Origin of the sequence: Leptospira sanjuanensis (assembly GCF_022267325.1) — a bacterium.
Classification (GTDB): Bacteria; Spirochaetota; Leptospiria; order Leptospirales; family Leptospiraceae; genus Leptospira; species Leptospira sanjuanensis.
This window is the reverse complement of the sequence record NZ_JAIZBG010000001.1, coordinates 867,501-1,328,873: the sequence shown is the minus strand read 5'-3', so window position 1 is coordinate 1,328,873 and position 461,373 is coordinate 867,501. Positions and strand designations below refer to the sequence as shown.

The window sequence follows — 461,373 nt, the reverse complement described above, 5'->3', positions numbered from 1 at the left end:
CTTACCTAAAAGAACGTTTATTCGAAAACCCGGTCTTCCAAAAGAACCTCGCTTTCTTTATCAAGAAATACCGCGATATTTCCGCGAACGAACTCAGCAAAAGTCTGTTTGTAAAATTCAAGGAACTTCAAAATTCTTCGGTGATCGTTCAATCGGTCGCGGAACTGGAACACGAAACGATCCTGAATTCTTTTCTTTCCGTTCACTGGGCTTTCCAGGAAGAGGGTAAACTTTCAGAACTCGGGCTCCTGATGGAAAGTATATTAAAGAAAATGAATTCTAAAAAACCGGAATACGTTCTCACGGCGACGAACTTGAGCGTGATTCATATTCAAACCGGAAACTTGGAAAAAGCTAAGGAGGTGGCCGAGAATCTATTTTCGATGGATTGGAGTCGTTTCGATTATCAAAAAGACGAAACCGATACGTTCGCGGAGAAGGTTCTCGGAGGGGATTTGAACGAACAATATTCCACCGTCTTCAAACAGTATTATTCTCTCGCCCATTTCAACGCGGCCTGCTTGTATTCCAAGTTGGAAGATCCGGAAAAATGCGTGTTTCATCTCAAAGAGGCGAACCGAATCGGACCGCAAAACTACAATAAGGCGAAGATTCTTGCGGAAAAGGATTTTGAATCCGTAAAAGATCATTCCGTATATCAAGAATTCTTAAATTCCATCCACTGAGAGCGATCCATGACAAATAATCATTTAACGTTAATCAATCGACTGAACTTATCCTGCGCGAACCGATTTTTAATTCATAAAAATCATGCGTTCGTCTGCGAATTATACGGAAGCGCCCGAGAAATTCATATCATTAGTCTCGAAAATCCAGAGGCTCCGAATCTAGTTCGATCGCTTACTTTCGAAAGCGCGATCGGCAGCCTAGCCATTCAAGACGAAGTATTGTATGCGACGGAAAGCAGAAGAGCGGTTCATAAATTCTCGTTGGAAAACGTTTCCGATCCGAAACGTTTGGATTCATACATTCTACTCGGATACGAACTTTACGACGTGCAGATCGTATCCGATAAGGCTCTTCTTGCGATGAACTGGGACGGAGTCGGAGTCGTAGACTTGCGCAAACCCGACGAAATCCAACCGACCGCAAAACAAAAAATCGCAAAGGGATACGCTAAACAATTCGTTCCCTTCCACGATCACTTTTTAATGACGAACGGTTTGCACGATGACCGGTTTCTTTATGAGATTTCCGTCCAAAACGGAAACGTCGAGATCCTTTCTCGGAAGGAATTCCCGGATTTCAATCCGTCCGACGTATTTACGATCTCTTCGGGTGCGGCGTTATTCGGAGAGACGAAAAAAGGAAAAAAAGAATATTCTTCTATTCTTATATTGAACGACAGTCTTCAACCGATAGGAGAACCGATCCGTATCGAACGAACTCCGAAGGTTTGTCTTTCTCTTTCGGATGGAAACGTGTTATTCGGATTCGATTATGCGTATGCACTCTTTAATCGTTCCAATCATTCAATCGCACCGTTGTTTCAACAGTTTGAGGATGGTAATTCAAAGGAATACATCGAAGTTCCGAGCAATCCTAAAAGGATCGACCCGGAATACGACGTTGAGCGAGATTACTATGACGAAGGAAACGATGAGGATAATGCAGATTCAGACTCGGATGAAGCGGAAGATTACGAAAGCGACGATAAAGATGAAGATTCAAGCGGCTCGGATGAGGAAGAGCTCAAGGACTCCAACGAAACCGAGAATGACAGAAGTTCAGCGGAAAACGCAAAGAATCAAGAAGCGGCAAGTTCCGATTCGGAAGAAAAATTCGACCCATCGCGACTGAATAACGCCTATCCTATGAATTCCTTAAAATGCGTTCAGAAAATAGGAAATTATCTTTTCGCCACTCACGGAAATAATTTTTTCACCTTCAAAATCGGAGAAAATTCCCCCTTTCAAAAAATCGTTTCACTCGAACCTCCGCGCCTTTAGAACAAGTTTTGATACTTCGGCGATCGGTTTCGATGAGTAAGGAGAAACGGACCTTCCCTCTTTCTTTCATTCCCGATTTCTCGAATATCTGAGAAATCGGGAATTTCTATTTATAACTTTCAAACGCAAAATTAAAAAAACGAGTAAAAACGCACAGTCAATTTGTTGCCTCTTTAAATAATTATATTTATAAAAAGATGCATAAATTTTATAAATCCACACAAATAGGATTCCAAGTTCTTTCCTGCCTTTTCTTGATTTCCAACTGCGTTCCTAAACCAAGCGGTTTATCCATCATTGACGCGACCTTATTTTCGAATTACTTTATTTCCAATTCGTCTCTCCCTTTGAAAGTTCAAGTTCAAGGACTCGCAAGCGGAGCTTCTTTTCAAATTTCCAATCAGAATTCGGAAACTCTTACGATTTCGTCCAACGGAGATTTCGAGTTCGCAAAAAAACTGCAACGATTCTCCAATTTCGCCGTTTCGATCGAAAGGCAACCGAACACTTCTCCCAATCAAACCTGCGTCATCACGAATCCGACAGGAACCGTTTCTCCCGGCTTAAATCTTGTGGAGATTAACTGCGGAACGAGTTTTTTCAACGTAAACGTGAACGTTTTCGGGATCGCTTCAGGCGCTACGGGAAGTCTTTCGATTCGAAACGGAAACGTGGATACTCTCAGCATAGGCTCGGACGGGAATTATGCTTTTTCGGCGCAAGTTCCCGATACGGGAAATTATTCGGTTGTAGTTCTTTCCAGTCCGAACCAACACAATTGCGTAATCGAAGCGCTTCCTCCCTCGGCCGGGACGATCAACAACGCGCCTGTGACGCTCAACGTGAATTGCCTGAGTTTGACGGGCGCTTCCCCCGTAAATCAAACGGCGATTAACGTCGGCGACACGATCCAGTTTACGTTTTCAAAACCGGTTACTCCTCTGAGCTGTAACTTTACCGCACCGACGCCGACACCTTTGTCCGGAGCTTGCTCTTCCGATCTCGCACCGTTCGCCAATCCGATAACTGCGCTTAGTTATGCGGGGAACACGGTTTCGATTACGCCTAACGTGAGTTGGCCGGGAGGGCTCGGTCAGTGCATTCAGCTTTCCGGTTGCACGGAATCCGGAACCAATCGTCCTTTCCAGATAACTTCTCCGATCCGCTACGGAGTTACGAGTCAGATCAAATACGTCAAGGTAGGCGGTTTAGCTGCGGGAACATGCGACACGATCGCGAACGCTTGCAACGAAATTCAATATGCGATCACTCAGTGTAATACCGCGACCCCTTGTTTCGTTTTGGTTTCGCAAGGAACGTATTCGATGTTCGGTATGGGCCAAAGAATTATCCTGAAGGATAAACTCCAGCTTTTAGGCGGTTTCAGAAACGACTTTCAAGCGAGAGATTCGACCGCATATCCGACGATCATTCGAGACGACGTGGGAACCGGAGGTTGCGGAGGTTCCGATTTCGGAACCTGCACTCCGATCGCGGGAGGTTCATTTACGATGACTTCCAACATGATGATCCAAGGTTTTACGATCATTACCAACCAGTTCAACGCATGGGGGACCGGAATCTGGCTGAGCAATTTAAATACCGCGGGTTTTTCCTTGATCATCACGGGAAACTTGATCCTCGGCGCAACGGACGTGACTTCCGCATACGGTCTATTCATTACGAAATCGGCGATGTATCTTTACAACGTCGGTCCGAATCTCGTCGTAGCGGGAAATTACATTCTCGGGGGAAGCGGCAATTCGATTTCGGTCGGTATGAGAATTCTGGAAGGAACTCAAGGTGTGATCAGCAACAACTACATCAACGGCGGTTCACACGTCAACATCAACGACGGTTTGGATTTTTCTCTGGGGATTATGGTGAACAACACAGCGACCAATACGACACAATCGTTGCGAATCGTGAATAACATATTCAATTCTCATCATATTACCTCCGCGACTCCCGTTTCGGTTAGGTCGAGCGCGGCGGTTCAGGCATTATCCATCAATTCTCCGAACTTCGTCTTTATCAATAATACGATTTACGGGGGAAACGGAACCACGCGCTCCTACGGGATTCATCAACAGTCTTCTCCGGGGAATTTGCGTATCAATGTGATCAACAATCAGGTTCTCGCAAATCCGGGTGCAACGACCAGCGTCTGCCTGAACTACGATACGAATAACGTAAGCGCTACGTCTACTGTTTCGGGTAACAATTTCATCGGATGCAATACACTCGCCACTTCGAACGGAGCGCCGTATAAACTCTGCGGACCGGAACCGGGCGTCATGCTCGATTTCTTCACCTGTTCTCTTCCGTTGACAAACAATCTGCAAATGAACTTTTCGCACAATCCGAACTTTGCTGCGCCCACAAGCGCGACTCAGGTTTTTAGGCTCAGCTCCTCTTCCCCCTGCAATTCAGTTTACGGAGGAGTCGATCCGGGTTTCGCTCCTCCTGTGCTGCAACTGTATCAATCGGACTTGCTCGGAAACACGAGAACGAACGACGTCGCTCCTCTTCCCGTTCCGCTCGGGTCTTTCGGTTATTCGATCGGAGCGTTTGAAGTCAACGGAAACTGCGCGCCTTGATCGGGAGACGCGCGTGGTCCGAGTGTAAGCTCGTTTTTATTCGGATTTTTTAAAACGACATCGATTTGCAGACGTCTCCGTTCCGTCGTTATTCCCAAACGAAACGTCATAGAGTCGTTCATCGAATCGTTGTCAGGCGTTCCATAACGACGGCTTTTTGCTTAGAACAGACCGCCGGAAAACCGCTGCAGCAGTTCCCACATTCTCATAAAAAAGGGGACTAAAAAAGTCCCCTTTTCAAAGTCGATCGACTTAACGTTTAAAACTTAAAGCGAAGAGATTCTTGCGATCGCCTCTTCCACATCCTCTTTTTTACCGAAGGCGCTGAGTCGGAAATAACCTTCTCCCGCGGGACCGAATCCGGAACCGGGAGTTCCCACAACCTGCGCTTTGTCCAAAAGTAGATCGAAAAAATCCCAAGAGGAAAGTTTATCAGAAGTTTTGAGCCAGATATAAGGAGCGTTGACTCCGCCGAACACTTCGTAGCCGGCCTTTTTCAAACCTTCGCGAATCTTTGCCGCGTTCGACATATAATACGCGATCGAACCTTGGATTTCTTTTTTGCCCTGCGGAGAATAACAAGCTTCCGCGCCTTTCTGAGTCACATACGAAACTCCGTTGAACTTAGTCGTATGTCTTCTGCTCCATAATGAATTGATGGAGACTTCTTCTCCTCCGCGGGTTCTTCCTTTGAGTTCTTTCGGAATGACGATATAAGCGCAGCGCAATCCAGTAAATCCCGCGGTCTTGGAAAAGGAACGAAACTCGATCGCGACTTCTTTTGCGCCTTCGACTTCGTAGATCGAACGCGGAACGCCCGGTTCGCTGATAAACGCTTCGTATGCGGAATCGTAAAGAATGATGGAATTGTTTTTCTTCGCGTATTCCACCCAAGCCTTTAAGTTTTCTTTCGTGGTCACGGTTCCGGTCGGATTGTTCGGATAACAAAGATAGATGATGTCCGCTTTTTCTTTCGGTATTTCCGGTTGAAACCCGTTTTCTTTCGTTGCGGGCATGTAGATCAGATTGGAGTATCTTCCGTCGGCTCCGATCTCTCCCGTTCTTCCCGCCATCACGTTCGTGTCGACATACACGGGATAAACCGGATCGGCCACTGCGATCTTCGCATCGGTGGAAAAAATTTCCTGAATGTTTCCGCAATCGCATTTGGATCCGTCCGAAACGAAAATCTCGCTTTCGTCGATTTTAATTCCGAGAGGTGCGTAGTCGTTATCGGCAATGGACTTTAGCAAAAATGAATATCCTTGTTCCGGTCCGTAACCGTGAAAACCGCCCGCGGTTCCCATCTCCTTGGAAGCTTCAACCATCGCGTTTACGACCGAAGGAACGATCGGAAGCGTCACGTCCCCGATTCCCAAGCGGATGATTTTTGCGGAAGGATTTTTTTCGGAATAAACCTTTACGCGTTTTGAAATTTCCGGAAATAAATATCCCGCTTTTAATTTTAAATAATTCTCATTGATGTTCGCCATCTTCCCTATCCTTATCGATTAGTTTTCTTCCGGCAAAACCTTCCTCGTAACCGTGTTCGTAAAGAAGATCCTCCTCTCCGAGGTGCCAGCAATAATATCCGTGTCCGTTATCGAAATCGATAAGCCAAAGTCCTTTGACTTCGATTCCGTATTCCTGAATTTTGGAAGACCATTCGAAGATCGAAATCCGAACTTCTTCCTCTTTTTTTTCCATTTCGTTTTCGGGAAGAATCCGCTCCCGAAGTTGAACCGTCAGTTCCGATACGTGAGAATAATATTCCTCCGTAATCTCCCTGATTACGGGTAGAATTTTACGAGCCTCTTCGTATGTCCAGAGTTTCCGTTCCAAAGACGATTAGAAATCCTGACCCAAAGAAAGACAAAGAAGAGCCATTCTGCTTACGACTCCATATCTTGCCTGTCTGAAATACGCCGCATTCGGAAGATCGTCGACATCCGTGGAAAGTTCGTTCACTCTCGGAAGAGGATGAAGAATCGTCGTCTCCTTCTTTGAAGCGAGAATCAACTCCTTGTTGATCTTAAAAAGATCCTTGAGACGTTCGTATTCTTTGTGATCGGGAAAACGTTCTTCCTGAATTCTAGTAACGTAAGCGACGTCGCAATCCCAAACCGCTTTGATATCGGTCGTCTCTTCGAGTGTCAGAGGATATCCTTCCAGACCTTTTTTATAAGAATCCGGTAACGCAAGTTCGGGAGGAGAAATCAGATACAGACGAACTTTGTAATGTCTGAGTAAATTGATAAGCGAATGAATCGTTCTGCCGTATTTCAGATCTCCGACAAACGCGACGGTCAAACCGTCTAACGTTCCTTTTTCGGAGATGATCGTATAAAGATCGAGAATAGCCTGCGTCGGGTGCTGCCCCGCACCGTCTCCGGCGTTGATGACCGGAATCTTCACCGCGCCCGCGGCGATTCGGGAAGAACCTTCGACCGGGTGACGGATCACCGCGATATCCGCGTAGGCTTCGATCATCTTCATGGTGTCATACAACGTTTCCCCTTTCGAGATCGAAGAGAACTGAAACCCCACGGTGGAAATCACTCTTCCTCCGAGACGTTCCATCGCCGCTTCAAAGGAAAGTCTGGTCCTTGTGGAAGCTTCAAAGAACAACGAAGCCAAAAGTTTTCCGGTTAGGATTCCGAACGCTTTGTTCTGTTCGACCAATCGTTCCATGTCTCTCGTTTTTCCGATAAGAAAATCAAGATCCGCTTTTGAGAATTGTTCCGTGTCGAGGACGTTCTTATGATTATAGGACATTAAGCGACAGAATGTAGAAAAACCCCCTTTTGACAATCAAATTGAGTCAGATGTTTTGAGATTTTTCGGGAAGAATCAAAAGCCCTCGCAGTTGACGCAGAGCTTGTTTCCAAAGGGGAGAATCCATCGTATCATTCGAATTCGCGAATTGAACCGGCAGCCTGTTCCAAGGACAACCCGGAAAATGATGATGCACTCGATGATAGTTGAAGTTGAGAAAAAGAAACGAAAACGATTTCGGAAGAGAAAGGTTATACGAGGAATATACGTTATCGATTTCCTTTCCGTAGTGATATGAATGATCCAAAAAGGAAACGATAAAACCCCGGAGGAATAAGACCGCGATCAAAAATCCGATCCGCGGACCCGCAAAATAAAACGCGCTACCGTATAAAAGAAGAATCAAAAACGAATCGATTCTAAGTTCGCGCAAAATTTCCCGTTTTTGGATCTGTTTGAAGAACGCCGCGTGAACCGGATATTTGGAAATGTATTTCCCCGAAATCGGCGCACTCCAAGACAAGGGAAGAGAAAGAAGAAAACCGCCTGCGGCTTCCAGAAAATACGTTCCTAAACAAAGCCGAACGTAGTATAAGATTTTCTGAATCCGAATCGGCGTCTTGTTGTTTTCCAAATATTCGATTCGCTCCCCTTCCGCACGGTTGAATTTATGGTGCATGAGATGCGCGGTTTTTACGACCTGATACGGAGTCCCGAAAAGAATGCAAAGAATTCTTCCCGTAAGATGACTCTCATCCCGCGAGTTCGAAAAATTCCCGTGAACGCATTCGTGGATGAGCGCCCACTGCGTATAAGAAAAAATCGCGGAAAAAAGAAGGAGGATCGTAGCGAAAAAAATCGATTCGGATGTTTCGACCGCCATAGAAATCGTTACCGCGGTCGGCTTTGAAATTGAAAACAAAAAGCCGTCTACCCGATTGAAAATCGGATTCCAAAAATACAACGTAAAAAAGAATGCGCTTAACAAAAAAGCGATCGTTCGATTCGTTTTTTCGGGAAGATTTCTTCGAGGAGGATAAGACATTTTAGGCTTTCACAATGTGTTTCTTCCTTTGTGAAAAAGCACGGGATTTTCTGCAATGGAAAATGACCGAACGTTTCGAGTCGGACTGCGACAAAAAATCGAAACGTCTCGTTTAAAAACGGCGAAAAGAAAATCGATCCGATTTACCGGAAGCGAAACCGTTTCAAAATGAAACCGAGACATTCCTTTCCGATCGCCCATCGAACGACTAAAAACACGGACAAGGGGAAGGTTAAGAAAATCAGTTCGTTTAAGGCGAGCGCATCCTGAAATCGTAAATGAAGAATACACCAAAATCCGCGGACTGTGCCGCAACCGAAACATTCCTGATCTAATAGCACTTTAAAAAGACAAATCGTATATCGGCCGGTCATATACTCCTGGGGAATATTATAAAATAAGAAAGTCCCGCCGAAAACAAAGATTGGTTTTAAATTTTTTAACATAGAGACTAACGGCCCCCGCACAAAACATGAGGCCGTTTCGGAATTAGTTTCTGGTGATTTGATTCCCGTTGGAGTCCTTAAAATTCCCTGTGAGAATCATGATTAAATCGATCAGAGCCCAAACACCGCAGCCGCCGCCGGTAAAAAGCATCAAAAGCCCCGTCCCGGTCTTGCCGGTGTAAAACCTGTGACCTCCCAATACCCCCAAAAAGAAGCAAAGTAAGAAGGTAGTCAGCCAGTTGTCCGAACCATTCGCGCCGGAATTTCCCGCGCTCCCTTTTTGACGCACCCCGCACTTAGGGCAAATTTCTGCGGCCAATTTAATGACCGAACCGCAAGAACCGCAAAAAACTTCATCGGCTCCTTTAGAAGCTATAACGTTCAAGATTGTTTCCTCCTAATACATTAGAAAACCGTAAACCGATTTTCAAACTAAAAGGATTTTTCTCTTACGAACGAAAACATGCGTGCGGTGAAACCTATCAGCATCCAAGCGGTAATCGAAGTCGAGTATGCAGAGGCCGATAAGAATAAAAAAAGCCGGTCAGTTTAAAAACAGATCACATTTCCCAATGTGCACATGATCATAATACGGGGAGGAATATAGATCCCATCGCTCTATAAAATGAATATTTTTTACTTTTATTCCGTTATAATTAAACTGAAGATATATCATTATAGAAAAAACACCGCGCCGACGGGGTAAAAATCGAAACAAATTCAGTTCTTAGAATATTCTCGATTTAGAATCATTTCGGAAAATAAAACTCAGTATCCGCCCCCTCCGCCTGAACCGCCGCCGCCATATCCACCGCCTCCGCAAACGCCGAGAACTCCAAGATACAAGGAATCACATGCGCCCATGGCGGGATTGGAAGACGTGCACGATAAATACGCGGCCACCGCCGTTTGACATTTCTTTTTATCTTCATCCTTCTTTTGTTTGTCTTGATCGAGACCGTAATTGGAACAGGACCAAAACGCCATAACGAAAGCTAAGAGGAAGATCCATAGAATAGATATAAGTTTCACTTGGTTTCTCCTTTTCGAGATCGAAAAAATTCTTCTCAAATCATAAAAGCATATCATCGAAAAAGATTAAGGAAATAGAAAAATAGATCCGGCTAAGGATGTCGGAATGTACACACCGTTTTGCGGAATTAAAGGAGAGATCGGATGCGAATTCGCCTCGCAATGTTAAACACGAAGCGAACCGCGAAAACCTCGGGCAGCATAATACGATTCGGCTCCATTGTGATAAAGAAATACGGCGTCGTAACGCCGATCACAAAACAAAGCGCCACCCAGCTTTCGAATCGAAGGAGGAGTCTGCACCCAGCTGGAAGTTTTCATATCGAATTCTCCCAAAGTTTGCAACTCACGATATTGTTGTTCGTTTAACAATTCAATGCCGATAGCGGACGCCATATCGATCGCGCTGTCAGCGGGTTTATGCTCTTTTCTGGAATTCAATGCCTCGCGATCGTAACAAACACTTCTTCGTCCTTTCGGACTTTCCGCCGCACAATCATAGAAAATATATTCTCCGGTCTTTTTATCAAAATCGACGACGTCCGGTTCGCCGCCGGTTCGTTCCATTTCCCGGAGCGACCAGAGTTTTTTGGAGTTCGCTTCCAGTCGTTTCTGAACATCGGCCCAGAGGATTCCTTTATGGCGTTTCCCGTTTTTTTCAAACCGCTCCTTCAACGTTCGAAGCAGCTCTTCTTGTTCAGGCGGGGATAATTCTTTTCGAGTTCCCTTTGTATCGGTTGCGGATTTCGATTGTCCCAAGGAATTCACCTCGTTTCTGGCTAATGGATGAAAACGATTGTCTGCGTTCGTATGCGTAAAATACAACGGTTTTATTTTTTTTGGAGTTAGTTATGGGATTTGAAATTTACGAATGTCGCAGATTTTTCGGATTTATGCGTCTGTCGTAGATTTTCGTGAACGTGGAACGTGGAACGTGGACGCAGAACGCAGAATGCGGAATGCGGATCTTAACACTGCGTCCAGTTTATACGAATGCCGAATCGATTCTTAAATTGCAGGCAATCGGAGCTGTGAACTGCATTTATGTAACTGTCGTACACATTCAATCGGGCGGATCAAATAGCAAATCTTTGCCTTTGTTTAGGCGACATACGTAAATCCCCGCGTCGTTTTTTTCAAAAGAAGAATCGCAGAACACAGACTGTTTACGGAACCTGGAAAAAAAAACCGGATCGAACGATTCATTACACACTTATGAAAAAGCTTTTATTTGTTTTTCTGTTCTTCCTATTCGTAGTTATTCTCTTACAAACTTGTTTTGCGATCGATCCGGAACGTGTCCGTTCTTCTCACTTTCAAAACGGAAAATATCATAATCTGGAGGAAGATGAAAGACTAAACAAAAGTTTCTTCTCCGTTCTTCGTTGGAAAATTTTCGGTCCGGTCGATCCGGTAACCGTAGACGGAGACGTTCAAAAAATTCCGGATGTGATTCCGAGGAAGAAGGAAGATTTTCTCGCACCCGAAGGTAAGGTAAGAATCATTTGGCTCGGTCATGCAACCGTTTGGATCGCCGCAAACTTTCATGGAAAGAGAATGCACATTCTTACCGATCCGATATTTACCGGGATTCCTCCTGTTCTTACTCGCTTGACCCCGCTTCCGATTCAACCCGAGGATTTACCCGGAATCGATGTCGTTGCGGTCAGCCACGCTCATAGAGATCATCTCGATATCGATTCCATCAAACGAATCCAGAAATTATTTCCTGAGGCGACCGTTCATCTTCCTTCCGGGATGGGTGATTTTGCCAAGGACGAAGGTTTTGAAAATTCGATCATTCAGGAATGGTGGAACACGACGGAATACGCAGGCACGAAGATTCATTTTCTTCCCGCAAAACATTGGAGTAGAATGGGCCTCACCGATATGAACCAGTATCACTGGGGAAGCTATGCATTCGAATTAGAGAATATTAGAATATACTTCGGCGGCGATACCGGCTTTTCAAAACACTTCTCCGATATAGGAAAAAAATTTCCGCAAGGATTCTCCGCGACGATTTTACCGATCGGAGCATTCAAACCTAGATGGTTTATGGAACCTGCGCATATCGGCCCGAAAGAGGCGCTGGAAGTAAGCGGAATCCTACGCTCTTCCCTTCTCCTACCGATGCATTGGGGAACTTTTATGCTCGGGGATGATCTTCCTTCGGAAGCTCCGCTTTTTCTGAAAAAACTACATTCCGAAAAAAACGGGACCGCTCCTCCGCTCAAGGTCTGGACCATCGGAGAAATCATCGATCTTTAAAGGAAAAGTATTTTTTACGGGGGATCGTTGTAACTTCGACAAAATTCACTTTACTCTCCGTCTTTTGAACCTTGGATGGAACGATGATCTCCGGTTTAAATGGAATTCTCAAAAAATTAGAAGTCGGCTTCGCACACATCGAAGCCGGCGGAGTGACGTACGAAGTAACGATCTCATTCAAAACCTATCTCGAACTCAAAACCCTCCCTTCCGCTAAAGATGTTCGCCTCCATATTTTTCACGCGATGAGCGAACGAGGACAAAGACTCTTCGGATTTTTGAACGAACAAGATAAAGAATTCTTTAAAGTCATCAAAGGTTTACAAGGAATCGGAGAATTAACGGCGCTTAAGATTCTTTCTTTTTTTTCCGCAGAAGATCTTTATCGAATCGCCCAGTCCGGAGAAGCGAAAGAGCTCGAAAAAATTCCGAAAGTGAAAGGTAAGACTTCGGAAAAGATCTTCTTTGAAGTAAAACAAAACTTAAAAAAGTTAGAACTCTTCCTTTCCGGAACTCCGAAGGAACTTTCGATTTCACTTCCCGCTTCCGCTCCAACGCCGGAAGAAGCGGCCGTCGCAAGAAAAAGGGAAATCGCGATTCTCGGTTTGGTTCAACTCGGTTTCGATGAGAAGTCCGCGAGCAAAGAAGTGGATAAGGTTCTGAAGAATTCTCCGGAAACCGACCCAGGAGAAATTATCCGTGAAATTTTAAAGAGTTTGTAAGAGTTCCCACAACCCCGTTTTACAATGTTGAACGCCGGAACTCCCACGAAATTATCGATTTCGATCCGCGATATACGACTGTCGCCTATCTTTCCAGATAATCGCAGAGTCCAGAAGAACCGAAGGAGTTCCCACAAATCCGCTTTTTTTCGTGACCTTCGGACGGAACACGGGCCTTTCGTTTTTACATCGCAAATCTCTATCCAATACCCGCGAATCCGAAACGGTTCCAAACGGCCATAACCGAATCTTCTTCCTTCCTCCTTAGTTGACTGTCGTCGAAACGACCATCACAAAAAGGCGACTGTCGCAGAAACGACCTCCCGCCTGGACCCGACCCATTCAACCCCGTCGATCAAATCGGACGAGAGACGGTTGCGGTCCCTTCGCCGTCCGAAAGACTCAGGACTCACCGTCCAATTTCTTACGAATCCTTCGATCCCAAAACTTCCTATAAACCGTTCGGCAATCCTTCTAATTTTTTACTGACACCAAAGTTCCTACCGAAAACATTATAAATTTTGAGTAAACTGTACCTCCTACTAAAAGCACTGAACTAAGTTCAATGAAGGTTAATTCATGAAAATTCACGAGTATCAGGCAAAAGAAATCCTGAGAAGGCACAAAGCCAACGTTCCTTTTGGAGTCGTAATCGATAATAAAGAAAACGGATCCAAAGCCCACGACGAAGTCACATACGCAACCGAAGGTTCCGTAGTAGTTGTAAAAGCGCAGATTCACGCCGGTGGGCGTGGAAAAGGCGGCGGTGTTAAGGTGACCAAAACCAAAGACGACGCTCTTGCCGCCATCGACAAAATTCTCGGAATGCAACTCGTCACTCCCCAAACCGGCCCGGAAGGAAAAAAAGTCCTGAAAGTATACCTGGAACAAGGAATCGACATCGCAAAGGAATATTATCTAAGCATTCTTTTGGATCGTTCCATCCGCAAAACCATCATTATGGCTTCCACGGAAGGCGGGATGGAAATCGAAGAAGTTGCCGAAACTCATCCTGAAAAAATCCTAAAAATCGCCGTTGATCCGGGAATCGGACTCCAACTCAATCAAGCGAGACAACTTGCGTTCGAACTCGGACTTCCGATCGAATCCCACAAATCGTTTCAAAGTCTTCTTTTCGCGATCTACGAAGCTTATATCAAAGAAGATGCTTCTCTTTTAGAAATCAATCCTCTCATTCTCACGAAACAGAATGAAATCATCGCGGGAGATTGCAAGATCGACCTGGATGAAAACGCTCTTTATCGTCATCCGGATAACGCGGCGTTTCGCGACATTACGGAAGAAGATCCTCTCGAAGTTCAAGCTTCCGAGTTCAACCTCAACTACGTCAAGTTAGACGGTAACATCGGTTGTATGGTAAACGGAGCGGGTCTCGCAATGGCGACTATGGACATCGTGAAACTCGCCGGCGCGGAACCAGCGAACTTTTTGGACGTAGGGGGCGGGGCAAGTAAAACCACCGTAACCAACGGATTCAAAATCATTCTAGGGGATCCGAACGTAAAAGGTATCTTCGTAAACATCTTCGGCGGCATCGTTCGTTGCGACATGGTTGCGGAAGGAATCATCGAAGCGGCTAAAGCCGTGGATTTGAAAGTTCCTCTCGTGGTTCGTCTGCAAGGAACCAACTCGGAACTCGGAAGAGAAGTCCTCAACAAAAGCGGACTGAAAATCACCGGAGTCGACGATCTCCGCGAAGCGGCAAGTACGATTGCCAAACTCATTCAATAAGAGAGAACATACATGGCAGTATTAGTAGACGAAAACACAAAAGTTGTAGTGCAAGGGATCACCGGCAAGGAAGGTTCTTTTCACGCGACACAAATGCTCGCTTACGGCACAAAGGTTGTAGCCGGAGTGACTCCCGGAAAAGGCGGAAGCAAATGGGAAGATAAGGTTCCCGTTTTTAACACGATCCACGACTCCGTAAAAAACGAAGGCGTAAACGCCGCCGTAATTTTCGTTCCCCCCGCTTTTGCGGCGGACGCGATCATAGAAGGAATTCTCGCGGAACTCCCTCTCGTAATTTGTATCACAGAAGGAATTCCGACTCACGATATGCTGAAAGTTTACAGCGTACTCCGAAATTCTAAAACAAAACTGGTAGGACCGAACTGCCCCGGTGTGATCACTCCCCGCGCAAAACAAAAACTCGGAATTATGCCGGGCTTTATCCACAGTCCGGGTTCCGTGGGAATCGTTTCCCGTTCCGGAACCTTGACTTACGAATCGGTGGCTCAGATCACAAAACAAGGTCTGGGACAATCCACTTGTATCGGAATCGGAGGAGACCCCGTTCCCGGTATGAACCACACCGAAGCGATCAAATTGTTAAACGAAGATCCTGAAACAAAAGGAATCGTGATGATCGGTGAAATCGGCGGAACTTCGGAAGAAGAAGCGGCGGAATACATCAAAAATCACGTAAAAAAACCGGTAGTCGGCTTTATCGCCGGTCAAACCGCGCCTCCCGGCAAAAGAATGGGACACGCAGGTGCGATCATCAGCGGCGGTTTGGGAACGGCGACTTCCAAAATGAAAGCGATGCAGGAAGCGGGCATTCAAGTTTGCCAATCGATCGCGGAAGTTGGAGAAAAAATGAAGAAGGCTCTGGGGTAACCAGGGTCTACTCTTACAAGGGTCCAAAACGGAAGGAGCACGGAATGGAAAATAAGATCAAAAATTCTCAAACAAGGATTCCGAAAGTTCGGGAAATTTCCCGGATACTTTTAGGAAGTTTCGTTCTTCTTCTGTCTGCGACACTTTTTGCGGAAGGAACCGACGCTCCAGCTTCCAGCTCCGGCGCGACATCGAATAAGACGCTAAAACTTTCCACGGAAGAAACCGTAAAGCGAGCGCTCGAAAGCAATTATAGCTTACAGAATCTTCGTTACGAATTGGCGAAATCCGATACGAACTTTTTGAAAAACGATTCCAAGTATTCCTGGAGATTGGTAGCGGACGGAAGATCGAGTCAGAACATTCTTCCTTTCAACCAAGCGAACCTCCTCTCAGGAACGAAAATCTCCGATGATACGATCAAGGGCGGGATTGAAAAAACTCTCCAAACCACCGGAACCTATTTCAAAGTAGAAGCGGGAACGAGAAGATTCGACTCGAACGCGTTTGAAAATGCGGCGACCACTCCCGCAGGCTTTTCCGCCTTAGGAATTCCTCCTTTATACACCGGATTCGTAAGAGCGACCATCAGCCAAGACTTGCTCAAAAACGCATTCGGATACAAAGGTAGAAACGAAGTAAAAATCTTAGAATCCCAAGCGGAGATCGCAAAGAACCAAGTGTCTCAGCAAATCTCTTCCGTAATCGTGGATTCACTCGTCGACTTCTGGGATTACTCGATCAAAACCCAAGCGGTCAAAACCTACAAACAGCTCGTAGAAAATACGAAGAACATACGCAATCTTACCATTCGCAAACAAGGCCTCGGACTTTCCGAAAGTTTCGAAGTCAATCAGTGGAACGCTCTTCTTGCCCAAGCGGAAAACCAATTGGAAACCGCACAGGTTCAAAAAGAAGAAGCGAAACGGAAGCTCGTTCGTTCCCTAAAAATTCCGGAAGGGACCGCTCTCTCCGAAGAAACCAATCTTCTGGAAGAACTGGTGGAAAAACCGGAATATACAAAAGATTTAGAATATGCTTATAAACACAGAGCGGATTTCTTGAACGCGCTCAAACAAAAAGAAATCGCGGAAGCGGCTCTGAAGAACGCAAACAACGACCGTCTTCCTACCTTGACGATTTCCGGAACCGGTGCGAGCCAAGCGCAGAACATCGTTTCTCCGCAGGAAAACTACACCGACTCCAATCACGGGATTCCCACCGCAAAATACAAGGAATGGACCGGACAAATGAACTTCGTTTATCCGATCATGGACAAAGGAATTTATGCCGGGGTAAGAGACGCGAACATCGGAATGCGTCAGGCGACACTCCGAGAAGAAGAACTGAAAAACGAAGTCAGAGACGACGTGAAAACCAGAATCGAAGCTCTCGAAGCGAGCCACAGAATTTATAAAAACAACATCATTACCGAAAGAGAAACCGAAAACTATTACAACGGAGTTTTAAGAAGTTTCCGTCAAGGTAGAGCCGATGCCGTTTCCGTAAAGAACGCACTCGACACGCACGTTCAGGATCAACTCAGACTGACACAAGCGAGAGTGAACTTCAACATCGATCTTCTTCGCTATTATCTTGCAAAGAATTCTTTGCTCGAACGCTTTCAAGTGGATCGGGACAAACTTCTCCCTCATTTAGATTGATAGAAAGGTCGAGGTACGATTGAGAAAGAGTTTTTTTGTAGTCCTCGGTCTTATCTTCGCTTCCATCCTGCTCGGTTTTCTCGTCTGGAAACTTCTGACCCGCAAAACCGATTCCGTATATAGGAATTTCTCGAAAGGAAATTGGGAAGACGTTGTCTTAGAAGTATTAAGAAAAAAAGATCCGGATTTGGAAGACTACTCGTATGCTTCCCTGTCTCTCGCTGAATTCAACGCGCAACTTTTAACCGTAGCTTCCGAAAAAAAGGAAAAGACCGCGCAAAAGTTCGCGGAAAAATCAGGACTCAAATTCTCCAAAAGGGAAGTCGGCGGAAGGACGATTTATACATTCGAAGATCGATTCTTTTCTTTTTTACCGGACGGTTCCTTTCTCAAAACCAGGGCGCTTTGTAAGAAGCTCACTCTCGGCGCCGAATACGAAACCGCAGAAGTTCTTTCCCGATATCTCACAAAACTCATTTCGTCCAACCCTCTTCCGCTCTACAACGAATACAACATTGCGTTGTTGAAATCTTTGTCCGCCGGTTCCGCAAAAGAACTCGACGAGAACGGAAGATCCAAACTGTCCCGTTTACTCGAATACTTTTCGGGAAGAGAGGATTCTCCGTTTAGCGGTGGTAAGGCGGAAATCGAAGGAAAGAATCTGAACGTAAGAACGGGACCCGGCACCGAAAACCCCATCGCGTTCCAATTCAAAGGCGGAGAAACCGTATTCATACTCGACCGAGATTCGCGCACGGAAACGATCGCGGGCAAACGGGGAAGCTGGAATCAAGTCCTCGATCTTCGCAATGGAAACGTAGGATGGATCTTCTCCGGCTTCTTAAAAAACGTCGCGTCCGATCTTACGATCTCTCAATCCATGGAAGAATCCTTTCGCGCCTTGGATAGAGCGCCCGTGTGGGACTTTGAAGCTTGGAAAGAAACTTCGGCTCCGATCGGATTTCAAGGAGAATATCATCCCACCGAAAAGATCGCACTCGACGGAGACACGGGAATCGTTCTTCATTCTTCCCAAAATAAATACGACTCGATTTGCCGCGCGGTGGAGGAGCCGTTCCGTGATCTGGAATTTTACGTTTCCTTTTTAGGCGGAGACGAGCCCCTCCCCGTTTTCACGTTGTATGCGGGTTCGCCGGGAGAATTGCAAAAAGCGTTCGAGATCGAGATGGATAAGGAAAGTATTTCCATCAATCGAAACCGTTACATCACCGGGGACAATTTTTCCAAGAAGAGATTCCGTCTAAACATACAAAGCGGCGGTGCGGGTTTTCAAGGCGGTTTGATCGTTGCGGAAAAAAAGGTTCTTTCGGGAATCGATTCCCTCGAAACGATCGACTCAGTTGCCGGAATTCGCTGGAGACTTTGTCTTCCGATGGCGAGGGAGAACGGCGATTCGAGCCTGAGCGTATTCCAATTCAAATTCGTGCCGTAGCAATATTAAATTAGAACATTCTAATAGAGAGAAATCCATGCCGACATACGACTACAAATGTAAAGCCTGCGGACAAACGTTCGAACAATTCCATTCCATGAAGGACGATCCGATCCAGGATTGTCACCTCTGCGGAAAAAAAGGGGAAGTGGAAAGAATGATATCTAACGGCTCCGGGATCATCTTCAAAGGAACCGGCTTTTACGTGACCGATTATAAAAAAAGCGGTTCGGGAGAATCCACAAAGTCCGCTCCTTCCTCTTCGGATTAACGGGCCGTTCGTTTTGGGAAGATTAGGAATTCTCGCCGGAGCGGGAGAGCTCCCGCATATCGGTATGAAAGAGGCTCTCGCGGCCGGAGAGAATCCTCTCTTTCTCTCGATCATCGAATCCGACTTTCAGGTCGGCGAATACGCGGACCGCAATTTGCCGATTCATATCGTGAAGATCGGGACGCTAATGAAGTTATGCAAACAACATAACATAGATCGGCTTCTTCTTCTCGGAAAAGTTAAAAAAGAAATCATATTCAAAAATCTTAAATTTGATCTGAAAGCGATCAGCCTTCTCGCGAGAATGATCAACAAACACGACTACTCGATCTTCAAGACGGTCTCGGACGAGTTTGCCAAGGAAAAGATCACGATCATTTCCCAAAAGACGTATTTAAAATCCCTCTTTCTTCCCGAAGGCAGATACACGAAAAAGTCCCTCGGCAAAAAGGAACTCGAAGACGTCGCTTTCGGAATGGAATACGCGGAAAAGATGGCGGGTCTCGACATCGGTCAAACGGTTGTAGTTCTCGACAAATCAGTCCTCGCGGTCGAAGCCGTCGAAGGAACGGACCTCGCAATCCAACGAGGCGGTTCATACGCAAAAAAAGGAAAGGCGATCGTCTGTAAAAGTTCCAAACCCAATCAGGATCACCGTTTCGATCTTCCCACAGTCGGCGAGGAAACTCTCCGCATAATGTATGAAAACAACTGCGGCACGCTCGCGCTCCGAACCGGAGAGACGATCATCGTTCATCCCAAAGAATTTATTAACCTTGCAGAAAAATTAAAAATCCACATCTTGAGTATCGGCAGTGGCAACCTTACGAAAATCAACTCAACAACCCAAAACATCAAGTAGCCCTTCCGCGTCCAGACGCCCGGCCGCGCCGAGCAAAAAAGAAGATCCGAAAATTCTCATGTTGGCCGGAGAACATTCGGGAGATCTCTTGGGAGGAGAACTCATCCGCGAACTCAAGAAAAACTTTCCCGATCTCGAAACGTTCGGAGTCGGCGGGGAAAGAATGATCGAAGAAGGATTCACTTCGATCGAATCCATGGAAGAACTGTCGATCATCGGATTTTCCGCGATTCTTTTCAAATACAGGTTCTTAAAGGCGCTCATCGGAAGACTTCTCAACGTAGCCGTGGAAAGAAATTGCACACACGCCATTCTGATCGATTATCCGGGATTCAATCTTCGTCTCGCAAAAGAATTAAAAAAGCTCGGCGTCACCGTCATCTTCTACGTTTCTCCGCAGCTCTGGGCTTGGAAGTTCAATCGGATTTATACGATCCGAGACAATATCGACTTGATGCTCGTTTTGTTTCCCTTCGAGAAAGAAATTTATGACAAATACGGAGTGCCTTGCGAATTTGTGGGACATCCTCTCGCCGTTCGTTTGAGGGAAAAAATCCGCAAGGAAGCCGCCATTCCCGAACCGGAAGATAAAACGCATTTTCATTCCACCGTTACGTTGATGCCGGGTTCGCGTAGCGGCGAGATTCGAAGGATCTTAAACGATCTTTTGGAAACCGCAGGACAACTTTCCGATCATTATGAAAATGAAAAAAAGAAGATCCGTTTCCTTTTGCCGAACATCAATCAGAAGGAAGAAGTCTTTATCCTCGAACAAATCGAACTCGCTAAAACGAAATACGCGAATCTAAAAATCGAATATCTTTTCGATCGTTCTCTGCGCGCCATCGAAGCTTCGGATTTGGTTCTAGTAACCTCCGGAACGGCCACGCTGGAAGTCGCCTACTTCGAGAAACCGATGATCATACTTTACAAAGTCAGCATGTTCACGTATGTGATCGGTTCTCTGTTTATCCGTACTCCGCATATCGGACTTGTGAATATTCTTTCCGGAAAGGAAATTTGCAGAGAATTGGTTCAAGCGGAATGCACCCCTCCTCACATCGTGGAAGAATCGATCGCACTTTTGGAAAACAAAAAATACCGTTCGAAAACGATCGAAGAGATCCGTAAGGTTAAGGAAGCCTTGGGAAACGAGAATTCGTCCCGCCACGCTTCGAGAGAAATTACGAAACTGATTAAAGGGGGAGCTAAAAAGTCTGGTTTGGAAAAAACGGAAGAACCGGGATAGTTGAAGGAGTTCCCACATTGACTGCACGGTCAAACTTTGATTGACCTACCTAGAGCGGGTGGCAGTTCCCACATCGGAGGGACGAACAACTCCGATACAATGTGGCAGTTCCTACACTTCTTCAATTTTCCGCTGAAATCCGCTTCAGAACAACAAGATCATCGCCCCAAAGACCTTGCCACGTATTCAACTTCAATTCGCGAAATAAAAAATAACCGCTCGGAGTTTCTTCTCCTCTTCTTCTGAGTTGAAGTCCTTCTCCGTCTTCCAGAAGATACAACTTTGTTTCCCCGTTTTCTTCCAAAAGAACGGCTTCCTTCTCGCTGATAAAACGAATCTGTTTAGCGGGAACGATGGGGGAAACTCTCCATGTGCCGATCAGATCCACCTTGAACTCGGAACTCTTTCCGACCTGAATGCCAGAACTTCTGAAAATAAAAAGATAAATCCCGAACGCCAAAAGAATCGTCAAAAGAATTCCGGCCGAGATGAGAATTATCTGTCTCCGATCGATTCCAGTTTGCATTCTCCGGACTCCTCCTTGAATTTTCTACTGATAAACGCATCGTTCAACTTTCCATTGGCGTTGATTCGAATGCGATGATTTTCGACGGCGCCGTAACCCGTAAGATCCGCGCTTTCATTTTTCCAAAAAATATTCCTATAATAAGAGAGAGTCGGCAAAAGATTGAGTTCGTATCCGAAATCGAACGGTTCTCTCAGATTCAAAGGAAGCGATCGTTTGTCCTGAAAACGCGCACGGTTGAAACTCACGTTATGCAACACGTTGAGGGAATTATGAAGCGCCAAAAAATCGTCCCCGAAAAATCGGATCGTAGTATCCGAAGTTACCGTTTCCGGCAGAATCCAAGATCCGCAAAATCCGTTCACCGGTTCTTCCCAAGGCATTTCGGTTACCTTGATTCTCAGATCCGTATACGGATTGTTTTGACCGAAGGTGAAATTGGCGAACGCCTCCACAAACTGATTCTCTTCGCGATATCCTTTCAGGTCCAATCGCGAAAAGAAAGGAACGATCTTTCCGTCCAACGTCGTTCTTCCGAGATCCCGATCCTTGAATCGAAAGGATTTCAATTTCCAGCGAACTTGGATCGTAAGGAACTCCATTAGATATTTATAAAACGGGGTTCTTGTCCAACTGATTTCGGGAACGAGTTTTTCCTGACGCGTCTTGATATCGGTTCGAATCCAATTTTTCCAGGAATGATACACGGGGAGATAATCCTTCACCGAAACCCGATCCAGTTCGAGTTCCCACTTCCAATCGTTGTATAAAGGATAATAAAAAGAACCGTTCCCGCGAACCGCTTTTTTCCATCCCGTTTTGCCGGTGATTTTGGTGGCAATCGCTTCTTGAAACAAAGAACCCTTCGCATTCAAGTCTATCAGATTTCCGGGCGCGATGTTCAGCTCGGCCTGATCGAGACGAACGTCGAAGAACGGATCTTTCCAATGAAATCCCAAAAGGCTCAGAGAAACGCTGCTTTTGACCCAATCCCCGTAATTGCCGGATTCTTCCCATTTCCCTTTGAGGTTGATCTGACCTTCGAGAGTTTCCAAATCACCCGGAAACTGAAAGATCGTCTTTAGTTCCCGGATGTTTTTCCAGTCCGCAAAGACTTCCCAGCTCGCGAGCTTTTTCGGATTCAGGGAATACGTTAGACGAAACAGATTCTCTTCTTTTGTAAACGTATGAATCTGTTTCTCACCGGTTTCATCCAGCTTCAGATCCATCTCGTGAACGAGATCCGCGTCTTTGAGATCGGGAATTTTCAAACCCAAAGGAAGTTCCTGGAGAATTTTTCCGGATATGTTGGTGAACTGATTCTTTCCTTGGATGGAAACCTTCTTTCCGTTCAGAAGAATCTCGTATTCTCCCGAAATTTTTCCGGAACTCGGAGCCATTCTTCCGAAGAGAGAATACACTCCGCGGATCTTTTCCGCTTTTACGTTCTGAAAACGGAATTTGCTTTTCGATTCGGGAGAATCGAACTGAGTCTCGAAACTTCCCTGAATAAAACGGGAATACGGGAACGGAAACAAAGAATCGCTCACCGCAACGGTTACACCTTCGGGCCGTTTGGTGATCACGATATCGATTCCTTTCAACGCGTTCAAAACCTCTTCTCCGCCGCGCGAGATCGTGATCGTGGTGTTCATCAGCCGGATTTCGGGAATGTTGATCTTTTGGATATAACCGATCAATTCTCCCGCGATCTGATCCTGCAGATCGATGTTGATCGCGGAATCTTTGACTACGATTCCGCGAATATACGGTTGTCCTTTCCACAATCCGCCGAGCTTGAATTGGATCTTGTTTGTTCGAAAAAGAATATGATTGAGAGCGAAATCCTCTTCGGAAGAAATTCGAAAGTCCTCGAATACGACCGCGTTCGGAAAATCGTATTCCACGACTCCGAGAGTCACCGCGCGTCCGAGTTCTTTGTTGATAAAGTTTCTGGAAAGTTCCTTCAGACCTCGGAGATCCAAAAGATAATTTCGAACGTAATAGCCGACCGATTCGACTACGATCGCGTGAACTCCGACGACGATCAAAAAGGAGATGAGAATGATTCTGGTTCTTTTGTTTTCTTTTAAGAACGTAAAGAAAGAACCGAAAAAGCGGACGAGATCAACGGGCTCTAACGTTTTGATCTTTTGTAGAACCCTGTTTAGGAAGTTGAATTTGAAGTCGGGGCGAGTTATCGGGGAAGAACCTGAGAAAGTTGTTCCTGGATTTCCTTCAGAACCGGACTTTCCGGAAATTTCTGAAGACCCTCTTCCAGAACCATCTGGCATCTTTTGAATTCCTTGATCCGCATAAAGCTGTTGGCTACGGTTTCGTAAAAAAGAATGTCTTTTTCAAAGTCCCTTTCTCTGGAAGCGCGGCCCAAAATTCCGAGTGCGAGACCGTATTTCTCCTCTTGATAGAGGGCCTTTGCATACATTTTCTTACGGGTGGTGGACTCGTAATTCTTATCCAAGGACTCGGATTTTCTGAAGTGAACGATCGCGTTTTCCGTGTCGTTGATTCCGAGATAAGCGGCTCCCAGGTAATGATCTAAGTGTTCCAGACCTTTTCCTTCCTTGGAGCTTTGGATTTGTTTTAAAACGATGGAAGCTTCTTTATAGGATTCGATTTGAAGCAGTAATTTTGCTTTTTCCATGAGTAAGGACGAACGTTTTTTTTCGTCCAAATTGGAAACGGAAAGTTGGGAATCGATTCCTTGAATCTTGGAGCGGACTGCGGATTCCTGAGAAAGGCCGGAATCCACGGATTTCTGACCGCTCGCGCAAGCGGAAAGAAGGAGAATGATCACCAGAGTAAATATATTTCTGTAAAAAGTCATGTCTACGATCCTGTTTTCAATTTTTCAAGCTCGGCGAAGAAGTCATCCGTCTCCTGTTGCCGAACCTCATCATTGGAAACCCAGTCCATAGTCTCCGAATCGATTTCCGTAAGGAACCGGGAGGCCTGGGTAGCCATTTGCTCCCCAAATTTGCGTCGATTTGCGGCCCCTGTCAAGCATAAATGCTTCCTGGCACGGGTCATAGCAACGTAGAGCAAACGCCTTTCCTCGTCCACGGAGGATTCTTCGGTTAACACTCGAGAGTTGGGAAGAATTCCTTCTTCCATTCCTGCGACATAAACGGAATCGAATTCCAATCCTTTCGATTGATGAATCGTGAGGAGCTGGACCCGATTGTCTTCCTTATCATCTTCGGAAGGAGTCTCGTCTTCCATAAGCAAATTGAGCCGGTTGATAAAATCAAACAGAGTCGGTTTTTCGGGAGAATCGTGATTCTCCTCAAAGTACGACATCATGTTCACGAGTTCGGAAAGGTTGAAGGAGCGCGCCTTGGCGACCTTCTCGTCTTTTTCCTCGAGAAGGATTTCCTTTTCGATTCCCACGTCTTGGATGAATTCGCGGAACGCAAAATACATCTTAGGCGCCGTCGAAAATTTCTTTTTGGTCCGTTCGATCAGGTTTACGAAGTTGTAAATCTCGGATTGAATCTTTTTCTGTAGACCCGGAATGAAATCGGGGGACTCGCAGACTCGGAAAAGAATTTCGTATAAGGATTCTCCCATGTGCGCGGCTTTTTCGTGGATGAGAGAAATACTTCCCGGTCCGATCCCGCGCTTCGGATAATTCAAAATTCGGAGTAGAGAAGCGTCGTCTCTCGTGTTCGCGATCAGACGGATGTAAGAGATCATGTCCCGAACTTCCTTTCGATCGAAAAAATTATATCCGCCCACGAGTTTATACGGAATGGAACGGCTTCTCAGTTCCTCCTCGAACGGGCGCGTTTGAAAATTGGTTCTGAAAAGAATCGCGATCTGGCTTCCTACTCTCGCATCCTTGATGATTTCGTCGCGGATACAATCGACGACGTACGCGGCCTCGTCCTTCTCATCCATCCGCTCGATGTAACGGATCTTTCTTCCTCCGGGTATGGAGGAAAATAATTCCTTCGATCTTCTCGAAAGATTGTTTTTGATAAGCGAATTGGCGCCTTGTATGATTACTTGTGTGGATCTGTAATTCTCCAAAAGGCGCACAACGTTGGCTTCGGGAAAATCGTTTTCGAATCCGAGAATCAAACTGAGATCCGATCCTCGGAACGCGTAGATGGATTGGTCGTCGTCTCCGACCACGCAAAGATTTCGATTCTCCCCCATGAGCGATCTTAGAAAAACATACTGCGTCTGATTCGTGTCCTGAAACTCGTCGACCATAAAGTATTGATACTTCTTATGATATTCTTCTCTTACTTCCGGAAAATCGCGGAGAAGCACTCCGGGTAAAAGAATGAGATCGTCGAAGTCGAGAGAATTCTGTTCTTTGAGAGAGGTCTGATAACTGTCGAAGATGAGATTCGCGATCTGATCCGATTCGACCAAGGAAGAGTCCAGATATTCTCTGTAAGCCGGTCCGGAGTTTTTGATCCTCGAAATTTTTCCGAGAACCTCGGAAACTTTCGCTTTTTTTAATTCTACTTTATTAGCGATGAGTAATGTAGTTACGAACCCTTCCTGATCGTTTTGGTTCATCAAAAGAAACGGGTGTTTGTATCCCAAAAGTCCGATGTGTTTTTTGAGAATATTGAGTCCGAGAGAATGAAACGTGGACAATACGATTCCTTTGAGCTTTTGGCGCGGGATCATTTTGCGAACACGCTCTTCCATTTCGCGCGCGCTCTTGTTCGTAAACGATAAGGCCACGATTTTTCCCGCGGGAACTCCCGCGTTTTCGATCAAATGCGCGATTCGGTTGGAGATCACGCGCGTTTTTCCGGAGCCGGCGCCGGCAAAAATGAGAATCGGTCCATCAACGTGACGAACCGCTTTTTCCTGTTCAGGATTGAGCTTCATGGGACATGTGACATAATTAGAGCGGGAAAGATTCTGTCAATCCTGTACATCCCGGAATTCTTAGAAACGATTGTGGGCAGGAGTTCCGTCCACTTGATCTCTTTCCTAAAAAACGTCATTCTTCCCAAGGTCGGAATTCTCTCTTGGATAAAAAAACAGGTTTGGAAAGAATGGAGATGAGAATGAAACCTTTTAACCCGGAAGAATACGATCCTCTCTCGAATCTTTGGTCCAAAAACGATCGAAAAGACCTGATCCAAACCCCGATTTTCAAACTCGTTTCCTGGCATACCACCTCCCCCGACCGAAAAGTTTCGAGGGACTTTTTTCATTTGGAATCCTTGGATTGGGTCAACGTGATCGCACTCACTCCGGACGACAAAATTCTTCTCATCGATCAATATAGACACGGAATCCATCGTTTCAGTTTGGAAATCCCCGGAGGAATCGCCGAGAAAGCGACTCTTCTCGAATCGGCACAAGCCGAACTCGTGGAAGAAACGGGTTACGTCTCCGACGAATGGGAATACTTGGGAAAGGTTACCGGAAACCCCGCGATCTTGAACAATTGGTGTCATACTTTTATTGCGAAAAACGTTCGTAAACTTCACGATCAGGATCTGGACGACAGCGAACAAATCGAAATCTTTGAAACACCTCTGCGCAATGTTCCCCGTTTGATCGACGAAAACATTCTTCATCACGGAATGATGGTCGCCGCTCTCGGAATGTATTTTATAAAAAACCCAATCCAAAATTAGAATGACTCGAACTTCAACAAAACACGATCCTTTTCAAGCGCTGAAAGTCGCCGATTATCGTTCCTTTCTTTTCGGCAAGTTTATGGTGACTCTTTCCATCAGCATTCAAACCACCGTGGTCGGCTGGCAAATGTATCATCTCACGGGAAGCAACCTGCACGTCGGATTTATCGGACTTACGGAAGCGATTCCTTCGATCACGATGGCCTTGTTTTCCGGTCTTATCATCGATTCGTTTCCTAGAAAAAAAATCATCACATCCGCCCTCGGCCTTTTGTCGATCTGTTCCCTTCTGCTCCTTGTATTAGTAGTTCCTAATATGAATTGGATTCTCCGCGATTTCGGAGTGTATCCGATCTACGGAGTGATCTTTCTTTCCGGAATCGCGAGAGGATTTTTAAATCCGGCAACGGCAGCGTTTCAAACGCAACTCGTCGACAAGGAAACGTTTCCGAACGCGGCGACCTGGAGCGGAATCGCGTGGCAGACTTCTTTGGTTTTAGGTCCTCTTACGGGAGGAATGCTGATCGTAGCCGGTCTCTATTTCGCCTATTCGGCGGATCTGTTGCTGATGGCCTTCGGTTTAACGATGATGCTTCTCGTAAAAGGAAAACCGGTTCCTCCGAAACCGGAAGAAAGCGAAACCATCTGGCAAAGCCTCAGCAGCGGATGGAAATTCGTTTCTTCACATCAGATTATTCTCGGAGCGATTTCACTCGACTTGTTCGCGGTGTTGTTCGGAGGCGCGGTCGCACTTCTTCCTTCGTTTACCGAAAAGATTCTCGGACAAAGTCCGGAGATTTTCGGAATTCTTCGTTCTGCTCAAGGAGTGGGCGCGGTTCTTTGCGCGTTCTTCATCGCGGCAAGACCTCCGAAAAAACATTCGGGTTGGATTCTTCTTTCCTGCGTGTTCGGTTTCGGTATTAGCATCATTCTTTTCGGACTTTCTAACGATTATAGAATTTCGTTTCTTTGTCTTGCGGCGGCCGGCGCTTTCGATATGGTCAGCGTCGTGATACGTCATACTATCGTGCAGATGCATACGCCCGATCACATGAGGGGAAGGGTTTCTGCGGTGAATCATATCTTTATCGGTTCTTCGAACGAAATCGGAGAATTCGAATCCGGCGTGACCGCGGAATGGCTCGGAATCCGTAAGTCCATCGTAGCGGGAGGCGCGTTGACCCTTTTGACGGTCGCGTTTGTGGGTGGAATCGCTCCCCGCCTTCGGAAAATGCAGCTCAAAGACATTCTTTAGGAACCCGGCTTTAAACGAGCCGGAACCTTATAGCGAATTCGTTTCTGAATGAAAAATTGAATTTTAAAACACTCTATAAATTATTTATTGCTGGAAAAATCTTAGACACGGGCGTTCTCTTTTTCCTTTACGGAACCCCCGCGTTCTTGTAAAAACGGAAATCACATGGACGCTCCAAATATACTCACACAATCGGAAGCTCTCGAAAGAGCGAGCCTCGTCAACCAAGTCAGCTACGAAATTCGCCTCGATCTGAAAGCGGGATCGTCCACGTATCAGGGAGAAACGAAGATTCTCTTTTTTTATACAGGCAAAGGAAAGGGAAAACTCAAAGTGGACTTCGTAACGAAGAAGATCGAAGTATTTCTGCTGAACGGAAAGGATTTTTCCGGTTATACCAAAACCGATTCCTCATTGGATTTGCCCGGTGAATCGCTCAATCAAGGGAAGAATGAAATCAAGATCAAGTACGTGAACGACTACAATCACAGCGGTTCGGGATTTCATCAGTTCAAAGATCCTTCGGACAATTCGGAATATCTTCATACGGACTTCGAACCGTTCGAAGCGCACCGATTGTTTCCGTGTTTCGATCAACCCGATCTCAAAGCGACATACGAACTTTCTCTCTTAGGTCCGAAGGAATGGAAATACGTCCACAACACTCTTCCTCTCCAAGAAGAAGTTCAAAAAGAAAAAATCTTCATTCGGTTTCAGAAGACCGCTTTGTTCTCCACGTATTTGTTCGCATTGATCGCCGGACCATACGAGGTCTGGGAAGATAAATACAAAAACATTCCCCTAAGAATTTTATGCAGAAAGTCCCTTTCCAAATATTTGGATGCGGAGAATCTGTTTGCGATTACGAAAGAATCCTTTGCGTTCTTAGAATCGTATTTCGACCTTCCGTATCCGTACGGCAAATACGATCAGATCTTCGTTCCGGAATTCAACATGGGCGCGATGGAAAACGTGGGAGCGGTTACGTTTTCGGAACATTATATTTTTAGAAGTCCCCGGATCTACTCCGAATATCTCGGAAGAGCCAATACGATCTATCACGAGATGGTTCATATGTGGTTCGGAAACCTTGTCACGATGAAATGGTGGAACGATCTTTGGTTGAACGAAAGTTTTGCGGATTATCTTTCCTATTACGCGATGTCGCACGGAAAATTATTTCCAGACGCACTCGAACATTTTTACGTTCGGGAAGAATGGGCGTATCGGGAAGATCAGTTGTCCACGACTCATCCGATCGCCGGAAGCGCAGAAAACACGTTAGACGCCATTAGCAACTTCGACGGGATCTCTTATTCCAAAGGAGCCTCCGTCCTTAGACAGTTGATGTACTATATCGGAGAGGATTCTTTTCGAAAAGCGATGCGGAAATACTTTCAGAAATTCGCGAATTCGAATACGGTTCAAACCGACTTTTTGGATACGATGTCCGAAACGTCGGGAATCGATATCCGCGGCTGGAGTAAAGAGTGGCTGGATACGACCGGAGTGAACACTCTCCTTCCCGAATGGAAAGAGGATCACCTGTTAATCCGGCAGCTTCCTTCCGAAAAGAACGGACTTTTTCGAACACACGCGCTGGAAGTTACGATTTTTTCCCTGCATGGCGACGCGTTCGAAGTCGCGTGGAAGGACCGCGTAGTCGTCAAAGGACAAGAAACGATTCTCCCTTATAAACACAAACCGGGATCTTCCGAGATCGTAGTATTGAACACGAACGATTATGCGTATGCGAAGACATATCTCCCGAAGGATGGGATCGCCCTTTTAAAAACTTCTTTGAACAAACTTAAGGATCGTTTTGCACGGAGAATTCTCTGGGGTTCCCTGTGGCAGATGACGCGCGACGCGGAAATTTCTCCGAAGGATTTTCTCGAACTGGTATTCGCACAAGGAATTTACGAAGAGGATATCGCGGTTCGAAGCAGCCATATCCTAACGAAGGCTTCTTCCATCGCAGCGAGTTATCTCAAAAAAGAACACAGGGAAGAATGGTCCACGAAGCTGAACGAACTCGCCAAACGCGGGTTACACGACTCATCCACCAAGGAAGAGGAAAAAATCGTATGGTATCGAATGCTGGAAGGAACTTCGAGAACGCCCGGTCAACTCTCCTACCTAAAAGATCTTTTGGATGGAAGGATCGTCATTCCCGGAATTAAAATCGATCAGGAAAGAAGATGGAGCATTTTGACTCGCCTCTCCGCGTTCGGAAACAGAGACGCGCTCGATCTCATCGCGCAAGAGGAAAAAGCGGACACTTCCGATCTGGGCGCCAAAAAAGCATACGGTGCGAGAGTCGCCTATCCGGACGCAAAATCCAAAGCCGAAGCCTGGAAAGAATTCACGAATGCAAAAACGATACGTTCCACGGATACGCTTCGTTACGGAATGCGCGGTTTTTACTGGGATCATCAGGAAGATATGCTGAAGCAATACGAAGACTTATACTTTGCTGCGGTGATCGGAATTTATAAGGATCGCGATTCTCATTTTTCCTCCGCTTTTGGAAATATCTTGTTTCCGGGTGTAGAACCGAATCAAGCGCTCGTCGACAAAACGAATCGTTTTTTGAAAGAGCAGAAGGAAATTCCTGCGTTGCTCAAGAAGGACTTAAAACAACACAGGGATGATTTGGAAAGGACGGTGAAAATTCTTTCGAGACAGTGAGGATTTCGTAGGAGTTCCCACGCCGTGCAAAAAAATTTTACGGTTGATGAAAAGGGATTTTTCGGTTATTGGAAAATCCTCCGAAAAGGTCGTCGTACCTCCGACAAATCTCTCCTTTTACAATTTTCTTGACCTACTCAAGCTTTCGCTCCGGCAGCAAGCGCAGTCTCCCCGTAATATTTCTTTTTCCAGGCCTCCAGCCTCCAATCCATAATCTTAAACCAAAGAGGAGGAAACAGGGCAATCAACACCATCACTTCATATCCGTACGGAAGCTGCGGACTTTCCTCGAAATGTCTTAAAGCGGAATAACGTCTTCCTGCGTTCGCATGATGATCCGAATGCCTTTGAAGATGAAACAAAAACGCGTTACTCACCGCAAAATTTTGATTCCAAGAATGGATCGGCTGCACTTTTTCGAATTTTCCGGGAGCGATCTCCTTTCTTTGAAGACCGTAGTGCTCGATGTAATTTACGAGTTCCAAAAGGGAGAATGCTATAAAACTCTGAACGAAAAAGAACGCCGGAACTTCCCAGGAAAAACGACCGGTATAAAGAGTTAATGTCGCAGTAACGAATCCGATAAACAGAAGTGGAATGATCGTGGAAGAGATCATTTCATTCTCCAAAGAAAACGAAGATTTACCCGCTTTCGAAAGACGTTTCGCTTCCAACTTCCAAGCGGAAAAATAAGAACCGAAAACCGTTCTCGGATAAAAACGGTAAAAGGATTCGCCTTTTCGGGAAGAAGCCGGGTCTTCGTGAGTCGAAACATTCACGTGATGGCCGCGGTTATGTTCGATGAAAAAATGCATATAACAAACGGTCATCAGAATGAACTTGGAATACCATTGTTCGATCTTCCTGCTTTTATGACCCAATTCGTGCGCCACGGTAATGCCGATTCCTCCGGTGTTGATACCGATCGCCAGAACGAATCCCCACCATTCCAGAGCGGAAAGATTCTTCGTTTGAATTTCGTACAAGGCCCAAAGGACAAGACCGAATTGGACCCACGCCCAAATATATGTCAAAAATCGAAAGTAGAATTCGGTCTGTAACGCAGGAACTTCCTCTTCCACCGGATTGGACGGATCGGCTCCGATCACAACGTCCAAGATCGGTAATAAACCGAACACAACCGCGAAGGTAAGAAAGTTATATGCTCCGCCTAAATAATATCCGAGCACCGCAAAGGCCGGCACTAAAAAACAAACGATAAACGAATAACGTTTCAAATTGGTCATAACAAAATTCTCTCCATTTTCTCTTTCATGAGCGACGCAAGTCGCTAGAACCGCATCATGCTCTTTTAGGTTCCAATAACAAACCGATCGAAATCAAAGGAGCAAAACCTCTGACAAGGGAGAACGTCTTTTCAAAATCCGCCGTTTCGCGATCCAGCATTCTTTGAAAAACGGTTCCGATCAAAACTCCGAAGAACAGTTTTTCCAGTTCCTCGTTATTCAACGCGAGGTGACTTTCGATCGCGTCCCGAAAGACGGAAGAACATTCCTTTAAGATCGCCCTTGCCGGTTCGGACTCTTCCAATCGGTAAAGATCGGAAGCGATCAGAATGAGTTTTTGAAAATGCCCTTCCCTTTCTTTCACGAAATCGAAAAGAACCTCAAGCCTTTCCCGAAAATCCTTTGATCGACTTTCGATCCGAATCGCTTCCAATTGCTCCGCGTCGTCCCGAACGATCCATCGCGCCATTTGCTCGAACAAAACTTCCTTTGTCGGAAAATAATGATATAGAGTTCCCGTAGAAACACGAAGCTCTCTGGAAATCTCCCGCATCGTGACCGTCGCATACCCCTTCCTTGCAAACAAATCGAGGCAACGCTTTAAAATGGAAATTCGATACGCATCGTGATCTACAACCTTTGGCAATGGATTCTCCTTAATTTCGAACAATCGTTTTTATAGAACACCTGTTATTATATAAAAAATCAAATCAAGTGCAAGAAAAAAATCTGAAAAACGGGAAAATGGTGATTTTGAAAGGAAGTATTCCGGAAATTTTCTTTGTAATAGTGCCGTTTCCTGACAATTTTTCAGACACTTCAAAGAAACAAAGGGCAGGAAAGTCCGGATTCCTACCCAAGGTGGAAAAAAGAATCAAAGTTCGTAGACTCAAAACACGAAGAATTTCCATCCTTTCGTTTCGGAAAACAGTCTCTATCAATGCTTCCGTGATTGGAATTGTCTGAGTTTCGGTTTGATTTCCTATTGATCCCAGTTTTGAAGATCCCAAAAACAGACCTTATCCGAAGCGATTCACACCACTCGGAAATCGTTCCTATTTTTCACGCGAGAGAAACAAATCGAAGAATGGGAAACCAAACAATTCTCCGATTCATTTAGAAAATTCTTTGAAAGAGACGATCCGAATATTCTCCGGAAACGAGGACGACGCCCGGAAATCTAAACACGAAAGATCCGAAAAGCACTCATGCGGGAGATTGGATTTCCTCTTTAGAAGTTTTGAATTCTCTTCATAAAGCCGGAATTAGATTGTAACTCGACGATTTCGACCCGCGTGATTCTTCTTTAAGCTTCTTGAACCGATATCCTTAGAAACCCTGTCCCATAACAAATTTGTTAAACGAAGTCATTCCGATTCGTTATAACGCCTCCAAGTTGTTTCAATAACCGCACAATTTTCAATCCGACTTAAACATTCTATAAGAAACCGATCGATCACCTTTAACACGTTTGTAACATTCGCAGCGTTTTTCCTCTTGTGTGATTTTGTAACAATGAGAAGCGGTAAACATCCTCATTGGGAAGAATTACAAAATGATTACACGCTCATCCATTACTCTTTTATTATTCGCGTTATTCTCGTTCAACGGACTCATTGCCGACACCGTTAAAAACGTTAAAACGAATGAAACGATCGAGAACGTTAAGACTTCCGAAAACGAACAAGGTGTCATCGTGGAATACGAAGACGGAACCAAACGCGGCTTCAAAAAGGACGCTGTCACCGTGGAAAAAAAGGAAGTTTCCTGGAATAAGGAAGAGGAATCAAAAGAGGAGACAAAAGGAGATCGCTATTTCGCTTTCGGCTCCTTAGGAGTGCTTCTGATTCTTTTTTTCGCCCTTCCGTAATATATTAGTAATATTTTATATTTATGAAAACAGCGGAAAAATTCTTCGAATCAATTCTGTTACCCGAAACGAAAGTTACGGGAATTATATCCGTTTGTAACTCCAACGTAACGCCCTCCGATTATTTTACTTTTAGACCTTTTAGGTTTATTCTCCAAGGAGTCATAAGATGAAATCGACTTATTTCAAAAGAGTGTCGCTTCTAATGGTAAGCTTCTCGCTCTTGTTATCCTCTTTCGCAAACTGCAAAGAAGATAAAAAAGACAACAACATGGCCATTCTTCTGGCCTTACTGGCTAGCTCCAATGATAACGCGGGTTCTGCGATCTGTGATGGAGCTTCAATTCAAGGCGGAAACACCGCTCTTTCCGGAAACATCACTTCCAGTCAAAGTTTCGCAGCCTACTCTTCCACTTCTTTAAGCGGAATCGTAAGAGTAAAAAGCGGCGCCACTTTGACGTTTGCAAGAGGCGCGGTGGTTTTCGGAACGGCAGGTTCCGCGTTGATCATCGAACAAGGCGCAAAGATCGTTACACAAGGCGACGCTGCGGCTCCGGTTTGTTTCACTTCTTCTAAAACATCCGGCAACAGAGCGCCGGGCGACTGGGGTGGAATTTTGATCGTAGGCGACGGTATCGGTTCCAGAGCGGCTGCTCAGAACACGGAAGGCGGAACCGGTCTCCAATACAATAGCGGTGCAAACGATACGGGCACTTCCGGAAGTTTCAGTTACACCATCGTTGAATTTGCAGGAAACGAAGTATCTGTCGGAGACGAGCTGAACGGAATTTCCATGTATGTGGTCGGTAGCGGCACTACTTTGGATCACGTTCAAGTTCACAGACATTTGGACGACGGCGTTGAATCTTGGGGCGGGGCATGGACCGGCAAATATCTTCTGATGACAGGCGGTATGGACGACGACCTCGACTTGGATGAAGCATACACCGGAAAAGTTCAGTTCGTAATCGCTCAAAAATATCCAACCACTTGCGGCGGAACGGCTTCGACCGATCCTCACGGATTTGAAATGGACGGAACTCACAGTTCCGGAACCGCATCCGCGACTTCCAAAACGACGACTAACGTTAAACTTTCCAACTTTACTCTTCTCGGAAAAAGCGTCTCCAACGGTTTCGGCGCTCGCTTGAGAGAAGGTCTTCAAGGAAAATTCACGAACGGTCTGATCTACGGATTCCAATCCGGAAACATCGACTGCGTGTTGAACGCAACCGGCGGCGGTCCTACGACCTCTCCTACGTTCGCAAACGTTCTTGTAGAAGCGGCTAAAACAAACGGAAACACTGCGGCTTGCACTCTTCCTTCAACAGGACTTACCGCACTTCCGGTCGTTTCTTTAGGTTCGGGTGATTCCGACAACTGCGCTTTCGCGACAAAACCGGATTATCAACCTTCCGGTGAAGCTGCAGCGGCGGCCGGTTCTGCCCTTACTGCACAATCCTCTGACGCGTTCTTTACCGATAATACCACTTACGGCGGTATGATCAGCGGTCAAAACTGGGCCAGCGGATGGACGGTTTATAGAGCGAGATAATTTTACCGAAGAGGATTCTCCAAAGAGAATCCTCTTTCGCTTTCGAATATGTTCCAGAAAACATTCAATTTTTTAAATATTCTTCTCCTCCTTCTTGTATCCTTTTCGATCATCGATTGCAAACAAAAAGGACAACGGCCCGACTTCGACAAGGAAATCTTGGATCCGAAACTCGCGGCGGAGATTCAAAAAGACAGGGACGTCCTTAAATCCGAACTTAAGGATTCATATCATATCGATCATTCTTCCAAATCGGTGGAAGAAGCTTTGGAAAAGGCCCTGACCGAAATCAGAAATTCCAAAGGGAATACGGACGATCAGTTCCAATACTCTTGCAGTCCGAACGAAATACGAACTATTTATCTTCCTAATAATTTAGATCAAAACAACATCATAGCGAACTCTAAAATCGAAGACGCGATGTATCTTCTTCAAATAAGACGCACGGCAGGAATCGATAAAGTCAGACAAAATCTTCAAGGAACCAAAGGGAAAATCAAAGTTCTCCCTCTTCCTAAGCCGTATAACGTGCGTAAGCTGACAAACATCAACGGCTATATCATCAAGGACTTCGATCTGGAAGTCGATCTAAAGACGATTCATATCGATGAAATCAAACTCGTTATAGAACATAAAAATCAATTTAAAGTTTGTACGTACGGAACATGAAAAAGAAAACAATCAGCTTATTATTCTTTGTCTCGATATTGGCAAGCCCGGTATTCGGACAAAATACGGGGAAACTCAGGGGAAAGATCGTGGATTCGGAATCGGGAGATCCGGTTTTCGGTGCGGTAGTTATCGTTCGTTCGATCAAAGCGGCAACGCGAAGCGATTTCGACGGTAAATACGAATTAAATCTTCCCGCGGGAGAACATACGGTCGAATTCCAAATGATGGGCTTCGCTACGCAGTTCAAAAAGATTACGATCGCACCGGGCGGGCAAGTTCCGATGAACGTCGTTATGGGAGCTCAGGTTCTCGACACCGTGGAAGTGAAAGGACGCGGTCTTGAAAATTCCGAATCCGCGTTACTCGCTCTTCAAAGAAAAAGCGGCGTAGTTTCCGACGGAATCAGCGAGGAAGCGATCAAGAAAAGTCCGGATTCTTCCGCGGGCGACGTCCTTCGAAGAGTAACGGGGATCACTCTTGTCGGCGGTAAGTTTATTTTCGTCCGCGGTTTGGGTGAGAGATATTCGAATACGATTCTGAACGATTCCATCATTCCTTCTCCCGAACCCGATAAACGGATCGTTCCTTTGGATTTATTTCCCGCGGGAGTCATCAAAAATATCCGCGTAATCAAAACGGCTTCGGCGGAAGATTCCGCGGAATTTTCCGGAGGGATCGTTAAGATCGAAACGAAAGAATATCCGGACAACCTTCTTCTTTCCGTATCTTTAGGCGTCGGTAAGAACACGCAAGTAGCGGGTCATAAATTCAAAACGTTCAACGTAGGCGACATGAACAACAACTTCGGTTTGCCTTCTAAAAATCAGCAACTACCCGATTTAATCTCCGGTTTACCGAAAGTCGTTCCGTTCGTGGAAGGAGACCGTTTCGGCGGAATTCCGACAAATTTGATGAAGCTGGGAGCGTTATCGTTCAACCAAGAATGGTCTCCGAGAGAAGAGGATTCTCCGTTTAACAAATCCTTCAGCATTTCCGCGGGGAACTCGTTCAAAACGGAAAAATGGGGAAGATTCGGAGTACTCGCCGGAACCACGTATAACAGAAGTTATAACTATAGGGAAGAAGCCAACGCACGTTTTCAAGCGTCGAATCCGATTTCCCTTTATTTAAAAGATTCGAATATGCTGCGTCCGTTGAACCAGAACAACCAAAAGATCTATACCGAGGAAGTTCTCTGGGGAAACAACTTAAACCTCGCATACGAACCGAAGATAGGTCAGCAATTCTTTATTAAAACCTTATATTCGGTCCAGTCCGATAAGATCGTAAGAGAAGGGGAAGGAACGAATTACATCGACAACTTCAACTTTAAATCTTCCAACTTGAACTTCGTGAGCAGAACGATCTTCAACAATACCTTGGGAGGCGAGCACGAAATCCGCGCTTTAGGAGGTGCAAGACCGCATAAGCTGGAATGGAACGTCAACTACGCATTAGCCGAAAGAGACGAACCAAACGCGAGCAACCAAGCCTGGTCCCAAGGCGGAACCGATCTCGCAAACGGATTCCGTCGATTAGGGAATAACCCGGACGGAACAAGATACTTTTCGACTACCGCGGACACCGCCCGCAGCCAATCGTTGAAATACGAGATTCCATTCAGTCAATGGGACGGACTTCAGAGTAAGCTGAAACTCGGCGTGAGCAACCTGGATCGTTTCAAACATTTCGAATTCAGAGAATTCGCACAAAGAAACTTTTCCGGCAGCGATCGCGATTATCTCTACCCGATTCCCGGCGAAATCATCTACAACCCGCTTACATACATAAACGGCAATAGAAAAATTTTCGAACGCGCTTCCGGTAACAACGCGTACGACGCCGCACAAGCTCTCAAAGCTGCTTTCGCACAATTGGAAGTTCCGATCATGGCGAAGTTGAAATCCATCGTCGGTGTTCGATACGAAGACAGTTATCAAAAAACTCAAACATACGATCTTAAGAACAGCTGGAACGGATTCATTCCGAACTACGGTTGTAAAACGAATTCGGAAGAGGAAAGACTTCTTCTAGTAAGATCCAACGTATGCGACACCAACAACAACGGTATCGGAGAATTGAGAACGAAGGATAAACTTCCTTCCGCAAACGTTGCTTGGGAATTCGCAAAAGACATGAATCTCCGATTCGGTTATTCGCAAACTCTGACAAGACCCGACTTAAGAGAACTTTCTCCTTTCGGTTTTGCGGCCTACTTTCAGGCGGATAGAATCTTCGGTAACGCAAGTCTTCAAAGAACTTACATCCACAACTACGATGTTCGATGGGAATATTACGTGACCAACACGGACTATATCGGAGTCGGAGGGTTCTATAAGAATCTCTCCAATCCGATCGAGTTGATCGGATTACCGGTCGCGGGAAGCGCGAGTTTGGTATACAAATACGCGAATGCGCAGCAAGCGACCATCCGAGGGATCGAGTTGGATTACCGTAAGGAACTTCTCTGGTGGTTAAGATTGGAAGCGAACGTATTCTTTATCAAGTCCAGAGTGGATGTGATCGACGCGAACATCTACGGCTTCATCGCAACGGGTCAAGTGGATCCTGTCTCGACTTACGCTGCTTATGCGCCGACCACTCTCAATCGCCCGCTCCAGGGACAATCCGATTTCGTTGCGAACATGAGAATAGACGTATTCACTTCCAAAACGAAAAAACACAACGTCGGATTCTACTATAACTACTTCAGCGATCGGATCGCTCTCGTTGGTTCGGACGGAGTTCCTAACGCGATTCAAAAAGGAACGGGAACTTCGGACGTAGTCTACACATACAGACACAACGATCGACTGGACTTTAGGGCAGCCGCAAGAAACATCATGAACACCCAGTTCAAGATCACGCAAACCGATCCGCTTACCGGTCAGGAATACGTGTTCCAAAAATATAGAACCGGGGTCGATGTTTCCTTCTCCGCTACATACAAACTCTGATTTTAAATTCTCCGAATCCGGTTCGAAATCGAATCGGATTCGGCTCTTCTTCCCCGTCTTTAAGTCTCAAATCCGTAATTTCTTTGTAATCATCCGGTAACAATCCAAAAGTATATTACAGGAATATTTTAATCGGAGATATCGATGAAATTTTCTTCCATAAAAAAAGAATTCAAATGGGTCGCAACGGCGATCATTCTCTCGGGACTCATTTCGCTTTCCACAAATGTAATATTCGCACAGGATAAAGTATCGGAACCGGCTAAGACGGAAGCGACCGGAACAACGGCACCCGCGGCCGAAGAGACGAAAACGGAAACCCCCGCACAACAAGCGGGTAAAAACTGGGGATTCGTGGATCTTTTCCTTCTCGGCGGCTGGACCATGTATCCTCTCGCCCTTTCCTCCATCGTCGCACTCGGAATCATCTTCGAAAGAATCTATTTCATTGCGACCGCAAAACTTCTTCCTAAGGGATACAACATCGACTTAGGCGAAGCGATGGACACGAAAGGACTCGACGCAGTTCAAGGATTTTTGGACGAAAGAAAAGAATATAAAATTTCCCAAGTTCTTGCGGGCGGTATAGACGTATCTTCCGGCGACGCGGAAATCTTCGCAAAAGGCGTGGAAAGAGAAGCGGCGGAAGTAATCACCGTTCTCGAACGAGGACTCGTAATTCTTGCGGCAGTATCGACCATCGCTCCTTTGATCGGATTCTTAGGGACCGTATCGGGGATGATCAACGCGTTCGACGCGATCGCAAACGCCGATCAAGTAAACGCGAAAGTGGTGGCTGGCGGTATTAAAGAAGCGCTTATCACCACCGCCGCGGGTTTGATCGTTGCGATTCCCGCGATGACCTTTCACCAATATCTGACTTCAAGAATCGACGGATTCACTTCCGAAATCGAGGAAGCGGCAAACAGAATTTACAAAGAATTCTTAAAAAGAAACTCTAAGAAAGCATAATCGCTTTTTTGAATATAGGTATCATTATGATCCGAATCAAAAAGAAACGCGTATTAGAGGAGATATCCGCATCGTCTATGTCGGATATCGCGTTCCTTCTATTGGTGTTTTTCATGGTGACTGCGGTATTCTTCGTAAAGGAAGGTTTGAACATTCAGCTTCCGAGAAAGAATTCCAATCCGACTTTGGTTCTCCGCGAAAATATCTACGAAATCCTCGTCACGGGCGAGCTCGTAAAGATGAAGAACAAAAGCATCGGCACGAAGGATTACAGAAACCTGGTCGATTTCAGGGAACAACTCAATCTGATGGATATCCCGGATATCGAAAACAAAGTCGCATTGATCAAAACGACCGGAGACACGAAATACGGCAACATGCTCGACGCGTTATCCGCCGTTCAAATTCGGGGATTCAAACAGATCTCCGTAAAAAGGCTGAAATAAATGAGCTTAAAAAAGAAAAAGAATCCACCGTCCATTCCTGTCAGCTCGATGGCCGATATAGCCTTTCTCCTTCTGGTTTTCTTTATGGTGACTTCCGTTCTTGATACGGATCCGGATCTGCCGATCGCACTTCCGGACGTGCCGGGCGGAGAACAACTCAACAAGAAAATCGCGAACTTATATCTCAGTGCGGATAAGGACAAAGCAGTTTACTTCAATCAAGTTAGGATGCCTTTGAACGAAGCCATCAATAATGTAAGAGCGAAACTGACAACGACTCCCGATCTTAAAGTGCTGGTCCATGCGGACAAAGATCTTCCTTATGCCGAACTGGACAACGCATTCGAACTCCTGAAGGAAGCGGGCGCTCTCAAAGTATCTCTCGTAACAAAGACTACGCAAGGCGGAGGTCTTTGATCGATGGAACAATCCAAATCCATACTCATGACGATCCGAAGAGGTAAGCTCAGAAGATTCATCGATCGATATAGGATGGAATTCTTTCTATCCTCATCCTTAGTTCTTCAACTTCTGATCCTATTCTTTTGGTATACTCCGTCGATCGAATTCAACCGCTTGGATCGACTCGTCGACGAAGTGGCCTTTGTCGACAACTTGGTCATACAAGAACCGAACGTTGGCGAAGCGGCGGACGACGGAGAATTCGAAGTTACGGATACGATTAAGAAGAAGGAAGATCCGAGAATCGCGGGTGCACAAGACGCGATCATTTCCGGTGCAACCGCTCCCGTTGACTTAACGCCGAACGTAACTCCGGAATATCCATCGGAAGCGAGAGGCGCAGGAATTACCGGAACGTCCACGCTCGAAGTAATCATCGGAGACGACGGACATGTTCTTCGAGTTCGTTCCGTTGGAAAGCCTCTCGGATTCGGTCTGGACGAAGCCGCAGTCGAAGCTTTTTACAAAAAGAGATATTCTCCTTCTATGCTGGAAGGCAAACCGATCACCGTAAAAGTATTGATACCGGTTCGTTTCAGTCTTTATTAACCCCACTCAAAATTCCCAGGACAGGGTTACGGCTCTGTCCCCTTTTTGATTTTCATTTCCTCGAAATGATTGCAAAAACGGGAAAAAAGAAATCTCCATGTAACTTTTAAAGTTTTCACCCGAAGAACTTTTCGATGTTGCCCATACAATACCAAAATATTCAACATACGTTTCATCAGTTGACCGATTTTTTATCAACGATCGAACCGGATCAATATTCGCTGGAAATCGCTCCCAACAAAGGTTCCAGTCTCGGAAAACACGTTCGACATTGCATCGAAGTATTGGAAAATCTGGTCGCCGCTCTCGAAACGTCGAACGTATCTTACGATCGAAGGAATAGAAATCCGTTCTATGAATCTTCGCCGTTAGCGGCAAGGGAGAAGATTTTCGAATTGTTAGGAAAACTGGAATCGATCGAAGAAAATAAAATCATCGAACTCTCCTATTTGATAGATCCGGCTACCGGGTTAGAAGGAAAAACCTTATCCAATCTCAAACGGGAATTTTTATACGTTCAGGATCATACGATCCATCACATGGCAATCATCAAGCTTTACGCGGAGTGTTTTTTAAAGAATGTATCTTTACCGGAAGATTTCGGAGTCGCCCTATCGACTCTTCAATTCCAGAAAAAAGTCGATCTCAAACAAGCATAAATCCTCGGTTCGAAAGGTTCGGATTTCGAAAGGGAGAATTCTACTGCAAAAATTAATGCGACCTGAGTTCTGGCCGGCTTGGCTTTTTTACATCCCTTTGATTCCTTACATCGTATATCTTACAATCCGTCATAAGGGATTCGGAACGATATGTGCGGCTAATCCCGGGATCCCGTTCGGAGGTCTGGTGGGAGAGTCCAAGGAGGAAATATTAAAGAACTTGAATACTTCCCATGTTCTTAAATTCGTAAAAATACCTCGCCCGGAAATCGGTCATAACAAAACTTACGAACTCGCGGAAACCGCCGTTTCGAAAAAAGGATTCAAATTTCCTTATATACTCAAACCGGACGCCGGTCAAAGAGGCGCCGGCCTGAAATTGGCGCGCAATAAAGAGGAAGTATTAAGTTATTTGAAAACTACGGACGTGGATCTAATCGCGCAAGAATATCATCCAGGTCCGGAGGAAGCGGGGATCTTTTATTACCGCTTTCCGAACGAAGCCAAAGGAAGAATCCTATCGATTACGAAAAAGACCTTTCCGATCTTAGAAGGAAACGGAATTGAGACGATGGCAGAATTGATCCTCAAACATCCACGATTCCGATATCAATGGAAGGTCTTTTTCGAAAGACATCATCAGGAATGGAATCAAGTCCTTCCTCAAGGCAAAAGAAAGCGATTGGCCGAAGCGGGAAACCATTGTCAGGGAACGCTTTTTACGGATGGGACCTCGCTCATCACGGAAGAACTTACCGAAAAAATCGATCGAATTTCGCAAACGTTTTCCGGTTTTTACTTTGGAAGATACGACGTTCGCTATCGATCCGATTCCGAATTAAGAGCGGGCAAAGAATTCGGAATCGTAGAATTGAATGGAGTCACATCCGAATCCACAAACCTCTACGACCCTAAGTTTTCTCTCCTTCAAATGTATACGATCTTGTTTCATCAATGGAAACTTCTCTTTGAAATCGGCGCGGCAAATCGAAAACGAGGAATTCAAAAAGCAAGCTTATTGAGTATCGCGAAAGAAGTATTCCGTTTTTATTTCGGAAAACGCAAGGTCAACAAACGTTCCGACTAAAAAACGGAGAATTAAGATTCAAGAAGAAAAAATTCGAATTGTTTGTCGGAGCAAATTTAAGAATGAAAAAAAAGGTGCAGTAGCTCCTACAATGGTCCTAAATTTCGATCTCTTTGGATTTTCGAAGAAATTGAAAAGTGCAGGAGTTCCTACAATTTTAATTTTCGGAATAAGCCTTAAATGAAACCGTTTGTCGGAACAATTTAGGAAAGAGAAAAAGGATTGACTTCGACTTAAGAATCATTGTTGACCCGAAAATAAAAAGGTTTAAACGAATGATTTCAGAATACGCAGGAAAAAAGGATAACGGATTATGATCGAAAGAATTCTAAAAGTCGTATATTTTATGTTCGGTGACCCCAAAAAGAACTCACTGGAACATAGGCTTTTCAATACGGTCGCGTTCGTAAACGGGATATTGAATATCTTCGGCGCGTTTTCCTCCTTTTATCTCGAAAACTTTATGACGATTTTTCTATTGAATTTCGTTTCCGGAAGCCTGCTTACAGGGATGTATCTTCTATCCAGACTTAAGAACATATATTATTCCCTCTTTTGGCCGTTCAATCTTACCATTCTGATTTATCTTTCGTCGATGTGGTTTTTCAACGGTGGATCGATCGGCGGGAATCACTATTATTTCATACCGGCTCTCGTAATCGCTACGATCCTATTAAGAAACCATAATGTATGGATCGTTTATCTGGTTTATGCCGCAGCGACGGCGTTTTTATACGGTATGGAATATTTCAACCGTGAATTCATCAAAATGTATCCGAACGAAACGGAACGCTACCTGGACGCGGGCGGGAATTTTCTTTTCGTCCAAATACTTACTGGTTTGTTAATATTCATTCTAACGAGAAACTTAAATATCGAAAGGAAAAAATCCGATGCCTTACTACTAAACGTTCTCCCCGATACGGTAGCGGAAGAATTAAAAAGAAACGACTCGGTGGCGCCCGTGCGTTACGAAAGCGTAACCGTTCTTTTTACCGATATGGCTGGGTTCACCCAAATCGCGGAAACGATGACTCCCGAAGAATTGTTAAGCGAATTGGACTTATTCTTCCGTAAATTCGATTCCATTACAAAAAATCACCGAATGGAAAAAATAAAGACGATCGGAGACGCGTATATGGCCGCGGGAGGTTTACCGGTTCCTAACAAGACCCACTGCATAGACGCAGTGTTATGCGGCCTCGAATTTCAAAGATTTATGATTTCTAAAAAGATCGAACGAGAATCAAAGGGCTTACCCTACTGGGAACTTCGATTAGGAATTCATACCGGCTCGGTCGTAGCGGGAGTCGTAGGTACGGAAAAATTCGCTTACGATATATGGGGAGATACTGTAAACACTGCGAGCCGGATGGAGAGCTCGGGAATTCCGGGTGAAGTGAATATTTCCAGTCAGACCTATGAACTGATAAAGGACTTTTTTCATTGCGAATACAGGGGAAAAATTAAAGCGAAGAATAAGGGAGAGATCGATATGTATCTCGTAAAAAATATCCGAGAGGAGCTGCGTGATCCTCAAGACGAATTGAAGCCGAATCAGACGTTTCTTCGATTTTACGAGCAAGTTCACCGAGGAGAGTTCTCGGCTTGAGAAATACGCGAATACTTTCGATGACTTGCAGTCTCCTTGTTTTCTTTTGCGCAATCAGCTTATTCGTTGTTTCCGGCGTTTCGTGCAAAATTCCGGAAGATCTCCAGAAAAAATCGGATGAAAGTCTCCTTCAACTCAAAGAATCCGGCGCGGATCCTTCAGAGATGTATCTCGAATCCGGAAATCGTAAGTTGTATGGGGTAGCAAGCGGATGCAAAACAGAAAAACAGAATATTCTCATATTCATACATGGTTCGCCGGGGGGATGGCAAAACTATGCTTGGTATTTGGAAAACAAAAGTCTTTTGGAACGCTACTGCATTCTATCCTTGGATAGACCAGGCTTCGGCAAATCGGACCCAGGTATGGTCGTAGCAAATGTGGAAGAACAGGCGACTTTGATAGGAAACGCAATTCATGAATTTTTAAAATCGAATTCCATATCAGAAAAAAAGAATATAGTAATCGTCGGCCATTCTTATGGGGGACCGATCGCTGCAAAAATCGCTTCCGATCCGAAGAATCGTATCGATCTTCTGGTTTTACTTGCAGCTCCCTTAAGCGCCGAACACGAGGAAATTCAATGGTACAATCGGATTGCTGACTGGAGTTGGGTTAAGTTTTTTCTCCCCCGCGAAATTCGAAACAGTAACAACGAAATGTTACCACTTAGAGACCAGCTACGTTCATTAGAAGTCTTTTGGACAAAGATCTACTGTAAAATCATTTTGATTCATGGAAGAAAAGATTCGTTAGTTCCATTTAAAAATCTAGAATACTTCCAGACACATTTTTTGGAATCGCAACTGACAACGATCGCCTTAGCGGAAGAAGACCATTTTATACCTTGGACTCAAAAAAATCTGGTAGAAAAAGTTTTACTAGGAGCTGTAAAAAAATGAAAGGAGCCCTTTCAATCGTATACCCGAAAAACGGAAATACAAATGAAAGGGCAAAACCGAAATCAATCCCAACCGGAACTTATATCGACAGCATTGATCTCATCATATGTATTCGCAACTCTTAGCAACGACTTCAGTTCGTTCGCTGTCTGTAACAATTGGATTTTGCGTGCTGCACCGTCATTCAGCACTTGCTTGATTTGAGCACTGGAATGCATTTTGTATTCCTTCACGCCGTTCATATCCTCACATTTATAGAGGACGGAATCGCCAATTGAAACGGAACCGATTAAGTTTAGTTGATCGTCGCGATCGGATCCATATCGGTGACTTTCTCCCAATGCAGACGACACAAATCCGGAAGTAATTTTCATTTCGCACATTCGATCCACGGAACGCAACAAATCCTCTTTCCAGAGCGGAAGGTCAATGCTCCAGCCCACTTCAGAATATTTTTGATAGGGTAAATTGATTCCGCTTTCATCCCGAAGAGGTTCGTCTTCCGTTTCCGTTGCCGGATCGAGTTCTTCATCCCAATTCAAAAGAACCCTTTCCATCATCGTATTTTTGTTATATACTTTTTTCGATACGAACTCTTTCGCGATTCCGTTCTCCAATGTTGCTTTAAACAGTTCGCCCACTTGCGGGTTGTAATGAAGAGCATATGCGATTTGATGCTGACTTGCATCGAAATTCGACCATGCGTCCTCTCCTGCAAGTCGGTTCGGATCGGAGTTGATCCACATTACTTTTTTCGTTTGTTGATCGATGATATAATTCATATTACCCTCACTTTGTATTTTACCGCAACATACGCGGGTGTTGTTTCGTTCCCGGTTCGCGGAGAACCGTTCGTCCCATCGTTGGCTGGATCGCCGATAACGATCGCAGCGGCGGCGAACGAGGTCCCTCCTGCTGGATATGTACTACCGCCGACGATTCCTTGTGCGGATGGCGGCGAATGTCGGTGCCCTTGAAATTGGTCCTGCCCCTCGAAACCAAGCACGCCACCGTTATAATTACCGTTTACCGCCTTCGCTCTGCTTCCATGCACGCCGGCGCCTCTCGCAAAAATACCTCTCCGATCCGGAAGATTGTATGTTGTTGATCCGTCTCCAAAACCATATTCAACATTCGTGATCATTTCTCCCGTTTGCGAAGAAGTAAGATCGATGATTGAACCGGTAGAAGTTGCAGAAATCTGAAAGTCATTCGCGGTAGGATTACGAACATAATACTTCGTAAGTGCCGTAACTCCGCCTCCCGTAAATGAAAACTTTATAAGTTCTCCTTCGACGCACCCATGATTGGTCGAATTGATTCGGTCAGTGGCCGGAACAATTCCTGTCACATTTTTTCGAACTAAATCCCAAAGCGCCGAAAACGCCGTTCTGGAAATCGCTTGAGCATTTGCCTCTTTAAAGTTAGAAATGGCGGCTATATTTAAACTGTCCTCAATGATTCCACCTAACGGAACTTGCATTGCGGCAAAGCTTGCTTCTAACTGGTCAATGCGATCCTTCAAATACTGATCATTCTCATATTGACGATCCACTTCTTCGTCGATGAGATCCCCGTCGGCCGGAGTGCTTTTGTTCCACGTCCTAGTTTTTGTCGGATTAAATACGGCCATGAACTCCTCCCACAACCTTTTTGAATGAGTCTTTAGTGATAAAGCGTTGAAACAAATAATACAATCTGAATCGTTCTCTATTTTTTTCTCTTAAAAAGGAACCCGTTCTCTTAAGAGATTTGATAAAAATTAACTCAGCCTTATGTAATAAAACGAACATCAGACCACCCTCACTTTATATCTTACTGCAACGTAGGCAGGAGTTGTTTCGTTTCCGGCTCGCGGCGTTCCATTAGACCCATCGGATGTAGGATTACCAATAGCAACCGAGCCGCTACCAACCTGAGACGTACCGGGACCACCCCAAGCATCCGGATGTATAAGATCTGCAGAAACGCCGCTTACCGAATGCCTATGGCCCTGCATCTGATCCTGTCCTTCTGTCCCGACAATACCCGCATCGTAATTTCCACCAACCGCCTTTGCTCGGCTTCCATGCACGCCGGCGCCTCGAGCAAAAATCCCTCTTCGATCCGGAAGATTGTATGTTGTCGAACCGTCTCCGAAGCCATATTCAACATTCGTGATCATATCTCCGGTTTGAGAAGAAGTCAAATCGATGATCGAACTCGTAGGAGTTGCAGAAATCTGAAAGTCATTCGCGGTAGGGTTACGAACATAATATTTCGTAAGCGCAGTAACTCCACCTCCCGTAAAGGAAAACTTCACAAGTTGACCTTCGATACATCCATGATTTGTCGAATTGATCCGATCTGTGGCAGGAACGATTCCGGTGATTACGCGATGAACGGAATCCCACAACGTCACAAAGGAAGTTCTTAAAATTGCCTGAGCGTTCGCGTCCTTAAAGTTCGAAGCGGGCGCAAGATTTAAGCTATCTTCAATGATGCTTCCGATCGGGATCAGAAAATTCATTAAATTCGAGTCGGTTGTATCGATTCGATCTTTTAAATACTGGAAATTCTCGTATTGACGATCAAACTCGTCGTCAATCAGATCTCCGTCGGCGGGAGTATTTTTACTCCAGGTTCTTGTTTTTACAGGATTAAACACTGCCATCTTCGCTCCTCACTTCCTGTTCCAATATGATAAACTTCTCATATACTTTAAACGGCTGATCTACAAATTTTTTTAGCCTGTCCCGGACCGGTTTTAAATCCTCGTCTCGAGTAAATTCCGAATCCAATCCTGACCCGCTTTTTTTATAGCCTTTTCGATCGCAGTATTCCAAAAGGCTCTGGTGCGTTTTGAATAAAGCGATCGGAAGCAATTCAATTCTGAATTTTCCGGTTCCCGCAAACTCTACGTTCGTTTCTCTCGCGAGTATTTGAATCACTGAAATTCCTCCTTTATTATAAAATCATAAACTATCAGATGATCTTTTTCCTTGGAAGGGAAGGTTTTCAGATAGAGAAGATTCCCATCCTCGTCAAAAAGACCGATTTCGTTGATATTACACCCGATCGCTTCTCCTTGTTTTAATGTCGATTGGAAGAAACGGTTTCCCTCGCTATCGTAACGGATATCGATCAGCTTTCGATACGCTTCATTTTGCAATCCAAGGTCACCGATCTGCGGAGCTCTCGGAACTCCGTTCGTTAGTCCTCCGGTTCCGAATGCGATTTCATAAGGACGAATTCGAACTTTTTCTCCTGACAAAAGGGTAAAACCGTTCATCGACCAACTCCCATCCAAGAGCGGAGTTCGGAGTGAAACTCCATAAAGCCTTCCGGCCAACGTGGACATTTCGAATCGATATCGAATGATCGCCTTAACCCCGCCTGCGCGAATCTGAGCCATCGCCTTATTAAACTCGGGCGCCACCACGACCGAATCCACCAAACCGGAAAAAACCACTTCGATCGTTGCGGGACGTTTCGTACTTCCGGAAAGAGGATATTCTCCGTTCAAGGTGAGCAACGCATCCAAAAGCATGGGCTCCCCTCCGTAACAGAGTTCCTTTATTTCATATAACGTTCCCATACCGGCGAGAATCTGAGATCCGATTTCGTTCATCGAATGAATGTCGCCTTTCGATTTCCGTTTCTGTCTTGCGATGGAAAGAAAAATCTTATATTTAAAATCATCCATCCCGTCTCTCGGTTGTTTCAGATTCTTCCCTATCAAATCCAAGACGGCTCCGCTCTGTGTTCGAAAATCCGCAACACTTTGAATCGAGTCCAAAACGGAGCGTACTTCGTTTAACAATTCAAGATCGACTTCCCATTTTTTTCCGATCTGCGAATCGGGTGTCCTCGTAAAAAGCGAAAGCGGATATTTTTGTAATACGGAATCCAAATCGGTGGAATTCATACGAAGTTCACCTGAATGTTTGCGGTAATCAGTTTGGCTCTTTGGCGACTGTTGATTGATAATTCGTCCAAGTTTGCAGGCGAAGAAGAACCCACCTTTACAGTCATCGCCTTAATTCCTAAAACTTTAACGGACTCGTATTCGCTAAGTCCGCTTTGAGCCGCGATCAACTTCCATGCGAACACATCCGCACCCGTACCGTCCCCTTTATAGGATGTGGAAACGGAACCGATCGTATCCACGCCTCCGATCACTTTGATACAATTCGTTTTTACGATGGTTTCAGAACCGGATACCCATTGCGCTAAGTCTCGTGCTATATCGATCTTAACAAAAAGAGTAACATCTGCGGGACGATTGAAATAGTACGTTCTCGGAACTCCCTTGCTATCGATCACAGTTCCGTTTTGCGATCCGTAGGATTCGATACCGCCCGGCCAATTTCGCAAACAAGTCTCCGCGATCTCCTGCGGAGTGCCTCCTTCGATCACGGCTTCCATAGAATGAGGAGGTCTTCCGTCTACGTCCACGAAATCGGTGTTGTTCTCGTAGACGACTGCGGCTAAAACCGAATCGATTTGGTTCAAAACGCTTTGTACGTTTGCTGCAGAAGAACCGCCGTTGACTCCGTCGTTCATAAAACGATTCAGATATTCGATATCCGTCTCGATCGATCTTCCTCCGGTTGCCGGTTCCGGATTCGTAACAGAATCGACTCCCGCAATCGCCGTTGAAATCGTATTGATCGTGTTAGGCGGAACATTCGCGGTGATTCCGTATTCCAAATTCAAAGCCTGCGCGTTGAGCGTCACAAAACCTCCGGCGATCGTTCCGGATTGAATCGTAATGAATTGCAATCCGTTTCCCGTTTGGCAGATCGTTCCGATGTCCACAAAGGAGCCGTTCACCCCGGAAAAATTTAATGCGACAATGGAACGTTTTGCCGGTTGTCTTTCTCCTCCCAAAGGATTCAACACTCGATCCAAAGAGACTCCGGTCGCTGTATGGGCGAAATTCGAATAAAAGACGGATTCCGCAAGTTGATGAATCGCGTCGAGTTCGTCCGCGAGAATTCTCATTCGAATTCCGTCTTCGCTCAGAATCGAAAGATCGATGTCCTGCCCCAACGCGGTTCTGTATTTTTCTTCCAAATCCGAAAGAATTTCGTCCTTTGACTTTCGAATAAAACCTTGTTCCGTTACTCCGGCCATTATATCTCCTCCGTTACGTTCCCATAAATGGTATTTGCAGAAAATCGAATATAGATCCCCCTGCTTTTTCCTTCGGTTTCGACGACCTCGATGTTTTCCAAAGATACGGTTTCCGCATCTTTAAGAATGATTCTTCTGATTTCAAACAGAACTCGGTCCTTCGAAACCTTCGCCGAAAAGATAGTAAACCAATCGATTCCGCTTAATGTATCATACGCGGATTCTCCCAAAGACAGAAGAATCGCGTGTTTGATCCTTTGTGAATAATAATCCAATCCGTCCAAAACGATCGGACGTCCTTGTTCTCGAACAACGTCCCCGTTCTCTATCTTTAAACCTTTCATCCTATCTTCACCTTTTGAGAAAGAATTTGATCAACCTCCGCCTTACGCGCGTTTAACGACGATACAACCGAAGGGGACAAAGCGGCAGGAGAACCCGGAACGGTATTTGCGGTAAACGAAGACGCATTGTTGATAAAAACGTCCAGGATCGTACGCATCAGATCGGCTAACGTTTCCCCTAAAACCGCCGATTCGGAAAGATCGACGGAGCCGCCTCTGATCTTAATCCGATCCTCGTCAAGTTGAATGAGAGAGTTTCCTTGTTTATTTCCGATGAGCAAACCGGATTCGCCAGCAGTTGTCGCAGGACTCTCGGCTTCTCCTTTGTATCCTGAGACGACGCACGCGCTTTGCAGATCGAATAAGGAATCCGAAACCACGGAACTCACTCCTCGAACAGCGTCGCCGATATCGTGCGTAGAAAAGGAAACCCAAACTTTATCTCCCCGTTTGTAATCGGGTTTGATGAAAAAATCCCCGGCCCACAATGTTCCAACGCGGACATTGGAAAGAATCGGAAACGCCTTTTCTTCTCCGCTTCCGTCCTTTTGTTTAAAAGGAAGTTTTACGTTAGCCGTCATTTGACTCGCATTAAACGAATCGATGATTCCAGGCAATCCGACTTGAGCCCGCGAAAGCGATTTCTGCATCGCCGCGAGAATGACTTCGTCCAAATTCATAACGGCATCACCTCCAGTTCGGAATAATTCTCCGTCTGAAACGTGGAAAAAACGTGTTTTCCTTTTTCGATCCTGCAGTCGCCGTTCAACCCGCCTCCTTTCACCGAGACGATTACGTTCTTCTTGAACTGATGCCGAAACAGACTTTTGATCTTCCAGGTTTTTTGACCTTTTTCCGGAACACCGATCAAGCCGGAAGATTCGTCCAAAAAGATCCGACTCGACTTCTTATCCGGACTCAAAGAATCGATGTATAAAAAACCGTCCTGAAACCAGTATTGAGACTTTGTCAGTTTACAAAATTTCTGAATGCAATCGCCTAACGAAACATTGGCGCTGAAGTTCACGATTTTATTTTCCCCTAAAGTGATTCTCCCCGGCTTAAGATTCCCTTGCTTTACTATATCAAGGATCACGGTCATCGCCGGAAGATTACTGTAGGTTTTCATAATATACGAACTCACCCAAGAGGCGGCGTTCGCGCTGATTTTGAACTCCAAAATTTTGTTCGTTTCTTCTTGTTTGAATTGCGGACGAATCACTTCTCCGTTTGCGACGACTCCATATTCGTCCTTATATCCCGCGCTTAAGGACGCGCCGGGATATTGAAAACCGCTTCCCTTCGATTTCGCTCCAACCAGATTCATCGTATCTTCGTTCACATTATAGATCCTTACCGTCGTTAAATTCATAGGACCGATCTCCGTTTCGAACTCGATGTCAAAAGGCGGATACGTGAATTCCTTCCCTACTCCGTTTCGCGGAAGAATTTCCAGGGAAACAACGCGGCCGAACAATTTCGGATTTCCGATCATACTTCGCCCTCCAGATAAATTTGCACTCTGCCGCCGAACGTTTTCGCATTCACGGGGATATCCGTATACTCGTCCCGATACAAATCGTCCAGATCCAAAGGTTTCAAAAGAATCGAAAGCGGAAAGTCGTCGACCACGACGTGATTCAACGGAACGCCGTAAACGAGTATCGAGGAAAATAATTCTTTGCCGTCCTGATTCCGCACAAGAACGGTAAAAAAGTCTCCGTTCTCGTTATATGCGAATTCGAAATCGTATTCTTTCGATCCGATCTCGTACGTATTGGAGATCGGAAAGGTTTCGCTTTCAATCGGTAAATATTTGAATATTGTCATATACTAAACTACCTTACTTTTTGGGAGCTCCCTTTTTTTCCACCTTCGTCGGATTCTTTCTGCCGCCCGAAGGAACCTTTTTGATTTCCCTTGTTTTCGCTTCCGCGACCAGAATGGGAACGATCGAAAGAGAAACCGTAACGTCCTTTCCCGTTTCCTTAACTTCTGAAAAAGACACGTCTCCTAAAAGAAGATTCGGGATTTCATCGATCGATCTTCCCAAATAACGTCGATCCGGATCGTCCGGTTCTACGAAACGGAAGGAAGCAGGCAGCATGGAAAGAATTCGATTTATGATTCCTCCCGTTTCGTATCCGAGCATCGTAAGAAACGTTCCTTCCGTCTGCCAACGGATCAGAGTTTCCAATTTTCGATCGACGGTTATATTCGATAAAGTGAATGCGTTTACGGAAGAGGATAATATTGCGCGCAATGAAATCCCTCTTTTTCCCGGGATCACATGATCCGTTATGGAAGCTTTTCCTTTTTCCCTTTCGACCGGATGCCCCGTGATTTCCGCAGGATACGTATATTGAATATCCATCGACACATTCATTTCCACCTCTGTGTCGCCGTCCGTGAACGCAATGGTGTCTCTTCCCGTTACGATTCCCATTATCCTACCTCCGGAGAAAGTCCCGATGCGAGACCGATCTTCAACGCGATCTTATCCAATTCCTTTTCCAAATACGATGCGAACACGGCCGCGTCTTCTTTTCTGGTTGCGGAACCTAACACTACATTGGCGATATTTACCGAAATACCTCCGCCTTTGTTCGGCTTAGAACCTCCCAAAATACCCAAGTCCTTTACGGCTACCAGGTTGTCGTCCGGATGAAACTTTACGACCTTTCCCTGTTTGGTGATAATCGCGTCCTCGACGGTTTCCACCTTATCGGTTTTTACCGAAGCGACTCCGAAGATTTTCAAGAGGTCGCCGGGAATCATTCCCTTTAAAGCCTCTTTGATCTTGGGACCGAGGTTTTTGAAAAACTTCACGATCGTATCCGGCAATCCTTGAAACCAAAGCGCCAAATCGTTAAACATTTTCTTAATATTGTTAAAAGGGCCAAGAAACCCGCCGATTACCGACTTGCCTCCGTTCATCCATTTGAAAAGATCGCGGATTACAAGAATCAAACCGGCGACGACGATTCCGACAGCGGCTCCGATCGCGATATAAGGAATCCAAGGTGCGATTGCAATCCATCCCGCCGAAGCCATTGCGAACAATGCGGGTACCATCCCGCTCAACGTAATTCCCGAAGTGACGATCATCTTAACGGCAATGGCTCCTAATACCCCGGCAAGAATACTTCCGAAAACGATCACTTTTTCCTTTAGTTCTTCGATTCCTTCCGCGTTTTCCGTATAATAATCGTATAAATCCGAAAAGTAGTTCATTGCAGGATTGAGGGCATCCAACATTAGAGTTCCGAATTTGCTTTTTAAATCTTCGATTCGATTGCTGAATCGGTCTACCACCGCCGAAGTGGTTTTTACGTGCGCTCCATAAGCATCTTGTAATTTACTATTTTCATTGAGCGCGCCGGTGATCAACTTCTCCCTCGCGAGACGTTTGTCGATCGCGGACATCCCCGATTCGTTGATTCGTTTAAATTCTTCCGAATAACTTGAAAATAAATCGCCGTTATTCCGCAGAAACTCGTCGCTTCCTTCTTCGATCGCCTCGTATGCTTGTTGCATGGACGAAGACAATTCGCTTCCGCTGAGTCTGGACGCTTTTTGTAATCCGGAAAGATTGCGAGTGATAAAATCCACGGAAGCGCCCGCTTTGATCGCTTCATTTGCGGCCGAGTTCAGTTGCTGTTGTGTTGCAAGTCCTTTCGAGGTTTGAATGGTCTTGTCGATCGAAGCCTGCAGTTTTCCGAATCCTTCTCCGCCCGAGAGGCTTTTCAAAATCTCTCTCTGCTTTTCCAATGCGATTCCCGCTTCCCAAGCCGGAGCGATCACGCTTTTAAAAGCGGTCATTCCGATTTGAGCGAGATTTTTTAAGGCGCCGGAAAGAAGTGCGGAAGTTCTGGCCGCTGCATTCAATTGAAAGTCCAGCTTAGCGATGTCTCTTTGTGTAAATCCCGCAGCCTTTGCCACGTCGAAGAATTGTTTTTCCAAAGCGGCGTTTCCCTTCGCCTTCGAATACAAACTCGTCAAACTGGATTCACTCGTTTTCAGACGGTCCGCAAGCTGCGATAAAGGTGTGGAGAACTTTCCGATTGAATCGGCGATCGATCCGCCGAATTCCCGCATTGCCGTAGCTCCCGCTTTTGAAAACAATTGGAATGAATCCGAAAAATCCAGAAGACGTCCGCGCAAATCGTCGAGTTCCTTTTGGATTTCCGACATAGAATCGTCCGCGTCTATTTTAATCGTAATATTTATCTCTCGAGCCGCCATACTTCCTTCTCTTATCTATGTTATCTTCAAAATCCGTTCGATTCAATGACCGGAGCCTTGAATCAGCTTGGCTAAAAATTTCAGTTCTTCCGCCTTTTCTTCCGCTTCTCTTCTTTTCCGTCGATCCACCACTTCCATCATCTTCATGTAAAGAACGGTGGACGCATTCTCGAGTTCCTTACTCGTAAAATGCGCCGCACCGAGGATGAAGGGTTGCCAGAAGAAGAGTTCTCGATCCACTTCTTCGTCGATCCACTTCATCCATTCTTCGACGGAAGGCGCTTCCCCTAAATTCGGGAATCGGTTATTCCAACTCCCACTTAAGAAATCGATTCGCTACGTGCAGCCATACCTCCACATGATTCGGTTCGATTACGTCTAACGTAGGTTCGAAGCCGTGGTCGATAGGCTTTACGCAAAACTTAAAGAACTTGTCCATCAGTTTATCCTGATTGAGTCCTTCGGTCAGAGAGATCGATTCCTGTCTCCAACGCAGAGCTTTTCGATTTCCCGGATGCTGAAGCTTGTATCTTCTTCCGTCCACGAAATGAATCTGCGCGACCTTTGCGTCGTCGTCGATCGTCTCTAAAATCGGCTCGGACGGAACGGAATTCTCCGCGTCTTGGGAAGAATGTTTTGCAAACTTCTTCTCCGTTTTCGTCAGTTCCTGGTTCGCGTTATCCGTCATCATGCGGTCAACACTCCTTTATAATCGGGAAGAAGAAAGACCCAAGCGCGATCCTTGTATTCTTTTCCCTTTTCGATGTTGGGTCTTTCCCAAACTCTTCCTTGTGCTGAAAAGCCGAGCATCCCCCCGTCGCTTTTATCCTTGATCGTGAACACACACGGAAGCCGACCTTCACCAAGAGTATAGAAGTATTCGTTCTCGGGAGAATCGCCCATAAGGGTCAGAGTCAACTTTACTCTTCCGTCATATACTTCGGAGATGTTCCAATCTCCTTTGATGCCGACTTGTGAAAGGATGTATTCCTTTGTAACGGGTTCGATTTTAAAGAACCCGTCCGCTTGACTTAAGCCGCTTACGTCTCTGCCGTTGCAGCTAACGTTTAATTTTTTTGGATCCCAAATACCGCTCATTTCCAATGCTCCTTAGGTTAATTCCCCGTCGATATCGACTTCGTTGATCGCTCCTCTCAAGCGACAAGAGAATGTGATGTTCGGAAGAATCCGATTATTTCTGTCGTTCGTCGGAATCTCGTCGATCGATGCGGGAAGATTAATCTTGTATTGATAGTCTCCGAGATCGGAACGGGTTTTATCCGCTTCGGTTTCGACGGAAGCGATGATTCCCTGAACGCCCGCCTGGACGAATACTTCGCGCATTTTCGATTCGATCATCTGAATCCCCTGCATCGTATAAGGAACGACGTCCGAATTGAGAAAGAGGGCCGTGATGTTTTCTTTCAAACGCGCCTTCAGCCAGGAACGATTCTCCACAACATCGGCGTAAACTTTTGCCGTGGAAATTCCCGGATAAGGAACCTGCTTTCCGCCGAAATCAACGATCAAATTGCCGTTGTCCGCAAATACGGAGTTCATCTGAGAATTCGTGTAACCCGAGTTCTCGACGCCGTCGAGCGGCAGATAAGCGTAGTTATACGAGCCGACTCTGCGAGGAGCGGAGTTGCCGACCCAAGCGGCTTCCGGGAAAGAATCCGGATTCTTATGAAGAGTCAGATATTCCCAGATGGAATTTCTTCCCGTAAGCGCGGTAAGATCGCTCGTGCAGGCAAAGAACATCTTTTCGATGGATGCAAGATAGTCGCCTAACGCGTGTATTTCGCCCTTATCGTGAGTGGTCGCCGTAGTTTTGAACCAAGCGTCCTTTCCGCTGTCGCGCAATGCCGCGATCTCCGTAGGGGCATTCGCCCAAGACGTAAGAAGGAACACCGCAACGGTTTTCGGTCTCGGAGTTTGTCTGAAAACCTTTGTAGCGTGAACGTATTCCTTATCGGAAGAGGTAAAACCCAATTCCAAAAGATCGTCCGCGCTCGTGATTTCCATGTATCGTTCGTAAGCGAGCGGAGCTTGCGCGAAGGCTGAAACGACTCCGCTGCCTGCATCCGCCGTTTCGATCACATCCACGATCTTTGTCGCTCCTGCAATATTGGAAACCGCTTCCGCTGCGAGTTTGATCTGATGCGCGGTCGAAGTCGCGACGCCGCCCGCATCCGTTGCAACGTTAACCGTAACAACATACGGATCGTTGACGGTTCCGGTTCCGGCGCGAACGACGCTTAGTGCCGTGTTGTTTCCGGCGACTACGTATTTCACTTGGATATAAACAACTCCCGGAGTTGCGGATTTCCAAATGAGACCGCTGGAATTACTTGAAACTTGTAAGAAATAGGTTGGAGCCTTGATTCCTAGAATCAAGGGTAACCCAAATCCCATTTGAGAAACCGGAGTATTTCTAAGAAATAGATTGATACTGATCGGCTCTATTTTAGAGACTGTTTGTGCGCTCATGCTTCCTCCTGATATTCAACCGTTGGTGCGCTTGCGGTCGATTCGCCTTGCTTTTCGCTGTACTTTCTTAATTTAAAAATGATGTCGAAGCTCGTTCTATACTCGTACGTCAAGCTCGCGGTTAAAACGGTTTGATCCTGAATCTTCGGAGAGATCAAAACCGGAATGATCGAAAACGATTCGCATTCGATCATTCCTTCTTTCGAATCGAACCAACTCATCGCCTTTTCCGAAAGCTCCCAACAACTCGTGATCGAAGAATCGTGCAGAAATTTAACGTTAAGCGAAATTGATTGAGTAATCCGCGAAGTTTCCTTATAATGCGCAGAATCGACCGATTCGATCCGTCTCGACGCGCTGCCGAAAGAATCCTGATTCAATTCTAAAATTTTATAAACTCCGTACGGATAAGAAGAAGGAAGAGAAGTTTGATCGGCGAGAATCATAGGGATCGGTGGATCGGGTTTTTTGATCTCCTCGATCATCTTGTCCATCGCCGATTGAATGGATTCAAAATTCATGATGCGGTGAGTTTACGACAAGAGTTCCGACAAATCTACGTCGCGATTGCACGTCATAGGACGGGATTTCCACCCGAAATGGAAAAATAAAGGGCGCACTTCAAGAAGCCGATTCGGTTAAGAAACGATTCCGGAGCGCGGCTTTTAAAAGACGAAAGAGATCAATGAAAGAAAAGAATGGAAAGCAAGAACAGGTTAGGACAACGGATTTCAATCCGGCGCAACCGAGCCTATCGAAAAAATCAGTCGCGGCGGCCCATCTCAAAAGTAAAATCAAGCGGTTTCTTAAAAGAATCGATTGGTCGGAACAAATGATGACTTCAAGTCTGCGATTTTCGAAATAGAGGACGTCGACAAAATGCGTTCTTTTCAGATGATTATTTTTAAAATCGAAAGAGGAATAAGAACGTTCTTTCTTCTTTCGAAGGCGGATTCTTTGGGTACATTTAAAACATTTCCCGAAACGGGGAAATACGTTGTAGCTCCTACAAAACCGTATGTTTCAATCTATTTGGATTTTCAAGGAAGGGATTGAAAAAGCAGGAGTTCCCACAGTTTTTGATTTTGGGACAAGTTCTTGCTGAATCGAATCCATTCTCGCAGAAATCTTAGTTCTATCGCATTTCGCGGTTAGGCAGCAGCTTACAATTTATCAAAACGTCTTTCGAACAAACAACATTGCAATCAATTCAACTCTTCGGTTTCTACGAAATGGCTCCGAAAGAATTCCTCCACTCCGGTTCTGGAATACAAAATGCTACCGTCCGTCAATCTCCAGAATTTACCGAGCAAACCCTCTCTTCTGTAATCCCCTACTCTTCGAATCGTACGTTTCAACAACGCGGCAACTTCTTTCGGAGTCATCGTATCGTTCGGATCTTTCGGAACCGCGGGATCCGCCCGAAATTCCTTCGACGTCGAACCCGATTTGAATTCGTTTTTGCCCGCATTGCGGAAAAGAGAACCTTCCTGTGCAAATCCAACAACCGCCTGCGTTTCGTTTCCGCGATACGCTCCCCGGTTCGAGTTTTTTCTTTTTTGAATCATGAGCCTAACGACAAAGCACATTCGTTTTTGTCAAGCCCGAGGGCATATTCAAAAGTTTGCATTCCTTTGCGCCGCGAAGGGAAGCATTTCGTGCGGTCCGAAACATTTTCCGATCTTGAAGCGTCTAAAAATTCTTCCGAAAGGATTTTTTGTCCGAGGGTGACGTTACGATAATAACACGGAAATACGATGAACAAGGGCAGTTCGATTCTTTTCAAAAAATGAGAATCGGACTAAGATACGAGTTGTCGATTCGAACCGTCTCGAAAAGCGAAATGCGATCGAGAGAAAAGCGGACAGACGGAACGTCCGGAACAAAGGAGAAATACAATGGCAAACATCATAAAAAGAGATCGCGTACGAATCCGTTTTCTCTGCGATCAAGTTGGAGAATTGAAATCAAAAGGTTTGAACGTCCGAACGGTTTTCGATCAGTGTTGGGATAAGATTCCGAACACTATGATTCAAAAACTCAACGCGGAAGAATTGCTCGTTTACATGCAAAGACATCTGCTTCCGACCGAAGTCGCATTATTATTGGCGACAAAAAACGAGGAACAGTATAAAAGCAAAACGGCGTAACGTTTCCTCGGATTAGAACAGGTTCATTTGATTTTTAATAGCGGAATTGCAAACGACGGAATTTTAGATAAAGCGTATTAAGCTACGAAGACTCTTTGGACAAAAAAAATCCCGAATCGGAAACCGACCCGGGATTTTAAACATTCAAATTTTTGAATGTTTTTTAGTCTTCTTGGTTTTGAAGCGAGAATCTTCCGATTTGAAGAACCGTGTAACGCGTTTCGGCCCCGGTCAGGTTCAATACGGCCGAATCTCCGACCTTCTTTCCAAGAAGCGACTTAGCAAGCGGAGATTGGTAACTGATGATATGTTTTTCCGTATCCGCATCCCAAGCGCCTAAGATGGAATAGGCGACCGACTCTCCCGTCGACTCGTTCTTGAGTTTCGCGGTAACTCCGATATTGATCTTGTCCGTTTTGACGTTGGTAAGATCCAGAATGATCGCGCTTTTGATTTCCGCTTCCAGACGTTTGATCGCCGCTTGCAGCTGAACTTGTTTTTCCATTGCGGCTTTGTATTCCGCGTTTTCCCGCAAGTCCCCTCTTTCCTGAGCCTCTCCGATATCCTTGGAGTTCTCCGGCATTTCTACGTTGAGAAGATGTTCGAATTCTTCCTTTTTGCGGTTGAGCGCCTTTCTCGTAACGAGAATCGCTCCTTCCGGAATGCGGTTGAGAATATCGTCGTCCTCTTCTTCATCGTCTTCGTCTTCGTCCCAAGCGATATCGGGCTTCAACTCGACGATCAAAGAATATAGACGTTCTTTTTCCAAATCCGTAAAATAAGGAACTTCTTTGTAAAGCGCGTAGAGTTTGCGGATGTATTCCGAATCTCCCGCGTTGATCGCCTCGCGAAGAACTTCGTCGTCGTTTCCGTGAAGAATTTCCTTACATGCGTTTTTGAGTTTGGTTCCTTTGTCCTCGATCTTAGCGAGAGGTTTGAATAAACGGAACACTTTCAGAATGAGTTCGAGACGTTCTTCCGGTTTGGAAGATACGAGCCATTCCCCTTCCCAAGTCTTGGTGAGAATGGATTTCGCGACCCAGATGAATACTTCGGGGGCCTCTTTCGCTCTCATACCCGCCGATTTGATAAACGCATTGAGAAGATCGAATTTTCCTTCTTCTTCCAAAATGGAGAATACGTATTTGTTCACTTTGATCGGAACCTCGAAAAGGATTCCGGTCAACACTTCTTCCGCGTTCGGTGCGTGCTTGCGCAACAAGTTCACGTATCCTTTTTTGATTTCCACGTTTCCGATCTTTGTGGAAATTTCGGTCAACGTCGATACGGGAAGAGATTTGATGAGTTCCGCGATTTTTTGCTCGGTAAGATGTCTCGGAATTTCCTCGTCTCCGAGTTCTTCCGACGCTGCTTGCAAATACAAGAACGCAACGATCTTGCGGACCGGATCCGCCGCTTCTTCCTCTTCGTAATAGAAATGGTTGAAGGCTTCGATCGCACCCTCCGCATCCTCTCGGTTGTCCAACGCTTCCATCGCGATATCGAGTTTTTTGTTCGAATCCGTCTGGTGCGTGAATTTTTCGGATAACTCTTCCGACAAAGAAATCGCTTTTTCGCGATATACGAGTTCGTCCTTTTTCTTCGGATCGAAACCGATGTTCGGTTCTTTTTTGATTACGTTCTTGGCTTTGTTCCACCACTTGGACCACTCGGCCAAAGGAAGAAATTTTCCGGAAACTTCGGACTTGATATCGGCGGTCAACATTCTGTTGTCGAAGGAGGTAAGAAGTTCCTTGAAGAAGTCCGGGATGTTGTTCTTGAAAAGATCCACGATCTCTTCTTTGTTTTCGTAGAACTTCACCCAGATATGATCTTTTTTCAGAGGTTTTAAGCTGGTGATCGCCATCTGGATCGAAAGTTTATGATCCTTTTTGTCCTTGAAGTCCACAAAAATGGAATCTCCGTTAGGCGAAATCGAAGTGATCTTTCCCACTCCCCAGTTTCTGTGAAGAACGTAGTTGTTCGTGTCGAACACGATGTTTCTTTCGAAGTTCGCGATACAAACCTTGATCGGCTTTCTGTTGTTTCCGATCTCGGACATCTTGAGAAAGTCTTCCAAAAGGGAATGATTCGCATACTTCGCTTTATACGCACGGATGAGTTCGTTTCTTGCTTTGTTGGAAGAAGCCTCGTGTTCGAGAATCTTCTTTAACAAGTAGATGACCTTCTCCCAATCTTCGAGTTGTTTGTAAGGTTCTACGATCGGATAGAGATAACCGACAAGTCTGGTTCTTTCTCTGTGACCCAACATGATTCTTTCGATTCTTTCAAAAAACTGAAGATCCTCGTGGTTGTTGGTGACGATGATCGGCCAGATTTCCTCAAGCTGAACATAGTCTTTCGTTTTTGCAAACGTCTCGATCGCTTGTTTGAGATAGGTGATCGCTCTTTCTTTATTTTCTTCTAATATGGAAAGCGCGTATTTTTTGAGGATCTCGGGATTTTTACGGTCGTGCTTAGCGAGTTTTTCCAGCACGACTTTGAGTTCTTTGTTCTTCTTTAATTTTTCAAGAGCCTCGGCCTTGTATTTAAGCGCGAGTCTTTGATCCCCGTATTTCAGGATCTGATCGGTAATGTGTTCGATGATCGCCCACTTCCCCGCTACTTTAAAAGATTCTAATAGGTTTTTTAATAAACCGGAGTCGCTGATCTCTCCTCTTTCGAGGGAAAGAATTCCGAGTAGATAACGAGCAGAGATGCTGTCTTCGTGTTCCCCAAGATACTCTTCTATTTTTTGTTTCGCTTCGTCTATTTTTCCGGCTGATTTGTAAAATTCGATGAGATCGTCAAAAATTTTAAATTTGGATGCAGGAATGGAGTTCGCATCGGTGCGAACATAGATTTCTTCGTTGAAAAGAGATGTCAGCTTATCCAGATCGCTGGCCGGTCTGGATTCCGTAGTTGCTGATATTTCGTTAGACATAGGATACTCCACCGATTGAGTCTCGGCTTGATAGAAAATTGGGACGTTTGGGGTTAAATTCCTCTCTGACAGCCCTGTATTTATCAATTATAGCCAAGTTGGCTTATCCGTAAACCAGAATTTAGAGAGAGGGGGATTTCCCGGCAAAGCCGTCGTTTCGGCCTTACCGAGCGCGGAAGAAACGGGATTTAGAACATCCCGTTGATCAAAGATTTTACTTGTTCGCTCCTGCTCCGCCGCCGCATTCTTTTTCGACTTTGGTCTTGAGCATCTTATCCAATTTGTGCTTCGTCTTGCAATCGTCGTCGTCGAAATCGATGGAAGCTCCGTCGAAGTGAACTTCGAACACGTCCGAAAGAACTCTAAGTTCGTCGAAGAAAACGTAAACCGTTTCACCGCTCGTATCGGGGCGGGAACGAATTTTAAACTGTTTGAAGACGATGGTCTTTACTTGCGGATATGAATTCACGTCCTGAGGAACTCCCTGAGGAATATGAACGGTGAGAGGTCTCCATCCGATAAAGTCGATCGATCCGAACTGAAGGATATGCGTGTCGCCTTTCCAGTCTTCGATCCAACCTTCGAGGTTGTATTCGTTTCCTCTTCCGCAAACCCAAACCGAGATCGCCTTGCTCACACCCGGAAATTCCACTCCGTAAATTTTCGAAACCTTTCTTTGGTTGTTGGAATCCAAATACGCTTTGGTGCGAAGAACTTCGTATTCCGGAACTCGAGGAGGACGAATCGTTACCGAGTTGTCTCCCGGATACGTGAATTGGAATTTTACCCCGAGAACTTTCGCAGTTCCCGCATCCACGTTCTTGATGTCTCCCGGTTTTCCGGAAATCAATTTCACTTCTCTCAGAGCTTGCGCGTTTTGCGCGGTCGCTTGATAAGCTTGCGGTTGTGCGTTTCCGCCTTGCGCTTGTTGCGTGTCCTTATCGGTGAAAACCTCCCAACCGTAAGGAGCGGAACCCGCGGGATTGTCCCAAGATTCAACCGTGATGGATCTGAGTTCCAATCCGCTTACGTCGATACCGGTTGCGGTGTCGATTCCGCGTTTTCCTTTGATGATGTTTTGTCCGTTAACCATTCCCAGGAGAATCGCTCCTCCGAGAATTGTTATCAGAGCCGCTGTAATTTTGAACGAGTTCATGAACCTTCTCATGTTTGCTTTCCTTTCTTTAGAAGATTACCAGTTATCTTTAATTTCCGATCCAGGATACTTCGCATCCGATTTATCGGCACGAACTTCCAAATCGTCCACATAAAAGTAGAATTGTCCGCCGACTTCGTGAACGTCGCTGGTTACGAAGAGGGAAACGAAGTGAAGATTCTTATCCAAAAGAGCGAATCTCGTACTTTGAGGAACGTAACCCGGAATCGTCGCGGTCAGTTTTCTCCAACCGAAATAATCCAATCTTCCCAAGCGGATATTATGAGTGTTGCCTCTGTAGTCCCTTAATTTAGCGAACAGAGTGTGACGGAATTTTCTTCCCAGCGCCCAGATGGACAACTGACGCGCTTTTCCTTTTACGACATACTCGTGGGGAGGAAACACTTCCACTCGATCGAATCCTCTGTTCGTGTAGTTGGTTTTTACACCGAGGATATGGTTCTTTTCGATCTGATCTCCTCCGTTATCCGGAACGGTGTTTTCGTCGAACACGTCTCTCATCAGACCTCTTTGAACCATTTTGAGAACCTTGGTTTCTCCGAGAGGGGTCGTGGATTTAGCTCTCCAGTCTTCGGCCTCTTCGAAATTCTCGAGAATGAGTTTCTCAAGAGGATCCGGGGTAGCTCCTGTTTGCTGATTTCCACCAGCCTGATTGTTTCCGGTCTGCTGGCTATAGACACCTGGTACAGCAAGAATGCAGAGCAGTCCGGCAAGTAAGATGATCTTCTTCCTCATGAGAATTTCTCCTGGTTACAAAATACAAAAATAAAAAATCGTTTTAGAGACGGGTCTCGTAATTCTATCATAGAATTTACGGATGGAGAAAAAATCTGATTCTACTACCCGTCTCTGTATAAATATCGGAAGAGAAAGGATCAAAATTAGCAAACGAAAAAGTTTTTTAGGAAAATGAAGATTTTTTTCTACCGAGCGGACCGAGGGGAAATTCAAGTGTTCCGACAAAAGCGCGGCCTTTTTACTTGTGCAAACTGAGATTTTCTGATAGAGGAAAACCTCCGGAGTTTTCCCGCCACCACACCCCACCACCCGAAACGCGGGCGGGGCCGCCGTTTCACGGAAAAATCGTCGTAGTTCCGACGGATTATCTGTAAATTAGATTCAGCTTTCTGAGCAAGAGGTTATGGATCGAAGAAAGCCGCTTGCTCCGTCGATTCCAGGCTACGCAAATCGCCCATCCGTATTAAAAACAACCAGCTCACTCTTCCTTCCCTTTCCCAAAGAATTTCCCCAAAAAGATACAAACGAACCAGGAGTAGTTCAGGAAGAACAAACCAGAAAGTCCGTACATCCCGGCTCGAACCAGTTTTTTTTCCGGGTCGGCGATCGGGCGGAAAATGATAGGATGCTCTGAAATCGGGAATTTATAAATCTTACCGGCGTCTTGAACGGAAAGTTTATAATAGGGATAGAGGGAATGATTCTTGAGATTCTCCCCCCAAAAAAAGACGGAACTACCCCAAGAACAGTTCGGAAGTTCCATCCGTTCGCAAGCGACCCAAACCTGAATCGGATCTCCTTCTTTCCAACTTGCTGCGACCAACGGCGCTACGTGAAAGTAAATGGTTTTGGCTCGTTTGGGTTCCGACTTCGCTCGGCTGATCGCCGATCGGGAAGAGACATAGTCGGTAAGAATTTTCACTCCTCGAAACACAAGAATTCGATCGTTTCCGAATTCTCCGCTTTGCGCTAAATCGACGTTCTTCCCCACCGGAATTCCGAGAAAGAATCCGATGCTGTGACTGATATAAAGCGCGGAAACTCCCGCGGACAAAAGGCTCAGGAAAAGCGCGACGTAGAGTAGATTCCCGAATTTCGTGCTGAGTCGGATGACCAAAAAAAGCAAGGGGAGAAATAGAAACAAAAGCAAGGCGGCCGTAACCAAAACCGAACCGTAGATTCCGAGCGGTATAAAAAGAAGAGCCATTCCGTCCACGAGACAAAACCCTATGAGCAGAAGCTGCCAGGGAGAATTTCGAGAAGGAGGTCCAGGCGGATAAGGACGATCTCCGGTTTTTACGAGCGCGATGATCATAGTTCACTCGACGACCAATTTCTGATTCAATTGTGACCAGATTTGTCGGATGCGATCAATCTGTTTTTCCGGACCCGCGACGGAAAACAAAAGCCCGCGATTTTCCCGTAAATAATATTTTTCCAAAATCACGATCGGAACTTTTCGTCCGTCTTTGTGAAAAAAGTCGAATCGGCTCGCGTACGAATCGTCCTCTTTTTTTCTGCGGAAGTTCATCTCACGGATGGTTCGAGGATTGATTCCCCGTTTGAGATCCCAAAGTTGAAAGTAATTTTTGGAAGTATAAATCGACGCGACCGGATGATAAGTCAAACCGATCGTGAGCGAGATTCGATCGGGTCTGTAATAGAGAAATTTTTCGGCTTGGGAGCGATAACTTTTTTCCCATTCGTCCGCTCCGAAATCGGCGGGAACGTCGATATAGAACCGACGCACCTTCCAAAGATGATCTCCTTCGGTTCCGCTTTCCGGCGATTCGAGTTCGGGAAAATAATGTTTCCACTCGTCCGTCGTTTCGAGGGAGAATCGAAACGGTTCACTTTCCAGTTTTAGAATATTCTTTTTTATGCAACCGTATGGATCGGTCAGATCGTCCGTTTCGAGGCGCTTGTGCGCCATATGTTTCAGCAAACGGCTCAGATCTTCGCCCGCTTTACGCGATTCTTCCGGCGCGAGTTTGCCGAATTGGAATCGATAACAAAGTCCGATTCCTTTGAGAAGCCGGATCGCCGAATACGGTTCTCCGTGATCCGCTAACGCCTTCGCTTCGCTTGTATGCACGTCGAGTTCGGACACATCCGGAAAAACTTCGCGATATTCCCGATCGATCAAAAACTCCACTCTTCCGTCTTTGTAGAATCGATAATTTCTACCGCGGGAATCGGTCTTCCAGACAAAGTGCGGGTCGGGTCGAAAGAGTTTCATGACTCGGTTGTAGAGAATGGCTTCCTTTTGTTCCTGATCCGCAAACCAAGAACCGCGAAGAAGAGGATCAACGGAAGTTTGCGGATTTGTCTGCGGTGGAGTCCCTTGTCCGGATAACGGAAGGAAAACGAAAGAGAGAATCAAAGCAATCAAATGAGGGAAAACGCTTCTTTTTTGAAAACCGAAACTGCGATGGATGATTCTGAACATGGGTGCCGCTTACAAAGGATATTTAGAAATAAGAACAGACGCAAGCTCAATTCTTTCCCCGAACCGATCCTACGATAAGGCTCCCGGCGGCAAGACGCCGGGCTTGCTCCAAACTATGTTTTAGAATTTCCTAATTTAGATTCGGGAATCGTTTTATAACCTACGATTTTTCAAACCTTCCGAAAACGATCGATCGCCTTGACTTACGGATTCGCCCGATGCTATTTACCCCAAGGCGACCAAAATGGAAATAAATAATAAACTTAAAATTATTAAACGGACATTCAAAAATGGAAATACGCTCCGCATCCTATTCATACTTTATGGTTTTTGCATATTCCTTTACAATTGCAGACCAACGTTCGATCTGAGCGCCTGCGATCCGGCCAGCGAAGTTTTCAGACAAAGTCTCGCGTTAAAACTCGCCTTCAACGACCCGAGCGGAGAAGTCTGCGGTTATCGTTACGGAAGAAAGATCAATCCCAATCTAAAGGTATTTCAACAAAATCCCGCAAGCGGATTGACCTCCGTTTCAAGAGGAACGGGCATCGAGCTGACATTTAGCGAAAAGATGAGTCCGGAAACGCTGACTTCTCAATCAACCGCGGGAACCTGTTCGGGTTCGGTCCAAGTCAGCTTCGACGACTTCGCATCCTGTATCGAAGGGAATCTGGATCTCGCTCAAAATCCGAAAATCACATTCAATCCTTCTAAAATTCTTCGATCGGGAACCCAATACAAACTCAGGGTAACAACGGATGCTTTGAACGAACAAGGCGAACGTATGGCGTCGAATTACACGAGCTCCGGCGGTTTCGGCACGAGCGGCGCTTGGGCCTTCGTTTCCAATTATCAGAATTCTCAGATTTGGCTGTTTACGATGGATCCGAATACCGGACTTTTGCAGACTCGAACGACGGTTTTCGTGAATACAACATCGGGAGTTTCCTCGATGGCGATTCATCCTTCCGGAAAATTCCTTTTTGCCACGATGGCTTCGGAGATCACAACCTACAGGATCGATACTTCTTCCGGAGATATCACGTTCGCCTCGACTTATCCCGTGCCTTCTCCTTCCAAAATCGTAGTCGAGCCCGCGGGAAAATTCGCGTTTGCCACCGGGGCGGCGGCGGATACGATCTACTATTTCAAAATCGATCCTGTAACGGGCGCGCTTTCTCCGAACATCGTTCCCGGATTGGGAGCCTCCACTTCACCGCAAGCGATTTGTTTGAATCCCGCGGGTAATAGTCTTTTTGTGTCCATGAACGGAGGAGGAGGTATTTTGTTTTTCGGTTTGGACTCAACCGGAATCCCGAGCGCCAGATCGAACACCCCTTATGCGGCGGGTTCCGTATTCCTCAAGACCGATCCTACCGGAGAACATTTGTATTCGGTTAACAATACCACAAACAACGTGGATCTCTTTACGATCGATTATACGAACGGACTTTTGCTCGCGGGAGGCGCTTACAACACGATGCTCACGCAACCCACAAGCATCGATTTCGATCCCGCCGGGAAATTCGCGTTTATCTCCAATTATGCGTCCGCGACTACCAACATCGTCATTCCCACGCGCAACTCTTCGGGAGTTTTAAACGTATGGGGATCGGCGATCACTTCGAGCATGGGAACACAGAACGTGATTTTGGATTCTTCCGGTAAATACGCTTTTTCCACCGAGTCGACGGGAAACGTCGTCAATCTGTATACCGTGGATACGATCAACGGAAGCGTATCGCCGAATATTCCCAATATCGTCGGCGCCGGTCCGGGAAATCCCGGACCATATGCGATCTTAATTTACTGAAGAATCGGGTTCTCTGTCGGAACGGCGTTTTTTATCTCAATAATCGTATTTTAAAAATGGCAAAATACTTTCTAAAAAAAATAATTTTTGATTCTCGTAATGGTCAATTAAACTTTCATCCGTATCGGCAAGAATGTCTTTTTCAGGACAATTAGATTCGGTCGCGATCTTTGCAATTTGCATTCTTAGCAGATCCCTTTTGAATTCGACATTAGCAATTTGTTTTTCATTTAACGTCATTAGGATAAAATACATCCTCAAAAGAACGGGAAATAAATCATAATTGCTCGTTTCAATAAGACCTGCGTATATTTTATCGTCACGCATTTCTTCGTCTTCAGCAATCACATTGGCTTTAACCACGTAAATACCTTCTTTAAGATATTCCAACGATTCGGAACTGATTTTATACGTTTTCAATTGTCCCACAACCAACTCTTGCTCAGAAGATCTTACAGCAATACTTCCGTTTAAAAGTATTTTTAATGTTCCCGGATCAAAATTCCGAGGCATTGTTATCTTATCAAAGAAGGAATAATGTTTATTAGTTAACTCATGCTCTTTGTTAACTTTAAGCTCACATTGTCTCGTATATCCGATTAAACCATTTGACAACTTAATTTTAAAAAAACCTAAGCCCGATATACCGCAAAAAAGACGGTTTTTTGTTGTCTTGAAAGATCCTTGAAAATTATGAATTTTTGCTTCCGCCCTGTTCAATTGTAGATTAAAATACGATCTATATCCGGATGTCTTAATATTCAGCAAATCGATATGCAGCAATTTATACTCCTCCAATAGCGCAAGGTCTTCTGAAAACAAATTGCTGCTAAAAAAGGCAAAGCAAAACACCAGAAATATCCGGAATCTCATTGATTTTAAAGTATTCTGAAATAACAAATCATCTCCACCAAAAAGCAGAATCGCCCGCATCTCCTAAGATACCGCACAAACGACCACGCCACGAATCTACAAAAAATAATTCGAATATTACAAAATTATAAAGATTGAACGTTCCAAAAACTAAATCATGGTTTACGAAATCCTACTTCATGCTCTTAAACCGTCTCAGCACTTCCGAAGAAAATTCGGAGATCACCTTTTCTTTACTTTCGGCGACGATCGAAGTTTCATCAATCCATCCGTAAGGTCGAACCGCGGAAGAAGAAGCTTCGGATTCTGTGGTCAGATATAAATATTCGTTTCGAACATCCCAAAGAGTCGCTTCGAGCGTGAAGGTGGATTCTCCCGAAGAACCGGGAACAAGCCAAATTCCAACGATGGTCGCGTAAAGAATACTAAGAAGATTCGGCTTTTGATTGTAACGGACGCCGGGTTTGATCACGAGAACGGCGTCGGCCCCGTAACGCGCGGCAAGAAGACGGATTTTTTTGATACCGTCCAACGTTCTTGTCCGGACAGGATAGTGATCCCGGAAACCCGGAACGTGCGTTTGTCGATCCATGTCGTAAACGGATTCCGAAATAAGAAACATCTGCGATACGATTTTATCGGCCTTTAAAGTTTCTTCGATCGTTAGGAACGCGGATTTATTCTTCGCATCGATTCGATAATTGTATCCTTCCGGATAAAGAATATAAACGCCCACGCGAAAGGGAAATCGGAGCTGCGGCTTTAAAGAAAGATAATGTTTGATTTCTTCGGAATCAATCACGATCTCTTTCGGGTCCACGGGAGGCAAAGGACCGCGGTCGTACCCGGTGCTGGCGCAACTTAAATAGAAATAAAGCAGGAAAATAATCGGAATCGCCTTTTTCATAAAACCTCTATCAGTAAAGTATAAAATTCTTATTGATTCAATTCGTCCGACAAACCGTTGGAGAAAAACTCTCGTTCGATCATTTTCAAGATGGTTTTGGGAACGGTAGCAGTTCCAACATCGTTTTCGATACAAACTACAGGGAGGAGTTCCCACAAGATTGAACGGAAATCCTTAGAAACAGCGCCTTCTAAACTCACAAACCCTCTCGAACTCATCCTTCATATCCGTCAAACTTTGAACTACAGACTCGATTCGAAACGATTTTCGAAAATGGAAGGAGATCATCCATTTGTTTTGGATAAAAATTTTTTTTTTGCAGGAGTTCCCACAAGCTTTGTAGGAAGACAACCCAGCGCAGGAGTTCCCACGCAAATTCTTCGGAAGACAGTCGGCCGCAGGAGTTCCCACAAAATTTTCATCACGGAAAAACGCAAACGTAAGAGTTCCCACACCTTGCTGAAACATAGGATCGTATGAGTTCCCACATTTCTCCGAAATTTCAGTTCGCACCCGGAAACAAAGAACGCAGATCGTTCAGCGAACGAATTCCCTGAATCTGAATGTCCAAATTCTTTTCCAGTTCGCCTAAATTTCCTTCCGGCAAAATCACCTTCTTCATCCCGACGCCCGCGAGCTCCTTCACGCGAAGATTTGCCTGTCCGATACTGCGCACCTCTCCCGAAAGTCCGACCTCGCCGAGAACACAGGTTCCCTTCGGCAAAGGCTGATCCAAATAACTCGAAATGATCGAAGTGCAAATCGCAAGGTCTAACGCGGGTTCGTCGGCGTTCAAGCCGCCTGCGAGGTTGCTGAATATATCACATTCTCCTAATTTAATTTTGATATACTTTTCGATCACGGCCGCGAGCAGAATCACACGTCGTGTGTCCGGACCTTCCGCCATTCTTCTTGCTTGGGGAAAGCCTGTCTTGCTCACAAGCGCCTGCACCTCCACGGTGAGAGCGCGGCTTCCTTCCAGAACGGCGCTGATGACGGAACCGCTTCTTTCTTCCGCGCCCGCGCTTACGAAGATTCGATTGCGATCGCCTACTTCCCGTAAGCCTCCCGAAAACATTTCAAAAATCGCAAGATCGCCCACCGCGCCGAAACGATTCTTTACCGCGCGCAGCAATCGGTAATAGTTGAGCCGATCCCCTTCGAAATACAAAACCGTATCGACAAGATGTTCCAGAACCTTAGGTCCTGCGATCGCCCCTTCCTTCGTGATATGGCCCGTCATCAACACGGGAATCCCCGTTCTCTTTGCGGTTTCCAAAAGTACCTGCGTACATTCCCGAAGCTGCGTGACGGTTCCCGCTTGATTGGGCAGCGCTTCTCTCGCGATCGTTTGGATCGAATCGACAAAAACCACCGAAGGCCTTTCCCCTTCGATCATCGCGGAAATATTTTCCGCAAACGTTTCGGAAGTCAGCAAAAGATTGGAGGAACGGATTCCCATCCGCTCTGCGCGCATCCGAATCTGGGAAGGAGATTCTTCCCCTGAAATATAAAGAACGTTTTTTTTTGCCTGTGTCAGATAACGCGAAACTTCGAGAACCAAGGTCGACTTACCGACTCCCGGCTCGCCGCCGATCAACGTCAAAGAACCGGGAACCAATCCTCCTCCCAAAACGAGATCGAGTTCTTTCAAACCCGTTCCCATTCTTGTAAGAGATTCTTCTCCTACCTTGTCTAACGGAGTCGGCTCCTTATACGTTTTGTGTTTTTGAGAATTCCCGTTCGAGGAAGAAGCGAAACGTTCTCCGCCGACTTCTTCCACGATGGTGTTCCAATTCCCGCAGGACTCGCACTTGCCGGCCCAACGCGAATAATCCTGACCGCAGGATTGACAGATAAAATTTCGAACGAGTTTCTTTTTCAATGTTCGAAAAGAGCGGGCATCTCAAGCCAATCGATCTGGTTGAAAACGGGAAGACAGGCAAAGGCTTCTCTCGCAAGAGAATCGCGCCCTTCGCGCACTAGAATTTCCGTGAGTTTTTGTTCAAGGGAGATCAGATATTTCACGTCTCCGCTCGCGTAGTCGACTTGGTCTTTGGTAAGAATTTTTTTCCCCCAGTCCGAGGATTGATTCTTTTTATCCAAATTCTCATCATAAAATTCTCGGATTAAATCTTTGAGACCGTGTTTGTCCGTGTAGGTACGAGCCAGTTTGCTCGCGATCTTCGTGCAGAAAACGTTCTGCAACGCGATGCCCAAACGATAACGAAGAAAAAGAGAATCCATTCTCGCGAAATGAAAGATCTTCACGATCTCCGGATTTTCGAATAAGGATTTGAGAAGCGGCGCTTCTTTTTGATCGGGAAGAATTTGAACCAAACTTACGTTATTGGAAGAATCGCAGATCTGAACCACGCAGAGCCTGTCTCTTCTGGGATTGAGTCCCATCATTTCGCAGTCGACCGCTAGACGGTCGTCCGCCTTGTATTCTTCAAATCTTTTTTGCGAGAGATCACCGGGAAAAAGCTCCGGTTTTATAGTTGAAGGTTTTGGAGGCATAATTTCATAATAATCCGTACCGCACGGTTTCGGGAATCAAAAATACAAAACAAGGCCGCCGGAATTTTAAAAAGTTCCCGATCGAAAAAAGAAAAACGACTCAAAACACTTAGAGAAACATGAGAGCCATTTTAAACTACAAAGTCTATGAGGATTTTTATTCGTCCTCGTTTGAAATTTCGGGAAAGGAAGCGAAGACCAAGAGCGATTGCGGAAATTTCTCGCTTTCGCTCGGTCATAAAAAAACGGGAAAGAATGAAACATTCAAGCCGGTTCTCGAATGGGTGGGCGATCAAAGACCCAAGGCCGGAACGGCAATCCTTACCTTGGAAATCGAACTTCCTCCGCACGCGTTGACGGAGCCGAAGGTATTTCAACACGGATATCAATCCTGGAGCCTTTCGGCGGTTCACTCGCTGAGCGAGCCGGACGAATCTCCCAAACTCGATTTTCTTCAGTATTCTCAGGAAAACATCTACACACATCCTTCCAACGAAAGCGGAGATTGGCACAGCGAAGGTATGCTGCTTCTGATTTCTTCGACCAAAGAACCGCATTACTTTGTGGGAGCGACCGGTCCCGGAGAACAAGGAGTCAAGTTTCGAGTTCTTTCTTCTGAGCGGAAAGAAGAATTGGAAAATTCCAAAAAGAAAACCTGGATTTCCCAATCCGGAGTTTCGTTGATCTATGATTTTTACCGTTACGAAGATTTTCGCGGGAATAAACTTTTTTTGACTCCCGTCGGAGTTTCCCGATTTACGATTTCACCCGAAGCTTACTTAAAAAAGTATTTTAGCGAATTAGGAAAAGCTCATAAAGTAAAATTGTCCGCTACGCCGGTTCCCACAGGCTGGTGTTCTTGGTATCACTACTACACGAAAATTTCCGAAAAGATCATTCTGAAAAATCTCGCTCTCGTCAAAGAGAAGAAGTTGCCGATCCAATTTTTTCAGATCGACGACGGATATCAGAACGAGATCGGAGATTGGCTCACGACCAACGATAAATTCCCCGGAGGAATGAGGCTTTTAGCCGAGGAAATCCGAAGAGAAAAACTCACGCCCGGAATTTGGCTCGCACCGTTTTTGGTCCGGAAAAAATCCGAGTTCTATCAAAAATATCCCGAAGCCGTTCTCAAGGATCGGGACGGAAAGCCGGTGCCCGCGCTTTGGAATCCTCTTTGGGGAATGGATTACACGTATGCAATCGACGTCACGCATCCGACTTCCCGCGATTTTCTGGAGAATGTCTTTAAAACCCTCGTAAAAGAGTACGGATATCCGTATCTCAAACTCGACTTTCTGTACGCCGCCCTTCTTCCCGGATGGACCTACGACCGCGGAATCTCGCCTCACAAACGTTATGCGGACACGATCCGCTTTATCCGAAAAGTCGTGGGCAAGGACGTATTTCTTTTGGGATGCGGGGCGCCGATCTATCCTTCGATCGGGTTATTCGACGCGATGCGGATCAGCTGCGACGTCGCTCCGTTTTGGGGAAGGGAAAAGAAGCGGATTCTCGTAAAAGACAAACACGCGCTTTGTACGGAACGCGCCTTGATCAACGACATCACCCGTTCTTCCATGCACAGAACTCTTTGGTACAACGATCCGGATTGTCTGCTCGTACGCGAAAGCAAAAATCAGATGAACGCTGCACAGACCCAATTGATGGCGAGCGTGATGGCCGTGAGCGGAGGAATGATTCTCGTCAGCGACGACCTTTCCCTGATCGGAGACGATAGACTGGCCTTGTTGAAAAAGACGCTGGAACTCGGAGCAAAGTGCAGAACCAAAACTCCTCTGCCGGTTGGAATCGCATCGGGGTTGTTTCCACCGGCGCTTTATAATCCGGCAGGCTTTTTAGGAATGTGGAATCCGAGCGAGGAAGAAACTACGATCGAAATCCAAGTTCCGTTCGTATCGAAGTTGAAACAATTCCCGGATTATTGGACCGGAAAGGTTCCTGAAAACTTCGAGTATTCATCCAGAACGGGAATTCTCAAACTAAAACTTCCCGCGTTCGGCTCCGTCGTTTTACAAACCGCAAAAGTTGTTTGACTCGAAGGAAGGAAGTTGTAAAATTCCTTCCGAAAAAACAACTCAACGGAGAATCCATCTGATGAAACGCACTCGAAAGCTGCTGATGACTTTAACAACCGGACTTTTTATCATCGGCCTCAATCACTGTTTTATTTTCGAATCGATCTCGACCGGAATCAACTCTCTCAGCAAGTCTTCCGATTCTTTGGAAAGTCTTTCCAAATCCGTAAAATCGATTTCCGGTTCGATCAGCTCCATCTTTTCCTCTTCTTCCGGAGACGATGAGAAAAAAGAAAAAGCGTATCTCAAAGACGTACGCGATCTGACCGCGATGCACGTAGAAAACGGATTTCAGGAAATCGAATTCAAAAACGATCTTTCGACACTTGCGCTTCAAAACGGACTGACCAACTGGAAGGCGTTGCGCGTAACGTATCTCGGAATCGGAAGCGGACTCAAAAAAGCCGGAGTAAACGAGGAAAAATTTTCCAAGTTCGTTTCCGAAATGGGAAGCGCTAAACCGGAAGTCGTCGAATCCATCCGCAAAGGATATCATCAGCTCTGAGATTTTTTCGCTTCCTCTTTGCGACGGCCCTGCTCTTTCCTGCGGGGCTGTTTTCCGCACCTACCACCGTCGATTTCATCTACGTAGACGCAAACACCGGACAATCCAGCGGAGGACATACCGGAATCCGAATCGGAAACAAGGTATATCACTATCAGTTCTTTCCCGACGATATCTTTCACTTGGTGAGGGAATCGTATGACGACTTCGCGTTCAGCTATAACATCGTATCCAACCGAACGAGCGTTCTTACCAGACTCGCATTGACCGGGAAAGAAATTTCCGTTCTGGAAAGCGGACTCAACCGCTTGTATCTCGTTCAATTCCGCCATCTTCAAAATCTGGAAACTCTCAAAAAGGAAACCAAGTTCCTGGAGGAATTGAATTCTCCCGAAAAGAAAATCGGACTGCGTGCAACGGCGTATTTCGATTCCCGCGATCGATCCCCTTTCGCAAACGAACTAAAATCGCGCCTTGCAACCGATCTTGGGGAGAATTATCTGAGGGATCTGGAAAAAACCCTAAAGGACGCGGTTCTTTCCGAAAACGGAGAACTGATGAATCCGGAATTTCCTCCGTTGCCGTCCAAACTCACTCGAGACGGTTTCCCTTTTTTCAAACCGGGTTCTTATTTACGATTGCGGGACGTACTCGAAGGAATCGCATTCTGCCAAATCCTAAAGGAAGAATGGGGGCTCGATTCTGAATTCAAAATTTTGAATATGCAGGAATCATTAACTGCCGAAGAGATCGAACTGTTGAAAAGATTCCGCATCAAACAAACCGATTCCCTCGTCCAAATCCTCGCTGAAAAAGATCCCGGCTGGGCCTACAGCGCCCTCGTCGTATTGGGCAGGCTGCACGCGATCGAAGAAAGTATCCGCACCGGACGACCCGTGTTTTTATCCACTTTTCCGGAAGAATCCCCCATCGTGTATCAGGAAGACGAAAACGACAAAGAGGCTTTAGACCATCTTTCCAAAGAAACCTGGGCCGTCGTTTCGCTCGCCCGCAAAAAAATATCCGCATTACGCGAGTTATCCGAAAAGGAATATCAGATCTGGGAAGACGCGACCAACCGCGCCTACGAACTCCGCGAAGGAATCGAAACCGCAATTCCCGTTCGAGTGACTTCGGGAAAACTTCTTCCGCAAAGGGAAAAACGGTTTTTGATTCCGATGCGTTTGCCCTCGGACGAAATCCTTGCCGGATATCTAAAACTCGCCAAGGAACGGGAAAAGGAATATCACTTCCGATTAAAAAAACTCTATCCGTTTCATCTTCTCTTTGAAAACTGCACGACCGAAATCGTAAAAAGCGTTCAAACTTCGTTCGAAAAACAGGAAACGAAGTTTCCCGGTAAACCGATCGACTTTCGATATTCCTTCGCATTCATTCCGTTCCATGCTTCTTATTCCGTTTCCGAACACTGGAAAACGGAAGGGGAAGAAACCCTTCTCTCCTATCGAAGAAAGAAACTGGAGGAACTCCGGCGACAAAATCCGGGTTGGAAAACTTCTATTCGTGAATCCTTCACATTCACTTCTTCGATCTACAAAACGAATCGGGAAGATCATTTTTTTCCGATGTTCACGGACGACGTATTTTGGGTACGTCCGGTCTATGGAACCGTGAATCTATTCGCAGGTTTGGGAATGACCGCGGCGGGAATCTTCACTTCTCCGCTCGACAAAGGCGAACGGTTTCAAAAAGGATTTCAATCCCTCTTTTTCAGTTTTCCTGAATTCGTTTTTTTTAATATTCGAAAAGGAACGTTTCCTTCCGTCGGCATGAAGGAAATCCCGGAAGAACTTTTCCGGTTTCAAGACGAGGACTGAAATTTGATTGAATCCGCTTATATTTATGATATATTGACAATATAAATATGTCTTTTATCGAATTCGAATGGGACTCCGGCAAAAACAAATTGAATCTCAAAAAGCACGGAATCTCTTTCGAGGAGGCTAAAACCGTTTTTTATGACGAAAAAGCGAGAATCATCGACGATCCGGATCACTCACAAGATGAAGATCGATTCATTATCCTAGGATTCAGTTATAGATTCAATTTATTGATGGTATCTCATTGTTATCGATCGTCTAAAGATGTGATTCGAATCATTTCCGCACGGAAAGCGACAAAAACCGAGACGAAACAATACAAGGAATTATTATGAGAAAAGAATACAATTTTTCAAAATCAAAAAAGAATCCCTATCTAAAGAAATTAAAAAAACCTATTACGATCCGAGTCGATGTGGATACGATCGGATACTTCAAAGGATTATCGGATCAAACGGGAATTCCCTATCAGAATCTAATCAACTTATACTTAGCGGAATGCGCTTCAAAACATAAAAAGATCGATCTTTCTTGGAAGTAATTTTAATCCTTATCTAACTTCCAGAAGAATATAGGAAGCGTCGTCCCTGTATTCCCGCGAAGGAATCGCGGAACGAACATACGTATCGAGCGCGTTCTTCATACGTTTCAACGGGTCCGGGCCGGACTTATGAATCTGATTCAATTCTTCGATGAGAGGATGACTAAGGTTGTTGATGATTCCGTCCGAAAAAAGAAAGATCACGTCCTTCTCCGTAAAACCGATTTCGTGACTTGGAAAATCGACGTCCTCCAAGATCCCGAGAAGTTGTCCCGACTTTTCCTTTAAAAAAGAAAATCCGTCCTTGTGGAAGTGAACGGGAAATGGATGTCCTCCTCTCGCATAAACGAGTTTCTTTTCGTCCGGAAACAACATCACACAGGCGGCCGTCATACTATGGGTTCCGATATTCAGACAGAGTTCGTGGTTCATTCGTTTTAGAATTTCGCTCGGATTGTCCGAAGTCTTAAATTCTTCCCGAGCCAAGGTGGTCATCAAAAGGGCGATCAATCCGGAAGTAACGCCGTGATCCTCCACGTCTCCGAGAAGCAATAGAACCGATTTTTCCTTTTTGAGCACTACGTTGAAATCGCCGCTGACAAAGGAAACCGGAGTCACGTCGGCTTCCACCTTGTACGGGCTTACGTCCGGAATCGAAAAAATCTTTCCCTGAACTCTCGACGCAAGGCGAAGATCGCGCATAATCACCTCGTCGCGCAAATCCTTATCCTTTAGAATAGTATAATAATCGTATGCTCTTTGGATCGCGATTTGGACCGTCTGAATGGAAAACGGCTTCAACAAAAAGTCGCTGGCTTTGTGGGTAAGAGAAGTGACTACATTGTTGATGTCGCGTTCTCCGGTCATCATAATGACTTGGGTTTTCGCTTCCAGGTTTTTGAAGTAAGGGAGAATGTCAAGACCGCTCGTTCCCGGCATGTGAATGTCCAGAAACACGATGGGATTCCGTTCCTTTTCGAAATATTGTTTTCCCTGTTCGACGGAATCGAAAAACACACTCTGATATCCGAGTTTGCTCAGAATGAGTTCGAGGGTTTCGCCTACGTCCCTGTCGTCGTCAAGAATGATGATTTCCGGTCTTAGGGAAAACTCCGCCATATTAAACTTTCCTTATGTATTTGGTTCCCGAAACGATCTTATTCACTTTTCTGTAATATTCCTCGTCGAAAAGCGCCGATTCGAGATAACTGTTGATGCAGGAGACCATCTCCCCGTATTTCCAAACATAAACTTCTCCGGAGGAAGCGTCACAGATTTTTTCCGTGTGAATCTGATCGCTCAATTCTCGGAGATTCGTTCTGCTGAAGGATTGAAGAATCGCACGGAATCTCCCCTCCTTTTCGGGGTCCACGAACTGAAAGGATTTATGAAATAATACCGCGTCGTGAAAGTATTCCGGAATGTTAAAGGCGCCGTACGCTCCCATCTTTGTGGCGAGAATGCGGATAAAACCGGTGATCTCGTTCATCAGAGAAAGACCCGGATATTCCTGTCCCTGATAGAGTTTCTTTTTGGCCTTCATGTTTTTCATCTTTAGGTTCTGGGTCAAGAGCCAGTCAATATAAACGAGCTTATAAGATTGATCCAGCTTTTTAAACTGAAAGTCGGAAAATTTTAGACGCATGTGAACGAGAATCCCGCCGGATGGTTCCTTGATATAAATGCGGTTGTCCATATCGGAGATTCCGTCCAAGGATATCTCGTAGTCGTTATAACCTCTTGCCTGTAAAGTACGGAAGATCCCCGCGCTTTCGAGCATCTCCCTGACTTCTTCCGCTGTGAATCGATTGAAGAGACTGTTCTCGATTCCGAGAGACGTATGAAATTCTTTCGAGATGTCGATCATCCCGAGTTCTTGACTTTCTAGAAATCCGGGATTTCCTTTTTTCTTATCCGAGTCAGAAAAGATACTCATGTCACTCGGCCGCAAACACTTTGATCGTGTTGTAATGAATCGTCACCGTATCGTGAAAGTCCTTCGCGTATCCGCCCGCGGGAAGAATCACTGTGCGCGCGTCCAATGCCAATGCGAAGTCTCGCACGATTTTGTCCCGCTTACGCAGACCTTGGAACGTAAGTTTCAAATCTCCAAGCGAATCGCCTTCGAACGGATCGGCGCCCGCGATGTAATAAATCAGATCGGGTTTGAACTCGGATCGAATGCCGTTCAGAGACTTCTCCAGAAGTTCCAAATATTTTTTATCGTCCGTTCCTTCTCCGAGCGGTATATCGAGTCCCGATTTTTCCTTTTTTGGATATAGATTTTCCTGGTGCATGGAGAACGTAAAGACGTCCGGGTCTTCCTGAAATACGACGGAATTTCCGTTTCCTTGATGCAGGTCCAAATCGATAAAAAGAATTTTTTTACCCGGATGTTGTTTCTGAAACAGCTTCCCCGCGATGGCCGCGTCGTTCAGGTAACAGAAACCTTCCGCGCGATCCGGCATACTATGATGAAAGCCGCCTCCGATATGATAAACGAATTTGTATTTTTCGGTCAATTCCGTCGCAAGAATCGTTCCGCCGACCGCTAATACGAAGCTATGTACGATTTGTTTGGTGAGCGGAAGCTCCGAATTCTGCGTTCTTTCGGTGAGCTTGAGCGAGAAAAAATCCTTTAAGAATTCTTTGGTGTGAACTAACGCTAGATCCTTATCCTTAGCGGGATCTGGTTTATAGATATAAAGTTCCGCGAGTTTCGGATCTTGTTTTACGAGATTATAAACCATCTGGTATTTCCGTGCGGGAAATACATGAGGACCCAGATCCATATTATAATCCGGGTGATACACCAAACCAATTCGTTCTAACTGCTTCTCCAAGGAGAGGACGCCTATTTTTGGTTCATTCTATTTTCCGGTTTCCGTTCGTAAAGAGGAAATATTCGCTGGAACAACGGAAGGCGTTTGTCTACAATTGCCGTTCATGAAAATCCTGAACGGGAAAAAAACCAAAATAGTCTGCACGATCGGTCCGGCCTCCTCTTCCGAAGAAACCGTTCTTTCCATTCTCAAATCGGGAATGGATATAGCCCGAATGAATTTTTCACACGGCACGCACGAATCCCACAAAAGAGTTTACGACACGCTTCGGAAATGCGAGCAAATCTCCGGTTTTCCTCTGGGGATTATGGCCGATCTGCAAGGTCCGAAGATTCGAACGGGAAAATTAAAACTCAATTCCATTCTTCTCCATAAAGACCAGGAAATTACGATCGTTCCCGACGCGGAATATCAAGGCGACGAACACACGATCGGATGCACTTATCCCAATCTGATAAGCGACATTAAGGAAGGAGATAAGATTCTCATCGACGACGGGAAACTCGTCTTGAAAGTCGCGTCGAAAAAATCGGATTCCGCCGTTTTGAAGGTAATCGTCGGCGGGATTTTGTGGAGCAACAAAGGAATCAATCTTCCCGGAACGCCGATCTCCGCACCCGCCCTTTCCGAAAAGGACGTGGAGGACTTGAAGTTCGCACTTTCTCTCGGCGTAGACTACGTAGCGCTTAGTTTCGTACGAACAGGAGCCGACTTGGAGTTAGCGCGTTCCCTTCTCGAAGGAACATACGCGGGACTGATCGCAAAGATCGAAAGGCCCGAGGCGATCGGAAACATCGACGAGATCATCGAACGCGCGGACGGAATCATGATCGCGAGAGGAGATCTCGGAGTGGAGATCGAAACCGAAAAAGTTCCCATCCTTCAAAAAGAACTGATCTACAAACTCAACCAAGCGGGCAAACCGGTGATCACCGCTACGCAAATGTTGGAGTCGATGATCGAAAATCCGAGACCGACAAGAGCGGAGGCGAGCGACGTAGCCAACGCCGTGATGGACGGAACGGACGCAGTGATGTTGTCCGCGGAATCGGCGAGCGGTCATTACCCCGTAGAATCCGTGGAGATCATGTCCAAGATCATTCAAGAAACCGAAACCATCGATCATATCTACGAGATTCATTGGAATATTAAAAAAACATTTTTGGAATCGGAACGTACCGCTCTCGGAAACGCGGCGCGGGAAATCGCGCATGGAATTCACGCCAAAGCGATCGTGAACTTTACGAGAAGCGGTTATTCCGCCTTGATCACGTCGGAAATGCGTCCGAAAGTTCCGATCTATTCCTTTACTCCGTTTGCAACGACTGCGCGAAAGATGAAACTCTATCGGGGAGTGATTCCGTTCGTCATGCCGTTCTTTACCAGATTGGAAGACATGATCGCGTATATGAATCAGAAACTGAAAGAGGACGAGTTCCTGTTTCCGGGAGATAAGATCGTGATTCTTTCCGGAGCGCCGGGAGCGACCGTACGCAGTGTGGACTTTTTACAGATTTATAAGATTCACTGAGGGCAACGGCTACCTGGAGTCATCGAACCCCGGATAACTCCAGCGCACGTTTTCTAAGTTTAGAATTTTATAAAATACGAATTCCAGGAAACTGTTTGAATTCCTTGAGGATCTGATGCGAGATCTTCGTCTTCATATCGCGCCGTTCCCGGACGTGGGTCAAATAACGCAGAGAAAAAAGAATCCCCCCTTCTTCCAAAGAAAGATAAACGATCGGAGAAGTTTTACCCAATCGGACCAGATAATTTTTGGAAAGCTCTTGAAGAGTATAATCGATCTCCCCTTGATCGATGATCGCGTTGTTGCGGATGATTCCGTTCAGCAATTCCTCGGCCTTTTCGAAATCGGAATCGTACGGAATCTTAATTCTCATCTCGTCCCAGACATAGTTCATCTTATCCTTTACGACGATCACCTGACGCAGAATCACGAAATGGTTCGGAAAATGAACGAGACGGTTCGTGGATTGATCCGACTTCGGATCGGAGGAAATCTCCATCAACGTAAACCGATTCATCCCGATATTGATGACGTCTCCCCGAACCCCTTCGATTTCGATACGATCCCCCACTTCGAAACCGTTGCTTCCGTGGATAAAAAACCAACCCACGAAGTTCAGCGTGATGTCCTTCAACGAAATGACGATACCGGCTCCGGCCAGACCCATCACCGTGGGCAAATAAGAAAGTCCGGAGAACACGACGGGCAAAAGAGTTACAAGACCCAAAATGACGAACGACATACGGGCCATTTTTCTTCTATTGTAACGGGAGGTGACGTCGATCGTAGGTTTGAAAAAATCGAGAACGATTATGATGACTTTGTAGGAAAGAATCAGGAAAATGATGAAATAAACGACTAAAATCAATTCTTCCGCAAGGCTACGTTCGTTCAACTTTAGAAGAATAAACGGATTGATACTTTTCAGAAAATCGATTTCGAAACCCATCAGAGACCTTTTTGTTTGCGGATGGTTAATACGATATCCCTGGATTCTACGGGAATATCGAACACCGGAGAACCGGGTTTTTCAAGAAGAACAAAACGGATAGAACCGCCCACGTTCTTCTTATCGTGTAACATGTGTTTCGCGAGTTCCTTCGATTTCAGCTTCGTCTGAAACGGAAGTTCGTAATTCTTCAGCGTATCGATCGTTTCCTGCGTGATAACCGGATCGAGACCGGATTTCAATTCGCTTAATAAAAGTGCGGTTACAAGGCCGATTCCCACCGCTTCTCCGTGCGAATATTTCTTATACTTCGTTACCGACTCGATCGCATGCGCGGTCGTATGTCCGAGATTCAAGATCTTTCTTAAGCCCGTTTCCTTTTCGTCGCTCGAAACCACGTTCGCCTTAAAACGAACCGACTCCGCGATCAGATACGGAAGAACCTCCGAATCCACATTCAAATCCTTGAATGAATGCGCTTTTACCTTTTCCCAGTATTCTCCGCCCGAAAGAAGCGCGTGTTTGATGATCTCCGCCTGGCCGCATCTCCATTCGCGCGCGGGCAACGTGGACAAAGCGAACAAAGGAGCGAACACGAACTCGGGTTGATAAAACGAACCGATCATATTCTTACCGAGATCGGCGTTCACTGCCACCTTTCCGCCCACGGAAGAATCCACGCAGGCGAGAAGTGTGGTCGGAATCTGAACGAATCGGATTCCTCTCAAATACGTGGACGCGATAAAACCCGCAAAATCGCCGACTACCCCGCCTCCGAAGGCGAGGATTAAAGACTTGCGATCCGCACCGTATTCAATGAGTTTATTATATACTTCCCCGGTACGGTTGATATGTTTCGATTTTTCTCCGCCTTTGACGTAGATCTCTTTGACCGGAATTCCGAGAGAGGAAAATTCCTTTTCCAGATATTTGGAATACAAGGAATGAATCGATCTTTCCGTGATCAAGAATACGGACGTAACTCCCGGAAGTTTTAAAATTTCTTCCGATAAGCCGGAAAGATCGGAGTGAAGTTGAACCGGAACGGATTTGTGTTCCGTGTTCACGGTAACGGTTTCGATAAGACTCATTTTTTTTCTGATACCCAGGTGCTTTTGATAAACGGCGCCGATTGAAAATCCCCTGCCAGCAGAAAGGATTTGATATCGGGTCTAAGATCCATTTCACGGACCGCCGCCGGAGAAAAATAACCGAAACCCGTGATCGCCTTTTCCTTCAAGTTGAGTTCGGGAACTTCTTTTTTGACGCTCACCGCAAAGACGAGTTGGATGAGATGTCTTTTCCCGCCGGGTTCTATGGACTCATTTAAGAGTAAAAAAGACGCCGATTTCATTTCAAGAGAAAGTTCTTCTCTCAGTTCCCTTTTGAGAGCGTCTTCCGCGCTTTCCCCGAACTCGATTCCCCCGCCCGGCAAAAGCCAATAATAAGAATCCTTTTTCTTTTGTTGAATGAGAAGAATTTCGTTCTGCGAGTTTTCGATCAGAGCGGCGACTCTGACTCTCATTCCTTTCTTTTTAAAGAAAAAATCCATCTACTTAGATTGTCGTCCTTTGATCCGAGGAATCTTGATTTGGAAAGGAATGTTTTCTACGATCCTCTCTGAATCCTGTTGTAAAGTTCTTTGGCCGCGTTTTGTTCCGCCGCCTTTTTGCTGACGCCTGTGCCGCTCGCTTCCCATTGATCCCGAATCCGAACGGAAACCTGAAAGACTTTCGAGTGATCGGGACCGGATTCTCCTTTGAGACGATAGATGGGAAGAACCTTAAAGTGTTTTTGGGAATATTCCTGGAGCTGCGTTTTGTAGTCCCTGACAGATTCCTCTTTTTCGGGATTTTCCGCAAATTCTATTAAATGTTTGAGAATGAATTTTTCAGCCGCTTCAAAACCGAGATCCATATAGATCGCGCCTACAAGTGATTCAAAAAGATTCGCGGAGAGTTTACGACGGCCTTTGCCTTGCGAATTTTTTTCCCCTTTCCCGAGCAAAAGGTATTCGCCTAAGTCGAGTTTTTCGGAAATGGAATTGAGGATCGGAGTCGACACGATTCTCGATTTGATGCGGGATAATTCTCCCTCGCTCGCTTTCGGATATTTTTGAAATAACGAACGCGCGGCCACAAGGCCTAACACGGAATCGCCTAAGAATTCCAGACGTTCGTTGTCTTCCAAGATCTCAGGATTTTCGTTCTTATAGGAACTATGAATGAATGCGGTATTATAATATTCTAGTTTAGAAAACTTGATTCCGATCTTTTTGGAAAGTTTCTGAAGAGTTTGTACCCGTTCCGGGTTTTTGAGAGAGGAGGAAGGTTGTGTTTTCTTAAGGACCAAAGGAAGGAAAAAAGAATTCCGAGTTCCGCGAAGAACCCGGAAAGTCTCAAACGATTAGGACTTGAGGTTGTCGATGAACTTAGTTACGTCCCCGACAGTTTGAATTTTCTCAGCGTCTTCGTCAGAGATTTCGATTCCGAATTCTTCTTCGAGAGCCATTACTAATTCAACCGTGTCCAGAGAATCTGCACCGAGGTCGTCTATGAAGTGAGCCTCAGGTGTAACTTCAGATTCATCCACTCCAAGTTGTTCTACGATGATAGATTTAACTTTTTCAAAGTCTGCCATTGTTTCCTCCGTACCACATTTAGGTGGTATGATGATTTTTTGTTAGATTTAGCCAGGCGGATATAAAATCCACCGAATTTTATAGATTTAATTCCGAAAATATTTGGCAAGCCAATATACTTTTTTTCAGAAAAAAACTCCTTTAAATTGTTTATTCGTTTTTATTTTTCGAATCGGTTTTTTATCGATTGAAAGCGATCCGTTGCGGAACGAAAAAAATTCGTTCAGGACTCCGTACAATTCAGACCGAATGAAAATGTATTTCGCCGATGAAAGTGAAATTTTGGAGATTCGTAATCGATTGTCACATTAGAACCTTCGTAACGGTCCGCTTTCCGAATCCTAATTTTAAAAAGAAAAACGAAAACCGGAAAAGATTTCTTTTTAAAAGAACAAAAGAAAGGTACCGACGGCACTTGTGATTTTTTTTCGAACGAATGAATGGAAATACGGACAAAGGGATTCTTTCACTCCTGGACGAGTGAAAGAATCATGGAGAATTGGAAGTTCTTATGCGGAAGCGCCCGGTAAAAAGCCACCGCCGTTTACTTCGATTACCTGACCGGTAATGAACGAAGAAATATCGGATGCTAAGAATGCGATCGTGTTCGCGATGTCTTCCGGTTGTCCTGCTCTTTTCAACGGGATCGCCGCAACCATGGCAGTTCTGATTTTTTCAGGAATCGCTTCCGTCATTTCAGTGGCGATAAAACCCGGTGCAATCGCGTTGCAACGCACTTTACGAGAAGCCATTTCCAAAGCCACAGCTTTTGTAAAACCGATCACACCCGCTTTGGAAGCGGAATAGTTGGTTTGTCCGATGTTTCCGTTTACTCCGGCAATCGAAGAAAGATTGATGATGGAACCGCCGTTCGGGTTTTTCATCATAAACTTAATCGCAGCTTGAGTGCAGTTGTAAGTTCCTGTAAGGTTAACCGCAATAACCGCATCCCATTGTTCTTTTTTCATTCTCATAAGAAGAGTGTCTTTGGTGATTCCGGCGTTGTTTACTAAAACGTCTACAGTTCCGAATTCATCCACGCAAGCTTGAATCGCTTTTGCCGCGGAGTCCGCGTCCGCAACGTTTGTTCCGATTCCGATGGCTTTCACGCCTGTTTGTTTTGCGATTTCTTCCGCAGTCGCTTTGCTGGCTTCCTCGTTGAGGTCCGCGATTACGATATTCGCTCCCGCTTTTGCGAGAGTTAAAGCCGTGGACTTTCCGATCCCTCTTGCGGATCCGGTGATTACGGCATTTTTACCTTTTAAATCGATCATAATTCTTTCCTATTCAGGTTCTCTGCGGCTAAAGTATTTCGCTCGAATAGCGGGTCAAGGGAGTTTTCCGCATTTTACGGCAAGGAAACAGAACGAACGTTCTGGTTATTTGAAATCGGACGTCCAATTTTAGAAAGTCCATAAAACCGCCGGGTTTACAAGGTTTTACCGCTTATTAAAAGTGTGGGAACTACCACGTTTTCAATCCAACGGTTTATTACCCAAAACATAAACGGGAGAAAAACCTCCCCCCGGAGTTCTGAAATTGGTCGTCTGACCTTGATACAATCGGGCGGCCAAAAGAAGAATTCTCTCTTTGTATACGTACGCTCTTAAATCCATTTTATAAGGAACCCGTTGCGCGTCCGCATTCAGAAGAATTCTTTCCGAAGGATGGACGATTTCCTGAATCAGATGATTTCCGGAAAGAATTTCCTGAAACGTTCCTTTGGTGAGTTTATCTCCTCTATAAACGGCCTTACTTCCGTAGCCGGATGTCGGTTTAAAAAAGAATTTCTTTCTTTCTGCCCAGAGAGTGTCCGGATCCACGTCCTTCGCATATCCCGTAAAGGGAACGGTGTTATCGAGAATCTTTCGATCCTCTTCCGGGATTCCCGCATCATTCAGGAAGGAATCGTTTTTCCAGAGAATCAAGTTCGTCTTTTTTGCGTAGAGTTCATAGTCGAGAGGGTTCGGGGTCACAACGACGGTTTGTTTTTCCCAAGCGCTGCGCATCGCCTTACTGCCGGGATCGGTAAGATAAAAATCGGTGAGACGATTGTAGATCAGATCGACCTTCTTTCCGTTTACGAAAAGAAAACCTTCTTCGTTCGTCTGAAAGGCTTCGGGCGAAACGATTTCGGAATCGATTCCGCGACTGATAAAGAGTTCTCGGAATAGTAAAAATTCGGGATAAAGAAATTGTTCCTGGGGTGTTTCGTCCACGATCGCGATGAATTTGGGTCGGTCCGGTTTTCCAGCGTCCTTCCATTCCTGAAGAAAGGTTTGTAAAAAATCGGATTCGATCGCATCCAGTTCCTCTTTTTTGGGAAGAGCGTCTCGAACTTCAACACAGCATTCTTGTTGCGCTTCCACGAGCTTCTTTTGTAAAAAGGCTCCGCCTGCATTCGTGTTGATTTCGATCAGTTTCGGACCTTGATCGGTAAGATGAAAATCGAAACTAAGGAAAACACCGCCCTCGGAAAAACGATGCTTTAATGCCTCTGGGAAATCCCGAAGAAGCCGCTTACGAACCATCTCGTTTTTTAAACTTTTCTGAAACGTGGAAACGGTTGTCTGAATCGCATTCAATTCGTTCGGATCCAAAAAGGAGGCGCTTGGTGAAAAGAATCTTTCAGATAACGCGCTCACATCCAAATGTTCGGCGCCTTCGGCTTCTAAGATCTTAGAATGAAACGTTTTCTCTAAAACTTTTTTTTCAAGCGTAACACATTGGCATTCGCGGTTGAATAGTTGCGAGATCGTTGTCATTACAGAACCTCCGCGGGTGCAGAAAACCATCTTTTGCGGAACCAGAATGCGACTCGAACCAAGAGAATCAGAGCGGGGACTTCGACCAAAGGTCCGATGACTCCCGCAAACGCTTGGCCGCTTGCGATTCCGAAAACACCGATCGCGACTGCGATCGCGAGTTCGAAATTATTTCCCGCCGAAGTGAACGCGATGGAAGTCGTTTTTGAATATTCCACTTTCATAATTTTCCCGATCCCGAAACTGATCATAAACATAATCACGAAGTAGAATATCAACGGTACGGCGATGATCAGGACGTCCGCGGGAATTTCGAAAATCAGATTTCCCTTAAGACTAAACATAAAGAAAATGGTGAACAACAACGAGATCAAAGTGACGGGTGAAACGAACGGAATAAACGTTTCATCGTACCATTTTTTTCCTTTGTAACGAAGTAGCGTAAAACGTACAAGAATCGCGGAAGAAAAAGGAATTCCTAAATAGATCAGAACGCTTTCCGCAATCTGCCCGATGGTCAAATGAATTTCGTAAACTTCCAAACCCGCATAAGCCGGTAAAATCGAAATGAAAAAGTAGGCGTAAAAGCTGTAGAAAAATATTTGAAAAAGACTATTCAATGCGACCAAACCGGCGGCATAATCTCGATTTCCCTCGCCTAACTCGTTCCAAACGATAACCATCGCGATACATCGCGCTAAACCGATTAAGATCAAACCGATCCTATATTCGGGAAAATCGGCCAGAAAAATACTCGCCAGAGCAAACATCAGCAACGGACCCACGATCCAATTCAGAAAAAGGGAGATCGATAGCACCTTAACGTTGGAAAAAACTTCCTTCATTTTTTCATATTGAACTTTTGCAAGGGGAGGAAACATCATCAAAATCAAACCGACCGCCAAAGGAACATTCGTTGTCCCGATGGAAAGTCGGCTGAAAGCCAACTCCGCTGAGGGAAATATTTTTCCGAATATAACACCCGCACCCATCGAAAGAAAAATCCAAAACGTAAGATAACGATCGACAAAACTTAATTTAGAACCCATCTCCCCTCAATCCTTAGCCGAAGGGGAAATCAAATTCAATTCTCGCAGGAAATTCAGCGAATACTCGCGAATCATTTCCCGGACTTTTCGAAACTCCTCCTGGATTTCCGTTTCCGTACCGGTAGCCTTTGCGGGATCGGGAAAATTATGATGAAAACGCTCGGCTTTGGAGGGAAAATAAGGACAATTCTCCTTTGCATGATCGCACACGGTAAGAATATAAGAAAAATCTAAATTACGATATTCGTCGATATGGTTGGAAGTGTGTTTCGAAATGTCGATTCCGGCTTCTTTCATCGTGGCGATCGCGCGCGGATTGACTCCGTGAGTTTCGATTCCAGCGCTGTAAATGTCGGCCTTGTCTCCCGCGTAATACCTGAGCCAACCCTCGGCGATTTGGCTTCGACAACTGTTTCCCGTACATAAAACGAGAATTTTCGGTTTATTCATCAGCAACAATCCTCTCCCATTGAGGTTTTATAACGTTTTAAATCTTTGAAAAAGGAAACAACATCGGATTCGAACTCTTCTAAACGAGTCCAATTGATACAATAGCAGGATTTATTTCCTTCGATTTCACCCTTGATCAAACCGATCCCTCTTAATTCCCGAAGGTGCTGCGAAACCGTGGCTTGCGCCAAGGGCAAAACCTCTACAATTTCTCCGCAAATACATTCCTTTCGCTCGGCGATCGTCTGCAAAATTGCGAGGCGAGCCGGATGCGCAAAGGATTTCGAGAAATCCGCCAAGGATCTCGTATCAGCCGAAAACTCCGTCTTCTTATTGACTGCCATATTGTATATCGTAAATATACGATAATAAAAGCAAGTCAATTTTCTAGATCTTGATGAGCGCGGCATAGGATTTTGGATGAGGAATCGACTCGATTATCGAATCATTCCTAAACTCTTTGTTTTCCCTCTTTTGCATTGAGGTGATTTTCTTTTTGCGATCGATTAAAATCGGCTGAGAATTCCAGCCGCAAACCGATTCTTTCCATTAAAATTCTCAACGAACGATTTCTTAACAGACGCATCGCATATAAACGCTTCGGATTCCTCCTTGTAACGGTTAAAAATTTTTTTCAACATCAAAGGTGGCTTTGACTGTTCTCATGGACATCTAGGATTCCGGCGGACATTGGGGAGCATGAATTTGAACGGAAAGATATTGAAAAGGGTTCGATTTAAAAACATATTCGATCCCGCACTGAAGCGACAAATCTTCAGCGTCTTTTTTCAATTTTTTATCCGCGATCGCGCAATAAAAGCCGTCAACGATGGAAACGTCATACCGAACAATCTGATTCTCCGGAAGAGCCTCCTCTGTTCTTTTCCATTCCTTCTTGATAAAATCCAGGATTTTCTTTTTCTCGTTTTCGACTTGTTTTGGATCCGAGTTCTCTTTCGCAGACGTTTCACCGGAATCTTTCAATGAACGAATCGCCTCAAGACATCGATGTTTTTCAGTCAAAGTTTTCGATGCGGTTACGGATTCGGATCGACCCACATACGTACATGCAACACCAAACGCTCCAAACGCAAGAATCGACCATAGCGGCACCTGACGATTGAAGCGTCTTCCCAATGATCTTATCTTCATAAGTATTTTATTATATACTCTTATGCGTAAGAATGCCGAATCTCTTTACGACTCGAATCAATCCAAAGCAAGGATCGCTTTCGACCAAAAAAAATTCCAGATCAATCGAATCAAAGTTCTCAGAGCGAAAAAACCGATCGCGACCACGGAAAAGATCTGTCTGAATTCGGATCTCATACTTTCCCACATCGGCTGCCCCGCTTCCAAATCGGCGGAGGTTTGCACGAATAAGTCCCAAAAGAATCGGATCGATTTCGAATAATATGCGAGTTCGGCGAAAATACAAACGAATGCGAGAAGACATACGAGGATTCTCAGTCTTCGATCGATTTTCTTTTCCAAAAGCAGCGCGATATCGACTGCAGCAAAAAAAAGAAGCCCGATAGCGAAAACCGCAATCACATATTTGACGCGAACGAAGTCTTCGGCCTCCATGTTCTCGTGCATTCCTAAAAAAGAATGAAATTTCGAGCTCACCAGAAAAAAGAGAACCGCAAAGATTACGTCGATCCGGAGAGTTCGGTCGAGTTTGTTTTTGATTTCGGTCATGAACGGGAATTCTCCACTTCGCTTAATAATTTAATATTCTTTTTATTATCGGAATGAAATAGCGCGGTTTTAGAAAAGGGGACGAATGAATCCGCCCCCTCGGTTTTCAGCGGTACGCCGGGGCTTTGGAATCGAAATCGGATTTTTCGATTTTGAAATCCTTGGTTGTTCGGAGAGAATCGAAAGCGTTTCTTTCTTTCAAGAGTTCAAGAACCGCGTTCATCGCAAGCCGGTATTGACTTTTCTCCTTATCTTGCGATTCGAGCTCGGCATGTTGATTGCAAAGCGCTTCGTTGAACGGAGTTTCAAAACCGCGGTTCAGTGTACGAAAACAGGCGAAACCGTGATACGCCCATCCGTTCGGATCGTTGCGTAAAGTTCTTATTTTTTCGGGGGAATCGTAGTAACGGGGGGATTGTGTCGCAAATTCTCGGAGCGCCTTTTCAAAGTGACCTACCGAGTTGAGGCAAAGTCGACCGTCGTCGATTGCAAACGCGTAAAAGATTTCCCCTTGGTGTTCGCGGGAAAATTTCTCAATTTCGGCCTGAGCAAAGTCGGCCATTTTTTTTACGTCAAACATGAAGCCCATCCTGCTTTTGTTCTGAAAGTTCTACAACCGTCGGATTATTTTTTGAATCTTTTTTGATTGGTTCCGAAAAGTCGGAAAGAATTCTTCTTTTACGAGGCCTGTTGTAAAGACTCGCGTTCGTCGCAGGAACGTTTCGTTTGCAATTTAAGCCCGCAAACGACGAAACAAGTTATGTACGCTTTCGGAGGATGTCGCATTGAGAAACGAATTGTGCGTTGCGAAAAAGCGAGTCAAGAAATCTCAAAAGGTCCAAAGACGTCGCAGAGAAATATTTATGATCTTCTTGATTCGGAAGAGAAGGGAATCCTTTTATAATGAGGAACGCAGAAAGATAATTCGACTCGAATCAGATATTGTATTTTTTGAGATCGGCCGCGATTCGATCGTTGATCTGATGTCCGGCGCACACGTTCACGACTCGGATCGCGCTTTGAACCGCAAGCGCGTTGGACGAACCGTGACCGATTAAACAGATTCCGTCCACTCCGAGCAACAAGGCTCCGCCGTATTCCGCGTAGTCGAGACGTTTTTTGATCGCGGCAAACGTGGGCTTCAGTAAAAGAGCACCCGTTTGAGCGAGACTGGATTGTTTGATGCTTTCGCGTAACACGTTGAAGATGGATTTGGAAAGGCCTTCCGTGGCTTTTAGAACGATGTTCCCGATAAATCCGTCGCATACTACAACGTCCACGTCCTTTCCGCTTCCGTAGAGATCCCGCCCTTCCACGTTTCCGACAAAGTTGATCGGAAGTTTTTTGATCATCTCGAAAGCCTTCAAAGAAACCGTGTTCCCTTTTTTGTCTTCTTCCCCGTTGGAAAGAATTCCGACTTTCGGATTCAAAATATTGAATATTAGCTTTGAATAAATTTCTCCCATAACGGCGAACTGCGCCAGATAATCCGGCTTACAATCCACGTTCGCACCCGCGTCCACGAGGAGCATAGGAGGTCCGTTTTCTTGGGGAATCGGAGCGGCGATCGGAGGACGAAGAACTCCGGGAATTCTTCCCAGATACAAAAGAGCCGAGGCCATGGTTGCGCCCGTGTTTCCCGGAGAAAACATTCCGACGCAGGTTTTATCCGCTACGAGTTGTGTGGCTTGAACGACGGAAGAATCCTGAAGGGTTCGCACTGCGATCGACGGAGAATCGTTCATATCGATGATCTCCGATGCGTGCTGGATTCTTACTTTGTTTGTGTCGTATTCGAATTTGAGGAGGATCTCCCCGATTTCTTCTTCTTTGCCGACCAGGACGACATTTGCCCCATCCTGGTTAACGGCATTTACGGCGCCTTCAATGATCTTTTCCGGCCCGTAATCGCCGCTCATTACATCGACGGCGACCCACATCATAGGAATTAATTTTCTTCTTTAGGCTTCTTAACTTTCGGCTCTAAAACGATTCCGGTCTTATAGAATCCGCAGGTTGGGCAAATTCTATGAGGAAGTCTGTAAGAATTGCAATTAGGACAAGGAACCAAATTTGGTTTTCCGATGGCATGATGCGCCCGTTTTGTCCTTACTTTTGATTTCGATTTTCGTCTTTTGGGAACTGCCATTGCTTTCCTCTTGGGAAATTGAAGTTGTTAAACTATACTTTTTTGAGGCTGGTAATCCTCAACTATTATTTCGCCGAAATGCGGAGAAGATGGTCTTTTTGAGAGCAAAAAGGAGCCGTCTTGGAACTCAGTAAAACATTCCTTATCCTTACCGGGCTACAACTGAAGATCAATCCGTCGGAGTTACGACAATCTACCGTAAAATTTCGCGCCCCACCCAGATTTTGGGTGGTGGGGAGAGGTGGCGGGAAAGCTTCGGAGATTTTTCTATATCAAAAGATCTCACTTTTTGCAATTAACAAACCCCACTTTTGGTCGGAACATTTAAGTTTTAGTCCTCTTCGGTCCATTGTTACTTTATTCAACTTGCGAAGCCTCTCATTGAATTCTACAAATTGGAAAGAGAGTCCATAAATTCAACGGCTTCCTTTCTTTTTCCATAGAGAGAAGAGCGGTTGAAAACGAGCCTGGCCGAAGATTCTAAAATTATGTCCAGCTCCTTGAGCCCGTTTGCCTTCAAAGTTCCTCCGGTGGAAACCAAGTCAACGATACAATCCGAAAGTCCCACGAGCGGCGCCAATTCAATGCTACCGTAGAGTTTGAAAATCTCGCAGGACAACCCTTTGTGAAAAAAGAATTCTCTGGCTAAATTCGGATATTTCGTCGCGACTCGAATCTTGCGATGACGCGCTTCCAGCGTATAACCTTCCGGCGCCGCAAGAGAAAGTCTGCACTTTCCGATTTTCAGATCGAGCGGAGTAGCGAGGTCGTATCCTCCTTCTTTGAGGACGTCCCAACCGCTGATTCCCGCGTCTGCGGCGCATTGTTCCACGTAAGTCGCAACGTCTTGAGAACGCACGAGAAGAATCCGGATTCTTCCCATAGGATCGTTGTAGATGAGTTCTTTGGAATGGTGATCGGGTTTAGCGGAAAGCCAGCCTTTGGAGATCATCAGATCGATGCTCTCTTCGGCGAGTCTTCCTTTAGGCAAAGCCAGTGTAAGCATCAGCCTTTCTGGTTGAGTTGTATGAGTAAGAATGTCGCGAATTGTTTGACGGTATTGTAATCGGTCGCGGGAGTTTTGATGTCCTGATCGAGAACCTTTTTCAAGGATTCGATCGCTTCCGCCTTTTTACCGTTTTTCGCCTTGAGTCTTCCGGTCTGGTATAAACTCCAAGCTAAGAATCCGTTCGCTTCTCTCGTATTGGAAAGAAGATTTGCCGCAGTCGCAAAATCGGTTTCCGCCGATTCGAAGTTTCCTTCTCTTTCGCGAAGATTTCCCGCGAGATAAAAGTAATACGCCTTTACTTCCGTCGGTTCGTCGATTTTCTTACCGGCCCATTCGATTTTCTCCGCGGCCTTTTGAAATTCTCCGTTTCTGGAATAGAGATCGGAAAGGACTTTTGCCAGTCTCAGATCGAGTTTTTTGGATGAATACTGGGAAGAGATTTCTTCGTATGCTTGGATTTTTTCTTTCAGATCGATCGCAGGATTGGCGCGGAACTTTTTTTCCAACGCTTCCAATGCGATCGTCCCTTTTTCAAACTGAGAATCTTGGTATTGAAAATAGATCACGAACGCGAGAACGATCACAAGAATCGCACCCGCTCCGATCAGAACTTCCTTGATACGAGAAGCGATCGCCCTGAAAAATTTGATCAGAGCCAATTCTATCTTACTGCCTTGAAAATCCGCGTAAGGGTCCACCTTAACTTCTTTCGCGGCCGTTTGACCTACTTCGTAGCGTTTCATATCAAGTCCTTCTTTCCAGGATTCTTATCTGAGAGAAGTGTTCAGGAAGCTTCCCAGACTTTCGCGGGAAGGAGCGTCCGAAGTCTTGAGATACTTGGACATTTCCTCTCTTTCGAGAGCCTTATCGAAGTCCTTGATGGAGAGAGAAATTTTCTTATTCTTCACGTCCACTTTGATGACTGCGGTTTTTACGATCTCATCGGGTTTGTAAACTTCCGCGATGTTCGTTTCTCTTCCGTTCGGAACTTCCGAGATATGAACGAGACCTTCGATTCCGGGAGCCACTTCCACAAAGATACCGAATTCTTTGATGGACTTGATCTTTCCTTCCACGATGGTTCCGATCGGATGTTCGTTGCGAAAAATCTCGTATGGGTTTTCCATCAACTGCTTGAGACCGCAGGAAATTCTCTGCGCGTCCAAGTTCACGTCGAGAATCATGTATTTTACGGTGTCGCCTTTTTTCAGTTGAGAAGTAGGATTGCTCGCCTTCTCGTCCCAAGTGATGTCGCTGATGTGGATCAGACCTTCGATTCCGTTTTCCACTTCGACGAACGCGCCGTATTTTGTAATGCCGGTAATCACACCTTCCAAAACGTTTCCTCTGCGGATTTCAGGGCTTAACTGATCCCAAGGATTCGGTTGAAGTTGTTTTAAGCCGAGAGAAAGTCTTCTGTTTTTGAAATCGATGTCCAAAACCAGAGCTTCCACTTCTTGACCTTTTTTTAATATGTCTTTCGGTTGCGGGGGTTTTTTAGCCCAAGCCAGTTCGGATGTGTGAATGAGTCCTTCCAGACCTTCTTTCAATTCCACGAACGCTCCGAACTTCGTTAAAGAAGTTACGGTTCCGCGGATGACCATTTCTTTTTCCAAAGAACGTTCCGCCCAAACCCAAGGATCTTCGTAGAGTTGTTTTAAACCTAACGCGAGTTTGTTGTTTTCCTTGTCGAGTTCGAGAACGACAAGTTCCACTTCCTGGCCGATTTGGAAATATTGTTTGAATGGAGCGTATTTTTTGTAAGAAATATCTCTTTGACGCAGAAGACCGGTAACTCCGTCCACTTCGCAGAATACTCCGAAAGAAGCGATCTTGCTGACTACGGATTTAACCTTGTCCCCTACTTTGATTTTGAGAAGAAGAGCGTCCCACTTTTCTTCGTTTACTTCGTCCAAAAGTTTCTTTCTGGAAACCACGCCGGAACGAGTGCGGTCGTTGAGTTCGATGATCTTAAACTCAAGTTCCTTGTTTTTGAAGGTTTCCCCTTCTTTGAATTTATAGCTGAGTTGAGAAGCAGGTAAAAAGAGATCCACTCCTTCTACGTTTACGATGTAACCTTTGCCCTTGATTTCGTTTACGAGACGGCCGGTAACTTGGTAGCCGTTTTTAAACGCTTCTTTTACGATTTCCCAACCTTTTCTTTGGTCGGCTTCTTTTTTGGAGAGAATACATCCGGAATCTTGGGATTCCTTTCTTTTTACGATTGCGGAGACATAATTGCCGCGTTCCGGAGTTTCGTCGAAATCTCCTCTTGGGATACGGCCTTCTTGTTTGAGCCCTTCGATTGCCACATAAACATAGTCGTTGTCGACGGATACGATCTTTCCTTCAACGACTTGATCTTTCCGGAGTTCCGGTTCTTCGTGTATTGATTGTTCCCACTGTTTGAATACTTCTGCAAAAGTGGACTTCTCTTCCTTGTTTGTCATGGGGCGTAGGTTACTCGGCTAATGGTAGTTCAGGATCCGTCTGGAAATTTTCGGGGATCATCGATCCAGAATCTCAAGGATCTTGCTAATTACACTATTTTTTGGTAGGAGATCAGTGTCAACGAGGATTGCGTCGTTTGCCTGATAAAGAGGCGCTATTTCCCTTTCCATATCCGATTTGTCGCGAAGAATGATTTCTCTTTCGATCTCGTCCCGATCTGCGGCGATCCCCTGCTCTTGCAATTGTAAATATCTTCTTTCCGCGCGCACTTTGGAAGAAGCCGTTAAGTAAAACTTGAACTTCGCATCCGGGAAAACTTCGGTTCCGATATCGCGGCCGTCCATGATCAATTTGTAACGTTTCGCGAGAGAATGAAGTTCTTTGTTCACGAAGTCGCGGTAAATTCTTTGGTTCGCGATGTGTTTGATTTCTTTCGTGATTGCGGGGGTTCGAATCGCGAGAGAAACATCTTCTCCGTTCAGGAGAATTTTGTTTTCGTTTCCTGCGGAAAATTCGCAGAGGATATGCGCCGATCCGATCGAGGATTTTGCCTCGTCCGTTTTCACCCATTCGGAGAATTCTCCCGCGTTAGTCGCGGCTTGGTATCGTCGAAATAAAAACAACGTTACTGCGCGATAGAACGCTCCCGTATCCAAATAATTGAATCCGATCTTTTCGGCGATTTGTCTCGCTACGGTGCTTTTCCCCGAACCCGCCGGACCGTCGAGTGCGATCACATTCTCATTCATAAAGACATCCTCGAAGTAAGGTTTCAAATCCAGGAAAAGAAGTTTCGATCCAGGAAGTTTCGTCGATTTCGAGTTGGAAACCGGAAAGGGCTTTGAGGATCAAAAAGCTCATCGCGATCCTATGATCCATATAGGAAAGAATGGAGATCTTTTTTCCTTTGGAAAGTTCGGCCCAAACGATTTCGGATTTTTGAGAGGTTCCGTCTAACGCATAACCGTCCGGATATTCCTCCACTTCGATTCCGAGCGCGCGGAAATTGGAAACCATCGTATGAATCCGGTCCGATTCCTTGGCGCGCAATTCCTCCGCGTGACGGATTTCAAATCCGCCTTCGGCAAAGAGTCCCGCTACGGACAAAATCGGAATTTCGTCGATGATCGAAGGAATTAAGGATTCTGGAATATTCACTTTCTTTAATGCGGAAGGATATGTTTTGAGATCGCCGACGGGTTCTCCGCATTCGATTCTTCGGTTGAGAATTTCGATCTTCGCTCCCATGAGTTCCAGCGCTTTTAAGATTCCGATCCGGGCCGGATTCAGCCCGATGTTCTGAATCAGAAGATTTCCTTCCTTTGCCAAAACGCCGAGCACCAAAAAAAACGCCGCCGAGGAAATATCGCCCGGCACTTTGAATTCTCCTCCGTTCAAAACGTACGGAGGTTTGATTTTAAAATGAAGAGGCGAGATCCGTTCGATCTTGTTTCCCAAAAATTGAAACATGTTTTCGGTATGATCCCGCGACAATATGTTTTCCGAATATTCCAATTCCGTTGAGGACGCGATCGCCGCGAGCATCAGACAGGATTTGATCTGTGCGCTCGCTATCGGACTTTCGTATCGGAACGCACTCAATTTTTTTCCTTCGATTTTCAGCGGAGCGGTTTCTTTTTCTCCGAGCCCGACGATCGAGGCGCCCATCGCAGTCAGAGGTTTGATGATTCTTCCCATCGGACGTTTTTTCAAGGAATCGTCGCCTGTCAGAGTCGCTTTCACTCCGGGAAGTCCGCAGATCAGTCCCGCCGACAGACGAATTCCCGTTCCCGCGTTTCCGAAGTCGAGTTCCACATTAGGCGAAACGAGAGCATCCTTTCCGGGACTCGTAAATTCGTATTCGCCGGGCGCGATCTTTCGAACATTTAACCCGAGTTTGGTGAACGCGGACATCGTATTGAGCGGATCTTCCGCTTCGAGAAATCCCGTCACCTTGGAACGCCCCTTGGAAAGAGCGGCGAACAAAACGGAACGATGCGATAAGGATTTATCTCCGGGAACCGTGATCTCCCGCGACTTAAGTTTAGTGTTTCTTGGAATCATCCTGGTTCTTCAAAATATAATCCCTGGATCTGCGGGAGGTTTCCATGAAACCCTCCCATTCTTTCGGATTCAGGGTGTTTTTTGGATTCAATTTTTCTAATATAATATCGAGTCGATCGCGGTAGTCGAGAAGCGACTTATAGATTTCCTCTTGGTTCGAGGAAAAAATCGCCGCCCACATCTTCGGATTGGAACCGGCGATCCGGGTCATATCGCGAAAGCCTCCTCCGTTCAACGGAATCGGGGACATGTCCGTATATTGTTTTACTATCTTCTGATTGGCCGCCCAGTCCGCCATGATCGAGGAAAGTATATGGGGAGAATGGGATAGATACGATAGAATGGCGTCGTGTTTATCGGCGGGAATTTCGATCGTTTCCATTCCGATGTTTTTCCAAAACGTGTCCAAACTCGTCCGAACTTCCGGCCTCGCGTGTTTGGGAGAAGTCAGAATACAAAGCCTTCCTTCGTAAAGGGACGCGTTCGCAAACTCGAGTCCTGATTCTTCCGATCCGCACATTGGATGCGACGAGACGTAATTGTGTGCGTTCGAAAACCGGGCTTCAACCGCGTGAATGATTTCTTTTTTGGTCGAACCGAGATCGGTGATCACGCCTTCGTAATCGAGAGGAAGTTCGGAGATCAGCTTCACGGTGAGATCCACCGGAACTCCGAATATGATAAAATCGTAATCTTTCCAACGTTTGGTAGAATGAAATTCGTCCGAGGTCAAAATCTCGTCCGCTGAACGGAGAGATTCTCCCTTTGATTTGCTTTTGGAGGAACTGACTACGCCCGTGACGCGCGCGGAGATTCCCTTCTTCTTGAGCGCCAAGGACAAAGAAGCGCCCATCAGCCCGAGACCGTATATGAGAATATTAGAAAATTCTGATTTCACAGGCTTTGCGGAGACATCGGATAGGAACCGAGAACCCGGAGAAAGATCGTGTTTTCTTTCAAGCTGGAAAGAACGGCTTGGATGGATTCGTCCTTTTGATGACCGTTAAAGTCGATGAAGAAGTTGTATTCCCAGGAATTTCTTCTCGTAGGTCTGGATTCTATCTTTGTCAGATTGAGTTGATGATCGAAGAAAGGTTTTAATACGCGATACAAAGCCCCCGGCTTATCGGGACAGGAGAACACGACGGAAGTTTTGTCGTTTCCGGTCGGAGGACATTGATTTTTTCCGATGATCAAAAACCGGGTCGTGTTGTCGGCGAGATCTTCGATGGACTCGCGGATCAAACTGAGTCCGTAGATTTCCGCCGCGATGGAAGAAGCGATCGCCGCGCATCCTTCCTTTTTTTCCGCTACGATCTGCGCGGCTTTTGCGGTGGAGGAAGTTTCCACGATCTCGACGTGCGGTAAGTTTGCGGCGAGCCAATTCTTGCATTGAGAATTCGCGATCTTGATTCCGTACAAAGTATGGATTTTGGAAAGGTCGTGTTCGAATCCCAAAAGACTGATGCTGATTCTCAGATAATGTTCGGAATAAATGAGAAGGTCGGAAACCAAAAACTGATCGAGCGTGGAATTGACGAGTCCTTCGCTCGAGTTCTCGACCGGAACGACTCCGTAGTCGATCTTATCGGTTTCCACGGCGCGGAACACGTCGGGAATGGAATTGAATTCCAACGCTTGGATCGAAGCTCCGAAACGAGTACGAACCGCTTGATTGGAAAAGGAACCGGCAGGTCCGAGATAACCGACTTCCAATCCTTTTTCGACGGAGATGGAACCGGACATGATTTCGCGGTAAATGGCGATGAGAACCTTGTCGGGTAACGGCCCCGCGCTCAAAGACTTTATCTTTTCATAAACTTCTTTTTCGCGATCGGGACGGAAGACCGGTTCGTTTCGTTCGCGCTTGAGTTCGCCGATTTTCGCGACGAATTCCGTGCGAGCCTGGATCGCCTTTACGATTTCTTGATCCAGAGAATCGATTTGATCTCGGAAGACTTTTAGTTGTTGATCCAGGTCACTCATTTTCGAGTAAATCGTCCAGGTTTTCAAATTTCAGCTCTTTGACTTCCACAGGAGCCGGAAGATCCGATAGTTTATTCAATCCGAAATGAATCAAGAATTCTTTGGTCGTTCCGTAAAGCGCCGGTCTTCCCGGAACTTCTTTGTTGCCGATCGGCTTGATCAATTTTTTGGATATGAGAGAAGTCACCATCGCTCTGGAGGAAACTCCGCGGATCTCGTCGATTTCGGGAAGAGTGATGGGTTGTTTGTATGCGATGATGGCAAGAGTATCCAAACTGGATTTGGAAAGTTGTTCCCTTCTTTTTTCCTTGAAGATGTTTCCGAGAATTTCGGAATATCCCTCGTTGGTCACGAACTGATAGGCGCCGCCGATTTCCTTTAAGAGAAAGCCGCCGTTCTTTTCGGAATAGTCTAATACGAGTTCGTCGAGAATTTCTCTTGTCTCGGTCTTTTCCATTTCGGCGGACTTGGCGATGCTCGCCAATTTAAGAGGTTCACCGGAAACGAATAATAACGCCTCGATCAATCCTTTGAGTTTTGCCCTGTCCCGTTCCACTGTTCCTCTACCAGAAATAAACGGATCTCCCCGAAAAGTTTATGCTGCTTAGCCCGGAGAATCCTCTGCTTACTTAGTTCCAGCAATGCCAGAAAAGTGGCAACGATTTCTGCCTTTTCCGGAACTTCCTTCTCGAATAATTCCGGGAAAGTAACTTCCTTTTTTTCTCGGAGGGAAGAAAGGATTTTTTCCATCTTTTCTTCCACCGTAAATCGGTGAGGTGTGGTGAGTAATGCGGGAATTTCCGCGTCGTCGACTTTGGCTTCGAGAATTTCGTTGAACGCGCCGATCAAGTCCAACAAAGAAACGTCCAGCCAATTGTCCTCTTCTTCCAAGGTGACGTTGGATTCTCTTCGGAAAACCCCTGTCTGGACCTGATCCATTTCCGAGAGCCGTTTTGCGGTGAGCTGGAATTTTTTGTGTTCTAAAAGTTTTTCAACAAGTTCGGGGGGAAGCGGCGGCTCGTAGTCTTCTTCCTCAAATCCCGGATCCGGCAACAGCGCCTTGGATTTTAAGTAGATAAGATTGGCCGCCATCAAGGCGTATTCCGCGCTGAGTTCCAAGGAAAGAGTCTCTGAAATCCGTAAGAAACTTAAAAAATCACGGGTGATGCGAGAGAGAGAAACATCAAAGATGTCCACTTTGTAACTTTCAATCAAACTCCAGAGGACTGAAAGAGGTCCTTCCGTCAAACCTCCCTCGGAGTTGTTCCATTGAACTACAAAGGACTTACCGGATTCTTCATTCTCCATTCAAAGACTTTTGCCTCTTAAGAATTCAGAGCTTTGTCCGCCGCCTGCTGGAGTCTTTCCGGAGAAAACGGTTTTACGACGAAGTCTTTGACTCCCATCTTGATTGCCTTTGCCAAAAGGTCTTCCTGACCGAGCGCGGTTACCATGATGATTCTCGCTTTCGCATCCAACTTGAATATTTCCTGAGCCGCTTCGATTCCGTCTTTTTCACGCATGGTAATATCCATCGTGACCAGATCCGGCTTCAAAGACTTGTATTGCTCCACGGCAATATTCCCGTTTTCAGCCTCACCTACGATCTCATGACCGGTTTGGGTGAGCGCGTCTTTTACCATGGTTCTCATGAATTTGGCGTCATCCACAACGAGAATTCTGGCCATAATTAAATTCCTCTCTCTTTCAAAATGATTTGGATCCTATTGATGATTTCGGTCACAGGCTCGATATATTCGACGCCTCCCATTTCAACGGCCTGACGGTTCATTCCATAAATTACGGAAGTTTGTTCGTCCTGTGCGATCGTGGAACCCCCGGCTTCTTTCACTTTTACCATAGCCGCCGAGCCGTCCTTTCCCATACCGGTCATAATCACACCGATTATCCCGCTTTTATATTCTTCGATCGCGCTGTTTAGGAGAACTTCAATGGAAGGTCTGTGTCCATTTACGGGAGCTTCCCTGTTCAGGGCAATCCATTTCCTCCCGCCGCGAGATTGAACGGAAAGATGCGCGTCTCCCGGTGCGACGTAGCCCGTATTCGGTTCGATCGGTTCGCCGTCTTCGGCTTCCTTCACTCGAATTTTGGAATGTTCGTTGAGTCTCATCGCGAACGCTTTCGTAAAACCTGCGGGCATATGTTGCACGACTAGTATCGGCAGAGAAATGTCCGCGGGGACTCTGGAAAAAACTTCCTGCAATGCTCTCGGTCCACCGGTGGAAGTACCGATACAGATCGCTTGCACGGGAGTTTTTTTCGCCGGCGCTCCGCCGGAAGGAACGGTCGTCACCGGAACTTTTTTTAATGAGACAATGGAAGGAATTCTTACGCGGCTTTCGAAGAATGCGAGAATCTTGGACTTGAGAATGTTTCCGATTTCTTCGGGATCGAATTGAAACGCGCTCGAAGGTTTGGGAACGAAGTCGATCGCGCCGTATTCCAAAGCCTTGAACGTGGCCTCGGCTCCGTTTTGAGTCAGAACCGAAAGCATGATGACCGGAATTCCCATCCTCTTTTTTTGAAGCTCGTGCAAGGCCGTAAGACCGTCCATCACCGGCATTTCCACGTCGAGGATGATGACGTCCGGATTCAATTTTTGCGCGAGTTCGATACAATCCACACCGGTCTTACCGGTGGCGACGACGAGAATCTGGGAATCTTTTTGGATCTGATCGGAGATGATGTTTCTCACTAAAAGAGAATCATCCACGATGACCGCGCGGACCGGGTTGGGAACCATTTCCTTTAGAACCTCGGGATCAACTGGATCAATTCGTCAAAGTCCGGAAGGAATAAAAGAACGCCGAGAAGATCGTTTCCTTCGTGATTGAATTCGGTCAGCATACTTAAGAATTTCGTTCTCTCCGGTTTTACGACGTCCAAAACCTGCATAAACGTTCCTTCCAAAAATTCGGGAACGGAAGGCATCACGCTCGCTTTCGCCTTGTTGGAAATCGAGTTCATTACCGAAGAACAAACGATATTGGAGATCTCGCTGAGAACGGACTTCGCATCGTCGGTCAAACCGGAACCGGGGGGCATATCCGAACCGAGAAGTTCTCTCGCGAGATTGCTCGCGTTTTCTCTGGAGAACATCATCAAAAGATTTCCGTTCAAATCTCCGTTCATGCGGATACGAAGACCGTAAAAATGATCGTCCGAAAAACGGATCTCTTCCGCGAGACCGTCGCGGTCGTTCATGATGATTTCCGGAATAAAAAGATCGATGTTCTTTTTCAAAAGCTGGGAAAGAACCATACCCGCGTTCATCATTCCCGTGTTGACTACGCTTTCGAGTTTTTTGATTTCCTCTTTGGAAAGGGCGCCTTTGAAGTCCTTTGCGGGACCGACGGACATCGTACGTTCTTTCTTTTGAGATAAGAAGCTGTCGATGATCGACTTGGCTCGTTTTTGTTCCTCTTCGCTCGCGCTTTGATCGAGCGCAATGTCGGTGATATGAGAACGATATTCCTCTTCCGACTTGGAAACGAACGGTTTACGCGGAGTGGAGGGAGAATCCGAAAACGAAGTCACGGTCGGAGGCGGAGTAGTCTTCGGGGATTCAGGAATCACGGGTTCGCCGGCGGCGGGAAGTTGTCTTTCCTGAGGAGCTTTCATTTCCACGCTGAGAGCCGCCGCGAGTTCTTTTTCTTCGCGGATCATTTCTTCTTTGTCCACGACGATGCGTTTCATCTCGCGGGTGCGTTCGGTCTTTTTCTTTTTCAGACGTTCACGGTTCGTGATCTCGTGCAGTTTGTGATTGTAGACGTTCGTAGGATTCGTCGTTTTTTGAACGTAGAGTTCCTCTTCGCGGTCCGCGGAATGAATCGAACTGATTCTCCGCATCGTTTCGAGATGATAACGAACGACGGTGTCCGTGTCTTCGAGTTCGGACGCGATCTCTACGATTCCGGGAATGTCCAAAACCATGATGATGGTTCCGTCTCCCATGATGGACGCACCTGTGAGACCGTGGATGTTTTTGAAATTCTTTTCGAGAGACTTGATGACCGTCTCGTGTTTGCCCACGAGTTCATCGACCATAAATCCGATCTTGCGACCTTTGTATTGAACGATGACGACCGGAAATTCTTCGCGATCCGTTTTGTCCTGAAGGCCGATGATGCGGTTGAGTCTGTAGATCGGAAGAACTTCTCCTCTGAGATTGATGATTTCGTTCCCTTCGAGAGTGGTGATCTGATCGTTGTGAATCTTGATCGTCTCGTTGACTTCCGAAAGAGGAAACGCATACACTTCCTCTTCCATAAGAACGAGAATGGAAGGAATGATCGCAAGAGCTTGCGGAAAGGAAAGAACAAAGGAAGTCCCCTGACCTTTCGTGCTGTTGATCAAAATTTTCCCTTTGAATTCCTGGATGAGATTGTTCACGACGTTCATGCCCACGCCGCGACCGGAAATATCCGTGATCGTATCGGCTGTGGAAAATCCCGCTTGGAAAATGAACTGATAGATTTCCTGCTCGGTGAGATTGGAAGCTTCGGTCGCGGAGACGAGTCCCTTCTCGATCGCTTTGCGGAGAATTTTTTCCGCGTCCAAACCGCGACCGTCGTCGCGGATCTCCACCATAATATTGCTTCCGCCTTGGTAAGAATTGAGTTCCACCGTTCCGGTTTCCGATTTTCCCGCGGCGACTCTTTCGGACGGAGTTTCAATTCCGTGATCCACGGAGTTGCGGATCAAATGGAGAAGCGGTTCACCGAGCGCATCGATGACTTTTTTGTCGAGTTCGGTCGATTCTCCGCTGAGAATCAAATTCACCTTCTTGCCGGTTTCGAGCGAAAGGTCGCGCACCAAACGCGAGAATCTGCGGAACACAGTGGAGATTTGAACCATTCGGATGTTCATGATTCCGGATTGGAGTTCTTTCGAGATTCGGTTGATGAGATCGATTCTGGATTTGAGATCGTTGAAGAGTTGGTCCTCACCGAAGATTCGGATCAGATCGTCGTAGATTCTTTGAAAGCCGGAATTCGTAATGATCAACTCTCCCACGTTATTCATGAGCTGATCGAGTTTATCGGAGGATACTTTAATACTCTTTAATGTAACCTTGGATTCGGACGCCGCCATATCGTCGTCCATCTTGAATCCCGTCGCCGCGACTTCCTCCTGAACGACGGGAACGTATTCCTGAATGTCGAGGGTTTCCACCATATCGACGTTAGCCGCCGTTCGTATCTGTTCCAGGGATTCGGAAGAAAGAAATAAAAGCGTGATGGAAGTGACGTCGACTCCCTTTTCCAATTCTTCGAGATCGGGAACGGATTTATAAACGACTCCTAAATTTTTTAAGTTCTGAAGAATCAAAGAAAAACGAAGACCCTTCATCGGAGAATCTTTTCCGAGACTTACGGAGATCTTCAGACATTTTCCGGCCTTGCGGATTTCCTCTTCGAGTTCGCGAACCTCTTCCGCTTCCAAACGAATGTCCAAACCTCCCGAAGTGGAAGGACGCAAAGCGGCGCTCGGTGCGGAAGAAGATGTCGGAGCCGCGGCTGGACGGGCGGGTGCTGCTTCAACGGGTTTTGGCGCCGGAGCGGAAGTCTCGGCGGGCGCGGAACCTGCAACGCCGGAAAAAGAAGAAGGATCTTTTTCGTACGCGTCCAGCTTTTGAATCATCTCCGTAAACGGGGTATCGATCTTTTTCCCTTGGCTTACGTTGGCGATCACGTATTTGATCAGATCGAAACATTGAAACAGAAGATTGACGAGAGGAAGTTTGACTTCGAGTTTTCCGTCTCTCGTCAACTGAAGAAGATTCTCCATCTTGTGAGCGAGATCGGAAAGATTGTATAAACCGACGAAAGCCGCGGAACTTTTGAGCGAATGAGCCGCGCGGAAGATATCGTTGATGATCGAAAGATTTTTATGATCCGCTTCGAGACGAAGAAGGTTCGCGTTCAGTTCTTCGATTTGGTCTTCGGACTCTTCCAAAAAGAGTTCGGTGTATTCTCCCAGAATTCCAGCCATTACGCGACCTCCTGTTCAAAGTTGATCAGGACGGATAGGTTTAAGTTAAGGATCAAAGTTTCCTCCGCCTGGCTGACAGATTCTATCAAAGAACTGTAATTGAGAGTGAGATCGTCGGTGGCCTTGCTGATTTTGTCGAATTGAATTTTCACCACTTGTTTTACCGTATCGACGAGAATTCCCGCGCGTTTTTCTTCGTGAACGACGACGATGATTCTTGTGGAAGGAATGATCTCGCTGTATCCGATTCCGAAAACCTGCTTTAGATCTAATATCGGAATGATCTCTCCTCGGAGATTAATCACCCCGAGAATATAATCGTCTCCGTTCGGAATTCTTGTGATCGGAACCGGCTTCAGAATTTCGTGGATTTTTAGGATATCGATTCCGAAGATTTCGTCCTCGACATTAAAGGTAAGATATTCCTTTTGAGAGTCCGTCGTTTTATCCGCTTCTAAGGATTCAAGATATTGTCTATTATCGAATGAGGCCATGATTGTATACCCGAAGGTCTCCGTTAAAATCCAGGATCAATATATAAAACAGATTGCGATTTGTTTTTCAAGAACAATCGAAAGAAAGCATTCGCGAAACCTAAAAATTCTCACTCTATTTATCGAATAGACAGTATTTTACCGCTTTTTCAGACGATTTGATAGATTTTTTTCTCCGTAATGACAGTACCAACTCTTATGTCGTGATCTTCCTTTGCGAAGCTCGCCGGAAAGAGTTCCTCGTAGGTAAGACCGATCAATTGATTCGGACTGACGTCGTGCAAAGTTCTGTCATAAAAGCCCGCGCCCCGTCCCAAACGGAAACCGAGTTCGTCGTAACCCAAAGCCGGAACGACAATCCATTCCGCATCGTGAAAATTTAAGGTCTTTGTTCCTTTCGGTTCGGAAATTCCGAACGGGCCCGATTCCCAGGTTTCGGGAAGAATGAATTCGAGTTTTTCTCCGATCATTTTTGGGAAATAAATTTCCTTACCGGAATCTGTCCAACCCAAGGCTTTCGGGTCCACCTTTACTTCCCATTTATCGGGAGCGTAGGCGATGATCTTACGTGCGCCCGCCGTGATTTCCGCTAAAAACCGCAGAATGGCTTGGTCTTTGATTTCTCTTTCTTCCAAAAGAGTAAGAAGCGTTCGAAGTGCGTTTCTAGATTGCAGTTTCAAGGAGAATTACTACTAAAGAGATCGAATTTTTAATCGTACAAAGTAAAGTTTTGAATGCGGCTCAAAGAAAGAAGTTCACAGATCTCCGATGATTCCTTCTTCCAACATGGTTATCAGCTTGCGGGTTTTTTCTTCGATTTCACCGGTTCCGGGAGAAGCGGAAGGTGTTGTTTCACTTTTGATTTCTTTCGCTTGATTCAATTCGTCCGCAAAGTTCAGCGCGGCTAAGATGGCTAATTTTTGTCGGGATGCGCCGGGCATTCCGGCTCCGAGTTCTCTGAGTTTTCGATCCACTTCTTCCGCAAGGGAATAAATATAGTCTTCTCCCGTTTCGCTGAGGATCGTATATTCCTCTCCGAGGATTCTAACTTTTACCCTGCGTGGGTCCAATCAAACAACCTCAGGACTTAGGATCGTCTTCGATGATCAGAAAGTCGTCGTCTTCATCCGCGTCGAATACGCTGATCGCGTCGTCATCGTCTTCGATAATGATATCGTCGTCATCGCTTTCGGTCAGAGGACTGAAATCTTCCGCGGTTTCGTCTTCGGAAATTTCGATGATGTCTTCGTCTTTTTCGGGAACTTCTGTGATCAGGGAAATATCGTCGTCTTCTTCGTCGAGAAGAATGATTTCGTCGTCTTCGCCGAATTCCTCTTCTGCGGAAGCGGTTTCTTTGACGACGTTAGACGCCGCGGCGGTAGTTGCGGCGGCTGCAGCAGCCGGAGCCGCACTCGAAGCGGAAGAAGAAGGAGCCGAAGATGCCGTTGCTCCTCCCCCTTGTGGAAGAGAATCCAATCTTCCGAGGAGTTGATTGATCTTTCCTTCGAGTTTTTGTTCTCTTTCTTTGAGTTCCGTAAGTTCTGCGTTCGTTTTTTGAAGCTGAGCCCGGAGAGAAGAAAGTTCTTTTTCCTTTTCTTCCATCGCCAGTTTCATCTGGTCGTTTTCGGCTCTCAGGGTTTCGTTTTCGGATTCTAAGCGACCATTTTCAGCGCGAAGATCGCCGATCAGTTCAAGGGCTTTAATGACCTTGCTTTCTAATTCTTCAATGGTCTCCATAGTAAGCATAACCTGATTCTCCTTAAAAAACGATTCTCTGAAAACAGAAAAAGCCCTGTAAGCTTACAGGGCTGTCGATTTCGGTCAAGCTGGATTGATTATCCGGCTACTTTGATCTTTTCGACCAGGGCGTTGAAAACTTCCCGATCGTTAAAAGCCAGCTCTGCAAGGGATTTACGATCCATGTTGATCCCTAATTTCTTAAGAGAATTCATGAATACGGAATAAGACAAACCATTTTCTCTCGCAGCGGCGTTAATTCTGATGATCCAAAGTTTACGAAAATCTCTTTTCTTCGCTCTACGATCGCGGTAAGCCCACTGGCCCGCTTTCATTACCGCACTTTTTGCCGTTCTGTAAAGTTTAGAACGGGCTCCGCGGAATCCTTTTGCGTCCTTTAAGACTCTTCTTCTTCTATTTTTGTGGATGGTTCCGTTGACCGCTCTAGGCATTATCGTACTCCATAAGGCATTAATCTGACGATGGATTTCCAGTCAGAGTTATTGACCAAGGTCAAACCGCGAAGACGTCTTCTGCGTTTCGGTCCCTTTTTGGTCAAGATGTGACGGGTATTCATACTCTTGCGTTTGATTTTGTTGTTCTTTGTGAACTTGAAACGCTTTGCAGCGGCTCTGTTCGTTTTCAACTTTGGCATCTTAATCTACCTTCGATCCTATTTCCGGAAATTATTTCGGATTAATAATTACTACGATCTGCTTTCCGTCCTGAACAGGATCCCTTTCCGCGGTGCCATGCTCTTTCAGGTCTTCGATCATTCTATATACCACTTTCATTCCGAGGTCGGAGTGCATCATCTCTCTACCGCGGAATCGGAGACTGACTTTTACTTTGTCTCCCTTTCCAAGAAACTCTTGCGCGTGTTTCTTTTTGATTTCGTAATCGTGACTTTCGATTCGAGGACGAATCTTAATTTCCTTAACGTTGATTACGTGTTGTTTCTTTTTAGCCTCTTTACTCTTTTTGAGTAACTCGAATTTATACTTACCGTAGTCGATGATCTTACAAACGTGAAGTTCCTGATCCGCCGATACTTCCACGAGATCCAGGTTTTCTTCTTTTGCTTTTCTGAGAGCTTCTTCAAAAGGAACGATCGCCACTCCGTCGTCCGATACTAAACGGACTCTGGAAACGCCCGTGATTTTCTCATTGATCCTGTGATTAAAAAGTTTATCCGTTGCTGACTTTTGACTCGGTTTCCTCTGCATTCATTCTCCGGCTAGATTTCCAAGATTTTATTCTTAGGCCTGTTTTCAAGCGATTTTTGACTCTATTTCCCTGGAATCGGCCTTTATTTCAAGCGGATTTTGCCGTTTTCGACGATCCGTGGTAGTTCCCACAAGTTCGATGGGTTAACGGCAGAAGTCCGCGTTAGGAAGGTAAGAGTTCCCACTTGTTTCGGAATTCGATTCCGGTATTTTTCCGGAATACGGTGGTAGTTCCCACAGTTTTCTCTTCAAAGAATCCGATTCGAACTGGGAAACAGCAGGAGTTCCCACAACGGAAACGTTCCACCGGGAAATTCCCCGCGTTGAACCGTAGTAGTTCCTACGTTTTTCAAGATCAGTCCGTTCTTTTCACAATGATTCACCGGGAAAACGAAGGAGTTCCCACATTTCCAAAAACGGCGGCCTCTTTTTCAAGCCGCCGCCCGCCGCTTCTTATAACTTAGCCCGCTTTAATCTCATCCTGTAGATTGGAAATAAAACCGGCGCGGGTCAAAGTCTTGGTGTCCTCTTGACCGAGCTTTCTGACCGCGAGAGTCCCGGATTCCATTTCCTTTTCACCCAATACCAAAAGATAATTCGCCTTTTTTAGGATAGAATCCCGGATCTTTGCGCCGATCTTTTCGTTTCTCGTGTCCATCTCCACCCGGAACCCAACTTCGACTAACTCGCGATAAACGTCCTTCGCGTAGTCGGTGACTTTTTCGGTCACGGTGAGAATTCTCACCTGATTGGGAGAAATCCAAAGAGGAAATTTCCCCTCGTAGTGTTCGATGAGAATTCCGATGAATCGCTCCAAGGATCCGTAAATCGCTCTGTGAATCATCACCGGTCTTTTTTTCTGACCGTCGCTGTCGGTGTAATCCAATTCGAATCGTTCGGGCATGGAGAAGTCGACTTGGATCGTTCCGCACTGCCAAAGCCTTCCGATGGAATCCTTGATGTTGAATTCGATCTTGGGTCCGTAGAACGCACCCTCTCCTTCTTTGATTCCGTAAGGAATTCCTTTTTTTTCGAGAGACTTCTTGAGCGTTTCGGTCGCAAACTCCCAGTCCTCGTCTTTCCCTTGCGATTTTTCGGGGCGCGTCGCGATGAAGGTCTTAAATTCGGAAAATCCGAATTTCTTATATACGGTAAACGTAAAGTCGATGATGTCCATCACCTCGGATTCGAGATGATCCAACGGCGCGTAGATATGAGAATCATCCTGAGTGAACGCTCTGACTCGGAAAAGGCCGTGAAGAACACCGTGCAATTCGTGACGATGTACGCTTCCGAATTCCGCGAATCGTAAAGGAAGTTCGCGGTAAGAATGCAGGTGATGTTTATAAATCAAAGAACATCCGGGACAGTTCATCGGCTTGAGAGCGTAATCCTCTTCGTCGATGTCCGTGAAATACATGTTCTCGTGAAAGTTATCCCAGTGACCCGACTTCTTCCAAAGCTCGGAAGAAAGAACGGCGGGAGTTTTGATTTCCTGATAACCGCGCTTATTGCACTCGGATCGAAGATAATCCGCGAGCGAATTCCAGAGAATCGTTCCTTTCGGATGCCAGAACGGAAATCCGGGGCCCTCTTTTTGAAAGGAGAATAGATCCATTTCCTTTCCGATCTTTCTGTGATCCCTTTTCTTCGCTTCTTCGATTTGAAAGAGATACGCATCCAATTCTTTTTTGGTAGGGAACGCGACTCCGTAGATGCGTGTAAGCATCGCGTTGTCTTTGTCCGCTTTCCAATACGCGCCCGAGATCGCCGTTAGTTTAAAAGATTTTAATATACCGGAATTCGGAACGTGAGGTCCGCGGCAAAGATCGAACCATTCTCCCATCCCGTAAATGGAAACGTCCTCGCTCGGAATTCCTCCGATGATTTCGATCTTGTATTTCTCTCCGAGTTTTTGGAAGGTTTCGATCGCTTCCTTTTTCGAAACGACCTTCCTCCAGACCGGATGATCCGCCTTTACGATCTTCTCCATTTCGGCTTCGATCTTCGGGAAGTCTTCCGGAGTTACGATCGCACCTTGAAAATCGATGTCGTAATAAAAAAATCCGGGACCGTTTTCGATGACCGGACCCACGGTGAGATTCGCGTTCTTGTATAAATTCTGAACCGCCATTCCGAGTAAATGCGCCGCGGAATGTTGAAAGGTTTCCCATCCCGCTTTTTCGGAATAGGTCAATACTTCTATGTTTGCATCGGCTTCCACCGTTCGGGATAAGTCCTGGATATCCGTGCCGTTCAGACGTACGGCAAGCGCCTTGTTTTTTAAGAAGGGTAATTCTTTTTCGATGAAGTCGCGGTAAGTGGAACCTTGTGCGACTTCCTTAACGGATTTGTCCGGCAACGTAAGCCTATGCATATTCTTATTCTATCCAGGAACGAATTTGGGTTTTCCCCTTTCCATTCGCGAAAATCGGACATATTTTTCAACCGATTTGCATTTGCGGGGGAAAAACCTTGACTGTGCCCTCCCCCCTATCGACGCTGTAGGAGATGAAAGCGTTTCTGGTTCTCGACAACGGCACGATCATAGAAGGAGAATCTTTCGGCTACGAAACGGACTCCGTCGGCGAGGTTGTCTTCAATACTTCCATGGCGGGTTATCAAGAAATTCTCACCGACCCTTCCTACTGCAATCAAATCATAACGTTAACCTACCCGATGATCGGGAATTACGGAATCCATCCGACCAACATGGAATCCGCAAAAATCCAAGCGAGCGGATTGATCGTAAAAGAATATGTGGATCGTCCTTCAAACTTCCGTTCCGAAAAGACGCTTTCCCAATTTTTAAAAGAATATAAAATCCCGGCCATCCAAGGGATCGATACGCGCAAACTGACGCGTTATATCCGAACCAACGGTTCTCCGAACGGCGGGATTTTTGTGGCTCCGGAATATTCTCCTAAGTTTCTGGAAACGGTGAAGTCTTTTCCGGGAATCATCAATGCGGATCTTGCCAAGGTCGTAACGACTTCTTCGAAATACATCTTCGGAACTCATACCGGAAAAAAATACAAACTCGCTGTTTATGATTACGGCGTGAAAACGAACATTCTCCGTTTGTTGGACGCGAGCGGTTTTGCGGTAACGGTTTATCCCGCGCAAACTCCGGCGGAAGAAATCATGAAGGAAGGAACGGACGCATTCTTTCTTTCCAACGGACCCGGAGACCCGGCTCCTCTTGATTACGCGATCGACGCGACGCGTAAGATTATGGAAAAGGGATATCCTCTTTTCGGGATCTGTCTAGGGCATCAGATCATCGGACTTTCGCTCGGTAAAAAAACCGAGAAGATGAAGTTCGGTCATCGCGGCGGAAACCAACCGGTTAAGAATTTATCAACTGGACAAGTGGAGATCACTTCGCAAAATCACGGTTTTGCGGTAATCGACGATCAAAAGTCGGATGAACCCGTTTCGTTTTTAAATCTAAACGACAACACCGTGGAAGGGATTTTAAAATCCGGTTATCCATTGTTGACCGTTCAGTATCACCCGGAAAGCGCTCCGGGTCCGAACGATTCCCGTTATTTATTTCAAAAGTTTTACGATCTCGTTGAGTCTACAAAAAGAGGCAAATAAAAATGGCAGAATTTCCGCAACTTCCCGATAGAATTTTTGGTATCCCCGTTGGAAAAGATTTTTCCATGGAAGCTCTCGTAAAAGACGTATGGAATCCGGAAACGGACGACCTTTTCCCTCCTAAGAATTTTTTAGGCATCGGCTACGGCGTGAACTTTTACGCGATTGCGAGAAAGACCGGGCTTCTCTAAACAAAGAAAAACACCGGGCTTGTCGAATTTCGGCAAGCCCGTCCTAAAACGGAACATCCTTCCGAGTTCACGCCGGCCACAATCGAAGATTCCGCGTGGATAAATTATAAATCGCTTAGAAATTCTTTCGGTCATCGGATATACTTCCCTTCGAATTTTTTGAATCGAATTCGGAGAAATTCGCCACCTGTCGAAGTCGGTGGAAACCTGAAACCTCGAAGCCGATTGCATCACCGCCAAAACGGAGAAAGTATGAAAGAAAATTATAATATTCTAAATCTACCTCGAGACCTTCGGGAGGATTTAATCGGACGAAAAAGAATCGAAACAGGACAAGGTTGGTTTGATCTTGCATCTATCCAAGAAGTCCACTTCAGCTCCGTAAAGATCGGTCCGTTTGCAAATGACGAATTAGGACAATATTACACCAATTCGGTCGGCCTTATAAAAAATTCGGAACACTATGGGGAAGATCCGGAAATTCTTGTCTGGCTACCGCGAATCGGGCTCTACGGGACATGGGATTCCAGTCACGACGAACTTCATATTTTTCCGGATGGGAATTGGAACACTATGAAATCGAATCTGACTCCATTCATCGAAGCACAGTGGGGATACGAGGGCGACGACAAGATAGAACACATAACCTTGGAAGACGCAGAGCGATACCCGACGGCCTTCGACTTTATCCCTTACGACCTGGACAAAACAGTACACAACCTTTCCGACGGAGAATTGAACGCTTTTTTGGAACGATACGAAGATGCGATTCTTCGACATCCGGACGTCTCTTCGTTGAACGACGCCTATTTCGCGTTAGACGAAATGGGAAAGCTGAAACAATCCTTGGACGCCTTCGGAAAAGCCGCGGAACTTTGTCCTAGGGAATCCATGTACGCGGCCAACCTCGCCGAAATCCATTGGAAAATGGGGGACCAAAAGCAAGCCGCCCAATACGCCAAAAAAGCCAAAAGTATGGGAGACAAATCCCCGATCGTGGAGGAAATATTTCAATCGACCCGAAGCAGCTCGAAAGGATCGGAATAAGAAGACGGACATTTTAGAAATTATGAATGCGGATCGATTCCATCCGGAGATCGAAAATCCTGAACACAAATCGAGGCGTCACTCTTAAAAGAAATTTCCATTCGATTTCCAATCAAACTTGTTTGAATTTATAATTTGGACGGAACAAAGTTGAACAATCCTTTACTGTTTTGGAACTTTGAAGAGTGAAGGTTGCCGATGAAAATTAACAAATCGATTCTTTTCGCATTAGTTCTCTTGGGGAATATGTGCATTTCTATCCCGCGACACACTCTTTCTTTGGAAAATTCCGCAGCCGGCCGAGACAGAAACGCAAAACTTCTTTCCGCATTTTTCGGTTTGGACAATGAACTTCCGTTTCGATCGATCGCGCTTTGGAGATACGCTCCCGGCAAAGACGGCATGCCCTTGGTCTTTTCCCACGAAATCGATCCTGCAACTTTGGATATTTTGGATTTTCAAATCATTACGGTGAAGGGTGAAATTCTTTCTCCGTCGTTCGCGACGTTCGCACCGGCTTTGGAAGCTTTCGAGCTGAGGACAGTTTTACTCATCGGCGAATTCGGAAATCATCCGGATAACGAGCCGAAAGAAATCGCGATCGTGGGCGAACTCAAAAGTCGCGACGGTCAGAATTTTTTCGGACAAAAAGTCGCGGTAACTCCACTAAACGAAGGACCGTATATTAGTTATGCTGAATATTTCAATTTCGAACCCTCCTATCCTTACAACGAATCCGAACGAGGAAAGGACTGTCCCCGTATGGAAACCGCAGTCGTAGTTAGAACCGTTTGGGCCGGAGGTGTCAGGGCCATCGACGGGCAGGAATTGGGCGATCGAGATTTGAAACGGTTTCGAATTCGGATGAAAGCGGGGAAAAAAACATGGTTTGTTCATCCGTTTCGCATCGCCGACATTGACGATAACGACAACAATATCGATTTGTGTATTTCCGAAAAAGGAATTCCTATTTCGGTCGAAGCGGATGCAAATACGGCCATCGACCCGAGAGGAGACGCGAACCCGTTTACGAAAAAGGAAATTTTAAGCCGCTGGTAAATTTGAATCGAAAATCCGAATTCATAAAAACACGTTTCGTAGAGTCGATACGACACAACCCGAACCGTCCTTTAAATCAAAACCCGCATCTTCACCCGGATTTTTATTTTTAAGAGCGAACGTTCGAATCGAAGAACGGCCTCGTGCGTCTTTTATTGTTAAATTAGAAAATTCTAAAATTCAAAATCTGAACCGCTTTTCAAAAACATAAAAGCCCAGGACATACCCCCGGGCTTTTTATGATTTTCCGGGCTCTCAACAAAAACCGCGGAAACTTTTTCTTTTAGAAAGAATTCCTCAATCGAAGAATTTTCTCCGTAAGATCTTATGCTTGGAACGCGTCCAAAACAAGCTGATCCTGTTCCTGCAAATGCAGCTTCATGTGACCGGCGGCAGGGCTCGGAGATTCGTGTCTTCCCGCATAAACAAGTCGAATGTTGGAAGGAATCAAATCCTCGATTCTTTCGCGAACGAAAAACCAAGCTCCTTGGTTTTTCGGTTCTTCCTGACACCACACGAAGGATTTAGCGTTCTTGAATTTCTTGAGAGCCGCCTCGATTTCCTTCGCGGGAAACGGATAGATCTGCTCCACTCGCACAAGAGCCGTATTCTGGATTTTGTTCTCCTCGCGATATTTCAGTAAATCATAATATACTTTACCTGCGGAGAAGATCACCTTTTCGATCTTGTCGGCCTTTGAACCGGCGTCGTCCACGAGGATTTCGCGGAACGCGCCTTGCAGAATGTCCTCCACCGGAGAAAGAGAAGCCGGAAAACGGAGCAAACTTTTCGGAGTTACGATCACGAGAGGTTTGCGGTAGTTTCTGAGCATCTGCCTGCGGAGAAGGTGGAAATACTGAGCGGCCGTCGTGAGGTTACAAACCTGCATGTTGTTGAGGGCGCAGAGCTGTAAAAATCTTTCGAGCCTTGCGGATGAATGTTCCGGTCCTTGACCTTCGTATCCGTGAGGAAGAAGCATAATCAAACCGGAAAGTCTTTGCCACTTCACTTCCGAACTGGAAATGAACTGATCGAAGATCACCTGCGCGCTGTTCGCAAAATCTCCGAACTGAGCTTCCCACATCACGAGGGCGTTCGGGTCGGCGAGAGAATATCCGTATTCAAAGCCCAACACCGAAAACTCGGAAAGCGAAGAGTTGATGATCTCCGCCTTAGCCTGCTTAGGCGAAATGTGGTTGAGAGGAATGTATTTCTCGTTGGTGTTCGTATCGACCAACACCGCGTGACGATGCGAGAACGTTCCTCTCTGAGAATCCTGTCCGGAAAGACGGATTCTAAATCCGCTTTCGAGAATCGATCCGAAGGAAAGCGCTTCCGCAAATCCCCAATCCACGGGAATTTTTCCTTCCGCCATTTCTTTTCTGCTCTGGAGAAGTTTTACGAGTTTTGAATTCGGAGTAAATCCTTGCGGAACGCTCGTCAAAGCCTGAACGATTCCGTGCATCTGCTCCGCGAGAAGTTTCGTCGCAGGTTCGGAATCCAAGGAAACCTTGGAGAACTTGGACCAAACTCCCTGCATGGTATCGACACGGATCTTTACGTCCTGTTCTTTGGCTCTTTGGAAAGAATCCTCCAGCCCGTGCATGGACCCGTTTTTAATGAAGTCCAAATCTTCCTGAGCAATGTCGCCTTCCTCCACGAGACGTTTCTCGTAGAGATTGACGGTCGGAGGATGGCTTTTGATCGTCGCATACATCTTCGGCTGCGTGAACGCAGGTTCGTCGGTTTCGTTGTGACCGAGTCTTCTATAACATACGAGATCTATGATAAAATCTTTTTTGAACTTCTGACGGTATTCCATCCCGAGTTTAACCACTCGATATACTGCTTCGGGATCGTCCCCGTTTACGTGGATGATCGGAATTTGGAATCCTTTCGCGAGATCGGTTGCATACAACGTGGATCTGGATTCGTCCGGAAGAGTGGTGAATCCGATCTGGTTGTTGACCACGATGTGAAACGTTCCACCGGTAGTATAACCTTCGAGGTTCATCAGATTGAGAGTTTCCGCAACCACGCCCTGCCCCGCAAACGCAGCATCTCCGTGGATCAAAACCGGCATGTATTTTTCTCGATCCTTGTCTCCGATCAGAGTTTGACGCGCACGCACGGAACCGGTTACGACCGGGTCCACACATTCCAAGTGACTCGGATTGAACGCGAGAGAAAGTTTCACTTCTTTTCCCGAAGCGGTCATTCTGCTGTTCGAATAACCGAGGTGATACTTCACGTCCGCATAACTCAGGTTATCCTTGTCGGTTTTTTCCTCGAATTCGGCAAAGATGAGGGACGCGGGTTTTTCGATGATGTTCACGAGAACGTTGAGTCGTCCTCTGTGCGCCATTCCGATCACGAGTCCGTCCATCTTGTGATGTCCGGCCTCTTCCACGATCGTATCCAAAAGAGGGATGAAGGATTCTCCCCCTTCGAGAGAGAATCTTTTTTTACCGACGTATTTTTTCGCGAGAAAGGTTTCGAAGTAATCCGCTTGGAATAATTTTTCGAACAATCTGAGTTTGATGCTCTTCGGCAGAGGGGCTAAGAATGCGGGAGACTCCATCTTTTTTTGAAGCCATTCCCGTTCCACGTCGTCCACGAGATAGAAGTGTTCGGCTCCGATCGTGTTGCAATAAACCTTTTCGTAAAGATCCACGATCTCGGCAAGTTTGACTCTTCCAAGAGTATCGCTGTCGACCACGGTTTCCAAATCCGCGGGAGAAATGCTGTGCAATTTGGAATCGATGAACGTTCGGTTCGGTTTTTGAATTCCGAGCGGATCGAGTTTTGCCGCAAGGTGACCTTGTCTTCTGTATGCGTTCAGAAGGTTGATGATCCCCATTTCGCGGATGGAACCCGCTTGCGCGTCCGTAAAGGAAGTGGCAACGGCAGACTTTCCGTTCCCGTTCGTATATCCGCCGCCGTTTCCGTTGGCAAGTCCGTTGGAATCCACTTCCTGGAAGAAGGACTTCCATTCTTTGTCCACCGTTTCCGGATTGAGCTTGTACTGATTATAGAGTTCTTCGAGGAGAGCGCCGTTCTCTCCGTAAAGCGCCATGAGTTTTTCGATCTTCATTGTTGAAACCTACCTAATAACGATCCGCGCTTACGCGTGGATCGCCCACTTATCCACCGCCATCGCCGCTTCTTTGATGACTTCCGCCAAGGTCGGATGCGCGTGGAAACTTCTCGCGACGTCTTCCGCAGACGCGCCGAATTCCATCGCAACCGCAAGCTCGGCCACCATGTCCGAAGCTCTCGGCCCGAACACGAAGGCGCCGAGAATTTTATCCGTTTTTTTATCCGCTAAGATTTTAACCTGTCCTTCGGCTTCGTTCATCGCTTTTGCACGCGCGTTCGGTCGAAAGAGTGATTTTCCGGTTTTGTATTCGATTCCTGCCGCTTTTAATTCTTCCTCGCCTTTTCCAACCCAAGCCATTTCCGGCCAAGTGTAGATGATATAAGGAACCGCGTCGTAATTTACGTGTCCCGATTGTCCGGCGAGAAGTTCGGCGAGTGCAACGCCTTCTTCTTCCGCTTTGTGCGCAAGCATCGGTCCGTCCACTGCGTCCCCGATCGCGTAGATCCCGGGAACTGATGTTTTAAAATGTCCGTCTACTTGAATTCGTTTGCGGGGTGTTAATGCGACTCCCGCTTCTTCCAAACCTACACCTTCGAGAAAGGGTCTGCGTCCGACCGCGACGAGTACGACGTCCGCTTCGAGTTCTTTCGATTCTCCCTTGGAATCTTCGATCTGAACTTTTACTCCGCCCTTGCCCGTAGTTGCGCCTTTGACCTTATGCTCAAAAAGGAATTCCATTCCCTGCGCCGTCAAAGAACGTTCGAGAAGTGAACCCATCTGACGATCCACATTGGAAATGAGGCCCGGTAAAAATTCCACAACCGTAACCGCGGTGCCGAGTCTGGACCAAACCGATCCGAGTTCGAGACCGATCACTCCGGCTCCGATGATGATCATCTTCTTGGGAATTTTACGGATATCGATCGCATGATCGGATGTGACGATGTTTTTTCCGTCCACGGTCAAACCGGGAATGTCGATCGGAACCGATCCGGTTGCCACCACGATATGTTTTGCGTTGAGCGTTTCTTTGTTTCCATCGTTTAATGCGACTTCCACTTTTCCGGCCGATAAAACTTTCCCGAAACCTTCGTACCGTTTGATCTTATTTTTGTTCATGAGAAAGTCCACCCCGTCGGTGACTTCCTTTACGATCTGATCCTTTCGGTTCATCAGTTTGTTCAGATCGACTTCGACTTTTCCTACGGTGATTCCGTGGACGTCGAGTTTGTGCAGGGCTTTGTGATATTCTTCGGAAGAATCCAGAAGAGCCTTGGAGGGGATACAACCCACGTTGAGGCAGGTGCCTCCGAGGGTTTTTCTTTTTTCGATGATTGCGGTTTTGAAACCGAGTTGAGCGGCCCGGATGGCACAAACGTAGCCCCCCGGTCCCGCGCCGATCACGACTACGTCAAATTCTGCTGACATGATTCCTCTTTCATTAAAGTTCGAGTAAGAGTCGGGCCGGATCTTCGATCGCTTCCTTCACCTTCACGAGGAACGTAACCGCTTCCTTTCCGTCCACGATTCTGTGGTCGTAGGAAAGTGCGAGATACATCATCGGACGGATCACGATCTGATCGTTCACGACCACCGCACGCTTTACTATATTATGAAGTCCTAAAATTCCACTCTGAGGAGGGTTGAGGATCGGAGTCGACATCATCGAACCGTAGATTCCCCCGTTGGAAATCGTGAATGTTCCGCCTTCCATTTCGGCGAGTTCGATCTTTCCGTCTTTGACTCGGTTCGCGAGTCTTCCGATTTCCTGTTCGATTCCGGCAAAGGTCAAAAGGTCCGCGTCTCTTACGATCGGAACCACGAGCCCTTTCGGTCCCCCGACGGCGACTCCGATATCGTAGAAGTTTTTATACACGATATCGCTTCCTCGGATTTCGGCGTTGATTGCGGGAATCGTTTTGAGAGCGTGGATCGCCGCCTTCGTAAAGAAGCTCATGAATCCAAGGCCCACGTTATGCGTCTCTTTGAACTTATCCTTATAGCGGTTTCTGAGTTCCATTACGTAACTCATATCCACTTCGTTGAAAGTTGTTAAGATTGCCGCATTGTGTTGCGCCGACACGAGACGTTCGGCGATCACTTTGCGTAAACGGCTCATAGGAACCGCGTTTTCTCTCGGAAGATCCGTTCTTCTCGGCGCGGGTACAGCTTTCGGAATTTCGGGAGAAGGAGCAGAAGTCGGAGCCGATTTGGCCGCCGTTGCAGTTCCCACACTTGCGGAGGATTTCGATTCGATCGCTTTTAATACGTCCTCTTTTGTGATTTGTCCGTTCTTTCCGGAACCGGAAATCGAAGAAGCATTTAGGCCGTTGTCGTCGATTAGTTTGCGGACCGCAGGAGGAAGAGTATCGTTGCTATTGCCGTTTCCGGAAGGTTGTGCTGTCGGTGTGGAAGTAGTCGATGAAGAAGAGGAAGGTGCGGGAGCGGAGGCAGTTGCGGCGGCGTCGATGAGACCGATGATCTCCTTCACCTTCACAGTCTCTCCGGCCTTCTTGTGAATTTTTTGAAGGACGCCGGAGGACGGGGCCGGAACTTCCATGGTCGCCTTGTCGGTTTCCAGTTCCAATAGGATCTCGTCCTGTTTTACTTGTTCTCCTTCTTTTTTAACCCAGTTCGCGATAGTTGCTTCCGTGATCGATTCTCCCATTTCGGGGACCTTGATTTCTACAGACATTAATGATTCCTTTTGAGAGGTTTCTGATGCGCGGTTGCGCAAGCCTCGGTTTCAATCCTTCTAAACGAAAAAATTCTGTAAACGAAATTCTCCAAAACGCGATTATTCCGTTCTTGGTTTAAACTTCCGATCTGTTTTGCCTAATTCTTCATCACTAATCTGATATTCTTTCTGTAAGAATTCTCTAAAATCCATGGACTTGTGGTGATCCCGTTCTCCATCACACTGACGATTGCCCATAACCGCCTTCGTAACTCCCGCAACCGTGATCGGCTTAAGAGTCAGGTTTTGAGTTACGGGACATACTCCCGGTTTCGGAGAAAGTCCGTTGTAAGCGCAGGTTCCTCCACCTTGCACTTCCTCGGGCATAACGTCTTCGCCGAAGGTCGGATAATTTTGACCGCCGTAAAAACGATTGTACATTCTTCCCCAAATCGGAACCGCAAGAACCGAAGCCGCCTGTCCTCTCCCCAAAGAAATCGAACTCTTATCGAATCCCAACCAAATCACGGTCGTGTAGTTCGGATCGAATCCGCAGTACCACGCGTTTGTAAACGAAGAAGTCGATCCCGTTTTTCCGGCCGCGATTCCACGGTAGTTTCCCTTGTCCGGATCGCGCAAACCCATGGCCGCAGTTCCGGCCATCGCTACGTTCGTGAGCATTTTCTTAAGAATGTAGGCGGTTCCTTCGGAGATCACTTGAATGCTTCCGTCTTTGGCCTGTTTTTGCAATTCTTCCTGAACCTTGACTTCTTCGTTGTAGATCACGTTTCCGCTTTGATCGATCACATAACGAACGGAAAACGGAATTACCCTTCTTCCGTTATTGGCGATGGTCGCATAACCGAGAGCCATCTCGAGCGGAGTGAGTTCCGCGATCCCGAGCGCGAGCGCGGGACTGGAAGGAAAACGGCTCGGATTCACTCCGAGAAGTCGGGAAGAAAAATCGATGACCGCGTCGGGTCCGGTTCGCAGGAACACCTGCACCGATACGATGTTAAGCGACAAAGAAAGCGCTCTCGACAACGGAACCATTCCCAAGAAGTCTCCGTCGAAATCCTGAGGAGACCAACCCTCGCCTTCTTCCGTTAATGTGGTGAGAGGAGCGTCCATGATTCCCGTTCCGCTTCCCACGACGCGCTCGGAAATCGCGGCTCCGTAGACGAACGGTTTGAACGCGGAGCCGGTTTGGCGTCTCGCCATCGTGGCTCGGTTGAACTGATTCTTCGGAGTGAATTCATATCCTCCGACCATCGTCTGAATATAACCGGTGGAAGGTTCGATCGTGATCGCGGCTCCTTCCACGTGTAAATTTTTACCGAAGACAGCGCTTTGTTTTTGAAACTCGCCGATCGCCGCGGATTCGTTTTCGCCCGGAGTCAATATGGTAAGAATATCGACTGCGTCGATGAGTTCTCTTTCGAGCGCGACTCGGTAGTTCGCTTTCTCGTCCAGCTTACTGATAAACGGCATTCCGATCGGGAAAACCGAACCCATGAGATAATAAAGACCTACGAGACCGCGGTCCGCGCCGCCGGAATAATTCACGGTCACACCGGAAACGAGGTCGTCGTGTTTTTTGATCGCTCTGGATAATTCTTCCTGAGCGATTTCCTGTTTGCGCGCGTCGAGAGTCGTATAAACCTTCAGACCGCCGGTATAAACCTTGTCTTCTCCGAGTTCCTTTTCGAGTTTTTGACGGACATACTCGGTGAAGTGAGGAGCCTTGTTCAGACGATTTCCCCAGGTGGATTGAGAAGGTGCTTTCGTAATCACGACCGGCCAGTATTTGTTCCAGAAATCGTCGTGGATGGATTGAACCTTATCGGCTGGAATATAACCTTGTTCCGCCATAAGTCTCAAAACGCTCAAGTGCGCGCCTTTTGCAATCGCCGGGTTTTTATACGGAGAATACTTTACGGGCGCCTTCGGAAGTCGGGCGAGCATCGCCGCTTCCGCGATGTCGAGATCGCTTACGTCCTTTTGAAAATACACGTCCGCGGCGGAAGCGAGCCCCGTCGTTCCGTGTCCGAGATAGATAAGATTAAAATAAATTTCTAATATTTCTTCTTTTGAATATTCTTGTTCGATCTGAAGCGTAAAAAGAGCCTCGATGAATTTTCTCGCAAAGGAACGTTTTCTGTTTTGAAGAACGGTTTTAGCGAGCTGCTGCGTGAGAGTGGAACCGCCCTGTTTGATTCTTCCCGAAATGACGTTTACGACTCCGGCGCGCACGATCGCCATAAAGTCGATCCCGAAGTGATTGAAGAAGTTGTTGTCCTCGACGGAAAGAAACGCCTGAACCACGTGCGGGGGAATGTCCTGATATTTCAGAAGCTGCTGTTTGTGTTTATAAAGTTCCGCGAAGACGACTCCGTTGATGTCGTAGAGTCGGGTCGGAGTCGTGGGCTGGTAGGAAGCGAGCATCGCGAGTTCTCCCCCTTCGTCCACTTCCGAAAGAATATAACCGAAAAAGAGACCTCCTAAGAGGGCGATGATGAGCAATGTTTTGGAGGTTCTATGCAGTCCGATACTTTTCATACTAATTTATAAACGTTCCCTTCTACCGCGAGTTCGATCTCGATCGTGCGATTCCCGAGCGCGACGGCGTGCGCTTGGGCTTCCTGGAGAATGATGTCCAAAACGTCGTCCGCATAAGCGGGTTCGTGATGGGTCAGAACGAGTTTTTTCACGTTCCAGGCGACCGCGCAGTTTACGGCCATCGTGTAGGAAGTATGTCCCCAGTCAAATTTTTGGAAGGATTCGTCCAAAGTATATTGGGAATCCAGAACCAGGAGGTCGGCATTTTCGAAAAACGGCTTCATTTCCGTGACGGAAGCAAAGTCTTCTCCCGTAAATTCCGCATCCGTGGCAAAAACAAAGACCTTTCCTTTTTCCTCCAAACGGTAGGCGAACGAACCGCCCGGATGTTTGAGAGGATACAACCTGACCTTACAATCTCCCTCTAAATCCAAAGTTTCGTCAGGGCGTAGGCAGGTAAAGAGTTTCGTGGAGGCAAGGGCGGAAAATGGAATGGGAAAGAATTCGGGAGATTGTTGTTTTTCGAAACGTTCCGGAAGATCGGCAAACGGAGAATAAAAATGGAACTCGTTCCCCGGAATGTAGAGCGGTTTGAAAAAGGGAATCCCCTGAATATGATCCCAATGCGTGTGCGTAAAGAAGAATGCGATCTTTCCCTCACCTTTTGAAAACTCTCCCTGCATGAGTTCGTCCGAGATTACGCGTCCTCCCGTACCGCAATCCAGGATGATTCTTTTTCCCGAGGAAAGTTTTACGGAAACGCAGGTCGTGTTGCCGCCGACCACGTGCGTAAGATACGGAGGAAGTTTGGAAATAAATTTCTGAATATCGGCAAGCGCGTCCGGTCCCGTGTCCCGAGCGATTTCCAGGATTTGAGTCACTTTCTGAATGTATTCCGGGGTGCGGAGAGGAGAGGAAATGGAACCCCGAGTACCGTAAAGTTGAACGATCACCTTGAGCCGATTATTTCCGTTTGAAACATTCTGTCAAAGAGAAGAGGAAAAGAAAAACCGTTTTACGGTTGTCGTCGGATTCTAAAGAGAAATCATGTTCCCCTATGACAGGCATCTACAATCGGATCGGTCCGGAACTGACTCCCGTAGTCCGCACCTTATTGATCCTAAACGGGGGACTTTTTGCGGTTCAGCTTTTGCTCTCCTGGACGATCGGAGATTATCTCACGTTGTATCTGGGAATGACGCCAGATTTGATCAATCGTAATTACTTTGTCTGGCAGTTCATTACGTACGCATTCTTACATTCGGTTCAGAACTTCTTTCATATCCTGTTCAACATGTTTTCGCTTTGGATGTTCGGATCGATACTTGAGAACTACTGGGGCGGAAAGAATTTTCTGAAGTTTTATTTATTCTCCTGTTTTATGGGAGGATTTTTTCCGTGGATGCTTCACAACTTCGGATTTCACCAAGGCACGATCATAGGAGCCTCGGGAGGAATCTACGGTTTGTTAATCGCGTTCGCGCTCATCTGGCCGAACCAGGAATTGCTGTTCATGGGATTTTTTCCTTTGAAGGCGAAATACATGGTGATCATTTTGATGCTGATCATCGCGTTTTCCGGTCCCGGCGGAAACATCGCTCACATGGCGCATTTGGGCGGAGCGATCGGAGGCGGCCTTTATTTTCTTTATTATAATAAACTAAAGTCTAAGATTCCCGCTTCGTTGTCCTTAAGCCGTTATCTTCAAAAACGGAAAATGAGAAAGTGGCAAGAGGAAATGAACCGCAAAATTCACGTTCGGGAAGAAGTGGATCAGCTACTCGATAAAATCTCCAAGTCGGGAATGGACTCGCTTTCCAGAAAGGAAAAGAAATTCCTAAAGGACGCTTCGAGCAAATATTATTCGGAAGAATGACGGGTGCCCGCGGCCGATCAAGTAAGAAGGATCAGAAGAATCAGTTTCCGATTTTGCTCCAAGGACAAACGTTCGCTTCAGGCAATCCTTTTTCGGTAAAATAAAGTTTGTCGGGACAATGGAATGCAACTCCGATTCAAAAAGTGTGGGAACTCCTCGTCCGTGTTTTACTAAAAAACCTTGTAAGTAGTAAGCAGAATTTGCCTTGAATCCGAAAATGTAGGAACTCATACGAAAAAAAATGGGAATGACTCGGTAAAAGCAACGTTCTCTGCAATATAGGAAATTCGATTCCGGTTTTTTTGAAAAAATGTTGGAACTACCACAAATTCGAAAAGGTGACAACGACAATGAAATACGCATATCCGCCCGAACCTGTTTCTTTACTCGGAAAGTACGTCGAACTGCATCCGCTTAGAGCGGAACATCACGACGAGTTAGTCAAAGCTGTGTTAGACGGAGAACTGTGGAAACTTTGGTTTACGATGGTCCCTTCGCCCGAAGAGATGAAACACTGGATCGATAAAGCGCTACTGGAAGAAAAGGAAAAGTCCTCTTTACCCTTCGTGGTTCGGCGCAAAAGCGATCAAAGGATCATCGGCAGCACGCGTTATATGAATATCGAGAAGGTTTCCAACCGACTCGAAATCGGTTCCACTTGGTATGCGAAAGAATTTCAAAAAACGCCCGTGAACACGGAATGCAAACTTCTCCTTTTGGAACACGCATTCGAAAATCTGGATTGTATCGCGGTGGAGTTTAGGACGCATCGTCTCAACGAAAATTCAAGACGTGCTATCGAGAGGCTCGGAGCTTCGTTAGACGGAATCCTGCGCAACCATCGAGTGATGCCGAATGGAACGTTACGCGACACTGCCGTTTACAGCATTCTAACAAACGAATGGCCGACCGTAAAATGTCATTTGGCGTTTAAGCTGAAGGGCGGGAAGTAGAGCTTTCGCAATATTTTTTTAAAGATCATTTGCAATTCTTCTGATAGTCGTCCGCGATCAATAAACAAGGAGCGATTTTTGCGGAAACAGGAGCATCCCCACCGATACAGCTTGATGAAAAGGTATAATAATCGAACGCGCATCTGTCGATCTCTTTGGCATGGACATCACCCAACTCATCTTCTAAATTGCAGGACACAATCACTAAGATCAGCGACAACGCAAAAAGAAGAATTTTAAATTTCACTAATGTTCTCATTCTTACTACCAAATCCGATGGCTTAACTTTTTTCATGTTGTGTTTTCCTCTCGAAATGTAATCGGTTTATTAAACACCTCTTCTCTGAATTTTTCGCGCAATTCAATCCGAAAATGAATGATTCAGGATTCAGCTTATAAAGCGAACCGGCACTTCGCTTGAATTAGGATCGAATCGTTTGTAAAAATCTTATTTCTAAGATCGGTTCATGCGATCCCGCTGATAGCGATCAAGATCCTATGCTGCTTTCCACTCGAACTGGATATTTGTAACGAATTAGGATAGGCGCTTAGGAATCATTTCGATTGGTAGAATGGGAAGAACCTCAAACTTGTAGAAAACGGCCGATCGAACGGCCGGAATGCCGATCCGTTCGAAAATTAAACTTGTTGGAACTACCACCTTGTTCCGAAGTCGTATCTAAGAAGTTCTGTTTAAAGTCTGGAAATGTAGGAACTACCACATTTCGCCGAATCATGCGCACATTCTCATTCGTACAAAATTCGATCCGATCCGCCGCGGCCAATCTCGCAATTGAAGAAGCGATCGGCCTCAACCTCGTATCTTCCGGTTACGGAGCCGGATTGCGGATTTGGAAAAATCCGTTCTCCATCGTGCTCGGCCTTTCCGAAAAAGCGGAGGACACGATTCTCCCGGAAGTCGTTCAAAGATTTCAAGGACGCGCTTTGCAGCAGAATTCAGGTGGAAACGTTTTCAACGTAGCGCACGAACAAAATAAAAATTCGTCCCTTTCGGTTGATCGCGAGGGCGAAGTTACAAAACGTTTAACGGAAAATGCGGGAGCAAAACTCGTTCGTCAAAAAATTTTTGACCAAAAATTTCCGGCGATTGTTCGTCGAGCCAGCGGAGGCGGAACGGTCGTCCACCATCCGGAGGAGAATCTCAACTTTACCTTCTTCCTATCCTTGGACGTGAAACCGGAACTCTACAAAGTAAAGGAATCCTACGATTACTTTTTGAACCTCGTCGTGAACGCGTTAAAGCGGCAAACGTTAGACGCTTCTTTCCGAGGCAAATCGGATCTAGCCGTATTCGAACAAGGATTGGAAAAGAAGATTTCCGGAAACGCTCAGTTCCGCAAAAAAGGCGCGGTGGTTCATCACGGGACCCTGATCCTAAAACCGTCTTTGATTTCCAGAGTTTCCGAACTTCTCAAACACCCTCCGGAAGAACCGGAATACAGAAAGAACCGCAAACATTCCGATTTTGTGACCTCTCTTCCGAACGATTTTTCTACCGTAAAATTTGGTCAGGACCTATCTCATGTATTTGCCGAATCGCTGGGCCTTTCCAGAATGGGCACAGAGAGGGATCTCCGGTTTACGAAATCGGTTTTTCAAGAAGCGAAACTGCTCTTGGAAAACAAATATTCGAGGATGGATTTCATCTTCAGAGATTAATCGGACTTCTACTCGGAATCATCAAAAAGAAGGGCCAGATGCAGTTTCTTCCGAAAGCAGATCCAGAGATATTCGCAGCGTTAAAACAAGAGGACGAAAGACAGGAAAATAACCTGGAAATGATCGCCTCCGAAAACTTCGTTTCCAGAGCCGTTCTGGAAGCATATACTTCCACACTTACGAACAAATACGCCGAAGGTTATCCGGGAAAACGGTATTACAACGGCTGCCACAACGCGGACATAGTCGAAAGTCTCGCGATCGAAAGAGCGAAAAAACTTTTCGGCGCACAATACGCAAACGTGCAACCGCACTCGGGAGCGCAGGCGAACATGGCTGTTTTTCTCGCGTGTCTCGAACCGGGGGATTCTTTCTTAGGAATGAACCTCGCTCACGGCGGTCACTTGACCCACGGTTCTCCGGTCAATGTGAGCGGAAGAATTTATAAACCGATTCCCTACGGCGTGGATCCGAAAACGGAAACGATCAACTACGACGAAGTCGCTCAACTTGCGAGAGAGCACAAACCGAAACTGATCGTTGCGGGCGCTTCCGCATACGCGAGAACCATCGACTTTGCAAAGTTTGCGGAGATCGCGAAAGAAGTCGGCGCGAAATTGATGGCGGACATCGCTCATATTTCCGGGCTCGTTTCCACCGGATATCATCCTTCTCCCGTTGGAATGTTCGATTACGTCACGACGACCACCCACAAAACGCTCCGAGGACCGAGAGGCGGATTGATTCTATCTACATTAGAAAATGAGAAAGTACTAAACTCCCGCGTTTTCCCAGGAATCCAAGGCGGGCCGCTCATGCACGTGATCGCCGCCAAAGCGGTGGCTTTCAAAGAAGCGCTTCAACCGGAATACAAAACCTATATCGAAACCGTTCTCGCAAACGCGAAAACGCTTGCGGAAGTATTCGTAAAACGCGGATACAGAGTCGTGAGCGGAGGAACCGATAACCACCTTGTTCTTCTGGACGTATCCGTAAAAGGACTTACCGGGGCGCAAGCTGCGGATGGATTGGACGAAGTCGGAGTCACCGTGAATAAGAACGCGATTCCGTTCGACAAAAATCCACCTGCGGTCGCATCGGGAATCCGTCTCGGAACTCCGGCTCTTACGACCCGCGGCTTAAAACCCGCGGATATCGAAGTGGTCGGAAAACTGATCTGCGACTTCCTCGATAATCCGAACGACGAAAAAAACAGAACGAAGGTCAAAGGCGGAGTGAAGGAACTCACCCAAAAATTCCCGATGACCAATTTCCGTTTAGATTAAAATTTTTTAAACCGACTTGGTAGTTTTCAAAGGCGTTCTGTTGAGCGCCTTTTTTATTGTTAGAGTTTTCCGGGGCGCCTCCGCCCTTCGGGCGGACCGAGCTCTGCGCGACTTCGCTTACGCTTCGGCCGCACGCGGCTGCTTCGCATCGCTACGATCTCTGGCGCGAGGATTTTTCGTGGCGAAAGAGGATATTTCCGTAAAACGAACGTGTGAGTTCCCACAGTTCCATTGTTACAATCGCAATCTCGCCGAATTAAAAAGTGTGGTAGTTCCCACACTTTATCAGACATAGTCTTCGTATTACGGTCGCATCTATTGAGGAGTTCCCACAGCAGATATGACATAACCTGGATCGAACGTCGCCTGACCGGTCCAAATTGTGGGAACTCACACATATCCTGAATTTCGACTTCTCCATCTCCGAAGAAACGTAGGAACTCCCGCTTTCCCTATTTATCACTCAATCGTAGCTCTTACGATAAAAGCACTTTACATTTATATACATATCATATAATAAGTAACTATGGAACTTCAGGCTCTCACGACCGTGCCCCCTACTCCTTCGGGAATCGACAATCTCTACAATCCGATTCTCAGCTGGGAAAGGAAAGGACTCGGAATGCTGACGGGAATGTCGGGGATCTACAATCTCGCACTACACTGGGAATACGCGTTTGCAGTTTCCGGTTTTAAGATTTTCAATTTGGATTGCGCGATCCGCTTCAACCCCTTTGTCATCACGGCCGAAACAAGAAAAAGGAGAATTCCTCCCGAAGCCCTGTTGAGCAACATTCTCGTTCAAAGAGCATTCACCCCGTATCAAATCCTGGACGCACTGCAGGCAATTTCCTCGCGCAAAAACGAGGAGAACATCCACTTTCTCTTGGCACCTTGCAAACAATTCTTCGACGGAGACGTTCAAGAAGACGAAGGAAGATTTCTCTTGGATAAGATGCTTCTCATTTTGGAACGACTTCATGAACAGAAAGTCCCGGTTCTCGTAATCGAATCGATGAAATATACCCACCCGACCTTCAAGGCGTTCTTTCCGAAATTGGCGGAAGCGTCCGCCGATCTCTGGGAACTCAAAATCGAAAATAAACTCTCTTATTTAAAAGTAAGAAAAAAATCTTCATCTTCTTCGGATACGATCGAACGAACCGAAGACATTCAGAGGTAACAATATGGGAAGAACCGTTACGCCTTATTCCAGACAAATGCAGCAGGTGGAATCCGGTCTTTTAGAATTTCGCAGAGGACTTCGCAAACCCGATCAGGAAATTTTCGACGATCTGATTCGAGTCGCGAAATTGCAGGTTCAGGCGGGAGTCATGGCGTCGGGACCGTATCCGATCGACACGATGCTGATGACAATGATGATCCATCTCAAAAAAGAGATTCATCAAATAAAAAAAGAAATGTCCGATCCCCAAAAAGAGAAAGGAAAATGAAACTGACTTCACTTAACGAAACGTTATCTATGAAAAGAATGGAACGTCGAAAAAACCTCCGCTCTTCCACAAGCGTTTTTTCACCGATCGTTTGTCGGAACAATTTAAAATATATGCTTGCAGAAACGAAAAAACGTTTCCGCACGGGGAATCGATTCGACCAAAAACCGAAACGCCATGCCTGAACCGATCTTAATAGAAGGAACTTTATTCGATATTTATCATATAGAAGACAAAATCCATCTATGGCTTCGAAACAAAAACGGAGAATGCGTTCTATTCCACGATTTTTATCAGCCTATCATCTACGCGCGAGGGGAAGAATCCATTCTCAAAAAATTGGTGCAGCGATTCTACGAACTGGACGCGTTAGCCGCAATACCGAAATACGTTCCCATGACCCTCTTTTACGAAAACCGGGAAGTCCAGGTTTTGGAACTTAAAATCTCTCGTCCTTCCATTCTTTCCAAGGTTTCCCGAAAACTTTACGCGCTCTACGGAAAATTCGACATCTATCATTCGGACATAGAAGTTTCCACGAGCTACATGGTGGACAAGGGTATTTTCCCTTTGTGTAAATTAAGGATATCTTATACGGAAGAAAAACACGGAAAACGAATCCGTACGATCGACGCCGACGACGATCAAATTAAGAATTTGGAATACGAGGTTCCGAGTTTCAAAATTCTAACGATGAAATTGGCGCAGAGCCATCGAATCGATATGAAGAACAACTCCATCGTATTCAACGACGGTTCGCAGTCCTGGGAATTTTCCGGAAAGGACCCGAAAGATCTTCTTTTAAAAATCGATAAACTTCTCAAACAAGAAGATCCGGACGTGATTCTTTCCTCGTACGGAGATCATACGATCTTTCCCTATCTTTTTGCACAGGCGCAAAAGCTGAGAATTTTTCCGGCCTTTGATCGGGATAAAACGTCTCCGATCCGAAGAAACATTCAAACCAAAGGAACGAGTTACAACACATACGGAACCATCGTGTATCGCGCTCCTTCGTATCCTTTGTTCGGAAGATGGCATATCGATTCGGAAAACAGCTTCGTTCACAAGGAAGCGGATCTTTTGGGAATCGTGGAATTGGCGAGACTCTCGCGTCTTCCCATGCAGAAGATGGCGCGCGCTTCCACGGGTAAGGCTCTAACAAGCATCGAAACCGACGTCGCCCTTCGAAGAGGTTATCTCGTGCCTTGGCAAAAAAGCGCGATCGAATCTCCCAAAACCGCGCTTCAACTTTTAGAAGCGGACAAAGGCGGACTCGTGTTTCAACCGGATATTTCATTCGGGATGACGGCGGAGAATGTGGCGCAACTCGATTTCGCGCAAATGTATCCGTCGACGATGGTGCTGCACAACATCTCTCCGGAATGCGTCAACTGTTCTTGCTGCGCGGACGATCCGCAAACGCCGGTCGTTCCCGGACTCGGATATAAGATCTGCAGAAAACGAAAAGGAATCGTGTCCGACGCCTTAGAACACGTACTCGAACGAAGAGCGTATTATAAAGATCGAATCAAGGAGATTCATAAAGCGCACGAAGAAAATAAATACGGCGACAAACTTTACGGATACGAACGCAAACAATCCAGTTTGAAATGGATGCTCGTCACTTCTTTCGGTTATCTCGGATATAGAAACGCGAAGTTCGGAAGATTGGAAAGTCACGAAAGCGTAAACGCGTTCGCAAGGGAAAAACTTCTCACGGCAAAAGAAATCGCGGAAGATCGGGGATACGTTTTTATCCACGCTATCACCGACAGCATCTTTATCCGCAAAGAAGACTCTTCTCCGTTCTCAAAAGAAGAATTGAATTCTCTCTGCATCGAAATTCAAAAACGCACTTCGATAAAGATCGACGTGGACGGAATTTATACTTGGCTTTTGTTTCCCGCTTCGAGCCAGGATCCGCAAATGCCCGTGGCCAACCGCTACATGGGAAGATTCGAAACCGGAGATCTGAAATGCAGAGGGATCGGAGCAAGAAGAAAAGATCTCCCGTTTTTCGTCAAAAAAGCGCAGGCGGAAATGCTGGAATGGATGCGCGGAAAAATCACGATCGCAGACTTAAAGAATTCCGAATATGAGATTTTACGAATTTACGAACGATTCGACGAACTCATCAAATCGGAACGCGTTCCTTTGGAGGAGCTTCTCATCCGAAGATCCACCTCTAAGGATCTGGACGAATACGAAGTCGAGGGACCCGCCGCGGTATCGCTTCACAATCTGAAAGAAATGGGAATTTCCGTTCAAGCGGGGGAAAAGATCCGTTATCTGGTTCTCAATCGAAAGGCCAAAAGCAAAGACCAATGGTATCTTCCCGAAGAGGCGATTTCCGCTCTAAAACGGAAAAACCAAAAGATCCATATCGATAAGACGTATTACCGAAAACTCCTTGTAAACTCGTTTCGGGAAATCTGGTCCGAGTTCGCTTCGTTTCAAAACTTCGATTCCCTGATCGACGAACAACGTTGGCTTCCTTTCGATCGATGTTACAGAACGGAATACGAACTCTATTTAGCGGGTTTAAAAAGAATCGCCTAACGACGATTTTATCCTCGGATCAAGGAAGGAATCCAACCGATACTTTCGAACACGATCAGCGTTCCTCCGCTGAAAAAACCCGCCAGAAAGAAACGATAACTCCATCGGATATATCTGTATTTCGTAAAGTAGATCGTTCTCCCCATTTGATAGATATCATAGGAAATCGCTTTATACAAAGATGCGTCGGTTTCCAAAACGGCTTCCACGTTTTTAAAAAAGGTTTCCTCGTCGTCCGCCGCGAAATCGCCGAAAAACAAAGGATTCTTTTTACGCACCTTATCCGGCTTAGAAAGAGGCATCACGGCAAAGATCGCGAGGGAGGCGGCAACGGCCAGAAAACCCATCAAAAGTATGATGCCCGTAACGTAGATTCCTCGCTGCAAAAAACCGAGGGCTAAGGAAAGGATCACGAAAGACGCCGCGATCAAAATATTCGCTTTTTGATCGGCCATCAGACTCAACTGAACGTGATGCTGGTGAACGGTTCTTAAAAGATAATCGACGGAAGATCTGGCTCGGGTTTTAGAAAAGTATTCTGGCTGCATTTTGAAAACGTCTTCGTCCAGATTCAAAGGAGCCGCTAAATTCGAAAATCAGATTTAGAATTGTCGAAAACTTATTTTCAGATCCCCGGAAGATAAATACGGCTTACGGGAACCTGACTTTTCTCCTCGTCCTTCATATAAGCCACGTGGGATCCGCCGTTAAAATACTCTATATGCGCCAAATATTCCATATTTATAATATACTGTTTATGGACCCTTCTAAACTTGCCCGCGGAAAGTTTAGGTTCCAGGTCTTTCAGCGTTCCGATCACTTCGATTCCGTCGTCCACGGTATGAAGAATCGAATGTTTTCCGTTCGAAGAAATATATACGATATTCGAAAATGTGATGAATACGTTGCGATCGACTCCCTTAAATTTGGTCCCGTAATTGTGAATCGACACGTTTTTCTCACTGGAAAGTTTTTCATAGGCGCGATCCAATGCCTTGTGCAATCTTTCAGGAACGACGGGTTTAGTTACGTAATCCAGATTTCCAAAATCGTATGCGGTAACCGCGTTTCCTTCGTGACCGGTTACAGAAATCGTAACGGGAGGATCATCCAATCCCTTCAATATATCGAACCCGTTTAGATCCGGAAGTTCAATATCGAGAAGAAGAAGATCCACCTTGTTGTGCGCCAAAAAACGCACGGCATCCGAACCGTTCTCGAACATCTCCGTGACTTCAAATTTACCGTGAGTTTCCACCTCTTTTTTTATAAAAGATCCGATCATAAAATCGTCTTCGATTACGACCGTTTTATAGGGCTTTTCCATGCTTCTCATCCTAACCACCGCTCGGACTTATCCGAATTCTCCATCTACGTTTCAGACATAGAATCCGCTGTCTATTCGTATTACCGAAAGAGGCCCGCGTTTCGTTCCCTTTTAACTGTTCTTCATTCCCCTCGCAACAAACCGCTCATAAACCGTAACGTCGCACGATTTAAAAGTATAATAAGAAAAACCAAATTATAGAAGTAGGAGGGTCGGTATAAATCGACATGAAATTTCGTTCCGAAATACATGCATCTCATTCCCGGTCCGCAACCGCTTCTTCTTTCGACAAAAAAGCGCGCAAATAATACTTTCATTTCCTAGAGATTCTGAAAGGTTTCACGTCGTATACAATACAGAGCTTCTTAAAACACATTATATATTTATAATGTATTTTAAGATCCCGGAGGGTTGTTTTGGTGACGCATAAAGAATACTCAACAAAGGGATTGATTCCTCGAATCGGCGAGCGCGAAACAAAATTTCGCTTCCGATTCATCGGGGTGATTGGGATTTTTTGCATCTCGTTCGCGTTTCAATTCTGCTTAATGGATGATCCCAAAGGAAGGGCGTTATTATTCTCCCTCCTTGGCGACAAAGATGTTCCGAACGCAACGAATTCCTCTTCCCCTTCGGCGCCCGAGGGGGGGCCTGCGGTAGTCGTCACTTCGCACAGCATTTTAATCGAACCTAGAACTTTGAGCGAATACGTGGGCGGAACGACTCAGTTTCGTGCGTATCATTATATAAACGGAATTTTAAACGCTGAAATCACCGATGACGTCGACTGGACCTCTACAAATACGGGAGTGCTAACGATATCGAACACGGCCGGATCCAAAGGTCTTGCAACAAAAATAGCGATCGGATCAAGCGACGTTGAAATTGTCCCGATGAGCGCATTGGCCGCCTTACTTTTGCCGACTTATACGAACAGAAAGGCGACCGCGACTTTGGCCGCGGTTCCGGATACGACTTCGCCTCTCGTAAGTTCGCATTCTCCGCCGAACAGCCATACCGGATTCAGCCCTCTTTCCTTTGAATTGAGACTTACGTTTAACGAACCCATGGATATGGCTTCGGTTCCGGCCATCAGTTTCGAGGACAGAATCGCAACCGGAACCTATACGGCGTTCTCCACTTTAGGATATTCTCATACGTGGACCTCGAACACGAACTTAACGATCAGGTTAGACGCTCTTCCCGAAAGTTTTTCATTTCGTTGGACCCTTGCCGGTTCAGGAATGAAAGACGCGGCCGGAAACTCCCTTTCGGCGAACTATTCCGGAACCAGCGCCACCGGAGCGGAATCCACTTACGTTCCTTTAGTGGACACAGGACAAATAGGTTGCTGGAACCAAATAGGAACCTCGGTTTCTTGCGAGCCGGGAATGGACGGGGAAATTACGGATCCGTCCCCTTCCGCAACTCTCGCGGGACCGAGCGTGAACGCAAGTTATCCGAACGACCCGATAACCTATCACGGTTTAACCGATCTCACTTGGACAACATGTACTCACGGACAAGTTTGGACCGGAAGCGCTTGCACCGGAACCGGAACAAGTCCGGCATATGGAGCGATCGCATCGACTTGGAGTCAGGCGATCCAAATTTGCGGAAGTTATGATACTCGAAATTCGGGAGCTGGTTATGCCGGCAAAGGAGGATGGAGGCTTCCTACGATCAGAGAACTTCAATCTATTTTAGATTATTCTTATACATCGAATTCCATCGTCCATCCTATCTATTTTCCGAATATGCTCAAGAGCGAAAACTATTGGTCCTCCACCGCAAGGGTGGCGACAAACAACAAAGACAGAGCTTTTAAAATCAATACGTTCGCAGGCAAGACCCAGAATTTGGAAAAAACATACCAGTTCTACCACTATTGCGTTACAAACGAATGAACAGGATGATAAAAATGAAAAACATTAGATCCATATATTTTGCGTTGGCGATTCTACTTTTAGTTGTTTCCTCCGAAAAATTTTCGATCGGTTCATATAGTACCGGACCGATTCCCGGTACCGTAATCGACTCGGATACCGGACTGATTTGGACTGTCTGTAGTATGGGCCAAACGCCTCCGACTTGTCCCGAAAACGCGACCACCGATACGTGGAGAAATGCGTTGGCTTATTGCAGCGGATTGACTTTAGGGGGCGTAGCTTGGAGACTCCCGAATATCAAGGAGCTTTTTACCATAATCAATTACTACTATGAGGCTCCGGCAGTCGCAGGCAGCGCGTTCCCGCATACTCCCGGACACGACTTTGCATATTATTGGACCTCGACCACGCATCCATCGATATTCGCTCCGGGAGGAAGAGATAGAGCGATGCTCGTCGACTTTGATCTGGGAGGAAGCGACGACGATCTAAAATCGGGACAACATTACGTGCGGTGTGTTACGGGACCGTAAAAGACTTGAATCCGGTATATTAGAACGAAACGTTTCCTAATAGAGTCTATTGATCGCGTGAATCTACGATTCGCGCGGAAATTTCGTTTCGTTTCATGTTCCCAAAGTTTAGAATCGGCGCCAAGTTCGTATTTCTGATCGTCCTATTCTTTTCGCAAAATCTCTTTTCGGACACGATACGGCTTAGAAAAAATAAAACTCCTTTGATCGGCAAGATCATTCAGTATAAAGAAAACGGAGTGGAACTTTCGACTGCGGAGGGAAAAAAAGAAATCCCTTCGAAAGAAATCGAAAAGATAGAACTCGGATTCAGCGGAATTCGAACGACGCTCCAGACCGCTACCGATTCCCAAACTTCGGAACTTATCCTACTCGAAGTCGTCGATCGTGAAAAATTCGTTTTTTACGACGCGGAAAAATCCGAACTTAAAGTCGTATTGCTTTCCGAGATTCGTTCCGCCGAATTTCAATTTCCGTTCGATCCGAAAAAATTTCAAAGCATGCTCTCCGGATACGAAGTGGAAGTAACTCTTCAATCGGGAGAAAGGAGTAGAGGAGTTTTATTTAAAATCGGTTTCGATACGACGACACTTACGATCGATTCCCAAAAAAATCGGATTCCGAACTCATCCATTCAAAAAATCGCATATACTTTCGGTCCACCGGCGCGAACAAACCCGAGTTCCGAGGAGATCGACCGTTCCGTTCGACTGTATGAAATTCTAATACCGGGCAGTCATCAAATTCGAACCGGAAGAAAAACTTCGGGAACAACCCTGTTCATCGGAACGCTCCTATCGGCGGCGGCGGCGGAATACGAATATCTGAGGGGAAAAAGCGAACTCAGAAGACAAAAAGAAATCAACGAACAAGCGATTCTTTTGGGGAAGGAATACGCACTGTTGTTTGTGGATTTCGAATACGAAGCCTATTACGAACACAAAAGTAAAAACCGCTCATTTCTGATTCTTACTTCCCTATTCTACGTTTTGAATCTATTGGATATCTGGACTTGGAAGCCGAATTCGGAAACGGGGGAGAATTCCTCCTTTAGAATCCTTCCGTCCTTTCGTTTTCCCTGGAATGAACGCTCCCGATCGGAAACGGAAGCACAGATTCGTCTGGAGTTCTGCTTCTAAAATTCAGTATATTCAAAATTAAGAATATATCGTTGAATCAGGAATAAATTTTACTTCTGGCCTCGAGCAAAGAGGCGTCGTATAGGGAAATTTCCGTTTTAAACCCGCTTCCGATCTCGCTTTGAATCTTCAATTCCGCTTCGGTGCAGATCTCCTTCAGTCTTCTTCTTAAATAAAAGAATGTCCCTTCTTCCAAATCGTCGCCTGCGATCCGTGCGCCCGGACCGTTGTCTTGTACCGTAATTCGAATCCGATCCTCGAACTCCCAACCGATTTCCACTTCGATCACGATCGAATGTTTCGATTTCATCACCGCGTGTTTTACCGAATTTTCCACTAAAGTCTGAATCAGGAACGGAGGAACGAAAACTTTACCGATTTCCATTCCCACTTCTTTTTTGATGAGAATTCGAAACGGATGTTTCGCCTTGTTTTTAACAAGATCGAAATAAGAGAGCGTAAAATCCAATTCCTCCCTTAGAGAAACGCGATCCCGATTTACGAAACGGAACGAGTACCGAAGCATATTCGAAAGACTATCCAAATATTCGACGGCATCTTCTCGTTCACTTTCCATGTAAATACGCAGCGTCATCAACGAGTTGAATAGAAAATGCGGGGTCATTCTTAGATTATAAATTCGTGAACCTAAAAATTCCCGATCGGGAGAAACGTTGCTCGGCTCCAAACCTTTAGGATTCGCATTCGAATTTTTAAATTCGCCTTGAAACGCATTGCGTATCAAAAAACAAACAAAAACGAAATGCAAGGGCATAAAAAGAAGAATCAAAGTTACGTATAAATGCACGGAGGTTCTTGGATTCTGGAGAGACGAAAAATAAATTCCGGATCCCGCCAGAGAAAACAGGAGGAGATTTGAAAAAAAGATTCCTTTACGATCAAAGAACAGGAAAAATAACGCCCCTCTTTTTTCCATCGATACCATCTTTAAAGAAGGCAACTTCCGAGCATCGAAAAAAACCGCAAACATTTCCAAAGAGGCCGTTTTACATTCCCATATTTGTATCGTTCATTCCCTTTCCAAGCGCATTCAAACGGGACAAGAAATCTTAAACGTTCGGGAATTTTTTAATACTTGGCTTGTACGGGTGAAAGTTTATATTCACATTCGCATGAAACGGGAAGATTTTAAGAAATATTTGGAGAAGAGAATGTTTCTCGAATCCTTCTATCCGCTGCGAATCTTCCGAAGAAGTTCTAAACCGGCTTTGAGTGAAGAACAAAAAAAGGAGCTGATCCGGTACGCTCCGTATACGGAGTACTCTTCCTTTCAAAAAGAAGGAAGCGAGGAAACTCCGAATCTGTCTTTGCACCCGATCGACGTTTTGCCTAACGCGCGCAATTCCAAAAAAGAAACCAAAAGATTCGTTTTCCCGGCCGTTTGGCGTTTCGAGTTGATCTCGCTCGCTTGTTTGTTTTTGATCGCGTATTCCGCGATCGTTTGGGTACAATGGCGGCTTCAATCGGATCGAAATGCGAACTTCGAATTAAGTTGGAACGGAGAAGGATGTAAGGTTCTGCAAACGGATCCGGATCTTTGGAAAATCGATCCTTCTCCAAGAGAATGTAAAATTTCGAATACTTCTCTTTTTGGAACGACTCGACTCCTTCTTTTTCCGAACACCGCGGCTACGATTCAAGCCGTGCGTTCGCAAACTACGCGACTCCATCTTGAACTCAAAACGGGAAGAATCTATCTGTGGGAAGATCTGCGTCCCGGAAGCGGAACTAAATTTTTTATCGGAGGCTGGAAGATTCAACTTACGGGAACAAAAATTTTGGCGGAGATCGCCAACACGAAGGCATATTTCACTTTATTGGAAGGATCTCTCGACTCCGACTATGAGGATCGAGATACGTCGGTTCACGAACATTTGTCCGTACCCGGCGAATCGATGGAGATCGAAACCGAAAAACCGAATCTTCGGAAGGTAATATTAAACCGAACTCAATTCGAAACGTTGAATGAAACTCTGCGGAAGGATACGACTTTCTCGCTCAGAGATTCCACTCAAGCTTCCTATTTCAAGCCGTCCGCAAATCCGTCTTTACCGGAAAATCCTTGGATCATACGTCTCAAGAACGGAAGAATTTTAAAAGGAAGAATCAAAACCCAAAACGACGGAATCCACATCTTTACCGGAAAAGGAGAAGAAATTCTGGAAGAGAAAGAAGTTCACTCCATATCGAAATAGAATCACGCCTCCGCTTTGTTTTGGTTCGGCCAAGTATACGGAAGATAAACCCTGCTCACGGGAACCTGACTTTTTTCATCGTCGGTCATATACGCGTAGTGCACACCGTCCGTAAAGTATTCCACATGTCCTAAAAATTCCATATTGATAATATACTGTTTGTGAACTCTTACGAACTTTTCGGATTGTAATCTCTGTAAGGTCTGCTTCAACGTTCCGACTACTTCCAAATTCTGATCCGGCGTATGAAGAACGGAATATCTTCCGTTCGAGGAAATATAAACGATATTCGAAAACGTCACGAAGTAATTCCGATCGGCGCCCCTAAACATGGCTCCTATGATTTTGACTTCATTGAACTTCATCCGATCGATCCTTTCGCATAATATTTCAAATTAAACCGACATAAAAGAGATTTCATAAAATAGACAACACCTCTTTGAGTTTCTTTCTCTTTCGACAGCAAGAACAAACGAACCGCTCCTCTCTTTCAATTGTCCTTAAAAATTCTCATTTTATTTACCGAACCTCTCGCGAGGTTCGTTTCGGAAATAATTTTCTTACCGATCAACGCACGGGAACTTAGGTTCGACGCAAGAGAACGGTTTTATACTTCTTAAATTTCAAATTCTGATCCGACTTGCACAAAAAAGCGAAAGCGATAACAAAGACGGCTTTTCATTTTTAAAATTTGAAATAATAAATTGAAAAACTGCTTCACTGAGTGATGAACATAAAGACATATCGTGTTGAAATCAACTCTTTCTATACAATTGTTTCCACTTCAAATAAATACGCACAAATAAAACACCTTTCTAATGTAATCAAAGGCTCATGACGTTGTGTGAAAGAAACACCGCGAATAAAAAAAATTTTTCTTCGTTTGTTTCCCTTGATAAGCCGTTTAAAAGCACAACGAGTATGGATGAAAATCGAACCATTCGATAAAAAATAGATTATAACTTTACTGCCGAGTCCGATGATCGTAGGTTGCGAGAATAAAAAAAGCCGGGCAAAACCCGGCCATACAAACGGAAACGTTCTACGGTTTCCAATAGAACCCCGTCTCATTCGATGAGATCGCGGTTCCGATTGAGTCTTGAGAATCCTTTTTAGCGGAAAACTCCCGAAAACAACATCGCGATACGAGAAACCAAACCGATACTTTCCAGTCGATCGTCCGCCTTTACCGCTTCGTAATGTGAAAGATTCACGAACTTGGTTTTTAAACGAAACTCGAACGTGAATCCGGGCCACAACGTAGTATTCTTACCCGAACTCGTGCGATACCAACTGACGCAACCTCCCGTATTCCAGATGGATTTTTCCAATCTTGACTGAATCGCCTGATTGTATTTATCCTGAGCTTGTTTCAACACGTTGATAAATTTCAGTTTTTTCTTACGCATGGAAAGAATACACTGAAGCACGTAATGGATCTGCGATTCGATCATCAAAACCATGGAACTATGACCGAGACCAGTGTTCGGACCTACGATTAAAAAGAAATTCGGAAAGCCTGAAACGGTGGTCCCCAAATACGCTTCGGCTCCGTTCTTCCAAGCGTCGTTCAGATCGTTTCCGTTTAAACCCTTCACTTCAAAAGGAGACATTGCCTCCGCGGCCTGAAAACCCGTCGCGAGGATGAGCGCGTCGATCGGATGTTCCGTACCGTCCTTCGTAACGATTCCGTTCTCGCGGATCTCTTGGATCGCAGTAGTATTCACGATCACATTCGGTTTTTGTAATGCACCGTAGTATTCGTTGGAAATCAAAACGCGCTTACATCCGATCGTAAAATTCGGAGTCACTTTTCGTCTGAGTTCCGGGTTTTTGATCTGTTTTTTGAGATAACTTTTCGCAAATGCCTCCAGTATCCTCATCAAACCCGGATGAATCGTAAAAGCGATCACCCGGAATTCGAGCATCCAATAGATCGCAAGACGGAACAACCGTTGAGCCGGAGGAAAAAAACGGAACAACCAACGTTCCGTTCCGGAAATCGCGCGGTCCGGTTTCGCGATCACCCAAGGCGCTGTTCTTTGAAAGAGATGCAGTTTTTTGACGCTCGGTTGAATCGCGGGAACGATCTGGATCGCACTCGCTCCGGTTCCGATGACGCCCACGGTTTTATTGTTGAGATCGTAGGAGTGGTCCCAGCGCGCCGAGTGAAACATCTTCCCTTTGAATTTTTTCAAACCGGGAATATCCGGAAGAACGGGACGGCTCAAACCGCCGGAACCGTTAATCAGACTTTTACACTTAAACGAATTTCCGTTCGTAGACGTTACGTGCCACAACCCGGATCGTTCGTCGAAGATCGCCGAGTTCACGGAATTGTTAAAACGAATATGAGACCTGAGATCGTATTTATCCGTGCAATGATTCAGATAACCCAGGATCTCGGATTGAAGACCGTACATTCTAGACCAGTTCGGATTTTGTTCGAACGAAAAAGAATACAGATGAGACTGTACGTCGCAGGCCGCGCCCGGATAATGATTGTCTCTCCAAGTACCTCCCACCCCATCCGCTTGTTCCAAGATGACAAAAGAATGAATTCCCGCTTGTTTTAAACGGATTCCCATTCCAAGTCCCGCAAACCCCGTTCCGATGATAATCGCGTCCAAGACCGGATGATCGGAAGTTTTCAATTTATCCGCCGCTTCTTTCAATTTCTGAGCCATTTCCCTATTCTCCAAATTCAATCGAAATCATAGAAAAACCTTAAGGATAAACCTTTCGCTTTTCGGGAATGATCCTAACATCAAACGCCGTCTTCTTCGACCAGACTTATGATTTTTGACCGAGATCGGCTGATCGATTCCGAAATCAGAGAGGATTTTTTTCCGCAATTCAAGAGTCGTTCGAGCAAGATCCGAATCCATACCGGAGACGAAAATCGGCTCCGTAAAGAGCGGGCGGAGCAAATCGAAAGAATGCCCCTAAAAGAACCGGGGCATTTTTATGAAAGGTAAAATCGCGCCGCATAACCGCAGGAATCGTATGCGGCGTTTCTTTTTCGAAAATCGGAAAACGTTCTAATCCTTTAAGAGAGAACGGAGAATTTCCCGCGTAGCCGAACCGGTTAGAGAAAAGTCCCGGCCCGTTTCTTCCAAAAGATGATCGGCTTTTTCGCGATCCAAGGTCGGGAAGATTTCCTTCATCTTGGTTCCGAGTTCCTTTTCCAGATCATATTCAGGTTTCATTGTATATTCGTAACCGAACGTATCGATGATGGATTCGTTGATGTCGACCGCATGGAAAGCCGCCCGCTTACCCACGAATTTCATCAAATCAGCGTTAGACGATTCATCCGGGAAACCGTCGAAATCTTTCGTTAAAAATCCGGCCAAAGTGGAAGTCACCGGAGTCGGGCTCTTATAAAACTGAATCAATCCGTAGGAAACGAAGTCTTCGTATAGGAAGTGACGATTGGAAACAAGCTGTGTGGTTTTCGCCTTCGTTTCCTTTTTGGATTCCTTAGAAGAAAAAGCAAATTTCAAGTAATAGAAAAAACCGGCGTCAGGAACCGCTTTGGAATGATACGGTTGCCCGATATCCTGAATGTAATGACAGGCCCAAGCGGCGAATCGATATTTCCAATAATCGTGTCCCGTTTTTCCGGCCAATTTGGAAAGTCTGGAAAACAACTCGATTCGATCCAAGATCATTCCTCCTTCCACGATTTCCGGCGCGAATAAGGAAAGAATCCAGTTTTCGTTCTGAAACTGCATATGAAACGGAGCCTTGCTGCTTTCACCTTGCGGTTTACCGTACGGCTGCTTTCCGTATCCGTATTCCTCGAAACCCCAAAGACTGTGGTCCATTCCCCAATCGGGTTCGTCGATAAAGGTATATAATACGTTTCTAATCTTGATTTTTTTACCCGCGGTGGATCGAAATCTCGCAGGAAGTTCCGCCAAATCGGGTAAATACGGAGTGATCGCCGAAACCGGAACATCGCCGTTCATATTTTTAGAACCGGGAAGAATACGCTCCACTTCCATAAATTTGGTCGCGGGATTGAGTCTCGCGGCCTTTAAAAAATCGAGGACGGTAGGCGATTTCGCATTAAATTCCACCTTTTTAAACCGCTTTGAGCCGCGTTCGGTTTCCCAATCCGCAAACTCGTCGAATAGAACCTTTAAGGAATCCTTTTCCTTTTTTACGAAAGAATCAAGGGACTCCGAGGAAACCTCTTGAGAAATGAATTGCATCGAAGGATGTTCCAATGCGCGATCCATCACGAGATAGTGAGTGCCCCAGGAAAATACGCCCTGCGGGAGTAGAAAAAGAAGGGGAAAAATCCAGATTTTCCGGCCGAATTCGAAAATTTTTTTACGAAATAAAATCGAGAAAGAGGAAACATTGGATGCGAAAGACGCGTGGGAGGTTGCAATTTTTTTCTTTTTTATCATGATAATTCTCTTCGTTCAGGATATGGAAGGTCCAAGAATATCTCCAAAGTAAACTAACGCAATCAAAGATTCCCAAACCTCTTTCGATCCCGTAAAAATAGAATTCCCGATTTCCCGGAAGAAAAAACTCAACCGTTCGGAAACGGAGTTATTCATAACGGTGATTTCAAAATCAAAAAATAATTTTTTGATAACTTATAAGATGCTCCTCCAAAGAAACTTCATAACACCGCCCCACATCGCAGCGCCAGGAGCGATAACCTACAGCTTATTTTCTTCGATAAAGCAGATCCGGTTTCGAAACACGCGTAAGCAGCATCGACTTCGGAGTAAAAAAATCGAATAAAAAAAACATCTTAAAAATTTTCATTTAACAAATGAAAGGCGAATAACGTTCAGGTTTTTAAGAAAAAATTCCAAAAAGTTTGAAACCAAATATTTAAAGCTTAGAAGCGTATCGTTAACGCGGAATGAACTCCCGAAAAAAAGGAATAAATTTATTTCCAGAAATGAAAATCCCGGTTTTAGCAAAGGTTTACTCTTCGAACGACAACGCGACTAACGATCGTAAGATTTAATTTTCGCGTTCCGTTCTAAATAGAGGAGACCCCAATGCAAACAAAAACAAAGAACGTTAGATACATTCTAACGCTCACTCTCGTAGGATTGGCGATCAATTTTTCGAATTGCGCCGAGGACAACAAAACGGATCTGACTCCGATTCTCGCCATACTGGCGTTAGCCGGAAATTCGGGTCCGGCGGACCTGCCGCAACCTACGGACGGCACCGCCATTATGAAGTTAGGCGATGAAAGTTTCGTTCTGACCAACCAGCAATTGTGCGTTTCGGGAGTCGGAGGAATTATCGTTCAGATGGTCGACGCGGACAACCTTCCGATTTTGAACATCCACAACATCAATTTCTCGCAGACTACGACGCATACGCTGGGTGAAGGCGGTTCCGCTTTGGACATCGACACCGCTGGAGGAGTTTACGGAGCGGGAACCAATAACGTCCGAGGAACCTGTACCGCAACGGTTAAGGAAACTTCGGCTACGATCTTCGATCTTCAAGCGTTGAACTGCCCGATCACGAAGCAGTTTGCCGCAAGCAATATTCCCGATGCGAAACTCTCGTTTCGGGTTCGTTGTACAAGATAAAAAAGATTTGAAGATCCGTAAGAAATAGATTCGGAATCGAATTCCAAAATATCGTTCGATCCGACCGCATTAAACCTTCCTTCGAAACTCATTCGAAGGAAGGTTTTTTCCGATTCTCGATGTAGAAACGTTTTTAAAAACTTTCGTATCGTTGTAACGAAAAACTCGTTACTTCGATGTTCTTTGTAATATCCAGGTTCCGATGGCAACCGCTCCTACTTCGGTAGCCATGCTCAAATAGATGTATTCGTTTCCCGGACCGTCCAAGAACAAAGTGTAAATTCTTCCTAAGAACAAACCGGATGCGGTTGTGATGGCGAGCAGAATCGAGGCCCTACGCCATTCTTCTTTGAATAATCCGAATAATAGGACGACGCCTACTCCCAAACAAAGTCCGCCGTACATTGCTCTGAAATCCGCGAGCGCTGCGGAACTTTTGATTTCGATTCCGATCATCGAAGCGAGTCGAATCGGAACGAGAAAAAAACCGATCGTAAAGCCCGCGTAAACCAAGACGTTTAAAGCGATATAAATTTTCGAAAAAAACTCGAGTAGACGATTTCCTTCCGCGGATCGCTGCATCGATAGGCTGTTGGTTTGCATTCATACCTTCCTTGTTGGCTTGCAACAAGACCCAGTATGCACCGCTTCGATTTGGAAATCGACCGGTGTTATAAAGGCTTACAATTTTTTTCAGACCTTTGCGGTTTTTCGATATTCGACGGGAGTTTTTTCGGCGAGCTTTAAAAAGGCTTCGTTGAAAGAGGATCGATTGTTGAATCCGACTTCCATCGCGATTTCTAAAACGGTCTTATTCGTTTCCGCGAGAAGTTTTTTCGCTTCTTCCACTCTGTATTGATTGAGCCATACGAAAAAACTCTTATTCAGTTTGCTATTGATGAGTTCCGAAAGTTGATGAGTCGTCAACGAAACGCGTTCCGCGACGGCGGCAAGAGATACTTCCTCATCCTGATAGAATTTTTCGGTTCGCATCATCGTTTCCAAACGCGCAAGAATCCCTTCGATTTCCAATCCGCCGAGACGCGATCGGGAATACTTCGCCTTCACCAATTCTACGTGGATCGTTTCTTCCAAATTGGAATAGCGCTTTCGTACGTAATAGATTCCGCACAAAGCCAAAGAAACAAAGACGGAGGAAATTTTTAAAAAGAAAACGCCGTATAAAAATCCGAGAGCCCCGAATACGGAAACGCCCGCAAAGTCCAAAGCGCAGATCCGGATCAAAAGTCGAAGCGAAGCTTCTTTGACCGAAATTAAAATTCGAAAAATCGAAATTCCGAAAACGAAAGAAAATACGGTCGAAGCAAGAAACAAAAATAAGACGAGGCTTTTTGCGCCGGAAGCGTTCGAAAGACTCACGACTTTCCAGGGAAAAACCGATTCTTCCCGAGGAATTAAAAAAACCGCAATTCCGCAGACGATCGTCGGAATCCAAAAAAGAATTCGCTTTCGATCAAATCGAAAGTCCTCCTCGACCATTGCGGCTAACGCCGTATATGCGAGCGGCCCCGAGGCAAACAAGAGCGGAATTGTTAAGCGAACATAGAAAGCGGAATCCGAGAAAACTCCCTGACAAACGGCGGAGTTCAAAAGCTGCAAAACTCCGATACAAAGCAGAGTGATCGCGAAAGAGATTTGAAATTTAGTTTTTTTGAATGGAATCAGTTCCGGAAACGCGAGCAAAAAAGCCAGAAATCCCCCGAAGACGGAAAAGGCATTTCCGAACCATTCCCAGGAATCGTTCATTTTCGAAATGCGGCCTGCGCTTGGATAAAACTCGCAACGTCCATCTCGAACTTTGATCCGAATTCTTGATATACGAACTTAGGCGGAGAAGTCACCTGTTTGAGAGCGTCGCATCCCATTCTACGACATTCTTCCGGTACGGAAGAAGCCCAAACGGCACCCATCACGGAATATCCGTTGTCGTATTTGATCGAAGTGAGCTGATTTAGATTTCTATCATAAATTCTGATTTCGGTCCCGGCTTGCAAGGACGCATAACTCGGAATCAGTCCGAAGCTGATGACGGAAAAGATAGAGGAAAACAATTGTACGACGCTGCTCCCGAAATGTTTCGGAGTCTGAAACGCGGGAGTATGGATTCCGAGAACGTAATAATCGACCCCGATGTCCTTGAGTTTAAAAATCCTGTCCTCCCCTTTTTTTTCCACGCTCGTAACGTATGTCAATTCCAGAACCCCGCTTTCCTTAACTTCGTTGAGATAATCCTGGACGAACTTCTTAACCTTATCCGAGGGAACATCCTTTCTAAAACCAGCCGACTTGAGATCGGATGCGTAAACTCCATTCTGAAATTTTAATATGGTTCGATCGGGATATGCGAGATTGGCGGTATAAACCCTCGTTTCCGCGGAAGAAGTCGTCATTTCCGTCGCATACGGCCGAAAACCGATGTACGCGATTCTTACCTTGGATAAGTTCGGAATCGCGGCACTGTCCGCGCCGTCTTTTTGCACATAGTAATGATAATTACAGTCGAGAAGAAAGGAAAGAAACAGAATGTAAAATACGAAGAATCGAGATTGTTTCATAGTGTTACCGGAAAATTGCGGACTCGAATGTCCTCTCGTCCGCTTCCGTATTAGATTCTCCTAAAGCACGGCTCTTTGCAATCAAAAAGAAGAATCGAAGCGCGGGGGCCCGTAAAAAAATCGGAAAGATCCGCGCGGTTCCGATTCTTTTTAAAATCGAAGTTCGATTCCGAAATTCATTTACGGAATCTTATTCTTATTCGGCTCCGACCTTAGGATCGTCTCAAATCACTTATAAAAAATATGTACGGCCCCGGAATTCGAAACGCTATCGTCGTCGGTCGCAGGCGTTGGGGGAGAATTTACGGACTTATTCAAAATCATTCCGAGACCGTCGTCGTCGTTCTGCGCCGCGACCGCCATCAAGTCTCCGTCGATACAAACCGCAATTCCAAACGCATCCGAAGCTTCCGCGTTAGTCGCTTTTAAATAGGATTGAAAGGCCCAACCGGAAGATAGTTTTCGAAATACATAGGCCGCGCCGGAATTACTTATGGAATCGTCGTCGGCTCCCGGACCGGCAAGTGTCGCAGGCGAATGTAAAACTCCGGTTTGAGCGCTGTCCTCTCCGGCTGCTCCAGCGACAATCATATCGCCCGAAATGGAAACGCTTCTTCCGAAGTTATCGTTCGCTTCGATATTCGGGGACTTCAAGTAGGCTTCAAACGCCCAAACGGTTCCGGTTCTACGAAATACGTACACGGCACCGGCAGCAGAGGCGGAATCGTCGTCGCCCGCAGTCGTAAGATTCGCGCTTAGAGAATTTGAAATCGTAGTTTGAGGGCTGTCTTCGTTGTAGGCTCCGACTACGGCGACATTTCCGTCTTCCGAAAGATCCAAACTGGCTCCGAACTGATCGCTGTTATCCGCGTTCGGAGCTTTGAGATACGATTCGAACGCCCAATTCGCGCCGGTCTTCCGGAATACATAAACCGCACCGGAGTTGGAAAGGGAATCATCGTCTCCTACGGTCGTAAGCGACGGCCCTAAGGAATTTTGAATCGTCGTATTTCCGCTGTCTTCGCTGATCGCACCGGCAATCAAAGTGTCTCCTCTGATTTTAAACTTGAGTCCGAACAAGTCCCCGGTTTCCACGTTGGGAGCTTTGATATAGGCGTCCCAAGTCCAAGTCGTCCCGGTTCTTTCAAAGATATAAATCGCGCCCGAAGTCGGAGTGGAATCGTTGTCGGTCGCACCCGTAAAACCGGGTGCCGGAGCTTGGATGATCGTTCCAAGACCTCCTCGCTCCTGACCAGCGCCTACACCAATCCGATCGCCGGAAATCGAAACACTGGTTCCGAATTGATCTCCAAGATCTGCGTTAGGCGCCTTTAAATACGCCTCTAAGCCCCAGACCGTTCCGGTTCGACGGTATACATACGCAGCCCCTGAGCTCGACAGAGTGTCGTCATCTCCCGCGGGTGTCAAACCGGCAAAAGGAGAATGAAGAATGGCGGAATTCCCGCCATCCTCGGCGCGAGCACCGACGACGATCGTATCTCCCGAGATAGCTACGCTGCAACCGAATTGATCGTTCGCTTCCGCGTTCGGAGCTTTGAGATACGCTTCCAAAGCCCAAGCGGTTCCAGTGCGACGAAACACGTACGCGGCTCCCGCGCCGACTGCAGAATCGTCGTCCCCGGCAGAAGTCAAACCGACAAACGGACTTTGGATAATCCCGGTTTGAGCGCTGTCCTCGCCGCAAATACCCAGCACCAAAGTGTCTCCCGAAAGATCGAGATCGAATCCTCCGCTCGTATCGCTGCTATCCGGATTGGGGGCTTTTAAAAAACTCTCCCATTCCGCATTGAGAGCATCGACAGAAATCTGAATTGAAACGGAAGAAGAGCCGGAGGAATTCGAAGCGGTAATCGTATAAGAAGAAGTGGCAAGCTTAGAAGTAGGTATACCCGTTATTTCACCCGTGGCGGAATCTAAGGAAAGACCGGACGGCAACGCGGGTGAAACGGAAAGCGAAGTTACAGAACCGGTGATCGTGGGTTGAATCGTAGAAATGGAGATGTTCTTAATAAATTGAAACGAACTCGTCGCGTAAGTCAAAGTGGGAGGAGTTCCCGCAGTTTTCGAAAGATCTTCGATCGTCGCCGAAGTAGGATTGCCCAGCAACACCATGAAATGACTCGGATCGTGACTCTGCAGACAACCGAAAAAAAAGCACTGACAAAGAACGGAAAACCAAAGGATTCGAACTCGAAAATGAACATTTTTTTCCAAAGATTTTCCTCCCTTCTTTTCCAGACTTCTTCAAAGTCTGTTTTTCTAGGGAGAATGGTAGATGAAATCCGGTCGCCCAACAACCCCGATTATAAATGAGGAAATCTTCGATTATAAGCAACCGATCCGAAGCAGAGGGCAAAAAAAACATGTTCTATTTGCAGAGCAGGAGGGAAACGAAGTTTGAAAAAACTTCGTTTCAGAATAGATCTTATTTTTTCACCTGCTCTATCAACCGTAGAACATCCTCTTCTACTTTAGGACCCATTCCTTGATAGACAAAACTTTGAGGAGATTCGACTTTTTTCACGATACACTCCAACCTACCGCACTTAGGTGGATTCGCTGAAATCCAAATTGAAGAAATCGAGGAATAAGAATTATCATATTTCAGATTATTGAGAAGTTGCAAATTCCTGTCGTACACTCTCACTTCCGTATTTGCTTCTTCCGCACTATAGCTGGGTATCAATCCGAGAGTGACCATCGAAAAAAGTGTGCTAAATAAATGTAGAATTCCGACTCCGATATTCGAGACTTCGGTAAAGGCCGGTCCATGTATTCCAATTACGTAATAGTCAACCGGATAATCTTTGAGTTTATAAATCAGGGTTTCACCTTGTTTTTCCGTTTCCACAAGGTAAGAAATTTCCTTTAAACCGCTTATCTTTACCTCTTGAAGATAAGATAGTGTAAAAGCTTTTACAAGATCCGAAGATAAATCTTTTCTCGTCCCGTTACTTTTCAGTTCATCGATAAAAACGCCCTTTTCTAATTTTGGGATCGTACGCTCGGCGTACGTCAATTCGGCGGTATACGTTGTGCGTCTACCGCTGGATCCGGTCATCCGAGCGTCGAAAGTTCTAAAACCGATATACGCGATTTTCGGTCTTTTCTCAATCTTAACATCACCCGAGACCGGGAACTCCTTAAGAAAAAAATGTCGATTACAATTGAAAACGAAACCTACAACAACAATCAAAATGAAACTTAAATTTCTCACGTCAAAACCCCTTTTTTAATATATTCGTCCTTTGCTCGAGCTCGGACAAAAAACGAATGTATTTTAAGAATTGATAATATTTTCGAATACCGAAGACTTTTAGTTCAAACAATATCACGGCAAAAAAAAATCCATGCCCTTCTTTCGAAGCGGCATGGAGCTTTCCAATGTTTTAAGTAACGGTTGCTGTTTTACTTTTTCAGTTCCGGAGCAAGTTCTGCCAAAGGAACCTTATCCTTAGGAAGAGAAGCGTATTCCGGGAATTCGTATCCGTTCGGATAATGCTCGTGGTCTTCAGGATTGTAAAAGTGAACGTAGTCTTTCCGGTATCCCCAAGTGAAAACGGATTTTTCAGGATCCTGTCCCACCACTAAACAACGAGGATTGATCCAGCCTTCGGTTTTTTCGGTCTTAACACGAACGAAAAGTTTAGGATTCGCTTCGTGGTTTCTGTAGTCATACACTCGAACCACGGAACCGGGAGCGATTCTTTCCTTAACTGCGGAAGTCGCATCCGCTTCCGCAAAAATAGGAACCGTAGGTTCCAGAGAAGCGTTCACTAAGGAAGGATCGCAATTCTTATGATTGGTAACCTGCGCGAGTTTCGAACAGGCTCCCAAAAGAAGAGCCATACTTGTTAAAAGAACGGTCAGTTTTAAATTCTTTTTCATCGTTCTTCCTCTCTTATTGATGATGATGTAAGGATTGATCCAATCTTGGATCTCCCACCGGAATCAGAGCCGCGGACTCGTAACGTTTCAACACTACGAAACCGAAAAGACCGATAAAACCGATCACCGCTCCGAGAGTTACTACAAGTCCGGAAAGCTGGAAGTTTTCGAAGTTAGCCGGAAACACCAGCCAATAAATTTCGATCACTTGCGTAAACACGATCCAGATCGCAACTTTCACGAGAAAGTTGATGTCTCTTTTGTTCGGTCTGTTCAAGAGCAACAAAAACGGAAGGATGAACTTGATAAACGGAAGAGCGTAAGTGAACACTTCCCAACCGCCGGTCAATCTCTGCTCGTAAAAGAAAGTTTCTTCCGGAATGCTCGCATACCAGATCAACATGAACTGTGAAAATCCCACGTAAGCCCAGAACACGCAGAAACCGAGCATGAACTTACCGATATCGTGGATATGGTTTTCGTTCACTAAGTTTCCGAGATAACCTTTCTTTTTCAGAAAGTAGATCATGATTACGAGAGTGGAAAGTCCGGTTTGATACGCTCCCGCGAAACAATACACTCCGAACATGGTGGAAAACCAGTGCGGGGTCAAAGACATGATCAAATCGAAAGAAGCAAGAGAGAAAGAAAGAGCGAAGAATACGATAAATCCTCCGGCCAATCTCGCGTTGAACTGAGTGTGTGCAACGTCCTTATCCCCGTCTTGTTTGGTGGAACGTTTGTGGAATAACCATCCGAAAACGGACCAAGCCGCTCCGAAAAGAATCATTCGGATCACGAAGAAAGGAGTGTTCAACAACGGCTTCTTGTGCTGAAGAAGATGATCGTGAGCTACGACTTCTTCGTGACTCCACTCGTAAAGATCGTGGATTCCCACCGTAGTAATCAGTAAAAGAACCGCGACTACGGGAAGAAACAATCCGTAACCTTCGGCGAGTCTTCTTACCGTAATGGACCAATGAGCACCGGTGATATTGCTGATCGCAGTGAAGAAAACTCCCGCGAGCGAAATCCCGGTGATAAAAAAGGTTCCGATCAAAAACGCGGACCAAGCCGGATTGGAATGTCCTCCCTCGTGTCTGGGAGGGGTATGAGAAAGGGTGAAATACCCAATGAGTAAACTTAAGACTCCGATCCCGATCATCCCGAAAAGGGCGCTGCGGGTCTTGGAGTCGAGTTTGAAGTTAATCAGATTTTGTTCGACTTTGACTTCCATGATTCTTAATTCCTAGCCACGTCTTTTTTTGTTCTGTTCTCGTATTCCTGGAGTTTTCTCACGTAGAGAACGATCTTCCAGCGGTCTTCGGGAGAAACTTGAGCAGCGTAGCTCTTCATTCTTCCCCAACCCGCGGTCATTACGTGATAGATCTGTCCGTCGGAATATCCTTGGATCTTAGGAGAAATCACGGCAGGAACCGGAAAACCGATTCTTGGAGCCGGACCAACGATGGTTCCATTCCCCGCCCCTCTTACGCCGTGGCAAGGGGAACAATACGTTTGATATTTAGCCTCTCCCTTTTGGAGATTGGCCAAATCGTTTTTAAAAGGATTAGAAAGTCCTTTATTCGGTAATTGTGTTACATCCAATCCGAGATACTCGTATGGATAATAATTCACCGGAACCGCTCCTTTCGGAGGAATTCTGGAAGCCGCTCCGTCGTGTGCGATCGGGTCCTCTTCCTGAGCTTCTCTCGCCGGAGAATCCGCCATATCCGGAAAGTATTCCAGAGGAGGCGTTTTGGACTCGCAGTTCCAGAATAGAACAGCGGCCAAAAGGAAAATTAGAGATTTGTAATATTTCATTCTTGTCCCTGCTCCTATTTCACAACCTCGACGTTCTTTCCGCCGAGACCCTTGATGAAGTTCACGACCTCGTCTTCCTTATAACCTTTGGAAGAGGATGGAATCCAGAGTGCGAACTTGTCCGTAGTGATGTCCGGATGCAAAACTCTCCGATTGATTTTCGGAAGTCTGGTTAAAAAGAACATCGCCGCCGCGGTTCCCACACCGGCCATAAACACGGTGAATTCGAACGTAATCGGAATATACGCGAACCATGCGTTCAGGTTTTTACCGGAGATGTTGATGGGCCAATCGAACTTGTGGGTCAGATACTGCATTCCGAAACCTACGGTGCATCCGAAAAGACCCATGAAGAACGTCACCCAAGGAAGACCGGAACGGGGAACTCCCATCGCGTCGTCCAAACCGTGAACCGGATACGGAGTGAAACAATCGAAGTCCGTATAATTCTTCTCTTTGGTTTTTTCCGCCGCAGAGATGATCTCCGCGGGGCTGTCGAAAAGCCCGAATACTCCCGAGCTTGTTTCTTCGAACGTATGAAATTGTTCTTTATGAGGTTTATACATCAGTGGTGTCCTCCGTCTTTGTGAGGCATAACGGTTTTAACTTCCGCGACCGCGATAACCGGCATGATTCTACAGAACAGAAGGAACAACGTGAAGAAGATTCCGAACGTTCCGATGAGCATCATGAAGTCGTAAACGGTTGGGATATACATATCCCAGCTGGAAGGAAGGAAGTCCGCGTGAGTCGTCATAACGATCACGTATCTTTCGAACCACATACCGATGTTTACGATGATCGAAATCACGAACATAACCGGGATATTGGTTCTGAGTTTTTTCCACCAGAATACCTGCGGAGAAAACACGTTACAGCTAAACATGATGAAGTAAGCCCAGCCGTAAGGACCGAAGGCTCTGTTTACGAAAGTAAACCCTTCGTATTCGTTACCGGAATACCAAGCCATAAAAAACTCGGTGGAGTAAGCAAGACCTACGATCAAACCGGTCACCATGATGACCTTGTTCATGTTCTCCAAGTGTTTCATGGTGATATAATCTTTCAGATTAAACACTTCTCTCGCGATCACCATCAGAGTTACGACCATTGCGAACCCCGAGAAAATCGCCCCTGCCACAAAGTAAGGAGGGAAAATCGTGGTGTGCCATCCGGGAAGGATCGAAACCGCGAAGTCGAAGGATACGATCGTGTGAACCGAAAGAACCAGTGGAGTGGAAAGAGCCGCGAGGATCATCGCCACCATTTCGAGGTGAGACCAAGCCTTGTTGGAACCGACCCAACCTAAGGAAAGAATGTCGTAGATCTTACGTTTCATTTCTCCTTGGGAACGGTCTCTTACGGCCGCGATATCCGGAATCAAACCGATATACCAGAACACGAGAGAGATCGTTAAGTAAGTCGAAACCGCGAACGTATCCCAAATCAAAGGAGAACGGAAGTTTACCCAAAGTGGTCCTCTTTCGTTCGGATAAGGGAACAACCAGAATCCCACCCAAGGTCTTCCGATGTGGATGATCAGGTTGGAAGCGGCGGTTAATACGGCGAAGATGGTCATCGCTTCTGCGGCGCGGTTGATCCCGGTTCTCCATTCCTGGCGGAACAGATAAAGAACGGCCGAGATCAGGGTTCCGGCGTGACCGATACCGATCCAGAATACGAAGTTTACGATGAAAAATCCCCAAGCCACGGGATTGTTGATCCCGAGGATGTAGAGACCTTCCCACATCAGGTATCCGATGATACCTAAGTCGATCACGGTAATGGTAAGAACCAGAAGGAAAGCCTTCCACCACAAAGAAGTGGGGAACGCTTCGACCGGTCTTAAGATATCCTCGGTAACGTCCCGAACCGACTTACCGCCGGTTACGAGAGGCTGGATATCCAGGGCTTCTTTGACTGCGTTGGACATTGACATAGCTTTTTACGTTACTCCATTAAATTGAGCTTCTGACCCGGGTCAGGTAAGCGACCTGAGGACCGACGTTCAGATATTCGAGGACACGGAAAGATCTCGGGCTGGAAGAAAGTTTCGCAACTTCCGAACTCTTATCGTTCGTGTTACCAAAGCTGATTGCATCCGCCGCACAACTTTGTTGGCACGCGGTTTTCACTTCTCCGTCTTTCAGAACTCGGCCTTCGTTTTTAGCCGCGATCTTCGCTTCCGCGATTCTATGAGAGCAGAAGTTACATTTTTCCATAACCCCGCGACCGCGAACAGCAACCTCCGGGTTGAGTCCCAAGTAACGAGGAGCTTTGGAACCTTCCGCTCCGTTATACCAGTGCTGCATCCAGTTAAAACGTCTTACTTTGTAAGGACAGTTGTTCGAGCAGTAACGAGTTCCCACGCAACGGTTGTAAACCATGTCGTTGATCCCTTCGGAACTGTGAACGGTTGCAAGAACCGGACAAACGGTTTCGCAAGGAGCGTTGTCGCACTGTTGGCAAAGCATAGGCTGGTGAGCCACTTGAAGAGTTTCGGGCCTGTCGGGTTCGCCGATGTAGTAACGGTCGATTCGGAGCCAGTGCATTTCGCGACCGACGCGAACTTCATCACGACCTACAACAGGAATGTTGTTCTCCACTTGGCAAGCGATCACACAAGAACCGCAACCGGTGCAAGAAGAAAGATCGATGCTCATTCCCCATTTGTAACCAGGGTAAGCGTAAGTAGGATTTGCACCCGTAGCGTTTACGAGTTTCCCGTCTTTTAGGATCTTAGGAATTTCGGAAGGAGCCTTGCCGGAAGCAGGGTCTTTGCGATATTCTTCGATCGTAGTCGATTGAACGATCGGACGATCCGGATAGCTGAAACCCGGAGACAACATGTGGTGGTGTTGTGTGCAGGCTAACTTATACGTCTTTCCCGTTTTTTCCAGGGAAGTGATTGTGATACCGGAATAGATTCCTTTTTCGGAAAGAACATACGCATTCTTACCGACTCCCGTTCCGACCGCACCCGCAGCCGTTCTACCGTAACCTACCGCGATACCGATCGCTTCTTTGTGCATTCCAGGTTGGATCTGCGCGGGAAGTTCGATGGTCTGAGTCGCCGTTTTCAGAACGAGAACGTCGTTGGAAGAAATTCCCTTTTCTTTTGCAAGAGCGGGAGAAAGCAGGATGTAGTTATCCCAAGTGACTTTGGTCACCGGGTCCGGAAGTTCTTGAAGTTGAGCGTTGTTCGCCGCTCTACCGTCTCCGATCGCCGATGTTTCATACAACGCGAGTTTGAGACCGGCGGAAGCGGACTCGACTTTTTTCAAAGAAGAACGGTTGAAGTTTCTGGAAGAACCGGCAACTTTTTTGCGCTCGGAAGCTTTGACCGTGGTTCCCGCTCGTAAGAGGTCTTCCCATCTTTGTTTAGAGCCGAGTTTTTTGGTCCAAGAATTCTTCACGTATTCGTAAAAGCTGGATTCTCCGCCGAGTGAGCCGCCCGCAAACGCGATCAAACTGTCTTCGAACGAACGAGCATTGAAGAGAGGACGAATCGCAGGCTGTTGAATGGAAAAAATTCCCTTCGTAACTTCCGCGTCTCCCCAGGATTCGAGGAAGTGAGTCGTAGTCGCGAGAACGTTAGACGCAAGAGCGGTTTCGTCCGCGCGGTCCGTAAGCGCCACGACCAAAGCCGCTTGGTGAAGAAGATTTTTCCATTCTTCCCCCGCTTGATAAACCAGGTTTACGTCGTTTACGAAAAGAACTCCGACCTTAGTCGATTTGAGTTCCGCCGCGAGAGAATTGAAATTGCCGGAATAATCCGCGAGGCCTTCTTTTTTCGGGTTGGAATGATCCACGGTTTTGCCGTCGTTTTCCAACACGCTGTTGAGAAGGTTTACAAGAACTTGAAGATCCACCGCGTCTTTTGTGGAAGCCGCAAGACTTCCCGCAACCACGAGGGACTTTCCTTTGTTCGACCAAAGAGCCTTCGCGGTTTTGCGGATACTTTCTTCGCTCACACCGAGAGAAGAAGAAAGGCTCGCTACGGTTTCTCCGCCGAGAGCGTCTTTCGTGTTCGCTCCGAGTTCACCGAGAGCCGCCGCGATCGCAAAAGCGAGTTTGGTTTGGTCGCCGGGACGAATCGGAAGACGAAGATCCGCGTTGGAACCGGACATAGTAGGAATCGATTCCGCAGCTACGAAGAAGTTAACGTCTTTTGCGCCGTCGCGAAGGTTTCTTCTTTTGGAAAAATCCTTTTGGTGTTCTTCGGGAGAAAGCCAGTTGCCCATGAAGTCGCAATCGATCGAAAGAATCACGTTTGCAAGATCGAAGTGGTAGTTCGGAATCAGAGCCTTTCCGTAAGAAGCCGCCTGACCTTTGGAAACCGCTTCTTCCGCCGAAGTAAGAGAAATTTCGTAGTGTTTTCCGCCGCCGACGGTTCTTAAGAAATCGCCGATGATCGATTTTGTGGAAGGAGAATCCAATGGTTTTGTTACGACAACCGTCTTGCCTTTGTTGGCCGCAAGAGCCGCTTTTACTTTTGCGTCTACGGTCGCCCAATCGGATTTAACTTCGATTCCACCTTCGATGGTCGCAGGGTTTTGAGAACGATCGGGATCGTAAAGATCAAAGATTGCCGCCTGACCCGCAGCGCTTAACGCACCTTGAGAAACCGGGTGATCCGGATTTCCTTCGAGTTTAAGAGGACGACCGTCTCTCGCTTTCACAAGAATACCGGTTCCCGCAAAAACGGAAGCGTAGTAATAAGAATGTCCGTGTTTTACGAAATCGTATTGAGCGTTTTCGTCCGCTTTGTTGAGATCCACGTAAGGAACGATCTTCTCAACGGGTTTGCGGATACAGTTTAAGGAAGTCATCGCGACTCCCGCGCCCATCAGTTTTAAAAAGGATTTACGATCGAATTCTCCGGATTTGATTCTCGCGATCAAAGGATCGGGAGAAGTGAAGAATTCGGATTTCTGCATCTCTTTGACTTCTTCGTCTTTGTCTCTAAGATCGTAAGACAGCCAGTGAGCCTTCTTTTCTTTTTGGAAATTTTTTTGATCCATGTTCAGTATTACTCCCGGTTATCTGTGGCAGGTGGAACAATCTGTCGGAGCGTTGTTCTCTCTGTGACAATCCACGCAGTATCCCATGTTTAAGGATGCTACCTGTTTTACTTTCACCATCTCCGCTACGTTACCGTGACACTGAGAACAGTCCACTCCTCTCGAAATGTGACGAGAGTGATTGAACTGAACGTGGTCTGGCATGTCATGAACCTTAATCCATTCGATCGGCTTGTTGTCGTTATACGACTTAGCGAGTTTCTTGATCAGAGGTTTGTTGGTTGCAACGAGAGAGTGGCAGTTCATGCAAGTGGAAGAGGATGGGACTGTGGCGTGTGCTGAGGTTTCTACCCCGGTGTGACAGTATTTACAGTCTATCTTATTGTCTCCGGCATGTATCTTGTGATTAAAGGGTATAGGCTGATCGGGCGCATACCCAACATACTTGGAGGGAGAGAAAATCAGATACGCTACGGCCGCGAGGGCAATGAGCGGTACCGAAAGTTTCAGTGCTCTGTTATTCATTCGTATGAAGTCCCTATGAATCCAATATTGGTATTGGAAACAGGATTTTTGGCTCTGTGAAAAATTGCAAGTAAACGAAGATCTGAGGCCTTTTCCTTTGCGTTTATTTTGGAGTCTATTTGAGAATAGGTATCAATTAGGAAAGTTTCATAAATGAAAAATTAATTTTCAAAAAGTTCGAAAAAAATTTTGCAACCTACCGTAAAACGGCGGAAAAAGTTTTCCTTTTTTCGGAATAAAGAATTTAAAAATACGGAAACCTTTCTCAAAGGCTCCGTCTAAGGAGATTTTTTTACGATGCAAAAAAGCTTTCTCTCGTTCTTAGGAAGAATTCTTCCGTATCTTCTTCTTTTTTTTGCACCGCTCCTTATTCCGGAACCGCTCAAGGCACAGGATTCTCGACTGAGACTCGCGAGTTTCAACGCGATGTTTCTGTATGACGAGGTCGGAGACGAGAAAAAATCGCCTCAAGGAAGAATCCCGAGAAAAGAATCCGACTTTGAAAAAATCAAATCACATCTTTTGAAAATCGATCCCGACGTCATCGCACTCCAAGAGGTGGAAAACGAAGAAGCGATCCGGAAAATTCTCCCCGCATCTTTTTCCTGTTCCCTAACAAAGAAAATTTCCGGATACGATCAAAGGGTAGGAATCTGCTGGAAAAACAAATTTCGCTTCGCGGATGCGGCCCACTACTCCGCTCTTGCGATTGAACCCGGCTTGAGAAGCGGAGTGGAAGCGACTCTTTCCATCGGAAATAGGAACTATTCTTTTTTGAGCGTTCATCTGAAAGCCGGAAACTCGAAGAGAGATAAAAATCTCAGATCGAAACAACTTCTCGTCTTAAACGAGATCTTAAAAACGAAAGAGAATTTTTTTCTTCTGGGGGACATGAATTCTCCTCTCGGAAAGGATCATCGGTCCTGGAAGCTTCTATCGGAAGGTCTGAATCTGAAAAATCCGGGACGTTATGTGAAACAGAGCTGCTGGGGACACAAGGATTTGATCGATTTGATCGTAACGGATGTTTCGATCGGAAATTCGAAATTGGTTCCGGTTCCGTTTGCGGAAGACGATGGAGCGTTTGACGGAGTTCCTGCAAACGAAAGCGGCTTGTCCGATCACTGTCCGGTTGTATTGGACGTTAGGTTGGAGGGATAGAATCCGGAGATGATTGCGAGTCGCGAATTCACGCGTGTTTAGGCGACAGGACGAGCGGACAATCAGCAAATCACACACTTACCGTGAGTTCATGCGCGTTTAGGCGACAGTCGTAAATATTCTCGCACGTGCGTTTAGGCGACAGTCGTAAATATTCTCGCACGTGCGTTTAGGCGACAGTCGTAAATATTCTCGCACGTGCGATCGCTTACTCGCAGTTTTGATTGTAACCTATAACGACCGTACCACTTTGACCGAAGTAAAATTTTCAACGAAAGGAGTACAAATTTTGAATAACCGATCTCCCAAACAAATCGCAATGAGCTGGATCGAAGCGTATAACAGCCACAATCCCGATGCCGCCATATCGCTTTACGACGAAAATATTGCGAATTTACAGTTCCCTTGGGGAAAAACCGTTCAAGGACGCGAGGCGATGCGAAATACGTACGTCAATGTATTTAAGGCGTTTCCCGACATTCGCATTGAAGTCATGAATATGATCGAACAAGAACCTTGGGTTGTAGTCGAGTGGCGTTTCAGCGGGACAATGAAAGGAGAATTTGCGGGCCATACTCCCAACAACAATTCTTTTGATATGCACGGCTGCGAAATCTTTCAGATCGTAAACGGTAAAATTCTGGTTCAACACGGATATTGGGACAAGGAGACGATGTTCTCTCAACTCAAAATCGATATGAATCGTTGAACAAATCGGATCTCCGTTGAATTTGGTATGAAACTAATGACCTCGGTTGACAGATATGATAAAATCTTCAAGCCGAGGTATATAATATGTCGAAGGATTCTCAGCGATGTATTCAGAAAAAGATCAAAGTATTAAATCATGCCAAGGAATCTCAGAACGTTTCCAAAACATGTAGACACTTTGGAATTTCAAGAGAAACATTTTATCAGTGGAAAAAGGCATATGAGACCTATGGAGAAGAAGGACTCATTGATAAGAAACCGGGATTTCGTCCTGGTGCCTGCCCTTGGCGAACGAACAAGGATACTGAAGAAAAAATCTTACACCTACGTAGAACCTATCATTTCGGTCCACAAAGAATCTCATGGCACTTAGAACGCTATCTCTCGATAAAAATCACTGCTGCTGCAGTATATTATGTATTAAAACGAAATGGTATGAACAAGTTACCGGAGAATCAAAGAAGGCGATCTATTCCATCTTCGTTTATTCGATATGAAAAAAAAGTTCCAGGACATCATGTACAAATAGACGTAAAATTCCTTTCTTTCCGTAATTCCAAAGGCAAGGAAATTAAGAGATTTCAATATACAGCTATTGATGACTGTAGTTACCCCACTTAAAACCGTACAGCTGAGTTAGCTTCTAAATAATAGGAGTAATGCTATGAATAATACTATTATTAATGACCCGGTTACTGTAATCACATCGGTTCAACGAAGAAGAAGATGGTCTTCAAAGGACAAAGAACAGATAGTAAAAGAGACCTTTGAGTAAGCGCCTAAACAACCGCACCTTTTTCTAATCGTATAAATGTTGTAAACTGTCTTTGATGAAAAAAACGAAAATAGATTGGCCCAAAGAGTTTGATGACTTTTCAAAGAGTGGACTTTCCCAGCCTCAGTATTGTAAAGAAAGACACCTCAAATACACGACGTTTCGATATCATTGGGAGAGACGTTCTAAGCATTCAGAGAAGAACGACTTTGTAGAAATTCCTCCTTCCTCGACAAATTCTCAGTCATTGGTAGAAGCCGAATTTTTGACCCTAAAGATAGATACGTCGGGGAAGGCATCGCTCCAAGTAAACGTTCAGTTTAGTTTAGGACGATGGAGTTAAATCCCGGAAACAGAAAAGTGTATCTTCGACCTGGGGCGACGGATTTAAGGAAATCGATCAATACGCTCTCTGTAATCGTAGAAGGAAAGATGAAAAAAGATCCGTATTCGGCGAGCGTCTTTCTCTTCTGCAATCGCAAGAAAGATAAACTGAAGATGCTCTACTGGGATAAGAGCGGGTTTTGCCTTTGGCAGAAGAGACTGGAAGAGAGTAAATTCCCGTGGCCGAACTCAGAGGAGGAAGTGCATAAAATACCCGTTGAAAGGTTTCATTGGCTATTGAATGGGATCGATTTTTTCAAAGAGCACAAGAAACTAAAATACAAGAATGTCAGTTGAAAATGTTTGACTCAAGAAAAGAAAGTATTAAGACTGAATCCGAATGTCTTTGGATCTAAACTCTCTTCCTGATGATGTAGAAGAACTAAAAAGAATCATTATATTAGAGAATAATAAATATCAGGAAGAATTACGACTCCAAAAACAGAAAGAATCCGAACATTTGGATCAGATCGAGAGATTGAAGATCCAGCTTTTCGGGAGAAAGACTGAGAAATGGAGTCAGATCGAAAAAGATCAAGGATTTCTTTTTAACGAAATAGAAAGCTCCTTGCAAGAAGATTCTCCTGAACCCGAAGAAGAAAGTCTTTTTAGTCCTGTTAAAAGCCATACAAGAAAGAAGACGGGAAGAAAACCTTTCCCGGACTACTTTCCAAGAATCGAAATCCTACATGATATTCCTGAAATTGATAAAACCTGTTCTTGTGGTCACGAGCTTACTCGTATCGGAGAAGACAAGTCCGAGAAGTTAGATATTATCCCGGCTAAAATACAAGTCGAAGTTCATATTCGCCCTAAGTATGCGTGTAAGCATTGTGAAGGAACTTCTGATGAAACTCTACCTGTCGTAAGAATCGCGCCGGTTCCCCATCAGATCGCTGAGAAGAGTATGCTTTCTTCCGGATTCTTAGCTCACACGCTTACTCAAAAGTTTGCGGATGCTCTTCCGTTTTACAGACAAGCCGGGATTCTCCAGAGATCGGGAGTGGATATTTCAAGGAGCACCCTTTCCAATACCGCAATTCAAGTTTTTGAAAAACTTTCTCCGATGATCGAGGATGTGAGAAGGGAACTTTTCAAATCGAAGTATTTGCAGATCGATGAGACGATTCTTCAAGTGTTAAACGAAGAAGGAAAGTTGAATACATCCAAATCGTATATGTGGGTGATCCGAGGGTTCATCAGAGAAAAGCCCGTTGTTCTCTATCATTATGAGCCGAGTCGGAGCGCTAAGTTTTTAGAAGAATGGATCCAGGGATTTGAAGGAATCATCCAAACGGACGGTTTTGAATCTTACGATTCTTTGTTGAAAGTTAAATCTAAGATTCTTCACGCGGGATGTTGGAATCATGCGAGGAGGAGATTTTTCGAAATTCTAAAAATCGATTCTAAGAATGTGCAAGCAGAATGGATCGTAAAGAAAATCGGTAAGCTTTATACAATCGAGTCAAAAGCTAAGGTAGAAAGTTTAAGTTCTGAAGAACATCTGAAACTCAGGCAATCCGAATCTAAGCCTATCGTTGATGAGATTCGTTCTTGGATGAACAAACGGATCGTCGAAGTTGCTCCCAAATCTTCTATGGGAAAAGCGCTCTCTTATCTTTCTGGCCAGTGGGAAAAACTGCTTCTCTTTTTGGATCATCCGGAATTGCAATTAGATACGAATCTCGTTGAGAACGACATTCGTCCTTTTGTGATCGGTAGAAAAAACTGGCTCTTCTCCGGTTGTCCACAAGGGGCAACTGCGAGCGCGGGATTCTATTCGTTAATTCAAAATGCAAAGATCTCAGGTATCGATCCTTACGCTTATTTACGAGATCTTTTTAAGTCTTGGGAAACGATACCGAGAAGTCTTTCTTGCGAGGATCTGCCAAAAAACGGTGGGCTTGTGGTTCGTTAGGCGGTTACCCATCAAGTGCAAAGAAAGAAAAAGAACAGCGTAGTACTCGATGGTGCAATGCCGGATTTACGCTGCGATCGCTCTCGCGGGGAAATACTTTCTCTTTCAATAGTTGATTGTTTCGCACAGCCTGTGCAGTCGGAATGTCTTTAACGTTAGCCGTTGAAAGTTTGGAGAAAAAATGAAAGGAAAATTACTGAGTCAGGAACCGACTCTTTGATACATCAAAGAGTCGTCTACAGAGTGCTATTGTCAATGGGAAAGGAGAAATTGAAGGAAATTTTTGTTCGCCTGATTCACATGTAAAACTGTATGTCCTTTCAATAGAGAACCTTTCTTGTTGTTCCTTGCCATTCGCGGGTTTGCAAGTTCTTCACTTCGGTAAATACGGCAATATCTCCTTGATCCTCTCCAAGTTTTCAGGCAACAGATCCACCTTCACAAGACTTTCCGTCTTCGGATCAAAGTAAATGCAAGGTACTGTCGGACTCCAAGCCTTCTCCACATACATCGTTTGGCCCGTCGTTGTGTCGCGAACCGCTTCGCCAAGCACGAAGCCTTTTGGTGTTCCGTTTGTTGTCATATCTGCGTCTTCTCTCTAAAACTAATTCGTATTTAAATTAACAGATTGTTCCAACACCGATCGAATACATCCAGTCATATCATTTTCAATATCCGTTGAATTCGTTCCCGAATTAGTACCTCTGTCATAGTAATGCTCGCCTCGAAAATAATCATCATCCTCGTAACGGATCATATATATAATATCTCCGCTTTTGAGTTTCATTTCAGGCTCTAATCGAAACGAAAGCATCTCGCCATCGTTTATAAAATCGTAATGGTCGCCATGACGCCTTTTCACATCCACCGAGTAAAAATTCCGATCAAACAAAAACTTAACCACAGCCACACCATGTGTCACATCCAGAGCCAAACAAGCAAACGCACGTCTTGAACCCGAATCCAATTTTAAAAGTTGCGCCAAAGGATACGGGTCAATCAGGGTATAATAACCATCTCGTTTGTATTTTTCAAAAGGGCCGGGGATCGGCGTAAGGTCATCCTCTTGCGGATACGCCGATGGAAATACCTTCACCCAGTTCTCTTCCTTCTTTAAATCCAAGAGTTCCTTCTTTTGAAAAAGGAAAAAAGAAAAAAATCCGACTATGAGAACAACAAGTGTCGTTCCCGCAATGAAGAAGATTCGTTTTGTAGGATTACTTGTTGATTTCATCCACTTGTTTCACTAAGTCCGTGTATTTGCCGAATGACTTGCCACCCATGAAAAAGTCCTGAGCGCAAAGAGGAGATTTTTTACCTGGATATACACCTGTTACAGTCAGCTTGACGACGACAACGTTTCCACCTTCACCGGCTCCCTTTTGGGTTCCAAGCACGGTATATGCGGGAAGAATCGAAACGATCTCGTCCGATTCTCCAATCTCAACATCAAACTCTTTCGTCTTTTTGAAACTCGCATCCAGTCGAGGAGTGTTTGCATTATTCACTAAAGTGTACGGAGCTTCCATGAAAGTTAGCTTGGCGGATTTGATTCTGGAATATTCTTCCTTTTTACCATCCGCTTCGCAGTAATTTTTGAAATTTAGACTGTAAGCATCATTCAATACTTTAATACCGCTTTCGCCAGAATAGCTAGTATGAAAGTAAATAGATTCTCCAACCCCTTGCGATTTGGAGACGATCCACTTACGTTTGTTGCCAACTTTCTTTTTAGCTTCTTCCTTGTGAGAAGATTTCATCAATTGCTTAAAAGTATCGATATAGTAATTCACTCCATATACCCAAGCATCTTCGGAAGAAGTAACTAACTTAAAACAAGAACAAGTACGACCAGTTACATTGATATCTTCCTTTACTGCCTTCAATTCCTCCTTCTCCCCGCCGAACAAAGGCAAGACCAAAAGAATACAACCAATTACGAATATCACTCTTCCTTGTTTTTCAAATTTCATATATATACCCTTCCCTCATTTTACTTTCGTTATTTTTTCCGAATCACCATCGACCAACGATTACCGAGTTCATAGTCACCGTATTTGTATCGGATCATCTGATTTGGTCTCGCAGAATCGTTTACAATCCATTCTCCCCGCTTGTCATCAAACCCGATGATGTCCACTCGGTGGCCCTTGCTTGGATCCAATGGCCTCATGTATTTGTCATACCCAGCACGATGTTCCCCGTTTACAGGCCCATCGATATACATTCCGGCGTTTACAATCTCACCACGTTTCAAAGCGGCCTTGATATTGGCAAAGTTTTCCGCAACTCCATGATCACCATCACCTAACGTTACCGTCTTCATTCCATACGGCTCCAAGAGCTTGGTATATGCCGCCGCTGTATTTGTCGACATCTCTGCTGTTAAACCAAGGTTGTATTGCAACTTTGTCAACTCGTGAATCGGAGACCTTCCCGAATCTCGAAACAACACTCCGACATACAACAACTGCTCCAAGAAACTGTAACTTTGACAAGTGTTTCTTCCGCTCTGAACATACTCATATTTACCCGTTTTTTCGTTGTAACTCAGTCCGTTCGAATTCCCAAACATCGACTTGTCGCTGTCCGAAATGATCTTCACAGTCGCTCCATAATCTACAAACTGATTGGAGTGTGCCGTTCCCAAATTGATCACACCGTCTTCCAAAATCGCCTGGTTGCCTTTTACGGTATATTCCACATCCTCACCCGCGTACAACTCTTTCTTCATGTATTCAAGATTCTTTTCTACCCACTCTACCTTTCTTTGTACCGGGTCCATAAACTTCGCGAGATGATCCGGTAAAAGATCGTTTGGCAACGTGCCAATCACAACATCACTGCTTTTGTTCTTGTCATCGATCGCCTTGATAGCCGCAGCCATCTTGTCGTTCAACTCATCTTTCTGAGCAGTTAACTTCGTAATCTCTTTCGTCAGCTCTTTTACCTTTTTCTCTGAATTCTTCTCGTTTAAAAACGCTTCCGCTAACTCTTTCTTTTTCGCTACAATATTCTTCTCGATCTTGTCAAGATTCTGATTTCCTAATTTAGCAATCAGCTCCTTCGATTCTCTGTCCTCGCGCTTGTTTACTGTCTCAAAAGCTTCGTTCTTTTGTTTCGTATATTCCTGATGGTCTCTGTTTAAGTTCGAGACCTTATCAGCAGCCGCCTTTCTTTGCTCTTCCAGCGCGGCTTTCTTTGTCTCGTAATCCGCTTTTTTCGAATTCAGAGAAGCAAGACTTGCGTCGATCTTTTTCAAATCTTTTTCCGCAGTTTCCAAAGTATCTTTCGACTTCTGCCAAACCGCTTCTGAGTTGTTCTTAGCATCATGCTCCAATGCAATCGTTTTAGTACGCTCGGCTGCTTGCTCCGCATTTAACCCCATATATTTGTCATACGACTTCCGAGTATCCGCTTCTTTCACGACAGCCTTAAAGTCTTTTGGAACCTCAGGTTTTCCAAGGAGTTTGTTCAAATTCGTTTCAATCGCATTCGCATCACGATCCAACAGCGCCGCCACTTGAGTCTCGTGCGTCTTCTTCTCGTTTCGCAGATTCGTAAGCTCGGTCTTCTGCTTGTCGTTCAGTGAATGACCTTCACCCAACTTCTCAAGTCGATGCAGCTCAGACTCTTTCGGATAGGGTGCGACTTCCCGGTTGATGATCATCGCCCTTTCCTTCTCCAAAGTCTTCTGCATTGTCACCATGTCGTTTCTGCGTTTCTCCATCTCTGGAGTTCGCTTGTAGGGCTCGTTCGGATGATCTTTGTTCCACTGAGCATAGCTCTCGGCTTCGTGTTTGTTTTGGCTCACGCGAAGGTCTGTGATCTTGCGGTCAAACTCGGCAAGTTGTTTTCTCGTTTCCGGCTTGATCTTGTCTCCCAGTGCCTTCAACTTCTCCTCATACGTTACCTTGTGTTCCGCCGGATTGAATGTGTCTTTCTTCACAAAACCGTGTTCTACGAGAACTTCAGCATACCTCGGATCGTTGTGGTGTTTCTCTTGGATCAGCTTTACAATGTCGCTCTTCACCTTTTCCGATCTCTCGATCATCTGGCGGCCGATATTGTCTTCTTTAATCTTGTGTTCTGCTAACTTCTGATTCGTTTCCTGGATCGTCTTCACAAGATCTCCGCGCTCTTTCGCACTCGATATACTGAGTGCCGCCGATACGATATATCCCTTCATCGGATTCGTCTGAATCGAACCCATTTTCCCGATACCAAAGCCTGTTCCGCTTGAACTCAGCCAACTCGATACGGCTTTCAGATGATTCTCGCTAAAGCCCTTACTTGGATCCACTCCCTTCAATTGCCTGCGAAGGTCGGCAACCCCAGGGATATTGTCGCTCTTTGGATCGTGGATCGCTTTCATGAATTCGCTGTTGCGGATCACTCCCAGTTGCATACTGGCTTCCGCCGCTTTTTGTTTCGTAACAAGAATGTTCGACTCCTTGTTTAACGTTTCCCGGGACGCGTTCGTTTCCTTCACTGCCTGCTGAAACTCTACAGCTTTCTGATATACCTCGTTCCCGGTCCCGCCTTCAAGTCCCGCGAACTTCTTCGCTACGTCATACACATCGTTCGAAAGTCGTTTGAATCCTCCGAACATCGCCTCTTGCGCGTTGTTGTAATTGTGAACAACGTAGCCCGCGCCGGAATTGGATTCTCTTCCGCCCACAACGTAAGTATGATTCTCCTCCACTTCTAAGTTGTAAACCTTAGTCGGTTCCGTGTTGTAGTAGTAAATCCCCGTTACAGTTCCCCAACTTCCGTCTGCTTTGAGAACTTGGTCTCGCAAGCGGAGGTCTTCCACCTTCACCCATTCCGAGGTTTGGGTTGTGTTTGGATTCACCAAGCTTGCGTCTGTCAGAACTGTCTTCGTCAATCCTGCGTTAGAAGAGAACCTTTCCGTCTTCGTCAACGTTACATCCGACGCTGAATGGTTAGAATCTGTAGAATGGGGAAGCTCCTCTATTACACTCGCTGTCTTTGTTTCGCTCTCGCTTCCCGAGCCCAAAAGGCTCGTCACGATTCTTGCTTCTCGCGGATGAAGCAGATGTTCATGAGTTTTGAAATCTCTTTGGATTCCCTTTAGATCAAACGGCGATACTCTGTTTTGATTTGTGCTGGCATTCGAACCATTCTGAGTTACGATTCTCCGTCTAAACGGGTGGTTCCAAGTCGTATGAATCTCGTCTTCCCCGTCTAACTCAAGAAAGAAAAGCTGCGGAACTTCGTGGACAAACGTCTCCGTCACTTTCTTGTTCTCGAGTTTTCCGGTTCTTTCGTTCCAGGACTGAACTACGTCCCCGATCTTTACTTCTTCGATCGCAATTAGCTCGTAGTCCTCGGAACTAAACTCGGGTGATTTAACATTCCCGTATATTCCGTTTTCTTTGTGTTTCAAACGCAATACCGGGACGTCTCCGCGAAAACACGTGTCTAAGTGAAATACGCCTTGTTTGTCCACCATCTTGCTTCCGTCGTTCGCAATACCGAAGCTCTGGGCAATGTCTCCGAACATTCCCGTTACAAACTTACCGAAAGTGCTCGTTGCACTCTTTCCGTCGTTGAACTTGATCTCAATCCCCGATTTCTCTCCGGCTCTCGTTACATCGTCCTTCCACTTCTGCAAGCCCTCAGGCGTTTGGGACATCGCTTCCTTGTGCGCGTTCCATTTCTCTAACAACTTCTCAGGCTGTGCATTCTCTACGTCGATGCTGCCGTCCTTGTTTTTAGGTAAATACTTGTCCACATCTGCTTGCGTAAACAACGGTTTCTCCATCTTCGTCGCAATACTCAGCTCCGTACGCAAGATCTCCATCTGGCTCTTCTCGTGGTTGTAGGCAGAGTTCTCAGCTGTCACACCTTGAAGATATTCGTTCTGGAAATTCTGGTTCAAAGTCGCCTGTTCCCAACCGTGACTGTTCGTGTTGTAGCTCACAGTACCGATCGTAGCCCCTTTCAGTCCCTGGATGCTAAAACCCAATACACCGTCATTACCTAAGTCAAGCGTCGCTCCACCTCCGCGAAGTCTCTGAGGAATCGCCGTGTTTCCGTCGTGGTTGTAAGACAACGCTAAACTCGAGTGACCTTCTCTACTCGCAGATACGTTAACACTTCCGTTCGCCCAAGACTTTCCACCTGCCTTGTTCACGTCATAGCTCGCGTTCGCGGTATAGCTGCCGCTTTTAAAGTTGTAGTCTAACCCTAAGCCTACGTTGTTCGTAAAGTTCGTGTTCACGTTCATTCCAAGACCTTGATCAGCATTGTAGCTCAGTCCCAAGGTTAGATTGCTCATTTTCATTCCTTCCAACGCGGTCTTTAATATTTCTCCCCCAGGTAACCCTTTGACACCGGACACGTTCAAGCTAACTCCACCGCCCCAACCGCCTTTCACTTCGTGTTGACCCGTCAAAAGGTTCGCGTTCTGATGTTTGGTATACGTTACGTAGCCCGTAAGAGGAGTTTTTACTCCTAAGGTCGCCGTCGAGATGAGGCCGTTTACAAGGGCTGCAGCCGAGCCATTTGCCCCGTTGATTCTGTTTTCGATCGCCATCGTCGCCGCTGTACTCGCCGCAAGCATGGCCACCTGCGCATTGTTAAGCGAAAGCCCAACCGTCGCCAATGTTGTGTTAATCGCCGTCGCACCCGTTCCGATCACCGAATTTAACATCTGAATTCCCGCGGGACCGCCGAAATAGGTCACTGCTGCCGCTGCTGCTAACTGGACCAATACCTCAGCATCCTTCAGTCTTTGTTCTCTCGCTGCCTTTCTCGCCTCTTGTTTGTCGATTTGGTATTTGAGCAATAACCCCAGATTGTGACCCATTGCAGGATCTCCCGTCAATGCCTCGCCGATCTTGTCAAAAAGGACGTTACGCATCTCCGTTTCTACATACGCTTTGTTGATAATCCCTTGTCCCGTTCTGCCTTTCACGTCTTCCAGCGTTATCTTGTTGTGCCACTCTTTACTTTGGTCATATATCGAAGATCTTAAGTCCGAAGGTACGACCGATTCTCCCAGCATGTTCCCTAAATCCGCTACCGAAGTCAGAATTCCTTTGAATCCCTTCGATATGAGAGACGTGATTCCTCCGTTGAACAACTTGTTGTCAAGGATAAAAAGGGAGCTGTATCCCAGTGTAAGCGGCAGTCCGTTGGTCAGCATCCCGTCCCGTCTGTGTAAATCCCGCTCCGCTTGTTTGCGCACCACAAAGTCGCTCGCCTGCTTTGACCAAAGCTCGATTTGAGCAGGATCCATATGCGTAACTCTGCCGTATTCCTTCACAGAAGCGCTCGCAAGCACCTGTTGCGTCGTATCCCAGTTTTTAATATCTTCTTTCAGATCCCTCAGTTTCAGTTCGTTCAGGATCGATCTGGTTTCTTGATTGATATGTTTTTCGTATTTCTCCGACGTTAATCCAAGATCTCCCGTGATATGAGCGCTCGATTTAATTCCCGCTCCCACAACCTCGCCGATATTACCAGATATCCCCGCTACGACTCGCTTAAACTCACCGCCAAGAGATTGTAAAGAAAACGCTCCGCTACGCATTCCAAGCTCTTCTTTTGCCTGGCGCATCTCCATATATCCGATCGCAACTTGGCCTAAGGCGGCCGCATATTCGGGTGACGCCCCGTTTGCGATTGCAATTTTCTGAACTCCAAAACCGTACATGCTGTTTTTGAAATCCTTCCATTTTTCAATCGCGCTAAGATTGTTTTCATACTTATCTAAAGTTGATAGAGAAAAAGCTATCGCACCATAACCGACAATCGGCGCAAGGATCTCTGTAGCCAAAGGAGCAACCCTGAGCAGAGTTTTTTCCATTCCTCCAAAACCTGAATGATGGATCGCCGAATGGATTCCTTTCCCAATTCCCAAATTATGACTGCCCATATCGTGCTTGGCCTTCGACATCTCTATGTGCGCCATGAGACCGCCCGACAAAAACGACGCAACATCCGGCGGCAAATCAAAAGCCTTCGTAAGCGCGGTCGCAACGACGTCCTGTACCGCTTGGTTCGCCTGTTTGCTCACCCAAGCGCCGGTCGACATCCCTCCCAGCAAGACTGCTTCCACGTAATCCTTGACAATACTCGCAATCTTCACCTTGTTATTGACGTCTTGCGAAGCCAAAGACGCGTTCTTGTCGTGAACGTTCTGCGTAATATTAACTTCCGTAAAAAGGGCGGCCGTATGTTTGTTCGAGGAAAGATAACCGTTTACGTTTTGGAATGTGGCGTTTACGAGATCGCTAAAACCCTTCTCCCTCTCGTTGAACATATCGCCCAATCGGGAAGCGCCTCTCCCCAAAAGAAACGAATCCTTGGAAGGAGCCGAAATCGTTACAACCGCATCATCCGTGTTGTAACAATACGAATCCGAATTCGTCATGTCGCTACCGCAATACGAAGAAGTTCCGTTATACACCCTTCTGTGAGCCGTGATCTTCCCGTCGGCCCCCACATCCACACTGCTGTATTTGTTTTCCACAAACCGACTGCACTCCGCATTGCCCAAGTCCTTACCGCAATGCCCTTGAACCCAATCCCCCAACGTCTTTTGTTTCACATTCCCGTCCTCGTCCGTGAATGTATCGATCGAACCGTCATCCTTCAAAACATACGTGGTCGTGATCGTCTCTCCCGAATACTTATCCTTACTTTTAACCTCTCTTGTCTTGATGCCGGAAGCTTCTACCAGATCCCCGTAACCGTTCTGGGTGAACTGCTTCTCGTTGCGCATACTCTCCGCAACACCTTTCATATATCCCAAGATCGTATCCATCGTCGCGTTGTTCGTGGAAGACAATAAAGAAAGGTTGGAAATCCCCGTCGTGATCCGGTTCATTCCCGAACCGATCGTATCCAACAGTCCGAAATTAGGAATCCCCCTGTCCGCATTGCGGTTAAGCCCGTTCAAAATGTTACCGAACGCGTCTCTAAAGGAACCGTCGTTGACGGTCAAGTCCCCGTCCAGGTTCGACTTCATTTGTCCCTTGTTCAAACCGGCTAACACCTGTTGTGTGAGTTGTATGTAATTGGATTGCCCCTGACCGTTCTGAAGAGCGTTCCCGGCCGCGTTGAAGGCGCTCGTTGCCTGTTGCTGCAACTGACCCATTTGGGCAAGCCAGGAAGACTGCTGACTTTGGATATCCGCCACCCCGGAATTGAAAGCGTTCTGCGCATCCGTCAATGCGGTCTGCATCTGAGTTTGCCAGTTCGAATACTGAGCTTGGTAAGAAGCAACCTGCGCCGTCCAGTTCGTGATCGAAGGCATCACATTCGTCTGCCAATCGTACTCGAACGCCTGAAGTTGAAGAACCAAATCCTGATACGTGGTTACGTTCGCATACGCGTTGTTATTCGTAACTTGAAAGTTCAACTCGATCCAGGCATAGTTCTGCGTATGTTGGATGTCTCCAAGAAAGGGAATTCCGTCCCAAATCATCCACTCGCGCGCAAAATAATCGTAAAAATTCTGGCCCCAGCTCCCGTTCACTCCGGCCAAACCTTGTGCTCTCATTTCGGAGTAGGTCCGATTCGCTAAATAAATCCCGGGTGTCCAATTGAATATATCCCCGGAAGCACATCCGAGCGGACTCCCGCAGTAGGGAGTGGCATTGAAAAACGGCGTAAAACCGTCTTCGTTCTGAAACGCACGCAGATCGATCTGACTAAACCCGGTAATCGTTCTGCCCGGTCCCAGCGCCCCCATCAAACCCGAAAGAGGAGACCCGCTTCCGGTTAAACCGCTCTCATACGCGTCCATGATCCAGTTCGCGAGGTCCGACTGAGTGATCTCTTGGCGAATATAAGCCATGATCTTTTTGGCAAGCCCGCCTTCCCCTTCCGTAAACGCAGTGTTCAAAATCTCCGCAATGGAAACGGAAGCCGGACCTCCGGAAGTCGCCGAAAAGTGGTTAAACGGTGTATGCGAAAAAATAGGATCCCCGTAACTCCAAATACCGTCGTTATTGTACGCACCTTGAGACTGCCCGTATTGAAAATTGTATGTTCCCCCGTTCTGAACGGCGACCGCATTTTGAAGCGCGTTCTGCGTCGAAAGAAGTTCGTTGTGCAGAAAGTTGCTCAAAAGACTCGAAGCGTACAAAAAGCCTGCTTCCATTTCCTGAACCTGACAGGTATGACCGGAAGCGCAGCTAACGCAACGCGTATCCCCCACCGGACAACTGCTCGCAAAATAGGAACCGGTGGCGGAAGCCGGAACCGTGTTGTCCACAACAGCGCTGTAACAGGTATGTCCCGCAGAACACGTGTTCGATGCCACAAAAGAACCCGAAGTCGCGTCATACAAACCCTTCACGCAAGTACTGCCGTTCAAACAGTTGTTGTTGTAGCTAAGCATCGTTCCGGAAGTATAGTCGAAGATCGCGGGCATCACATACCCTTCCTGCATCGCATTCGCCACCTTGTTGATCACGTTCTGAAACGCACGACCGTCCGCATTCAAACTAGTGCGAACCGTCAAGTTCTCCATCTCCGATCCGTTGCAGGTCGAAGGACAAACCGTGTTCTGAAGATAACTGCTCGTATTGTTGTCGTAGAGAATGTTCGCACAAGTATGACCTACCGGACAAGAACCGGCCGCGTAAAACTGGGAATTCGTAGGATCGTATTGATACGTCACACACACGTGACCGCTCGGACAACTCGCCTGCACATAACTGTTCGAATTGTTGTCATACAACACGGTAATCGTGTTCCAAAAAAGACCGTTGCTGTTTAAAAAGTTCTGATACCCTTCCAAACTCGAAAGAATCTGGCTCTTAACGCCCGCTTGACTCTGTTGAATCTGGGCAAGATGCGCCTGATACTGCATCTCCGTAGCGTTGATCTGAGAAATTAAGTTCTGATATTTGTCGGTCAAACCCTGAAGCGCTTGCTGATATGTCTGCAAACCGTTCTGCAGATTATTGTGAAAATCGTTCCACCACTGACTCTGCAAACCTTCCAACGTCTGTTGGCCGCTGTTCAAAACAGCCTGACTCAGAGCACCGCCTAAGTTCAGATTCAAACCGTTACCGGAAACAAACGAATCCCATTGGCTTTGAAACGAAGCCGTCGAACTAGCAACCGCACTCGAATTCGCTCCATACAAGGACGAAAGATATTCGCTCCTCTCCTGTAAAATCTCCGCTTCTACGGCGCTCTGCCATGTCAAAAGTTGTTCCGAGGCCTGTCCTTGCAGAGAATTATAAACGTAACTTTGATACTCCTGAACCGAAGCGAAATGATCGCTCGTCGTGATCGAGTTCACCATCATCGTGATCTGAGCTTGAACCTGCGCTTCCCACTGTGTCTGCAAAATACTCACGTTCTGAAACACGAACGCGTCCCAGTTGCCGATCGTCCGCATACCGTCCGCAACCGTAAACGTCTGATTCATGCTGTTCGTATTGAATACGGGAGTATTCAAATTCGGAACTACTACGGGCTGAGGACTGAGTGGGAAAAAGGAGAACAAAGTTAAAAAGAAAATAATAAAGTAACGGGAGTTCTTTTTTTTATTATACATGAAAATTAATCCTCGATAGCGTAATTCGTTCCCACTCATACAAATCGTCGTAGGGAGGAGAAAGACGTTATCTTAATGTTGATTGATATTTATGGCCTATAAATGCTTTACTCGTAAGATGTATTGAATCGTTCGATTTTCGCTTCCATCATGATTAAAATGAATTGTAAACATACGAACCCGCATCGGTGATCTTAATTGCTAACACAACGCACATAATAACCGAAATCCTTGTCGCTCGAGCCATACGAAGTCCCGAAAAAAAAGTTTACGGTCCATGCCGCGGTCGAATCGGAAGCGACGGAAGTGGAAGACCAAAACAAATCCACACCTCCGCCGATCAATTTGCTCGTATCCATCGCGGGGTTCATTTGCGACCGATCGACGATACTTTTTAATTCATTGATATTCGGCAGTCTCCAAAATTTACCCGCGGGCAAAACCGGAGGCTTTTTTAGCGGTAAGATTCCTTTACAATAATTTAAAGCGTCCCTCCAATTATAGGCGATAGGGCTGCCGTTCGTGTTTCCCGTAGTGGGTATTCCGCAAGTGGATCTCTTTGTTGTCGAATTTTCCGAACCTAATCCTGCCGGACAAAGCTGCCACACAAGACCGGTTCTAGTATCCAATACCGTACCGTCTTCCTTGTCCGTGTATCTGCTTGGAGTTGCCATGACCTGCCCGATCAAACAAAAACAGAAAATGAGCGATTTAAACAAAAGTTTCATAAAAAATATTCACTCCTAAAAATTACGGCGTTTGGCTAGGGATGTTTCCTGAAACGCAACGAACTCGTTTATTGTTCGCGGTCAGATCGAAATAAACGTGACGTTCGCAAAAATTCACATACCAAGCGTTTCTCAAATTGGAGGTAAAAAAGGAAGAAGTCCAAAAATTCATTTCATTTCCGATTCCGGAACACGCCCCAAGAGAAACCAAGGGATGTTCGTTTTCATAGGCTAGAATAGTTTCCAACTCTTCCACGGAAGGAAGCCGCCAATCGTCGCGATCCGCGTAACCGTAATACGTAGGAGGCGCGGGGGGTGCGGGCGGTATTGTAGGTTCGGGAGGTTTCTGATTCATCCGGTTTAAATTGGCGCAGGCTTTTAAAGCCCCGTTAAAATCAGCATAACCGTTGATCGAATAACTATCTTGCCAAAACAAAGTAGTCTTATCATCTCGACTACTCGCGTTCGTCGAATGAGCTGAATTCAAAAAAGAGGTTGTTGCGAAATCAAAACCCTGCTGAAAGTAACCATCCTGGCCTTCGCGAGGAGTCCCGTCCGATAGATCGGAACCGTTATTTTTGCAATCGGCCCCGTTAGTACCGCCGGACTGGAAAAAACAACGTTTCTGCCCCGTCTTCCCCAAAGAAGTTTTAAAGGTCGAAGCTCTTGTCGAAAAATAAGAACCCGTTAAAAAAGTGCCCGCTAAATGACCCGATACGTCGTTGCTCTGGACTGAATTATTGGAAATATCTTTCAAACTATTCTTATCGATTTCCCAGCGCAAAAACGCATTTTCAGGAAAACGGATCCAAGGAAGACGAATGGTAAGAATATTGTGAGGCTCGCCGACTCCGGTGTTCCAGGAAAAGTTAGGAGTAGCTCCCGAAACGGTATCGAAACTGAAATTCACCCATTGGGTCCCATTGAAATATTGAACATTCAAAATCGGTGTAATGTTCTGCATCGGTTCGCTGAAAGTAATAACGATCTCGCCCGGATCCGGTTTTACGTTATGCGCATTGATCGTCGGGGATATATTTGTCGCTTGAGGAACGTCCAAATCCTTCCAAACCAAAATTTCTCTGCTCGCATATTGCGGACCGAAGTTTGCCTGCGCGTTCGCAACACAGATCATCAGCGTATTTTTTCCCAGGGAGAAATTCAGAGGATCAATATCGGAAGGGACTTGAATCGGATTCGTAGCGCCCAGAGGACCGCTTGCATTGGTGTTCGAGCCGAAGAGAGAAATCCCGTTATTGCAATTGCAATCCCCCGCGCTCGAATACAACAGCCCGTTCGTATCCTTGAACTTACCGACGGGACAATCTGCGACTCCGGCAGTCGTACATTGGCTACATGCGGAGGTTCTCTTCTTCAAAAGAGTATAGGAAACCTTATTGCCGCTGACTTCCCAGTTGAATCGAGGGATCGTCGCATTGTCAATGACGACACTGCCGTAATACAAGGCGGGATTCGTACTAAGAAGATTCAATGTAGGAAGAGAGGTATCCACCGAAAAAATGGCGGACTGAATAGCGCCTACATTTCCCGCCTTATCCCGCGCTAAAAACTTGATATTCCGGTTTAAGGTTCCGTTCGGCACGGATATCGGCGTCGCCGTAACGGAAGAAGAGGAATAAGTTGAGCCTGCAGTAACGGTACCTAAGCTGCCCGATATAAGGGGATTCGTACCGTCGATCGTGTATGCAATAACCGAACAAGGAACGCCGGAATTATCATTGCATTTGAGAGAAACGCTGAGTTCTTTTCCGTAATTCCCCGCTCCCGGATCCGCCGTGATCGTCGGCGCTGTATCGTCGCGAACCACGTTAAAACTCGCCTGACCTGTAAATCCGGCGGTAACACAGATAAAAATGGAATTATTTCCTACGCTCAGGGAGGAAGCGGCGATCGTCAAAGTGTTGGAAGCGTTGGCAGCAACGGAGCCGGTGCTAAGAATTCCCCCACTGCTGCATCCGGTACCATTCGCTCTTACGGAATAAGTACCGCTCTGATTGCTTTTCCAAAAAATCGAAATAGAATTCACTGCCCCGTTCATAGCGCTGACGTAACTGCTGGTCGCACCGCCGTCGACCGTAACATTCGGAAGGTTATGGTTCACCTCGTAAACAGCGGATTGAACGGCTTCCAAATTTCCCGCCAGGTCACGACATCGATACTGAACCGTATAAATGCCTTCTCCATAAGAACCGACGGAAAAGGTGGCGGTTGTCGGATTTTTAACATAACCGACTAAGGGGGAAAATGCCGGAACAGTTCCATCAATCGAATATACCAAATTACCGGGCGCAAGGTTATCGGCGCAGGTAATTGTCACCGATTGCGCTCCTCCATAAATACCCGACGGCGGATAAACGGAAGACATGGGAGGGTTAGAGTCGTTACCGATTAAAGCTAAAATCGGGTTATCGACGACCCCGTCTCCGTTTTCATCATAACCGAAACCGGGGTAAACGGTAACGGTATTTCCCGTACAGTTTGGACCGGTTTTTAACGTAATCGCGCCGCCGGAACCCGCGCATAAATAATAATCAAGGATTCCGTCTCCGTTAATATCAACGCCGATCGGATTTCCTCCCGCAGCATTTACGAAAATGATTTGCGGGACCCCGTTTCCGTTCACTGAAATTCCGGAAGCGGTCCCATTGCCGCTCGGATCCACAACTATTCCCGTTGCAGAGCCGCCTTGACTCCCGCCGTTTAAATCAACGGATTCGCCGGGAGAAAAAGAAAAAATAGAATTGGATCCGGGGGCTTCGATTGAACCCGCATTGTTTATAACGGGAATTTTCAAAAGACTTAAGAATGCGTTGTACAACGCAGCAGGAGTTGCATCGCTCTTTCCTGTACCGCAAGTTTGAAAAAGAACACAGAAACAAAATAAGAATAAAACTTTTCTGATATGATCCACCATGACTACTCCGATTCACCTCATAAAGATTTTTGCGGTTATGATTCCTTAAAAACTACGGTCCATTGGCAACACACCTAACGTAGGCCGTTCCCGATTTAGAAGAGAAAGGCGTCATTTCGCCTGTTTGAAAAAACACTGTCCAAGCGTTACTGGCAGACGGTGCATAAGATGACGAAGTCCAATAATAAGAATTCTTCGTATTTGGAAAATAAACGGAACTTGCTGCAAGTGTATTGCTTGTAGAACTTATATCCACAATGCTGCTAAGCTCTTTTGCGGTAGGAAGTCTCCAAATGCGACCGCCGCCGCTCAGGCTATTACAGTAACTTAAAGCTGTGGACCAATTCGGCTTAGTAGCCGTGCCGGTAGCGCAAGTATTTCCCGACAAACCGGCGCTGCATTTTTGCCAAATTAAATTGGAAGTGGAATCTACGATTGTCTGATCCCCCGGATCGGAAAGTGTTTGGTTCGACCCTCCCGAACCCGACACACAACGGATGTTATTCGTATTCGATCTTACGAACGAACCCGAAGCTCCATAATTGAAGTTAACACCCCAAGCGTAAAAAGGATTGGATCTTCGAAGCGTGGAAGACCAATAATAATTCGCGATCGAATCGGGAAAGGCCGTATTAGGGAAAGTGGCTCCGGCGGAAGAAGAACCGAAAACGGATAACGTTTCCAATTCTTTTTGAGTCGGCAGCCTCCAATCCGTAATTCCTCCGAAACCGGAACCCGAATTACATTGATTCAAATAAGAGCAACCATTCACGCCGGAAGGATGGACATCATTGCTCATATCCTGAAAAGTAAAAAAGGCCCAAAAGTCCAATTTTACGGGATTATTAGAAGAATTTAATGGAGCGCAACTTCCAGCGGGAATCGGAGTGGTGATATCAACACACTGCGTTATGCCGCCGCTCAATGTCGATTTTTTACCTTCGACACAGGTTTTCCATTTTAATCCGGTCACGACGTCTTCGGTTACCGCATCGTTGGGAAAACCGGAATAATATTGAATATTGTAATTACGAGCCACACCCGTCTGAGTCTGTCCGTCCTGAAAAGTGCCGGCGCATGGAATCAAGTTCCCGTTCGAGTCCCAACAAATCGACTGACCGGTTTTAAGAGGTCTAAAAAATTGATTCCGCATTCCGGTCAGAAAACTCTGTTGAATATCGGTTAAGGGCGAATTACCGGCTGCATCTTGAAGCACATCCTTGGAAAGAGTCCACATAATCTTTGCATTTTCAGGAAAGTTAACCCAAGAAAAATCGATTTGAAGCGTCGTCGCGCTGGTCCAGGTGTAGGTTGCGGTAAAATCGATACAATCCCAGTTCGCGCCGTCAAAAACGAAAACGCTCAAAGGAGGATTGGTCGGCGCGGGATAACAAAGATTCGCAACTCGAGAACCGGTGGAAATTCCTCCGAAGGAAGTGTTCATATTCTTATTAAAAACGATCTGTATACGACCCGGATTCGGAATGATCGAAACCGGACTACCGGCGTTGAAATTCGCGGGATTTGTGGAACTCACAGTGGGTCGAGTATTATCTTTCGTAACGCTAAAAGACGTATTTCCGTAAACAGGATCCAGACTCGCGTTAGCCACACAGATCGAAACCGTATTCGCTCCTTGTGCAAAATTAGAATTCAATAATGTGGTTGTAATCGGAACCCCGGCAGTAACGTTCCCGGCGCTATTCGTTCCGGTTAAAACCGTACCCACACTGCAGTCCGAACCGGAGCGAAATGTAAACACGCCATTCTGATCGCTTACCCATGTAACACTTTGATCGGCGGTCGCATTGACAAGTTGGCTCACAGGCGAAAAAGAATTCGTAGTGACGGTTGCGACGGATGTATTGATAAAATAATTCGCGGTTTGTAATGGCGAGGTGTTTCCTGCCAAATCCACTCCGATAAATTTTAGAGTAACGGCGGTGTTCAGAGGAATCGAAATTGGATTTTGATATTCAATTCCCGTCAAAACCGTACCGTTGCTACCATCTATACTCGGTGACGATCCGTCCAAAGTATAAGCAATCTTTCCGCAACCGGCAGGATTATTATCGGTGCATGAAAAACTAACATTCTGAGCTCTTCCATAATTTCCTCCCCCCGGACTCGAACTAATAGAAGGTTGAGATTCGTCTCGAACGACGGTTAACGTTTGATAACCCGTTAAGGCAGCCTTCGCGCAAACATGAATCGTATTTACCCCTAAATTCAAATTACTAGCTGAAACACTGAAAAGATTTGCGGCATTCGCGGTAACGGGCCCCGTTTGTAAAACGGAACCGCTTTGGCAATTACTTGCATTCAAACGTATGGAATAAGTCCCCGTGTAATTCGAAGTCCAGTTAAAGGAAAGAGCGTTAATCGTATTCGCTTGAGTGCTGACACCGGTAGAATTTTGATTCGATATCGTTACGGAAGGAACGTTATGATTGATTTCATAGTTATCCGTATGAACGGATTCGATATTACCTGCCAAATCGCGGCATCGGTATTTGATGGAATAAAGACCGTCTAAACCGCCCAAAGTAAGTTGTTTTAGCTTCGGATTCGAAACACTTCCTTGAATCGGGCTAAAAGCCGGCGTACTAGAATCAACAGTATAAACGATATTCCCGGGAGCGACGTTATCGTTGCAAACGATCGTTAATGGAACTGCGGAACCGTAAATTCCCGGATTCGGGCTAATAACCGAAGTGGGCGCAAGAGAATCGTTGTTAATTTGGGATAGAATGTTGTTATCTGAAATTCCATCGCCATTTGTATCATATCCTTGGCCCGCAATGACAACGACTTGATTTCCTGTACATCCCGATCCGGTCATTAAAGAATATTCGTTCTGACTTTTATAACAAATATAATAATCGGCCGAGCCGTCGCCGTTTGAATCGATCGCGTAGGGAATACCATTTTCATTAAATAAGAAGATGATATCCGGAATTCCATTGTTTCTGGTTGAAATACCTAACGTTGAATTATCCCCGTTGGCCGAAACGACACTCCCTGTATTGCCGCCGTTAGGACCGTTTAAATAAGAAGAATCTCCGATATGAAAAGGATTATCGGAAGGAAAAAAAACACCGTTCGTATAACTACCACGGTTTGCAACGCCTAAATATGATAAGAAGGAATAATCGGTGCTTTGAGGCTTACAAAAAACGAAAAAGCCGATCAACAATGGAAGAAATCGAAACAATATAGAAGAATGTCTCAAAATCATCAAACTACTCCCCTCAACGAATTACATACTTGAAAAACATTTAAAAAAAACTTGAAAAAGCTCTCGAATGCGATGGGAATGGATTTTGAGATAAAATGCAAATAAAAAAATCACATTTACTAAAAAAAGAGGACAAAAGATGTCGAACAAGACATTGAATACGATAAAGCAGCCTTTGGAAAAAGTTTCTAACGCAAACAGTGAATGTGACAAAAAGCAGCGTTAAAACAGATCAATAAATTACATAGGATAAAAAGAAGCCGTCACAGACAACGAAAATATGATCAATAAAAGACCAATGAAATCTTCTAAATACTTAAAAATGGCGAATATAGCGTTACGTTCCATTCGAAATCTATCGTTACTACAACTTGACGTACAAGCTATGCAAAACTATTCGATCATTACGTATCAATTTCGTTTAACAAAATTAGACCTAAAACGTATAGCTTCAAGCAAATGCGCCATAATTACGTTATTGTAAATACCCATATTTGAACCTTAGAGCGCACGAATCCTCAACATGAAAAAAAACGAAAAATTATTCAAAGTGGAACTTCTGTACGTTCTATTCTTATTTTTTTTCGTTATCCAACATCTCGGTGCTCAGGCGGATATTGGAAAACAGCCGCCGATGAAGATAACGTTGGATCAGGCGGTTCTTATCGGATCAAGCAATAGCGTAGTTCTTAAGGTTTTGGAAGCTCGAAAGGATGTTTCTAAAATGGTAATCACGGAGAAATGGAGGGAATTTCTCCCTAAGTTTGGAATTCAATATTACGGACTTCGAAATCAAAACGTGAATTCTACGGACAATATATACAACGACATTCGGTTGACGGTCCAACAGTTGGTTTTCGATGGCGGAGAAGCGAACTTAAATTTGGAAATTGCCAAACTGTCCGAACTTCTAAATGAGCAGGACTTCAAGATCACCCTCTCAAAACTGCGATTCGAAATACAAAAAGCCTATTTTAAGACCTTAGCGACAAGAGGGAAGGTATCTATACAAAAAAAAGCATTAGAAAAAGCGCAAGAAGGGTATCGAAAAGGACAAGTAGAGTTTAGACAAGGTTTCATAACTAAAGTACAGCTTTTGGATTTGGAAAGTAAGGTTAAACAATCCGAATTCAACGTCCAGAAAGCCAAAAACGACAGCGATCAGGCGTTATTGGATTTAAAACAAGTGATGAATCTGGATTATTATGCCAATGTCGAGTTGGACGAAAACTTATTTTACGACTTCGTAATCAATCCCCCTTCTTCCATGAATATGGACGAATTGATATCCAAAGCGAAAAATGGACGCGAAGATCTGAAAAAAATGCAAGTTCTCGTAAAGAAAATCAAGAATGAAAAAGAAATCTTAGACAATCAGTATATGCCTAAAGTTTATTTGGGCGGTTACGCAGGAAGAAACGGAAATAACAATCAATTTACTCATGATAGCTATGGGGTAAATTTTAATCTTGTAATGCCTTTAGGGAGCAGCGTTGTTCAATCCAACGGGAACACAGGCGTACAAAAGGACGGAAACGGAATTCAAACATATCCGGGCTTCGGAAATCAAACCGTAGGCCCCGGAACAAATAGCTACAATTCCACTTCAGTACGATTATTCGACAATCTAAGCCAATCCAGAAAGGCGATTGAGGGCGAGATTCAACTCAGCGAAGCTTTATTAAATTATCGCAATATGGAAAATCAAGTCGGTTTTGAGATCAAAAAAGCGGTCGATAAACTGAATCAATCTTGGGAACTAATCAACATAGCGAATTCTCGGATCAATCTTCAAGTGGAATCAGGAAGAGTGACCGCTGCGAAAGTCGCGCATGGTCACGCGAAAAAGGAAGATCAGATCAATTCCGAACTTGAAATGATAAAATCCCAAGAGGATTTAACCGACGCCCTTGCTTCATACGCGATCAATTGTTACGAATACGCTCAGGTAACGACGGATGAAGGCGGGCTAAGAAGATTAATCAATTATTCGAAAGGTTCGGGTAATTCGATACTTTTGAATCTTATAAGAAATCAGGAAACGACGAAATCAAAAAGGTAAGGAATAAAGAATATGAAAATAGAATTTGAACACGTCTGGAAAGGTAAATTAACATTTTTATATATTCTAATTTTCTTTTCTTTAATCGGGCTAAACTGTCAAAACACGGGAGAAAAACTCTTGGGCTTAGGCGCGTTATGGGGAGATCCTCCGCCGGAAGTGATCTTCAGCAGCCCTCGGTCCGGAACAGATAATCTACCATCCGATCAGAAATTCGACGTGGGTTTCAGCCGAGAAATGAATATGCAAAGTTGTAGAATCGCATTCAGCATGTCTCCGCAAACGGTTGGTTTTTTTACCGAACTGAACGGCACCGTATTAACGTTCTCACCGTCAAATCCGTTAAATCCGGGGACTTATACATATACTGTAACGAAAAGTTGCGAAGATAAGGCCGGACTCGATCTTAAAGATCCGTTTAGTGCTTCGATTTCAATTGGAAACGCTGCGAGCGCGGGACAAAGTCCTGTCGTGAACGGAATGTTCTTGGCGGCTGGAAATAGCATCGCTTGTAACGCCGGCACGGCAACCCAAACCAATTTTTTTAGTTCGAATGTAACCAATGCCTGTATGGGCAATCCGACCGTAAATCCGATCGTCATCAACTTTTCAAGACCGATGAACACGTCCGCTACTCTTACTTCGTTATCTATTAGCCCGGGGATTTCGGCTACATATACTTGGACTTCCGGCAGCACACTTGCAATTCAACCTGATTTCGCTTTGAACGCGAATCAAAGATATAATATCAGCTTTAACGTAGGCGCAAAGGACATGAATGGAATAGCGTTGGGGGGTAACTCCATCGGGACGTTCTTTGTTGGAACCGCAAACGCAGGACCAAACGTAAATACGATGACTGTAACAACAGGATCCCTAGCAGGATGTCAAGCCGGCATAGGAGCGCCGGTCGATATCTTGACGGCAAACGTCGTTAACGGCTGCTTAGGGAATCCGAACTCCCAATCTTTCGTAATCAATTTCAATACTCCGATGAATCCCGTCTTAACCCAAAACGCAGTTTCTATCAGCCCCCCGATAAGCGGGAATTTTACTTGGACGGCTGGAAACCAGACACTGACATTTACCACGGATTCGAAATTAGAGTTTGGCGTTCGATATACGATCGCAGTCGCTTCCTCTGCAACTGCAGCGAACAATAATACTTTGACAACTCCTATTTCAGCAAGCTTTATCGCAGGTGGTAACAACCCGAATCCGGTCGTTCAAGCAGTCGGCTTGGTTAGCCAAGTAGGGGCTCCCGGTTGCTCCCCGACATTCCCCGCAATAGGAAGCGCCGCGGGCGGAACTTGGACCTCGACTTCTTGCTGGTGGGACAACAGTCTACCGATTCTTCAACCGAGCAGTTATAGATTTGAAGGCGGGGACGAAGGAAACAATAATGCAGCCTCTTGTAACAACAAGACCACAGACGATTTTAGATTGGTCTTCAACAATTATATGAACCTGGGTAGTACGATTGGCGCGGTTTCTTTATCTCGCGAATCGGGATCCTCTACCGTTATTCGTTTATCAAGCTGGAACTGGAGTGACTGCCAAGCCGTATACCCATTCGGTTGCCGCGTTTTAGATGTGACGTTCTCGGAAATGGAATCGAGTTGTGGAGGAGTTAATGGGTTCGGAAGTTCGGCGGATTTCAATTTAACGAATGCAAAATTCGATTTCAACGCAAATAACGGAGCAATCCCTTATCCTGCCATTCCCACCTCGCCCAACTACCCTGTCTATACGATTCAAGTAAACGGCTCGGCGACGGATATATTGGGAAGACCCTTGACTCCATTTAGTTTTTCCATGGTAAGCCAGTAAAGCCGAGAAATAATAATTTAGGAATATACGATATGAAACTTCATAAAATTTTAATATTCGTTTTACTGTGTATACTGTATAACGGCTGTATGGTTTTTAATCGGAGTGCGCGCGCCGCCGAAAAAGCCGAAAAAGTAAAAGCGAACTATCAAATCGGATATTTAGAAAACAGAGACTTCAGATTTGATCCATTTCGAATTAAGAATTTTATAAGCTTGTTAAAGTTCGAGATTATTCGAGGCGGGAACGGATTGGTGGAAGACGGTTCGGAATCCGATCCATCAAAGAATTCAACCTCCGCTCCTCAGCAAACTCCGTCGAGTACCGTCCAAAATCCAGAAGCGAAGGATAGTGTCTCTCCTCCGGTTCCGACTCAAGCAATGCAGGCTATGACAAATCCGGAAGGAGTAAAGCCGAATTCGGACGCTACTACAGCCGCAGCAAAAGATACCAAGCGTATGCTTACCGAAACGGAAATTAAAAGCTTATCGACAAAAACCAATTTCGATTATTATCTCCAAGGATCGTTCGGAATGTCCGATAACGGGAGCATTTTGGACCGAAATTTTACTACACTCATATTCATTGATGTCTACGATAAAACTGGAAAATTAATCCGTACCGTTTCTTACGCACAAGAATCGAAAAATTTTTCAGAAGCCGATGATTTAAGACAAGCGAGCATCAGCTTGGTGGATAAGATCATGAAAAAACAGGAAAATATTGAAAATAAAGAGTGGTGGAAATTTGGATTCTAAAAGCGTATTTTTTAAAACGAAACTTTCATTTATAATTATCCTTTGTCATTCAACAATCCTTTTAAATTGCGGGCTTTCCGAAAAGGAAATGGATTCCATGTATCAAAGAGGAATCGCTCTATTCGTCGCAAATCAAAGAGAAGAAGCATTGAAGATTTTTAGCGAACTCTACAAACAAGACGAGGATTACAAAGACGTAAAACTTGTTACAGGCAAGCTTCTATATTATAACCGCAGATTCGAGGAAGCAGAGAAAATATTCCAGGAATTGTCCGATGATGATTCCGCGGATTATAATGCTTTAGGTTGGTTAATTAAAGCACAATTTGCGGGAACTCCTCTCAAAAAAGAACTTATGGAAAATCTACAGAAATTCCTTTCTAAAGATTCCGAAAATTTGGAGATCCTTTTTATTAGCGCCCGGTTATTGGAAGAAACAGGAAAATCGGACCAAGCAATTCTTGCTTACCAAAAAATAATAGCTCAAACCCGCATGTTAGCCTTTTCTCACCGTCAGCTCGAAAATATTTATAGAAAAGCAAAACTTGAAAAAAAAGCCGCATATCATAATCAGAAATATCTGGATCTTTTGGGAAAATCCGAACCTTAAAGGAATGACCATTGAGAAAGGACAAATTTTTCAATAGGAGAATGATAACTTGATCGTCAAATTTTTAACGTCTAAAACGGGCAAATACAGCTTAGGTATCGCTCTAATTTACTTTATTGTTTCTGTTTTTTTAGTTAGAATATCTAAAAATTCGAATAGTAGAATATTAAAAAATACTACATCATTTATGACCAAACCGATATCTTTTGCGCTTCCGTCGCAGAGTGAAAATGACACAGAAGAAGAGCAAAGCCAAAAGTTGTCCGTTTTGGCGATGAACGTGGAAACCGAATCGATAACTCCGCTAGTGGAAGCCTCCGGCATGATAGATTTTATCGAAAAAGTCGATGTCTATTCCAAAGTTTCGGGAAGAATTGAAAAGACTTATTTTAAAGAGGGGGAGGAAATTTCTCAGAACCAAAAACTATTTAAAATGGAAACCTTGCCGCTTGAATTGGAATTGCTCAAGCAGGAATCGACTATGGAAAGCTCCCGTTCGCAAGTTAAATTAGCTCGCGAAAAGTATATAAAAGCAAAAGGGAATGTTCTCGGAAAAATCCAAGAATACGAAAAATCCATATCAATTTTGGAAAAAGCCAAACAGGAATATGAAAAATCGAAAAATACGTTCGCAGGAATCGAAGAAATATACAATGCTGGCGGTTTTAGCCGCGAAGAATTCGAAAATGCAAAGCTGAATCTGCAATCAAAGGAAACCGCCTACCAGTTGGCTGAAAAAGACGTCGAAATCCGAAGCATCGGCTTAACGGATAAGGATATATTAAGAAATAATTATAAGATTCCGGATACGAAAGAAGAAAGAATCGAAATTTTGACGGAGATAAATAGTCTCATCGAAAAAGCGGAATGGGAAGTTACCGAGGGAGTATTAAAAGCCCACGAGGCGCAAGTTAATTCCACAAAAATGATGCTCAAGGAGTCTTTAGTATTTTCACCGCTTACAGGTGTCGTGTCTAAACAATTCAAGAACGAGGGTGAAATACTCGCTAGTTCCGGTCCAGGTCAACATGTCTTATCGATCATCAATGTAAAACAAGTCTACGCGGTCCTTAACATTCCCGAATCCGAGTCCATAGATCTTAAAAAAGGAATGCGTGTTACTTTTTTCGCCGACGTCTATAAAGGACAGGAATTTGCCGGAATCGTACAATTAGTCAGTCCATTGATTGATCAAAAAAGCCATACCGTTGAAATCAAAGCGATCGTAGATAATAAGAACAAACAGCTTAAACCGGGAATGTTCATACGGGCGAACATTACTACCGGCAAGGAAAAGCCAACCATTAGAATTCCGAGTATGGCTGTTTTGCTAAATGAGGACGGTACGACTGGAACGGTTTGTGTCGTTCGGGACGGAAAAAGTTATAAAAATGAAGTGAAACTCGGAACCCAAAGCGAAGGAAAAATCGTCATCACGGAAGGATTGTCGGATGGAGATACGATCTTACTGGAACGAATTTCGCAGCTTAGAGACGGAATGCCGGTAAATCCGATCTTTGATAAAAGATGAAAGCTATTGTTAAGTTTTGTGTCTCGAAACCGGTAACGGTTTTAATGACTTGGATTGCCATCGCAATCTTCGGGATCATCGGTTTAAAGAGCGCAAAAATTACTCTTCTTCCTGAAATTGCCTTCCCTCGAGTCTCGGTCATAACTACCTATCCGAATGCGTCTCCGGAAGAGATCGAAAATCTTATCACAAAACCTCTCACAGATTCGATAGGAACAGTAGGAGGAATCGAAAAAGTTACCTCGGAATCGCTGGAAGGGATTTCCGTCATAACTGTTCAATTCTCGTTTAATACTTCGATCGACTTTGCAATCATTGAACTTCGTGAAAAGATCGACCTGATACGAGATCAACTTCCGCAGGATGCGAGCAAACCGTTAGCTACGAGATTCGACCCCTCCCAATCGGCATTTCAAGAAATCGTTATATCCCCGAAAAATGATACCGATGCAAAATCGCTTAGATCTTTCACGGAAGAAAACGTGAAAGTGTTCTTTGAAAGAATCGACGGTATTGCATACGCTCAAATCTCGGGCGGTTACGAAAAGGAAATCAGAGTCGAGATCGATCCGGAAAGGATGACAACCTACGGCGTATCGATTCCGGAAATCCAACGGTCCATCGTAACGGCAAATATAAATATGCCCGCGGGCAGCCTCCCAGTCGGCAATAAAGATTTATTATTGCGGACCGTCGGGGAATATAAATCGCTAAATGATATTAAAGACACAGTTATAACAACCAACACGACAGGTATTCCAATACCGATAGGTTCGGTCGCGAGCGTTTATAGAACATTCAAAGAACGAAGCGGCTTAGCCCGATATAACGGGAAAGATTGTATCGTTATTTACTTGTATAAGGAATCTGGAAGAAACTCGGTAGAACTTGCCGATCGTGTACAAAACGAGCTGGAATCCATCAATCTAAAATTTTCCGATAAATTATCGGCTCAATCCATATATGACGAATCTATTTTTATACGCGATTCCGTTTGGGGTTTAATCTGGTCGTTGGTGATAGGAGCCGCCTTGGCTTTTATCGTACTTCTCCTTTTGATTCAAAGTCTCAGAGCGCCGCTGATACTTCTAATCATCATTCCTTTTTCATTACTCGCAACGTTTCTTCTTTTTTACATCTTTGATATCTCGTTAAATATGATGTCCTTAGGTGGCTTAGCTCTCGGAATCGGAATGTTGTTCGATACGAGTAACGTTGTATTTTCTTCCATCGAACGAAACTTAGAAAAACGCAAATCCACGTATGATTCTTCGGTCGAAGGAACTTCGGAAGTTATGGGTTCTGTAGTATCGGCAACCTTAACTACCATCATTGTTTTTTTACCCATTATTTTTATAAAAAGCTTCATCGGAATTCTTTTCACCGAGATGGCGATTGCAATCGTAGTTTCCATATCGATCAGTTTACTCGCATCGATCACGATCATCCCGACTCTTTACGTCCTCCTAGACGAAAGCGAATTCGGATCACAACTTCAGAGCAGTCGCCTTTTCCAACGATCGGCACACCTGTACGAATCCGCATTGATATCCTATGAGGTGAAGTTAAGATCGTATTTAGAAAATCCCAAAAAATTAGTTTTCGGTTTATTTTTCGGACTTGTCTTATCCGCCCAATTTTTATTTTTTCTTCCCACCGAATTTATGCCAGCGGTGGACAATGGAGAATTTACGATCAACATTGAAAACAGTCAGAATAGCACTTTACTGAGCACAACCAATTTAGTAGAGACCGTCGAGCAGGTTCTTCTTGCCGACAAAAATATAAAAAGCGTTATCGCTAAAATTGGATCGGATGGCGACGATATTATATCAAAAATAAACGGAGGATCCGGCGCCAATATGGCCAAAATAAGAGTGTTACTCCGTCAAAACGCATCAAAATCGACGAAAGAGACTATTGAAGGAGTTCGAAAGAAAATTTCGTTTGCTGAGGATATCCGAATCAATTTCGAAGGAAACGGGGATGTCATCGGTAAGATTCTCGATCCCCACAATAGTCAGCTCAATTTGGAAATTCACGGCGAGGATTTAAGAACTCTCTCTGACATTGGAAAGAATCTTACCTTAAAATTGAGGAAAGAAAACGTTGCAACGGATTTACGAAACACGTTAGAAACCAAAAAACATGAATATCTAATTGAATTCGATACTATCAAAGCAAGTTCTCTAAAACTAACCAACGATTATATTTCACAATACATAAAAGTTGCAAGCTACGGTGCCGACATTTCGCGAATTAAATACCAGGACGAAGATCTTAACATTCGCCTTCTCGTAAAAAGGAATGATATAGACAATCTAAGTAAACTTCAAACTCTGAATATTAAAACTCCCTCGGGCGAATTCATAAGATTATCTCAAATCGCCAGTATAAAAGAAAATATTTCTTCTAGTTCTATCCGAAGAGCGGGCAATTCGCGAGTCAACATGGTCCAAGGCAACTTAGATCCGCGAGGCACAACGGAAAAAATCAAAAAAATTATCGAAAATACGAAATTGCCGACGGGCTATTTTATTAAAATCGGAGGAGAATCGGAAAACATAGAAAAATCGTATAATGAACTTCTCTTCGCATTCATCTTAGCTTCTTTATTGATTTATATGCTTTTAAGCAGTCAATTTCAATCGTTAAAACTTGCCGCTGTAATGATCTGTACTATCCCGCTCATGTTTATCGGAATTTTCCCTGCGCTTTTTCTATTCGGTAAAAGTTTCAATATCAGCGCGTTTTTAGGATTGGTTCTTCTGTTAGGCGTCGTAGTCGACAATGCGTCTCTTTATTTCGAATATCTGATTATCTCTTTTAAGGAAAGTGGTGACTTTGCTAAAGCGATTATCGAAAGCGGAAAGATTGTCTTTCGTCCAATTTTAATGAATAATTTAACGACGATTTTAGGTTTGGTACCCGTTGCTCTTGAATTTCAAAAAGGGGCCGAATTTCAATCGCCGATGGCTATCGTTGTAATCGTAGGTTTGTTTTCCTCCTTCTTTTTCAGTCTATTCCTGCTTCCTATTCTGTTCTTTTTATTATTAAAAAATAGAAAAGTAGAAAAACTATCGTGACTACGAATTCAATTCAATACCCTTCCAAAATTACGATCCAAATGCTCGTAAGTGCTTTAATGCTATTCGGGATAATATCCGTATTCTTAGTCAATTTTTCATTGTTTCCCATTATAAAAAACCCGGCACTCTCCATCGTCGTTGAATATCCGGGAGCAGATTCAGATACGGTCGAAAAAACGATCACGATTCCACTTGAAGATCAAATTTCGACGATCGGCGGAATAACGGAAATTCGTTCTCAGTCGGAAAAAGGAAAGGCTTTAATCCGATTGGATTTCGAAAGCCGTACGAATTTAGACCTGAAGACCTTGGAGATAAAAGAAAAGATCGAAAGTACCGTCGGTAGATTTCCCAAAGATGTAAGAAAACCGAAAGTCTTAAACTTTGATCCGACCGAAATGCCCATTGCCGTCGTCTCTTTGAAAGTAACCGATCCCAAATCAATGGGAGAACTTAGGACATATGCGGACACAGTATTAAAAAAGACCTTGGAGGCAATAGAAGGTATCAGCAAAGTAACGGTATCCGGGGGTAAAGTAAAAGAAATCTTAATTTCTTTCGACATGCAAAAATTAAATGTCTACAATCTGAGTTTAACTGATCTCTATAATGCGATCCATTTTAATAATCTATCCTCAACGGTAGCGTCCATCGAGGAAAAAAACGGTCTATACCAAGTCAGGCTTAGAGGAAAATTCTCTACGATTGAAGACTTAGTCGATTTACCAATAACCAGTTTAGACATGGGCAAAATCGTTAGACTCGGAGATCTTGCAAAAATAGAAAGCTCATACCGCGACGAAGACAATGCTTACAGAGTCAATGGAAACGAAAACATTGGGGTATATGTTTACAAAAAACACGACGCAAATATTTTACAAATATCCTCGGATATAAAAAATGCAGCAAAAAAAATAAACGAACAGGACCGGCAAATCGAAATCATTTTTAACCAAGCCGAGAACATAAAAAGCGCCTATATAAATGCAGTCTCAATCGTTCTACTTACCGTGATCTTTTTCTTCGTCTCTATTCGTCGACAACTCGGGGAACAAGCGGTCGGAATCTTTGCAACAACAATATTCCAACTGATATTTATATTTCTAATTTTCGTTTTCGTTCATTTCGTTTTCAAAATCGACTTCGATTTATTAAGTATCCTTTCGATTTATCTTTCGTTCGCATTCTGGACATTATTGTATTCAAAATTAAAAGAATTAGAATTTAATAAGACAACGCAGCGAAGCTTGTTTTTATTTCTTCTCCTTAGTTTTCCTTGCCTTTTTATTCCAACGATTATTCTAAACCCAACGATCGGCACCAACTTATTACGATTGTCGTTACTTACATCTCTCGGCGTATTTTTTCTATATCTATCTTATCAATACATCAAATCACCGTCTAAAAATTCCGAAGACCATAACACTATAGAATTCAAAACAATTCCTGTAAAACGAACGAGGAAAAATAACGAAGAAGATAATTCCAAGACCCGGTTAGGACAAAACAAAAATGTAACGTTATTATTAGCTTTTCTTTTAGCGGTGTTAACGGCTGCTATACTATACATTCGATCTCCTAAGGAAGTTTATTTCAATATCGAAGACGATCGGATATACGGCTACATAGAACTTCCATCCGATTCGAGCTTTTCTTATACGGATAAAATCGTTCGGAATATTGAATCAAAATTGATTGAGAATCGAAAAACAAAAGATGTCATATCCCAAATCGAATCGGGCCACGCATTTCTAATCATCAACTACGATAAAAATATCTTTTTTAAAGAGAATATCATTCCTTCTCTAAACGAATCAGTCGGAAAACAAAATCCTGCTTATTGTTATTTCACGAAAGAATCCGAATTAGGGAGAATGAAAGAGATCTCCTTGGATGTTATCGGTTCAGACCACTCTACTCTAAACAAAACCGTCCCTCAGGTTGCAAACGCGATCACTAATTTACCCGGAATACACGAAGTAATCCTGAACTTCAAACCTCCTCGCAATGAATTACAACTAGATCTGAATAGCAAGAATTCTTTGGTTCCGAATTCCGAGATAGGATCTTTTTTACGTACAATATTACAGGGCTCCGTTGTTAGCAAATTTAACGAAAATAATAACGAACTGGATATTCGCATTCGCGCTTCAAAAGAATATAGGGAATCGGAAAAACAATTAAATCGTTTTTTAATTAAAAACAATATCGGCCAGTTCTCGCCGATAGGTAATTTATACAGTCAGAAGGAAAGCGCTTCACCGATAAAACTTTTTAGAAAAAATAAACGCCCAAGTCTTTCGTTATCAATACGAACCGATTCCTATTCAGCCATTTCGCTTCTCCAAAACGTCAAAAACACCGCAAAGAACATATTAAACTTAAATGAAAGGATAGAATTGAACGATCGGATTGAAAAGCTGTCAAAATCAAAAACGGTATTTACGACCCATATAATATTGTTAATTTCAATCTGCTTCTTTCTTTTAGTAGCCTTTACGGAATCATTAACAAAAGCCAGCGGGCATTTCTTATCCGTAATATTTGCGTATTCTATTTTTTTATCGCTTTATTTGATAATCTTTAAAACTTATGATATAAGTCTGCACATCGGAAGTGCTGTCGTACTTGTATCGCTCATGCTTGAAGCAATCACCAAGTTGACAGGTAAAGAAAACACAAATAGAGAAAAATTAGATCTGAAACTTTTTTATATCGCATTCATGCTCTATATTCCGTTTTTATTATTCGCAAATCCTGAACTATTGCTGCTAAAAAATGTGATCGGATTTTTCCTATGTGCACTTTTTCTATCCAAGTTTGCATTATTTTCCTTTGATATGGAATACAATAGCATACTTAATCTTCTTTTCAAAAGAGCGTCGAATACCTTACGATTTTCCCGATATTGGAGGAAATAAAATTGATTTCCAAAAAAATAATTTTAAAATTAAAAACCGCCTTTTTCAAACTTCCAGGAAGATTCCTTAAGTTTGTCAGCACAAAAATTGGTAAATATTCCGCAATAACTCTTTCTTTATTGATCTTATTTATAGTAGTAACAGCAATTTTAAACTATACGAAATATAAATGCCTTGCCGGAGATTGTGAAAACGGCTTTGCAAAAATGCAATACAGAAATGGGGCATATTACGAAGGCTATGTAAAGAATTCCCATCCGGACGGGTATGGATTATTTAAAAACGATGACGGGCATTTCTATAAAGGCGAGTGGCGACATGGCGTCAAACACGGAAGAGGGCAATATCGATATCCCGATGGCTCAGCTTATTCAGGTTCTTTTGTTAATAATAAAAAACACGGATTAGGCATGTTCGTTTGGCAGGATGGAACAATCCTGAGCGCACAATGGAATGATGACGAACCGGACGGTGCAGGCACTTTAATCTTAGCCGATGGAACAAAGCTAAACGGAGTTTATAAAGAAGGTCGAATTTACGACGGGAGCGGCGCCTTTATCTATCCGGATGGAAACATTTATATCGGCTCTTGGCGAGCGGGTAAAAGAAACGGTTTTGGAATCTTTAAAGATTCTCTTGGAAAAATAATATTCAAAGGTAATTGGAAGAACGATAGGGAAAGTCAAGAAGGAAAATAAAATGAAGTTACTGGATAAATTTAAAGAATTCCTAGCGGATAACATATTTAAAAGGGAAATAAGGAAAACCGTTGAATTTCATCTTTTCCCTAACCGAATTAACGAAATCGACGGAAGTGCTTTTTTTAGATCTACGATCAAAACACACATCAGCTTTATCGCACTCTATATAGTTGTTAATCTTATTCTCTCAATGTTTAATCTCTCTTACTTGGTGGAGTATTCTCAGATTATGAGAGGTTATCTTGTAGAAGGAAAGATTTCTGTCTTTTTGTATCTACTAAATGCATTCCCCTACAATATATTTTTCTTCGCGTTCTTTTTGATCGTTTTCGAACTCTATTTTAGTATCGGAACTTTTTTAACCGTTAGAGTTTTCGGAGAAAAAAACGTAAATTTCCGAAAATGTGTTTCGTTAGTTGTTTCGAGTAACGTATATATTCTCCTATCTCTTTTTCCGATTTTATTCTTTTTTACGATAATGCCGAGTTCAGCTAAGAGAGATATTTATTATATGATTCTGTTTTTAGGATTTGTAAGCTTATTTTTAATTGCGGGAATCTTTCTGCAAACGATCAGCTTTATTAGAATGTCGAAAACCGTATTCGAGCAAAATATAGGCCGAAGTTTCTTAACTTGGTTCCTACCTTTATTCGCTATATTCTTATTTTTCTTTTGGAGTTATCGCCCTCTTTGAAAGAATCAGGAATATTAAAAGCAAAAAAAGAAGCGATAATTTCCTAACTTTTTCGCACATTTACGAATAAACGAGAAGGCTCTCCTTGCCGATTGAGATTGTGACCAAACAAATTCAAGAAGAAGGAGAACCCCCATGAGGGCAGAAGAAGAAAAATCGCACCTGAAAGTAATCCAAGCGGATGAGGCTCAACTCGGGGAAAGACTTGAGCGAACTCGTAAGAGGAGATACTGGAAGAAACACTGAACGCTCTCTTAGACGCAGACAAACTCTACCAAGCCTCCAAGTATGAAAGGAATCCGGATCGAGTAGAGATACACTAGCGGGTTCGTATAATAGAAACTTCGAAACAAAAGCTGGAAAAGTAAAGTTAAAAGTTCCGAAACTTAGGACAATTACGTTCGAGTCGGCAATCATCGAAAGATACAAACGCAGGGAGAGTTCCGTAGAAGAAGCTCTCATGGAGATGTATCTTGCGGGGGGTTCGGTTCGAAGAGTCGAGGACATCACGAAAGTCTTTGGGGAACCAAGATCTCACCGTCAACGATCGGCAAACTCAATCAAAAAGTCTTTGTTCAAATCGACAAATGGAGAATCCGACCTCTCGAAATTAAATTGTGCGAAACTTTTAAGACAGTATCCAAAAGAAAATCAGCATCCATTTCTCATTAAAAAAGTAACCGCCTAACGAACCACAAGCCCACCGTTTTTTGGCAGATCCTCGCAAGAAAGACTTCTCGGTATCGTTTCCCAAGACTTAAAAAGATCTCGTAAATAAGCGTAAGGATCGATACCTGAGATCTTTGCATTTTGAATTAACGAATAGAATCCCGCGCTCGCAGTTGCCCCTTGTGGACAACCGGAGAAGAGCCAGTTTTTTCTACCGATCACAAAAGGACGAATGTCGTTCTCAACGAGATTCGTATCTAATTGCAATTCCGGATGATCCAAAAAGAGAAGCAGTTTTTCCCACTGGCCAGAAAGATAAGAGAGCGCTTTTCCCATAGAAGATTTGGGAGCAACTTCGACGATCCGTTTGTTCATCCAAGAACGAATCTCATCAACGATAGGCTTAGATTCGGATTGCCTGAGTTTCAGATGTTCTTCAGAACTTAAACTTTCTACCTTAGCTTTTGACTCGATTGTATAAAGCTTACCGATTTTCTTTACGATCCATTCTGCTTGCACATTCTTAGAATCGATTTTTAGAATTTCGAAAAATCTCCTCCTCGCATGATTCCAACATCCCGCGTGAAGAATCTTAGATTTAACTTTCAACAAAGAATCGTAAGATTCAAAACCGTCCGTTTGGATGATTCCTTCAAATCCCTGGATCCATTCTTCTAAAAACTTAGCGCTCCGACTCGGCTCATAATGATAGAGAACAACGGGCTTTTCTCTGATGAACCCTCGGATCACCCACATATACGATTTGGATGTATTCAACTTTCCTTCTTCGTTTAACACTTGAAGAATCGTCTCATCGATCTGCAAATACTTCGATTTGAAAAGTTCCCTTCTCACATCCTCGATCATCGGAGAAAGTTTTTCAAAAACTTGAATTGCGGTATTGGAAAGGGTGCTCCTTGAAATATCCACTCCCGATCTCTGGAGAATCCCGGCTTGTCTGTAAAACGGAAGAGCATCCGCAAACTTTTGAGTAAGCGTGTGAGCTAAGAATCCGGAAGAAAGCATACTCTTCTCAGCGATCTGATGGGGAACCGGCGCGATTCTTACGACAGGTAGAGTTTCATCAGAAGTTCCTTCACAATGCTTACACGCATACTTAGGGCGAATATGAACTTCGACTTGTATTTTAGCCGGGATAATATCTAACTTCTCGGACTTGTCTTCTCCGATACGAGTAAGCTCGTGACCACAAGAACAGGTTTTATCAATTTCAGGAATATCATGTAGGATTTCGATTCTTGGAAAGTAGTCCGGGAAAGGTTTTCTTCCCGTCTTCTTTCTTGTATGGCTTTTAACAGGACTAAAAAGACTTTCTTCTTCGGGTTCAGGAGAATCTTCTTGCAAGGAGCTTTCTATTTCGTTAAAAAGAAATCCTTGATCTTTTTCGATCTGACTCCATTTCTCAGTCTTTCTCCCGAAAAGCTGGATCTTCAATCTCTCGATCTGATCCAAATGTTCGGATTCTTTCTGTTTTTGGAGTCGTAATTCTTCCTGATATTTATTATTCTCTAATATAATGATTCTTTTTAGTTCTTCTACATCATCAGGAAGAGAGTTTAGATCCAAAGACATTCGGATTCAGTCTTAATACTTTCTTTTCTTGAGTCAAACATTTTCAACTGACATTCTTGTATTTTAGTTTCTTGTGCTCTTTGAAAAAATCGATCCCATTCAATAGCCAATGAAACCTTTCAACGGGTATTTTATGCACTTCCTCCTCTGAGTTCGGCCACGGGAATTTACTCTCTTCCAGTCTCTTCTGCCAAAGGCAAAACCCGCTCTTATCCCAGTAGAGCATCTTCAGTTTATCTTTCTTGCGATTGCAGAAGAGAAAGACGCTCGCCGAATACGGATCTTTTTTCATCTTTCCTTCTACGATTACAGAGAGCGTATTGATCGATTTCCTTAAATCCGTCGCCCCAGGTCGAAGATACACTTTTCTGTTTCCGGGATTTAACTCCATCGTCCTAAACTAAACTGAACGTTTACTTGGAGCGATGCCTTCCCCGACGTATCTATCTTTAGGGTCAAAAATTCGGCTTCTACCAATGACTGAGAATTTGTCGAGGAAGGAGGAATTTCTACAAAGTCGTTCTTCTCTGAATGCTTAGAACGTCTCTCCCAATGATATCGAAACGTCGTGTATTTGAGGTGTCTTTCTTTACAATACTGAGGCTGGGAAAGTCCACTCTTTGAAAAGTCATCAAACTCTTTGGGCCAATCTATTTTCGTTTTTTTCATCAAAGACAGTTTACAACATTTATACGATTAGAAAAAGGTGCGGTTGTTTAGGCGCTTACTTAAAAAAAATCGTAATTCACCAAAACAAGTATTCAACCCAATAGTTTAACAATTGACAAAAAAACGAGCTGCCATATATTCAACCGAATGGTTGAATTAAAAAAAGAACAGAAACTCGACCGGGTATTTGCAGCGCTCTCCGATCATTCGAGACGTCAAATGCTGGTACGTTTGCGAAAAGGCTCGCTCACCATCTCGGAACTTGCGGAGCCCTTCTCGATGTCCTTTGCGGGGGTTGCAAAGCATATCGATGTTCTGGCCGCTGCGGGACTTGTTCGCAAGGTGCGCACGCCGGAAGACGGCCGTAGCATTCGTTTGGAACTGCAAAATCGTTCTCTTTCGGAAGCATTCGCCTGGCTTACCTATCATCAAGAATTCTGGAGTAACAAATTGGATAAATTAGAAGCATTCATTGAGGAGCAAGATGATGACCACACCCGTCCTAAAAATAGAAAAAAAAATTAACGCGGAACCTTCTCGACTCTTTCGAGCTTGGTTACAAGAAAAAGAATTTTCAAGTTGGTTCCTATCCGGAGAAGAAATCGGAATCGAATCGGTAACGATCGATCCGCGACCCGGCGGAAAATTCCGCATCGACATGACTCTCGACGGTAAAGTCTTACCGCACGAAGGGGAATATATAACGATCGACGAACCCACAAAACTCGTTTTCACATGGCGCTCGCACGCGACAGGCCATCGGGAAACGTTAGTCACCGTTACATTCACCGCGTTGCCTTCCGTGACGATCACCGGCACGAACGGCGCAAAAAACAAACCGCAAACTCTCGTAACGCTGACTCACGAACGTTTAGCGGATCGAAAAGAAATCGAAATGCATCACGGCGGCTGGACGAACATTCTCAACGGGCTCGAAACGTGGTACGTAAGCGAAGAGTAAAACAAAGTCTTTATCGGCGAGGCCGGAAGAGAAAACAAAAAGGAGAATAGTATGAATGGAATTTACCACAAAGTCGGCATTCGAGCCGGAGCAAACGAAGTAACTCAAGCGTTAACGACTCAAGCCGGTCTTGCGAATTGGTGGACAAGACAAGTGGAAGGCGCGTTTTCAGGAGGAGTTTCGGCGGTAGGAGATGCGATTCGTTTTACGTTTGGTGAAAAAGGTTTCTTTGATATGAAAGTTCAAGAATCGACTCCGGCTCGGGTGTTATGGGAATGTGTCAACGGACCGGAGGATTGGGTCGGTTCGCATGTTGATTTCGATCTACGCGCAGGTACCGCGCCCGATGGAGCAGCGATGACCCTCGTTCACTTTCGACATCAAGACTGGAAAACCGAAAGTGAGTTCACCGCACATTGTAGTATGAAATGGGCGGTCTTTCTTTTGAGTCTTAAGAGTTTGATAGAAAACGGAAAAGGCCAACCCGCACCCGATGACATCAAGATCGACGATATGAATTGATTTCCGATTTCGCGCGGATCGTTAAACGACAACCGCGCATTTTACGAATGACTAGCCCAAGGGCATAATTTTGATTTCAATTATTTTTCAAATTAAGCCGACCGAATTGCGGACAACGTTCTCAATATTTAGAAGCGAACCGAGATTTTCTTAAGTACGGAAAATCTCGACAAAACTCCGCAAAATTTCTTTTTAAAACTTCGGATCTCAGTTTCTTAGCAACAATACGAATCTTAGATTTCTCTTTTTAAGAACAGCATCTTCCCTTTGAAGGTCATAACCACTTCTTCGTTTTGATTAACCAGCTCGTTCTTTCCCATTACGAGTCCCAAATTAGCTCTAAATTTACTTTTTTCTAATATACTAAATCTTCCCCGCAAGGTGTCGCCGGCAAAAACGGGACGTTTCCATTTCAATTCCTCCAAACCGGGAGACCCCATTCCATGCGCTCGATTCATTAGATTTTCGACAAATAACTTCATATAAACGGCCGTCGTCTGCCAACCGGAAGCGATCAAGGCTCCGTATATGGACTCTTTCGCCTTCTCTTCGTCGATATGAAACGGTTGCGGATCGTATTTCGCGGCAAATTCCAAAATTTCATCCTTCGATAAGGTATAACTCCCCAACTCAAAAGTTTCTCCCACTTGCAAATCTTCGAAATATTTCATGGCTTCTCCTATTCAAGATAATCAACGGCGGCTCTTTCCATTCCAATTATGGAAACGTTTTCATATAGCTTATGATTTTATATAAAACTATTTCAATCCAAAAAAATTTTTAATCCTGTGATCGTTTAGAAAAGGTTGGAAAGAGATATTCGAAAGGATCCATCGAAATGAAATCGCAGTATTTCTGTCGAAATAAATCGGACGTCTTAACTAAAGATAAATTCTACCGGCAAAAACCAGACCGAGATCGGCGCCTCCCCTTCCGAGAAAAAAAACATTGAGATAGACTTCTCCGGATAACTCGAATTTCTTATCCTGCGATCTCCAAGACAAACCGACCGGCAAGCGAGCGCCGAAAGAAGTTTCATACCCCTCGGTCTCAATAAATCTGCCACGTCCTACCCTTTCTTTTTCCCGGTAATGTTTTTCTTCCGCTACCCCGCCGATGCCGCCATAAAAACCGACCGATTCGTTTAAAGAAGCGAAGTTATAAAGAAAAACTCCATGAAAGTGAAATCTTCCGTTACCGAACGCGCTAAATCCGAGTCCCGCTTCGAAAGATTTTTTGTCGTCCATCCAATACTTGCCGGTCAAGCCGGTTGGTCCGAATAAACTGATTCCGATTCCGAATTTACCGGGAGCCGAGTTCGTTTCGGAACTTTTATTTTCTTCTCCATTTACGGAACTCGTGAACGCAAAAATGATGAATGAAAGAAAGAGAAGGGATTTAAACGAATATATCATTTTATCTACATCGAAATCTATACAACCAGTACATACTATTAGAGAAATCGTATTTTTCAAGCTTAAATGAGGCAACATCAACGATCGAACCTCTTGACGGATTCTAGCTAAGAGTAAATCGATATCGAAAGGAGCGCGAAGAAGGTAAAAGTTCGAAAATTATTTAAAATACTTTCCGAACTTTTTGGAAAGTAGTTCCGCTCGTTTATCGACGGACAACTCACCCGATTTGGAAGTCAGATCATAATCTTGAATCAGTATTTCCTTCGTAATCGCAGCTTTTTCTTTCGAACTTTTTTGAATAAAGCGCATCGGATCAAGCCTAGCTAAAATTCTCAAGAAACTCCAAGACGCGGCCTTATGGATCAAAGGAACGTCGGCGCCGCCGATAATTTTCGCTTTAATTTCGAAGGCATCGAAATGCAATATTGCGATTCCCCAAAAGAGACAAGAAATAAGAAGTCCGATGGACGACAACCACGGCTTAAAGATTCCGAAAAGCGGAAGAATATATACGAAGAAAGTGGTACTATGTAAGGCTAAAATTGCTCCAATCAGGAAAAAAAACAGCCTGACTCTAAAATCACCTCTCTTTCTGAGCATCTTGTGCGAGACTTCGAAAATTGAAAGTCCGGTCCAAAATATCAGATATAAAACGTATAAATGATAATTTACGTTTATCTCATAAACGAATTTTTCTTGATCCTTCATATTCGCCATTCTTTGCGTTACGCAGTTGAAGACAAAATAACCTAACCCAACAAAGGCGATCAAGGAGGCCCAAATAGGAATCCTGCTTTCCGAGTTTTCCAATTTTTTACAAAGAACATACAGGGTAAATGGAACGAACAAGATCGGTATAAAATTCAGATTGAGCGCCAAATTGCGGTATTCAAGCGGAACCAAGACTCGAAAGCCTTGAATCAGTAACCATAAGGATAATTCAAAATTTAAAAGTAGAAAATAATTCTGAACAATACGATTCCCTTTTAATCGGAACGTATAAACGCCGAATAAAAAGTGAAGCAATCCCGTCACTATTGACAATAAATTACTGAGACCCACGGCCAAAATCTATATTGGATTATTATTTAGTATAGTTCTTTTTATAAACCGAACATTTAACAAAGCGAATATTAAAGATTATTTGCATTCGAACGTATATTCGAAATCCTTTATTCAACGATTCGCCGATAAACCGATTAAAATGACATAGAAAAAGAATACGAGGCGGCCTACGAAACGAAGAGCAGTCATTCCCGTTGTAGCCGAACTACGCAATAGCCGTAGCTTATGCTACTGATTCTTGAAAATACTGACTTCGTATTAAATAATTTTTTCCAGAACGAAAAAAACAAAGGAAAAGCAGTCCCCGGTTTTACCCAGGGACCAAAACCAAACCAGGCTCACAATTTAGCCTAATTTATTTTTCGGGTGAAACGTAAAATTCCCCGCACGTTTTTTTCAAAACTCTTATCGTTTCTGGGAATTTTTTAAAGTGGCCTTCATCAAAATCACCTTACCGACCACCTTCTCCCTTTGAGCTTTCAAAAAGAATTTTCCTTCCGGGGTCGCAACTTTATAGGAGGGAAATTCTCGGACGGTTTCAAATTGTACGTCCTTACCGAAAAACTCGTCCATCTTCGAAAGCCATTTGTCTTGAACGATCAGATAACGTTGTCCGTCTTTTTGAATCGCTTCTACCAGGATTGCGGGATCGAAGAGGGTTCTTGAAATTCTCTGCGAATAATACGCGTAAGAGCGCTTTGAAGCCGGAACTCCGAAAAGAAATAATTTTTCCTTACCGGGTTCGTTTTCTCGAATGAAGATTCCGATTTCTTTCGAAGGCTGATACGAGGTCAACATCGGATAAAGATATAAACTCACGATCGAGAAGAACAGCGAAACCGGAAAGACCCACGAAGCGAGCAATCGTCCTTCTTTGCCGGATTGAAAATAAATCCAAAGAAATACCGCGAGATAAATCAAAGGAAGAATCAAATATTCCCATCCGACTTGAATGCTGATCGAAGGTAAAATAAAGACGGTCGCCAAAAATGCTCCTGCCGTAAACAAAAGCAAGGCTTGACCGACCTTAACAACCGCACCGTCCTCTTTCCGATCCTTTAAACCGGTCAGGATCGATTCGAAAAAACCGGCCCCGATCACCGCCGCCGCCGGAAGACACCAATAGATATATTGAGGCAATTGATATCTGGAAAAACTGATCAAAAAAAGAAACAAAAACAGCCAAAAACCGGGAACAAAATCGCCATTCTTATATTCATTTTTTAGAATATTCTGAAATACGGATTTTCCGGCTCCGTCCTTGAAAAATCTCCGAACCCGGTCGAAAACGAAACCTACGAAAGGAAGAATAAAAACGCCGAACGCCCAGGAAAAATTGGAATAGAAGAACAAAGGATTGAACTTCTGGTTGTACATCTTCACGTAAAAGCGGCCAAACGATTGAATCCATAAAAAGAAATACGGACCGTAAGTCTGAAATTCGAGATACAACGGAATCGACCATAAAAGCGGGGGAAGAATCGCAAGCAACGCGCCAGGAAACAGCTTCATTTCCAGAAGACGTTTCCAATCCCTTCTGAATAAGATATCGCCCCCGATCGAAAGTCCGGGAATCACCATCGCGATCGGCCCTTTCGTAATAAAACCGAGGCCCATGGCAAAATACATTAGATAATAATAATTCTTATTTTTCTTAAATCCGAGATAATAAAACGTATGAACGAGAATCAGATACGGAGTCAGATACACGTCGATCTTCGGATCGACGACCATCGAATAAAGACCGGGCGAAAGCGCATATAAGAACGTCGCGATCCATGCACGCAGACGGCTTCCCGAATAGGACTCGGTCAGCTTGAACATTCCCCATAGGGAAAGAAAGGTGAACAAAAGGGCCGGAAGACGAAACGCGAAATTTTGATAACCGAACACGAGAAACGAAAGAGAAATCTTCCAGAACGTAAGGATCGGCTTATCCAGATATCTTCTTCCGTTGTCCCGGATAAAAAACGGATTTCCTCCTTCCACCATTTCCCTCGAAATTTCCGCGTATTGGGAAGAATCGATATCGATCACGTCGAGAGGAAGAGTAAAGAGCAGAGGAAGAACGGAAACGATCAATAAAACGAAAAGGACGCGAACGGAAATCGGTTGTTTGTTGTCGGCTGCGATCTGATTCATAAGAACTCCTTTCAATCCATAAATCCGGATTCCATCACACAAGTATTAAAACCTTTGCATGTGGTTTCGGATTCGAAACACGGAAGAACAAAACTTTGTTCGCGGATACATCCGCTTTCGCAATCGATCATCGCCTGATTTTTTTCCGCGTCCGTAACCTTCACGTCCTTGAACGTGGTCACCGCGCATTGAACGAAAAACTTACATGCGGAACTGCATTTCTGCTGAACGTATTCCTGACAGGAAACAAAAAATAGAATGGATAGAAAAAGAAGAATTCTTTTTAGATTCATTGCCCCATTTTTCAGAAACGAAAGCTGAGGTCAACTTTTTGAGGCGAGCATTCCGCAGGCGCCGAAGATATCTTTGCCCGGAGATCTTCGGTTGAGAATCGGAACTCCGGCGGGTTCGAGAAGCGCGATGAATTCCGCGACTTCGTCCCTTGTGGGTCTTCTCCATCCGAAAAATTCCGTGTTGAGAGGAATGACGTTGATCTTGCAATCGAGGGATCTTGCGATCTTAACGAGCTTATTCGCGTTTTCCCTTCCCATATTAACGCCGGGAATCATCACATATTCAAACGTGATTCTTCGTTTTAATTCTCTCGTAAAATCCTTGGCGGCCTGTAAAAGTTCTGGAAGAGAGAATTTCTCTTCGATGTCCATGATCTCGAGTCTTCCGCTCGGATCGGGATGATTGAGCGAAATCGCGAAGTTATACGGTTCCTTGTTTTCGATAAAGCGGCGGATTCCGTTGACGACTCCGGAAGTGGAAATCGTGATCCGTTTCGCGCCGAGATTGAGAGCGTCCGGATCGTGAAGAATCGACGCGGCGCGGATCACGTTGAAGTAGTTGTGAAACGGCTCTCCCATTCCCATAAAAACCACGTTAGTCGCTCTATCGCCTACGATTTTTTCCACCTGAAGAATCTGATCGACGATCTCGTGAGCCTTTAGATTTCCTTGAAATTCTAATTTAGCTGTCGCGCAGAATTTACAATTCAGAGTGCAGCCGACCTGCGAAGAGATGCAGATCGTTTTTCGTCCGCCGTCTCCCGAAGGAATCCATACGGCTTCGAATTCTTTTCCGTTATCGGGTTCGGACGAGAACGTAAACTTCTGCGTTCCGTCGACGGACTTGAGATGTTTGACGACATGAAGACGAGTCAGAGAACAAAGTTCTTCGAGCTTTTCTTTGAGGGCTTTGGAGAATGTCGTGAATTGTTCCCAAGACTCGTAGCGATTCACGTATAAACCGTGATAAACTTGTTTTGCGCGGAACGGTTTTTCCCCGAGCGAAACCATGATCTCCGAGAGTTCCTTTAAGGTTCTTCCTTTTAACGGAATCTTACCGGTTTGAATTTCTCCGAGGGTTTCTTGAGTCATGAAATGCCTTCTCAGGTCGATTTTTTTGCAGTGGCGGTTACGGGATAGTCTTTTCAATCGATCGTTTCGAATTCTACCTTCCAATGCGTTGACTTGGGTTCTGTCTTATGTTCTCCTAGGCTCGGAATCGTTTGTAAAACCAATACGGAGCGACGCCGATCCATACGAGAAGCAAAGGCCACATCTCGCCCTTCCATACGTTATGAACTTGTAGAAATTCCCCGAACGGCTTGCGGACCCAAAATACGCTCATCGAAAATTCAAAGACTTCGGTTAACAAAACCCAGAGCAATCCGACGCGCACCGCTTGTCCGGAATTTTTCAAAGGTTTCAACTTGAGAATGAGCCAAATCGGAACGGACAAAAGAATCATTCCCGTAAAGACGGAGATCTGATGGGATAAAAATTCTCCCGTCGCTTCTTTGTACGTAAGTTCGCGGATCGCCGCATTGACAAAGGCGAAGACTAAAAGGAAAAACCAACTCAACGCATAAACGATCATCTCTTTTCTCCGCGTTTGAGCGTATCGGATTTTGCGTCGTTTGTAAAGGACGTATTCTAAACTAGGAAAGCGTCCGTTTTCGGGAGAAGCATTACTTTAAGGTCAAGTTTTATTTTGTGCGGGTAGTTTGTCGGAACAAATAAAAGAGGCGATCAAAAAAGATCCAACCAAGCCTTGTGAATGTCCGGCTTTTCCATAAAATACGTTCCGATCAACGCGGCATCCACGAGTCTGCGGAATGCGTCCAAATCCGCGCGGCTCTTAACACCGGACTCTCCCACCTTGACGATGTTAGGCGGTAAAAACGCGGAGACCTCTTCGACCAAATTCGGATGAATCTGAAACGTATCCAAGTCTCTCGTATTGATTCCTATAATTTCCGCGCCGCAGTCTAAGGCGATCTTCGCTTCTTGCGCCGTGTGAACTTCCACGAGACAATCCATTCCCAGCGACGCTGCGGATTTCAAAAACGTTTTTATCTGATCGGGAGTCAAAATTCTCACGATCAAAAGAATCGCGGAGGCGCCGAAGGCTCTCCCTTCTCGAATTTGAGATTCATCCAAAATAAAATCTTTTCTTAAAACGGGGATTTTCAAAAGAGAAGAAACGTTCTTTAGATCCTCTAAAGAACCGCCGAAATAATTTCGATCCGTCAGAACGGAAACCGCGGAAGCGCCGGAATCCTCGTACGTCTTTGCGATTTTAACGGGATCATACTCGGAGCGGATTTCGCCGGCAGAAGGACTTTTGCGTTTGCACTCGGCGATGATGGAAAAGTTTCTGCTTCGCAGAGATTCTCCAAGCCCGAGTCCTCGATAAGGAGCCGGGTCATACTTTCCGATTTCCTTGATTTCGTTTTGTTTAGTGGCGATGATTTCCCGGAGAACCCGGTGTAGTTGAGCGGAGGACATCGAGGCTTAGAAGGATTTCAAAGCCTCGTCTTCGGTTTCGCGAATGTCAAAGAGAGAAGTGAGTTCGATAACGTCGAAGATCCGCTTTACCGCAGGTTTGATATTACTAATTTTTAATGCACCCTCTTTGGAGTTTAACTTTCTCAGGGTGGAGATACAAGCTCTAAAACCGGACGAGGACATATAATCCACTTCCTGCATATTCAGAATCACTTTTTTATGACCTTGATTGTCGATCAGGTCATTCAGATTTTCCTCAACCTCATTGGCGATGGAAACGTCCAAACGTCCTTTGAGATAAACAATCAAAACACCGTCGCGTACTTTGTGATCGAGCAAGAGAATATCCTTCGTTTTTGCTACTGACAACTATCGGGGGTGAAAATAACCTGTCAATCACTGTTCACCGGTCTAAAAATGAAATTTCCCGAGTCCCTGAAAGGGCTAAAGACTCTCGTTCTTGGCGGAGGAATCTCCGGCAACTCGGCTCTTGAACTTCTGATTCACGAACAATCAAACCCCATTCTCTGCGACCGCAATCGTCCCGAGTCTCTCCACGTTCCCTATCTATCCGACGACGTAGATCCTTCTTCCCTTACCGATATCGCATTGATCGTCAAATCGCCCGGTATCTTACCGACTCATCCGATTCTTTCTCACGCTTTAGAAAAGAAGATTCCCGTTCTTTCGGAGATCGATCTCGGCAGACATTTTTTTAAAGGGAGAATCATCGGCATAACCGGAACGGACGGGAAATCGACGACGACTTCTTTGACTGCGCATCTCTTAAAAAAAGACTTCCCTGATCTTCAAGAAGGAGGAAATCTCGGGATTCCGTTTACTTCTTTTTGTAAGAAGCCGATTTCACTCGCGGTGCTGGAACTTTCCAGTTATCAACTCGACGACTCTTCTTCCTTGGGTTTGAACGTTTCCGTTTTTTTAAATCTCGCTCCCGATCATCTTGAAAGACACAAGACGATGGAAAATTATTTCCAGGCGAAATTAAAAGTAGCCGATCTTTCCAACGTCGATCATTCCCTAATCGTTTCCGAAAAAATCAAAGAAAGAATTCTTAGTTCTTCGGTTTCGTATCAATGCAAGCTTTTGAGTTTCGGTAGAAGTCCGCAATCGAATGCGTTTGTGGATGAAAATTCCCAAACGATCAAGACGGCGTTGCACGTCTACGACATCTCTCAATTCTATCTTCCGGGAACGCACAACCGGGAAAATCTCGCGGCTTCCATTCTCGCCGCGGAAGCGATCGGAGGAAAACCGGAATCGATCCAAGCGCAGATTCCGCGTTTCAAAGGACTTCCCCACCGTTTTCAGATCGCGGGAGAAAAATTCGGCCTTTCCTTTATCAACGATTCGAAATCCACGAACCTCCACAGCATGCTCGCCGGAATGGCGACTTGGAAAAATCTTCCGCAAACCTGCCTGATTCTCGGCGGGAGACCGAAACAGGAAGACCCGAAACCGCTTTATGATTTTCTAATAAAAGGAATCGGCTCGGTGATTTTGATCGGAGAAGCGAGATCTGCGTGGGAAAAGGGAGTTCGGGAAGTCGTCGGAGATCGACTTTTCTCCGTTGATACATTGAACGACGCGTTTGCAATATTCAAAAAAGGAAATATAGTCTCGAACGCCACCGGTCCGGGCAATTCTTCTTTCGGATCTCCTTTAGATCCCGAAGCGTTCCTCCCTTCCGGTCCGGGAACCGCTTTTCAAACTTCTTCCGATTTCACAAATGCTTTCACCGAAAACCTTCTCAAACGAATTCGCCTTTCCAACGGCGCGGAGATCGGCTCGGTGGTTTTCTCTCCGGCCTGTGCAAGCTTCGATCAATATAAGAATTTCGAGGAACGAGGAAATCATTTCCTTTCTCTTGTGGACGATTTTTTAAAGAAGATAGCATAAAAAGAATCGGAAAGAATTAAAACCGCTTTCTTCTTTAGCAAGGAAAATTTTTCAATTGTTCCGACAAACGATCACGATAAATTCCACTTGAAAATCGGAAGCGGCATTTTCAGAAATGCTACTTCCGTTTACAGTGTGCTCTTAAAACTCACTCTACTTTCGATTTGTTTTCCGCGTTAGGGATGTGGAGCGTGCAAAGCAGTCGTCTCGCAAGAGACGACCGAAGGCGTTAGCCTGAGCGCGGAGCAAGCCCGGCCCGCGCCGTTTTTCCAAGAACTTCGTTTAACAATCATTTCGGGCGCGGGAACGCCATAATGAACTTACGCGTCGCAATCGAAGTTGAAACCCGAGCCGTCCGCCTAACGCAAATAACCGGAATTATTCAATCGTTCGTAGACTTTCCCTTCGATGAAGATTTTCAAAAGATCCTGATCCACGTGATTTTCCCGCGCTTCCATTTGCAGAATATCTAATGCTCTTTCAACCGGGACCGCGCGTTTGTAAGGACGATCTTTATCCGTAAGAGCGTCGTATATATCGGAAATCGTCATGATTCTGGATTGAACCGGTATCGAATCTCCGGCAAGACCTCTCGGATAACCGGTTCCGTCGAGTTTTTCATGGTGCGCGTGCGCGATCGAAGGAATCATCTTTAGATCTCCGGTCCAAGGAATCTTACTCAAAAACTGAAAGGTATGTTCCACGTGCGATTCGATTTCCTTTCGTTCCGCGAAATCGAGAGACCCCTTTTTGATCGTCAAAAATCCGAACTCATACGGCGAAATCAAATGCAGATTATCGCCTCCGGTGGTGGAATAATTCACCTTGGCGATTTCTTCGAGCATTTGAAAATTAGATTCCTCTAATATAGACGGCTCATTCGAATTGACGACGATCTGAAACATCTGATCGAGTTTTTGATATTCGACTTGAAGTTCGAATTCAAGGGAGGTTTCGTAATCCGCAAAACCCGCCGTTCCGTGTTTTTTCAGATAGTCCGTTTTTTTCTGCAGAATTCTTGATTCGATGTCTTTTTTGATGTATTCGAATCTCCAGCGGATCAGTTCGAGTTCGTAGTCTTCGAGTTTTTTCGATTTAACGAGAACCTTCTCGCGGACCCCTACTTTTCCGAAGTCATGAAGCAAAGACGCATAACGTATCTCTTTGATTTGTTCTTTCGAAAATTTTGTTTCGGCGTATTTTCCGTGTCCGACCCCGTCCACCGTTTCGGCCAATCCGACCGTTAAAAGCGCCACTCGAAACGAATGACCGCTCGTAGTCGGATCCCGGGATTCGATCGCGTTTACGGAAGCGGTTACAAATCCTTCGAATAGCGTTTCGATTTCCTGTAAAAGATTGTTGTTCTGAATCGCCACGGCCGCTTGTCCGGCGACGCTCATCACGAGTTGCGCCGAATAATCGTCAAAGGGAAGAACGTCCTTCCCTTTCATCTGCTCCACGGTCAACTTCTGGTTGAAGTTTCTCTTTTTATTGATGAGCTGTATGACTCCCACGACCTCGTTTCTGTGATTCTTCATTGGAACGACGAGCATGGATTTCGTATGATAATTCGATAATACGTCGAAGTTGCTGTTGAACGTATATTCCGCGTCTTCCGCAAGATCATACACGTCCGGTATGTTCAGAATTTTTCCCGTGGCCGCGACGTAACCGGCGATACTGGATTTATTGATCGGAAGGAGGAATTCTTCCGTATCGATATCCATCGAGGAGATTTTAAACCGAAGATTACGGATAAAGCCGAGCTCGTCCTTTTCCACGAGATACAAAGAACCGGAATCCGCGACTGCGATCTCTCTCGCACTGAAAATAATCTCCCGAAGAAGTTTGTTGAAATCCTTTTCGTCCGCGAGGCTGATTCCGATCCGAGTAAGTTTGGAAATCTCATACTTGGTCGTATTGACCTTGTGCTGCAAATCGAACTGGTCGGTGATCATCTGCAATTGCGTGAGCGCATTGAGAAACGTTTTGTTCAAAATCAGATCGGAAGAAGATTCCGGAAGAACGGAAAAAATCAGATCTTCTTCGATTTTCAATTCTTCGGAGTGAGCGTAATCCAAACCGTCGTTCAAAATAAAACGGCTTAGAATCAATGGATTGCTCTGAAACTGTTTGTGGATTTCCCTTTGCGTTTCGATGAGTTTCGGAACGGTGAGATAGAAGATAACGTTCAAAAACCCGATGGAATCTCGGATGTTTTCGGACTGAAAGAATTCGGAGAGATCTAAAAATTGTATTTCTAAGCGGAGGGCGAGCGGGTTCAGTCTTTTAGCGATGGAACGGGAGTCCGTAACTATGTATTTAGGAAACTTCTGACTCATCCTACCAGGAACCAATGAAACTGTACTGGAAATATAGTGGAAAGAGAATTTTTCCTCCGATTCGGCAAAAAAAAGAGAACGATTCTATAACTTGAAACTTGCGGAATTCATCCCCTCTTCGGCTCAATGGAATGGACCGAAGAGGAAATCAATCAGAAAGATTCTTAACGTTTGAGACCCAAGACTTCCTGAATCATCTGATCGGACGTCGTGATCGTTCTCGAGTTCGCTTGGAAACCTCTTTGAGTCACGATCATGTCCGTAAACTGATCGGAAAGATCCACGTTAGACATCTCTAAAAGACCCGCGTTGATCTTTCCTCTTCCCTGAACCCCCGCCTCACCGATGTTAGGTTCTCCGGAGTTCATGGAATACGCGAACATGGTGTCTCCGGCCTTGTCCAAACCGGCCGGGTTGTTGAATACCGCGGTCGCAATTCTCGCGAGAGGCTGACGTACGCCGTTCGAAAATACACCCGTAATCGTTCCGGAGTTGTCTATGGAAAAGGATTCCAGATATCCCATCGTGTAACCGTCTTGTTTCACCGCTTTAGTAGTGAAGTCGGAGGAGAATTGGGTGATTCCGTCCACCATTCCCGCTTCGCCTAAATTCAGATCGAAGCTTTGAACCGCGGGATTTCCGGCGATTCGGAAAGAAACCTTCGCATTCAACTTACCGCTGTTCATCGAGTCCACGCCGTCGGAAACGTAAACGAGTTTTCCGTCCGGAGTGAAGCCGAATTCAAGCTCCGTGTTTCCCGGAAGTTGCGTGTTTTGTCCGCCGGTTCCGGAAACGTCCGCAGAAAGCTGAGTCGCATCGGTCATGCTCAGTCGAGCCTTCCAAGTGTTATCGCGAACCTTGTAAAATTCCATCTTGAATTCTCTTTGAATCCCTTGGTCGTCAAAGGTCTTAATCGTAGTTACGTGCCCTCTTCTCATCTTCGGATCCGGATCGTTGATCATAGCGGTGATCTCTTCCTGAGTCGCGTCCGGAGGAACGGCGGGAGCGGAAGAATTCAAGTTCGATTTGAAATCGATCTGAGAAGTCGCTCTTGCCGGCTCTTTGGAATATACGGGAATGATAATATCTTCGATGGACGCGGACGAATTGATGAACTTATTTCCTTTGTCGTCGAGTCTTGAATTCCAACCCTGAACCTTGAGACCGTTTGCAGGGTTTACATAGTAGCCGTTTTTATCGAGGTTAAAAGCTCCGGCTCTCGTATAGAACTGTTTGTCTCCGTCTTTCACGATAAAGAATCCTTCGCCGGACATTGCCACGTCCGTATTCTTACCGGTTGTCTGTAGAGAACCTTGCGTCATGATCTTATCGATCGCCGCGATCAAGGAACCCAAACCGACTTGTTGAGGGTTCACACCTCCGATATTCTCTTTCGGTTCGGAAGCTCCTCTGAGTTCCTGAGAAATCATATCCTGAAACGTAACACGCTCGGTTTTAAAACCGTGAGTGTTCACGTTGGAGATGTTGTTTCCAATGACATCCATTCGGACCTGGTGGTTCTTAAGTCCGGATACACCGGAATAGAGTGACCTCATCATAAAGCTGTTACCTCGATAATCCTTTGTTTATTTATTCGTATGAATTGCTTTTATCTTTGCCGGGAAATTTCCAGTCCGAAGGTTTTACTTCGGTCGCGGTTTTGTCCTTCAGCTCGGGCGACCGCTCCGCGTTAGCCGAAACCGATTCGCGCTCCCTTTTTGCGGAGTCAGCGTCCGAAATCGCCTGAGGTGCGTTAGGCGCAATCGTCTCGGCTCCGGCAGCCGTCTGTGCGCCTGCTGCGGTTTGCTTTGACGGTCCGGTAACGGTTTGATTCTGTTGAGCCTGCGCTTGATTGTAAGCGGCTTCCTGTTCTTTCAAAACGGTCGGGTCGCTGATTAAGGAAATTTGTTCCACGTCGATCGATCTACCGTTTACTCGAACGAATGTCTTTCCTTCTCCGTCGAAAAAAAGAGCGCCCGCAATTCCGGCGACGTTCTCACCGTTGACGAAGTCCGGACCGGAAACGAGTTTTCCAACAAGAGAAAAACTCTGACGGTTCCCCATCTTTTGAATTCCGGTGGAGATGTTGTTCATCTGTTCGAGAGAAGAGAACTGCGCCATCTGTGCGATGAAGTCCTGGTCCTTAACCGGGTTGGTCGGATCTTGGGATGATAATTGCGTTATAAGAAGTTTGAGAAAATCGTCCTTGCCGAGAGACTTTACCGTGGAGCGAATCTCGATTCCTTTGAGACCGTTCTTTTCTTCCCGTTCCAAATTATCCATGTGGTTCCGGATATTGAAACTTCTGTCTCCTTCGAGATAACGATCTCTGGTTGCTTGTTGGCTAACGCCGGCTGCTTCTGGCATGATTTCCTCCGAGGCCTATACTTTCAGATCGAGCAGTTTCTCGGTTTTCCCTTCGGTTTTTTCAGAAAAACCATGAGACTCGGAAGAATTTTCTTCTAGGGAAAGTTCGTCTTCTTCGTAAAAAGATTTTTTAAAGTCGGAGTTCCATTCCTCTCCGAACGCGGCTTGGAAAGAATTAGGATCTTTTCCGTTCTTATCGGAATCGCCGTTGAACGCGAACGTTTCCTCTCTTTCTTTGACTTCGATCACGAGCGACTCGAGTTCGAGACCGTTCGCTTTGAGATCCTGTTTCAAACTCGCGAGATCGGCGACTAACTGCTGTTTGACGGTTTCGGATTCGACGAGAAGTTTTCCGCGTACCAAGTCCTTGTCCGTGGAAATCGAAAGGGACATTTGCCCGAGGTCTTTCGGATTCATGCGGATGCTCGCTTCCGTTCTTCCGTTTTCAAGGATCTGCACTCTTGCGGAACGGATCAGATTTTGAAAGTTATGTTGAACGTCTTTTTTCGATAAAACGCCCGCATCTTTGGAAAGGGAGAATTCTTTGTTGAAGGTTCCGTTGTCTCTCGAAGCGCCGACTCCGGCGGCTCCAACACCTTTTACAAGAGAAGAATACGAATCCCCTCCGTTGCGGAAGGATTGTTCCTGACCTTGTCCGGATTTTCCGGAAGAATTTTCGGCGAATTGATTGAGAACTGCGGTTTTAATTTCTTCTCTTGCCGCGGTCTTCAAGTTCATGTAAGAATCCGTTTTTTTATCCCGGCTGATCTTCCATTTTTCGGAATCGAGTGCGAGTTCTTTGGAAACTTCGATTCTCGCCTCTTCAGATCCTTTCGAGCCGTTCTCTTTGTTGGAAAGATTTTTCACATTTCCGTTTTCTTTGGATTCTTTTGCGTTTGTTTCGATGTTTCTTGAAATTTCGGAGGATGATTTTGTTTCGGATGATTTAAATGCTTCTTCGCGAATCGATTCTTCCCTTTTAGAGATCATCGGGCGTTTGATCTCTTTCGAGTCTTCATAGAGAGGCAAGGTTTCTCCCTGCTCTTCCGGTTGAAACGCGGATCCTTCCTCTATCGCTACTTCGCTTAACAATTCCGAAGATTCTTCCGTTGCAAAAAGGGTCTCGATCAGCTCGCTCGTAGAAACCTGTTTTGATTCGAGGGATTCGGTTGCGACGTCTTCCGTGATTTGTGTTTGTAGTTCGTTTATGATTGCGGATTCGATTTCAGGATCGACCGTTTCGTTCGGTTTCGCTTCCGCAACGAGAAACCAAGGCAGCGTCGTTACGTTATCCGCTTCTTCGATCGCTTCGAACTCGTCTTCCTCCCGAGCGACTTCTTCGTTTTCCGTTTTAACTTCTTCTTTGGAAGCAACTTCTTCCGTGTCATTCTTGTCGGAAGATTCGATTTTTTTTTCTTGGGGAGCGGGAACTTCGGACTTCGAGAATGCGTTCTGAATTCCGGTCAGAGTTTCGTCCAATCCCTTCTGCGCGGAACCTTGCAGAGATTTCATAACGTCGAGAAAGGAATTTTTTCCGATCGGAGCACCGAGGGTCGGAAGACCTGGGGTTTGTTCCGTATATTTCTGAGGTTTAAATTCTGTTAGAGGAAGTTCACCGGAAATGTTCATACTGCGCTCCGCAGTATTAAAATCGATCTTTCACGGAATTCCTTGACGGTTTTTTAAATTATCTTCTTCCCTTTTGCGATTATGTCGCGAAGAAGAGCGGAATTTCCGAGGGAGAGTGTGGGAACTCCTGCGAGTAAGCAGGGTTACTCGGAAAGATGTGGGAACTCTTACAAATTCTGTGCGCGTTTCCGTTTCCGAAACTGCGGTAGGATCTCCTACTTCCTATATCGAATTCTTGAGAAATGTAGGATCTCCGCTTCAACGAAAATTCACTCGAATCGGATTCAACTCCGCCGACAAAACGCAAATCCGCGTTACAAACTTTCCCAAACGAACAAAGACCTTGCGTCGAGTCGCGACCGGAATTCCGTCCATCTCCCGATAATCCGTCGTAAGATGTGCGCCGATCGCCCAAGGTCCGATCACGTCGGCGGTGTAATCGTTGCGTATTAAAAGACCTTCTTCGTTGAAATAATAGGATTGTTTTCGGCAGTGAGTGTGTATGGATTGCGGGAACTCCGCGTCGATTCGAAAACCGTCGATCAGAGGAACTTCCCGAACTCCGAATTCCTTGAGTACAAAAGGAACGCTGAAGTATTGAGTCATCGCATATCCGAAAAAATACGCGGCATCCAACGGATTCCAGCGTCTGTATTTCCGGAAACCTCGGAACGTTTCTCTGTAATCTGGAATCTCGAATTCGAAATCGGTTTCTTGTATATAAAAGATTCCTACTTTACCGTTTTGGAATACGATTTTTTTACCGGCGGAAGGATATTCCAAAAACTCGGCCGTGAACGATTTGGGATAAATTTTTAGAAAGTTCGGTTTCGCGAACGTTTTGCCTAAACCCTTTCGGTTAGGAATCGGCGCGCCGAGATATTTCAACTCGAGTTCGAATGAATCGACGCGATCCCAGAGTTTCCAACCGCCGTAACGATCGATCGCTTTTTCTAAAAGTCCCAAAGCCTACTTACACGACTTTTGCTTTTGGATCATATCCTTTAAACGGGATTCTTCCTCTTGTGTGATATTGTGTCGTTTTAATACGGCTTCCGCGACCGTTACCGAGCCGGAGTCCTTGTTCGCACATTGACTGAAGAATTCGATCGCTTCCGCTCTCGTGTTTTGATTCTCTTTCCCGAGACGGATCCGATGCAACTCCAAACGTTTCTCTTTCGTCGACAAGTCCACGATCAAATAATCGGAATAACATTCCTTGATGAGATGATCCGGCAAATCCGTGATCGGACATTTCTTCTTGGAGCCGTTTTGTTTTCCGTTTTCGTGATTCGATTCGTTTACGACGCGATCCACCGCCTTTTGCGCCTCGGAATTCTCCCTTGTGGGATTCGGAATCAAGGCGGCGGTTTTATTTTCCTCGGATTTTGCGGGTTCCGTTTTTTCGGGAAGAACCATTTTGTTTTCCGCGACCGGCTCCTTTTTCAAAAGTCGATCGAAGAAATAGTCTATCATAAAAATGGAATATTTTTGAATCTTATCCTCGTCGTGAAAACTTAGCACCGCCTTCTTCGCCGTTTTGGAAACGTTTAAAATTTCGGCCTTGTTCGCCTTGGAAGATTCGAGTTGTTTGACCGTGGAAGCGAGACTTTGATGAAACTTCTTTCGATACGACTGATTCCAATTCAAAGCCGACTCTTTCAAAATATCTTGAAACAGGGAAAAACTTCGGTCCCTTTCTTTTAATTTCTTTTGCACCATTTCCCGGTAGAGTTTTTTCAAGTCGTCGCTTTCTTTCTTCGGATGTTTTTCCGGAGTAACCGCGGTTTGAGGAGGATCGGTTTTCTTCTCCGAATCGAACCAGGTATAAACCGTGTTCAAAACTCCGTCGACAACGGATTGAAAAATATCCCCTATGAGCGAAGTCGGCTTCGCTTTGTGATTTTTATCCGCGACGAGTTTACGATAGATCAATTCATATTCGAGATTTCTACTTTTCTGAAGTTCGTCGTATTTATCGGTAAGATTCTTTTTTAAGATTCTCCAATCCTGATAGAGATCCCCGCTTCGTTTTAAAAAAGGATTCAATCCGGTAACGGGAACGTTTTCCAGAGCGTTTTCATTCTTTTTAAATTCCTCGCGAAAATGATCGAGGGCTTTCGTTTCGATTTCGCGATAATGTTCGCTGATTACGTTCGCGTCCTGGAATTCGGCGGCGACGGGAGTATGATCGGGTGTGATTGCAGGCAAGAAATTACTCCTTCCACTTGATGGAGCAGCCCATCGAAGGCATCTGATTGATCGGAGCGGGATTTCCCTTTACGAGTTGATGAACCGCGTATTCGAGTTCTTTCCGGGAAACCTGTCTTTCATTTTTCCAGTTGTCGTCCATTCTCCCGTGGTAAAAAAGTTTTTGCTCGCTGTCGTAGAGATAAATATCCGGCGTGCACATTGCCCTCAATTTTCTCGCGACTTCCTGCTCTTCGTCCACGAGATACGGAAACGGAATACCCCATTCTTTGATTTTTGCGAGCATCATTTGGGGAGAATCATCCGGATAATCTGGATGAATGTTCGGATTGATCGCGACCGTTCTTACTCCTAAGGAAAGAATCTCGGTGGAAAAACGAATCAATCTCGGCCAGATCGCCTGCGCATAAGGACAATGATTGCACGTAACGACGAGCAGCAAACCGGTCGCGCCCGAAAGTTTTTCGGAGGAATAAATCGTTCCGTTCGGGTCGGGAAGCTGGAAGGATGGAAGCAAACTTCCTAAGGGTACTTTTTCAGATTCAAGAAGAGACATCGTTTTCGTCTTAGAGTGAAATCCTCCACATTTCATGAAATTATTTTTTTATAGAAATCGATAAGATTTTTACAAAAGAATACAAAATTCTTTCGCCAATTTCGTTTTTCCTGATACTCTTCCTTTATGACAAAATGTGCATCTTCTGATTTTTCCGTGATTCCTTCGCTTCCAAGCGGAGTACAACCTAACGCGCGTAAGTCGAAAGTAAGTCACGGGAATCGATTCGTAAAAAACGGCGTTCATCGGCATTCGAGTATTACCGTGCGACTTTCTCGTTTCCTCTCCCTGTTTTCCATTCTTCTTTTCATTCAATGCACTGGGACAAGACCTATAACCTTAGGGATTCAAAACGGGAAACTCGGGCCTTGTCCGGAAACTCCGAATTGTGTGAGCAGTTTTGCACCTGCATCCGATCCGGAACATTTTATTCAACCCTTGACCTATTCGGGAAATCCGACCGATGCGAAAGCAAAGCTGAAGAAAGTGATACTGGGAACGGCCAGAACCAATCTTATAAAAGAGGAAGACAAATATCTTTACGTTGAGTTTACGAGTTTGATCTGGAGATTTGTGGACGATGCGGAATTCGCATTCGACGCAAACGCGCCTTTGATCCACGTTAGATCCGCTTCCCGTCTCGGAAAATCGGATTTAGGGGTCAATCGCAAACGAATCGAAACGATCAGGGCGCAGTTTTCCGATTCGTCGAATTGATACTACATCGTCTTGTCGTTTCCATCGGAAACGTTTCCGATGGAAAAAAACAACCAACCTTGACCGAAATCCGATCAACATTCAAGTATATGCGAAGTTCGTGATATGAACTATTGAGTAAGATTCGTGAAAAAAATAAATCGCGGAAATGCGTCTATTTCGAATTCAAATACGCCGAAATAGACGCGATCAAATTTAGTTGCCTAAAGCGGCTCTCTTTTTCTCCGCTAGAGTTTTCCAATACCCTTCTTGATAAGTTTTGATTAAGTTTTCGTAGAACAACTTTTCGGCATTTTTCTTATCGACCGTCCCGCCGTAAAAAAACTGCTTCAATTCATCAGAATTCATTTTCTGAATAAACTCTTCTCCGGGCTCTAAACTAATAGCAACCTTATTGCCGGAAAACAATTCCGTGAGACCAGCCGTATCATCCGGAATTCCGAAAGGGTCATCCTTCATCGTAGGAAAAACTCTTGCCATCAAGATCCCACCGAATGTGATTTCGCCAGCTTTCGCCTTAATCGGAAACGCTTTAAATGATTTAGCCAAATTGAGAGGAAAATCCTGCACAACGGTTTTTCTACAATTCTGGCCACAGCTTATTTCATAGGAATAAGCGATTCTCGTGATAAGATATTCTTTTGTTGGATCAACGGAAAGCAGCAGATAGAATGGCGAAATATATCCTACTTTCGATTCGAAGTAATCCACCGAGTCACGTTTTTCCACAAGGACTGGGCTGTCATTCGGATACGGATTGACGCTGACAGGATTTTTAGCAGCGTCTTTGGAAATAATTTCGGAGAATTGAACCCCGGACCTACCAAGATCATTAAAGACTCTGCCTTTATCCTTACTAAACATATCCAATAGATCGGTTTGTTTTTCATTATATACATAGAGGCCAAACGCAACGAGCCCGTAAGTTTTCTTGTCTTTATCCGTTTTTGGATTATTCACTCGAACGACTTCTGTAGAACAGTTTACTAATAATAGAAATAACAAAATTAACAGGTATTGATTTCTGAATTTCGACATTTTCTCTCCTTTTTTACAATATAAATTTAACAAGGAGAAAAGCCAAATCTTTTGAGATAAATCGAACGCTCATTTATCACGTTTCGCATTAAGAAATTTTATATAATTTTAATATACAACATTTACGTTTACAAACCAAATCATTCGCTAAAGGTCTCAATAAAAACGAAAAGGCTTTCATCCAAATTCAAGCTGCAATGCCGAATATTAATCGATACGCGTAATTAGAAAATATGCAATTAAAAAGGACCACTCGATGTTGAAATAAAAAAGGCCCGGAAATTTCCGAGCCCATAATAAAAAATGAAAATGTATTTTAAATCGTCTTCGGCATCGCGTGGATTTCTTGAAGAGAATGGATCGTAAAACCCTTGTTCTTCATCTCCACCATTCCCTTGATGAGCGCCTTTGCCGCGTTAGACGTCGTTAAGCAAGGAACCTTAAATCGGATCGCGGCCTGACGGATCGTAAAACTGTCGTCTCTCGTCACTCTTGAAAGAGGGGTGTTGATGATGAGATGAATCTTATTCTCCCGAATATAATCGAGCGCCGTCGGGAAGATTCCGTCGTAAACCTTGTTGATCTTGGAAGAAAGAATCCCGTTATCGGAAAGAAATTTATGCGTTCCCGAAGTAGCGATCAGATTAAAGCCGAGTTCCGAAAGATCCTTGATGTAGGAAAGAAGTTCGGACTTCGTTTTATCGTTGATGCTTACGAAAACGGTTCCTTGCGAAGGAAGTTCGTCCCCCGCCATATACTGCGATTTTAAAAACGCTTCTCCGGCAGTGGAAGCGATTCCCATCACCTCTCCCGTAGAGCGCATTTCCGGACCGAGGATCGTATCCACTCCCGGAAACTTATTGAACGGAAGTACGACTTCTTTCACCGAAACCTGAGAGAACGCCATTTCTTTCGGAAGCGGAAGACTCTTTAGCGGTTCCCCCATCATAATGCGGGTCGCATATTTTACGATCGGATGTCCGAGCGCTTTGGAAACGAACGGAACCGTTCGGGAGGCTCTCGGATTGACTTCGATGATGTAAAGAATTTCGTTTTTGACCGCGTATTGGATGTTGATCAGACCTTTGACCTGAAGTTCGAGCGCGAGGTCCACGGTCGCTTTGCGGATTTCATCCATCATCTTTTTGGAAAGCGTCTGCGGAGGAAGAACACAAGCCGAGTCGCCGCTATGAACTCCCGCTTCCTCGATGTGTTCCATGATTCCTGTAACGAACACGTCCTTGCCGTCGCAAAGAGCGTCCACATCCACTTCTATTGCGTCTTCCAGGAAAGAATCGATCAAAAGAGGTCTATCTTTGGAGATCTCTTCCGCCTTTTCCATATAGCGGTCGAGTTCCTTCTCTTCGTTGATGATGAGCATCGCGCGTCCGCCGAGAACGTAACTCGGACGAACCAACACGGGATAAGTGATCTTCGATGCAATCTCCCTCGCTTCTTCCATAGAAGTTGCGATTCCGCTTTCCGGAGAATTCAGTTTCAATTTTTCTAATACTTCAACGAAACGTTTCCTGTCTTCCGCGCGGTCGATCGAATCCGGACTTGTCCCGAGAATTTTCACTCCCTTCTTTTCCAGATCCTTTGCTAGCTTTAACGGAGTTTGGCCGCCGAATTGGATGATCACTCCTTCGGGCTTTTCGTTTTGATAAATGCGGAACACGTCTTCCAAGGTCAACGGCTCGAAGTAAAGACGATCCGAAGTATCGTAATCGGTCGAAACGGTTTCGGGATTGGAGTTGACCATGATCGACTCGACTCCCAAATCCTGAAGCGCATACGAAGCCTGACAACAGCAATAGTCGAACTCGATTCCTTGACCGATTCGGTTCGGACCTCCTCCGAGAATCATCACGGACTTAGCCGGAGTCACGTCGGATTCGTCCTCTTCATCATAGGAAGAATAAAAATACGGAGTATAAGCTTCGAATTCTCCCGCGCATGTGTCGATGCGTTTGTAAACGGGAAGAATCTTTTTGGAACCGAGTTCGGCTTCGATCTCGTCTTCGGATTTTTTGAGAAGATTTTGAATTTCGGTTTTTTTCAGATCGACCCGAAGACCCCCGTCGAGCAAATCCAGAATCTGCTTTTTATTCTTCAGAAAGGAAAGCTGTCTGTTGGAAAAACCGGCTTGTTTCATCTTGGAAAGAACGGAATTTCCCTTTTCGGAATATTCTTTCTCCAATTTGAGAAGGTCTTCCATCTGCCACAGGAACCAGCGGTCCACCTTGCAGAGGTCGTGAATCTGATCCACGGAATAACCTTCGTCAAAAGCGAGTTTGATGTAAAAAATACGTTTGTCGTTCGGACGTTTCAGAAAAGAATCGATCCATTCCTTTCTCTGATCCGGATTTAGACTTCTTGCATATAATAATTCTTGAAAGTATCCGTCCGAGCCGAAACCGTAACGATCGATCTCCAAGGAACGAAGAGCCTTTTGAAAACTCTCCTTGAACGTTCTTCCGATCGCCATCGCTTCTCCGACGGCCTTCATCTGAACGCCGAGCGTATCGTCGGTTCCCGGAAATTTTTCGAAGGCAAAACGAGGCACCTTTGTTACGACATAGTCGATCGAAGGTTCGAAGGACGCGGGAGTAACTCTTGTGATATCATTCTTAATTTCGTCTAACGTGTAACCTATGGAAAGAAGAGCCGCGATCTTTGCGATCGGAAATCCGGTCGCCTTCGAAGCAAGAGCCGAAGAACGGGAAACCCTCGGATTCATCTCGATCACGATCACGTCTCCGTTCGCGGGATTGACCGCGAACTGAATGTTGGAACCGCCGGTTTCGACTCCGATCTCGCGGATGATCGCAATCGACATATCGCGCAGATTTTGATATTCCTTATCGGAAAGGGTTTGCTGCGGAGCGACGGTGATGGAATCACCCGTGTGAACTCCCATCGGATCGATATTTTCGATCGAACAAATGATGACTACGTTGTCCGCAAGGTCGCGCATGACTTCGAGTTCGAATTCTTTCCAACCCAGAACCGATTCTTCCAAAAGAACCTGGCTGATCGGCGAAGCCTTGAGCCCTTTCGATACGACTTCTTCGAACGTTTCTTCGGTGTAAGCGATCCCTCCTCCCGTTCCGCCGAGCGTAAACGCGGGACGAACGATCAATGGAAGTCCGAGTCTTTTTTTGATTTCGTATGCGTCTTTGAGATTGTTTGCGAGACCGGATGCGGGAACTCTTACTCCGATCTTTTCCATCGCCTTTTTGAACAGTTCCCTGTCCTCGGCCTTTTTGATCGCATCGACTTTGGCGCCGATCAGTTCGACGTTGTATTTTTCCAAAAGCCCGGCGGTGTTGCAGGCGAGAGCGAGATTGAGAGCGGTCTGACCTCCGACCGTGGGAAGAATCGCGTCCGGCTTTTCTTTCTCAAGAATTTTTTGAACGACCTGAACCGTCATCGGTTCCACGTAAGTGGCGTCCGCAAGATTGGGGTCGGTCATGATCGTCGCGGGGTTTGAGTTCAGTAAGATAACGCGAATCCCTTTTTCTTTCAGGGCTTTTGCGGCTTGTGTTCCGGAGTAATCGAATTCACAAGCCTGACCGATTACGATCGGACCCGATCCCAGGATGAGTACGGAACGGATATCTTCTCTTCTAGGCATACTAAAATTACAGATTTTTAGTTTAACCCTATCCTTCAAGCATCAATTTGACAAAGGTAGTAAATACTCTCCCGCTTTCTTGAATTTTCCGGACGCGAGAAGAAACGAAACGAGAGAATCCTTCAAGGAAGAACATTCGGAGACGGAGAGAGGTTTCACGTTCCAAGGATCGGCGATCCGATCGTAACAACTCCATTTCACCCCGTCTTCGGAAGGCGCGTAGATGAGTTTGCGGTTCGTATTCTGAAACATTCTATGTTTGGAAACGATCACGCTTTCCTTCGCGTAAGAATCACCGATCGTGATAAACGGAATCTCCCCGGCTTCGATCGAATGCAAACGAAGAATATTGGGATAGAAAATTCTTTCCTTTTGAAAAAAATGATCGCCGAGGTCGCTGAACCAAATCCCGGTTTCCCCATAAATCGATCGCGAATCCTTCCAAGTTTGCGCCGTCAAGGCGACGGATAAATCCCTTCCCGCACGTTTTTTCAGTTCGTTTCGAAGCTCGTTTTGAACGGGAGAATTTTCCATCGCGTTCGCGACGAACGAGATCAGGGTCGGAAACAAATCCAAAGAACTGCTGATCCCGGCAAATTTTTTGCCCGCGCCTTTGTTGTTCGGAAATTTAATCAGAAGAGGAATATGGGTCACCCCCTCCCCTCGCAGATGTTCCCCGTGTCCGTGACTGTGATCGGCTTCGAAGAGCGCTTCCCCGTGATCGCTCGTCAAAACGATCAGCGTCGAATCATACAAACCGTTTTCTTTGAGATGTGTTACGATCTTGCCGACCGATTCGTCGAAGGAAGCGATCGCGCCTTGAAACAAACCGCGGATCTGTTCCTGATCCGGTTTTTCCAATTCTGAAGAATCGCTCGGGTCCACGAATTTAAAATATTTAAACTTTCCATAATATTCAGAATTTGTAAATTCTTTGTAAAACGGATATTGCGGACTGAACGGGAAATGGGTCACGGAAGAGAAGAAGACCGTAAAAAACGGGTTCTCCTTTTTTTCAAGCGCGGGCCAGAGATCGTCCAGGATTTTAGAATCATCTCCTAAACTCGGAATACCGCGGAGCGCGGCAAAATACGGACCCGACTTGGGCAAGGAACCCGTAACGATCGGAAGCAGAAAACTCTGTGTTTCCAAAATTCTCTGGGAAGTCAGAGTCCCGGCGTGAAACATCGGAGCCTTTACCGATTGAAATCCCCAATCCGCTCTCGGAAAAATATCTCCGGCAAAAGAGGACACAACCTCGGTCCGATATCCGAGCCGCGATAAAAGTTTCGGAAGCGTACGGGAAGAAGTCCGGTTCAACCCGGATCGATCTTCCGCGTCCGGGAACATATCCTGAATTCCGTGAACAAAACTCGGTTGGCCGGTCAACAGATCGGCCCAAGCGGGGAACGTCCTCGGAATCGTAGTATGATGATCTTGGAATATTACGGAATCTTGAGATAACGAATCGATATTCGGGGTAAGTCCGCGTTTTCCGAGCGAGTAACCCATCTTGTCGTGCCGCAGGCTATCGGCGCTCAGAATCAGAATGTTCGGAGCGTTTTTGGAAACCGGAGGGACTTGCGGTTTGACTTCCTGATTTACGTTCCAAGTCAAAAGGATCGCGAACAATGCCGCGGCGCTTCCCGCAAAAGCGGTAACTTTTACGTTCGAAACCGCGAACGTAAAAAGAAAAGCGATCGAAACAAGAAAAATTCCGGGCACGCTTCCCAGACGATGAAAACAAATCAAAAAAACGAAGAATAAAACGAAAGAAACAAGTCGGAAAAAATCGCGGCGCAAAATTAAAGAAATGGAATATTTTATCGTGCAGGCCAGGAGAATCGAAAGAGCCGCCGCTTGTGGAACGATCGGAGGAACCCGATCCGTCAGAAAGAACAAAAAGAATCGCAGAGACGAAAAACGGTAAAAGAAAAATTCTCCGTAGAGCTGAGGATAAAAGATGATGGAGTGACACCAAAGCAAAAAAACGAAAACTCCAAAAATCCAAACTTCTTTAACTCCGGATTTTTTAAGTTCGCCGCCGAACCCATTCTTCCCTTTTTCCGCAAACCAAGGCGACGACAAAAGCAGACCGAGCGCGCCGAACACGATTCCGCTCGATAATAAAATTTGAATATAATCCTTTAAGAATAAAGGAAGGAAAGAGACGAACAGGGACTTGAATTCGGAAAGATCCACTCCCATAAACTGAAAGGAAGTGTTCAAGAGCAAGGTAGCGAAGGAAATTCCCATACCGATCACAAAAAATACGAGATAGAGGCGAATCGTTCTTTCGGTCGTTATGGATTCGATAATCTCACGCGTTCGAGTCGAAAAAATTCCTTCGACTGCGATTTTCATGATTCGGAGAAATTTCATATTCAAAAACTTTTTCAAAACGTTTTTTTGTTCGGTTTCAATTTTCTTCCGAGGCCGCGAAACATCAATCTTCCGTGTTCGAATTCTCTTCCGACAAGTCGTCGGAATCGTCGGCGCCTTCCTTTTCGGTGTCGGAACCGTTCTCTAAATCGACCGACACTCCCCCGTTGACCCGGAAGGTCAAAAAATTCTTCCCGAATTTACGGGTTTCAAAATCGGACCAGCCCGGATCGATCGGAGACTGAACGAAAACGGCCACGGTCGTCTCTTCGCTTAACAACGCATCCGCCAAGGACTTGATTTTGTCCGTCTTCTTTTCCCAAAAAGAATAAGGAGGATCCAAAAAGAATACGCGGGATCTTTCGGGGATATCCAGTTTATCATAAAAACGGAATACGTCTTTACGATAGATGATGCAGTTGTCCCCTAATTTCGCGAATAACTTCCGCAAACTATCCGATCTTTCCCAAGCGAGTTCGTATAAAACGACTTTGGCGAAACCCCGGCTTACCGCTTCCAATCCCATTTGGCCCGAGCCCGCAAAAAAGTCGATAAAAGCCGATTCCTCCGGAATCAATCTTCCCTTTAACACCAAGGAACCTATAATATCGAATACGGATTTTTTCAGAATCGCGGGAGTGAAGTTCGTGTTCCCCGCGACGGCCGGAGGCGTTTCGATCGACTTACCTTTGAGTTTTCCGGTTTGTACCTTGAGTACTTTCACGTCTGCGCCTCCGTTTTTTTCTCGATGCTCAATTCTAAAATTCGAATTTTCTTATTCAACTTCTCGGCGTTCTTCAATTCCTTAAGCTTGGAAAGAATCTGCTTCGCCTCGGCGAACTTCTCCGCCTCGTAAAGAATGCACGCGTACGTATAGAGACCTTCCGCATAACGCACCGAAGACGATCCGCGTTCCTTGAAAATTTTTCCCCAATAAACTCCGGAAGATTCGTCCTCCAAAACCAGACAACGTTCCAGAAACAAAAACACCGAATTGTAAAAGATTCCAGGATGCGAATCCTTCTTTTCATAAATACTTCGAAGCGTTTTGTCGATCTCTTCCGGATCTTTTTCCGCGGCGACATACAAAAGAAGAATGCGGTAATCGACTTCTTCCTTGCGGAGAGCCGTGCGGGAAACCTTTACTAAAGTATCATAGTTTCCCTTTTTATAAAAATCATAAACGTCGCTGAAATCGGTGGAAGAAATCGGACTTTGAAGGAATAAATGGAATAGAACGAATGCGGACCCGAAAGACCGGATGGCGGAATTCGATGCGAATCGCCGAACCGGCCCGGTATTTTTCAAAGCTCGATTACTGCAGCGGAACCGCACATCGGACAAATCGCGCCCTCGGGACCGTAGTCTTCCGCTTCGAAAGCGTCCTCTTCCCAACGGTGATCGCAATCCTCACAAGCAAACGTTAAAACTTCTTCGTCCGTGACGTCCTCGTCGTCTCCGGTTTCCAATTCAAAATCTTCGTCAAAATCGTAATCGTACGGCATAGAATCCAACGGAATCAGGGGTGTCCTCAGTGTCAAGTTTTAGGGGTAGAATAGAATCCAAAAAATACGTGAACCCTGAATAGGCGGATAAAAAGTAGACGAAGTATGTTGTATCAATCCGGTCTGAAAAGTTATAAAAAGAAAACCAGTTATAAACCGTACATTTTCTCCGCTCTTCTGCTTCTCTTAGGCGGAACCGGATTTTTTTTCCGCCAAGACATTAAGAATCTGTTTGCAGGCGACCGAAAGATTCTACTCGAAAAGGAAAGAAAGAACATACAGCAGCAGATCCTCTCCGGAACTTTAGACGAAAGTTCGGTTAAAAATTTCCAAAACGCGGCGAAAGATTACGTTACCGCGAACCCATCGGACGAGCTGGGATATTTTTACACTGCATTAGGAAATTATGATTCGTTTTTACTCAACGGATTCGCATTCGATTCGGGAACGCTCGTCAAACTCGCCTATTCGGGGTTCAACGATTTTCTAAAAGAGGACGGCTCGTATCTTCCGATTCTGGAGGAAATGTATCGTAACGCGCTTCGGGCAAAGGCGATCGATCCGGCCGTCGCGGAAAATCCGGACAACGAAACGATGATCGCGTTCGGAGAAACGATCAAACAACATCTTTCCAGAAAATCTTTGACCGCGCTTTTGAGTTCGATTCCTTATGACAAGATCAGTCCCGAATTCAAGATCGGTTATACTTGGATCTCGATCTTAGGCGCTTCGTTATCGGGCGACACCGAATTTTTAAAACGAAATCTGGCGAGCCCCGAGTCCAGCGGTTCGATTCTTTTAACGGATCGGGAAGCCCATTTTCTTACCGGCCTTTCCGAATTCCGCGCGGGTCAATACGTTTCCTCCTTGAACTATATCCGCAAGGTACGAAACGAAAACGAAGACTTTATCACGACCGGTTCTTGGATTTTGGAAGCGAAGATTTTCAGACTGCAGAATCTTCATCCGAAATCGATTACGATCCTCGAAGAACTCTATCCGAAAGCGGAGGATCGAAGGGAAGAAATCGTAAAACTCGCCCGGGAAATCATCGAGGAAAAACCGACGCTGAAAACCAAGCTCAACCTCGAACTAGAATCGGATCAATGAACGAAACGCGGTCGACTCCAATGTTAAACGAAGTCCAGAAGGATCGGATTCTCCGTAACGTTTTTAGAAGATACGCCGCGATCGCGTCTTCTTCGTTTCTCATGATCTTTTCGGCTTCATGCGGACTTAAACCGGTTCCTCCTCCCGAAGGAAGATTTTGCGACACCTGGCATAAACCGGTCGAATGCGTGGCACTGGATTTTCGAAAAGGAATCGGCAACTTAGGTCAAGGTTTCGTTCCGATGAAGATGAAAAGCGTCGTCAATTATTCGATCGAAATCGAGAACAAACAAACCGTTCTCGTGGAAGTGCTTCACGAACACAGGGTACGTATCACCTTTCCGGAAAAAGAACCTCGATTGTATCTGAAGATCAAAGACAAAGAGGATCGCAAACGCAGATGGGAAAAAGCAAAAGAAGAATGGAACGAATTCTTTCGGTAACAGAAAAATAATTTACCGGATCGAACGGATGTGAAGAATCAGATGGATGGTCGTAGCTCCGGAATCGCCGAAAGAAAGGAAATCCTCTTATTTAGTTTCCATCATCGAGGACAATCGGCACACCGCTCTCAATCTCCAAGAACTCCTATCCAAGTCCTCCGATTTTGAATTTCTCAAACACTATCCCAATTCCCAAAAGGCGATCGAATTTTTACCGCAGGAAGCCCCGGACATTGTCATCTTAGACATCGGACTTCCCGGAAAAAACGGACTCGAATGTCTTCATGAACTCAAGGAAAAAACACCGAACACGAAATATGTGATCTTCACGGTGTTCGAGGACGAGGAAAAGATCGTGGAAGCGATCCGAGCCGGCGCGTCCGGTTATCTTCTGAAGGACACTTCTCCCGAATTGTTTCTCGCGGAACTCAAAGTCATCATACTCGGAGGAGCGCCTCTGACTCCCAGGATCGCGGATAAGATCATCCGCGAATTTTCGAAAAAAGAAGAAACCAAAAATCCTCCGATCGCCAATACTCTCGGATTGACAGAACGGGAAATGCAGATTCTCAACTTAGTCGCGCTTGGCATGACCTTTCCGGATATCGCGGAGGAATTGGATATTTCCAGCCATACGGTCAGCAGACATATCGAAAAAATCTACAAAAAGATGGAAGTCCATTCCAGATCCGAGGCGATCATCCGCGGCAGAAGAATGGGAATCATCCGGGACGTTCCCGGATATCCGTAATAAAGAATATGAGAATTCTATTTCATTCCATTATTCTAATCTATTGTTTGATAACGGCTTCCTGTTCTCCGACCGTTTCGTCCAAGGAAAGACCTTCGGCGGACAAAGGAGTTATCGATCTTCGCAACTTCGATCTGGCCGAAAACACCGCCTCTCTAAACGGAAACTGGGAATTCTACTGGAAAGAACTGGCGCACGGAAAACAACCGATCGCAAAAGAACCTTCGTATTTTCCCGTTCCCGGAATTTGGAGGGAATACGATCGCCATTTCACTCTTGAAGGATACGCCTCCTATCGTCTGCGCGTGTTATGCGATTTTAAGAATCCGAATCTAAAAATCCGTATTCCGAGACTTCCCGGAGTCTACGACGTTTACATCGACGATCATAAGGTTTATTCCAACGGATTTACCGGAGTCGATCCGCTGGATACGGTTTTTGTCGCGCATCCGTTCCTTACGACCGCCGACGTTCCTTCGGGAGATTTTACGATCACGGTCGTGGTTTCCAACTTCAAAGGGAATCATCTCAAAGGAGGAATCCGGAAATCGTTTCAAATCGGCGGCGCGCACACGATCGACTCCGAGGAACGAAAGGAAGAATGGATGGAAATCGTTTTGATCATCCTCATCTTTTCATTCGGAATTTATCACGTAGTTTTCTTTTTATCGTATCGTAAAGATCTTGTTCCTCTTTATTTCGCGGCGTTTTGCTTTTTGGTTTCGGGCTATTCCTTTATCACTTCCGGAATTCAATATATGGCGATCCCGAATCTATCTCTCGATCTGCGAATTCGAATCGAATTTTTTTGCGAAGCCGCTTTTTTTCCCGCGTTTTATAGCATGCTTCGAAAGATGTTTCCGGCCCAGTTCGATCTAAAATGGTTTCGAATCGCGATCGGAACCAGCGCCTTATTCTTTCTCGGAATTTTCTTTTTAAACGAACGCAACCTAGTAACCTTATATTCCTTGTTTATGTATACTCCCCCTTTGTACGGAGTCGTATTGATCGTCGGAACGGTCAAAGCATATCGGGCGAAAGAGCCGATGTCCAAGTCGATTCTTTTAACCGGGTGTGTTCTGGCTTTCACCATGATGAACGACGTGTTCTACGGTTTATACGAAGTCTATGTTTTATTTCCCTATAGCTTCCCCTTAGGGCTTATCACCTTTGTCGCATTAAATTCCTATATCATCTCCTCGAAGTTCGCGGAGGATTTGGAAAGAGCGAAAGAATTCGCCGCGCTTCAGATCAAATACAACGAACAACTAAAATTACAGGCTCAGGAAAGAACGCGGATCGCATCGGATATCCACGATTCGATCGGCTCGGAGCTGACCGCGATTCTTTTCGAGCTGGAATCGAAGGACAAAAACGATTCCACTCTGAAGAAGTTGAAAACGGAAGTCGGCCATTTGATCTCCAACGTACGGGACATCGTGTTTTTGATGCATCATCACGGAAGCAACAAAGAACTAGTAGAGGACGTATTCAGGAGATACGGAGAAAGAATAGGAGGCACGGGAACCATCCAGGTCCAAACGGAAATCGAGGATGTTTCCGATTCGATTCATCTCGATCAATGTCTGCACGTCCAAAAGATCTTTCTGGAAATCATGTCCAATATTCTGCGACATTCAGATGCGAAGAATATTAGAATCGGCTGGAATCAGGAAGGGAATCATCTCGCTCTAAAAGTGATCGACGACGGAAAGAAATTCGAAATCAACGCGGAGGAACCTTCCGGAATCGGAATGAGCAGTATTCGAATGCGGGCGGAAAAACTAAACGCTCATTATGATTTTCTTTTCAAGAACGGCGAAAATCTATTCGTTCTGTATATTCCGATTCTTTCATGAACGATTCGATTCTTTCTTTTTCAATCAATCCTATTCTTTCATGCGATCTTTTTTTTCGATCGAGGATCAACCCGTTCAAGTCCTTGGAAAGATTCATCCAGATGATACGTTTGAAGCGATTTCCGCTCGAAAATAAAAAATTCGACGATTCCGAATTGATATACGAATTAGAATATTTGAATTCGTTTATCAATCCGAATTGGATTGATTTACCCGCGCTTCGACTTCGATCGGACCGGATAGAATCGTAATATTCACGGATCGGATCGAAGGTTCAAAACGATGCAATCGATCGAGTTTCACGAGCAAATCCCGAAGCAGCAATAGAACGACGCGTGAATTCGCGCTACCGTTCGCAATATTTGCGGAATGTTTCCAAAACGTGCGCGGTTCTTGGATATCCCAATCGTGCGTATAAAAGAGTTTTTTAGCGCGTATCGTAAAGGATTCCAAAAGCGCCGCAATCGCTTCTTGATTTCGATCACTTGCGACCTTCAGCTCCAATACGAACCAGTTGTAAAATCCCAGTTCGGGATGTTCCCAAATGTCTCGATATCCGTTTACGGGAATCGTAAGATTTTTAATTGTTCGTTCGAAAAGAAGCTTCCGAAACCATTCGATACAAAGAACTACGGGCGGAATCACGGCCAAAGTTTTCACCGTCGGCGATTCGAAAAAATCGGGAACCAAACAAAGGACGTAAAAGGTGGGAAGAGAAAATAAAAGCAAAAATATTATAAAACTGTAATTTACAATCCAGAAATCCGCGAGAAAAAATCGGAAATAGCGTTTGAGTCCGATCCACAACGAAGTTCCCGCAACGAATTCAAAAAAGGACGCGAACGATCGTTTCATTCGTTCCGCTCTTTCGGTCCTGGATTTTTCCCGCAAAAGATCGGCGCGTTCCGATCGTTTCAGTTTTTCCCTTTCGTAAATCGCTTTTTTGACCGGATCCATGTTCGATTTGGATTTCCTTTTTAAAGGTGTATAAACAGAAGCTCTATAGATGTGGAATATTCAAAAATTTGAAATTTACGAACAAAATCCATGATCGACTAACGCCGCATCATCGGAAAGATGAAGTTGATTCCGAAGATCATCCCTTGCGCCTTCACTTCATCCGGAACCTTTCCGAAATTCTGACCGCGGATCGAATCCAAACACGCTTGGTTTACGACGTCCTGACCCTGACCGGAAACGAGTTTCGTATCCAAAACCTGACCGCCGTCGTTTAACATAAAAAGGACTTTGACTTGTCCCGGAAGAATACCTTCGCGCACCACGGTTCCGGCCATATCGCGATATGCGAAATTTCCTCCGCCGGGAGGAGCGAAACTTCCTTCGATTTGTTTCAACATCCGTTTGAAGTATTCGTAACCCGCGAGTTTTTTTCTCGGAATCGATAAGGCTTGGTTCCCGTCCCAACGAAACAAGAAGTCCTGTTCGAATCGATAGTTGAACGGAATCTTCGTCATTCTTCCGTAGGTTTGCGAGCTTTGTTTCGTTTCCTCGGTGGTCGTTGTTTGAACCGGATCGATTTTGTAGATGCCGACTTCGAAAGCCTTTTCGTCGTTCTTCTCTTTGGCTTCCTGCTTCTGAGCCTCGGAAGGTCTCCTCGCCATACTTCCCATGATGAATTCGCGGAACGGACTTGCGGAATGAAATCCTTCCTTCTTCGTAATCCCGCCGGCGCCCGCGGCGTCTACGTTGGAAAGCGCCTTGTACTCGTCCTTGATATTCTTATCCACAAAGTCCTGTTCCAAAAGAACCTCGTAGATCTTTTCCTTTTCCTCGTTGCTTTCCATTTTGACCATGGGTTCGCTGCCGAGAATTTTCCAGAGCATGTTGCGTGTAAGTAGATGTGCGGTAAAAAAAGACGCGAGCGCAAGAACGAGAAAGGACGCGTAAATCAGCCTCTTGTCGTCTTCGGGAATTCCGGAATATTCAGAATAAAGTCGGGTCTTGTCCATGGTTTCCGGAAAATTCTTCCAATCGCTTCAGTTGTCTGTACGCCTTTTCGGTCGCAACACGACCGGCGGGAGTTCTGTTGATGAGACCGATGCGGACCATAAAGGATTCATAGGTGTCTTCGATCGTCTTCTCTTCCTCGCCCACGACGACGGCGATCGCCTTTAAGCCGACAGGGCCGCCTTTATAACGATCGATCATACATCCGAGGATCTGTCTATCCATAGCATCCAGTCCCAGGTCGTCAATCCCCATCTTTTCAAAGGCTTTGAGACAAAGCTCCTTTTTCACCGCGGGATTGCCTTCCACTTCGCTGAAGTCGCGGATTCTTTTTAAAAGATGGTTTGCGATCCGCGGAGTTTTTCGGGAACGTTTTCCGATTTCAAGGGCGGCATCGTCTTCGATCTTCACTCCGAGAATTTTCGAGGAACGCAGAACGATTTCCTTCATCTCTTCGTCGCCGTAATAATCGAGACGAAGTTGAATTCCGAAACGGCTTTTGAGAGGTTCGCTGATCAGACCGCTGCGGGTGGTAGCGCCTATGAGCGTAAACGGTTTCAAAGGAATTTGAACGGTTTGCGCAGTAACGCCTTCGCCGATCACGAGATCGATCATGTAATTCTCCATTGCGGGATAGAGAATCTCTTCGAGTTTTTTATGAAGCGTATGAATCTCGTCTATGAATAGGATTTCATTCTCGCCCATACTCGTAAGAAGACGGGCCAAGTCCGCTCCTTTGGTAATGACGGGAGCGGATGTTACGGTAAGTCTGGTTCCGAGTTCGTTGGAAACGATTCCCGCAAGAGTCGTCTTCCCGAGACCGGGAGGACCGGAAATCAAAACGTGATCCAGTGCGCGTCTGCGGTTCTTGGCCGCTTGCACATAAATGCTAAGATTTTCGAGGACTTCTTTCTGGCCTATAAATTCGGAAAGAAGAGAAGGACGTAAGCCCGACTCTTCTTCAAATTCTTCTTCCGGATTGAGCGTATGGGATTTTGACAATCAGTTCGGTCTTTCCTTGAGCTGGATCGAAAGTCTGGAAACGTTTCCTTGACGAATGATCGTGATGTTGATCCGATCTCCCACCTTGCTCTTCTTCACCGTGCTGACCACTTCTTCGGGAGAATTGATCTTCACTCCGGAAATTTCGGTGATGATATCCATCAACTGAATCCCGGCCCGATCCGCCGGAGAATCGTTCATGATCTGTACAACGACCGCTCCGCCGGAAATTTTCAACTGCTTTGCGTCTTCTTCGTGAAGATAATCGACGCCGACGCCGAGCCAAGCCTGCGCGGGGCGTTTGACCTTGCCGGTGGTTTTCAATTCCTCCATGATCGCCTTAGCTTCGTTAATCGGAATCGCGAAACCGATTCCCACCGAACCGCCGCTTTGCGAAGCGATCATACGATTGATCCCGATGACGCGACCGTTGATGTCTAAAAGAGGTCCGCCGGAATTTCCTTGGTTGATGGAAGCGTCCGTTTGCAGATAATGAACTCCGCTGTTGTCGATTCCCGTTCTACCCACGGCGCTCACGATTCCCGCCGTTAAAGATTGTTCGTAACCGAGAGGAGCTCCGATCGCGATCGCCCAGTCCCCTACTTTCACGGCGGAAGAATCGCCGAGTTCGATCGGAACGAGTTCTCCGTCCGGTTTGATTTTTAAAAGTGCGAGGTCGATCACCGCATCGGAACCCACAAGTTCCGCGTTATACGTCTTTCCCGTTTTTAAACGAACGGTAAGTTTATCCATGGAACGAACCACGTGTTCGTTGGTGAGAATATAACCCTGTGTGTTGAGGATGATTCCGGAACCGAGACCGGTTTGTTTTTGTTTCATCACTCTTCCCCCTCCGCCTTGACCTCTTCCGAAAAATTGGTCAAAGAAAGGATCTCCGAACGGCCCGGGATGAACGGGAACGTTCTGTGTTCTCTCGGTGGCGATGGAGACTACGCTGGGAGAAGCGGTTTGATACACTTCTTCGAAGGCTTGCTGAATCGTGATCGCTTGACGCGTAGCCGGACTCGGTTCCTTGTCGCCTTTTGCGTTGAGAAACAACGGACTACTTTGGCCCGTTCCACAAAACATCACAGGAGATAAGAATGCCCCGAGTAGAAGTGAAATGCTTACGACCGCAACATACTTCAGTTTTTCCATATTTTTCATTGAATTCTATCCCTTTGAAAATGATTTTCCGCTCGGTACCTGAAAGAATCGGTCCGCTTCGTTGACTGTCAAGTTGGATTTGGAAGCAAGGCCTTCGGTACACATTCGGATTCGAAATTGGATTGGGACGAGAGGAAGAATTCTCCCGTCTTTACCGCTTAGACCGAAAATCCCCGGAAAGAGTTTCCAATTTTTGGGCGAGCCATCGCACGAGAGAAACTACTAAGCGGAAGTACGATTCTTATTTTTCGCGGCTTCCCGGTTTTTGCGGATCTGAATCTTCGCGTTGATGTATTTTTGGATCGCGGCTTCGCCTCTTTGATGCGTGTAGTAATCCAACTTCTCGACGGGAACGATGTCTTCGTCCGGAGTCACTTGCAAAATCGCTAAATCGATTCGTTTATCCTGACCGATGACGATCGCTTCGTAAGACTTGCCCGTTTTCGCACGAACCACGAGATGATCGTGCGACTTGATGACGTGTGCGTTGGTAAGAATATAACCTTGTTTGTTGTAGACGATTCCGCTGCCGAGCATCACTAAAATCTTTTCGGAAAGATGGCCGCCCTTGTGGTGAATCGCGGAGGACTTGACCGTCTTTTCGGTAAAGATCGAAACGACACTCGGCGAAGAAGTCGGATATACTTCTTCGAAGATATGATGCACACGAATTCCGTTTTTGGTATGTTTGGAGGTTTTACCGTCGGCAGGAAGATCGTCGAACTCGCGTTCCAATTCCCGTTCGGGATCTTCAAGACCGTTCGAAGATTGTGTCTGCGTTTGAACCTGCGTCGCCGCGGCAGAGGAACAAAAGTCCAATAGCACGCCGAGAACGACGACGAGGGAAAGAAGTTTCAGAATTGAAAATATATGTTTCATAGAGGATTTTTTTTCGTTGGATTCTCCCTTTCGAAAAGAATCCATGTAGTAGAAGAACGATTTCTTAGAAATTCTTCTTTGTCAAGAATTGAACGGGAAACCTTAGAATGAAGATCGAAAAACCTGTGTTCGTTGTTTTTGAAGGAATCGACGGAAGCGGAAAATCCACACTTTGCAAATCATTGACCGAAAAACTCGTTGAAAGAGGAATTCCTTCCGTAGGTTTCACCGAACCGACAAACTTGGAAACGGGAAAGTTTCTTCGAAAATTCCTGCGCGGCGAAATCGAACTCGGAAGAGAAGAACAGATCGAAGCGTTCCTAAACGACAGGGAAGAATCGTTGAAACAAAACATCCTTCCTTCTTTACAATCCGGAAAGAACGTTCTGCTGGATCGTTACATGTATTCCACCGCCGCCTATCAAAGCGGAGACGACTTATCTCCCGAAGCCATTCTTAACAAAAATTTAAACCGAAACTTTCGAACGCCGGACCTTCTTTTTTATCTGGATTTGAATCCCGCGACCGCGCTGGAAAGATTGAGCCGTAGAAAAGAGGACAAGGAACGTTTTGAAACCCTCGCCCAATTGAAAAAAATTCACGCGGCTTACGAGAGAATTCTTCCTAAGGAAGCGATCCGCATCGACGGAGAACGGGGACTGGACGAGATCGCCCAGGAATGTCTTTCGATTCTCTTAAAACGAATCGAAAACTAAATTCGATTTTTTGAATCTAGTGGCTTTCGATCTGAAATTCTTTGAGGGCGGCCTCGTGGCGTTCCGCTTGGCGATCCAACGAATCGGCCATTTTGAAAAGTTTTTCCTTACGTACGCGCGCCTGGAGAAATTTTTCGCCGCGGGAAAGTTTTGCCAACTCTCTGAGTTCGCTCGCTCTGGCTCGTTTTGCGGTCGCAGTCGCTCTCAGATAATTCGCGATCGCTTGCTTTTGACCGGGAGTTACCGCGCTCTCTAAAAGGGCTTTTTCGAGAAGACGCTCTTCTTCCTCCTCGCTTACCGCAAACGCCGGAGAAACCAACCCGCATACGAGAACGAATATAAAAACGGCAACTACCTTTCGCAGGGAAAATCCTTCCCATTGATTCAGAATTTCGACCTTCATCTCTACCTCTATCTTTTAGGAATAGGATTTCAGCTCCGATTCGTTTTTCAAGGACTTTCCTTTCGATCGTTCCTCCGGCCGATTTGCATTTGACAGCCCGGCCCTCTCCAAAAGACTCACTTGTAAGCGTACCTATAGCTCAACGGATAGAGTACAGGCCTCCGGAGCCTGGGGTCCGGGTTCGAGTCCCGGTAGGTACATTGCGCTACTGATTCGATGAATTTGCCGCGGCGACCTTAGCGATAATCTCATCGAAACATCGTAGAGAAGCGTGACTAATGTCCTGGAAGTATTTACATTCCGTAGAATTCTTTTTGTCCAAGTTCACAAGAGGAACATTGTATTCCGAAGCGATCACATTGATTCGATCGCTAAAAACTCGATCTAAATCGTATTTTTGATATACCTTATGCAACTCGGGATGAGCCCGTGGAATCCAAAGAACGACGGGAATGTTTTTTGATTTCGCCTTAATGATCATGTTTCGTAAGAATAATATCATATCCTCATTGAACGAGTAATTCGAGTAAAACTCTTTATCAAGAACCTTGGAAGCAAGATCATAACGAACATAACGTTCGGCTTCATTCGCGAACTGAAAATTTTCGGGAAAATCGTTAAAATCCTTCTCCGTGTAAACCCGATCTATTTTTTCCTTTCTGGCTTCCTCAATCGTGTTCATAAAGGCTTCCGTCGTTAATCCTCCGAATTGTTTTAACAGAGGATTCTCCTGATCCTTTCCAAACAATTTCTTCTTCATAGTGGACAAGGAGAGTTTGTAACGATAACTAGCAAAGAGTCTTGAAACCCAAATGTCGTAGATGATCTTTCCGGGAAGTTCCTCGAAATGTGCGAAAGTGAATAAAAGCGGAATTCCTTCTACGATGGCGCTTTGCGTGTACCGGCTATTCGTGTTAAAGGAAAACGAAGACAATTCGATCGTTACCAAATCAGGCGTATATCCTCGATCCAACAGTTGAGAAAATCTCGTAAAATATATGGAAGGATTGGAACCGACTGTCGCAAAAGCGAAAACGTCGTACTCGCCGAGTAGTTTTTTCTGTTCGGAATTTAAAAAAGGATCCACCGCCGTGTTTTTTTCAACGGGCATTGAATAAAAACCGAAGGATCGCGAAGTTCCGAAATTCCAAAGCGTCTTCCGTCCGCTTTTGGAATCCAGATGTTTAGGCTCGAGATCCTCGAGCGTTTCCACATAAGGATTTCCGGGAAGAGCGCTCGTAATCGAATGTCTCACCGCGGGGATCATGACGATCTTATCGAAAGCGAAAAATAAAAGGAATAAAAACTGAATCTTATACTTTCTCATAGATGTCCGTTAAAATTGGAAATAAATAAATGGAACCGATTTCGAAGACAAAGTTACCGCGACTACCGCCACCAACATACCTAAAGCGGGTATCAGAACTTTCCTTTTTTTAAATTTCAATGCTTTTCGGAAATGTGGAAGATACTCATACACGTGCAATAAAATCGCTAATACGAAAAAATTAGTAAGAGAGTGGATGCCCGGCAATTCCGCTCCACCCGTCGAAAATAAATTCCGAATGATGGCGATCGCTTTTGCCACGCTATCGGAACGGAAAAAGATCCATGCGAAACAAACCAAATGAAAAACAAATACCGAATAAAGAATTTTCGGAATCAAAGAAAGTTTTTGGATTCTTTCCGAAAAGAATCTCCTTTCGATGATCAGATAGAGACCGTGAAGGCCTCCCCAAATTAAGAACGTATAATTCGCTCCGTGCCAAAGTCCTCCCAAAACCATGGTAAGCATCAGATTGACATACGTTTTTACGTTTCCTACGCGATTTCCTCCGAGAGGAATGTATAAGTAATCCCGTAACCAAGTGGATAAAGTGATATGCCAACGCCGCCAAAAATCGCTGAAAGAAGAAGCTAAGTAAGGAGCTCTGAAATTTGCAGGAATATTGATCCCAAGAAGAAGAGATAACCCGCGTGCGATATCTGTATAGCCAGCAAAGTCGCAATAGATTTGAATCGCGAATCCGTAAATCGCCAAGATGCTACTCATTGCGTTGAATTCGGAGGGATTTTGAAAAAGCGGATCGATCACCGGCGAAATGTTATCCGCTATGATTACCTTCTTTGCCACTCCTAACAGAATCAAAATCATACCGGAATTATTCGCCAATTCCGAAAACCTGCGTTTCTTGTTTATCTGAAGCAAAAAATGATCGTGACGCATGATCGGCCCGGCGACCAATTGAGGAAAGAAAAGAATAAATAAAAGAAAGTTCTCAAAAGAAACTTCTTCCGTAACCTTTCCTTTATATTCATCGATTTGGAATGCGAGGATTTGAAACGTATAAAAACTGATCGCAAGAGGAAGCACGATCGTCTTGATTCCAAGGCCGTTTTTTAGTAAAGCTGCCATGTCGAAAGAAAAGAGATCGAAGGTTATATTGGAAAAAAAATAAAAATACTTGAAAACGATTAAATTCAAAAAATTTAAAATAAGAATGGAAGTAATGAGAGATTTCGAATACCGGCCTTTGTATTTGTAGTAAACCCAATAATTGAGAGAAACGATCCCCACAAAGTGAAGTAAAAAGATCGGACTCCAATATCCGTAAAAGATCATGGATCCGATTAAAAGTGATCTTCTCCTTGCCGAATCGTTGGAATACCAATATATCAAATGAAGACACAGAAAGAAAATTACGAAAATCGCAGAATTAAAAACCATTCAAAGTAAACCTATTAATCGAAAAAAATTTCCATGTTGAAATTTACCAAAATTTCACTCAGGATGACATTTCATACTTTTTTTCATGAAGTATCCTTGTTTTTTATGAGAACCGTCACAGCTCTGATCTTAGTTTTGATTCCTTCGCTTCTCTATGCCGAATTCGAAACAATGTTTATCCTTTCCCCGATCCCGCTCCATCGCATCGGACTTAAGGGCGCGTATTTTACAGAAGAAACGATGCGTAGTAAAAAAGAACTCTATGAAATAGACGCTTATGCGGAATATAAATTTCACTCCGCGTTTTCTGCCTATGCCGCGATTCCTTATACCGAATCCAGAATAAGGGACACCCCTGCAAAAGAACATTTTAACGATGTACAGTTAGGATTCAAATTTTTGAAACAGATCGACCGATTCTCATTTTTAGGAGGCGGAAGAATTTATTTTCCTACCGGAAAAGAAGAATACGAAATCGGAACTCAAAAACACTATCAGATAGAACCGAATCTCTGCACGATTTTTCGCTATCAATCTCTGGTTTTGTCCGCAATGATACATTGGAAAAGCGATCTTTCGCGAAATCGATCCGAGATTTTCGAGGATCGATCCTTGAGACATACATGGACATTTGAAGGCGCGTTATCCTACTTTCAAAATCGTTTTCAGTTTCTGATTGAATTCAAACGGATATTCCGGTATCAAACGGAGGAAAACAGACTCTCGACATCGGTGATTGCTCCGGGGATATTCATTCGGTTTCATCTTTCAAATCTGGGATTTTCCTTCCCTATAAACATCGGAAGAGGTTTTGAACCGGGCGGAACGGTTGCTCATCCGCAACCCTCCTTTAGGGACGGGGATTTCGAGCGGGCGGTTCTCATTAAAATGATTCTTTATTATTAACGAATCGGATTCAATTGTTTGAATATGTTTTCGGATAAGGCCCGATAACCTTCGTATTTCAAATGCCCTCCGTCCATCAGCATATTCGTGCGAATAACTCCGCTCAGATCCAAAATAGGCGCTTCAGAAATGCGCTCTTTCATTCTTTGATTCAACTGAGGAGCGGCGAATATGGGCCAAGGAGGTTCCACAAAGTAAACTCCTAAGATAAGTATGCGACCGCAATGTTTCCAAAGCTCTTGAAACGTCTCCTTTTGACGGTCGATCGTTTGATCCAGTCGAGCGGTTTCAATCACGGAAAAATCGCTCAGAAAATCGTTCACTCCTCCGTTGTATGTGCAAAAATCGAAATAACCGTTCATCTCGCGGACCGCTAGTAAAATCTGCTGGGAACTTCGATTGGGAAAGGCAACCTTAGTAACGGCCAAAGGTTTTAAAAGTTCTTCGGGCCAAAAAGCGGAAATACTATCTCCGACCAATGCAATTTTTTGCTGAAGAATGATTTGAACGAGCTGTTTTTCAGGAGCATCTTTCGAATCATTCTTCGGAGAACAGTGAACAATGAAAATGCTTGAAAGACAAATCTTGAGAAAGAAAACAAAGATTCGAAAGTTACTCCCCATTTTTTATAAAAACCGACCCGCTCTCAGCTTCCCAAAACATCCCGATATTCTTTCACAGAAAATTCCAACCCGACATCCGACTCGAACCAATCCACGGCTTCATCGAGTCTTTCTCGATACGGGTATAAATTCGAACGATCCAAGCCGAATCGTTTCCAACGAAACGAATAGTCCGTCTGTTCCACCAAAACGACGATCGTCATACAAGAAAAGTCTTTAACATCCGGACGAATCAGAATCGGGGCGACGCGAGTTTCTCCCGAAAACGGAAGAATTCTTTCGCAAAAAAAAAGTTCATCCTCGACGCCCGATAACCAACCACCGAACGGCGGCATCAAACCTAAAATTTGAAAATCGGAAAACGGTTTTTCGAAATATTGATCCTGAAAGATTCCATAGATCGTTAGATCGGGATACTCTTCGTCATAGATTTCATAAATGCTTTTGTGATTGGAAATCTTATTCAAAAAAAATTTCATAGAATCCGCGCTAAGTGATGTAAAACGAACCCCGCAATTACCAAGGAGGAAGGATCGCCAGCTTGTCCGTCAAGGGGACCGCGATTCTCCAAAAGAATGCAGTCCAAGCGACGGGATCATTTTCTTTCCAATGAGCTTCGTATTTCAACCAAAGGTCCTTATCCGTTAATACGCACAAAGGAATTTCTTCGGTGCCGAATGTGTCGGTCGATGGATCGATCGGCCAGATTAGCTCTTCCGTATCCACGTTCGTTTGATTTACGGCGATGAGAGAAACCACGAACAATCTTAAACCTTGATCGGAAGTTTGACAAGGTCCTTCCATGGCGCTGCGCACCGCTTTCAGATATTTTTCGTCGCTGACTACCGCATCCGCAAGCATTCCGATTTCGTCACGAATCGTAAACGCGTCGTAAAGCTCCGAACTTTCGATCATATTCTAATTTTATAATCCTATTTTGATTCTCGAAAAGAGCGCAGGAGTTGATCTAATTTCACTTTTGATCTAACGATTCAGCCCGATCTTTTTTTCCGGAATTTTCGCTTCGAAACGGGAAAATCGATCCGCTATCGAGCTTCGCACAAATCCTTCAGAGCTTTTAACGCCTTGGGCCACATATCTTCGAACATGGGTTTGAATTCTTCGGCGACCTGCATCTCAACGATCAATTCCGTTTTACCGGGACCTTGTTCTTTGAACGTATAATTTTCGAAAGCGGGCGTCCACTTTTTCACTTCTTCGCTTTCCGTATCGACGACTCCGTTGCTGATCATTCCTAAATGTTCGATCGAAATAAACTGATGTGCGATGTTTTCTTTGATCCGGCTGTACATACCTACCAAGCCGCCGTTTTCATCCGGTCCCAAAAAACGAATGATACTTCCCTTGTCCCAACTTCCTTCATAGTAAGAGCCCGCATGAAACGCTTCGGTCCAAATTCGATAGGTTTTATCCTCGAGCATTTTGTTCCATACGGTTTTTACATCTGCGTGAATGATAATCGTAAACTTTAAAGTTTCCATTGGCAACTCTTCCTTTCCCTAATTTACTTTGAAAATATCGACCAATCGTATCAAGTTTATAGGATCGGTTCCTCCGTTTAAATCAAAAAACACAATTCTGTTTTAAGATAGTTTTAAACGTGTATTTCCAAGCTCCGCTTAGGTTATAATTTTCGGCGGATATAACATCGAATTTTCCGATATAAGATGTTTCCTTCGATTTGGCTAAGTTGATGGCGCTGAAATCGCGAGGCTGAGGAAGTTGTTTTATGTCGACCTTGCAATCGGATAAAAATAGAAACGCGAGCAATTCTACAGCGATGAAAATGATATTTTGGAAAACGGTGGTGTTTTTATTTTTCATTCTTTGATTTTTTAAAAGACGATCGGATCGCAGATTTATCAGACTTCCAACACCTTCGCTTCCGCGGAATTTCCTCTTTCCAAAGCGATCGCTTGCGGAGTTTGATCTTCCGAACTTCGTTTGGATTTGTCCGCACCTTTTTTTAAAAGAAGTTGAATGATCTCGAGGCTGCCCGGACGGCTCGCCGCTATGTGCAACGGAGTGATGCCTCCCGGATTTTGAAGCGCGTTTGCGTCCGCTCCTTTTTCCAGAAGAAGTTCCACGATCGCTTTTTTTCCGGTTGCTACCGCGGAATGAAGCGCCGTGTTTCCGAAAGACAATTTACTTCTAGAGGTAAGACCCAAGTCCGCTCCGGAAGAGATTAGAAATTTTGCAACTTCCAGATGACCGAAATAAGCTGCGAGATGAAGCGCGGACCAACCGTCCTTGGAAAACGAATTGATCGAATCCGCGGAATTCGAAACGATCTTTTTGACCTCCTCCAAATCGCCGAGCGCCGCGGCCTCGAACAGATTCCGCTCCGGATGAATCTCATAGATCTCTTTAGAAATATCTAATTTTCCATAATAGAGTGAAAATAAAACAGGGGTGATTCCTTCTTCCGTTACACTTTGGAACAGACTCGGATCTCTTTTTAAAAGACCGATAACTTTCGCCTTGAGTCCGCTCGCGATTGCCTGAAAGATTTCCTGCATAACACACCGTCGCTTTTTTGAGAGAGGATTAAATCCCGTTTTCAGAAAAAATTCAAGAGAATTATTTCAATTCGATAATATCGTACGGCTGCAGATCGACCGAGATCGGATTCGGGGTCAAGAGTGTGTTTCCTCGTTCCGTGTCGAACATCGTCACACCCGGTTTCTGAAACTGAGTATTCCCCACGTATAAAATCTTATCGGATGCGAGAAGAATGCTCGAAAGACTCGCATCGTAGCTCGACGGAATCGTGAGAAGCGTGGCAAGTTTTTCGCCGGTAGTCGGATTGAATACCTGAAGCGTTTTCGTAAAACCCGAATCCAACACGGAAGCGTATCCGATCGTATCCGATTTCACTTGAACGGTAAGAATGTCGCCGCCCGCGACGGCTTCGGAATAAAGCAAACGCGAAACGAAACTCCGCGTCGACAAACGAAACGCGCTCACACCGCCGTCGATCTGACTCAAGAAACCCATTCTCCCCGGAGTTGCGATCACAAGATGAGGTTCTCCGAAAAGATCCGCAAGCTGCGGTTTATTTACGGGATTGGAACTTGGAAACGTATAAACACCCAAGACCGAATCCGTGGTAATGCTTATCTCGACCAAAAGAGAAGTAGTGTTCGGTGGAAAATAACCGGAAGGATCGTTACGATCCAATCTTTGAATGCAGACAAAGAGAGAATCGCCCACGATTTTCATTCCGTTCATCTCGGGAATCCCGTCGGGAGCGCCTCCTGTGGAAAACGTTTCCGCGTAAGCTCCGAGATCGATCGAACCCGTGACGGTCAAATACGTCGGATCCACGATCAAAAGACGATTGGAACCGTAAAGGCTCACGTATGCTTTGGAAGCACTTGCGAATTCCATGTCGACGGGATTCACTTTCAAACCGAGGGAAAGCTCCGCGATCGTCGCAAAACCGTAGTTAGGTTCCAGAACCTGAATGCTGTCCCGGTTGAGTCGGTTTAAAACGAAAACCCTTCCGATTCCGAAACGAGCCACGGCATCCGAATGGATCGGAGTCAACCCGGGATACGAATACAACAAAGAAGGATTTACGACCTTAAAACGCCCGCCTCCTCCGAAATCAGTCGTAACGACTCCGATATTACCGGGAGAATTCTGCGTCAAAAGAAGACTCAAGAAAGAAGGCCTTTCGATGTCCCTGCAAAATACATTCAAAAAAAAGAATACAATTAAAATCTTAAGTTTTGAATTCATCTCAAAACCTCATACTCAGAGTCGCATACCAGCTTCTTCCCGGAAGAGGATAACCGATCAGATCCGAGATTCTTTTATCGGTAAAATTCTTCACCTCGAAGGTGAAAAGGAATTCCTTTGACGGAGCCGATTCTTTTTCATTTCCGTGAGAATCCTTTACGGGTTCTCCGGGCTCCGAATACAAAACCCAGGTGAAAAAATAATTCCAGATTTGTCTCGCGGGAATGTAGTTCACGTATTCGTTCGTTCTATCCCGAAACACGGCTCCGATATACAACAATTCGATCCCCGTTTCCAATTTCCTACCCTTCCAGGAGAACGTGCTGGAAAATTCATGTCTCGGTCTCAAAGGAAGAATCTTTCCGTGCAGATACGGAGACGAAGAAGTGTTGACCGCTTCCTGATAGGTGTAATTGAACAAAAACTTAAAACCGTATTTCCAATCCTCTCGATGGGAGAATTCAACGCCTCGAATTTTCGCGGAGTCCACGTTTTCCGGACGAAGGGTAAACTGAGAATTGGGAAGAAACAGGATCATATCCCGGATGTCTTTGGAAAAATACGAAACACCGGATTTCGTTTTCAAAAAGGAATGATCGGTTTTGAATACGAAACCCGCGTCTCCGTTTCCGCTCTGTTCCGGTTTTAGATTCGGATTCGCAATCACGGCTCCTTGTTCACCGAACATCTCCAAAAAGGAAGGAATTCTATATTGTTTGGAAACGTTCGCCTGAAACTGAACATCCCAATTTTCCCGTTCGAACATCTTCCAAACGAAACCGAACTTAGGATTCGTGAATCCCGTCTTTTTTTGATCGCTTGCGAGAGGATTCTCCCTTCGATACCAAGGTTCTTCCGAGGGGAAACGGTCTTTGTATTGATCCCAGGTCACGGAAGGAATCAGCAAAACCTTCGCTTCGAAAAGACGAATCTCGTCCTCCAATCGAAAGGAAGAATAAGCTCTTTCCTTGAGCGGTTCGACGCGGCCGACGATGTTGGAAGGAGTCAGACGTTCCCGATCGAAGGTTTCCTTTTCCAAAGAAGCGAAACCGCGTATGATCTGATAATATTCCGCGAGATACAAGGTCGGCATCACTTGAACACCCATTTGACGGATCTCCGCTCTCGAGTTCGGAACTCCTTTGGAAAACTCGGAAGCGGGATCGAACAAATCATCCTTGGCCGCGGTATAAAAGCTTCTCGTTTCCAATCGAAACGAATCGATCAGCAATCCTTTCGTATCCGTCGCGAACGAACCCATATAACGATCGTATTTACGGTGGACCTGATTTGTCTGATTGGAGCCCGGTCCGGGCAGACCGTGGATTCTATGATTGAAGTCGTTTAATAATTTCAGTTCCGTTTTACCGATCCGGTATTTGAGGGTTCCGAAAAGTGCGGCCCGTTCGAACGAAGCGTTCTTTCTTCTGTCAACGGTATCGTCTAACGTGTTTAATACGACCGTCCCATGATCGTTTTTAAAGGAGAAGTTTTGGTCCGATTTTTCGCCGAGCGCCAAAAAACTCGCTCCGACGCCGTTGTATGTTCCCGTGTGAGATACGCTCGCCTTTCCCGTGTTAAACGAACCTCCCCCGATGTTGATTCGCGTCCGCGGTTTGCCCGTATCCTTTCTCGTAACTAGATTGACCGAACCTCCGATCGCTGATCCCGAAAATCCGATCGGGTTTCCCGAACGATAGACTTCCACACTTTCCAAACTGTCAAACGGCAAATCGGCGAGATTGACTTCTCCACCTTGGGAATTGTTGATCGGAATTCCGTCCAAATAAATCCGGGATTGGTTCGGATTGGTTCCTCGGATCGAAAGAGTGGAATACGAACCCAAACCCCCGAAAGAACGCACCCGCAAACCGGCCTCGCGTTCCAAAACCTCCGGCAAAGAGGTATAACGCGCCGAGGTTTCGTCGAGTTTTATCGCGGATTGAAATCCGCTCGGATTGGACCTGAAATTTTGGGAACCGGAATCGGAAACCTTTCCGAGCACTTGAACGGTTTCGGCTTTTTGAACGGAATCCGTTTTTGGGGAGACGGGAGAATTTGGATTCTGTTGAGAATAAACGTCCGAAACGCCGAAAAACAGAAACAGGATTATAGAATATTCTAAAATTCGAATGTGATTTTCCTGTCCCATTTTTCGCCCGGGAATGAAGGGAAAGAAAAACCGGAAAATCCGAGCGGGGTTTCGTGCAAACGAAAGCCTATTTTTCAAACCCGACCTTAACTCCCGAAAGTCCCATCAGTTTGTTGTCGGCTTGTTAGGTCTTCTGGCTTTCGCCGACTTCGCATCCTTCCCGCGTTATACGCAGTGGTTTTGTTGCGAAATCTCTAAAGGCGATTACAGCTGCGGGTTCAGCTCCGGATTTGAACCGGATTCCCTTCCTCTTCGAGGATGAACAAGCTTCCGTTCCAAGATTTCCGGGCCACACTCCGCGAGCAAGAGAATTCTAAACGAAGAATCCGAGAACGCGAAAGTTTGCGGTTTCGGATAAACTTCGAAAGAAAAAACGCGACTTTTGGAAAAGGTTTTGCGGATCGAAAAGCGCCGGATTCGGCATTCGAAAAAGATTCAAGCCCCCGGAAGAATCGTTCCGTCTTCGGAAATCTTCGGTCCTTTGCCGGGGAAATCTTCCTTGGTCAGCTTTTTCATCAGATCGATGGTTTTCTTTTCGGGATCGTATTCCGGAATCGAGGCGGAGTCCAACTGCAACGGAATGATCTTTCCTTTTACGAACTTACCTTGTGCGTCCACTTCCGCTTCCAACACGAGAGAATAACCCACGATTCCTCTGGATGACAACGCGCGGTACCCCATAAAGTTTCCGAGAGAATACGCGATCAGCCTCCCCTTATACAATTCCATCGCGCGCACTAAGTGAGGACCGTGGCCGATCACGAGATCCGCGCCCGCGTCGATGAGAGAATGACTGAACTCGACTAAGTTCCCTCTGTATTCTCCGTAAAAACGTTCCATCTGATTTTTAACGTGAAGAGCCGGACCTCCTTCAGCGCCGCCGTGAAAGGAGATGAACACGAGCTGCGCCTTTTTCTTCGCTTCTTTGACGAGCTCCACTCCCTCTTCGATTTCGTTTACGTTGTTATGCGACTTCAAATGGGAGAATCCTATCCAAGCAATCGAAACGTTCTTGACGGTCATATACGTGATCATTCCCTTCTTACCCGTATAACGGATTCCCGCGTCGGAAAGATTTTTCTGAGTGTCGTCGAAACCCTGCTGATGAAAATCCAAGGAATGATTATTAGCAATGCTTAAAATATCAAAACCCACGTCTTTCAAAACCTTCGCGTAAGAAGGAGGTGTTCTGAAGGCGAAGATCATTCTTCTCGAAGTGTCCTTGGACGTGTTCGGATAATTGGTCAGAGTGCTTTCGAAATTTCCGAAAAGAATGTCCGCGCCTTTCAGATAATTCTCCACTTTTCCGAATAAGAACGATCTCGGATCTTGGATGTTCAAGGGTTCGGGGAAATTCGTACCGGGAACCATGTCCCCCACTGCTTTGATTTTGATCGTCGTGTTCGCCTGCGGATCGGCGGAAAGAACGGATGAAAAAAGAAATAAAACGGATACGACGGAAAGAAATACGGACTGTTTCATGTCCTTTCATCAGTTTCAAGACGAAGATCCTCGTAAAGCAGAATTTCTATCAAAGGAATCACGCTTCTTCCCGATACGATATATAGAATGGAACGCATCCCCTGCAATACCTGCGGCTCTTTCGAGTTCAAACCGTTATTCTCCAAATCCAATCATAAGAACGAACTCTTTCACATCGTTCAATGCAAACGTTGCGCTCTCGTTCAAGTAAGCCCTCAACCCTCTCCCGAAGAAGTCGCGTCCTACTATTCGGAGGAATATTTTTTAAAACGAAGCGATCGCGGATACGACAACTATTTTTCGGACGGAATCCGAAGCGAAATCTCGCGCGTATTCGGACTCAACCTGAAGGACTTGGACTTCGAGTCTTGGGAAGAATCCTTATCCGAGTCGAAACGTTGTCTCGATGTCGGCTGCGCGGCCGGTTATTTCGTGGATTACATGCAGCAGCGAGGATGGGATTCGCACGGAATGGACATCGCCGAAGCTCCGGTAAAGTTCGCACGCGAGAAGTTGAAACTCAAAGTGGAGCGGATTGATTTTTTGGAATGGAAACCGTCCAATGCGGAACGGTTCGACTTGATCACCCTTTGGGCCTCGATCGAACATCTCCACAAACCGAAAGAAACATTAGAAAAGATTCATACACATTTGAAACCCGGCGGAAGAATCATACTTTCCACGTGTCGATGGGGACTTCTCGCCGAACTTCAAGGGCCTTCCTGGAGGTATCTAAACGTTCCGGAACATCTCTACTATTATTCTCTTCCGGGAATCGTTCGGCTCTGCGAATCGATCGGTTATCAAAAGAAAAAACACGTCACATACGGAAGCGGGCTGACGGCAAAAAAAGACGCGTCCGTATTTTATAAGGCGTTCAAGTGGATCGCGGACCCGGGTGTGAAATTTTTCGACCAAGGAGACATGATGGCTCTTTGTTTCGAAAAACGTTAACGACCGCTCGACAAACGGGCGGGGACATAAAAAAGAGCTCTTTTCCCGATTTTTTTTCGTCGATTACTTCAGAAAAATGTAAAATACCTTTCCGGAACGTATGAACAAGAAATAAATCTCTTGCGACAAATCCGCCGGTATATACAATAATTCCTCCGATTGAGGTTCGCTTTGAAGAATACGATTGAAAAGAACGTCGTCCTTGGATTGATCGTCGTCGTATTTTTAAACACGGTCATCGCGGGTGCCACTTTTTACGGACTCAGACAATCCGAAAATCTGAAAAAGTGGGAAACACATACGCAAGAAGTCATCATCCATCTGGAGGAAACTCTCTCTTCTTTCAGCGAACTTCATTCCGCGATCCGCGGTTATATCCTTTTTAAGGACCGATCTCTCTTTGAAAACTTCTATAAAAATAAAGCCGCGATCTATGAAAACCTCGAACAAGTTCGAAACTTTACCGCGGACAATCCCGTACAACAAAAACAGATCGCCGTTGTACGTTCGTTAGTCGATCAAAAACTCGCTTATTTGGAGGAACAAGTAATCCAAAGGGAAATGCGAAGCCTGGCGAGTTATAACATTCCTTTCCGTTCCCCGCAAGGAATTCCTCTCACCGAAAAGATCAGGGGCCTTTTGTTCGAAATGAAAGCGGAAGAATTCCGTCTGTTAGCGATCCGTCAAAAAGACTCCGAGCGGAATCTCGCGATCGCGACCACGTTGGTATTCTTGGGAATCGCGTTGAATCTTTCCTTCATCGTCCTTCAAAATCTGCTGATCTATAAGGAAAGCAAACGCCGCAAAACCGCGGAAGGGGTTGCGGAACGATCCAACGAAGATCTGAAGAAATATTCCGCTCAGCTCGAACGTTCGAACAAGGACCTCGAGGCGTTTTCATATTCCGTTTCCCACGACCTTCGGGCGCCGATTCGGGGAATATCAGGTTTTTCTAAAATTCTAGTGGAAGATCACGGAAATAAACTCGACGATGAAGGGAAAAGAATTCTCGACATCATCATCCAGAACTCGGAAAACATGGGTCATCTCATCGACGATCTTTTGGAATATTCCAGACTGGGAAGAAAGGAGATCACTTTTTCCACGGTGAATATGAAGATGATGGCACAAAAGGTTCTCGAAGAAGTGTCGAATTACTATCCCGGTATCAGGATGAATACGGTGGTGGGCGATCTTCCCCAGGCAAAGGCGGATTCGGGTCTTCTAAAACAGCTTCTTTTCAACCTTGTTTCCAATTCCTTTAAGTATTCCAAAGAAAAGGAACAACCGAAGATCGAAATCGGTTCGTATCAAAACGAGGGCGAAACGGTTTTCTTCGTCAAGGACAACGGAGCGGGATTCGATATGAAATACGGACACAAACTCTTCAATATGTTTCAAAGATTGCATCATTCGGATCAGTTTGAAGGAACCGGCGTCGGTTTGGCGATCGTCAAAAGGGCCGTCGAAAAACACGAAGGAAGGGTTTGGGGAGAAGGCAAATTGAACGAAGGAGCCTGTTTTTATTTTACGTTAGGAGTTCATAAAAACCGTGAATAACCTCCAGGACAATCTGATTTCGATTCTTTACGCGGAGGACAATCCGCAGGATTCCGAACTTACTCTAAGAAGTTTAAAAAAACATAATCTAACCAATCAGGTAAAACTGGTCCGCGACGGAGAAGAGGCGTTGGAATATCTTTACGCGACGGGACGTTACGAAAATCGGGATAAATATCAACTCCCTTCCCTCATTCTTTTGGATTTAAAGATGCCGAAGGTGGACGGCATAGAGGTTTTGCGTAAAGTAAGAAGCGAAGAACATACCAGGATGATTCCCGTGGTCATCCTTACTTCTTCTGCGGAAGAAAAAGACATCGTGGAAAGTTACAAACTCGGAGTGAACAGCTACGTGGTCAAACCTTTGGAGTTCGGCAAGTTCAGCGACGTCGCAAGCGAAATCGGATTTTACTGGATTCTAATGAACAAAAGCGTATCCTAATGATTCAAAAGAAAGTCTATATCATCTGCATCGAGGATAACCCGAACGATCTGGCCTTGATGATCCGGCAAATCAGCGCGAGCGGTCTTGATTTTTCCTATAAACAAATTCAAACCAAAGAAGAATTGATTCAGGAATTAAAGACCAGCGAACCGGATCTGATTCTATCCGATTTTTCCTTACCTTCCTTCGATGGAATGGAAGCCTTATATGCGGTTAAAAAATATCATCCGAACGTTCCGTTTCTTTTCGTTTCAGGCTGGTTGGGTGAAGACGCGGCGATCGAAGCACTCAAACAGGGAGCTACGGATTATATTTCCAAAAACAAAATCGCCAAACTGATGCTCGCCGTTGAACGTGCTCTCAAAGAATCCGAGGAAAGACAACTTCTCGAAAAGGCCGAAAAGGAAAACGAAACCCTTAAATCGCAGCTGATTCAAGCTCAGAAACTCGAAGTCATCAGCCTTCTCGCAACCGGTGTCGCGCACGAGATCGACAATCCTCTGACGATCATGGTCAACTACGCACAACTGATTCTCGCGCAAAGCAAGGACGATTCGATTCTCAAATACGCAAGCAATATTTTGGCCGAAGGCGAGCGGATCGCAAAAATCACGAAGGATCTTCTGCGATTGGCAAGACAGGAAAAGAACGTTTTTTCCCAAGTGAATTTTCAGGAAATCATTCAAAAGACCGTTACCCTTTGCGAACAGTTGTTTAAGAAAGATATGATTCGTATCGAACTCGATATGAATTCTTCCATATCAGAAATACAATGCGTCCCTCAACAGATCCAGCAAGTCGTATTAAATCTTTTAAACAATGCGAGAGACGCGCTCAATCTGAAGTATCCTAAATTCGATTCGAACAAACTGATTCTCATCCGTGCGAACCCGTTCGACAAGGAAGGAAAACCCTGGATTCAATTGAGCATCGAGGACCATGGCGTCGGAATTCCTCCCGAAGAAGCGATGAAGATCTTCAGTCCGTTTTTTACGACCAAAAAAGTCGATCAAGGAACGGGATTAGGTCTTTCCGTCAGCATCGGAATCATCAAGGACCACGGAGGAGAACTCTATTACGAAAGTATAGAAAACGAATATACTCGTTTTTTTATAGAACTCCCGGTTAATCCCGAAAAACGAAACGAGTCCGACGAAAGTATGCAGAAAAATTTCGCTTGAAATCCCTGCTCCGCTCCCACTCCAAAATAAGTTCTTATTTTCTCGGATTCGTACAACTCCTGCGTTTTTTCTTTCGGAAAGAATTCGGAGAACGTATAAGCGCGGCAAACCGAAAGAGTTTCCAAAGGACGGCTTTGTACGCTTATCCCGCGCATCGGAGATATAGAAACGCCGTCAGGTTCCTCGAGGAGAATTTATTTTCGAAGGGAAAATAAAATTCATTCCTTTAAGAACGCGGCGATTCTTTCCCAAACCTTAGGGTCGTTTAGAAGATCCGAATGTTCCGCTTCCGTGATAAAACTTTGATAAGCGACTTCATCAGGAGGAATCGAACTCTCGAACGTAACTCTTCCGTCTCCCGGCGCGCGAATCGAATTCTTAAAATCCCACATCCAATGATCCGGATTCTTTTCGGGTAAAAGGGTGCGCATCGTAGGTCGATTCTTCGCGTGAATCACAAGCGCGGGAGGAAGTTTGTTTCCTTTTCGGATTTCGAGAGAATTCCGAAACGCAAGAGCCAAATCCAATCTGGATTGAAACTCCCGAAACGTCGGGGGAGGTTCGCAATGCGCTTCGTGCGAATACGGACCCAATTCGTATTTTTCCCAATCGGAAGCATTAAAAAAACGGAATGGAATCGTTTTGTGATCCGAATCCTTTACGGTGTCCTTCAGATCGAAACTTCCTTCTCTCGGAAAAAACGTATAAACCGAAATGAAACTCGAAACGACGCAAGCGCTCGTGATCTCGGGATTCAATCCGGTGGAAACTCCGGAGATTAAGTCTTCCATAAATCCGATCCCTCCGCGAAACGGAACTCCCGCAAAAACCGCCTTTGAAACGAGATCCGGTCTTCGTTGAATCACGGAAAGGGAAAGATTTCCTCCGTTGCTATGGCCGACTAACACCGGTAATACGCCATTCTCCCTTTGAACGATTTCCAAAAACGCTTCGAGCTTGAGAGAATTCTCCCCGTTGTCCTTACGCCAATCGTACGGAAACACATACAACTTTACGGATCCGATTGAAGAAATAAAATTCAACCAAGGTTCGTAAACTTTCGCTTCGATCAGCGAAGGAATCAAAGTCACCGAAGTCAAAATTCCCCCCGCTTCGACTCGATCGTTCTTTTTAAGAGTCAGATCGGGAACGGTAAGATTCAGAGCCTGCCAAGGACTGAGCCACAAACGATCCCAAGAACCGTCTTCGTTTTTTTGAAAGAGTTCCGAACCCTTATAGCCGGGAACGAACACGATCGGAATCGGAGTTCCCGCGACGACGGAACGACTTCCCGATTTTGTCGGCCATAACCCCGGACCGAAAACGGTTTCCTTCGAAACGGAACAAGAAGAAATCAAAGAAGCAAATACGATCAATACGATTGGAAAGAATTTCACGGTGCAAGAATCGTTGCAGGAAGAAACTTTGTCTATGGTAAAAACGTTTCGATTTTCTTTTTAGCTTGTCAGAGCTTCGGATTCTGATATTGGTGAGATCAAGGTTCCGCTTGATGAAATTTATTTTTTGGACGATGCTCCTTTCGTTTTCTTTACTGAGTTGCGCCACGTATTCCACTTCCGTTTATTCCCAATTCGAACAGGAAAAACTCGTCAACAGAAGCGGCGTTTCCTCGAACAAACTCAGCCTACTTACGACTCGGTATTTAAAAAGCAACGATCTCTTCGAAAAATTCGAACGCGATCCGTTAGTCGTCATCTACGATTTGGACAACCTACTTCTCGCACACAAGTCGAGAGAACTCTCCTACTTCCTTTCCGAACTCTGTTACCTAACCGGAAACGAAATGGATAGGGAAGATCCTCAGTTCGCAAAGATGTATGCGTCCGCTTTGGTTTACGCGTACACCTATCTGTTCGATAAGAAGGCAAGTCCCGCTCCCGATCCGTTTTCGGCGGAATTCCGATTCGCGCTTCTTACTTACAACCGATCGCTCGCACAGCTGGTTCGTTATGCGAAAAAGAACCGCAAACTTGCAAGCATCACCGACTTAAACCTTCCTTTGATCCGGGGGACCCTGGAGATGATCGGTGCGGAAACCGAATCCGCTTGGAGTCCGCAGAATTTCCTGCAAGTGGAAGTCGCCTACGACTATCGCGTCAAAGGGTTTTCCAATCACATCAGCAAATACGGAATCGGAACGCCTCTGATTCTAAACCGGAAGTTCCCCGAAGACGGATCGCATACGGAACGGACCAAATACGAATTCATCGCCGGAGTCGGACAAGCGTATCCCGCAACCGCGTTCCTTAGTTTAGAGGAATCTTATTTAGGAAATCGTGATTTAATGAATCTGAAAGCGAAGATTCATGTCTACGATCCCGTGTTTCGGGATCGCATTCAGTTGGACGGAATGGATCTTCCTTTGGAAAGTGATACGACCACTCCGCTCGCCTACATGCTGACGATCGCGCAACAACGCGACGATCTGCTTTCCGTTTTTGACGGAGAAACGGCGATCACGAGAAAAGGTTTGTATCTCGTTTATCCCTATCACAAGAAAAAAATTCCGGTCGTGTTTCTGCACGGACTCGCTTCTTCTCCGTTCATTTGGTTTCCGATGATCAACGAACTTCTGTCCGATCCCGCCATCAAGGAGAAGTATCAATTCTGCGTTTATTGGTATCCGACCGCGATGCCCATGGTTTTTTCCGCGGCGGACTTTAGAGAAACGTTATATGATTTACGCAAAACATACGATCCTAAAAACGAAAATAAGAATTTCGATCGAGCCGTTCTGATCGGTCACAGCATGGGCGGGCTCGTCGCCAAACTCGCCGTCACCGAAAGCAGCGTGGAAGAATGGATGGCGGCCGCCGAGATCCCGCACAGCGTATTCGATTCCTTGAACGAAGAATCCCGCAAAGAAATCAAAAAGGTTCTGGAGTTCAAACCGGTTCCTTTCGTCAAAAGAGCCGTGTTCATTGCGACACCGCACCGAGGCTCCAATCTCGCGGAAGGAATTTTCGGAACCATCGCTCGGTTCGTCTTTCGGCTACCGAAGGAAGTCCTAAAAAAAATAGAGTACGGATATGCGTTCTTAAACGCGACCCACAAAAAGGGAGAATTGGTCGCCGGAGTTTACGGAGTCGACGGACTCGCACCCAAAAGTCTGTTTATGAAAGTGACCGGAAACCTGAAACCGCAGGTGAAATTCCATTCCATCATCGGAAATTCCAAACTCGCGGATCTGGATTGGATCAGCGACTCGGTGGTTCCGTATGAAAGTTCTCATCTGGATCATCCCGAATCGGAAATGTTGATCGAATCCGAGCATTCGGTTCAAAACCACTTGCCCACGTTTCTCGAAGTCAAGCGGATCCTAAAGGAACACGCGAAAGAAAATTAGAATATTATTGATTTCTCAATTCTTCCGCTTTGTCGATCGCCCGTTGACGGTTTTCCATCATCGCTTTTTCCACGTTTAAGCGAGCTTCCTCGAACCCTTTTTCGTCGAGTTTTTTCGGAATGAAAATCGGTTCGCCGTAGGAAACTACGAAGGTCGTGAAGGGTTTCGGAATTCTATGTTTGTCCCAAGCTTTTTCCGCGATCCACTGACGCGTACATTCATAGTGCATCGGAACGATCGGGATTTGGGAAACCTGAGCGCAGGCGATCAGACCGGGCTGCACCACAAAGGCCGGACCTCTCGGACCGTCGGGTGTGATCGCAGCGGGAAGATTTTTTTTGAGATGAACGAATAAGGCTTTGAGAGCTTTGGAACCGCCCTTGGAAGAACTTCCCCGAATGCTGTAATTGCCGAAACGATGCACGACTTCGTTGATAAAATCCCCGTCCTTGGATTCGGAAATCAAAACGGCCGCACCCGCGTTCTTATTGAGATAGGGAGAATAAAGAACGTTCGTATGCCAGATGGAAAGAATGTAAGGCTTTTTTTCCTTTCGGAGTTTAACGAGACCTTCGTCTCCGATATTGACTCGGCGGGACGTAAGACCGATGAGTCTCTGCAGATTGACGACTAAGAACGGAATCAACCAAATTAAAAACTTTCTTTTGAACGATTGTTTTCCGTTCAAGTTAGAATTTTCTGCCATGCAACACGAGAATTTTCGGAATTCGGAAATTCATCACCTCTTTTTTTAAACCCGGACGGAACGACCGTTACGGCGGAAATTCAGTGGATTTATAAAGGCTGGAGAATTCTTTACCTCTCGGAAACAAAAGAAGCATCGCAACGAAGAAAACTCCCATTCCGATCCAATGAATCGAATCGGAAGTCACGAAATAGAACACCCCGTTGATCGTATAACCCGCTTCCGCAAACATCGCGGAAAGAATTTTAGACTGAGAATACGAAACGAATTTTTCCTTCGGTCCCAAATCATCCTGAATCATCTTCCTTTTGGCGAAGAACAGAGGAACATACCAGGCGATCGGCAACAGGAAAACCGTTACCGCCAAAATGATTCCGCTCAGATCGCTCGGAAGAGTTCCGTTCGAGTTTGCAAGAAACACGAAAAATCCGCCGAACACGACTAAGCCGATTACAAGCGCGGTATAAATGATTTTTAAGTTTCTCATCGTTTTTCCTATCCTACAACGGAAAATCGGAAATTTATTTCCAAATTTTTCGTTCAATCGTTCGATAAAAGGAAAAATCGAAACGTAAAATTTACGAAATCGGAAAATTACTCTGGACTGGATATTCGAAATTCAATATAGAGTTCGAAACAAAAAAATAGGTCGTTCACTATGGAATCCAATTTGCTGACAGACGTATTTCTCCCGATCGCGTTAGGCATTATCATGCTCGGAATGGGGATGACTCTTACGATCGCCGACTTCAAAAGAATTTTCGTTCTTCCCAAGGCCGTGATAACCGGTCTTACGTTGCAGCTTCTGCTTTTGCCGATCACCGGCTGGATCATCGCCAGCGTTGCCGGTCTTCCCGGAGAACTCGCCGTGGGACTGATGCTTCTCGCGCTTTGTCCGGGCGGCGCGACTTCGAATTTAATCACACACTTGGCGAAAGGAGACGTGGCGCTTTCGATCACGTTAACCGCAATCACAAGCTGCGTCACCGTTCTTTCCATCCCGTTTCTTCTGAACGTTTCTATGCATCATTTTTTAGGCGCGGGTCAAATGATCGAACTGGATATTCCGAGAACCATTCTCCAGATCTTTTTGATCACCGTTTTACCGGTAACGCTCGGTATGATTCTCAACGCGAAAAAACCGGAGTTGTCTCGGAAGTTCGAAAAGACGGTCAAGATTCTTTCCGGAGTTTTTCTCGTTTTGATCATCGCAGGAGCGATCATCCGCGAACGCAACAACATCATTCCCTATTTCATCCAAGTCGGTCCCGCTTCCCTCGCGTTGAACCTGATTACGATGGTATTGGGATTTATCGGCGCGACGATCATGAGAGTCACTCAATCGCAGAGAACTTCCATCACGATCGAAGTGGGGATTCAAAACGGAACCCTCGGAATCGCGATCGCGAGTTCGATCCTGAAAAATCCGGCGATGGCCGTGCCTTCGGCGATTTACAGTTTGATCATGTTTGCGACCGGAGCGCTCTTTTCGCTTTGGATGCACAGAATTCCCGATTCCAAATAAGGAATTTTACGACTGAAAAAAGCGTTTCTCATCCTTTTCTGCGCGGTTCAGTTTTCCTGTACGACGGTCGGCTTTCACCGGGAAGCCGTACGGAGGGAAATCGACTTCGGAAAGGAGGAAACGCTTCGTCTCTGCGTCTGGAAGGACGTGAAGGTTTCCAAGGAGGAATTGATCGAACTGATCGGAGCCTGGAACCAAGAATTAGAATATTATAAAATCCGTGTTTTGTTAAGCGAAGTCCAGGATTGGGAACGTCCCGGCTGGACCGGAATGGCGATCATGGATCGGGTTTTTGCCGCGGCGCTTCCGAGCCGATGCGATCGTCTTCTGGCAGTCGCGGGCGGAAAGTTCAGCGATACCGCGTTCGAACTAGTCGGAATCTTTTTGGCGTTTTTGGGAATTCCCAGCTTTCAGGTTTTAGGAGCCGTGGAAACAAAAACCGGAACGAGAGGTTATATTCTCGGACAAACAAGAACTCTATCGCATTGGATGGCGGGCGGTTCAAACGGCACTCTGATCCACGAAGGGTATCATCTTCTCGGATGCGGACACGCTTTCTTTCTCAGCGATTGTTACGTTCAAATCCGAAAGATCAAAGAATTAAAACGAAAGAATGCGGAATCCGGAATTCAATTCTTCCCTTCCGTCGATGAGGACGGAAATATCTTTCTTAAAAGCCCCTGGGAATAAGTCATGGTTTTATGGAAGCCCCGGAACCCAGATGGAAACCTTTTTTAGGAGCGGCGCTCGTACTCGCGGGAGCGGTTTTCTTTTCCGCAAAAGCGATCTTCGTCAAACTCGTATATCGATACGAAATCGATTCGATCACCGCGCTCGCTCTTAGAATGTTGTTTGCGATCCCGTTCTTCGCTTGGATCGCGTATCGCTCGGGAAATTCGAATTCCTCGACCGCTCTTTCCAAAAAGGATATCGCATTCATCTTTGCGCTCGCGTTCTTGGGATATTATCTCGCGAGTTTATTCGACTTTATGGGTTTGGAATATATTTCCGCGGGATTGGAAAGACTTACCTTATTCGTTTATCCCACGATCGTTCTCGTGATCAGTTCCTTGCTCTACAAAAGAAAGATCAAGACCGTGGAAGTGTTCGCGATTCTTCTTACCTATTCTGGAATCGCGATCGCATTTATCGGAGATATTCAAACGGAAGGCCCGCAAGCGAGCAAGGGAGTTCTGCTCGTATTCGCATCCGCCGTCGCCTATTCTTTGTATCTCGTAGGAAGCGAATCCTTGATTCCTAAATTAGGTTCGGTCCGTTTTACTTCGTATCTTATGCTTTTGTCCGGTTTGATCGTGGTGATTCATTTCTTTATCGTAAAGAATCCGGCGGCGCTCCTACAACCCGTACCCGTTTACTTATACGGACTGGCGCTAGGAGTTTTGACGACCGTAATCCCCGCCTACTTTACGACGGAAGGAATTCGGATGATCGGTTCGGGAAGAGCCGCGATCGTCGGCTCTGTCGGCCCGATGTCTACGATCCTGCTCGCATGGATTTTTTTAGGAGAACCCATCACTTCCTCCGGAATGGCCGGAACGATTTTGGTGTTGGCGGGAGTTCTTTCCATCGGAAAGAAAAAATCGGAAACGACTCAAAAAGAATCAGCGCCCGCTCCAAACGGAACTGCTGCGGCAAACGGAGCCGCATCGAACCGAAAAAGTCAAAGCGAAGAAGATTCCCGAGACGCGAACAATGCCGAAATCACGATGAACTAAAACATTAGAATATACTAAAATTATGGTCCGTCTTTGACGCAGCGGATCGCCGCGGTAGTAGCCAAAAAGGAACTCAAAGAAATCGGACCGTAAACGAAATCCAGAAGAAACAAATTCTTATTGGAAGGGTCCGGATTAGCGCTGCTCGTGAGATAGGTCACGTTCACGGGATTATTCTTAAAATACGCGGTGTCAAGAACTCCGTTTCCTACGGTAAATCCGTATTCGACGATCGAACGAAGCTCGTGAACGTTCGGAAGTCTCCAAGGTTTTCCGTCGCTTGTGGCGATGTTCGCACAGAATTGCAATCCCGCCTGACGCGCAATGTTGGTTAACGTTCCGCTCGAACAATTCGTTCCCGATTGTCCGTACGAACACTGAGCCCAACGGAGATTGGAGGTTTTTTCCAGAATCGTTCCGTCTCCCATGTCCACGAATTGTTTTGCGGGAAACGCACCGCTTACGACACAACGCACTGGAAGCGATCCGGTTTCGGAAAGATTGCTCGAAGTTCCCTGCGCAAAATTAAACGTCCATCGACTCGAACCCGGAGTCGCAACCGCGGTCCCGGACCAAAACGTTTGGGAAGAATTCGGAAAGAATGTAACGTCGAGATACGGGCTCGGAGTCGGATTCTCGTATGTGGAAATCGAATACAATTCTTGAATAGACGGAATTCTCCAGGACTTATAACCCGCGTAACCGTTACCTGCGTTTAACGCGTCGCAGGCGGCAACCGCACTTGCATAGGAATATTGAGAATTCGTTCCGCTGCAATCGACCGGATTCGTTCCTTCGGGACAATGTTTCCAAGCGAGTCCTGCGATCTTATCGTGAATCACGGGCTGAGACGGGTATTCGGGAAAGACGGTTTTAACGAACGAAGCCTGCGGTCCGTTTTGAAAATCCGCATCTTGATTCGGATGAACGGTACCGCCGCAAGCAATCGAATTCAAAGTTCCGTCGTAACAAATCTTTTGCCCCGCGTCCGTGATCGGGTTCGTAACGGAAACGGAAACCGTATAATTTTGTTCGGTTCCGTTGCCGGCAACGACGGAATACGTCACCGGATTTGAAAAATCATTCCAATTGACTCCGCTGATCTGAGTCGTTTGTCCGACCTTAACGGTCGCGTCGGCGGACACAGAAAACGTCGGTCTAAGTCGGGCGACGACTCCGTACGGAACCGTTGCGGTAATATTCGTTCCGTTGATGACGGTGGGATAATCTTGGGAAAGAAAATTCTCCTGAGCCGAAAAGGAAAACGAAGAAAATGCGGTTCCCGATCCGAGATTACGGATGATTCCCAAACCGCTTTGCAGTAAAAGTCCGGCGTTCGAAGAAGAATCAAAACTGATCTTGTCGGCTTGCGCACATGAAATCAAAATCAATGCGGAAGAAATCCAGAAACTGCGAATTAGGGAGCGCATAAGGTTTGTCTTATCTATTAGAAGGATCCAAAGGAGAATCGTTCTAAGATTTTTTTATAAAACAAACTAACGTTCAGGAGGGGTCAACGCGTTTTCGGAGAAAAACCGAAAACGATCGCAAAATAAAAGGAAGAGTTACGACTTACGCAATCAAATTCAATCGGAAACACAACGGGTATAATTGTTCGTAGCGGAAGAAGCCAAATCGATCATCGCATCGCCAAAACGAACCCGTTGAACCTGCCCTCCTCCCGGAATCGAATTGCTCGTACCGTAAATCGACGATGCGAGAGTGTTCGGAAAAAAGCTAAGATCGATCTTTGCATCCGAAGTCGACGAGGAAAAGTCCAGTAAACTTCGTAATTCGTTGACGTTCGGGAGTCTCCAAGAACGCCCCGCTACCGTTGAGGTTTCGCAAGCGTTCAAAGCCGCGGCAAAGTTTTGGCTTGAGACGATTCCAGTCGTACACTGTGTGGAACCCGATGTCCAAACTTGTCCGATGGAACATTTTTGCCAAACAAGACCAGTCCGATTGTCACGAACCGATCCGTCGTTCAAATCCGTAAACGATGGAGAAGGAATCGCAGCTCCGGAAACGCAGCGGACACGATTGCTTCCTGCGACTTTATCATGTGAAAAGTTGACTCCGCTTATGAAATTGAATCCCCAAACTTGCGCGACGTTCGTTTGGTTCGTAGAAGAGGACCAGAATCCTCCCGTTCCATTCGGAAAGTGGGAAAGGTCGATATAAGCGCCGCTCGTCGGTGCGGCATTCGTGCTTAAGGTCATCAATTCTTCGATGCTCGGCAATCTCCAACCTTGCAGTCCCGCATATCCCGCTCCGGAATTCATAGAATTCAAATCGTTACAATAAGCGACCGCGGCAGGTTGTATATAATAATAAGTCGTCGTACAAGAAGTGCCGCCCGTTCCTCCGCCCGGACAATATTGCCAAGTTAGTCCGGTCTGACGATCGAACGTAACGGGTTGGGGAGAATACCCGTTTAAGACGACATTGGACTGAAACGAAGAAGGAACACCCTTGGAATACTCCGCATCTTGACCGGGAGCGGCCGCGCAAGTGGTTAAACAATTCGTTTGTCCCGCGTCCGTTAGACGAAATGTCGGAATTACGTTCACGGAATAATCGGCAAAACTACCGCTCTTTGCGGTAACACGATATACAAGAGAAGAACTGAAATCGTTTTCGGTTTGTGCGCTCGTCTGCGAAACTCCGTTGATCTGAACCGCCGCGCCCGTGTTTACAAAGGTCGCCTTCAAACGACGAATGGCGCCGAACGGAACGGAAACCGTGATCTGCGTTCCTGAAATTTCTCCGACAAAGTCGGTGGCAAACGAGTTTTCTGCCGCGTTGAATCGAAACGAAGTGATTTCTTTGGAATCGGGTCCGAAGCCGTTTTGAATTCGAAAAACTTCTACCCCGCCCTGAAACAATAATCCTGCGCTGGAAGAGGCGTCGATGCTGATCCGTTCCGCTTCAGAACAAAAAGTAAAAAGAAAGATTCCGGCGATGAGCCGGATCAAAACCATAAATCGATTCATAAAAAGGTAATTTCCTTTGTTATGAGAATTATAGTTCCTTCCTTGTGGCCAATCCTGCCAGGTTATAAAGTAGATCGTTTTATTGCGAAATCGTTTAAGAAGCCGATTCGTTTTCGAAGGAGAAGGAGATCCTACATTCTCCCGTTGCGAAAAAGAGGCTATCTATAAAAATCAAGCTGCGATTTCGAAAGAAAGAATCGATTCTTCGTTTAATAAATATCCAAAATCATTAAGGCGATATCATCTCCAAAGTTTCCGCCCGAATAGGCGAATAGATCCGATACGATCAATTCGATATAATCTTCGATGGATTCCGTCGCGAGATATTCTTCAAGGATCGAGATCAAACCGGGAAGATCCAAAAGTTCTCCCTGGGCGTCAAAGATCTCGTACATCCCGTCCGAAAAGAATACGACCCGATCCCCGTGTAAAAGATCGATGGATTGATCGTAATACTGCGCCCCTTCAAACGCAAGAAGAGGAAGATTCATCCCGTCGAGTTCGATCCGTTTTCCGTCTCGAAACAAAAGAATCGGAGGATGTCCCGCATACGAATAAACCAAACGTTTCGATTCGGGAATATACTTCACGCGCACAGCGGAGATATGATGATCGACTACGAGAGGTTTGAGATCTTCTACGATTCGAATGAGTCCCTCGGCGGGAGACAATCCGATTCGGGAAGAATTCTTAAACGAAATCACGACCATTCCCGAAACCATCGCGGATGAAATCCCGTGACCCGAAACGTCCGCAAACAAAATGTCGATGCTTCCGTCCTCGTTTTCGATCGTGCTGATCACGTCCCCGCCTACTTTTTCAAACGGACGGAAGTATGTTTCCATGCGGAAGTATTTCGAATCGGGAAAGGTTCGATCGACAAGGGATCGTTGCGTAAGTCTTCCGAGTTCGAGATCGTAGTGCATCCGATCGTAAAATGCGTTTAAGGTTCCTTCTTTTTCTTTGCGATCGAAAGCAAGGACGATCAAGTCGCCGATCAAACCGAGAATGGATATCTCCTCTTCGGTCCAAGTCCGATCCTCCCGCACCATATCGATTCCGAAAAAACCGATTTCCTTTCCTTCGTATGTCAAGCGGATGATGAGCAGCGATCGGATTCCTCTCGGAAGAATCAACTCGCTCAGGAAAGAATTCTCCCGTTCGATTTCTTCGACGGAATTGAACGCGATGTATCCGTCCTTTCGTATCTGTTCGAAACGATCGGCGGGAAGATTTTGTACGGGAATATTCTGGAAGTACGGAAGCTGAGAAGGGATTCCTTCGCGGCACCATTCGTACGTGTTGGAAAGATATTTATGAGTATTTGAGTATTCTATAATATAGGCTCGGTCCGCGTCGCAGATTCTCCCTGCCTTTTCGATCGAGTTGCGGATCGCGACGTCCAACTCCATCGGAGGAAGCGTGATGAAACTTTTGGAGATTTCGGTGAGATTGCTCTGTAAAAAAAGGGAATACTTGAGTTGATCCTCGGATCGTTTCAAAGGGGTGATGTCTCTTTGCGATCCCCAAATCTGAACGAGTTTTCCCCCCTTCACGACGCCGACGACGCTGTTTAGAAAGTATTTCCGGTTTCCGAACCGATCGGATTCCTTGGATTCAAAATCCTTCATATTGTATTGCGCGCGGATAAACGCGTAATACGGCTCCAGCTCCTCGGGAGAATCGGACAGAACGAGCTGCGAAAGGGTCCGGCCGATCACTTCGGAAGGTGCGGAATATCCGTACATTCTCGCCATGGAATCGTTGCAGATCGTCAGTCTAGCGTGCGTTAGGAGATGCGTTAGCTGATTCGTTTCATTTTGTTTCGTATCGAGAGGCTGATCGAGATCAAAACACCAGATTCCTTCGGCGCTGCTCAGGAAGAATTCCCGATATCGCTCCAGTTCTAAAGAATCCGATTTTATCCGCATAACGTAGTCACCGAAAATCCGCCCTTTATTCTTTCCGTCGGCGATAAAGGTCAAAGGTTTTATCAAAGAAATCCGGGAAATCCGTTCTCCGATTCGAAAAAAAAATCGCAAAAAACGCCGAACCTGCCTCGTAGATTCGGCTTTTTGTCCGGGGGAAATCGTATTCTAAAATCTCAGATCGGAGGCAACACAATGCAAACCACAATGAATCAAGAATGGATGGATGAAAGAATCGAAGCGATCGCGGAAATTCTCGCGGACAAACTCATCGAAGAAATCCGCAAAAGAGCGCTCGAAAAAGAAGCAGTTCGCAAAGCAAGGGAAGCGGCTTAAACGACCGCAAAGGGAGAATCGAATATGGCGGAATACGCACTCAAAGAAAAAAAAGGAAGTCTCTTTAGTAATGCAACCAAGGAAAAGGAAACACAACCGGATTACACGGGCAAGGTGCTCCTCGAAGGGAAAACCTATCGCCTGGCGGGTTGGATTCGAAAATCGGCCACGGGAAAGAATTATCTTTCTTTAAGTCTTTCCGAACACAACCTTGAAAAAAAATCCGAAACAAATTCTCCCGTCGGCGAAACGGACGGGAACGATTTTACGGATATAGAAGAAGATTTTCCGTTTTGAAGAATGAAAATTCGATTTACGATCGGGGTCTAATCGTAAAAGAATTACACCTCTACAGGAGAAAGAAATTTCTTGAAAACGAAAATTCCAACCAAGTTGTTTTTGGCGATTACTTTCACACTCGCGGTCTTGGGTTCCACCAACTGCGGATATAACGCGATCCAGGAAGAAGACGAGGCCGTCACTGCGTCTTGGGCCGAGGTTTTGAACCAATATCAAAGAAGAGCCGATTTGATTCCGAACTTGGTCAACACCGTGAAAGGATACGCGGCTCAGGAAGAAAAAGTGTTAACCGAAGTGACCCGAGCCAGAGCCGGAGTCGGTTCGATTCAAGCGGACGAAAAGACTCTGAACAATCCGGAACTTTTCAAAAAATATGCACAGGCGCAGGCACAGATGACATCCGCTCTTTCCCGTTTGCTCGTTGTTGCGGAAAATTATCCTCAGTTGAAATCCAACGAAAACTTTCGGGACTTGCAGGCACAGCTCGAAGGAACGGAAAATAGAATCACCGTGGCGCGCAACCGATACATCCAAGCGGTGCAAAAATACAATAGTACCATCCGAAAATTTCCGAGCAATCTCACCGCAAAACTTTTCGGATTCGACGTAAAACCTTCGTTTACGGTCGAAAACGAAAAGGAAATCTCCAAACCGCCCGAAGTTAAATTTTAAAAATTTTGAATATGATCCGGTTGAAATTCGGAATCCTTTTCTTTATCGGACTTTTCGCGTTTAGCGCGGGTTGGACTTTAAAAACGGGAAACTTTTCCGTTTTTCTCTTAAGGGAAGAATGGAAAGCGGAGGATCCCGTCGTTCCCCCGCTGCGTACGCAGATCACGGACACGACGTCGACGCTCACCGACAAACAAAAGGCGATTCTAACCTCCACGTTAGTCGCCTTTGAAAAAAGAAAAGGAAGTCAGATCGCGGTTCTTGTCGTCGGCTCCACTCTCGATTGGACCGTGGAGGAATACGCCGTCAAAACCTTCGAAGCTTGGAAACTCGGACGCAAAGGAATCGACGACGGAATTCTGATCGTGGTCGCGATCGGAGACCATAAAACGAAGATCGAAGTCGGATACGGATTAGAAGGCGCGGTTCCCGACGTAATCGCAAAACGAATCATAGAAGATTATATGATCCCCCGGTTTCGCGACGGAAATTACTACGAAGGAATTTCGGACGCGATCGACGCGCTCATCGCAAAGATCGACGGCGAAGAACTCCCCGCCGCGAGCGGTAAAGTCGCGGGTTCCGATTCGACCTCTTCCGGCGACGGGGATTTCGAACCGGAACTTCCGAATAAACTCGTAACAGCATTCATCATTCTTGTCATTCTCGGAAAATTGTTCGGGCTGATGTTCGGTAACGGATTTTCCGGAGGATTCGGAGCCGTCATCTTCGTGATCCTCGGTTTGTTTTGGTCCATCACTCTTTGGTTGTTGATTCCGGGTGCGCTCTTACTCTGGTTTTTCGTTCTCGCAAACGGAGGCGGAATTGGAGGAGGCGGTTCGTCCTGGGGTTCTTCGGGAGGAGGAAGCTCTTGGAGCGGCGGAGGCGGATCGTCCGGGGGCGGAGGCGCCTCGGGAAGCTGGTAAAAAGGATTCAAATAGTATGATAAAGCAATATACATCCGAACCTTCTCTTCTGCAAAGAATTCTGAATCATTGGCTGGAATCTATCTTCTCCCTTTTTTCCTTTACCGCGGACAAATCGAAAACCCATCGATTCAAACGGTATTTCAGCGCGGAGGATTTAAAAAGAATCGAATCCGCCGTTTCCAAATCCGAAAGTTCGCATAAGGGAGAAATCAAAGTGATCTTGGAATCGGCTCTTCCCGTTTCCAGAGTTTTGTTCGGTCTGGACGCAAAACGAAGAGCGGCGGAACTATTTTCCGAAAAAAGGGTCTGGGATACGGAAGAAAACACGGGGATTCTGATCTACGTTCAACTCATCGATCGAAGGATAGAATTGCTCGCCGACCGCGGAATCTACAAAAAGGTCGGACAAAACACGTTAGACGAAATCTGCGGCAAAATGCAGGATGGGTTCCGATCCGGTTCGTATCTCGAAAGCATTCTCGCTGCGATCGAATCGTTTACAAAACTTTTGCAGGAACATTTCCCGCCCGGAAAACAAAACCCGAACGAACTTCCCGACCGTCCGGAAATCATCTGACGGAACGTTTGAAGGCGCACAACCGTCCTCGAAAATCGAAGTCTAAATTGTTAAACGAAATTCAAAATCCGCGAGCGACGAACGAGATCGTTTCGCGTTCAACTATTCCGAAGAATGTTGACCATCGAATAGAGACCGTTTCTGCGAGACATGGAAAGATGTTTGTCGAGACCGATCTCTTTTAAAAATTCCAAAGAAGCGGTTTTGATTTCCTCGCGGGTTCTTCCCGAAAAAACGCGGATCAAAAGAGCGATCATACCGCGCGTGATTGCGGAATCGCTGTCGGCTTGAAACTCGATCTTGCCTTCCTTTTCTTCGGAGACGATCCAAACGCGGGACTGACAACCGGGAACCAAACGCTCGGGAGTTTTGGCCTCATCGGGAAGCGAACCGAGTTCGTCCCCCATCTCGATCAACAGTTGATAACGTTCCTGCCAATCGGTGCATTCCGAAAATTCGGAAACGATTTCTTTTTGAACTTCCGCAACGCTGCTCATAAACTCACTTCCCAGCTTTTCCAAAACGCCTCCGCGAGCAATCAGAAAAAGAGAAGCTGATTCTCATAGCTTAGACGACGTCGGTCCCGCGAAATCGATCGATTCTTTCGAAATCAAAAAATGGTTTTCTTAAAGTCCGTTCGAAAATTTGATCCTCTCATGAGAGTTTACGAAGTTCAAAATCAATTCGGCCTGGAGAATTTAAAAATCGCGGAACGTCCCGATCCGGTTCCTGGACAAGGAGAAGTCCTCGTCCGTTTCAGAGCGGCCTCTTTGAACTATAGGGATTATCTGATGGCGATCGGAAGATACAATCCGAAACAAAAACTTCCTCTCGTTCCTCTTTCGGACGGAGCCGGAGAAATCGCACAGATCGGTCCGGGAGTTACGAAGTGGAAAGTCGGCGACAAGATCTGCGCCAACTTCGCGCAGACCTGGCTCGACGGAGCGCCGGACAACGATATGTTGCGCAATACTCTAGGAGGTCCGCTCGACGGTACTCTCAGTGAATATAGAATTTTCGGAGAACAAGGAATCGTTCCCATGCCGGAACATCTTTCCTTTGCGGAAGCATCCACTCTCCCTTGCGCCGCGCTCACCGCTTACACCGCAATCGTCACACACGGAAACATTCAACCGGGAGGAACGATCGTCGTTCAAGGAACGGGGGGCGTCTCCATATTCGCATTACAATTCGCTAAAATGATGGGAATCAAGGTCATCGCGACTTCCTCCAGCAACGAAAAACTCGCAAAGCTCACAGCACTCGGCGCGGACGAAGTCATCAACTACAACGAAAAACCGGATTGGGATAAGGAAGTTCGCAAGATCACGAACAAGAAAGGCGCGGATCTGATCATCGAAGTCGGAGGCGCGGGAACTCTGCAAAGATCGATCTCCTGCACGAGACCTTGGGGAACGATCGCACTGATCGGAGTTTTAGCGGGTGGAGAAAGCAACAATCTCTCCCTGTTTCCGATCCTGATGCACGGAATTCGAATTCAAGGAATCATCGTGGGAAGCAAACGAAACTTCGAAGATATGAACAAGGCGGTCGAAGCCAACAAGATCAAACCTGTCATTGATCAAATCTTTAAATTCGAGGAAGCGCCTCAGGCTTACGAATCGCTAAAGTCGGGGAAACACTTCGGAAAAATCTGCATCGAAATTTAGAATAAAACGTTATTCTAATGTAATTTCCGCAGTGAACTTCGCCGCAAACGAAGTTTTCCGGCCGACCGAACCGTAAAACGCGTCGCATTCTTAACCGGCGCGTTTATCCCCTTCTCCGCAACCAACCCCCGAAGGCAAAGGATCTTATGCACAATGAAAAAAATTTTAGAAGTTCAACAAGATGTGAATACGCAGAAGATCTTGAACGAAGTCAGAGATCTCCTTTTTTGGAAGGAGTTCCCACAATCGAAAAGAAAGAACATCCTCTATTTTATTAAATTTTTATCCACTATAACAAATATTCCTTGCGTCTAATCCACGAAAGGTCTTCATCGTAGGTAAAAAAGACCTTTTCCAAATCCATTCCAAGATACGATTTGGAAAACTTTCGGGGGACGTTATTCGCCATGGCAACCAAAACTCTATCCAAACCCAAGACAAAAAGTAAGACCCAATCTAAACCGAAATCTAAAACGACATCCGTCCGAAATACGAAATCAAAATCCGCTTCTTCCTTGTCGAAAGGATTTATCGATTCTAAAAATCCGCTTCCCGTCGTTTATCAACCGAACACCGCCGAACAGAAAAGCAAACAGGCTTTGATTCAATGGATCCGGTCCAACAAACGCGTGTTAACTGAAGACCTCAAACAATACGGGGCGATTCTTTTTAGAGGATTCGACGTCGCTTCTCCTCAGGATTTCGAAGACGTGATCCTCAACGTGGATTCCAACTTGAAGAATAACTACTTGGGAACTTCTCCCCGCAATCAAGTTACGAAATACGCCTTTACCGCTACCGAACTTCCTCCCGCATATCCGATTATGCAGCACGCGGAAATGAGCTTTCTCGATTCTCCTCCCCGGAAACTTTTTTTCTATTGCGGCAAAGCTCCCGGTCGATTCGGAGAAACTCCGATCACCGATTTAAGAAAGGTACTTCAGGAAGTTCCGCAGTCGATCCGCGATAAGTTCGAAACGAATAAAATCCGGTATTCAAGAGTTTACGACGGACCTTCCAACAAATCGCGTTTTCAGTTTTGGAAAACGAAACGCTGGGACGAAATGTTTCAGACCACCGATCGCGCAGAAGTGGAAAAGATATCCAAAAAACAAAACTTCAACGTGGAATGGTACGGAGAAGACAATCTGAGACTCGTCAATACCACATTAGCGATTCGTAAACATCCGGAATTCAAATCCTCGGCTTGGCACAATCATTCGCAGGTGTTCCATATCGACGCGGCGCGGAAAGAATATTGGAGAATCTTCGCGCGTCAAAAAACGATCCGCGGATTTTTCGTCGGGATCGCGCTCGAAATTCTAACTTTCTTAAAGAAGATCACCACAAAAAAGGAATATTTAGATACGAATTGCTCTTATGGAGACGGCCAGGAAATTTCTACCACCGAGCTCCAGCAGATACAGGAAGCCTTCTGGAACAATATCTCCCTGTTTTCTTGGCAAAACGGAGACGTATTGGTAATCGACAACTATACGGTTTCCCACGGAAGACATCCGTTTTCCGGTCCGAGAGAAATCTTCGTGGCTTGGGCGGATTAAGACGATGACGGAACTCGACGCGGTTCGGATCAATTTCAACGAAAGCGGTTTAGTTTTTTTGAATATTCTTTTGGGGCTGATTATGTACGGGATCGCCTTGGATCTTAGATTGGAAGAATTTAAACTGCTCTTCGAAAAACCGCGTGCGTCTTTAACCGGAATTATTTCCCAATTCCTTTTCTTTCCGTTTGTGACGTATCTTTTGCTTTGGATTTTAAATCCTCCTCCGGGAGTCGCGCTCGGAATGCTTCTCGTAGCGGCTTGTCCGGGCGGAAACATCTCGAACTTTATCACGTCGATTGCCAAGGGAAACACCGCGCTTTCCATTTCTCTGACGGCTTTTTCCTCCGCGCTTGCGATCGTCGCGACTCCGTTCAACTTTTTCTTCTGGGGCAATTTATATCCTCCCGTTCAGGCTGCGTTGAAGGAAATCAGCCTCAATCCGTGGGACGTTTTCCGAGCGATTTTAATGATTCTTTTGATTCCGATCGCATTGGGACTCTTAACGCAGAGATATTTACCGGACATTACGAAAAAGATCGAAAAACCGATCAAAATTCTTTCCGCGCTGATCTTTGCGGCGTTTCTGGTAATCGCTCTCGCCGCCAACTTTTCGGTTTTTTTGAAAGTGATCAACAAAGTGTTTCTTTACGTTTTTCTAATGAACTCGACGGGATTTTTACTGGGATATTTTTTCGCGAAGCTGATGCGTTTGGATGAAAAGGACGCGCGTTGCATTTCCATCGAAACCGGAATTCAAAATTCGGGACTCGGTCTCGTATTGATCTTCGCGTTTTTCGGAGGTCAGGGAAGTATGGCGATCATCGCGGCGACTTGGGGAATCTGGCACGCGATCGCGGGCATCACTCTTGCGTGGTTCTGGTCGAAGAGAACCGCATCGCTCGGCGTTCAGACCGTTTCGAAAGGTTTTTGATTCAGATACAACTCGGAAACTTTCGGACGAATTCTCGACTTCGTAAAAAAACGATTGTCGTTCAACTTACCCTTTCTCATTTCCTTTTGTTGTTCTTTGGGTAAATGAAGAATCGTTCTGCATTCTTCCGTGCAACATCCCTCGAACGCGGCTGAACATTTCTCGCACTGAATGAAAAGAATATGACATCCCGGGTTGGCGCAGTTGACGTGCCTGTCGTTCTTTTCACCGCATTGATGACAAACGGAAATCACTTCCGTTCCGATGGATTCCCGCAGACGACCGTCGAATACGAAATTCTTTCCTTTAAACTTGGATTCGAGACCTTTCTGCGAAACCTCGTGCGCGTAGGAAATAATTCCTCCGTGGAGCTGATTCACGTCCTTGTAGCCGTGATGTTTCAACCACGCGCTCGCCTTTTCGCAACGGATTCCGCCGGTGCAGTACATTAGAATTTTCTGATCTTCTTTCCCGTTTAAAAGTTCCAGAAGCATTTGGAGTTCTTCGCGAAACGTATCGGACTGCGGAAGAATCGCGTTTTCGAAGTGACCTATCTCGCTTTCGTAATGATTTCTTACGTCGACTACGATCGTATTTTGATCCTCGAGGTGACGGTTGAATTCCTCCGCGGAAAGATGTTTTCCCACGTTAGTCACATCGAACGCATCGTCGTTCAATCCGTCGGCCACGATTTTTTTTCTTACTTTTAGATCGAGTTTCAAGAATGACTCGCGATCGTCTTCGACGGCGATCTTAAACGGCATGTCTCGAAACGATTCGCGAGAATCCAAATTCTTACGAAAAGATTCCAGATTGTGGGACGGAACCGAAAGCTGCGCGTTGATTCCTTCTCTTGCGATATAAATTCTTCCCAGAACGCCGAGAGATTCCCATTCCAAATAAAGAACGTTCCGAAGCTCTTCCACGTTTTCCAAAATGACATAACGATAGAAAGAAAGAGTGGTTCTCGGGAAATTCTCCGCTTCGAGACGCTTTTTTAGAATCTCTTTTCCGTGGATGTTATGAAGAGGACGTTTCTTTGTTTGCGTCTTCTTTTGAGAATCTTCCCGATTTGCCATACATTCTTAACTCTGAAATTAAGATCGATCTTGACAAGCCTTTCTTAGCGGAATCGCCCGATTCAAAACCGTCATCCCTGTCCTCTAAGGAACAAGTTCCGAAATGATTCGGGCTTTCATACGTCGTAGATTCTCTTTTCATCGAGCTTCTGACCGAGGATTGCAATCAACGTATAAAGAAACAAAGCCTGAATCGCAAACGCGTAGATGTTATCGGATACGGGTGCGAACGGATTTATCAATATCAGCATAAGAAAGAATCCGCCCAAAGACAACATTCCCCACTTGCCCGCGAAACCTTCTCCAGGTTTGCTTCCCTTGAAATAATAAGCGAAGGAAAAAACCGTCAACGCCGCTTCGATTCCGACGGTGAGCCAAAGATTGTTCCACAATCCGAATCCTAGTTTGGTGCCCGAATCCGACAAAACGGGAAGATCGGGAGTATGCACGGGAAGATCCAAAAAATAATGCGACATTACGGAAATTGCAACCGCAAGAGCGACCTTCCATCTTGTGTTTCGATCCTCCGAACTTTTCCAAAAATAGAAAAGGACGAACGCGAACGCGGCCCATAGGAACGCCGCAGCCAAACTGTGCGTATACGGCATAAAATAAAGATCGAACGGATTGCTCGCGGTAAAGCCCGGAATCAAACGCATGTGCTCGACCCCGATCATGATGAAAATCATAAACAGAAAATCGACGAATTGGACGCCTACCAACAAAGACCATAGAGGAGTTTTGGGAACCGTCTTCTTAAGCGCGAACGCTACGCTATAATGTCCTATGAACATAAGATTCTCCGAATAAGCAAATGCTTTTGAAACGCAAGAATTCGATCTCGTCCGCAACGGAAGTCAATCGTTTTACGATTTTTCGAAAAACCGATTGCGAAACGGAAACCGATTTTCTGGATCGATACGCGGATCGGATGCCGCGCAACATGCTCCGTCATGCGATCGAAAAACTTTCCGAGGCTCTCAAAAGAAATATATGAATTCCTGCAAAAAAGAAAGTTTCCTAAAAAAGATACTTTACCCTTCCGTGCGGACGGAGATCCTAAACAACGGAAAAATCGAATGAACCACAAAATCGGATATATTCTCATTTCATTATATAGTATCTTGTCCATCGGCTGCGGAGGCAACCTGAGAGGAAAACCCATCCCTCCGAATCCGGACTTGGCCGGTTTCTATATCTCTTCGGAAAGCGCGGAATGGGCCAAGGAAGATAAGATGAGAATCGAAGTTTTAAGCATTTTTCCGAAAGCGAACGGCGATCTTTCGTTTGAAAGAAAGGTGATCGTTCGACTCAGTTTTATCGCGAGCGATAACCGAGAAGAATGGAGAATTCGAACGGGCGGAGTCGTCACAAGCGATACCGAAATTCTTCTGCAGGAATCCTTGTATCAGGAATATCATCAGCTTCACATGGGCGCGCGCGAATCCGATCCGACAAAATGGAAACTGAGCGAGATGGGCGCCGCTTCGAAAGTCAGGGAAGTGGGCAACGTTACCGCAAGCGGAAATCTTTTAGGAGAATTCGCTCCGGACGGGAAGTCGTTGAAATTCGGCAAGAACGTCTTTACGAAAATCGGAGAACCGTTTCAAGGAAGAATCACGACGACCGTGAATCAAAAAAGCGTCACGGTCGACAATGAAATCGCCGGAGTCGTTTTTTATAAATCATCCGCGACCTCGGATGAAAAAATCGTGGCCGTGTTTTCCAAAACCGAATCGATCAAAGTCGGAATGATCTTTCTCGTAGGCAAGGATCAAGTTCCGTACAAAGTTTCGGAAGTGTTTCGGCAATCCTGCGTATTGGAACCGGTGGACGCGAAAAAGGTCGCCGTCTTTTCCGTCGGCGCGCCGGTTCTTCTGAAAGGAACGATCGATCGAAAGGCAGCCAACAAAAGAGCGACGGCCGACGAACTGATCCGAAAATTAAAGTCGGATCCGAACGTCAGCAAGGAAGAACTCATACGAGAAATCGAAAAACTTAAAAACGAAAGATAATGTTTTTCGAATATTCTCAATATTGCGGATACTCCAGGATCAAAGCCACAAAGGCCGCGGTGGATAGTCCGTACAACTCCGCGATCTGCGACAAGGTTTGATCCAGAGCGGTTACGGCTGGAGTGGAATCGAACTCCGGCAACATTCGATCGACCGCATCGTCCTTTCCGAAAACTCGATCCGGAATCACGCTCAAACCGTTCGCCGTTCGGATCGTATCCCGGGACGCCGCAAACGAAACGGCTTGGGAACGATACGTTCTCGAATACGCGTCCGCAACCAAGGCCAGCTTGATTTCGTCCACACCCGGAGCAACGCCGATTCCGATCTCTTCGTGAGCCCAAAAAGAGACGGCATTGGAAAGAATCGTATAAACCGAACCGATTGTTAAGCGAAATCGATTGCTGTCATGAGCGGGATTCCAATCGGACGCACCGAGTTCTCGGGCGACTTTCGACGCGCGATCTTTTCCCGCTATCGCCTCGACCAACGCCAGCGAAACCGGAATCGAGGCCGTAACCGCGGTCGTCGTTACGACGTTTCCATCCGCGACATATCTTCGATTCCGAACCCAATTCGTGTCTTTGAATTTCTTTTCCAAGTCGTTTAACGAATACCAAAAGCCGGTAGCATTCTTTCCCTTTAACAATCCCGCATTTGCTACGACCCACACCCCGTCGCAAACTCCGATCACAGTCGCGCCCTTGGATGCTTGTCGATTCAACCAATGCAAAAGTACGGGAGAATCGGAATGATGAACCGCAGGAACCACAACGTAATCCGCACCCTCCGGAAAACGCGAGTCGAAGGAAGCGATCGATTCTTGCGGTCGTATTTTAAGAGCGGGATATAGATTCATAATTCCCGAATCGATTCCTAACGCAAACACATCGGCCGACTGAGAACGGGTCAAAACCGAATAGGGAATTACGTAATCCGTAAGTTCGGTCATATAGTTGTCCCCGACTACCGCGACAATCGGACGAGTTCTTCCGAACCTGCTTTTATACGCGGGGATTTTTTCCGAAACGGGAATCGTTTCCTTTCGATCCACTCCGGTAATTTCCGTCCGATGTTGATCGGCAAATACCGAACAGGAAAGAATCGCAACGATTCCTAAAAGAAGAAATACGATCCGCAGATGCGCGAATCGTGTTCCGAATTTACCGAACATTTCCAGAACGGAAACGGGAGAATGAAAATTAAACTGAATTGCTTTCATGGTTCGATTCTACCCCGTTTTCAATCCGAAGTCGTCCTTGCGGATACGGATGGACTTCCCTCCGGCTTAAAGATAAAAAAAATCTCGACTCTAAGCGGGAATCGCCTCCCAATACCTGCATGTATTCCTTTCTCGCGTTCGGAGCAGGTCTCGCTTTCTTACTTTCTCTATCCGAATGGATCACTTCTATTCGGGGTAAAAACGCATCCCAAATCGGACTTACGGATACGTCGACGGCGGACGAACGATTTCGTTTAACAATTTCCTTCCTGCGTAATAAAGCGGTATCGTGTTTATTCTTTTCGATCGGAGTCGTACAACTTCATATCTTCTTTGAATTGTCCGATCGACTGATTCGATTTGCTTGGATTGCGGAAACGCACATTCCGTTTATCTTCGCAATCGGTCCGTTAACCTTTCTGTATTTTCGAAATCTAAGCGGAGAGACAACCGATCGTTTTTCTCCGGTACATTTATTTCCCAGTGTTTTGAGCGCCGCCACGATGCTCCCGTTTTATCTGCGCGACTTCGTATCAAAACAAAACTTCTTAAAGATGGAGAATTCGAACGACCTCTATCACAATATCGTTTTGATTCTTCTTATCTTAGGAACCATTCAGAACTTTCTGTATCCGATCGTTTTGTTTCGCAGAATTTGGACTTGGAGAAGCGGCGCAAGCTCGGAACGACGTACCGCATTCACCCCCTTTCTGCTTTTGTTTGCGGGAACTTTGTTCGTGTTGATTTTATTCGTAATCGCACAAAGTTTTTTTATGCCCTTATTTCTTGCGGCATCTTCGGGTGTCACTTTGTTGCTGTGTATCGTGTTTATCACCGGCCACGCGCGGATTCCCTGGGTGGAACAATTCAAAAAGGAATCGAGAGAAGCGCGGTACGCGGAAAGCAGAATCCGAGGTTTGAATGTGGACGCGGTTCTTTTGCGTCTGAACGATTTAATGCGAAATGAAAAATACTATGCGGACGAGGATCTGACTTTAGGAAAACTTTCCGAAGCGTTAGGGATTCATACGCACCAACTATCCGAAATTCTTAACGACAAAATCAAAAAGAGCTTTCGAGAGTTCGTGGCGGACTTCCGTCTCGAAGAAGCCGCACGAATTCTGCTGGAAGAACCGCAGAGATCGGTTTTATCTGCGGCGTACGCGTCCGGATTCAATTCCAAATCCGCATTTCATAAACTCTTTCAGGAGAAATTCGGATGCACTCCGACCGAATTTCGAACGAACCGGAAGCATCCGAAATAAGACCTAAGGATGAGTTTGTGTCACGAACTTGATACTCGTCTTTTTACGAGGAAGCATTCTCGTTCGTAAATATTGAAACGGATATTCGATGAGAATGTAGAAAGGAATGGAAAGAACCACGATCAGAATCAGCACCGCGCAAAACTGAAACAAAAAAGCGATCGTCGATGCGGGTTCGGATCTGACACCCAAAATGGAAAGGGCTATTCCGATCAAAACCAAATGCCAGAGATACATCGTAAAACTCAATCTAGCGATCGGAACAAAGATTTTCATACTTAAAAAACGGCCTAACCAGCTTTCCAAACGAACGACGGAAAGAAGTAGAATTCCCGCATATCCGAGATTCAACAGATTATAACGCGCCGTATGAGCTAAAAAACCGGTATTCTCCAAATACACCCAGTGGGCTGCGAATAAGAACGCAAAAAACAAACCCAAAAGAGAGTAATACAACGGATCATTCCTTTTCAAACGATCCATCAGAGCCGTATGACTTACATACAGATCCATCGCGATCACTCCCATCAGCAAAGAATCGAATCGAGTTTGGAAGGGGAAATAAATCTCTTCGAAGTATTCCGGAGTCATCGGCATGGAGGTCGTCCAATAAACGAATCCACGTAACGAGGTCGGGATCAAAACCAAGGACCAGAGAAGAAGCTGCCTATACTTCATGACTCGTTTGAAAAGAATCAGACTACAAAACAAAGGAAAAATCAGATAGAACTGTTCTTCGATGGAGAGCGACCAAGTATGAATGTTCATCCCCGTAAAATAGTTCCCTAAAAACACGAAGTCGCCCCACGAGTTTTCAAGACGTGCAGAAAGAACGAACGACTCCAATTCCAGCCCTTTTGCATCCGCCACTTTTAATGCAAACTTGGAAGCGACCAGACTGAACAGAATGAAAAAATAATACGCAGGCAAAATCCGAAGCGTTCTTTTGAGATAGAACTTCTTAAAATCGATTTTTCCGTTTCGATTCCAATCGCTAAAAAGCCCTTTCGAAATCAAGAAACCGCTCAAAACGAATGATAAATCCACACCCGACCAAAAAAAGGAATCCGATTGAAAGGTTCCGATCGCTTTCCAAGCTAAGGCATAATGATTTAGGATCACTAGGATGATCGCAAAGGCGCGCAAGCCGTTGAGCGATCGAATCTCGTTGTCCCGATGAAACCAAAGATCTTTGATAAAAGCTTTCATGCTTTTTCCGATCTCCTATGAAAACCAAACACACTTTCCGAAACGGAAAACTTTATTCTAATTTGAAACAACATTTTGAACACCAAAATTTTTCCAAGAACCCAATCTTTATACGTTTTTCGATTCTATTCTAGGACAAAAAAAAATCGAACCTTGAAGCGACAAAACATTCGTTTATCGAACAAAAAGCGTAGAAAGTAACCGTCGTCATTTTATGAAAACCAGGACTAAAAGGAAATCCGTGGCTGGCAACACGTTTCATCACAAAACTTCTTCGTTTTTATCAAAGAACACGTTGGAATCATAAAGATCGAAAACGATAGTCACAAACCGAACCTTCCTAACAATCGTAATATAAAACATTAAGTTATCTGAATGTATTTGTTGAATTTAGAAGACTCTGCCCTCGAAAAAGGTTCCCGATTTTTTTGGTTTTAAGATGCGGCTTTATAATCTGATTCGTCGGATTCAAGAACACGTTTGAAAAAGCCTGTAAATACATCCAGAAAAGGATGAGCAGATGGAATGGATGACGCTTAAAGCGGAATCAACGGTCGCATAACGTTTCAAGACTCGCAGATTTTAAATCGACGTTAGAAACAAAAAAGACACAACGAAAGAATGCAGCATAAGAAGTTTGCGAATCTTCTAAAAAAGAAGTGATCCGTACAAACAAAAAGACCTCGGATGAATAGGAACATCCAAGGTCTTGTGAAGTTTTTCAGAAGTGATTCTTATTCTTCTTATTTGTTGCGTTTGCGCATCGTTGCGTCGAGGAACTTCTTACGAAGACGCAAACTAGCAGGAGTTACTTCCAAAAGTTCGTCGTCGTCGAGAAATTCGATGTTTTGTTCGAGAGAAAATTTTCTAGGAGGAACCAGACGAATCGCTTCGTCCGCGCCGGAAGAACGAACGTTACTCAGCTTCTTCTCTTTTACGGGGTTCACTTCGAGATCGTTCTCGCGGGAATGGATTCCGATGATCATTCCGGGATAAACCGCCGTATTCGGTCCGATTACCAATTCTCCCCTTTCCTGGATTTTCCAGAGAGCGTAAGCGGTCGATTCTCCTGAGTCCATGGAAATGAGAGCGCCGTTCTTACGGCCTGGGATCTCGCCTTTGTAAATGTCGAATCGTAAAAAACGGGAAGACATTACGCCCTCGCCTCTTGTTTCAGAGATAAAGAATCCTCTGAATCCGATGATCCCTCTCGTCGGAATTACGAATTCCACTCGGGTCATTCCGGACGGATGCGCGTCCATCAACTGAAGCTCGCCCTTTCTACGGTTGAGTTCCGCGATGATCTGACCGGTGAACTGATCGGGGATGTCCATGACCAGATATTCGTAAGGTTCGAGCTTTTGGCCTTGTTCGTTGGTTTTTAAGATTACTTCGGGACGAGAAACTTGGATCTCGAACCCTTCTCTTCTCATGGTTTCGATGAGAACCGACAAGTGAAGTTCTCCGCGTCCGAGAACCTTAAAACGATCCTTGTCTTCGGTTTCTTCCAGTCTCATCGCAACGTTGGTTTCGAGTTCGCGGTCCAAACGTTCGCGGATATTTCGGGTCGTTACGAACTTCCCTTCTTTCCCTGCAAATGGAGAATTGTTTACCATGAAGAACATGGAAACGGTCGGTTCTTCCACTTCAATCGCCGGTCTAGGAGCCGGTTTTCCCGGTTCGCAGATCGTATCTCCGATAAACACGTCGGGAAGTCCTGCAATCGCTACGATGTCTCCCGCTTCCGCATTGTTGACTTCGTTTCGTTTCAGACCTTCGAAGTTGTATAATTTCGTGATTCTAAAAAGAGGAGTATCGGTCTGCGCGGCAACTTCTCCCTTCTTCGCCGCTAGTTGGATGACGTTCATTCCGAGCGCCATCTTTCCTGCGTAAATTTTTCCAACCGCAATTCTTCCGACGTAGTCGTTGTAATCCAAGGAAGTCACTTGGAACTGAAGAGGAGCTTCCGTATCCGCTTGAACGGGCGGAACGTGCTTGAGAACCGTATCCAAAAGAGGATCGAGGTTCGTGCCCGGGGCATCGCTCAGGTTGTGAACGGCCCAACCTTGTTTTGCGGAGGCATATACGATCGGGAAGTCAAGCTGTTCGTCGGTTGCTCCAAGGTCGGAGAACAGATCGAACGCCATGTCCACGACGGCTTCGGGTCTCGCGCCGGGACGATCGATTTTATTGATTACGAGAATCGGTTTATGACCGAGTTGAAGGGATTTTCCCAATACGAAACGAGTTTGAGGCATCGGTCCATCGAAAGCGTCCACAAGAAGAAGACAGGAATCCGCAGTTGCAAGAACTCGTTCCACTTCCCCGCCGAAATCCGCGTGACCGGGAGTGTCTACAACGTTGATTCTGGTTCCTTTGTAAACTACAGCCGTATTCTTGGCTTTGATCGTGATCCCTTTTTCCTTTTCCAGGTCATTGGAGTCCATGATCCTTTCTCCGTCTTCCTTAGCGGTGACTGCTCCGGTTTGACGGAGAATTCCGTCCAAAAGTGTGGTTTTCCCGTGGTCGACGTGGGCGATAATAGCGATGTTGCGGATTTCCATTCTAAGACCAAAAATTTCGGAAGCCCCCTGGTGTAAACCGGCTTTTTCTGTCAATTTTTTAAAGGGAGAATCTTTTAACTGGTTTGAAATCGGGAATTCCGACTTCTTTGTGATGCTTTACCGCGCAGGAAGTGGGATTTTTTGAAAACGAAGGAGTTCCTACACTCATTGGTGGCTCAGAGTTTCTTTGAACTTGTAAGAACGTAGCAGTTCCTACATTGATTAGAGATCAGAAATATCTGAAAACACGATCGGGCCGTATGAGTTCCCACAAATTCTCGTCAGGTCTCAATCTACCCGATCCTCAAATCTTTCGTTCCACGACAAACTCGTTCCCGGAATCGTGCTCGGCGTGCACGAAGAAAAACAAAGGCAGTTTCTTCACCTTTCGAAAACCTTCTCCTTGAATCAATCGGTCAATCATCCTTTCGAAAGAAACCTGAGCGTAAATTCGATCCCTGTGTTCGAGATTGTTTTCATAGAGCGTATTTTTGTCTGTTCCGTGATACGAAGAATATCGGTTGCGCGCCTTCTCCAAATTTTGATAGGTTTCGAGACAAAGATAATAAGAAAACCCATCGTCATCGTAGTCCCATTCGATGAGCAAAGCTCCTAAGTCGGCCGATTGAGAATCGGCGAATTCAGATAGAATATCGTCGAGCTCTTCCGCTAAATCGATTTCCACGTCTAAGATTTTTGCGGAATCCGATTTCCATCCGGAGCGAATATGTCCGTCTTCCAATTCGGCGAACTTAACCAACGCTTCGTGTGAAGAATCGAACTTAAAAATTTTCTGAGAGATTCCCTCTTGAGCGAATTGATTTCGTTCGATGACTTCGTCGTCGTTCCAGATCAGTTCAATCGAATCCACACCGCGGGATACGGTCTCGCTTACGCGTCGATTCGATCCGTTGTCGATCAACACACGAAACGCCGTCGTTCCCGTCAAAGGTTTTAGGTCCTCGTCCTTCTTTAACTTCTCGATCGGATATTTGCAGCGTAGAGTTTCCATCACGGCGCGAATTGCGGAAGACGTATCGCCTAATGCCGCATATACGCAGGCCAAGTTTAGAAAAAAAGTATCAGTATTCGTAGAAACGCTCCAGGGATCTCCCACATTCTCCAACGCTTCCGCATATTTTTGTTTTGCGTGATACGCCCAAAGAACGTTTGTTAGAACCGTTCCCTTGTCTTCTTTATCCATTTGAACCTGGTCTTTGAATTTTTGCCAAACGTCGATCACACTTTCCGGATCGGATTTACGAATATGATTTGTGAAAATCAGATTGAGCGCGTTCAGATTGAATTCTAGATCGAGAGTGTTTTGCGCCCAACGACCGGATTCTTCCGTATTTCCAAGCTTCCAATATGCAAAGGCGATATTATACGGAATTTTCCAATCCTCCGGAAACGCGGTGATCGCCTTAAGACCGTTTTCGATCGACCGATCCCATTCTTCTTGTTGAATATTCTTATATTGTAATGCTCTGTACGGCCTCAGGGTCGTATCTTTGACGCCCTGCGAATCCAGCCATTCCACGATTTCGTAATGTTTTCCTTCGAGCGCAGTCAAATAGGCGTTTAGATTCTCTTTCGGATTTTCCGCTTTTAGATCTGCACCCGCTTCCGCTAAAAGTTTTGCCACTTCGAGATTTCCGTTCCGAATCGCCCACATAAGAGAAGATCTTCCCTTCCAGGTTTCATGAACGTTTACATCCGCGCCGGCGCGGATCAAAGAGCTTACAATTTTTACCATCTCGTTTTGTTCTCGATCGGAATTGATACAAGCGCGGACCAACGGAGATTCTCCATTTTTAACGTCGATCGTGTTTGGGTCGGCTCCTGCTTGGAGTAAGAATTTTACTTTTTCCGAACTCCGATCGTAAACCGCGCTATAAAGAATAGTTTTTCCCGTTTCCTTTCCTTGGTTGAGATTCAGCCCGAACGATACCAGAATTTTTACCGCTTCGGAAAATCTTTCGATGTTCTTACAATAATATACAAGACAATAAAGCGCGTTACTTCCTTTATCATTGGTCGCGTGCAAGTCTGCCCCGTTTTGGAGAAGCGTAATCAGAGATTTCGATTTTAAAGAAACTCCGCCGGAAAAACTGATCGGCAGCGCGCTAAACCAAAGAGGAACTTTCAAACTTTTAACATACGTTAAACGATTCGGGTCGGCGCCTGCGGAAATCAGTTCTATAATTTTCGATTCTTCTTCGGCTAGAATGGCTTTGGCAAGGGATTCTTGGTTTTCGGATTCGGAGAGGGCCACGGTTGATCCTTTTTGGGTTTGAATGGATCAACAAGTTTGCAATTTTCTTTTTGACGTCAGGTTATAACGCGGCAATCGATTCGTATGAGTTCCCACAAATTCGGGAAAGTTCGCGCATTCACGATCCCGGCAAATAATCCGGCTCTAAAATGCGGGGACAATATTCGAAAATCGCACCGAAGTAATGCCGGGCGATCGAATGAAAGATCCATTCCCCCGCGGCTTTGAGAGATTCACCGAACTCGGGAACCGCGTAACCCTTTCTGCGAAAGAGAGAATTCAAATCCCAGTCTTCTTCGCCGGGAATGGTTTGGATCTTCAGCATTGCATAGAAAGATTGTTCCGACGGATCGTATCGAAATACGAGGGATCGTGATGCGAGCGGATTACGAACCGTAAACGTGGCCCAATTTCCTTTCGGTCCGGATTCGCCGCCGCTCAACGAATAGAGTTCGTAACCGAGATCACCTTCCTCTCCGAAGAATTCCCTAAATTCCAAATAAAAAGCTTCCGCAAAATCCTTTTGCAATTTCAGATTTGGGTCCGGTTCCACAGACATACGGAAATGATTTTAAATCCACCGCTCCTGCAAAGCCTTTTGAACGATGGAGTTCCTACTTTTATAGTTAGAACGCGACCCATAGGGAGCGTTCTGCTGAGTTAACCGCAAGCGACACGCAAGGCTTGGTCCGAGTCTTCGAGGACCGAGCGGGACTCCGCGAGCCTGGAGTCGGCGCGACCGCGCGGACAAGGAACCTGGCAGATCGATCCACGCGGATGCGGCCGAAACCGTTTTCCCGAAAAGCAGGAGTTCCCGCACTCCGGTAAAACGGAGGATTTTCCTTGCCAGCGCCGGACGAAACCGATAAAATTCTTGCTCAATCGACGATTCCGGATTCTATCATGGCATTCAAAAGAGAGGGATTTCTATGAGTTCACAAACTCACTATCGTTCCTGTACGCTTTGCGAAGCGATGTGCGGCTTACGCATCGAAGTCGAAGACGGAAAAATTTCCGCGATTCGAGGCGACAAAGAAGATCCTTTCAGCCGAGGCCACCTCTGCGCCAAAGGCCCCGAACTCAAAAATCTCTACGAAGATCCCGACCGTTTGAAATTCCCCGTCAAACGAACCGACAACGGCTGGGTGCAAGTAAGTTGGGTGGAAGCGCTTTCCGAAACGGCCAAAGCCCTTTTTGAAATCCAGAACCGCTACGGCTTCGATTCGGTCGCGGTCTACAACGGAAACCCGAACGTTCACAACTACGGCTCCATGCTTTTCGGTGATCGTTTTTCCAACCGTCTCAAATCCAAAAATCACTACTCCGCCACTTCGGTGGATCAACTCCCGCACCAACTCGTTTCGTATCTGATGTTCGGTCATCAGCTTTTAATCCCGATCCCCGACATCGATCACACGAAATACTTTTTGATTCTCGGAGGAAATCCGTTTGCGTCTAACGGCAGTTTGATGACAGTCCCCGACGTCAAAAAAAGACTGAAGGAACTTCAGGAACGCGGAGGCAAGTTCGTCGTCGTCGATCCTAGAAAGACGGAAACCGCCTCCAACGCGGACGAACACGTTTTTATCCGTCCGAGCGCCGACGCTTTCTTTTTATTAGCGATTTTGAATGTGTTTTTTAAGAAGAATCTGATCCGACCGTCCTCTCTTTACGACGAATCGGAGCTTAAAAAAATTTCCGATCTCGCGTCGCGGTATTCTCCCGCTCAGGTGGAAACGGTCACGGGCGTAAGCGCGGCTACGATCGAAAGAATCGCGATGGAATTCTCCTCCTCTCCAAGCGCGGTCTGTTACGGAAGGGTCGGAGTTTCCACGCAGGCATTTGGAACTCTTTCACAATGGCTCATCAACCTCGTAAACGTTCTCAGCGGAAATCTCGACAAACGAGGCGGAGCGATGTTCACCCTTCCTGCCGTCGATCCGATCGATCGTCAAGGCGCGCTCAAAAGTTCTCCGGGAAGTTTTAATTCGTTCCAATCGAGGGTTCGTAAACTTCCCGAGTTCAACGGGGAACTTCCCGTTGCCGCCTTGTCCGAGGAAATTCTAACTCCGGGCCAAGGTCAGATAAAAGCGTTAGTCACATCGGCGGGCAATCCGGTTCTTTCCACTCCGAACGGAGCCAAACTCGAAGAAGGTTTAAAGAACCTCGAATTCATGGTCTGCGTGGATTTTTACATCAACGAGACGACCCAATACGCGAATTACATTCTTCCTCCGACTTCGGCTCTCGAACACGATCACTACGATATGATCTTCAACGTATTCGCGGTTCGTAATACGACCAAATACGCGCAGCCGATCTTCGAGCCGCTCCCGGGAATGTTGCACGACTGGGAAATTTTCGTGGATCTTACGAAACGTCTCGAACTTCTCCGCTCCGGCAAACCTCTTCCGAAAGAACTCATCACGACCAAACTCGGCCCCGCTTCCATCATCGACTTCGCATTAAAAGGCGGACCGTACGGCGAAAAAGGAAATCACAGCCGTATGCTCAACTTACAGTTGTTAAAGGAAAACCCTCACGGAATCGATCTCGGTCCGTTGATGACTTCGTTTCCCGATCGGCTTTTGACGGAGGACAAAAAGATCCGTCTTCTTCCGAAAGAAATCGTGGAAGACCTTACGAGACTTTCTCGAAAGTTCGCGGAATGGTCGGCCCCAGCGGATAAAGCGAAGAATTTTCTGTTAATCGGAAGAAGACATCTTCGCAACAACAATTCCTGGATGCACAATCTTCCCAAGCTGATGACGGGCAAAAATCGTTGCACGTTGATGATTCATCCGGACGACGCGAGATCGCTCGGAATTTCCGAAGAGGAAGAAGTGCAAGTCGAGTCGAGGGTCGGGCGGATCTTGATTCCCACCGAAATCACGGACGAGATTATGCCGGGTGTAGTGAGTATTCCTCACGGCTTCGGTCACGCGAAGAGCGGGGTTCGTTTGAATGTCGCAAAACAATTCGCGGGAGTCAGCATCAACGATCTTACGGACGACGAAGCTCTCGACGAACTTTCGGGAAACGCGGCCTTCAGCGGCGTCCCGGTAAGCATTCGAAAAGTTTAATATTCATTTTTCCGGTAAAGGAATCCGTTCCGTTTCGTCCGGAACCGCCGGAAAGGTTTCGTCCTTCCATTCTTTTTTGGCGCGTTCGATCCGCTCCAAAGACGTGGATACGAAGTTCCACCAAAGGTAACGCGGTTCCGGAAACGGAACCCCGCCCATCAAAATCGCACGGCTTCCTTCCGAGGAAGAAAACGTGATCGTTTCTCCGGGTGCGAACACGGCCATTTGACCGACTTGTACGGTTTGTCCTTGAATTTCGAGACCGCCTCTTGCCACATACAAACCGGATTCCTGACCTTCTGGAATACGCCATTCTCCCTTTGCGCCGGGCCTTGCCTCCAAGTCCGCATAAAACAACGGCGAATAAATTTTTACGGGCGATCGTTTGCCTAAGAATTCTCCCGCGGCGAGTCGGAGCGTCCAAGCTTCTCCTTCGATGACGGGAATGTCCTTTCGATCCAGATGAAAAAATTCCGCGTCCACTTCCTCGAATTCCTTCGGAAGCGCGACCCAAGTTTGAATTCCTTCCAACGAAGAATGTTCCGGATCGACTTGTGATCGTTCACTGTGCGAGATTCCGGATCCGGCGGTCATCCAATTCACTTCGTACGGACGGATCGGAACCTGCGAACCGATGCTGTCCCGATGAAAGATCACTCCGTCATACAAATACGTGATCGTTGCGAGTCCGATGTGCGGATGAGGACGAACCGAAAGTTCCTTTCCGGTTTGAATCGGCACCGGCCCCATGTGATCGACGAACACGAACGGTCCGACGTGACGCGCCTCGATGGAAGGAAGAATTCTTCGTACTCGAAAGTTGTCTCCGAGATCTTTGAGATGTCCAGAAATGAGTTTCATACGTTAGAACTTAGACTGACGGTCTTCCTTCTTTCCTTAATCTTTTCGGATTCCGATCCGACCCGACCCGACATATTCTTTTTTAAGAATGATGTTTTCGAAGCGAACCCGCCGAAATCCAAAGACTCTTCGCGGTGTTGATGAGAAAGAACACAACGATCAAACCGAAAATCATCGGATAACGTTTCAAGTTGATAAGCGAACCGATCGAATTCGCCTTTTTCCATTCGGACTTTCTTCTATTTTCTTTGGTCAGGGATTCGGGAAGAATGAAAAATACGAACGGCCAGTTCACGAGCGTAAGCGTCGCCGGACGTCGGGAATTCATAAAATAGCTTAACAAACGATAAGCCGAAGCGCGATCGAAAAACATTCCTCAGGAATTACAAAATGAATCCCAAAGATTGTGGATGGCGTTCCAATGGAAATTCGGGACGAAAAACGGAACGAATTTCAAAGAAAAGATCCGTTCCGCAAATTTCGAATCGGAAGACGTTAGAGGCAACGCGGTTTTGAAACGTAAAATTCAGAGTTTTGATCGGGAGAATTTTCATTCCATCTGCGATCGTTTGTCGAAAAAGGACAAAGAACTACATTCCATTCTTGTAAAATACGGCTACCCTCCGTTCTGGAGCCGCAAGCCCGGTTTTGAAACTCTGGTCCATATCATTTTGGAACAACAGGTCTCTCTCGCTTCCGCAAAGGCAGCGATGAACAAACTCAAGCAGAAGATCGGAACGGTAACGCCTAAAAAGATTTCTTTGTTAAGCGACATGGAACTCAAGGAATGTTATTTCAGCAGACAAAAAATGGCGTATGCCCGTCATCTCGCGCATGCGATTCTTTCCAAACGTTTGGCGCTCAGGAAGTTGACTTTAAAATCGGACGAGGAAATCCGAAAGGAACTAGTTTCCGTCAAAGGAATCGGGAATTGGACCGCGGACGTATTTCTTCTGATGGCTCTGCATCGATCGGACATTTTTCCGGTGGGCGATCTTGCGATGATTCAATCCTTAAAGAAGGTAAAAAAATTACCCGTCCATGTTACCCAAGAAAGAATTCTTTCGCTTGCGGAAACCTGGAGACCGTTTCGATCGATCGCCGCAATGATATTATGGCATTCTTATATTCAAGAAAAGGGAATTAAAATTTAAACGGAAGCCGAAACGCGAAAGCGGTTCCTAAGATTGCCGCGTTTTTTTTTCAATCGTTCAATCCCTTTCCCCTGAGAATGAGAGGAATCCATTTTTCAATTCGAGACTCTCTCGTTTTCGATTGTTTCGGAGCCGCAAAATGAAGAAGATAGCCCCTTTGTCTTCCGGGCGTCAACGCGTCAAAAGCCGATTTCAAAGCCGGATTATCCTCCAATCGATTTAAAAACTCATCGGGGACTTTGAAATCCTTCGTCTTTTTGAAATCCACTTTCAAACCGGCCTTTTCGACTTCGGCGGCCTCTTTGATGTACGCTTTTAAAACCGATTTCTTTTTAACGATTTCCTGAACATTCTTGAAACGAATCTGACGAGCGGACTGCACGTTCTCGGATTGTATGACGAGAATTCCTTTGGGGTCTTTCAACAAGGCGCCTTTGAAAAAAAGAATCGCGCAGTATTCCTTGAATCCGTGGATTAAGACCACGTTTCCTTTTCCGATCGTATAACAGGGATTTCCCCATTTGAATTCTTCCGTGAGTCCGCATTCAAGAATGATCGCGCGCAGTTGTTCGAATTCTTTTTTCCATTGTTTGGTTTTGCCGAGAAATGCGTCCACTTTCGCGTTCATAGTTCCCTCGATCGATTATTGATTCGTTACATTGAATCTTCTGCTCGCAGGCCGAAAATACCACGAAACAACGGTCAAAGTAAGAAGCAACAACGACGGAAATATTTCTTTGATCGGATTTCCCATCGCGATATGCGACAGCGCCGCTCCGGACATCGCAAAGAAAAATCCGGCATAGGCCCATTCCTTGATCAAAGGATTTTTGGGAATCAACACCGCAACGACGCCCAAAAGTTTCCAAACGCCTAAAATGGTGAGAAAGTAACCGGGGTAACCCAATTTCAAAATGAATTCCACTTCGCCTTCCATCTTGAGCAATTGAACGATTCCGGTCGACAACATCCCTAACGCAAGCCAGAGAGTGGAAATCCAATAGATGATGATGTTTCTCTTTGTCATAATGCGTAAGTTTCAATGACTCGCATTTTTTTGCAATCGTTCTATACGGCCGTCGTAGAGCAAACGTAAGCATTATTGTATGTCGCATAATACAAAAGTCGAAGAATACCGTTAAAACGAAATCGGTTGTAGTCGGCTTAACGAAAATAGACGACTGTCGTGGAAACTTAGGGAAGTTAACGTTTTTATTGTATGTTGCAAATCTACGAATGTCGCATAAACTCCGAAAAATATGCGTATGTCGCTAAAACGCCGCATTATCCAACGCTGCCTAAAATGCCCGCACAAATTCTTCACAACGCCGATTTCACATTCACTTCATTTTCTTCAAAAGAAGAAACTGATTTTGAATTTCTTTCCCTTCCCAGGAAAAACCGGAACGATCTTCCATCTGTTTGAGAATGGAGAACAACTTTCCGCCGTCCAAAAGCGCGCCGACTTCCAACACGATTCTGCCTTGCGCATCCACTCCCCTTTCATTCAAAGAATTCACGCCTTTGATATTGCGAATCGACTGAAAAAGATCGTTCTTTACGGAATCCTCATACGATACGTTTTCCAATACGATCCGAATCGTATTGCCTCGCTTCCATTTTTCTGCGAGCTGTTTGATAAGCGAAGTCTTCATTTCTACAAGAAGTCGATCCAACGCTTTTTCCGAACCGTATTGAAGACTGATCGCGGGCTTACCGCCTTGGAGATTCCCGGAAACGAGGGTTTTTCCCGTAACGATTTCGATCAGACGAAAATCGATCGTTGCAAAAATGGGTTTCAATTCCGTTCCTTCCGCGAGTTTTTCCCCTTCTTTAGAAACGAAATCCACGATCCACAAAAGTTCTCCGCCGTTTTTTCGCGCCGCTTCTAAGAAGGGAAAAAGATCGGCATCTTTCGACCTCGTCGAAATCACATTCAAATTCTTGAATTCTTCTCGGGAAACGTTTCTAAAATCGAAACTCGGATATTGGGAAATCAGTTTCGACTCAAGCATGGTCCGCGCGGAGTTTGCCTTTTCGTTTCCGAATTTTTCCGAGGCTAAAAGAAGAATTCTCGGTTTTCCCAAAAGCCGATACTGTTCCTGAATCGACTCTTCCAGACTTTTTTCGTCCACGATCCCGCTCGCCCGGATCCGTATTTTATTTTTTGAATATTTCGTTTCCAGAATACGGTATCTTCTCACCAAACCGATCTCGGAAGTTTCCACGATATGAACAAGAGAATAAGAATCCACAAGATACGAACGCGATTCCACGTTCGTTCCCAGAACCTGACGGATCATTTCCATCTTCGCGTTTTTCTCCGCGTCCGATAGATTTTCCCCTTCCACTTCGACCTCCACATAACCCGGTTCGGTTTGTTTGGTCTGAAAGGCGCAATAGAATTGAAACAAGACAAGCGCAACAATAGCCGTTCTAAAAAAAGAAATTCCCTTCGTTCGCATCTTCCTCATTTGCCCTTATTTCCCTAAAGAATCTAAAAAACGTTTCAAGGCCGCCGTGCTGGATTCCTGGAATCCTTCCGATTTAAAAAGAATTTCCCGTTTCGAGTTCAGAATCAAAACCGTGGGCAAGCCTGCGATCCGAACCTGAGAATAACTCGAAGACAAAGGATCGACCAATACTTCCGCAGCGTTTTGTAACTTTAGAAATTCGGAATATTCTTTCCCCGTCCTAAAATCGTCTCCTACGAATACGACCCAAAGAAAAACCTTTCCTTTTCCGGCCAAGGAAACATTCGTTCGTTTTGTAAGATCCAAAAGAATCGGCACTTGCTCTTTGCAGGGATTACACGTCGAACCGGTAAAATTCAGGATCAAAACGTCGTTATCGGAAAGATTGCCAAGAAAGGAAGAAAGTATGATTCTTTCTTCTTTGAGATTATAAAAAGCGAAATTAGAAAGGGGTTCCGCAGAAACGGTTCCCGCAAAAAGAATCAAAAACATACATAAGGAAATAAATTTTTCACGAAACATGGTTTTCAAAAACCGAACTACGCTCGAAGTTTTGATACGCGTTTTCATTCCGTTCCGATTTCCGAACTTCTAATCGGCTTTACGCCGAAAAGATTGTAAATCCTATTTTCCGAATCCCAAATAATTGTTTACTTTTCTTCGATCGGAGTTTTGATACTAAGCAGTTTTCCATTTCTTTTTAGTAGACGGAATTTTCAAATCGATCGGATTTCGACTCAGAGCAAACGGATGTACGTTAGACTTCTTATTATTTTTTCTTTCGTATGCACCTCGAGCGCCGTCCTTGCGCAGACAAAACCGTCCAAAATCTACGTACACAAACTGAGTCCCGAAGGAAATCTCGGCGCGGGTTTGGAAAACCGATTTCGAAACGGAATCATCAATTCGGTTCTCAGAAACTTCGAAGGAAAGTATACGATCGTCGACGACGAATCTCTTGCGATTCTTTATAAACAAGTCGAAGCCCTGCAGAAAATGAACTGCTCGGACGAGATCTGTATGAAACAGATCGCAGACGCGATCGACGCAAACGAAGTGATTTCCGGAACGATTTCCTCCAAAAACGGGCTCGTCTACGTCTCCCTCCGCAATCAGACAAGAGATTCAAAAACTCTAATGTATTCCATTAAGTCCGCGTTTCAGATGGAGTTCCCCGAGTTTCTTTTGGACTACTATGCCTCCGAATCCGGTAAAAAACTTTTAGACAGACAATACAATTTCGATCATCAACAGGCTCCCGCTTCGGTAAACGGAAACTTGAGCGTAGCCTTCTTAAAGATCAAACCGGTTCCCGGAACGAACTTGAATTCCATGGAATTCAAAACCTCCGATAAAATCCTCGAAGGCGTTCTGGAGGAAGTTAGGGAAGAATTGAACGAAGCCTCCGAACTAAGTCTCGCGAAAGATTACGCCGAATCCAACGAAATCTACGAACGAATTTTAAAGGCGTTCAACGATCGTCTTTCCGAAGAATCCTTACGAAAACTCGAACCGTTTATCCGCGAAATTCGAAAAAACGTCACCAACAACTATAGTTTGGAATATAAGGAAAAGATCAACGAAGCCGACCAAACTCTTTTCGGCTCCGGACAACTCAATCCGGAAGAATTACAAAAACGTCTGAACGACTACGTCGCATTAGGCGAAGAATACGGAACGAAAGTTCCCGAAAAACATAGACAACTTCAGATTCGCCAGAGCATCCAAGAACGAAAGGAAAAGTTGGAGCTTACGATTTTTTCCCTTCGCGAGAAGGAAGCGGATCGGGCTTATTCCCTATTCGACTTTTCCCTTGCTTCCAAACTATATGCAAATCTTCTAAAGGATCTTTCCCCAAAAAACGAAACTCCGTATGTCGCGCTCAAGGAAGCGATCGAAAAAAAATCCGATACCGCCGAAAAAACGGGGCGTTCTTATTTAACGAACCGTTTAGAAACCTTGTATCTGCTGATCGAAAAGGAATTCACCGCGGAAGCCTTGGCTACGACGGAAGACGAAAAGGAAACGCATCAAAACAGGATTCACGACGCGTTTCGAGAAGCGATCGATTCTCTCGCCAAATCGGAGTTTGCCGCTCTTTTGCAGATCGACAAAATCAAAAAGGAAATCAAACGCGTAAACCAAAAACTAAAAAACCCGATTTCTCTTCAGGAACAATTGGATTCCCTTTTGCACGAGGGTTTGGAATCGCGCAATCCCACACAAATCATCAACAGCCATCGTCTCGGGGCCGACTGGGAATCGAAAACGGGGCTTTTCTGGGGTTCCGCCAAGTCCAAACTCAAGGATCTTTTGGAAACGTCCGCCAATTTCGCAAATCCCGACAAGGAATTCAAAAAACTATTCGGCATTCACCTTCAAGAGGAAACGGCTTCGACCTCCGATCCGGAAAAAAACACATTCCAATCTTCGAATATTCCAAAATCAAAGATCGAAAAAAAACGGATCAAACGGCAATCGATCGCGAAAGAAAAATCCTGGCAGATCTTCGACGGCAATTTCAACTGGTATCAAGCCAGCCAAATCTGCGATTCTCGGGATTTGCGTCTTCCCACCATCGAAGAGCTGGAAGATTCGTATGAAAGCGGCGAAACGGAATCCTGGACGGACAACGGCGCGGATAGACGGTATTGGTCTTCCACGATTTCGATCGGCGCCAACGGCGCCTACAACTTGGATATTTTCAAAGGCGAGATCCGCTGGGATCATCTTAGCAATTACGCGGGCGTTCGCTGCTTGAAGTAATTCTCGCAAAAAGAGCAGAATTGCGCGTTGTCTTCGGCGGACAACTCTCATTCTCCCGTTGTAACGCGCTCGACTTCGCGTCGTTTCAAGAATGTCCGGTTAATCCCGCACGCAAAACCTTCTTATCGAATTTTCCAACGCTCGTTTTCGGAATCGCGTCGATCAAACGAATGTCGTCGTTGTGAGGCAATTGCCAATTCGCAAAATTTTCCTTTAAGATTTCAAGTACGGATTTTTTATCCACGCTTTCCCCTTCCTTCGCGACGACGAAAACAACGGGAACTTCTCCTCGAATGTCGTCCGGTTTCGCGACCACCGCCGCTTCCAAAACTCCGGGCGCCTTCAAGACCTGCGCTTCCATTTCGACGCTCGAAATCCATTCGCCTCTCGTTTTGATCAGATCTTTTTTCCGGTCCGTGATTTGAATGTAAGAATTTGAATCGATCGTGATGACGTCCCCGGTGCGAAACCATCCGTCCTCCGTAAACGATTCGCGGCTCGGATTTCCGTAATACGAAGCGGTGATCCAAGGGCCTCTTACGATCAATTCTCCCGGAGTTTTTCCGTCCTTGGGAATGTCCTTTCCTTGTTCGTCGATTCCTCTGAGTTCGACTCCCGCGACGGCCGGACCTTGTTTGGCAAGAATATGCAATTTTTCTAATTCTTCCGAATCGTTCATCGTAGTTTTGAGTCCGCAGACGGTTCCGACGGGAGATAACTCCGTCATTCCCCATGCGTGAAGAATATGGATTCCGAAATCCTTTTGAAATCCTTCGATCATGGACTGAGGAGCGGCCGAACCTCCCACGATCATCGTACGCAATCCGCTCAGATCGTAGGAATTCTTCCTTAGATGTTGATACAGTACGTTCCAAATCGTGGGAACACCCGCGGCCATCGTTACCTTTTCCTGTTCCAAAAGAGAGGCGAGTCCATGACCTAACAGGTGTTTGCCGGGAAAAACGAGTTTGGCTCCGGTCATCACGCAACCGAACGGAATCCCCCATGCGTTCGCGTGGAACATGGGAACCACGGGAAGAATCGTTTCCTTCTCGCAAACCCCGAGACTATCGGACATACAAATCGACATGCTGTGAAGATAAATCGAACGATGGCTGTAAACGACTCCCTTCGGATTTCCAGTCGTCCCGGATGTGTAACACATTCCCGCGGCGGCATGTTCATCTAACTCCGGTAAGGTGAACGAATCGTCTCCGCTTTTTAGAAACGTTTCGTAGTCGATCGCATCCGGCAAAGGCGCCGCCGCGATCGCTTCCAAATCGTCCATCACGACGAACTTAGGCTTTTTTTTAAATTCAGGAAGCAGATCGGCAAGAACCTTACTCAAACTCTTATCCACAAAGATCACGGAATCCTCGGCGTCGTTGACGATGAACACGAGCTGTTCCGGAAACAAACGCACGTTCAACGTATGAAGAACGGCTCCCATCGACGGAACCGCGAAATAAATCTCCAGATGTCTATAGTGATTCATTCCGAACGTGGCGACTCGATCGCCCGGACGAACTCCGAACTTCTTCAGCGCGCTCATCAGCTTCGAAGTCCGAGAATGAAATTCTCCGTACGTATATCGATGAATCGATTCGTCGTTCATTTTGGTTACGATCGTTTTTTCGGGATGAACTTCCAAAGCCCTTCGTAATATCGCGGGAACGGTCAGCTGATAATTCATCATCGTTGAGTTCATAAGGTCACCTCGGGCAATGGGCCGATTGAAATGGAATGGTTCGTTGGGATTTTCAGAATGGATCGAAGTTCGTCAATAAAAGTTCGACCGATCGGTACGATGATTCCTCGGTTTTGAAACGGGAACCAATTCGGAAAATAACCGTTTGACAGTCAGGTTTTCCGGTTTGAAATGGAATCGGAGCGCACGTTTGGAGTCAAAAGACACTTCTAAAAAGAAATCGGGTTGGCTGCTTTATATCGCGGCGGGAATTTTATTATTTTCGGCCCTTATCTTTTTAATCGGCAAATTCAATCGCACCGGATTGGAAGAAAAAATCGCCGCAGGCAAACCGATCTACTTTCTCTTTCACGCAACGGGCGACAACGAAGAATACGAATTCGGTCTCTTAGCGACTCTCTTTCCTTCGAACAACCGATGCGCTTTGTATTTCATTCATCCGATCACTTCGTTCGACGATCCGGACGATTCGTTGGATCTTCTCAAGTCGGGCGCCAAGTCTTCCGTCAAAAGCGCCGTCGCCGATCTGATCGGAACCAAACCGCATTATACGATTTCTCTTTCCGCTTCGAACTGGGTTCGTATCGTCGATCTTCTCGGAGGCTTGAGCGTTTATACGGACAACAAAACCGTCCGCAATTCTTCCGAATACAATCGCGAGCCGGGAGTTTATACGATGTCCGGCCAGGACGTGTACGACTACACGGTTAAGATGGATAAGAGAGAAACCTTGGATTATTTGGAAAGAATCAGCCGTCAAGAAAGCGTCGTTCTTACTTTGTATGAAACTCTCTCGCAAAGAAAAGAATTCCTAACGACTCCGCTTCTCGTATTTGCGCACGGCCTCATCGAATCCGATCTTTCCAAAGAGGATTTCGTCAGTCTTGTTAAGTTTATCAATTCAAGAAGAATCCAGTTCGGTATCGCCGAACTTCCCGGAGAACCGGCTAACGACCCTAAGACGAAAAAACTTTTCCTAAAAACGGACATCGCAAGAGCCAGAGTCGCGTTCCGAAAATTCTCCAAGGACATGAACTCGGACGTTTTTGCGGACGCGGAATTTGCGAGAACGGAAGTGTTGAACGGCACCGAAGTCGCGGGACTCGCAAAAGACGTTCGAGGAATTCTTTCCGATAAAAGAATCAAGGTTCTTGCGGCGGACAACGCTTGGAAAAAAGGATTTCCGAAAACGGTGGTCATCGATCGTTCTGGCAACACCGCAATCATGGATCGCATTTCGACAGTATTAGAAAAAGCCGAAGTACATCACGTATTAAGAAAGGATCTGGGTTTGGACGCGACCGTCGTCGTAGGCTCCGATTACGAACCGAGAAAATAGAGACCGATGAGCCCTGCCCCAAAACAAAATCCGACAACCAAAGAAATTCTTCAGATCATCCACGACATCATGGTGGATAAAAAGTGCGAAGAAGTCAGCATCTTAAACCTCGAAAGCGTGAACAGCTATCTGAGTTACTTCGTCATCTGCACAGTGAACTCCGCCGTTCAAGCGAACGCGGTAGCGAGAGAAGTCAGAAAGACATTAAAAGAATATAAACTAACCCACAAGGAAGCGGACAAAACCGGAACCTCCGCGAACTCCGGTTGGACGCTTTTGGACTTCGGAGAAATCATCATTCACATCATGACTCCGGAAAAAAGAGAATATTATAATTTAGACAGACTCTGGCGCGACGCCAAGAGAATGGAACTCTAAAGGAGAAGCCGTTCCCTCCGGATCGGTCCGTCGAAAATGATCTTTAACTCAGCGGTCTTCATCTACTTCTTTCTAGTCGTATTGGCGGTTTGTTATTTTTTCGCCGCAAGAAAAACCTCCGTCAAACTCCAAAACGTATTTCTGTTGATCGCGTCCTACACGTTTTACGGCTGGTGGGATTGGATCTTTCTGATTCTGATTATCTCCGTTTCCGTCTCGAACTTTTACATCGCGCTTCTCATCGAACAAAAAGAATCTCCGAAAATCCGGGGATGGCTTTTGTTTCTCGCAGTCGTCATCGACATGGGAATGCTCGGGTTTTTCAAATATTATAATTTCTTTATAGAGAATTTGGGCGTCGCCGTAAAGACTTCGGCGGGACTTTTCGGCGTGGAAGATCCGACCTTATTCCAGGATGCGACCTTTCTTCAGATCATTCTTCCGGTCGGGATCAGCTTTTTTACGTTTCAGACCTTATCGTATGTGATCGACGTCTATTACCGCAAACTCAAAGCGGATACGAATCTGATCGACTTCTCCCTGTTCGTCTGTTTTTTTCCGCAGCTGGTCGCTGGCCCGATCGAAAGAGCGGGAGATCTTCTTCCGCAAATCAAAGAAGAACGGAAGATCAATCTCGATCTTTTTTACAAAGGATGTCTGCTGCTTCTCGTGGGCTATTATATGAAAACCTACGTCGCGGACAATCTCGCGGAACTCGTCAATCTCGTATTCCTCGACAATCCCTTAATTTATAAGGCCAATCCGGATTTAGCGGGCGGGCACTCCGCGATTCATACGATTCTTGCGTTCCTGGCGTTTTTCTTTCAGATCTACTGCGACTTTGCCGGTTATTCCTACATCGCGCGCGGTTCCGCGTTTTTGCTCGGCTTCAACCTAAGCGAGAATTTCATCACGCCGGAATTCAGCGTCAACTTCCGGGAACTCTTCCGCAGATGGCACGTCACTCTCAATCGATGGTTCACCGATTACGTATACATTCCGTTAGGCGGAAGTAAAGTGAGCCGTCTCTATAATTTTCGGAACCTATTTATCATCTTCGGACTTTCGGGAATTTGGCACGGAGCGAGCTGGAACTTCGCGTTCTGGGGATTGGCCTGCGGTCTTTACATCGTCCTTTATATGATCTTTAAGGAATCTTTCGAGCGGTTAAAACTCTCGGCAAAAAGCAGATTCCCGTTTTTAAACCACGCATTCTTTACGAAGGGTTTTTTCTTCTGGTCCTGTTTTTTCACTACGTTCATGTTCGCGATGACTTCCATCTTTTTCAGAAGCTACGACGGCCAACACGCGCGAATTCTTCTTTCCAGCATTTTGGAGAATTTCTTCACTCTCCGCGGACCGAACGATCAGATCAGCGTAACCAATTATTTCACCGAAATCGTCAAGGTCATCGGACCTCTTCTCGTCTGGGATTATTTTCATTTTAAGAATAATTCAGCTTTCTTTATATTCGAAAAACCCGTAGTGATTCGGGTTTTGACCTATTTATTTTTCTTTTACTGCATAGTTCTAAAAGGTGTGTTCGGCAAAAATGTCATTTACTTCGCTTTTTAAGAATAAGGTCGTCCTCATCGTTCTCGGAATCGTAGTCGCGATCGAACTCGTCGCTCGGTTTACGGAAATCTATTTTTACGAACACACGGAAGTCTTTTTAGTCAACAACGTCCGCAAAAAAATGGAATCTGGAGTCCTCGACTACAAAGGATTGATATTCGGGGATTCCAGAAGTATGTCCTTGATTCCTTCTCCGGAATCGAAGGTGTACAACTTCAGCCTTCCGGCGATGGGTGCGAGATATTATACGCATTATCTTGCCAAATATTTAAAATCGGGAAATCAAAAACCGGAGTTCATTCTATTCGCTTCGAGTCCGGGACTCATTACGCGCGGATACGGAGAGCCGATCATCGATCCGACTCTCATCAAATACGTGAAACCGAATATGAGCTTTTCTGAATATTTGGAGAACCGTTTCGTTTCCGGTTTAACCTATAAGAATTTCGTTATGGAGAGCGGACCCGCGAGCATGCAGAAAACGGTTTCCGAAATCAACTGGAAATTCTTTTCGCATAGGATTCTTCATTTATTCTCCTTGGGAGAAATGATCGAACAATACAAAGGCCCCGAACTTCTTTATGTTCTTTCCGCTTCGATTCCGAACGCATTCTCCACATACCGTTATAGAAAAGCGCTCTTGAACGTTTTCTCATACGAGAATTACAAACCGGCCGAAGCGAAGATGAAACTCGACTGCGGTTGCGAGGAACTTTATACGCCTCAGTGTTCTCCGCCGGAAAGTAATTACAGGGACAATCGTTGGATTTCCGAAAAGCTGAACTTCCAAAACGGGGGTTTGAACATTTCGGATCGGATGAAACCGCAACACGCGATCTTATATCAGATGAGTCAGGAAAAACTCAAGGAAGAGGTGCTGGCTCCTTATAAAACGGAACCGAGTTTCGACTTTGCGGCCTTTGAGGATTTTTTGCGTTACACGCAGGAGCAAAACATCCAAGTCGTTTATTTGGTGATGCCGTTTCCCGAATACATCGAACCGACGGGTTACTTTACGAAATTCTGGAACGCTTTCGAACCTCTCAAGGCGAAATATCCGCATCTAAAAGTGATTCAGTTCGAAAAACAATTTATGAAACCGGAATCGTATTCGGATCAGATCCATCTCAACTGCCAAGGTGCGAAGGCCACGAACGAGATGTTTCATAAATTAGGGTATTGACTCGCACGTCTTTTTCCAGCTCCCGAAGAGAGCGTTCGAACGAAGTTCCGGCAAAGTTCGACTCGATCAAACCTTGTCAGATGATTTTGTTGGAGTTCCTACAGGGACGCTCGCAAAAATTCCTCTTGCAGATATGAGAATTTTCTGATATAGGAAAATTCTTCGATTTTCCCCGCCAACCCACCTCCACCACCCAATCGGGGAGGGGTCGTCGTTTTACGGAAGATCCTGTCGGAACTCCGACAAACCTCGCCGTTCTTCAATCGATCAACGCCTTCAACTCGCCGACATTCCCGACCGGAAGTTTGCAGGAAAAATTCTCGCACACATAAACGAGCGCGTCTCCGCCGGAGTCTCGCGCTTCAAACAACGAGGAAAGTTTTCTGGCTTCTTCCAATTCGTCTTCGTTCACCGCCGCGACGACCGCGTTCGGTAAAAACGTATTTTGAATCGCGGCAAGAAGTTCCTTTCCCGCGTCCGCATTCTTGCGAATCAAAACGATCTCTTTGGAACGGTGTTTGTAAGTCCAATATGCGGACAAAAGATACGGATAACTCAGAGCGTACGAAGATAATTCTTTCGCAAAGTAATGAAAGATCGATTCCGCGATCCCGCGATAACGATCCGCGTCGACTCCGAGTGCGGACAACTTCACCAAAGAATACGCGAGAGAACTGTTCGCCGACGGTTCGACACCGTCGTAACCGTCCACGCTTCTACGGAGCAAAACCTCTCCGTCGTTTCCGGTATCAAAGAAAACTCCGGAAGAAGAACGGAACAATCGGATCGTGTCTTCCATCCAAAGAACCGCGTTTTTCAGATAACGAACCCCGCGTCCCGCTTCGAACAACGAGATCGAAGCCGCGATCATCTCCGCATAATCATTCGAATATCCTAATATACCGGATTCTCCGTCCCGATAACGACGCAGAACGCGCCCGTTTCGATCGATCAGATTCTTTTCCAGAAACGAATACGTTTCCTCCGCAAGACGCAAGAACTCTTCGTTTCCGAACGCGGCCCCGGCCTTGACCAGCGCTTTGATATAAAGTCCGTTCCAAGAAGTCAGGATCTTATCGTCACGCAACGGACGGACTCGTTTGCTTCTTCGTTCCAAAAGTTTTTTTCGGCCGGTTTCCAAAACGGAATCGATCCGTTTCAATTCTTCTTCGGTGAGATCCGCGGTCGCGGCGCGATAGCGTTCGTGCAGAATATTCTTCCCTTCGAAGTTTCCCTTTTCCGTTACGTTCCAATATTTTTCCAGCAAGGGAGAATCCTCTCCGCAGACTTCTCGAAACTCCGCGAGATCCCAGATATAAAAAAGTCCTTCTTCCCCTTCCGAATCCGCGTCCTCCGCACTGCAGATTCCTCCTCCCGCCATTCTCATGTCGCGATGCAGATACGAAATCACATCGAGCGCGAACGAACCCGCGGGAATTTTTTTAGAAACCTGAGAAGTTTCCACGAGCGTTTCCAAAAACAAAGAATTATCGTAGAGCATCTTTTCAAAATGCGGAACCAGCCAGTGATGATCCGTGGAATAACGGCACAATCCGCCGCCTACCTGATCGTAGATTCCGCCCTGTTTCATCGCTAAAAGCGTGTTTTCGACCATTTCAAGAGCTCTTGGATTTCCGGAAGAATGATAATACCGAAGCAGAAACGAAAGTCCCATACTCGGTGGAAATTTATTGACATGATTGGTTTTGAACCCGCCGTATTGAGCGTCGTAATAACTTTCGTAGAGAGAATAACCAGCATCAAAACAATTTTCCGGAGGAAGATCGCCTTCCGTTTTTTCGGCCGCCCGTCCTTCTCCGGATTCCTTCAAATAATCCGAGAGTTCGGACGAAGCCTTGATCAATTCCTGACGCTTTTCACTCCAAACCTGTTGAATGACATTCAAAACTTCTAAAAAGCTCTTTCTCCCGTAACGCGCCTCGGGCGGAAAATACGTTCCTCCGGTTATCGGCTTCCCATCCGGGGTCAAAAAGATATTGAGCGGCCAACCGCCCTGCTGGTCCATCGCGTGCAACGCGTCCATGTAGATCCGATCGATGTCGGGTCGTTCTTCCCGATCCACCTTGATCGAAACGTAATGCGCGTTGAGATAATCTGCGATCGTTTGATTTTCAAAGGATTCACGTTCCATCACGTGACACCAATGACATGTCGCATAACCGATCGATAAGAAAATAAGTTTGTCTTGGTCTCTTGCCTTAGTTAAGGCTTCCTCACCCCAAGGAAACCAATCAACCGGGTTGTTTGCATGTTGTTGGAGGTACGGACTTTTTTCTTTGGAAAGTCGATTGGGCTGATTGGAATTTAATTTCATTGAATTGTTCTCTTTTGACTCGTAAAATCCGTTTTTCGATTTGTAAAAAACTTCCTACATTCAACCATGTCCATTAAGTAGGCACTTACATGGACCACAAAAAGGAAAGGACTCGCAGAAAATTCAGAAACCTTCTCATTTTCGGAACCATCCTTTTTGCAGCAACGCAGCCTATAATCGGCGAGAATATTCTACCCGAAGAAACCTATGCGGAAGAAGAAAAAAAGTCCTCCGAAGGGAACCTCGGCGATTCGAAAAAGGTACTGCGCCTTACCCTCAAAGAAGCGGTCAATCATGTTCTCGAAAAGAACATTACGATCCAAAACGCCAAGATGGAATACGTTAAGGCGGACGGTGCGGAACTCAAGAACGAATCCCAATTCACTTGGAATTTAATCGGTGGGATCACGGTCTTCAAAACGACTCTTCCGAATAACCGAAACAACGTCTTTTTAGGAACGAGACAAAGTCAGGATAAAATCAGCGTCGGTGTTGAGAAGAATTTCAAAACCGGAACTTATGCGAAATTAGAAGCGAGTACAACCCGTTTCGATACGAGCGCCTTTGAAGATCCGTTGACGACTCCTTCCAATTTAAGCTTTTTAGCGATTCCTCCTCAGTACACGAGCGCATTGACCCTCACGCTGAGTCAGGAAATTCTGAAATACAGCTTCGGAAAGACGCAAAAAGAAAGAGAAGCCATTATAAGACAAAACACTGTGATCAAACGGGAAGAATTGGTTTTTGTTCTTTCCCAGCTTGTCGTGCAAACTCTGGTTCAATACTGGAGTTTGAATATCTACGATTCCAATGTGAAAACCTTGGAAGAACTGCAATCCAACACGCGCAACATCCGCGATTTAACGGCGAGAAAGCGCAATCTCGGCCTTTCCGAAGGATTCGAAGTCAATCTCTGGAGTTCCATTCTTTCCCAAACCGCAGGAAATCTGGAAAAGGCGAAGGTTTCCAGAAAAGAAGCGGAACGGAATTTAATCCGTATTTTAAACGCGGATCCCACTTCTAAAATCGAAGGCGTTACCGATCTGCAAGAGAACGTTCCCGCCGACTTTAACGTGGAAAAGGATTATCTCTACGCGCTCGAACATAGAACCGATCTGAAAAATCTCCGCAAACAAAGAGAGATCGCCGAACTCAATCTGAAAATCAAAGAAGCGGAAGACATGCCTTCTTTGAAACTTTCCGGCGCGTATTCCACGAGAGGACAGAACATCGTTGCTCCTCAACAAAACGTAACCGATACGAATCGCGGGATCGCTTCCTTCAAATATCCCGAGGCGTATGCCGCATTCCAATTTTCATATCCGCTTTGGGACAAAGGGATCAAAGCCGATATCCGCAACGCCAAAATGGATGTGGAGAATTTGGAGAAAAAAGAAGCGGAACTCAAACTTTCCATCAAGGAAGAATTAGAAAACCGTTATGCTGCGATTCAATCCGGCAAAGATATCTTTGAAGGCGCGAAAAAAAGAAAGGAAGAGGCCAACAAATTCTACAGAGGTCTTTCCGAACGTTTCCGCCAAGGAAGATTCACGGCGGTTGCCGTGAAAAACGCATTGGACAACGTGATCCAATCCGAGTTGCAAGTTACACAAGCTAAGATTCAGATGAACATCGACATTCTCCGCTATGAACTCGCAAAGAATCATATCTTTGAGAAGTTCGGAGTGAACGTAAACGACATCATCGATCGTATGATGAAGATGGCGGATTCCCAACAAGCGAATCTGGATACGACGGCTCCTACGAAGTGAGCCGTTTGTTTTCGATCCTCGTCGCTTTTCATCTCCGAACGAACGAAAATCATTTCTGATCTTGAATACTTTTGTTTAAGAACCGAGGGTCTGTTCCGAAATTTCCGCAAGCGAAAGATCACTATTTTATGAAAATCGAATCTATCGTGTGAGTTCCCACAGATTACGTCTCATCAAACCTTTTGCACGATATCGAAATCATCTATATCATCCACAAATGAGTGAGTTCCAGCATTTTTAAGTTTTAAAACAGATCGTGGCTCCCGGGAAATCACGGGTTATCGGATTTCCCGGGAGCCATATACACTAAAAATCTTATTTGATCGCGGTTCCGTAAATATGAGGTCGGATCGGCAAAAAGATCGTCGGCAAAGTAAGACTTTCGATTTTCAAACTCGAAAAATTCGCGTTCTGGAGGGCTTGATACGTATCTCTGTTTAGTCGACAACCTTCAAAAAACCACAGCCAAGGTTTAAAGACGATTCTTTGAATCCACTCGATCCAGGATCCTTGTTTCGCGACGACGTGTTCCAAGAAGATCAATTTGCCTCCCGCCTTTAGAACACGTTTGATCTCTTTCAATACTTGATCCGGCTTTTCGACCGTGCAAAGAACCAAACTGCAAACGACGGCATCCACGGAAGAATCGGGAAACGGAAGCTTTTCCGCGGATAAATTCAACAGTTCCGTATTGATCGAATACTTCTCCGAATTCTTTTTCAAAAGAGAGTGCATTCCCTCGTTTGGTTCCACGGCTAAAAGAGTCGTGCCCGGGTTGAAATATCTCAGGTTCGAACCCACCCCCGGGCCTAGCTCGACGACCGTATCCGGCAGATCTTCAAAAAGCATTTTTTTTATCTTCCGGTATTTATAGTGCATATATCCCTGAAGAGTTTGAAAAAAGTATGCGTTTACGAAACTAAGAGTCGGCGTTTTTTGGACACACATAACGAGTCCTCCCATCCATTTTAGTATATTCTAATTTTATATTTCCTTTTGATTCTCCGGATTCCAGTTTCCGGGAACCATCCATAACGCCTCGGAATAAGCGACACACTTGCGATCTTCAATTCGATAGATCGCGGTCCCGGGTGTTCTCTGTCTGCGATTTCTTCCGATTTCCCAGGACAGAATCGCATACGGAACATCCGTGAATAAGCTCTCCAAAATTCTTCCTCGCAATTTTACAAGAACGATCATAGTCGGATCCACGTAAGAAACAGCAAAACCTCCGGGACAATCCAGCGCCGCCCATACGATTTCGTTTCGGATTTTTCCGTCCGCATCGCCCAGGTCTTTCCAAGGGTTCCAGAATGCGCCGTGAAGATGACTAAAACCTTTTTGATCCGGGATCTTCGCTGAAAAGATTCTCATCCCGTCCTCGTGATTTCGCTGCGGACCGCATACGAAACACGTGGGAAAGGGATGTCTCTGAAAGCCTAGGTATTGCTCTTCGGGATTCCGGATGTCTTCTAAGATGGAAGAATTCAACTCGGGAACTTCCATAAAAAATTCGGGATCCTCCTGAGCTTCCGCGATGACCGAGTCGGTCTCCTTACTCAATAATTTAATTCCATTTGTGCTGGAATTGAGAGAGTAATACAAGGTTTCGTTCAACGGACCGGGCGCTTTTATTTTAATAACCGCCGCGTCTTTTTGAATCGGATTCGCGGTAATTCCTGCAATGTATCCCCCGTTTCCGCTCTTCGGAGGTCCGCAGTATTTTTCGTTGATCTCGATACTTTCAAAGTTAAAAGTGGATGAAGTTTGTTTCATAAGGATTTGTCTATATCTCGAACGGAAGCGGTCAACGTAAATGACCGAATGAAGAATCTCCGATGGCAGTATTTGCTTTTAGTACCAAGTATTTTTAGGAGTTCCGTTGTATGAGCGTACAACCCGAAAAGATCGTACATCTGCTCTCCGGAATTTCGGAAAGAATCTTCTACAGTCTTTCTTTGAGTTACAAAAAAGAAGGATATAAGGATATAAGCCCGCCTCAAGGAGCCGTCCTCTGCGCGCTGCGCAATAAGATGCCGGAATCTATGACTTCCATCTCGAAGAAAATTTTCAGAGATCGATCAACTGTGACACAGATTGTAAAACGATTGGTCGCGAACGGTTATGTGGAAAGATTTAAAAACATAGAAGATTCTCGGATTTCCGAAATCATCTTAACCGAAAAAGGAAAAGCTGCAAGGGCCGCAGTAATTCGTTCCTCTCGAAAGATGTTCGCGAGAATTTACAAACATACGACTTATGAAGAAAGAAGAATCTTGATTTCACTTCTAGAAAAAATCGATTCCGGAAGCTGACATTTTTTTTTAAAACATCTGCTGAAATAAATTTCCAAATTCAAAACCGATCACAAAACGAAATCGTTTTGATTCTTATCTGAGATCGGAGGACTGTAAACCGGTAAGTGCCGAAAGAATCCTTTCTATAAGTGGAATCTTTGTGTGAGCCTCCAAACTACGACGGTTCGATTTTGGAGATTCCGAATCGTACTCTATCATTTCGGCGAAGTACGAATTCCCCCATTTTGGGTTTTGATTAGCGTATGCTCGATCGAAGCAGAAAATTCTACGCCTTCGGAATTTTAGGCATTTCTAATGGATGAGATTCCCCTTCCAAGGATTTCAGAAACTCGATCAGATCCTTTTTCTCTTCTTCGGTGATCGCCGAAGGTTTGAGAAGAGGATCCTCGATCGAACCCTTCGATCCGCCGTTTACGAAATGGTCCACTACATCTTCCAGTTTCGTAAATTCTCCGTTGTGCATGAATTCGTTCTTTTTACTCACGTCGCGCAGACTCGGAGTCCGCACGGTTTGTGTAATTCCTTTCAACCCGGTCGTATGTTTTTCCGAATCGGAAAAGTTCGGACCTTTGTGACACTGGGAACACTTCGCCTTATTCATGAACACGTCGAGTCCGCGTTTTTGAGCCGGAGAAAGAGCGGATTCCTCCCCCATGACGTAACGATCGAACTTGGAATTTTTGGAAACGATGGTTCTTTCAAAAGCTGAAATCGCCTTAACGATCCGATCCATCGTGATTCCCGGAGAACCGAACGACTTTTCGAAAAGTTCGCGGTATTCGGGAACCTGATTGAGTCTTGCAACGATCGTCTTCTCATCCTTGAGCATAACCGCCGTGTGAACGCGTTCCTTTACGATATCTTCCAGATCGTTCGCTTGCGGATCGTTAAATACGTCCTTATACAAACCCACGTTCGTCAAAGAAGGCGCCGAAGAATTATGAATCTTATTGCGGGGAACGGAATTCTTCTCCGTGTTTTGAAGTTCCACGGAATGACAGATCGCGCAGTTCGTATCTCCTTTGAGTGAAAGTCGCTTATCAAAATAGAGCAGTTTTCCCAATTCGACCTTATCCTTGTTGTAAGGATTGTTGTTGGGATGAATTACGTTCTTAACCACAAAACCTTCCAGTTCGGCTTTTTGAACCGGTTCTTTGCAGCCGCTGAGCAAGAATAGAAACGAAATCAAAAGAAAAATGGACAAAATCCTAAGCATATGGACCATCCTGGGTCAAAGTTTCGAACGGGAACTTCTTCTGTCAATTCGAATTTAGAACAATTCTGATTACATATTTCGTGTTAAAAAAAAAGAAACCTTTTATCGTTCGCAAACCGTCGCGATTTATGAAAGAAAAAATTTCATTCTTTGTCACGCGACCTTCCGGACCTGCGTCTTCCTTTTAGAACAGGAGGCAAACATGTCGCAAATCAAAACCGTTCTGATCGCAGGCGGAGGATACGCGGGGATCATCGCAGCCAATCGTCTCGTCAGAAAAAAACTTCCGATTGAGATCGTATTGGTGACCGCTCAGGAAACGTTTCAGGAAAGAATACGAAACCATCAACTACTCGCGGGAACTCTCAAAAACACGTACACAGTACGATCGCTTCTTCATAAAAACGTAAAACTCGTAATCGGGAAAATCGCAAAGATCGAACCGAAATCCAAACGTGTGGTTCTCGAAAGCGGTTCCGCTTTGAAATACGATCACCTCGTTTATTCCCTCGGAGTGCAAGGTTCATCCGCTACAAAAATCAACACGAACGTTTACTTTCGAATTTCGGAAACGGAAGAATGTGCGAAGATGCGCGAACTTCTAAAATCGAATCCGAGCGCGAAGATCACCGTTCTCGGAGCCGGTTTGAGCGGAATCGAAACCGCCGCGGAACTTGCGGAGAATTTTCCGAACCTTCGACTGACACTCGTGGACGCAAGTCCGCTTGGAAAAGGTTTTTCCGTTCCCGCACAGAAAAAACTGAGAGAATTTTTCGAAAATAAGAACGTAAGAATTTTAGAACATTCTAAAATTATGGAATACGAAGACGCTGCACTCGTAACCGCGGACGGGAAAAGAATCGAACACGATTTCTGCGTTTTATCGAGCGGACTTTCCGCTTCAAAAGTGGGAGGACAATCGGGCCTAAGAACCAATCCGATCGGTCAGGTTTACGTTAATCAATTCCTCGAAGTGGAGGATTATCCGGAAATCATCGGCGCGGGCGATTGTGTGCAAGTGGTTTCTTCCGGTTACGATCATTTGAGAATGGCTTGTGCGACCGCGCTTCCGATGGGAATCTACGCGGCGGAAAGACTTTCTCATCGACTCGGCGCAAAATCCAAAAAAGGAATCGCGCCATTCTCGCTCGCGTATTTGGGGAGAAACGTAAGTCTTGGAAGAAACGACGGAGTGATCCAAGAATCCAATCCGGACGATTCTCCGACTTTGAAAATCTGGACGTCACGAAGCGCCGTTTGGATCAAAGAATTGATCTGTAAATACACGATCCTTTCCTTCCGACTTGAAAAATGGTTCGATTTTTATTTCTGGAAATCCTTTCCTGAAACCGAAGCGGAATTCGGAACCGCGGTTCTTGCGACAGAATCGGAGAAATGATCGTGGATAGACTCGGGCAATTTTTAGAACACAAGTCTCTCGTTTTCGGGATCGCGTATCGAATGACCGGAAGCGTCAACGACGCGGAAGATATCGTTCAAGAATCGTTTCTGCGTTGGGAAAAATCCGGTTCCGACGAAATCCGTTCACCGAGAGCTTTTTTGTCCACGATTGCCACGCGTCTATCCCTCGACACTCTCCGCAAAGTGAAAAACAAACGAGAAACCTATATCGGGCCTTGGCTGCCGGAACCGATCCCGACTTCGCCCGAAATCGAAGAGCCGGATCCGGAAACACTGGATCTGGCCTTTCTTCATCTATTAGAAAAATTGAATCCGATTGAACGAGCGGTTTTTATCCTGCGCGAATCGTTCGAACTGGATTATAAAGTTATCGCGGAAGCGGTTGGAAAAACGCAGGAAAATTGCAGACAAACCCTCAAACGCGCGAAGGAAGCTTTGAAATCCGATCGAAGGAAATTCTCGCCCGATAAGGAAACGAAACGAAAGCTGCTTCATAATTTTCTTTTGGCTTCTTCCAAAGGACAGCCGGAACTCCTTCTTCCGTTTTTAAAGGAAGAGATCGTTCTTTGGTCGGACGGAGGCGGTAAGGTTCACGCGGCGAGAATTCCTCTCTTCGGAAAGGAACGAGTGGCGGCCTTTCTCATCCGTACTTCCAAAAATCCGGTGTTTACGGACACGGACCTTTATTACACGGAAAGCAACGGCGCCGAAAGTCTTCTCGTTTATAAAAACGGCAAACCGGTTTATCTTAGGACTTTTTTGATCGATGAAAACGGTATCAATTCCATCTACACGATGTTAAACGAAGATAAACTGCGGGCGTATAGAAATCGTAATGAACTTTTAGAAAAGAAGATCATAGTTCCTCTTGAATTCTTTCTCCTGTTTCCGAAAACTTCCCTCAGCAACCCGAGTCCTCCCGTTTGGACCAAACCCTTATTGAAATTGGTTCGCTGGGCCATTACCCGAAAAAAATAGATTATCCTAGGATAATCGGATTCCGGACGCTTCGAACGCCGGCAGTCTTGACTTTTTCCACCTTTCGATCCAAACTCGAGCGTATGAAAAATCGAATTCGTATCGCAGCGATCTTTATGATCGGACTTATCATCGCGTGTTCGGGAGGACAGGAAATGCAAACCGCAACCAAAGAACCAGGAACCTTTTCCGACGAAAAACCGACAGGATATATCAGAACCCGGATGGGCAGCGTGGCTTACTGGATCCAAGGGAAAGGAGAATCGATCGTATTGCTTCATTCCGCCGGACCGGGACACGAACACCGCGACTTCGACGCCGTGATTCCTACATTAGAAAAATCTTATAGAATCATCGGTCTCGACTGGCCCGGTCACGGCCAATCCGGCTCTCCGAAACCGTTCGATTCCGCATCCGCCGTTGGATATGCGGAGATTCTCCCTGAAATCGTCGAAAAACTCGCACCCGAAGGAGCCGTTTTTATCGGCAATTCGCTCGGCGGCTTCGCTTCGATGAAAATCGCATTAGACAAACCGAATTTAGTAAAAGGTTTGATTCTCGTAGACACGGGCGGACTCAACGATCCCGATTTTAAGACGAGAATTTTCGTAAAACTGATGAGCACACTTTGGTTTACGAACGCGACTTGGAATTCGTTTCCGAACTACTATATCAAAGTCGAAAACGAATATACGAAATCCATTTTGAATCGAATCGGTGAGAAAAAGGAAATCGAAGGCTCTCCGAACATCCGAGCCGCAATTTGGAAAAGTTTCGGCGATGAAAGACACGATCTAAGAGAAAAGGTTTCGCAAATCACGGCGCCTACTTTGATCGTCTGGGGAAAAAACGACCCCGTCATCCTTCCCGAACTCGGCGAAAGACTGCATCAAAAAATCGCCGGTTCGAAATTGGTCTTTTTAAAAACGGGTCATGTCCCGTTTGCGGAAGATCCGCAAGGATTTTTAGAAGCCGCGCTTCCGTTTTTACGATCGATTCGCTGATTCCAATCGAAGACGGGCGCTTTTTGGAAGGCGGCCGTCTTTTTTGCGAACACAAGGACGATTCGAACGATCGTTGTTTCGTTTTGGAAATTTTTTTCCAATCTTGTTTTGAAAAGGTTCGGAAAAATTTGCGAGCGAAAATCCCGAGAACCGCAGACTCGTCTTTAATAATCATTGCCAAAAATTTCTTTCCCGTTTCACTCAATCGAGTGGCGGATTTTGAAGTAAAAGAAGACAGCGCGGAGTGGCGGACGATTTACGAGAAAGTGAATTCCATCTCTCCGATTCCGATCGAAATCTGGAGAAAAGCGGGCCTTGTTTATTCGATACGGGATTTGTCCTACGGAGATTTTTTAATACGACAAGGAAAAGTTCCCACCGAGTTCGCCTTCGTATTTTCCGGCGTATTGCGGGAATACTATCTCACATCCGACGGAAACGAATATATCAAGAGTTTCAACTTTCCCGGAGAATTCACTGGTTCGTATTTCGATCTTCTTTCCGGACAACCCTCGACCTGCAACATACGCGCGATCACCGATTGCAAAATCGCCGTCGCAAATTTTTCCGAACTCGCCGCCTTGTATGAAACTCATATCGCTTGGGAACGTTTAGGTCGTATAGTCGCGGAAAATTTATTTCTAAAAAAGGCAAAACGAGAATACGAACTTCTTGCCTTGAACGCGGAAGAACGATACGAACTTTTAAAAGAAACCTATCCGAATATCGAAGAAGTCATTCCTCAATACCATATCGCTTCCTATCTGGGGATCACTCCGGTTTCTTTGAGTCGAATTCGTTCTAAGAATCGAAACGAGAATGAAAAAAGGCGCCGGTCTTTCGACCAAGCGCCTTTATAACGTTTTTCGTCCAACCCGACCGAAATCTCAATTCGTTCGGACTTTTCGAAAAGAATCTTTCGAAGATTCTTATTTTGCGGACGCCGCCTCGCGGATAACGTAAGCTGCGATCTCGTTCTTTTGAATCTGAGTCGTTCCTTCGAAGATACAAAGAATCTTCGCGTCTCTCATCAGTTTTTCAACAGGATACTCTTTTGTGTAACCGTATCCGCCGAAGATCTGAACCGCATCGAGAGCGCATTTCATTGCGGTTTCGGAAGCGTGCGCTTTTGCGATCGCGGAATACTTCGGAAGTCTTGGATCTTCCGCATCGGACATTCTCGCCGCAAGATAAGTTACTTGGCGGGAAGTTTCGAGACCGATCGACATATCCGCAAGCATGTGCTGAACCGCTTGGAAGCTGGAGATCTTGGATCCGAACTGCTCTCTTTGTCTTGCGTATTTGGATGCGTAATCAAGAGCCGCTTGAGCGACACCCACTCCCATCGCCGCAACGTAAGGACGGGAAGCGTTCAGAGTTTGAAGCGCGTAAATAAATCCTAAGTTTTCTTTTCCGATCATGTTCGCTTCTTCAACGGCACAATCTTCGAAGATGATCTGACGGGTATCGGATGCACGGATTCCGAGTTTGTCTTCTTTCTTACCGACGGTCAAACCGGGAGTGTCTCTCTTCACGTAGAAACAGCTAACTCCTCTGGTTCCTCTTCCTTTATCGGTATATGCAAATACAGTATAAGCTCCAGCGCTACCGCCGCCGGTGATCCATTGTTTTGTTCCGTTGATGACCCACTTGTCGCCTTTCTTAACGGCGGTAGTGCTCATACCAGGAACATCCGATCCCGCACCAGGCTCGGAAAGACAGAAAGAAACTCCGTATTCTCCGTCAACGACGGGAGGAAGCCACTTTTTCTTTTGCTCGTGAGAAGCTCCTTTTAAGATAGGAAGGATTCCAAGACCTGTGTAACCGAAACAAAGAGAGATTCCGAGACATCCTCTGGAAAGTTCTTCGGTCACGAGGCACTGTTCAACGGAACCGAGTCCCCAGCCGCCGTATTCTTCAGGGATGGTCAAACCGTTGACTCCCAGTTCTTTTCTCATACGATTGATGAGTTCTTCGGGATGTTTATTTTCTTCGTCCCAGTGGATCGCTACTTCGTGTGTGATTTCTTTCTTCACGAAATTACGGATCTGGTCTCTGATTTCGATCTGCTGTTCGGTAAATTCCTGGTACATCGGTTTGTCCCTTCTTACGAGAGTGTTCTGATCCTACTTTTTTTTTAACGGCGATTAGATCAAACCAAAATATAGGGTAAAAAACCGAGCATAGGCTTGTTTTTCTCCTTTTTTATCCATTCTAAATTTAGAATTTTCTAACGAAGAATTCTCCCTCGCCAAACAAAAATAAAACCCTTCTTTGCTAAACGTTTTCCAAGAACGAACGTTCTGTTTCGGTTTTCAAACTAATCGCCCTTGGAAAAATATTTCGATGTCTTTCCTATTTCAAAGCGCGTTCAAATCACTTTTTCCTTTTTCATCGTTTCGATTTCTTCCGCCGAATAACCTAAGGATTGATAGATCGACGCATTATGTTCCCCATGATTCGGGGGGTCCAAACGATACGTGACCGGGGTTGCGGAGAAGGGAAACGGCGCTCCGAATTGAAAGTAGTCGCCGTATGTCGGATGTTTTTTATCCAAGATCATACCGCGTTCCTTTAGAACGGGATCTTTACTGACCTCTTCCATCGTCTTAACCGGAGTCAGACAGGAATCCTCGTTTTCAAAAATTACATTCAAATCTTCGAATGTTTTCGACGCGAAGTAAGAAGTGAGAATTTCCTTCCACTTGGAAAAGTTTTTTTCCTCCGCCGGAAATTCCTCCAAGTGTTTATCCAGTCCGGATTGACGTAAGAAGGTTTTAAAGAACATATCTTCCAAAGCGCCGAGCGCGACCCATCGTCCTTCCTTGGTCCGATAAACATTATAATTCGGTAATTTACCGGAAAGAAGTTCGTTCCCGCCTTCCGGATTTTTTCCGGTCGCCGCAAAGATTCCTCCGTATAAGGAAAGAAACGGAAGCGAGGAATCCATCATGGAAATCGCGATCTTCTGTCCTTTGCCCGTTTTTTCTCTCGCATACAAAGCCGCTAAAATCGAAGCAAGCGCGGTCATCGTTCCTCCGCCGATATCGGCGAGCTGATAACCGGGAATCTGAGGAGTTTTACCCGTTTGCGAAAGAACTCCCGAAAGAGAAAGATAGTTCACGTCGTGTCCAGCAAAATCCCTGTATTTCCCTTCGGTTCCATATCCGTAGATTCCGCAATAGATCAATCTAGGAAAACGTTCCTTCAAGTCGTCGTAACCAAGTCCCATTTTTGCAAGTCCGTCCGGACGGAATCCTTCCAAAAGTATATCAGCATCTTCTAATAATTTAAAAAGAATCTCTTTGGATTTTTCCTTTTTTAGATTGAGAGTGATCGCTTTTTTATTTCGGTTTAACATCAGAAATAAGGAAGGCGCTCCGTTCGCTTTCTTAAACATCACGCGAGTCGCATCCATCGCTCTCGGATTTTCGATCTTGATCACGTCGGCCCCCATATCTCCCAAATACATGGAGCAAAGCGGACCGGGAAGAAGAAGACTCAAATCGATTACTTTCACTCCGGAAAGTGGACCTTTGTTCATTTAACGACAACCTCTCAATGAAGAATCTTAATCCATAGAGAACGGAAGAAGAAATAGAGATACACTTTTTTGCGGGGTTTTTTCCGATTCCGACCGAGCCTCTCTCCGATGGATCGCGTAAAAATGCGAGCTTTCCCTTTGAATCCGCCGTCCCTAATTACGGATTTTTATGGAAAAAAGAAATTTCCAAACGTTTTTCCTATCGTAATTTTTTCCGGGACGATTATTCTGGAATCGTTTCGTTCGGACAAACGCGATGATCCACAGAATTCTTTTCTTATCATTCTTCTTAATTTCCTGTTCCGCGGAACCGGTCTATAACCCGAGCATTCTAATGAGTTCGGCTTGGTTTGAAAACACGGTTCTCGATTGCATTCTTAAAGAATGTTATTTGTGCAGAATGAAAGTAACGAACAATCCGGCGGTCACGGTGTTTGCCGGAACCGGAGCGGCCTCCAGCATCGACGGAACCATCGCTACGGCTTCGTTCCAAAACCCGTTCGGAATCGAATTGGATTCGTTCGGGAATATCTACGTTACGGAGCAAAATGCGAACAAGATTCGCAAAATCGTTACCGCAGCCGGCTTCGTCACTTCTTTAAGCACCAGCTTCACGTTAGGCGATCCGGCCGGTATCAAATACGACTCAGTCACCGGAGATAAATACGTTTCGTGCAAAAGCAGCGCGCAGATTTACAAGATCAACGCGTTGGATCAATTCACTTTGTTTGCGGGGAGCCCCGTCGGCGCCGCAGGATTACAAAACGGAGACAATTCCGGAGCTTTGTTCAACGGCCCCTTCTTTATGGATTTCGACCGAGAAAGGAATTTATACTTGGGAGAACTCGGCAATCGCGACATTCGAAAATTCAATCTAAACTTTCAATCGGTCAGCACGTTGTCGGGAAGTTCCTTGGGATATCAAGACGGCGACGTCTTAACGGCCTTATTCAAATCTCCGATCGGCGTCGTTTACGATCGTAAAAAGAATTCTCTGCTGGTTGCGGACATTCAAGATCATCGAATTCGCAAAATCAATCTGGATACGATGCAGGTTTCCACACTGTTAGGAACCGGAACGGGTGCAAGCGTGGATGGAAACGGAACAAGCGCTTCTTTCAACGGCCCCGCCCATATCGCCTTGGATAACAGTGGAACGATGTTTGTTTCGGACTCGGTTTCGAACAAAATCAGAATCGTCGATCCCGATCTCAACGTGACGACGATCGCGCATACGTTTCAAGCGATCGGTGTCGTTAAGATCGACTGTGCCAATCAAAGACTACTTGTCGCGGATTCGACGGCCAATCAATTGTTTGAAGTGAGATTTCAATAAAAGAACGGGAGAATTCTCCCTTTCGGTCGATGATCGATTTCTTATTAACTCGAAGCGATCCGTTCTTCTTTAACAATGACAAACGATCAAGACTTAGCTTCGAACATGTTGGCCGCACAAAGCCAAACGCCCGCCATAATCAAAACGATTCCCGCCCATTGCGGCCAAGTCAGTCTCTCTTTGAATGCGATGGAGGAAACGATCAAAACGATGATAAAACCCGCACTCGTAAAAACCGGATAGGCGAGCGAAAGTTTTAATCCCTTCCCTAAAACGAAACGATAACCCAACAAAGCCAACCCGAACGAAGCTAATCCGCCGATAAAGATAGGATTGAGAATCACTTGAAGAATACCGGCTATACCTTCGGGTTTCTCACTCGCATCGCCGAGTGAACTCGCCTTAATGAGAATGTTAGCCAAAGCGTTAAACGCAAGAGCGATGATAAAAACGATAAGAACTTGAATCTGCATAAGAAGCTCCGGTTTTGGCTTTACGAAAACCAGTTCACCGAAGGAGTTGGAAAGATCAAGGTCAAATCTCTCCTTTATGCTCAGAAAAACCTTTTCCTTCAGGGGACTGAATCTTTCTTATATCGATACCGAACCGGATTTTCAAAACGATCGGGTAGTTCTTCTCTGTCACGCCAACGGATACAGCGCCCTCACCTATCGCTATTATATCGAAGAACTTTCAAAGACACACCGAGTGATCGCGCTGGATTTTGCGGGTCACGGGGAATCCGATTCGACTCTCGATTTTAAGAATTGGTATTTCTTCCGAGATCAAGTTCTTGCGTTGATCGAGGTGGAAAACTTGCGGGATATTATCGGTGTCGGTCATTCTTTGGGCGGTGCGAGTCTTATTCTTTCTTCGTATCATTCTCCCGAAAAATTCAGGAAAGTGATCGCAAACGATCCTGTTGTATTAGATTTTTTGAAAGTAACATATTCCCGCCTTTTTCACAATCCGCTCGCAAAAGTCGCGATTAAACGAAGAAGGGAATTTAAGAATCTCGAAACGGTTTCCAAACTCTACAAACGAACGCCTTCTTTCTTTAAGATGGATGCGGAAATCTACGACGACTACATCCGAAGCTGTTTTCGAAGCGGACCGAACGGAGAAGCGATTCTGCGTTGTTTGCCGGAAGTAGAAGCGAAGATCTTCGATTCCGTAAGTTATTTGAGTTTGTTCCAATACGGAAGAATCAAAACGGAAACGCATATCACGATTCCGGAGCCGCACGAGGTATGTTCTCCGAAAGGAGCGAAACGAATTCAATCCGGAAACTCGAAATCGACTTTGGAGATATGGCCGGGAACGACTCACTTCTTTCCGTTTGAGGAAAAACAAAAAACTCTGCAAAGAATTTTAAGCGTTCTCTAAAAGGAAAATTTGGCAATGTCCCGAGCGGGTTTCGTAGTATTAAACGGAAACCCGTATGTTCAAAGCCCTCAGGTATTATTTTATTGGATCGATTGTTTCAACCTTTCAATAAGAGAATCGTAATTACTCGACATACCCTGACACACCTGTGCGTTCGCCTCGAGCAACCCTACACTCTCCAACAAAACACCGATCAACTTTCTTCTTCCAGAACGATATTGATCCTGATCCGCCGAAGGCATTCCCGGCTTTCCGAGAGTTTTCCATTTTTCACATTTCGGCCCGAGATCCGAGCAGATTCTTGCTTCCAAGTCCGAACAAGGCTTACAACCGATCGAACCAATCGCCAACAAGGCGGTGAGAAATAGTATTTTTTTCATACGATGCTCCGAGTGAGATTTTTTTTCGTCTACGATTCGACCAAAATACGCGTTAAGCGAAACCTTGATATTTTTCGATCGTTTAACTGCCGGGACAACGTATTCGCAACGCCGAACGCGGCAAATTCCTTTTTCATTTTCCTTACTATTTTAGATCAGTTTCGCCTAATGTATTTCATTCAGGCGGCGACTTAAAAATCGGGAAACGGCCCGAATTCGATCAAAAGTTATAAACAATAAGCAACGATCTATAATTGGTGTTCTTAGAGACGACTTCTCGGGAAATCAAATCTATAATCTGAACTGACATCCAAGACGAGGATTCAAGAGGAATAAAAAACTTACGATCAGGCCGCAATCAAAATCGCACTTTCGAGAACGAAGACGCGAATGATGGATTGAGAAAATTCGCATGCCGAAATTCGATGTAACTTCGAATCTCGGCATACGGAGAAACTCTATATTATTGGCCCCCGAAGTAAATCTTATAGTTAATGGTCGTATCGACTGCCTTTCCGTCAAATAGGCCGGTGACCTTTACGTGTTCTTCCAAAACTCCTTTGAATTTTCCGGTTTGATATTCTGTTCGGGTATAAACCGAATCGTTTCTTGTAAAGGTAATATCAAAAGTAGGAAAGGTGATTCCGTTAATGGAATAATTAGACGATTGAATTCGATCTGTGCCGGAATTGATAGAAGTAAAGACGTTACCCGAAGTCGACGAGTTGAATCTTTGATTCAAAGATCGTTTCAAAGTTCCGTTATAGGTCAGCGGAACCGGAATCGCATTTCCGTTAGGACCGACACCGATCGAATTTTCTTTGCAATTATCGTAACTCCAAAGTAGATCGTTTCCGGTGTTACCGGTGGCTCCACCCGTCAAAGTTCCGTCAATTGTCTGTGACCCGCCCAATTGACAAGCCTGAGTAATGACTGCGGCAAACGGATTATACAAAGGATCAACGTCGCCCAAGGCTCTTGCGTTCGAATTCGCATCTGCAGGCAAAGGATAAAGGGCTGAGAATAATTGACTTACTTGCGAATTAAGCTTTTGATCGGAACTTATTTGTGCCAACAGTGCAAGTGCAGCGACGTCATTCGAATCGTCTTTTTTAGACTGGCCGCAAACAATCGTTCCAATGAGTGAAACAATCACCAACATAAATTTTATATTTCTCATCATAGATTCTCCTTTTTACAAAATCTATGAATGAATACGGAGACACCTCGTATCTTCGCCAAAAAAATTGTATAAAGTAAATTTTTGATCGTGCGCGTTTTTCGTTCTTAGGGATGAAAAGGCATAAATCGAATTCAGTTTTAAGAGTTGATCCTAAAAAACCCAGGTGATGGCGACCGAAGAAGTTCTCCCTCCGTCGCTTGTAATCAAGCGGACACTTTTAATATTCCCTTCGATTAAATTCGCGCTACCGAACACGATGTCCAAGGTCAAAACCGTTACGAGCGCAAGCGCATAAAATTCCTTCTGCCGATTGAACTCGGAATCCTCCATCACGTGACCACGCTGCGTAACGACAAGGTGTGGAGCCTGCATATTAAAATACAAGACGGGAATCCCGTTGGCGCTTGCATTTAATCCAGAACTGATGCTTAAGAGCCATGGAATCGTTGCTTCTGAAGAAGGGCCTGAAGGAGCCTGATAGTAACGTTCCGGTTTTGCAAAAAATTCGAAACCTCGATACAAAAGATACAACTCCGATGCTGCGATGATCCCGCCCGTCGCTTTCACTTTGTAATCGTCCGAAAGCAAAAGCGGCGACCAACCTGGAATCAACGCCTGCAAACGGTAATACCGATTCTTTATTTTAGGCTCTGCAAGCATTGTCGCATTATTTTCTGCGGGTTCCACGGTTTTCGAAGGTAACGATTCCGGGGAAAGCGGACCGGTGTTCTCTCGCGTTTTCACAGGAGAACGATCCTGTAACTTGGAAATTTTTTCTTTCCGAATCTCTTTGGGATCCTTTTTGGCGGGGAATTCCGGCAAAATAGATTCCACCTTTGAAAATTCGATGACTTGAGTTTCTTTTCCGATTCGGATTTCAACCGAATTGCCATTCTTCATCGTAATCTTATCGGCTTTAATTCGTTTCCCATCTTTCAGTATTAGAACGTCCGCGTTCAAATCCAAAGAGAACAAAAGCGGGGGGATCAAAAGAAAAGTTATAAAATAATATTTTTTGTCAAAGCGGGGAAAAATTTTGGCAAGCATGCAAACGTCCATTCGTAGTAAGACTTGGAAGTGCTTCTCCACGGATGAGTGTAAATTTAGACAACGTTGAATACCTGTATAAGAGTTACTATAATAAACTCAAGTTTTTCTTTCTAAAGTCCGGAATTACCAACGAGACTGCGGAAGAATTATGCCAGGAAACTTTTATCAAGGTGCACAACCATCGTGAACGATTCGATTCGAGCAAAGGATCGGAAAGCACGTGGGTATATTCGATTGCGAGAAACGAGTTAATCGACTACTTTCGAAAAAGTCGAAAAGAAAAAGACCTCGTCGAATTTTCTTCTTGGGAGAATTTAGTTTCTTCTTACGAAACTTCGGCGTATAAAATGGAAGAAGAGAAACTTTTATTAGAAAAATTATCGAAATCCATACATTTACTCAAAGAACCTGAAAAATCGATCGTGATTCTTCATTGTATACATGGGAAGTCCATCGCGGAAACGTCTTCCCATACGGGAATCGCACAAAGAACCGTTAGTAGAAGATTGGTTTCCGCACTAACGCTTTTAAGGGAAGAATTAAAAACATCCGGAATCGACGGAAGCTGGCTGCAAGGAGGGAAAGAATGAAAGAAAAATCAAAACAAATTCTGCTTCAGCTTTTCTCCAACGCATCGGACTCCGAAAAACTTTCAAAGGATCTAATGAACGATCCTGAGGCGCAAAAAGAATATTTTGAATTGATGCGCGTCAAAACGCTCTTGCGCTCTCTCGATCCGAATCAGTTCCCGATTCCTCCTAAGAGTATGATTTCTCCTTGGAAGAAAACCGGAGTATTTTTATCGGCAGCCGCTTCTCTATTTTTCGTTTTTGGAATATTCTTATTTTATCAAACGCGAGAAGATTCTTACAAAATCGCGGTAAATTTAAAAGCAAGTCAGGGAATCTGCGAACACAACGCCTCGTCAAATTTTCAAATTGAACTGTCCACAAAGAATCAATCCTTTTGTGATCTGACATTGGACGGACTTGGAACCTTCTCGCTCCGACTCTTTCCGAACACGCTCACATCGATCGAATCGAAAGGAAAAACGTTGAGAATCTCCGTTCACAGCGGTTCGCTCCTGTTTTCTTCCGTTCACAAACCGGAAGGGATCTCGGTCGAAGCGAATAGTCCTCATATCCGCTCCGTCTTGCTGGGAACTTCCTTGTTGGTTTCCGCGATTCCGGATAAAGAAAGAATTCTATTGATCGAAGGAAAAATCGAAGTTCAATCTATAAACAGCACCGAAACGGAACAAGTCATCCGAATGGATGCGGGATCGATCGCCGAACGCACTGTCGATTCTTCGCAGAACGCGCCTACTACGATCCAGATCGGTCCGTTATCGTCCAAAGAAGAATCCGTTCTACGCTCTCAGCTCGATTCCTTACAAAAGATTCGGGAAAACAAGTCGCTTAACAAATACGAACCGACGGATTTGGAATCCTTCCGAAAGATCGAGGAATCGGAGCAAAAATCCTCCCGTCCCTACGTTCAGATCAAGACGAACGACGGAAAGATCAAGGAAGGTTATTTGATCGAGATCGGAGATCATTACACGATCAGCACGATCGACGCAGGACAAATCCGAATTCCGCGATCCGCGATCGTCGAAATGTCCACTCTGAGAAAATAATCGTTTAACGCTGATTTGGCGGAATTTCCGAAAGTTTCTTTGCGAATGCCAGATGTTCGGTCGCATTCACGGGTCTGAATTTCTTTTTGGCGCTTGCCGGATATTTTCCCAGATAATTATCCCCTTTCCAATTACGTACGGGTCGAATCGGACGGGGAACAAAATTTCCTCCGCAGTTCGGACAAATATCCATCAGATATTTTTCGTTGCAGGATACGCAAAACGTACATTCGAAAGAACAAATCAAAGCTTCCGTCGATTCGGGAGGCAACGGCTTCTCGCAATTTTCACAGATCGGTCTCAACTCCAGCATACGCACCTCGATTCGACTTTTATAGCATAGACATGAGTTGGATGAAAACCGCAACCGTCTAAGCATAAACCGCAAAAAAGCGGAAACGAAATCAAGAATCTTTCATTTTTGATTTTACAGTTTTGACGCTCTTACTAATATTGGTTTATCATTAGCGATAACTTAGAATGATCGGCAAAGGTTTCAAATCCGGATTTCTTGTTCTTCTGCTCGTCGTTTCGATGGGAAAGGAGTTTCATACCCATGCTGAAATAGAGATCTCCAACCTTTCTCACGAATCCTACTCTTCCCATCAGGAAACGAAAACATCCCCGACTTGTCCGATCTGTCAGTTCCAACGGGAGTCCCATTCGTTTTGGAATCCCGATTTTTTAATCCGAAGTTCTTTTCCTGTTCTGCAAACTGAGAAATTTCCTTTTTCACGGATCTTCGTTTTATCCTTTGATCTCGATCCGATACGTTTAGGCCGCGCTCCCCCTCTTTCACTCCCGCTTATCTAAAGAATTCGATTTCGTTTCGTTTTGATCGATTAGGACGTTTGTCCGGGAGTTTCGCTTGAAAAAGCAATTACAGTATTATTTTAGAATATTCTTATTTTCTATTTTTCTTTCCCCGTTTTCCATTTTCGCCTTGGATGTCGCTTTAACGGGAAGCGTCAAAGATAAGGAAGGGAATCCCGTTCCCAACGCTCGAGTTCTCATCCAAGAATCGAGAAAAAGCGCGGTTAGCGACGACAAAGGAGAGTTCGTCTTGGACCACGTTCCTCCCGGGAAATACACATTGATCGCGATCGCGAGGGGATATCATTCCGAATCCCTCTCCGTCACGATCGGTGAGAAGGACCAGAAGATTCAGTTCGCATTAGCAAAAAGTTCTCTTGACGAATCGGCGATCAACGTCACGGCAAAATCGACGATCTCGGACTTTTTGACTTCTCCGCAACCGATCACGGTTTTGTCGGGTAGACAACTCGATCGGCAACGCGGCGAAACCGCCATGTCCGCGATCAACAACACTCCCGGTGTTTCCAACCTAACCACGGGAGCCGGGACTTCCAAACCGATCATCCGAGGTTTGACGGGGCAAAGAGTTCTCGTCATGACCGACGGAATCCGCCAGGAAGAACAGCAGTTCGGGGACGATCATACGGTCGAATTAGACGCTTTTAATATTCAAAAAATTGAAATCATCCGCGGTCCGGGAAGTTTGCTCTACGGTTCGGACGCTCTCGGAGGAGTGGTCAACGTCATCCGCGACAAGGCTCCTCTCAGCGGAGAAGGCGTTCCGAGAATGGCCGGGATTTTCAATTCTAACAGTTATTCGAACAACAAACAGGACGCGGGCAATTTCGCCGTCTTCGGGAACATAGACGGTTTCGGTTATCGCGCCAGCTCGAACACGCGTAAAGCGGGAAGAATTACGACACCGAACGGAACGATTCCGAACACGGGTATGATCGAAAAAAACCAGAGCGCTTCGATCGGTCTCGACGGCAAATGGGGAAACTTTTACGTGGATTCGTTTCGAAGGGAACAAACCCAGGATTTATTCGACAATCCGAACGAAAATCCCGGATCCACGGTTCATCAAAAACTTCTGCACGAAAAATCACATTTTCATTCTTTTCTAATATTCTCCGCAGGTAATCTGGAACTCGATTTTTCGTATCAGAGAAACAACCGTAGAGAAATCGAATCCAAAAACAAACTTCTTCCGATCAAGGACGTTCTTTTGGACGAATCCGTGGACGTTTTCGACAAATCCTTTCAATACTACCAGGCAACTTCCCGTGCGAAATACCAAGGATTGAATCTTTTTCTCGATACTGCGACCGCGGACGCTAAGTTTCATCACAAACCTATATTCAATTTTTTGAAAGGAACCTTCGGCGTTTCCGGTTTGGAACAGAAAAACAGAACGATCGGAACCGAACCCTTGATTCCCTCCTACGGAATCGTGAACGTGGCCGGTTATTTTTTGGAGGAACTCAAACTCGGTTCGGTTACGTTGAGCGCGGGAGTTCGAGGGGACAAACGATCGGCGGATATCCGCAACAACGCGGCTCTCGGAATCACGGAACAAACCAAAAATTATTATGCGACAACCGGTTCCGCGGGGCTCGTCTGGAGAATCGACAAATCGTTTTCGACGGTTTTAAACTACGGCCGAGGTTTTCGCGCCCCTACCCCGTTCGAACTTTTTTCCAACGGAGTCCACGAAGGGACCGGAAAATTCGAAATCGGAAAGGACACCCTCAAACCGGAATATTCGAATAACTTGGATCTGTCGTTCCGATACGCTTCTTCCCGGATTCAAACCGAGATCAGCGCATTTCAAAATCACATTCAAAATTTCATATATGCCGCAAGCATCGCGGAGATCGATCCGGAATCCGGTCTTCCGAAATACAAATACAAACAGGGAGACGCGATGCTCCGAGGGGGAGAATTCTCGATCCAAGCAGAAGTCACCCGCAAACTCGTTCTTTCCGGCGGGATCGATATCGTTCACGCTCGAAATCAGAACGACACGAATCCTCTTCCGAGAACGACTCCGAACCGCGCGCGCGCCGGTCTCCGTTGGACGGAGGAATCCCTTTGGGGCATGAAGAATTTTTACGTTTCGATCAACGGAAGATTTTACGATTCCCAATACCGGGTCGATCCCAAAGAAACCCCGAGCAAGGGTTACAATCTTACGGACATCGGACTCGGTTTCGAACTTCCGTATTTCGGAGACGGAACGTCCAAACCGACCGTCGATCTCAGCGTACAAAACGTATTCAACGTCGCTTACGTGGATCATTTGAGCCGCTACAAAGACTACGCTCTAAACCCCGGAATCAACGCGATCCTCAAAGTCTCGTTCCCGTTTACTGTCATTCAATAGGAGAAGAAGATGAAACAGTACATTCTAATATTCTTAATCGTTCCGGTTTTATTCTGTCAAAATAACAAGGAAGAATACGATCGGGATCAGGCGATCCGTCTTCTTGCGAGCGCGTTCAACGAAACGAAAGCGGATTGCGTCTATTGCACGGACACGCAGGCGTTCCAAGGAAACTGCACTTGTTTTACGGAAATTCCCGTTTGGAGCTGTCAGGGCTATTCTTCCGGAAGACAAAAATCCAACTCGATCAAGGTTTCCTGCGCCGAATTGACTTCGAAAGGAATTTGGACCGGAGACGCGGAAGCTTCTGAAGACGAAGAAGCTCCGAAAACGACGGGTGCGAAATCCTGTTCTTACTTGACTTGTCCTCTTGAAGCGTATCGAGCCGCATTTACTCCGGATGGAATGTAACACGACCTGTCGAGCGAGACGCTGAGTTAAAAGAGCGATTTAATCAAAATCCGAAGAAACATCCGCGTTGACTTCTGCGAAGCGGAAACGAAGCTCGATGCGTTAGGGATCGACGCGGGGTCAAGTTATTGAATTTTAAAATCCAAGTTTCAAATTCGAAAAATCTTACAATAACTTGACCGAAGCAGAGAGCCCGGTCCGCGCATGGATCGGTATTTTCTGCTTATCTAGGATCGTATGCGCGGAAACGCCCAACCGTTTTTAGAGCGCGCAACGATCCTGATTTCAAAAACCGATTTACAATTTCCGTCCGCTCGTCGCAATGAAGCATATCATTTCACGCGGAGCCGTTTTTTACCATGCCTTACGTCAACTTACAAGTCGCCGGTCCTCTCACTCGCAAACAAAAAGAAGAGATCGTTAAAGAATTTTCCGAAACGTTGCATAGAGTAGCGGGAAAACCTCCCGAAGTCACATACATCGTCATCGAAGAAGTCGCCAAAGAAAATTGGGCGGTCGGCGGAAAACTGCTCGAATAAACTCCGCTTCTTTCGTTAAACAAACACAGGAGCCGGGACTTCCAATCCCGGACGAATCTATGTCCACGATCTTATTCTCCATTTCCAAATTAGCCACGCTCGTCTTATTTCCTTTGTCCTTGGTTCTTCTGATTCTTTTGTTCGTCGGAGCGAGGCTTAAGAACTGGAAGGAAAAATTCTCCGTTTGGATTCCGGTTCTTTTTCTTTGGATCTTATCCACGAGCACCGTTTCGCAAACTCTGATCCGATCCTTGGAGCTCTATTATCCCCCGGTTTCTTTGGAAAAAGTTCCGAAGGCGGACGTAATACTCGTGTTAGGCGGTATGGTTTCCACGTTGAGCGTTCACGACGAACCCGTGGAATTGTATAACACAGCCGAAAGACTCACCGAGACGGTCAGGCTTTACAATGCCAAAAAGGCTCCGAGAATTCTATTTTCCGGAGGGTCCGGAAATCTTTTTTATCAAGAAGTTCCCGAGTCGGAACCGGCCGGACGATTTTTAAAACAGATGGGAATCCCGAGTTCTTCCCTGATTCTGGAATCGAAAAGCCGAAACACGGCGGAGAACAAGAGTTTTGCGATGGAGTTACTCAAAGAACGCGGCTGGACTTCCGTGATTCTGGTGACTTCTTCCTTTCATATGAAACGTTCCGTGGAAATCTTTCAGGAAAAAGGGATCACGATCATCCCCTTTCCCACGGATTTTAGAACGCAGAAGGCGGTTTTGACGTTGGACAACTTTTTCCCTTCCACTTCCTGTCTCGAAAACTCCACGATTTCGATCAAGGAATGGATCGGAATTCTCGTTCACAAGATCAAGAATTCCTAAACTTCGATCGGTGCGGAATAAAACGGGGATATTTCCACTTTTCTCCCTCCATCCGCTCTGATTTCATGGTCTAAAACGAAAAACATTCGGAATTTTTACGATGAACATCAAATTTACGGTCCTCGCGGGAATCATTCTCGTTTCCCTCGGCTCCATCGCCTACTTCTCCTCCAAGGAAACCTCTTATACCTTGCTCGACGCTTCCGAGCTCGCCGCTTCTCCCGTCAAATACCAAGACGATCTTTTGAGAGTGAGAGGATTCGTGAAACTCGGTTCCGTGGTTCGTGAAGGCAAAACCGCAAAGTTTATCTTAGAATTCAACGAAAAGCAGATCCCTGTTTTTTTCACGGGAGAATCCCTTCTTCCAGACGCGTTTAAGGAAGGAACCCGTGCCAGAGTCGACGGTTATATGAAGGACGGCGTTCTCGTTTCCGATCACGTGGAAGCGAAGTGCGCCTCCAAATACGAAGCCGATTATTCGGAAGAAAACAAGTAAAAAGGATTCCAATTTTTTAATATGAATGATTTCGGCGCGCTCTGCATCATTACGTCCTTTGCAATCCTTCTTTTTTCGATCGCTCAAACCTCTTACGGAATCTGGAAACAGGATAAAAAAGCGATCGAATTGGGAAGATACACGTTGATGGCAAACACCGCCGTCATTCTTCTCGCGTTTACCGTTTTACTCGTTCAACTGTTTAGAACCGATCTTTCCAACTACTACGTGGTCATGCATTCCAACGAACACCTTCCGTTGTTTTACAGACTGACCGGGATTTGGTCGGGTTCCTCCGGTTCCCTTCTGTTTTGGAATCTCCTTCTTTCCCTGTTCACATTCATCGTTCTCTGGCAAACGAGAGAGTTCGTTCAGGATCGAATCCCGATCCTAAATCTCACGTTAGCCGTAATCGCGGCGTTCTTTTCGTATCTCGCCGTTTTTTATCCCGACGCCCAACCCTTCCGCGAGTTTCAACCCGCCGCGGTCGCAGGCCGAGGACTCAACCCTTTGCTGCAGCACTGGGCCATGGTCATCCATCCGCCGATTTTGTACGTGGGTTACGTGAGTTTTGCGATTCCGTTCGCGATCGCCGCTTCCGCTTTGATCACGGGACATCTTTCCGAAAACTGGTTTCGTTTCGTAAGAAGATGGACGATCTTTTCCTGGTTCTTTTTGGGAACGGGAATTCTCCTCGGTTCCAAATGGGCGTACGAAGAATTGGGCTGGGGCGGTTATTGGGCTTGGGACCCTGTCGAGAACGCTTCGCTTATGCCTTGGTTGTTATCCACCGCCTTTCTTCATTCCATGATCATTCAGGAACGAAGAGGAATGTTAAAGTTTTGGAATATGCTTTTGATCATCCTCGCGTTCCATTTCTGTTTATTGGGAACCTGGATCACTCGAAGCGGAGTTCTCGAAGGACCGCACAGCTTTTCCAAATCCACGATCGGAACTCCTTTCATCATCTACATCGGAATCAGTTTCGTTTTCTTTCTCGGCTTTTTGATATACCGCAGAAACGCCCTCAAGCCGGAACGCAATCTCGAAGCCATGACTTCCAAAGAGGGAAGTTTTCTTTTTAACAACTTTCTACTCGTGATCGCGACGCTCGCGATTCTGCTCGGCGTATTTTCCCCTCTTTTGTATGGAAGAGAATTCAAGGCGCCTTGGTTCAACTCTTGGGGTGTTCCGTCCGGAATCCTTTTGATTCTGCTCATGGGTTCGGCTCCTCTTCTTGCTTGGAGAAAAGGCGCGGACAAGATTTTCTTTTCCACTCTCTTCAAACCGTTGTTAGTCGGAATCGCCGGAGCGGGCGCATACGTTCTTTTTTACTCGCAGAACTTTACGATCAGCGACTACAGCCTCGGGGACGTGTTGGGCGAAGTTTATTCTGTGATCGCCGTCGGTCTCGGAATTTTTACGATCGCGGGAATCGCACAGGAATATCATCGGGGAATCACCGCACGCAAGGCATCGTATCCTGGAGAAAACTATTTCTTTGCGGGCTTTCGTATGCTTCTCAAAAACAAAAGAAGATACGGAGGTTATCTCGTTCACTTGGCGATGGTGATCTTGTTTATCGGCTTTGCGGGGAACGCATTCAAACAAAACACGTCCATTAAGTTTTTCTACTTTTTGAACCCTCCGGAAAAGAACGAAATCGTCTATTCCAGTCAGGATACGGGAGTTCTCGGAAACTATCAGATTTCCGCGAACACTCTTAAGATCAAACCTCTCGTAAACGGGGACGCGAAGAACGGTCTGAACATTCAGAACGTGATCGTTTCCCATGAAGCCACGTTTCAAGTCAAACGTCATTTGAAAGAATTTTCCACGATGGTTACGGAACGAAGATTTTATCCGCAGATCTCGCATTTGAGCGGGGACTTTGAAACCCATATCCCCACAAGCGAACCTTCGATCACTTCCACACCGAAGGAGGATTTGTACATCCAGCTCGGAGCCATCGAACATTCCGATCTCTCGGATGAAAATCCCGATCTTCCTCTTTTGTTTATGAATTATCTGTTCACGAGCGAGAATCAACCTGTACGCAAACTGGAGAATTTCAATCGTTTCCCGAGACAGATCGTAGCAAACCTTGAAGTCTGGGTAAATCCTCTCGTAAAATTCATTTGGGCCGGTTCCATTCTGTTCTTCTTGTCCGGACTTTTGATTCTTCTTCCCATCGGAGAATCTAGATCATGAAAACGGTATATTCTAAAATTATAATTCGATTTAAAAATTCCGTTTTGATTGCGGCCTTGTCCGTTTTGTCGATCCCGATTTTGACCGCGACCTTTATGCCCCGCGCGGCTTTCTCGGCCGCGTTCGCAGATTCCACATACACGAATCTGACGGAACCGGATCAGATCCGAACCTTTCACGAAGTCACCTCGAAAATCCGCTGCATCTGTATTCCTTCGATCACGATCAAAAGTTGTTCGTTTAACAATTGCACCGTCTCCGCAAAACTGAAACTGTTCATCGAAAACAGGATTCGAAAGGGAGAAACCGCGGATCAGATCGTTCACAAGATGGTCAACGGTTTCGGCGAAGAAGCTCTTACCGATCCGGTCATTCAAAAATTCGTGGAAGCCGGCAACACAGGAATGGCGAACTCGGTCGTGTTCGGATTCGGCGAGAATATTCTTGCGACCCCCGATTCCACCTGGATCAATCTGAGTCTGATCCTCGCGGGCTTACTCGGATTTCTTCTCATCTATTTATACTTCAAACGCAAAAGCCCGGCCTCTTCCGCAAAGGTAGAATCCGGTAAGGCCGCTCAACAAGGACAAGATTCTTTTCAAAGATATCTTTCCGAAATACAGGAAAAACAGAAATAATGGATCTTTTACTCATTCCATTTTACGTCATTCTGATCGGAATCGTAGTAGCTCCCTTCGTTTATATCCGATATGCGATCGACGCAAAGACCTCCGAAAGCGAATCCGAAAAACTCGAGCTCATCAATCGGAGAGAAGTGATTCTCGAAAACTTACGCGACATCAAGATCGAATTCGATACGGGAAAATTGACGGAAGCGGAATTTCAGACGATCTCCTCCGGAATCGTCAAAGATCTGGAAGACTTCGACGAAAAGATCCGTACGATCGCGCAGAACATTCCGAAACCTCAGGTTACTGCGACCCCGAATACCGGCGAACTTCTTCCGAAATACTGTCATGAATGCGGCTTTAAAATCGAAATCTACGGAGCGAAATTTTGTCCTTCGTGCGGAACAAAACTGATCGCCTGACGAAAAACGGCGATCGCCGAACACCGGAATTGCGGGAACGGACCGCAACGGAACGCGCGCATACGCTGAAAGCGACGTATGATTCGGAATCGGCCGTTGTTCCCGACCAAAGATCCAATAAATTTTCGTTTTTTATAATATACTCATGCTTTTATTTTTGCTCGATCGTGTTTCTCGCAGGATGCACCGGCAAGAATCTCAAACTTCAAGGTGAACCCGATCGTTTATCCGAACTTCCGTATTACGGAGCGGGTTTTTACGTTTCCGCGTCCAAGGTGGAAAAGGACGACCTGGAAGAAATCCGAAAGGATTTGAAAAACGAACTCGCTTTACGCGTCCCGAAAGATCGAGTCGAACGCTGGAAAGAAGTCGGCGGTTTAAACGGCTCCGAAGGAATTTATATCCTGTTTCAAATCGTACCCGAAACACGTGTATTACCCGAATTTTTGGACTTTCAATTTTCCTTAAACGAAAAAACGGCCGAAAAAACTTGGAGCTATTACGTTCAAACGTTTACGGCAAGGGTTCGCAATTCCCGCTTTTCGGCGCTTCCCGTTTACGGAACGTTCGGCTATCCGTATCACACCGTTCCTCCGGGAGTTTATCCTTCGGGTGCGATTCTTTACGATTCGGACGTCGTCGCGGACACCGAACACGTCTATCGGTTTCTGATTCGTTTTCCGAAGGATTCTTTGAATCAAAAACCGCAGAATAAGAATTACTTTCAGGTCGTTACGCCCGCCAAGTCCATTCTACGTTTCGAATATTAGAGTTTTAACGAGTTCCGAAATATTCCCCGGCGAGGCGCTTGTTCAGTTCTTCGTCGTTCATGTTCGAAAACGGAATTCCATACAAGGTTTTCCGATACGATTCCGATACGAACGGATAGGAAAAACCGGCCGGGAATCTCGTTTTAAAATTTCCTTTTCCGAATAAAGCGAAATCGAAGATCGTTTTCCAACGTTCCCTCGTCCAAAGATCCTCTTCGCTTAACAAACGCACTTCGTAATACAAACGGTCAAGCTCCGCGTTCGGCAGAGAAGCGGCCGTTTCCTCGACGTATTCCTTATATCCTTGCGGCAGTAAACGGATGTAATGACCCGGAAACCCCTTCCCCGGCAAACGCGCCAAAAAAGGATCTGTGATTCCCAAAAGATCGATCCAGTGAATACCCGGACCTCCGTAATATCCCGCTAAACCGACATTGGTCGTGATTTGCACCCTTTGCAATTCTTGAAAATCGGTTTGCGCATTAGAACGCGCGATTCCGATCGCATACTGCGCCCAAGGATGCGAATCGGATTTCATTCCGTGCAATCGCCCTTTCAAGGAAACGTTGTCTTGATACGAAGCGCGTTCGTCCACAACGCCTTTTTCAACCCGAACCGGAACGCGACGAAACGCATAGTGCAAAGGAGAAGTCGGGACCGATAAAAAATAAACACAGATAAAAGCGGCGATCGTCCCGATGGTTTTTACGTTCTTCCGATTCGTATCCGCGGTCCGCGGCAACCAAACAAGACTTTGAGCAAACACGGAAACGATCAAACAGGTTCCCAAAAATCTTCCGGCCATAAAATCCCCGCCGACCCAGAGAAGATAAACGAACACGATCGCAATTTCACCGAAAGCGATCGCTAAAATTCCTTTTTCTTGGCGGTTCCATTCGGGAGCCCAAGACTTTTTGTTAAGCGACACAAAGCGGGATAAAAGATTCAGGATCGGATCGACGACGATCCAAAACAAGTGAACGGCAAAAACGACTCCGGCGATCGGGTCCCATTTCAAACTGATTCTTAGATAATCCCATCCCGCGGAGATTCTTTCTACCAAGTTCGACAAAACGTTCGTCTTTGCATAAAACGTATTCGGAAAAAACGAGCCGAAATAAATCCAAGAAAAAATCAGATAAGCGACCCAAGGAAGCATTCCTAAAACGGAATATACTAAAAATGGAATACGGCGGCCTCGAAAGATTCTTCCGAAAAGGAGGAGCCAAGGAAGAATCAAAAAAAGAAGCAGATCCAAACGCGTCAACGCGAGCAAACCGGTCAACAATCCGATTTCGAAGGAATCGGTTTTGATCGAGTTCGAATCCGTCGCAGACTCGGTTTGAGCTTCGTTCCCTACATTCGATCGAAACGAAACGTCCGGCAAAGACGCGTTCCGCGATCGGATCGATTCGTAATTCGTATTCCGCAAAACCGCGAACTTCCGATCCGAATAAATCGCATAAAACTTTATCTGAAACAACAGAAGGAGCAAAAACGACAACGGATTTTCCAAACCGGAAGAATTATAATCCACGAAAGTTCGAGAAGAGAAAAAGATTCCGATTCCGATCGCAACCCCTAAAATTCCGCGTTTCCATCTCGTAAACACAAACCAATACACTGACAAAAAAAGAACGCCGCAGACATAGGACAACAAGTAACCGGTGAGATCGATGTCGCGAACAACCCACTCGATCGGAATCAGCAGAAACAACCAAAGAGGATGTGTGTAAACCTGAACGCGTTCCAGAGGATTCCAACGAATTCCGAAACCGTTCAAGAAGTTATCAACCACTCGAAACGTAATGAACGAATCGTCGCTCAACCAAGCGCCGTGATAAAAGAGAAAGGCATAAAGACTAAGAACGAAAAGAAAGAGAATCGTATTTCCGGAAATTCTCTTGCGAAAGTCGATTTCCGGAAGATTCATTTTTAAGAATGGCGTTTGCGAAGTTCTTCCACGATGTCTTGAAGAGAGAGTCCCTGTTCCACGAGAAGAACCTGAAGATGAAAGAGAAGATCCGCCGCTTCGTGGGTAAGTTCTTTCTTATCCGAATTCTTAGCGGCGATGATGACCTCTCCGGCTTCTTCCCCCACTTTTTTAAGAATCCGATCGACTCCGCCTCGGAACAGATCCGCGGTGTACGATTTATCGGGAAGATCCTGTTTTCTTTTTTTGAGTATGTTTTCCAACTGTAATAAAAATTCCATGAACCCAGGCTTCCTTTCCAAAATCTGCCCCTAGTTTTCCGGGCATCCGCTCCGCCGACAACCGTATTTTTAGGATTCTCCCGAAAGAAAACGCTGGCTAAAGCGTTCGCGAAAGAGTCTTATGATTGAGAATGAAGAATCTACTGTTTCGCGCATCTTTCCTTTTGTTCCTCTGTTTTTGTTTTCCGATCTCCGCCGAAATCCAATGGGAAAAATCGGTGAAGACCGCCTTTGAAAAAGCGAAGACGAACGGCAAACCGATCTTTATCGATGTTTATGCGGATTGGTGCGGCTACTGTAAAACTCTCAAAAACGAGATCTATCCCAAAAAGGAAGTCCAAGCCGAGCTTTCCAAGTTCGTAACGCTTTCCTTAGACGGAGATACGTTCCCGAACTTAAAACGCAAATACGGAATCAAAGGTTACCCATCGATACTTTTTCTCGATCAGAACGGAAGCCTGATCGACAAGATCACGGGGATGCCCGACGCGAAGATGATTCTCAAGTTGCTACGGAACGCATACGCGCGCAGGAACTTGGAAAAAGAATATCTCGATCAGCTGGCAAAAGATCCGAACGGAATCAAAACCAACTTTCAAGTCGGAGTTTATTATTTCGAAGCGAGAGAATACACGAAAGCGATTCAGTTTTTTCAAAAATCTCTCGATTCGAACGAAACGAAGAACGTCGATAAAAAACACGACGCATTATTCAATTTAGGAATTTCTTATCTCGAAACGGGAAATTTTAAATCCGCGCTTGCGACGTTCAACTCGTACGTTGCAAAATATCCGAGCGGAGACCTTTCCTCCATTCTTTTCTTTCGAGCAAACACATACGAAGAGTTGGGTCGAAAGGAAGAAGCCAAAGCGGATTACAAAAAGGTTATGGATCTTACCACGGATTTGGAAGAGAAGAAGGATCTTCAGATTCGAATCGACGCGTTAAATTAAGACCGCCTCATATCGAAGGAATTTTCCGGCTTCGCCGTTCAGCGCCTGACTTATGTGCGAAAGTCGTCAATCATCGGAGTCGAATAATTCGAATTTCGGTAGTTTTGCGAAGCCGATCTTAGGACGCATTCCATAAATCTAATCCTTTAAAAATGCGATTCCCCAGTCTCTTACGTTTCCGGCCCCGAGCGTTACGAATTTGTCTCCGGGCTTCAAGGAATTCTTGAGTAAGGCGACCCCTTCTCCGATTTCTTTGGAAAGAATTTTGGGCGCGACCTTCATCGCGTCAGCGATGAGTTCCGTCGTTACTCCGTCGATCGGATCTTCTCCCGCGGAATAAATCGGCAGGAGATATACGGTTTCCCCGGTGTCCAAACTTTCCGCGAATTCTTTGTATAAGTTTTGAGTACGCGTAAATCGATGCGGTTGGAATAAGATCACGGCCCTTCCGTCCTTTTTCAATCCTTCCATGGATTGTATCACAGCCTTGATTTCGGTCGGGTGATGTCCGTAGTCATCGTAGACTTCGATTCCGTTTTTACTTCCCATATATTCCAGTCTTCTGCTGACTCCCGAATACTCCCGAATTTTTGCGACGAGTTCGGATAAGGAAGCTCCGATTTCGTAACAAGTTAGAATCGCAGCCAAAGCGTTCTTCAAATAGTGTTCGCCTGGATACTTTAAGGAAAACGAATATTCTTTTTCTTGAAACCGAAACGAAAGAATTCCGGAATCGATCGTGTAATACGCGATCCTAGACGAATCGTAATTCGATAAGAAGTTCCTTTCGGCGCCTCGGGCTTCATTCGTTCTCGATCCGCCGTTTTCCGCCTTTTGTGAGGAATCCCTTACGAAATCTCCTTTTGCGTTTTGCAAAGAACTTTCAAAGACGCCGTTCACTTTCGCAAAACCTAATATTTTAGAATGGTCGCCGACCAAAGTCAACGCATCCCGAATCCCGACATCGTCCAGATTCAGAATCAATCTCCGGGAAGCGCGCTCCATATAACGGGCAAACGCGGTCAAAAGATTCTCGCGTGTTTGATAATAGTCCAGATGATCCTCGTCCACGTTCGTGAGGATCCGAATCTCCGCAGAATGATTGTTGAATGTTCCGTCGGATTCGTCGGACTCGAACACTCCCCATTCCCCCTTGCCCCAAGCGCCGCCTTTTCCGTTTAAAAAAGCGACTTCTCCGCCGACCATAACCGAAGGAGACATGCCGCATCGTTCCATTAAGAACGCGGTCATCGCGGTCGTCGTCGTTTTGCCGTGGGACCCCGCGACCGAGATTTGTTTTTTTTCGGACATGACCCGATGCAAAACTTCGGATCGATGCGCGAGCGCGATCCCTTGTTCTCGAAATTTTTTGACTAAAGGATGAGAATCCAATCGGATCGCGGAAGAATATACGGCGAGATCGTAGTCGCTTACGGCGAGCGTATCGGATTTATGCAGCACGGTCGCGCCCGCTTCCACCAGCTTTTCAACGGTTGCCGAATGTTTTCCGTCGTATCCTGCGACCTTGAGTCCTTTGCTCAAAAGCAGAAACGCGAGCGAGGACATTCCCGAACCGCCGATTCCTAAAAAAAACGGTCTTTGAAACGGTTTCGTATTCGGATCCATTTTCAATCGAGAGAAAAGAAATATTTCGCCGTGTCCTTGGACGCGTCCACGTGGGAACACTGAAGAGAACTGATGGACATGTCGTTTAACAAAGACACGTTATTTGCCATTTGATCCAAGATCCGAAAAAGATGGGATTCGTCCTCGTCCTTCTGATCCAAAACGACGGCGGCTCCGTTCAATTCGAAATATCTCGCGTTGGCCATCTGATGATCGTCTTTCGCGTACGGATACGGGATCAGAATCATCGGCAAGGCGAACGCGGCGCATTCCGAAAGAACTCCCGAACCGGAACGTGCGATCACGAAATTCGCCCATTCGTAGTGTTCTTTCATGTTATCCGAATAAGAGATCAGTTCCGCGTCCTTCTTCGTTTTTTTGGAAACTTCTTCGTACAATGCCGAACCCGTTAATACGCGGAATCGAAATTGGGTGTTGATTTCCTCGTGGCCCATGAGAGCGACCACGATGTTGTTGATCTGCCTCGCGCCTTGACTTCCGCCCATCACGAGAACGTTGAACTGCTTCTTTTTTTTCGTGTCGTATTTTTCGGAAAATTTCAAAGACATCTTAGGAATCGTTTTTTTACGGAGAGGATTGCCAAGAACTTGATAATCGCAGGGAATCGCCGAATTTTTCGGGGGAAAACTGAACGCGGCCTTATTTGCAAAACGGAAAAACAACCGGTTCACGTTTCCGGGCACCGTGTTCTGTTCGCAGAGATAGATCTTTTTACGAAAGAGAATTCCGTATAAAATGGAGGAAACGGTCGAATAACCGCCCATTCCGATCACGACGTCTACATTCAATTTTTTAAATAAAAGAAAAGTCTTAAGTATCTGAAACGTATAACGGAAAGGAAACAGAAGAATATTGCTGGAAAGCGGTGGAAGGTTGTGCCATAAGACCGGACAAGGCGCCTGTTCCAAGTCCGGGTTGTTCCGATTGCGGACCAGAGAATACAGATACAAGTTTTCGTATCCGATTTTTTCCTTCATTTCGGTCAATACTTCGGCGAGCGCCACGCCCGGTGAAATATGCCCGCCGGTTCCGCCGGCCGCGATTACGATCGATCTCATAGACCCAGATTTTCCTTTCGCGTAATATTGACAAGAATTCCAAGAGAGATCAAAACGATGAGAATCGAAGATCCCCCGTAACTCACAAACGGCAAACTGATCCCCGTGATCGGAAAGATCCCCGTCACCACGAACATATTGATGATGAACTGGGTTCCGAGTATGATCAGAATTCCCGCCCCCAAATAAAAGCCGAACGGGTCTTTGACCTTTTGGACGAGATAAAAACTTCTAAACAAAAGAAGAAGGATCAAAAAAATAAAAATCATAAAACCGATAAAACCGAAATCTTCGACAAACGTCGCGAGTACGAAGTCGGTATGGCTGTATGTTAAATAACGGTGGGCATAACCTCCGGCCAGCTTGTTTCCGAACCAACCCCCGTCCAAAAACGCGCGAAAGGAGGTCACGAGCTGATGCCCTTCGTCGAAACGGTACCGATACGGGTCCAACCACACTTCCACCCTCTTTTTCCGATAACCGACCCGATCGATCAGAATGTAGATCAAGGGAAGAGAAACGATTCCCACCACGAGCAGATTACGGAACGGAAATCCGAATAAAAAGATAAAACCCAAAATTACGAAAAGAATCTCCAGCGTGGTTCCGAACGCGGGCTCCACAAGAATCAAAACGATTACGGTTAACAGCAGTAAGGTGGGAATCAGAAGTTTCTTGTAATCGGGAGTCGACTCCAGCTTCAGCTTTTGAAACAGAGATGCGAGATAAATCAGAACCGCGACCTTTGCGACCTCGGAAGGCTGCAACTGATACGGACCGATCGCGATCCATCTGTGGAAGTTTCTTCCGTAGTACGTCGAAACCGACTTACCCACTCCCGGAATAAAAACCAACACGAGCAGACCGATCGCGACGATCATTCCGACAAACGCGAGTTTTTCGAGTTTTTGATACGGGAAATTGCAGAAGAAAAAAAAGAAAACAAGACCGATGCAGGACCAGATCGCCTGCTTTTTTAGGAAATATTCGGAATCCTTAAACTCCCTCCAAGCGGTGATGCTCGAAGAGGAATACATCACGCAAAGACCGGTGAAGAGAAGGATAAAGATCGTTACGATCAGAAGGACGTCCAGAGAATTCTTTCCCGGAAGCCAAACCTCCCTCCACTTTCTTGCAAGAAAATCGATCATTGAATCTTCAAAGTGGACAAGGAGATGATCGCGAGAATGACCGCGATGATCCAAAAGCGGATCACGATCTTCGTTTCTTTCAAACCGCCCAACTCGAAGTGGTGATGCAAAGGAGCCATCTTAAAGATCCGCTTGCCCCTCAACTTAAACGAACCTACTTGCAGAATCACGGACAATGCTTCGCTGACAAAGATCGCTCCCAAAATTAAAAGAAGAATTTCCTTTTTCAAAAGGATCACTACCATCCCGAGAGTCGCCCCTAAAAATAAGGAACCAGTATCTCCCATAAACACCTGGGCCGGGTGCGCGTTGAACCAAAGAAATCCCAAAAGCGCTCCCGCAAGAGCGGATAAGAATACGGAATATTCGTGCGCACCGGGCAAATACGGAATGTTCAAATAGTTCGCGACAACGGGCGTGCCCGAAACATACGCGATGATCCCGAGCGTAACGACGGAAATCGCGACGGTTCCGGTTGCCAGTCCGTCCAATCCGTCCGTAAGATTGACCGCGTGCGAAGATCCTATGATGACGATGATGGAAAAAGGAATCGCGAGAATTCCGAGAGCGATCACGGGCCCCTTGACGAACGGGAAAAACAGATCCGTCAGATGAAACGGAATCTTACCGGAATGTCCTTCCGGGGTCAATCCTGTATAATAAAAGAATAATATACAAAACGCGAGTGAAATCAGGATCGAAAGGACGAACTTGGTTCGCGCGCGCATCCCGCCCTTGATCTTTTTCACGGACTTCATATAATCGTCCGCAAAACCGAGAGCCGAAAAACAAAGGGAAAAAACGGACAACAAAACTATATTCAAATTTTTTAAATTACCCCAAAGAAGAACAGAAAGCAAAAGCGATCCGATGATCAAAAGTCCCCCCATCGTGGGAGTTCCCTTTTTTGCCTCGTGGGTTTTCGGACCGTCGTCGCGCACCGATTCGCGGAACTTGAGTCCGTATAAAAAGTCGATCACCCTGTGTCCGAGCCAAAACGTAACGAGCATGGAAGTCAAACCCGCCATCAAGGCGCGAAAGGTGACGTAGCTGAAAATCCGAAGAGAATCGAGATGATTGAAGTAAAGATCGTAGAGATAATAAAACATTTTGCCTGTCCTGTTTTCCAGAAAACGGAGGGTTCTTTTTTTGTATCGGAAAATTTCTAAAAAAGGCCGAACGCTTTTTGAACTTCTTCCACATCGCTGAAATGACGTTTTTCCTTGCCGACGATCTGATATTCCTCGTGTCCTTTACCGGCCACGAGAAGGCATCCGCCTTCGGGTAAACGCGCCACGCCTTCCGCGATCGCCTTGGCCCGATCCACCTCGCGCAAAAGAGGAATAAACCCTTTCGAAAAGCCGGTTTGAATCTCGTCTAAAATCGCCTCAGGCTGTTCGGTTCTCGGGTTGTCCGAGGTCAAAATCACCTGATCGGAAAGTTCTTCCGCGATACGCGCCATCTTCGGCCGTTTAGTTCGATCCCGATCGCCTCCGCAGCCGAACAGAGTGATCAAATATTTCGGGCGAGAATCCCTCACGCTGGAGATTATATTTTCAAGAGCATCCGGCGTATGCGCGTAGTCCACAACCGCCATCCGCGAACGATCCTTGCTGTAAACGATCTGAAACCGTCCGGGAATCTGAGGAATTCTTTCCAAAGAAGAAAACATCTTCTTGTGATCCCAACCCAAACGCGCGCCCGTAATAAAGGCAAGCGCGGTGTTTCGAACGTTAAACGAACCCAATAGATTCGTTCGAATCGTACAAGAACGATCGTCTGCCTGCGCGTTTCCGTCGTCCGGCAAACTCAAGTTGTACGAAGTTCCCTGCAGCGTGAGAGAAGCGTTCGCGACCCGCCATTCGTTTTCGGTTCCGTCTAACGCACTTACGGACAAACCCGGCAATCTGTTTAAAAGTTTCCGGTAGAGTTCTTTCCCTCCGGGAGAAGCGTAATCCAAAACCGCAAACGGAGATTTCGAAACATCCAGGATCTCGAAAAGACGAAACTTGCTTTCAAAATAATCTTCCATACTCGGATGGAAATCGAGATGATCCTGAGTGAGATTGGTAAAAACCCCTGCCTTCAGGGAAATTCCGTTGATTCTCCCTAACTTCAAGCCGTGGGAACTCGCTTCCATAAAGACGGTATTCACTCCCTCGTCCTTCATCTGTTTGAGAATGAGATTTAAGGAAGAAGCGTCCGGCGTAGTATAACCCGTGTCGATCAGACGATCGCCGAACTTGACTCCGATCGTTCCGATAAGACCGCAGCTTCTTCCCTGATCTTTTGCTAATGCGAAAAGAATGTTGGTCAGGGAAGTTTTTCCGTTCGTTCCCGTAACGGCGACGATTTCCAAATCGCGGGAAGGATGACCGAGCAGGAACGAAGCGATTCTTCCCTGGAGTTGTTCGGGATCGCCTTCGTATTCCAAAACGGTTTTGGAGGAAGGAATTCTGAAAGCGGAATTCGAAGTTTCAGTCCGCGAATTCGCAGAAGCGGCGTTCAACGAATCGACGAAGTTTGCCGAACCGACATTCGATTGGATCGTATCCGAATTGCCGGATGTCCGGATTTCAGATTCTTCGCGTTGTAAAATCAAGGAAGCCTTCGTGTTCGCAATAAATTCTTCCTTTTTTAAACCGACCGAATCGGCTACGCAGAAGATGTCCTCTTCGTTTGCCCTTCTCGAATCGGATTGGATATAACCGATCTCGATCGAATCCGGATTTTTTCCGGAGGGCAAGGATCGGATTTTGAGTTCGGGAAATTCACGGAGAAGATTGGTTAACTTCATTCTCATCTTCGTTTTTTTCGGGAGGTAAATTCAATGTGATGATTCTATCTCCCACGGTGATGGGAAGATAGTTGTATGTTTTACGATAAAGAGTTTCGATTCTTCTCGCGGAAGTGTAGGTCGCGACTCCGATCTTCAAGTCGTCGTTCTTTTTGATTTGTTTGATCTTTTCGCCCGTTGCGATTCCGATCTCACGGTTCAATCTCGCAACCTGCACGTTCTGCCAAACATAAAGAAAAAATAAACTTAAGAATAGAATCACCTTTCCCAGGTTCCAAAATAAAATCCCGAGGTCCTTCCAAACGGGCCGGTTGAAAAACGCGGAAAGCGACGACATTCTATTCTTCCTCTTCCTCGAAATCTTCCTTTCTGTATTTCTTATCGACCGATTTCGTTTTTCGGAGCACTCTCAATTTTGCCGAACGGGAAGCCGGGTTCTCGTTTGTTTCCTCTTCGGAAGGAAGAATCGGTTTTTTCGTGAGCAGTTCGAATCCGTTTTGTTTCGCATAATCGCGGAACGCGTTTTTTACGATCCGATCTTCGAGAGAATGGAACGAAATGACCTGGATCACCCCTCCGAGGCGCAGAAGATGAAGAAGCGAATCCAGCCCCTTTTCGATATGAGCGAGTTCCTGATTGACTTCGATCCGAAGGGCTTGAAAGATCCGAGTCGCCGGATGTCTTCCGGGAGGCCAAAACTTACGCGGTATGATTTTGGAAACTAGATCGGCGAGTTCGGAAGCGGATGAGATCGAATTTCGTTTTCTGCGATCGACGATCACTTCGACGATCTTTTTGGACCAGCGTTCTTCTCCATAGGTATAAAAGATGTGCATGAGTTTGTCTTTGGAATACGTGTTGAGAACGTCCTGCGCACTGAGCCCCGCGTTCGGAGACAAACGCATATCCAAGGGTTCGGCTTCCCGAAAACTGAAACCTCTTCCCGAATGGAAAAGATGAAACGTGGAAATCCCGAGATCCAAAAGAATTCCCTGAGGAGCTTCGAGGACTCCGTGCGATTGCAAAAGGGAAGAATCGATTTCGGAGAAGTTCGTTTCGATCGGAACGACTCTGCTCTTGAACTCGTCGATGCGGGCCATCGCGCGGGACAACATCACGGGATCGCGGTCGCAAAGAATAACTTTGGAATTGGGGAATTCCTTTAAGAACAGAAGACTATGTCCGCCTTCGCCCGCGGTTCCATCCAAGAACAACACGGGATCTTCTTTGGAGAAATTCTCCGCGAAGATTTGAAGAATCTCCTTTCCTTGAACTGAATAATGAACCGGTTCCAAACTGTTTCCATTCTTTTCCAAACAGTCGGTCCTGCAAGGAGATTCTCTTTTGACACGGATCGGCTCGGAATTATTCTAGGGTCAATGGAAGAATCGAATTCGCAATGGGACGAACCTCGTAAGAATCTTTTTTCGATTCATAAACTGGATTACGCCCGAGGGAAAAGACCCGAAGTGGATTGTATCCTTTGCGGAATTTGCAGAAGAGATCCCGAGGTTCCGAATCTGATCGTTTCCGAAACGGAACTCACCGTGGTTTCGGTGAACTTATATCCATACAATCCCGGACATCTCATCATATTTCCGAAACGTCATATTCTTTCCTACGAAGAACTCAACAAAGAGGAAGCCCTTGAGATTCACGAAGGAACGGCGAAAGCGATTTCCATTTTGAAAAAACTTTGGAACGTTCAGGGCTTCAATCTCGGTTACAATCTCGGAAAAAATTCAGGCGGATCGATTCCTCATATTCACGAACATATCGTTCCGCGTTTCCCGAACGAGGCGGGTTTTTTGGACGTATTAGCAAATTCAAGAATTGTAATCTACGAACCGTTCGAGATGCAGAAAGAATGGATTCGAATCTGGAAAGAGTTTTCGGAATAGCGGAGTTTCGAATTCGGTGAAGCTCTTTACGGGCCGCGGTTCAAATAACGAGAAAAATCGCCTGTAAAGATTGAAATGGATTCGAACAACAAAAAAATCGAATAGAACGATTTTGTAGGAGTTCCTACGATCCCCCGTGATACGCGGGGCCCCCGCCCGAATTGGGTGGCGGAGGTGGGCTTTGTGGGAGTCTTTCGGCAAATTTCCTATATCAGAAAAACAAGATGCGGTCAAACAAGATTTGTTCTCCGATTCTTGTCGGAACTCCGACAAATCTCAAAAGAATTCCCGCTGTTCAAATAACCGGCTTCTTCTGATAGATCGTGTGTCCGAGAAACTTATAGCTTTCGGAAATCCCGAACAAAGTTTCCGAATGACCGATTACGAGAAGTCCGCGATCCTTTAAGACCTTCTCGAAATTTTCGAAAATTTTTTTCTGAGTCTGCTTATCAAAATAGATGATTACGTTTCTGCAAAATACGCAATCCATCTTTTCGGAAATCGGATACGGGGTTTCCAAAAGATTGACTTTCCTAAAATCGATCAGCGCTTTTAGTTCCGGTTTGGCCTGATACGTAAGTTCGCCTCGTTCCGGGTCCTTGTGTTTGATGAAGTATTTGTTCTTAAGTTTTTCATCCACGGGTTGAAGACGATCCTCTCTGTAGATTCCTTCCTTCGCTGTATTGATGACGTTCGTATCGATGTCCGAAGCGTAGATCTTGATGTCCCATCCGGGTTTGTATGCGAAATATTCGAGACATGTGATCGCGATCGTATACGGTTCTTCGCCCGTCGAACACGCGCTAGACCAGATTCTCAACGTCTTTTTTCCGTTCTTGGACGCCTTCTCTTCCACGGAAGGAAAGAATGTGGATTTCAAAAATTCGAAGTGATGATTCTCCCGAAAGAAATCGGTCTTGTTGGTCGTGATCCGATTGATGAGTTCGGTGAGTTCGCTCTTAAAAAAACCGTGATCGGCCCGGAGTCTTCCGATGTATTCCGAAACCGTCTTTAAACCGAAATGTCTGGCTCTCCCGTTTAAGCGGGATTGAACCATGATTTTTTTATGATCCGCAAGAAAGATTCCAGTCTCTTTGTACATAAGAGATTTGATGAATTGAAATTCCTCGTCGGAAATCGTAGTCATGCCGAATTGGCTTTCTGTCATAGTATGATGGTTTATAACGAGCCGAAAACTCTGTCAAGAGATACAAGCCTAAGAATCTGCTTCAGACGCGGAGAAACGTTGATCGCCTCCACTGCGATTCCGAGACCGCGAACTCGATTGGTGAATCCCACCAGAGTGCCGAGAGCGACGGAGGAGATCACTTCGATTTGACTAAAATCCAAAACGACCGAGGTCGGATTCGTTTCAAGATAAGAATTTAGATAATTACGCAGGTCCTCATATTCCATAGTTAGGTCGTTCAATTTCAGAGAGATGGTCACTTTCTCGTTGAAAACCATTGATAAAATAAGACGATATAAAAAATAGAATTCAACCGTAATATTTTTTGAATCAGCCGTGGAACCATTTGAAAGAAACGAACAAGAAGACGAGGGAGATTTTTCGGCCCACTGGGAAACCGGGGACCCGATTCTTCTTTCCATCGTAAAATCTTTCCTGGACGCGCACGAAATCCATTATTTCGTCGTGGGGGAAGAATTGTTCTTTTTGGAAGGAGCGGCCGTTCCGGCCGCAAATCATAGCGCGATTCTATATTTGTCCAATCGGGACTATCCGGTCTTATTAGAGTTTTTAGAAAGAGAGCACAGTTGAAAATAGGAATCGTCAAACATCTGAACGCAAGACCCCTGACTTGGGGTTTCGAAAAAAACAAAGAACACGAAATCATTCCCGAAAATCCGGCGATCCTTAAGGACTATCTTTTAAACGGAACGATCGATCTGGGTTTGATCTCTTCCATAGAATGTCTTCGGAACGCGGAGGTTCTCAACACATACTATGCGACCGGAGTTTGTGCAAAAGAAAAGGTCCGATCGATTTTATTCTTTAAAAATAAAAAGGAAACCTTTCCTCCCAAGCTGATCTTAACGGACAACGGTTCCAAAACGAGCATGTCCTTGGTGCGAGTTTTGGTTCATGAAGAAAGCGGATTCGTTCCCGAAGTGGAGCCGACCGACTCCAAATCGATTCAGGAAAGAATCGCGAACGGGATCGGATCACACATGCTTTTCGGGGACAACGCGCTGCTCGCACAGTGGAACAACGATCATTACGAAGTCAAAGACTTGGCGCAGTGGTGGAACCAAATCACGGGTCTCGGATTCATCTTCGCGTTGTGGGCGAGCAAAAAACCTTTGCAAGCCGACGATTCCATCTTCATTCAATCTTTGGAATATGGAATCTCCCACATAGAAGAGATCATCGCGCACGAATCCCGCATGTCCGAATCAGTGGTCCGCGAATATCTCACGAACGAGCTGCACTATAAAGTCACGGAAGAGGATCGAAAAGGGTTTGCGCTTTTCGGAGAAAAATGCGGGAATTTGAATCTATTGTAGGCCGCGTCCTGCGCTACGATCCTTTGAAAGCGGCGCGACAAGTTCCGCAGGACCGCGCTCTCCGCTTCGGTCAATAAATTGCAAAAACGGCCTTAAAAAAGCAATTTATTGACCAGCATCACGATCCATAGAAAGTGATGCTTTGAGTTTTCGTCGATCGCTCGCGGTTGTTAAAACATTATGGCACAGAAAATCGACAAAAAAACATTCGAATTCCATCATACTCTCCGGGTACGTTATGCGGAATCCGACCCGCAGGGCATCGTATTCAATGCCAATTACCTCGTCTACTTCGACGTCGCAATCACGGAATACTTCCGCTCCTTCGGACTTCCCTACGGAGAATCGGTTTCGAAATTCGGAATCGACTTTCATGTCGTTCATTGTTCCATCGATTACAAATCTCCCGCTCGCTTCGACGAAGATATTCAGATCTACGTGAAGGGTTCGTACTCGGGCGTAAAAATTTTCTGGGACATCGCGATCTTTCGCGGAGAATCCTTTCTTTGTTCCGGTGTTTTGATTTACGCCTGCGTGGATGCAAACCGTGGAGGTTTGAAAAAGATCGATCCGCAGCTCGCCGCTCTTTTAAAGTTGAAAGTAAACGGTTGAGGATTTCGACAAAATCCGCTTTGTAAGGATTCGTTTCCCGGTAATAGACGATGGAACCATCTCCGATCTAGAGACGAATTTCTAGAATTCTAACCTTTGATGTCGAAGACCCCGGATGGTCGCTACGATCAATAAATGACAGTGATTCTATAATCCCAGGAATTGTTACCGGTTTTTTCAATGGTTTCAGCGAGAGGCAAACGGTAACTGAGTCGACCGAGATTTACATCTCCGCGATTGGATCTGCAAACGGAAGCGATCGGAAAGTTTACCTTAAACAAAATGGAACTGGTCCGAAGCAAACGAAGCGTTTCGGAATAGATTTTCTTTTCGCCGTCTTTTTTGAGAGTTTCGGGGGCGCGGCTGATCGTAGGAATTTCCCGTTTCACGTAGATCGTATTTCCTTTTTTACGAACCTGCACTTTTCCGAGCATTGCGTCTTCGATCTGAGAAAGATCCTGAAATTCTATCTTGTAATAGACCTTCGCTTTTTCGCGGAACAAACTCGGATCGGTTTCGGGAGTCACGATCTTTTGAAACGTGTAATCCTTTACGCCAACGTTTTTGGAAAAGAATCCTTTGTTGAGTCTTCCCAAGATTTCGTCTTTTTGTGTCGGTAAAAATTTAATAAGAGATTCGTCCGAATTTCTGCGGGTCGGAACTACATACGAAACTTCTAATGTTCCGGAAAAATCCGAGTTGATCGTGAGAGTTTCCTCGTAATCGAAACAATTGGAGAAGAATAGTAGCAGAATGCCGAAGACGAAAAACTTGGATATTCGGCCGAAAACGAGGCTCATGCATCAAATCTGAGACTGAAAACGATTCCGTCAACGAAAACTGTCCCATAAGATCGGAGAAGGTCCGACAAACTCGGCGCGATCGACGTTCGTGCAAGTCCCGGTTCCGTCTCGATTTCTCCGTTAGAGCAAGAAATGTGGGAACTCCTGCAAATTATGGAACTTACGGTAAAACTTTGATTGTGGGAACTCTAACAAAAACGGCGGCCTCTTGCAAGAACCGCCGCCTTTTTTCCTCCTCGGAGAGGAGTTCCCACAGTTTCCGATTTTCGGAAGGGCTTCGGAGCCTATTTCGAAATCGGATATGCTTCGTTTCCGTGTTCCAAAATATCCAATCCCATGATTTCTTCGTCCTCGGAAACCCGCAGCCCCAACGTGTATTTCAGAATCAAAAAGATAATCGAGCTGACTCCAAAGGACCAGACGAAGGCGATTCCGATTCCGGTAAGCTGCGTAAGAACCACGCTCAATTCTCCCCCGAAAAAGAGACCGTTCACCCCGCCGTAACTCTCCTGTGCAAAAAGTCCCGCGGCCAAGGTTCCCCACGCCCCGCAAACTCCGTGAACCGAAACTGCTCCGACAGGATCGTCGATGTGAATCCGATCGAAGAACAAAACGCTCAACACCACGAGAATTCCCGCGATAAATCCGATGATAACCGCGGAAGAAATGCTGACGTTTGCACAAGGAGCGGTGATCGCCACAAGACCGGCTAACGCGCCGTTTAAGGAAAGACCGATATCCGGCTTTTTGAACATGATCCAAGTCACGATCATCGAAGCCAATGCACCCGAAACCGCCGCCATGTTGGTCGTAACCGCGATGACCGCAAAGTTTCCCCCGTTTACCGAAGTCGTGGAGCCGGGATTGAATCCGAACCAACCGAACCAAAGAATAAAAACACCGAGTGCGGCCATGGACATGTTGTGTCCGAGAATCGGAAATAATTTACCGTCTTGGTATTTCCCGATCCGAGGTCCGAGGATCAACGCGCCCGCAAGACCGGCCCAACCTCCGACCGAGTGAACCACTGTCGAACCCGCAAAGTCGATGAATCCCTGTTGTTCCAAAAATCCTTTTCCGAGTCCCCAAAGTCCCGCCCAAGCCAAACTACCGAAGAAAGGATATACGAGCGCGGTCATCAAAACGGAGAAGATGATATACGAAACGAATTTGGTTCTTTCCGCCATCGCACCCGAAACGATCGTCGCGGCCGTTCCCGCAAACACCATTTGAAAAATGAAGAACGCGAATCCCCACTTATCCGGAACTCCGTCCTTGACGATCAGATTCTCCGCAAGACCCGGCATTCCGATTCCGAAACCGGGCAGCAACTGAGGACCGAACATGATCGAAAAACCCAAAAGCCAGAAAAAGATCGAACCCAAACAGAAGTCGATGAAGTTCTTCATCAGAATATTCACGACGTTCTTAGCTCGGGTAAAACCCGCTTCCACATAGGCGAAACCCGCCTGCATAAAAAATACCATAAACGCAGCGATACAAGTCCAAAGCCAATTGATCTCCGATCTAAGAGTTGCGACTTCGTCGCTGACCGCTTTTACGGCCGCAGGGTCCGGAGTCGCGACGACGGTTTCGGCTACCGGCGCCTCTTGCGCGAAAATTCCCGTAGTCAACAAAGCGAGGATTAAAATAAAACACCAACGCATGCAGAGTTAATCTCCTTTTTTATTTATTTGAATCGAATCGGTTCGTTAAACCGCAAGTTTCGCTTGTGCTTCTCCGGAGGGAGAAGAGTCTTCTTTCTTACGCATCAGATCCTCCAATTTTTTGAGAGAGATCTTTAAGTATTCGTTCGTCGGCGCGGATTTAATTCCCTGCTGAAGAACCTTGATCGCTTTCGGACTTTGATTCTCCTTGAGATAACATCTCGCCAAACGAAGACTCGCTTTCGAATACGTATGATCGATCGCAAGAGAACGTTTTAGCGAACGTTTCGCTTCGTTGATATTCTCCGTCTCGTAATACGCCCTTCCGATCAGATAGTGGATGTAAGCCGAATCTTCTCCGGAGGTTTTTACGAACTTATCCAGGAACTGAATGGCCTTCGGAAAATTCCTGTCCCTGTAGTACATTCTTCCCAAAAGAAGAAGGCTGTCCTTGATCGAATCGTCCAAAGAATACACGTCGAGCGCCTTATCATACGCGAGAGAATCGTTTTTCTCCTTCGCGGCGGCCTTTGCGACGTTCATCATCGACTTCGCCTTATTCAAAAGCGGATTACATTGAAGAGCCATGATGGAAATGTCGTCCCCGTTTCGCGCCTCTCCCTTATAACGTTTAAAACGCGAAATCAAAGAATCGACGAGATCCGCCACGTAGATGCGGTCCCTTTGTTCTTCCAGTGTTTGTTTTTCCTGACGGATCCATTCCAAAAAACGCGCGTTGCCCAACTCCTGACGTTCCGGATTTTTTTGTTCCACGATTCCGTCCGAGGTGAGAATGAGAATGTCTCCCGGATTGATGCGCCCGTGTTTTTCCTCGAAGTTGTTTCTGCTGACTTCGAAAATTCCCATCGGAACGCCGTTGGAATCGAGTTCGTCGATCACGCCGGTATCGTTTCTGAAATGAATGAGCTTTTGATGCGCACCGTTCACGTAAGAATACGAATAGTCTCCGTAGATTCTCAGAATAAAGGCCGTAAAATACGTTCCGTCCGGAAGCTGAGGACGAATCGATTCGCCGAGTTCGGTTAACGTTTCGGTCAAACCCAAACCGAGAGACGTACATCTTCGGAATTGATAATGAATCGACATCGTTACGAGCGCCGCGGGAATCCCGTGACCGGAAACGTCCGCGATGATGATCGTAACCGCGTTCCCGTGACGCACAACGTCGAAGTAATCTCCCGAAACCTCGGTCATAGGTTCGTAATACGTTCCGAAATGAATCCCGTTCCAAGGGGAAATGCTCGTGTTGATGATCTGACTCTGAACGTTTCTTCCCATCTTCATATCGAACTCGAGCTGCTTGAGGATGGAAGCCTCTCTTTGGTTCGCTTCGACAAGACCTTCTATCAAACGAACCGAAGTCAGTGCGAGAGCGAGTTGCGCCGCAAGCGCCTCGAGAATTTCGATATCGTCTTCGATGTAAAAGAAACTGTGCTCCGATTCTACCGCGATCGTTCCTAAGACTTCGTCCTTGTAAAGAATCGGAACGCACATCACGGAAAGAGTGGATTCTCCCTCGTCGATGTATTCGGGATGATACGCGAGATTTTGAACGAGCAAAGAGGACTTCGTCTTGAACGTGTGACCGGAATAACCCTCGTTTTCGGTGACGCTTCTTCTCGGAGGCGTCGTTTCCAAAAGATAACGGACCGGAACGAGAAGTCCCTTCTCCCAAATTCTCAATGTCGTATTATCGCACTCGAAGATGTCCTTGCAGATGTTGATTACGGATTCATAAAGTTCTTCGTGTTTATCGACCGAGGAAAATTCCTTACTGATGTAGAGAAGAATATCGATCTTATTCTTTTCCGTAAGGCCGCCGACGACCTTATGACTTCCCCGAAAACTGACTACTTTGCGCTGACCAAATTTTATATCTATCATAAACTGCACTCCAAGGAAAAGGATAGGCTCCTTGAATTCGCTTCTGCTTTTCCTTTGCAAGAAACGTACCAGGAAAAACGCAGAGAATCTGCCTTTTTTTTAAGAATAAAGGCAGTTTTAAATGCCTCGAATTATAAAATGCCCGTAAAACAGGCACAGAAAAATCAGATCTCCTAAAATTTTAGCAGATTTAACGATAAATTGAGAAGGGAATGGGACTAAACTTTCCGGAGGTTCGCCGGATCTTAGCGACGAAATCGTGAAACTGTGGAGAGAATTCCTTCCTTGATCTTGGAAGCAAGGCTGGGTTGTGCACGCAATCCGTATTTTTTCAAAAAAGCTTCCACGTATTGAAAGACGTCGTCTTCTGCGCGATCGCCCATCACGAGACAAGCGTGACCGTAGTCGTCCGAAGAACCGTTGGCCTTCGAGATCACCCTGAATTCTTTTTTCTTAGAACTTGCGTTTTCGTAAACGGAGCGAACCGCGTCGGGCGTTGCGATCACGTCCTTCTCCCCCGCGATGAACAAAGCCGGAACGGAAATATTTTTTTGAAGTTCGACGTAATCGTAAAAACCGTTGAGGGAATGCATACGTTTGGTTTCGATCCAATTCATAAATTGTTCGGTGACTCCGTCGCTGATGTTTTCGATCGCGTTCTTCATGATCTTCTTCACCGTTTTGGAAGAAGTCACCTTCGGGTTGTAAAGAATTTCGTCGATCGGGGTATACAATTCTCCGGCGAGGGGCGCCAAAATCGAAGCCCCGAATTTCAAATCCAACATCTTTCTCGCGCGCGGGAAACGGGACAAAAGACCGATGAGGGTGATTCCGATATGATTCAGATTTCCCGGACCGCCGAGAGAAACGAACGCGGCGATGTCCTTGGTTTCCTTTTTGTTTTCCGACATGCAAAAATGTGAATATAGAATCATCGCGCCCATCGAATGTCCCACATACGAAACACGATCGGAACCGGAAATTTTTTTCACCTTTTCGATCATCGCGGGAACGTCGTATTTCACGATATCGTCGAACGTAAAATCCTCGTAACGGGTCGGACTTTCGTGATAGGATCGGCCGCAACCCCGCAACGAAACCGCAAAAACTTCGTATCCTCTCAGCTTGAGATAATACGGGAGAGAATGTCTTCGATCCAGATCGACCACGAACTTGTTCGTCGCGATTCCGTGAACGACCAAAACCGGAGCGAGTTTGGGATTCGGCTGCGGAGGAATATGTCTGTGAAGCGCGAGATTCCATCCGTCCTTCGTTTTCGCAAAGTGAACCTCGTCGGCGATGTCTTCCTGGCCGTATAACTTTCCGATCCAGTTCAGCAAAAGAGGATGGATGAGAAGAATGAGAATCAAAACGCCGGTAAAGATAAATGCAAGTGTGGATGCGAACAACGCGAATAAAAGAAGAATGAGAAACGTAGTCGCTAAGTAGAACGGACTTCTACGATTCTTAAGAATGGCGATCACAGAATTAAAAATAATCGAAATTCCGAATTGTCAACCAATAGAAGCTGCTTGCCCGAAAAATCCAAGAAAAGAATCTGGTAAGGAATCCAGAGTTCCACGATGTCACAAACCCCGGAATATAAGCTCTATACTTCGCCCAACGGATGGTATTCCATGGTCGTTCCCGCGCATTGGGTTCACATGGTGATCGAAGGAATTCCCGCGTTCTTCGAGGAAAACGGAACGGGCGCTCTGCAAGTTTACGCGTTTGAAAACAAAGCGGGAAGTTATAATCTTCGGGAAGAATTGGAACGTTATCTCAAAACCCACGAAATCGACTTTGAAGAGGATAAGGTCGCTTCTTTTGAAAACGAAGAAGGAAGCAAGATCATGGCCTGCGAGTTCGTAAAGGACGATCGTTTTTGGATGATCTATATGATCGCCAATCAAAAAAGAATGACTCTGCTAACGTATAACAGCGATGAGATGCCTCCCGCCTATCTCGTCGGCGAACTCACGACCGTCATCAGTTCCATTCGATTCAGTTAATAATCCGTTTCGTAAAAATTGTTAAACGAAGTTTATTCGATCGAAAGAGTAGCGGCGACCGCCTTCTTCCATCTCTGAATCTTTTGCGTTCTCTTGGCCGGATCCATTTTCGGATCGAAAGACTTGTATCCTTTCTGAAGACTCTTGAGTTCCTCGAGACTCTTCCAAAAACCGATCGAAAGACCCGCAAGATAAGCGGCGCCCGTCGCGGTCATATCCGGCTCGGGTGCGCGATCGACGCGAACGCCCGAAAAATCCGCAAGACATTGCAGAAGAATATCGGATTGAGAAACTCCTCCGTCCACTTTGATCTCCTTGATCTTTACTTTCGTATCTTGTTGAATTCCTTCTAAGATTTCATAAAGACTCAAAGAAATTCCTTCGAGGACCGCTCTTGCAACATGTCTTCTGTGAGTCGCAAGAGAAAGTCCGATCACGGAAGCTTTTGCGCGCGGATTGAAATACGGAAAACGGGCGCCGGTCGGGGTCGGAATAAACACGACACCCTCGGTGTCTTCGGATTGGGAAGCGAGTTCGTTTAACACTTTCGGAGTGTCGGAAAGTCCGATCCCTTTTCCGAGCCAGTCGATCAGAGTCCCCGCGGTCGCGACAAAACCTTCGAGCATATAGGTCGTCTTACCGTCGATTCTCCACGCGATCATGGGAAACAAACCTCGACGGGAAAGTTTGGCCTTCGGTCCGATGTTGATGTCCACAAACGCTCCCGAACCTTGGGAAATTTTCACCTCTCCCGGCTCGAAACAACACTGACCGAAAAGAGCCGCCATCTGATCGCCGATCGATGCTCGAATCGGAACGGAATGTCCGCCTAACAATTCCGGCAAAGTACGACCGAAGTCCCCGTTGCTGTCTTTGACTTCGGGAAAGAGTTTGGAAGGAATTCCGAAGATCGAAAAGACCGGCTGATTCCAGATCAGCTGAAACGGATTGAACATTCCCGTAGCGACCGCGTTAGACGAATCTGTGAGATGTTGTTTCCCGCCGGTGAGTTTGTAGATAAACCACGTATCCAAAGTTCCGAAAAGAACTTCTCCCTTTTTACATCTTTGTCTAAGTTCGGGATTTCCGTCCAAAACCCATTTGAGTCTGCAAGTCGCGTGATCCGTGGTAAAGCGTAACATCGAAGTCGCGATCATCATCGGGTGATTGGTAAGCGTTCCGATGATCGTGGAAATAAAACGGATGAACAACCAGAGCGGATTGCGGTTCATCGATTCGGCGGTTTTATAAGAACGAACGTCGGCCCAGCTGATCAACGGAGTCAAAGGTTTCCCGGAAGACTTTTCCCAAAGAAGAAAGGAACCGCGTTGATTACAAATTCCTAATGCTGCGATATCCTTCGCGATCTGTTTGTTCTTTTGGATTTTTTTCAGAAGAGACGTCAGAGCCTTCCAGAGAACTTCCGGATCGTGTTCCAAAGCCCCGGCTTCGGGAATATTCGGAGGAGTTTTTTCGTATTGTCTTTCGACGATCTTCCCTTTGCGATCGAGTAAAAACGCGCGGATTCCGCTTCCTCCGCTATCGATGGAAAGGACGTATTTGCCTTGCGATTGGGCCATGAGTATCTCCGAATTTCTATCTTATAAACGCAAACAGATCCATATCGGATTCAGATCCGAAATGAAATCAAAAAAAATTAGATAACCGAAGACGGACGATTCTGTCTATTTTTTTACGACTGGAAAAGGTCTTATTTCAAACGAAAGAATCGGGAAAAAAAATGCCTCCCGAAACTCGAAAGGCATTTTCCTCGAACTTGAATCGACGATGAAATTCCGATTTTATACGAGGATTCCTCGAAGGTGTTCTAGGATCTCCTGATTGTTCGTCGAAGGAATGTCCTTTCCCATCTTATGAAAGATCATCGACTGGGATTTTCGATCCATTTTGTCCAAGAGCATTCCTAAAAATCTCGGTTCGGAAACGAGCACGAGGCTGAGGAAACGATTCGACTTTCTTCCTTGAGTGATCACATCGGAGATCTGGCTGGCGAAGGATTCCGCAACTTTTCGTTTCGGTTCTTGCAGGGAGGAAGTGTCATAAGCCACCCTTTGCGCCTTGGCGCTTTTGGCGGGACCGGAGACTCCGATCAATTCACGGTTTCTCATTCTTCCTTTCGGATTTTCGATACTTTCGAGAAGTTCGAGACCATTCTTTGATCCCTTATACTCGAAAATTTTCGCTTCGGATCGATTTGCGACCACTACCCATTTATTCTTCATAGAGACTCCCCTATCGAGTGATTCCTATAGAACGAGATGCGAATTTTCTTCGGTAGCGTATTGATTCGAAATAGTTAAGTCAAACAAACACTTTCAAAGAAGCTAAGAAAGACAAACCTCGCAACGATCTTTTAGAATCATTCCTGCGGCAGTAAAAAGATTTCACCCTGTTCTATACGAGCGAAACGGAAACTTCAACCCCTTTTTAAACAAACAGAAAGAAAGAAGGAGAAAGCAAGGCGGTTGCAGAACGAACGTTTGATTTTGGTGTTACAAATATCCCATTTAAGTAATGATTCAATGAGACTCTACGTATCCGTTCAATGACAGATTGAACAAAAACTCCAGAATAGAATCCCGGCTTTTTTGGGACTTCCACAACATCGAATCACCTTCTTCTTCTAAAAGATAGAACCATAAGCGTATTTTTCGACGGTCTTTCCACTTCCTTCTTGGATAAATCCAGCGGCGGATATGTCCGTTGCGTTACGAACGTACCTTAGATAAAAACGATAGTATCTACGTAGATACGCTTTGATCGATTTCTTTTTCCTAATATTTTTTCGTTTCCGCGTGTGCAAAGTCCGGACAGTTCTCCCATTCGAAAGCATTCGAAAGCCTCTCCCGCTTCATTTAACAACCCATACTATAACCTGAAATCTTTTTATCCGCTTTATCGGTTTTAAAATAAGAAAAGCAACGTAGATACGACATACTTGGGGTTTTTCTTTTCTAACGAAATTTAAATTCGGCATCGAGGTTTTATGAAAAAGAGCGCATTACTTTTAACCTTTTTTTGTATATTCAATTTATATTGTATTGCTCAACCGCCCGACAAACCCGATCCTCCGTTTCAATTGCTTCAATATCTAACCGCGCAAGCGATCCAAAACGAAACTTCCGACGGCTCGGGAACGACAACACCTGCACCTTCTTATAACCCGAGCGTCATCAGCGATACGGGACAAATCGCTTGTTATACCAACGCGGGGGCGATCACTGCGTGCACGGGAACGGGTCAAGACGGGGAGTTTACCAATGTTCCGAATATCCGCTCTTTCACGGGACCGACGCAACATTCTTTATATACAACGGATTATACGACCTTAGACAATTTGCGCGGCCTGGTTTGGAAAACCTGTCCCGAGGGGCAAACGGGTGCGGCGTGCGCGGGAGCCGCTTCGGTCATCAGTTGGAATGCGGCCACGTTAGGCGGCGTTGGGTCTTGCAACGCGCTCAACGCGCAGAATACGGGGAACGGTTACGCAGGAAGAACCAATTGGAGAATTCCGACCGTTAACGAACTTTTATCGATCGTCAATTACGGAAACGCGCCGGTTTTTATGGAAACGACGGAGTTCCCCAATGCGGATCAAAGCAACCTCTATCTAACGATTACCGATTATGGACCGAATACTACGATGGCATGGGTGGTGGATTTTATCCATCCCGGATTCTCGATACAGCCATTCGTAAAGAATGCGAATGTGTTCCTAAGATGCGTATCCGGCAATCCCACGCCCGCTCCTTTCTTTCAAGACAACGGAAACGGAACGATCACCGATCGAAACACCAATCTCCTTTGGTCCAAATGTCCGATGGGAATGTCGGGCGCGGCCTGTGCGGCCGGCGTGCTCTTTGTAGGAAACCGGAACTCCGCTCTTACAAATTGCGACGGGTTAGTATTAGCGGGAAGGAGCGACTGGAGACTTCCGAACATCAACGAATTGTTAAGCATCGTCGATTATGTAAACATAGGAAATCCTTCGATTCTAACGGCTGCATTCCCGAATTTTCCCGCGAACATTTTCTGGACCTCGACCACGAATCAAGAAGCGGCCATGCTTTCGCAAAGTTTGGCGATCAATTTCAACAATGGACAAGTAGGCAGCGTAGTAAAAACGATGGGGGCAAGCGCGATCTGCGTCACAAGTCCGCCGTAATTCAATTTGATTATTTTAACACAACATTCTCCTTACGATTTTTCTCGGAAGAAGGATCCGAAGAAAATAGCCTCTCTTTCGAGGCACGGAAAAACTTGAGAGCAGGTAAGTATTATAATCTGAACACTCTGTCGCATAAAAATTGATTTTCAAATTCGATCAATCAAGTAGGAAGGATGGATTGAAATCCATAGCCTACGTTTCGCAGTCGGCATTGATTCCGAAACGAATTAGAATATCAATATATTCTTTTTTTCAACTATGATTTTCAAAATCGAATTTTGAGACAACGCCATGAGATTTATACTTCTTTTTTTTGCGGTTTTATTTTCCTGCGTAAAAGCCCCCGAAAAACCGGATCCGCCTTACGTAGTGCTGCAATATATGATCGGGGTTGTCTCTTCGCAAAATCAAAATAATCAGAACTCCGAAGACGAATGTCCGACCGGATTTTCAAATTTCAATCCGAACGCGGTCGCCGATACGGGACAAACCACTTGTTATAACGCCCTTGGAGGTAGCACGCCTTGCCTAGGCACCGGTCAAGACGGAGAATACAATAACGTTCCCAATGCGAGAAATTTCGTAGGGCCAACGCAGCACTGCAAGTACCCGACCGATTATACGACTCTGGATACGCTTCACGGTCTCACATGGAAATCTTGTGTTCAAGGACAATCGGGTTCCAATTGTTCTGTCGGCGCTCCGAATTCGATTAGCTGGACGAACGCAAACGCGGGTTTGGCTGGAAGTTGCACGGAATTAAACACTCTCAACGGCGGCAAAGGATATGCCGGAAAAACGAATTGGAGAATTCCAACTTTAAGAGAGCTTGCTTCCTTACTTCACTATACGAACAATCCGCATATCGACGGTCAATTCCCGAATACGTTTTCAGGTTTAGGCTACTGGACCAACACCCTAGATCCTCTCAACGTTGGAAACAATGCCGTAATTCGTTTCGACGCTCCCAACCTAGGTTTTTATTCGAATACCCAAGCCGCGATCCTCAATCTTCGTTGTGTTTCCGGAAATCCGATTGCCCCGCCCGCATTCGTGGATAACGGAGACGGAACGGTTGCCGACTCCAATACGGGTCTTCTTTGGATGAAATGCGTCGACGGATTGATCGCCCCCGCCTGCGCAGGAGTCGTCAACACTCGAGATTGGAACGGAGCCCGGAACTTTTGTGAAACGCTGAATTTTGCATTACGTTCAGATTGGAGATTGCCCAACCTGAACGAACTTCTAAGTCTCGCGGATTACGCACAACCGGCCGCACCCCTAATCAATCCGGTTTTCCCGAATACACCGGGTCAACATTGGACTTCGACGACATTCGATAACATCAAAACGTTCGCCATGCTTTTGAGCTTTGCAAACGGGCAAATGGCTACGAACGACAAAAGCAGTTTACTTTCCGTACGCTGCGTTACGACAAATTGAGCGAGCGATCTTCGATTCGGAACAACACATTCAATGAATTGAATGTGTTTCCAAGGAACGGACTACAGTTTATAACCGATTTCCGGAGTCAAAGGAATCGCACTCTTTGCGAAATTTCCGATTCCCCTTCCTATTTCTCTTCCTCTCTCATCCCAAAGAGAAGCCTCGGCGATGATCTGATGCGTTGCGTTTTGAACGACCAAACCTTTTGCGAGAAGAATTCCGGTTTGAATCGGCCGGAGCAAAGTCAAATTGAACGTGGAGGTTAGAACGAAATTTCCTTTTACGAGCGAATTGGCCGCAAAAAAGGCCGCATCATCCGCAGCTTTGAAATAAACGACTCCATGGGTCGCGCCCGCCGCGTGAAAAAAATCCTCCCGAATTTGAATTCGTAGTTCGGAGGAACCTTTTGCGATCGCGAGTTTCGGTTTAAAATATTCGTTCACGGGCGCCCCGTGATACATATTCTCCAGCTTACGATAATGTTCCTCTATGTTTTGTGCAATGGCCTCGGACATGAACGTATCCTTTTCTAATTCTTCTTTCGATCCTTTTTAGTTTCATATCAAACCAAAAGGGAACATGTTATATACAATTCTCCGAAAAGCCCCTCTTGCAATGATTTTTTCGATCCGATCCGTCTCTGAAAGGTGTGGAATCCTCACTTAGAAAAAAGGAATCAGCGACAACCCGCAAATCATAATCCCAGAGGATTTCAAACGGACTTTTGTTTTTCCCGGAACTCGCTCGGTGTCATCCCTTTCTCTTCCTTAAACGCTCGGAGAAATGCCGTTTTAGAATTGAACCCCGCGTCGAAACCGACGCGCAAAACGGGCAAGTCCGTTGTTTGGAGAAGTTTTTCGGCCTCCGCGACCTTGAACTCACGGCAGAGTTCTAAAAATCCTTTTCCGAAATACCTTCCGATCACCTGAGAAGCCGCATGAACGGAAATTCCAAGCGACGCGGAGAGACTTCCCAGATCGAAATCCGAATCTAAAAAAGGCTTTTGTTCATTCAATATTTGGAATATTCTTTTTCCATGATTTTCTACCGATTCTTCGCTTAGATACGCCTTTTTGTATTTCGCGCCTTCCTTATCCTCCGAACGTTCCGCTGCGTTTTCGGAGTAAACCCGAAACCAAGCGAAGACGATCACCCAAATCGACAAGGCCGCAGTGCTGACCGTTTCGGAGCTGAGTCCCGGAAAAATAAAAAACAAACAAACCGAGACCGCCAAAAGCAGAATACAAATCGAGACGAATCTTCCGAAAACGCGCAGTTCCCGAAACGAAGAACCGGAAAATTCTTCGCCTAACACTCCCAGGCGATAGTAGATCCTTAAAAAAACGGCTAAATTGAAACACAAGGTTACGGCTCCGATGACTACACATTCCAAGTGAGGAGAGACCCGATCTTCCAGAACGTATTTCAGTTTTTCGTCCCAACCCATCGCGTAATGCGGAATCGAATAAAGAAGAATCAAAGCGGGAACCGCGAAGAAGAATAGAATCCAGATTCTTCTTTCTTTCGGATATCCGAAGTATTTCTGGAGAGCCAAGGCGAACAAAGGAGCCACGAGCGCGCTCAGCGGATGTCCTACGCGGGACAAATGCGGGAACTCCAATACGAATCCGGTTTGAAACGCAAGCCCCAGAGAAAATAGAACGGACAATAGCAGAAACGCCCAACCCAAAAGCAAGGCCCTTCCCCCGAACCTACCGGAGCGGAAGAAAAAGAACGCAAGCAATACGGACTGAATCAATCCGCCCATGATCGCAAAGGCTCCTAAATTTAAACCGATCAAAGAATTCTCCTGAAAAACGGGTTCCTCCCCATGGGGCGGGGCGACGAGACCTTGAATCCGCGGTATTGTAGACTCGTTCGGAGGAACGTCATGTCAAGAATCTTAATCAAAACCTGGATCTCTCTTCTTCTTTTGATTCCCGCCCTTTTGTTTGCGGAAGGATTTTCCGTGCAAGGAGGTTTGTCACAGCCGCTTTTGGGCGGTTGGAATTTGGCCGGAACTTACTACGGTAAAAATTTCGTGTTCGAATATTCTCACGGTTCCGATCTTCATTTGGATCGAATGGGCGGCGCCGGTTTAAACGAAACCGAAAGAAAACAGGATCTCAAGATTCATCTGCCTTATACCACGGGCGTTGGAATCGGTTATCTCATCACTCCCAACTTCGATATTCGTCTCGAATTCAAGGAACATTTTTACCGCGTTCAATCGGGAACTTCTCCCGATGAATTGTATCTTTCGCAAGCTCTTGGAATCCGTTCCGATCTTCCGATCGCCGGGAACGGCGCGGAGAATTGGGTTCCCCCTCTTTCTCAAAACGAGTATTTTACGGATCTAACCGTTCGCAAAGCGATCGAAGCCGAATTCTTATACGGCGCCAAATACGTCCTACCCGGCTCCACACATCGTTATCGGACTCGATCCGCAGGACTCGGCGTTTATTATCGATTCTTTCCTTTCGGAGGTAAGGACGGTCTTATGATCGAGCCTTCGATTCGTTTCTGGCCGAACGCTTGGACGGATTCGCCCGATCGAGTCGCCTTTGAAAATCAATACGGGGCTTTAGGTCTGCACAAAGCACACGATCAAGGCCTTTTTGTGAACGTTTCGATCGGGTATTACAAGAGGCTGGAATGAGCAGTTCCCACGGAGAAATAGATTTGAGTTCGCGGGAATTCCCACGGGAAGACGCGGATATTTTTTTTCGGAACAATCGTGAAATGCGAAAAATAGCGGACGTGTTCGGCGATCCTCCGCGAGAGCGATGCGAAGGGCTTGTCTCTTCGCCATTCTTTCAAAAATTCGTTTTCCCTAAAACCGGAAAACGCGAAGAGATGAGCGAGCAGCGAACCCGTAGCAGCGCGTTTCCCGCGTTGGCGGGAACTCGCCCATTAAAATATTCGAATATTCTTATGGAAGTTTCGGAGGAAACTTCAGATTCAAAATCTCTCGCATCGTATTTTCCAATTCGTTGCGCAGAGTTTTATCGTTTTCGGAAACGTAAGCTTCAAAGATGGAAGGAAGGCTGTCCGGATCGTTGATCATCCGAATCGTGATGACGGCTTCGATTCTCAGGTTCAACTTTTCACGGGAATTACGGGCAAGCACGAGTAACGCAGGCACGGCGTTCTTATCCTTCAGTTCGCCCAAGGAATGAATCAACTGCCATTTGACCATATTCTCCTTTTCATCGGAAAGAATTTTGGTGAGCTCGACCGCGCTCGTATTCGCTCCGAGCTTTCCGACCGCAAACGCGGCCTTCGTTCTCAGTTCGGTTTCTTCGCCGTTCGTCAAAACCGCAAGAATCCCCTGACCTCCTCCGTTGCTTCCGAGATCCAAAAGAAGATCGATCATTCTCGCTTTGAGAAAAAGCGTGTCTTCTTTGGCGAGCTGTTCGGAGATCGCTTTCGCACCCTGTTTGTCCTGAAAGATCAACAAGGCTTCGAGAGAAATTCTTCGTATATCGGGATTGGGATCGGTAAGGCCCTTGTAAAATAAGGAAATATTCTGGCGGTTTTTTTTATTTTTGAGAATTTCCAGCGCGACCAGCCTTACGTCGTCGTCGGGATCGCTCGTCGCGGATTTTTGAAACTGGGAGAATTTTTCTGTCATCCCGAGTCGGTTGATCGCGATCAGATATTTTTTACGAACGCCGGGGCTTTCGTCGTTTGCGAGTTTATGAATCTGATTTTGAATCCGTTCGTCCTTGATGATCAAAGAAGCTTCCAAAAAATACATCCTCTGAACCGGATCTTTGGAAAGGGACATGTCCAAAAGAATCGGAAGCGCCCGATCGTCCTTAAGAAGATGCATCAGACGATAACTCAACATTCGAACTTGCGTGGACGGATCGCTGAACGCGGCGATCACCGAATAAATCAGCCGTTTCTCTTTTTTCTTTTCCGCTAAAAGAAGAATTTCCTTTTTCAGGTTATCGTTCGTAGACTTCTGAAAGACGGTGTCGAGCGCCGCGGTCCAGTTCGGCGCGATCGCATCAAGATCCTCGTATTCTCCGAACAATCGAAGAATCGCGAGTTGAACCTTTTCATCCTCGTTTTGAAAGATTGCGGGTAATTCTTTAACGAGATCGTTTCGATTTTTTACCCGAATCTCTCCGATCGCCTGTGCTTGCGACTTGGATGCGTTTAAAACTTTTTCCTTAAATTCGTCTTTGGGAGTTTCGGCCGCGGAAATCGGGAAAAGGAGAAAAAATACGAGTAAAACGCTTACGGAAAAAAGTTTCAGAAGAATCCCTCTCTGCGTGTGGATTCTTCCAGAGCGGCGGATGCGGCCCGTTTGTTTTCGTAAGCCTCGGACAACGAAGGATCCAAGTCGATCGAGCTTTGAAACGCGCGAACCGCACGTTTAAATTCCCCGTTTTTATAATAACAGATTCCGAGATAGTTGTACGCCGTCGCTGCGGTTTTCGGTCTTACGTCCGAACGCACGATCGCCGTCAATTCGTCGATCGCCTTTTCGCGATCCAAAATCGAATTGGAGTCTATTAGAATTTTTGCAAGCACCAAACGGCCTTCCATGTCGTTCGGGTCCATGTGCGCCGAACGGAAGGCTTCGTCCTTGGCGCGGTTTTTCAAATCGGGATCCTTGGATTTGTTGTATAACAAAGCGAGTTTTTTGTGGGCGTTCTTCAGATCGGCCCCGTCTCTCGAAGTGTTCAGCACTTTCAAAAGAATCTTTTCCGCGTTGGAATCGTCCTGCATTCCCATGTAGGCTTCGGCCATCTTGAGATATACCTTGTAGGCGTCGTTCTTGTGTTTCACGACCCCCGTATATTCCTCCACCGCCTCGCGGAAGAATTTATTCTCGAGAAGATAATCGCCGAGGGCTTCGCGGCTCTGCACGTTTTCGGGTTCGATCGCAGTCGACTTTCTCCAGTTTTCGATCGCAAGAGTTCCGTTCCCGGAATGTTTATAAACAAGTCCTAATGTATGATAGGCTTTCGCGTTTTTCGGATTGAGTTCGACGACTCGATTCAGCGCGCTGATCGCTTCGGAATACCGTTCCATCTGATCCAACACGACTCCTAAGTTGATGAGCGCCGTTTCGGTAAAACTATCACCCGGAGTCGAGGAAACGATTCTTCGATACGTTTCTTCCGCGGATAAAAGATCGCCTTTGTTGTAATACGCTTCCGCGAGTTGAAAAAGGGAATCGATATCGGTCGGATTGTATTTTAAACTTTTCTGAAGCGCGGAAATGGACATCTCTCCCTGATTCAAATTGGAGAATCCTTCCGCGATCAGTCGATAAATCTCCGGATCGTTCGCGCCCGCGTCTCTCGCAAGTTCGAGATATTTCAGCGCCTCTTCCTTGTTTCCGTTTTTTTGCAGAACGACCGCAAGGTTATAGAGATACTTCGCTTCGTTCGGAGAAAGATTGCTCGCCTGACGGAAATGATATTCCGCGGCTCGATAATCCTGTTTGTTATACGCGATGTTTCCCAGATAAGAATGTGATAAGGCCGCGAGTCTTCCCGAAGGTGATTTTAATACGACTTTCTTAAATTCCTCCTCGGCTTGCGGAATCTCCCCTTTTTTAAAATAACTGACCGCGAGATTGTAAGTCAGATACATGTCTTCGGGCGCGGCGGACAAACCTTCCTTATACGCGTCGATCGCAGCATCGGGATCGTTCAACTCGTTGAACAAGTTCCCCGCAAGAAGAGAAACCCTCGGATCGTTCGGAGCGATTTCTTTCGCTTTGAGCGCGGCCATTCTCGCGTCCGCAAATCTTCCGGCGTGTTTGTAAGCGAGGGTCAGGTTGTAGTATGCGTAAAAATTCTTAGGATCGTATTGGACCGCTTTTTGAAGCCGCTCGATCGCCTGCGGATAACGCCCGCTTTCGTCGTGAATGACGCCTAACACCGTCAATGCGATCGACTTCTCCTCCTGCGTTCCGGTGGAATCCAAAAACTCGTTGCAATAGTCGAACGCTTGTCTTGTGAATCGTTCCTTATAAAGATTGATGCACTTTGTCAATTGCGGGTTCGCGTTTCCGTCCGGAAGATACGGTCTTTCCAAAAGACGGTTGATGTCCGATTTATTCTGAACGAGGTCCTTATTGAACGCGCCTGCAAATTCGGATTCGGGGGATTTAGCGCGGAAGAATTGATAGTAAACGGCAAAACCGAGTCCTCCCAACACGAGAACTCCCATCAAAATCCAGAATATTAGAAGTTTATTATACGATCTGCGGATCCGAACAGGTTCTCTGTCTTCCGGGAAATAGAGTTCCTTCTCCTCTATTCCCTCCAAGAACAGCCTGTTTTTTCGGATTTCTTTATCCATCGGATTTGATTTCGTTTTTGAGAATCGCGTCTAAGACTCCGTTTACGAAACGGGCAGATTCTTCGCTTTCGAATTCCTTCGTAAGCTCGACAGCCTCGTCGATCGTAACGTTCTTCGGAACTTCCCAGGTATGCAACAACGCGTACACGGACAAACGTAGAATCGCTTTGTTCACGACGCTGATTCTGGAAAAGTCCCAATTTTTGGAGTACTTCTTGATCAGAGTATCGATCTGTTCCTGATTTTTCACAACCCCATTTACGATCGAAACGGCGAAATCCCTTTCTTCTTGTTCCGTTTTTTTATCATACCATTTGAACTTGAGAACCTCTTTGAGCGGAGGCCCGGTTAGTTCCAATTGGTAAAGCGCCATGACGGCGATCTCTCTGGATGTGCGTCTGGCTGACATTTAAAGGAGGGAAAGCAGGTTCACCATTTCCACGGCGGTCGCGGCGGCTTCTGCGCCCTTGTTCCCCGCCTTGGTTCCCGCTCTTTCGATCGCTTGTTCGATCGTATCCGTGGTTAAAACTCCGAACACGACGGGAATGGAATGTTGAACTCCGATCGATCCGATCTTTGCGGATTCGCCCGCGACAAAATCGAAATGAGCGGTCGCGCCTCGGATCACGGCGCCCAAACAAATGATGGAATCGTATTTTTTGGAAGCGGCAGCCTTGGCGACTACCACCGGCATTTCATACGCGCCGGGAACACGAACCACGGTCACGTCTTCTTCCTTGACTCCGTGCATACGGAAGGATTCGAGAGCCCCTTTCAAAAGGCTTTCGGTGATAAATTCGTTAAAGCGGGAGACGATCACGCAATGTTTTTGTCCCTTTCCGTTGAGGTCTGCTTTCAGTTCTTGGATCATAGATTCCTGATTGATTCTATTGTTGAGAAATCACATGTTACCTATTGTGGCAAATCAAAAAGTCCTCTCAGGATCGTTTTTCTCCCCTTATCTGCGTTTTGCATTCATTCTTAGTTTGATTCTCACTCTGGTCGACTGTTCGGTTTATCGCAGATGGTTTCCGAAAGAAGATCTGTTTTTAAAATCCCTCAATTTACCCGAATGGGTTTTGGAATCCAACATCAAACTCCGGGTGTTATCGGGTTTACAGGATCTTCCGAATCCGGAGGATTCTTTGCCTGAAGACGAGATCGCAACGTTTGAAAACAGGGCGAGAAGAATTTTAGCGACTTCTCCGCAAGCGATGAAGGATTTATTCGAAGCCACGGGTTGTATCGACGGTTCCAAACTTGCGGGAATCCGAGCCAACCGAATCACCGAACGGGAAGAAGATATTTGGTACGGGATTTGTCAGAACGGAAAAGAAGACGCGATCATCTTCCGTTTATTCCAAATGGGCAACACGGATCTCTATCGAAAATACGAAAAGGAAACGATTCCCGCTTGGGAAGAAGCGAGAAAACTCGCGTCCAACAATCCGGACCGCGCCGTACGTCTCGCCAATCAAGTCATCGAAATGGAACCCGCACATCCCGCCGCGAGAAAACTTCTCGGTCAATTGTATTTGAAGGGAGGTTATTGCAGAGGATCGATTCGAAACTATCGATTGTATCTCCGCGTTATGCCTCTTGCCGGGGACAAATGGAAGATCCACGAAAAGCTTACGGAAAAATGCGGGGAGTTCTTAAAACCCGAACCGAAGCGCGAAGAAGAAGTGGAACTTCCGGACTCCGATCCGGACGCGCTGTAAAATCGATTTTCGAATAACGATTCTTTGTTTTTAAAACTATTTAAGAATTTTCTAAATTAGAATCTTTTGAATAAAAAATAAGGTTTTGGGAAACGCTGTAAATTTTTCATTCAAAGAATCATCCTGAGCAACCTCCTCCAAGAACCGATTCCGACGGAGGACAAAAAAATGCTTGCTAACTACAAAGATGAGAACGAAAATTTTGACGTGCTCTGGGTTCATACGATTCCGGCTAAGTTGGAAGAGATCCTGGGAGCCGACGGCACCGATCAATTCGTAACGTTTCTGAATTCTACTCTAACAAAATTCCGAGGTAACATGCTGACGAATGCATCCGATCGATTCGAAGGAAAACTCAAAGAGGATCACCTTTCCTTGAAGAACGAACTTGCTCTCTGGAAAAATGAGTTTAAGGAAGAATTGGCCGACTTTCGAAGAGAGGTCAATGAATCCAATTACCAATTCCGTTTTAACATGAGAGCCGAATTGGATCGGTTCAAAGAAACGGTGCGAACCGAGATAAGCGAGTTCAAAGAAGCGGTCCGAATTGAATTCAACGCGTTCAAAGAGGCGGTCCGAACCGAGATAGGCGAGTTCAAAGACGAAATAAGAAGCAACCTCAATGATCACCGTTTCGAAACAAAAATCGAAATGAATCAAATCCGTTTAGAAATCAGTTCTTTTAAAGCCGAAATGAAAGGTGATATCGCCGATCTTCATAAAACGATCGCGATTCAAACTCGTTGGCTTTTAGCGGGGATGCTTGGAATTGGAAGCTTTCTATTAGCCGTTGCGAAAATTTTCTAACGTTGCCTTTCTTTGCCGACCCGGATCACCAGGGAGATTTTCCCGTCCGGTTTTTCCACGACCTCGAAGCCTTCTTCACGCAGGGCTTTTTTGATCTTATAAAGTCCGAAATTTACGACCTTGCCGGAACCGGAAAGAGGTTTGGGAGTGGGTTCTTCCATCCCTTTTTATATCGGATCGGCCGGGGGACGTTCTTAAATTCCCGAGAACGTTTTCTTTGCGAAAGAAGGTTCCTTGACAATCGGCGCCGGAGAATCTGTCATGAAATCGAATGGCTTTCCGCATTTTCTTTTATTCCACGACCTTTCTCGTTTTGGCCGGTTTAGCAACGGCGGCTTACGCGCCGGATCTATTTCAGTGGGAAACTCTGGAATGGATCTACGAAAAAAGAACCTTCTTTCTGTTCTCCGTAATTTTTATCGTATCCGTCGTTCTGATCTATTTGATTTATTTCAAAGCGAAGAAGGGAATCCATCATTCCAAAAGCAAAACGGAAATCCATCTACAAGAATCGTTAAACGAAGTCGTTCAGGACAACCAATCCTTATTCTCCTTTTTGAAAACGGCGAAGGACTCGCTCGAAAAACAGATCGAATCCTCCAAACCCAATCTTTCTCCCGAGTTCTTTTCCGCGTGTTCCGCGGAATACAAAAAACTGACGCAGGAATTCGATTCTTCCGCGGATTTGTTCCGCGAAATCCCTCTCGCTCCCGAAGAGAAAGAGGACAAAAAGAAAAAAGCGAAGAATTTTAGAATTTCCGAATATTCGGATTTAATCAACCGTCATCGTAAATTATCCAGAACTCTCGAAAAATTAAGAGAGGATCTCACTCGACTTCGAGACAAGGTTTCCGGCTTATGAAAATCTCAGTCCTTACTCCGTTCTTATTTTTAATATTCGTTTTTCAGTGTGCCTCGCCCGCAATACAACAGACACGGACGACACAGCCGGAAGTTTTAGCGGCACAACCCCAGCCGAGCAAAATTCTTCCGCTTTTCACTTTGGGCCTAAGCAAAGAATCCTTGGAGACGATCGGCAAAAGACGCTGGTCCTTCCGGGTAAAATCGATTCTTCTCCATCACACCAACGGACTTAAAGCGGAAGAATATTTGGAAAAAAGCAAAAGCTCCGGATGGATGGTCCACTTTCTCGTCCTGGAAAACGGAAGCGTCTACGGAGTGGAGGATCCTTCCAAAATTCTTTACAGAGCCGCGCCGGGTATGGACGAAACGACGATCCACGTTTCTTGGGAAGGTGCAAACGACACAATCCTGAAAAACGAATCCCAACTGAGCGCGTTATCCGAATTGATCGGAGGTTTAGCGAAAGAATATTCCATTCCTCTAAACAACCACGACATCGCTTCGGGCAAAGGGATCTTCACCCATACGCAAAGCAAAAAGAAGTTCGGCAGATTTTTGGATACGGGAGAATGCGGCAGCGAAAAGGTTTTGTCCGCGCTTCTCGCAAAAACGCAGGGAAAATTCTTTCCTGAAACGGATTGGAAGGATCGATTTATTTCGGGTTGGGTTTTACGAAAAGAGAAGTTCACGGATTCTTCCGGTAAAAAAGTCATACAGACATTCACACACGGAAGAGGAACCACCCCCGCTCCGTCGATCGAGTTGAGCTCGATCGAAAAAACTTCGGACGGAAAAGCGCCCGAAGAAAAAAGACTTCGTTACAATCATAGAGGCACGATCCGTCCCGAGTGCATCGTTCTTCATTACACCGCGATTCCCGATTATCAAAGGACTTTGGAAGTATTAGAAAAACGGAATCTATCCGCGACCTTTCTCGCCGATCAGGACGGCAAAATATATCAACTTCTGGATTCCATTCTGGACACAGCCGCCGCGGCGACAGGAACGAACGCGAATTGTTTTCAAGTGGAAATCGTGGGGAAAGACACGGATATGCTCCTATCCAATCGCGAACAAACCAAGGCGGTAGCGCGCTTGGTTAAGGAATTGTCCGAAAGATACAAGATCCCTCTCACCAACGAAAGAGTGGAATCGTTACGAGGCGTATTCTCCCATACGCAAGCGAAGAAGAAATGGGGCGGCTCGATTCATCTCGACGGAAAAGACTTTGATCCCGGCGAACCCTATATGAAAGAAGTGATCGAACAAGTCGGCGGAACGTTTTATGCGGAAGAGAACTGGTTCGAAAGACAGAGCAACGACTGGATTCTCTTATTCACTTCTTTTCAGCCGTAAACCCTTTTGCCATTTTAAAAACATTGTTTGTGTGTTTCCTTTCGAACAAGGAACGAATTTTTCAACAAGTAATTACTTTTTATAATTCGCCTTTATGCTGTACTATGAATTGATACAGCGACGCATAAAGAAACCGAAACTATTTTTTCCCTTACTTGCAAAGAATAAATTTTTTTACAGTTTCATAATAAATCATTGATCCCTCAATCCTGAAGGATTCTTTCCATACTAATCAACGTTGATTTCGATCGCCGATACAAATACCAGGGACGTTCGAATTTCGAAATTTCTCGATCGAGTTAGAACGATATGAAAAAACTTTTCAAAAATTACTACCGGACGATTTGCCTCGTCTTGACTTTCTTTTTAGGAATCGACACGCCGCTGCTCGCAGATTCTCCCGCGCAGGAACTCGCGAAAACGGTGGACCCGCTTTGGATTATCGTCTGCGCCGCGTTAGTTTTCTTTATGCAGGCCGGCTTTCTGATGCTCGAAACGGGACTTTCCCGGCTTAAAAACACGATCAACGTAGCCGTCAAAAACTTAATGGATTATATTGTCGGAACAGTCGTATTTTTCTGCGTAGGTTTCGGATTGATGTTCGGGATTTCGGAGCAGGGTCGTTTCGGAACGAATCTATTTTTTCTGGAAGGTTTCGTTTCCGGAAAAGAATTCGCATTCTTTTTATTTCAAGTCGCGTTTATGGGAACGGCAGCCACGATCGTTTCCGGTGCGGTCGCCGAACGCATTAAATTTTCTGCATATTTAGTCGTATCCATCGTAGTATCCGCCGCGATCTATCCGATTTTCGGCCATTGGACCTGGGGCGGAGGATGGATCGCACGAACCGGTTTCGTGGACTTTGCCGGTTCTACCGTCGTACACTCGTTAGGCGGCTGGATCTCCTTGGCGGGAATCATCCTTCTCGGAGCGAGAAAGGACAAGTTTAAGGAAGACGGAACACCGCGCAAAATCCAAGGACACAATCTCACGTTTTCCGTTTTAGGGGTTTTTATCCTTTGGTTCGGCTGGTTCGGATTCAACGGAGGAAGCGCGCTTTCGTTTACCGAACAAGTTCCTCTGATCATTCTCAACACAAGCCTTGCGGGAAGTGCGGGAGGCATCGTCGCCATCAGCGTTTCCTGGCTCTTTTATAAGATCGCGTCCGTGGAAGATTGTATGAACGGAGTTCTCGGCGGACTCGTCGCCGTCACGGCGGGCTGTCACGAAATTGCACCTGCGGGCGCGCTTCTTCTCGGAGGAATCGCGGGAAGCTCCGTGGTATTGACTTCTTGGATCTTGGAAAAAGTGTTCCGTCTCGATGACGTGGTCGGTGCGTTTCCCGTTCACGGAGTTTGCGGAATCATAGGAACCCTATTGCTTCCTCTTATATCAAAAAACCCTAATATTCAAATGATCCCTCAGTTGATCGGGGTGATTACCTGCGCCGTTTGGGCCTTCGGACTCGGATTGATTCTTTTCTGGATCTTGAAAATCTCCATGGGAATCCGCGTAAAGGAAGAATACGAAGAGAAAGGTTTGAACGTAGCCGAACACGGAGCCGGCTCGAGCTGGATCGATCTCATCCATTCGCTCAAGGATTTATCCAAGGGTGGAGGCGACCTCACGAAAAAAATCCATGTGGATGCCGGAACCGAAGCCGGAGCCATCGCGTACCTGATGAACCAATATCTCAACAATCTCGGAAAGATGATCTATACGATTAAGGAAAAATCGGGAGAACTCGAGAATTCCGCTTCCGAAATTTCCACCGCTTGGGGGCATATGAGCCATGGAATCCAGCAACAAGCCGCGAGTTTGGAGGAAGTCACCTCCATCTTCGATTCGTTCCGCGAATCCTTTCAGAGAATCTCCAGCTCGGCGACGGAACAGAAGGAAATCGAGAAAAACGCAAAGGAATTGTTAAACGAACTCGTTTACGGATTTAGAAAGTTCGATGCCGACTTGAAAGCGAGTTCCGAAAGATCGGAAGCTTCGGTCAAAACGATCGATCTCAGCAGAAAGGAACTCAACCATCTCGAATCCGATATCAACGACATCGGAACTTCGGCGAAAAAAGTGGAAGGCCTTGTCAAACTTCTAAACGACATCTCCGCAAAACTCGGAATGCTTTCGATCAACGCATCGATCGAAGCGGCTCGATCGGGAACTTCCGGAAAGGGATTCGGAGTCGTCGCCGAAGAGATCAACAAACTCGCCTCCGGAACGCAGGAAAGCACGAAAAAAGCCAGCGAGATCCTCGGAGAAATCCAAACCGCAGTTTTCAGGGGAAAGGCGACGGTCGGCAACACGGTGGATTTTTTCAAAAATCTAACGGAAGAATTCAGAACATTAGCGCATACGAATATTACAATTCGTGAAAGCAGTTCCCGTTATTCCGATCTGATCGGAGATCTGGATCGGCTCAATTCGTCGATCGCGGCCCAGAGCGAAGTCATCATGTCGAACATCGGGGAACGCTCCTCGGAAATCGGGGGATTGTATCAATCGGTCGAGTTCATCAACGGAGCGTTTCATGAAATTTCGGCGCAATCGGAAGAATTATCGGCCACCGGAGAATTCCTAAAACAACTCGCGGGAATTCTCAACTCTCTTGTTCGAAACTTTCGCGTGGAAAAGGACGTATCCCAGGATTTGATCCCGGGTTAACCGCGATTCCGATTCGAACGACACGATTCATTTTGGGAATTGCGCGCATCCTTAAAGTAAAATCGTCAAAACTTGAACTGGGAAAGAATGGAATCCAATTCGTTGGCTTGGTGTTGAATCTTTTCCGCGACTCTGGACACTTCATCCGAATTGGACGCGATCGATTGCGACTCCGTGGTGATCAATTGAATCGTGTCCGCGATCTGATCCGTTGAAAGTTTTTGCTCCTTTGTTGCGGTTTCGATCTGCAGGGATTCCGCGGAAACTTTTCCGATCGTATCGGTGATTTGATCGACTCGATTCGTGTTTTCTTTGACGTTATTGACGAGACCGACCACTTCTTCCTGATATCGATTCGTGTTTTCGATCAAATCCAAAAGAAAGGTCACCACAAAATTGACGTTATTCGATCCTTTGTCCACCGCTTCGTGCGTGTTCGAAACGAGCCGTTCGATATCGCGTACGCTCGAAACGGAACGATCCGCAAGTTTCGAAATTTCCTCCGCGACGACCGCAAATCCGCGTCCCGCTTCTCCCGCGCGAGCGGCTTCGATCGCGGCATTCAACGACAACAGATTCGTTTGATCGGAAATTCCCGTAATCAACGTAGTGATCGAATTGATCTGCTTTGCCATTTCGCGGATTTCGTCGATGGCTTTGGTAGCCTGAAGAATCGTTTCCTTTCCTTCCACGGCGGCCGTAGCGGTTCGACGAACGGAATCGCTGAGGCTGACGAGTTTTTCACCCGCGAGTCCCATGGAGTTTTTAAGCTCACCCGACCGAATCTTTAAATCCTGCGCGTCCCGCGCCTCTCCCTCCACGGATTGAAGAACGTTCTGTAAAGAAGCCGCAATCTCTTCGAGAGCGGCGGAGGATTGTTCGGTTCCCGCGGCTTGTGACTGCGCCGATTGATTGAGGCTTCGTATGGACTCCGTTAGCTGGTTTACGATTTGATTGGAATTGCGCGCCATCCTCGAAAGCGTTTGAAACAACTCGGAAAGATAGCGCAGGAATTCGTTCGCGGTCACTGTGATTTCACCGATCTCGTTGTCGTATACCGCGTCGATTCGCAGCGTTAGATCCCTTTCTCCCATAGCTTGTTTTAATCCGAGAGTGATCTTATGAACGGGATCGATGATAGAACGTATAACAACGAAACAGAACAAAGTCGTCACGAGCAGAAGAATCAAAAGACCGGAAATCGCGGCTACGATCCGTAAACGATCGGCCCTCAATCTTTCTTCCAAAAGAACCTGAGTCGTCGAAAGAAGATCCCTTTCCAGAACCTTGTATTCGTCGACAAATACGAGCATTCGTTTTAAAAACACGTCCGCGGTTTCGGGAGATTGACCGGAAAAAGTCTTTTTGCATCGATCCAAGTTTTCCTTTACGAGCTTGTCGAGATTGCGGATTCGTTCTTCGAATTTTTCCTTGATCACTCCGTTCTGCCCGACCGATCGCTCGAGCAACGCCGTGACTTCTTTTTGATTGCTTTCGATATGATGAATCTTATTGAAAATTTGAATCGCTTCCTTGGAAAGAAAATTCGGATTTTCATTTTCCAAAAGCTGATATCCGGTTCCCCGAATCAACGCCAAGTCGCTGATTATATTCGGAATATATAATATATTTACGGAAAGAACGTAGAACGTTTCGGGATAGGAATCGAGGATCAGATTCGAATCCTGAGCCACGTAATCCTGATACTCCATCAGAAGTTTAAAGAACGGGTCGTGGGCCTGAATCACTCCTTCGATCGTCAGTGAAGAATCGGGCAGTTTCGGAAGGATTTTCCATTCTTTTCGCATGGAAGCCAGATATTCGGGAGAACGTTTCATAAATCCGATCTCCTTTTCCAATTCCTCGAGTTTGGTAAGAGAGTCTTCCACGGCCTGATTGCTTTTCTTCAGAGCATCGACGGAAGACTTTCCTTTCATCACATAATAAAAATCCTTTCTGCGATCCACGAATTTGGAATAGAGTTCGATCGCCCCGAAGAAGAAATCGATTCCCCCCACTTCCCTTCTGGTAAATTCGCTTTTGTCCATAAACTCCTTTAAGAAGAAAAAGCTCGCAAGCAAGAGCGGAACAAGGGTTGGAAGAATAACAAGAATCAGTTTTTTGATAAGGGAAAGATTGTATATTTTTTGGATCACTGGATTCGATTCCTTGAAGGAGAAGACTGAATCGGATTGGAAGAGTTTTTTCAAGAATTTATTACTTCGCGTTTTATAAAAACGGAAGAAAGAAGAATCTTGTTGGCGGGGAACCCGCGTCAGCGATGCGGAGCGTGCGCAGCAGTCGTTTCGAGCGGAGCGAGAAAGGACCGGCAGCGCGTAGCAAGCGCGGTTCTCACGCAGTGAGAAGACGCCCGCTTGCCATCGTTCGAATTCGTTTCGGGATTTTCGATTCCCGAAGAGATTTCGGTTTAAAAATTAGGCGTTATCTACGACCAACATGCTTCGCAGCATCCAAGCCGTTTTTTCATGAACCTCGAGTCTTTGCGTCAACAGATCCAAAGTCACTTCGTCCCCGCCCGCATCGGCCGCAGGCAAGAGTGCACGAGCCGTTCTGATCACCGTTTCGTGTCCTGCGACAAGATGACGGATCATATCTTCCGCATGAGGAACTCCGCCTTCCTCGTGAATCGAAGTCAATTTGCCGAGTTGATGCGAAGAACTCGGAGCGTAAAATCCAAGAGAACGAATTCGTTCCGCGATCAGATCGATCGATAACCAAAGTTCGTTGTACTGCGTTTGAAACATGAGATGAAGCGTATTGAATAACGGGCCGGTCACATTCCAATGATAGCTATGCGTTTTAAAATACAGAATGTACGTATCGGCTAATAATTTTTGCAACCCGGTATTGATCGTTTCTCTGTTTTTTTCGGAAATTCCTATATCTATGTCGTTCATATTGAGATCCCCCTGTTTCATTTTAGACTGTACCGGCAAAACGACAAGAAAAAACTTTCAAGGTCATTCAAAACCAAGTCTTTTATCATTATAGAACACGCGATCAGCATCGAAATCAATGCGGCAGATCACAAAACGTAATTTTACTTTATTAAAAAACCGTGTAGCAGGAATCCGGTTCAATTTCAGGACAGATTGTTAGATTAGAAAAATGGAGTGGAGGATTTTCCACTCCTTAAGGCTGGAATTATTTTTTCTTGGCGTTGTAAGCGCGAATCGCGGCGAAAACCTCTTCCAATTCCTCGTCCTTCATGTACGGAAATAATGGATAATTAAGAACGGAAGCGCAAATCCTCCCCGTCGTATGTTTATCGCCGAACTTGCCTTTGATATACGGCTTCGCTCCGGGTTGATCGCTCATCGCTCCCGGATAGATATTTCCGAATCCGATTCCCTTTTCCTTCAGCACATCCTGTATATGAGGACGTTCTTCGGGTGTGGAGAGAGTCACATTGCAGTATCCGTTCTCTTCGTAATCCTTAGGCGGATGAATCACTTGGATTCCCAGGCTTGGGAGTACTTCATAATATTTTTGTGCGGCCTTCCTTCTTGATACGATTCTCGCATCGAGATGTTTCAGATTGATATTTAGAAACGCTGCCTGCAGAGTATCGAGCCTGGAATTCCAACCCACGTCTCCGTACGCGTAATGCGAAATTCTTCCGTGATTGGAAAGCATTCTTACTTTGTTTGCGAGTTCCTCGTCGTTCGTAAATACCGCTCCGCCGTCTCCCGCTCCGCCCAATACTTTCGCAGGATAAAACGAGGTCGTGCTGATCAACGCGTCCTTGTAGATGGATGCGCCTTTGTATTTCACTCCATAACACTGAGCCCCGTCTTCCAAAAGCGGGATTCCCTTTGACTTGCAGAGTTTGCGGAAGTCTTCGATGCGGAAAGATCCCCATCCGTAAAGATGAACGATCATTGCGGCTTTCGGTTTTACTTTATCCACAGCCTTTTCAAATTCTGCGAAGTCCATCTGCAGATCTTCCGGATTGGTATCGATCGTATAGGGATCGGCTCCCACGTTTACTACGGCTTCAAAAGTCGCCCAGAAAGTGGAGTCAGGAAGAAGCACCGCGTCTCCCTTTCCTACACCTAACGCACGTAATGCGAGTTGAAGCGCGTCCGTTCCGTTCGCGCACGCTACGGAATATTTCGTTTCCGCCTGAGCGGCGAGATTCTTTTCCAGGAGGGAAACTTCTTCTCCTCCGATAAAACTTGCGTTTTTACTGAGAACCTTTACTTTTTCTTCCCATTCTTCCAGTAGTCCCGGTTCAAACCTTTTGATATCGATAAATGGAACGCCCATTCGGCTCTCCTGTTTTTAATTTTATACTTAAGAATATTCTAAAATACTACTTCTTCTTTTTCGGCGCCGCTTTCGAATCGGCTTTCTTTTTAGCCGCGGAATTTTTCAGATTCCCGGAAGAAGTCGCAGCCTTCTTATTCGCCGCGGTCTTTCGATTCGACGCGCTCTTTTTCATGAGCGTCTTCTGACTTGCGGCTTTGTTTGCGTTTTCACCCGAAGAATTGAGCCGAGTCCGAAACGAAGGATCCGCTTTTAATAAGAGCTTTTCGTCGAACATCAGCGCTGCGACCTCTTCGTAACGACTCACAGGAAAAAAGGTCATCCCCTTTTTCACGTAATCGGGAATCTCCTCGAGATGCTGCAGATTGTCCTTAGGATAGATGATCTTATGGATTCCCACGCGTTTGGCGGCTACGATCTTTTCGCGAAGCCCTCCGATGGCAAGAACCTCTCCCGTTAAGGTCAGTTCGCCCGTCATACCGAAACCCGCTTTGATCTTCGTATTCAAGGCAAGGGAAAGAATCGCAGTCGCCATCGTAACTCCCGCAGAAGGTCCGTCCTTCGGAGTCGCTCCGTCCGGAACGTGAAGATGGATCATCTTGTCCGAAAACAAATCGTCGTTATGTAAGAAATTCTTAATATAGCTGAGAGCGATGTTCGAGGATTCCTCCATCGTTTTGCCGATCATTCCGGTTAAGAGAATCCCGCCTTTTCCTTTTACGAAAAGGGCTTCGATCAAAAGAGTAGCTCCTCCCACCGACGTCCAAGCAAGTCCGAGCGCGGTTCCGGGAACGGTCGCGCGAACCATTCGTTCGTCCGTAAACTTGGGGACTCCTAAAAAGGTTTCGAGATCCTTTTCCCGAATGACTTTGGGGAACGGTTCCTTTCGTACGATCTTCATCGCGATCTTACGCACGAGCTTGTCCGTGACCTTTTCCAATCCGCGGACGCCGGATTCCCTCGAATACGAATCGATCAGAGCGACGACGGCCTTCTTATCGAATTCGATTCCGTACGGCGCGACTCCGTTTTTTTGGAGAACTTTTTTCCAAAGATATTTCTGAAAGATCTGAACCTTTTCATCCGTGATATATCCGGAAAGATTGATGATTTCCATTCGATCGAGTAGAATTCTGGAGATCGTATCCAAGGTATTCGCTGTCGCGATAAAAAACACATTCGAAATATCGAATGGAAGATCCAGATAATGATCCCGGAAATTTTTGTTCTGCTCCGGATCCAAAACTTCGAGCAGCGCGGAGGCTGGATCGCCTTGAATTCCCACGGCGAGTTTATCGATCTCGTCGAGAAGAATCACACAATCCTTCTCTTTTGTTATGCGAAGTGCGGAAATGATTTTTCCCGGCATCGATCCGATATACGTTCGTCTATGTCCTTTGATCTCGGCTTCGTCCCGCATTCCTCCCACGGAAAAACGGAAGAACTTTCTTCCCATCGCTTCCGCGATCGACTTTGCGATGGATGTCTTTCCGACTCCGGGCGGTCCGACTAAAAGAAGAATCGTTCCCTTTTCGTCGCTCTTGAGTTTTTTCACCGCGAGAAATTCCAGAATTCGATCCTTGATGTCCTCTAACTTGTAGTGATCCCGATCGAGCGTCCGTTTGGCTTTGTCGAGATCGATCTCCCGATTGACAGCGGGTTCCCAAGGCAAAGATTCGAGAATGTCCAAGTAATTTCGGATAACGTTGTAATCTCCGGTGTTCGGATCGGCATAGGAGAACTTATCCAGTTCCCTTGCGACTTCTTCGATGACTTCGGGATCGGCTCCGATGGATTTAAGACGTTCTAGAAATTTTTCGTATTTCTTTTCGAACTTATCGTCCTTGATTCCGAGTTCGTTTTGAATCGCCTTGAGCTGTTCTCTTAGAAAGAATTGTCTTTGTTGTTTGTCGATCTTATCCTGAATCTGATCGGAGATTTCCCTCTGGATAGATACGAGTTCGATTTCCTTTTTTAAAAACAAAAGAACCTTTTCGATTCTTTCCTTCAGAACGTTGGATTCAATGACGGATTGATATTCTTCCTTTTCGAGGTTGAGAATGGAACATACGAAATCGGCCATCTTTCCCGGCTCGTTTACGTTGAGCATCGTGAGTTTCATCTCTTCCGTAAAGAGCGGATTGTTCTGCGCGAGTTCGCGGGTCATGACGAGAAGGGTTCTCATCATCGCTTTGATCGTATTCTTAGGCGCGCCCGGTTCTTCCTCCGGATACGAAACCTTGGCGATCAACGGATCGATGCTTGTATAAGAAGAGATTTTAAAACGACGAACCGTGTTGATCAGAATATTGACCGCACCGTCCGGTAAATTCACTTTTTTTAATATTTTGGCGACAACGCCGTATTGATAGATGTTTTCGGAAGTTTCCTTTTCATTCTCCTCATCCTTTAAAAGAACGAGACCGAGAAACGAATTGCCTTTGATGGATTCTTCAACCGCTCTTTCGAACTTTCCGCTCGGAACGATCAACGGCGTGATGATGCCCGGAAACACGGGTCGGGACTTGATCGGAATTAAAAACAGTTCCGGGGGGAGAATCGAGTCCAGCGGAATGATCGGATTTTCTTCCGTTCCCGACAAATCCTCTAATGGTTCCAATTGCCCCTCCATTCCAGCATGTGTTCCGACAAAGGCCGGATTTGTCCAGGTTCCTACGCAGGAAAGGATTCTCAAATCAAATCCGTCCCATTCTCCGTCTAAAAAAATCATGAAAGCAATCCAAATGTCCCGATTCGGCGGAAAAGAAGTTCTGGAATGGGTCGAAGTTCCGACTCCGGAACCCAAGGAAGGAGAGGTTCTCGTTAAAATTCACTCGGCGGGAGTCAATCCGGTCGATTGGAAAATCAGAGAAGGCAAGCTGCAGGGGAGAATGCCGCACGAATTTCCCGTAATCCCAGGTTGGGAATTTTCGGGCGTAGTGGAAGCGCGGGGTCACGCGGCGAGACGATTCGAGATCGGAGACGAAGTTTTCAGTTATTGCAGAAGACCCACGATTTCCAAAGGCGCCTACGCGGAATGGATTGCGATCCCGGAATCGTATCTGGCGAAAAAGTCGGAGGCCATGTCGTTCGAGGAAAGTGCGGGAACTCCTCTCGCAGGTTTAACGGCATACCAATGTCTCTTTCAATTGGCCGACTGCAAAGCGGGGAATACGGTTTTGATTCTCGGAGCTTCGGGCGGCGTGGGAAGTTTCGCCGTTCAACTTGCAAAGAATGTCGGAGCTGCTGTGATCGGATTGGCCGGACCGGAAAACCAGGATTTTCTTAAGAACGAATGGAAGGTCGATCTTGCCTTGAACTACAAAAATCCGGATTGGAAGAAGGAGTTCCTACATTCTTACCCGAAGGGAGCGGACCTCGTGATGGATTTTGTGGGAGGTCCTACATTTCTCGAAGGAGTTTCCTGTCTTCATTCCCAAGGAAGAATCGTGTCCATCTTAGAAAGCGACTTCTCCGCAATTCCGAATGTTTCCGCCGCGTATCATTTCGTGGAACCCAACGCAAAACAGCTGGAAACGTTGAGTCGGCTCGCGGACGAAGGAAAACTCAAAACCTACATCAGTCGCATCTTCCCTCTTTCCAAAGCGGCGGACGCAATGGAAGAAATCGGACGGTTTCATACGAGAGGAAAGATCGTATTGAACGTTTGATTATTTTTCGGTATCGATTGACTTTCCTTTGCGGGAATCCTATAATTGGCGAGTTCAAAAAGATACAGGGGAACGAGAGATAGGAGTTCAACCGATGAAACGACGTGCAGTAACCCTCATGGCAATTTGTCTTGTTTTCGCTTTCGCCGACTGCAAGAAAAACGACGATGACGACGACAAAACGATCCTGGCTTTAGTCGTGGCGGATTTTTTATACAATCCTTATGAAAAGATCACTCCTTCGGCGGGGACGATCACCGTGGCGGGAGCAAGTTATACGAACAGAGCGTATACCCCTTCTTGTACGGGAGCCGACGGAAATACGACATTCTCCATCTACCGCAAAAAAGTAAGCGCTTCGAATAAGAAACTTCTCATCAACTTTATGGGAGGAGGAGCGTGTTGGAGCAATTATAACTGTTTCGGAAACAGCACGACGACGTATTTCAATCAGCTCAATTCCGTTCCGGATCTGTTCGTAAAACTCGCGTTTCAGGGAGTGATGAACGCGGGCAACGCTTCGAACCCATTCAAAGATTATGATGTAGTTTTTATTCCGTATTGCACGGGAGATCTTCACATCGGTTCCAAGGATATGACCTACACAAACCCGAACACCGGAACGGCTACGGTCGTCAAACACCGCGGATACGATAACGTACTCGCGACGTTGAAATACATTCAATCCGAATATACGGGTGTGGAGAATGTCTTCGTGACCGGACAAAGCGCCGGTGGATACGGAGCCTTATTGAATTATCCGATCGTACGAGAAACCGTGAAAGGTTTGAACGCCTCCGTAAAAGTGAATCTACTTTCGGATGCGTCCAACGGAGTCGTACCCGCCGGATTTTTTAACAACTTGAGCACGCAGTGGGGAGCGGACCCGAATCTACCGACATGGGTGACGGGAATCGCCGCAAACTATCTCACGACCGGAACACCGTCCATTCAGGATTTCTTTACTAAGGTTTCCACTTACTACAACGGCTCGGGAGATAAGACCGGACAATACACCGCTCTTTTTGACGGAAATCAAAGATTCTTTTACAAGGTCATGAATATCATCAACGCCGCGCCGACATATTCGGATTCGAAAACGACCGATCCTTATGATTCGAGCAAAACCTATTCGGCGTTATTCGGAGATTCGGACGGAAGTACGGCGCCGGACGGAACACCCGCTTCTACGGATGGATCCAGCTGCGGTTGGTCCCAGCAGGCTGTCACTTCTATGACGGGAATTTCGGGCGGAGCGACGAACTATTCTTATTACATCGCACCGGGGGACGTACATACGATCACTACTTCCGAGGATATGTACAACGTAAGCGCGGGAGGAACGAACTTCGTAACTTGGCTGACGACGCTTTCCACAGGAATAAAACCGGGGAACGCGAAGTGTTCCAACAACGGAGGGAATTGCGTGAATTCCAATTTGATCAAGAACAAGATCAATCTCGCGCTCGGGGTAGCAACCTCCGATCAATCCTACGCGAACGCAAGAAGTTTACTGACTACCTGCGGAACCATCACCGGTCTCTAAAAAAAGAAACCGCACGATTCTTGAACGAACTCGTGCGGATTCTCTTTCTACACAAACGAAGTAAATTCTTACTTCGACATCCATCGAAACATCAAATCGGCGTAATCGTCAAAAGAGCCGCAGTCGTGGAGATAGAGGCTCGCACGCCATTGCAGGTATATGGAGAAGTCGTTGAAACGCCCGTCACACTAATCGAATAAACCGCGTTAGCCGCAACAGTGATGTTTGCCGTTGCACCGCTCGCGGAGCTGGTGAGAACCGTGGCATTCCCGCCGTCTTTCACGAGAATTTCGAATTGATCGCGCTCCGAATTGCAACGGCTTGAGGAATGAACTTGTGTGCCGTTAACACCGGTCAATCGATACGTTCCCGCCTTCGCGAATGTCAAGGTCGGAGTTCCGTTTTTATCGCCGCACACGGTGAAAGTTTGTCCTTCCGGAACGGTAATGTTACTCGCGCCGGCGGACAATCGCGCACCGCTATTACAAGGGTTTAAAACATAACCTGCAATTAAGAGGTTCAAGAAAAGTTTATCCGATTTTTCCTCGTCGGTTTCCTTAGGTTTACATGCAATCGCCATAACCAAGATCAAAAGCGCTAAAATCGTCTTTTTCATTTTATTTGTATTCCTTCAAAGAGAGTTGACGTTTGATATATTCCCGGCAACGTTCGGATACGGTCATCGAAGGTTCCCTTTTTCGAAAAAAAATCCGAAAAAACCGTTTTTTTTAAACCGACTTAAACTGGATGAGGAATTTGGAATATGATTCCGGGTGGCGGACGGCTTCGACTCAATGTTGCTCCTTACGGTCGCAACATAATGCTTCGGTCAAGTCATTGAGTTTTCCGGACGTAGTCAACTCGACGAAACACCAATAACTTGACTCCGCATCGTTCCCCGCCGCGTTGCAAACGGAAATTTCTTACAAAAACGGCCTGATTCGGCCGTTTTTAAAATATTAAATATCCTTAATAATCAAATCCATCATGCGGATAAAAACCTTTCGGATATCGTCCCTCGCTTCCTCCGAAGGAAGAACCTTGTGATTCCAGATTTTTAAACCGAAACGGATAAAAAAATTATCCAGAAACTCGGATTCGACGTGGGTTTTCAAAAGAGTTTTGCCGCCGTCCCGGTTCCACGATAAAGCGACTTTGGTTCCTTTGTCTCCGTTTGCATGGACGAGGGTTTCGGTAAACTCGTGGATGATGGATTCCAAATTTCCGGGAATGACCAGGTTGATCGCCCAAGTGGGAATCACATAGGAAAAACCGCCCGATACGTCGAACTTTTCGATCTTATTGATCTTAAACGAAAGAGAACCGTTATCCGGATGATTTATAAAAACGCCCGAAAGAAGAATTTCAGGATTTTCTAATAAAAGGCCGTAGAGATTGGCTTCGAGCGCGACACGGACCTGAAACGGAAAATGGTTCAACGAAGGAATGGAAAAGGAATCCTCATGATACAAATTTCCTTTCGCGTCATACGGAAGAATTCTCCCGTGAGCGGTGATAAACTTGAACGAAATGTCCGGAGTTTTGGAATTCAGGCGAATCTCCGCGAGCGTTTTTCCCTTTTGATTTTCGATCTTGATGTTCACCCAACCGAGATATTTGATCGTATCGAGATAATCGCCTAACTCCTCGTAGTCGTCCGCGATGTTTCTGGAAATCGAACCCTTGAAGTTGAACTTCGTGATCGAAGATTCTCCCTTCGATTCTTTTTCGTCGGAAAGGACAAGCAGAGAATCCAACCCGAAATAATAATTCAAAAACTTACCGAGATCCGGAAACGATTTGGAAAGATCGTTCAGAACCTTTCTCGCTTCCGGATTATTGACCTTTTTAAAGATCATCGTATTCGGTGCGTCGATCTGACGAACGTTATGCGGATCTAAAAATTTCAAGCCGCCTTCCATCGCCATAACCGCGTGTTTGTGCGTAAACGGCCCGAGATGGGTGACCAGATCCAAATTTCCGGAATAGGATGTTCCGCCGTACAAAGGCTTCGGATTGTGTTTGAGGTCGAACTCCGCGCTAAAATCTCCGAACGCGGGAACGGAGATCATCTTCATTCTCTTTTCTTCGAGACTGATCTTATAACCTTCGGAGGAAAACTTCCCCTTGTACGAAACCCAATGTGTTCCGTCCTCTTCCTTTTGGAGAAATTCGGAGTGATAGAGTTTTTTAAGTTCGAACTTTTCCAGAGAAGCTTCGATGTATTTGTGGAACTCCAGCGCCTTCCCGTCGTATTGAACCTTCTTGGCGACCCCTCTCAAAAAACCGAGGAATTGTTTAGAAATCTCTCTTCCGTCGGGACCGATCGAAGGGGGAATGTCCTTGAGTGATAAAGCTCCCAAGACGGGAAAAACAAGAAGAATCGAAAGCAGAACAACCCCGCGCAGAATCAAACCTTGAAGCCGAATTCTCACAACCACCACCTTTTATATAACGATCGATATATATTACTGAAGTATTCCTCCCCAACCTAATTCCCGATTTTTAAAATGCAAGATTTTTATAACGATCGCTACACAAAAGAACGGCCCGTAGTCCGGGCGCGCAGGAGTTCCCACATTTCCGCAGAAGGTCAAATTTTGTTTTATAGGGAAAAACGCGAGAGTTCCCACGCGTATAAAGAGGCCTATTCTCTTTGAAAAGGCTCGTTGCAGTTCCTACATTTTTCGAAAACTCAAGGCTGAATAATAAACCGAATCGGATTTCCTTTTCGTTCGTCCAGAGCTTCGAGGCATTGATTCACTTCTTCCAGAGGGTGGTGCGAAGTGATCGAATGCGTAAGATTGATTTTTCCTTTTAAATACAGATCGATCAATTCCGGAATCGCACGCCGATCCGAACCGTACGAACCGGAAACGGAAATCATTTTCTCGATGAGGATAAACGGAATCTGAAACTTGAGAGGTTGTTTGCCGATTCCGACCAAAACGATTCTTCCTCCCCGATTCATCGCTCGAAGGGATTCTTCCACGTTGGACATATAGCCGGAAAAATCCGCGAGAAGATCGACTCCGCTCGTGATTTCTTTTAAGGTTTTACCAGGATTCCGAATCTCCTTCAAGTTCACCAATTCGTCGGCTCCGTATTTCGCGGCGTTTTCCAGAGACCCTTTGTCCACATCGAGAGCGATCACCTTACCGCTCGTCAACGCTCTTGCTACCGCAACCGCGTGGATTCCCAAACCGCCGCAGCCGAAGATCGCAACCGTATCTCCGTCTTGAATATTGCCTCGGTAACGAATCGCATGATACGGAGTGGAAACGGCGTCCGCAAGAATCGCTCCTTGATCGAACGGAATCGCATCCGGCAGAGAATACAAATAACGTTCCTCAACTACGTTGTATTCGGCGAAACTTCCGTCCCGATCAAAACCGAACACGCCTAGATCCTTGCAGAGATTCTCATGTCCCGATCTACATTGTTTGCAGACTCCGCAGGATGTTCCTGCCGCGATCACGACCCGATCCCCTTTTTTAAAACGACTTACGTTTTCTCCGATCTCTTCCACGACGCCGGAAGATTCATGACCGGGAACTCTCGGGTGATTTTTACACTTCATCGTTCCGTGAACCACGAGATGAACGTCGGACCCGCAAATACCGCAGGCTTTGATTTTTACTTTTACAAGTCCGGGCCCGAGCGTAGGAACGGGAACTTCGCGAATGTCTAAAATTTTTTTACCGGATTCTAAAACGGCGGCTTTCATTTTCGATTCTCCCTAACGAGACGCAACGTAGATTAAGATCGATCACGGACGAGTCAAGGTGATTTGGGGTAGAATTCGGATTCTACTTTTACGAATCCGTAAATTTCCGAGCATTCGAACGAGCGAATCTTTCCGAAATTTTCGCGGGTTTAGCACTTGAATCGGGAGCATCGGATTTTTTCATGGAGGGAGAATCGATTCGGTTGTAAAATCGGAGGAATTCTCCAAATAGAAAACTCCTTCCGGAGGAATACATGGAACCAGAGACAATCTACCGGGAGATCAAAGCGAGTCAGAACGGTCAAGACTGGCATCATACGAATTGTTTCGGCTGCGGTCCCGATAATCCGAAAGGGATTCATGCAAGTTTCCCCTTTCACGAAGAAAGCGGCGAAGTTCGATTTCCGTTTAAAATAGAAAAGGCATTCGAAGGCGCTCCGGGTTATGCCCACGGAGGAGTTCTTGCAACTCTGCTCGACGAAGCGCAAGGCGTGCTTTGTTTTCATCTCGGTCACTTCGTAATGACCGATCAGTTGTATATGCGTTATCACAAAGCGGTTCCTCTCAATGAAGAGGTGGAAGTGCGTTGTTGGGTTACGATGGTAAGAAGAAGAAGACTTTATACGAAGGCTACGATTCATCTTTCCAAAACGGGAGAACTTCTCGTTTCTTCCAAAGCCCGCTGGTACGATATGTCAGAAAGAACGATGAGAAGAATGTTCCAGGGAACCGTATTTCCGATCGACACTCTTCTGCAGGTTTTGGAAGTGAACCAGAAACGCGGTAAGGAAATCCGCAAACGGATCAAACGGGAAAAAATCGAACCTTAAGAATTCCTTCCTTCGTGGTTTTTACAAATCATTCTTTGCGCAAAGCGGCATGCTGAAAGGATTACTATTTTAAAATCTTTTTACTATGAATTTGTTAAGAATTTGTTTCCAAAAAGGGCGCCGAGGAAATCAAAAAAAGCGCAGGCTATGTTAGGAAAGTAGAATTTTCTTATATTCTAAAGCGTATGTCCGTTGCGTTCCGAGGCGGCGTCGGCAATCGGAAGAACGACGTAAAAAGTCGTTCCCCGATCGGAAGTTTCGAAAAAGATTCTGCCATTGTGATCTTCGATGATTCTGCGGCAAATATCCAATCCTAAACCGGTTCCGGCTCCAGAAGGTTTTGTCGTAAAAAAAGGTTCGAAGATCCGATCCCGTATCGTGTCTTCGATTCCGGTTCCGCTGTCTTCGATCGCGATCTCCCAACCGGAGGGCAATTTTTTGCAGGAAATCGACATTCTCCCTTTATAGTTCATCGCATAGAGCGCGTTACCGATGATGTTCGTCCAAACCTGCGTCAACGCGTCCGCATTTCCCCAAACGTAGGCGGTGTCGGGCATATTCCGCACGATTTCCACCTGAGTCTTATATTTGGAATAATAAAGAGTAAGAACGGTTTCCAATTGTTTGCGGACGTCGACCGGTCCCATCGCCGCACCGGAACGATCCTTATACGCGTATTCTTTGAGAGCCTGTATGACGAGAGACGCTTTTTCGGCGGCCTTTTCGATCGTAAAACTGGCACGGGCCAAACTGGACAATGAAAGCGCGTTATGCGCTATCGGAAAGAATCTCTCTTTATCCGATAACTCGTATAGAATTTCGGAAATTTCCTCCGGCGCGGTTCCCAAATCCGTTAGAATGTCGGCGAGCCGCATCGAATCCCGGATTCCGACTTCGCTTAACAAACCGGAAATTTTTTTCCGTTTCGTCCTTTCCTCTTTCGTATCGTAAAATTCCCGCGGAGAAATTCCTTTGGTAAAAAGTTTTTCCCAGACTTTCTTTTCGGCTTCGGAAAATTCGGAATAATTTCTTAAAAGAGTCTCCCAGGAATTGGACAATACGGATTGAATTCCCTCGTTCGAGGAAACGATCGCTCCCAACGGCGTATTGAGTTCATGAGCGATTCCCGCGACTAACTGTCCTAAGACGGCCATCTTTTCGGAGCGGATCAACTGTTTCTGCGCGCTTCTCAATTCTTCTATGGCGCGGATGACTTGTTCGTTTTTAGAAACGAGATATTGGTTTACGGTTCTTAATTCTTCCGTCCGTTTGGTGACGATTCCTTCGAGACCTTCGTTGATGGAACGGATTCGTTGTTCGGCGTCCGTCATTTCCTTTACAAGAAACGTTTGTCTCGCACTCGCGATTACGACGACGATCGTGGTTCCCGTCCAAGCTACGATCCGAACTCCTTCCGGCAGACCGGAAAGAGTTCCCGCAAGAACGATCGTGATCGAGCTGGCAACTACTTCAAATAAAGGTAATAAACGAAGAGCGGCTTCGAACCTTCTTCCCCAAATCGGATTATCGTTGAACTTAGGCTCCCATGTCAAAGCTCCGTATCCCAAGACCAGCGCCGATACGGAAAATCCGGCGTTGAGAATCGTTCCGTCCGGCGGAATCTCTACGATAAAGAACGCGTTCCACAACAACCAGCAAAGCCCCGTTCCTCCCATGCCTAATATGAATGCGAACCAGGATTTATCCGGCTGTAATCTCAAAAGCGGAATGAGTAAAACTCCTAATGCGGCTGCGGTCAAAAACGAAACCGGGTGATTGATCAACGGAAGAAGCTGCGGAATCCCTACTCCTTCGCGTTGCGGAAGATACAACGCAAGAGAAAAAGTTAGAATCGCCGTGATCAACCCCAACGCGTCGAGAACCGCGGCGCGGATTCGAGTGCGATCACATTCAATAACGATAATAGAGTATCCGATCACGAAGGAAGGCGCGACCCAAGGAAACAAATAATCGCTCGGAGTCGGAGTAACATAATAATCGAGATATACTTGGATCGCCCACGAAAGTTGTCCGAGCGCGTTAGCGGTAAGACCGAGTGCGAACCAGAATCGGAATCGATGGATTCCTCCTTCGGCGGCGAGGTATCCGAGCCAAGCGAGAACCGCGGCACAGAGATAGGTGATTGTCCAATGAACGTTATCTATAAGTCGATCTACGTTTCTTTCTTCGTAATAGTAATTTGCGAAAAAAGAAACGATCGTCAAGATCGTACTGATCCAAAATATCCAAAGCCCCGCTTCGGTTAAGGAGGATCGAGATTGACTTCTCTGCATTGTCATCAATGACTCACGAACGACGAACAGTATGGACGTTAACCGTTCGACTCGTCGACCTCTTTTCTCGTTTATAAGACTCGTAAAAACGGATTCTGACTCAAATAATTTCGAAATCGAATCAAAATAGAGTGCGATTTATTTTTTCGGGCAGATGGGGAACTCCGTTGATCGAAACGGGAAGATATTTCCCTCTGACCCAACGAAAGGTGCTTAAGGAAGTGTTCCAGATCCAAGGCATCCAAGCGAAACAATCCTCGTCCTGTTTTAAGAGCCGATTCAAAACCAAAGAGATGGGGGTGCCCGAAGTGAAGATGAAATTCCGTTCCTGATCCCCGGGTGAAAACCATACATTAGAAGAATGGAATATTCTTGCCTCGAAACCGCGGTAAGTTTCGATTCCTTCGGGAGTTTCCGTTCCTTCTTTCCAAAATTTGAGAATCTCTTCGGTCAGCTTAAAGAACAGAGCCGCAGATCGTATCCCGCCTTTGAGTCGAACCTTTGCGAATTGAGAAAGCGTTTTTGCAAACTCGGGTCTTTTCGCCGCGAGTAGTTTCGAGTAAGAACCCCAGAGTTCGGGTGAGAATTCGTTCCAACCCGCGTCTCGATTGATAAACGAAGAAGATCGAAATTCCTCCCGTTCGCCTACGACGGAAATCACCCCTTCCAAAAAGGATTCTCCCGTTTCGACTTGTCTGCGCAACGTTCCGGTCACGATGCGATCGGGAACTTCTCCGTTCCGAGCCATGAATTTTCCGAGTGCAAACGCCTGACTCTTTCCGTGCGGAGTCAAAAGATCGTAGTTTTCACCCTGAGAATTTGCCTGTCCGTGACGGACGAGATGAACAACGGACATGAGCGACTAACTTTCCGTCGTGAATCTCGGATTGGTGACTTCCACCTTTTCTCGTACGGTTTCTTTTACGTGATTCCAATACTCCGCGTTTTCCAAAGAAAGTTTTTCCTTTCGGATCTTGTCTCTGAGTTCCACGTTCCAAGCGTGTGCGAGATTTTTCTTTTCGTTTAACGTGGCAGGAAGGGAGGAATCCTTCTTTAGAAGTTTTACGAGGCGATCGAGTTCCTTATCGAGAAGTTCTTCGCCGGATCTGATTTCCCGCGAAACGACCCCCAACATATTCCAACTTACTAATGTTTTATACGAGAGTAAATCCTTGTCCTTGAATTGCGGAAGGACTTCCTTCATAAGAAAATCCTGAATCGCTTCGAGCAAGTCCGTTGATGTCGGTTTATCCTGCATTTTCTATGATCCTCATCGCTTCGTATTCCATTTCGCAGGCTCTTCTTCCGATAGCCGCAAGTTCGATTCCCTTATCCTTTCCGGAAAGATGTCGTTCCGCCTGACCGATACAACCGATCGCCCAACGAAGATTTCCCATCACTTCCCAATACGTGACCATCGCAGGATTCAAGGTTACGCCGGAAGCCTTTTCATACGCTTCGTAGAATTCGGTGCGATCCGCAAAACCGCCCGCTTCCTTATTCAACTTTCCGAATCTCCAATCTCTCATACAAAGCCAGGTGAGATCTTCATGCCGGTCTCCCCAGTGCGCGAATTCCCAATCCACGATTCCTTGAAGTCCGTCGGGCGTTACCATAAAGTTTCCGGTTCGGAAATCCCCGTGTATCAATACGACATCGTCCGAAGGTTTCGCTTTTTTTTCGAGCCAGTTGAGAATCATCTCCATCGAAGGATACGCTTCGCTCATCCGATCCAACTCCAATCGAAGAGAATGTATCGATCCGTTAGCGACTACCTTGTCGTTCGGATCTTGTCCCATCCAAAGAGTTTTACGAAGGGTTTCGTTTTTGCAATGTTCCGGTTTTACGGAATGAATCTTTGCGAGATTGACCGCAAGATCCGCGGTGAGTTGTTTTCTAATTTTGTTAAGCGAAGGATCTTTGACGATGTATCTTCCCGTGGCTTTTCCAGAAATCTTCTGCATAAAGTAGAAAGGACTTCCGGTTACTCCTCGATTCGTTTCGAGCCAGAAAGGCCTCGGAGTATTGACACCCGCGTTGTATGCGAGTTCGCAAACGCCGAATTCGTCCTCCCGACTCAGTGATGCAAGAAGCGCCGCGCCCTTGTCGGTTCGAAATACGGTGTCGTAAGAGCCTTTTTCCGGTCCTTCCAAAACCTGAAGCTGCGCGGAAAAATTTTCCTGACAAGCTCCGCCCGAAAGAGATACCATCGAATGGATCTCCGTTTTTCCCTTCAATCTGTCCGAAAGATAACCTTCCAGAACGTTCTTTAATTCGGTGTCGTTCATAATATTCGCGTATTCTAATATTAAAAATCGTTTTTGCCGCTGACCAGGTTTCTTCCGATCACCATTTTGTGAACCTCGCTCGGTCCGTCCGCAATCCGAGCCGCTCTTGCGTCCCGATAAAACAATTCGAGCTTCATGTCTCTTCCGTAGCCATGAGAACCGCAGATCTGAATCGCGCGGTCGATCACCTTGCAGAGAGTTTCCGAAACCTGCCACTTAGCCATCGAAATGATCTGCCTTGCGTCTTCTCCGGCTCTGAGAGTATGCGCGGCTTTTAACGTAAGCATATAACCCGACTCGATTTCCAAAGCGGATTCGGCGAACATCCACTGAATCCCCTGATGATCCGCGATCCTTTGACCGAACACTTCGCGTTTGAGAGCGTATTCCCTCGCGATTTCCATGGATCTTCTCGCAAGACCGATCCATCGCATACAGTGCGTTAGGCGGGCCGGTCCGAGACGTTCCTGCGACCACTTGAATCCTTCGCCGACTCTTCCGAGGATCGAAGATTCGGGAACGCGAACGTTTTCGAACTTCAACTCGCAGTGGCCTCCCGGACCGTGAGAACCCATCACTCCGATTTCACGCACCATCGTATAACCGGGCGTGTCGGTCGGCACGAGAAACATCGTGGTTCTTCGAAACGAATCCGCGACCTTGGACATCACGATCAAAAAGCCCGCTCCGTTCGCACCGGTACAATACCACTTGTGCCCGTTGATCACGTATTCGTTTCCGTCTTTGACGGCATTCGTCGTCAGGGTTTGCGGATCTGCTCCGGCGCCCGGGGGCGGCTCGGTCATCGCAAAAGCGGAACGGATCTTTCCTTCCACAAGAGGATAATAGAATTTTTTCTTTTGGTCCTCGTTTGCCGCGATATGAAGAAGATGCATGTTGCCTTCGTCGGGCGCGTCGCAGTTGCAAAGATAAGGAGCGATCGGAGAACGTCCGAGTTCGGAAAAGATGATCGCGGTTCCCACCATATCGAGTCCGAGCCCTCCCTCCGATTTGGGAAGATGAGGAGTCCAAAGGCCGAGTTCCTTTACTTTCTTTCTCAGCTCTTCCGTGATCTTTTCGGGCATTCTCCCGTGATCGTAGTCGTAATGATCCTCAGCGGGAATCGCGTGTTTCTCCACGAAATCGCGGATTTTCTTTTTGATCTCTTCGACTTCCTTCGGTATCGTAAAATCCATCCCTATCTCCTTGAATCGAATCGGTTACATAAATCTATATGTTGACACTCATCGACATATGCGAATCCTTCAGGATTCCAGAAATTTTACAACTTCTTTTAACGTGTCCACGATCAGGCTTTTGTCCACGGAGTAATAGATTTCCTTTCCTTCTTTTCGGGAAGAAACGAGATTCAAGAGTTTCATCTTGTTGAGATGATGCGAGATCGTGGTTCTCGATATGTCGAATTCCTTCGCGATGTCGCCCGCCTTCACCTCGCGATGACAGGAAAGGATTTTCGCGATCTTCAGCTTCACCGGATCGGAGATCGCGGACATGAGTTGCAACGTCGCTTCCGTTTCGAAAGGGAATTTCTTTTTCTTCTTCATTCGTAATAACGTCTTGTGTTTCGATCTATCTTGCTTACAATCGAAAGTATATTCCTTTTTTCGAATCTACTCACTCGGACGCTCCGGATTCCAGCCGTATTTTCCGATCCGATCGTTATAAAGACTTCCCAGATACAGGAAACCGTTTTTATATTTTACGGAGGTGATCGCCTTCAGATGTTTCCCAGTCGGCTCTTGAAAACTGCGGAGAGGGGTTCCGCTCTCGTCCAAAAGAAGAACGAATCCGTAAGGCTGCGCTTTCGGCCAGAGAAACTCGGGAAGTTTCGCGATCGCCGACTTCAAAGCGGGTCGAGGATGAAAGACGTTATCCATGAGGGAATTTCTCACCGTAAACAATGCGAGATAAAACGTTCCGTTTCCGTCCGCCGAAATATTATCCGGAAATCCCGGAAGATTCTCCATAAAAAAATCGTTTTGACCGGCTTTGGGTCCTTTCAGCCAATACCTGCGGATTCTATATCGGTACGTTTCGTTGACCAATACGAAGTCTTCGTTTTTAGAAAGGGCAACTCCATTAGCAAAGTATAATTCTTTTAACAACACGGTAGTCTTTTTCGTATGAGGATCGTATTTCAAAAGTCTTCCGCGAGGTCTTGCTTCCATCAGATCGTAAAGATATTCCTTGCTGCCGAACTTGTCCGAAGCGTCCGAAAAATAAACCGTCCCGTCGCGGGCGACGTCCAGGTCGTCCGTAAATCGAAACGGAACCCCGTCCGCTTCCGTGCTGAGAACTTTCACTTCTCCCTTCGTTCCGATTTCCAAAAGTCCTTTGTCGGCGTCGGCGACAATCAGTCGACCATCCGCCAAAAGTTTACTTCCGAGAGGGCGCCCCGAAGTCGCGGCGTGCGCCTTAACGTTGCCTTCGGGAGAAATGTGAATTACTTTTCCGTTCTCGCAAGATGCGTAAATATTTCCGTGATCGTCGACTTCCATGTCTTCGGGACCTTGCAGTTTTCCTAAACCGATCAGCTCGGCCTCCGACAACAATTGATTGGGCGCATACGCTCCTTCCATCGGAGGAGGTTCCGGCGGAAAATACGCCAACGGATCAACGGGAGAAGGTTTTAAGATAAAATGAACAATTCCACCCAAAAGAAGAATGGAAACAACGGCAAGAATCCGATTCCGGTTCATGCAACCTCCGTGTGAATTCTAAGGACCCCAAAAAAATATTCGGGACCGGGCGTGAGTCAACAGGAATTTCCCCGCTTGTTCCGAAGGAGTTCCCACAAAAGAGAAGATTCTTCTCGAAAGCTGTGGGAACTCCCATATCGCTTTCTATAAATCGCCTCAGCACCAACCGCGCCAGAACGCACCCACAGATTTTAGTTGATTCCGGTTCCCAAACCTTCGAAGCTGGTGCAGACTTCTCAGAAAAATTTGAATTCCGAAAAATCAAATACTCGATGCGAAATTATAAATAAGGTCCGTTCAGAGCTATGAAAATAACAGAATCCATGGTCCACAGACTTGGTGTTGAATTCAAAGAATCCGATATCATCTTTGAAGAAAACCAAGAAGCGGAAGTGATGTATTTGATCGTAAAAGGGAAGGTCGGGATTCACAAAAAAGTAAAGGAAGCTTATAAACTCCTCGTAGAATTAAAAGAGGGCGATATGTTCGGCGAAATGGCACTGATCGACAAAACGCCTCGAAGCGCAAGAGCCGTCGCAAAAACGGATGTTTCGCTGATCGCGATCAACGAAGGCGCGTTTTTCAATCTGATCCAAACCAATCCGGGATTTTCGATGAAGATCGTTAAGATTCTTTCCTCTCGTTTGAGAGAAACCAACAAGACGATCGCTTCCCTTTTGAAAGCAGACAAAAAGAATTTAGTGACTTCCGCGTTAATCAGCTTCTCCCAAACGAACGGAGAAAAAGACGGAACAACAGTTCGAATCAATCTCAGTCATTTTATCAAATGGGCTATCCTAAGGGTCGGGTTGGAGCATCAGGACTTGGTAAGTTCGATCAGTCTATTAGTAAAAGATAAAATGGTAGAACAGAGAAAGGAAGATCCTTCCACGTTGATCATCCGGGACGCTCTATTCAAATATACGGTGGATGCTTGAGCCTTAAGCCAACCTTGTCGGAACATTCCAAAAACCGAAAGAGACTTTTTTATTTAGACAATCTTCGATCGTTCGCTCTCTTGCTCGGTCTCGTATTTCACGTCGCGATCGTGTACGCCGCGGAAATCAAATATCCGCTTCGAAACGAAGAACGATCGGAATTCTTTGATGTGTTCGGAGAATGGGTTCACGTATTTCGAATGCCCCTCTTCTTCTTTTTATCTGGATATTTTACCGAAGCGATTTTTCGAGCGAAACCTCTCAAAGATTTTTTACGGATGAGAATCTTCCGGATTTTCATCCCCACGGTCGTGGGGGTTCTTTTATTCGCGCCGATGCAATCCTATATTTCGCTTTTACAAGACGGCGAAAGAATTTCTTATCTCGATTTCTACATTCAAATTTTCTTAAATGGAAATATCCGCCCTTCTCATCTTTGGTTTTTATACTTTTTGATCCTGTTTACGATCCTACATCTTTTCGTCCGCAAGGCGACTCTACCTTTGACGGCGCTTCTCAAAAAGGAACCGGCTCAAAAAGGATTCGCGCAGGAATGGAAAACGATCACGGTTTTCACGTTCATCAGTTTTGCGGGAACGTGCATGATCAACCTCTATTTCATGAAAGACGAATCCCGGTTCGCGATCGAACCGGTGAACTTCGTTTACAACTATACGTTCTTTCTCTGCGGAAGTTTACTCATCTCCAAGGAAAAGCTACTTCTCGAACCGCAATCCGATCGATTCTGGATCTGGGCGCCGCTCGCGCTTCTTACCTTTTGGGGTTTTTACGAAATCAGCAGGATCGATCCGTTCTGGTCTTACTTCGGTTATACGGGGGATTGGAGAAGAATTCTCCATATTCTTTCCAAGTGCGCCGCGGGCTGGTTGATGATACGGCTGCTCATCGGACTTTTTCAAAAATTCTTCGACTTCAAAAACGAACAAACCGAATACATGAGAACCGCGAGTTTGCCGATCTATCTCGTTCATCATCCGGTTTCTTTGTTGGCCGGATATTTCGTGGTTCATACGAGCCTGGGACTTGCGGAAAAATTCGTTCTCCATCTGTTTCTCGTGTTCTCGATCACATTCGCAATTTATCATTTTCTAATACGTCCTTTCCGCTGGGTGAACCTCGTCCTCGGAAATCAAACGCAGGCAAAAAAGAATCCATAGGGAGTCACCATTGAACGTTCATCTCAAAAACATTCTCTTTAGACCCAACGCAGCATTTCTCATTCCGATCTTTCTGTTTCTCGTCTGTTGCGAAAGCGGAAATTCATCTTTGATTTCATCGCCCGCAAACCGCGAAAAAAGCGGAAGCGCCACAGTCAAATTCGGAATTCACCCGTATAAAGGAACGGTCATAAAAACGGGAGAAGAAGTTCTTCCGTTCAAGGTCTTGGAAACGGACAAGAACATCGCGCTCGTGGAAGTGCAGGTTCCGGTTTATTCGGACGGCAAGGGACTGGAGTTAAAACTTTCTTCTCCGGGCTTTCAAAATTCTTCCTATAGAGTAAAAACCGCGGAAGAGCTGAACGAAAAACTGATCGCCCTCGACAAAGAAGGCGTAACGCACCGTTTTACAGCGCGATTCAAAACCGGAATGCAACCGAAGAGCGTGCGTTTTATCGACAACACAAGGCTTGCGATTCCTCTTCTCGAAGACGAAGGAATGGACGTATTAAACATCATCACGGGAGAAACCGTCCGACTCGCACCTCCCGAAAAATACAGAAAGAAACTCGGCTTTGTGGAAACGATCGCGATCCCGGAACACAACGAGCTCTGGGTCAGTCAGATGCAGGCGAACGCGGTGCACGTCTTCGATTTAAAAACTCTCGCGTATAAAGCGACGGTGGATCTAACGGGCAAATGGTCCAAAATTCTTCTCTACGATCCGATCCGCGATCTCGTCTACTGTTCGAACTGGATCAGCGAGGACATCTCCGTCATCGATCGCAAGACGAAAACGGAAACGCGTAAGACAGATAAGATCGGATTGCCTCGGGGACTTCTTCTTTCCAAAGACGGAAAGGAATTGTATATCGCTCAATTCTCGGCGAGCAATCAGGAATCCAGCGGCGGAAGACTAGGCATCTATTCGATGGAAAAGGAAAAGTTGATCGATACGATCGGACCTCCCGGCAACAAGCGCCATATCGTACCCGGACCGGCCGAAAATAAGATCTACGTTTCGGATATGTGCTGCAGCAAAATCGAAGTCTACGATCTGAAAGAAAAGAAAGTGCAGAAGACGATTCCAGTATTCGATAAACCGAATACGATCGCTCTCTCGCCCGACGGTAAATATCTTTACGTTTCGTGCAGAGGACCGAACAACCCTACCGAAGGTTATCTCAAAAAAGGATTGGTACTCGGAAGAGTGTATGTCATAGACACGGCGACCGACACGGTAAAAGAATTTTGGGAAGCGGGGAATCAACCCACGGGACTCGACGTATCGTCGGACAACCGTTACTTGGTGATTTCGGATTTTCTAGATCATCAAATTCGAGTCTATCGCAGAGACGGATTTTAGAAAAAACCGGAGAACGTTTTTTACTAAAAAACTGTTGCATTTGGGAACTCAGTTAAAAACATGTCTCTTACCGGGCCTGTAGCTCAGCTGGTTAGAGCACACGCTTGATAAGCGTGGGGTCATGTGTTCAAATCACATCAGGCCCATCCGGTAACGACAAGGGGCTTTAGCTCAGCTGGGAGAGCATCTGATTTGCATTCAGAAGGTCGTCGGTTCGATCCCGACAAGCTCCATACCGAATCATCCCGCTCCGATTCGGTAAACACTTCCCTTTCAATCCGATAAAAACCGCAAACCGTTCTCCATACCGAAAATCTTTTTCGATTGCAACAAGGAGATCGTCGTTTAAGCTTCGGGCGCTTCTGCGCCGAAAATACGTCGAGATGGGAAAACGTTTCTCCTTCGAAACGATTCGAACCATATGCGGGCGCAGACCCGGCTTGCTACGCGCTACGGCTTTCGCCTCCGGTTGTCTCTTGCGAGACAACTGCTTCGCACGCTCCGCATCCGTAGCGCGTGGATGTAAGACAAGGTTTCGGTCAAAATTCAAAAATATTAGAATTTTCTAAACTAATTGAATCCGCGGACGAATCCGATCGGGAAAAGAATTTGTAACTTCCCGGGACAAAAGACGAATTGAAATCAACGCGGTTGTATCGTAATATGGAAGATGGAATCCGGAAAATAATGCGACATCCAAAACCGAGCAGGCAATCATGAACGTAAAAATCCCGCTTCTTACGCGATATTTCTCCTGGCTTCAAAACGACGCGCCGGAATCCCCCGTGGAAATCTATCCGGAAGTTTCCGAATCGTTCGAAAGTTCCATTCCGGGGATTTCCATCATCGGAGATTTAACCGGAATTCCTCTACTTAAGTTCGCCGTTGAAAGCGGAACCCAAGTCGTTCGGAAAATTTCGGCAAAACGCGAAACGTCTCGTGTCACTCGCGAACCGAGTTCCGCATCGGCAAAAACATCCGTCGAAAACCCCTCCGTTTACGACGTACTGATCGTAGGCGCCGGTCCCGCGGGAATTTCCGCAGGAATCGAATGTAAAAAGTTAAATTATGATTTCTTAATATTAGAATCCAATGAACCGTTTCACACCGTAAAAAGTTATCCGAAAGCGAAACCCATTTTCGCGGAACCGGAGGATCTAAAAACGGCTTCCGAGATAACGATCCACAACGGAACCAAGGAAAGTCTTTTATCCGATCTCCAAAAAGTTCTCGAAAAATGGAAACTTCCGATTCGGAGCGGAACGACCGTATCCCAAATTCAAAAAAACGAATCCGGTTTTACGGTTCAAACGGAAAACGGAGAATCCTTTCAAACGCAGGAAGTGATTCTCGCGATCGGGAAAAGCGGAGACGCAAAGAACCTTCAGATCCCCGGAGAAGAATTACCCAAAGTCTATCATCGATTGTTCGATCCGAAAGACTTCGAAAATGAGGACGTTCTCGTCGTAGGCGGAGGAGATTCGGCCGTCGAAGCTGCGATCGCGATCAGCAAATACGCAAACTCGACGAAACTTTCTTATCGCGGCAAAGAGTTGGTTCGCCCGAAAAGCGATAACAAGGATCGGTTTGCGGATCTTGTTGCCTCGGGCAAAATCGATTTCTTAAACGAAAGCATCGTCCAAGAAATTTCCGATCGGGAAGTTCGGCTGAAACGAATCGGCGGCTCCGATTCAAAATCATTCCGCTCCCAATCTTCCTCATTAAAATCACCGAATGCGGCAGATTCGAATTCGAGATCTTCGAATCGATCCGCATCGAGCGACAGTTTCGAAAAAATCCCGAACACAAGCGTACTTGTTCAGATCGGCTCGCGAACCCCGATCGAATTTTTAAAACGAATCGGAATCCGGATTCAAAATCAAAAAAGCGTTTGGGATTGGATCGGATTTGCGGTCCTATTTCTATTTGCAAACGTGGTTTACTTCGGGAAGGCTTCCTTTTACGGAATCGAAGTCTACGGAACGATCGCGACTACTTCTCTTTTTGCGTTGATCGGTTTGGGAGTCCCGCTCACAATCCGTCTTTTTCTAAAACGAAAGGAACTGCTCGCCAACAGTTGGGGTATATTCAGAAATTCTTATCTATTTATCGCGGCCGCATATTTTTGTCTCGTCTACGTGGGTGGAAAGTATTTCGGATTTTTATTCCTCGGGAAACAACCGGGCTTTCACTACACTCTATTGTATTCGCTCACCATTCTTACCTTTGGTTTGAGAAGGATGAAGGTAAGACCTACGCGATATATCCGGAAACAAACCTGGACCTTGATCCTCATTCAAATCTTTCCGTTGTTTCTTTTACCGGAAATCATCCTTCCCTTTCTCGGACAAAACGGTCTCTTAGGAGACGGAAACGGATTTTTACTAACGCAAGTGTTTCCTTACGGCGCGTATTGGAACGCATATGGATTGATTCTCGCATGGCCTCTTAACATGGGAATCTTTTACAACACGGGGATCACGACGTTCTGGCTCGTCTACGGACTCCTGCAAACCTTCGCAGTCATTCCCTATCTCGTATATCGTTTCGGAAAAGGAGCGTACTGCGGTTGGATCTGTTCCTGCGGAGGTCTGGCCGAAACCTTAGGAGACGAAACAAGAACCAAAATGCCTCATGGCAAATTCGCCAATCGATTGGAAAACTCGGGGCAATGGATTTTATTCTTTGCGACGATCATCACCTTACTCAAGTTAAGCGAAATTTTTCTATCTCCTTGGTTTCCGATCACTCACGTATTCGGAAGCATCGGAGACGGAGGAAAAAAGATCTACGACCTGATCGTCGACTTGCTGTTAGCCGGAGTTGTCGGAGTCGGTTCGTATTTTCTTTTGAGCGGAAGGGTTTGGTGTCGATTCTTTTGTCCGCTCGCGGCTTTGATGCATATCTACGCAAGATTCAGTCGTTTTCGGATCTTTTCAGAAAAGAAACGTTGTATCTCCTGCAACATCTGCACCAAAGTTTGTCACCAAGGGATCGACGTGATGAGCTACGCAAACAAAGGAACTCCGATGGACAACGTTCAATGCGTGCGTTGTTCGGCTTGCGTAGTCAACTGCCCGACCGAAGTCCTTTCGTTCGGAGAACTGAAATAGAACTCCGTTCGCCGAACCGTTCAAGCGGACGATTTCGCTTAACAATACTGGAATGAGATTTTAAGCGGCGGAATCTCTTGCACGCCGGATCGGGAAATCACTGATTCAAGAACTCGATCGCTCTTTCCCGTTGGGTCGCGTTGCTGGAACCGGAATGCCCCTGATTCGGAGTGATAAACAATGGAACCTCCGCGGTTGTTGGACATTCTTGTTTTAAGAATTTGTTCAAAGCGAACACCCAGTTCTTTGCGAGTTCCACACGGTTTTTTCCGAACGAACCGTCTTTCGGAATCGCCGGATCCACGGTATCCAATTCACCGACCGTAACGCTGAGCGGAGTATTGCAGAAATTCTTAAATTCAAGAGGAACGTTTTCGGGGAAATCCTTCTTTCTCTTCAAACCGCTCGGGAAAAAACGTTCCGAATCGGGAAACGTATACCATCCAGGCGCCGAGATAAACGCCCGTTTTACTTGAGAACCGTACATTAGAATATAACGATGTGTGAATTGAGCGCCGCCCGAATGTCCGTAAAAATACAAATTGTCCGTGTTGACCTCGTGTTCCGAACGCACCTTCCTCAAGATTTCCTGTAAAAATAAATCGCCTCTTTGTTCGCCGTTAATGACGGTCGCATAATCTTTCCAGATTTCTTTTTTAAAAACGGGAACGATCAGAGGAATATTGAGTTTATCCGCGATCGGTTTTCCGAAACGGATATAACTGTCCCAATCATACGCCTTGCTGTGTATGATAACGAGAACTCCCTTGTTCTTATCGTAATCTTTCGGATAGTATTCCAGGTATTCAAGACCCGGGATGGCTTGAATCGAAACCGTAAGAATCCAAAGAAACAAAAAGAATCCGTATCGGGAAATCTTCCGTTTCCACCAATCTTTATTGCTGAATCGTTCCGGCATAACTCTGAACCCTCTGAAAAAAAGCGGGATCTTCCAAGACGGAAGCGAACTCGTCGAATTCTTTTTTGAGATTTTCGTACAAGTTTCCCATAAAGTAGTTATTCGCAATTCCCTTTAAGACGGATAACATGTTGAAATCCCACTGAGAAAGTTTGGACGCGACTTGAACCGCATGTCGAAGAACGTTTTCACCTTCATAAATCTCATCCACGATTCCGAGCGCCAAAGCTTGAGAGGATCGAATCGGATCTCCTTTGAGAGTCAGCGTAAGCGCCTTAGTCGGACCGACCTTGCGCGCAAGAGTCGTAATCAAAGGAGGACCGCCGAATCGAATCTCCGGTCGAAAGAGAATCGCTTTTTTTTCCGAAACGATATAATCCCCGCAAAGCGCCAGATCAAAACCTCCTGCGGACGCGAATCCCTTCAGAACGGTCACGACCGGTTTCGGGAAACTATAAAGAGCATAATGATATTCTAATATTCTATGGCGAAAGGATTCCATCTTCGAACTTAACACTTCTTCCAAATCGTAACCGCTCGAAAAATGTTTTCCGGAGGAAGTTAAAACGATCGCCTTTACGTCCGTATTCGATGCGTTTGCTTGAAAGACGTGTTCCAACTCGTCCCGGATTTTCACGTTCAACGCGTTGGATTTTTCGGGACGATTGAGCGTTACGATAAGAATCTTATCTTTCAGATCGGTCAACAGGCACTCGTATTTCATTCTAAGATTTCGACTCCGATACAAAAACAGGGGCCGATCTTAAACGGTAAAGCGCGCTCTGCAAGAAGAATTTAGAAGGAAACGATCTTTTCGAAAACGAACCAAAAAGAAAATCGTTAAACGAATCGACTTCGTTTAACGACCAAACATTGGAGTTCGTTGTTTTTAGTCGTTCCAGTTCGGAAACTGAGCTAGATTCGACTGCGCGATCGAGTCGTGAGAGGGAACGATTTGAATTTCCGGTTTTTTACGAACGAGTTCGTGAACCCGAAGCAATTCCTGTCCGAGTTGTTCCGGATTTCTGTCCGCGATTCTTCTGGATAAACGGGGTTTGTGCGCGGGAATTTGAATTCCTTCCTTCGACCAACTGATGTCTCCCGTAAAGAAATATCTTTTTTCCCGTGAAAGATTGATAAAAAGACCGATCGATCCTCCGCCGTGTCCTTCCATAGGAACGAAGACCACGCTACCGTCCCCGTATAAATCCAAACTCTGAGAATAGGACTCGTACGGAGTTTCGTTAAAACGAATGTCTTCCCATTGGATCGAATTTCCGTCGAATTGTCTTTGAATATAACCGTGTCTTGTGTTCGAAGATTCGGCCTCCTTTCGCTCTTCTTTGGTCGTAACGATCTTAGCCCAAGGAAAATCCTTGATGCCGCTCGCATGATCCCAGTGCATGTGCGAAAGAAAAACCTTTCCGATCTTGGAAGGATCGTATCCCGCTTTTTGCAGAATCGTAACGGCCGCGGTATGATCGGTGTAATCCATCAGAATTTTAAGATGCAAGGGTTTTAGAGCGAACTGCTCTTTGATGTCCGTTCCAAGCCCCGTGTCGAAAAGAAATCTTCCTTTCGGATGTTCCACTAGAAGCGCGGAATGGGCCACAACTCGTTTCCGAAAAAGATTTCCCCCTTCGAATAGAAAAGCCTCGGACGTTCCCGCGTTCGCCGTTCTCAAAAGGGTAAAACGAACTCCCGGATTTTTAAAGTTCGTATTTTGAAATTCTTTTACTCGATCGCTCAATCCTGCATTATTTTGAATTTCTAATTTAGGATATCCTAATGCATAAACGAATCCCGACAAAAGAACGGCTGCGATTCCCAAAACGATCCATATATATTTCATCTGTTTTTTTCTCCTTGTTGCACTAAAAGTTTTGCGGTTTTTGCGGCGGATCGCAACGGTTCCGGATTCTGATGCGTCCGGGAAAGAAGGATCGCTCCCTCCAAAAGACAAAGAATCGAAGTCGATAATATCGAAGCGGATTTTTTCTCCCATCCCATCCGAACGAAGTATGATTCAAGTCCTTGGTTCCATTCTGAAAAAATATTTCTGCAAGCTTCGTTTACCGGATTTCCTTCGACGACGGTTTCGGATGCCGTGGTCGCAACCGGACAACCCTGCGTATAATTCGTTTCGATGAGTTTATTCTCGAGAGATTTAAAAATGGAAAGCACCGCGTTGGACGGCGACTTGGAAGAAAGAAGCAAGGAAAGGAGCATGTTCCCCATTGCCCTTCCGGAAACCGTAATCGCTTCCGCAGCCAAATCCTCTTTACCGCCTGGAAAATGAAAATAGATCGAACCTTTCGGAGCGCCGGAAGATTCCACGATATCGTTCAAACCGGTTCCGTTGTATCCCTTCGTTTCCAAGGACAAAGCCATAGCTTTGATCATTCGTTCCTTCGATGCCGCTCCTTTTTCGCCCATAAGCCAAATAAGATCCACATAAATAGACCGGTCAACATATTTTTATACCGTTTTACGATCGTGAAACCGAATACTCCGTTTGCGGGAATCATACGTTTTTGATAATCGACATGGATGGATTTACGTGCGTCGGTCAGTTGAGAAGACTTGCAAACGCGTCCTGATCGGAAAATTCAAGAACCGCCTTCGAATCCGTTCCAGTCGAGTCGAAATAAAAATTTCCTTTCAACTGCTGCGTCAAAGCGGAAATCAGAGTGAATCCCGTCGTTTTGGGAGAAGACCAAACCGAACGTTTTTCGATTCCCGGCCCCGCATCGGATACGATCAGAGTGTAACGACTATTGGAAAATTTTAATTCGACACGAATGGGCTCTTCTTCTTTTCCTTCGGAAGAATGCAAAACCGCGTTGTTCAACAATTCGCTCACGATCATCGCAAAGGGCACCGAAATTTCGATGCTCAAGGGCGCGCTGCCTTCGCAGGAAATCAGTTCGATCTTTCGGGACGGATGCGATAACGAAGTTAAACGGACGATTTCTTCCAGTATTCCGTTTAAATCCACTTCGTAGTCCGTCTCGGTTTTGTAGATCGCGTCGTGAATTCTCGACAACATAAGAATTCTTTCGTTGAAATTTTCGATCTGTCTTTCGTCCGCCTTTCCCTGTACCGTCCGATGCAGATTCGCAAACCCGCTTAAAATCTGAAGATTGTTCTTCACTCTGTGATGGATCTCGCGAATAAAAACTTCCTTTTCCTTCGTATGACTGTTTAAAACGCGCACGGTGATGATCGCGATCGTGCAGAATAAAATCAGCTTTAAAATCGTATCGAAGATGAACGCTGAAGAAAGTTCTCCCTGCGTCCACAATTGATACAAACGAAAGGACATGAGCGCTCCCGTATAAATCGAAACGGCGATCGTTTGACGGATCTCGGAAAAATGCAGAAACAAGATGATGATGGTCGCCATCGAAAAGTAGATGTTCCCGTTCTGCATTCCGAAAAAAAGTCCGATGGTAAGAGCGATCAAACTGAGATACAGAATTGATTTGACTGCTTCGTCCAGGCGACCTAACCGCAATAAGGCGATCGAAATAAGGGCGGAAGTTCCGAATATTACGAAACCGATTCGGATTCCCTGACGGATATAAACGAGACAGGCTGCGAGGGAGACGAAAAAAATGACGAGGTTAGTCACATACAAGTGACGCGCTTTGTTTCGGGTAAGATAATCCCTTCTTCCGTAGATTCGGTCGATTCTATCGAACAACATTTTCAATTTTTATTTCGCTTCGAAGAGACCCCGAAGAAGGAACGAGAAACATCTTCGAGGTTCGCATTCTAAATTACAAATATTTTTCCAATAATGCGACATCCTTTCTCGAATTTAAAGCGACTTGGAAATAAGTTGCCTTCCCAAGCGAACGCCCGCTATAAAATCGGGAACGAAATCGGATCAAACTCCCAGACGGCTCAACTGATCCAAAAAATTCACCGCAAAACTTCCCGTTCCTTTGGATTCTTTCGCTGCGCGCTCACCTGCGACCGCAAAAACCAGAGAGGCGGCCACCGAAGCGGCTAACGGATCTTTCTGAACTCCTAAAAAGGAAGCAATCAGCGCGCCTAAAGAACAACCGACCCCCGTTACTTTTGTCATAATCGGATCTCCGCCGGGCACTGCAAAAACCGTATTTCCGTCCGTAACGTAATCCACTTCTCCGCTTACGGCGACGACCGCTCCCGTCTTTGCGGAAAGTTGTTTAGCGGATTCTAATGCATCGGACGAACGAGCCGTGGATTCAACGCCCTTCCCTCCGCCGCTTGCTCCACCTAACGCGAGTATTTCGGAGGCGTTTCCTCGGATCACCGCGGGTTTGAAATCGAGCAATTCTTTCGCGATTTCCGTTCTAAATGACAAAGCGCCCGCCGCAACGGGATCCAATACCCAAGGAGTGTCCGCTTCACGCGCGGATTTAGCCGCAACCCGCATCGCCTTTGCGTCGTTAGGTGTAACCGTGCCGACGTTGATCAGAAGTCCGCCCGCGATCTTCGCAAAATCGCCGGCTTCTTCTTCGGCGATTACCATAGCGGGAGAAGCTCCGATGGCGAGCAGAACGTTCGCGGTCCAATTCGTCACGACTATGTTCGTTATCACGTGCGTCAAAGGAGAATGTTTTCTAAGTTCCGCGAGATCCTTTGTCACCTCGGGATCGGGCCAGATTCTTTCTATGATTTCGTTTTTATTCATGATCGTTGAATCTAAAGTTCGGATGCGAGCGAAGACTTGTAAAGAACGTTTCCTCTGAAACCGGGAGGAGATCCGCAAGGTCAAACGCGGTGACGACGCGAACACGAAACCACGATCGGATCAAGAATCCAAGGAGAAGAGGATGAAACGACTTCAGATTTTGATATTGGCAATTTCTTTCCTGCCGCTATTTACCGCGCACGCGCAGCCTTCGGGAGGACCGCCTAAGGATTCTTGCCGCACCGAAAGAGAAACGTATTGCAAGGATATGCGGCACGGACCGGAAGAACATCGTTGTTTGAAAGACAACGAATCCAAACTTTCCGCCGAGTGCAAAGCGCATCTTGCGGAACGCGAAGCGAGACATCACGCGATGAAACAGGCTTGTGCAAACGACGAGGAAAAGTTCTGCAAGAACGCGACGCGGGAACACGGGGGCCCGATGCGTTGCCTCCGGTCGCACGAATCCGAACTCAGCGCGAAGTGCAGAGAAGCCCTTCCGCCTCCTCCGCCGGATCGGAGATAAAATTCGGGCATTCCCCGCCTGCAAAACAAATCGTTTACGAGCGAATTTAGAAGAACGCAGGCGGGTCGGGCTACTTCGGGTTCGTCACAAAGCGACTCATCTCGAACGGAACTTTCCGAGACTTACAGTGAAACCGAAAACGTTCGAGACGCTTCGCGCCCTTCGTATCCCTAATGCGGTGCGGACCGCAAAAATTATTGACGGATAAACGATTCCCAACCATCAATCATTCATCTTTTATCGAAAACGAACCGGAACGATATGCGACTCAAAACGATTCTTTTAATTTTTTACGCGCTTCAAATTCTATTCACGCTCACGATGAAATTTCTATCGTATCAGGGAAATTCTTCTCCGCAACTGCATGAGCAAATTCTAAAATACTTCACGCAAGAGGACGTTCAAAAAGGAATCGAATACGCAAGGAGCGGATTTTTCGCAAGTGTGCTTTCCGATCTGATCGATTTTATTGTGGCGGGACTTTTCGTATTCACTCCTCTCTCCGTGCGACTGGAGGAAACGATCGAAAAGAGAACGGGCAACCGGTTTTATCTGACCGTTTTGCTTTTCTTTTTCGTATTCAGCGCGATTCAATTTCTGATCTCGATTCCGTTTCAATATTATTTCGGATTCGTATTGGAACACCAATTCGGATTTTCCAAAATGACGTTTTTGGATTGGGTCGTTTACACTTCCAAAGCGATCGGGATCGGACTTGCGGGAGGAAGCGTAGCGGTATTGGGAATCGCCTTTCTTTTAAAGACGTTTCAAAAAGCATGGAAGATCTACGTCCCGATCGCTTCTCTCACATTAGGACTTTTGATTTCGATTCTGTTTCCGATCGTGATCACTCCTTTATTTTACGAATACAAACCGATCGAGGAAGGGAGCCTCAAACGAAAGATCATCTCGCTCTGCGAACACGCAAAGATCGAAGTCGAGAACGTCTACGTCATCAACGAGAGCAAATACTCGGGACATACGAACGCGTATTTTACCGGATGGGGACAAAACAGAAAGATCTTTCTGTACGATACTCTGATTCAAAACCACACCGAAGAGGAAATCGTAAGCGTATTGGGACACGAGATCGGACATTGGACGCACGATCACCAGATCAAGGACATACTCGCCGATACGGTAATCACGTTTCTTCTTTGTCTTCTTCTCGGTTACCTGTTTCAAAAATTCAAAACGGAAGGATCGGTTTCTTTGCGTGAACTGCATTCTCCCTCTACGCTTCCCTTTTTGTTTTTGATTCTTTCGCTCTTCGGATCGTTGACCAAACCGGCGTGGAGCACCCTGAGCCGTTATCAGGAAACGGAAGCCGATTTAGAAGCGCTTGTCTTGACTCAGGATAAAAAATCCTTTATCGATACGGAAGTAAAAATGGCAAAGGACAACCAAAGCAGACTCGATCCGCATCCGAGCGAAGTTTTTTATTATCATTCCCATCCCACCACTTTGCAGAGAATCCAATTCGCGGAGACTTGGGCGGCATCTAAGGGAAAATAAAAAACGAATCAAAATCATTTTGGAAAGAATTTGTTACCAAGAATTTAAAAAGAAAACGATTTTATAGTTTTCAGTTTCATTCTTTTTGAAATCGTCTATCATCGATTTGGAAAGGGTTTAGAAAAAGAGAATACGATTTTCGCGATTTCAAACCCGTATTTCCGAACGGTGACAAGATGATTACGATTTCATCCGAAGATTTAGAAGTTGAAACCGAACGTTTAGGCGTTCGAATATTCGAACAAAACGAACGACAATCTTCCGGATTGTTTTCCAAACAGTTTTGGATCAAACGTCTGTTGGGTCTTTCCGTTCGGTATCCGAAACTGAAAATCGAACTCTTTCGATTTGTGGACGTTTTGCCTTCCTTGCGCTCCTCGAAAGATATTACGGATCATTTAAGTCTTTATCTTCTAGACGGAAAAACGGAAATTCCGAAATGGCTCGGCTTCTTTTTACGAACTGGCATTTCCATTCCACCGATCTCTTTTGTATTGGGAAGCTCGGTCCGTTTTTTCGTGTTATACGCATCTAAAAACTTCATCGCGGGCAAAAATTTTACCGAGGCAAAACGCCGACTTTTTTCCATCCGAAAAAAGAACCGGGTCTTTACGCTCGATATTTTAGGAGAAGCCGCCTTGTCCGAAAAGGAGGCGCTTCGCTATCAAAAACAATATCTCGAAGTATTGTCCGATCTGGATTCGTTTTCGAGTTTCGAACAAACGAGTTACGGTTCCTGTCCAACCGTTAACGTTTCCGTTAAGTGTTCGAGTTTATATTCCCAAATCTCGTCCCTTGCAAAGGATAATTCGGTTTCCGTTCTCAAGGAAAGGCTCAGACCGATCCTCAGGCTCGCAAAAGAAAAGAATGCGTTCATCAATCTGGACGCGGAACAATTCGACTATAAGGAAATCTTAATGTCCCTTGCGGAAGAGATTTTTCTGGAAGAGGAATTCAAGGACTATCCCCACTTCGGAGTCGTCATCCAAGCCTATTTGAAAAATTCCAAAGAGGATCTGCAAAGAATCATCGCCTATTCCGGAAAACGCGGAGTCCCGATCACGGTTCGTCTCGTAAAAGGGGCGTATTGGGAGTACGAAGTAATCAAAGCGAAAGAGAAAGGCTGGGAAATTCCTGTTTTCGAAAGCAAAGCGGAAACCGACCTAAATTACGAAGAATGCTCGCGGCTTCTTTTGGAATCGTTTCCGAACATTCTTTCCGCATTCGGTTCTCATAATATTCGAAGTCTTGCATTCGCTCTTTCCTTTGCGGAAAAACAGGGACTGAATCCGAGAGATTTCGAAATTCAAATGCTCTACGGAATGGGAGATTCCTACAAATCCGTTTTGACGCGGCTCGGATATCGGGTTCGCGAATACACACCGTTAGGCGAGATTCTTCCCGGAATGGCGTATCTCGTCAGAAGACTTCTGGAAAACACGTCCAATCAGGGATTTTTACGAAACTTTTTAACGGGAAGAATCGAACACGCGCATCTTTTGAAAAACCCGAAGGAAACGATTCATGACAAACTTTAAGAACGAACCCGTGCGCGATTTTTCCAAAGAATCGAACAAAGAATGGATCGCGGATTCGATTTCCAAAACGCGTACCTCGTTTCCTATCTTCGTCCCGGCGATCGTATCCGGCAAAGAAATCAAAAATCTCAAAACACAATCGCACCACAATCCCTCCCGTCAAAAGGAAATCGTTTCCCAATATTTGTTAAGCGACATCGAAGTCCTTCAAAAGGCGGTTACCGCCTCCGAAGGGGGCTTCCGATCCTGGAGCGGACGTTCTTCTCAAGAAAGAATCGCGATTCTTCTGAAAACGGCCGATCTCATCGCTGAAAACAAAAACGAACTCTGTGCCTTGATGCTTTTAGAAACCGGAAAGAATATTCCCGAAGCCGAAGCGGATCTCGTGGAAGCGGTGGACTTCTGCAGATATTACGCGATCGAATACGAACGGATCATCCGAGGACAAAGAGTGGATCTTCCCGGAGAAGAAAACTTCTATTCGTATAAACCGAAGGGAATCGCGGGAGTGATCGCGCCTTGGAATTTTCCGGCGGCCATTCTTACCGGAATGTGCGCGGCTCCTCTCGTCTGCGGAAACGCGGTTCTTTTGAAACCCGCGGAACAATCCTCCGCGATCGCGTTGTATTTGTACCGTCTCTTTTTAAAAGCGGGAGTTCCTCCCGAAGCCTTCCATTTTTTACCGGGACGAGGAGAAGAAATCGGAGCGGAGATCGTAAAACATCCCGAAGTCGCGGTGATCAACTTTACGGGTTCGAGAGAAGTCGGCCTTTCCATTCTCCGTGAATGCGGAAACGTAAAACCTGGATCGAGAATCGTTAAACGCGCATTATGCGAGATGGGCGGAAAAAATCCGGTGATCGTGGACGGGGACGCGGATCTGGATTTGGCCGTGGAGGGAGCGATTCATTCCGCGTTTGGATTTCAAGGACAGAAATGCAGCGCACTTTCCCGATTGATCGTGTTGGATTCCTGTTACGATACGTTCCGCGATCGGTTCATCGAAGCCGTCTCCTCGTTGAACGTGGATTCTCCCGAAATTCTCGCTTCAAAAATCGGCCCGGTGATCGATCTCGAATCCAAGAACCGCTTGGAAACGATCCTCCAAGAACATAAGAATTCTATTGTATTCCAAAAGGAGATTCCGAACCGATTGAAGGATACGGGTCATTACGTTTCGCCAACGATCTTCGAGTCGAATGATTGGAAAGGCGATCTCGCAAATAAGGAATTTTTCGGACCGATCGTAACTCTTTTTCGCGTTCGCAATTTTACCGAAGCGATCGAAAGAGCCAACGATTCGGACTACGCGTTGACCGCAGGTCTGTATTCAAGAAATCCGGATCATATCCGGGAAGCCAAAGAAAGGATCGAAGCGGGAAATCTTTATATCAACCGTGCGATCACCGGTGCGATCGTGGAACGTCAACCCTTCGGAGGATACAAACTTTCGGGAGTCGGAGCCAAAGCCGGTGGACCCGATTATCTCAAAAGTTTTTTAGAACCGGTCACGATTACGGAAAACACGATGCGGCGCGGTTTTTCCGCGGAACTGATTCAATAATACGAAATAGTTCCGCACGCGGTTCGTCGTTTAGGGAATATAATCGGCGCAAAGCACGGCGATATCGTCTTCGGGGCTTCTTCCTCCCATAAACTCCTCCAGATCGAACATCAAAAGATCCAAAAAAACGTCCCCGCTTCTTCCCGCGTTTGTCGACAGAAAGTCGAGAAAGCGGGATTCTCCGTAACTCCGTCCCATCTTATTTTTCGCCTCGATCAGTCCGTCCGTAAACAACATCAGTTTATCATTCTTTTCTAATGTGATAGAAGTCGAGGAATATTTCCAGTTCGGCTCGATCCCGAGAACGAACGTGTTTTTCGTATTTAGTTCCCGAGTATGCGGTTCGTTTTCCCGAACGATCAAGGCCGGTTGATGACCCGCGCTCGAATATTTCAAAACGCCGTTCCTATTTAAAATACAATAAAAAGCGGTTACGAAAAGATCCTGTTTTTCGAGCATCTCGTACAAGGATCGATTGACCAGCTCCAAAAGATCGGAAGGTTCTTCCGCTTCCTGACAATGATTTCGGAACGCGGCCTTTGTCATCATCGTGATCAAAGCGGAAGCGACTCCGTGCCCGGAAACATCCGCGATAAAAAAACCCGTTTGCCCGTTTCCTAAGTCGATGACGTCGTAAAAATCCCCTCCGATCTTTTCCACCGAATAGTATTTGGAACTCAAAAGCAGATCGTTTCGTCGAACACGCGTTAGATCCGGTAACGCGTTCTGCTGCAGCCTTCTCGCGAGAGTCAGATCCATCGCTTGAATCCGATGCAGCCGATGCATATTCCTTTTGCGCTTTTTGGTTTCGACGAGATGCCTCGTCAACTGATTCCCCATATTCTTTACGCTTTCGGAAGCGCGCAAAAGCCAGAGATGCATAAAAAAGAAAACGCCGAACAGAACCGCGATCGACTTGAGATGACTTAGGAAATATTCGGGATTCAATACGATGAGCAATCCGAAAAAAACGAAGTAATACGTGATAAACCAAAGCGTAAGATAAATTCCTCGGGCGAGTCCCAAAACCGGAAGCTGAATGCTGATGACGAAGATAAACATCACAGGAAAATACGCGGGCGCCAAATACGTGAAGTAACCGTAAAACGCGGGCAAAGGAAGCGATAACAATAAGGAACGGTTGGCCCACAAGAGCGCGGACCACCTGCCCGTCACCATTCTAAAATTAGAATATAACGTAACCGTGATCGTATAAAGAAAATTCAGAATCACCCACTGCGGCTCGGGAGTGATCGCGTCCCGTATGAAATACCGAAGCACGATCCAGAACACCAACACTCCGAACGCGCCTTGAAAGAGAGAAAACGTGATCTCGCTTCGAAACGTTTTTTTGAGTTGGGTTACGAATTTGGACATAACGGATCGATCGTTGAAAGCGAAACCGGTTCGCACAACAAGGGGTATTATTTAGGACTCGAATCCGGGAAAGGAAATTACTTTTTTCCGATGGAAACGGACCGATTTTCAAAAATCGGCCGTTCTCTTCGACTTACGGTCTTTTTGCAGTGGCGATATAAGCTTCTGAGGAAAGCGAAACCGGTAATCGGGTTAATTCTTGTTTCAGATGTTCGAACATAATTCTTTCTTTTTCGAGCCAAGCCGATTCTTTCATTTTGCTCTTCATTAACTGAAGAGGAGCTCCCCCGTCGATCATCGTATCTAAAAATTCCTTTACGTCCACGACTTCGATCGAGTTGGAAAAGGGAAGAACTTCTATATCCTGAAAACCCGCAGCGCTTAGTTGTTCACGGATATAATCCGGATTTTCAAAACTCTGCACATTGGTTTGCGGAGCCGGAATATCCGGGTTCGCTTTTCGAAGCGCACCGAATAAACATTGCATCAAGGGAGAATTCGCGATCGGAGCCCAGCCCGAAATCGCGACCTTCCCTCGCGGTTTGAGAACACGAACCATTTCCTTTAAACCTTGAAGTTTATCGGGAAAAAACATCAGACCGAACATGGAAAACGCAAAGTCGAAACGATCCGCTTCGAACTCGAGTTTTTGTCCGTCCATCACATACGGATGCACGTTAGTCGTTCTTGCCTCTTGAATTCCTAGTTTCAATTGATCGATCATTGCTTGGGAAAAATCGATCGCATGGATTTCCCGTACGGAACGCGCAAGAGGAATGGCCAGGGTTCCGGGCCCGGCCGCCACGTCGAGAACGATCGAATCGGGTTGAGGTTTTAAAAGTTCGATCGCTTTCAGCGAAAACCCTTCTAAGAACTGTTTGGTCGACCTTGTGTATCCTTCCGCAACTAAGGACCAAGGTTCGACGGACGACAATGGATTGGACATGATTCTGAATCTATATGTCTTCCTCGAAATATTACCAGCAAAATCCGACATTTCCGGCGCCGGAAACGGAAATCTCGGAACCAACTCCGGTTTTTGCGCAAGGAAAGAAACATTCAAAATTCTGCATGCGTTTGCGGGGTTCGTTTATGCGGTTGCAGTTTCCCGAAATCCCAAACCGTCGTATAAATCCGCCGGATATTTCCACGGTCTTTTTTTACCGAAGTCGAAAAGAATGCAGGAAGCCACCGAATCGCAAGCGACCTTGCCGTCGGATTTACGAATCATTTTTTGAAAGATCTTCACGCGGGAGCCGTCCAAATCCCCGAAAGTCGTAACTACGGTCACCGACTCGGGATAACGAATCTCGGCCTTGTAATCGGTTTCCGAACGCAAAATCATCGGACCTACGTTCTCATCGCGTAGTTTGGTATAACTATAACCCGCTTCTTCGAGAGCCACCATTCTTCCCTCATGAAGAAACACCTGAAAATTTCCTACGTTGAGATGACCGTTCGGGTCGCATTGACTCCAAAGAACCGGGATCTCATATCGAAACTCTTTTGATTGAAGCGCCATCCTATAACCTCTCTATTTATTTTTCCAACATTCCCAAACGAAGGAAAAGATCGATCAAATAGTTTGTTATAAAATTATTTATTTGTTGGAGAACCAAAGGAATTGAGTGGACGACCGTTCTTTTTCGGATCTATTTCTTTCCGTTCTCCCCTTTTGTATCTCCCGCCGTTTGGACTTTTTCTTCCGAAAGGGGTTGACAAATCTCGGATTCGGAAGTAATTTAACCTAAAGGTTAATTAACCAAATGGTTCAACAAGAAGCAGAGATTGATCACTTAAGCCTTACGTTTGCGGCATTGGCAGACCCCACTCGCCGCAAAATCCTGGCGACTCTTCGTTATGGAGAGGTTACCGTAAAGCAACTTGCGGAACCCTTTGCTATGAGCCTCCCGGCGATCACCAAGCACCTCAAGGTTCTGGAAAGGGCCGGACTCATTTCCCGAGGTCGCGAAGCTCAATGGAGACCGTCCCGGCTGGAAGCGGGACCGTTGAAAGAAGTGGCGGACTGGCTCGATGAATATCGACAGATGTGGGAAGCGAGACTGGACCGGCTCGACGAGTATTTGCGGGAACTCCAGCAAAGTCAGAAAGAAACAAATCAAGAAAGGAAAACGGATAATGAACAAGGAAAAAATTAAAACCATCATCTACTGGATCGTAACCGGACTTACGGCGGCGAACTACGGCTTTGCGGCATTCGCATACATTCAACGCGGGCCGGATGTCGTTGCGGGAATGGGTCAACTCGGTTATCCTCTATACTTCGCGACGCTTCTCGGCGTTTGGAAAGGACTCGGCGCGATCGCCATCGTTGCTCCTCGTTTGGCCTTGGTGAAAGAATGGGCTTACGCGGGAATGTTCATCAATCTTACCGCGGCTTCCATCTCGAACGCGGTTTCCGGAATGGAAACGTTTCACGTAATCGCTCCTCTGATCGCGTTGGTGCTGGTGTTCTTCTCCTGGGCGCTTCGTCCCGAAAGCCGCAGACTCCAAGGGGTTTGGCATCTGTAACGAAAGCCTTACTTCACTATTGTTGAATATTAGAATTTCCTTCTATAGAAGGAACAAACGATACGAAAAGGAGAATCAAAATGACGAATCGGACTAAAGACGAATTGGTAATCACACGATTATTTAATGCTCCTAGAGAAGCCGTTTTCGACGCTTGGACGAATCCGGAACAAGTGATGAAGTGGTGGGGACCGAAAAACTTCACCACTCCTTACTGCAAAATGGATTTTCGAGTGGGAGGAAGATACGTCTTCTGCATGCGCGCTCCGGACGGAAACGAATTTTGGTCCACGGGAGAATATAAGGAAATCGTAAGACCGGAAAAGATCGTTAAAACCGACAGCTTTGCGGACTCGAACGGTAATCCGGTTCCCGCTTCTCATTACGGGATCGAGGGAGAATGGCCCGAGGTTCTTTTGATTTCTCTTCTGTTCGAAGATCAGCAAGGGAAAACGAAATTCACTCTGCGTCATACCGGAATTCCCGGGGCGGAGGTCAGCGAAATGACCGGCGCAAGCTGGAACGAATCTCTCGATAAACTCGAAGCGATTCTTAAGTAAATAAAAAACGATCCGATGCGTCGCCGGATGAAAACGAACTCCGGCCCGCATCGCTTCCTTCGTTACTAAAAAGAAATCTATACAATCCATTAGGAGTTAAGAATGAGTGCAAACAACAATACTTCCACCGCGGACAGAGAGATCCATGCGACTCGAGTCTTCGACGCTCCCCGCGACCTCGTTTTCAAAATGTGGACCGAACCGGAACACATCAATCATTGGTGGGGACCGAGAGGGTTTACGAACACCTTTCAAGAATTCGATCTAAAACCGGGAGGAGTCTGGCGTTTTATCATGCACGGTCCGGACGGGTCGGATTACCCGAACCTCATCGTTTTTTTAGAGATCGAAAGACCGGCAAAGATCGTTTATAAACACGGCTCGGATAGGGAAGACCATCCGGGAGATTTTCATGTCACCGTTCTTTTTTCCGAAAAAAACGGAAAGACGACTTTGGATATGACGATGCTCTTTAAAACGGCTGAACAACGCAACGAAACCGTCGAGAAATACGGAGCGGTCGAAGGTCTCAACCAGACTATGGATCGTCTCGCGGAATATCTCTCAAAACAGAAAGTTTAAAAAGTATATTAGGAGAATCTTATGTCGAAATTAAAAACAATCCTGCTCGCAATCGCGGGGATTTTGATCCTGTTTATCCTCGGCACGTTAGCCGTTGCTTCCACAAGACCCGCCGACTTTCGTTACGAAAGATCCGCCAACATCAAGGCTTCGCCCGAAAAAGTTTTCGCACTCGTAAACGACTATCGCACTTGGACTGGTTGGTCTCCTTGGGAAAAACTCGATCCTGCGATGAAGCGAACCTACAGCGGAGCGGCTTCGGGCAAAGGAGCGATCTACGAATGGGCGGGAAACGATTCCATCGGCAAAGGCCGCATGGAAATCATAGAAGCGGATTCTCCCTCTAAAATTAAGATTCAGTTGGATTTTTTCGAACCGTTCGAAGCCCACAACACCGCGGAGTTCACGTTCACCGAAGAGCAAGGAAGTACAAAAGTGACTTGGGCGATGTACGGCAAGAATCAACTCTTCTCAAAAGTGTTCGGTCTGTTCTGCGATATGGATCAGATGATCGGAAAAGATTTCGAGGCAGGCTTAAACTCCATGAAATCGATCGCGGAAGGAAAATAAACGGAAATCGTAAATTCCGAATGCTCGGGGAAGCGATTCTACCCGAGCAGAATCGATCCGAAATACATGCAAGAAATCTAAAGGAGAATGTCATGACTAATTCGAACGAATCCGTCGTTGCCGATCGGGAAGTCGCGAGCGTCCGTATTGTAAACGCGCCGCGTGAAACGGCGTTCCGAGCTTGGACCGATCCGAATCATCTGCAACGCTGGTGGGGACCGAAAGGGTTTACGAACACGTTTTACGAATTTGATTTAAAACCGGAAGGCAACTGGCGCTTTACGATGCACGGACCCGATGGAACGGATTATCCGAATCACAGCGTGTTCGTTTCGATCGACGCGCCGGAAAAACTCGTATTCGATCATATTTCCGGTCATAAGTTCCGAGTGACGACCACGTTCGAAACGGAATCTCCGCAAAAAACGAAAATCACCTTTCGCATGTTATTCGAGACGGTCGAAGAATGCGAACGATCCAAGAAGGTCGTGATTCAAGGGAACGAACAAAACTTCGACAAGCTCGAAGCCGAACTCGCGAGAATGCAGGGATAAAACCGTATGAAAAAAGTGATTCTTCAACAGATGATTTCGTTGGACGGCTACTTTGAAGGCCCGCAAAGATCGATCGATTGGCACGTCGTCGACAAAGAGTTCAACGAATACGCGGTCGATTTTTTAAATTCCGTCGATACGCTCCTCTTCGGAAGAGTCACCTACGAATTGATGGCCGGTTATTGGACGACCTCTGACGCGCTCCGAGACGATCCGATCGTAGCGGCAAAAATGAACGAATTAAGAAAAGTAGTATATTCGAAAACTCTAAAAAATGCCGATTGGAACAATACGAAACTCCTATCCTCGAACCTAATCGAAGAAATACGAACGCTCAAGAACGAACGCGGAAAGGACATCGCAATTTTCGGAAGTTCGGATTTGAGCGTTCCGTTGATCGAGGAAGGCCTGATCGACGAACTGAGAATTTTCGTAAACCCGGTCCTCTTAGGCGGAGGGAAACCTCTCCTTCAAGGCATTCACCAAAGAATTAGATTAAAACTGACGCAAACGAGGACGTTTCGATCCGGAAACGTTCTTCTCTATTATCAAACAACGTAAGAAGCAACACAAATGAACACTACAAATACGAATCTCGCGGGAAGAAAAGAATGGATCGGTCTGGCGGTCATCGCTCTTCCCTGTCTCCTCTACGCGATGGACTTGACCGTTCTCTATCTCGCGGTCCCTCATCTCACGGAGGATCTCAAACCCACCGGTTCCCAGCTTTTGTGGATCGTGGATATCTACGGATTTTTAGTAGCCGGTTTTTTGGTCACCATGGGCACGTTAGGCGATCGTATCGGAAGAAGGAAACTGCTGATGATCGGCGCCGCCGCATTCGGAATCGCTTCCGTGCTTGCCGCGTTTTCCAAGACGGCCGAGATGCTGATCGCGACTCGCGCGTTGCTCGGAATCACCGCGGCCACCTTAGCCCCGTCTACTCTATCCTTGATTCGTAATATGTTTCTCGATCCGAACCAAAGAACGGTTGCGATCGGAATCTGGGGAACCAGCTTTTCCATCGGAGGAGCGATCGGCCCTTTGATCGGCGGACTTCTTCTCGAACACTTCTGGTGGGGTTCCGTGTTTTTACTCAGCGTTCCGGTGATGATTCTTCTTTTGATCGCCGGACCGAAACTCTTACCGGAGTTCAAGGATCCGAACGCGGGTAGCCTCGACATACCGAGCGCGCTCCTTTCCTTGGGTTCGGTTTTATCCATCATCTACGGATTAAAACAAGTCGCGGAAAACGGCTGGGGAATTCTTCCGATTCTTTTTATCGGTACCGGTTTTTTGATCGGAACGTTCTTTATTCGAAGACAACAATCGCTCAAAGATCCGTTGATCGATTTGCAGTTGTTCAAGGTGCCCGCATTCAGCGCGGCCCTCATCGCCAACTCTCTGACGATTTTCGTGGGACTCGGAAGTTTTCTTTTCCTCGCACAATATCTTCAGTTGGTATTGGGCCTATCTCCTCTGATGGCGGGAGTTTGGACTCTTCCTGCTGCGGCGGGCAACGTTGTGGGCTCGCTTACGGTTCCTATGCTTGTAAGAAAAATAAAACCCATCCTCGTAGTTTCGGGCGGTCTAATTCTCACGATGATCGGTCTCGTCTTTTACGCATTAGTCGATTCCAGCTCGGGACTCGTTTATGTAGTGATCGGATCGATCATCATTTCCTTGGGAATCTGCGCCGTTGTAATCTTAGGAACGGATCTGATCGTCGGTTCCGCACCTCCGGAAAGAGCGGGAGCGGCGGCCTCGATTTCGGAAACCGGCGTGGAATTCGGGGGCGTTCTCGGGATCGCGGTTTTGGGAAGCATCGGCACGGCGGTTTATAAAAACCGGATGGATAACGTGAGTCTCGCGGGAATTACGCCGGAGTCGATCGCACCCGCCAAAGGAACGTTAGGCGCCGCCGTGGCCGTGGCCAAGGAAATGCCCGAACAGATCGGACTCGCCCTTCTCGATCCCGCCAAACAGGCGTTCACCGATTCGTTCCAATTGGTATCTTGGATCTGCGCTGCGATCACGATGGTGCTCGCCGTGACGGTTTTCGCGATGAGAAAGAGTTTGGAAAAAGGGGAAGAGTCGTGAGCGAGTTCGACTCCGTTCAAGCCGAAACTTCGGATCGGGAACTCGTTCTCACGAGAATCTTAGACGCGCCGAGAAAGCTCGTCTGCAAGGTTTGGACAACGCCCAAACACGTGGCACAATTGCGGGCGCGAAGAATTTTAAGAATCCTGAATGTGAAATCGATCTTAGAGTCGGCGGAGAATACAGACCCACGATGCGTTCTCCATTAGAATTTTATAGTATTAAAATACGAATCTCGTACTACGAAGAAGACGGGAGTGCGCTATGAAAAAGGGAATCAAAGACGAAGGGAAAGCGGATCCGTCCGCGGCAGAATCCGGAACAAAGACGGGGCGGTTGTTGATTCATCCGCTCGCCTTCAAACGGAAAAAACGTCCTTCTCGAAAGACAAAATATAAAACGGACCGCAAATCCGAAAAAAGGTTGAAGCCGGAATATATCTCCATGATACAGTCTCTGCTGTTTTAAAAGAAAGGAATCTTTGAGGAAAAAACATGAAAGATAAACTATTAGGACTTCAACCTATCAGCTCGGACGTCGCGGCCCTTCTGCTTAGATTGATTTTCGGAGGCCTTTTCATCTACCACGGCTATCCGAAGTTAGTCGGCTTTGACCAAATTCTCCCTATGTTTCCGGATTTGATCGGAATCGGCTCCAAGACTTCGCTGATTCTCGTCGTGTTCGCGGAATTCTTTTGCGGAATTTTTATCGTGATCGGACTTTTGACGCGTCTTACGGTGATCCCGATCTTCATCACGATGTTCGTCGCGTTTTTTATGGCGCACGCACAAGATCCGTTTCAAGCGAAGAATCTTCCGTTCGTCTATCTTTTATTGTCCTTTGTGGTGTTCGTTTTAGGAAGCGGGAAGTTTTCCGCGGATAAATACATTATCAAAGAATAATATAATAAAACGGACGACCGTAAACGTCGTCCGTTTCTCCCGCGCATTCCAGGCGGATTCGAACGCCGCCTTCTCCGTCCGCCCTTGTCGCTCTTTTTCTAAAAATTCAAAGAACGGATTCTTTTTTCCAAGGTTTTCGGGCCCACCAATTCCCATTCAGGAACAAGTTTGTCTTCCTTTCCTACGACCGTTTCACGAATCCAAACCTGCCAACGGGTAACGCCCGACTTTTTCAAAGCATAAAGGATCGTTTTTTCTCCGGGAGGAAGGTTTGGAAAATAAACCCGATTGTTTGCATCCTTATACGCGGGAAGGACGGATCGCACGGAAGGAATGATGAGGAGATATGTCGTCTCATCTTCATAAGTCGGATAATTCGTATCTATGTTTAAAGGAATCAGTTTCAATCCCATATACAAAAAGCGATCACAGTTGATCCAACCGAAGTTTAAAATCGGATAATAATACGAATTCCGTGCGGGAACCCGCCGTTCCGCGGGTCCGCTTTCGGTAATCCGTTCCGTAGAATCCGCATACGAGGCGCTCTGATATTTGGCGAGAACCATCCGATTCCCCTTCGATTCATTCTTACGGTTTTCAATATTTAGAATATTCAAATTTTCTTGCGTATTATTCTTGGCAGCTGCGGCAAAATCATTGTCCATTTCCAAACCGGAAGTATTCGTCGTTTTTGCGGTTTGTGTCGACCAATCCAAAACACCGTCGCCGTTTTTGGTTCCGTAAAACATTTCATAACCCGGCTCGAAGGAGGAAGCGAACGAAACCTGCGGAGGATTTTTCGGATTCACTTTTACTTTTCCGCCGGATTCCATATAACCGTTTAAAGAAATCATTCCCTTGGTTTGAATCGGACGTCCCGAAGAAACAGTGGTCAAACCGCTGAGCAATATATCTTCGTTTTTATAATATTCGGAAATTTCGATTCTCACCGGAGAACTTACGAGACCTCCGTTCTGCGCGAGAAGACTTCCTTTCGGAAAGCGGATTTTCGTTCCTTCTTCCGCTTCGATTTCAACGTCCTCTTGCGGATCGATCACGAAAACCTGCGCGTTTTTATACTGAGGGGTGCCGATCCTTTCCCAGCGGGATGGAGAAACCAAACGTTCCCAACCCGCACAATTGACGATCGAACCAAAAAGAAAGAAGAACATCCACTTACGAATCATAAACACCTCTTTTAAAAGGTGGTATCGATCCCCACCGCAAGTCGGACAAGAATCGAATCCGAAAAAAGAAGATTCAATTTTTTATTTCCGACTCTGTTCCGCTTTTTTATCGTCCTTGTGACTTGGTGAGAAACATCGACGGATACAAAGCAATCTTTTTTTGGATGCCGAAATTTGGACCGACAAACGAATTCCGGGTCAATTAACGGTGGAATTTTTACAAACGTCGCAGTTGCCGCATTCCGTAAACGCAGCGTCAAAGTATTCGTAGACGAATTCCCTTCTGCATCGTTCCGATTTTAAATAAAGAAGCATCTGATACAAACGTTTCAAGCTCGTCTTCTTTCTAAGTTCGAGTTCTTCCGCGGAACAAAGAGCGTCCGGCAAAGAAGTCTCCAACTTTAAGGAATTCTTATCCAACTCTCCCGAAGTGACCCCGTGTCTTTCGAACAAATTGAGAACCGTCTGCAGTCGATGATCCCCCCGATTTTTATGAACGATCAAAGATTGAAGTTCGTCGTATTCGATCGAAGATAATTTTTCACCGAGACGTTGCATGGTTTGATACGCCCTTGCGATAAAAGCCGCGTCCGGATTTTGCCATTCGATAAAATCCATCAGCACCGTTAGGTCGTCCTGATTGTAAAACACGTGGCAATCGGAAGCAAGACCGTCCCTTCCCGCCCTCCCGATCTCCTGATAATAACTTTCCAAAGAAGAAGGAAGTTCCGCGTGGACGATCGTGCGTATGTTCGGTTTATCGACTCCCATTCCGAACGCATTCGTCGCAAGAAGAATCGTATCCTCCGATTTTAAAAACCGATTCTGAACCTTCTTTCTTTGATCGGGAGCCAAACGACCGTGATAGATGCGATGCGGAATTTTTTGAACGTCGAGCTTCTCGCTGAATTTCTGCAGATTTTGGATGAGATTAAAATAAACGACGGTGCTCTTCTTTTGTCGTTTTAGCAAATCGAGAATCGCGTCCGATTTGGAAGGTTCGTCGACGAAGGTGCGGACGTCCAAAAACAGATTCGGACGGCAGATCCCTTCGTTGTAGATTTCGATCTCCGATTCCTTCAGTCCCATCTGAAGAATCACGTCTTTTTGAATTTCGAGCGTCGCGGTTGCGGTTAACGCGATCGTCGTCGGGAAGCGGAGAATTTCCCGAAACTCCGCGATCTTCGTGTAATCCGGTCTAAAGTCGTGACCCCATTGGCTGATACAATGAGCTTCGTCGACCGCAAGCAGGGAAACCTTTCGTTCTTGAAGAGAATCCAAAAATTCCTTTTTACGAAATCGTTCCGGTGAAACATATACGATCTTGTATTTTCCGCGTTTTAGATTCTCGTAACTTTGAACACGTTCCTCTTTGGAAAGAGAGGAGTTGATGTAACACGCGTCGATTCCGAGCTTCTTTAATTTGGAAACCTGATCCTGCATCAACGCGATCAAAGGCGAAAGAACGATCGTAAGACCGTCCATTACAAGAGCGGGAATCTGATAACAGATCGACTTCCCCATTCCGGTCGGCATGATGACGAGACAATTCTTTCCCGAAAGAATGTCCGAAATGATTCTCTCTTGAGAAGTTCGAAACTCGGAAATTCCGAAAAGAGCTTTGATCGGAGTCAAAGAAGTCATTGAGATTAGAATTTGCAACCGATCTTCGAACGCAAGAGAAAATGTAATACTTGCCAGGCCGCGGATTTCTTGGAATGCTCGTAATTCGGAGACCGCGGAGAATACGTTTGTCCATCACTCATATCACAAGTCTATCGCTCGAAGACATCGCGGTCGAGCTTTCCAAAAACATCCTATCGGAACGAAAACGATTTCCGCTGCACGCTCCCGTGATCGTCGTTCCGAGCACGAACATGAAACTCTGGCTGAATCTGAATTTGTCTCGGATCGACGGACTTTCCGCCAATCTCCGTTTTTTATTTCTCGAAAAGGCTTTGGAGGAATACTATCATCTTCGATCGGATTTGAATTACGATCCGTTCGAGCGCGCTTTTCCGAGCCAGGAAGCCAATCAAAGAAAGATACTTACGCATCTGATCGAAAACAAAAACTCGGAAGAAACGAAATTTCTGCGTTCGTATCTCAGCGGCGTATCGCGCGCTTTTTCACTCAGCGCAAAACTGACTTCGCTTTATAAAGATTACGAATTAAACCGATCTTCCTGGATTCAAAACTGGGCCAAGGAAAAAGGTTTCGAAATTCCGTCGATCTCGCACCGTCCGACTCCGTTTCCGAAAGAGGACGAATATTATCTTTTTCAAAAGAAGTTGTATCAAAACGTTTTCCTGCGATCGAAAGAACCGAGCACGCTCGTTCAATTTCTTTTACAGGAATCGAAAAAGAAACCGAAAACTGCCCCGTCGAACTTTCCTTCGTTACATCTCTTTTGTTTGTCCAATCTCGCGGATACGTATTTAGGAATTTTAGAATCGCTTTCTACGACGGACAAACTCCCGATCTATCTCTATCAATTTCATACGGGCGCGACAAAGACGATCCGCACGGAGATCACCGATCCAGAACGATGGGCCGCACCCCAGATTCATCTCGCCGCAAGAATGAAGGGAGTTCAAGGAGCGATATCCAAACATCTGGAGAATTCCCATTCGTATCCGAAAAAACTGGGACTGCTTCGGGAATTTCTCGCAGGAGAAAAAAGAGCGACTAACGTGTCCGACTCAAAAGAGGACGCTTCGGTTCGTTTCTGGAACGCGCCTTCTCCGTATCGGGAAACGGAATGCGTCGCAAACGATATTCTCCATAAGATGAATCGGGATCGAAGTCTGACGTATCTCGATTTTGCGATTCTTGTCACCGATATGAAAACGTATCGACCCGCCGTCGAATGGGTGTTTGACGGAGGAATTCTTCTGCAGACGAAGGAAACGAACGATCCGATCCGCAAAAAAATCCCCTATTCTTTGACGGACATCAAAGCGAACGACGCTTCGCTTTTGTACCGGGGATTGATGCATTTTTGGGAGATTTGTTCGGGGAATTCCATCGATAAGAACGGACTTCTCAAACTTTTAAGAAACCCTCTTCTGCAAAATAAAATCCGTCTTCATCCGCAAACGATTTTAGATCTGGAAACTCTGATCGAAACTTCGGGAATTCAATACGAGGAATCGGGAAGAGAAAAAGATTCATTCCAAATTTCTAATGGACTCAAACGCATTCGTCTTTCCTCCATTCTTTCGGATGATACCGCTTGGAACAAATTCAAGATCGCTCCGATCCGCATTCAATCGGAGGAGAATTCTTCCGTGCTTACGATCTTTTGGGAAAAAATTCTGCGGGCAAAAAAAGAGATCGTCTCCATGCCTGCGCCGCAGAATAAAAACGTTCGATGGACTTCCGATTATCTAAGAAACGTTCGTTCCGCTCTCGAAGAACTCTTCGAGTTCACGGAAGAATACGAACAGGAAGGAAAATTATTTCAGAGTTGGCTGGAATCGCTTTCCGAATGGGAAGGAATCCTTTTGCAAAATCAAGAGGAAGGAATCGCGCTCCTTCGATTTGTCACCGAACAGATCTTCGATCAGATCCCGTATCGCAAAGGAGCGTATCTCACCGGCGGCGTGACGATTTCTCTGCTCCAGCCGATGCGGCCGATTCCGTTTAGACACGTTTATATTCTCGGACTCGGCGAAGGAAAGTTTCCCGGTTCGAACGACCGCTCTCAACTCAATCTAAGAAAGGATCACAAAGAGGATTGGGATATTTCCCGAAGAGAAATTCAGGAATCCCTTCTCTGGGAAACGATCCATTCCGCAAAAGAATCGTTAACCTTCAGTTACGTAGGCAAGAATTTGCAGGAAGACAAAACATTCGAACCCTGTTCGCATCTTTTTGAGATCATGGAAGCGATGCGGATCAAAGAAGCTCTCAAACTTCCACTGCATTCGTATAGTATAAAATACGAACATACTCCCGAAGAACTCGATCAAGGCCTTGTGAGTTACGACTTTGCAAGGGTATGGGTGAACGGAAACCGAAAGGATCAACCCGTTCTTAAGAGGTTTCAAGATCCGAATCGGCTTGTTAAAAACGAAATCGAATTCTCCCGTTCGGGTGTGGACGTACGCGAACTTTCACAATTTTTGAGCGACCCACTCGACACGTATCTCAAACGAAAACTCGGAATGTATTTGGACGAGGACGAAACGGGAAAAGACGAAAAGGAACCGTTCGATTTGGACGCGATCGCCGAAGCGACTCTATTAAAAAAAGTGCATGCGCTTATGATACCGAGTTTGGTCGCAAACGAATCTTGGGATTGGACCCGCGAAAAAATTTCGGAGGTATTATCCCCCATTCTTGAAAAGGAAAAAATCTCCGCGCAGTTTCCCCAATCCGTGTTCGGCAAAATTCAAGAAACCGATCTCGTGGATTATTTGGAAACGACGAGCAAACTTCTTTCCGAATGGAAGCCCCTCTTTCAAGGAGGAAGGTATTATCCTTACTTGAGTTTAGGCGACACGGGACTACCCGACGCAATCTGCAAAAAGCTTCCCGAGCTGAAAGTTCCTTTGGACGACGGTTCGGTTTCCATCAAAGGCGAATGGGAACACGTCATAGAAAAAGAAGGGAATTTATATTGGCTCTTTTCCAAGAGTTTGGAAGAAAGACCGAGCGACGACTATTTCGGTTATAAGGATTATTGGAAGGTGATGAGTTTTCCGTTTTTAACCGGAGTCGCATTCGCCTCGTCCAACGAAAACTTCAAGATCTATTCCTTCAAACCGCGTCCGAAAGAAGAATCCAAAAAGAAGAATTCTCTCGAACTTCAATACGAAATCGAAAGCTCCGATCTCGGAGTCGAATACCTTGCAAAAATTCTAATGGACTATCTGAAAAAAGAACCGGTCTTTTTTCCGAGAAGAGCCTTTCTTAATTATTACGTCAAAAACATCCAAGGCGGAACGGGCAAAAATAAATCCCCCGATCGATCGGTTAAGTTCGACGATGAATCCGCGTGGATCGACTTTCTGAAAGAGGAACTGAGTTCCGTGAAGGAAGGACTTTCTCCTCTCGTAAAACTTTATCCGAAAACACCGGACTTGATTCTGAAATCTCGAATCGCTTGGGCAAAGAATTTTTACAAACCGCTTCTGGATTGGAAAAAGGATCTATGAAACAATCGCGTCCTTATCCGTTGAAATCCAGTTTTATCGAAGCCTCCGCGGGAACCGGTAAGACATATACGATCATGGAAATCGTGGGCGATCTCGTTTTAGAGCATAGGATTCCTCTGACTCAAATCCTGATCCTCACGTTTACCGAAAAAGCTGCGGGCGAACTCAAAGAACGACTGAGAAAAAAACTTCTTCAAACTAATCTTACGAAAGAAGCGAAGGAACTCGATCAGGTTACGATCGCGACTATACACGGTTTTTGTAATATGATTCTTCAGGAATATCCGGTCGAAACCGAAACTCCTTCCCAGTGGATTCTCACCGATTCGAAAGAACGTCTCGAGGCTGCATTATACAAACTGCAACACGAGGAATGGAAACCTTGGGTCGCGTCCGCTGATCTCGAACAATTCCTTTCTTTATCGGATTATAAATTAAAAAAAGAGAATATTCTTACCGCCGGTTCCAAACTTCTAGGAGGCAAACGTTATCCGTATCGCAACGACAAGACTCCGATGAGCGCGGAAACCTTTGTACAAAAGACCGCACTGATCGCCGCGGAAATGGTCGAACAGGAATTTCAAACGGGAGAATGGATGAGTTACGATCGGATGATTCTCAAGACCAGAGATTCTCTGCAAAACGAACATCTTCTTCGAGCGCTGCAAAGCCGTTATCGAATTGGAATCCTGGACGAATTCCAGGATACGGATCGGGTTCAATACGAAATTTTTTCCCGGCTTTTTTTGGAACCGAGCGGAGATGAAACTTCCGAACGTGCGTTGTATCTGATCGGAGATCCGAAACAATCCATCTACGGGTTTCGAGGAGCGGATATTGGAACGTATCTTCAGGCGGAACAGGAATTGAAATCGCACCGAGCGGTCGAAATTCCGTTGAACGTCAATTACAGATCCGTTCCCGAGTTGATCTCCGCTTACAACGAAATCTTCGGCGGCAAAGCGGGAGAACAGAGTTTTTTCCCGATCGTCGAACGAGGTTTCGAATCTACTCCGATCGTTTACAAACCCGTACTGCCTCCCGAAAAAGATTTCAAAATTTTGTTAAGCGACAAGCACAAACAAGGCCCGATTCATATCGTTCGTTTTCAAGGCAGGGAATTTTGGAAAACCGACGATGCAAAAAGCGCTTGGGCACAGTTTATCGCGGAAGAAATTCTCAGGCTGACGGACGAAAAGAAACCGTTTCAATATCTTGTTTCAAACGCGGAAACAGCAAAGGACGAATTCGAAGAAAAGAAACTGAACTTCCGGGAGATCGCGATTTTAGTGAGAGGAAAGGCCGAAGGAAAACTCGTAGAACAATCCTTAAAACTCAGAGGAATTCCCTGTTCCTTCTACAAACAGGAAGGGATCTATCAATCCCCCGAATCGTATCAGATCTCGAACATCTTGGAATGTTTATTGGATCCGAACAAACCTTCCTCCTATCGCAAACTCTTGTTAGGCGATCTTTTCCAGGTTCATCCGGAACATCTTTCCGCCTTTGACGAACATTCCATCGACTCGTATGAAAAGACGACCTTGGATCGATGGAAAACTTTCGCCATTGATCGCAAGTTTGCGGAATTATTCCGATCGATCGAAGAAGACAGCAGAATCTTTTTAACGGAAGAAGCGACGGACATCGACTGGGAACGAAAACGGACGAACTATAGACAGATCTTCCGCAAGCTTCTTCAGTTCCAAATCGTAAACCAAGCGGATCTCGAGGAAATATTAGAGGAATTAAAACGGCTTCAAAGCGGCTCGAAAAACGAGGAGGAATTGCCTCTTTTCGAAAAGGAAACCGAAAAGGACGCGGTTCAAATTCTCACGTTGCACGCATCCAAAGGATTGGAGTGGCCGGTCGTATTCTTGTTCAATCTTTCCGGAAATTTCGTCCCCGACGTCTACGATTATCCGTATATGGAAAACGGAGAACGGTTTTGGAAACTCAGCCTCTGGGACAAAGAAGACGAGATCGACACGAGCAAAAAAGAATATTCGTATCAATCCTGGAACGAAAACAAACGGCTTTTGTATGTGGGAATCACGCGTCCCAAAGCGAGGTTGTATCTTCCCTTTTACACTCCCGTGAATCACGTCAAAACGAGAGATTCAGCATATTATAAAATTCTTTATCCTCGACTCGCGCATATTCTGGAAAACGATCCCGATCCGAATCTCTTTACGCAAGTCGTATGGACGCAACAACCTTTTGATCAAAGCGACCCGAACAAACGCAGCACGATCGCAAACGAGGGACTTTCTTTTTCGCCGTTGCTCCATCAGGAATCGGAAGATCCGAAAACGATCCAACTCCACAGTTATTCCTCTTTGCGAACCAGGGCAAACGTAACTTCGGATGCGATCGCCGTTTCAACCTTGGAAGAAACAAGAGCTTTCAAGTCGGACGACGCGGAAGACACCGGAGATTTGATCGTGGACGCGCTTCCGTCTTCCGCGGCGACCGGATCGTTTCTACACGTTCTTTTGGAGGAATCCGATTTTTCAAGATTCAAAGTCGATCATCCGAAACGAATTCTGAACGACGAGAAAATTTTTTCCAGAATGAATCACCACCTTGAATTCTTTCCGATCTCGGACGCACAAAGAAAAAATACGAACACCGAAAAGGAAATCTATCGGCAAAGGGCCGCCGAAATTCTCTGGAATTCCTTAAACGCAAACGTTCCGCTCCCCGGAAGCGCCACGTTTCAACTCGTTGATATCGCGAAAGAAAATCGGATTTCGGAAATGGATTTTCACTTGGATCTGGATCCGCAAAAAAACGGGCCGGGAAATTTTTTAAAAGGTTCGATCGATTTGGTGTTTCGAATCGGCGATCGGTTTTATCTCGCGGACTATAAATCGAACCTGCTCGACGATTATTCCCCCGAATCGTTAAAACGAAACGTCGAAAACGCGGAAAGCAGATACGATCTTCAACGGGACATCTACGCGATGATCCTTTATGAATATCTGAAAAACGTATTCGGTCCGAACGAAGCCATTCAAAAACTCGGAGGAGTATATTACTTTTTTCTAAGAGGAATGAAAGCCGAGACGAACTCGGGAATTTATTGCGACTTCGATTGGGATTTGAAAAGAATTTCGCGGATACGGGAAAACGTCCGCGAATTGACTTCGATCCGCTGGGGGGACGATCTTTGATGGAAGAATCCTTTTCCGATTTTATCGAACGCCTGAAAAACGACATTCTCGAACTCGAAGAAACGGGTTCGAAGAAAAAACAACCGAAACGAATTTCCGAAGAGGATGAAAACATCCTATTAGAAATTCTGAATGCGATTTGGGTCGCGATGGAGGAAGGAAGCCTTTGTGTTCCGGTTCAAAAAGAATGGAAAAATCTTTTAAAAACGAAACCTCCCGGTTTCACGGTCGATAAATTCCAAAACGAAGAATGGATTTATTTCGAAAAAACGTATCAGAGTAAAATCGAACTGGAATCCCTTTTACGGGAAAGAATTCAAAACGAAGCCGCACCGAACTTCGATCACGGCAAAGTCGAGGATATTCTAAATACACTGGAAGCCAAAAGTTTCCCGTTGAAAAAAGGACAAAAAAAAGCCGTTCTTTCCTGCCTGCATTCTTCCTTTCAGATCGTCAGCGGCGGACCGGGAACCGGTAAAACCACGGTCGTCGCCTTTTTATTAGAAATTTTGAATGCGATCGGACAACTCCCTCCTCCCGAAGAGATAGCGCTCGTAGCGCCGACCGGAAGAGCCGCGCAACGATTGACCGAGTCGATCCAGGAAAATCTCCAAAAAATCGGAGATCCTCGAATGATCCGTTCTTTGCGCGGACAGACGATTCACGGACTTCTTTCCTACAAACCCTCGTTGAACGGATTCTACTACAATAAGGAACGTTATCTTCCGCATCGATTGATCATCGTGGACGAAGTTTCCATGGTAGATCTGAATATTATGCTTTCTTTATGGAATGCGATTCCGCGAAAGCCGAAGGAGACGGGCGTTCCTTTTCGTTTTATCTTGATCGGAGATCCGCACCAACTCCCTTCCGTCGAAAAAGGCGCGGTGTTAAGCGATTTTCTTTCCACGCTCGAATCCCAAAAAAAGAATTTCGTTTCTAGACTCGAAGAAAGCAACCGCCAGAAACCGAACGCAAGGGGAAACGTATCCAAGATCGTAACTCTCGCCGAGGAAATTCTTCGTTATTCTCCCGAAAATCTGAATCTCGGAACAAGGATCGACGATTCGTTTCCAAGAACCGATATTCTCGGCGCGGATAAGACGTATGAAAACGAGGTCGTATGGTTGCAGAACTCGGCGAGCAAAACTCCCGATCATTTTTCAAGAGACGAGCTCGCGGAAACTCTCTGGGATAAGATTCTTTTTCCTCGCATTTCGGAAATCGGATCATGGAAGACGCACGACTCGGTCGATTTGAACGCGCCGGAGTTCGTTGAAAAATTTCAGAATGAATTAAAACAATTCCGTTGTCTCACGATTTTCAGAAAAGGTTATTGGGGAGTCGAAGCCGTTCAAAATAAACTCATGAATCTCGCGGCGCGGGATCTGTTCCGTAAAAAAGAATCCGAAACAAACCCGCAACTATATCCGAAAAAACTTTCCAAACGTTTGTATTTCGTCGGCCTTCCGATTTTGATCACACAAAACGATTCGAGTAGAAAGTTATTCAACGGGGATATCGGAATCGTTCTGAGAATGGAAACCACGGGAGAATTAAGGGCCGTTTTTCCGATCGAAGGAAAACTATTCCCCTTCGCGCTCGACACCCTTCCCGAACACGAACCTGCGTTCGTCATGAGCGTTCACAAAAGTCAAGGATCGGAATATGATACAATTCTAATCTACATTCCCGATCATCCCGAATCCTCGGAAGACGAACGATCGCATCGGCTTCTCAACCGTCAGATCCTTTATACCGGAATCACGAGAGCGAAAAACCAAGTCATACTCGCAGGCAATCCGAATACATGGGAAAGAGGGATCGCCAATTCTCAAAAACGCGATACCGGTTTTAGAATTTAGATTGCGATTTCAGGCTTTCTCCTTTATGAATGGTCGTCATGCTTCGACCGCCGAAACGAACGATTCGCATTTTCGTAACGATCGCGTTCTTCTGTTTCGTTTCTTTTCTTGCAACGGATTGCAAACGTTCCGTCGAATCCTTTCCCAAAGCGAAGGATGGAATTCTTTCGATAAACGGAAACACACTCGAGAGCGGAAGTATTCTTCCCTTGGAGGGAGAATGGGAAATCTCGGAAGGATTCGGCTCGAAAGAAAAGCTCGGCGCGATTCAAGTTCCCGGCTTTTGGGAAACGAGCGAATTCCCGAACTTCAAAGGCAACGCATTCGGAACCGCGACATATAGACTCAAAGTTACGGGACTCGCCCCCGGCGAATACGCGATCAAGTTTCATGAGATCCACAACGCGTATCGAGCTTATATCAACGGAAAACTTGCTTTAGAATTCGGAAACCCTTCCTCCGATCCGAAAAAAGAAATCCGCAGAATCGGCAAACCGATCATTCACTTTCCGATCGGGGAAAAGGAAACGACGCTTGAAATCACATTAGAAATTTCGAATTGGTTTGAAGGAGCCGGAGGCATCCGAAGAACCCCCGAACTCGGAACGTTTTCTACGATCTCCGCCGCGGACAAAACGAGAAGAAATCTGGACTTTCTTACGTTCGGAGCCTTATTGTTTTTCGGATTTTCAAGCTTCTTCTTTTATCTTCTCACAAAGGAAGAATCCTCGTCGCTTTATCTTTCCTCCGTGTGCGCGGTCCTCGCTCTGAGAATTCTGTTTACGGAAGAACATTATATTTTCGAAATATTCCAGAACTTCCCGCCGATTCTCGAATTCAGAATCGACTTGGGAAGTCTCTTCGTATTGGCGGCTGTCTTTCTGAGTTACCTCCGCTCCTTATTCCCGAACGAATTCAAAACTCTTGCCTTCCGTGTTTTTCTCGTTCCGAACTGGATCGCGTTCGGAATTTTTTGGTTCCTGCAGGGCGATCCGCTCGAACTTCTCGTAGAGGCCTATTTGTATTATATGATCGCGCTGATCCTCGTCGTTTTTGTCGTGATGGTCCGCGCCATTCTTCATAAACGAACCGGCTCGTTCGTGTTTCTGGCTTCCTGTCTTTTGCTTTTGATCGGAGCGCTTAACGACACGTTGTCGCGTCTGGGACTTATCCCGACTCCGTTTATCGTTCCGTATACGTTTCTGTTGTTCATCGCGTTTCAATCGCTTCTGATTTCCATTCGATATAGAAGTTTGCTCAAGTTTACGGACATTCTCAATCAGGAACTTCAGATTAAATTCAGGGCGATTTCCGCATCGGTTCAGGAGGCGATTCTCGTCTCGGACATATCGGGAAAGATTCTTTTTTGGAACGAAGGCGCCGTGAAAATTTTCGGATGGGAAGCGGAGGAGATTCTTGATTCTCCCTTGGAAATAATTCTTCCCGAAAGAAATCGGAACAAACACAAAAACGGTGTTAGGCGCTACCTCCTTTGGAAACGGAGAAGAAAAACTCCGAAGCCGATCGAAATGATCGGATTGCGGAAAGACGGCACGGAATTCTCTCTCGAACTTTCGCTCACGGATTGGATGGTCGAAAAGGATCGTTATATCGGAATCATCATTCGGGACGTCACACAAAGAAAGAATCTCGAATTTCAGAGGGACAAAGCGTTGAATCTGCTTCAATCGGATCTGCAGACAGCGGAAAAATTGCAGAAGTCAATGTTCCCGAATCCTCATTCCAAGGACTGGCCGTTTTTGTGGAGCGTCAAATATCTTCCCATGGGGCCGATCGGCGGCGATTTATACGACATTCGTAAAACCGGCAACGGATGCTGGAGATTCTTTATAGCGGATGCGACGGGTCACGGAACCCAAGCCGCTCTTTTGACGATGGCTATCAAAGCCGATTACGACGCTCTGAAGGAATCCGATTCTGAACCCGGAATCATATTAGAACAATTGAATGAAAGAATTCTACCCATGTTCAGAACGCTGAATTCCCTTTTTACGGCGTTCGTCTTGGATTGGGACCCCGCAACGGGAAACGTACAATACGCCTCGGGAGGACATCCCGAGCAGGTGATTCTTTCCAAAAATTCCAAAATTTCACTCCCGAAAACGGGTCCGATTTTAGGTTTAAAAACCGCCGCTAAATTTAATACGAAGTCGTTTCGTTTCGAGGATCCGTTTCGGCTTTTCCTGTTTTCGGACGGAGCCTTCGAAGTATTTGATAAAAGTCTAATGCAACTCTACGGCGAGGAACGGTTTCATTCTTATTTACAGGAAAATCTTTACACCCCGATTCAGGAGATTTTGGATTCTCATCTTCGGAGTCTATATCGATTCAGACAATCGCAGGATTTAACGGACGATTTGACGTTGCTTGCGGTTTCGCTCGGAGAAGGGGCGTAAAATTTCCGAACCAAAGTACGAAAACGCAATCAAGATTCGAAGAGGTTGAAAAACGCGCATTTATAGGAGACCTATAATTCGAAAATGATGCTGTTCTAAGAAACGGGATTCAGTATTTTAGGCATTTCAATCAATCGATTTTACAAGATCAAAATTCAGGAAAGAACATGAAACCGAAAACGAAGTCATCCGTTGTCTCCGTGAAAAATCTTTCTAAATTCTACGGGAACGGATTCCAGGCGTTGAAAAACGTCTCTTTGGAAATCGAAGACGGAGAAATCATCGCGTTGCTCGGTCCGAACGGCGCGGGCAAAACGACCTTAATTTCCGTAATCTGCGGAATCGTAAATCCGAGCGACGGCTCCGTGGAAGTCAAAGGCAAAAACATTCTCAAGGACTTTCGATTTACGAGATCGCAGATCGGATTGGTTCCGCAGGAATTGAGCGTTCACGCATTCGAATCCGTATGGGCCACGGTTAGTTTTACGAGAGGGTTATACGGAAAATCGCCTAACCCCGATTATATTGAAAAACTATTAAAATCCCTTTCCCTTTGGGAAAAAAAAGATCAGATGATTCTCACCTTATCGGGAGGAATGAAACGCAGGGTTTTGATCGCAAAGGCCCTTGCGCACGAGCCGAAGGTTCTCTTCTTGGATGAACCGACCGCCGGAGTCGACGTGGAGCTTCGAAAGGATATGTGGAACATCGTCCGCAACCTAAGGGAAAACGGAGTCACGATCATCTTAACGACGCACTACATCGAAGAAGCGGAAGAAATCGCTGATCGAATCGGCGTAATGAACAAGGGAGAATTGATCCTTGTGGAAGATAAAAAAGAACTCATGCACAAACTCGGCAAGAAGCAACTGCTGATCGATTTGAATCAGACGTTGAAAAAGATTCCGGCCGGTTTAAAAACGAAAGGGCTTGAGATCGTAAACAACGGGAAACAACTTCTATACACGTACGATTCCCACGGAAAACAGACGGGAATCTCCGCGCTACTGCAAGACCTGAAAAAGGCGAAGATCGATTTCAAGGATCTGAATACGACTCAGAGCTCTCTCGAAGAAATTTTCGTTCAATTGGTAAAGGAGTCACAATGAATCTGCAAGCAATCAAATCCATTTATCTCTTCGAGATGTCCAGAACCTGGAGAACCCTATTTCAAAGCATCGCTTCTCCCGTAATTTCCACGTCGCTCTACTTCGTTGTCTTCGGCTCGGCGATCGGTTCCAGAATTCAGGAAGTGGACGGAGTCGGTTACGGTTCGTTCATCGTTCCGGGACTCATCATGTTGTCCTTGCTGACGGAAAGTATTTCCAATTCTTCCTTCGGAATTTATTTTCCTAAGTTTACCGGAACGATTTATGAAATTCTCGCGGCGCCGATTTCCATGTTCGAGATCGTGATCGGTTTTGTAGGCGCGGCGGCAACGAAGTCCGTTATCCTCGGAACGATCATGCTTGGTACGGCTTCGTTGTTTGTTCCCGTCAAAATCGCGCATCCGTTCGTGATGGTTTTGTTTCTGATACTGACTTCGATCTCTTTCAGTTTATTCGGATTCATCATCGGAATATGGGCCGATAGTTTCGAAAAACTTCAGATCATTCCTTTGCTGATCATCACGCCTCTCGTTTTTTTGGGAGGAAGCTTTTATTCCGCGAATATGCTTCCGCCGTTTTGGCAAAAGGTCACCCTCTTCAATCCGGTTCTGTATTTGGTGAGCGGATTCCGCTGGAGTTTTTACGAGATCGCCGACGTGAGCGTGGGAATCAGTCTTACGATGGTATTCGTGTTTCTTACGATCTGCCTAACGCTTGTTTGGCTGATTTTTAAAACCGGTTATAAAATCAAAAAGTGAGAATCCCGCTATGAAAGTCCCTCCTTCTCAACTCGCAGGTAAGAAAGTTTTTATTTCCGGCGGCTCCACGGGAATCGGCAAAGGGCTGGCGGTCGCGTTCGCAAAAGGGGGCGCGAGCGTCGTCGTATCCGCGAGAAAAAAACAAACCTTAGAAGCGACAGTCCGGGAACTTCGTAAGATCGGATCTCAAGACGCGATCTTCGATTCGGTCGTCGCCGACGTATCCAAGCCGGATCAGGTGAAAAAAGCCGCAAAATACGCTCTTAAAATATTGGGAGGACTCGATTTACTCGTATGTAACAGCGGTTATGCGAAAGTGGGCAGAGTCGGCGATCTGGAAGAATCGGACTTTCGCGATCTAATGGAAGTGAACTATTTCGGACACGTCAACGTGGTTCGAGCCTTTCACGATCACTTCGTCAAACAAGGATCAGGCGATATCATCCTGATTTCCTCCATGCTTGCCACGTTTTCGATTTACGGATACGGGGCCTATTCCGCGAGTAAGTTCGCGATCACGGGATTCGCGCAATCCCTGCGGCAAGAAATGATGATCCATGGGGTTCGAGTAAAAATTTTTCTGCCGCCTACGACCGACACGCCCGGATTGGAAAAAGAGAATCGGGACAAACCGGATCTCGTGAAGGAGATCGAGATGGGTTCCGCGATCAACGCGGTTCATTCCGTGGAAAAAGTCGCGGACGCATTTATCCGTTGGTTGCCAAAGAAAAAGTTTCTCGGATACGCGACCTGGGATTCTTGGCTTCAGTATTTTTTAGCGAGACATTTTCCGGAATGGACGTTGCAGATTGCGGACGGAGAACTTAGATCCGCTCAAAAGCGATTGAATGAAAAAGCGCAAGCAATCAAGGGCGCATAACGTATCGAAAAAAATCCGGGGCGTTCCTGCTCGCAAAAAACGAAAAATAAAGTTTTCCGAAAAAGTCGCAGGCGGGCTACTACGGGCTCCGCTATCGCTTCGGCCTCGTAAACTTTGCAGAAACGAAAATGCGAACGAAGTCTTATGCGGCTCCGATCGAACTAACGAGTCCGCTCCGCGCCCTTCGTATCCCTAACGCATTGTCAAAGAATATGTTGTCGTAATTCCGACATATAGCCGTAAGAGGGAAGCCCCCACCCGAATTGGGTGGTGGAGGCGGGCTTTGTGGGAAATCTTGACAAATTCGCTTTATCAGAAAAATCGAATCTGCTCAAGAACAATTTTCAGTTTCCAAAGCGTGGGAACTCCTACAAAAACTCCGAACAAAAAACTTTTCGAAACTACACCGCCTGTTTCGAAAAATCCTTATACAACTTTTTATTACCGCCCGGCGGCTTTCCGATATCAACACCCGCCTTAAGAAGTTCCAGCTGGAGTTCTTTGCGGAACGCATGATAATCCACTTCCACGGCATGTCTTTGACCGCCGCCGAACGTAAAGTGAGGGTGTTCAATCTCGTATCGAATCGCTTCCTTTAAATTCTTAGGTCGTTTGTATTTACCGAGAATTTCCAGGCACGCAAGCTTCGCTTGATAATCCGCCATCGGCCAAATACAACCCACCGGTTGAAACAAACCGATAAAATACAAATTTCGGTAATCGTTGTGCATCATTTTACGGAAGAGAGGGATCTTTTCGACGTGTTGAAAATCGATAAACGACTTATCAAAGAAAGGAAACGTGGTCCAAAATCCGGTGCAGGCGCAGATGATGTCGAACTTCTCCTTGGTTCCGTCCACGAATTCGACTTCCTTTCCGTGCAGTTTTTTGATCGCAGGACGAGGTTTGATTCTTCCGTGACGGATAAAATCGAGGAGATCAGAATTCAAAGTCGGGTGATGACTGAGCGCTAATGTCGTATTAACGGGAAGACCGTAATTCTTGTAAGAACCCTGCAACACATGAAGCATCTTCGTAAGAGTCCATTGTTTTACGATGGACGGAATCCAGCTCGGGGTCTTTGCGGCGAACACGTCGGAAGGCATTCCGAAAAGAAATTTCGGAAAAAACCATTGAGGACTTCTCATCGACAACTTCACGCTGTTGGCGACGCGCGCGGATTCGACCGCAACGTCGCAAGCGGAATTACCGCCGCCGATCACGAGAATGTCCTTTCCCTTCCACTCGTTGGTAACTCCCTTAAAATCGTGCGAATGCAGGAATTTACCCGTGAACTTTCCTTCGTATTCCGGATATTTCGGATTCCAGTGATGACCGTTGGCGACCATAAGAACGTCGAAGATTTCGGTCTTCTTTTTTTTGGAAGCGTCTATATAATCCACCTTCCAATCTCCGTCTTCCGTTCTTGTGATCTTTTGGATCGTGTGATTGAAACGGATCTTCTTATACACTCCGAAATGTTTCGCGTACGATTCGAAGTAAGCCTGAAGTTGTTTGTGATTCGGATATTCCGGATAATCGTCCGGCATCGGGAAGTCTTCGTATTCGGACCAAGCCTTCGAGCTGATGATATGCGTGTTTTCGTAAACGCTGGAGTGTCCGGTTTTCGAATTGAAGACCCAGTTCCCTCCGACCTTGTCGTTCTTTTCAAAAACGACCACGTCCAACCCATATTGAACGCAATTCTTTGCGGCCGCGATACCGCTAGGCCCCGCGCCTACGACGCAGACTTTGACATTCGACTTCATCCGATTCTCCCTTTGCGTTTCAGGAACATTCGTTGACGAAATTTAAAATCCAACAAATGTTACATTTTCGAGAGATCTTACTTATGTTGGATTTGAGCGCAAGAATTTTTTGGCTTTGACCAAACCCGATCGAAAGAACGTAAACGAACGGCGGGCGATTTAAATCCTTTAAAACGAAAGATATAGAATGCCGAACTCGATAATCCGAAAAAACAAAACCGATTCGCGTAACGGTAAAAAGACGAACGGGACTCGCATTCCTTTGCAGGAACGTTCTCAAGCAAGAATGGCTCTCGTATTGGAAACGGCGGAACGAATGCTCGAAAAGATCGGACCGGAAGAGACGTCGATTCCGGAAATCGCGAAAAAATCGGGCGTTCCCCGCGCCAGCATCTATCAATTCTTTCCCGATAAGTATTCTTTGTTCACTCGACTCGCCGAAAAACATCTCGCCAAAGTGGGAGAAATTCTCGCACTCGAAGGCTCCAAGAGCGTCAATCTTACCTGGAAAAAACTCGTTCGCATCTTAGTGGACGCCGCATCGGATTATTACGACTCAACGCCCGTTGCCAGCATACTCGTGTTAGGCGGGCCATTCAGCAGAAACGCGTATCTCGCACAGGAAATCACGATCGCTCATATCGGAGCGGGAGTCCGCGTTCAACTCTCGAATCTTAAGGTTCCGTTTACGATCCCGAAACAACCCGACGTCGCAACGCTCGGAGTGGAAATCGCATTCGCCTGCATGAAACGAGGATATTATCAGGAAAATAGAATCTCTAAGAGAATGCGGACCGAAGCAGCAAACGCGGTTATCGCCTACTTCTCCGCTTGGGAATAACAAAAAAAAATTCCGGTCTGTCACAAAAACCTTCAAGCCGCGTCTTCCTTTGTATAGGAGACAACATGGAAACCAGATTGAACTATGCGACGGTTTATCCCGAGTCGTTGCAAGCGATGCTGAAAATGGAGGAATTCGCGAAACAAGGAGGAATCGACCCCGTTCTCTACGAACTCGTAAAGATACGCGCGTCGCAACTCAACGGATGTGCGTTTTGCATCAACATGCACACGAAGGACTTGAGAGATATGGGAGAAGCGGAAAAAAGAATCTATCTTTTGGACGCTTGGAGAGAAGCGACCTTTTACACGGAAAAAGAAAAGGCAGCTTTGGAATTAACCGAAACGGTGACGAAGATTTCCGAAAAAGGAGTTCCGGACGAAACCTACGAAAAGGTCAGAAAACATTTCAACGAGAAAGAATTCGTGGCTCTGATCATTTTGATCAACACGATCAATTCCTGGAATCGAATCGCAATTTCAACGCGGATGACAGCGAAATAAAAACAAAAGAATCGAATATTCGATTCTTTTAATAATCCTCGTCCGACCAACCTACGTCGTTCAAGAAGTCGTCGTATGTTCCGTCAAAAACCCGGATCGTATCGTTGTCGAATACGATCAACTTGGTCGCCACGGCGCGTAAGTGCAACTCGTCGTGGGTCACCATAATGACCGAACCTTCAAAACCGTCGATCGCTTCGATGAGAGAATCGCAGGATTGCATATCGAGGTGATTCGTAGGTTCGTCCAAATACAGAAGATGACAAGGAGTCACGAGAATCTTTCCGAGAAGAACGCGGCTCTTTTCGCCTCCCGAAAGAACCTTGATCTTTTTCAAGGCTTGATCGTCCGAAAACATCAAACCGCCCGCGATCGTTCTCGCTTGGTACTCCGTACAGGATTTATCCGAGATCATGATCTCTTCCACGACGGTCGCGTTTTCATTCATGTTGAGTTTATTCGTCTGACCGAAATAACCTTCCTTCAACACGGGATGTTTTTTGATCGTTCCTTGAGACGGTTCCAATTCTCCCGCGAGAACTTTAAGCAGAGTCGATTTCCCTTTTCCGTTTTTACCGATGATGCAGATTCTTTCCCGGTTTCCGACGCTGATCGAAAAGTTCTCGAATAGAAACGGAGGTTTACCGTCGTACGAGAAAGCGAGATTCTCCGCGGAAAGCATTTGGCTCGCCGCAAACGGAGCGCTATTGAAAAACAATTCCAAATCCTGAATCTGTTCGAGCGCTTTCATCTCTCCCTGCTTTTCGAGCTTCTTCACTCTGGATTGGGCGCGGCTCGCAAAACTCGCTTTCGCTTTAAATTTCGCGATAAAGATTTCTTCCTGTTTTCTTTTTTTGGCTTCGTTCAATCGGGTTTTTTCGTAAATTTCTTCGGATTGATTGATCTGATTATAGAGTTTGTCCGTGTCGCCTTGAACCTTGATCGCCTTCGTTCTGTGAATCGCGATCGTATGAGTGACAACGGCGTCCATAAAACCTCTATCATGAGTTACTAATATGATTTCGCCTTCCCATTCGCGCAAAAATTCCTCGAGCCAACGGATCGTAACGATGTCGAGATAGTTGTTCGGCTCGTCGAGCATCAGCATATCGGGAGCTGACACGAGCAGCTTTGCGAGGTTCATTCGGATCTGATAACCGCCGGAAAATTCGTTCGGATCTCTTTCCATATCCTTTTCGGAAAAACCCAAACCGGAAAGAATTTTCTCAACTTGCCAAGTTTCGTATTCCTCGCCTTCGGGAAGACCGAGGGCACATTCTTCCAAGACGGTGGGTTTGGTAAAATGAAGATGCTGTTGCAAGTGACCGATCTTATAACCCTTCGGAACGGAGATCGTGCCGGAATCAGCTTCCACAGTACCGAGAATCATTTGAAAGAGCGTGGATTTACCGTGACCGTTGCGGCCTACAAGACCGATCTTCTCGCCCCGATTGATGCTCAAATTCAAATCGTCAAAAAGAACCTTGGAAGTATAAGCCTTATTGAGGCCGGAAATTTTAATCATGAACTGCGAACCTTCTCGTTATATCCAAGTTTTTGAAAAGACCCAATATTTCACTCAAAAATGAACGGGCGCTCCTGCTCGATCGGCGGCGAAATCGGAATTCTTCGGAATAAATCGCAGGCCAGGCTTGCTCCGCGCTCCAGCTATCGCTTTCGGCCCTCTCATTTCATCATTGAAATGAGAGGGCTGCTTCGCCCGCTCCGCATCCTTAGCGCATTGGATTTTCCGTATTTCCCAGCGGGTTTTCGCCTAAAACCGATCTCAATCCTAAAAAATACTTGCTAAAATTTTTATATAACCGTATGGTTATTGAAATATGAGCATCCCCATGAGTGCGTCGGAACGTTTGGATGCGACGTTCGCGGCGTTAGCAGATCCAACCAGACGGGCGATTCTGGCGCGTTTAGCGGAGGGAGAAGCCTCCGTGATGGAATTGGTAAAGCCCTTTGCGATGAGCCAACCTGCGATTTCCAAACATCTCAAAGTGTTGGAAAAAGCCGGATTGATTACGCGAGCGAAGGACGCACAAAAAAGACCGAGACAAATCGAAGCACAACCTTTAGCGGAAGCGAGCGATTGGCTGGAAAAATACCGCCGGCTTTGGGAAGGGCGTTTCGACAAACTCGACGCTCTCTTGGACGAGCTGAAAGTCGGGAAGAAAGAAAAAGAAAGCGGAACGAGATCCGTTTAAGGAGAACTCCCATGGAGAATACGAAAAAACTGAAAGTGGTCGCGCAAGGAGAACGAGAAATTCTCATCACACGCACATTCGACGCGCCGCGCGCGTTGGTCTTTGATGCGATGACCAAACCGGAATTACTCAAACGCTGGTTCGATGGTCCGCCCGGTTGGTCTTTGATCGTTTGCGACATCGATCTCAAAGTCGGCGGCAAGTATCGGTATGTTTGGCGCAGCGAAGGCGGAAAAGATATGGGAATGGGCGGAGTTTATTTGGAAATCGACGCGCCCGATCGGCTCGTCGCCACCGAAGTTTTCGACGAATCCTGGTATGCGGGAGAAGCGATCGATACGTCCATCTTAACGGAAATCGATTCTAAAACGACATTGCTGTCCATAACCGTTTTGTACGAATCCAAGGAAGCGAGAGAAAGCGTTATTCTTTCACCGATGGAAGACGGACTCGGATATAATTACGATCGACTCGAAGCGCTGCTCGAAACTTTCGCATAATCCTGATTAAACGAAAACGCATAAATCGAAAAACTTTTAAAAATATCTGGGCCGGTGTGAAGGCCCTTGAAAGAAATCAATTATACTAAAACGAGGTTTTTATGCAGAAGATATCCCCCTTTTTGATGTTCAACAATAACTTAGGAGAAGCGACCGAACTGTACACTTCTGCTTTTCCCGATGCGAAAGTTTCCGGCGTAGCAAAAGCGGGGGATAACGTGATGTCCGCGACGTTTTCCATTTACGGGAAGGAGCTTCTTTCCTTCAACGGAGGTCCGCATTTTCGGTTTACTCCCGCTGTTTCTTTTTTCGTAAATTGCAAAACCGAACAGGAAGTAAATCAGCTTTGGAACAAATTGAAGGAAGGCGGTTCGGTTCTAATGGAATTGGGTGCGTATCCGTTTAGCGAAAGATTCGGATGGCTTCAGGATAAATGCGGAGTTTCTTGGCAGATTCATCTTTCTAAACAGGAACAGAGCGTAGTTCCCTTTTTATTGTTCGTAGGAGACAAACACGGTAAAGCGGAAGAAGCGATCCGTTTTTACGCTTCCCAATTTCCGAATTCCAAAATCGGAAACATCGAACGATTTTCCGCAAACGATCAATCCGGCGAAAAAGAAGGAACCGTCAAACGGGCGGACTTTACGATCGCCGGTCAAAATTTTATGGCGATGGATAGCGGACTCGCGCATGCGTTCACTTTCACCGAAGGGATTTCCTTTTTTGTCCGTTGCGATACGCAGGAAGAAATCGACGAATACTGGGACAAACTTTCCTTAGGAGGAGTTAAACAACAATGCGGTTGGGTGAAAGACAAGTTCGGAGTCAGCTGGCAAATCATTCCTCCGATTTTAGGAGCGTATTTGCAGGATAAGGACCCTCAAAAATCGCAAAGAGTGATGCAAGCCATGCTTCAAATGGACAAGATCGACATCGCAAAACTGAAAGCGGCTTACGATCAAAAATAATCCCCGACCGATTCCGTTTAACACCGATTTTACGGAGTCCCCCGCGTTAGGGATGCGAAGCGTGCGTCGCAGTCGCCTCGAAAGAGGCGACCGCAGCGTCAGCGGAGCGCGAAGCAAGCCCGCCTACGACTTTACGAAGATATTTTTTTCTTCGGTTTTGGCGAGTAGGAACGCCCGAATAAAAAACCCGCTTTGAATTCCGTTTCCGTTCGGACGATCCGATACATTCAAAAAACGAATTATTTCTTTTCCGAATGTTGTTTTGCCTCTCCGGAATCGGAGGAAAGCATTAGGCTTTCCGAATTCACCGCTTCGAATTGATCGCCGGTGATTTTTCCGAGTTTGTGAAGCAGATCGTTGTTCCACTTCTCGTGAGGTGCGCCGGATAAGAACCAATCCGAGCCGTTGTCCGCAAGAATCATTCCGTATTTTTTCAACGCGCGAAGAATGATCTGATTCTCCTTACTGAAACCGTCGATGTTAAAACTCGCCTTCAATCGAAAACGGGTTCCCATCGGTGGAACGTTTTTATCCGTGATTTTGGAAGCGAAGTGACGCGCGGGCCAAAGATAGGCTTTTTGAGTTCGCTTTGCGGTAAAACGAATCGCGTGTTTGATTTCGCCCGCTTCGATTTCTTCGTAACGAACCAATCCCGGAAAAATCGGCAAACCCGCCGCATCCGCGGAAGTCCAACCGTCCGGTCGAAGCGCGTTCGACTTCAAATCGAAGATCGCACCCGATATCGCAGTCCAAACGTTTCCTTTTTTTCGCGCATGATAGAGTTCATAAAGTTTGCATGTCTTTTCGTCGAGAACGAGAACGTGACGATCTCCGTCGCTCGCCTCTCCTCCTTCGATCGGTGCGTCATCCGGAATCGGATACGGACCTGGCTCGCTTTCATCCGCATATTCGAACGTTATGCGCGATGGAGAACCGGTCTTCAAGGTAAACGGAATTCCGATCGGACTCCCCTCCCAAAGACCGGAACCGAAATCGGCTTTGAGCTTTTTACGGGCGCCGATGCTCTGAACATAGGCTTGCGATAGAGAATGAACGGGCAAACCGTCGATCGGCGTATTCCATACGTTGTTATCGGGGAAAACTTCGCAGTTTCCGAGTTTTGGAGACGCGTGCATCGGATGCAATACGACGAAACTCAAGAACATTGCCGTAAAACTTAGGATTGTTTTTTGATTTTTCACGGAAACAATCCGCATCGTTTCGAGCGCACAGGCAATTCTTTTTTTGATCCGGTAGTTTAGGATTTTATAATTTGATCGCATTTCCAAGGTCCGTAACTTTGCGTCCAACCCTTCGTTTTATATCGGAACCAAAAATGAACGGTAAACGAAATCACGAATGCGCTTAACAAAACAAGCCAAAGATATTCGGAATCCCGAATCAGATATAGGAGAATCAGCAATACGCAATACTTAACCGTTCGAAACCAGAGCGGTTGCCCGTGTTTTGAAAACGCGACTTCGAATTCCCGTTTGACTACTTGTGAAAAACTCATGATGCAATTCCCCCTCCGGAAACGATTTACTCTAAAATTGCGCTCGAACTCCGCGCGGAATCAAGTCCGTTTTTGAACGAAATCGGCGAGCGTTACTCAACCATAAGTTCTGATCGAAAGATGAACTGTAAGAGATACTACGACTTTGTCGTAAAATAAAGTCGGCCCCGGCCCGGATTTTGGGCGGCGGGGTGAGAACGATCCTTACAGAGCGAGGCGCTGAGTTTTAAGGCTGCGGAAGACCTCGGGAAATTTTTCTCGATCAGAAGATGATACTTTCTACAAGCAAAAGGATTCCTTGTTGTCGGAACACTAAAAAAATCTGCGTTTTTAGCGGCGATTGATTCATTGATTTCTCGACTTTTGAGCAAGGTTATGCACGCAGTGACACTCACCGATTTCAATGAATCCGAACAAAAAAGATCCGTACGTTTCTGTTGTTCGCTTTGAAATGTGAATCGGAATTCTTTTTTCGAAATTCTCCAAAACAAAGAAAAAGAAAGAACGATCTAAAGGAATAGGTTAGAATGCAGGACGAATGATTTTTGCGCTGGAATTCTGTTTCAAAAATCCCGAATCGATCCTTCCCGTCGTGCCGGAAGACTTCGAGGAGATTCGGAAAAGACTTCCCTTTCGGAAACAAAAAGAAGTCGCCGCGTATTTGGGTTTTCATCCGAGTTCTTTGCGGGTTTTAGAAAGAATCACCGACTCGGCCGTTCGCAAAGGATATTTAAAACCGTTCCGATATCTGTATTCGATTCCGGTTTTCCAAAAGGCGTTTCATCACCTGCCGATCATCAACGAATTCATCATTCGTTTTTTCAACTATGCCTTGTCGAAAGGCTGGAACGAAAAATGGGAGATCTTGTTTTTAAAGGATCTTTCGACACGATTTCCGGATGCGAATTTCAAAAAAGAAGATTACGAAAACGCGTTTCAGCTTTATGAAGAAGTGAAACGTTTTTCTCCTCAGTGGAAGATTCGATCGCTCGAACATCTGCTCTACCTCGAACAAGAAATGATCCGCAAGATTCAGAAGAACGAGTTCAACGGATTGGATCGGCCTTATCCGACTCCTCCGATGGAAAAAGAAGATTGGATCGAACCGATCGACTCGAGAAAGGAATTGTTCCTCGAATCTCGAATCCAACACAACTGTATCTTCAGCTACGACACCCGCGTTTTAGAAGGAAAATATTACATTTATAGAATATTCTTTCCCGAACGCTGCACGTTGTCCCTCTTTCACATCAACGGAGATTGGTATCTCGATCAAGTCGCAGCCGCTTTCAATAAAGTAGTAAAGACGGAGACGTTGAAGAAAGTGGAAGAATGGAGAATGCAAAACGGAATTTTCATGTTGGGAGACGCGTTTCGATTGGGGATTCCGCCCGATTGGATCTATAACCGTTGAATTTCTAAAAAACAAGCGGACCGCGCCCGGACAAAACATACGGGCGCCAGCTGGCCAAAGGCCGGATGTCATGACAATCGCAATCAAACTCGCGCTTCGTAAACGATATTGAAAGGGGATTCCGCCGCGCGCCGAAAACGAGTGAATCCGCCTTTCGTAACTACGTCGCGCATGCGCGCCTCGCCCGCTTGCGCTCCTAATCCCAAAGCCACCTCTTGACTCAAAGAACTAGGCGTACAAAACATCGTCGAGGCAGAATAGTAAATACGACCTATCGGATTCAGATTTTGTTCAAGATGATCGTGAGCAAACGGCTCGACAATGATCACGCTGCCGTCCTTGTTTAAAGCCTTACGTGCGTGAGCCGCGGCGCCTACCGGATCTCCCATATCGTGAAGACAATCGAACATAGCCACTAAATCGTAATCGTTCGCCGGATAATTCTTCGCCGTAGCGACCTCGAAGGTGACGTTCTTTAAACCCGCCTGAAGAGCCGCGTCACGCGCCTTTTCAATGGAAGGAGAATGTGCGTCAAAACCGTAAAAATGGGAATTCGGAAATTCTTTGGCTAAAATAACGGTCGAAGTTCCGAAACCGCAACCGACATCCGCAACCTTCGCGCCTTTTCTCAACTTCTCCTCTATACCTCCTTCAAGCGCAGGAATCCAAGATTGTAATAGCTGAGAAAGATACGTGGGACGAAAAAATTTGGCGGTCGCGCAGAAGATATGTTCGTGTTGTTCTCCCCAAGGAACGCCTTTGCCGGTCTTGAAAGCATCGATCAATTTGGGAACGGCCGAATAAGCCGCGGAAACGGCGTAAAAGCCGCCCATCAAATACGCGGGGCTATCCTCGTTGTTAAAGATCATATCTTGTTCCGGCGATAGGAAAAATTTTTTCTGCGCCGGATCATATTGCAGATAATCCGCTGCTGCCTGCGCGGACAGCCATTCGCGCGCATAACGCTCGGTCGTTTTCGTTTTCTCCGCAAGTTTGGAAGAGGTAAGCGGCCCTTTTGCTAGCTCCTTATAATAACCCAACGCGTCGCCGATCAGGACCAATGCTCCGCTGTAACCTGCCGAAATCTCGCCGAACAACTTTCCGACAAGCTGTTCCACTTTCTGTGAATCGATCGCCATGTGAATCTCCTATTGATTTATATTTTATAAAAATATAATATTCAACGTAAAAATTGAATCGTTACGTTTCGGTACGATTCAATCGAAACACGGAAAAGATAAAGCCATTTTCACGCTCCTATTCTCGCAGGGAACAAACTCAACATGAAAGAGAATAAACGTTCCGCAATTATAGATTTATACTTCCGCAAGAACCGTTTATTCCATTTTTATAATATCTTAGGCAAATCGATCGAAGACCTATTTGTCGGAATAAAATCGTTTCACCGCATTCGCGATCATTCTATCCACGAAGGCCGGTGAAAAAAGTTTGACCCAAGGAATCAATTTTCCTCCGAAAGTCATAATCAATTCCCGTTCCCGCTTGGAGATCGATTTCGCGATCAAACACGCGCATTCTTCCGGAGACATGAGTTTTCTCTTTCCGGATTTCAGATCCTCCTCTTGCGTGATGATTCCGTTTGCGTCGAATTTTCTATAATTCATTTTGGTCGCGATCGGTCCTGGCGAAACGACAAGCACGCCCACTCCAGTTCCGATCAATTCGATCCGTAACGAATCACTGAAACCTTGAACTGCGAATTTGGAAGCGGCGTATCCGGTTGATCTAGGGAAACCCGTTTTTCCTTGTAAGGAAGATATGTTTACGATCATTCCCTTGTTCTTCTTCAGATAGGATAAGGCAAAATAAGAAGTGTAAACAGTCCCGAGATAATTCACATCCATGAGCTTACGAAAAACGGATAAATCCTGCACGGACTCGAACGGGGTACTCATGGAAACTCCGGCGCTGTTGATCAGAATGTCGATCTTTCCGAATTTTTTTACGGCTTGTTCTATTAGATTTTTGCAATCTTCGGAGGAAGATACGTCCGTTTGAACCGCAAGCGCTTGCGCTTCCATTCGTTCGCATTCTATAGCCAAATCTGCAAGCGTGCTTTGGTTGCGGGAGGCGAGAACGAGTTTGGCTTTTCGTTTCGCGTATAAAAGCGCAAGCTCTCTTCCAATTCCTTCGCTGGCTCCCGTTATGAGGATCACTTGATTTTTTTCCGTTTGTTTCATGTTTCTCCGATTCTTTTGAACGAGTGGGCCCATGTTGCTCTTACTTCGATTTTTTAAAGCGACATACGGATCCCCGCATCAGGCTTTAGTTCGTATCGGATTGTACAAGTTGATCGCGCTTTCGTCGACGGATGTTATAACGGCTTACAAGTTTTTTTTTGGGGGGGGGATGAAACGTAGCGATTCTTGTAGCCATAGGAGTTAATTCAGAAGGCTACAGAGAGGTTCCGGGTCCATGGAAAGAGCCAGAGAAGAAAAGGAAAGTTGGCAAACTTTCCTAAAACATCTAAAGGATCGAGGTCTCAAAGGAGTAAATCGAATCGTCTCTGATAAATGTCTCGGTTTAGTAGAATCGATTCCATATTTCTTTCCGGAATCCAAATTGCAAAGATGTATCGTTCATTTCTACAGGAATGTATTTGGAAAAGCCCCGAGAGGATCCTTTAATGTCATTTCTCAAATGTTGAAGGCGATTCATTCCCAAGAGAACAAAGAAGAAGCCTTAAAGAAAGCCAACTTTGTGATGGAGAGATTAATCGAAATGAAATTGAAAGAAGCTTCCAAGATTCTCTCCGATGGGATCGAATAGACGCTGGCTTACATGGACTTTCCGTCTGAGCAATGGAGAAAGATCCGTACGAATAATCCTTTAGAAAGGATCATTAAAGAGATCAAAAGAAGGACAAAGGTTGTCGGAGCTTTTCAGATGGGAAGTCGGCTCTCATGTTGGCGACCGCCCGTCTTAGGCATATCGCTTCTACTAAATGGGGAACTAAAAAGTATGTTGACATGGACAAGCTAAAAGAACTAAAAATTTCAAAGCTCACGGCTTGACCGTATTGAGAGCCTTATCTCAAAGTTAAATTGTGCGAAACTTTAAGGACATTATCCATCTAACTTTTATGAGGCAAGACCAAAAAGATCCCTCTTCTCAAAACACCGATTTAAATCCTCCAACAATTATTTCGGAAACCGATGACGGTTAATTCTCGTAGATAAGAGCACCTTTCTTTAGGAGTGATTCACAGGCATTAGTAGTACAACTATACCTTATTCGATTACTAAGCTTTTATCTACCGGTCTTGCTCATTCAAAACAACTAAAATTTCACGAAAACTTTCTAAACCTGCTTCCAAATTTTCAATAATATCTTCCGCAAGTACATCCGGATCCGGAAGATTATCCAAGTCAGCAAGCGACTTATCCTTGATCCAAGTAATATCTAAGTTCGTCTTATCACGAGTTGTAATCTCAGAATAAGAAAATTTTCTCCATCGACCTTCCGGATTTTTTTCGGGATGATAAGTTTCTTTTCGTTTGTTAGGATTCTCAGGATTATAACAATTGATAAAATCCCTCAAGTCCTCTAGTTTAAGTGGATTCTTCTTTTGCGTATGATGTATATTCGTTCTATAATCATAAAACCAAATATTTTTAGTCCAGGGTTCTTTAGTCGCGGGTCTTCCGTCAAAGAAAAGCACATTCGCCTTTACACCATTCGCATAAAAAATTCCGGTCGGAAGTCGAAGAATTGTGTGAAGGTCAACCGTTTCCATCAATTTTTCTCGTATCGTCTTTCCAGCACCACCCTCAAAAAGAACGTTGTCCGGAAGTACTACTGCCGCCTTACCCGTAGTTTTTAAAATAGTTTTAATATGCTGTAAAAAGTTTAACTGTTTATTACTCGTGCTTTCCCAGAAGTCCTGCCGGTTATATGTAAATTCTTCTTTCTTTTGCTCTCCTTTCTCATTCGTAATCTTCGAACTACTTTTTTTACCGAATGGCGGATTGGCCAAAACGTAATCATAACGAATCCCCGGATCTGCAATCAAAGCATCCGTTGGAGAAATAAAATTATCGGTATCGATATCTCCTATATTATGCAAAAATAAATTCATCAACGCTAACCGACGGGTTCCGGCTACAATTTCATTTCCGAAAAAAGTTTTAAACTTTAGAAATTTCTTTTGTTCTTTATTCAAATCCTGTTTTGTAATATAATCATATGCAGCCAAAAAGAAACCACCTGTTCCGCAAGCAGGATCTGCGATCGTTCTTTCCGGCTCCGGTTGAACACATTCCACGATAGCCTTAATCAAGGCCCGGGGCGTGAAGTATTGGCCTGCCCCGCTTTTGGTATCTTCCGCATTCTTTTCCAAAAGCCCTTCGTAGATATCTCCTTTTACATCGGTTCCCATAAGAACCCAATTTTCCTTGTCGATCATCTCGACAAGTTTTCCAAGTTTAGCGGGATCTTGGATTTTGTTCTGACTCTTTGTAAAAATCTGTCCAAGAATTCCCTGGGACTTAGCCAACTCTCTGAGAAGTTTATTATAATGCGTCTCTAACTCCGCACCCTTCTTATCAGTTAGGCTCTCCCAGTTGTATTCTTTCGGAATCGCAATCTTACGATCATAAGGCGGCTTCGAATATTCATGAGCCATTTTTAAAAACAAGAGATATGTCAGCTGCTCAAGATAATCTCCGTAACTCACTCCGTCGTCTCTAAGCAAATTGCAAAAAGACCAAACTTTCCCAACGATCCCATTTGTATGAGAATGATTACTCACGCGATCCCTTTTTTCCTTTCTGAGTAGATGTCTTTTTACTGGACTTAGGAACGATTGCGCCCTTTCCTTCCGGAATATAACCCTTTCTTCTCATCCAAAGTAAAGTTTTCAAAAAATTCTCTCTTGGAATTTTGAGTTTTTCCGGCGTCCAATTTTCTCTCGCTTCGAATATGATTTCTTCGTTTGTCGGCTGCTTTCCTCCTATAAGTAGATTGTTCCATGCCGCAAAGAGAGTTGCCACAACCTCGGAGCGGAGCTTATCCAAGGGCATAAAGTCTTGAATTAAGTTTCTGATTTTTTGTAAATCATTGCTATCAAGTTGATTCGAGACTTTTGTAAGAACTTTATGCATCCCCTGTTTCGATTGGTAGGTATGACCGATGTTTAACTTTTTGATCCCGAAGTAATTTGCCTTGATCGCACGGGACTCAACCTTTTTCAAGTGAGGGTAATCATCCGGACCGGCCGCATCCTTTACAGGCATTCTTCCCAATGAAATTCCAAGATGGGATTCCACCAAATGAGCAATCTTTTCACATTTCACATGACCCAAATGTTCTAAATACTTTGGCTGTTTTTCATGGGCTTCGATGACCATCGCGATCACGCCAGCGTGTAAATCCGTCGTGGTAATTTCAGGAATGAGTTGAGGAAATTGAATCAGATTGTCTTTCGGCGAGAGTGCGTTTTCAGCGACTTTCCTTGCGGAATTTACATTCGTTTTTTCGAATGTAGTGTTTTTCTCTGCACGAATTCTTTCTAAAAGAACGGATGCAGGTTCATCGTTCGGATCTTGTGCGACTAACTTTCCTTCAAATGCTTTTTTTAAAATACTTTGCCGAAGAGATTCTGCCTGTTTGAGCGAAGATTGAATGGTTTCTTCGAGTTTGTCGCAAATACTGAAGCGAGATTCGATTTCTTGGACGATTGCTTGTTGTTCGGACAATGTTGGTAAAGAAATTGGTAAACTACTAAGAATATTCTGATTTATCTTCGGCATTGTCCCCGCCGATCCAGCGACTCTTTTCCTTAAATAATCCCTTTGATATTGATTAGATATATTATAATATAAATACTTTGGTATGATTAAATTTTCAGAGCATTGCACGCGAAACATTAGATCTGGAAAAATGAATTCTTTATCTTTTCCTTCATATAATGCAGGCACACCTACGTATTCTAAGGTATTCCCTCTTTGAATTAAAATATCATGATTGCTACACCAAATATCACGATCATATAAATTCTTTTCATCCAGATATTTGTAATATTTAGATGAAAATTTTCCCGAAGTCGTTGCAGAAAGTTTCAATACTTTATAATTTGTAAAATATTTAACCGGTTTTCCAGAATAACCATTAGTTAATTTACTTCGTAAAACGTCCCCCAACTTCACCCACTTCCATCCGCTCGGAAGTTCCCCTAAAGAAGAATTCTTCTCTTCTGTTATATCTTCACTCGCAATCTGATTCAGATGTTTCTTTCGCCATTCCTCGGTTAGCTTTCCTTCAAAGGCCGATTTCAAAACGGATTGTCGATAGACCTTGAGCTGCTTCTGAGCTGTTTTTAAGTTTTCGATTCCTTTGTCTAATTCACTGAACAGTACTTCGATTTTGGATACGATGCGTTGTTGTTCGGCGATGGGTGGAAGGGGAATTTTAGCCGCCTCAAACTTAGACTTAGTGATATGCGCTAAACCAGCCGTTCCATGAGCTTTTTTCACAAATTCTTTTATCTTATTCTTTAACGCATAAAGATAGAATTGTCTGTCAATCAACTTTTCATTAACTACAATTCGAAAAATATGCTGATTTAAATATGCAAATCCCCCTCTCCAGATATGAGCCCCAAATGAAGTATCAGGAGTTCCTGACCAAGCAAATAGCAAATCACCGAAGTTTACATGATATTTTTTTTCGATCTCCACTTTACAATAATTGTATTCTGAAATTTCTCGATTTAGATTTTGAATTCTTATAATTGGCACTCCTTCCTTTGCCCATTCCGAAGACTTAAATGCCTTTCCATTTATATATTCAGCAACTTCTCCAAGTTTTACTATATTCCATGTATCTGGAATATAATCGTTACTTAAAAGTGAAGAGTTGGAGAGAGTTCGATCTTGAATCTTATTCTTAATTTCTTCCATTAATTCAATATTCTCTCGAAATAATCTCTAATTTCAAATGTTGAACTCAAAACCCCAACTCCAACTGTTCCATCGGCTTGGGTCGAAAGTCTCCGATGATCACAAAAGGATTCGGAGCAACGTAATGATGTTGTTTGGTGGTTCCTAAGAAAAAGTAATAATCTTTCGTTTTGGCGAAGTCTTCAAAGTACTTCTTTTTAACGTCTTCGCAAGCCTTGGCTTCATCTCCTCCTCGACGCGCAAGAGAATTCCAATAGAGCATTCCGGTTTCCCAGTCCTCGATCATCATATGAGAGACCTTCCCTGAATCGTCTTCAATCTTGAACTTGAACTTATAGGGAACCTTATCTACGACTTCGAAATTTTCTATATCGTCTTCTTCTTCATTTTCAAAAAGAATCCCTTGTTGTTTTTCAGATTCTAAGGCTCTTAATTTTTTAGGATCCCAAGTACTTTCCGTTTTTTCATACGTAAAATCTAGAAATTTCATAGGTTTAAAAGTTGCCAAAGAGGTGCAAACTTTCTTATCTTTAGCCTCGCCAATCAATTGATCGAGATTTGTATAAACATTCTGTAAAATGAATTTTCTTCTTTCCGCCCAGGTATTTCCATCAGGAGCAATTTCTCCAACGGTTTGAATTTTTTGGTAATCAGTCGGACGATGGGATTCGGGACGAAAATCGCTCCCATTGGGTCTTAAATCCAACTCGATCCATTGGTATTTATGAAAACGATCTTTATAATTGATTTTTCGAAACGGAAGCGGATAAATTCGGATCCACTTTCCTTCCTCGGTAATTCCAGCGGTACAAACCGTTTCTCCATATTTGGCTGAAATTGCGGGATATGTTTTTACCGTAATGAGAACCTTCATACACTTTTCAGAGGTGATTGAGTTTCGTTTTTTTCGGTAAGAAATCCAACAACTTCCTCGCCGTTCGACTTCTATGGCAACAGTTTGAATCCGCTTCAAAGCAGGTTAACGCGATTCTCCCCTTTTCACGAAATAGATCTGCAACTATTTTTAGATCTTTTGAATTCAAAGCCAAAGTGCTTCTTTCATATTCAAGAAACAGTTTTTCATAATCTTTTTGAGAATTCAATCCCTGTCTTTTGTCGGAATCGATTCCAAGGCCGGGAATATGTACATATTCGATCCCAACTGTCTCTAAGATGCTTTGCAGTTGAGCTTTAGAAAAACCGAACTTCATACTCAACGGATTTTTTCGAACATCACAGAGGACTTGAACATTCTCCCGTATCAATTCTGTTACATAGCTCTCAACAGTTTTTCCTTCATAGCCAATCGTAAAAAGTAATGGTTCCCTTTGAGTCGGCCTAGAATTTACCACTTGGACCCACTGGTTTTTGTCTAAGATTGTTTCCGCGATTTCACTTTTAATCGCGTAGAATGGATAGTTTTCATATACGAACTTTATCAATGGTTTTCCGCGTAATTTCGAAAACTTTCTCGAAAACAAATCCAACCGATCTACATCATTCTTCTTTAATGTTTTTCTGTAATCTAAAGAATCCAAAACCGACCAACCTGATTGCGTCTCGTCTACTTGGCCATACTTCGTCATCGTTTTTAAATCCTGAGTAGCCTGAGGAGAATAACAACCGAATCGGTAAGGCAAAAAATCAAAGGACGGCATTTCTTGGTTTTGCGTATATAAAAACAACAATTTCTGGAGATCCGTTTTGGACAAACTTCCACCAAACGACTGTAATAAGGCTAAGATTACTTTTCTTCGATAATACACGGTCGTCACTTGAAACTTTTACGAGAATCTATGATATGTATAAAAAGGAATCAACTCTCGTACAGAACAAATTAGTATTCAACTCTCAAAATTTTGATTTTTTAAAATCTTCATGCCACCAGAACTTCATTCAACTCTTCCAAAATTGGTTCGGCTTCTGCTCCAAAAAGCTGCCAAAATTTACCTAAGCCGCCCTCTTTATTGAAGGGGTCTAATTCAAAGTCTTCTTTATCAACATGATACGAAGTAACAATATAGTCCTTGATCATCTGCAACCAGTGCATTTGCTCTTTATTAAATTTAAGTGTGCCTGCCTGTTTTTTAAATACCCAATCTTGAAAGTTTTTATCCACGATCTTATCATAGCTTGTCAAAGAAGAATCGATTCCCGTTATTCTTCGAATCAATGAGACAAGCGCCATCAGTTCAGTTTTAGGATTTCCACGGACAGCTTCTAATTGTTCGTAAGCTTTCCATATATTTAAAGGAGCCATACTCGGCTTAGCCGATTTCAAGATATCCAGAACATCTTTTAACATCGAATATGTTAATTCACGTCTGCGATAAGGTTGATTATAAAAAATTTGTAGGGCGAGAATTTCAGTCTTATGCGTGTTAATCCATGCACGGAAATCAGAAATCAATGTCTCCGCATTTGTCATTGTTTCCTTTTCCCATGCTTCATTCAGGACCTTGTCTAAATTAACCTCGTCAATATATTGAAAATGTGTTTTTCTGATCGACTCAATAAAACGATTAAGTTCGCCCGAAAAAATATCTGCCACTTTTTGAATCATATCCGAGTGTCTGCTTTGAAATTGGATTTCAATTTCTTCTAAAGATACATTCTGCGATTCCTTTTTTATATCGTCTCTTAATGCTTCTATCGTGTCCGGATTATAAACATTCAAAAGTGCCTTGACAACCTGTGGAACCTGATTTCCTTTTGCCTTTTGTCTAAACTGCTCTCGTTCCCTTTCCGTCAATTGTTTATCTAATCGAATCAATCGATCGGCAAGTGTAGTAAACAAATCTTCGTCTTGAACGCCTACTGCAATAGCCCCCAGTAAATCTTTTAAAGCTACTCCTGGCTTTTTATCCAA

Annotated in this window: 408 protein-coding genes, 3 tRNA genes, 8 pseudogenes and 1 riboswitch (2 of these 420 running past the window's edge); of the genes and pseudogenes, 176 read left to right on the top strand and 243 right to left on the bottom strand. The window is 45.7% G+C overall.

Annotated elements, in window-relative coordinates; genetic code table 11:
- From LFX25_RS06055 to LFX25_RS06045, 3 genes are all read left to right on the top strand, one after another.
- On the top strand, positions 1-686 hold the 3' end of the coding sequence (locus LFX25_RS06055; protein WP_238729431.1) for a TPR end-of-group domain-containing protein. The gene continues 2,758 nt to the left of window position 1, outside the view; only the last 686 of its 3,444 coding nucleotides appear in the window; its start codon lies off the left edge, out of view; it ends in the stop codon at positions 684-686.
- A gap of 9 nt (positions 687-695) precedes the next feature.
- Complete coding sequence (locus LFX25_RS06050; RefSeq protein WP_238729430.1) at positions 696-1,970, top strand: LVIVD repeat-containing protein; 1,275 nt, start codon at positions 696-698, stop codon at positions 1,968-1,970.
- A gap of 197 nt (positions 1,971-2,167) precedes the next feature.
- Positions 2,168-4,570, top strand: coding sequence for a right-handed parallel beta-helix repeat-containing protein (locus LFX25_RS06045; RefSeq protein WP_238729429.1), 2,403 nt, complete (start codon positions 2,168-2,170; stop codon positions 4,568-4,570).
- 266 nt (positions 4,571-4,836) lie between these two features.
- Here LFX25_RS06045 and LFX25_RS06040 read toward each other — a convergent pair whose 3' ends face one another.
- The 8 genes from LFX25_RS06040 to LFX25_RS06005 all read right to left on the bottom strand — a co-directional run bounded on the left by LFX25_RS06040 (position 4,837) and on the right by LFX25_RS06005 (position 10,555).
- The gene (locus LFX25_RS06040; RefSeq protein WP_238729428.1) at positions 4,837-6,063 is read right to left on the bottom strand and encodes an LL-diaminopimelate aminotransferase; all 1,227 of its coding nucleotides are present in this window, start codon (positions 6,061-6,063) and stop codon (positions 4,837-4,839) included.
- Positions 6,047-6,412: a DUF2203 domain-containing protein gene (locus tag LFX25_RS06035; protein WP_238729427.1), complete on the bottom strand. Its 366-nt coding sequence runs from the start codon at positions 6,410-6,412 to the stop codon at positions 6,047-6,049. The genes LFX25_RS06040 and LFX25_RS06035 overlap by 17 nt, the downstream gene beginning before the upstream one ends.
- A gap of 6 nt (positions 6,413-6,418) precedes the next feature.
- Entirely contained in the window at positions 6,419-7,345 is a 927-nt protein-coding gene (gene pyrB, locus LFX25_RS06030; protein WP_238729426.1) for an aspartate carbamoyltransferase, read from the bottom strand.
- Positions 7,346-7,391: 46 nt separating this feature from the next.
- Positions 7,392-8,390 carry a fatty acid desaturase family protein gene (locus tag LFX25_RS06025; protein ID WP_238729425.1) on the bottom strand — a complete coding sequence of 333 codons (999 nt, stop codon included), beginning with the start codon at positions 8,388-8,390 and terminating at the stop codon, positions 7,392-7,394.
- A gap of 143 nt (positions 8,391-8,533) precedes the next feature.
- Positions 8,534-8,836 (bottom strand): DUF2752 domain-containing protein, encoded by a 303-nt coding sequence (locus LFX25_RS06020; RefSeq protein ID WP_238729424.1) that lies wholly within the window; start codon positions 8,834-8,836, stop codon positions 8,534-8,536.
- A gap of 43 nt (positions 8,837-8,879) precedes the next feature.
- A complete protein-coding gene (locus tag LFX25_RS06015) occupies positions 8,880-9,221 on the bottom strand; it encodes a TM2 domain-containing protein (RefSeq protein ID WP_238729423.1) in 342 nt (113 codons plus the stop codon).
- A gap of 383 nt (positions 9,222-9,604) precedes the next feature.
- Positions 9,605-9,868: a hypothetical protein gene (locus LFX25_RS06010; protein WP_238729422.1), complete on the bottom strand. Its 264-nt coding sequence runs from the start codon at positions 9,866-9,868 to the stop codon at positions 9,605-9,607.
- Between the two features lie 165 nt (positions 9,869-10,033).
- Entirely contained in the window at positions 10,034-10,555 is a 522-nt protein-coding gene (locus LFX25_RS06005) for a DUF4256 domain-containing protein (protein ID WP_406600519.1), read from the bottom strand.
- A 528-nt stretch (positions 10,556-11,083) separates the two neighbouring features.
- On the opposite strand from LFX25_RS06005, the gene LFX25_RS06000 reads away from it, so the two are divergent.
- The 9 genes from LFX25_RS06000 to lpxB all read left to right on the top strand — a co-directional run bounded on the left by LFX25_RS06000 (position 11,084) and on the right by lpxB (position 21,000).
- A complete protein-coding gene (locus tag LFX25_RS06000; protein WP_238729420.1) occupies positions 11,084-12,139 on the top strand; it encodes an MBL fold metallo-hydrolase in 1,056 nt (351 codons plus the stop codon).
- An 83-nt stretch (positions 12,140-12,222) separates the two neighbouring features.
- Positions 12,223-12,861, top strand: coding sequence for a Holliday junction branch migration protein RuvA (gene ruvA, locus LFX25_RS05995; protein ID WP_238729419.1), 639 nt, complete (start codon positions 12,223-12,225; stop codon positions 12,859-12,861).
- A gap of 579 nt (positions 12,862-13,440) precedes the next feature.
- Entirely contained in the window at positions 13,441-14,613 is a 1,173-nt protein-coding gene (gene sucC, locus LFX25_RS05990) for an ADP-forming succinate--CoA ligase subunit beta (RefSeq protein WP_238729418.1), read from the top strand.
- A 12-nt stretch (positions 14,614-14,625) separates the two neighbouring features.
- Positions 14,626-15,501: a succinate--CoA ligase subunit alpha gene (sucD, locus tag LFX25_RS05985; protein WP_135780686.1), complete on the top strand. Its 876-nt coding sequence runs from the start codon at positions 14,626-14,628 to the stop codon at positions 15,499-15,501.
- A 44-nt stretch (positions 15,502-15,545) separates the two neighbouring features.
- Positions 15,546-17,165 (top strand): TolC family protein, encoded by a 1,620-nt coding sequence (locus LFX25_RS05980; protein WP_238729417.1) that lies wholly within the window; start codon positions 15,546-15,548, stop codon positions 17,163-17,165.
- 19 nt (positions 17,166-17,184) lie between these two features.
- Positions 17,185-18,618: an SH3 domain-containing protein gene (locus tag LFX25_RS05975; RefSeq protein WP_238729416.1), complete on the top strand. Its 1,434-nt coding sequence runs from the start codon at positions 17,185-17,187 to the stop codon at positions 18,616-18,618.
- A gap of 37 nt (positions 18,619-18,655) precedes the next feature.
- Positions 18,656-18,889, top strand: a complete 234-nt coding sequence (locus tag LFX25_RS05970) for an FmdB family zinc ribbon protein (RefSeq protein ID WP_238729415.1) — start codon at positions 18,656-18,658, stop codon at positions 18,887-18,889.
- 13 nt (positions 18,890-18,902) lie between these two features.
- A complete protein-coding gene (locus LFX25_RS05965; protein ID WP_238729414.1) occupies positions 18,903-19,751 on the top strand; it encodes an LpxI family protein in 849 nt (282 codons plus the stop codon).
- On the top strand, positions 19,705-21,000 hold the full coding sequence (gene lpxB, locus LFX25_RS05960) for a lipid-A-disaccharide synthase (protein ID WP_238729413.1): 1,296 nt from the start codon (positions 19,705-19,707) through the stop codon (positions 20,998-21,000). The genes LFX25_RS05965 and lpxB overlap by 47 nt, the downstream gene beginning before the upstream one ends.
- 121 nt (positions 21,001-21,121) lie before the next feature.
- On the opposite strand, the gene LFX25_RS05955 is transcribed toward lpxB, so the two are convergent.
- The 4 genes from LFX25_RS05955 to LFX25_RS05940 are packed head-to-tail and all read right to left on the bottom strand — an operon-like array spanning position 21,122 to position 26,398.
- On the bottom strand, positions 21,122-21,526 hold the full coding sequence (locus tag LFX25_RS05955) for a hypothetical protein (protein ID WP_238729412.1): 405 nt from the start codon (positions 21,524-21,526) through the stop codon (positions 21,122-21,124).
- The gene (locus tag LFX25_RS05950; RefSeq protein ID WP_238729411.1) at positions 21,496-23,820 is read right to left on the bottom strand and encodes an LIC_12586 family protein; all 2,325 of its coding nucleotides are present in this window, start codon (positions 23,818-23,820) and stop codon (positions 21,496-21,498) included. Before LFX25_RS05950 ends, LFX25_RS05955 begins: the two co-directional genes overlap by 31 nt.
- Positions 23,724-24,371 carry a tetratricopeptide repeat protein gene (locus LFX25_RS05945; protein WP_240009034.1) on the bottom strand — a complete coding sequence of 216 codons (648 nt, stop codon included), beginning with the start codon at positions 24,369-24,371 and terminating at the stop codon, positions 23,724-23,726. The genes LFX25_RS05950 and LFX25_RS05945 overlap by 97 nt, the downstream gene beginning before the upstream one ends.
- Positions 24,372-24,373: 2 nt before the next feature.
- Complete coding sequence (locus tag LFX25_RS05940) at positions 24,374-26,398, bottom strand: ATP-dependent helicase (protein ID WP_238729410.1); 2,025 nt, start codon at positions 26,396-26,398, stop codon at positions 24,374-24,376.
- 182 nt (positions 26,399-26,580) lie between these two features.
- On the opposite strand from LFX25_RS05940, the gene LFX25_RS05935 reads away from it, so the two are divergent.
- The 3 genes from LFX25_RS05935 (at position 26,581) to pepN (ending at position 31,108) form a co-directional block, all read left to right on the top strand.
- On the top strand, positions 26,581-27,159 hold the full coding sequence (locus LFX25_RS05935) for an NUDIX hydrolase (protein WP_238731514.1): 579 nt from the start codon (positions 26,581-26,583) through the stop codon (positions 27,157-27,159).
- A 1-nt stretch (position 27,160) separates the two neighbouring features.
- A complete protein-coding gene (locus LFX25_RS05930; protein ID WP_238729409.1) occupies positions 27,161-28,417 on the top strand; it encodes an MFS transporter in 1,257 nt (418 codons plus the stop codon).
- Between the two features lie 165 nt (positions 28,418-28,582).
- Positions 28,583-31,108 carry an aminopeptidase N gene (gene pepN / locus LFX25_RS05925; protein WP_238729408.1) on the top strand — a complete coding sequence of 842 codons (2,526 nt, stop codon included), beginning with the start codon at positions 28,583-28,585 and terminating at the stop codon, positions 31,106-31,108.
- A 137-nt stretch (positions 31,109-31,245) separates the two neighbouring features.
- Here the strand turns inward: pepN and LFX25_RS05920 are convergent, their stop codons facing one another.
- Both LFX25_RS05920 and LFX25_RS05915 read right to left on the bottom strand, forming a co-directional pair.
- Entirely contained in the window at positions 31,246-32,355 is a 1,110-nt protein-coding gene (locus LFX25_RS05920) for an alkane 1-monooxygenase (protein WP_238729407.1), read from the bottom strand.
- Positions 32,356-32,410: 55 nt separating this feature from the next.
- Positions 32,411-33,001, bottom strand: coding sequence for a TetR/AcrR family transcriptional regulator (locus LFX25_RS05915; RefSeq protein ID WP_238729406.1), 591 nt, complete (start codon positions 32,999-33,001; stop codon positions 32,411-32,413).
- Positions 33,002-33,910: 909 nt separating this feature from the next.
- Here LFX25_RS05915 and LFX25_RS05910 point away from each other — a divergent pair.
- The 12 genes from LFX25_RS05910 (at position 33,911) to LFX25_RS05855 (ending at position 46,098) form a co-directional block, all read left to right on the top strand.
- A complete protein-coding gene (locus LFX25_RS05910; RefSeq protein WP_238729405.1) occupies positions 33,911-34,225 on the top strand; it encodes an LIMLP_04285 family protein in 315 nt (104 codons plus the stop codon).
- Positions 34,226-34,394: 169 nt separating this feature from the next.
- The gene (gene lipL48, locus LFX25_RS05905; RefSeq protein WP_238729404.1) at positions 34,395-35,780 is read left to right on the top strand and encodes an oxidative stress response protein LipL48; all 1,386 of its coding nucleotides are present in this window, start codon (positions 34,395-34,397) and stop codon (positions 35,778-35,780) included.
- 48 nt (positions 35,781-35,828) lie between these two features.
- The gene (locus LFX25_RS05900; RefSeq protein WP_238729403.1) at positions 35,829-36,449 is read left to right on the top strand and encodes an LA3241 family PerA/PerB upregulated protein; all 621 of its coding nucleotides are present in this window, start codon (positions 35,829-35,831) and stop codon (positions 36,447-36,449) included.
- Positions 36,446-39,409, top strand: coding sequence for a TonB-dependent receptor (locus LFX25_RS05895; protein WP_238729402.1), 2,964 nt, complete (start codon positions 36,446-36,448; stop codon positions 39,407-39,409). Before LFX25_RS05900 ends, LFX25_RS05895 begins: the two co-directional genes overlap by 4 nt.
- Before the next feature lie 144 nt (positions 39,410-39,553).
- Positions 39,554-40,381 carry a MotA/TolQ/ExbB proton channel family protein gene (locus tag LFX25_RS05890; RefSeq protein WP_238729401.1) on the top strand — a complete coding sequence of 276 codons (828 nt, stop codon included), beginning with the start codon at positions 39,554-39,556 and terminating at the stop codon, positions 40,379-40,381.
- 26 nt (positions 40,382-40,407) lie between these two features.
- Positions 40,408-40,827: an ExbD/TolR family protein gene (locus LFX25_RS05885; RefSeq protein WP_118955366.1), complete on the top strand. Its 420-nt coding sequence runs from the start codon at positions 40,408-40,410 to the stop codon at positions 40,825-40,827.
- Entirely contained in the window at positions 40,828-41,244 is a 417-nt protein-coding gene (locus LFX25_RS05880) for an ExbD/TolR family protein (RefSeq protein ID WP_135780669.1), read from the top strand.
- Positions 41,245-41,247: 3 nt separating this feature from the next.
- Entirely contained in the window at positions 41,248-41,838 is a 591-nt protein-coding gene (locus LFX25_RS05875) for an energy transducer TonB (RefSeq protein ID WP_118955368.1), read from the top strand.
- A 134-nt stretch (positions 41,839-41,972) separates the two neighbouring features.
- A complete protein-coding gene (locus LFX25_RS05870) occupies positions 41,973-42,497 on the top strand; it encodes a DinB family protein (protein WP_238729400.1) in 525 nt (174 codons plus the stop codon).
- A 55-nt stretch (positions 42,498-42,552) separates the two neighbouring features.
- Complete coding sequence (locus LFX25_RS05865; protein WP_238729399.1) at positions 42,553-43,584, top strand: ATP-grasp domain-containing protein; 1,032 nt, start codon at positions 42,553-42,555, stop codon at positions 43,582-43,584.
- Positions 43,585-43,897: 313 nt separating this feature from the next.
- Positions 43,898-45,196 (top strand): adenylate/guanylate cyclase domain-containing protein, encoded by a 1,299-nt coding sequence (locus LFX25_RS05860; RefSeq protein WP_238729398.1) that lies wholly within the window; start codon positions 43,898-43,900, stop codon positions 45,194-45,196.
- A 20-nt stretch (positions 45,197-45,216) separates the two neighbouring features.
- On the top strand, positions 45,217-46,098 hold the full coding sequence (locus LFX25_RS05855; protein WP_238729397.1) for an alpha/beta fold hydrolase: 882 nt from the start codon (positions 45,217-45,219) through the stop codon (positions 46,096-46,098).
- Between the two features lie 62 nt (positions 46,099-46,160).
- Here the strand turns inward: LFX25_RS05855 and LFX25_RS05850 are convergent, their stop codons facing one another.
- From LFX25_RS05850 to LFX25_RS05765, 18 genes are all read right to left on the bottom strand, one after another.
- Positions 46,161-46,880, bottom strand: a complete 720-nt coding sequence (locus tag LFX25_RS05850) for a DUF4376 domain-containing protein (protein WP_238729396.1) — start codon at positions 46,878-46,880, stop codon at positions 46,161-46,163.
- A complete protein-coding gene (locus tag LFX25_RS05845; RefSeq protein ID WP_238729395.1) occupies positions 46,877-47,731 on the bottom strand; it encodes a hypothetical protein in 855 nt (284 codons plus the stop codon). The genes LFX25_RS05850 and LFX25_RS05845 overlap by 4 nt, the downstream gene beginning before the upstream one ends.
- A 159-nt stretch (positions 47,732-47,890) precedes the next feature.
- Positions 47,891-48,751, bottom strand: coding sequence for a hypothetical protein (locus tag LFX25_RS05840; protein ID WP_238729394.1), 861 nt, complete (start codon positions 48,749-48,751; stop codon positions 47,891-47,893).
- Complete coding sequence (locus tag LFX25_RS05835; protein ID WP_238729393.1) at positions 48,738-49,028, bottom strand: LA_1064 family peroxide-responsive upregulated protein; 291 nt, start codon at positions 49,026-49,028, stop codon at positions 48,738-48,740. Before LFX25_RS05835 ends, LFX25_RS05840 begins: the two co-directional genes overlap by 14 nt.
- Entirely contained in the window at positions 49,025-50,005 is a 981-nt protein-coding gene (locus tag LFX25_RS05830; RefSeq protein ID WP_238729392.1) for a phage tail protein, read from the bottom strand. The genes LFX25_RS05835 and LFX25_RS05830 overlap by 4 nt, the downstream gene beginning before the upstream one ends.
- Positions 50,002-51,216, bottom strand: a complete 1,215-nt coding sequence (locus tag LFX25_RS05825) for a baseplate J/gp47 family protein (protein WP_238729391.1) — start codon at positions 51,214-51,216, stop codon at positions 50,002-50,004. Before LFX25_RS05825 ends, LFX25_RS05830 begins: the two co-directional genes overlap by 4 nt.
- Positions 51,216-51,560 carry a DUF2634 domain-containing protein gene (locus LFX25_RS05820; protein ID WP_238729390.1) on the bottom strand — a complete coding sequence of 115 codons (345 nt, stop codon included), beginning with the start codon at positions 51,558-51,560 and terminating at the stop codon, positions 51,216-51,218. The genes LFX25_RS05825 and LFX25_RS05820 overlap by 1 nt, the downstream gene beginning before the upstream one ends.
- Positions 51,557-52,240 (bottom strand): Gp138 family membrane-puncturing spike protein, encoded by a 684-nt coding sequence (locus tag LFX25_RS05815; protein ID WP_238729389.1) that lies wholly within the window; start codon positions 52,238-52,240, stop codon positions 51,557-51,559. Before LFX25_RS05815 ends, LFX25_RS05820 begins: the two co-directional genes overlap by 4 nt.
- Positions 52,237-53,055, bottom strand: a complete 819-nt coding sequence (locus LFX25_RS05810) for a phage protein (RefSeq protein WP_238729388.1) — start codon at positions 53,053-53,055, stop codon at positions 52,237-52,239. The genes LFX25_RS05815 and LFX25_RS05810 overlap by 4 nt, the downstream gene beginning before the upstream one ends.
- Positions 53,052-53,390, bottom strand: a complete 339-nt coding sequence (locus tag LFX25_RS05805) for a phage baseplate plug family protein (RefSeq protein WP_238729387.1) — start codon at positions 53,388-53,390, stop codon at positions 53,052-53,054. The genes LFX25_RS05810 and LFX25_RS05805 overlap by 4 nt, the downstream gene beginning before the upstream one ends.
- Before the next feature lie 13 nt (positions 53,391-53,403).
- Positions 53,404-54,006: a phage baseplate protein gene (locus LFX25_RS05800; protein ID WP_238729386.1), complete on the bottom strand. Its 603-nt coding sequence runs from the start codon at positions 54,004-54,006 to the stop codon at positions 53,404-53,406.
- Entirely contained in the window at positions 54,006-55,805 is a 1,800-nt protein-coding gene (locus LFX25_RS05795; protein WP_238729385.1) for an LIC12611 family phage tail protein, read from the bottom strand. Before LFX25_RS05795 ends, LFX25_RS05800 begins: the two co-directional genes overlap by 1 nt.
- A 42-nt stretch (positions 55,806-55,847) precedes the next feature.
- Positions 55,848-56,066, bottom strand: coding sequence for a hypothetical protein (locus LFX25_RS05790; protein ID WP_238729384.1), 219 nt, complete (start codon positions 56,064-56,066; stop codon positions 55,848-55,850).
- Positions 56,067-56,109: 43 nt separating this feature from the next.
- Entirely contained in the window at positions 56,110-56,493 is a 384-nt protein-coding gene (locus tag LFX25_RS05785; RefSeq protein ID WP_319937434.1) for an LIC_12613 family protein, read from the bottom strand.
- Positions 56,493-56,903 carry a phage structural protein gene (locus tag LFX25_RS05780; RefSeq protein WP_135573756.1) on the bottom strand — a complete coding sequence of 137 codons (411 nt, stop codon included), beginning with the start codon at positions 56,901-56,903 and terminating at the stop codon, positions 56,493-56,495. Before LFX25_RS05780 ends, LFX25_RS05785 begins: the two co-directional genes overlap by 1 nt.
- 12 nt (positions 56,904-56,915) lie before the next feature.
- Positions 56,916-58,295, bottom strand: coding sequence for a DUF3383 family protein (locus LFX25_RS05775; RefSeq protein WP_238729383.1), 1,380 nt, complete (start codon positions 58,293-58,295; stop codon positions 56,916-56,918).
- A complete protein-coding gene (locus tag LFX25_RS05770; protein WP_238729382.1) occupies positions 58,292-58,816 on the bottom strand; it encodes a phage neck terminator protein in 525 nt (174 codons plus the stop codon). Before LFX25_RS05770 ends, LFX25_RS05775 begins: the two co-directional genes overlap by 4 nt.
- A 684-nt stretch (positions 58,817-59,500) precedes the next feature.
- A complete protein-coding gene (locus LFX25_RS05765; protein WP_238729381.1) occupies positions 59,501-59,863 on the bottom strand; it encodes a helix-turn-helix domain-containing protein in 363 nt (120 codons plus the stop codon).
- A 330-nt stretch (positions 59,864-60,193) separates the two neighbouring features.
- Between LFX25_RS05765 and LFX25_RS05760 the strand changes: the two genes are divergently transcribed.
- Positions 60,194-60,445, top strand: coding sequence for a hypothetical protein (locus tag LFX25_RS05760; protein WP_238729380.1), 252 nt, complete (start codon positions 60,194-60,196; stop codon positions 60,443-60,445).
- 163 nt (positions 60,446-60,608) lie between these two features.
- On the opposite strand, the gene greA is transcribed toward LFX25_RS05760, so the two are convergent.
- The 5 genes and pseudogenes from greA to LFX25_RS05735 all read right to left on the bottom strand — a co-directional run.
- Positions 60,609-63,389, bottom strand: coding sequence for a transcription elongation factor GreA (greA, locus tag LFX25_RS05755; RefSeq protein WP_238729379.1), 2,781 nt, complete (start codon positions 63,387-63,389; stop codon positions 60,609-60,611).
- 214 nt (positions 63,390-63,603) lie between these two features.
- Positions 63,604-64,557: a flagellar filament outer layer protein FlaA1 gene (flaA1, locus tag LFX25_RS05750; protein ID WP_238729378.1), complete on the bottom strand. Its 954-nt coding sequence runs from the start codon at positions 64,555-64,557 to the stop codon at positions 63,604-63,606.
- A 24-nt stretch (positions 64,558-64,581) separates the two neighbouring features.
- Positions 64,582-65,301 (bottom strand): flagellar filament outer layer protein FlaA2, encoded by a 720-nt coding sequence (gene flaA2 / locus LFX25_RS05745; protein WP_010575492.1) that lies wholly within the window; start codon positions 65,299-65,301, stop codon positions 64,582-64,584.
- A 481-nt stretch (positions 65,302-65,782) separates the two neighbouring features.
- Entirely contained in the window at positions 65,783-66,619 is an 837-nt protein-coding gene (locus tag LFX25_RS05740; protein ID WP_238729377.1) for a hypothetical protein, read from the bottom strand.
- 3 nt (positions 66,620-66,622) lie between these two features.
- Positions 66,623-67,621, bottom strand: a pseudogene (locus LFX25_RS05735) (LIC10775 family protein); the annotation flags it as partial.
- A 376-nt stretch (positions 67,622-67,997) separates the two neighbouring features.
- Here LFX25_RS05735 and LFX25_RS05730 point away from each other — a divergent pair.
- Complete coding sequence (locus LFX25_RS05730) at positions 67,998-69,566, top strand: beta-propeller fold lactonase family protein (RefSeq protein ID WP_238729375.1); 1,569 nt, start codon at positions 67,998-68,000, stop codon at positions 69,564-69,566.
- Between the two features lie 36 nt (positions 69,567-69,602).
- On the opposite strand, the gene LFX25_RS05725 is transcribed toward LFX25_RS05730, so the two are convergent.
- The 4 genes from LFX25_RS05725 to LFX25_RS05710 form a co-directional block, all read right to left on the bottom strand.
- A complete protein-coding gene (locus LFX25_RS05725; RefSeq protein WP_319937432.1) occupies positions 69,603-70,439 on the bottom strand; it encodes a hypothetical protein in 837 nt (278 codons plus the stop codon).
- 172 nt (positions 70,440-70,611) lie between these two features.
- Positions 70,612-71,346, bottom strand: coding sequence for a hypothetical protein (locus LFX25_RS05720; protein ID WP_238729373.1), 735 nt, complete (start codon positions 71,344-71,346; stop codon positions 70,612-70,614).
- A gap of 502 nt (positions 71,347-71,848) precedes the next feature.
- Positions 71,849-73,231: a DNA repair protein RadA gene (radA, locus tag LFX25_RS05715; RefSeq protein ID WP_238729372.1), complete on the bottom strand. Its 1,383-nt coding sequence runs from the start codon at positions 73,229-73,231 to the stop codon at positions 71,849-71,851.
- Positions 73,228-73,866 carry a ribonuclease D gene (locus LFX25_RS05710; RefSeq protein WP_118955398.1) on the bottom strand — a complete coding sequence of 213 codons (639 nt, stop codon included), beginning with the start codon at positions 73,864-73,866 and terminating at the stop codon, positions 73,228-73,230. Before LFX25_RS05710 ends, radA begins: the two co-directional genes overlap by 4 nt.
- Before the next feature lie 119 nt (positions 73,867-73,985).
- On the opposite strand from LFX25_RS05710, the gene LFX25_RS05705 reads away from it, so the two are divergent.
- The 5 genes from LFX25_RS05705 (at position 73,986) to LFX25_RS05685 (ending at position 78,855) form a co-directional block, all read left to right on the top strand.
- Positions 73,986-75,926 (top strand): glycoside hydrolase family 36 protein, encoded by a 1,941-nt coding sequence (locus LFX25_RS05705; RefSeq protein WP_238729371.1) that lies wholly within the window; start codon positions 73,986-73,988, stop codon positions 75,924-75,926.
- A gap of 61 nt (positions 75,927-75,987) precedes the next feature.
- Complete coding sequence (locus LFX25_RS05700) at positions 75,988-76,473, top strand: putative lipoprotein (protein WP_238729370.1); 486 nt, start codon at positions 75,988-75,990, stop codon at positions 76,471-76,473.
- A 29-nt stretch (positions 76,474-76,502) separates the two neighbouring features.
- Positions 76,503-78,311 (top strand): hypothetical protein, encoded by a 1,809-nt coding sequence (locus LFX25_RS05695; protein ID WP_238731513.1) that lies wholly within the window; start codon positions 76,503-76,505, stop codon positions 78,309-78,311.
- Positions 78,312-78,358: 47 nt separating this feature from the next.
- The gene (locus LFX25_RS05690) at positions 78,359-78,649 is read left to right on the top strand and encodes a BrnT family toxin (RefSeq protein WP_238729369.1); all 291 of its coding nucleotides are present in this window, start codon (positions 78,359-78,361) and stop codon (positions 78,647-78,649) included.
- The gene (locus tag LFX25_RS05685; protein WP_238729368.1) at positions 78,646-78,855 is read left to right on the top strand and encodes a BrnA antitoxin family protein; all 210 of its coding nucleotides are present in this window, start codon (positions 78,646-78,648) and stop codon (positions 78,853-78,855) included. The genes LFX25_RS05690 and LFX25_RS05685 overlap by 4 nt, the downstream gene beginning before the upstream one ends.
- A gap of 9 nt (positions 78,856-78,864) precedes the next feature.
- Here LFX25_RS05685 and LFX25_RS05680 read toward each other — a convergent pair whose 3' ends face one another.
- Genes LFX25_RS05680 through LFX25_RS05670 form a run of 3 tightly spaced genes read right to left on the bottom strand, consistent with a single transcriptional unit; the run spans position 78,865 to position 81,698 of the window.
- Entirely contained in the window at positions 78,865-79,974 is a 1,110-nt protein-coding gene (locus LFX25_RS05680; RefSeq protein ID WP_238729367.1) for a SpoIIE family protein phosphatase, read from the bottom strand.
- Between the two features lies 1 nt (position 79,975).
- Entirely contained in the window at positions 79,976-80,791 is an 816-nt protein-coding gene (locus tag LFX25_RS05675; protein WP_238729366.1) for a hypothetical protein, read from the bottom strand.
- Between the two features lies 1 nt (position 80,792).
- Entirely contained in the window at positions 80,793-81,698 is a 906-nt protein-coding gene (locus LFX25_RS05670) for a histone deacetylase family protein (protein ID WP_238729365.1), read from the bottom strand.
- Between the two features lie 103 nt (positions 81,699-81,801).
- Here LFX25_RS05670 and pyk point away from each other — a divergent pair, with 103 nt between their 5' ends.
- Entirely contained in the window at positions 81,802-83,229 is a 1,428-nt protein-coding gene (gene pyk / locus LFX25_RS05665) for a pyruvate kinase (RefSeq protein ID WP_238729364.1), read from the top strand.
- 67 nt (positions 83,230-83,296) lie between these two features.
- On the opposite strand, the gene LFX25_RS05660 is transcribed toward pyk, so the two are convergent.
- From LFX25_RS05660 to thrS, 34 genes are all read right to left on the bottom strand, one after another.
- Entirely contained in the window at positions 83,297-84,178 is an 882-nt protein-coding gene (locus tag LFX25_RS05660) for a mechanosensitive ion channel family protein (protein WP_118955409.1), read from the bottom strand.
- Complete coding sequence (aroB, locus tag LFX25_RS05655) at positions 84,178-85,269, bottom strand: 3-dehydroquinate synthase (RefSeq protein WP_238729363.1); 1,092 nt, start codon at positions 85,267-85,269, stop codon at positions 84,178-84,180. Before aroB ends, LFX25_RS05660 begins: the two co-directional genes overlap by 1 nt.
- Positions 85,266-85,730, bottom strand: a complete 465-nt coding sequence (locus tag LFX25_RS05650) for an NUDIX domain-containing protein (RefSeq protein ID WP_238729362.1) — start codon at positions 85,728-85,730, stop codon at positions 85,266-85,268. The genes aroB and LFX25_RS05650 overlap by 4 nt, the downstream gene beginning before the upstream one ends.
- Before the next feature lie 56 nt (positions 85,731-85,786).
- On the bottom strand, positions 85,787-86,530 hold the full coding sequence (rnc, locus tag LFX25_RS05645; RefSeq protein ID WP_238729361.1) for a ribonuclease III: 744 nt from the start codon (positions 86,528-86,530) through the stop codon (positions 85,787-85,789).
- Between the two features lie 54 nt (positions 86,531-86,584).
- A complete protein-coding gene (gene acpP, locus LFX25_RS05640; RefSeq protein ID WP_000753030.1) occupies positions 86,585-86,818 on the bottom strand; it encodes an acyl carrier protein in 234 nt (77 codons plus the stop codon).
- Positions 86,819-87,328: 510 nt separating this feature from the next.
- The gene (gene fabG / locus LFX25_RS05635) at positions 87,329-88,093 is read right to left on the bottom strand and encodes a 3-oxoacyl-[acyl-carrier-protein] reductase (RefSeq protein WP_118955413.1); all 765 of its coding nucleotides are present in this window, start codon (positions 88,091-88,093) and stop codon (positions 87,329-87,331) included.
- A 201-nt stretch (positions 88,094-88,294) separates the two neighbouring features.
- On the bottom strand, positions 88,295-89,584 hold the full coding sequence (locus LFX25_RS05630) for an ATP-grasp domain-containing protein (protein WP_238729360.1): 1,290 nt from the start codon (positions 89,582-89,584) through the stop codon (positions 88,295-88,297).
- Entirely contained in the window at positions 89,584-90,633 is a 1,050-nt protein-coding gene (gene arsB / locus LFX25_RS05625; protein ID WP_238729359.1) for an ACR3 family arsenite efflux transporter, read from the bottom strand. The genes LFX25_RS05630 and arsB overlap by 1 nt, the downstream gene beginning before the upstream one ends.
- A gap of 6 nt (positions 90,634-90,639) precedes the next feature.
- Positions 90,640-91,083: an arsenate reductase ArsC gene (locus LFX25_RS05620; protein WP_238729358.1), complete on the bottom strand. Its 444-nt coding sequence runs from the start codon at positions 91,081-91,083 to the stop codon at positions 90,640-90,642.
- The gene (locus LFX25_RS05615) at positions 91,083-91,427 is read right to left on the bottom strand and encodes an ArsR/SmtB family transcription factor (RefSeq protein ID WP_238729357.1); all 345 of its coding nucleotides are present in this window, start codon (positions 91,425-91,427) and stop codon (positions 91,083-91,085) included. Before LFX25_RS05615 ends, LFX25_RS05620 begins: the two co-directional genes overlap by 1 nt.
- An 865-nt stretch (positions 91,428-92,292) precedes the next feature.
- Positions 92,293-92,784 carry a hypothetical protein gene (locus LFX25_RS05610; protein ID WP_238729356.1) on the bottom strand — a complete coding sequence of 164 codons (492 nt, stop codon included), beginning with the start codon at positions 92,782-92,784 and terminating at the stop codon, positions 92,293-92,295.
- Positions 92,785-92,890: 106 nt separating this feature from the next.
- Positions 92,891-93,364, bottom strand: coding sequence for a DUF4303 domain-containing protein (locus LFX25_RS05605; protein WP_238729355.1), 474 nt, complete (start codon positions 93,362-93,364; stop codon positions 92,891-92,893).
- 355 nt (positions 93,365-93,719) lie between these two features.
- Positions 93,720-94,727 (bottom strand): phosphate acyltransferase PlsX, encoded by a 1,008-nt coding sequence (gene plsX, locus LFX25_RS05600; protein WP_238729354.1) that lies wholly within the window; start codon positions 94,725-94,727, stop codon positions 93,720-93,722.
- 5 nt (positions 94,728-94,732) lie between these two features.
- Positions 94,733-94,933: a 50S ribosomal protein L32 gene (gene rpmF, locus LFX25_RS05595; protein WP_000290471.1), complete on the bottom strand. Its 201-nt coding sequence runs from the start codon at positions 94,931-94,933 to the stop codon at positions 94,733-94,735.
- Positions 94,934-95,321: 388 nt separating this feature from the next.
- Positions 95,322-95,939 (bottom strand): ATP phosphoribosyltransferase, encoded by a 618-nt coding sequence (gene hisG, locus LFX25_RS05590; protein WP_238729353.1) that lies wholly within the window; start codon positions 95,937-95,939, stop codon positions 95,322-95,324.
- On the bottom strand, positions 95,939-96,685 hold the full coding sequence (locus LFX25_RS05585; RefSeq protein ID WP_238729352.1) for a YfgM family protein: 747 nt from the start codon (positions 96,683-96,685) through the stop codon (positions 95,939-95,941). The genes hisG and LFX25_RS05585 overlap by 1 nt, the downstream gene beginning before the upstream one ends.
- A 24-nt stretch (positions 96,686-96,709) precedes the next feature.
- Complete coding sequence (locus tag LFX25_RS05580) at positions 96,710-98,392, bottom strand: 30S ribosomal protein S1 (protein WP_238729351.1); 1,683 nt, start codon at positions 98,390-98,392, stop codon at positions 96,710-96,712.
- Between the two features lie 57 nt (positions 98,393-98,449).
- Positions 98,450-99,142, bottom strand: coding sequence for a (d)CMP kinase (cmk, locus tag LFX25_RS05575; RefSeq protein ID WP_238729350.1), 693 nt, complete (start codon positions 99,140-99,142; stop codon positions 98,450-98,452).
- Positions 99,135-100,457, bottom strand: a complete 1,323-nt coding sequence (gene aroA / locus LFX25_RS05570; protein ID WP_238729349.1) for a 3-phosphoshikimate 1-carboxyvinyltransferase — start codon at positions 100,455-100,457, stop codon at positions 99,135-99,137. The genes cmk and aroA overlap by 8 nt, the downstream gene beginning before the upstream one ends.
- The gene (locus LFX25_RS05565) at positions 100,438-101,355 is read right to left on the bottom strand and encodes a prephenate dehydrogenase (RefSeq protein ID WP_238729348.1); all 918 of its coding nucleotides are present in this window, start codon (positions 101,353-101,355) and stop codon (positions 100,438-100,440) included. The genes aroA and LFX25_RS05565 overlap by 20 nt, the downstream gene beginning before the upstream one ends.
- On the bottom strand, positions 101,352-102,443 hold the full coding sequence (pheA, locus tag LFX25_RS05560; RefSeq protein ID WP_118955428.1) for a prephenate dehydratase: 1,092 nt from the start codon (positions 102,441-102,443) through the stop codon (positions 101,352-101,354). The genes LFX25_RS05565 and pheA overlap by 4 nt, the downstream gene beginning before the upstream one ends.
- Positions 102,436-102,999 carry an SMC-Scp complex subunit ScpB gene (gene scpB / locus LFX25_RS05555; RefSeq protein WP_238729347.1) on the bottom strand — a complete coding sequence of 188 codons (564 nt, stop codon included), beginning with the start codon at positions 102,997-102,999 and terminating at the stop codon, positions 102,436-102,438. The genes pheA and scpB overlap by 8 nt, the downstream gene beginning before the upstream one ends.
- Positions 102,966-103,751, bottom strand: coding sequence for a segregation and condensation protein A (locus tag LFX25_RS05550; RefSeq protein WP_238729346.1), 786 nt, complete (start codon positions 103,749-103,751; stop codon positions 102,966-102,968). The genes scpB and LFX25_RS05550 overlap by 34 nt, the downstream gene beginning before the upstream one ends.
- 17 nt (positions 103,752-103,768) lie before the next feature.
- Positions 103,769-104,131, bottom strand: coding sequence for a response regulator (locus LFX25_RS05545; protein ID WP_004458304.1), 363 nt, complete (start codon positions 104,129-104,131; stop codon positions 103,769-103,771).
- Positions 104,132-104,133: 2 nt separating this feature from the next.
- Positions 104,134-105,207, bottom strand: a complete 1,074-nt coding sequence (locus LFX25_RS05540; protein ID WP_238729345.1) for a protein-glutamate methylesterase/protein-glutamine glutaminase — start codon at positions 105,205-105,207, stop codon at positions 104,134-104,136.
- 5 nt (positions 105,208-105,212) lie between these two features.
- Positions 105,213-108,458, bottom strand: coding sequence for a chemotaxis protein CheW (locus tag LFX25_RS05535; protein ID WP_238729344.1), 3,246 nt, complete (start codon positions 108,456-108,458; stop codon positions 105,213-105,215).
- Complete coding sequence (locus tag LFX25_RS05530) at positions 108,458-108,952, bottom strand: chemotaxis protein CheW (RefSeq protein ID WP_118955433.1); 495 nt, start codon at positions 108,950-108,952, stop codon at positions 108,458-108,460. The genes LFX25_RS05535 and LFX25_RS05530 overlap by 1 nt, the downstream gene beginning before the upstream one ends.
- A gap of 149 nt (positions 108,953-109,101) precedes the next feature.
- Entirely contained in the window at positions 109,102-109,632 is a 531-nt protein-coding gene (locus LFX25_RS05525) for a 5-formyltetrahydrofolate cyclo-ligase (RefSeq protein ID WP_238729343.1), read from the bottom strand.
- A 75-nt stretch (positions 109,633-109,707) separates the two neighbouring features.
- Complete coding sequence (locus LFX25_RS05520; RefSeq protein ID WP_135571714.1) at positions 109,708-110,022, bottom strand: cell division protein ZapA; 315 nt, start codon at positions 110,020-110,022, stop codon at positions 109,708-109,710.
- A gap of 10 nt (positions 110,023-110,032) precedes the next feature.
- Entirely contained in the window at positions 110,033-110,698 is a 666-nt protein-coding gene (locus LFX25_RS05515; protein ID WP_238729342.1) for a coiled-coil domain-containing protein, read from the bottom strand.
- Positions 110,699-110,787: 89 nt separating this feature from the next.
- Positions 110,788-111,141 (bottom strand): 50S ribosomal protein L20, encoded by a 354-nt coding sequence (gene rplT, locus LFX25_RS05510; RefSeq protein ID WP_002726297.1) that lies wholly within the window; start codon positions 111,139-111,141, stop codon positions 110,788-110,790.
- The gene (gene rpmI, locus LFX25_RS05505) at positions 111,141-111,344 is read right to left on the bottom strand and encodes a 50S ribosomal protein L35 (protein WP_002765180.1); all 204 of its coding nucleotides are present in this window, start codon (positions 111,342-111,344) and stop codon (positions 111,141-111,143) included. The genes rplT and rpmI overlap by 1 nt, the downstream gene beginning before the upstream one ends.
- 31 nt (positions 111,345-111,375) lie before the next feature.
- Positions 111,376-111,915 (bottom strand): translation initiation factor IF-3, encoded by a 540-nt coding sequence (infC, locus tag LFX25_RS05500; RefSeq protein WP_118955437.1) that lies wholly within the window; start codon positions 111,913-111,915, stop codon positions 111,376-111,378.
- A gap of 460 nt (positions 111,916-112,375) precedes the next feature.
- A complete protein-coding gene (gene thrS / locus LFX25_RS05495; RefSeq protein WP_238729341.1) occupies positions 112,376-114,292 on the bottom strand; it encodes a threonine--tRNA ligase in 1,917 nt (638 codons plus the stop codon).
- A gap of 134 nt (positions 114,293-114,426) precedes the next feature.
- Between thrS and carA the strand changes: the two genes are divergently transcribed.
- The 4 genes and pseudogenes from carA (at position 114,427) to LFX25_RS05475 (ending at position 117,815) form a co-directional block, all read left to right on the top strand.
- Positions 114,427-115,518 (top strand): glutamine-hydrolyzing carbamoyl-phosphate synthase small subunit, encoded by a 1,092-nt coding sequence (gene carA, locus LFX25_RS05490; RefSeq protein WP_238729340.1) that lies wholly within the window; start codon positions 114,427-114,429, stop codon positions 115,516-115,518.
- 2 nt (positions 115,519-115,520) lie between these two features.
- Positions 115,521-115,709 (top strand): hypothetical protein, encoded by a 189-nt coding sequence (locus LFX25_RS05485; protein ID WP_135569182.1) that lies wholly within the window; start codon positions 115,521-115,523, stop codon positions 115,707-115,709.
- A 252-nt stretch (positions 115,710-115,961) separates the two neighbouring features.
- A pseudogene (locus LFX25_RS05480) lies at positions 115,962-116,528 on the top strand (hypothetical protein); the annotation flags it as partial.
- Positions 116,529-116,954: 426 nt separating this feature from the next.
- On the top strand, positions 116,955-117,815 hold the full coding sequence (locus tag LFX25_RS05475; protein WP_238729338.1) for a hypothetical protein: 861 nt from the start codon (positions 116,955-116,957) through the stop codon (positions 117,813-117,815).
- A 325-nt stretch (positions 117,816-118,140) separates the two neighbouring features.
- Here the strand turns inward: LFX25_RS05475 and LFX25_RS05470 are convergent, their stop codons facing one another.
- From LFX25_RS05470 to LFX25_RS05450, 5 genes are all read right to left on the bottom strand, one after another.
- Positions 118,141-120,909, bottom strand: a complete 2,769-nt coding sequence (locus LFX25_RS05470; protein ID WP_238729337.1) for a 2-oxoglutarate dehydrogenase E1 component — start codon at positions 120,907-120,909, stop codon at positions 118,141-118,143.
- A gap of 30 nt (positions 120,910-120,939) precedes the next feature.
- On the bottom strand, positions 120,940-122,343 hold the full coding sequence (gene lpdA, locus LFX25_RS05465) for a dihydrolipoyl dehydrogenase (protein WP_238729336.1): 1,404 nt from the start codon (positions 122,341-122,343) through the stop codon (positions 120,940-120,942).
- Positions 122,344-122,356: 13 nt separating this feature from the next.
- A complete protein-coding gene (gene odhB / locus LFX25_RS05460) occupies positions 122,357-123,610 on the bottom strand; it encodes a 2-oxoglutarate dehydrogenase complex dihydrolipoyllysine-residue succinyltransferase (protein ID WP_238729335.1) in 1,254 nt (417 codons plus the stop codon).
- 102 nt (positions 123,611-123,712) lie between these two features.
- Positions 123,713-126,151: a penicillin-binding protein 1A gene (locus LFX25_RS05455; RefSeq protein ID WP_238729334.1), complete on the bottom strand. Its 2,439-nt coding sequence runs from the start codon at positions 126,149-126,151 to the stop codon at positions 123,713-123,715.
- The gene (locus LFX25_RS05450; RefSeq protein ID WP_238729333.1) at positions 126,148-127,104 is read right to left on the bottom strand and encodes an MBL fold metallo-hydrolase; all 957 of its coding nucleotides are present in this window, start codon (positions 127,102-127,104) and stop codon (positions 126,148-126,150) included. Before LFX25_RS05450 ends, LFX25_RS05455 begins: the two co-directional genes overlap by 4 nt.
- Before the next feature lie 104 nt (positions 127,105-127,208).
- Here LFX25_RS05450 and LFX25_RS05445 point away from each other — a divergent pair, with 104 nt between their 5' ends.
- Both LFX25_RS05445 and LFX25_RS05440 read left to right on the top strand, forming a co-directional pair.
- The gene (locus LFX25_RS05445) at positions 127,209-128,027 is read left to right on the top strand and encodes a rhomboid family intramembrane serine protease (RefSeq protein ID WP_118955448.1); all 819 of its coding nucleotides are present in this window, start codon (positions 127,209-127,211) and stop codon (positions 128,025-128,027) included.
- Between the two features lie 350 nt (positions 128,028-128,377).
- The gene (locus tag LFX25_RS05440) at positions 128,378-128,980 is read left to right on the top strand and encodes a GNAT family N-acetyltransferase (RefSeq protein WP_238729332.1); all 603 of its coding nucleotides are present in this window, start codon (positions 128,378-128,380) and stop codon (positions 128,978-128,980) included.
- 25 nt (positions 128,981-129,005) lie between these two features.
- Here LFX25_RS05440 and LFX25_RS05435 read toward each other — a convergent pair whose 3' ends face one another.
- Entirely contained in the window at positions 129,006-129,275 is a 270-nt protein-coding gene (locus tag LFX25_RS05435) for a hypothetical protein (protein WP_238729331.1), read from the bottom strand.
- A 440-nt stretch (positions 129,276-129,715) separates the two neighbouring features.
- On the opposite strand from LFX25_RS05435, the gene LFX25_RS05430 reads away from it, so the two are divergent.
- From LFX25_RS05430 to LFX25_RS05410, 5 genes are all read left to right on the top strand, one after another.
- Complete coding sequence (locus tag LFX25_RS05430) at positions 129,716-130,660, top strand: lipoate--protein ligase family protein (RefSeq protein ID WP_238729330.1); 945 nt, start codon at positions 129,716-129,718, stop codon at positions 130,658-130,660.
- Positions 130,661-130,698: 38 nt separating this feature from the next.
- Positions 130,699-131,946: a serine hydroxymethyltransferase gene (gene glyA, locus LFX25_RS05425; protein WP_238729329.1), complete on the top strand. Its 1,248-nt coding sequence runs from the start codon at positions 130,699-130,701 to the stop codon at positions 131,944-131,946.
- Between the two features lie 526 nt (positions 131,947-132,472).
- Positions 132,473-133,129 carry a hypothetical protein gene (locus LFX25_RS05420; RefSeq protein ID WP_238729328.1) on the top strand — a complete coding sequence of 219 codons (657 nt, stop codon included), beginning with the start codon at positions 132,473-132,475 and terminating at the stop codon, positions 133,127-133,129.
- A 4-nt stretch (positions 133,130-133,133) separates the two neighbouring features.
- Positions 133,134-133,400, top strand: a complete 267-nt coding sequence (locus LFX25_RS05415; RefSeq protein ID WP_238729327.1) for a hypothetical protein — start codon at positions 133,134-133,136, stop codon at positions 133,398-133,400.
- Positions 133,401-133,577: 177 nt separating this feature from the next.
- A complete protein-coding gene (locus LFX25_RS05410) occupies positions 133,578-135,962 on the top strand; it encodes a DNA polymerase domain-containing protein (protein WP_238729326.1) in 2,385 nt (794 codons plus the stop codon).
- Positions 135,963-135,970: 8 nt separating this feature from the next.
- Here the strand turns inward: LFX25_RS05410 and LFX25_RS05405 are convergent, their stop codons facing one another.
- Positions 135,971-136,510, bottom strand: a complete 540-nt coding sequence (locus LFX25_RS05405) for a Pycsar system effector family protein (protein WP_238729325.1) — start codon at positions 136,508-136,510, stop codon at positions 135,971-135,973.
- A 77-nt stretch (positions 136,511-136,587) separates the two neighbouring features.
- A complete protein-coding gene (locus tag LFX25_RS05400; RefSeq protein WP_238729324.1) occupies positions 136,588-137,289 on the bottom strand; it encodes a LytR/AlgR family response regulator transcription factor in 702 nt (233 codons plus the stop codon).
- 548 nt (positions 137,290-137,837) lie between these two features.
- Between LFX25_RS05400 and LFX25_RS05395 the strand changes: the two genes are divergently transcribed.
- The 3 genes from LFX25_RS05395 to LFX25_RS05385 all read left to right on the top strand — a co-directional run bounded on the left by LFX25_RS05395 (position 137,838) and on the right by LFX25_RS05385 (position 140,850).
- Positions 137,838-139,196 carry an Lcl domain-containing protein gene (locus tag LFX25_RS05395; RefSeq protein ID WP_238729323.1) on the top strand — a complete coding sequence of 453 codons (1,359 nt, stop codon included), beginning with the start codon at positions 137,838-137,840 and terminating at the stop codon, positions 139,194-139,196.
- A gap of 14 nt (positions 139,197-139,210) precedes the next feature.
- Positions 139,211-139,711 carry an Lcl C-terminal domain-containing protein gene (locus tag LFX25_RS05390; protein WP_238729322.1) on the top strand — a complete coding sequence of 167 codons (501 nt, stop codon included), beginning with the start codon at positions 139,211-139,213 and terminating at the stop codon, positions 139,709-139,711.
- A gap of 95 nt (positions 139,712-139,806) precedes the next feature.
- On the top strand, positions 139,807-140,850 hold the full coding sequence (locus LFX25_RS05385; RefSeq protein WP_238729321.1) for an LB_137 family protein: 1,044 nt from the start codon (positions 139,807-139,809) through the stop codon (positions 140,848-140,850).
- A gap of 37 nt (positions 140,851-140,887) precedes the next feature.
- Here the strand turns inward: LFX25_RS05385 and LFX25_RS05380 are convergent, their stop codons facing one another.
- Complete coding sequence (locus tag LFX25_RS05380; RefSeq protein ID WP_238729320.1) at positions 140,888-141,658, bottom strand: sensor histidine kinase; 771 nt, start codon at positions 141,656-141,658, stop codon at positions 140,888-140,890.
- A gap of 364 nt (positions 141,659-142,022) precedes the next feature.
- Between LFX25_RS05380 and LFX25_RS05375 the strand changes: the two genes are divergently transcribed.
- Entirely contained in the window at positions 142,023-143,066 is a 1,044-nt protein-coding gene (locus LFX25_RS05375) for a hypothetical protein (protein WP_238729319.1), read from the top strand.
- Positions 143,067-143,068: 2 nt separating this feature from the next.
- Here the strand turns inward: LFX25_RS05375 and LFX25_RS05370 are convergent, their stop codons facing one another.
- From LFX25_RS05370 to LFX25_RS05360, 3 genes are all read right to left on the bottom strand, one after another.
- Positions 143,069-143,431 (bottom strand): LytTR family DNA-binding domain-containing protein, encoded by a 363-nt coding sequence (locus LFX25_RS05370; protein ID WP_238729318.1) that lies wholly within the window; start codon positions 143,429-143,431, stop codon positions 143,069-143,071.
- A 747-nt stretch (positions 143,432-144,178) separates the two neighbouring features.
- Complete coding sequence (locus LFX25_RS05365) at positions 144,179-145,753, bottom strand: flavin-containing monooxygenase (protein WP_238729317.1); 1,575 nt, start codon at positions 145,751-145,753, stop codon at positions 144,179-144,181.
- Between the two features lie 354 nt (positions 145,754-146,107).
- Positions 146,108-147,487 (bottom strand): phospholipase C/P1 nuclease family protein, encoded by a 1,380-nt coding sequence (locus LFX25_RS05360; protein ID WP_406600480.1) that lies wholly within the window; start codon positions 147,485-147,487, stop codon positions 146,108-146,110.
- Between the two features lie 612 nt (positions 147,488-148,099).
- On the opposite strand from LFX25_RS05360, the gene LFX25_RS05355 reads away from it, so the two are divergent.
- Entirely contained in the window at positions 148,100-148,648 is a 549-nt protein-coding gene (locus tag LFX25_RS05355; protein ID WP_238729316.1) for a hypothetical protein, read from the top strand.
- 168 nt (positions 148,649-148,816) lie between these two features.
- Here the strand turns inward: LFX25_RS05355 and LFX25_RS05350 are convergent, their stop codons facing one another.
- The 12 genes from LFX25_RS05350 to LFX25_RS05295 all read right to left on the bottom strand — a co-directional run bounded on the left by LFX25_RS05350 (position 148,817) and on the right by LFX25_RS05295 (position 162,506).
- Positions 148,817-149,251 (bottom strand): DUF4345 domain-containing protein, encoded by a 435-nt coding sequence (locus tag LFX25_RS05350; RefSeq protein ID WP_238729315.1) that lies wholly within the window; start codon positions 149,249-149,251, stop codon positions 148,817-148,819.
- Between the two features lie 90 nt (positions 149,252-149,341).
- Entirely contained in the window at positions 149,342-150,415 is a 1,074-nt protein-coding gene (locus LFX25_RS05345) for a helix-turn-helix domain-containing protein (protein WP_238729314.1), read from the bottom strand.
- Positions 150,412-151,224, bottom strand: a complete 813-nt coding sequence (locus LFX25_RS05340) for an Lp29 family lipoprotein (protein WP_238729313.1) — start codon at positions 151,222-151,224, stop codon at positions 150,412-150,414. The genes LFX25_RS05345 and LFX25_RS05340 overlap by 4 nt, the downstream gene beginning before the upstream one ends.
- 228 nt (positions 151,225-151,452) lie before the next feature.
- On the bottom strand, positions 151,453-153,459 hold the full coding sequence (locus LFX25_RS05335; RefSeq protein ID WP_238729312.1) for a putative Ig domain-containing protein: 2,007 nt from the start codon (positions 153,457-153,459) through the stop codon (positions 151,453-151,455).
- Between the two features lie 211 nt (positions 153,460-153,670).
- Positions 153,671-154,462: an Lp29 family lipoprotein gene (locus LFX25_RS05330; protein WP_238729311.1), complete on the bottom strand. Its 792-nt coding sequence runs from the start codon at positions 154,460-154,462 to the stop codon at positions 153,671-153,673.
- A gap of 191 nt (positions 154,463-154,653) precedes the next feature.
- Positions 154,654-155,133 (bottom strand): E-cadherin-binding lipoprotein adhesin Lsa16, encoded by a 480-nt coding sequence (lsa16, locus tag LFX25_RS05325; RefSeq protein WP_238729310.1) that lies wholly within the window; start codon positions 155,131-155,133, stop codon positions 154,654-154,656.
- Positions 155,134-155,146: 13 nt separating this feature from the next.
- Positions 155,147-156,370 (bottom strand): hypothetical protein, encoded by a 1,224-nt coding sequence (locus tag LFX25_RS05320; RefSeq protein ID WP_238729309.1) that lies wholly within the window; start codon positions 156,368-156,370, stop codon positions 155,147-155,149.
- A gap of 5 nt (positions 156,371-156,375) precedes the next feature.
- Complete coding sequence (locus LFX25_RS05315; protein WP_238729308.1) at positions 156,376-156,957, bottom strand: c-type cytochrome; 582 nt, start codon at positions 156,955-156,957, stop codon at positions 156,376-156,378.
- A gap of 14 nt (positions 156,958-156,971) precedes the next feature.
- Positions 156,972-157,523 carry a DUF3341 domain-containing protein gene (locus LFX25_RS05310; protein WP_238729307.1) on the bottom strand — a complete coding sequence of 184 codons (552 nt, stop codon included), beginning with the start codon at positions 157,521-157,523 and terminating at the stop codon, positions 156,972-156,974.
- Complete coding sequence (gene nrfD, locus LFX25_RS05305) at positions 157,523-158,890, bottom strand: NrfD/PsrC family molybdoenzyme membrane anchor subunit (RefSeq protein WP_238731511.1); 1,368 nt, start codon at positions 158,888-158,890, stop codon at positions 157,523-157,525. Before nrfD ends, LFX25_RS05310 begins: the two co-directional genes overlap by 1 nt.
- A 25-nt stretch (positions 158,891-158,915) precedes the next feature.
- Positions 158,916-161,981, bottom strand: a complete 3,066-nt coding sequence (locus LFX25_RS05300; RefSeq protein ID WP_238729306.1) for a TAT-variant-translocated molybdopterin oxidoreductase — start codon at positions 161,979-161,981, stop codon at positions 158,916-158,918.
- Between the two features lie 18 nt (positions 161,982-161,999).
- The gene (locus LFX25_RS05295; RefSeq protein WP_238729305.1) at positions 162,000-162,506 is read right to left on the bottom strand and encodes a cytochrome c3 family protein; all 507 of its coding nucleotides are present in this window, start codon (positions 162,504-162,506) and stop codon (positions 162,000-162,002) included.
- A 297-nt stretch (positions 162,507-162,803) separates the two neighbouring features.
- Here LFX25_RS05295 and LFX25_RS05290 point away from each other — a divergent pair, with 297 nt between their 5' ends.
- The 6 genes from LFX25_RS05290 to tnpC (LFX25_RS05265) all read left to right on the top strand — a co-directional run bounded on the left by LFX25_RS05290 (position 162,804) and on the right by tnpC (LFX25_RS05265) (position 167,455).
- Positions 162,804-163,667 (top strand): endonuclease/exonuclease/phosphatase family protein, encoded by an 864-nt coding sequence (locus LFX25_RS05290; protein WP_238729304.1) that lies wholly within the window; start codon positions 162,804-162,806, stop codon positions 163,665-163,667.
- A 289-nt stretch (positions 163,668-163,956) separates the two neighbouring features.
- The gene (locus LFX25_RS05285; protein WP_238729303.1) at positions 163,957-164,376 is read left to right on the top strand and encodes an ester cyclase; all 420 of its coding nucleotides are present in this window, start codon (positions 163,957-163,959) and stop codon (positions 164,374-164,376) included.
- An 86-nt stretch (positions 164,377-164,462) separates the two neighbouring features.
- On the top strand, positions 164,463-164,999 hold the full coding sequence (locus LFX25_RS05280) for a helix-turn-helix domain-containing protein (protein WP_238729302.1): 537 nt from the start codon (positions 164,463-164,465) through the stop codon (positions 164,997-164,999).
- A 209-nt stretch (positions 165,000-165,208) separates the two neighbouring features.
- Positions 165,209-165,496 (top strand): IS66 family insertion sequence element accessory protein TnpA, encoded by a 288-nt coding sequence (tnpA, locus tag LFX25_RS05275; protein WP_118966454.1) that lies wholly within the window; start codon positions 165,209-165,211, stop codon positions 165,494-165,496.
- Entirely contained in the window at positions 165,487-165,834 is a 348-nt protein-coding gene (tnpB, locus tag LFX25_RS05270; RefSeq protein ID WP_118966397.1) for an IS66 family insertion sequence element accessory protein TnpB, read from the top strand. Before tnpA (LFX25_RS05275) ends, tnpB (LFX25_RS05270) begins: the two co-directional genes overlap by 10 nt.
- A 43-nt stretch (positions 165,835-165,877) precedes the next feature.
- Positions 165,878-167,455, top strand: a complete 1,578-nt coding sequence (gene tnpC, locus LFX25_RS05265) for an IS66 family transposase (RefSeq protein WP_118966396.1) — start codon at positions 165,878-165,880, stop codon at positions 167,453-167,455.
- A gap of 373 nt (positions 167,456-167,828) precedes the next feature.
- On the opposite strand, the gene LFX25_RS05260 is transcribed toward tnpC (LFX25_RS05265), so the two are convergent.
- The 7 genes from LFX25_RS05260 to LFX25_RS05230 form a co-directional block, all read right to left on the bottom strand.
- On the bottom strand, positions 167,829-168,038 hold the full coding sequence (locus LFX25_RS05260) for a hypothetical protein (protein WP_238728882.1): 210 nt from the start codon (positions 168,036-168,038) through the stop codon (positions 167,829-167,831).
- Positions 168,039-168,059: 21 nt separating this feature from the next.
- A complete protein-coding gene (locus tag LFX25_RS05255) occupies positions 168,060-168,689 on the bottom strand; it encodes an SH3 domain-containing protein (protein ID WP_238729301.1) in 630 nt (209 codons plus the stop codon).
- Entirely contained in the window at positions 168,673-169,428 is a 756-nt protein-coding gene (locus LFX25_RS05250) for a hypothetical protein (protein WP_238729300.1), read from the bottom strand. Before LFX25_RS05250 ends, LFX25_RS05255 begins: the two co-directional genes overlap by 17 nt.
- Positions 169,429-169,457: 29 nt before the next feature.
- Positions 169,458-179,003, bottom strand: a complete 9,546-nt coding sequence (locus LFX25_RS05245; RefSeq protein WP_238729299.1) for a TIGR04388 family protein — start codon at positions 179,001-179,003, stop codon at positions 169,458-169,460.
- Positions 179,004-179,197: 194 nt separating this feature from the next.
- Complete coding sequence (locus tag LFX25_RS05240; RefSeq protein ID WP_238729298.1) at positions 179,198-179,731, bottom strand: Lcl C-terminal domain-containing protein; 534 nt, start codon at positions 179,729-179,731, stop codon at positions 179,198-179,200.
- Positions 179,732-179,753: 22 nt separating this feature from the next.
- Positions 179,754-182,666, bottom strand: coding sequence for an Lcl domain-containing protein (locus LFX25_RS05235; protein WP_238729297.1), 2,913 nt, complete (start codon positions 182,664-182,666; stop codon positions 179,754-179,756).
- Positions 182,667-182,718: 52 nt separating this feature from the next.
- The gene (locus LFX25_RS05230; RefSeq protein WP_238729296.1) at positions 182,719-185,904 is read right to left on the bottom strand and encodes an Lcl domain-containing protein; all 3,186 of its coding nucleotides are present in this window, start codon (positions 185,902-185,904) and stop codon (positions 182,719-182,721) included.
- 523 nt (positions 185,905-186,427) lie between these two features.
- On the opposite strand from LFX25_RS05230, the gene LFX25_RS05225 reads away from it, so the two are divergent.
- The 10 genes and pseudogenes from LFX25_RS05225 to LFX25_RS21030 form a co-directional block, all read left to right on the top strand.
- Positions 186,428-187,966, top strand: a complete 1,539-nt coding sequence (locus LFX25_RS05225; RefSeq protein WP_406600479.1) for a TolC family protein — start codon at positions 186,428-186,430, stop codon at positions 187,964-187,966.
- A gap of 12 nt (positions 187,967-187,978) precedes the next feature.
- Positions 187,979-189,796, top strand: a complete 1,818-nt coding sequence (locus LFX25_RS05220; RefSeq protein ID WP_238729295.1) for an Ig-like domain-containing protein — start codon at positions 187,979-187,981, stop codon at positions 189,794-189,796.
- 32 nt (positions 189,797-189,828) lie between these two features.
- Entirely contained in the window at positions 189,829-190,554 is a 726-nt protein-coding gene (locus tag LFX25_RS05215) for a lipoprotein (RefSeq protein ID WP_238729294.1), read from the top strand.
- Positions 190,544-191,164 carry a tetratricopeptide repeat protein gene (locus LFX25_RS05210; RefSeq protein ID WP_238729293.1) on the top strand — a complete coding sequence of 207 codons (621 nt, stop codon included), beginning with the start codon at positions 190,544-190,546 and terminating at the stop codon, positions 191,162-191,164. Before LFX25_RS05215 ends, LFX25_RS05210 begins: the two co-directional genes overlap by 11 nt.
- A gap of 49 nt (positions 191,165-191,213) precedes the next feature.
- Positions 191,214-192,695, top strand: a complete 1,482-nt coding sequence (locus tag LFX25_RS05205) for an efflux RND transporter periplasmic adaptor subunit (RefSeq protein WP_238729292.1) — start codon at positions 191,214-191,216, stop codon at positions 192,693-192,695.
- A complete protein-coding gene (locus tag LFX25_RS05200) occupies positions 192,692-195,781 on the top strand; it encodes an efflux RND transporter permease subunit (protein ID WP_238729291.1) in 3,090 nt (1,029 codons plus the stop codon). Before LFX25_RS05205 ends, LFX25_RS05200 begins: the two co-directional genes overlap by 4 nt.
- A complete protein-coding gene (locus LFX25_RS20840; protein WP_238729290.1) occupies positions 195,778-198,705 on the top strand; it encodes an efflux RND transporter permease subunit in 2,928 nt (975 codons plus the stop codon). The genes LFX25_RS05200 and LFX25_RS20840 overlap by 4 nt, the downstream gene beginning before the upstream one ends.
- Positions 198,706-198,707: 2 nt before the next feature.
- The gene (locus LFX25_RS05190; protein WP_406600478.1) at positions 198,708-199,403 is read left to right on the top strand and encodes an MORN repeat-containing protein; all 696 of its coding nucleotides are present in this window, start codon (positions 198,708-198,710) and stop codon (positions 199,401-199,403) included.
- 1 nt (position 199,404) lies between these two features.
- Positions 199,405-200,100 carry a hypothetical protein gene (locus LFX25_RS05185; protein WP_238729289.1) on the top strand — a complete coding sequence of 232 codons (696 nt, stop codon included), beginning with the start codon at positions 199,405-199,407 and terminating at the stop codon, positions 200,098-200,100.
- 135 nt (positions 200,101-200,235) lie between these two features.
- Positions 200,236-200,706 (top strand): annotated as a pseudogene (locus tag LFX25_RS21030) (transposase); the annotation flags it as partial.
- A 78-nt stretch (positions 200,707-200,784) separates the two neighbouring features.
- Here the strand turns inward: LFX25_RS21030 and tnpC (LFX25_RS05180) are convergent.
- Genes tnpC (LFX25_RS05180) through tnpA (LFX25_RS05170) form a run of 3 tightly spaced genes read right to left on the bottom strand, consistent with a single transcriptional unit; the run spans position 200,785 to position 203,031 of the window.
- Positions 200,785-202,362 carry an IS66 family transposase gene (gene tnpC, locus LFX25_RS05180; RefSeq protein ID WP_118966396.1) on the bottom strand — a complete coding sequence of 526 codons (1,578 nt, stop codon included), beginning with the start codon at positions 202,360-202,362 and terminating at the stop codon, positions 200,785-200,787.
- Positions 202,363-202,405: 43 nt separating this feature from the next.
- On the bottom strand, positions 202,406-202,753 hold the full coding sequence (gene tnpB, locus LFX25_RS05175; protein WP_118966397.1) for an IS66 family insertion sequence element accessory protein TnpB: 348 nt from the start codon (positions 202,751-202,753) through the stop codon (positions 202,406-202,408).
- Entirely contained in the window at positions 202,744-203,031 is a 288-nt protein-coding gene (tnpA, locus tag LFX25_RS05170) for an IS66 family insertion sequence element accessory protein TnpA (RefSeq protein WP_118966454.1), read from the bottom strand. Before tnpA (LFX25_RS05170) ends, tnpB (LFX25_RS05175) begins: the two co-directional genes overlap by 10 nt.
- A 147-nt stretch (positions 203,032-203,178) precedes the next feature.
- Between tnpA (LFX25_RS05170) and LFX25_RS05165 the strand changes: the two genes are divergently transcribed.
- Genes LFX25_RS05165 through LFX25_RS05155 form a run of 3 tightly spaced genes read left to right on the top strand, consistent with a single transcriptional unit; the run spans position 203,179 to position 204,514 of the window.
- Complete coding sequence (locus LFX25_RS05165; RefSeq protein WP_238729288.1) at positions 203,179-203,556, top strand: ArsR/SmtB family transcription factor; 378 nt, start codon at positions 203,179-203,181, stop codon at positions 203,554-203,556.
- Positions 203,516-203,992: an SRPBCC family protein gene (locus LFX25_RS05160; protein WP_319936856.1), complete on the top strand. Its 477-nt coding sequence runs from the start codon at positions 203,516-203,518 to the stop codon at positions 203,990-203,992. The genes LFX25_RS05165 and LFX25_RS05160 overlap by 41 nt, the downstream gene beginning before the upstream one ends.
- Positions 203,993-204,043: 51 nt before the next feature.
- Positions 204,044-204,514, top strand: a complete 471-nt coding sequence (locus LFX25_RS05155) for an SRPBCC family protein (protein WP_238729287.1) — start codon at positions 204,044-204,046, stop codon at positions 204,512-204,514.
- A gap of 233 nt (positions 204,515-204,747) precedes the next feature.
- Here LFX25_RS05155 and LFX25_RS05150 read toward each other — a convergent pair whose 3' ends face one another.
- From LFX25_RS05150 to LFX25_RS05110, 9 genes are all read right to left on the bottom strand, one after another.
- A complete protein-coding gene (locus LFX25_RS05150; RefSeq protein WP_238729286.1) occupies positions 204,748-205,185 on the bottom strand; it encodes a MaoC family dehydratase in 438 nt (145 codons plus the stop codon).
- Between the two features lie 210 nt (positions 205,186-205,395).
- Entirely contained in the window at positions 205,396-205,929 is a 534-nt protein-coding gene (locus LFX25_RS05145) for a hypothetical protein (RefSeq protein WP_238729285.1), read from the bottom strand.
- Between the two features lie 159 nt (positions 205,930-206,088).
- A complete protein-coding gene (locus LFX25_RS05140) occupies positions 206,089-206,994 on the bottom strand; it encodes an LIC10906 family membrane protein (RefSeq protein ID WP_319936854.1) in 906 nt (301 codons plus the stop codon).
- Positions 206,995-207,402: 408 nt separating this feature from the next.
- The gene (locus LFX25_RS05135) at positions 207,403-209,139 is read right to left on the bottom strand and encodes an ArnT family glycosyltransferase (protein WP_238729284.1); all 1,737 of its coding nucleotides are present in this window, start codon (positions 209,137-209,139) and stop codon (positions 207,403-207,405) included.
- 11 nt (positions 209,140-209,150) lie between these two features.
- Entirely contained in the window at positions 209,151-209,432 is a 282-nt protein-coding gene (locus LFX25_RS05130; protein WP_118955484.1) for a Cys-rich protein, read from the bottom strand.
- Between the two features lie 30 nt (positions 209,433-209,462).
- Complete coding sequence (gene rlmN, locus LFX25_RS05125) at positions 209,463-210,524, bottom strand: 23S rRNA (adenine(2503)-C(2))-methyltransferase RlmN (protein ID WP_238729283.1); 1,062 nt, start codon at positions 210,522-210,524, stop codon at positions 209,463-209,465.
- 115 nt (positions 210,525-210,639) lie between these two features.
- Positions 210,640-211,026, bottom strand: a complete 387-nt coding sequence (locus LFX25_RS05120) for a hypothetical protein (RefSeq protein WP_238729282.1) — start codon at positions 211,024-211,026, stop codon at positions 210,640-210,642.
- Positions 211,027-211,178: 152 nt separating this feature from the next.
- The gene (locus LFX25_RS05115) at positions 211,179-211,937 is read right to left on the bottom strand and encodes an indole-3-glycerol-phosphate synthase (RefSeq protein ID WP_238729281.1); all 759 of its coding nucleotides are present in this window, start codon (positions 211,935-211,937) and stop codon (positions 211,179-211,181) included.
- A gap of 6 nt (positions 211,938-211,943) precedes the next feature.
- Positions 211,944-212,276, bottom strand: coding sequence for an STAS domain-containing protein (locus LFX25_RS05110; protein ID WP_010575596.1), 333 nt, complete (start codon positions 212,274-212,276; stop codon positions 211,944-211,946).
- Between the two features lie 78 nt (positions 212,277-212,354).
- Here LFX25_RS05110 and murD point away from each other — a divergent pair, with 78 nt between their 5' ends.
- Positions 212,355-213,854 carry a UDP-N-acetylmuramoyl-L-alanine--D-glutamate ligase gene (gene murD / locus LFX25_RS05105; protein ID WP_238729280.1) on the top strand — a complete coding sequence of 500 codons (1,500 nt, stop codon included), beginning with the start codon at positions 212,355-212,357 and terminating at the stop codon, positions 213,852-213,854.
- Positions 213,855-214,213: 359 nt separating this feature from the next.
- On the opposite strand, the gene LFX25_RS05100 is transcribed toward murD, so the two are convergent.
- From LFX25_RS05100 to LFX25_RS05070, 7 genes are all read right to left on the bottom strand, one after another.
- Positions 214,214-216,196, bottom strand: a complete 1,983-nt coding sequence (locus LFX25_RS05100) for an HD domain-containing phosphohydrolase (RefSeq protein WP_238729279.1) — start codon at positions 216,194-216,196, stop codon at positions 214,214-214,216.
- Positions 216,197-216,360: 164 nt separating this feature from the next.
- On the bottom strand, positions 216,361-217,755 hold the full coding sequence (flgE, locus tag LFX25_RS05095) for a flagellar hook protein FlgE (RefSeq protein ID WP_118955493.1): 1,395 nt from the start codon (positions 217,753-217,755) through the stop codon (positions 216,361-216,363).
- 31 nt (positions 217,756-217,786) lie between these two features.
- Positions 217,787-218,563, bottom strand: a complete 777-nt coding sequence (locus LFX25_RS05090; RefSeq protein WP_238729278.1) for a flagellar hook capping FlgD N-terminal domain-containing protein — start codon at positions 218,561-218,563, stop codon at positions 217,787-217,789.
- A 15-nt stretch (positions 218,564-218,578) separates the two neighbouring features.
- Positions 218,579-220,192: a flagellar hook-length control protein FliK gene (locus LFX25_RS05085; protein WP_238729277.1), complete on the bottom strand. Its 1,614-nt coding sequence runs from the start codon at positions 220,190-220,192 to the stop codon at positions 218,579-218,581.
- A gap of 258 nt (positions 220,193-220,450) precedes the next feature.
- The gene (locus LFX25_RS05080) at positions 220,451-221,158 is read right to left on the bottom strand and encodes a hypothetical protein (protein ID WP_238729276.1); all 708 of its coding nucleotides are present in this window, start codon (positions 221,156-221,158) and stop codon (positions 220,451-220,453) included.
- Between the two features lie 3 nt (positions 221,159-221,161).
- Positions 221,162-222,403 (bottom strand): hypothetical protein, encoded by a 1,242-nt coding sequence (locus tag LFX25_RS05075; protein ID WP_238729275.1) that lies wholly within the window; start codon positions 222,401-222,403, stop codon positions 221,162-221,164.
- A gap of 4 nt (positions 222,404-222,407) precedes the next feature.
- Positions 222,408-222,959, bottom strand: a complete 552-nt coding sequence (locus LFX25_RS05070; RefSeq protein WP_238729274.1) for a thioredoxin family protein — start codon at positions 222,957-222,959, stop codon at positions 222,408-222,410.
- A 126-nt stretch (positions 222,960-223,085) separates the two neighbouring features.
- On the opposite strand from LFX25_RS05070, the gene LFX25_RS05065 reads away from it, so the two are divergent.
- Complete coding sequence (locus tag LFX25_RS05065; RefSeq protein ID WP_319936852.1) at positions 223,086-223,676, top strand: DUF1499 domain-containing protein; 591 nt, start codon at positions 223,086-223,088, stop codon at positions 223,674-223,676.
- A gap of 195 nt (positions 223,677-223,871) precedes the next feature.
- Here LFX25_RS05065 and lp30 read toward each other — a convergent pair whose 3' ends face one another.
- From lp30 to LFX25_RS05035, 6 genes and pseudogenes are all read right to left on the bottom strand, one after another.
- A complete protein-coding gene (gene lp30, locus LFX25_RS05060; protein ID WP_238729273.1) occupies positions 223,872-224,714 on the bottom strand; it encodes a plasminogen-binding receptor Lp30 in 843 nt (280 codons plus the stop codon).
- Positions 224,715-225,030: 316 nt separating this feature from the next.
- Positions 225,031-228,351 (bottom strand): carbamoyl-phosphate synthase large subunit, encoded by a 3,321-nt coding sequence (gene carB / locus LFX25_RS05055; protein ID WP_238729272.1) that lies wholly within the window; start codon positions 228,349-228,351, stop codon positions 225,031-225,033.
- A 42-nt stretch (positions 228,352-228,393) separates the two neighbouring features.
- Positions 228,394-230,520 (bottom strand): annotated as a pseudogene (locus LFX25_RS05050) (sulfatase-like hydrolase/transferase); the annotation flags it as partial.
- 277 nt (positions 230,521-230,797) lie between these two features.
- Positions 230,798-231,457, bottom strand: coding sequence for an RsmD family RNA methyltransferase (locus tag LFX25_RS05045; protein WP_238729270.1), 660 nt, complete (start codon positions 231,455-231,457; stop codon positions 230,798-230,800).
- Entirely contained in the window at positions 231,454-232,041 is a 588-nt protein-coding gene (locus tag LFX25_RS05040) for a hypothetical protein (RefSeq protein WP_238729269.1), read from the bottom strand. Before LFX25_RS05040 ends, LFX25_RS05045 begins: the two co-directional genes overlap by 4 nt.
- The gene (locus tag LFX25_RS05035; protein ID WP_238729268.1) at positions 232,038-232,238 is read right to left on the bottom strand and encodes a hypothetical protein; all 201 of its coding nucleotides are present in this window, start codon (positions 232,236-232,238) and stop codon (positions 232,038-232,040) included. Before LFX25_RS05035 ends, LFX25_RS05040 begins: the two co-directional genes overlap by 4 nt.
- Positions 232,239-232,343: 105 nt before the next feature.
- On the opposite strand from LFX25_RS05035, the gene LFX25_RS05030 reads away from it, so the two are divergent.
- From LFX25_RS05030 to LFX25_RS05015, 4 genes are all read left to right on the top strand, one after another.
- On the top strand, positions 232,344-233,348 hold the full coding sequence (locus LFX25_RS05030; RefSeq protein WP_238729267.1) for a hypothetical protein: 1,005 nt from the start codon (positions 232,344-232,346) through the stop codon (positions 233,346-233,348).
- Positions 233,349-233,449: 101 nt separating this feature from the next.
- Positions 233,450-233,791, top strand: coding sequence for an LIC12806 family lipoprotein (locus LFX25_RS05025; protein WP_406600518.1), 342 nt, complete (start codon positions 233,450-233,452; stop codon positions 233,789-233,791).
- Positions 233,792-233,837: 46 nt separating this feature from the next.
- Positions 233,838-234,542, top strand: coding sequence for a response regulator (locus tag LFX25_RS05020; protein ID WP_238729265.1), 705 nt, complete (start codon positions 233,838-233,840; stop codon positions 234,540-234,542).
- 8 nt (positions 234,543-234,550) lie between these two features.
- Positions 234,551-236,401 carry a sensor histidine kinase gene (locus LFX25_RS05015; RefSeq protein WP_238729264.1) on the top strand — a complete coding sequence of 617 codons (1,851 nt, stop codon included), beginning with the start codon at positions 234,551-234,553 and terminating at the stop codon, positions 236,399-236,401.
- Between the two features lie 189 nt (positions 236,402-236,590).
- On the opposite strand, the gene LFX25_RS05010 is transcribed toward LFX25_RS05015, so the two are convergent.
- The 5 genes from LFX25_RS05010 to LFX25_RS04990 all read right to left on the bottom strand — a co-directional run bounded on the left by LFX25_RS05010 (position 236,591) and on the right by LFX25_RS04990 (position 241,417).
- A complete protein-coding gene (locus LFX25_RS05010; protein WP_238729263.1) occupies positions 236,591-237,358 on the bottom strand; it encodes a hypothetical protein in 768 nt (255 codons plus the stop codon).
- A gap of 98 nt (positions 237,359-237,456) precedes the next feature.
- On the bottom strand, positions 237,457-238,371 hold the full coding sequence (locus tag LFX25_RS05005) for an energy transducer TonB (protein WP_238729262.1): 915 nt from the start codon (positions 238,369-238,371) through the stop codon (positions 237,457-237,459).
- Positions 238,346-239,371 (bottom strand): Holliday junction branch migration DNA helicase RuvB, encoded by a 1,026-nt coding sequence (ruvB, locus tag LFX25_RS05000; protein WP_238729261.1) that lies wholly within the window; start codon positions 239,369-239,371, stop codon positions 238,346-238,348. The genes LFX25_RS05005 and ruvB overlap by 26 nt, the downstream gene beginning before the upstream one ends.
- Complete coding sequence (locus LFX25_RS04995) at positions 239,372-240,538, bottom strand: S1C family serine protease (protein ID WP_238729260.1); 1,167 nt, start codon at positions 240,536-240,538, stop codon at positions 239,372-239,374.
- A gap of 222 nt (positions 240,539-240,760) precedes the next feature.
- Positions 240,761-241,417, bottom strand: coding sequence for a trypsin-like peptidase domain-containing protein (locus LFX25_RS04990; protein WP_406600477.1), 657 nt, complete (start codon positions 241,415-241,417; stop codon positions 240,761-240,763).
- Between the two features lie 107 nt (positions 241,418-241,524).
- Between LFX25_RS04990 and tmk the strand changes: the two genes are divergently transcribed.
- Positions 241,525-242,133 (top strand): dTMP kinase, encoded by a 609-nt coding sequence (tmk, locus tag LFX25_RS04985; RefSeq protein ID WP_238729258.1) that lies wholly within the window; start codon positions 241,525-241,527, stop codon positions 242,131-242,133.
- A gap of 16 nt (positions 242,134-242,149) precedes the next feature.
- Here the strand turns inward: tmk and LFX25_RS04980 are convergent, their stop codons facing one another.
- On the bottom strand, positions 242,150-242,536 hold the full coding sequence (locus LFX25_RS04980) for an LIC10421/LIC12816 family protein (protein WP_238729257.1): 387 nt from the start codon (positions 242,534-242,536) through the stop codon (positions 242,150-242,152).
- A 128-nt stretch (positions 242,537-242,664) separates the two neighbouring features.
- Here LFX25_RS04980 and LFX25_RS04975 point away from each other — a divergent pair.
- A tRNA-Arg gene (locus LFX25_RS04975) sits at positions 242,665-242,736 on the top strand.
- Positions 242,737-242,741: 5 nt separating this feature from the next.
- On the opposite strand, the gene LFX25_RS04970 is transcribed toward LFX25_RS04975, so the two are convergent.
- Together LFX25_RS04970 and LFX25_RS04965 are read right to left on the bottom strand one after the other, a co-directional pair.
- Entirely contained in the window at positions 242,742-243,863 is a 1,122-nt protein-coding gene (locus tag LFX25_RS04970) for a DUF1574 family protein (protein WP_238729256.1), read from the bottom strand.
- Positions 243,864-243,872: 9 nt separating this feature from the next.
- Positions 243,873-245,159: an MBOAT family O-acyltransferase gene (locus LFX25_RS04965; RefSeq protein WP_238729255.1), complete on the bottom strand. Its 1,287-nt coding sequence runs from the start codon at positions 245,157-245,159 to the stop codon at positions 243,873-243,875.
- A 210-nt stretch (positions 245,160-245,369) separates the two neighbouring features.
- On the opposite strand from LFX25_RS04965, the gene LFX25_RS04960 reads away from it, so the two are divergent.
- A complete protein-coding gene (locus tag LFX25_RS04960; protein ID WP_238729254.1) occupies positions 245,370-246,170 on the top strand; it encodes a hypothetical protein in 801 nt (266 codons plus the stop codon).
- Here the strand turns inward: LFX25_RS04960 and LFX25_RS04955 are convergent.
- The 9 genes from LFX25_RS04955 to LFX25_RS04915 form a co-directional block, all read right to left on the bottom strand.
- Positions 246,167-246,793, bottom strand: a complete 627-nt coding sequence (locus LFX25_RS04955; RefSeq protein ID WP_238729253.1) for an SGNH/GDSL hydrolase family protein — start codon at positions 246,791-246,793, stop codon at positions 246,167-246,169. The genes LFX25_RS04960 and LFX25_RS04955 overlap by 4 nt on opposite strands.
- Positions 246,794-246,816: 23 nt before the next feature.
- Positions 246,817-247,272: a hypothetical protein gene (locus tag LFX25_RS04950; protein WP_238729252.1), complete on the bottom strand. Its 456-nt coding sequence runs from the start codon at positions 247,270-247,272 to the stop codon at positions 246,817-246,819.
- 37 nt (positions 247,273-247,309) lie between these two features.
- Complete coding sequence (locus LFX25_RS04945; RefSeq protein ID WP_238729251.1) at positions 247,310-247,708, bottom strand: hypothetical protein; 399 nt, start codon at positions 247,706-247,708, stop codon at positions 247,310-247,312.
- Positions 247,709-247,839: 131 nt separating this feature from the next.
- Positions 247,840-248,295 carry a hypothetical protein gene (locus LFX25_RS04940; RefSeq protein WP_238729250.1) on the bottom strand — a complete coding sequence of 152 codons (456 nt, stop codon included), beginning with the start codon at positions 248,293-248,295 and terminating at the stop codon, positions 247,840-247,842.
- An 82-nt stretch (positions 248,296-248,377) separates the two neighbouring features.
- Complete coding sequence (locus LFX25_RS04935; RefSeq protein ID WP_238729249.1) at positions 248,378-248,638, bottom strand: hypothetical protein; 261 nt, start codon at positions 248,636-248,638, stop codon at positions 248,378-248,380.
- Positions 248,639-248,676: 38 nt separating this feature from the next.
- On the bottom strand, positions 248,677-249,333 hold the full coding sequence (locus tag LFX25_RS04930; RefSeq protein WP_238729248.1) for an ankyrin repeat domain-containing protein: 657 nt from the start codon (positions 249,331-249,333) through the stop codon (positions 248,677-248,679).
- Positions 249,334-249,394: 61 nt separating this feature from the next.
- Complete coding sequence (locus LFX25_RS04925; RefSeq protein ID WP_238729247.1) at positions 249,395-250,558, bottom strand: YncE family protein; 1,164 nt, start codon at positions 250,556-250,558, stop codon at positions 249,395-249,397.
- Position 250,559: 1 nt separating this feature from the next.
- Positions 250,560-252,710, bottom strand: a complete 2,151-nt coding sequence (locus tag LFX25_RS04920; RefSeq protein WP_238729246.1) for a TonB-dependent receptor plug domain-containing protein — start codon at positions 252,708-252,710, stop codon at positions 250,560-250,562.
- Between the two features lie 106 nt (positions 252,711-252,816).
- A riboswitch (cobalamin riboswitch) is annotated at positions 252,817-252,992 on the bottom strand.
- A gap of 153 nt (positions 252,993-253,145) precedes the next feature.
- Positions 253,146-254,192 carry a CapA family protein gene (locus tag LFX25_RS04915; protein WP_135582417.1) on the bottom strand — a complete coding sequence of 349 codons (1,047 nt, stop codon included), beginning with the start codon at positions 254,190-254,192 and terminating at the stop codon, positions 253,146-253,148.
- 87 nt (positions 254,193-254,279) lie between these two features.
- Here LFX25_RS04915 and LFX25_RS04910 point away from each other — a divergent pair, with 87 nt between their 5' ends.
- From LFX25_RS04910 to LFX25_RS04895, 4 genes are all read left to right on the top strand, one after another.
- Positions 254,280-255,146, top strand: a complete 867-nt coding sequence (locus LFX25_RS04910) for a class I SAM-dependent methyltransferase (RefSeq protein ID WP_238729245.1) — start codon at positions 254,280-254,282, stop codon at positions 255,144-255,146.
- 171 nt (positions 255,147-255,317) lie between these two features.
- Positions 255,318-256,706, top strand: a complete 1,389-nt coding sequence (locus LFX25_RS04905; protein ID WP_238729244.1) for a sensor histidine kinase — start codon at positions 255,318-255,320, stop codon at positions 256,704-256,706.
- Positions 256,699-257,148: a response regulator gene (locus LFX25_RS04900; RefSeq protein ID WP_238729243.1), complete on the top strand. Its 450-nt coding sequence runs from the start codon at positions 256,699-256,701 to the stop codon at positions 257,146-257,148. Before LFX25_RS04905 ends, LFX25_RS04900 begins: the two co-directional genes overlap by 8 nt.
- The gene (locus LFX25_RS04895; protein WP_238729242.1) at positions 257,148-258,332 is read left to right on the top strand and encodes a hybrid sensor histidine kinase/response regulator; all 1,185 of its coding nucleotides are present in this window, start codon (positions 257,148-257,150) and stop codon (positions 258,330-258,332) included. Before LFX25_RS04900 ends, LFX25_RS04895 begins: the two co-directional genes overlap by 1 nt.
- A 218-nt stretch (positions 258,333-258,550) precedes the next feature.
- Here the strand turns inward: LFX25_RS04895 and LFX25_RS04890 are convergent, their stop codons facing one another.
- Positions 258,551-259,729: a lipase/acyltransferase domain-containing protein gene (locus LFX25_RS04890; protein WP_238729241.1), complete on the bottom strand. Its 1,179-nt coding sequence runs from the start codon at positions 259,727-259,729 to the stop codon at positions 258,551-258,553.
- A 113-nt stretch (positions 259,730-259,842) separates the two neighbouring features.
- Between LFX25_RS04890 and LFX25_RS04885 the strand changes: the two genes are divergently transcribed.
- Complete coding sequence (locus LFX25_RS04885) at positions 259,843-261,699, top strand: esterase/lipase family protein (protein WP_238729240.1); 1,857 nt, start codon at positions 259,843-259,845, stop codon at positions 261,697-261,699.
- Between the two features lie 4 nt (positions 261,700-261,703).
- Here LFX25_RS04885 and LFX25_RS04880 read toward each other — a convergent pair whose 3' ends face one another.
- Both LFX25_RS04880 and LFX25_RS04875 read right to left on the bottom strand, forming a co-directional pair.
- Positions 261,704-262,405, bottom strand: a complete 702-nt coding sequence (locus LFX25_RS04880) for a lysophospholipid acyltransferase family protein (RefSeq protein ID WP_238729239.1) — start codon at positions 262,403-262,405, stop codon at positions 261,704-261,706.
- 67 nt (positions 262,406-262,472) lie between these two features.
- Positions 262,473-262,892 (bottom strand): hypothetical protein, encoded by a 420-nt coding sequence (locus tag LFX25_RS04875; RefSeq protein ID WP_238729238.1) that lies wholly within the window; start codon positions 262,890-262,892, stop codon positions 262,473-262,475.
- 171 nt (positions 262,893-263,063) lie between these two features.
- On the opposite strand from LFX25_RS04875, the gene LFX25_RS04870 reads away from it, so the two are divergent.
- The 3 genes from LFX25_RS04870 to LFX25_RS04860 all read left to right on the top strand — a co-directional run bounded on the left by LFX25_RS04870 (position 263,064) and on the right by LFX25_RS04860 (position 265,666).
- A complete protein-coding gene (locus LFX25_RS04870) occupies positions 263,064-263,930 on the top strand; it encodes a bile acid:sodium symporter family protein (protein WP_238729237.1) in 867 nt (288 codons plus the stop codon).
- A 147-nt stretch (positions 263,931-264,077) separates the two neighbouring features.
- Complete coding sequence (locus tag LFX25_RS04865; RefSeq protein ID WP_238729236.1) at positions 264,078-264,620, top strand: hypothetical protein; 543 nt, start codon at positions 264,078-264,080, stop codon at positions 264,618-264,620.
- 11 nt (positions 264,621-264,631) lie between these two features.
- Entirely contained in the window at positions 264,632-265,666 is a 1,035-nt protein-coding gene (locus LFX25_RS04860) for a DMT family transporter (protein WP_238729235.1), read from the top strand.
- A gap of 20 nt (positions 265,667-265,686) precedes the next feature.
- Here LFX25_RS04860 and LFX25_RS04855 read toward each other — a convergent pair whose 3' ends face one another.
- The 3 genes from LFX25_RS04855 to LFX25_RS04845 all read right to left on the bottom strand — a co-directional run bounded on the left by LFX25_RS04855 (position 265,687) and on the right by LFX25_RS04845 (position 270,590).
- Positions 265,687-267,096 (bottom strand): Lcl C-terminal domain-containing protein, encoded by a 1,410-nt coding sequence (locus LFX25_RS04855; protein ID WP_238729234.1) that lies wholly within the window; start codon positions 267,094-267,096, stop codon positions 265,687-265,689.
- Positions 267,097-267,252: 156 nt separating this feature from the next.
- Entirely contained in the window at positions 267,253-268,659 is a 1,407-nt protein-coding gene (locus LFX25_RS04850; protein WP_238729233.1) for an Lcl C-terminal domain-containing protein, read from the bottom strand.
- Between the two features lie 209 nt (positions 268,660-268,868).
- Complete coding sequence (locus LFX25_RS04845; RefSeq protein ID WP_238729232.1) at positions 268,869-270,590, bottom strand: SpoIIE family protein phosphatase; 1,722 nt, start codon at positions 270,588-270,590, stop codon at positions 268,869-268,871.
- 192 nt (positions 270,591-270,782) lie between these two features.
- Here LFX25_RS04845 and LFX25_RS04840 point away from each other — a divergent pair, with 192 nt between their 5' ends.
- From LFX25_RS04840 to LFX25_RS04820, 5 genes are all read left to right on the top strand, one after another.
- Complete coding sequence (locus LFX25_RS04840) at positions 270,783-270,923, top strand: hypothetical protein (protein WP_238729231.1); 141 nt, start codon at positions 270,783-270,785, stop codon at positions 270,921-270,923.
- A 24-nt stretch (positions 270,924-270,947) separates the two neighbouring features.
- Positions 270,948-271,220, top strand: a complete 273-nt coding sequence (locus LFX25_RS04835) for a DUF736 domain-containing protein (RefSeq protein ID WP_238729230.1) — start codon at positions 270,948-270,950, stop codon at positions 271,218-271,220.
- 72 nt (positions 271,221-271,292) lie between these two features.
- On the top strand, positions 271,293-271,895 hold the full coding sequence (locus LFX25_RS04830; RefSeq protein WP_238729229.1) for a LemA family protein: 603 nt from the start codon (positions 271,293-271,295) through the stop codon (positions 271,893-271,895).
- 11 nt (positions 271,896-271,906) lie between these two features.
- The gene (locus LFX25_RS04825; RefSeq protein ID WP_238729228.1) at positions 271,907-272,821 is read left to right on the top strand and encodes a TPM domain-containing protein; all 915 of its coding nucleotides are present in this window, start codon (positions 271,907-271,909) and stop codon (positions 272,819-272,821) included.
- 16 nt (positions 272,822-272,837) lie between these two features.
- On the top strand, positions 272,838-273,401 hold the full coding sequence (locus tag LFX25_RS04820; protein ID WP_238729227.1) for a TPM domain-containing protein: 564 nt from the start codon (positions 272,838-272,840) through the stop codon (positions 273,399-273,401).
- A 98-nt stretch (positions 273,402-273,499) separates the two neighbouring features.
- On the opposite strand, the gene LFX25_RS04815 is transcribed toward LFX25_RS04820, so the two are convergent.
- Positions 273,500-273,898, bottom strand: coding sequence for a SufE family protein (locus LFX25_RS04815; protein WP_238731506.1), 399 nt, complete (start codon positions 273,896-273,898; stop codon positions 273,500-273,502).
- 159 nt (positions 273,899-274,057) lie between these two features.
- On the opposite strand from LFX25_RS04815, the gene LFX25_RS04810 reads away from it, so the two are divergent.
- From LFX25_RS04810 to LFX25_RS04800, 3 genes are all read left to right on the top strand, one after another.
- Positions 274,058-275,071 (top strand): zinc-dependent alcohol dehydrogenase family protein, encoded by a 1,014-nt coding sequence (locus LFX25_RS04810; RefSeq protein WP_238729226.1) that lies wholly within the window; start codon positions 274,058-274,060, stop codon positions 275,069-275,071.
- Between the two features lie 407 nt (positions 275,072-275,478).
- Positions 275,479-276,633: a TauD/TfdA family dioxygenase gene (locus LFX25_RS04805; RefSeq protein ID WP_238729225.1), complete on the top strand. Its 1,155-nt coding sequence runs from the start codon at positions 275,479-275,481 to the stop codon at positions 276,631-276,633.
- Between the two features lie 4 nt (positions 276,634-276,637).
- Positions 276,638-277,567: a bile acid:sodium symporter family protein gene (locus LFX25_RS04800; protein WP_238729224.1), complete on the top strand. Its 930-nt coding sequence runs from the start codon at positions 276,638-276,640 to the stop codon at positions 277,565-277,567.
- On the opposite strand, the gene trhO is transcribed toward LFX25_RS04800, so the two are convergent.
- Together trhO and LFX25_RS04790 are read right to left on the bottom strand one after the other, a co-directional pair.
- Positions 277,543-278,646, bottom strand: coding sequence for an oxygen-dependent tRNA uridine(34) hydroxylase TrhO (gene trhO / locus LFX25_RS04795; protein ID WP_238729223.1), 1,104 nt, complete (start codon positions 278,644-278,646; stop codon positions 277,543-277,545). The genes LFX25_RS04800 and trhO overlap by 25 nt on opposite strands.
- A 116-nt stretch (positions 278,647-278,762) precedes the next feature.
- The gene (locus tag LFX25_RS04790; RefSeq protein WP_238729222.1) at positions 278,763-279,440 is read right to left on the bottom strand and encodes a hypothetical protein; all 678 of its coding nucleotides are present in this window, start codon (positions 279,438-279,440) and stop codon (positions 278,763-278,765) included.
- 20 nt (positions 279,441-279,460) lie between these two features.
- On the opposite strand from LFX25_RS04790, the gene LFX25_RS04785 reads away from it, so the two are divergent.
- Both LFX25_RS04785 and LFX25_RS04780 read left to right on the top strand, forming a co-directional pair.
- Entirely contained in the window at positions 279,461-279,643 is a 183-nt protein-coding gene (locus LFX25_RS04785; protein ID WP_238729221.1) for a DNA alkylation repair protein, read from the top strand.
- Between the two features lie 82 nt (positions 279,644-279,725).
- A complete protein-coding gene (locus LFX25_RS04780; RefSeq protein WP_238729220.1) occupies positions 279,726-280,661 on the top strand; it encodes an LIC12353 family lipoprotein in 936 nt (311 codons plus the stop codon).
- Between the two features lie 16 nt (positions 280,662-280,677).
- Here the strand turns inward: LFX25_RS04780 and LFX25_RS04775 are convergent, their stop codons facing one another.
- Complete coding sequence (locus LFX25_RS04775) at positions 280,678-281,883, bottom strand: DJ-1/PfpI family protein (RefSeq protein WP_406600476.1); 1,206 nt, start codon at positions 281,881-281,883, stop codon at positions 280,678-280,680.
- 119 nt (positions 281,884-282,002) lie between these two features.
- Here LFX25_RS04775 and LFX25_RS04770 point away from each other — a divergent pair, with 119 nt between their 5' ends.
- Entirely contained in the window at positions 282,003-283,148 is a 1,146-nt protein-coding gene (locus tag LFX25_RS04770; protein ID WP_238729219.1) for an AraC family transcriptional regulator, read from the top strand.
- Positions 283,149-283,151: 3 nt separating this feature from the next.
- On the opposite strand, the gene LFX25_RS04765 is transcribed toward LFX25_RS04770, so the two are convergent.
- The 4 genes from LFX25_RS04765 to LFX25_RS04750 form a co-directional block, all read right to left on the bottom strand.
- The gene (locus tag LFX25_RS04765; protein WP_238729218.1) at positions 283,152-284,357 is read right to left on the bottom strand and encodes an acyltransferase family protein; all 1,206 of its coding nucleotides are present in this window, start codon (positions 284,355-284,357) and stop codon (positions 283,152-283,154) included.
- A 743-nt stretch (positions 284,358-285,100) separates the two neighbouring features.
- A complete protein-coding gene (typA, locus tag LFX25_RS04760) occupies positions 285,101-286,921 on the bottom strand; it encodes a translational GTPase TypA (RefSeq protein WP_238729217.1) in 1,821 nt (606 codons plus the stop codon).
- Positions 286,922-287,225: 304 nt separating this feature from the next.
- Positions 287,226-289,196, bottom strand: a complete 1,971-nt coding sequence (locus tag LFX25_RS04755) for an ankyrin repeat domain-containing protein (protein WP_238729216.1) — start codon at positions 289,194-289,196, stop codon at positions 287,226-287,228.
- A gap of 118 nt (positions 289,197-289,314) precedes the next feature.
- Entirely contained in the window at positions 289,315-289,755 is a 441-nt protein-coding gene (locus LFX25_RS04750) for a hypothetical protein (protein WP_238729215.1), read from the bottom strand.
- A gap of 415 nt (positions 289,756-290,170) precedes the next feature.
- On the opposite strand from LFX25_RS04750, the gene LFX25_RS04745 reads away from it, so the two are divergent.
- Positions 290,171-292,279 carry a molybdopterin-dependent oxidoreductase gene (locus LFX25_RS04745; protein ID WP_238731504.1) on the top strand — a complete coding sequence of 703 codons (2,109 nt, stop codon included), beginning with the start codon at positions 290,171-290,173 and terminating at the stop codon, positions 292,277-292,279.
- Positions 292,280-292,282: 3 nt separating this feature from the next.
- On the opposite strand, the gene LFX25_RS04740 is transcribed toward LFX25_RS04745, so the two are convergent.
- Together LFX25_RS04740 and LFX25_RS04735 are read right to left on the bottom strand one after the other, a co-directional pair.
- The gene (locus LFX25_RS04740) at positions 292,283-293,140 is read right to left on the bottom strand and encodes a pirin family protein (RefSeq protein WP_238729214.1); all 858 of its coding nucleotides are present in this window, start codon (positions 293,138-293,140) and stop codon (positions 292,283-292,285) included.
- Positions 293,141-293,270: 130 nt separating this feature from the next.
- Positions 293,271-293,450: pseudogene (locus tag LFX25_RS04735) on the bottom strand (tetracycline resistance MFS efflux pump); the annotation flags it as partial.
- Between the two features lie 202 nt (positions 293,451-293,652).
- Here LFX25_RS04735 and LFX25_RS04730 point away from each other — a divergent pair.
- Positions 293,653-294,294 carry a DNA-3-methyladenine glycosylase family protein gene (locus tag LFX25_RS04730; protein ID WP_238731503.1) on the top strand — a complete coding sequence of 214 codons (642 nt, stop codon included), beginning with the start codon at positions 293,653-293,655 and terminating at the stop codon, positions 294,292-294,294.
- Between the two features lie 49 nt (positions 294,295-294,343).
- Here LFX25_RS04730 and LFX25_RS04725 read toward each other — a convergent pair whose 3' ends face one another.
- The 4 genes from LFX25_RS04725 to LFX25_RS04710 form a co-directional block, all read right to left on the bottom strand.
- Complete coding sequence (locus tag LFX25_RS04725; RefSeq protein ID WP_238729213.1) at positions 294,344-294,922, bottom strand: YdeI/OmpD-associated family protein; 579 nt, start codon at positions 294,920-294,922, stop codon at positions 294,344-294,346.
- Positions 294,923-294,937: 15 nt separating this feature from the next.
- Positions 294,938-295,321: a DoxX family protein gene (locus LFX25_RS04720; protein WP_238729212.1), complete on the bottom strand. Its 384-nt coding sequence runs from the start codon at positions 295,319-295,321 to the stop codon at positions 294,938-294,940.
- A 313-nt stretch (positions 295,322-295,634) separates the two neighbouring features.
- Positions 295,635-296,768 carry a hypothetical protein gene (locus tag LFX25_RS04715; protein WP_238729211.1) on the bottom strand — a complete coding sequence of 378 codons (1,134 nt, stop codon included), beginning with the start codon at positions 296,766-296,768 and terminating at the stop codon, positions 295,635-295,637.
- A 6-nt stretch (positions 296,769-296,774) separates the two neighbouring features.
- Positions 296,775-297,338, bottom strand: a complete 564-nt coding sequence (locus LFX25_RS04710) for a TlpA family protein disulfide reductase (protein WP_238729210.1) — start codon at positions 297,336-297,338, stop codon at positions 296,775-296,777.
- Between the two features lie 180 nt (positions 297,339-297,518).
- Between LFX25_RS04710 and LFX25_RS04705 the strand changes: the two genes are divergently transcribed.
- Positions 297,519-299,534, top strand: a complete 2,016-nt coding sequence (locus tag LFX25_RS04705; protein WP_238729209.1) for a cag pathogenicity island protein CagA — start codon at positions 297,519-297,521, stop codon at positions 299,532-299,534.
- An 85-nt stretch (positions 299,535-299,619) separates the two neighbouring features.
- Here the strand turns inward: LFX25_RS04705 and LFX25_RS04700 are convergent, their stop codons facing one another.
- The gene (locus tag LFX25_RS04700; RefSeq protein ID WP_238729208.1) at positions 299,620-301,242 is read right to left on the bottom strand and encodes a long-chain fatty acid--CoA ligase; all 1,623 of its coding nucleotides are present in this window, start codon (positions 301,240-301,242) and stop codon (positions 299,620-299,622) included.
- 145 nt (positions 301,243-301,387) lie between these two features.
- Between LFX25_RS04700 and LFX25_RS04695 the strand changes: the two genes are divergently transcribed.
- From LFX25_RS04695 to LFX25_RS04680, 4 genes are read left to right on the top strand one after another with little or no spacing between them, the layout of a single operon-like run.
- Entirely contained in the window at positions 301,388-302,581 is a 1,194-nt protein-coding gene (locus tag LFX25_RS04695) for an LCP family protein (protein ID WP_238729207.1), read from the top strand.
- A 6-nt stretch (positions 302,582-302,587) separates the two neighbouring features.
- Positions 302,588-302,959 (top strand): ribosome silencing factor, encoded by a 372-nt coding sequence (gene rsfS, locus LFX25_RS04690; protein WP_118955566.1) that lies wholly within the window; start codon positions 302,588-302,590, stop codon positions 302,957-302,959.
- A 36-nt stretch (positions 302,960-302,995) separates the two neighbouring features.
- Complete coding sequence (locus tag LFX25_RS04685; protein ID WP_238729206.1) at positions 302,996-304,534, top strand: MBOAT family O-acyltransferase; 1,539 nt, start codon at positions 302,996-302,998, stop codon at positions 304,532-304,534.
- Positions 304,512-305,717, top strand: coding sequence for a DUF1574 domain-containing protein (locus LFX25_RS04680; RefSeq protein WP_238729205.1), 1,206 nt, complete (start codon positions 304,512-304,514; stop codon positions 305,715-305,717). Before LFX25_RS04685 ends, LFX25_RS04680 begins: the two co-directional genes overlap by 23 nt.
- Before the next feature lie 259 nt (positions 305,718-305,976).
- On the opposite strand, the gene LFX25_RS04675 is transcribed toward LFX25_RS04680, so the two are convergent.
- Complete coding sequence (locus LFX25_RS04675) at positions 305,977-308,052, bottom strand: thioredoxin domain-containing protein (RefSeq protein ID WP_238729204.1); 2,076 nt, start codon at positions 308,050-308,052, stop codon at positions 305,977-305,979.
- 89 nt (positions 308,053-308,141) lie between these two features.
- Between LFX25_RS04675 and LFX25_RS04670 the strand changes: the two genes are divergently transcribed.
- The gene (locus tag LFX25_RS04670; protein WP_238729203.1) at positions 308,142-309,824 is read left to right on the top strand and encodes a TolC family protein; all 1,683 of its coding nucleotides are present in this window, start codon (positions 308,142-308,144) and stop codon (positions 309,822-309,824) included.
- 315 nt (positions 309,825-310,139) lie between these two features.
- On the opposite strand, the gene LFX25_RS04665 is transcribed toward LFX25_RS04670, so the two are convergent.
- The gene (locus LFX25_RS04665) at positions 310,140-310,772 is read right to left on the bottom strand and encodes a class I SAM-dependent methyltransferase (protein WP_255717754.1); all 633 of its coding nucleotides are present in this window, start codon (positions 310,770-310,772) and stop codon (positions 310,140-310,142) included.
- A 36-nt stretch (positions 310,773-310,808) separates the two neighbouring features.
- Positions 310,809-311,600: a hypothetical protein gene (locus LFX25_RS04660; protein ID WP_238729201.1), complete on the bottom strand. Its 792-nt coding sequence runs from the start codon at positions 311,598-311,600 to the stop codon at positions 310,809-310,811.
- Between the two features lie 110 nt (positions 311,601-311,710).
- On the opposite strand from LFX25_RS04660, the gene LFX25_RS04655 reads away from it, so the two are divergent.
- On the top strand, positions 311,711-312,139 hold the full coding sequence (locus tag LFX25_RS04655; protein ID WP_238729200.1) for a MarR family winged helix-turn-helix transcriptional regulator: 429 nt from the start codon (positions 311,711-311,713) through the stop codon (positions 312,137-312,139).
- Positions 312,140-312,407: 268 nt separating this feature from the next.
- Here the strand turns inward: LFX25_RS04655 and LFX25_RS04650 are convergent, their stop codons facing one another.
- Positions 312,408-313,358: a cytochrome-c peroxidase gene (locus LFX25_RS04650; protein ID WP_238729199.1), complete on the bottom strand. Its 951-nt coding sequence runs from the start codon at positions 313,356-313,358 to the stop codon at positions 312,408-312,410.
- A gap of 202 nt (positions 313,359-313,560) precedes the next feature.
- Here LFX25_RS04650 and LFX25_RS04645 point away from each other — a divergent pair, with 202 nt between their 5' ends.
- The 4 genes from LFX25_RS04645 to LFX25_RS04630 all read left to right on the top strand — a co-directional run bounded on the left by LFX25_RS04645 (position 313,561) and on the right by LFX25_RS04630 (position 317,622).
- Positions 313,561-314,757 (top strand): NAD(P)/FAD-dependent oxidoreductase, encoded by a 1,197-nt coding sequence (locus LFX25_RS04645; protein WP_238729198.1) that lies wholly within the window; start codon positions 313,561-313,563, stop codon positions 314,755-314,757.
- A 2-nt stretch (positions 314,758-314,759) separates the two neighbouring features.
- The gene (locus LFX25_RS04640; protein ID WP_238731502.1) at positions 314,760-315,758 is read left to right on the top strand and encodes a sigma-70 family RNA polymerase sigma factor; all 999 of its coding nucleotides are present in this window, start codon (positions 314,760-314,762) and stop codon (positions 315,756-315,758) included.
- A gap of 155 nt (positions 315,759-315,913) precedes the next feature.
- A complete protein-coding gene (locus LFX25_RS04635; protein ID WP_406600475.1) occupies positions 315,914-316,762 on the top strand; it encodes an alpha/beta fold hydrolase in 849 nt (282 codons plus the stop codon).
- 266 nt (positions 316,763-317,028) lie between these two features.
- Entirely contained in the window at positions 317,029-317,622 is a 594-nt protein-coding gene (locus LFX25_RS04630) for a Crp/Fnr family transcriptional regulator (protein ID WP_406600474.1), read from the top strand.
- A gap of 69 nt (positions 317,623-317,691) precedes the next feature.
- On the opposite strand, the gene LFX25_RS04625 is transcribed toward LFX25_RS04630, so the two are convergent.
- The gene (locus tag LFX25_RS04625; RefSeq protein ID WP_118955578.1) at positions 317,692-318,855 is read right to left on the bottom strand and encodes an acyl-CoA dehydrogenase family protein; all 1,164 of its coding nucleotides are present in this window, start codon (positions 318,853-318,855) and stop codon (positions 317,692-317,694) included.
- Positions 318,856-319,133: 278 nt separating this feature from the next.
- Positions 319,134-320,234 carry a CaiB/BaiF CoA transferase family protein gene (locus LFX25_RS04620; protein ID WP_319936839.1) on the bottom strand — a complete coding sequence of 367 codons (1,101 nt, stop codon included), beginning with the start codon at positions 320,232-320,234 and terminating at the stop codon, positions 319,134-319,136.
- Positions 320,235-320,562: 328 nt separating this feature from the next.
- Here LFX25_RS04620 and LFX25_RS04615 point away from each other — a divergent pair, with 328 nt between their 5' ends.
- Positions 320,563-321,642, top strand: a complete 1,080-nt coding sequence (locus LFX25_RS04615) for an NHL repeat-containing protein (RefSeq protein WP_238729194.1) — start codon at positions 320,563-320,565, stop codon at positions 321,640-321,642.
- Between the two features lie 86 nt (positions 321,643-321,728).
- Here the strand turns inward: LFX25_RS04615 and LFX25_RS04610 are convergent, their stop codons facing one another.
- The gene (locus LFX25_RS04610; protein WP_238729193.1) at positions 321,729-322,115 is read right to left on the bottom strand and encodes a DMT family transporter; all 387 of its coding nucleotides are present in this window, start codon (positions 322,113-322,115) and stop codon (positions 321,729-321,731) included.
- A 76-nt stretch (positions 322,116-322,191) separates the two neighbouring features.
- Here LFX25_RS04610 and LFX25_RS04605 point away from each other — a divergent pair, with 76 nt between their 5' ends.
- Positions 322,192-323,028: an alpha/beta fold hydrolase gene (locus tag LFX25_RS04605; RefSeq protein ID WP_238729192.1), complete on the top strand. Its 837-nt coding sequence runs from the start codon at positions 322,192-322,194 to the stop codon at positions 323,026-323,028.
- A gap of 80 nt (positions 323,029-323,108) precedes the next feature.
- Here the strand turns inward: LFX25_RS04605 and LFX25_RS04600 are convergent, their stop codons facing one another.
- The 3 genes from LFX25_RS04600 to LFX25_RS04590 all read right to left on the bottom strand — a co-directional run bounded on the left by LFX25_RS04600 (position 323,109) and on the right by LFX25_RS04590 (position 325,638).
- Positions 323,109-323,408 carry a hypothetical protein gene (locus tag LFX25_RS04600; RefSeq protein ID WP_238729191.1) on the bottom strand — a complete coding sequence of 100 codons (300 nt, stop codon included), beginning with the start codon at positions 323,406-323,408 and terminating at the stop codon, positions 323,109-323,111.
- A gap of 463 nt (positions 323,409-323,871) precedes the next feature.
- Positions 323,872-324,591, bottom strand: a complete 720-nt coding sequence (gene srp, locus LFX25_RS04595) for a sigma factor SigX-regulated lipoprotein (protein WP_238729190.1) — start codon at positions 324,589-324,591, stop codon at positions 323,872-323,874.
- Between the two features lie 150 nt (positions 324,592-324,741).
- The gene (locus LFX25_RS04590; protein ID WP_238729189.1) at positions 324,742-325,638 is read right to left on the bottom strand and encodes a hypothetical protein; all 897 of its coding nucleotides are present in this window, start codon (positions 325,636-325,638) and stop codon (positions 324,742-324,744) included.
- A 44-nt stretch (positions 325,639-325,682) separates the two neighbouring features.
- Here LFX25_RS04590 and LFX25_RS04585 point away from each other — a divergent pair, with 44 nt between their 5' ends.
- Both LFX25_RS04585 and rsx read left to right on the top strand, forming a co-directional pair.
- Positions 325,683-326,231, top strand: a complete 549-nt coding sequence (locus tag LFX25_RS04585) for an RNA polymerase sigma factor (protein WP_238729188.1) — start codon at positions 325,683-325,685, stop codon at positions 326,229-326,231.
- Positions 326,228-327,280 (top strand): LIMLP_03685 family anti-sigma factor, encoded by a 1,053-nt coding sequence (gene rsx / locus LFX25_RS04580; RefSeq protein WP_238729187.1) that lies wholly within the window; start codon positions 326,228-326,230, stop codon positions 327,278-327,280. Before LFX25_RS04585 ends, rsx begins: the two co-directional genes overlap by 4 nt.
- A 4-nt stretch (positions 327,281-327,284) precedes the next feature.
- Here rsx and LFX25_RS04575 read toward each other — a convergent pair whose 3' ends face one another.
- Positions 327,285-327,593 carry a DUF1272 domain-containing protein gene (locus LFX25_RS04575; protein WP_238729186.1) on the bottom strand — a complete coding sequence of 103 codons (309 nt, stop codon included), beginning with the start codon at positions 327,591-327,593 and terminating at the stop codon, positions 327,285-327,287.
- 167 nt (positions 327,594-327,760) lie between these two features.
- On the opposite strand from LFX25_RS04575, the gene LFX25_RS20915 reads away from it, so the two are divergent.
- From LFX25_RS20915 to LFX25_RS04530, 10 genes are all read left to right on the top strand, one after another.
- Positions 327,761-328,093 (top strand): LIC10965 family protein, encoded by a 333-nt coding sequence (locus tag LFX25_RS20915; protein WP_406600473.1) that lies wholly within the window; start codon positions 327,761-327,763, stop codon positions 328,091-328,093.
- Between the two features lie 55 nt (positions 328,094-328,148).
- Positions 328,149-330,482: a TonB-dependent receptor gene (locus LFX25_RS04570; RefSeq protein ID WP_238729185.1), complete on the top strand. Its 2,334-nt coding sequence runs from the start codon at positions 328,149-328,151 to the stop codon at positions 330,480-330,482.
- A gap of 9 nt (positions 330,483-330,491) precedes the next feature.
- On the top strand, positions 330,492-330,893 hold the full coding sequence (locus LFX25_RS04565) for a hypothetical protein (protein WP_238729184.1): 402 nt from the start codon (positions 330,492-330,494) through the stop codon (positions 330,891-330,893).
- A gap of 359 nt (positions 330,894-331,252) precedes the next feature.
- Positions 331,253-331,432, top strand: coding sequence for a tautomerase family protein (locus tag LFX25_RS04560; RefSeq protein WP_238729183.1), 180 nt, complete (start codon positions 331,253-331,255; stop codon positions 331,430-331,432).
- 59 nt (positions 331,433-331,491) lie between these two features.
- Positions 331,492-332,262: a YdcF family protein gene (locus LFX25_RS04555; RefSeq protein ID WP_238729182.1), complete on the top strand. Its 771-nt coding sequence runs from the start codon at positions 331,492-331,494 to the stop codon at positions 332,260-332,262.
- 100 nt (positions 332,263-332,362) lie between these two features.
- Positions 332,363-332,758, top strand: coding sequence for a cytochrome c maturation protein CcmE domain-containing protein (locus LFX25_RS04550; protein WP_238729181.1), 396 nt, complete (start codon positions 332,363-332,365; stop codon positions 332,756-332,758).
- 21 nt (positions 332,759-332,779) lie between these two features.
- The gene (locus LFX25_RS04545; RefSeq protein ID WP_238729180.1) at positions 332,780-334,969 is read left to right on the top strand and encodes a heme lyase CcmF/NrfE family subunit; all 2,190 of its coding nucleotides are present in this window, start codon (positions 332,780-332,782) and stop codon (positions 334,967-334,969) included.
- A 95-nt stretch (positions 334,970-335,064) separates the two neighbouring features.
- The gene (locus LFX25_RS04540; protein WP_406600517.1) at positions 335,065-335,607 is read left to right on the top strand and encodes a cytochrome c-type biogenesis protein; all 543 of its coding nucleotides are present in this window, start codon (positions 335,065-335,067) and stop codon (positions 335,605-335,607) included.
- On the top strand, positions 335,607-336,020 hold the full coding sequence (locus LFX25_RS04535; RefSeq protein ID WP_238729178.1) for a zinc ribbon domain-containing protein: 414 nt from the start codon (positions 335,607-335,609) through the stop codon (positions 336,018-336,020). The genes LFX25_RS04540 and LFX25_RS04535 overlap by 1 nt, the downstream gene beginning before the upstream one ends.
- A 134-nt stretch (positions 336,021-336,154) precedes the next feature.
- Complete coding sequence (locus tag LFX25_RS04530) at positions 336,155-336,790, top strand: hypothetical protein (RefSeq protein ID WP_238731501.1); 636 nt, start codon at positions 336,155-336,157, stop codon at positions 336,788-336,790.
- Between the two features lie 4 nt (positions 336,791-336,794).
- Here the strand turns inward: LFX25_RS04530 and LFX25_RS04525 are convergent, their stop codons facing one another.
- Together LFX25_RS04525 and hisE are read right to left on the bottom strand one after the other, a co-directional pair.
- Complete coding sequence (locus LFX25_RS04525; RefSeq protein ID WP_238729177.1) at positions 336,795-338,723, bottom strand: hypothetical protein; 1,929 nt, start codon at positions 338,721-338,723, stop codon at positions 336,795-336,797.
- A gap of 2 nt (positions 338,724-338,725) precedes the next feature.
- Complete coding sequence (gene hisE, locus LFX25_RS04520) at positions 338,726-339,004, bottom strand: phosphoribosyl-ATP diphosphatase (RefSeq protein ID WP_238729176.1); 279 nt, start codon at positions 339,002-339,004, stop codon at positions 338,726-338,728.
- 176 nt (positions 339,005-339,180) lie between these two features.
- Here hisE and LFX25_RS04515 point away from each other — a divergent pair.
- Positions 339,181-339,957, top strand: a pseudogene (locus tag LFX25_RS04515) (thioredoxin fold domain-containing protein); the annotation flags it as partial.
- Between the two features lie 138 nt (positions 339,958-340,095).
- On the opposite strand, the gene LFX25_RS04510 reads toward LFX25_RS04515, so the two are convergent.
- The 7 genes from LFX25_RS04510 to rsmH form a co-directional block, all read right to left on the bottom strand.
- The gene (locus tag LFX25_RS04510; protein WP_406600516.1) at positions 340,096-341,523 is read right to left on the bottom strand and encodes a UDP-N-acetylmuramate--L-alanine ligase; all 1,428 of its coding nucleotides are present in this window, start codon (positions 341,521-341,523) and stop codon (positions 340,096-340,098) included.
- A gap of 62 nt (positions 341,524-341,585) precedes the next feature.
- Positions 341,586-342,662 carry a UDP-N-acetylglucosamine--N-acetylmuramyl-(pentapeptide) pyrophosphoryl-undecaprenol N-acetylglucosamine transferase gene (locus LFX25_RS04505; RefSeq protein ID WP_238729174.1) on the bottom strand — a complete coding sequence of 359 codons (1,077 nt, stop codon included), beginning with the start codon at positions 342,660-342,662 and terminating at the stop codon, positions 341,586-341,588.
- Positions 342,659-343,813, bottom strand: a complete 1,155-nt coding sequence (locus LFX25_RS04500; RefSeq protein WP_238729173.1) for an FtsW/RodA/SpoVE family cell cycle protein — start codon at positions 343,811-343,813, stop codon at positions 342,659-342,661. The genes LFX25_RS04505 and LFX25_RS04500 overlap by 4 nt, the downstream gene beginning before the upstream one ends.
- The gene (gene mraY, locus LFX25_RS04495) at positions 343,810-344,922 is read right to left on the bottom strand and encodes a phospho-N-acetylmuramoyl-pentapeptide-transferase (RefSeq protein WP_238729172.1); all 1,113 of its coding nucleotides are present in this window, start codon (positions 344,920-344,922) and stop codon (positions 343,810-343,812) included. The genes LFX25_RS04500 and mraY overlap by 4 nt, the downstream gene beginning before the upstream one ends.
- Before the next feature lie 56 nt (positions 344,923-344,978).
- On the bottom strand, positions 344,979-346,616 hold the full coding sequence (locus LFX25_RS04490; protein ID WP_238729171.1) for a UDP-N-acetylmuramoyl-L-alanyl-D-glutamate--2,6-diaminopimelate ligase: 1,638 nt from the start codon (positions 346,614-346,616) through the stop codon (positions 344,979-344,981).
- The gene (locus tag LFX25_RS04485) at positions 346,585-346,947 is read right to left on the bottom strand and encodes a hypothetical protein (RefSeq protein WP_238729170.1); all 363 of its coding nucleotides are present in this window, start codon (positions 346,945-346,947) and stop codon (positions 346,585-346,587) included. The genes LFX25_RS04490 and LFX25_RS04485 overlap by 32 nt, the downstream gene beginning before the upstream one ends.
- A gap of 1 nt (position 346,948) precedes the next feature.
- The gene (gene rsmH / locus LFX25_RS04480; protein ID WP_238729169.1) at positions 346,949-347,905 is read right to left on the bottom strand and encodes a 16S rRNA (cytosine(1402)-N(4))-methyltransferase RsmH; all 957 of its coding nucleotides are present in this window, start codon (positions 347,903-347,905) and stop codon (positions 346,949-346,951) included.
- An 84-nt stretch (positions 347,906-347,989) separates the two neighbouring features.
- On the opposite strand from rsmH, the gene LFX25_RS04475 reads away from it, so the two are divergent.
- Positions 347,990-348,511 (top strand): HIT family protein, encoded by a 522-nt coding sequence (locus tag LFX25_RS04475; protein WP_238729168.1) that lies wholly within the window; start codon positions 347,990-347,992, stop codon positions 348,509-348,511.
- Between the two features lie 295 nt (positions 348,512-348,806).
- Here LFX25_RS04475 and LFX25_RS04470 read toward each other — a convergent pair whose 3' ends face one another.
- Together LFX25_RS04470 and LFX25_RS04465 are read right to left on the bottom strand one after the other, a co-directional pair.
- Positions 348,807-349,679, bottom strand: coding sequence for a CheR family methyltransferase (locus LFX25_RS04470; RefSeq protein ID WP_238729167.1), 873 nt, complete (start codon positions 349,677-349,679; stop codon positions 348,807-348,809).
- Positions 349,680-349,690: 11 nt separating this feature from the next.
- The gene (locus LFX25_RS04465) at positions 349,691-349,960 is read right to left on the bottom strand and encodes an STAS domain-containing protein (RefSeq protein ID WP_238729166.1); all 270 of its coding nucleotides are present in this window, start codon (positions 349,958-349,960) and stop codon (positions 349,691-349,693) included.
- 76 nt (positions 349,961-350,036) lie between these two features.
- Between LFX25_RS04465 and LFX25_RS04460 the strand changes: the two genes are divergently transcribed.
- The 3 genes from LFX25_RS04460 to LFX25_RS04450 all read left to right on the top strand — a co-directional run bounded on the left by LFX25_RS04460 (position 350,037) and on the right by LFX25_RS04450 (position 351,649).
- On the top strand, positions 350,037-350,291 hold the full coding sequence (locus LFX25_RS04460) for a putative signal transducing protein (protein ID WP_118955612.1): 255 nt from the start codon (positions 350,037-350,039) through the stop codon (positions 350,289-350,291).
- A complete protein-coding gene (locus LFX25_RS04455; protein WP_238729165.1) occupies positions 350,288-351,037 on the top strand; it encodes a menaquinone biosynthetic enzyme MqnA/MqnD family protein in 750 nt (249 codons plus the stop codon). The genes LFX25_RS04460 and LFX25_RS04455 overlap by 4 nt, the downstream gene beginning before the upstream one ends.
- Positions 351,038-351,217: 180 nt before the next feature.
- On the top strand, positions 351,218-351,649 hold the full coding sequence (locus LFX25_RS04450) for an acyl-CoA thioesterase (RefSeq protein WP_238729164.1): 432 nt from the start codon (positions 351,218-351,220) through the stop codon (positions 351,647-351,649).
- Between the two features lie 128 nt (positions 351,650-351,777).
- Here the strand turns inward: LFX25_RS04450 and LFX25_RS04445 are convergent, their stop codons facing one another.
- The 4 genes from LFX25_RS04445 to LFX25_RS04430 form a co-directional block, all read right to left on the bottom strand.
- Positions 351,778-352,449 (bottom strand): LIC11874 family lipoprotein, encoded by a 672-nt coding sequence (locus LFX25_RS04445; protein WP_238729163.1) that lies wholly within the window; start codon positions 352,447-352,449, stop codon positions 351,778-351,780.
- Between the two features lie 287 nt (positions 352,450-352,736).
- Positions 352,737-354,119: an ammonium transporter gene (locus tag LFX25_RS04440; RefSeq protein WP_118955618.1), complete on the bottom strand. Its 1,383-nt coding sequence runs from the start codon at positions 354,117-354,119 to the stop codon at positions 352,737-352,739.
- A gap of 45 nt (positions 354,120-354,164) precedes the next feature.
- Positions 354,165-356,024, bottom strand: a complete 1,860-nt coding sequence (locus LFX25_RS04435; RefSeq protein ID WP_238729162.1) for a SpoIIE family protein phosphatase — start codon at positions 356,022-356,024, stop codon at positions 354,165-354,167.
- A 245-nt stretch (positions 356,025-356,269) separates the two neighbouring features.
- Complete coding sequence (locus LFX25_RS04430) at positions 356,270-357,508, bottom strand: alpha/beta hydrolase (protein ID WP_238729161.1); 1,239 nt, start codon at positions 357,506-357,508, stop codon at positions 356,270-356,272.
- On the opposite strand from LFX25_RS04430, the pseudogene LFX25_RS04425 reads away from it, so the two are divergent.
- A pseudogene (locus tag LFX25_RS04425) lies at positions 357,498-358,036 on the top strand (hypothetical protein). The gene LFX25_RS04430 and the pseudogene LFX25_RS04425 sit on opposite strands and share 11 nt — an antisense overlap.
- Before the next feature lie 32 nt (positions 358,037-358,068).
- On the opposite strand, the gene LFX25_RS04420 reads toward LFX25_RS04425, so the two are convergent.
- Positions 358,069-359,616 carry a glycerol kinase 5 gene (locus tag LFX25_RS04420; RefSeq protein WP_238729160.1) on the bottom strand — a complete coding sequence of 516 codons (1,548 nt, stop codon included), beginning with the start codon at positions 359,614-359,616 and terminating at the stop codon, positions 358,069-358,071.
- 222 nt (positions 359,617-359,838) lie between these two features.
- Positions 359,839-360,279 (bottom strand): host attachment protein, encoded by a 441-nt coding sequence (locus LFX25_RS04415; RefSeq protein ID WP_238729159.1) that lies wholly within the window; start codon positions 360,277-360,279, stop codon positions 359,839-359,841.
- A 764-nt stretch (positions 360,280-361,043) separates the two neighbouring features.
- Between LFX25_RS04415 and LFX25_RS04410 the strand changes: the two genes are divergently transcribed.
- On the top strand, positions 361,044-362,222 hold the full coding sequence (locus LFX25_RS04410) for an Lcl C-terminal domain-containing protein (RefSeq protein ID WP_238729158.1): 1,179 nt from the start codon (positions 361,044-361,046) through the stop codon (positions 362,220-362,222).
- 294 nt (positions 362,223-362,516) lie between these two features.
- Positions 362,517-363,668 (top strand): Lcl C-terminal domain-containing protein, encoded by a 1,152-nt coding sequence (locus tag LFX25_RS04405; RefSeq protein ID WP_238729157.1) that lies wholly within the window; start codon positions 362,517-362,519, stop codon positions 363,666-363,668.
- A 62-nt stretch (positions 363,669-363,730) separates the two neighbouring features.
- Here LFX25_RS04405 and LFX25_RS04400 read toward each other — a convergent pair whose 3' ends face one another.
- Together LFX25_RS04400 and LFX25_RS04395 are read right to left on the bottom strand one after the other, a co-directional pair.
- A complete protein-coding gene (locus LFX25_RS04400; protein ID WP_238729156.1) occupies positions 363,731-364,186 on the bottom strand; it encodes a PaaI family thioesterase in 456 nt (151 codons plus the stop codon).
- A 197-nt stretch (positions 364,187-364,383) separates the two neighbouring features.
- A complete protein-coding gene (locus LFX25_RS04395) occupies positions 364,384-365,472 on the bottom strand; it encodes a helix-turn-helix domain-containing protein (protein WP_238729155.1) in 1,089 nt (362 codons plus the stop codon).
- A gap of 90 nt (positions 365,473-365,562) precedes the next feature.
- Between LFX25_RS04395 and LFX25_RS04390 the strand changes: the two genes are divergently transcribed.
- On the top strand, positions 365,563-366,330 hold the full coding sequence (locus LFX25_RS04390) for a hypothetical protein (RefSeq protein WP_238729154.1): 768 nt from the start codon (positions 365,563-365,565) through the stop codon (positions 366,328-366,330).
- 273 nt (positions 366,331-366,603) lie between these two features.
- On the opposite strand, the gene LFX25_RS04385 is transcribed toward LFX25_RS04390, so the two are convergent.
- From LFX25_RS04385 to ribH, 4 genes are read right to left on the bottom strand one after another with little or no spacing between them, the layout of a single operon-like run.
- Positions 366,604-367,887, bottom strand: coding sequence for a HEAT repeat domain-containing protein (locus LFX25_RS04385; RefSeq protein ID WP_238731500.1), 1,284 nt, complete (start codon positions 367,885-367,887; stop codon positions 366,604-366,606).
- 47 nt (positions 367,888-367,934) lie between these two features.
- On the bottom strand, positions 367,935-370,001 hold the full coding sequence (locus LFX25_RS04380) for a tetratricopeptide repeat protein (RefSeq protein ID WP_238729153.1): 2,067 nt from the start codon (positions 369,999-370,001) through the stop codon (positions 367,935-367,937).
- The gene (gene nusB / locus LFX25_RS04375; RefSeq protein WP_238729152.1) at positions 369,994-370,410 is read right to left on the bottom strand and encodes a transcription antitermination factor NusB; all 417 of its coding nucleotides are present in this window, start codon (positions 370,408-370,410) and stop codon (positions 369,994-369,996) included. The genes LFX25_RS04380 and nusB overlap by 8 nt, the downstream gene beginning before the upstream one ends.
- Positions 370,411-370,872, bottom strand: coding sequence for a 6,7-dimethyl-8-ribityllumazine synthase (ribH, locus tag LFX25_RS04370; RefSeq protein WP_238729151.1), 462 nt, complete (start codon positions 370,870-370,872; stop codon positions 370,411-370,413).
- Positions 370,873-370,906: 34 nt separating this feature from the next.
- On the opposite strand from ribH, the gene LFX25_RS04365 reads away from it, so the two are divergent.
- Together LFX25_RS04365 and LFX25_RS04360 are read left to right on the top strand one after the other, a co-directional pair.
- Complete coding sequence (locus LFX25_RS04365; protein WP_135781331.1) at positions 370,907-371,722, top strand: tetratricopeptide repeat protein; 816 nt, start codon at positions 370,907-370,909, stop codon at positions 371,720-371,722.
- A 168-nt stretch (positions 371,723-371,890) separates the two neighbouring features.
- Positions 371,891-372,529 carry an LA_3696 family protein gene (locus LFX25_RS04360; protein ID WP_238729150.1) on the top strand — a complete coding sequence of 213 codons (639 nt, stop codon included), beginning with the start codon at positions 371,891-371,893 and terminating at the stop codon, positions 372,527-372,529.
- Here LFX25_RS04360 and LFX25_RS04355 read toward each other — a convergent pair.
- Entirely contained in the window at positions 372,526-372,690 is a 165-nt protein-coding gene (locus tag LFX25_RS04355; protein ID WP_238729149.1) for a hypothetical protein, read from the bottom strand. The two genes, LFX25_RS04360 and LFX25_RS04355, sit on opposite strands and share 4 nt — an antisense overlap.
- Positions 372,691-372,800: 110 nt before the next feature.
- Here LFX25_RS04355 and LFX25_RS04350 point away from each other — a divergent pair, with 110 nt between their 5' ends.
- From LFX25_RS04350 to amt, 3 genes are all read left to right on the top strand, one after another.
- The gene (locus LFX25_RS04350) at positions 372,801-373,391 is read left to right on the top strand and encodes a hypothetical protein (protein WP_238729148.1); all 591 of its coding nucleotides are present in this window, start codon (positions 372,801-372,803) and stop codon (positions 373,389-373,391) included.
- Positions 373,388-374,749, top strand: coding sequence for a peptidoglycan recognition protein family protein (locus LFX25_RS04345; protein WP_238729147.1), 1,362 nt, complete (start codon positions 373,388-373,390; stop codon positions 374,747-374,749). The genes LFX25_RS04350 and LFX25_RS04345 overlap by 4 nt, the downstream gene beginning before the upstream one ends.
- A gap of 309 nt (positions 374,750-375,058) precedes the next feature.
- Positions 375,059-377,419, top strand: coding sequence for an ammonium transporter (gene amt, locus LFX25_RS04340; protein ID WP_238729146.1), 2,361 nt, complete (start codon positions 375,059-375,061; stop codon positions 377,417-377,419).
- Between the two features lie 65 nt (positions 377,420-377,484).
- Here amt and LFX25_RS20835 read toward each other — a convergent pair whose 3' ends face one another.
- From LFX25_RS20835 to lon, 4 genes are all read right to left on the bottom strand, one after another.
- A complete protein-coding gene (locus LFX25_RS20835) occupies positions 377,485-379,575 on the bottom strand; it encodes a methyl-accepting chemotaxis protein (RefSeq protein WP_238729145.1) in 2,091 nt (696 codons plus the stop codon).
- A gap of 279 nt (positions 379,576-379,854) precedes the next feature.
- Positions 379,855-380,337 (bottom strand): Dps family protein, encoded by a 483-nt coding sequence (locus LFX25_RS04330; protein WP_118957609.1) that lies wholly within the window; start codon positions 380,335-380,337, stop codon positions 379,855-379,857.
- A 247-nt stretch (positions 380,338-380,584) separates the two neighbouring features.
- Positions 380,585-381,709 (bottom strand): DegT/DnrJ/EryC1/StrS aminotransferase family protein, encoded by a 1,125-nt coding sequence (locus LFX25_RS04325; protein WP_238729144.1) that lies wholly within the window; start codon positions 381,707-381,709, stop codon positions 380,585-380,587.
- A gap of 46 nt (positions 381,710-381,755) precedes the next feature.
- A complete protein-coding gene (lon, locus tag LFX25_RS04320; RefSeq protein ID WP_238731499.1) occupies positions 381,756-384,341 on the bottom strand; it encodes an endopeptidase La in 2,586 nt (861 codons plus the stop codon).
- A gap of 97 nt (positions 384,342-384,438) precedes the next feature.
- On the opposite strand from lon, the gene LFX25_RS04315 reads away from it, so the two are divergent.
- The gene (locus LFX25_RS04315) at positions 384,439-385,380 is read left to right on the top strand and encodes an NADP-dependent oxidoreductase (protein WP_238729143.1); all 942 of its coding nucleotides are present in this window, start codon (positions 384,439-384,441) and stop codon (positions 385,378-385,380) included.
- Positions 385,381-385,474: 94 nt separating this feature from the next.
- Positions 385,475-386,926: a pectinacetylesterase family protein gene (locus LFX25_RS04310; protein ID WP_238729142.1), complete on the top strand. Its 1,452-nt coding sequence runs from the start codon at positions 385,475-385,477 to the stop codon at positions 386,924-386,926.
- A 91-nt stretch (positions 386,927-387,017) separates the two neighbouring features.
- Here LFX25_RS04310 and LFX25_RS04305 read toward each other — a convergent pair whose 3' ends face one another.
- The 3 genes from LFX25_RS04305 to LFX25_RS04295 form a co-directional block, all read right to left on the bottom strand.
- A complete protein-coding gene (locus tag LFX25_RS04305; RefSeq protein WP_238729141.1) occupies positions 387,018-387,542 on the bottom strand; it encodes a hypothetical protein in 525 nt (174 codons plus the stop codon).
- Positions 387,543-387,885: 343 nt separating this feature from the next.
- On the bottom strand, positions 387,886-389,361 hold the full coding sequence (locus tag LFX25_RS04300) for a hypothetical protein (RefSeq protein WP_238729140.1): 1,476 nt from the start codon (positions 389,359-389,361) through the stop codon (positions 387,886-387,888).
- Positions 389,362-389,621: 260 nt separating this feature from the next.
- Positions 389,622-390,653, bottom strand: coding sequence for a zinc-binding dehydrogenase (locus tag LFX25_RS04295; RefSeq protein ID WP_238729139.1), 1,032 nt, complete (start codon positions 390,651-390,653; stop codon positions 389,622-389,624).
- A 254-nt stretch (positions 390,654-390,907) separates the two neighbouring features.
- On the opposite strand from LFX25_RS04295, the gene LFX25_RS04290 reads away from it, so the two are divergent.
- Positions 390,908-391,483 (top strand): PaaI family thioesterase, encoded by a 576-nt coding sequence (locus tag LFX25_RS04290; protein ID WP_238729138.1) that lies wholly within the window; start codon positions 390,908-390,910, stop codon positions 391,481-391,483.
- A 176-nt stretch (positions 391,484-391,659) separates the two neighbouring features.
- Here the strand turns inward: LFX25_RS04290 and LFX25_RS04285 are convergent, their stop codons facing one another.
- The 7 genes from LFX25_RS04285 to LFX25_RS04255 form a co-directional block, all read right to left on the bottom strand.
- Positions 391,660-393,783 carry a sensor histidine kinase gene (locus LFX25_RS04285; protein ID WP_238729137.1) on the bottom strand — a complete coding sequence of 708 codons (2,124 nt, stop codon included), beginning with the start codon at positions 393,781-393,783 and terminating at the stop codon, positions 391,660-391,662.
- A gap of 115 nt (positions 393,784-393,898) precedes the next feature.
- Complete coding sequence (locus LFX25_RS04280; protein WP_238729136.1) at positions 393,899-394,633, bottom strand: histidine phosphatase family protein; 735 nt, start codon at positions 394,631-394,633, stop codon at positions 393,899-393,901.
- A 6-nt stretch (positions 394,634-394,639) separates the two neighbouring features.
- Positions 394,640-395,035: a DUF6285 domain-containing protein gene (locus LFX25_RS04275; protein ID WP_238729135.1), complete on the bottom strand. Its 396-nt coding sequence runs from the start codon at positions 395,033-395,035 to the stop codon at positions 394,640-394,642.
- Positions 395,025-396,065 (bottom strand): phosphotransferase family protein, encoded by a 1,041-nt coding sequence (locus LFX25_RS04270; protein ID WP_238729134.1) that lies wholly within the window; start codon positions 396,063-396,065, stop codon positions 395,025-395,027. The genes LFX25_RS04275 and LFX25_RS04270 overlap by 11 nt, the downstream gene beginning before the upstream one ends.
- Positions 396,066-396,085: 20 nt before the next feature.
- Positions 396,086-397,261: an acyl-CoA dehydrogenase family protein gene (locus tag LFX25_RS04265; protein ID WP_238729133.1), complete on the bottom strand. Its 1,176-nt coding sequence runs from the start codon at positions 397,259-397,261 to the stop codon at positions 396,086-396,088.
- A 69-nt stretch (positions 397,262-397,330) separates the two neighbouring features.
- Positions 397,331-397,630, bottom strand: a complete 300-nt coding sequence (locus LFX25_RS04260) for an ArsR/SmtB family transcription factor (protein ID WP_010575786.1) — start codon at positions 397,628-397,630, stop codon at positions 397,331-397,333.
- A 66-nt stretch (positions 397,631-397,696) separates the two neighbouring features.
- A complete protein-coding gene (locus tag LFX25_RS04255) occupies positions 397,697-398,785 on the bottom strand; it encodes an SMP-30/gluconolactonase/LRE family protein (protein ID WP_238729132.1) in 1,089 nt (362 codons plus the stop codon).
- A 305-nt stretch (positions 398,786-399,090) separates the two neighbouring features.
- Between LFX25_RS04255 and LFX25_RS04250 the strand changes: the two genes are divergently transcribed.
- The 6 genes from LFX25_RS04250 to LFX25_RS04225 all read left to right on the top strand — a co-directional run bounded on the left by LFX25_RS04250 (position 399,091) and on the right by LFX25_RS04225 (position 405,380).
- On the top strand, positions 399,091-399,723 hold the full coding sequence (locus tag LFX25_RS04250; RefSeq protein WP_238729131.1) for a Crp/Fnr family transcriptional regulator: 633 nt from the start codon (positions 399,091-399,093) through the stop codon (positions 399,721-399,723).
- On the top strand, positions 399,720-400,901 hold the full coding sequence (locus tag LFX25_RS04245) for an acyltransferase family protein (RefSeq protein ID WP_238729130.1): 1,182 nt from the start codon (positions 399,720-399,722) through the stop codon (positions 400,899-400,901). The genes LFX25_RS04250 and LFX25_RS04245 overlap by 4 nt, the downstream gene beginning before the upstream one ends.
- Positions 400,902-400,911: 10 nt before the next feature.
- Positions 400,912-402,267, top strand: a complete 1,356-nt coding sequence (locus LFX25_RS04240) for a YncE family protein (protein WP_238729129.1) — start codon at positions 400,912-400,914, stop codon at positions 402,265-402,267.
- A gap of 72 nt (positions 402,268-402,339) precedes the next feature.
- Positions 402,340-402,413: transfer RNA gene (locus tag LFX25_RS04235), tRNA-Ile, on the top strand.
- 14 nt (positions 402,414-402,427) lie between these two features.
- Positions 402,428-402,500, top strand: a tRNA-Ala gene (locus tag LFX25_RS04230).
- A gap of 483 nt (positions 402,501-402,983) precedes the next feature.
- Complete coding sequence (locus LFX25_RS04225) at positions 402,984-405,380, top strand: NAD(P)-binding domain-containing protein (RefSeq protein ID WP_238729128.1); 2,397 nt, start codon at positions 402,984-402,986, stop codon at positions 405,378-405,380.
- A gap of 97 nt (positions 405,381-405,477) precedes the next feature.
- Here LFX25_RS04225 and LFX25_RS04220 read toward each other — a convergent pair whose 3' ends face one another.
- From LFX25_RS04220 to thiM, 6 genes are all read right to left on the bottom strand, one after another.
- The gene (locus tag LFX25_RS04220; protein WP_238729127.1) at positions 405,478-406,299 is read right to left on the bottom strand and encodes an alpha/beta hydrolase; all 822 of its coding nucleotides are present in this window, start codon (positions 406,297-406,299) and stop codon (positions 405,478-405,480) included.
- Complete coding sequence (locus tag LFX25_RS04215) at positions 406,277-407,023, bottom strand: enoyl-CoA hydratase/isomerase family protein (RefSeq protein ID WP_238729126.1); 747 nt, start codon at positions 407,021-407,023, stop codon at positions 406,277-406,279. Before LFX25_RS04215 ends, LFX25_RS04220 begins: the two co-directional genes overlap by 23 nt.
- Before the next feature lie 165 nt (positions 407,024-407,188).
- A complete protein-coding gene (locus LFX25_RS04210) occupies positions 407,189-408,151 on the bottom strand; it encodes an MBL fold metallo-hydrolase (protein ID WP_238729125.1) in 963 nt (320 codons plus the stop codon).
- Entirely contained in the window at positions 408,148-408,735 is a 588-nt protein-coding gene (locus LFX25_RS04205; RefSeq protein WP_238729124.1) for a TetR/AcrR family transcriptional regulator, read from the bottom strand. Before LFX25_RS04205 ends, LFX25_RS04210 begins: the two co-directional genes overlap by 4 nt.
- Before the next feature lie 133 nt (positions 408,736-408,868).
- On the bottom strand, positions 408,869-410,008 hold the full coding sequence (locus LFX25_RS04200) for a histidine kinase dimerization/phosphoacceptor domain -containing protein (RefSeq protein ID WP_238729123.1): 1,140 nt from the start codon (positions 410,006-410,008) through the stop codon (positions 408,869-408,871).
- 183 nt (positions 410,009-410,191) lie between these two features.
- Positions 410,192-410,983, bottom strand: a complete 792-nt coding sequence (gene thiM, locus LFX25_RS04195) for a hydroxyethylthiazole kinase (RefSeq protein ID WP_238729122.1) — start codon at positions 410,981-410,983, stop codon at positions 410,192-410,194.
- Between the two features lie 142 nt (positions 410,984-411,125).
- On the opposite strand from thiM, the gene LFX25_RS04190 reads away from it, so the two are divergent.
- The 4 genes from LFX25_RS04190 to LFX25_RS04175 all read left to right on the top strand — a co-directional run bounded on the left by LFX25_RS04190 (position 411,126) and on the right by LFX25_RS04175 (position 416,126).
- Positions 411,126-411,509 carry a hypothetical protein gene (locus LFX25_RS04190; protein WP_238729121.1) on the top strand — a complete coding sequence of 128 codons (384 nt, stop codon included), beginning with the start codon at positions 411,126-411,128 and terminating at the stop codon, positions 411,507-411,509.
- Between the two features lie 261 nt (positions 411,510-411,770).
- A complete protein-coding gene (locus LFX25_RS04185) occupies positions 411,771-413,024 on the top strand; it encodes a M48 family metallopeptidase (RefSeq protein ID WP_238729120.1) in 1,254 nt (417 codons plus the stop codon).
- Positions 413,025-413,200: 176 nt separating this feature from the next.
- Positions 413,201-414,562 carry a proline dehydrogenase family protein gene (locus LFX25_RS04180; RefSeq protein ID WP_238729118.1) on the top strand — a complete coding sequence of 454 codons (1,362 nt, stop codon included), beginning with the start codon at positions 413,201-413,203 and terminating at the stop codon, positions 414,560-414,562.
- Positions 414,549-416,126, top strand: a complete 1,578-nt coding sequence (locus tag LFX25_RS04175) for an aldehyde dehydrogenase family protein (RefSeq protein ID WP_238729116.1) — start codon at positions 414,549-414,551, stop codon at positions 416,124-416,126. The genes LFX25_RS04180 and LFX25_RS04175 overlap by 14 nt, the downstream gene beginning before the upstream one ends.
- 30 nt (positions 416,127-416,156) lie before the next feature.
- Here the strand turns inward: LFX25_RS04175 and LFX25_RS04170 are convergent, their stop codons facing one another.
- From LFX25_RS04170 to LFX25_RS04160, 3 genes are all read right to left on the bottom strand, one after another.
- A complete protein-coding gene (locus LFX25_RS04170) occupies positions 416,157-417,503 on the bottom strand; it encodes a PP2C family protein-serine/threonine phosphatase (RefSeq protein WP_238729114.1) in 1,347 nt (448 codons plus the stop codon).
- 133 nt (positions 417,504-417,636) lie between these two features.
- A complete protein-coding gene (locus LFX25_RS04165) occupies positions 417,637-418,449 on the bottom strand; it encodes a class I SAM-dependent methyltransferase (protein ID WP_238729112.1) in 813 nt (270 codons plus the stop codon).
- A 144-nt stretch (positions 418,450-418,593) separates the two neighbouring features.
- Positions 418,594-419,025 (bottom strand): acyl-CoA thioesterase, encoded by a 432-nt coding sequence (locus tag LFX25_RS04160; protein ID WP_238729110.1) that lies wholly within the window; start codon positions 419,023-419,025, stop codon positions 418,594-418,596.
- A gap of 244 nt (positions 419,026-419,269) precedes the next feature.
- Between LFX25_RS04160 and LFX25_RS04155 the strand changes: the two genes are divergently transcribed.
- The 10 genes from LFX25_RS04155 to LFX25_RS04110 all read left to right on the top strand — a co-directional run bounded on the left by LFX25_RS04155 (position 419,270) and on the right by LFX25_RS04110 (position 425,303).
- On the top strand, positions 419,270-419,662 hold the full coding sequence (locus LFX25_RS04155) for an ArsR/SmtB family transcription factor (RefSeq protein ID WP_118957683.1): 393 nt from the start codon (positions 419,270-419,272) through the stop codon (positions 419,660-419,662).
- Complete coding sequence (locus tag LFX25_RS04150) at positions 419,643-420,035, top strand: DoxX family protein (protein ID WP_118957648.1); 393 nt, start codon at positions 419,643-419,645, stop codon at positions 420,033-420,035. Before LFX25_RS04155 ends, LFX25_RS04150 begins: the two co-directional genes overlap by 20 nt.
- Positions 420,036-420,115: 80 nt before the next feature.
- Positions 420,116-420,595 carry an SRPBCC domain-containing protein gene (locus LFX25_RS04145; RefSeq protein ID WP_238729108.1) on the top strand — a complete coding sequence of 160 codons (480 nt, stop codon included), beginning with the start codon at positions 420,116-420,118 and terminating at the stop codon, positions 420,593-420,595.
- A gap of 102 nt (positions 420,596-420,697) precedes the next feature.
- Entirely contained in the window at positions 420,698-421,177 is a 480-nt protein-coding gene (locus tag LFX25_RS04140) for an SRPBCC family protein (RefSeq protein WP_238729106.1), read from the top strand.
- Between the two features lie 21 nt (positions 421,178-421,198).
- Positions 421,199-421,747 (top strand): SRPBCC family protein, encoded by a 549-nt coding sequence (locus tag LFX25_RS04135; RefSeq protein ID WP_238729104.1) that lies wholly within the window; start codon positions 421,199-421,201, stop codon positions 421,745-421,747.
- A gap of 92 nt (positions 421,748-421,839) precedes the next feature.
- Positions 421,840-422,301, top strand: coding sequence for an SRPBCC family protein (locus LFX25_RS04130; RefSeq protein ID WP_238729102.1), 462 nt, complete (start codon positions 421,840-421,842; stop codon positions 422,299-422,301).
- Between the two features lie 6 nt (positions 422,302-422,307).
- Positions 422,308-422,862, top strand: a complete 555-nt coding sequence (locus LFX25_RS04125; protein ID WP_238729101.1) for a dihydrofolate reductase family protein — start codon at positions 422,308-422,310, stop codon at positions 422,860-422,862.
- A gap of 12 nt (positions 422,863-422,874) precedes the next feature.
- The gene (locus LFX25_RS04120; RefSeq protein WP_238729099.1) at positions 422,875-424,401 is read left to right on the top strand and encodes an MFS transporter; all 1,527 of its coding nucleotides are present in this window, start codon (positions 422,875-422,877) and stop codon (positions 424,399-424,401) included.
- Positions 424,398-424,610, top strand: a complete 213-nt coding sequence (locus LFX25_RS04115) for a hypothetical protein (protein ID WP_238729098.1) — start codon at positions 424,398-424,400, stop codon at positions 424,608-424,610. The genes LFX25_RS04120 and LFX25_RS04115 overlap by 4 nt, the downstream gene beginning before the upstream one ends.
- Positions 424,611-424,895: 285 nt before the next feature.
- Positions 424,896-425,303 carry a DoxX family protein gene (locus LFX25_RS04110; RefSeq protein ID WP_238729096.1) on the top strand — a complete coding sequence of 136 codons (408 nt, stop codon included), beginning with the start codon at positions 424,896-424,898 and terminating at the stop codon, positions 425,301-425,303.
- Between the two features lie 98 nt (positions 425,304-425,401).
- Here LFX25_RS04110 and LFX25_RS04105 read toward each other — a convergent pair whose 3' ends face one another.
- Positions 425,402-426,490, bottom strand: coding sequence for a hypothetical protein (locus LFX25_RS04105; protein WP_238729094.1), 1,089 nt, complete (start codon positions 426,488-426,490; stop codon positions 425,402-425,404).
- Between the two features lie 198 nt (positions 426,491-426,688).
- Complete coding sequence (locus tag LFX25_RS04100; RefSeq protein ID WP_238731498.1) at positions 426,689-428,134, bottom strand: RecQ family ATP-dependent DNA helicase; 1,446 nt, start codon at positions 428,132-428,134, stop codon at positions 426,689-426,691.
- A 107-nt stretch (positions 428,135-428,241) separates the two neighbouring features.
- Here LFX25_RS04100 and LFX25_RS04095 point away from each other — a divergent pair, with 107 nt between their 5' ends.
- From LFX25_RS04095 to LFX25_RS04065, 7 genes are all read left to right on the top strand, one after another.
- Entirely contained in the window at positions 428,242-431,652 is a 3,411-nt protein-coding gene (locus tag LFX25_RS04095) for an exodeoxyribonuclease V subunit gamma (protein ID WP_238729093.1), read from the top strand.
- A complete protein-coding gene (locus tag LFX25_RS04090) occupies positions 431,649-434,828 on the top strand; it encodes a UvrD-helicase domain-containing protein (protein WP_238729091.1) in 3,180 nt (1,059 codons plus the stop codon). Before LFX25_RS04095 ends, LFX25_RS04090 begins: the two co-directional genes overlap by 4 nt.
- Positions 434,828-436,693: an exodeoxyribonuclease V subunit alpha gene (gene recD, locus LFX25_RS04085; RefSeq protein WP_238729090.1), complete on the top strand. Its 1,866-nt coding sequence runs from the start codon at positions 434,828-434,830 to the stop codon at positions 436,691-436,693. The genes LFX25_RS04090 and recD overlap by 1 nt, the downstream gene beginning before the upstream one ends.
- A gap of 38 nt (positions 436,694-436,731) precedes the next feature.
- On the top strand, positions 436,732-439,110 hold the full coding sequence (locus LFX25_RS04080; RefSeq protein ID WP_238729089.1) for a SpoIIE family protein phosphatase: 2,379 nt from the start codon (positions 436,732-436,734) through the stop codon (positions 439,108-439,110).
- A 167-nt stretch (positions 439,111-439,277) separates the two neighbouring features.
- A complete protein-coding gene (locus tag LFX25_RS04075; RefSeq protein ID WP_238729087.1) occupies positions 439,278-440,219 on the top strand; it encodes an ABC transporter ATP-binding protein in 942 nt (313 codons plus the stop codon).
- Positions 440,216-440,977, top strand: a complete 762-nt coding sequence (locus tag LFX25_RS04070; RefSeq protein WP_238729085.1) for an ABC transporter permease — start codon at positions 440,216-440,218, stop codon at positions 440,975-440,977. Before LFX25_RS04075 ends, LFX25_RS04070 begins: the two co-directional genes overlap by 4 nt.
- Positions 440,978-440,987: 10 nt before the next feature.
- Entirely contained in the window at positions 440,988-441,857 is an 870-nt protein-coding gene (locus tag LFX25_RS04065; protein ID WP_238729084.1) for an SDR family NAD(P)-dependent oxidoreductase, read from the top strand.
- Between the two features lie 401 nt (positions 441,858-442,258).
- On the opposite strand, the gene LFX25_RS04060 is transcribed toward LFX25_RS04065, so the two are convergent.
- Entirely contained in the window at positions 442,259-443,626 is a 1,368-nt protein-coding gene (locus LFX25_RS04060; RefSeq protein WP_238729082.1) for a flavin-containing monooxygenase, read from the bottom strand.
- Positions 443,627-443,813: 187 nt separating this feature from the next.
- On the opposite strand from LFX25_RS04060, the gene LFX25_RS04055 reads away from it, so the two are divergent.
- Together LFX25_RS04055 and LFX25_RS04050 are read left to right on the top strand one after the other, a co-directional pair.
- Positions 443,814-444,467, top strand: coding sequence for a TetR/AcrR family transcriptional regulator (locus LFX25_RS04055; RefSeq protein ID WP_238729080.1), 654 nt, complete (start codon positions 443,814-443,816; stop codon positions 444,465-444,467).
- Between the two features lie 65 nt (positions 444,468-444,532).
- Positions 444,533-444,970: a carboxymuconolactone decarboxylase family protein gene (locus LFX25_RS04050; protein WP_238729078.1), complete on the top strand. Its 438-nt coding sequence runs from the start codon at positions 444,533-444,535 to the stop codon at positions 444,968-444,970.
- Positions 444,971-444,998: 28 nt separating this feature from the next.
- Here the strand turns inward: LFX25_RS04050 and LFX25_RS04045 are convergent, their stop codons facing one another.
- Entirely contained in the window at positions 444,999-446,495 is a 1,497-nt protein-coding gene (locus LFX25_RS04045; protein WP_238729076.1) for an ABC-F family ATP-binding cassette domain-containing protein, read from the bottom strand.
- Between the two features lie 316 nt (positions 446,496-446,811).
- Here LFX25_RS04045 and LFX25_RS04040 point away from each other — a divergent pair, with 316 nt between their 5' ends.
- From LFX25_RS04040 to LFX25_RS04030, 3 genes are all read left to right on the top strand, one after another.
- On the top strand, positions 446,812-447,186 hold the full coding sequence (locus LFX25_RS04040; RefSeq protein WP_238729074.1) for an ArsR/SmtB family transcription factor: 375 nt from the start codon (positions 446,812-446,814) through the stop codon (positions 447,184-447,186).
- Positions 447,187-447,197: 11 nt separating this feature from the next.
- On the top strand, positions 447,198-447,686 hold the full coding sequence (locus LFX25_RS04035; protein WP_238729073.1) for an SRPBCC family protein: 489 nt from the start codon (positions 447,198-447,200) through the stop codon (positions 447,684-447,686).
- 101 nt (positions 447,687-447,787) lie between these two features.
- A complete protein-coding gene (locus tag LFX25_RS04030; RefSeq protein ID WP_238729070.1) occupies positions 447,788-448,654 on the top strand; it encodes a VOC family protein in 867 nt (288 codons plus the stop codon).
- 239 nt (positions 448,655-448,893) lie between these two features.
- Here the strand turns inward: LFX25_RS04030 and LFX25_RS04025 are convergent, their stop codons facing one another.
- Both LFX25_RS04025 and LFX25_RS04020 read right to left on the bottom strand, forming a co-directional pair.
- Positions 448,894-449,820 carry a hypothetical protein gene (locus LFX25_RS04025; RefSeq protein ID WP_406600515.1) on the bottom strand — a complete coding sequence of 309 codons (927 nt, stop codon included), beginning with the start codon at positions 449,818-449,820 and terminating at the stop codon, positions 448,894-448,896.
- 92 nt (positions 449,821-449,912) lie between these two features.
- Positions 449,913-450,170, bottom strand: a complete 258-nt coding sequence (locus LFX25_RS04020) for a hypothetical protein (protein WP_238729068.1) — start codon at positions 450,168-450,170, stop codon at positions 449,913-449,915.
- Positions 450,171-450,708: 538 nt separating this feature from the next.
- Between LFX25_RS04020 and LFX25_RS04015 the strand changes: the two genes are divergently transcribed.
- Complete coding sequence (locus LFX25_RS04015; RefSeq protein ID WP_238729066.1) at positions 450,709-451,584, top strand: PcfJ domain-containing protein; 876 nt, start codon at positions 450,709-450,711, stop codon at positions 451,582-451,584.
- 83 nt (positions 451,585-451,667) lie between these two features.
- On the opposite strand, the gene LFX25_RS04010 is transcribed toward LFX25_RS04015, so the two are convergent.
- Entirely contained in the window at positions 451,668-452,723 is a 1,056-nt protein-coding gene (locus tag LFX25_RS04010) for a class I SAM-dependent methyltransferase (RefSeq protein WP_238729063.1), read from the bottom strand.
- Between the two features lie 240 nt (positions 452,724-452,963).
- Positions 452,964-453,785, bottom strand: coding sequence for an SDR family oxidoreductase (locus tag LFX25_RS04005; protein WP_238729060.1), 822 nt, complete (start codon positions 453,783-453,785; stop codon positions 452,964-452,966).
- Positions 453,786-453,958: 173 nt separating this feature from the next.
- Here LFX25_RS04005 and LFX25_RS20910 point away from each other — a divergent pair.
- A pseudogene (locus LFX25_RS20910) lies at positions 453,959-454,619 on the top strand (IS256 family transposase); the annotation flags it as partial.
- Between the two features lie 239 nt (positions 454,620-454,858).
- On the opposite strand, the gene LFX25_RS04000 reads toward LFX25_RS20910, so the two are convergent.
- From LFX25_RS04000 to LFX25_RS03980, 5 genes are all read right to left on the bottom strand, one after another.
- Entirely contained in the window at positions 454,859-456,355 is a 1,497-nt protein-coding gene (locus LFX25_RS04000; RefSeq protein ID WP_238729058.1) for a class I SAM-dependent DNA methyltransferase, read from the bottom strand.
- Positions 456,348-458,504 (bottom strand): restriction endonuclease subunit S, encoded by a 2,157-nt coding sequence (locus tag LFX25_RS03995; RefSeq protein ID WP_238729056.1) that lies wholly within the window; start codon positions 458,502-458,504, stop codon positions 456,348-456,350. The genes LFX25_RS04000 and LFX25_RS03995 overlap by 8 nt, the downstream gene beginning before the upstream one ends.
- Before the next feature lie 46 nt (positions 458,505-458,550).
- On the bottom strand, positions 458,551-459,210 hold the full coding sequence (locus tag LFX25_RS03990; protein WP_238729053.1) for a hypothetical protein: 660 nt from the start codon (positions 459,208-459,210) through the stop codon (positions 458,551-458,553).
- 175 nt (positions 459,211-459,385) lie between these two features.
- On the bottom strand, positions 459,386-460,192 hold the full coding sequence (locus LFX25_RS03985; protein WP_238729050.1) for a DUF488 domain-containing protein: 807 nt from the start codon (positions 460,190-460,192) through the stop codon (positions 459,386-459,388).
- Positions 460,193-460,380: 188 nt separating this feature from the next.
- Positions 460,381-461,373: the end of a type I restriction endonuclease subunit R gene (locus tag LFX25_RS03980; protein ID WP_238729048.1), read on the bottom strand. Its footprint extends 1,794 nt past the window's final position; the window shows 993 of its 2,787 coding nt (coding positions 1,795-2,787); its start codon lies off the right edge, out of view; it ends in the stop codon at positions 460,381-460,383.

What these genes read in the sequence shown, in the direction of transcription:
- LFX25_RS06050 (WP_238729430.1), top strand. Translation starts at nt 696, where the DNA reads ATGACAAATAATCATTTAACGTTAATCAATCGACTGAACTTATCCTGC.
- LFX25_RS06045 (WP_238729429.1), top strand. Translation starts at nt 2,168, where the DNA reads ATGCATAAATTTTATAAATCCACACAAATAGGATTCCAAGTTCTTTCC.
- LFX25_RS06040 (WP_238729428.1), bottom strand. Translation starts at nt 6,063, where the DNA reads ATGGCGAACATCAATGAGAATTATTTAAAATTAAAAGCGGGATATTTA.
- pyrB (WP_238729426.1), bottom strand. Translation starts at nt 7,345, where the DNA reads ATGTCCTATAATCATAAGAACGTCCTCGACACGGAACAATTCTCAAAA.
- LFX25_RS06025 (WP_238729425.1), bottom strand. Translation starts at nt 8,390, where the DNA reads ATGTCTTATCCTCCTCGAAGAAATCTTCCCGAAAAAACGAATCGAACG.
- LFX25_RS06020 (WP_238729424.1), bottom strand. Translation starts at nt 8,836, where the DNA reads ATGTTAAAAAATTTAAAACCAATCTTTGTTTTCGGCGGGACTTTCTTA.
- LFX25_RS06000 (WP_238729420.1), top strand. Translation starts at nt 11,084, where the DNA reads ATGAAAAAGCTTTTATTTGTTTTTCTGTTCTTCCTATTCGTAGTTATT.
- ruvA (WP_238729419.1), top strand. Translation starts at nt 12,223, where the DNA reads ATGATCTCCGGTTTAAATGGAATTCTCAAAAAATTAGAAGTCGGCTTC.
- sucC (WP_238729418.1), top strand. Translation starts at nt 13,441, where the DNA reads ATGAAAATTCACGAGTATCAGGCAAAAGAAATCCTGAGAAGGCACAAA.
- sucD (WP_135780686.1), top strand. Translation starts at nt 14,626, where the DNA reads ATGGCAGTATTAGTAGACGAAAACACAAAAGTTGTAGTGCAAGGGATC.
- LFX25_RS05980 (WP_238729417.1), top strand. Translation starts at nt 15,546, where the DNA reads ATGGAAAATAAGATCAAAAATTCTCAAACAAGGATTCCGAAAGTTCGG.
- LFX25_RS05970 (WP_238729415.1), top strand. Translation starts at nt 18,656, where the DNA reads ATGCCGACATACGACTACAAATGTAAAGCCTGCGGACAAACGTTCGAA.
- LFX25_RS05955 (WP_238729412.1), bottom strand. Translation starts at nt 21,526, where the DNA reads ATGCAAACTGGAATCGATCGGAGACAGATAATTCTCATCTCGGCCGGA.
- LFX25_RS05950 (WP_238729411.1), bottom strand. Translation starts at nt 23,820, where the DNA reads ATGCCAGATGGTTCTGGAAGAGGGTCTTCAGAAATTTCCGGAAAGTCC.
- LFX25_RS05945 (WP_240009034.1), bottom strand. Translation starts at nt 24,371, where the DNA reads ATGACTTTTTACAGAAATATATTTACTCTGGTGATCATTCTCCTTCTT.
- LFX25_RS05940 (WP_238729410.1), bottom strand. Translation starts at nt 26,398, where the DNA reads ATGAAGCTCAATCCTGAACAGGAAAAAGCGGTTCGTCACGTTGATGGA.
- LFX25_RS05935 (WP_238731514.1), top strand. Translation starts at nt 26,581, where the DNA reads ATGAAACCTTTTAACCCGGAAGAATACGATCCTCTCTCGAATCTTTGG.
- LFX25_RS05930 (WP_238729409.1), top strand. Translation starts at nt 27,161, where the DNA reads ATGACTCGAACTTCAACAAAACACGATCCTTTTCAAGCGCTGAAAGTC.
- pepN (WP_238729408.1), top strand. Translation starts at nt 28,583, where the DNA reads ATGGACGCTCCAAATATACTCACACAATCGGAAGCTCTCGAAAGAGCG.
- LFX25_RS05920 (WP_238729407.1), bottom strand. Translation starts at nt 32,355, where the DNA reads ATGACCAATTTGAAACGTTATTCGTTTATCGTTTGTTTTTTAGTGCCG.
- LFX25_RS05910 (WP_238729405.1), top strand. Translation starts at nt 33,911, where the DNA reads ATGATTACACGCTCATCCATTACTCTTTTATTATTCGCGTTATTCTCG.
- lipL48 (WP_238729404.1), top strand. Translation starts at nt 34,395, where the DNA reads ATGAAATCGACTTATTTCAAAAGAGTGTCGCTTCTAATGGTAAGCTTC.
- LFX25_RS05900 (WP_238729403.1), top strand. Translation starts at nt 35,829, where the DNA reads ATGTTCCAGAAAACATTCAATTTTTTAAATATTCTTCTCCTCCTTCTT.
- LFX25_RS05895 (WP_238729402.1), top strand. Translation starts at nt 36,446, where the DNA reads ATGAAAAAGAAAACAATCAGCTTATTATTCTTTGTCTCGATATTGGCA.
- LFX25_RS05890 (WP_238729401.1), top strand. Translation starts at nt 39,554, where the DNA reads ATGAAATTTTCTTCCATAAAAAAAGAATTCAAATGGGTCGCAACGGCG.
- LFX25_RS05885 (WP_118955366.1), top strand. Translation starts at nt 40,408, where the DNA reads ATGATCCGAATCAAAAAGAAACGCGTATTAGAGGAGATATCCGCATCG.
- LFX25_RS05880 (WP_135780669.1), top strand. Translation starts at nt 40,828, where the DNA reads ATGAGCTTAAAAAAGAAAAAGAATCCACCGTCCATTCCTGTCAGCTCG.
- LFX25_RS05875 (WP_118955368.1), top strand. Translation starts at nt 41,248, where the DNA reads ATGGAACAATCCAAATCCATACTCATGACGATCCGAAGAGGTAAGCTC.
- LFX25_RS05870 (WP_238729400.1), top strand. Translation starts at nt 41,973, where the DNA reads ATGTTGCCCATACAATACCAAAATATTCAACATACGTTTCATCAGTTG.
- LFX25_RS05865 (WP_238729399.1), top strand. Translation starts at nt 42,553, where the DNA reads ATGCGACCTGAGTTCTGGCCGGCTTGGCTTTTTTACATCCCTTTGATT.
- LFX25_RS05860 (WP_238729398.1), top strand. Translation starts at nt 43,898, where the DNA reads ATGATCGAAAGAATTCTAAAAGTCGTATATTTTATGTTCGGTGACCCC.
- LFX25_RS05855 (WP_238729397.1), top strand. Translation starts at nt 45,217, where the DNA reads ATGACTTGCAGTCTCCTTGTTTTCTTTTGCGCAATCAGCTTATTCGTT.
- LFX25_RS05850 (WP_238729396.1), bottom strand. Translation starts at nt 46,880, where the DNA reads ATGAATTATATCATCGATCAACAAACGAAAAAAGTAATGTGGATCAAC.
- LFX25_RS05845 (WP_238729395.1), bottom strand. Translation starts at nt 47,731, where the DNA reads ATGGCCGTATTTAATCCGACAAAAACTAGGACGTGGAACAAAAGCACT.
- LFX25_RS05840 (WP_238729394.1), bottom strand. Translation starts at nt 48,751, where the DNA reads ATGGCAGTGTTTAATCCTGTAAAAACAAGAACCTGGAGTAAAAATACT.
- LFX25_RS05830 (WP_238729392.1), bottom strand. Translation starts at nt 50,005, where the DNA reads ATGAATTCCACCGATTTGGATTCCGTATTACAAAAATATCCGCTTTCG.
- LFX25_RS05825 (WP_238729391.1), bottom strand. Translation starts at nt 51,216, where the DNA reads ATGGCCGGAGTAACGGAACAAGGTTTTATTCGAAAGTCAAAGGACGAA.
- LFX25_RS05820 (WP_238729390.1), bottom strand. Translation starts at nt 51,560, where the DNA reads ATGAAAGGTTTAAAGATAGAGAACGGGGACGTTGTTCGAGAACAAGGA.
- LFX25_RS05815 (WP_238729389.1), bottom strand. Translation starts at nt 52,240, where the DNA reads ATGAATTTGGACGAAGTCATTCTCGCGGCGATGCAGAAATCGCTTTCG.
- LFX25_RS05810 (WP_238729388.1), bottom strand. Translation starts at nt 53,055, where the DNA reads ATGATCGGAAATCCGAAATTGTTCGGCCGCGTTGTTTCCCTGGAAATT.
- LFX25_RS05805 (WP_238729387.1), bottom strand. Translation starts at nt 53,390, where the DNA reads ATGACAATATTCAAATATTTACCGATTGAAAGCGAAACCTTTCCGATC.
- LFX25_RS05800 (WP_238729386.1), bottom strand. Translation starts at nt 54,006, where the DNA reads ATGGGAATCGTAACGGGAAGAGACACCATTGCGTTCACGGACGGCGAC.
- LFX25_RS05795 (WP_238729385.1), bottom strand. Translation starts at nt 55,805, where the DNA reads ATGGCGGCTCGAGAGATAAATATTACGATTAAAATAGACGCGGACGAT.
- LFX25_RS05790 (WP_238729384.1), bottom strand. Translation starts at nt 56,066, where the DNA reads ATGAAGTGGATCGACGAAGAAGTGGATCGAGAACTCTTCTTCTGGCAA.
- LFX25_RS05785 (WP_319937434.1), bottom strand. Translation starts at nt 56,493, where the DNA reads ATGACGGATAACGCGAACCAGGAACTGACGAAAACGGAGAAGAAGTTT.
- LFX25_RS05780 (WP_135573756.1), bottom strand. Translation starts at nt 56,903, where the DNA reads ATGAGCGGTATTTGGGATCCAAAAAAATTAAACGTTAGCTGCAACGGC.
- LFX25_RS05775 (WP_238729383.1), bottom strand. Translation starts at nt 58,295, where the DNA reads ATGAGCGCACAAACAGTCTCTAAAATAGAGCCGATCAGTATCAATCTA.
- LFX25_RS05770 (WP_238729382.1), bottom strand. Translation starts at nt 58,816, where the DNA reads ATGAATTTTGAATCCATTCAATCGGCGATGGACAAGATGATCGAGGAG.
- LFX25_RS05765 (WP_238729381.1), bottom strand. Translation starts at nt 59,863, where the DNA reads ATGATTCAAAAAAGAAAAAACTCGAACCGGGGAGCGTATCGCGGAAAC.
- LFX25_RS05760 (WP_238729380.1), top strand. Translation starts at nt 60,194, where the DNA reads ATGGCAAACATCATAAAAAGAGATCGCGTACGAATCCGTTTTCTCTGC.
- greA (WP_238729379.1), bottom strand. Translation starts at nt 63,389, where the DNA reads ATGTCTAACGAAATATCAGCAACTACGGAATCCAGACCGGCCAGCGAT.
- flaA1 (WP_238729378.1), bottom strand. Translation starts at nt 64,557, where the DNA reads ATGAGAAGGTTCATGAACTCGTTCAAAATTACAGCGGCTCTGATAACA.
- flaA2 (WP_010575492.1), bottom strand. Translation starts at nt 65,301, where the DNA reads ATGAGGAAGAAGATCATCTTACTTGCCGGACTGCTCTGCATTCTTGCT.
- LFX25_RS05740 (WP_238729377.1), bottom strand. Translation starts at nt 66,619, where the DNA reads ATGATCATCGCGCTCGTAAAAACCGGAGATCGTCCTTATCCGCCTGGA.
- LFX25_RS05730 (WP_238729375.1), top strand. Translation starts at nt 67,998, where the DNA reads ATGGAAATAAATAATAAACTTAAAATTATTAAACGGACATTCAAAAAT.
- LFX25_RS05725 (WP_319937432.1), bottom strand. Translation starts at nt 70,439, where the DNA reads ATGAGATTCCGGATATTTCTGGTGTTTTGCTTTGCCTTTTTTAGCAGC.
- LFX25_RS05720 (WP_238729373.1), bottom strand. Translation starts at nt 71,346, where the DNA reads ATGAAAAAGGCGATTCCGATTATTTTCCTGCTTTATTTCTATTTAAGT.
- LFX25_RS05710 (WP_118955398.1), bottom strand. Translation starts at nt 73,866, where the DNA reads ATGCCTCCAAAACCTTCAACTATAAAACCGGAGCTTTTTCCCGGTGAT.
- LFX25_RS05705 (WP_238729371.1), top strand. Translation starts at nt 73,986, where the DNA reads ATGAGAGCCATTTTAAACTACAAAGTCTATGAGGATTTTTATTCGTCC.
- LFX25_RS05700 (WP_238729370.1), top strand. Translation starts at nt 75,988, where the DNA reads ATGAAACGCACTCGAAAGCTGCTGATGACTTTAACAACCGGACTTTTT.
- LFX25_RS05690 (WP_238729369.1), top strand. Translation starts at nt 78,359, where the DNA reads ATGTCTTTTATCGAATTCGAATGGGACTCCGGCAAAAACAAATTGAAT.
- LFX25_RS05685 (WP_238729368.1), top strand. Translation starts at nt 78,646, where the DNA reads ATGAGAAAAGAATACAATTTTTCAAAATCAAAAAAGAATCCCTATCTA.
- LFX25_RS05680 (WP_238729367.1), bottom strand. Translation starts at nt 79,974, where the DNA reads ATGGCGGAGTTTTCCCTAAGACCGGAAATCATCATTCTTGACGACGAC.
- LFX25_RS05675 (WP_238729366.1), bottom strand. Translation starts at nt 80,791, where the DNA reads ATGAGTATCTTTTCTGACTCGGATAAGAAAAAAGGAAATCCCGGATTT.
- pyk (WP_238729364.1), top strand. Translation starts at nt 81,802, where the DNA reads ATGAAAATCCTGAACGGGAAAAAAACCAAAATAGTCTGCACGATCGGT.
- LFX25_RS05660 (WP_118955409.1), bottom strand. Translation starts at nt 84,178, where the DNA reads ATGGGTTTCGAAATCGATTTTCTGAAAAGTATCAATCCGTTTATTCTT.
- aroB (WP_238729363.1), bottom strand. Translation starts at nt 85,269, where the DNA reads ATGAGTCTTATCGAAACCGTTACCGTGAACACGGAACACAAATCCGTT.
- LFX25_RS05650 (WP_238729362.1), bottom strand. Translation starts at nt 85,730, where the DNA reads ATGGATTTTTTCTTTAAAAAGAAAGGAATGAGAGTCAGAGTCGCCGCT.
- acpP (WP_000753030.1), bottom strand. Translation starts at nt 86,818, where the DNA reads ATGGCAGACTTTGAAAAAGTTAAATCTATCATCGTAGAACAACTTGGA.
- fabG (WP_118955413.1), bottom strand. Translation starts at nt 88,093, where the DNA reads ATGATCGATTTAAAAGGTAAAAATGCCGTAATCACCGGATCCGCAAGA.
- LFX25_RS05630 (WP_238729360.1), bottom strand. Translation starts at nt 89,584, where the DNA reads ATGACAACGATCTCGCAACTATTCAACCGCGAATGCCAATGTGTTACG.
- arsB (WP_238729359.1), bottom strand. Translation starts at nt 90,633, where the DNA reads ATGGGTTCTAAATTAAGTTTTGTCGATCGTTATCTTACGTTTTGGATT.
- LFX25_RS05620 (WP_238729358.1), bottom strand. Translation starts at nt 91,083, where the DNA reads ATGAATAAACCGAAAATTCTCGTTTTATGTACGGGAAACAGTTGTCGA.
- LFX25_RS05615 (WP_238729357.1), bottom strand. Translation starts at nt 91,427, where the DNA reads ATGGCAGTCAATAAGAAGACGGAGTTTTCGGCTGATACGAGATCCTTG.
- LFX25_RS05610 (WP_238729356.1), bottom strand. Translation starts at nt 92,784, where the DNA reads ATGACCGAAATCAAAAACAAACTCGACCGAACTCTCCGGATCGACGTA.
- LFX25_RS05605 (WP_238729355.1), bottom strand. Translation starts at nt 93,364, where the DNA reads ATGTTTGACGTAAAAAAAATGGCCGACTTTGCTCAGGCCGAAATTGAG.
- plsX (WP_238729354.1), bottom strand. Translation starts at nt 94,727, where the DNA reads ATGATGTGGGTCGCCGTCGATGTAATGAGCGGCGATTACGGGCCGGAA.
- rpmF (WP_000290471.1), bottom strand. Translation starts at nt 94,933, where the DNA reads ATGGCAGTTCCCAAAAGACGAAAATCGAAATCAAAAGTAAGGACAAAA.
- hisG (WP_238729353.1), bottom strand. Translation starts at nt 95,939, where the DNA reads ATGCTTACACTGGCTTTGCCTAAAGGAAGACTCGCCGAAGAGAGCATC.
- LFX25_RS05585 (WP_238729352.1), bottom strand. Translation starts at nt 96,685, where the DNA reads ATGAAACGCTACGAAGTAGGTCAAACGGCCGCGAAAGAAGTTAAGGTG.
- LFX25_RS05580 (WP_238729351.1), bottom strand. Translation starts at nt 98,392, where the DNA reads ATGACAAACAAGGAAGAGAAGTCCACTTTTGCAGAAGTATTCAAACAG.
- cmk (WP_238729350.1), bottom strand. Translation starts at nt 99,142, where the DNA reads ATGAATGAGAATGTGATCGCACTCGACGGTCCGGCGGGTTCGGGGAAA.
- aroA (WP_238729349.1), bottom strand. Translation starts at nt 100,457, where the DNA reads ATGATTCCAAGAAACACTAAACTTAAGTCGCGGGAGATCACGGTTCCC.
- pheA (WP_118955428.1), bottom strand. Translation starts at nt 102,443, where the DNA reads ATGAGTGACCTGGATCAACAACTAAAAGTCTTCCGAGATCAAATCGAT.
- LFX25_RS05550 (WP_238729346.1), bottom strand. Translation starts at nt 103,751, where the DNA reads ATGGAGAATGAAGAATCCGGTAAGTCCTTTGTAGTTCAATGGAACAAC.
- LFX25_RS05545 (WP_004458304.1), bottom strand. Translation starts at nt 104,131, where the DNA reads ATGGCCAGAATTCTCGTTGTGGATGACGCCAAATTCATGAGAACCATG.
- LFX25_RS05540 (WP_238729345.1), bottom strand. Translation starts at nt 105,207, where the DNA reads ATGGTTCCCAACCCGGTCCGCGCGGTCATCGTGGATGATTCTCTTTTA.
- LFX25_RS05535 (WP_238729344.1), bottom strand. Translation starts at nt 108,458, where the DNA reads ATGGCTGGAATTCTGGGAGAATACACCGAACTCTTTTTGGAAGAGTCC.
- LFX25_RS05530 (WP_118955433.1), bottom strand. Translation starts at nt 108,952, where the DNA reads ATGGCCTCATTCGATAATAGACAATATCTTGAATCCTTAGAAGCGGAT.
- LFX25_RS05515 (WP_238729342.1), bottom strand. Translation starts at nt 110,698, where the DNA reads ATGCTTACTATGGAGACCATTGAAGAATTAGAAAGCAAGGTCATTAAA.
- rplT (WP_002726297.1), bottom strand. Translation starts at nt 111,141, where the DNA reads ATGCCTAGAGCGGTCAACGGAACCATCCACAAAAATAGAAGAAGAAGA.
- rpmI (WP_002765180.1), bottom strand. Translation starts at nt 111,344, where the DNA reads ATGCCAAAGTTGAAAACGAACAGAGCCGCTGCAAAGCGTTTCAAGTTC.
- infC (WP_118955437.1), bottom strand. Translation starts at nt 111,915, where the DNA reads ATGCAGAGGAAACCGAGTCAAAAGTCAGCAACGGATAAACTTTTTAAT.
- thrS (WP_238729341.1), bottom strand. Translation starts at nt 114,292, where the DNA reads ATGCATAGGCTTACGTTGCCGGACAAATCCGTTAAGGAAGTCGCACAA.
- carA (WP_238729340.1), top strand. Translation starts at nt 114,427, where the DNA reads ATGAAAGCGTTTCTGGTTCTCGACAACGGCACGATCATAGAAGGAGAA.
- LFX25_RS05485 (WP_135569182.1), top strand. Translation starts at nt 115,521, where the DNA reads ATGGCAGAATTTCCGCAACTTCCCGATAGAATTTTTGGTATCCCCGTT.
- LFX25_RS05475 (WP_238729338.1), top strand. Translation starts at nt 116,955, where the DNA reads ATGAAAATTAACAAATCGATTCTTTTCGCATTAGTTCTCTTGGGGAAT.
- LFX25_RS05470 (WP_238729337.1), bottom strand. Translation starts at nt 120,909, where the DNA reads ATGAAGATCGAAAAACTCATGGCGCTTTACGGAGAGAACGGCGCTCTC.
- lpdA (WP_238729336.1), bottom strand. Translation starts at nt 122,343, where the DNA reads ATGTCAGCAGAATTTGACGTAGTCGTGATCGGCGCGGGACCGGGGGGC.
- odhB (WP_238729335.1), bottom strand. Translation starts at nt 123,610, where the DNA reads ATGTCTGTAGAAATCAAGGTCCCCGAAATGGGAGAATCGATCACGGAA.
- LFX25_RS05455 (WP_238729334.1), bottom strand. Translation starts at nt 126,151, where the DNA reads ATGAAAAGTATCGGACTGCATAGAACCTCCAAAACATTGCTCATCATC.
- LFX25_RS05445 (WP_118955448.1), top strand. Translation starts at nt 127,209, where the DNA reads ATGACAGGCATCTACAATCGGATCGGTCCGGAACTGACTCCCGTAGTC.
- LFX25_RS05440 (WP_238729332.1), top strand. Translation starts at nt 128,378, where the DNA reads ATGAAATACGCATATCCGCCCGAACCTGTTTCTTTACTCGGAAAGTAC.
- LFX25_RS05435 (WP_238729331.1), bottom strand. Translation starts at nt 129,275, where the DNA reads ATGAAAAAAGTTAAGCCATCGGATTTGGTAGTAAGAATGAGAACATTA.
- LFX25_RS05430 (WP_238729330.1), top strand. Translation starts at nt 129,716, where the DNA reads ATGCGCACATTCTCATTCGTACAAAATTCGATCCGATCCGCCGCGGCC.
- glyA (WP_238729329.1), top strand. Translation starts at nt 130,699, where the DNA reads ATGCAGTTTCTTCCGAAAGCAGATCCAGAGATATTCGCAGCGTTAAAA.
- LFX25_RS05420 (WP_238729328.1), top strand. Translation starts at nt 132,473, where the DNA reads ATGGAACTTCAGGCTCTCACGACCGTGCCCCCTACTCCTTCGGGAATC.
- LFX25_RS05415 (WP_238729327.1), top strand. Translation starts at nt 133,134, where the DNA reads ATGGGAAGAACCGTTACGCCTTATTCCAGACAAATGCAGCAGGTGGAA.
- LFX25_RS05410 (WP_238729326.1), top strand. Translation starts at nt 133,578, where the DNA reads ATGCCTGAACCGATCTTAATAGAAGGAACTTTATTCGATATTTATCAT.
- LFX25_RS05405 (WP_238729325.1), bottom strand. Translation starts at nt 136,510, where the DNA reads ATGCAGCCAGAATACTTTTCTAAAACCCGAGCCAGATCTTCCGTCGAT.
- LFX25_RS05400 (WP_238729324.1), bottom strand. Translation starts at nt 137,289, where the DNA reads ATGGAAAAGCCCTATAAAACGGTCGTAATCGAAGACGATTTTATGATC.
- LFX25_RS05395 (WP_238729323.1), top strand. Translation starts at nt 137,838, where the DNA reads ATGGATGATCCCAAAGGAAGGGCGTTATTATTCTCCCTCCTTGGCGAC.
- LFX25_RS05390 (WP_238729322.1), top strand. Translation starts at nt 139,211, where the DNA reads ATGAAAAACATTAGATCCATATATTTTGCGTTGGCGATTCTACTTTTA.
- LFX25_RS05385 (WP_238729321.1), top strand. Translation starts at nt 139,807, where the DNA reads ATGTTCCCAAAGTTTAGAATCGGCGCCAAGTTCGTATTTCTGATCGTC.
- LFX25_RS05375 (WP_238729319.1), top strand. Translation starts at nt 142,023, where the DNA reads ATGTTTCTCGAATCCTTCTATCCGCTGCGAATCTTCCGAAGAAGTTCT.
- LFX25_RS05370 (WP_238729318.1), bottom strand. Translation starts at nt 143,431, where the DNA reads ATGAAGTTCAATGAAGTCAAAATCATAGGAGCCATGTTTAGGGGCGCC.
- LFX25_RS05365 (WP_238729317.1), bottom strand. Translation starts at nt 145,753, where the DNA reads ATGGCTCAGAAATTGAAAGAAGCGGCGGATAAATTGAAAACTTCCGAT.
- LFX25_RS05360 (WP_406600480.1), bottom strand. Translation starts at nt 147,487, where the DNA reads ATGATAAAAAAGAAAAAAATTGCAACCTCCCACGCGTCTTTCGCATCC.
- LFX25_RS05355 (WP_238729316.1), top strand. Translation starts at nt 148,100, where the DNA reads ATGCAAACAAAAACAAAGAACGTTAGATACATTCTAACGCTCACTCTC.
- LFX25_RS05350 (WP_238729315.1), bottom strand. Translation starts at nt 149,251, where the DNA reads ATGCAAACCAACAGCCTATCGATGCAGCGATCCGCGGAAGGAAATCGT.
- LFX25_RS05345 (WP_238729314.1), bottom strand. Translation starts at nt 150,415, where the DNA reads ATGAACGATTCCTGGGAATGGTTCGGAAATGCCTTTTCCGTCTTCGGG.
- LFX25_RS05340 (WP_238729313.1), bottom strand. Translation starts at nt 151,224, where the DNA reads ATGAAACAATCTCGATTCTTCGTATTTTACATTCTGTTTCTTTCCTTT.
- lsa16 (WP_238729310.1), bottom strand. Translation starts at nt 155,133, where the DNA reads ATGAAAAAGAATTTAAAACTGACCGTTCTTTTAACAAGTATGGCTCTT.
- LFX25_RS05320 (WP_238729309.1), bottom strand. Translation starts at nt 156,370, where the DNA reads ATGGAAGTCAAAGTCGAACAAAATCTGATTAACTTCAAACTCGACTCC.
- LFX25_RS05315 (WP_238729308.1), bottom strand. Translation starts at nt 156,957, where the DNA reads ATGAAATATTACAAATCTCTAATTTTCCTTTTGGCCGCTGTTCTATTC.
- LFX25_RS05310 (WP_238729307.1), bottom strand. Translation starts at nt 157,523, where the DNA reads ATGTATAAACCTCATAAAGAACAATTTCATACGTTCGAAGAAACAAGC.
- nrfD (WP_238731511.1), bottom strand. Translation starts at nt 158,890, where the DNA reads ATGTCCAACGCAGTCAAAGAAGCCCTGGATATCCAGCCTCTCGTAACC.
- LFX25_RS05300 (WP_238729306.1), bottom strand. Translation starts at nt 161,981, where the DNA reads ATGGATCAAAAAAATTTCCAAAAAGAAAAGAAGGCTCACTGGCTGTCT.
- LFX25_RS05295 (WP_238729305.1), bottom strand. Translation starts at nt 162,506, where the DNA reads ATGAATAACAGAGCACTGAAACTTTCGGTACCGCTCATTGCCCTCGCG.
- LFX25_RS05290 (WP_238729304.1), top strand. Translation starts at nt 162,804, where the DNA reads ATGCAAAAAAGCTTTCTCTCGTTCTTAGGAAGAATTCTTCCGTATCTT.
- LFX25_RS05280 (WP_238729302.1), top strand. Translation starts at nt 164,463, where the DNA reads ATGTCGAAGGATTCTCAGCGATGTATTCAGAAAAAGATCAAAGTATTA.
- tnpA (WP_118966454.1), top strand. Translation starts at nt 165,209, where the DNA reads ATGAAAAAAACGAAAATAGATTGGCCCAAAGAGTTTGATGACTTTTCA.
- tnpB (WP_118966397.1), top strand. Translation starts at nt 165,487, where the DNA reads ATGGAGTTAAATCCCGGAAACAGAAAAGTGTATCTTCGACCTGGGGCG.
- tnpC (WP_118966396.1), top strand. Translation starts at nt 165,878, where the DNA reads ATGTCTTTGGATCTAAACTCTCTTCCTGATGATGTAGAAGAACTAAAA.
- LFX25_RS05260 (WP_238728882.1), bottom strand. Translation starts at nt 168,038, where the DNA reads ATGACAACAAACGGAACACCAAAAGGCTTCGTGCTTGGCGAAGCGGTT.
- LFX25_RS05255 (WP_238729301.1), bottom strand. Translation starts at nt 168,689, where the DNA reads ATGAAATCAACAAGTAATCCTACAAAACGAATCTTCTTCATTGCGGGA.
- LFX25_RS05250 (WP_238729300.1), bottom strand. Translation starts at nt 169,428, where the DNA reads ATGAAATTTGAAAAACAAGGAAGAGTGATATTCGTAATTGGTTGTATT.
- LFX25_RS05245 (WP_238729299.1), bottom strand. Translation starts at nt 179,003, where the DNA reads ATGTATAATAAAAAAAAGAACTCCCGTTACTTTATTATTTTCTTTTTA.
- LFX25_RS05240 (WP_238729298.1), bottom strand. Translation starts at nt 179,731, where the DNA reads ATGAAACTTTTGTTTAAATCGCTCATTTTCTGTTTTTGTTTGATCGGG.
- LFX25_RS05235 (WP_238729297.1), bottom strand. Translation starts at nt 182,666, where the DNA reads ATGGTGGATCATATCAGAAAAGTTTTATTCTTATTTTGTTTCTGTGTT.
- LFX25_RS05230 (WP_238729296.1), bottom strand. Translation starts at nt 185,904, where the DNA reads ATGATTTTGAGACATTCTTCTATATTGTTTCGATTTCTTCCATTGTTG.
- LFX25_RS05225 (WP_406600479.1), top strand. Translation starts at nt 186,428, where the DNA reads ATGAAAAAAAACGAAAAATTATTCAAAGTGGAACTTCTGTACGTTCTA.
- LFX25_RS05220 (WP_238729295.1), top strand. Translation starts at nt 187,979, where the DNA reads ATGAAAATAGAATTTGAACACGTCTGGAAAGGTAAATTAACATTTTTA.
- LFX25_RS05215 (WP_238729294.1), top strand. Translation starts at nt 189,829, where the DNA reads ATGAAACTTCATAAAATTTTAATATTCGTTTTACTGTGTATACTGTAT.
- LFX25_RS05200 (WP_238729291.1), top strand. Translation starts at nt 192,692, where the DNA reads ATGAAAGCTATTGTTAAGTTTTGTGTCTCGAAACCGGTAACGGTTTTA.
- LFX25_RS05185 (WP_238729289.1), top strand. Translation starts at nt 199,405, where the DNA reads ATGAAGTTACTGGATAAATTTAAAGAATTCCTAGCGGATAACATATTT.
- tnpC (WP_118966396.1), bottom strand. Translation starts at nt 202,362, where the DNA reads ATGTCTTTGGATCTAAACTCTCTTCCTGATGATGTAGAAGAACTAAAA.
- tnpB (WP_118966397.1), bottom strand. Translation starts at nt 202,753, where the DNA reads ATGGAGTTAAATCCCGGAAACAGAAAAGTGTATCTTCGACCTGGGGCG.
- tnpA (WP_118966454.1), bottom strand. Translation starts at nt 203,031, where the DNA reads ATGAAAAAAACGAAAATAGATTGGCCCAAAGAGTTTGATGACTTTTCA.
- LFX25_RS05165 (WP_238729288.1), top strand. Translation starts at nt 203,179, where the DNA reads ATGGTTGAATTAAAAAAAGAACAGAAACTCGACCGGGTATTTGCAGCG.
- LFX25_RS05160 (WP_319936856.1), top strand. Translation starts at nt 203,516, where the DNA reads ATGATGACCACACCCGTCCTAAAAATAGAAAAAAAAATTAACGCGGAA.
- LFX25_RS05155 (WP_238729287.1), top strand. Translation starts at nt 204,044, where the DNA reads ATGAATGGAATTTACCACAAAGTCGGCATTCGAGCCGGAGCAAACGAA.
- LFX25_RS05150 (WP_238729286.1), bottom strand. Translation starts at nt 205,185, where the DNA reads ATGAAATATTTCGAAGATTTGCAAGTGGGAGAAACTTTTGAGTTGGGG.
- LFX25_RS05145 (WP_238729285.1), bottom strand. Translation starts at nt 205,929, where the DNA reads ATGATATATTCGTTTAAATCCCTTCTCTTTCTTTCATTCATCATTTTT.
- LFX25_RS05135 (WP_238729284.1), bottom strand. Translation starts at nt 209,139, where the DNA reads ATGAATCAGATCGCAGCCGACAACAAACAACCGATTTCCGTTCGCGTC.
- LFX25_RS05130 (WP_118955484.1), bottom strand. Translation starts at nt 209,432, where the DNA reads ATGAATCTAAAAAGAATTCTTCTTTTTCTATCCATTCTATTTTTTGTT.
- rlmN (WP_238729283.1), bottom strand. Translation starts at nt 210,524, where the DNA reads ATGACTCAAGAAACCCTCGGAGAAATTCAAACCGGTAAGATTCCGTTA.
- LFX25_RS05120 (WP_238729282.1), bottom strand. Translation starts at nt 211,026, where the DNA reads ATGATCGTTTATGCGTTGAGTTGGTTTTTCCTTTTAGTCTTCGCCTTT.
- LFX25_RS05115 (WP_238729281.1), bottom strand. Translation starts at nt 211,937, where the DNA reads ATGTCCTCCGCTCAACTACACCGGGTTCTCCGGGAAATCATCGCCACT.
- murD (WP_238729280.1), top strand. Translation starts at nt 212,355, where the DNA reads ATGAAATTTCCCGAGTCCCTGAAAGGGCTAAAGACTCTCGTTCTTGGC.
- LFX25_RS05100 (WP_238729279.1), bottom strand. Translation starts at nt 216,196, where the DNA reads ATGAGTCAGAAGTTTCCTAAATACATAGTTACGGACTCCCGTTCCATC.
- flgE (WP_118955493.1), bottom strand. Translation starts at nt 217,755, where the DNA reads ATGATGAGGTCACTCTATTCCGGTGTATCCGGACTTAAGAACCACCAG.
- LFX25_RS05090 (WP_238729278.1), bottom strand. Translation starts at nt 218,563, where the DNA reads ATGCCAGAAGCAGCCGGCGTTAGCCAACAAGCAACCAGAGATCGTTAT.
- LFX25_RS05085 (WP_238729277.1), bottom strand. Translation starts at nt 220,192, where the DNA reads ATGAACATTTCCGGTGAACTTCCTCTAACAGAATTTAAACCTCAGAAA.
- LFX25_RS05070 (WP_238729274.1), bottom strand. Translation starts at nt 222,959, where the DNA reads ATGTCTCTTCTTGAATCTGAAAAAGTACCCTTAGGAAGTTTGCTTCCA.
- LFX25_RS05065 (WP_319936852.1), top strand. Translation starts at nt 223,086, where the DNA reads ATGACAAAATGTGCATCTTCTGATTTTTCCGTGATTCCTTCGCTTCCA.
- lp30 (WP_238729273.1), bottom strand. Translation starts at nt 224,714, where the DNA reads ATGTCGAAATTCAGAAATCAATACCTGTTAATTTTGTTATTTCTATTA.
- carB (WP_238729272.1), bottom strand. Translation starts at nt 228,351, where the DNA reads ATGCCTAGAAGAGAAGATATCCGTTCCGTACTCATCCTGGGATCGGGT.
- LFX25_RS05035 (WP_238729268.1), bottom strand. Translation starts at nt 232,238, where the DNA reads ATGCCGTACGATTACGATTTTGACGAAGATTTTGAATTGGAAACCGGA.
- LFX25_RS05030 (WP_238729267.1), top strand. Translation starts at nt 232,344, where the DNA reads ATGTTGTATCAATCCGGTCTGAAAAGTTATAAAAAGAAAACCAGTTAT.
- LFX25_RS05025 (WP_406600518.1), top strand. Translation starts at nt 233,450, where the DNA reads ATGATCTTTTCGGCTTCATGCGGACTTAAACCGGTTCCTCCTCCCGAA.
- LFX25_RS05020 (WP_238729265.1), top strand. Translation starts at nt 233,838, where the DNA reads ATGGTCGTAGCTCCGGAATCGCCGAAAGAAAGGAAATCCTCTTATTTA.
- LFX25_RS05015 (WP_238729264.1), top strand. Translation starts at nt 234,551, where the DNA reads ATGAGAATTCTATTTCATTCCATTATTCTAATCTATTGTTTGATAACG.
- LFX25_RS05010 (WP_238729263.1), bottom strand. Translation starts at nt 237,358, where the DNA reads ATGGATCCGGTCAAAAAAGCGATTTACGAAAGGGAAAAACTGAAACGA.
- LFX25_RS05005 (WP_238729262.1), bottom strand. Translation starts at nt 238,371, where the DNA reads ATGGACAAGACCCGACTTTATTCTGAATATTCCGGAATTCCCGAAGAC.
- LFX25_RS04995 (WP_238729260.1), bottom strand. Translation starts at nt 240,538, where the DNA reads ATGAAAAATATGGAAAAACTGAAGTATGTTGCGGTCGTAAGCATTTCA.
- LFX25_RS04990 (WP_406600477.1), bottom strand. Translation starts at nt 241,417, where the DNA reads ATGAAACATATATTTTCAATTCTGAAACTTCTTTCCCTCGTCGTCGTT.
- tmk (WP_238729258.1), top strand. Translation starts at nt 241,525, where the DNA reads ATGAAGATCGAAAAACCTGTGTTCGTTGTTTTTGAAGGAATCGACGGA.
- LFX25_RS04980 (WP_238729257.1), bottom strand. Translation starts at nt 242,536, where the DNA reads ATGAAGGTCGAAATTCTGAATCAATGGGAAGGATTTTCCCTGCGAAAG.
- LFX25_RS04970 (WP_238729256.1), bottom strand. Translation starts at nt 243,863, where the DNA reads ATGAGAAAGTATAAGATTCAGTTTTTATTCCTTTTATTTTTCGCTTTC.
- LFX25_RS04965 (WP_238729255.1), bottom strand. Translation starts at nt 245,159, where the DNA reads ATGATCTTTTACGGATATTGGAGTCCGATCTTTTTACTTCACTTTGTG.
- LFX25_RS04960 (WP_238729254.1), top strand. Translation starts at nt 245,370, where the DNA reads ATGAGAACCGTCACAGCTCTGATCTTAGTTTTGATTCCTTCGCTTCTC.
- LFX25_RS04955 (WP_238729253.1), bottom strand. Translation starts at nt 246,793, where the DNA reads ATGGGGAGTAACTTTCGAATCTTTGTTTTCTTTCTCAAGATTTGTCTT.
- LFX25_RS04950 (WP_238729252.1), bottom strand. Translation starts at nt 247,272, where the DNA reads ATGAAATTTTTTTTGAATAAGATTTCCAATCACAAAAGCATTTATGAA.
- LFX25_RS04945 (WP_238729251.1), bottom strand. Translation starts at nt 247,708, where the DNA reads ATGATCGAAAGTTCGGAGCTTTACGACGCGTTTACGATTCGTGACGAA.
- LFX25_RS04940 (WP_238729250.1), bottom strand. Translation starts at nt 248,295, where the DNA reads ATGGAAACTTTAAAGTTTACGATTATCATTCACGCAGATGTAAAAACC.
- LFX25_RS04935 (WP_238729249.1), bottom strand. Translation starts at nt 248,638, where the DNA reads ATGAAAAATAAAAACACCACCGTTTTCCAAAATATCATTTTCATCGCT.
- LFX25_RS04930 (WP_238729248.1), bottom strand. Translation starts at nt 249,333, where the DNA reads ATGCAGGAAATCTTTCAGGCAATCGCGAGCGGACTCAAGGCGAAAGTT.
- LFX25_RS04925 (WP_238729247.1), bottom strand. Translation starts at nt 250,558, where the DNA reads ATGAATTCAAAACTTAAGATTTTAATTGTATTCTTTTTTTTGAATGTA.
- LFX25_RS04920 (WP_238729246.1), bottom strand. Translation starts at nt 252,710, where the DNA reads ATGGGACAGGAAAATCACATTCGAATTTTAGAATATTCTATAATCCTG.
- LFX25_RS04915 (WP_135582417.1), bottom strand. Translation starts at nt 254,192, where the DNA reads ATGAAACAGTCCGTATTTCTTTCCGTCGTATCCGTTTTATTTCTTTTT.
- LFX25_RS04910 (WP_238729245.1), top strand. Translation starts at nt 254,280, where the DNA reads ATGGAACGCATCCCCTGCAATACCTGCGGCTCTTTCGAGTTCAAACCG.
- LFX25_RS04895 (WP_238729242.1), top strand. Translation starts at nt 257,148, where the DNA reads ATGATTCAAAAGAAAGTCTATATCATCTGCATCGAGGATAACCCGAAC.
- LFX25_RS04885 (WP_238729240.1), top strand. Translation starts at nt 259,843, where the DNA reads ATGAAATTTATTTTTTGGACGATGCTCCTTTCGTTTTCTTTACTGAGT.
- LFX25_RS04880 (WP_238729239.1), bottom strand. Translation starts at nt 262,405, where the DNA reads ATGGCAGAAAATTCTAACTTGAACGGAAAACAATCGTTCAAAAGAAAG.
- LFX25_RS04875 (WP_238729238.1), bottom strand. Translation starts at nt 262,892, where the DNA reads ATGAGAAACTTAAAAATCATTTATACCGCGCTTGTAATCGGCTTAGTC.
- LFX25_RS04870 (WP_238729237.1), top strand. Translation starts at nt 263,064, where the DNA reads ATGGAATCCAATTTGCTGACAGACGTATTTCTCCCGATCGCGTTAGGC.
- LFX25_RS04860 (WP_238729235.1), top strand. Translation starts at nt 264,632, where the DNA reads ATGGAAGCCCCGGAACCCAGATGGAAACCTTTTTTAGGAGCGGCGCTC.
- LFX25_RS04855 (WP_238729234.1), bottom strand. Translation starts at nt 267,096, where the DNA reads ATGCGCTCCCTAATTCGCAGTTTCTGGATTTCTTCCGCATTGATTTTG.
- LFX25_RS04850 (WP_238729233.1), bottom strand. Translation starts at nt 268,659, where the DNA reads ATGAATCGATTTATGGTTTTGATCCGGCTCATCGCCGGAATCTTTCTT.
- LFX25_RS04845 (WP_238729232.1), bottom strand. Translation starts at nt 270,590, where the DNA reads ATGCGGATAAAATCGGATTCTTTAGAACTGGAGCGATATCGGGAATTC.
- LFX25_RS04840 (WP_238729231.1), top strand. Translation starts at nt 270,783, where the DNA reads ATGCAAACCACAATGAATCAAGAATGGATGGATGAAAGAATCGAAGCG.
- LFX25_RS04835 (WP_238729230.1), top strand. Translation starts at nt 270,948, where the DNA reads ATGGCGGAATACGCACTCAAAGAAAAAAAAGGAAGTCTCTTTAGTAAT.
- LFX25_RS04825 (WP_238729228.1), top strand. Translation starts at nt 271,907, where the DNA reads ATGATCCGGTTGAAATTCGGAATCCTTTTCTTTATCGGACTTTTCGCG.
- LFX25_RS04820 (WP_238729227.1), top strand. Translation starts at nt 272,838, where the DNA reads ATGATAAAGCAATATACATCCGAACCTTCTCTTCTGCAAAGAATTCTG.
- LFX25_RS04815 (WP_238731506.1), bottom strand. Translation starts at nt 273,898, where the DNA reads ATGAGCAGCGTTGCGGAAGTTCAAAAAGAAATCGTTTCCGAATTTTCG.
- LFX25_RS04810 (WP_238729226.1), top strand. Translation starts at nt 274,058, where the DNA reads ATGAGAGTTTACGAAGTTCAAAATCAATTCGGCCTGGAGAATTTAAAA.
- LFX25_RS04805 (WP_238729225.1), top strand. Translation starts at nt 275,479, where the DNA reads ATGGCAACCAAAACTCTATCCAAACCCAAGACAAAAAGTAAGACCCAA.
- LFX25_RS04800 (WP_238729224.1), top strand. Translation starts at nt 276,638, where the DNA reads ATGACGGAACTCGACGCGGTTCGGATCAATTTCAACGAAAGCGGTTTA.
- trhO (WP_238729223.1), bottom strand. Translation starts at nt 278,646, where the DNA reads ATGGCAAATCGGGAAGATTCTCAAAAGAAGACGCAAACAAAGAAACGT.
- LFX25_RS04790 (WP_238729222.1), bottom strand. Translation starts at nt 279,440, where the DNA reads ATGTTCATAGGACATTATAGCGTAGCGTTCGCGCTTAAGAAGACGGTT.
- LFX25_RS04785 (WP_238729221.1), top strand. Translation starts at nt 279,461, where the DNA reads ATGCTTTTGAAACGCAAGAATTCGATCTCGTCCGCAACGGAAGTCAAT.
- LFX25_RS04780 (WP_238729220.1), top strand. Translation starts at nt 279,726, where the DNA reads ATGAACCACAAAATCGGATATATTCTCATTTCATTATATAGTATCTTG.
- LFX25_RS04775 (WP_406600476.1), bottom strand. Translation starts at nt 281,883, where the DNA reads ATGAAAGCAATTCAGTTTAATTTTCATTCTCCCGTTTCCGTTCTGGAA.
- LFX25_RS04770 (WP_238729219.1), top strand. Translation starts at nt 282,003, where the DNA reads ATGTATTCCTTTCTCGCGTTCGGAGCAGGTCTCGCTTTCTTACTTTCT.
- LFX25_RS04765 (WP_238729218.1), bottom strand. Translation starts at nt 284,357, where the DNA reads ATGAAAGCTTTTATCAAAGATCTTTGGTTTCATCGGGACAACGAGATT.
- typA (WP_238729217.1), bottom strand. Translation starts at nt 286,921, where the DNA reads ATGGAAATCCGCAACATCGCTATTATCGCCCACGTCGACCACGGGAAA.
- LFX25_RS04750 (WP_238729215.1), bottom strand. Translation starts at nt 289,755, where the DNA reads ATGTCTGTGGAACCGGACCCAAATCTGAAATTGCAAAAGGATTTTGCG.
- LFX25_RS04745 (WP_238731504.1), top strand. Translation starts at nt 290,171, where the DNA reads ATGTGCGGCTTACGCATCGAAGTCGAAGACGGAAAAATTTCCGCGATT.
- LFX25_RS04740 (WP_238729214.1), bottom strand. Translation starts at nt 293,140, where the DNA reads ATGAAACTCATTTCTGGACATCTCAAAGATCTCGGAGACAACTTTCGA.
- LFX25_RS04725 (WP_238729213.1), bottom strand. Translation starts at nt 294,922, where the DNA reads ATGAACGCGAAAGTGGACGCATTTCTCGGCAAAACCAAACAATGGAAA.
- LFX25_RS04720 (WP_238729212.1), bottom strand. Translation starts at nt 295,321, where the DNA reads ATGACAAAGAGAAACATCATCATCTATTGGATTTCCACTCTCTGGCTT.
- LFX25_RS04715 (WP_238729211.1), bottom strand. Translation starts at nt 296,768, where the DNA reads ATGAGGAAGATGCGAACGAAGGGAATTTCTTTTTTTAGAACGGCTATT.
- LFX25_RS04710 (WP_238729210.1), bottom strand. Translation starts at nt 297,338, where the DNA reads ATGAAAACGCGTATCAAAACTTCGAGCGTAGTTCGGTTTTTGAAAACC.
- LFX25_RS04705 (WP_238729209.1), top strand. Translation starts at nt 297,519, where the DNA reads ATGTACGTTAGACTTCTTATTATTTTTTCTTTCGTATGCACCTCGAGC.
- LFX25_RS04700 (WP_238729208.1), bottom strand. Translation starts at nt 301,242, where the DNA reads ATGAACTCAACGATGATGAATTATCAGCTGACCGTTCCCGCGATATTA.
- rsfS (WP_118955566.1), top strand. Translation starts at nt 302,588, where the DNA reads ATGAGCCCTGCCCCAAAACAAAATCCGACAACCAAAGAAATTCTTCAG.
- LFX25_RS04685 (WP_238729206.1), top strand. Translation starts at nt 302,996, where the DNA reads ATGATCTTTAACTCAGCGGTCTTCATCTACTTCTTTCTAGTCGTATTG.
- LFX25_RS04680 (WP_238729205.1), top strand. Translation starts at nt 304,512, where the DNA reads ATGTCATTTACTTCGCTTTTTAAGAATAAGGTCGTCCTCATCGTTCTC.
- LFX25_RS04675 (WP_238729204.1), bottom strand. Translation starts at nt 308,052, where the DNA reads ATGAAATTAAATTCCAATCAGCCCAATCGACTTTCCAAAGAAAAAAGT.
- LFX25_RS04670 (WP_238729203.1), top strand. Translation starts at nt 308,142, where the DNA reads ATGGACCACAAAAAGGAAAGGACTCGCAGAAAATTCAGAAACCTTCTC.
- LFX25_RS04665 (WP_255717754.1), bottom strand. Translation starts at nt 310,772, where the DNA reads ATGTGTGTCCAAAAAACGCCGACTCTTAGTTTCGTAAACGCATACTTT.
- LFX25_RS04660 (WP_238729201.1), bottom strand. Translation starts at nt 311,600, where the DNA reads ATGAAACAAACTTCATCCACTTTTAACTTTGAAAGTATCGAGATCAAC.
- LFX25_RS04655 (WP_238729200.1), top strand. Translation starts at nt 311,711, where the DNA reads ATGAGCGTACAACCCGAAAAGATCGTACATCTGCTCTCCGGAATTTCG.
- LFX25_RS04650 (WP_238729199.1), bottom strand. Translation starts at nt 313,358, where the DNA reads ATGCTTAGGATTTTGTCCATTTTTCTTTTGATTTCGTTTCTATTCTTG.
- LFX25_RS04645 (WP_238729198.1), top strand. Translation starts at nt 313,561, where the DNA reads ATGTCGCAAATCAAAACCGTTCTGATCGCAGGCGGAGGATACGCGGGG.
- LFX25_RS04635 (WP_406600475.1), top strand. Translation starts at nt 315,914, where the DNA reads ATGCAAACCGCAACCAAAGAACCAGGAACCTTTTCCGACGAAAAACCG.
- LFX25_RS04625 (WP_118955578.1), bottom strand. Translation starts at nt 318,855, where the DNA reads ATGTACCAGGAATTTACCGAACAGCAGATCGAAATCAGAGACCAGATC.
- LFX25_RS04620 (WP_319936839.1), bottom strand. Translation starts at nt 320,234, where the DNA reads ATGTATTTGGGAGATATGGGGGCCGACGTGATCAAGATCGAAAATCCG.
- LFX25_RS04615 (WP_238729194.1), top strand. Translation starts at nt 320,563, where the DNA reads ATGATCCACAGAATTCTTTTCTTATCATTCTTCTTAATTTCCTGTTCC.
- LFX25_RS04610 (WP_238729193.1), bottom strand. Translation starts at nt 322,115, where the DNA reads ATGCAGATTCAAGTTCTTATCGTTTTTATCATCGCTCTTGCGTTTAAC.
- LFX25_RS04605 (WP_238729192.1), top strand. Translation starts at nt 322,192, where the DNA reads ATGCTCAGAAAAACCTTTTCCTTCAGGGGACTGAATCTTTCTTATATC.
- LFX25_RS04600 (WP_238729191.1), bottom strand. Translation starts at nt 323,408, where the DNA reads ATGAAAAAAATACTATTTCTCACCGCCTTGTTGGCGATTGGTTCGATC.
- srp (WP_238729190.1), bottom strand. Translation starts at nt 324,591, where the DNA reads ATGATGAGAAATATAAAATTTATGTTGGTGATTGTTTCACTCATTGGA.
- LFX25_RS04590 (WP_238729189.1), bottom strand. Translation starts at nt 325,638, where the DNA reads ATGCTTGCCAAAATTTTTCCCCGCTTTGACAAAAAATATTATTTTATA.
- LFX25_RS04585 (WP_238729188.1), top strand. Translation starts at nt 325,683, where the DNA reads ATGAGTGTAAATTTAGACAACGTTGAATACCTGTATAAGAGTTACTAT.
- rsx (WP_238729187.1), top strand. Translation starts at nt 326,228, where the DNA reads ATGAAAGAAAAATCAAAACAAATTCTGCTTCAGCTTTTCTCCAACGCA.
- LFX25_RS04575 (WP_238729186.1), bottom strand. Translation starts at nt 327,593, where the DNA reads ATGCTGGAGTTGAGACCGATCTGTGAAAATTGCGAGAAGCCGTTGCCT.
- LFX25_RS20915 (WP_406600473.1), top strand. Translation starts at nt 327,761, where the DNA reads ATGATCGGCAAAGGTTTCAAATCCGGATTTCTTGTTCTTCTGCTCGTC.
- LFX25_RS04565 (WP_238729184.1), top strand. Translation starts at nt 330,492, where the DNA reads ATGAAACAGTACATTCTAATATTCTTAATCGTTCCGGTTTTATTCTGT.
- LFX25_RS04560 (WP_238729183.1), top strand. Translation starts at nt 331,253, where the DNA reads ATGCCTTACGTCAACTTACAAGTCGCCGGTCCTCTCACTCGCAAACAA.
- LFX25_RS04555 (WP_238729182.1), top strand. Translation starts at nt 331,492, where the DNA reads ATGTCCACGATCTTATTCTCCATTTCCAAATTAGCCACGCTCGTCTTA.
- LFX25_RS04550 (WP_238729181.1), top strand. Translation starts at nt 332,363, where the DNA reads ATGAACATCAAATTTACGGTCCTCGCGGGAATCATTCTCGTTTCCCTC.
- LFX25_RS04545 (WP_238729180.1), top strand. Translation starts at nt 332,780, where the DNA reads ATGAATGATTTCGGCGCGCTCTGCATCATTACGTCCTTTGCAATCCTT.
- LFX25_RS04540 (WP_406600517.1), top strand. Translation starts at nt 335,065, where the DNA reads ATGCCCCGCGCGGCTTTCTCGGCCGCGTTCGCAGATTCCACATACACG.
- LFX25_RS04535 (WP_238729178.1), top strand. Translation starts at nt 335,607, where the DNA reads ATGGATCTTTTACTCATTCCATTTTACGTCATTCTGATCGGAATCGTA.
- LFX25_RS04525 (WP_238729177.1), bottom strand. Translation starts at nt 338,723, where the DNA reads ATGAATCTTCCGGAAATCGACTTTCGCAAGAGAATTTCCGGAAATACG.
- hisE (WP_238729176.1), bottom strand. Translation starts at nt 339,004, where the DNA reads ATGGAATTTTTATTACAGTTGGAAAACATACTCAAAAAAAGAAAACAG.
- LFX25_RS04510 (WP_406600516.1), bottom strand. Translation starts at nt 341,523, where the DNA reads ATGTCCTCGCTCGCGTTTCTGCTTTTGAGCAAAGGACTCAAGGTCGCA.
- LFX25_RS04505 (WP_238729174.1), bottom strand. Translation starts at nt 342,662, where the DNA reads ATGAGATCGATCGTAATCGCGGCCGGCGGAACCGGCGGGCATATTTCA.
- LFX25_RS04500 (WP_238729173.1), bottom strand. Translation starts at nt 343,813, where the DNA reads ATGATCGATTTTCTTGCAAGAAAGTGGAGGGAGGTTTGGCTTCCGGGA.
- mraY (WP_238729172.1), bottom strand. Translation starts at nt 344,922, where the DNA reads ATGTTTTATTATCTCTACGATCTTTACTTCAATCATCTCGATTCTCTT.
- LFX25_RS04490 (WP_238729171.1), bottom strand. Translation starts at nt 346,616, where the DNA reads ATGAGAATGAAGTTAACCAATCTTCTCCGTGAATTTCCCGAACTCAAA.
- LFX25_RS04485 (WP_238729170.1), bottom strand. Translation starts at nt 346,947, where the DNA reads ATGTCGTCGCTTTCCGCGTTTTTCAACCGGCCCGTTTGGAAGGACCTC.
- LFX25_RS04475 (WP_238729168.1), top strand. Translation starts at nt 347,990, where the DNA reads ATGGAAGAATCGAATTCGCAATGGGACGAACCTCGTAAGAATCTTTTT.
- LFX25_RS04470 (WP_238729167.1), bottom strand. Translation starts at nt 349,679, where the DNA reads ATGACAGAAAGCCAATTCGGCATGACTACGATTTCCGACGAGGAATTT.
- LFX25_RS04450 (WP_238729164.1), top strand. Translation starts at nt 351,218, where the DNA reads ATGGCACAGAAAATCGACAAAAAAACATTCGAATTCCATCATACTCTC.
- LFX25_RS04445 (WP_238729163.1), bottom strand. Translation starts at nt 352,449, where the DNA reads ATGAGCCTCGTTTTCGGCCGAATATCCAAGTTTTTCGTCTTCGGCATT.
- LFX25_RS04440 (WP_118955618.1), bottom strand. Translation starts at nt 354,119, where the DNA reads ATGCGTTGGTGTTTTATTTTAATCCTCGCTTTGTTGACTACGGGAATT.
- LFX25_RS04435 (WP_238729162.1), bottom strand. Translation starts at nt 356,024, where the DNA reads ATGATAGATATAAAATTTGGTCAGCGCAAAGTAGTCAGTTTTCGGGGA.
- LFX25_RS04420 (WP_238729160.1), bottom strand. Translation starts at nt 359,616, where the DNA reads ATGGCCCAATCGCAAGGCAAATACGTCCTTTCCATCGATAGCGGAGGA.
- LFX25_RS04415 (WP_238729159.1), bottom strand. Translation starts at nt 360,279, where the DNA reads ATGAAGAATAAATGGGTAGTGGTCGCAAATCGATCCGAAGCGAAAATT.
- LFX25_RS04410 (WP_238729158.1), top strand. Translation starts at nt 361,044, where the DNA reads ATGAAAAAGAGCGCATTACTTTTAACCTTTTTTTGTATATTCAATTTA.
- LFX25_RS04405 (WP_238729157.1), top strand. Translation starts at nt 362,517, where the DNA reads ATGAGATTTATACTTCTTTTTTTTGCGGTTTTATTTTCCTGCGTAAAA.
- LFX25_RS04400 (WP_238729156.1), bottom strand. Translation starts at nt 364,186, where the DNA reads ATGTCCGAGGCCATTGCACAAAACATAGAGGAACATTATCGTAAGCTG.
- LFX25_RS04390 (WP_238729154.1), top strand. Translation starts at nt 365,563, where the DNA reads ATGTCAAGAATCTTAATCAAAACCTGGATCTCTCTTCTTCTTTTGATT.
- LFX25_RS04380 (WP_238729153.1), bottom strand. Translation starts at nt 370,001, where the DNA reads ATGGATAAAGAAATCCGAAAAAACAGGCTGTTCTTGGAGGGAATAGAG.
- nusB (WP_238729152.1), bottom strand. Translation starts at nt 370,410, where the DNA reads ATGTCAGCCAGACGCACATCCAGAGAGATCGCCGTCATGGCGCTTTAC.
- ribH (WP_238729151.1), bottom strand. Translation starts at nt 370,872, where the DNA reads ATGATCCAAGAACTGAAAGCAGACCTCAACGGAAAGGGACAAAAACAT.
- LFX25_RS04365 (WP_135781331.1), top strand. Translation starts at nt 370,907, where the DNA reads ATGTTACCTATTGTGGCAAATCAAAAAGTCCTCTCAGGATCGTTTTTC.
- LFX25_RS04360 (WP_238729150.1), top strand. Translation starts at nt 371,891, where the DNA reads ATGCTTGCTAACTACAAAGATGAGAACGAAAATTTTGACGTGCTCTGG.
- LFX25_RS04355 (WP_238729149.1), bottom strand. Translation starts at nt 372,690, where the DNA reads ATGGAAGAACCCACTCCCAAACCTCTTTCCGGTTCCGGCAAGGTCGTA.
- LFX25_RS04350 (WP_238729148.1), top strand. Translation starts at nt 372,801, where the DNA reads ATGGCTTTCCGCATTTTCTTTTATTCCACGACCTTTCTCGTTTTGGCC.
- LFX25_RS04345 (WP_238729147.1), top strand. Translation starts at nt 373,388, where the DNA reads ATGAAAATCTCAGTCCTTACTCCGTTCTTATTTTTAATATTCGTTTTT.
- amt (WP_238729146.1), top strand. Translation starts at nt 375,059, where the DNA reads ATGAAAAAACTTTTCAAAAATTACTACCGGACGATTTGCCTCGTCTTG.
- LFX25_RS04330 (WP_118957609.1), bottom strand. Translation starts at nt 380,337, where the DNA reads ATGAACGACATAGATATAGGAATTTCCGAAAAAAACAGAGAAACGATC.
- LFX25_RS04325 (WP_238729144.1), bottom strand. Translation starts at nt 381,709, where the DNA reads ATGGGCGTTCCATTTATCGATATCAAAAGGTTTGAACCGGGACTACTG.
- lon (WP_238731499.1), bottom strand. Translation starts at nt 384,341, where the DNA reads ATGGAGGGGCAATTGGAACCATTAGAGGATTTGTCGGGAACGGAAGAA.
- LFX25_RS04315 (WP_238729143.1), top strand. Translation starts at nt 384,439, where the DNA reads ATGAAAGCAATCCAAATGTCCCGATTCGGCGGAAAAGAAGTTCTGGAA.
- LFX25_RS04310 (WP_238729142.1), top strand. Translation starts at nt 385,475, where the DNA reads ATGAAACGACGTGCAGTAACCCTCATGGCAATTTGTCTTGTTTTCGCT.
- LFX25_RS04305 (WP_238729141.1), bottom strand. Translation starts at nt 387,542, where the DNA reads ATGAAAAAGACGATTTTAGCGCTTTTGATCTTGGTTATGGCGATTGCA.
- LFX25_RS04295 (WP_238729139.1), bottom strand. Translation starts at nt 390,653, where the DNA reads ATGAAAGCCGCCGTTTTAGAATCCGGTAAAAAAATTTTAGACATTCGC.
- LFX25_RS04290 (WP_238729138.1), top strand. Translation starts at nt 390,908, where the DNA reads ATGGAACCAGAGACAATCTACCGGGAGATCAAAGCGAGTCAGAACGGT.
- LFX25_RS04285 (WP_238729137.1), bottom strand. Translation starts at nt 393,783, where the DNA reads ATGACAATGCAGAGAAGTCAATCTCGATCCTCCTTAACCGAAGCGGGG.
- LFX25_RS04280 (WP_238729136.1), bottom strand. Translation starts at nt 394,633, where the DNA reads ATGTCCGTTGTTCATCTCGTCCGTCACGGACAGGCAAATTCTCAGGGT.
- LFX25_RS04275 (WP_238729135.1), bottom strand. Translation starts at nt 395,035, where the DNA reads ATGCAGGATAAACCGACATCAACGGACTTGCTCGAAGCGATTCAGGAT.
- LFX25_RS04270 (WP_238729134.1), bottom strand. Translation starts at nt 396,065, where the DNA reads ATGAACGACACCGAATTAAAGAACGTTCTGGAAGGTTATCTTTCGGAC.
- LFX25_RS04265 (WP_238729133.1), bottom strand. Translation starts at nt 397,261, where the DNA reads ATGGATTTTACGATACCGAAGGAAGTCGAAGAGATCAAAAAGAAAATC.
- LFX25_RS04260 (WP_010575786.1), bottom strand. Translation starts at nt 397,630, where the DNA reads ATGAAGAAGAAAAAGAAATTCCCTTTCGAAACGGAAGCGACGTTGCAA.
- LFX25_RS04255 (WP_238729132.1), bottom strand. Translation starts at nt 398,785, where the DNA reads ATGAACCGGAATCGGATTCTTGCCGTTGTTTCCATTCTTCTTTTGGGT.
- LFX25_RS04250 (WP_238729131.1), top strand. Translation starts at nt 399,091, where the DNA reads ATGAAAATAACAGAATCCATGGTCCACAGACTTGGTGTTGAATTCAAA.
- LFX25_RS04225 (WP_238729128.1), top strand. Translation starts at nt 402,984, where the DNA reads ATGAACGTAAAAATCCCGCTTCTTACGCGATATTTCTCCTGGCTTCAA.
- LFX25_RS04220 (WP_238729127.1), bottom strand. Translation starts at nt 406,299, where the DNA reads ATGCCGGAACGATTCAGCAATAAAGATTGGTGGAAACGGAAGATTTCC.
- LFX25_RS04215 (WP_238729126.1), bottom strand. Translation starts at nt 407,023, where the DNA reads ATGAAATACGAGTGCCTGTTGACCGATCTGAAAGATAAGATTCTTATC.
- LFX25_RS04210 (WP_238729125.1), bottom strand. Translation starts at nt 408,151, where the DNA reads ATGAAATATATATGGATCGTTTTGGGAATCGCAGCCGTTCTTTTGTCG.
- LFX25_RS04205 (WP_238729124.1), bottom strand. Translation starts at nt 408,735, where the DNA reads ATGGGCGAAAAAGGAGCGGCATCGAAGGAACGAATGATCAAAGCTATG.
- LFX25_RS04200 (WP_238729123.1), bottom strand. Translation starts at nt 410,008, where the DNA reads ATGTTGTTCGATAGAATCGACCGAATCTACGGAAGAAGGGATTATCTT.
- thiM (WP_238729122.1), bottom strand. Translation starts at nt 410,983, where the DNA reads ATGAATAAAAACGAAATCATAGAAAGAATCTGGCCCGATCCCGAGGTG.
- LFX25_RS04190 (WP_238729121.1), top strand. Translation starts at nt 411,126, where the DNA reads ATGAAACGACTTCAGATTTTGATATTGGCAATTTCTTTCCTGCCGCTA.
- LFX25_RS04185 (WP_238729120.1), top strand. Translation starts at nt 411,771, where the DNA reads ATGCGACTCAAAACGATTCTTTTAATTTTTTACGCGCTTCAAATTCTA.
- LFX25_RS04180 (WP_238729118.1), top strand. Translation starts at nt 413,201, where the DNA reads ATGATTACGATTTCATCCGAAGATTTAGAAGTTGAAACCGAACGTTTA.
- LFX25_RS04175 (WP_238729116.1), top strand. Translation starts at nt 414,549, where the DNA reads ATGACAAACTTTAAGAACGAACCCGTGCGCGATTTTTCCAAAGAATCG.
- LFX25_RS04170 (WP_238729114.1), bottom strand. Translation starts at nt 417,503, where the DNA reads ATGTCCAAATTCGTAACCCAACTCAAAAAAACGTTTCGAAGCGAGATC.
- LFX25_RS04165 (WP_238729112.1), bottom strand. Translation starts at nt 418,449, where the DNA reads ATGTCCAATCCATTGTCGTCCGTCGAACCTTGGTCCTTAGTTGCGGAA.
- LFX25_RS04160 (WP_238729110.1), bottom strand. Translation starts at nt 419,025, where the DNA reads ATGGCGCTTCAATCAAAAGAGTTTCGATATGAGATCCCGGTTCTTTGG.
- LFX25_RS04155 (WP_118957683.1), top strand. Translation starts at nt 419,270, where the DNA reads ATGGTTCAACAAGAAGCAGAGATTGATCACTTAAGCCTTACGTTTGCG.
- LFX25_RS04150 (WP_118957648.1), top strand. Translation starts at nt 419,643, where the DNA reads ATGAACAAGGAAAAAATTAAAACCATCATCTACTGGATCGTAACCGGA.
- LFX25_RS04145 (WP_238729108.1), top strand. Translation starts at nt 420,116, where the DNA reads ATGACGAATCGGACTAAAGACGAATTGGTAATCACACGATTATTTAAT.
- LFX25_RS04140 (WP_238729106.1), top strand. Translation starts at nt 420,698, where the DNA reads ATGAGTGCAAACAACAATACTTCCACCGCGGACAGAGAGATCCATGCG.
- LFX25_RS04135 (WP_238729104.1), top strand. Translation starts at nt 421,199, where the DNA reads ATGTCGAAATTAAAAACAATCCTGCTCGCAATCGCGGGGATTTTGATC.
- LFX25_RS04130 (WP_238729102.1), top strand. Translation starts at nt 421,840, where the DNA reads ATGACTAATTCGAACGAATCCGTCGTTGCCGATCGGGAAGTCGCGAGC.
- LFX25_RS04125 (WP_238729101.1), top strand. Translation starts at nt 422,308, where the DNA reads ATGAAAAAAGTGATTCTTCAACAGATGATTTCGTTGGACGGCTACTTT.
- LFX25_RS04120 (WP_238729099.1), top strand. Translation starts at nt 422,875, where the DNA reads ATGAACACTACAAATACGAATCTCGCGGGAAGAAAAGAATGGATCGGT.
- LFX25_RS04110 (WP_238729096.1), top strand. Translation starts at nt 424,896, where the DNA reads ATGAAAGATAAACTATTAGGACTTCAACCTATCAGCTCGGACGTCGCG.
- LFX25_RS04105 (WP_238729094.1), bottom strand. Translation starts at nt 426,490, where the DNA reads ATGATTCGTAAGTGGATGTTCTTCTTTCTTTTTGGTTCGATCGTCAAT.
- LFX25_RS04100 (WP_238731498.1), bottom strand. Translation starts at nt 428,134, where the DNA reads ATGACTTCTTTGACTCCGATCAAAGCTCTTTTCGGAATTTCCGAGTTT.
- LFX25_RS04090 (WP_238729091.1), top strand. Translation starts at nt 431,649, where the DNA reads ATGAAACAATCGCGTCCTTATCCGTTGAAATCCAGTTTTATCGAAGCC.
- recD (WP_238729090.1), top strand. Translation starts at nt 434,828, where the DNA reads ATGGAAGAATCCTTTTCCGATTTTATCGAACGCCTGAAAAACGACATT.
- LFX25_RS04080 (WP_238729089.1), top strand. Translation starts at nt 436,732, where the DNA reads ATGCTTCGACCGCCGAAACGAACGATTCGCATTTTCGTAACGATCGCG.
- LFX25_RS04075 (WP_238729087.1), top strand. Translation starts at nt 439,278, where the DNA reads ATGAAACCGAAAACGAAGTCATCCGTTGTCTCCGTGAAAAATCTTTCT.
- LFX25_RS04070 (WP_238729085.1), top strand. Translation starts at nt 440,216, where the DNA reads ATGAATCTGCAAGCAATCAAATCCATTTATCTCTTCGAGATGTCCAGA.
- LFX25_RS04065 (WP_238729084.1), top strand. Translation starts at nt 440,988, where the DNA reads ATGAAAGTCCCTCCTTCTCAACTCGCAGGTAAGAAAGTTTTTATTTCC.
- LFX25_RS04060 (WP_238729082.1), bottom strand. Translation starts at nt 443,626, where the DNA reads ATGAAGTCGAATGTCAAAGTCTGCGTCGTAGGCGCGGGGCCTAGCGGT.
- LFX25_RS04055 (WP_238729080.1), top strand. Translation starts at nt 443,814, where the DNA reads ATGCCGAACTCGATAATCCGAAAAAACAAAACCGATTCGCGTAACGGT.
- LFX25_RS04050 (WP_238729078.1), top strand. Translation starts at nt 444,533, where the DNA reads ATGGAAACCAGATTGAACTATGCGACGGTTTATCCCGAGTCGTTGCAA.
- LFX25_RS04045 (WP_238729076.1), bottom strand. Translation starts at nt 446,495, where the DNA reads ATGATTAAAATTTCCGGCCTCAATAAGGCTTATACTTCCAAGGTTCTT.
- LFX25_RS04040 (WP_238729074.1), top strand. Translation starts at nt 446,812, where the DNA reads ATGAGCATCCCCATGAGTGCGTCGGAACGTTTGGATGCGACGTTCGCG.
- LFX25_RS04035 (WP_238729073.1), top strand. Translation starts at nt 447,198, where the DNA reads ATGGAGAATACGAAAAAACTGAAAGTGGTCGCGCAAGGAGAACGAGAA.
- LFX25_RS04030 (WP_238729070.1), top strand. Translation starts at nt 447,788, where the DNA reads ATGCAGAAGATATCCCCCTTTTTGATGTTCAACAATAACTTAGGAGAA.
- LFX25_RS04025 (WP_406600515.1), bottom strand. Translation starts at nt 449,820, where the DNA reads ATGTTCTTGAGTTTCGTCGTATTGCATCCGATGCACGCGTCTCCAAAA.
- LFX25_RS04020 (WP_238729068.1), bottom strand. Translation starts at nt 450,170, where the DNA reads ATGAGTTTTTCACAAGTAGTCAAACGGGAATTCGAAGTCGCGTTTTCA.
- LFX25_RS04015 (WP_238729066.1), top strand. Translation starts at nt 450,709, where the DNA reads ATGATTTTTGCGCTGGAATTCTGTTTCAAAAATCCCGAATCGATCCTT.
- LFX25_RS04010 (WP_238729063.1), bottom strand. Translation starts at nt 452,723, where the DNA reads ATGGCGATCGATTCACAGAAAGTGGAACAGCTTGTCGGAAAGTTGTTC.
- LFX25_RS04005 (WP_238729060.1), bottom strand. Translation starts at nt 453,785, where the DNA reads ATGAAACAAACGGAAAAAAATCAAGTGATCCTCATAACGGGAGCCAGC.
- LFX25_RS03995 (WP_238729056.1), bottom strand. Translation starts at nt 458,504, where the DNA reads ATGGAAGAAATTAAGAATAAGATTCAAGATCGAACTCTCTCCAACTCT.